At 57.0% G+C, this 461,373-nt stretch carries 374 protein-coding genes, 1 tRNA gene and 2 pseudogenes (2 of these 377 running past the window's edge); 167 read left to right on the forward strand and 210 right to left on the reverse strand.

Going from position 1 to position 461,373, the window contains the following annotated elements; all coding sequences use genetic code 11:
- The 5 genes from ABLQ08_RS08805 to ABLQ08_RS08825 form a co-directional block, all read right to left on the reverse strand.
- Positions 1 to 21 carry the 5' portion of an HD-GYP domain-containing protein gene (locus tag ABLQ08_RS08805; RefSeq protein WP_352940847.1) on the reverse strand. 1,092 nt of this gene lie to the left of the window's left edge, so 21 of the gene's 1,113 nt are visible here — the first part of the coding sequence; the start codon lies at positions 19 to 21; its stop codon lies beyond the left edge, outside the window.
- A gap of 105 nt (positions 22 to 126) precedes the next feature.
- Positions 127 to 1,371 (reverse strand): CCA tRNA nucleotidyltransferase, encoded by a 1,245-nt coding sequence (locus ABLQ08_RS08810; protein WP_352940849.1) that lies wholly within the window; start codon positions 1,369 to 1,371, stop codon positions 127 to 129.
- Positions 1,372 to 1,375: 4 nt separating this feature from the next.
- Positions 1,376 to 1,636, reverse strand: coding sequence for a DUF6111 family protein (locus ABLQ08_RS08815; RefSeq protein ID WP_352940851.1), 261 nt, complete (start codon positions 1,634 to 1,636; stop codon positions 1,376 to 1,378).
- Positions 1,636 to 2,286 carry a CoA pyrophosphatase gene (locus ABLQ08_RS08820; RefSeq protein WP_352940853.1) on the reverse strand — a complete coding sequence of 217 codons (651 nt, stop codon included), beginning with the start codon at positions 2,284 to 2,286 and terminating at the stop codon, positions 1,636 to 1,638. Before ABLQ08_RS08820 ends, ABLQ08_RS08815 begins: the two co-directional genes overlap by 1 nt.
- A gap of 46 nt (positions 2,287 to 2,332) precedes the next feature.
- Positions 2,333 to 2,941, reverse strand: a complete 609-nt coding sequence (locus ABLQ08_RS08825; protein ID WP_352940855.1) for a DUF1285 domain-containing protein — start codon at positions 2,939 to 2,941, stop codon at positions 2,333 to 2,335.
- 283 nt (positions 2,942 to 3,224) lie between these two features.
- Between ABLQ08_RS08825 and ABLQ08_RS08830 the strand changes: the two genes are divergently transcribed.
- The 4 genes from ABLQ08_RS08830 to ABLQ08_RS08845 are packed head-to-tail and all read left to right on the forward strand — an operon-like array spanning position 3,225 to position 10,105.
- Positions 3,225 to 4,244 (forward strand): AAA family ATPase, encoded by a 1,020-nt coding sequence (locus ABLQ08_RS08830; RefSeq protein WP_352940857.1) that lies wholly within the window; start codon positions 3,225 to 3,227, stop codon positions 4,242 to 4,244.
- A 30-nt stretch (positions 4,245 to 4,274) separates the two neighbouring features.
- Positions 4,275 to 5,198, forward strand: a complete 924-nt coding sequence (locus ABLQ08_RS08835) for a DUF58 domain-containing protein (RefSeq protein ID WP_352940859.1) — start codon at positions 4,275 to 4,277, stop codon at positions 5,196 to 5,198.
- 3 nt (positions 5,199 to 5,201) lie between these two features.
- Entirely contained in the window at positions 5,202 to 8,021 is a 2,820-nt protein-coding gene (locus tag ABLQ08_RS08840) for a DUF4159 domain-containing protein (protein ID WP_352940861.1), read from the forward strand.
- A gap of 8 nt (positions 8,022 to 8,029) precedes the next feature.
- Complete coding sequence (locus ABLQ08_RS08845; protein WP_352942566.1) at positions 8,030 to 10,105, forward strand: hypothetical protein; 2,076 nt, start codon at positions 8,030 to 8,032, stop codon at positions 10,103 to 10,105.
- 3 nt (positions 10,106 to 10,108) lie between these two features.
- Here ABLQ08_RS08845 and ABLQ08_RS08850 read toward each other — a convergent pair whose 3' ends face one another.
- Positions 10,109 to 10,606: a GNAT family N-acetyltransferase gene (locus ABLQ08_RS08850; RefSeq protein WP_352940863.1), complete on the reverse strand. Its 498-nt coding sequence runs from the start codon at positions 10,604 to 10,606 to the stop codon at positions 10,109 to 10,111.
- A gap of 372 nt (positions 10,607 to 10,978) precedes the next feature.
- Between ABLQ08_RS08850 and ABLQ08_RS08855 the strand changes: the two genes are divergently transcribed.
- The gene (locus ABLQ08_RS08855) at positions 10,979 to 11,956 is read left to right on the forward strand and encodes a glutathione S-transferase family protein (RefSeq protein ID WP_352940865.1); all 978 of its coding nucleotides are present in this window, start codon (positions 10,979 to 10,981) and stop codon (positions 11,954 to 11,956) included.
- A 27-nt stretch (positions 11,957 to 11,983) separates the two neighbouring features.
- Here ABLQ08_RS08855 and ABLQ08_RS08860 read toward each other — a convergent pair whose 3' ends face one another.
- Positions 11,984 to 12,424 (reverse strand): NUDIX domain-containing protein, encoded by a 441-nt coding sequence (locus tag ABLQ08_RS08860; RefSeq protein ID WP_352940867.1) that lies wholly within the window; start codon positions 12,422 to 12,424, stop codon positions 11,984 to 11,986.
- A gap of 221 nt (positions 12,425 to 12,645) precedes the next feature.
- On the opposite strand from ABLQ08_RS08860, the gene ABLQ08_RS08865 reads away from it, so the two are divergent.
- From ABLQ08_RS08865 to ABLQ08_RS08875, 3 genes are all read left to right on the forward strand, one after another.
- On the forward strand, positions 12,646 to 12,768 hold the full coding sequence (locus ABLQ08_RS08865; protein WP_352940869.1) for a hypothetical protein: 123 nt from the start codon (positions 12,646 to 12,648) through the stop codon (positions 12,766 to 12,768).
- Positions 12,769 to 12,799: 31 nt separating this feature from the next.
- A complete protein-coding gene (locus ABLQ08_RS08870) occupies positions 12,800 to 12,925 on the forward strand; it encodes a hypothetical protein (RefSeq protein WP_352940871.1) in 126 nt (41 codons plus the stop codon).
- 81 nt (positions 12,926 to 13,006) lie between these two features.
- Positions 13,007 to 13,933, forward strand: coding sequence for a metallophosphoesterase family protein (locus ABLQ08_RS08875; RefSeq protein ID WP_352940873.1), 927 nt, complete (start codon positions 13,007 to 13,009; stop codon positions 13,931 to 13,933).
- A 130-nt stretch (positions 13,934 to 14,063) separates the two neighbouring features.
- Here ABLQ08_RS08875 and ABLQ08_RS08880 read toward each other — a convergent pair whose 3' ends face one another.
- Positions 14,064 to 14,645 (reverse strand): hypothetical protein, encoded by a 582-nt coding sequence (locus ABLQ08_RS08880; protein ID WP_352940875.1) that lies wholly within the window; start codon positions 14,643 to 14,645, stop codon positions 14,064 to 14,066.
- A 227-nt stretch (positions 14,646 to 14,872) separates the two neighbouring features.
- Here ABLQ08_RS08880 and mtnA point away from each other — a divergent pair, with 227 nt between their 5' ends.
- Positions 14,873 to 15,979, forward strand: coding sequence for an S-methyl-5-thioribose-1-phosphate isomerase (mtnA, locus tag ABLQ08_RS08885; protein ID WP_352940877.1), 1,107 nt, complete (start codon positions 14,873 to 14,875; stop codon positions 15,977 to 15,979).
- Between the two features lie 14 nt (positions 15,980 to 15,993).
- On the opposite strand, the gene ABLQ08_RS08890 is transcribed toward mtnA, so the two are convergent.
- Positions 15,994 to 16,605 carry a GNAT family N-acetyltransferase gene (locus ABLQ08_RS08890; protein WP_352940878.1) on the reverse strand — a complete coding sequence of 204 codons (612 nt, stop codon included), beginning with the start codon at positions 16,603 to 16,605 and terminating at the stop codon, positions 15,994 to 15,996.
- A gap of 142 nt (positions 16,606 to 16,747) precedes the next feature.
- Between ABLQ08_RS08890 and ABLQ08_RS08895 the strand changes: the two genes are divergently transcribed.
- Complete coding sequence (locus tag ABLQ08_RS08895) at positions 16,748 to 17,023, forward strand: flagellar biosynthesis protein (RefSeq protein ID WP_352940880.1); 276 nt, start codon at positions 16,748 to 16,750, stop codon at positions 17,021 to 17,023.
- A 32-nt stretch (positions 17,024 to 17,055) separates the two neighbouring features.
- On the opposite strand, the gene flhA is transcribed toward ABLQ08_RS08895, so the two are convergent.
- The 10 genes from flhA to ABLQ08_RS08945 form a co-directional block, all read right to left on the reverse strand.
- Entirely contained in the window at positions 17,056 to 19,233 is a 2,178-nt protein-coding gene (gene flhA, locus ABLQ08_RS08900; protein WP_352940882.1) for a flagellar biosynthesis protein FlhA, read from the reverse strand.
- Between the two features lie 84 nt (positions 19,234 to 19,317).
- Complete coding sequence (locus ABLQ08_RS08905; protein WP_352940884.1) at positions 19,318 to 20,670, reverse strand: sigma-54-dependent transcriptional regulator; 1,353 nt, start codon at positions 20,668 to 20,670, stop codon at positions 19,318 to 19,320.
- A gap of 12 nt (positions 20,671 to 20,682) precedes the next feature.
- On the reverse strand, positions 20,683 to 21,018 hold the full coding sequence (gene fliN / locus ABLQ08_RS08910) for a flagellar motor switch protein FliN (RefSeq protein ID WP_352940885.1): 336 nt from the start codon (positions 21,016 to 21,018) through the stop codon (positions 20,683 to 20,685).
- Complete coding sequence (locus tag ABLQ08_RS08915) at positions 21,015 to 21,746, reverse strand: FliH/SctL family protein (RefSeq protein WP_352940887.1); 732 nt, start codon at positions 21,744 to 21,746, stop codon at positions 21,015 to 21,017. Before ABLQ08_RS08915 ends, fliN begins: the two co-directional genes overlap by 4 nt.
- On the reverse strand, positions 21,746 to 22,795 hold the full coding sequence (gene fliG / locus ABLQ08_RS08920; protein ID WP_352940889.1) for a flagellar motor switch protein FliG: 1,050 nt from the start codon (positions 22,793 to 22,795) through the stop codon (positions 21,746 to 21,748). Before fliG ends, ABLQ08_RS08915 begins: the two co-directional genes overlap by 1 nt.
- Positions 22,795 to 24,411: a flagellar basal-body MS-ring/collar protein FliF gene (gene fliF / locus ABLQ08_RS08925; RefSeq protein ID WP_352940891.1), complete on the reverse strand. Its 1,617-nt coding sequence runs from the start codon at positions 24,409 to 24,411 to the stop codon at positions 22,795 to 22,797. Before fliF ends, fliG begins: the two co-directional genes overlap by 1 nt.
- Before the next feature lie 414 nt (positions 24,412 to 24,825).
- Positions 24,826 to 25,101, reverse strand: a complete 276-nt coding sequence (locus ABLQ08_RS08930; protein ID WP_008194991.1) for a DUF1153 domain-containing protein — start codon at positions 25,099 to 25,101, stop codon at positions 24,826 to 24,828.
- 388 nt (positions 25,102 to 25,489) lie between these two features.
- Positions 25,490 to 26,149 (reverse strand): flagellar hook assembly protein FlgD, encoded by a 660-nt coding sequence (locus ABLQ08_RS08935; RefSeq protein WP_352940894.1) that lies wholly within the window; start codon positions 26,147 to 26,149, stop codon positions 25,490 to 25,492.
- Positions 26,150 to 26,181: 32 nt separating this feature from the next.
- Positions 26,182 to 28,236, reverse strand: coding sequence for a flagellar hook-length control protein FliK (locus tag ABLQ08_RS08940; RefSeq protein ID WP_352940896.1), 2,055 nt, complete (start codon positions 28,234 to 28,236; stop codon positions 26,182 to 26,184).
- A 286-nt stretch (positions 28,237 to 28,522) separates the two neighbouring features.
- Entirely contained in the window at positions 28,523 to 30,187 is a 1,665-nt protein-coding gene (locus ABLQ08_RS08945) for a GNAT family N-acetyltransferase (protein ID WP_352940898.1), read from the reverse strand.
- A 470-nt stretch (positions 30,188 to 30,657) separates the two neighbouring features.
- Here ABLQ08_RS08945 and mnmA point away from each other — a divergent pair, with 470 nt between their 5' ends.
- The gene (gene mnmA / locus ABLQ08_RS08950) at positions 30,658 to 31,836 is read left to right on the forward strand and encodes a tRNA 2-thiouridine(34) synthase MnmA (protein ID WP_352940900.1); all 1,179 of its coding nucleotides are present in this window, start codon (positions 30,658 to 30,660) and stop codon (positions 31,834 to 31,836) included.
- Positions 31,837 to 31,947: 111 nt separating this feature from the next.
- Positions 31,948 to 32,024, forward strand: a tRNA-Met gene (locus ABLQ08_RS08955).
- A 165-nt stretch (positions 32,025 to 32,189) separates the two neighbouring features.
- Here ABLQ08_RS08955 and ABLQ08_RS08960 read toward each other — a convergent pair.
- The 4 genes from ABLQ08_RS08960 to ABLQ08_RS08975 form a co-directional block, all read right to left on the reverse strand.
- Positions 32,190 to 32,405: a hypothetical protein gene (locus ABLQ08_RS08960; RefSeq protein WP_352940901.1), complete on the reverse strand. Its 216-nt coding sequence runs from the start codon at positions 32,403 to 32,405 to the stop codon at positions 32,190 to 32,192.
- Positions 32,406 to 32,457: 52 nt separating this feature from the next.
- Positions 32,458 to 34,620: a tetratricopeptide repeat-containing sulfotransferase family protein gene (locus tag ABLQ08_RS08965; protein ID WP_352940903.1), complete on the reverse strand. Its 2,163-nt coding sequence runs from the start codon at positions 34,618 to 34,620 to the stop codon at positions 32,458 to 32,460.
- 58 nt (positions 34,621 to 34,678) lie between these two features.
- Positions 34,679 to 35,206, reverse strand: a complete 528-nt coding sequence (locus ABLQ08_RS08970; protein WP_352940905.1) for an invasion associated locus B family protein — start codon at positions 35,204 to 35,206, stop codon at positions 34,679 to 34,681.
- A gap of 158 nt (positions 35,207 to 35,364) precedes the next feature.
- On the reverse strand, positions 35,365 to 39,627 hold the full coding sequence (locus ABLQ08_RS08975; protein ID WP_352940906.1) for an autotransporter outer membrane beta-barrel domain-containing protein: 4,263 nt from the start codon (positions 39,625 to 39,627) through the stop codon (positions 35,365 to 35,367).
- A gap of 262 nt (positions 39,628 to 39,889) precedes the next feature.
- On the opposite strand from ABLQ08_RS08975, the gene ABLQ08_RS08980 reads away from it, so the two are divergent.
- The 8 genes from ABLQ08_RS08980 (at position 39,890) to ABLQ08_RS09015 (ending at position 48,279) form a co-directional block, all read left to right on the forward strand.
- Positions 39,890 to 40,852 carry a sigma-54 dependent transcriptional regulator gene (locus ABLQ08_RS08980; protein WP_352940907.1) on the forward strand — a complete coding sequence of 321 codons (963 nt, stop codon included), beginning with the start codon at positions 39,890 to 39,892 and terminating at the stop codon, positions 40,850 to 40,852.
- A gap of 128 nt (positions 40,853 to 40,980) precedes the next feature.
- On the forward strand, positions 40,981 to 42,339 hold the full coding sequence (locus ABLQ08_RS08985; protein WP_425328980.1) for an acyclic terpene utilization AtuA family protein: 1,359 nt from the start codon (positions 40,981 to 40,983) through the stop codon (positions 42,337 to 42,339).
- A gap of 16 nt (positions 42,340 to 42,355) precedes the next feature.
- Positions 42,356 to 42,673: a DUF4387 domain-containing protein gene (locus tag ABLQ08_RS08990; RefSeq protein WP_352940911.1), complete on the forward strand. Its 318-nt coding sequence runs from the start codon at positions 42,356 to 42,358 to the stop codon at positions 42,671 to 42,673.
- 92 nt (positions 42,674 to 42,765) lie between these two features.
- Positions 42,766 to 44,301, forward strand: a complete 1,536-nt coding sequence (locus ABLQ08_RS08995; protein ID WP_352940912.1) for an ABC transporter substrate-binding protein — start codon at positions 42,766 to 42,768, stop codon at positions 44,299 to 44,301.
- 75 nt (positions 44,302 to 44,376) lie between these two features.
- Positions 44,377 to 45,384, forward strand: coding sequence for an ABC transporter permease (locus tag ABLQ08_RS09000; RefSeq protein ID WP_352940914.1), 1,008 nt, complete (start codon positions 44,377 to 44,379; stop codon positions 45,382 to 45,384).
- Positions 45,381 to 46,283: an ABC transporter permease gene (locus tag ABLQ08_RS09005; protein WP_352940916.1), complete on the forward strand. Its 903-nt coding sequence runs from the start codon at positions 45,381 to 45,383 to the stop codon at positions 46,281 to 46,283. Before ABLQ08_RS09000 ends, ABLQ08_RS09005 begins: the two co-directional genes overlap by 4 nt.
- Positions 46,284 to 46,294: 11 nt before the next feature.
- Positions 46,295 to 47,293, forward strand: coding sequence for an ABC transporter ATP-binding protein (locus ABLQ08_RS09010; protein WP_352940918.1), 999 nt, complete (start codon positions 46,295 to 46,297; stop codon positions 47,291 to 47,293).
- On the forward strand, positions 47,290 to 48,279 hold the full coding sequence (locus ABLQ08_RS09015) for an ABC transporter ATP-binding protein (protein ID WP_352940920.1): 990 nt from the start codon (positions 47,290 to 47,292) through the stop codon (positions 48,277 to 48,279). Before ABLQ08_RS09010 ends, ABLQ08_RS09015 begins: the two co-directional genes overlap by 4 nt.
- A 620-nt stretch (positions 48,280 to 48,899) precedes the next feature.
- On the opposite strand, the gene ABLQ08_RS09020 is transcribed toward ABLQ08_RS09015, so the two are convergent.
- On the reverse strand, positions 48,900 to 49,124 hold the full coding sequence (locus ABLQ08_RS09020; protein ID WP_352940922.1) for a hypothetical protein: 225 nt from the start codon (positions 49,122 to 49,124) through the stop codon (positions 48,900 to 48,902).
- A gap of 55 nt (positions 49,125 to 49,179) precedes the next feature.
- Positions 49,180 to 49,314, reverse strand: a complete 135-nt coding sequence (locus ABLQ08_RS09025) for a hypothetical protein (protein ID WP_352940924.1) — start codon at positions 49,312 to 49,314, stop codon at positions 49,180 to 49,182.
- Between the two features lie 81 nt (positions 49,315 to 49,395).
- Between ABLQ08_RS09025 and ABLQ08_RS09030 the strand changes: the two genes are divergently transcribed.
- Complete coding sequence (locus ABLQ08_RS09030; protein ID WP_425328981.1) at positions 49,396 to 49,593, forward strand: recombinase family protein; 198 nt, start codon at positions 49,396 to 49,398, stop codon at positions 49,591 to 49,593.
- A 470-nt stretch (positions 49,594 to 50,063) separates the two neighbouring features.
- Here ABLQ08_RS09030 and ABLQ08_RS09035 read toward each other — a convergent pair whose 3' ends face one another.
- The 8 genes from ABLQ08_RS09035 to ABLQ08_RS09070 all read right to left on the reverse strand — a co-directional run bounded on the left by ABLQ08_RS09035 (position 50,064) and on the right by ABLQ08_RS09070 (position 57,789).
- Positions 50,064 to 51,149 (reverse strand): ABC transporter ATP-binding protein, encoded by a 1,086-nt coding sequence (locus tag ABLQ08_RS09035; RefSeq protein WP_352940926.1) that lies wholly within the window; start codon positions 51,147 to 51,149, stop codon positions 50,064 to 50,066.
- Entirely contained in the window at positions 51,142 to 51,936 is a 795-nt protein-coding gene (locus ABLQ08_RS09040) for an ABC transporter permease (RefSeq protein ID WP_352940928.1), read from the reverse strand. Before ABLQ08_RS09040 ends, ABLQ08_RS09035 begins: the two co-directional genes overlap by 8 nt.
- Positions 51,933 to 52,919: an ABC transporter permease gene (locus ABLQ08_RS09045; protein ID WP_352940930.1), complete on the reverse strand. Its 987-nt coding sequence runs from the start codon at positions 52,917 to 52,919 to the stop codon at positions 51,933 to 51,935. The genes ABLQ08_RS09040 and ABLQ08_RS09045 overlap by 4 nt, the downstream gene beginning before the upstream one ends.
- Positions 52,920 to 52,999: 80 nt before the next feature.
- Positions 53,000 to 54,106 carry an ABC transporter substrate-binding protein gene (locus ABLQ08_RS09050; RefSeq protein ID WP_352940932.1) on the reverse strand — a complete coding sequence of 369 codons (1,107 nt, stop codon included), beginning with the start codon at positions 54,104 to 54,106 and terminating at the stop codon, positions 53,000 to 53,002.
- Positions 54,107 to 54,171: 65 nt separating this feature from the next.
- A complete protein-coding gene (locus ABLQ08_RS09055; RefSeq protein WP_352942569.1) occupies positions 54,172 to 55,245 on the reverse strand; it encodes an NAD/NADP octopine/nopaline dehydrogenase family protein in 1,074 nt (357 codons plus the stop codon).
- A gap of 8 nt (positions 55,246 to 55,253) precedes the next feature.
- Positions 55,254 to 55,841: a peroxidase-related enzyme gene (locus ABLQ08_RS09060; protein ID WP_352940933.1), complete on the reverse strand. Its 588-nt coding sequence runs from the start codon at positions 55,839 to 55,841 to the stop codon at positions 55,254 to 55,256.
- Positions 55,838 to 56,323, reverse strand: coding sequence for a hypothetical protein (locus tag ABLQ08_RS09065; RefSeq protein WP_352940935.1), 486 nt, complete (start codon positions 56,321 to 56,323; stop codon positions 55,838 to 55,840). The genes ABLQ08_RS09060 and ABLQ08_RS09065 overlap by 4 nt, the downstream gene beginning before the upstream one ends.
- Positions 56,320 to 57,789 carry an NAD(P)/FAD-dependent oxidoreductase gene (locus ABLQ08_RS09070; RefSeq protein WP_352940936.1) on the reverse strand — a complete coding sequence of 490 codons (1,470 nt, stop codon included), beginning with the start codon at positions 57,787 to 57,789 and terminating at the stop codon, positions 56,320 to 56,322. Before ABLQ08_RS09070 ends, ABLQ08_RS09065 begins: the two co-directional genes overlap by 4 nt.
- A 327-nt stretch (positions 57,790 to 58,116) precedes the next feature.
- On the opposite strand from ABLQ08_RS09070, the gene ABLQ08_RS09075 reads away from it, so the two are divergent.
- Positions 58,117 to 59,049 carry a LysR family transcriptional regulator gene (locus ABLQ08_RS09075; protein WP_352940938.1) on the forward strand — a complete coding sequence of 311 codons (933 nt, stop codon included), beginning with the start codon at positions 58,117 to 58,119 and terminating at the stop codon, positions 59,047 to 59,049.
- 107 nt (positions 59,050 to 59,156) lie between these two features.
- Here the strand turns inward: ABLQ08_RS09075 and ABLQ08_RS09080 are convergent.
- Positions 59,157 to 59,333: pseudogene (locus ABLQ08_RS09080) on the reverse strand (ISKra4 family transposase); the annotation flags it as partial.
- A gap of 407 nt (positions 59,334 to 59,740) precedes the next feature.
- Here ABLQ08_RS09080 and ABLQ08_RS09085 point away from each other — a divergent pair.
- From ABLQ08_RS09085 to ABLQ08_RS09095, 3 genes are read left to right on the forward strand one after another with little or no spacing between them, the layout of a single operon-like run.
- The gene (locus tag ABLQ08_RS09085) at positions 59,741 to 60,352 is read left to right on the forward strand and encodes a hypothetical protein (RefSeq protein WP_352940940.1); all 612 of its coding nucleotides are present in this window, start codon (positions 59,741 to 59,743) and stop codon (positions 60,350 to 60,352) included.
- Entirely contained in the window at positions 60,349 to 60,639 is a 291-nt protein-coding gene (locus ABLQ08_RS09090; protein ID WP_352940942.1) for a hypothetical protein, read from the forward strand. Before ABLQ08_RS09085 ends, ABLQ08_RS09090 begins: the two co-directional genes overlap by 4 nt.
- Positions 60,584 to 63,625 carry an autotransporter outer membrane beta-barrel domain-containing protein gene (locus tag ABLQ08_RS09095; protein ID WP_352940944.1) on the forward strand — a complete coding sequence of 1,014 codons (3,042 nt, stop codon included), beginning with the start codon at positions 60,584 to 60,586 and terminating at the stop codon, positions 63,623 to 63,625. Before ABLQ08_RS09090 ends, ABLQ08_RS09095 begins: the two co-directional genes overlap by 56 nt.
- Positions 63,626 to 63,719: 94 nt before the next feature.
- Here the strand turns inward: ABLQ08_RS09095 and ABLQ08_RS09100 are convergent.
- Positions 63,720 to 63,872: pseudogene (locus ABLQ08_RS09100) on the reverse strand (integrase core domain-containing protein); the annotation flags it as partial.
- 461 nt (positions 63,873 to 64,333) lie between these two features.
- Here ABLQ08_RS09100 and ABLQ08_RS09105 point away from each other — a divergent pair.
- From ABLQ08_RS09105 to ABLQ08_RS09115, 3 genes are all read left to right on the forward strand, one after another.
- Complete coding sequence (locus tag ABLQ08_RS09105) at positions 64,334 to 65,782, forward strand: FGGY family carbohydrate kinase (protein WP_352940945.1); 1,449 nt, start codon at positions 64,334 to 64,336, stop codon at positions 65,780 to 65,782.
- Positions 65,783 to 65,881: 99 nt separating this feature from the next.
- Positions 65,882 to 66,016 (forward strand): 2Fe-2S iron-sulfur cluster-binding protein, encoded by a 135-nt coding sequence (locus ABLQ08_RS09110; RefSeq protein ID WP_352940947.1) that lies wholly within the window; start codon positions 65,882 to 65,884, stop codon positions 66,014 to 66,016.
- 518 nt (positions 66,017 to 66,534) lie between these two features.
- Positions 66,535 to 66,768, forward strand: coding sequence for a hypothetical protein (locus ABLQ08_RS09115; RefSeq protein WP_352940950.1), 234 nt, complete (start codon positions 66,535 to 66,537; stop codon positions 66,766 to 66,768).
- A gap of 524 nt (positions 66,769 to 67,292) precedes the next feature.
- On the opposite strand, the gene ABLQ08_RS09120 is transcribed toward ABLQ08_RS09115, so the two are convergent.
- The 3 genes from ABLQ08_RS09120 to ABLQ08_RS09130 form a co-directional block, all read right to left on the reverse strand.
- On the reverse strand, positions 67,293 to 67,520 hold the full coding sequence (locus tag ABLQ08_RS09120; RefSeq protein ID WP_352940952.1) for a hypothetical protein: 228 nt from the start codon (positions 67,518 to 67,520) through the stop codon (positions 67,293 to 67,295).
- A 333-nt stretch (positions 67,521 to 67,853) separates the two neighbouring features.
- Positions 67,854 to 70,646: a bifunctional aconitate hydratase 2/2-methylisocitrate dehydratase gene (locus ABLQ08_RS09125; protein WP_352940954.1), complete on the reverse strand. Its 2,793-nt coding sequence runs from the start codon at positions 70,644 to 70,646 to the stop codon at positions 67,854 to 67,856.
- Between the two features lie 308 nt (positions 70,647 to 70,954).
- Positions 70,955 to 71,827, reverse strand: a complete 873-nt coding sequence (locus tag ABLQ08_RS09130) for an NUDIX hydrolase (RefSeq protein ID WP_352940956.1) — start codon at positions 71,825 to 71,827, stop codon at positions 70,955 to 70,957.
- A 251-nt stretch (positions 71,828 to 72,078) separates the two neighbouring features.
- Here ABLQ08_RS09130 and ABLQ08_RS09135 point away from each other — a divergent pair, with 251 nt between their 5' ends.
- The 8 genes from ABLQ08_RS09135 (at position 72,079) to ABLQ08_RS09170 (ending at position 80,063) form a co-directional block, all read left to right on the forward strand.
- On the forward strand, positions 72,079 to 72,537 hold the full coding sequence (locus ABLQ08_RS09135) for an NUDIX domain-containing protein (protein ID WP_352940958.1): 459 nt from the start codon (positions 72,079 to 72,081) through the stop codon (positions 72,535 to 72,537).
- Positions 72,530 to 74,164, forward strand: a complete 1,635-nt coding sequence (locus ABLQ08_RS09140; protein WP_352940960.1) for a phosphotransferase — start codon at positions 72,530 to 72,532, stop codon at positions 74,162 to 74,164. The genes ABLQ08_RS09135 and ABLQ08_RS09140 overlap by 8 nt, the downstream gene beginning before the upstream one ends.
- Positions 74,157 to 75,038: a GAK system ATP-grasp enzyme gene (locus tag ABLQ08_RS09145; RefSeq protein WP_352940961.1), complete on the forward strand. Its 882-nt coding sequence runs from the start codon at positions 74,157 to 74,159 to the stop codon at positions 75,036 to 75,038. The genes ABLQ08_RS09140 and ABLQ08_RS09145 overlap by 8 nt, the downstream gene beginning before the upstream one ends.
- Positions 75,035 to 76,108, forward strand: coding sequence for an HprK-related kinase B (locus tag ABLQ08_RS09150; RefSeq protein ID WP_352940964.1), 1,074 nt, complete (start codon positions 75,035 to 75,037; stop codon positions 76,106 to 76,108). Before ABLQ08_RS09145 ends, ABLQ08_RS09150 begins: the two co-directional genes overlap by 4 nt.
- Positions 76,105 to 76,794 (forward strand): histidine phosphatase family protein, encoded by a 690-nt coding sequence (locus ABLQ08_RS09155; RefSeq protein ID WP_352940966.1) that lies wholly within the window; start codon positions 76,105 to 76,107, stop codon positions 76,792 to 76,794. Before ABLQ08_RS09150 ends, ABLQ08_RS09155 begins: the two co-directional genes overlap by 4 nt.
- A gap of 11 nt (positions 76,795 to 76,805) precedes the next feature.
- A complete protein-coding gene (locus tag ABLQ08_RS09160) occupies positions 76,806 to 78,143 on the forward strand; it encodes a metallophosphoesterase (protein WP_352940968.1) in 1,338 nt (445 codons plus the stop codon).
- Positions 78,133 to 78,405 carry an amphi-Trp domain-containing protein gene (locus ABLQ08_RS09165; RefSeq protein WP_352940971.1) on the forward strand — a complete coding sequence of 91 codons (273 nt, stop codon included), beginning with the start codon at positions 78,133 to 78,135 and terminating at the stop codon, positions 78,403 to 78,405. The genes ABLQ08_RS09160 and ABLQ08_RS09165 overlap by 11 nt, the downstream gene beginning before the upstream one ends.
- A gap of 239 nt (positions 78,406 to 78,644) precedes the next feature.
- Complete coding sequence (locus tag ABLQ08_RS09170; RefSeq protein ID WP_352940973.1) at positions 78,645 to 80,063, forward strand: aldehyde dehydrogenase family protein; 1,419 nt, start codon at positions 78,645 to 78,647, stop codon at positions 80,061 to 80,063.
- A gap of 139 nt (positions 80,064 to 80,202) precedes the next feature.
- Here ABLQ08_RS09170 and ABLQ08_RS09175 read toward each other — a convergent pair whose 3' ends face one another.
- The 10 genes from ABLQ08_RS09175 to ABLQ08_RS09220 form a co-directional block, all read right to left on the reverse strand.
- Positions 80,203 to 81,843 (reverse strand): choline dehydrogenase, encoded by a 1,641-nt coding sequence (locus ABLQ08_RS09175; protein ID WP_352940976.1) that lies wholly within the window; start codon positions 81,841 to 81,843, stop codon positions 80,203 to 80,205.
- Between the two features lie 27 nt (positions 81,844 to 81,870).
- On the reverse strand, positions 81,871 to 82,563 hold the full coding sequence (locus tag ABLQ08_RS09180; RefSeq protein ID WP_352940979.1) for a GntR family transcriptional regulator: 693 nt from the start codon (positions 82,561 to 82,563) through the stop codon (positions 81,871 to 81,873).
- Positions 82,560 to 83,975, reverse strand: a complete 1,416-nt coding sequence (locus ABLQ08_RS09185; protein WP_352940980.1) for an amidase family protein — start codon at positions 83,973 to 83,975, stop codon at positions 82,560 to 82,562. Before ABLQ08_RS09185 ends, ABLQ08_RS09180 begins: the two co-directional genes overlap by 4 nt.
- A gap of 2 nt (positions 83,976 to 83,977) precedes the next feature.
- The gene (ehuA, locus tag ABLQ08_RS09190) at positions 83,978 to 84,742 is read right to left on the reverse strand and encodes an ectoine/hydroxyectoine ABC transporter ATP-binding protein EhuA (RefSeq protein WP_352942572.1); all 765 of its coding nucleotides are present in this window, start codon (positions 84,740 to 84,742) and stop codon (positions 83,978 to 83,980) included.
- Positions 84,743 to 84,750: 8 nt separating this feature from the next.
- Positions 84,751 to 85,416, reverse strand: coding sequence for an ectoine/hydroxyectoine ABC transporter permease subunit EhuD (gene ehuD, locus ABLQ08_RS09195; RefSeq protein ID WP_352940983.1), 666 nt, complete (start codon positions 85,414 to 85,416; stop codon positions 84,751 to 84,753).
- A 3-nt stretch (positions 85,417 to 85,419) separates the two neighbouring features.
- Entirely contained in the window at positions 85,420 to 86,139 is a 720-nt protein-coding gene (gene ehuC / locus ABLQ08_RS09200) for an ectoine/hydroxyectoine ABC transporter permease subunit EhuC (protein WP_352940984.1), read from the reverse strand.
- A gap of 64 nt (positions 86,140 to 86,203) precedes the next feature.
- Positions 86,204 to 87,055, reverse strand: a complete 852-nt coding sequence (gene ehuB, locus ABLQ08_RS09205; RefSeq protein ID WP_352940987.1) for an ectoine/hydroxyectoine ABC transporter substrate-binding protein EhuB — start codon at positions 87,053 to 87,055, stop codon at positions 86,204 to 86,206.
- Positions 87,052 to 87,831, reverse strand: a complete 780-nt coding sequence (locus ABLQ08_RS09210; protein ID WP_352940990.1) for a maleate cis-trans isomerase family protein — start codon at positions 87,829 to 87,831, stop codon at positions 87,052 to 87,054. Before ABLQ08_RS09210 ends, ehuB (ABLQ08_RS09205) begins: the two co-directional genes overlap by 4 nt.
- Before the next feature lie 88 nt (positions 87,832 to 87,919).
- Positions 87,920 to 88,774 carry an ectoine/hydroxyectoine ABC transporter substrate-binding protein EhuB gene (gene ehuB / locus ABLQ08_RS09215; protein ID WP_352940992.1) on the reverse strand — a complete coding sequence of 285 codons (855 nt, stop codon included), beginning with the start codon at positions 88,772 to 88,774 and terminating at the stop codon, positions 87,920 to 87,922.
- Between the two features lie 57 nt (positions 88,775 to 88,831).
- Positions 88,832 to 89,995 (reverse strand): M24 family metallopeptidase, encoded by a 1,164-nt coding sequence (locus ABLQ08_RS09220; RefSeq protein WP_352940994.1) that lies wholly within the window; start codon positions 89,993 to 89,995, stop codon positions 88,832 to 88,834.
- Between the two features lie 86 nt (positions 89,996 to 90,081).
- On the opposite strand from ABLQ08_RS09220, the gene ABLQ08_RS09225 reads away from it, so the two are divergent.
- The 6 genes from ABLQ08_RS09225 (at position 90,082) to ABLQ08_RS09250 (ending at position 97,157) form a co-directional block, all read left to right on the forward strand.
- Positions 90,082 to 91,032, forward strand: coding sequence for an ornithine cyclodeaminase family protein (locus tag ABLQ08_RS09225; protein ID WP_352940996.1), 951 nt, complete (start codon positions 90,082 to 90,084; stop codon positions 91,030 to 91,032).
- Positions 91,029 to 92,213 (forward strand): PLP-dependent aminotransferase family protein, encoded by a 1,185-nt coding sequence (locus ABLQ08_RS09230; RefSeq protein WP_352940999.1) that lies wholly within the window; start codon positions 91,029 to 91,031, stop codon positions 92,211 to 92,213. The genes ABLQ08_RS09225 and ABLQ08_RS09230 overlap by 4 nt, the downstream gene beginning before the upstream one ends.
- A 17-nt stretch (positions 92,214 to 92,230) precedes the next feature.
- A complete protein-coding gene (locus ABLQ08_RS09235; RefSeq protein WP_352941002.1) occupies positions 92,231 to 93,256 on the forward strand; it encodes a succinylglutamate desuccinylase/aspartoacylase family protein in 1,026 nt (341 codons plus the stop codon).
- On the forward strand, positions 93,246 to 94,319 hold the full coding sequence (locus ABLQ08_RS09240; protein WP_352941004.1) for a GlxA family transcriptional regulator: 1,074 nt from the start codon (positions 93,246 to 93,248) through the stop codon (positions 94,317 to 94,319). Before ABLQ08_RS09235 ends, ABLQ08_RS09240 begins: the two co-directional genes overlap by 11 nt.
- 3 nt (positions 94,320 to 94,322) lie before the next feature.
- A complete protein-coding gene (locus ABLQ08_RS09245; protein ID WP_352941006.1) occupies positions 94,323 to 94,877 on the forward strand; it encodes a GNAT family N-acetyltransferase in 555 nt (184 codons plus the stop codon).
- A gap of 261 nt (positions 94,878 to 95,138) precedes the next feature.
- Complete coding sequence (locus ABLQ08_RS09250) at positions 95,139 to 97,157, forward strand: transglycosylase SLT domain-containing protein (protein WP_352941008.1); 2,019 nt, start codon at positions 95,139 to 95,141, stop codon at positions 97,155 to 97,157.
- Positions 97,158 to 97,234: 77 nt separating this feature from the next.
- Here ABLQ08_RS09250 and ABLQ08_RS09255 read toward each other — a convergent pair whose 3' ends face one another.
- Positions 97,235 to 98,242 carry a helix-turn-helix domain-containing protein gene (locus ABLQ08_RS09255; RefSeq protein WP_352941010.1) on the reverse strand — a complete coding sequence of 336 codons (1,008 nt, stop codon included), beginning with the start codon at positions 98,240 to 98,242 and terminating at the stop codon, positions 97,235 to 97,237.
- Positions 98,243 to 98,436: 194 nt separating this feature from the next.
- On the opposite strand from ABLQ08_RS09255, the gene ABLQ08_RS09260 reads away from it, so the two are divergent.
- From ABLQ08_RS09260 to ABLQ08_RS09270, 3 genes are all read left to right on the forward strand, one after another.
- Entirely contained in the window at positions 98,437 to 98,817 is a 381-nt protein-coding gene (locus tag ABLQ08_RS09260; RefSeq protein ID WP_352941012.1) for a hypothetical protein, read from the forward strand.
- Positions 98,814 to 100,028 (forward strand): HlyD family secretion protein, encoded by a 1,215-nt coding sequence (locus ABLQ08_RS09265; protein WP_352941015.1) that lies wholly within the window; start codon positions 98,814 to 98,816, stop codon positions 100,026 to 100,028. The genes ABLQ08_RS09260 and ABLQ08_RS09265 overlap by 4 nt, the downstream gene beginning before the upstream one ends.
- Positions 100,029 to 100,241: 213 nt before the next feature.
- Positions 100,242 to 100,541 (forward strand): hypothetical protein, encoded by a 300-nt coding sequence (locus tag ABLQ08_RS09270; RefSeq protein WP_352941018.1) that lies wholly within the window; start codon positions 100,242 to 100,244, stop codon positions 100,539 to 100,541.
- 55 nt (positions 100,542 to 100,596) lie between these two features.
- On the opposite strand, the gene ABLQ08_RS09275 is transcribed toward ABLQ08_RS09270, so the two are convergent.
- The 11 genes from ABLQ08_RS09275 to ABLQ08_RS09325 all read right to left on the reverse strand — a co-directional run bounded on the left by ABLQ08_RS09275 (position 100,597) and on the right by ABLQ08_RS09325 (position 118,954).
- The gene (locus ABLQ08_RS09275; RefSeq protein ID WP_352941020.1) at positions 100,597 to 101,511 is read right to left on the reverse strand and encodes a dimethyl sulfoxide reductase anchor subunit family protein; all 915 of its coding nucleotides are present in this window, start codon (positions 101,509 to 101,511) and stop codon (positions 100,597 to 100,599) included.
- Positions 101,511 to 102,260 carry a 4Fe-4S dicluster domain-containing protein gene (locus ABLQ08_RS09280; protein WP_352941022.1) on the reverse strand — a complete coding sequence of 250 codons (750 nt, stop codon included), beginning with the start codon at positions 102,258 to 102,260 and terminating at the stop codon, positions 101,511 to 101,513. The genes ABLQ08_RS09275 and ABLQ08_RS09280 overlap by 1 nt, the downstream gene beginning before the upstream one ends.
- Positions 102,257 to 105,079: a molybdopterin oxidoreductase family protein gene (locus tag ABLQ08_RS09285; protein ID WP_352941023.1), complete on the reverse strand. Its 2,823-nt coding sequence runs from the start codon at positions 105,077 to 105,079 to the stop codon at positions 102,257 to 102,259. The genes ABLQ08_RS09280 and ABLQ08_RS09285 overlap by 4 nt, the downstream gene beginning before the upstream one ends.
- Positions 105,079 to 106,218: an acetate/propionate family kinase gene (locus ABLQ08_RS09290; RefSeq protein WP_352941026.1), complete on the reverse strand. Its 1,140-nt coding sequence runs from the start codon at positions 106,216 to 106,218 to the stop codon at positions 105,079 to 105,081. The genes ABLQ08_RS09285 and ABLQ08_RS09290 overlap by 1 nt, the downstream gene beginning before the upstream one ends.
- Positions 106,219 to 106,241: 23 nt before the next feature.
- Complete coding sequence (gene xsc, locus ABLQ08_RS09295; protein ID WP_352941028.1) at positions 106,242 to 108,020, reverse strand: sulfoacetaldehyde acetyltransferase; 1,779 nt, start codon at positions 108,018 to 108,020, stop codon at positions 106,242 to 106,244.
- Positions 108,021 to 108,492: 472 nt separating this feature from the next.
- A complete protein-coding gene (locus ABLQ08_RS09300) occupies positions 108,493 to 110,934 on the reverse strand; it encodes a GcvT family protein (protein ID WP_352941030.1) in 2,442 nt (813 codons plus the stop codon).
- Positions 110,935 to 110,979: 45 nt separating this feature from the next.
- Positions 110,980 to 112,530 (reverse strand): trimethylamine methyltransferase family protein, encoded by a 1,551-nt coding sequence (locus ABLQ08_RS09305; RefSeq protein WP_352941031.1) that lies wholly within the window; start codon positions 112,528 to 112,530, stop codon positions 110,980 to 110,982.
- Positions 112,531 to 112,580: 50 nt separating this feature from the next.
- A complete protein-coding gene (locus ABLQ08_RS09310) occupies positions 112,581 to 115,022 on the reverse strand; it encodes a GcvT family protein (RefSeq protein ID WP_352941033.1) in 2,442 nt (813 codons plus the stop codon).
- Between the two features lie 23 nt (positions 115,023 to 115,045).
- Complete coding sequence (locus ABLQ08_RS09315) at positions 115,046 to 115,606, reverse strand: helix-turn-helix domain-containing protein (RefSeq protein ID WP_352941035.1); 561 nt, start codon at positions 115,604 to 115,606, stop codon at positions 115,046 to 115,048.
- A 295-nt stretch (positions 115,607 to 115,901) separates the two neighbouring features.
- Positions 115,902 to 117,380 carry a PLP-dependent aminotransferase family protein gene (locus ABLQ08_RS09320; RefSeq protein WP_352941038.1) on the reverse strand — a complete coding sequence of 493 codons (1,479 nt, stop codon included), beginning with the start codon at positions 117,378 to 117,380 and terminating at the stop codon, positions 115,902 to 115,904.
- A gap of 194 nt (positions 117,381 to 117,574) precedes the next feature.
- Positions 117,575 to 118,954 carry an aspartate aminotransferase family protein gene (locus tag ABLQ08_RS09325; protein ID WP_352941040.1) on the reverse strand — a complete coding sequence of 460 codons (1,380 nt, stop codon included), beginning with the start codon at positions 118,952 to 118,954 and terminating at the stop codon, positions 117,575 to 117,577.
- A 314-nt stretch (positions 118,955 to 119,268) separates the two neighbouring features.
- Here ABLQ08_RS09325 and ABLQ08_RS09330 point away from each other — a divergent pair, with 314 nt between their 5' ends.
- From ABLQ08_RS09330 to ABLQ08_RS09345, 4 genes are all read left to right on the forward strand, one after another.
- On the forward strand, positions 119,269 to 120,270 hold the full coding sequence (locus ABLQ08_RS09330; protein WP_352941042.1) for an ABC transporter substrate-binding protein: 1,002 nt from the start codon (positions 119,269 to 119,271) through the stop codon (positions 120,268 to 120,270).
- An 80-nt stretch (positions 120,271 to 120,350) separates the two neighbouring features.
- A complete protein-coding gene (locus ABLQ08_RS09335) occupies positions 120,351 to 121,157 on the forward strand; it encodes a taurine ABC transporter ATP-binding protein (protein WP_352941044.1) in 807 nt (268 codons plus the stop codon).
- Entirely contained in the window at positions 121,154 to 122,416 is a 1,263-nt protein-coding gene (locus ABLQ08_RS09340) for an ABC transporter permease (protein WP_352941045.1), read from the forward strand. The genes ABLQ08_RS09335 and ABLQ08_RS09340 overlap by 4 nt, the downstream gene beginning before the upstream one ends.
- Before the next feature lie 701 nt (positions 122,417 to 123,117).
- On the forward strand, positions 123,118 to 125,160 hold the full coding sequence (locus ABLQ08_RS09345) for a methyl-accepting chemotaxis protein (protein ID WP_352941048.1): 2,043 nt from the start codon (positions 123,118 to 123,120) through the stop codon (positions 125,158 to 125,160).
- Positions 125,161 to 125,336: 176 nt separating this feature from the next.
- On the opposite strand, the gene galE is transcribed toward ABLQ08_RS09345, so the two are convergent.
- Positions 125,337 to 126,362, reverse strand: coding sequence for a UDP-glucose 4-epimerase GalE (gene galE / locus ABLQ08_RS09350; RefSeq protein WP_352941050.1), 1,026 nt, complete (start codon positions 126,360 to 126,362; stop codon positions 125,337 to 125,339).
- A 769-nt stretch (positions 126,363 to 127,131) separates the two neighbouring features.
- Here galE and ABLQ08_RS09355 point away from each other — a divergent pair.
- From ABLQ08_RS09355 to ABLQ08_RS09380, 6 genes are all read left to right on the forward strand, one after another.
- Positions 127,132 to 127,899 (forward strand): glycosyltransferase family 2 protein, encoded by a 768-nt coding sequence (locus ABLQ08_RS09355; protein WP_352941053.1) that lies wholly within the window; start codon positions 127,132 to 127,134, stop codon positions 127,897 to 127,899.
- A 9-nt stretch (positions 127,900 to 127,908) separates the two neighbouring features.
- Positions 127,909 to 130,122 carry a glycosyltransferase family 2 protein gene (locus tag ABLQ08_RS09360; RefSeq protein WP_352941055.1) on the forward strand — a complete coding sequence of 738 codons (2,214 nt, stop codon included), beginning with the start codon at positions 127,909 to 127,911 and terminating at the stop codon, positions 130,120 to 130,122.
- Positions 130,123 to 130,128: 6 nt separating this feature from the next.
- A complete protein-coding gene (locus ABLQ08_RS09365) occupies positions 130,129 to 130,962 on the forward strand; it encodes a polysaccharide deacetylase family protein (protein ID WP_352941057.1) in 834 nt (277 codons plus the stop codon).
- On the forward strand, positions 130,962 to 132,674 hold the full coding sequence (locus ABLQ08_RS09370) for a tetratricopeptide repeat protein (RefSeq protein WP_352941059.1): 1,713 nt from the start codon (positions 130,962 to 130,964) through the stop codon (positions 132,672 to 132,674). The genes ABLQ08_RS09365 and ABLQ08_RS09370 overlap by 1 nt, the downstream gene beginning before the upstream one ends.
- A gap of 53 nt (positions 132,675 to 132,727) precedes the next feature.
- The gene (locus tag ABLQ08_RS09375; RefSeq protein ID WP_352941062.1) at positions 132,728 to 133,918 is read left to right on the forward strand and encodes a tetratricopeptide repeat protein; all 1,191 of its coding nucleotides are present in this window, start codon (positions 132,728 to 132,730) and stop codon (positions 133,916 to 133,918) included.
- A gap of 292 nt (positions 133,919 to 134,210) precedes the next feature.
- Positions 134,211 to 134,390 (forward strand): hypothetical protein, encoded by a 180-nt coding sequence (locus ABLQ08_RS09380; RefSeq protein WP_352941064.1) that lies wholly within the window; start codon positions 134,211 to 134,213, stop codon positions 134,388 to 134,390.
- 300 nt (positions 134,391 to 134,690) lie between these two features.
- Here ABLQ08_RS09380 and ABLQ08_RS09385 read toward each other — a convergent pair whose 3' ends face one another.
- Entirely contained in the window at positions 134,691 to 135,404 is a 714-nt protein-coding gene (locus ABLQ08_RS09385; RefSeq protein WP_352941066.1) for a helix-turn-helix domain-containing protein, read from the reverse strand.
- An 879-nt stretch (positions 135,405 to 136,283) separates the two neighbouring features.
- Here ABLQ08_RS09385 and ABLQ08_RS09390 point away from each other — a divergent pair.
- Positions 136,284 to 137,261, forward strand: a complete 978-nt coding sequence (locus tag ABLQ08_RS09390; RefSeq protein ID WP_352941068.1) for a GNAT family N-acetyltransferase — start codon at positions 136,284 to 136,286, stop codon at positions 137,259 to 137,261.
- Positions 137,262 to 137,561: 300 nt separating this feature from the next.
- Positions 137,562 to 137,849, forward strand: a complete 288-nt coding sequence (locus tag ABLQ08_RS09395) for a hypothetical protein (protein ID WP_352941071.1) — start codon at positions 137,562 to 137,564, stop codon at positions 137,847 to 137,849.
- A gap of 36 nt (positions 137,850 to 137,885) precedes the next feature.
- On the opposite strand, the gene ABLQ08_RS09400 is transcribed toward ABLQ08_RS09395, so the two are convergent.
- On the reverse strand, positions 137,886 to 138,908 hold the full coding sequence (locus tag ABLQ08_RS09400; protein WP_352941073.1) for a hypothetical protein: 1,023 nt from the start codon (positions 138,906 to 138,908) through the stop codon (positions 137,886 to 137,888).
- 229 nt (positions 138,909 to 139,137) lie between these two features.
- Here ABLQ08_RS09400 and ABLQ08_RS09405 point away from each other — a divergent pair, with 229 nt between their 5' ends.
- Genes ABLQ08_RS09405 through ABLQ08_RS09420 form a run of 4 tightly spaced genes read left to right on the forward strand, consistent with a single transcriptional unit; the run spans position 139,138 to position 145,516 of the window.
- Positions 139,138 to 140,208 (forward strand): GNAT family N-acetyltransferase, encoded by a 1,071-nt coding sequence (locus tag ABLQ08_RS09405; protein WP_352941074.1) that lies wholly within the window; start codon positions 139,138 to 139,140, stop codon positions 140,206 to 140,208.
- A complete protein-coding gene (locus ABLQ08_RS09410; protein WP_352941077.1) occupies positions 140,201 to 141,085 on the forward strand; it encodes a glycoside hydrolase family 16 protein in 885 nt (294 codons plus the stop codon). Before ABLQ08_RS09405 ends, ABLQ08_RS09410 begins: the two co-directional genes overlap by 8 nt.
- A complete protein-coding gene (locus ABLQ08_RS09415; RefSeq protein WP_352941078.1) occupies positions 141,085 to 143,538 on the forward strand; it encodes a phosphotransferase in 2,454 nt (817 codons plus the stop codon). Before ABLQ08_RS09410 ends, ABLQ08_RS09415 begins: the two co-directional genes overlap by 1 nt.
- Positions 143,539 to 143,545: 7 nt before the next feature.
- Entirely contained in the window at positions 143,546 to 145,516 is a 1,971-nt protein-coding gene (locus ABLQ08_RS09420) for a hypothetical protein (protein WP_352941081.1), read from the forward strand.
- Positions 145,517 to 145,578: 62 nt separating this feature from the next.
- Here ABLQ08_RS09420 and ABLQ08_RS09425 read toward each other — a convergent pair whose 3' ends face one another.
- Positions 145,579 to 146,517: a LysR family transcriptional regulator gene (locus tag ABLQ08_RS09425; RefSeq protein ID WP_352941083.1), complete on the reverse strand. Its 939-nt coding sequence runs from the start codon at positions 146,515 to 146,517 to the stop codon at positions 145,579 to 145,581.
- Between the two features lie 216 nt (positions 146,518 to 146,733).
- Between ABLQ08_RS09425 and ABLQ08_RS09430 the strand changes: the two genes are divergently transcribed.
- From ABLQ08_RS09430 to ABLQ08_RS09450, 5 genes are all read left to right on the forward strand, one after another.
- A complete protein-coding gene (locus tag ABLQ08_RS09430) occupies positions 146,734 to 148,335 on the forward strand; it encodes an ABC transporter substrate-binding protein (RefSeq protein ID WP_352941084.1) in 1,602 nt (533 codons plus the stop codon).
- Positions 148,336 to 148,534: 199 nt separating this feature from the next.
- Positions 148,535 to 149,596 carry an ABC transporter permease gene (locus tag ABLQ08_RS09435; RefSeq protein WP_352941087.1) on the forward strand — a complete coding sequence of 354 codons (1,062 nt, stop codon included), beginning with the start codon at positions 148,535 to 148,537 and terminating at the stop codon, positions 149,594 to 149,596.
- Positions 149,596 to 150,525 carry an ABC transporter permease gene (locus ABLQ08_RS09440; RefSeq protein ID WP_352941089.1) on the forward strand — a complete coding sequence of 310 codons (930 nt, stop codon included), beginning with the start codon at positions 149,596 to 149,598 and terminating at the stop codon, positions 150,523 to 150,525. The genes ABLQ08_RS09435 and ABLQ08_RS09440 overlap by 1 nt, the downstream gene beginning before the upstream one ends.
- A gap of 2 nt (positions 150,526 to 150,527) precedes the next feature.
- Positions 150,528 to 151,436, forward strand: coding sequence for an ABC transporter ATP-binding protein (locus ABLQ08_RS09445; protein ID WP_352941091.1), 909 nt, complete (start codon positions 150,528 to 150,530; stop codon positions 151,434 to 151,436).
- Positions 151,433 to 152,212 (forward strand): ABC transporter ATP-binding protein, encoded by a 780-nt coding sequence (locus ABLQ08_RS09450; protein WP_352941093.1) that lies wholly within the window; start codon positions 151,433 to 151,435, stop codon positions 152,210 to 152,212. Before ABLQ08_RS09445 ends, ABLQ08_RS09450 begins: the two co-directional genes overlap by 4 nt.
- Before the next feature lie 73 nt (positions 152,213 to 152,285).
- On the opposite strand, the gene ABLQ08_RS09455 is transcribed toward ABLQ08_RS09450, so the two are convergent.
- The 4 genes from ABLQ08_RS09455 to ABLQ08_RS09470 form a co-directional block, all read right to left on the reverse strand.
- Positions 152,286 to 155,390 carry an efflux RND transporter permease subunit gene (locus ABLQ08_RS09455; protein ID WP_352941095.1) on the reverse strand — a complete coding sequence of 1,035 codons (3,105 nt, stop codon included), beginning with the start codon at positions 155,388 to 155,390 and terminating at the stop codon, positions 152,286 to 152,288.
- On the reverse strand, positions 155,383 to 156,525 hold the full coding sequence (locus ABLQ08_RS09460; RefSeq protein WP_352941096.1) for an efflux RND transporter periplasmic adaptor subunit: 1,143 nt from the start codon (positions 156,523 to 156,525) through the stop codon (positions 155,383 to 155,385). Before ABLQ08_RS09460 ends, ABLQ08_RS09455 begins: the two co-directional genes overlap by 8 nt.
- 137 nt (positions 156,526 to 156,662) lie before the next feature.
- Positions 156,663 to 159,878 carry a 2Fe-2S iron-sulfur cluster-binding protein gene (locus ABLQ08_RS09465; RefSeq protein ID WP_352941098.1) on the reverse strand — a complete coding sequence of 1,072 codons (3,216 nt, stop codon included), beginning with the start codon at positions 159,876 to 159,878 and terminating at the stop codon, positions 156,663 to 156,665.
- Between the two features lie 91 nt (positions 159,879 to 159,969).
- Positions 159,970 to 160,419, reverse strand: a complete 450-nt coding sequence (locus ABLQ08_RS09470; RefSeq protein ID WP_352941101.1) for a MarR family winged helix-turn-helix transcriptional regulator — start codon at positions 160,417 to 160,419, stop codon at positions 159,970 to 159,972.
- 116 nt (positions 160,420 to 160,535) lie between these two features.
- Between ABLQ08_RS09470 and ABLQ08_RS09475 the strand changes: the two genes are divergently transcribed.
- The 5 genes from ABLQ08_RS09475 to ABLQ08_RS09495 all read left to right on the forward strand — a co-directional run bounded on the left by ABLQ08_RS09475 (position 160,536) and on the right by ABLQ08_RS09495 (position 167,750).
- Positions 160,536 to 161,552: a TRAP transporter substrate-binding protein gene (locus tag ABLQ08_RS09475; protein WP_352941102.1), complete on the forward strand. Its 1,017-nt coding sequence runs from the start codon at positions 160,536 to 160,538 to the stop codon at positions 161,550 to 161,552.
- A 4-nt stretch (positions 161,553 to 161,556) separates the two neighbouring features.
- Positions 161,557 to 162,051, forward strand: a complete 495-nt coding sequence (locus tag ABLQ08_RS09480) for a TRAP transporter small permease (protein WP_352941105.1) — start codon at positions 161,557 to 161,559, stop codon at positions 162,049 to 162,051.
- The gene (locus ABLQ08_RS09485) at positions 162,048 to 163,352 is read left to right on the forward strand and encodes a TRAP transporter large permease (protein ID WP_352941106.1); all 1,305 of its coding nucleotides are present in this window, start codon (positions 162,048 to 162,050) and stop codon (positions 163,350 to 163,352) included. Before ABLQ08_RS09480 ends, ABLQ08_RS09485 begins: the two co-directional genes overlap by 4 nt.
- Positions 163,353 to 163,566: 214 nt before the next feature.
- Positions 163,567 to 167,037 (forward strand): PAS-domain containing protein, encoded by a 3,471-nt coding sequence (locus ABLQ08_RS09490; RefSeq protein ID WP_352941110.1) that lies wholly within the window; start codon positions 163,567 to 163,569, stop codon positions 167,035 to 167,037.
- Positions 167,034 to 167,750 (forward strand): response regulator, encoded by a 717-nt coding sequence (locus ABLQ08_RS09495; protein WP_352941111.1) that lies wholly within the window; start codon positions 167,034 to 167,036, stop codon positions 167,748 to 167,750. Before ABLQ08_RS09490 ends, ABLQ08_RS09495 begins: the two co-directional genes overlap by 4 nt.
- Positions 167,751 to 167,881: 131 nt before the next feature.
- Here ABLQ08_RS09495 and ABLQ08_RS09500 read toward each other — a convergent pair whose 3' ends face one another.
- The 6 genes from ABLQ08_RS09500 to ABLQ08_RS09525 form a co-directional block, all read right to left on the reverse strand.
- Positions 167,882 to 169,447, reverse strand: coding sequence for a calcium-binding protein (locus ABLQ08_RS09500; protein ID WP_352941114.1), 1,566 nt, complete (start codon positions 169,445 to 169,447; stop codon positions 167,882 to 167,884).
- A 280-nt stretch (positions 169,448 to 169,727) separates the two neighbouring features.
- Complete coding sequence (locus tag ABLQ08_RS09505) at positions 169,728 to 171,059, reverse strand: sensor histidine kinase (protein WP_352941115.1); 1,332 nt, start codon at positions 171,057 to 171,059, stop codon at positions 169,728 to 169,730.
- Positions 171,056 to 171,736: a response regulator transcription factor gene (locus ABLQ08_RS09510; RefSeq protein ID WP_352941117.1), complete on the reverse strand. Its 681-nt coding sequence runs from the start codon at positions 171,734 to 171,736 to the stop codon at positions 171,056 to 171,058. The genes ABLQ08_RS09505 and ABLQ08_RS09510 overlap by 4 nt, the downstream gene beginning before the upstream one ends.
- Positions 171,733 to 174,876 carry an efflux RND transporter permease subunit gene (locus tag ABLQ08_RS09515; RefSeq protein WP_352941119.1) on the reverse strand — a complete coding sequence of 1,048 codons (3,144 nt, stop codon included), beginning with the start codon at positions 174,874 to 174,876 and terminating at the stop codon, positions 171,733 to 171,735. The genes ABLQ08_RS09510 and ABLQ08_RS09515 overlap by 4 nt, the downstream gene beginning before the upstream one ends.
- Positions 174,876 to 176,159, reverse strand: coding sequence for an efflux RND transporter periplasmic adaptor subunit (locus ABLQ08_RS09520; protein WP_352941122.1), 1,284 nt, complete (start codon positions 176,157 to 176,159; stop codon positions 174,876 to 174,878). The genes ABLQ08_RS09515 and ABLQ08_RS09520 overlap by 1 nt, the downstream gene beginning before the upstream one ends.
- A 41-nt stretch (positions 176,160 to 176,200) precedes the next feature.
- The gene (locus ABLQ08_RS09525) at positions 176,201 to 177,577 is read right to left on the reverse strand and encodes a TolC family protein (RefSeq protein ID WP_352941124.1); all 1,377 of its coding nucleotides are present in this window, start codon (positions 177,575 to 177,577) and stop codon (positions 176,201 to 176,203) included.
- Positions 177,578 to 178,157: 580 nt separating this feature from the next.
- On the opposite strand from ABLQ08_RS09525, the gene ABLQ08_RS09530 reads away from it, so the two are divergent.
- Entirely contained in the window at positions 178,158 to 179,039 is an 882-nt protein-coding gene (locus ABLQ08_RS09530; protein WP_352941126.1) for a MipA/OmpV family protein, read from the forward strand.
- A gap of 68 nt (positions 179,040 to 179,107) precedes the next feature.
- Here ABLQ08_RS09530 and ABLQ08_RS09535 read toward each other — a convergent pair whose 3' ends face one another.
- Positions 179,108 to 179,923 (reverse strand): sugar phosphate isomerase/epimerase family protein, encoded by an 816-nt coding sequence (locus ABLQ08_RS09535; RefSeq protein WP_352941128.1) that lies wholly within the window; start codon positions 179,921 to 179,923, stop codon positions 179,108 to 179,110.
- Between the two features lie 11 nt (positions 179,924 to 179,934).
- Positions 179,935 to 180,927 carry an inositol 2-dehydrogenase gene (iolG, locus tag ABLQ08_RS09540; protein ID WP_352941131.1) on the reverse strand — a complete coding sequence of 331 codons (993 nt, stop codon included), beginning with the start codon at positions 180,925 to 180,927 and terminating at the stop codon, positions 179,935 to 179,937.
- Between the two features lie 134 nt (positions 180,928 to 181,061).
- Between iolG and ABLQ08_RS09545 the strand changes: the two genes are divergently transcribed.
- Positions 181,062 to 182,084 carry a LacI family DNA-binding transcriptional regulator gene (locus ABLQ08_RS09545; protein WP_352941133.1) on the forward strand — a complete coding sequence of 341 codons (1,023 nt, stop codon included), beginning with the start codon at positions 181,062 to 181,064 and terminating at the stop codon, positions 182,082 to 182,084.
- A gap of 22 nt (positions 182,085 to 182,106) precedes the next feature.
- On the opposite strand, the gene ABLQ08_RS09550 is transcribed toward ABLQ08_RS09545, so the two are convergent.
- From ABLQ08_RS09550 to ABLQ08_RS09570, 5 genes are all read right to left on the reverse strand, one after another.
- Entirely contained in the window at positions 182,107 to 183,669 is a 1,563-nt protein-coding gene (locus tag ABLQ08_RS09550; RefSeq protein WP_352941135.1) for a tryptophan 7-halogenase, read from the reverse strand.
- Positions 183,670 to 183,672: 3 nt separating this feature from the next.
- Positions 183,673 to 185,283, reverse strand: a complete 1,611-nt coding sequence (locus ABLQ08_RS09555) for an ABC transporter ATP-binding protein (RefSeq protein WP_352941138.1) — start codon at positions 185,281 to 185,283, stop codon at positions 183,673 to 183,675.
- Positions 185,276 to 186,397 (reverse strand): ABC transporter permease, encoded by a 1,122-nt coding sequence (locus ABLQ08_RS09560; protein WP_352941140.1) that lies wholly within the window; start codon positions 186,395 to 186,397, stop codon positions 185,276 to 185,278. The genes ABLQ08_RS09555 and ABLQ08_RS09560 overlap by 8 nt, the downstream gene beginning before the upstream one ends.
- Positions 186,394 to 187,416 (reverse strand): ABC transporter permease, encoded by a 1,023-nt coding sequence (locus tag ABLQ08_RS09565; protein ID WP_352941142.1) that lies wholly within the window; start codon positions 187,414 to 187,416, stop codon positions 186,394 to 186,396. Before ABLQ08_RS09565 ends, ABLQ08_RS09560 begins: the two co-directional genes overlap by 4 nt.
- Before the next feature lie 78 nt (positions 187,417 to 187,494).
- Positions 187,495 to 189,513: an ABC transporter substrate-binding protein gene (locus ABLQ08_RS09570; RefSeq protein ID WP_352941144.1), complete on the reverse strand. Its 2,019-nt coding sequence runs from the start codon at positions 189,511 to 189,513 to the stop codon at positions 187,495 to 187,497.
- Positions 189,514 to 189,672: 159 nt separating this feature from the next.
- On the opposite strand from ABLQ08_RS09570, the gene ABLQ08_RS09575 reads away from it, so the two are divergent.
- Positions 189,673 to 190,554: a helix-turn-helix domain-containing protein gene (locus ABLQ08_RS09575; RefSeq protein WP_352941146.1), complete on the forward strand. Its 882-nt coding sequence runs from the start codon at positions 189,673 to 189,675 to the stop codon at positions 190,552 to 190,554.
- Between the two features lie 107 nt (positions 190,555 to 190,661).
- Here the strand turns inward: ABLQ08_RS09575 and ABLQ08_RS09580 are convergent, their stop codons facing one another.
- The 6 genes from ABLQ08_RS09580 to ABLQ08_RS09605 all read right to left on the reverse strand — a co-directional run bounded on the left by ABLQ08_RS09580 (position 190,662) and on the right by ABLQ08_RS09605 (position 197,237).
- Positions 190,662 to 192,017 carry an alpha-glucosidase/alpha-galactosidase gene (locus ABLQ08_RS09580; protein WP_352941148.1) on the reverse strand — a complete coding sequence of 452 codons (1,356 nt, stop codon included), beginning with the start codon at positions 192,015 to 192,017 and terminating at the stop codon, positions 190,662 to 190,664.
- A 326-nt stretch (positions 192,018 to 192,343) separates the two neighbouring features.
- Positions 192,344 to 193,192, reverse strand: a complete 849-nt coding sequence (locus ABLQ08_RS09585) for an inositol monophosphatase family protein (protein ID WP_352941151.1) — start codon at positions 193,190 to 193,192, stop codon at positions 192,344 to 192,346.
- A 153-nt stretch (positions 193,193 to 193,345) separates the two neighbouring features.
- Positions 193,346 to 194,383: an extracellular solute-binding protein gene (locus ABLQ08_RS09590; RefSeq protein WP_352941154.1), complete on the reverse strand. Its 1,038-nt coding sequence runs from the start codon at positions 194,381 to 194,383 to the stop codon at positions 193,346 to 193,348.
- A 20-nt stretch (positions 194,384 to 194,403) separates the two neighbouring features.
- The gene (locus tag ABLQ08_RS09595; RefSeq protein WP_352941157.1) at positions 194,404 to 195,213 is read right to left on the reverse strand and encodes an ABC transporter permease; all 810 of its coding nucleotides are present in this window, start codon (positions 195,211 to 195,213) and stop codon (positions 194,404 to 194,406) included.
- A gap of 3 nt (positions 195,214 to 195,216) precedes the next feature.
- Complete coding sequence (locus tag ABLQ08_RS09600; RefSeq protein ID WP_352941160.1) at positions 195,217 to 196,146, reverse strand: ABC transporter permease; 930 nt, start codon at positions 196,144 to 196,146, stop codon at positions 195,217 to 195,219.
- Complete coding sequence (locus ABLQ08_RS09605; protein ID WP_352941162.1) at positions 196,146 to 197,237, reverse strand: ABC transporter ATP-binding protein; 1,092 nt, start codon at positions 197,235 to 197,237, stop codon at positions 196,146 to 196,148. Before ABLQ08_RS09605 ends, ABLQ08_RS09600 begins: the two co-directional genes overlap by 1 nt.
- A 361-nt stretch (positions 197,238 to 197,598) precedes the next feature.
- Between ABLQ08_RS09605 and ABLQ08_RS09610 the strand changes: the two genes are divergently transcribed.
- Genes ABLQ08_RS09610 through ABLQ08_RS09625 form a run of 4 tightly spaced genes read left to right on the forward strand, consistent with a single transcriptional unit; the run spans position 197,599 to position 201,741 of the window.
- The gene (locus ABLQ08_RS09610) at positions 197,599 to 199,020 is read left to right on the forward strand and encodes an aspartate ammonia-lyase (RefSeq protein ID WP_352941164.1); all 1,422 of its coding nucleotides are present in this window, start codon (positions 197,599 to 197,601) and stop codon (positions 199,018 to 199,020) included.
- 49 nt (positions 199,021 to 199,069) lie between these two features.
- A complete protein-coding gene (locus tag ABLQ08_RS09615; protein ID WP_352941166.1) occupies positions 199,070 to 199,828 on the forward strand; it encodes an electron transfer flavoprotein subunit beta/FixA family protein in 759 nt (252 codons plus the stop codon).
- Positions 199,828 to 200,754: an electron transfer flavoprotein subunit alpha/FixB family protein gene (locus tag ABLQ08_RS09620; protein ID WP_352941168.1), complete on the forward strand. Its 927-nt coding sequence runs from the start codon at positions 199,828 to 199,830 to the stop codon at positions 200,752 to 200,754. Before ABLQ08_RS09615 ends, ABLQ08_RS09620 begins: the two co-directional genes overlap by 1 nt.
- Positions 200,755 to 200,757: 3 nt before the next feature.
- Entirely contained in the window at positions 200,758 to 201,741 is a 984-nt protein-coding gene (locus ABLQ08_RS09625) for a GlxA family transcriptional regulator (protein WP_352941170.1), read from the forward strand.
- Here ABLQ08_RS09625 and ABLQ08_RS09630 read toward each other — a convergent pair.
- The 8 genes from ABLQ08_RS09630 to ABLQ08_RS09665 all read right to left on the reverse strand — a co-directional run bounded on the left by ABLQ08_RS09630 (position 201,732) and on the right by ABLQ08_RS09665 (position 209,331).
- Positions 201,732 to 201,998, reverse strand: coding sequence for a CBU_0592 family membrane protein (locus ABLQ08_RS09630; RefSeq protein ID WP_352941172.1), 267 nt, complete (start codon positions 201,996 to 201,998; stop codon positions 201,732 to 201,734). The two genes, ABLQ08_RS09625 and ABLQ08_RS09630, sit on opposite strands and share 10 nt — an antisense overlap.
- The gene (locus tag ABLQ08_RS09635; RefSeq protein WP_352941175.1) at positions 201,988 to 202,362 is read right to left on the reverse strand and encodes a cupin domain-containing protein; all 375 of its coding nucleotides are present in this window, start codon (positions 202,360 to 202,362) and stop codon (positions 201,988 to 201,990) included. Before ABLQ08_RS09635 ends, ABLQ08_RS09630 begins: the two co-directional genes overlap by 11 nt.
- 9 nt (positions 202,363 to 202,371) lie before the next feature.
- Positions 202,372 to 203,520: an acetylornithine deacetylase gene (gene argE / locus ABLQ08_RS09640; protein ID WP_352941177.1), complete on the reverse strand. Its 1,149-nt coding sequence runs from the start codon at positions 203,518 to 203,520 to the stop codon at positions 202,372 to 202,374.
- A gap of 72 nt (positions 203,521 to 203,592) precedes the next feature.
- A complete protein-coding gene (locus tag ABLQ08_RS09645) occupies positions 203,593 to 205,662 on the reverse strand; it encodes an FAD-dependent oxidoreductase (RefSeq protein ID WP_352941180.1) in 2,070 nt (689 codons plus the stop codon).
- Between the two features lie 117 nt (positions 205,663 to 205,779).
- On the reverse strand, positions 205,780 to 206,703 hold the full coding sequence (locus tag ABLQ08_RS09650) for a LysR family transcriptional regulator (protein ID WP_352941182.1): 924 nt from the start codon (positions 206,701 to 206,703) through the stop codon (positions 205,780 to 205,782).
- Positions 206,704 to 206,730: 27 nt separating this feature from the next.
- Positions 206,731 to 208,221, reverse strand: coding sequence for an aldehyde dehydrogenase (locus ABLQ08_RS09655; RefSeq protein ID WP_352941185.1), 1,491 nt, complete (start codon positions 208,219 to 208,221; stop codon positions 206,731 to 206,733).
- Positions 208,222 to 208,235: 14 nt separating this feature from the next.
- Positions 208,236 to 208,910, reverse strand: coding sequence for a DUF1028 domain-containing protein (locus ABLQ08_RS09660; protein WP_352941187.1), 675 nt, complete (start codon positions 208,908 to 208,910; stop codon positions 208,236 to 208,238).
- Between the two features lie 4 nt (positions 208,911 to 208,914).
- Positions 208,915 to 209,331 carry a RidA family protein gene (locus ABLQ08_RS09665; RefSeq protein ID WP_352941190.1) on the reverse strand — a complete coding sequence of 139 codons (417 nt, stop codon included), beginning with the start codon at positions 209,329 to 209,331 and terminating at the stop codon, positions 208,915 to 208,917.
- A gap of 388 nt (positions 209,332 to 209,719) precedes the next feature.
- Between ABLQ08_RS09665 and ABLQ08_RS09670 the strand changes: the two genes are divergently transcribed.
- Both ABLQ08_RS09670 and ABLQ08_RS09675 read left to right on the forward strand, forming a co-directional pair.
- A complete protein-coding gene (locus ABLQ08_RS09670) occupies positions 209,720 to 210,994 on the forward strand; it encodes a flavin-containing monooxygenase (protein WP_352941192.1) in 1,275 nt (424 codons plus the stop codon).
- Between the two features lie 205 nt (positions 210,995 to 211,199).
- The gene (locus ABLQ08_RS09675) at positions 211,200 to 211,613 is read left to right on the forward strand and encodes a VOC family protein (RefSeq protein ID WP_352941195.1); all 414 of its coding nucleotides are present in this window, start codon (positions 211,200 to 211,202) and stop codon (positions 211,611 to 211,613) included.
- 471 nt (positions 211,614 to 212,084) lie between these two features.
- On the opposite strand, the gene ABLQ08_RS09680 is transcribed toward ABLQ08_RS09675, so the two are convergent.
- Both ABLQ08_RS09680 and ABLQ08_RS09685 read right to left on the reverse strand, forming a co-directional pair.
- The gene (locus ABLQ08_RS09680) at positions 212,085 to 214,301 is read right to left on the reverse strand and encodes a CHASE2 domain-containing protein (protein ID WP_352941198.1); all 2,217 of its coding nucleotides are present in this window, start codon (positions 214,299 to 214,301) and stop codon (positions 212,085 to 212,087) included.
- Between the two features lie 54 nt (positions 214,302 to 214,355).
- Positions 214,356 to 228,824: a VCBS domain-containing protein gene (locus ABLQ08_RS09685; protein ID WP_352941200.1), complete on the reverse strand. Its 14,469-nt coding sequence runs from the start codon at positions 228,822 to 228,824 to the stop codon at positions 214,356 to 214,358.
- A 393-nt stretch (positions 228,825 to 229,217) separates the two neighbouring features.
- Between ABLQ08_RS09685 and ABLQ08_RS09690 the strand changes: the two genes are divergently transcribed.
- The 5 genes from ABLQ08_RS09690 to maiA all read left to right on the forward strand — a co-directional run bounded on the left by ABLQ08_RS09690 (position 229,218) and on the right by maiA (position 235,712).
- Positions 229,218 to 230,522: a TolC family outer membrane protein gene (locus ABLQ08_RS09690; RefSeq protein ID WP_352941202.1), complete on the forward strand. Its 1,305-nt coding sequence runs from the start codon at positions 229,218 to 229,220 to the stop codon at positions 230,520 to 230,522.
- Positions 230,523 to 230,532: 10 nt separating this feature from the next.
- Entirely contained in the window at positions 230,533 to 232,776 is a 2,244-nt protein-coding gene (locus tag ABLQ08_RS09695; RefSeq protein ID WP_352941204.1) for a type I secretion system permease/ATPase, read from the forward strand.
- The gene (locus ABLQ08_RS09700) at positions 232,760 to 234,067 is read left to right on the forward strand and encodes an HlyD family type I secretion periplasmic adaptor subunit (RefSeq protein ID WP_352941207.1); all 1,308 of its coding nucleotides are present in this window, start codon (positions 232,760 to 232,762) and stop codon (positions 234,065 to 234,067) included. The genes ABLQ08_RS09695 and ABLQ08_RS09700 overlap by 17 nt, the downstream gene beginning before the upstream one ends.
- A 280-nt stretch (positions 234,068 to 234,347) precedes the next feature.
- The gene (locus tag ABLQ08_RS09705; RefSeq protein ID WP_352941209.1) at positions 234,348 to 234,863 is read left to right on the forward strand and encodes a transglutaminase-like cysteine peptidase; all 516 of its coding nucleotides are present in this window, start codon (positions 234,348 to 234,350) and stop codon (positions 234,861 to 234,863) included.
- Between the two features lie 198 nt (positions 234,864 to 235,061).
- Positions 235,062 to 235,712: a maleylacetoacetate isomerase gene (gene maiA / locus ABLQ08_RS09710; RefSeq protein WP_352941211.1), complete on the forward strand. Its 651-nt coding sequence runs from the start codon at positions 235,062 to 235,064 to the stop codon at positions 235,710 to 235,712.
- A 57-nt stretch (positions 235,713 to 235,769) separates the two neighbouring features.
- On the opposite strand, the gene ABLQ08_RS09715 is transcribed toward maiA, so the two are convergent.
- The 7 genes from ABLQ08_RS09715 to ABLQ08_RS09745 all read right to left on the reverse strand — a co-directional run bounded on the left by ABLQ08_RS09715 (position 235,770) and on the right by ABLQ08_RS09745 (position 244,404).
- On the reverse strand, positions 235,770 to 236,510 hold the full coding sequence (locus ABLQ08_RS09715; protein WP_352941213.1) for an SDR family oxidoreductase: 741 nt from the start codon (positions 236,508 to 236,510) through the stop codon (positions 235,770 to 235,772).
- Positions 236,511 to 236,669: 159 nt separating this feature from the next.
- Positions 236,670 to 238,124, reverse strand: coding sequence for an aldehyde dehydrogenase family protein (locus tag ABLQ08_RS09720; protein ID WP_352941215.1), 1,455 nt, complete (start codon positions 238,122 to 238,124; stop codon positions 236,670 to 236,672).
- Positions 238,096 to 239,724: an ABC transporter ATP-binding protein gene (locus ABLQ08_RS09725; protein ID WP_352941217.1), complete on the reverse strand. Its 1,629-nt coding sequence runs from the start codon at positions 239,722 to 239,724 to the stop codon at positions 238,096 to 238,098. Before ABLQ08_RS09725 ends, ABLQ08_RS09720 begins: the two co-directional genes overlap by 29 nt.
- Positions 239,721 to 240,551, reverse strand: coding sequence for an ABC transporter permease (locus ABLQ08_RS09730; RefSeq protein ID WP_352941219.1), 831 nt, complete (start codon positions 240,549 to 240,551; stop codon positions 239,721 to 239,723). Before ABLQ08_RS09730 ends, ABLQ08_RS09725 begins: the two co-directional genes overlap by 4 nt.
- Positions 240,552 to 241,499, reverse strand: a complete 948-nt coding sequence (locus ABLQ08_RS09735) for an ABC transporter permease (protein WP_352941222.1) — start codon at positions 241,497 to 241,499, stop codon at positions 240,552 to 240,554.
- 107 nt (positions 241,500 to 241,606) lie between these two features.
- Entirely contained in the window at positions 241,607 to 243,091 is a 1,485-nt protein-coding gene (locus ABLQ08_RS09740; protein WP_352941225.1) for an ABC transporter substrate-binding protein, read from the reverse strand.
- 29 nt (positions 243,092 to 243,120) lie between these two features.
- Positions 243,121 to 244,404, reverse strand: a complete 1,284-nt coding sequence (locus ABLQ08_RS09745; protein ID WP_352941227.1) for an acetylornithine deacetylase/succinyl-diaminopimelate desuccinylase family protein — start codon at positions 244,402 to 244,404, stop codon at positions 243,121 to 243,123.
- A 174-nt stretch (positions 244,405 to 244,578) separates the two neighbouring features.
- Between ABLQ08_RS09745 and ABLQ08_RS09750 the strand changes: the two genes are divergently transcribed.
- Positions 244,579 to 245,139, forward strand: a complete 561-nt coding sequence (locus ABLQ08_RS09750; RefSeq protein ID WP_352941230.1) for a PAS and helix-turn-helix domain-containing protein — start codon at positions 244,579 to 244,581, stop codon at positions 245,137 to 245,139.
- A gap of 34 nt (positions 245,140 to 245,173) precedes the next feature.
- Here the strand turns inward: ABLQ08_RS09750 and ABLQ08_RS09755 are convergent, their stop codons facing one another.
- Positions 245,174 to 247,531, reverse strand: a complete 2,358-nt coding sequence (locus tag ABLQ08_RS09755) for a 1-deoxy-D-xylulose-5-phosphate synthase N-terminal domain-containing protein (protein ID WP_352941232.1) — start codon at positions 247,529 to 247,531, stop codon at positions 245,174 to 245,176.
- A 122-nt stretch (positions 247,532 to 247,653) separates the two neighbouring features.
- On the opposite strand from ABLQ08_RS09755, the gene ABLQ08_RS09760 reads away from it, so the two are divergent.
- Entirely contained in the window at positions 247,654 to 248,124 is a 471-nt protein-coding gene (locus tag ABLQ08_RS09760) for an Lrp/AsnC family transcriptional regulator (RefSeq protein ID WP_352941235.1), read from the forward strand.
- On the opposite strand, the gene ABLQ08_RS09765 is transcribed toward ABLQ08_RS09760, so the two are convergent.
- On the reverse strand, positions 248,121 to 249,323 hold the full coding sequence (locus ABLQ08_RS09765) for a methionine gamma-lyase (protein WP_352941237.1): 1,203 nt from the start codon (positions 249,321 to 249,323) through the stop codon (positions 248,121 to 248,123). The two genes, ABLQ08_RS09760 and ABLQ08_RS09765, sit on opposite strands and share 4 nt — an antisense overlap.
- 114 nt (positions 249,324 to 249,437) lie before the next feature.
- Here ABLQ08_RS09765 and ABLQ08_RS09770 point away from each other — a divergent pair, with 114 nt between their 5' ends.
- A complete protein-coding gene (locus tag ABLQ08_RS09770; RefSeq protein ID WP_352942575.1) occupies positions 249,438 to 249,896 on the forward strand; it encodes an Lrp/AsnC family transcriptional regulator in 459 nt (152 codons plus the stop codon).
- 41 nt (positions 249,897 to 249,937) lie between these two features.
- On the opposite strand, the gene ABLQ08_RS09775 is transcribed toward ABLQ08_RS09770, so the two are convergent.
- The 7 genes from ABLQ08_RS09775 to ABLQ08_RS09805 form a co-directional block, all read right to left on the reverse strand.
- A complete protein-coding gene (locus ABLQ08_RS09775; protein ID WP_352941240.1) occupies positions 249,938 to 250,999 on the reverse strand; it encodes an ABC transporter ATP-binding protein in 1,062 nt (353 codons plus the stop codon).
- Positions 251,000 to 251,003: 4 nt separating this feature from the next.
- On the reverse strand, positions 251,004 to 251,846 hold the full coding sequence (locus ABLQ08_RS09780; protein WP_352941242.1) for a carbohydrate ABC transporter permease: 843 nt from the start codon (positions 251,844 to 251,846) through the stop codon (positions 251,004 to 251,006).
- Positions 251,847 to 251,854: 8 nt separating this feature from the next.
- Entirely contained in the window at positions 251,855 to 252,784 is a 930-nt protein-coding gene (locus ABLQ08_RS09785; protein WP_352941243.1) for a carbohydrate ABC transporter permease, read from the reverse strand.
- The gene (locus tag ABLQ08_RS09790; protein ID WP_352941244.1) at positions 252,781 to 254,037 is read right to left on the reverse strand and encodes an ABC transporter substrate-binding protein; all 1,257 of its coding nucleotides are present in this window, start codon (positions 254,035 to 254,037) and stop codon (positions 252,781 to 252,783) included. Before ABLQ08_RS09790 ends, ABLQ08_RS09785 begins: the two co-directional genes overlap by 4 nt.
- Before the next feature lie 39 nt (positions 254,038 to 254,076).
- Positions 254,077 to 255,246, reverse strand: a complete 1,170-nt coding sequence (locus ABLQ08_RS09795; RefSeq protein WP_352941246.1) for an aminotransferase class I/II-fold pyridoxal phosphate-dependent enzyme — start codon at positions 255,244 to 255,246, stop codon at positions 254,077 to 254,079.
- A complete protein-coding gene (locus ABLQ08_RS09800; RefSeq protein WP_352941249.1) occupies positions 255,239 to 255,967 on the reverse strand; it encodes a FadR/GntR family transcriptional regulator in 729 nt (242 codons plus the stop codon). Before ABLQ08_RS09800 ends, ABLQ08_RS09795 begins: the two co-directional genes overlap by 8 nt.
- 490 nt (positions 255,968 to 256,457) lie before the next feature.
- A complete protein-coding gene (locus tag ABLQ08_RS09805; protein ID WP_352941250.1) occupies positions 256,458 to 256,709 on the reverse strand; it encodes a hypothetical protein in 252 nt (83 codons plus the stop codon).
- Positions 256,710 to 257,826: 1,117 nt separating this feature from the next.
- Here ABLQ08_RS09805 and ABLQ08_RS09810 point away from each other — a divergent pair.
- The gene (locus tag ABLQ08_RS09810) at positions 257,827 to 260,856 is read left to right on the forward strand and encodes a choice-of-anchor Q domain-containing protein (RefSeq protein ID WP_352941253.1); all 3,030 of its coding nucleotides are present in this window, start codon (positions 257,827 to 257,829) and stop codon (positions 260,854 to 260,856) included.
- Positions 260,857 to 261,542: 686 nt separating this feature from the next.
- On the forward strand, positions 261,543 to 262,070 hold the full coding sequence (locus ABLQ08_RS09815; RefSeq protein ID WP_352941255.1) for a hypothetical protein: 528 nt from the start codon (positions 261,543 to 261,545) through the stop codon (positions 262,068 to 262,070).
- A 275-nt stretch (positions 262,071 to 262,345) separates the two neighbouring features.
- Here ABLQ08_RS09815 and ABLQ08_RS09820 read toward each other — a convergent pair whose 3' ends face one another.
- The 5 genes from ABLQ08_RS09820 to ABLQ08_RS09840 all read right to left on the reverse strand — a co-directional run bounded on the left by ABLQ08_RS09820 (position 262,346) and on the right by ABLQ08_RS09840 (position 271,125).
- A complete protein-coding gene (locus ABLQ08_RS09820) occupies positions 262,346 to 263,692 on the reverse strand; it encodes an HlyD family type I secretion periplasmic adaptor subunit (protein ID WP_352941256.1) in 1,347 nt (448 codons plus the stop codon).
- A 60-nt stretch (positions 263,693 to 263,752) separates the two neighbouring features.
- Entirely contained in the window at positions 263,753 to 266,533 is a 2,781-nt protein-coding gene (locus tag ABLQ08_RS09825) for a type I secretion system permease/ATPase (protein WP_417714904.1), read from the reverse strand.
- A 115-nt stretch (positions 266,534 to 266,648) separates the two neighbouring features.
- On the reverse strand, positions 266,649 to 268,598 hold the full coding sequence (locus ABLQ08_RS09830; RefSeq protein ID WP_352941258.1) for a hypothetical protein: 1,950 nt from the start codon (positions 268,596 to 268,598) through the stop codon (positions 266,649 to 266,651).
- A 145-nt stretch (positions 268,599 to 268,743) separates the two neighbouring features.
- Positions 268,744 to 269,670, reverse strand: a complete 927-nt coding sequence (locus ABLQ08_RS09835; protein ID WP_352941260.1) for a hypothetical protein — start codon at positions 269,668 to 269,670, stop codon at positions 268,744 to 268,746.
- Positions 269,671 to 270,462: 792 nt separating this feature from the next.
- Positions 270,463 to 271,125, reverse strand: coding sequence for a hypothetical protein (locus tag ABLQ08_RS09840; protein ID WP_352942619.1), 663 nt, complete (start codon positions 271,123 to 271,125; stop codon positions 270,463 to 270,465).
- Here ABLQ08_RS09840 and ABLQ08_RS09845 point away from each other — a divergent pair.
- The gene (locus tag ABLQ08_RS09845; protein WP_352942581.1) at positions 271,048 to 271,218 is read left to right on the forward strand and encodes a response regulator transcription factor; all 171 of its coding nucleotides are present in this window, start codon (positions 271,048 to 271,050) and stop codon (positions 271,216 to 271,218) included. The genes ABLQ08_RS09840 and ABLQ08_RS09845 overlap by 78 nt on opposite strands.
- 2 nt (positions 271,219 to 271,220) lie before the next feature.
- Entirely contained in the window at positions 271,221 to 271,730 is a 510-nt protein-coding gene (locus ABLQ08_RS09850) for a hypothetical protein (protein WP_352941262.1), read from the forward strand.
- A 74-nt stretch (positions 271,731 to 271,804) separates the two neighbouring features.
- Here the strand turns inward: ABLQ08_RS09850 and ABLQ08_RS09855 are convergent, their stop codons facing one another.
- The gene (locus ABLQ08_RS09855; protein WP_352941264.1) at positions 271,805 to 273,298 is read right to left on the reverse strand and encodes an aldehyde dehydrogenase family protein; all 1,494 of its coding nucleotides are present in this window, start codon (positions 273,296 to 273,298) and stop codon (positions 271,805 to 271,807) included.
- Between the two features lies 1 nt (position 273,299).
- Complete coding sequence (locus tag ABLQ08_RS09860; protein ID WP_352941267.1) at positions 273,300 to 274,406, reverse strand: mandelate racemase/muconate lactonizing enzyme family protein; 1,107 nt, start codon at positions 274,404 to 274,406, stop codon at positions 273,300 to 273,302.
- A 128-nt stretch (positions 274,407 to 274,534) separates the two neighbouring features.
- Between ABLQ08_RS09860 and ABLQ08_RS09865 the strand changes: the two genes are divergently transcribed.
- The 8 genes from ABLQ08_RS09865 (at position 274,535) to ABLQ08_RS09900 (ending at position 286,905) form a co-directional block, all read left to right on the forward strand.
- Positions 274,535 to 276,022, forward strand: a complete 1,488-nt coding sequence (locus tag ABLQ08_RS09865) for a PLP-dependent aminotransferase family protein (protein ID WP_352941269.1) — start codon at positions 274,535 to 274,537, stop codon at positions 276,020 to 276,022.
- Between the two features lie 116 nt (positions 276,023 to 276,138).
- The gene (locus tag ABLQ08_RS09870) at positions 276,139 to 277,215 is read left to right on the forward strand and encodes an extracellular solute-binding protein (protein ID WP_352941271.1); all 1,077 of its coding nucleotides are present in this window, start codon (positions 276,139 to 276,141) and stop codon (positions 277,213 to 277,215) included.
- A 34-nt stretch (positions 277,216 to 277,249) separates the two neighbouring features.
- Positions 277,250 to 278,467 (forward strand): ABC transporter ATP-binding protein, encoded by a 1,218-nt coding sequence (locus ABLQ08_RS09875; protein WP_352941273.1) that lies wholly within the window; start codon positions 277,250 to 277,252, stop codon positions 278,465 to 278,467.
- Positions 278,467 to 279,336 (forward strand): ABC transporter permease, encoded by an 870-nt coding sequence (locus ABLQ08_RS09880; RefSeq protein WP_352941275.1) that lies wholly within the window; start codon positions 278,467 to 278,469, stop codon positions 279,334 to 279,336. Before ABLQ08_RS09875 ends, ABLQ08_RS09880 begins: the two co-directional genes overlap by 1 nt.
- Positions 279,337 to 279,347: 11 nt before the next feature.
- Positions 279,348 to 280,205, forward strand: coding sequence for an ABC transporter permease (locus ABLQ08_RS09885; protein WP_352941277.1), 858 nt, complete (start codon positions 279,348 to 279,350; stop codon positions 280,203 to 280,205).
- A gap of 12 nt (positions 280,206 to 280,217) precedes the next feature.
- On the forward strand, positions 280,218 to 281,840 hold the full coding sequence (locus ABLQ08_RS09890; RefSeq protein WP_352941279.1) for a GMC family oxidoreductase: 1,623 nt from the start codon (positions 280,218 to 280,220) through the stop codon (positions 281,838 to 281,840).
- Positions 281,841 to 281,847: 7 nt separating this feature from the next.
- Positions 281,848 to 283,146 carry an NAD(P)/FAD-dependent oxidoreductase gene (locus ABLQ08_RS09895; RefSeq protein WP_352941282.1) on the forward strand — a complete coding sequence of 433 codons (1,299 nt, stop codon included), beginning with the start codon at positions 281,848 to 281,850 and terminating at the stop codon, positions 283,144 to 283,146.
- A 612-nt stretch (positions 283,147 to 283,758) separates the two neighbouring features.
- The gene (locus ABLQ08_RS09900; RefSeq protein ID WP_352941284.1) at positions 283,759 to 286,905 is read left to right on the forward strand and encodes an ATP-binding protein; all 3,147 of its coding nucleotides are present in this window, start codon (positions 283,759 to 283,761) and stop codon (positions 286,903 to 286,905) included.
- 206 nt (positions 286,906 to 287,111) lie between these two features.
- Here the strand turns inward: ABLQ08_RS09900 and ABLQ08_RS09905 are convergent, their stop codons facing one another.
- Entirely contained in the window at positions 287,112 to 288,065 is a 954-nt protein-coding gene (locus tag ABLQ08_RS09905) for a LysR substrate-binding domain-containing protein (RefSeq protein ID WP_352941287.1), read from the reverse strand.
- Between the two features lie 94 nt (positions 288,066 to 288,159).
- On the opposite strand from ABLQ08_RS09905, the gene ABLQ08_RS09910 reads away from it, so the two are divergent.
- Positions 288,160 to 289,737 carry a trimethylamine methyltransferase family protein gene (locus tag ABLQ08_RS09910; RefSeq protein ID WP_352941289.1) on the forward strand — a complete coding sequence of 526 codons (1,578 nt, stop codon included), beginning with the start codon at positions 288,160 to 288,162 and terminating at the stop codon, positions 289,735 to 289,737.
- A 9-nt stretch (positions 289,738 to 289,746) separates the two neighbouring features.
- Positions 289,747 to 290,931, forward strand: coding sequence for a mandelate racemase/muconate lactonizing enzyme family protein (locus ABLQ08_RS09915; protein WP_352941291.1), 1,185 nt, complete (start codon positions 289,747 to 289,749; stop codon positions 290,929 to 290,931).
- Positions 290,932 to 290,981: 50 nt separating this feature from the next.
- On the opposite strand, the gene ABLQ08_RS09920 is transcribed toward ABLQ08_RS09915, so the two are convergent.
- From ABLQ08_RS09920 to ABLQ08_RS10020, 21 genes are all read right to left on the reverse strand, one after another.
- Positions 290,982 to 291,377, reverse strand: coding sequence for a RidA family protein (locus tag ABLQ08_RS09920; RefSeq protein ID WP_352941293.1), 396 nt, complete (start codon positions 291,375 to 291,377; stop codon positions 290,982 to 290,984).
- Complete coding sequence (locus ABLQ08_RS09925; protein WP_352941295.1) at positions 291,374 to 291,781, reverse strand: acyl-CoA thioesterase; 408 nt, start codon at positions 291,779 to 291,781, stop codon at positions 291,374 to 291,376. The genes ABLQ08_RS09920 and ABLQ08_RS09925 overlap by 4 nt, the downstream gene beginning before the upstream one ends.
- 4 nt (positions 291,782 to 291,785) lie before the next feature.
- Positions 291,786 to 292,472, reverse strand: a complete 687-nt coding sequence (locus ABLQ08_RS09930) for an ABC transporter ATP-binding protein (RefSeq protein ID WP_352941297.1) — start codon at positions 292,470 to 292,472, stop codon at positions 291,786 to 291,788.
- Entirely contained in the window at positions 292,469 to 293,218 is a 750-nt protein-coding gene (locus ABLQ08_RS09935; protein WP_352941299.1) for an ABC transporter ATP-binding protein, read from the reverse strand. The genes ABLQ08_RS09930 and ABLQ08_RS09935 overlap by 4 nt, the downstream gene beginning before the upstream one ends.
- On the reverse strand, positions 293,211 to 294,194 hold the full coding sequence (locus ABLQ08_RS09940) for a branched-chain amino acid ABC transporter permease (RefSeq protein ID WP_352941301.1): 984 nt from the start codon (positions 294,192 to 294,194) through the stop codon (positions 293,211 to 293,213). Before ABLQ08_RS09940 ends, ABLQ08_RS09935 begins: the two co-directional genes overlap by 8 nt.
- Positions 294,191 to 295,111 carry a branched-chain amino acid ABC transporter permease gene (locus ABLQ08_RS09945; protein WP_352941303.1) on the reverse strand — a complete coding sequence of 307 codons (921 nt, stop codon included), beginning with the start codon at positions 295,109 to 295,111 and terminating at the stop codon, positions 294,191 to 294,193. Before ABLQ08_RS09945 ends, ABLQ08_RS09940 begins: the two co-directional genes overlap by 4 nt.
- Before the next feature lie 55 nt (positions 295,112 to 295,166).
- Positions 295,167 to 296,303, reverse strand: coding sequence for an ABC transporter substrate-binding protein (locus ABLQ08_RS09950; RefSeq protein ID WP_352941306.1), 1,137 nt, complete (start codon positions 296,301 to 296,303; stop codon positions 295,167 to 295,169).
- 156 nt (positions 296,304 to 296,459) lie between these two features.
- A complete protein-coding gene (locus tag ABLQ08_RS09955; protein WP_352941308.1) occupies positions 296,460 to 298,079 on the reverse strand; it encodes an AMP-binding protein in 1,620 nt (539 codons plus the stop codon).
- Positions 298,080 to 298,082: 3 nt separating this feature from the next.
- Entirely contained in the window at positions 298,083 to 299,237 is a 1,155-nt protein-coding gene (locus ABLQ08_RS09960) for an acyl-CoA dehydrogenase family protein (RefSeq protein WP_352941310.1), read from the reverse strand.
- Positions 299,237 to 300,037: an enoyl-CoA hydratase family protein gene (locus ABLQ08_RS09965; protein ID WP_352941312.1), complete on the reverse strand. Its 801-nt coding sequence runs from the start codon at positions 300,035 to 300,037 to the stop codon at positions 299,237 to 299,239. Before ABLQ08_RS09965 ends, ABLQ08_RS09960 begins: the two co-directional genes overlap by 1 nt.
- Positions 300,027 to 300,512 carry a MarR family winged helix-turn-helix transcriptional regulator gene (locus ABLQ08_RS09970; protein WP_352941314.1) on the reverse strand — a complete coding sequence of 162 codons (486 nt, stop codon included), beginning with the start codon at positions 300,510 to 300,512 and terminating at the stop codon, positions 300,027 to 300,029. Before ABLQ08_RS09970 ends, ABLQ08_RS09965 begins: the two co-directional genes overlap by 11 nt.
- Positions 300,509 to 301,252: an SDR family NAD(P)-dependent oxidoreductase gene (locus ABLQ08_RS09975; RefSeq protein WP_352941317.1), complete on the reverse strand. Its 744-nt coding sequence runs from the start codon at positions 301,250 to 301,252 to the stop codon at positions 300,509 to 300,511. Before ABLQ08_RS09975 ends, ABLQ08_RS09970 begins: the two co-directional genes overlap by 4 nt.
- Positions 301,249 to 303,543, reverse strand: coding sequence for a bifunctional salicylyl-CoA 5-hydroxylase/oxidoreductase (locus ABLQ08_RS09980; protein WP_352941319.1), 2,295 nt, complete (start codon positions 303,541 to 303,543; stop codon positions 301,249 to 301,251). Before ABLQ08_RS09980 ends, ABLQ08_RS09975 begins: the two co-directional genes overlap by 4 nt.
- A gap of 303 nt (positions 303,544 to 303,846) precedes the next feature.
- Positions 303,847 to 305,139 carry an amidohydrolase family protein gene (locus ABLQ08_RS09985; protein WP_352941321.1) on the reverse strand — a complete coding sequence of 431 codons (1,293 nt, stop codon included), beginning with the start codon at positions 305,137 to 305,139 and terminating at the stop codon, positions 303,847 to 303,849.
- Positions 305,140 to 305,151: 12 nt separating this feature from the next.
- Positions 305,152 to 306,096 (reverse strand): ABC transporter permease, encoded by a 945-nt coding sequence (locus ABLQ08_RS09990; RefSeq protein WP_352941323.1) that lies wholly within the window; start codon positions 306,094 to 306,096, stop codon positions 305,152 to 305,154.
- Positions 306,093 to 307,175, reverse strand: a complete 1,083-nt coding sequence (locus ABLQ08_RS09995; protein ID WP_352941325.1) for an ABC transporter permease — start codon at positions 307,173 to 307,175, stop codon at positions 306,093 to 306,095. Before ABLQ08_RS09995 ends, ABLQ08_RS09990 begins: the two co-directional genes overlap by 4 nt.
- On the reverse strand, positions 307,172 to 308,719 hold the full coding sequence (locus ABLQ08_RS10000) for an ABC transporter ATP-binding protein (RefSeq protein WP_352941327.1): 1,548 nt from the start codon (positions 308,717 to 308,719) through the stop codon (positions 307,172 to 307,174). Before ABLQ08_RS10000 ends, ABLQ08_RS09995 begins: the two co-directional genes overlap by 4 nt.
- Before the next feature lie 111 nt (positions 308,720 to 308,830).
- Positions 308,831 to 309,799, reverse strand: coding sequence for a BMP family protein (locus tag ABLQ08_RS10005; RefSeq protein ID WP_352941329.1), 969 nt, complete (start codon positions 309,797 to 309,799; stop codon positions 308,831 to 308,833).
- A gap of 304 nt (positions 309,800 to 310,103) precedes the next feature.
- Positions 310,104 to 311,603: an L-piperidine-6-carboxylate dehydrogenase gene (locus ABLQ08_RS10010; protein WP_352941331.1), complete on the reverse strand. Its 1,500-nt coding sequence runs from the start codon at positions 311,601 to 311,603 to the stop codon at positions 310,104 to 310,106.
- A gap of 29 nt (positions 311,604 to 311,632) precedes the next feature.
- A complete protein-coding gene (locus ABLQ08_RS10015) occupies positions 311,633 to 312,832 on the reverse strand; it encodes a pyridoxal phosphate-dependent aminotransferase (protein WP_352941333.1) in 1,200 nt (399 codons plus the stop codon).
- The gene (locus ABLQ08_RS10020; RefSeq protein WP_352941336.1) at positions 312,825 to 313,880 is read right to left on the reverse strand and encodes a saccharopine dehydrogenase family protein; all 1,056 of its coding nucleotides are present in this window, start codon (positions 313,878 to 313,880) and stop codon (positions 312,825 to 312,827) included. Before ABLQ08_RS10020 ends, ABLQ08_RS10015 begins: the two co-directional genes overlap by 8 nt.
- Before the next feature lie 116 nt (positions 313,881 to 313,996).
- Between ABLQ08_RS10020 and ABLQ08_RS10025 the strand changes: the two genes are divergently transcribed.
- A complete protein-coding gene (locus ABLQ08_RS10025) occupies positions 313,997 to 314,893 on the forward strand; it encodes a LysR substrate-binding domain-containing protein (protein ID WP_352941338.1) in 897 nt (298 codons plus the stop codon).
- A gap of 23 nt (positions 314,894 to 314,916) precedes the next feature.
- Here ABLQ08_RS10025 and ABLQ08_RS10030 read toward each other — a convergent pair whose 3' ends face one another.
- The 4 genes from ABLQ08_RS10030 to iolD are packed head-to-tail and all read right to left on the reverse strand — an operon-like array spanning position 314,917 to position 319,454.
- Positions 314,917 to 315,747 (reverse strand): class II fructose-bisphosphate aldolase, encoded by an 831-nt coding sequence (locus ABLQ08_RS10030; RefSeq protein WP_352941341.1) that lies wholly within the window; start codon positions 315,745 to 315,747, stop codon positions 314,917 to 314,919.
- Positions 315,744 to 316,586 carry a 5-deoxy-glucuronate isomerase gene (locus ABLQ08_RS10035; RefSeq protein ID WP_352941343.1) on the reverse strand — a complete coding sequence of 281 codons (843 nt, stop codon included), beginning with the start codon at positions 316,584 to 316,586 and terminating at the stop codon, positions 315,744 to 315,746. Before ABLQ08_RS10035 ends, ABLQ08_RS10030 begins: the two co-directional genes overlap by 4 nt.
- A gap of 10 nt (positions 316,587 to 316,596) precedes the next feature.
- A complete protein-coding gene (gene iolC, locus ABLQ08_RS10040; RefSeq protein ID WP_352941346.1) occupies positions 316,597 to 317,571 on the reverse strand; it encodes a 5-dehydro-2-deoxygluconokinase in 975 nt (324 codons plus the stop codon).
- Positions 317,572 to 317,573: 2 nt separating this feature from the next.
- Positions 317,574 to 319,454: a 3D-(3,5/4)-trihydroxycyclohexane-1,2-dione acylhydrolase (decyclizing) gene (gene iolD / locus ABLQ08_RS10045; protein WP_352941349.1), complete on the reverse strand. Its 1,881-nt coding sequence runs from the start codon at positions 319,452 to 319,454 to the stop codon at positions 317,574 to 317,576.
- A gap of 122 nt (positions 319,455 to 319,576) precedes the next feature.
- Here iolD and ABLQ08_RS10050 point away from each other — a divergent pair, with 122 nt between their 5' ends.
- The 3 genes from ABLQ08_RS10050 to ABLQ08_RS10060 are packed head-to-tail and all read left to right on the forward strand — an operon-like array spanning position 319,577 to position 322,777.
- Positions 319,577 to 320,698, forward strand: coding sequence for a Gfo/Idh/MocA family protein (locus ABLQ08_RS10050; protein WP_352941351.1), 1,122 nt, complete (start codon positions 319,577 to 319,579; stop codon positions 320,696 to 320,698).
- 40 nt (positions 320,699 to 320,738) lie between these two features.
- On the forward strand, positions 320,739 to 321,641 hold the full coding sequence (locus ABLQ08_RS10055) for a TIM barrel protein (protein WP_352941354.1): 903 nt from the start codon (positions 320,739 to 320,741) through the stop codon (positions 321,639 to 321,641).
- On the forward strand, positions 321,638 to 322,777 hold the full coding sequence (locus ABLQ08_RS10060; RefSeq protein WP_352941357.1) for a Gfo/Idh/MocA family protein: 1,140 nt from the start codon (positions 321,638 to 321,640) through the stop codon (positions 322,775 to 322,777). Before ABLQ08_RS10055 ends, ABLQ08_RS10060 begins: the two co-directional genes overlap by 4 nt.
- Before the next feature lie 35 nt (positions 322,778 to 322,812).
- Here the strand turns inward: ABLQ08_RS10060 and ABLQ08_RS10065 are convergent, their stop codons facing one another.
- Entirely contained in the window at positions 322,813 to 323,817 is a 1,005-nt protein-coding gene (locus tag ABLQ08_RS10065) for a LacI family DNA-binding transcriptional regulator (RefSeq protein ID WP_352941359.1), read from the reverse strand.
- A gap of 179 nt (positions 323,818 to 323,996) precedes the next feature.
- Here ABLQ08_RS10065 and ABLQ08_RS10070 point away from each other — a divergent pair, with 179 nt between their 5' ends.
- The 3 genes from ABLQ08_RS10070 to ABLQ08_RS10080 all read left to right on the forward strand — a co-directional run bounded on the left by ABLQ08_RS10070 (position 323,997) and on the right by ABLQ08_RS10080 (position 327,021).
- On the forward strand, positions 323,997 to 324,938 hold the full coding sequence (locus tag ABLQ08_RS10070) for a sugar ABC transporter substrate-binding protein (protein ID WP_352941360.1): 942 nt from the start codon (positions 323,997 to 323,999) through the stop codon (positions 324,936 to 324,938).
- A 171-nt stretch (positions 324,939 to 325,109) separates the two neighbouring features.
- Positions 325,110 to 326,240: an ABC transporter permease gene (locus ABLQ08_RS10075; RefSeq protein WP_352941361.1), complete on the forward strand. Its 1,131-nt coding sequence runs from the start codon at positions 325,110 to 325,112 to the stop codon at positions 326,238 to 326,240.
- Between the two features lies 1 nt (position 326,241).
- Positions 326,242 to 327,021, forward strand: coding sequence for an ATP-binding cassette domain-containing protein (locus ABLQ08_RS10080; RefSeq protein ID WP_352941364.1), 780 nt, complete (start codon positions 326,242 to 326,244; stop codon positions 327,019 to 327,021).
- A 177-nt stretch (positions 327,022 to 327,198) separates the two neighbouring features.
- Here ABLQ08_RS10080 and ABLQ08_RS10085 read toward each other — a convergent pair whose 3' ends face one another.
- The 5 genes from ABLQ08_RS10085 to ABLQ08_RS10105 all read right to left on the reverse strand — a co-directional run bounded on the left by ABLQ08_RS10085 (position 327,199) and on the right by ABLQ08_RS10105 (position 331,948).
- Positions 327,199 to 328,062, reverse strand: a complete 864-nt coding sequence (locus ABLQ08_RS10085; RefSeq protein WP_352941366.1) for a sugar phosphate isomerase/epimerase family protein — start codon at positions 328,060 to 328,062, stop codon at positions 327,199 to 327,201.
- Positions 328,063 to 328,076: 14 nt separating this feature from the next.
- Positions 328,077 to 328,967 carry an NAD(P)-dependent oxidoreductase gene (locus tag ABLQ08_RS10090; protein ID WP_352941368.1) on the reverse strand — a complete coding sequence of 297 codons (891 nt, stop codon included), beginning with the start codon at positions 328,965 to 328,967 and terminating at the stop codon, positions 328,077 to 328,079.
- Between the two features lie 135 nt (positions 328,968 to 329,102).
- Positions 329,103 to 330,377 carry a TRAP transporter large permease gene (locus ABLQ08_RS10095; RefSeq protein WP_352941370.1) on the reverse strand — a complete coding sequence of 425 codons (1,275 nt, stop codon included), beginning with the start codon at positions 330,375 to 330,377 and terminating at the stop codon, positions 329,103 to 329,105.
- Between the two features lie 4 nt (positions 330,378 to 330,381).
- Complete coding sequence (locus ABLQ08_RS10100; RefSeq protein ID WP_352941373.1) at positions 330,382 to 330,888, reverse strand: TRAP transporter small permease; 507 nt, start codon at positions 330,886 to 330,888, stop codon at positions 330,382 to 330,384.
- A 64-nt stretch (positions 330,889 to 330,952) separates the two neighbouring features.
- Complete coding sequence (locus ABLQ08_RS10105) at positions 330,953 to 331,948, reverse strand: TRAP transporter substrate-binding protein (protein ID WP_352941376.1); 996 nt, start codon at positions 331,946 to 331,948, stop codon at positions 330,953 to 330,955.
- Between the two features lie 164 nt (positions 331,949 to 332,112).
- On the opposite strand from ABLQ08_RS10105, the gene ABLQ08_RS10110 reads away from it, so the two are divergent.
- On the forward strand, positions 332,113 to 333,147 hold the full coding sequence (locus ABLQ08_RS10110; protein ID WP_352941378.1) for a LacI family DNA-binding transcriptional regulator: 1,035 nt from the start codon (positions 332,113 to 332,115) through the stop codon (positions 333,145 to 333,147).
- Between the two features lie 18 nt (positions 333,148 to 333,165).
- Here the strand turns inward: ABLQ08_RS10110 and ABLQ08_RS10115 are convergent, their stop codons facing one another.
- Positions 333,166 to 334,194, reverse strand: a complete 1,029-nt coding sequence (locus ABLQ08_RS10115) for a LacI family DNA-binding transcriptional regulator (RefSeq protein WP_352941381.1) — start codon at positions 334,192 to 334,194, stop codon at positions 333,166 to 333,168.
- Positions 334,195 to 334,347: 153 nt separating this feature from the next.
- Here ABLQ08_RS10115 and ABLQ08_RS10120 point away from each other — a divergent pair, with 153 nt between their 5' ends.
- The 5 genes from ABLQ08_RS10120 to ABLQ08_RS10140 all read left to right on the forward strand — a co-directional run bounded on the left by ABLQ08_RS10120 (position 334,348) and on the right by ABLQ08_RS10140 (position 339,230).
- On the forward strand, positions 334,348 to 335,424 hold the full coding sequence (locus ABLQ08_RS10120) for a fatty acid desaturase (RefSeq protein ID WP_352941383.1): 1,077 nt from the start codon (positions 334,348 to 334,350) through the stop codon (positions 335,422 to 335,424).
- A 12-nt stretch (positions 335,425 to 335,436) separates the two neighbouring features.
- The gene (locus tag ABLQ08_RS10125; RefSeq protein WP_352941386.1) at positions 335,437 to 335,760 is read left to right on the forward strand and encodes a MocE family 2Fe-2S type ferredoxin; all 324 of its coding nucleotides are present in this window, start codon (positions 335,437 to 335,439) and stop codon (positions 335,758 to 335,760) included.
- Positions 335,757 to 336,590: a 3-methyl-2-oxobutanoate hydroxymethyltransferase gene (locus tag ABLQ08_RS10130; RefSeq protein WP_352941388.1), complete on the forward strand. Its 834-nt coding sequence runs from the start codon at positions 335,757 to 335,759 to the stop codon at positions 336,588 to 336,590. Before ABLQ08_RS10125 ends, ABLQ08_RS10130 begins: the two co-directional genes overlap by 4 nt.
- Complete coding sequence (locus ABLQ08_RS10135) at positions 336,590 to 337,813, forward strand: NAD(P)/FAD-dependent oxidoreductase (RefSeq protein ID WP_352941390.1); 1,224 nt, start codon at positions 336,590 to 336,592, stop codon at positions 337,811 to 337,813. Before ABLQ08_RS10130 ends, ABLQ08_RS10135 begins: the two co-directional genes overlap by 1 nt.
- A gap of 151 nt (positions 337,814 to 337,964) precedes the next feature.
- Complete coding sequence (locus tag ABLQ08_RS10140; RefSeq protein WP_352941392.1) at positions 337,965 to 339,230, forward strand: molybdopterin molybdotransferase MoeA; 1,266 nt, start codon at positions 337,965 to 337,967, stop codon at positions 339,228 to 339,230.
- A 77-nt stretch (positions 339,231 to 339,307) separates the two neighbouring features.
- Here the strand turns inward: ABLQ08_RS10140 and mog are convergent, their stop codons facing one another.
- The 5 genes from mog to ABLQ08_RS10165 all read right to left on the reverse strand — a co-directional run bounded on the left by mog (position 339,308) and on the right by ABLQ08_RS10165 (position 342,786).
- Positions 339,308 to 339,832: a molybdopterin adenylyltransferase gene (gene mog / locus ABLQ08_RS10145; protein WP_352941394.1), complete on the reverse strand. Its 525-nt coding sequence runs from the start codon at positions 339,830 to 339,832 to the stop codon at positions 339,308 to 339,310.
- A 6-nt stretch (positions 339,833 to 339,838) separates the two neighbouring features.
- Positions 339,839 to 340,855, reverse strand: a complete 1,017-nt coding sequence (gene moaA / locus ABLQ08_RS10150; RefSeq protein WP_352941396.1) for a GTP 3',8-cyclase MoaA — start codon at positions 340,853 to 340,855, stop codon at positions 339,839 to 339,841.
- A gap of 84 nt (positions 340,856 to 340,939) precedes the next feature.
- Positions 340,940 to 341,440: a plastocyanin/azurin family copper-binding protein gene (locus ABLQ08_RS10155; RefSeq protein ID WP_352941398.1), complete on the reverse strand. Its 501-nt coding sequence runs from the start codon at positions 341,438 to 341,440 to the stop codon at positions 340,940 to 340,942.
- Positions 341,437 to 341,991, reverse strand: coding sequence for a DUF2478 domain-containing protein (locus ABLQ08_RS10160; protein WP_352941401.1), 555 nt, complete (start codon positions 341,989 to 341,991; stop codon positions 341,437 to 341,439). The genes ABLQ08_RS10155 and ABLQ08_RS10160 overlap by 4 nt, the downstream gene beginning before the upstream one ends.
- Before the next feature lie 12 nt (positions 341,992 to 342,003).
- On the reverse strand, positions 342,004 to 342,786 hold the full coding sequence (locus ABLQ08_RS10165; protein WP_352941403.1) for a Crp/Fnr family transcriptional regulator: 783 nt from the start codon (positions 342,784 to 342,786) through the stop codon (positions 342,004 to 342,006).
- 285 nt (positions 342,787 to 343,071) lie between these two features.
- Between ABLQ08_RS10165 and ABLQ08_RS10170 the strand changes: the two genes are divergently transcribed.
- The 6 genes from ABLQ08_RS10170 to ABLQ08_RS10195 all read left to right on the forward strand — a co-directional run bounded on the left by ABLQ08_RS10170 (position 343,072) and on the right by ABLQ08_RS10195 (position 352,612).
- A complete protein-coding gene (locus ABLQ08_RS10170) occupies positions 343,072 to 344,145 on the forward strand; it encodes a cytochrome-c peroxidase (protein ID WP_352941406.1) in 1,074 nt (357 codons plus the stop codon).
- Positions 344,146 to 344,157: 12 nt separating this feature from the next.
- Positions 344,158 to 345,300: a cytochrome-c peroxidase gene (locus ABLQ08_RS10175; protein WP_352941408.1), complete on the forward strand. Its 1,143-nt coding sequence runs from the start codon at positions 344,158 to 344,160 to the stop codon at positions 345,298 to 345,300.
- Positions 345,301 to 345,311: 11 nt separating this feature from the next.
- Positions 345,312 to 345,908: an arsenate reductase (azurin) small subunit gene (locus ABLQ08_RS10180; protein ID WP_352941410.1), complete on the forward strand. Its 597-nt coding sequence runs from the start codon at positions 345,312 to 345,314 to the stop codon at positions 345,906 to 345,908.
- A gap of 11 nt (positions 345,909 to 345,919) precedes the next feature.
- Complete coding sequence (locus ABLQ08_RS10185; RefSeq protein ID WP_352941412.1) at positions 345,920 to 348,595, forward strand: arsenate reductase (azurin) large subunit; 2,676 nt, start codon at positions 345,920 to 345,922, stop codon at positions 348,593 to 348,595.
- Positions 348,596 to 348,686: 91 nt separating this feature from the next.
- Positions 348,687 to 351,071: a HEAT repeat domain-containing protein gene (locus ABLQ08_RS10190; RefSeq protein ID WP_352941415.1), complete on the forward strand. Its 2,385-nt coding sequence runs from the start codon at positions 348,687 to 348,689 to the stop codon at positions 351,069 to 351,071.
- 233 nt (positions 351,072 to 351,304) lie between these two features.
- A complete protein-coding gene (locus tag ABLQ08_RS10195; protein WP_352941417.1) occupies positions 351,305 to 352,612 on the forward strand; it encodes an MFS transporter in 1,308 nt (435 codons plus the stop codon).
- A 6-nt stretch (positions 352,613 to 352,618) separates the two neighbouring features.
- Here the strand turns inward: ABLQ08_RS10195 and ABLQ08_RS10200 are convergent, their stop codons facing one another.
- The 7 genes from ABLQ08_RS10200 to ABLQ08_RS10230 are packed head-to-tail and all read right to left on the reverse strand — an operon-like array spanning position 352,619 to position 361,414.
- Positions 352,619 to 353,899, reverse strand: a complete 1,281-nt coding sequence (locus ABLQ08_RS10200) for an aspartate aminotransferase family protein (protein ID WP_352941418.1) — start codon at positions 353,897 to 353,899, stop codon at positions 352,619 to 352,621.
- An 11-nt stretch (positions 353,900 to 353,910) separates the two neighbouring features.
- On the reverse strand, positions 353,911 to 355,035 hold the full coding sequence (locus ABLQ08_RS10205; protein WP_352941421.1) for a mandelate racemase/muconate lactonizing enzyme family protein: 1,125 nt from the start codon (positions 355,033 to 355,035) through the stop codon (positions 353,911 to 353,913).
- Positions 355,032 to 356,147 (reverse strand): mandelate racemase/muconate lactonizing enzyme family protein, encoded by a 1,116-nt coding sequence (locus tag ABLQ08_RS10210; protein WP_352941423.1) that lies wholly within the window; start codon positions 356,145 to 356,147, stop codon positions 355,032 to 355,034. The genes ABLQ08_RS10205 and ABLQ08_RS10210 overlap by 4 nt, the downstream gene beginning before the upstream one ends.
- The gene (locus ABLQ08_RS10215; RefSeq protein WP_352941425.1) at positions 356,144 to 357,256 is read right to left on the reverse strand and encodes a mandelate racemase/muconate lactonizing enzyme family protein; all 1,113 of its coding nucleotides are present in this window, start codon (positions 357,254 to 357,256) and stop codon (positions 356,144 to 356,146) included. Before ABLQ08_RS10215 ends, ABLQ08_RS10210 begins: the two co-directional genes overlap by 4 nt.
- Before the next feature lie 5 nt (positions 357,257 to 357,261).
- Positions 357,262 to 357,846 carry a dimethylsulfonioproprionate lyase family protein gene (locus ABLQ08_RS10220; RefSeq protein ID WP_352941427.1) on the reverse strand — a complete coding sequence of 195 codons (585 nt, stop codon included), beginning with the start codon at positions 357,844 to 357,846 and terminating at the stop codon, positions 357,262 to 357,264.
- Positions 357,843 to 358,937: an alcohol dehydrogenase family protein gene (locus tag ABLQ08_RS10225; protein WP_352941430.1), complete on the reverse strand. Its 1,095-nt coding sequence runs from the start codon at positions 358,935 to 358,937 to the stop codon at positions 357,843 to 357,845. Before ABLQ08_RS10225 ends, ABLQ08_RS10220 begins: the two co-directional genes overlap by 4 nt.
- On the reverse strand, positions 358,934 to 361,414 hold the full coding sequence (locus ABLQ08_RS10230; RefSeq protein ID WP_352941432.1) for an FAD-dependent oxidoreductase: 2,481 nt from the start codon (positions 361,412 to 361,414) through the stop codon (positions 358,934 to 358,936). The genes ABLQ08_RS10225 and ABLQ08_RS10230 overlap by 4 nt, the downstream gene beginning before the upstream one ends.
- A gap of 118 nt (positions 361,415 to 361,532) precedes the next feature.
- On the opposite strand from ABLQ08_RS10230, the gene ABLQ08_RS10235 reads away from it, so the two are divergent.
- From ABLQ08_RS10235 to ABLQ08_RS10260, 6 genes are read left to right on the forward strand one after another with little or no spacing between them, the layout of a single operon-like run.
- Positions 361,533 to 362,399, forward strand: a complete 867-nt coding sequence (locus tag ABLQ08_RS10235) for a MurR/RpiR family transcriptional regulator (RefSeq protein ID WP_352941435.1) — start codon at positions 361,533 to 361,535, stop codon at positions 362,397 to 362,399.
- The gene (locus ABLQ08_RS10240) at positions 362,396 to 363,478 is read left to right on the forward strand and encodes an aromatic ring-hydroxylating oxygenase subunit alpha (protein WP_352941437.1); all 1,083 of its coding nucleotides are present in this window, start codon (positions 362,396 to 362,398) and stop codon (positions 363,476 to 363,478) included. The genes ABLQ08_RS10235 and ABLQ08_RS10240 overlap by 4 nt, the downstream gene beginning before the upstream one ends.
- Positions 363,478 to 364,323: a hypothetical protein gene (locus ABLQ08_RS10245; protein ID WP_352941440.1), complete on the forward strand. Its 846-nt coding sequence runs from the start codon at positions 363,478 to 363,480 to the stop codon at positions 364,321 to 364,323. The genes ABLQ08_RS10240 and ABLQ08_RS10245 overlap by 1 nt, the downstream gene beginning before the upstream one ends.
- Entirely contained in the window at positions 364,316 to 365,059 is a 744-nt protein-coding gene (locus ABLQ08_RS10250; protein ID WP_352941443.1) for a hypothetical protein, read from the forward strand. Before ABLQ08_RS10245 ends, ABLQ08_RS10250 begins: the two co-directional genes overlap by 8 nt.
- The gene (locus ABLQ08_RS10255) at positions 365,056 to 366,507 is read left to right on the forward strand and encodes an aldehyde dehydrogenase family protein (protein ID WP_352941445.1); all 1,452 of its coding nucleotides are present in this window, start codon (positions 365,056 to 365,058) and stop codon (positions 366,505 to 366,507) included. The genes ABLQ08_RS10250 and ABLQ08_RS10255 overlap by 4 nt, the downstream gene beginning before the upstream one ends.
- A 2-nt stretch (positions 366,508 to 366,509) precedes the next feature.
- Positions 366,510 to 366,887, forward strand: a complete 378-nt coding sequence (locus ABLQ08_RS10260; RefSeq protein ID WP_352941448.1) for a carboxymuconolactone decarboxylase family protein — start codon at positions 366,510 to 366,512, stop codon at positions 366,885 to 366,887.
- Positions 366,888 to 366,921: 34 nt separating this feature from the next.
- Here the strand turns inward: ABLQ08_RS10260 and ABLQ08_RS10265 are convergent, their stop codons facing one another.
- Positions 366,922 to 368,946, reverse strand: a complete 2,025-nt coding sequence (locus ABLQ08_RS10265; RefSeq protein ID WP_352941450.1) for a sensor histidine kinase — start codon at positions 368,944 to 368,946, stop codon at positions 366,922 to 366,924.
- Positions 368,947 to 368,999: 53 nt separating this feature from the next.
- Between ABLQ08_RS10265 and ABLQ08_RS10270 the strand changes: the two genes are divergently transcribed.
- From ABLQ08_RS10270 to ABLQ08_RS10280, 3 genes are all read left to right on the forward strand, one after another.
- Positions 369,000 to 369,653: a response regulator transcription factor gene (locus ABLQ08_RS10270; protein ID WP_352941452.1), complete on the forward strand. Its 654-nt coding sequence runs from the start codon at positions 369,000 to 369,002 to the stop codon at positions 369,651 to 369,653.
- Between the two features lie 88 nt (positions 369,654 to 369,741).
- Positions 369,742 to 370,410 (forward strand): SH3 domain-containing protein, encoded by a 669-nt coding sequence (locus tag ABLQ08_RS10275; protein WP_352941453.1) that lies wholly within the window; start codon positions 369,742 to 369,744, stop codon positions 370,408 to 370,410.
- Between the two features lie 135 nt (positions 370,411 to 370,545).
- The gene (locus ABLQ08_RS10280) at positions 370,546 to 371,205 is read left to right on the forward strand and encodes a hypothetical protein (protein WP_352941455.1); all 660 of its coding nucleotides are present in this window, start codon (positions 370,546 to 370,548) and stop codon (positions 371,203 to 371,205) included.
- 67 nt (positions 371,206 to 371,272) lie between these two features.
- On the opposite strand, the gene ABLQ08_RS10285 is transcribed toward ABLQ08_RS10280, so the two are convergent.
- Positions 371,273 to 373,036 (reverse strand): vWA domain-containing protein, encoded by a 1,764-nt coding sequence (locus ABLQ08_RS10285; protein WP_352941458.1) that lies wholly within the window; start codon positions 373,034 to 373,036, stop codon positions 371,273 to 371,275.
- A 134-nt stretch (positions 373,037 to 373,170) separates the two neighbouring features.
- Positions 373,171 to 373,581 carry a hypothetical protein gene (locus ABLQ08_RS10290; RefSeq protein ID WP_352941460.1) on the reverse strand — a complete coding sequence of 137 codons (411 nt, stop codon included), beginning with the start codon at positions 373,579 to 373,581 and terminating at the stop codon, positions 373,171 to 373,173.
- Positions 373,582 to 373,832: 251 nt separating this feature from the next.
- Between ABLQ08_RS10290 and ABLQ08_RS10295 the strand changes: the two genes are divergently transcribed.
- From ABLQ08_RS10295 to ABLQ08_RS10360, 14 genes are all read left to right on the forward strand, one after another.
- Positions 373,833 to 375,293: an NCS1 family nucleobase:cation symporter-1 gene (locus ABLQ08_RS10295; RefSeq protein WP_352941461.1), complete on the forward strand. Its 1,461-nt coding sequence runs from the start codon at positions 373,833 to 373,835 to the stop codon at positions 375,291 to 375,293.
- Positions 375,294 to 375,470: 177 nt separating this feature from the next.
- On the forward strand, positions 375,471 to 376,547 hold the full coding sequence (locus ABLQ08_RS10300) for a hypothetical protein (RefSeq protein WP_352941464.1): 1,077 nt from the start codon (positions 375,471 to 375,473) through the stop codon (positions 376,545 to 376,547).
- A 33-nt stretch (positions 376,548 to 376,580) separates the two neighbouring features.
- On the forward strand, positions 376,581 to 377,714 hold the full coding sequence (locus ABLQ08_RS10305; RefSeq protein WP_352941466.1) for a hypothetical protein: 1,134 nt from the start codon (positions 376,581 to 376,583) through the stop codon (positions 377,712 to 377,714).
- A 9-nt stretch (positions 377,715 to 377,723) separates the two neighbouring features.
- Positions 377,724 to 379,673, forward strand: coding sequence for an AAA family ATPase (locus ABLQ08_RS10310; protein ID WP_352941469.1), 1,950 nt, complete (start codon positions 377,724 to 377,726; stop codon positions 379,671 to 379,673).
- Positions 379,670 to 381,052 carry a DUF6638 family protein gene (locus ABLQ08_RS10315; protein ID WP_352941472.1) on the forward strand — a complete coding sequence of 461 codons (1,383 nt, stop codon included), beginning with the start codon at positions 379,670 to 379,672 and terminating at the stop codon, positions 381,050 to 381,052. Before ABLQ08_RS10310 ends, ABLQ08_RS10315 begins: the two co-directional genes overlap by 4 nt.
- Positions 381,049 to 381,720, forward strand: coding sequence for a DUF1523 family protein (locus ABLQ08_RS10320; protein ID WP_352941474.1), 672 nt, complete (start codon positions 381,049 to 381,051; stop codon positions 381,718 to 381,720). The genes ABLQ08_RS10315 and ABLQ08_RS10320 overlap by 4 nt, the downstream gene beginning before the upstream one ends.
- 372 nt (positions 381,721 to 382,092) lie before the next feature.
- On the forward strand, positions 382,093 to 383,124 hold the full coding sequence (locus ABLQ08_RS10325) for a LacI family DNA-binding transcriptional regulator (RefSeq protein WP_352941476.1): 1,032 nt from the start codon (positions 382,093 to 382,095) through the stop codon (positions 383,122 to 383,124).
- Between the two features lie 85 nt (positions 383,125 to 383,209).
- Positions 383,210 to 384,511, forward strand: a complete 1,302-nt coding sequence (locus ABLQ08_RS10330) for an ABC transporter substrate-binding protein (RefSeq protein ID WP_352941478.1) — start codon at positions 383,210 to 383,212, stop codon at positions 384,509 to 384,511.
- A gap of 115 nt (positions 384,512 to 384,626) precedes the next feature.
- The gene (locus ABLQ08_RS10335; protein ID WP_352941480.1) at positions 384,627 to 385,493 is read left to right on the forward strand and encodes a carbohydrate ABC transporter permease; all 867 of its coding nucleotides are present in this window, start codon (positions 384,627 to 384,629) and stop codon (positions 385,491 to 385,493) included.
- Between the two features lie 12 nt (positions 385,494 to 385,505).
- The gene (locus ABLQ08_RS10340) at positions 385,506 to 386,336 is read left to right on the forward strand and encodes a carbohydrate ABC transporter permease (RefSeq protein WP_352941483.1); all 831 of its coding nucleotides are present in this window, start codon (positions 385,506 to 385,508) and stop codon (positions 386,334 to 386,336) included.
- Positions 386,337 to 386,347: 11 nt separating this feature from the next.
- The gene (locus ABLQ08_RS10345) at positions 386,348 to 387,352 is read left to right on the forward strand and encodes an ABC transporter ATP-binding protein (protein WP_352941485.1); all 1,005 of its coding nucleotides are present in this window, start codon (positions 386,348 to 386,350) and stop codon (positions 387,350 to 387,352) included.
- Positions 387,349 to 388,122 carry an L-iditol 2-dehydrogenase gene (locus tag ABLQ08_RS10350; protein WP_352941486.1) on the forward strand — a complete coding sequence of 258 codons (774 nt, stop codon included), beginning with the start codon at positions 387,349 to 387,351 and terminating at the stop codon, positions 388,120 to 388,122. The genes ABLQ08_RS10345 and ABLQ08_RS10350 overlap by 4 nt, the downstream gene beginning before the upstream one ends.
- Positions 388,123 to 388,125: 3 nt before the next feature.
- Positions 388,126 to 389,634, forward strand: coding sequence for a mannitol dehydrogenase family protein (locus tag ABLQ08_RS10355; protein WP_352941488.1), 1,509 nt, complete (start codon positions 388,126 to 388,128; stop codon positions 389,632 to 389,634).
- A gap of 198 nt (positions 389,635 to 389,832) precedes the next feature.
- Complete coding sequence (locus tag ABLQ08_RS10360; protein ID WP_417714905.1) at positions 389,833 to 390,381, forward strand: TlpA family protein disulfide reductase; 549 nt, start codon at positions 389,833 to 389,835, stop codon at positions 390,379 to 390,381.
- Positions 390,382 to 390,444: 63 nt separating this feature from the next.
- On the opposite strand, the gene ABLQ08_RS10365 is transcribed toward ABLQ08_RS10360, so the two are convergent.
- Genes ABLQ08_RS10365 through ABLQ08_RS10380 form a run of 4 tightly spaced genes read right to left on the reverse strand, consistent with a single transcriptional unit; the run spans position 390,445 to position 394,406 of the window.
- Complete coding sequence (locus ABLQ08_RS10365; RefSeq protein WP_352941490.1) at positions 390,445 to 391,272, reverse strand: heme ABC transporter ATP-binding protein; 828 nt, start codon at positions 391,270 to 391,272, stop codon at positions 390,445 to 390,447.
- 10 nt (positions 391,273 to 391,282) lie between these two features.
- Positions 391,283 to 392,425, reverse strand: a complete 1,143-nt coding sequence (locus ABLQ08_RS10370) for a FecCD family ABC transporter permease (protein ID WP_417714912.1) — start codon at positions 392,423 to 392,425, stop codon at positions 391,283 to 391,285.
- Entirely contained in the window at positions 392,425 to 393,321 is an 897-nt protein-coding gene (locus ABLQ08_RS10375) for a heme/hemin ABC transporter substrate-binding protein (protein ID WP_352941494.1), read from the reverse strand. The genes ABLQ08_RS10370 and ABLQ08_RS10375 overlap by 1 nt, the downstream gene beginning before the upstream one ends.
- Positions 393,318 to 394,406 (reverse strand): hemin-degrading factor, encoded by a 1,089-nt coding sequence (locus tag ABLQ08_RS10380; protein ID WP_352941496.1) that lies wholly within the window; start codon positions 394,404 to 394,406, stop codon positions 393,318 to 393,320. Before ABLQ08_RS10380 ends, ABLQ08_RS10375 begins: the two co-directional genes overlap by 4 nt.
- 253 nt (positions 394,407 to 394,659) lie before the next feature.
- Here ABLQ08_RS10380 and ABLQ08_RS10385 point away from each other — a divergent pair, with 253 nt between their 5' ends.
- A complete protein-coding gene (locus ABLQ08_RS10385) occupies positions 394,660 to 396,810 on the forward strand; it encodes a TonB-dependent hemoglobin/transferrin/lactoferrin family receptor (protein WP_352941498.1) in 2,151 nt (716 codons plus the stop codon).
- A 119-nt stretch (positions 396,811 to 396,929) separates the two neighbouring features.
- Here ABLQ08_RS10385 and ABLQ08_RS10390 read toward each other — a convergent pair whose 3' ends face one another.
- From ABLQ08_RS10390 to ABLQ08_RS10405, 4 genes are all read right to left on the reverse strand, one after another.
- Complete coding sequence (locus ABLQ08_RS10390; protein ID WP_352941499.1) at positions 396,930 to 397,307, reverse strand: iron chaperone; 378 nt, start codon at positions 397,305 to 397,307, stop codon at positions 396,930 to 396,932.
- Between the two features lie 102 nt (positions 397,308 to 397,409).
- Entirely contained in the window at positions 397,410 to 398,480 is a 1,071-nt protein-coding gene (locus tag ABLQ08_RS10395) for an ABC transporter substrate-binding protein (RefSeq protein WP_352941502.1), read from the reverse strand.
- On the reverse strand, positions 398,477 to 399,874 hold the full coding sequence (locus ABLQ08_RS10400; RefSeq protein WP_352941504.1) for a sensor histidine kinase N-terminal domain-containing protein: 1,398 nt from the start codon (positions 399,872 to 399,874) through the stop codon (positions 398,477 to 398,479). Before ABLQ08_RS10400 ends, ABLQ08_RS10395 begins: the two co-directional genes overlap by 4 nt.
- Positions 399,867 to 400,538: a response regulator transcription factor gene (locus tag ABLQ08_RS10405; protein WP_352941507.1), complete on the reverse strand. Its 672-nt coding sequence runs from the start codon at positions 400,536 to 400,538 to the stop codon at positions 399,867 to 399,869. The genes ABLQ08_RS10400 and ABLQ08_RS10405 overlap by 8 nt, the downstream gene beginning before the upstream one ends.
- Positions 400,539 to 400,724: 186 nt before the next feature.
- Between ABLQ08_RS10405 and ABLQ08_RS10410 the strand changes: the two genes are divergently transcribed.
- The 4 genes from ABLQ08_RS10410 to ABLQ08_RS10425 all read left to right on the forward strand — a co-directional run bounded on the left by ABLQ08_RS10410 (position 400,725) and on the right by ABLQ08_RS10425 (position 405,250).
- Positions 400,725 to 401,714 (forward strand): Bug family tripartite tricarboxylate transporter substrate binding protein, encoded by a 990-nt coding sequence (locus ABLQ08_RS10410; RefSeq protein WP_352941509.1) that lies wholly within the window; start codon positions 400,725 to 400,727, stop codon positions 401,712 to 401,714.
- A gap of 113 nt (positions 401,715 to 401,827) precedes the next feature.
- The gene (locus tag ABLQ08_RS10415) at positions 401,828 to 402,259 is read left to right on the forward strand and encodes a tripartite tricarboxylate transporter TctB family protein (protein WP_352941511.1); all 432 of its coding nucleotides are present in this window, start codon (positions 401,828 to 401,830) and stop codon (positions 402,257 to 402,259) included.
- A 12-nt stretch (positions 402,260 to 402,271) separates the two neighbouring features.
- Positions 402,272 to 403,813 carry a tripartite tricarboxylate transporter permease gene (locus tag ABLQ08_RS10420; RefSeq protein WP_352941512.1) on the forward strand — a complete coding sequence of 514 codons (1,542 nt, stop codon included), beginning with the start codon at positions 402,272 to 402,274 and terminating at the stop codon, positions 403,811 to 403,813.
- Positions 403,814 to 404,365: 552 nt separating this feature from the next.
- Positions 404,366 to 405,250, forward strand: a complete 885-nt coding sequence (locus tag ABLQ08_RS10425) for a hypothetical protein (protein ID WP_352941514.1) — start codon at positions 404,366 to 404,368, stop codon at positions 405,248 to 405,250.
- 207 nt (positions 405,251 to 405,457) lie between these two features.
- Here ABLQ08_RS10425 and ABLQ08_RS10430 read toward each other — a convergent pair whose 3' ends face one another.
- The 6 genes from ABLQ08_RS10430 to ABLQ08_RS10455 form a co-directional block, all read right to left on the reverse strand.
- The gene (locus tag ABLQ08_RS10430; protein WP_352941515.1) at positions 405,458 to 408,745 is read right to left on the reverse strand and encodes an ATP-binding protein; all 3,288 of its coding nucleotides are present in this window, start codon (positions 408,743 to 408,745) and stop codon (positions 405,458 to 405,460) included.
- Positions 408,746 to 409,329: 584 nt separating this feature from the next.
- Complete coding sequence (locus ABLQ08_RS10435) at positions 409,330 to 410,898, reverse strand: hypothetical protein (RefSeq protein ID WP_352941516.1); 1,569 nt, start codon at positions 410,896 to 410,898, stop codon at positions 409,330 to 409,332.
- Positions 410,852 to 411,085 (reverse strand): hypothetical protein, encoded by a 234-nt coding sequence (locus tag ABLQ08_RS10440; protein ID WP_352941518.1) that lies wholly within the window; start codon positions 411,083 to 411,085, stop codon positions 410,852 to 410,854. The genes ABLQ08_RS10435 and ABLQ08_RS10440 overlap by 47 nt, the downstream gene beginning before the upstream one ends.
- Entirely contained in the window at positions 411,082 to 412,170 is a 1,089-nt protein-coding gene (locus ABLQ08_RS10445) for a dsDNA nuclease domain-containing protein (protein WP_352941520.1), read from the reverse strand. Before ABLQ08_RS10445 ends, ABLQ08_RS10440 begins: the two co-directional genes overlap by 4 nt.
- Positions 412,171 to 412,782: 612 nt before the next feature.
- Positions 412,783 to 413,484 carry a GntR family transcriptional regulator gene (locus tag ABLQ08_RS10450; protein ID WP_352941523.1) on the reverse strand — a complete coding sequence of 234 codons (702 nt, stop codon included), beginning with the start codon at positions 413,482 to 413,484 and terminating at the stop codon, positions 412,783 to 412,785.
- Positions 413,485 to 413,500: 16 nt separating this feature from the next.
- The gene (locus ABLQ08_RS10455) at positions 413,501 to 414,880 is read right to left on the reverse strand and encodes a formimidoylglutamate deiminase (protein WP_352941525.1); all 1,380 of its coding nucleotides are present in this window, start codon (positions 414,878 to 414,880) and stop codon (positions 413,501 to 413,503) included.
- An 80-nt stretch (positions 414,881 to 414,960) separates the two neighbouring features.
- On the opposite strand from ABLQ08_RS10455, the gene hutI reads away from it, so the two are divergent.
- The 7 genes from hutI to ABLQ08_RS10490 all read left to right on the forward strand — a co-directional run bounded on the left by hutI (position 414,961) and on the right by ABLQ08_RS10490 (position 423,670).
- Positions 414,961 to 416,166, forward strand: a complete 1,206-nt coding sequence (hutI, locus tag ABLQ08_RS10460; protein ID WP_352941528.1) for an imidazolonepropionase — start codon at positions 414,961 to 414,963, stop codon at positions 416,164 to 416,166.
- Positions 416,163 to 417,719: a histidine ammonia-lyase gene (gene hutH, locus ABLQ08_RS10465; protein ID WP_352941530.1), complete on the forward strand. Its 1,557-nt coding sequence runs from the start codon at positions 416,163 to 416,165 to the stop codon at positions 417,717 to 417,719. Before hutI ends, hutH begins: the two co-directional genes overlap by 4 nt.
- Positions 417,706 to 418,515: an N-formylglutamate deformylase gene (gene hutG / locus ABLQ08_RS10470; RefSeq protein ID WP_352941532.1), complete on the forward strand. Its 810-nt coding sequence runs from the start codon at positions 417,706 to 417,708 to the stop codon at positions 418,513 to 418,515. Before hutH ends, hutG begins: the two co-directional genes overlap by 14 nt.
- A 17-nt stretch (positions 418,516 to 418,532) precedes the next feature.
- Entirely contained in the window at positions 418,533 to 420,206 is a 1,674-nt protein-coding gene (gene hutU, locus ABLQ08_RS10475; RefSeq protein ID WP_352941535.1) for a urocanate hydratase, read from the forward strand.
- Between the two features lie 51 nt (positions 420,207 to 420,257).
- Positions 420,258 to 421,358 (forward strand): TRAP transporter substrate-binding protein, encoded by a 1,101-nt coding sequence (locus tag ABLQ08_RS10480; protein WP_352941538.1) that lies wholly within the window; start codon positions 420,258 to 420,260, stop codon positions 421,356 to 421,358.
- A 261-nt stretch (positions 421,359 to 421,619) separates the two neighbouring features.
- Entirely contained in the window at positions 421,620 to 422,123 is a 504-nt protein-coding gene (locus ABLQ08_RS10485) for a TRAP transporter small permease subunit (RefSeq protein ID WP_352941539.1), read from the forward strand.
- Positions 422,120 to 423,670, forward strand: a complete 1,551-nt coding sequence (locus tag ABLQ08_RS10490) for a TRAP transporter large permease (RefSeq protein WP_352941541.1) — start codon at positions 422,120 to 422,122, stop codon at positions 423,668 to 423,670. Before ABLQ08_RS10485 ends, ABLQ08_RS10490 begins: the two co-directional genes overlap by 4 nt.
- Positions 423,671 to 423,680: 10 nt before the next feature.
- Here ABLQ08_RS10490 and ABLQ08_RS10495 read toward each other — a convergent pair whose 3' ends face one another.
- Positions 423,681 to 425,075 carry a glycoside hydrolase family 3 N-terminal domain-containing protein gene (locus ABLQ08_RS10495; RefSeq protein ID WP_352941543.1) on the reverse strand — a complete coding sequence of 465 codons (1,395 nt, stop codon included), beginning with the start codon at positions 425,073 to 425,075 and terminating at the stop codon, positions 423,681 to 423,683.
- A 322-nt stretch (positions 425,076 to 425,397) separates the two neighbouring features.
- Between ABLQ08_RS10495 and ABLQ08_RS10500 the strand changes: the two genes are divergently transcribed.
- The 3 genes from ABLQ08_RS10500 to ABLQ08_RS10510 are packed head-to-tail and all read left to right on the forward strand — an operon-like array spanning position 425,398 to position 427,749.
- Positions 425,398 to 426,105: an ABC transporter permease gene (locus tag ABLQ08_RS10500; RefSeq protein ID WP_352941545.1), complete on the forward strand. Its 708-nt coding sequence runs from the start codon at positions 425,398 to 425,400 to the stop codon at positions 426,103 to 426,105.
- Positions 426,098 to 426,916: an energy-coupling factor ABC transporter ATP-binding protein gene (locus ABLQ08_RS10505; protein WP_352941548.1), complete on the forward strand. Its 819-nt coding sequence runs from the start codon at positions 426,098 to 426,100 to the stop codon at positions 426,914 to 426,916. Before ABLQ08_RS10500 ends, ABLQ08_RS10505 begins: the two co-directional genes overlap by 8 nt.
- Positions 426,913 to 427,749 (forward strand): extracellular solute-binding protein, encoded by an 837-nt coding sequence (locus ABLQ08_RS10510; protein ID WP_417714906.1) that lies wholly within the window; start codon positions 426,913 to 426,915, stop codon positions 427,747 to 427,749. The genes ABLQ08_RS10505 and ABLQ08_RS10510 overlap by 4 nt, the downstream gene beginning before the upstream one ends.
- Before the next feature lie 175 nt (positions 427,750 to 427,924).
- Here the strand turns inward: ABLQ08_RS10510 and ABLQ08_RS10515 are convergent, their stop codons facing one another.
- The 9 genes from ABLQ08_RS10515 to ABLQ08_RS10555 form a co-directional block, all read right to left on the reverse strand.
- Complete coding sequence (locus ABLQ08_RS10515; protein ID WP_352941551.1) at positions 427,925 to 428,053, reverse strand: hypothetical protein; 129 nt, start codon at positions 428,051 to 428,053, stop codon at positions 427,925 to 427,927.
- Positions 428,050 to 429,459, reverse strand: coding sequence for a c-type cytochrome (locus tag ABLQ08_RS10520; protein ID WP_352941554.1), 1,410 nt, complete (start codon positions 429,457 to 429,459; stop codon positions 428,050 to 428,052). Before ABLQ08_RS10520 ends, ABLQ08_RS10515 begins: the two co-directional genes overlap by 4 nt.
- A 12-nt stretch (positions 429,460 to 429,471) precedes the next feature.
- Entirely contained in the window at positions 429,472 to 430,689 is a 1,218-nt protein-coding gene (locus tag ABLQ08_RS10525; protein WP_352941556.1) for a formate dehydrogenase subunit gamma, read from the reverse strand.
- A 154-nt stretch (positions 430,690 to 430,843) separates the two neighbouring features.
- The gene (gene fdh3B / locus ABLQ08_RS10530) at positions 430,844 to 431,437 is read right to left on the reverse strand and encodes a formate dehydrogenase FDH3 subunit beta (RefSeq protein WP_352941558.1); all 594 of its coding nucleotides are present in this window, start codon (positions 431,435 to 431,437) and stop codon (positions 430,844 to 430,846) included.
- A 12-nt stretch (positions 431,438 to 431,449) separates the two neighbouring features.
- Positions 431,450 to 434,341, reverse strand: coding sequence for a formate dehydrogenase subunit alpha (locus tag ABLQ08_RS10535; protein WP_352941560.1), 2,892 nt, complete (start codon positions 434,339 to 434,341; stop codon positions 431,450 to 431,452).
- A gap of 103 nt (positions 434,342 to 434,444) precedes the next feature.
- Positions 434,445 to 434,645: a twin-arginine translocation signal domain-containing protein gene (locus ABLQ08_RS10540; RefSeq protein ID WP_352941562.1), complete on the reverse strand. Its 201-nt coding sequence runs from the start codon at positions 434,643 to 434,645 to the stop codon at positions 434,445 to 434,447.
- Between the two features lie 58 nt (positions 434,646 to 434,703).
- Positions 434,704 to 435,312 carry a TorD/DmsD family molecular chaperone gene (locus ABLQ08_RS10545; protein WP_352941564.1) on the reverse strand — a complete coding sequence of 203 codons (609 nt, stop codon included), beginning with the start codon at positions 435,310 to 435,312 and terminating at the stop codon, positions 434,704 to 434,706.
- A 64-nt stretch (positions 435,313 to 435,376) separates the two neighbouring features.
- Positions 435,377 to 436,057, reverse strand: coding sequence for a DUF3306 domain-containing protein (locus ABLQ08_RS10550; protein WP_352941567.1), 681 nt, complete (start codon positions 436,055 to 436,057; stop codon positions 435,377 to 435,379).
- Positions 436,058 to 436,070: 13 nt separating this feature from the next.
- Positions 436,071 to 436,640 carry a DUF3305 domain-containing protein gene (locus ABLQ08_RS10555; RefSeq protein ID WP_352941569.1) on the reverse strand — a complete coding sequence of 190 codons (570 nt, stop codon included), beginning with the start codon at positions 436,638 to 436,640 and terminating at the stop codon, positions 436,071 to 436,073.
- Positions 436,641 to 436,846: 206 nt separating this feature from the next.
- On the opposite strand from ABLQ08_RS10555, the gene ABLQ08_RS10560 reads away from it, so the two are divergent.
- On the forward strand, positions 436,847 to 438,811 hold the full coding sequence (locus ABLQ08_RS10560; protein ID WP_352941572.1) for a 4Fe-4S binding protein: 1,965 nt from the start codon (positions 436,847 to 436,849) through the stop codon (positions 438,809 to 438,811).
- A gap of 16 nt (positions 438,812 to 438,827) precedes the next feature.
- Here the strand turns inward: ABLQ08_RS10560 and ABLQ08_RS10565 are convergent, their stop codons facing one another.
- Positions 438,828 to 439,505, reverse strand: a complete 678-nt coding sequence (locus tag ABLQ08_RS10565; RefSeq protein ID WP_352941574.1) for a hypothetical protein — start codon at positions 439,503 to 439,505, stop codon at positions 438,828 to 438,830.
- A 176-nt stretch (positions 439,506 to 439,681) separates the two neighbouring features.
- Between ABLQ08_RS10565 and ABLQ08_RS10570 the strand changes: the two genes are divergently transcribed.
- The 6 genes from ABLQ08_RS10570 to ABLQ08_RS10595 all read left to right on the forward strand — a co-directional run bounded on the left by ABLQ08_RS10570 (position 439,682) and on the right by ABLQ08_RS10595 (position 444,211).
- Entirely contained in the window at positions 439,682 to 439,870 is a 189-nt protein-coding gene (locus tag ABLQ08_RS10570) for a DUF6494 family protein (RefSeq protein ID WP_352941575.1), read from the forward strand.
- Between the two features lie 7 nt (positions 439,871 to 439,877).
- A complete protein-coding gene (locus ABLQ08_RS10575) occupies positions 439,878 to 440,972 on the forward strand; it encodes an Mrp/NBP35 family ATP-binding protein (RefSeq protein ID WP_352941577.1) in 1,095 nt (364 codons plus the stop codon).
- On the forward strand, positions 440,969 to 441,670 hold the full coding sequence (locus ABLQ08_RS10580) for a biotin/lipoate--protein ligase family protein (RefSeq protein ID WP_352941579.1): 702 nt from the start codon (positions 440,969 to 440,971) through the stop codon (positions 441,668 to 441,670). Before ABLQ08_RS10575 ends, ABLQ08_RS10580 begins: the two co-directional genes overlap by 4 nt.
- Positions 441,671 to 441,673: 3 nt before the next feature.
- Positions 441,674 to 442,150, forward strand: a complete 477-nt coding sequence (locus ABLQ08_RS10585; RefSeq protein WP_352941582.1) for a DUF6505 family protein — start codon at positions 441,674 to 441,676, stop codon at positions 442,148 to 442,150.
- A gap of 202 nt (positions 442,151 to 442,352) precedes the next feature.
- The gene (locus ABLQ08_RS10590) at positions 442,353 to 443,555 is read left to right on the forward strand and encodes a multidrug effflux MFS transporter (RefSeq protein ID WP_352941584.1); all 1,203 of its coding nucleotides are present in this window, start codon (positions 442,353 to 442,355) and stop codon (positions 443,553 to 443,555) included.
- 143 nt (positions 443,556 to 443,698) lie between these two features.
- On the forward strand, positions 443,699 to 444,211 hold the full coding sequence (locus tag ABLQ08_RS10595) for a hypothetical protein (protein ID WP_352941586.1): 513 nt from the start codon (positions 443,699 to 443,701) through the stop codon (positions 444,209 to 444,211).
- 247 nt (positions 444,212 to 444,458) lie between these two features.
- Here the strand turns inward: ABLQ08_RS10595 and ABLQ08_RS10600 are convergent, their stop codons facing one another.
- The 7 genes from ABLQ08_RS10600 to ABLQ08_RS10630 all read right to left on the reverse strand — a co-directional run bounded on the left by ABLQ08_RS10600 (position 444,459) and on the right by ABLQ08_RS10630 (position 452,857).
- The gene (locus ABLQ08_RS10600) at positions 444,459 to 445,622 is read right to left on the reverse strand and encodes an iron-containing alcohol dehydrogenase (RefSeq protein ID WP_352941589.1); all 1,164 of its coding nucleotides are present in this window, start codon (positions 445,620 to 445,622) and stop codon (positions 444,459 to 444,461) included.
- A 243-nt stretch (positions 445,623 to 445,865) separates the two neighbouring features.
- A complete protein-coding gene (locus ABLQ08_RS10605; protein ID WP_352942589.1) occupies positions 445,866 to 447,254 on the reverse strand; it encodes an aldehyde dehydrogenase family protein in 1,389 nt (462 codons plus the stop codon).
- Between the two features lie 211 nt (positions 447,255 to 447,465).
- Positions 447,466 to 448,833 carry a glutamine synthetase family protein gene (locus ABLQ08_RS10610; RefSeq protein WP_352941592.1) on the reverse strand — a complete coding sequence of 456 codons (1,368 nt, stop codon included), beginning with the start codon at positions 448,831 to 448,833 and terminating at the stop codon, positions 447,466 to 447,468.
- A gap of 129 nt (positions 448,834 to 448,962) precedes the next feature.
- Positions 448,963 to 450,012: a TRAP transporter substrate-binding protein gene (locus tag ABLQ08_RS10615; protein ID WP_352941595.1), complete on the reverse strand. Its 1,050-nt coding sequence runs from the start codon at positions 450,010 to 450,012 to the stop codon at positions 448,963 to 448,965.
- A gap of 118 nt (positions 450,013 to 450,130) precedes the next feature.
- Entirely contained in the window at positions 450,131 to 451,471 is a 1,341-nt protein-coding gene (locus ABLQ08_RS10620) for a TRAP transporter large permease (RefSeq protein ID WP_352941598.1), read from the reverse strand.
- On the reverse strand, positions 451,471 to 452,067 hold the full coding sequence (locus tag ABLQ08_RS10625) for a TRAP transporter small permease subunit (protein ID WP_352941601.1): 597 nt from the start codon (positions 452,065 to 452,067) through the stop codon (positions 451,471 to 451,473). The genes ABLQ08_RS10620 and ABLQ08_RS10625 overlap by 1 nt, the downstream gene beginning before the upstream one ends.
- Positions 452,060 to 452,857, reverse strand: a complete 798-nt coding sequence (locus ABLQ08_RS10630) for an N-formylglutamate amidohydrolase (RefSeq protein ID WP_352941603.1) — start codon at positions 452,855 to 452,857, stop codon at positions 452,060 to 452,062. Before ABLQ08_RS10630 ends, ABLQ08_RS10625 begins: the two co-directional genes overlap by 8 nt.
- A 158-nt stretch (positions 452,858 to 453,015) precedes the next feature.
- Between ABLQ08_RS10630 and ABLQ08_RS10635 the strand changes: the two genes are divergently transcribed.
- Positions 453,016 to 453,885, forward strand: a complete 870-nt coding sequence (locus ABLQ08_RS10635) for a MurR/RpiR family transcriptional regulator (protein ID WP_352941606.1) — start codon at positions 453,016 to 453,018, stop codon at positions 453,883 to 453,885.
- A gap of 25 nt (positions 453,886 to 453,910) precedes the next feature.
- On the opposite strand, the gene hypE is transcribed toward ABLQ08_RS10635, so the two are convergent.
- From hypE to ABLQ08_RS10685, 10 genes are all read right to left on the reverse strand, one after another.
- Positions 453,911 to 454,948, reverse strand: a complete 1,038-nt coding sequence (hypE, locus tag ABLQ08_RS10640; RefSeq protein ID WP_352941609.1) for a hydrogenase expression/formation protein HypE — start codon at positions 454,946 to 454,948, stop codon at positions 453,911 to 453,913.
- A complete protein-coding gene (gene hypD / locus ABLQ08_RS10645; protein ID WP_352941611.1) occupies positions 454,945 to 456,096 on the reverse strand; it encodes a hydrogenase formation protein HypD in 1,152 nt (383 codons plus the stop codon). The genes hypE and hypD overlap by 4 nt, the downstream gene beginning before the upstream one ends.
- Positions 456,093 to 456,362, reverse strand: coding sequence for a HypC/HybG/HupF family hydrogenase formation chaperone (locus tag ABLQ08_RS10650; protein ID WP_352941614.1), 270 nt, complete (start codon positions 456,360 to 456,362; stop codon positions 456,093 to 456,095). Before ABLQ08_RS10650 ends, hypD begins: the two co-directional genes overlap by 4 nt.
- Positions 456,363 to 456,373: 11 nt before the next feature.
- Entirely contained in the window at positions 456,374 to 457,168 is a 795-nt protein-coding gene (hypB, locus tag ABLQ08_RS10655) for a hydrogenase nickel incorporation protein HypB (RefSeq protein ID WP_352941617.1), read from the reverse strand.
- Positions 457,168 to 457,509, reverse strand: coding sequence for a hydrogenase maturation nickel metallochaperone HypA (gene hypA, locus ABLQ08_RS10660; RefSeq protein ID WP_352941620.1), 342 nt, complete (start codon positions 457,507 to 457,509; stop codon positions 457,168 to 457,170). Before hypA ends, hypB begins: the two co-directional genes overlap by 1 nt.
- Positions 457,502 to 457,960, reverse strand: a complete 459-nt coding sequence (locus tag ABLQ08_RS10665; protein WP_352941623.1) for a hydrogenase maturation protease — start codon at positions 457,958 to 457,960, stop codon at positions 457,502 to 457,504. Before ABLQ08_RS10665 ends, hypA begins: the two co-directional genes overlap by 8 nt.
- 64 nt (positions 457,961 to 458,024) lie before the next feature.
- On the reverse strand, positions 458,025 to 459,467 hold the full coding sequence (locus tag ABLQ08_RS10670; protein WP_352941626.1) for a Ni/Fe hydrogenase subunit alpha: 1,443 nt from the start codon (positions 459,465 to 459,467) through the stop codon (positions 458,025 to 458,027).
- A gap of 14 nt (positions 459,468 to 459,481) precedes the next feature.
- Positions 459,482 to 460,051, reverse strand: a complete 570-nt coding sequence (locus ABLQ08_RS10675; protein ID WP_352941629.1) for an NADP oxidoreductase — start codon at positions 460,049 to 460,051, stop codon at positions 459,482 to 459,484.
- Positions 460,048 to 460,776, reverse strand: a complete 729-nt coding sequence (locus ABLQ08_RS10680; protein WP_352941632.1) for a 2Fe-2S iron-sulfur cluster-binding protein — start codon at positions 460,774 to 460,776, stop codon at positions 460,048 to 460,050. Before ABLQ08_RS10680 ends, ABLQ08_RS10675 begins: the two co-directional genes overlap by 4 nt.
- A protein-coding gene (locus tag ABLQ08_RS10685; protein ID WP_352941634.1) for an NAD(P)H-dependent oxidoreductase subunit E crosses the window boundary here: on the reverse strand, positions 460,773 to 461,373 show its 3' portion. 1,280 nt of this gene lie beyond the right edge of the window; the window shows 601 of its 1,881 coding nt (coding positions 1,281-1,881); the start codon falls outside the window, past its right edge; it ends in the stop codon at positions 460,773 to 460,775. The genes ABLQ08_RS10680 and ABLQ08_RS10685 overlap by 4 nt, the downstream gene beginning before the upstream one ends.

A 461,373-nucleotide genomic window follows, 5' to 3' on the forward strand; every position in this document is an offset into this window, starting at 1 on the left:
TGAAATCAGAACAATTTCCATCCACGCCTCGTCTATTTTCTCCTGAGCTTGGAGAAAAAATGAACTTAGGAATTGCGTACAACAAAAAACATCCGCGTATTTGGCCGAATTTCTTTTAAAAAATCGCTAAAAATGCTTATCAGCTCTCGAAATCAAGTCGTCTTTGCTTAAGGAAAAGCTGCTTTCACGCCACTCGTCTTCGAGTTTTTTGAGAAGGTCACCAAGCCCCGGCCCCGGTCGATGGCCCGAGGCGATCAGGTCCGCCCCCTTCAAGGGAAACTCCGGAATTGCCTGCAATCTGATTTCTGAAAGCATTTTCCGGAAGGCTTCGGTATCTGCGCAGTTATGAGCATGCTGCCGGGCCCAGACCGCCAGAAGTCCGTCGACCGCTCCCTGCCTTCCAAACTCGTAAACGAGCGATGCGGCTTGGGGAAACGGTTCAGCCGCGCGAAGGGCTTTGCTCGCTGCCCAGGCCGTTTTCATGCGCTTGCGCTCGGCATTCGACAAGCGGAAGCGGTCGCAGATCCTCTCAAGGTCTTCTCGAACAAACCCGACCAGAACCACAAGTCCTACCTCGGGATCCCGGATTTCAGGTGCGTAGGCTTCCAGGTCACGCAGAGCCTCGAAATCGCCAATCCGCGCCAGGCCGCCTGTCGCAATTTCCCAGAGCCCGCAATCGTTCATCATGCGCAGGGCGATAGCTGCCAGGGGAGCCCGCAACAGACGCCGCATCTCATGACCGATCCGCTCCGCTGACAATCGCCTCAAACCGTCTCGCTGACGCAGACATGCACCCAGCCCCTCCGCATCCATGTCACCGCGTCCATAAGCGGCGTAAATACGGAAAAATCGGAGGATGCGCAGATAGTCCTCCCTGATCCGTTTGTCCGGATCACCAATGAAACGCACGCGGCGTTCCAGGCAGTCTTCAAGCCCGCCAAGCGGGTCGTGCAAGCCGCCATGACGGTCGACATAAAGAGCATTCATCGTGAAGTCGCGGCGCCTGGCATCCTTCACCCAGTCCCTGCCGAAGACAACACGCGCCTGACGGCCGAAGGTCTCTACATCTTCACGCAAGGTCGTGACCTCATAAGGGAAGCCGCTGCTGACGACCGTTATCGTGCCGTGATCAAGACCGGTTCCGACCGGTTTCAGGCCCCTTTGCGCCGCACGCCGCATGACATCTTCGGGCCGCGCCGTTGTTGCGATATCCACATCGGGAACAGGATGCCCGAGCAAAGTATTTCTGACGGCGCCACCGACAACACGAGCCTGGTCCCCGTCCTGCTCGATGGCAGAGAAGACGTCCTGTATCCCAGGAACCTGCAGCCAGTCCGCCTGGCGGAGTATGTCGTCGACGTTAACGGTCATCACACTATTCAAACCGGCCCGGTACAAATACGCCGTCTTTCATTTGCGACGGTTTGTAGTCCGTGCCCTCCGGCCCCCGCGTTATCGAGGCCATCACAACAAAACCTGAAATCACCAGAACAAGTCCGGTGAGCGTAAGCCAGGCAATCGGGCCCTTGGACCAACGGTCCGGGTGTTTGTTCCTCTTGGTCACCCACAGCCACAGCGCATAGCAGAAAAATGGCAGGAAGAACAAAATCAGGTGTGTCAGGAAAACACGCAGCATCAGCGATAGACCGTTTCGTACAAGGAGCGGATGATACCGGCGGTAACACCCCAGATATAGCGTTCACCAAAAGGCATGGCGTAAAAGTAGCGCCTTTTACCCTGCCAAACCCTGCTCTGTTTTTGATGGTTGGCCGGGTTCATCAGAAAGTCGAGTGGAACTTCGAAAACATCTTCCACTTCTCCCGGATTGGGATGAAACGGCGAGATTTCCCGGATCGCGCCGACAACCGGCACCACTCGATAACCTGAACCGGTCAGGTAGGGTGCCAGATTTCCGAGCGGTTCCACATGCCCCGGCGGCAACCCGATTTCCTCATCGGCTTCTCGCAGAGCCGCCTCAACCGGTCCATTATCGGTCGGGTCGATCTTCCCGCCTGGAAAAGCGACCTGCCCGGCATGGGATTTCAGATGACCGGTTCTCTGGGTGAGCACAACACTCGGGCCGTCCACGCGCTCCATGATCCCGATCAGGACCGCGGCATCGCGTGGCGGCCCCTCCCACCTGGCGTAAGGCCCAAGATCGGGATTGAGCACGTGATCTCCCGTGTCTCGCTCCTCTTCGTGCACGGATGCTTCATCCAAACGCGCACGGAGGTCGCCCAGCCAGTTTTCGCCGGAGAATGTTTTGGTCTCGAAAGGTGCGGTCATTCAATCTGGCCGTTCGAATTTGGTTTCTGGTCCTGAATTCAAATAGTCACTCGGAGAGTATCAACAATTCCGGATCAATCGAAAAATACCGGCCACCGCTCCAAACCCCCAATTCCGGACCGTTGGCACCATCAAGCTCTTCCAGCATTTCCGCCAACTGATAAGTCAGCGCACGGGTAAAGCGCGCTTCGAGGCGGCCCCGCACAAGAACATAGGGCTTCAATCCATCACTAACCGGTTCCTTTTCGAACCTGAGAGGGTGTTCATCGCCCACGGCAACCAGATCACCGAGATTTGTCCTGACCGTCAGAACCTGACTACCACCCTCACCTGCGATTGCCATCTCCACAGCCAGCAGGGGGGCATCGTCGACTGTGATTCCAACCTTTTCGACCGGTGTCACAAGATAGTGCCTGCCGTCTTCATCCTTGCGCAAAACGGACGCAAACAGCTTCACAAGCGCTTCCCGGTTAATGGGAGAGCCGAGGTAGTACCATGTTCCATCCCGTGCGATTCTGATGTCGAGATCCCCACAAAACGGAGGGTTCCACCTGTCGACTGGTGGTGGAGACCAATCGGCGCTATTTGCCCTGCTCATCAGTGCCTTGAGCCCTTCCGGTAATTTCTCGCCGATATTTGCCGGTCCCCCCGCCATGAACCCCTTCACTCCAGAATGCACGTATTCAGCCCCCGGAATTTTACCAATCCGGTGCCTCATCCAATTGTGATAGGCCGATAAATATCGGCCGTGACAGCCACCTTATCCCCAAACGTGCGAAAGAATCTTGGACGTTTCCACTGTATGGCGCACAATTGCGCCTTATCTACCAAATTATATGGTGTCAGACTGCTTGAGTCGCAGCAAACAAGATATCTGGCGAAAGAGCCTTCTGCCAACTGATTGAGACAGAAGGCGAATGTTACGGGAAAGGTGATTCATGAGCGTTGTTTCCCCCTCGAACCCTTCCGAAGAAGATATTGCCGCCGTCGCGCAAAATGCCGAACGAGCCGTAGCACGGATCAGCGAGGCAAAAGCCGATATCGCGCGGATCATCTTCGGGCAGGAAACCGTGGTCGAGCAGTCACTCGTGACGATCCTGGCCGGTGGGCATGGGCTCCTGGTCGGGGTGCCCGGACTTGCGAAAACCAAGCTGGTGGAAACACTCGGGACTGTGCTCGGACTGGACGCACGCCGGATCCAGTTCACACCGGACCTTATGCCCTCCGATATTCTTGGCGCCGAGGTGATGGAGCAGAGTGCCGACGGAGGACGTTCCTTCCGCTTCATTCCCGGGCCGGTCTTTTCCCAACTTTTGATGGCGGATGAAATCAACAGAGCCAGCCCGCGCACGCAGTCGGCGCTGCTTCAGGCCATGCAGGAATATCACGTGACCGTCGCCGGTCACCCACATGACCTGCCCCGTCCCTTTCATGTTCTGGCCACCCAGAACCCGCTTGAACAGGAAGGCACCTATCCGCTTCCTGAAGCACAGCTCGACCGTTTCCTGATGCAGATCGACGTTCACTATCCAGATCTGGAGGCGGAACGGCGTATCCTTCTGGAAACGACCGGAGCTGAACAGGCAGTGGCGCAAGTCGCCATGAATGCCGAGGAACTGATGGACTACCAGCAGCTTGTCCGCCGCATGCCGGTCGGAGAAACGGTTGTTGAGGCCATATTGAAACTCGTGCGTTCGGCAAGACCCGACGATGAAGCCGAAGCCTCGGACGTCACCAAACTGATTGCCTGGGGCCCGGGACCGCGCGCCAGCCAGGCCTTGATGTTGACGGTTCGCGCCCGTGCGCTGGTGGATGGACGCCTGGCTCCTTCCATTGACGACGTCCTGGCACTCGCCGAGCCTGTTCTGCAACACCGAATGGCCTTGACCTTTGCTGCCCGGGCCGACGGCCACACGGTTCGCGATGTGATCCGTAGAGTAAAAGAAACAATCTCCTGATTGGCAACGGATCACTGGAGCGCGCCCCGAATGGATCCCCGGAACACCAAGTCAGGAATTGACCAGGACACCTGGCCAAACGTGATCGGCGAAGCCAGGGCGGTTGCCGACGCATTGCCTGATCTGCTGGTCGAGGCGAGCCACGTTGCCAGCTCGATCATCGCCGGCTGGCACGGCCGTCGCCGGGCAGGTCCAGGTGAAAGTTTCTGGCAGTTCCGTCCGTTCAACATGGGCGAACCCGCCAAACGTATCGACTGGCGCCGATCCGCCCGCGACGATCATCTCTATGTGCGCGAACGCGAATGGGAAGCCGCACACACAGTCTGGCTCTGGGCCGACCTTTCCTCGTCCATGGTATTTCGCTCACGGCTTTCCGACGTAACCAAGCGAGACCGTTCCATCGTCCTCATGCTCGCGCTTGCGGATATGCTCGCCGAAACCGGCGAACGTATCGGGCTCCCGGGTCTGACCAGGCCCTTTTCCGATCGGCGCGCCGCCGAAAGGCTCGCAGACGCACTCGCGCACCTGTCCCGGCCGATCGCCCTGCCGGATACGATTTCGGTAAAACGCTTTGCCGACGTCGTGCTGGTGTCGGACTTTCTCGATCCGCTGGACGAAATCGCGGCATGGATCGCCCGTGTTGCGAGCACTGGTGCAAAAGGGCATCTCGTTCAGGTTCTCGATCCGATTGAAGAGACGTTTCCATTCGACGGGCGGGTGGAGTTTACGGACCCAGAACTGGGCACCCGTCTGACCGCGGGTCGCGCCGAAAACTGGCGTGAGGATTATCAGAACAAGCTGGAGGCCCATCGCGCCGAAATAAGAGACATGGCAAGAAGAGCCGGATGGACTTATGTTCTTCATCATACGGACCGTCCGGCTTCGGAACCGCTCCTGGTGTTGCACAGTGCATTGTCCGGCGCTTTGGACGTCATGCAAAGAGGAGGCGTCTGACCCGTGTTTGCAGGCCTGCCCCTGACCTTTACAGCTCCCTGGATCCTGGCAGCTCTTGCCTTGCTGCCGGTAATCTGGTGGCTGTTGCGGCTGACCCCACCCCGCCCGCGCGAAATCACCTTCCCGCCAACCCGCTTGCTGCTCGATATCGACCAGCACGAGGAAACACCGCAAAGAAGTCCGTGGTGGCTCACCTTGCTGCGCCTCCTTCTGGCCGCGCTGTTGATAATTGCGCTTGCCGGTCCCATCTGGCGCGCCTCCGAACCGGTGGAGACCGGCGAAGGTGTTCTCTGGCTTCTGGTGGACAATGGCTGGACATCAACGAAAGGCTGGGAAACTCAGGTCAGAACCGCTGAACAGCTTCTGACGACTGCCGAACAGTCCGGCCGACCCGTTTTGTTTGCGGCAACCGCGGAAGGTCCGGCGCAAAGCCTGACACCCGAAGCGGCAGCAACAGCCCTAGAGAAACTGCGAGCTCTCGAACCTCGCCCCTATCCGCCACAGCGCAACGAACTGAGCCTTGGATTGCGCAAGGCTGCTCAGGAAAACCAGCCTGGAGCCGTGGTTTGGCTCTCGGACAATATTTACACCGAAGGCGCATTTCTGACTGACCTTTCCTCGATCCTCGGCGACATCCCGGTCACGGTCCTTTCGGGCCTCGATACGCCCATGGGACTGAAGGATCTTGCAAACGACACCGATGCACTCTCGCTGACTGTCGTCAGGCACCCTGCACAGCAACTCAGCACAGCCACTGTTCAGGCGCTGGATCTGAAGGGATTGCTGCTTGGAGAGGTTCAGGCGACGTTCAATGCCGGCAACACCGAGACTTCAGCACGCTTCGAATTGCCGAGTGAACTCAGGAACGACATTGCCCGCGTCGAAATTGCCGGTGAAGCTGCTGCGGGTGCGGTACAGCTGGTCGACGACAGCTGGCGCCGCCGAACGGTGGGTCTGATTTCCGGTCAATCGGGCGATCTAGATCAGCCGCTCCTGTCTCCTGTCTACTACCTTGAACGGGCACTCGCTCCATTTTCGGATATTCGTCGGCCGAGGGACAGTGATATCGATGCCGCCGTTCCTTCGCTTATCGACCAGGGCATATCAGTACTCGTGCTCGCCGATGTCGGCCGACTGCCTGACTCGACATCCGAAACACTGCGAGAATGGATCGAAAACGGCGGGACGCTGGTTCGCTTTGCAGGCCCGCGCACGGCCGGTGGAAGCGACGAGCTGATTCCGGTTCGTCTTCGCGCTGGCGACCGTTCGCTTGGCGGTTCCCTGTCCTGGAAACAACCGCAGCATCTTGCGGACTTCCCGGAAGATTCACCCTTTGCCGGACTGAAAGTCCCGAAAGAAGTCATGGTGACGCGGCAAGTCCTCGCCGAACCGACTTCCGATCTTCCCGATCGGACCTGGGCAATGCTGGAAGACGGCACCCCACTTGTCACCGCCGCCCCGATCGGGGCCGGAAGCGTGGTTCTGTTCCATGTCACGGCGGACTCTTCGTGGTCCAACCTGCCGCTCTCCGGTGTATTTCTGAACATGCTGCGCCGGATCCTTTCCGTTTCGAATGTCGCCGCAGCGACAGAAACAACAGCAGAAAGCACCCAGGCACAAAGTGTTTTGCCGCCGTTGCGACTGCTGGATGGCTACGGGCGCTTCGGCCCTCCGCCGGTGGAAGTTACGCCTGTGAGTGCAACCGAATTCCGTGACGCCTCCGCGAGCCGCCGGACACCACCGGGCCTGTACGGGAACGAAGATGGATTTCGCGCCCTTAACCTGATGCAGAAGGATGACGAACTCTTGCCGCTGGATCTAAGCGCTCTCGGCGACAATGTTTCGGTGGCAGCTTATCCGGCGACGGACCCCTTCGATCTCAGGTCTGTATTCTTCACGCTCGCGTTCCTTTTGCTCCTCGTTGATGCGATTGCCGTCTTCCTTCTGGCCGGCGGACTGAGCAGGCTCGGAATGCGCGGACGAACCGCGAGCATCGCGACCGCATTGGTGCTGGCAGGAGGCCTCCTTGTTGCAACAGGCCCGGGCCCTGCTGGCGCGCAATCGACATCACCCGATCTGCAGGCGCTTGAGTCGGCTCTGGAAACAAGACTGGCCTACGTCATTACCGGAAACCCGGAAATTGACGATGCCAGCGCTGCGGGCCTTGCCGGGCTTACCCGGTTCCTGGCCGAACGTACGGCTCTCGAACCCGGACCGCCGATTGCGGTAGACATCACCAGAGACGAGCTGGCTTTCTATTCCCTGCTTTACTGGCCGATCGACCCAGCCGCCGACAAGCCAAGCGATCAGACGATGGCTCGCATTGATACCTTCATGCGAAACGGCGGGACGATACTGTTTGACACACGAGACCACATAAACGCATCGGCAAACAGTTTTGCCTCTACGCCGGCAACCTTGAAGCTTCGGGAAATTCTTGAGGACCTGGACGTACCACCGCTTGAACCGGTACCGCCCGATCACGTTCTGACAAAGGCGTTTTACCTTCTGGATTCCTTCCCGGGCCGTTATGCGACCAGCCCGTTATGGGTGGAAAGCCTTGAGGAAATTGCGGCGCGCGGTGACCGCCCGGTGCGTGCAGGCGATGGCGTTTCACCGATTCTGATCACCGGCAATGACTTTGCCGCGGCCTGGGCGATCTCCAGCAGTGGCGAGTTCATGTATCCCACGGTCCCGAACAATCCGGTCCAGCGGGATTATGCCTTCAGGTCGGGGGTGAACATCGTCATGTACAGCCTGACCGGCAATTACAAGGCCGATCAGGTGCACATCCCTGCTTTGCTTGAACGCCTCGGACAATAGGAGCAATGATGGTCTGGTCCCTCTCATTTGATCCCTTGCTTCCCCTCTGGGCACTCATCGCAGGTGCAATCGTCGTGGTGCTTTTGGCCGGCTTGACCGGTTTCCTGAGACTGCGTGGCTGGGCTTTGCGCGCAATAACAATGGCTCTGTTGCTGCTGGCGCTTGCCAATCCCGCCATTGAGCGCGAGGATCGGGAACCCCTTTCAAGCGTTGTCGCCCTGGTTGTCGACAAGAGCCAGAGCCAGCGACTTGCGGACCGCGAAACGACAACGGACGCAGCCGCACAGGAAATCCAGAGTAGGGTTGAAGCTCTGAAGGGCTTCGATCTGCGCGTTCTTGAATCGCGCAATTCCGGGACAGGAAATGGCACCGAAATTTTCCAGACGCTGACAAACGGCCTTGCAGATGTTCCACCGGAACGGGTCGGCGGAGCCATCATCGTGACGGATGGCCAGATCCACGACATTCCGGAAAGTGCCGGAGCGCTCGGTTTCGATGCGCCTGTTCACGGGTTGATCACCGGCACGTCTGACGAACGCGACCGCCGCATCGTGCTTGAAAAGGCACCGAGATTTGGTCTGGTCGGTTCCGAACAGACCGTCAGCCTGACTGTGGTAGACCAGGGTCAGGGCACCGGTCCCGGCAATCAGGTCCGCCTTACGGTCAAGCGCGATGGAGATGTCGTCAGTGAACGTGTGGCTCGAACCGGTGAAAAGATCGACATTCCGGTCGAGATAGCCCATGGCGGTGACAATATCTTTGAGTTCGAGGCCGATGCGCTACCGGACGAGCTCACCACTTTGAACAACCGCGCCGTGGTCACCATTGACGGAATTCGTGAAAACCTGCGCGTTCTGCTGGTATCAGGTTCCCCTCACGCTGGTGAGCGCACCTGGCGCAATCTCCTGAAGTCGGACGCGTCGGTCGACCTGGTTCATTTCACCATTCTGCGTCCACCAGAAAAGCAGGATGGCACGCCGATCAACCAACTCTCGCTGATCGCGTTCCCGACCCGCGAACTGTTTTCAGTCAAGATTGACGAATTCGACCTGATCATCTTCGACCGCTATGTCCGTCGCGGCGTCCTGCCGATGCTCTATTTCGACAACATCGCCCGCTATGTACGCGATGGTGGAGCAGTGCTGCTGGCTGGTGGTCCTGACTATGCCGAAACAGGCAGTCTCTATCGCACACCCCTGGCCCCCATTCTGCCGGCCCGTCCGACAGGTGCGATACTGGAGCAACCGTTCCACGCAACCCTTGCAAGACTTGGCGAACGCCATCCTGTCACCAGAGGTCTGCCGGGATCGGAACAGGATCCGCCCGCCTGGAGCCGCTGGTTCCGTGTGGTCGATACGGAACTCGATGCCGGTCATGAACTGATGTCCGGCCCCAGCGACACTCCGCTTCTGGTACTGAACCGCGAAGGTGAAGGCCGGGTCGCCATGCTTTTGTCCGACCACGTCTGGCTGTGGGCAAGAGGTTTCGAGGGTGGCGGTCCCCACGTCCCGCTTCTGCGCAGGCTGGCTCATTGGTTGATGCAGGAGCCCGATCTGGAGGAAGAAGCTCTCAATGTTTCCCTGCGCGGTCCCGAACTTGTCGTAGAACGCCAGACCCTTGGTGAGGAAGTTGGAGAAGTAACCGTCATTTCGCCAACCGGGGACCGGACAGAAATCAGCATGAGCGAACAGGATCCGGGCCTTTGGCGCGGTGGTATGCCGGTAACTGAAACGGGTCTTCATTCAGTGACGGACGGCGAGATGAGTGCACTCATCCATGTCGGCCCGCAAAACCCGCGCGAATATACAGATGTTTTGTCCACCACCGAAGTTCTGGCTCCGATCAGCGAAGCGACCGGCGGCGAAACCCAGCGCGTCAGGGATGTTGGCGGCGATCTGGATGTTCCGCGCGTCGTTTCAATGCGCCAATCCGCCAGTTATGCCGGCAATGGCTGGATCGGCCTGAAGACAACCGAGGCCAGCGTTCTGAACGGGGTGGATCGCTATCCGCTGATGATCGGCCTGCTCGGCCTTGCCCTGCTTCTCGGAGCACTCTGTGTGACCTGGTACCGAGAAGGGCGTTGAGCCTTAGATCGATCCGCCGTGAACCGCACCTGCCGGCATCACACCGTCGTTCAAAAGAGAGATCAGCAATCGCGCGGGATCGACAGGACCCGGCAAGGTGATCTGCCCGAATGGAACCTGCTGGAAACCGAAGGGACTGTAATAAGGCGCGTCTCCGACAAGAAGAACGGTCCTGTCTCCTGCGCTCGCAGCCGCATCCATTGCCGTGCGCAAAAGAGCCTTGCCCAGGCCACGATTCTTGAAATCCGGCGAGACGGTCAGCGGCCCCAGAAGCAATGCTTCCGTTTCGCCGATCAGGATTGGCGTCAGCCTGATGGAGCCGGCAATTCTGGAACCGGCAAGACCGACAAAGGACAGATCGGTCCGGTGCGGGACGTTTTCCCGAATACGAAACGCCGTGCGCGCAAATCTTCCCGGTCCGAATGCTTCAGCCTGCAGATCGTCAATAACAATATCGTCGGAGGCGTCTTCGAGCCGGATGACCCATGTGGTCTGTTTCATGTGGCAGTTCCTAACAAGCGATCTTATGAATAAGCGCGCCTGCCAGCAGCCCAGATGAAAGTTGAAGAATATCCGGGATCAGGTCAGCCGCGACGGTGCGGACGAGAGTTTTCTCGTCGGCTGGTTCGTCGTCGGAGTGTCAGACCTGAGGTCATGGAATCCTGTCTCGTCATCGGCACCGGCAAACACATCGCTCGCCAGCGGTTCATTTGTGAGGCAAAGCGGTTACCACGCAATCATGATCCGGTCCAGTGCTTTTTTCCCGCTTTCAGTTCTCCCGAGATTGTTCAGAAATCGCGAACAGAGCTTTCAATTGATTGATTTTCAAGCCCCACGCACAACGTACTTGGTATCTGATCAAGGGAGTACATCATGGGATTGCTGGTCGACGGTGTCTGGAAAGACGTTTGGTATGAAACAAAATCTACCGGCGGGCGCTTTGTCCGCAAGGATGCGTCGTTCAGGAACTGGATCACCGCAGACGGTTCCGCCGGACCAAGCGGCACCGACGGCTTCAAGGCGGAGGCAGGCCGCTATCATCTGTTCGTTTCCTATGCCTGCCCGTGGGCACACCGCACCATGATTTTCAGGAAACTGAAGGGCCTTGAAGACATGATTTCACTGTCGGCCGTTCAGCCCCTGATGCTCGAAAACGGCTGGGAGTTTCCCGAGACGGAGCCTGTCGCGGGCGCAAAATATGCCTGGAACATCTATGCAAAGGCAGATCCGCACTACACAGGCCGTGCTACGGTCCCGATCCTTTGGGACAAGCAGCGGGAAACCATCGTCAGCAATGAATCTTCCGAAATCATCCGAATGTTCAACTCCGCATTCGACGGACTGACCGGCTCGAACCTGGACTTCCACCCCGAAGACCTCCATCCCGGGATCGAGGCGATCAATGAACGCATCTACCACACGGTGAACAACGGCGTTTACAAAGCTGGTTTTGCGACGACCCAGGAAGCCTATGAAGAGGCGGTGCTGGCCTTGTTCGAAACCCTGGACATTCTTGAAAACCTGTTGTCCGAGCACCGCTATCTCACCGGCGATCGGTTAACCGAAGCCGACTGGCGTCTGTTTACGACATTGATCCGGTTTGACGCTGTCTATGTCGGTCATTTCAAGTGCAACATCCGGCGGATCGAGGACTACCCGAACCTGTCGAACTACCTGCGTGAACTCTATCAGTTTCCAGGTGTTGCCGACACGGTGGATATGGATACCATCAGGCAGCACTATTACGGCTCGCACGAGAGCGTTAATCCGACCAGGATCATTCCGGTAGGTCAGGACCTCGATTTCGAGAGGCCACATGACCGGACGCGGTTGCAGGCTGCGGCAGCATGATCCGATTTCCTTCCCAGGGCGGCGTTACTACCACTTGCCGCCCGCCGGGAAGGAATTGGAACGGAATTCGCGCAAGCGGCGTCCCGTCGCCGCGCTCAGGTCCTGCGGCAATTCTTCCAGCGCGAAAAACGAGGCTTCTACAATTTCCGGGTTCGGCTTCAGGAAATTCTCCGCCTTCTGCCACGCCGCAAGGTGAAACAGACCGACATGGTCCCGGCCTGTCGCCTCTTCGTTCAAGTAGATGTTGAGCAAGACCGGAGACTGTTCGGCGGTGATTCCCGCCTCCTCGCAGACTTCCCGGCGTGCAGCTTCATCCAGGGTCTCCCCCCGCTCAACCCCACCGCCCGGCAAGTACCATCCGGGCAAGTAGCTGTGACGCACCAGCAATACCTGCCGCTGATCGTCCTCCACGATCACCCTGACGCCCAGTGTATAGGGGTTGCGGATCAGTCCGGCGCTCTGGATCAAACGCTTGGTCCAATGTCTCGGCAGCAGTGAAAAGAACTTAAGCATCACTCAAATTAGACCGTCATTCCTTGCGCAAAGCACTTGTTAACCCATGCATTCCCTGCAGGGCAGCTACGCTAGAATAACGCTCCTCCTTTTGCCAACTCGTGCCTATATATCGTGCAACTTGATGATTTCGAAGGCAGACACATTGCCTGCCTTTCTTATGAAAGGAAAAACCGATGTTGAACGCTCTGTTTGGAAAACGCCGTCGCCGCCGCACTTCTAACTACCAGTGGAAACCGGCAGTTGATCTGAGCAACCCGCGCGTTGTTGCTTCCCTGACAACCTTCCCGACCAACTAAGGTTCGGTTCGGAAAAAAGCGGAGAGACGGAATGTTCGGGTTTGTAAATGTTGTTGGTGCGACGCTGCGCGAAACCACGCGCTCCGCAGAAGACACTGCGCCCAAGGCAGCCAAGCAAGAGCCGGTTGCCAACAAGAAGGTCAAGGCCAAGGCCTGATCGCTGAAAAACTTGTGTTCCGCTTTTCAAGCGCCGCGTTTTTTCTTGACGCGGCGCTTTTTGGTTTGAAGATGCGCCCTCATGTTCACACTTGCGCATCTATCCGACCCGCACCTCGGTCCCCTGCCGGACCCGAAGCTCATTCAGCTCTTTTCCAAGCGCATTCTCGGTTATCTGAACTGGCAGCGTAACCGCTCCAAGATCATGGGTGCCAACTATCTGGAGCAGCTGGTTGACGACATGAAGGCGAAGGCGCCTGACCACATCGCAGTCACCGGCGACCTGGTCAATATCGCGCTTCCGCTTGAAATCGAAGGTGCGCGAACGTGGCTGGAAGACATGGGAGACCCGGAAAATATTTCGGTGGTCCCCGGAAATCACGACGCCTATGTGCCTGGCGCTGTCAGAAAGGCCAGGACAGCCTGGTGGCCATATATGTGTGCTGACGAAGCCGACAGTGCACCTTCAGTGGACACCCATTCGGAAGCGACATTTCCATATGTTCGCAAAAGAGGGGAGATTGCTCTTGTCGGTGTCACCACCGGCCGCGCGAGTGGTCCCTGGTTCGCAACCGGCAGGGTCGGCAGCGAGCAGAGCAAACGGTTGAGAACAATACTCGACCAGCTTGGCGAAGAAGGTCTTTTCCGGGTCGTGATGCTGCACCATCCACCATTCAAGCAGGCAACCAAGTGGCACAAACGGCTCTCGGACGCCTCCAGGGTGCGAACGGTGGTCAAGCGTGCTGGTGCGGAGCTCATTCTCCACGGTCACACCCACATTGACAGTTTTGAGGAAATCGACGGGCCCAACGGGCCGGTTCCGGTCGTCGGCGTGCCGTCGGCAACCAGCGCACCCGGCGGCAAGAAACCCGCCGCTAGATACAATCTCTTCAAGATTGAAAAGACCGACAACGGCTGGACCTGCCACATGGAGGAACACGGTTTCGAAACCCCCAACACGCCGGTCGCCCTCATGCGTCAACGGGACATGGTCATTCCGAAAGCGTGACGTGCCCATCCGTCGACGCGGCACTGATCGTTCCTGATAACTGCAAACAGCTTGGATCCGCGAACACGGGACGCCAGAAAAATGTTCAGGCGCCCGGAGCCTGCTTTCTCAGAATTTCAAAAGGCGAACATCAGAGCGGGTTGGCAAACCACGCAAAGGCAATCAGGCCGATGATGCCGGCTGCAATGCCGATCCCGAAAGCACCCGCAACTGCGAGCCAGGGGGTCTTGCTGTCCTTGACGCGGACAACCTGGGAATCCAGCGCAACCTGCCGCAGGCGATTGTTAAGCCAGTCGCCTTCCAGAGCCTTCTCCCGTTCAAGAACGCGTTCGGCGATGTACTCGGTCAGGCAATCAGCCATGTCATCTATATTCGCGGTTTCAAGAATGACCACGCGCCCCAAACGGGTGTCCTTCAGGAACCGGTAGGTGCGACGGTCTCCGCCGACGGCTACATGACTTGTGGCGTCAATCCAAAGGCGCGGTGTCGAGCCGGCAATGATCTGCAGCGAAAACTGATCATCGTCTTCAGGGATCTCCTTGAAGACGTCCTTCAGTTCATCGGCAAGCATGTCCAGACGGGCCCGTTCGGTGTCCTGCAGCTCAACGACCACATCCGAGCGCTCAACCTCACCGAGTTGAACCTTTCGGATTGCATCGCGCAAAGAGCGCATGCGCGTATGTGGTACAACGTTATCCTGCATTTCAGACATGAGGGGCCCGACTCCGTTCTTATGCCTTTGGTGAATCGAGTCTTAACCAACTCCCACCGGCGTGAAACTGCCTCATGGCTGTAACCGCCGGCTATCCACTGGCAATCATTCAAACTTGGTTAATAAAGCTTAATGGATTTTTAACCCTGAAGCCAGCCAACGCGCTGGTTTGCGCCGTAATCATGGTTTATGCAAACACATGTCACCGCCTTTCGGGAGACCTCGTCATGAATGTAGACGGTAAGAAATATCGCACGATCTGGCTCGCAAAAGATGGCGCCAGCGTCGAGATCATCGACCAGACAAAATTCCCCTATGCTTTCGAAATCGCAAAGCTCCACACGATGGAAGATGCGGCCCATGCGATCCGTGTGATGCAGGTGCGTGGTGCTCCTCTTATCGGTGCAACCGCAGCTTACGGCGTGGCACTCGCCATGCGCGCGGATTCTTCTGACGAGGCACTTCATGCGGCCTGCTCGGCACTTCTGGAGACCCGCCCCACCGCGGTCAATCTCCACTGGGCACTGGACCGTGCCCGCAAAAGCCTTATCCAGGTCGCACCGGCCTATCGCGCCGCAGCCGCGTTTACCTTGGCCAACGAGATTTGCGATGAAGACATAGCCATCAACATGGCCATCGGAATGCATGGCATGGAACTGATCGCAGCCATCGCGCGCACGAAGCGCGAAGGAGAACCGGTCAACATTCTTACCCATTGCAACGCGGGCTGGCTCGCGACCGTTGACTGGGGAACGGCAACCGCTCCGATCTACATGTCACACGATGGTGGCGTTCCGGTTCATGTCTGGGTCGATGAAACCCGCCCGCGCAATCAGGGTGCCTTCCTGACCGCCTGGGAACTTGGCCATCATGGCGTTCCGCACACTGTGATTGTCGACAATGCCGGCGGCCACCTGATGCAACACGGCCAAGTGGATATGGTTATCACCGGCACGGACCGCACGACGGCAACCGGCGATGTCTGCAACAAGATCGGCACTTATCTGAAGGCCCTGGCAGCAAAGGACACCAGCGTCCCCTTTTACGTTGCCCTTCCCTCTCCAACCATCGACTTCTCGCTGTCTGACGGTATTCGCGAAATACCGATTGAAGAACGAAGTGGCGACGAGGTCAGGCACATGACCGGCCGCTCGCGTAGCGGAGCCATCGAAACAATCGACATCGTCGCGGAAGGATCGGAGGTCAGCAACCCGGCCTTCGACGTTACCCCCGCTCGCCTGGTCACCGGATTGATCACAGAGCGCGGTGTGCTCAAGGCCAATCGCCAGGCGATCGCGGAAGCATTCCCGGAACGCGTGAAACTGAGCGCCTGACGAGGAAGGCCTATCTATTCGATGATCGGTACGTGTGCGCCCTTGTCCTTCGGCAGCACACCTGAGAGGCGTGGATCGTCAGCGACTTCGATCGAGCGTTTGTAAGGCTTGAAACCGCAAGACATGTAGAACCTCAGGGCCTGGGGACTGTCACCGGTGCAGGTATGCACCCAGAACCGCCTGGATTCGGGACGGGACCAGACCATTTCGACAGCCTGAGCCATCAGCCAGCGTCCGATGCCCCCCCCGATGGCATCCGCGGTCAGGCCGAAATAGGAAAGTTCAGGGCTCGCAGGATCGGCATAGTCGATTTCCAAAAGCCCAACCGGCTTGCCATTTATCATGGGCCGGAAGAATTCCCTCGTCGGCTCACGGAGTATTCCGTCGAGCGTTTCCCTTTCAAGCGTCAGCCGGCCAAACCAGAGCCACTCTTCGCCGACCTGCCGAAACATCGAACAATAGTCTTCCGCAGACGGTGATGTCCAGCGTTCCAGGGTCACGTCCTTCCTGGTCGAAGCAAGCGGTTCCGAGGGCCCTTCCAGCATCTCAAGACATGTTACGACAAAGGCAATCTTGCCTTCGGGAACATCTGTATAACCATTCAGATTGAGCGTCTGACCGGACATGAAGCCTCCTAAATTCGTCTACGGTCTGGCCTTACCAGCTGATCCGGTTCGCACCAAGTGCTCAAATTGCGTATTGCAACCTGTTAACCGGTTATTAACCATGCCTTGAGAGGTTAGAAGCGTATCCAGGAAAGATGCGATCATGCCCAAAGTCGGAAACTACGTCCAACGCGATTACCACAAACGCTTCAGTTCAAAGCGAAAATCAACCTGGTCCGACTACAACAAGGGCTGGAACAGCCGACGCTCCAACGCGATCCAGAAATCGCAGCAGCTGCGCAACGTGGCAAATACATTCAGCACTATCAACGTACAGGCCGTACAGGCAAGCACCACGCATCTGATGCAGAACCAGGCCGCGCGCGGCCCCTATGCAAATCCGACCGCTGTGATGTCGCGCATCAACGTCCTGATCTAGCCCGAAAAAGGATACCCGTCAGTCGCGGGAAATCAGATTGACCCGATGGTCTTCAACTTGACCCGTGGATGCACTTCCGCCTGGCTCATGATGGTTGTGTGAGCGCGGAAGCGCTCAACAATGGATCGTACAAAGGGTCTTGTGTGTGGCGACGTCAGAAGCACAGGAACCTCGCCTTGCTGCGCGGCTTCCTCGAAGGCATCGCGAACCTTGCCGACAAATTCCTGCAACTTGCTGGGCTGCATGGCCAGCTGCCGGTCATCGCCCTCACCGACAATGGATTCCATAAACGCCTGTTCCCATTGCGGAGACAGGGCAATCAAAGGCAGGTAACCGCCAGGAGCCAGATTGGCGGCGCAGATCTGACGCCCCAGCCGCGTGCGCACGTGCTCTGCAATCGTATCCGTGTTGCGGGTCATCCCGGTCGCTTCCGAAACACCTTCCAGAATGGTCCCGAGGTCCCGGATTGAAATACGTTCGTTGAGCAGTGACTGCAGGATACGCTGCAACCCGGATACCGTAATCTGCGATGGAACAAGATCCTCTACGAGTTTTGCCTGTTCTCCCTGGAGCTCCTTCAGCAGTTTCTGTACGTCGCCATAAGTCAGAAGCTCGCTGATGTTGCCCTTGATCGTCTCGGTCAGGTGAGTGGAAAGCACGGTCGCCGGGTCGACCACCGTGTAGCCGCGCAACGAGGCGTCTTCCCGATACTGCGCCTCGACCCATGTCGCGGGCAGTCCGAAAGTCGGCTCTGTCGTGTGAGTGCCGGGAAGTTTCACCTGGCCACCCGCCGGGTCCATGACCATGTAGTGGTTGGGGTAAAGAATACCTCGCCCGGCCTCGACTTCTTTCACCTTGATGACGTAGTCGTTGGCACCGAGTTGAATGTTGTCCAGGATACGCACTGGCGGCATGATAACGCCCATGTCACCGGCAACCTGACGGCGCAGCGCCTTGATCTGCTCGGTCAGAACATCACCGTCACTCTGCCCCTTGCCATTGATCAAGGGCAGAAGCGCGTATCCGAGTTCGATGCGAAGTTCGTCCATTTTCAGCGCGTCGGTAATCGGCGGTTCGGGCGGTGGCTTCGGCGCCGCCTCCACCGCCTTCTTCTGCGCGATCTTCGCGGCTTCCTGCTTCTTCTTGTTACCGACCTGGTAGGCCAGATATCCGGCGACACCGGCAAGACCGAAGAACGGGATCATCGGCATGCCCGGCAGAAGCGCAAGGATCACCATGACCGCCGCCGACATGCCAAGTGCTTTCGGATAGCCGGTAAACTGGCTGGTCAGCGCCTTGTCTGCAGCTCCATGGACGCCGGCCTTGGAAACAAGCAGGCCTGCAGCGGTCGAAACGATCAGCGCCGGGATCTGGGAAACCAGGCCGTCGCCGATGGTCAGCAGCGTATAGTTGTTGGCGGCTTCCGAAAAACTCAGCTCCATCTGGGCAACACCGATGAAGATGCCGCCTAGGATATTGATGAAGGTGATAAGAAGGCCCGCAATCGCATCGCCGCGAACGAACTTGGACGCACCGTCCATTGCCCCGAAGAACGAGCTTTCGTCTTCGAGTGCCTTACGCCGCGTCTTGGCTTCCGCTTCATCGATGAGGCCCGCGGACAGATCGGCGTCGATTGCCATCTGCTTGCCGGGCATCGCGTCCAGGGTGAAACGCGCCGCGACTTCGGCGATACGTCCGGAACCTTTGGTGATGACAACGAAGTTCACGATCACCAGGATCGCAAACACGATGATCCCGATGACAAAATTCCCGCCCATGACGAGATTGCCGAACGACTGAATGACATTGCCCGCCGCAGAGGTTCCTTCATGCCCATTAGCCAGGATCAAGCGCGTGGAGGCGATATTGAGACCCAGTCGCAACATGGTCGCGATCAGAAGAACCGTTGGAAACGAGGAGAATTCCAACGGTTTTTGAATGAACAGGCCGGTCATCAGGATCATGACCGAGAAGATGATGGAAACCGCCAGGAACGTGTCCAGCATCATTGGCGGCATCGGCAGGATCAGCAGCGTCAGGATCACCAGGATACCTGTCGCAAGACCGATATCCCCCTTGCGCAGGGTATCGATCAGCTCCTGAACGCTCGGCAGGCCGGAAACAGCCGCGGCGGGTTGCGCCGCCGCTGCCTGCTTATCCGCCGCGGGGGTCGCCTCCCCGCCCTGTCCACCTGCTGCCGTGTCCGACATTCCTCAATTCCGGTAATCGAAGGCGCCTTTCCAATTTCGGTATCGGCACCTTCAGTCGTTAAATCCTTGTTTCAGTTCCAACTGCTACGCCCGGGCTTCACCCGGTGCCGGAACGCTAACCCCTTCATCGGTATACTGATTCAGCTTGTTGCGCAGCGTGCGGATGGAGATACCCAGAATTTTTGCCGCATGCGTACGGTTGCCCAGGCAATGGTCGAGAGTGTCCAGGATCAGGTCCCGCTCGACGTCGGCGACCGTTCTTCCCACAAAGGAACGCGTAACGGCTTCAGCTGCCTGAGCCGCTTTTTCAGCAGGCCCTCTGGAAATGGACAAGGGTGTCCCGTCCGGCATGCGGATCGCCTCGACACCGATTTCGCCGCCGGACGCCAGAAGAATGGCCCGGTGCATGGTGTTTTCCAGTTCACGCACGTTACCTGGCCAGGGGTTCGCCATCAGGGCCTGACGCGCCTCCACGGAAAGTGGCCTCACCGGCACCCCATTTGCTTCGGAGTAGTGATTGGTGAAGAACTGGGCGAGTTCCATGATGTCTGCGGGACGCTCTCGCAGGGCCGGCAGCTTCAGGTTCACGACATTCAGGCGGAACAGAAGATCTTCCCGGAACTGCCCCTGGCGAACACTTTCCGCCAGATCCCGGTTCGACGTAGCAAGAATACGGATATTGACCGGAACGGGCCGGGTGCCGCCGACCCGGTCGATCACGCGTTCCTGAATCGCCCGCAAAAGCTTGGCCTGCAGGCGCACATCCATTTCCGAAATCTCGTCCAGGAGCAGCGTGCCGCCGTCGGCTTCCTCGAACTTTCCGATCCGGCGCGCCACGGCACCGGTAAAGGCACCTTTTTCATGTCCGAACAGTTCCGATTCCAGCAGATGTTCCGGGATCGCCGCGCAATTGATCGAAATGAAGGGTTTCGACGCACGGTTGGAACAATTGTGGACGTGGCGGGCGATGACTTCCTTACCGGTTCCAGATTCACCGGTGATCAGGACCGAGGCTTCCGAAGGAGCAACCTGTTCTGCCAGCTTGACGACTGTCGCCATGGCTTCGTCGCGATAGATCAGATCTCCCCGTTCCTGGGCAACCGCAGCCAGGACGGCTGCGATCATCTCGGGATCGGGAGGAAGCGGGATGTATTCCTTCGCGCCTGCCCGAATGGCAGAGACAGCAGCCTGGGCATCCGTCTCGACACCACAGGCAACCACGGGCACATGAACTCGTTCGTTCTGGAGCTTGGCAATAAGACCCGCAATGTCCAGGTGGACTTCGACCATCATCAGGTCCGCCCCACGGCCGGAGCGTAGGACTCTCAAGGCACCTTCCACGTCTTCCGCATGGGTGACCTGTGCGCCGCCCTGCATCGCGATCTTTGACGCTGTTGTCAGCTGGCCGCCCAGGGTCCCGACAATTAACAGTCGCATCTCTTCCCTTCCCTATCGGTCGGTCTTGATGATTTCCGTCATCGTCACACCGAGCTTGTCCTCCACAAGGACAACCTCACCACGGGCGACAAGCCGGTCATTCACGTAAATATCAATGGCCTCACCAACCTTCCGGTCGAGTTCCAGGACGGTGCCGGAAGCCAGTTTCAAAAGATCGGAGACATGCATTTTGGAATGCCCGAGCACAGCCGATATGCGAACCGGTACATCAAAAACGGCTTCCAGATCCGCAGCAGACTGTGGGGCCTGAATCTCACCATCGTCCAGAGCTCGCTGGGGCGCTTCAAGCTCATCCAACGGGATATTGGTGTCTTGTTCGTCACTCATACGTCAGTATCCTTCTCCGCCGACGTGTCGGACACTTTTGCCTGTCCAGCGGTTTCGCGTGCGCGCAGATAGGCTCTGATGCTGTTGTCGATTTCACCTTCGAGCGCTTTCCGGTCACGCTTGATGCCGCCGTCGGCCCACTCGATATGGCAATCGCCTCGATCGATATCAGGTTCACCCAGGATCACGAGCCGGCCCTCAAAGCCTTTCTCGTGAACAATCGGGTCGACCTGGGCCTTAAGAGCCTCGATATCCCTTTCAGCGACGCGGATCACCAGATGCGGAGCCTTACGCAGTGGCCCAAGGCATTCTGACACCAATGCCACCGTTTCGGCCAGCGGCTGACGGGCAATCAGATGGGCACAAAGGCGTCTAGCCACAAGAAATGCGAGGCTGATGGCGTCCTGTTCACGCAAAGCCTGCTGATCGTCCAGTGTCTGCACCACCTGCCCGACTGCTTCAACGAGGCGGCCAACCTCGGCAGTCAGCAATGTTTCCTGCTTGGTCTGCAGGTCCTGCAGCGCCTTGACCCGGCCTTCCTCGAAAGCCTGAGCCCGGGCATCGGCCAGAAGTTTTTCGTGATCAGCCACCGGGATCATCGGAATTTCCGGCTCTGGCGGCGCCACGATTTCAGGCTCTTCCGGTTCGGAAAAGTCGATATTGAACAGAAATTTGGACGGGTTATTCATGCTGCCCATGCTGTTGTAAGTGCCTGCCGTCTGCCGCATCAGTAAATAATTTCATCCTCGCCCTTGGACTTGGAGATCATGATCTCGCCTTTGGCGGCAAGGTCCTTTGCCTTGTTCACCATGCCGGTCTGGGCCTCATCAACATCTCGCAACCGGACAGGGCCGAGTGCGTCCATGTCGTCTTCCAGCAGCTTGGCCGCCCGCGACGACATATTGCCGAAGAAGAACTCCCGGGCGGTATCCGTAGAACCCTTGAGAGCAATTGCCAGCTGATCTTTCTCGACGTGCCGCAACAGGGTCTGGCAGCTCGCCGCATCCAGCTTCAACAGATCGTCGAAGGTGAACATCAGCGTCTTGATGCGATCCGCGGCTTCGCGGTTGTCTTCTTCCAGTGCTGCCAGGAAGCGGGCTTCGGTCTGACGGTCGAAATTGTTGAAGATGTCCGCCATCATTTCATGGCTGTCCCGGCGCGACGTGTTGGTCAGGTTCGACATGAACTCGACACGAAGCGTCTGTTCGACCTTTTCCAGGACTTCCTTCTGCACCGCATCCATACGCAGCATGCGGCTGACAACTTCCAGTGCCAGTTCCTCAGGCAGAATGCCAAGCACCCGCGCCGCGTGGTCCGAATTGATCTTCGACAGAACAACCGCAACGGTTTGCGGATATTCGTTCTTCAGATAGTTGGCGAGTACGTTTTCCTGAACATTGGAGAGCTTTTCCCACATGTTGCGACCGGCGGGGCCACGGATCTCTTCCATGATGATGGATACTTTTTCACCCGGAAGGAAGCTGGTCAGCAACCGCTCGGTCGCATCGACGTTACCCGTCAGGGCCCCTCTGGAGCTGACCCTGCGGACAAAATCCTTGAAGAGGTCTTCGAGCATGTTCGGTGTGACCGGACCCAGATTGGCCATGGCTGCAGAGACCTGCCGCACTTCGATCTCATCCAGTTTCTGCCAGATCGGTGCGCCGTGGGATTCTCCGAGCGCTAGCAGCAGAACCGCTGCCCTCTCGGCGCCTTTCAGCTCACGGTCTTCCTCGTCGGCACTAACCTTGAGCTGCTGTTGAAGTTGATCACTTGCCATCAGGCTGCCTGCTCATCCAGCCAGCCGCGAACGATCGTGACAGCTTCTGTCGGATGATCCTTGATCATGTCGCCCACTTTGGCGATCGAACTCGCCTGCATTGCACCTTCGTGTTTGGCCTGCTCCAGCCACTCGATCACGAACTCATCCTCTTCAACTTCTTCCTGTGGCACTTCAGTCTCGACAACCAGCGTACCGTCCGGACCAATCATCAGCTCCTGCGGCTGTTTTTCTTCCGGAGTTACGATCCGGCGCAGCAGCGGGCGGACAACGAACAGAAGCAGAAGGAGCGCAATCAGGAACAGAACTCCGAGCTCGGCAAACCGAATGATGTCATCCCGCGTGAAATCGAACAGGCCGTTGCCCTCTGTCAGGACATCTTCCTGCGGCGGCAAGGCGAATTGCAGGTTGACGACTTCCACGACATCGCCGCGGTTCTGATCAAAACCGACTGCCGAGCGCACCAGAACGGAAATCCGGTCAAGTGTCTCTTGAGACCGGGGCGTGTAGACAACATCTCCATTGTCGTTCGGCTGATAAGTACCGTCGACCAGAACGGCAACGGAAAGGCGCTTGACCTGCCCGGCCTCCACTACTTCGGTCCGGGTGGAGCGGGAGATCTCGTAGTTGACAACTTCCTCGGTAAGCGAAGCGGTGTCGCGATCACCACCGCCTCCATTTTGCGCTCCCGCATTCGGCAGCTCGTTCCCTACAGTGACCTGCGCATTGCGGCTTGTGGCGGAAGACGCCTCCTCCTTTGTCTGCGTCGAGCGCACAACCTGCCCTTCCGGATCGAAAGTCTCAGTGGTCTCCGTCAAGCGATTGTAGTCGACTTCGGCATTGACCCGAACGCGTGCACGGCCAGGACCGACCACAGAATTCAGAATTTCCTCGACCTGGTTGCGAAGACGGCTTTCGACTTCCACCGTCCGCTCCTGAAGAGACGCGGAGACAAGTCCTTCTTCATCTCCACCTGCTCCCGAGGCCAGCAGGCGACCACTTTCATCGACAATTGAGACCCGCTCAGGGTCAAGTCCGTCCACGGCTGTTGCAACGAGATGCTGAACGGCACGAATTTCTCCTGGCCCGAGTGCTCCACGCACATTCAGAACAATGGAGGCTGAAGGCGGACGGCGGTCACGCTGAAACAATTGCCGTTCAGGGATAACGAGGTGCACACGGGCACCGCGAATACGATCCAGTGAGCCGATTGTACGAGACAGTTCGCCTTCCATCGCACGCAAATGGTTGATGTTCTGCACAAAACTCGTTGCGCCAAGCGTATCCGACCGGTCGAAAATCTCGTATCCGATGGATCCACCCGTCGGCAGTCCTTCAGCAGCCAGCTGCATGCGCAGTCGCGCGACCTGCTCGTTTGGAACAAGGATCGACGCACCCTGGCGGGCCAGTTCGAACTGAACGCCCTGGCTTTCAAGTTGGGAGACGATTGCCGCGGAGTCTTCCAGTGTCAGCTCATTGTAGAGCGTTGTCATTTGCGGAGCAGTTACACGAAAGATAATGAACGCAAACACACCCACCAGGATGGCGGCAACCGCCCCCATCGCCGCGACGCGCGCTGGTCCAAGAGTTTTAATGAATTCAATAAGTCCGTTCACGAATGCCCGCCCGCATCTGCAACATGCACAAGCCGTTATTATTGGAGTCGGCTCGACATGCCATGCCCTTGATGGGCAAAATTTGCCGCCCAGAAGGTTAACAAGTCGTTAACACTCATTAACCCCTTGGCGTGCAATGGCGGAATTCCGCGAATTCGCCAGACGCAAAATGCAACTGAAGTGGGGAAAAACTGCCTACCTCATTAACTTCTGGATAAGTTTCGACACGAAGTCGATTTGCAACGGCCCGTTTTTGGCCTTGGTTCGGTCACAAATCACCGGACCCAATCGCAACAGGTTCAATCAGGCTCGAACCAGCTTAAATTTCCCGGGAAACACAAGCATAAAAAAAGGCCGGCAATGCCGACCTTTCACGCGCATTTGACATGCACTCGATTTTCAGGTGCTACCGGATCAATTCCGGTACTGCTGGATGCGGGTTGCCCTCAAACCGGCCAGGCCGTGTTTTTCAATCGAGCTTTGCCAGGAAAGAAATTCCTCGACAGTCAGAGTATATCTCTGACAAGCCTCCTCAAGGGACAACAACCCACCACGGACCGCAGCCACCACTTCCGCCTTACGACGGATCACCCATCTTTTCGTCGAAGTCGGGGGCAAATCCGCAATGGTAAGCGGACTTCCATCCGGCCCGATGACATATTTTACTCGCGAACGAATCTGTTCGGTCATTGTACTCTCACACTAACCATGACCAAGGTTGAACTGAGACTACATGACGACGCTTAACAAACGACTAAAGCAAAGTTGTGTTTTTATTAACTATAAAATCTAAATTTAGTGAATGATATTTAGGACTTCTTCAAGAAGAACACTAAAATTATTAACTCCAATATATGAATTTGTTAACCATAAAAACGCAGTGATGCAAATTGCGAGGCATAACGGTGGCATCGCGCAATTTACGGATAGTCGGCCCGCCCTTCTCACTCATTTCTTTAAGCCGACATAGGAACTCCTGGAGTGCCATCAAGACGCTTTTGATGCCTTCAAAGGAAAAAGGCCTGGCACCTGTTGGCACCAGACCTCTTAACACTCGACCTTTTGTAGGTGGCGACCTTTAACTCGGCTTCGATACCGAAATTACCGAAGTAACGGGAATATCCTGGCTTCCTACTTTCAGGATTGCCTCACCGCCGGACCAATCGACACTCTCGACGACACCGGTGAGTTCCGTTTTCACCTTTTCCGGGCGACTGGACGCATCTTTGACGTCGAAGGAGATCGAATACAGTCCGTCAACAGCCTGGCCGCCGGAATCCGTTTCTCCGTTCCACTCGAATTTACCCTTGCCGGCAGCCAGATTGGTTTCCCCGCTGTAAACAATGGCACCACTTGAGTTGCGGATCTCGAACGTCCCGCTCGCCTCTTCACTGATCTCGTAGTTCCAGGTCGCCTTGCTGCCGGACAGCGTTGTCGTCGATGCATCTGCTTTGACTTCATTACCGATATAGCTGACGTAACTCAGGCTCTGGCTGCTTTTCAGCGAAGCAATGATGCTTTCCAGATTCCTGTTCTGCTGGATGGATTGCTCGACATTTGAATATTGCACAAGCTGACCTGTGTATTCGGCCGAGTCCATGGGATCGAGCGGATCCTGGTTCTGGATCTGCGTGGTCAAAATACTCAGAAACAGCTCGTAATTCGCCATCAGCCCCGACTGGCTGGTGGAACTGGCACTCTGCGCATTTGCTCCCGTACTGGAAGAAACCGTGGTCATTTCATCACTCCCGAAACGGCCGCCTGGCCGGCTTAAACCTTGAAATCCAGACCGCCGCGCTGCTCTGCCAGCGTCAAACGAACAATGTCTTCATCCACCGGATCACCTTCCATGGCATCCGCATTACCTTCACCTCGGGCGTCGCCGGACGATTGGTCCTGCGCGCCCTCACCTGAAGCAAAGTCACCGCCACCTTCCTGCTTCAGAGAAAACTGAAGATCGCTGGAACTGGTGTTCAGTCCGGCGGCCTCCAGCGCGCGCTCAAGCCCGCGCTGATCGCGCAGGAACATGTCGAGCGTTTCGGGCCGTTCCACTATCAGGTGGGCCTGAACACTGCCGTCGGAGGCGACTTTCATATTAACCTCGACGCGGCCCAACTCCGGCGGATCGAACCGCATCTGGAACCTGGTCTGGCCATTTTTCAGATTGCGGGCGATTTCCGCGGCTACCTGAGAGGCGGCCTGACCTGATTGCGCCTGGCTGGGTGCCTGGAGGCTCTCTGTTCGTACAGCACCCGTCAGATCGCCGCCACGCACGGCGGCAGCCCCTTCACCGGTCACGCTGACGTCCGTCAGACTGGTGGTGATGTCGTAATCGTCAACCATCATCTGGGAAGCCAGGACAGCATTGACGATCGGCGCAGCAGTTCCACTTCCCCTGGCTATCGACTGACCAGGGCGCTCTAGCGAAGGATCAACACCTGCAGAATGATCGCGCTTGGCCGCATCGGAAACATCAGCACCCGTTGCCGAAGCCTGCTTGCCTGAAGCGAGAGCGACCTCCTCGGCAACAGGTTCAGGCGACGCCGGCACTTCCGAACTTACCGAACCGGAAGGAGGTGCGGCTGGCGACTGCCCGGCCGCGACTTCGCCGCCGGGCGTGCTACCGCTTGCTGCTGTCGTCGCTCGCGCCCCTGCAGCCACCGTCACGGTGGCAGCCTCGCCCTGAACCTTCAAAGCAGTGTCTTCTGCCACCGGAGCGGTCTGCGATCCACCTTCCACCTTTGCGCCGTCATCAACGACAGCAGGTTCCAGCGGACCGGCCGCTTCTTCAGCTCCTCCGACCGGGGAAATTTGAGCCGCGTGAGCGGAGGCATTTCCCGGAATATTCGACCCGTTCATTGCCGCCGGCGCGACTTCGGAAACCTTGGCTGAGGACACGTTTGCCAAAGCTGAACCAAAGTCAGCACCTTTCTGCTCCGAGGCCTGCCCGGAACGAGGTGCAGGAGCGCGAAACTCCTGCGGCAACTCGCTTTGCCACCGGCGCGCAACAGCTGGCGTTGACTTCGCGGCGGCACCGGCAGAAGCGCTCTCAATGCCATCACCCGCAGCCATGGCGGCGGCCGTTGCAGAGGCCTCAACTCCACCCGCAGCCTTCACGGTCAATTCCGCGTCCGTGGAATCATCATTGCCATTTGCCGGGACCGGACTTTGCTCGGCTTCAGCCTGACCAACCTCTCCTGCCACGTTCATATGGGCGGGAGCTCTTTCGGCAAGCGTGGGCTTGACGGACCCTCCAGGCAACGCCTGATCCTGAGATTCGGAAACAGCCTTTGCAGAAGGCTCGCTCAAGGGGGTGGCTTGCGCCTGACCGCTCACTGGCTGGGTGCTTGCCACACCATCATCCACAGCCGGAGCTGTGGCAACACCAGGCAATGCTCCTTCGCCCGATCCCGAACCGCCATTCTTCGTACCCATATCCGGCAGCGGCGCCTCGGATTGCTTATTTGCGTCTTCCGTCTTCTGTCCCGCATGAGCAAAATCTATGTCGCCGCTGAATTCTGAAACCACCTTGCTGACCTGAGGCGGGACGGCAGCTATTATTGGCTCACCAGCTTCTGACGGCGACGCCTCGCTCTGAATGTCAGCTTCGGCCTGCTGCACGCCTGCCTCGGAAAGTCCGGCATCACCGCTCAATCCGTCAAGAGCGACGCTTTCAACGTTCCCGTCCTCGAGCGCATTGAGCTCATCGGCAAAAGCAGACTTCGCCCCGAGGCCTCCGGACGCCTGGGCGGCGCTTTGGGCGTTGCCGGCACCGGCGGCCAAAGCCCCGGCGGAAACATCGGTTATCAATCCAAATGGCAGCACTGGCGCCCCCGGTTATTTGCCCGCCCCTCGCGGACACATTTCATCAAACCAAAGGAAAGCAAGCTTCGGGCCAACTCGATCAAGAAGAGTAAGATGTTGTTTATTATTATGTTTTCCGGAAAAGACCTCGGAAAATCCAGTCAACAGGGCGGCAACCTTTGCCGATGCGGCAATCGATTCCGGCCTTCAGGGGGATTGTTGCCGACGGCAATCTGCGAGCACGATCTGGACGGAAAGAACACGACTTCGCCTGGACCAGCCAACCTGAGGCAACACGGTTGGAAGCTCACTTTTGCGGTGGTTTCGGAGATACGCAGGTGCTCATCTTGTTCCGAAGAACAATCGCCGGAGACTGATCTGCTGAAGAGACCGGCTGCAAAAGCGGATGACTGGAGACAAGACCCGGCTTCAACACGCTCAACAACTTCGTGGCCTCCGCCGCAATTCTTCGATCCGTGTCGCTGCGCAGCGGCAGGCGCATGATCGCATGCAGCTCTTCGACCGCTTCACTCGCCTTCCCCATGTCAGCAAGGCACTTTGCAAGCCCGAAATGCGCTGAGATCAGTCCGGGCTCAATGGCAATCACCCGGCGGTAGGCGTCACAGGCGGCATCCAATTCCGGTAACTGCTGACGCACTTGTGCCAACCTCAGCCATGCCCTGACCTTGCCCGGTTGCAAGGCTGTGAGCGCCTCGAATTGCCGGCACGCGCCGGCGTGATCTTCATTTGCAGCCAGCAGCTGCCCCAAGCCGTAAAGCGCACCGGCATGTTGCGGGACGGTAGCCAGGATCTGACGATAGCCGGTTTCCGCCTCTTCGCGGAGATGCTGCTTGTGAAGCTGCGTTGCCTGATTGAAAACTGCCGGGACTGACTGCTCGGCAAGCCGGTCGCCCAGATTGACACCGCTTCTGGTCGTTATGTTGATGCAGTCGATGAGAACCTCGTTGCAACCGAAGGAATACTTGTAACGCTCGTTGCCCCGCAGAAAGTCGTAAGTCTCAAAACCGAGTTCTATTGCGTGGCGAATACTATGAGCGTGCAACACGAGTCCGCTGGGAATGTCATTGAACGACTGATCGCGGCCCGCGATCATGAACAAAACCGTCTTCTTCTCATGGTCCAGAAAACTGCCCAACACCGCAACGGGATCTTCTCCCTTCCAGAGCATCGGCATGTACAAATGCCCCATATCGAACCCGCCCTGCAGCACGATGCGATTGTTGCCGACCATCTTGTCCAGCCGCGCGCCCTTGCGCTCTCCCCATTGTGCCTGCCAGAAATCAAGGAGAATTTCGATGTCACGGCCGATCGTGTCTGCATCCGCGTGGGTAATGCGATAGCCCTCGTCTGCATCGACCTTACGCAGAAGGCGCCGCAGCTTCTGGCGCGAATTTGCGCTGAGCCGCTCTGACAAATAGGCCTCGAAAGTGCCTGGAAGATCGACGTAGGGACATATGAGATTATTGACGTTGTCGATTTCGTTGAGTCGCTCAACGGACTGGATGCGGAAGGTCTTTTTTGAAAATGCCTCAAGGAACAGTTCCTTGCGCCTGCCGGACGCCCGCAGATATTCGAGCTTGAGAAAGGCCCAGGGCATCGTCATGAGATGCTCTGCGAAGGCAGGGATCGCCTGATCCTCATAATCTGGAAGGCAAAGAAAGCCGGTATAATCGGCAGCGTAATTGCCGGCCATGTTGAAACCGTTGATAAACTGCCCACTCTTTCGCCGCTTCTTCAGCTTCAGCCTGAGGGGAAAGAAGGCCACCGGAGCGGCCGCGCCTTCAGGCGTGGCAACCAGCACGACCCAACCATCATCCGTCTTGCTCAGAAAATCGGTAAGCCACCACCAGGACAGGAAGAACTGACTCTCAGGATCCAGCCGATAAACTTCACACCAGGCGCTTTCAAACGCCCGAAGCTGATCTGTGGTTTCGACAAGGCTTACATGCATAACAATGCCTCACCTGAAAATACGCCCCATTTTGAAACACATTCCATACTTCCGCAACGGAAACTTTAGTAAACATTCAATCACTTAACAAGATGCCATGGTAAACATGCTTAACTTTTCAGAGCTGCCCGACACCTCAGAACTGCCCCAATTTCATCGAGACATTGATGTTTGCTCCTGTCTCCGCCAGGCTAGGTGACGGCCTTCGGATGCGGTCACTTCCAGCAGTACGCGGCAAGTGATGCACCACCAGCGTCCACTTGATAAAGATCGCTCAGATCCTGTGACTGCAAGCAATTGGCATCAGCGATGCTTGTCTGTATAGTGCCGCCAACTTTGAAAAGACGGGAACCGGCGCGCCTGTACTTGAGCTTGCACGACTTCATGTTCGACAGGCTTCAAAATTCAAGCGCTTGAGCGTCATTGCGCTCCGCCGCGCCGGTCACGAAAGACTTCTGGAAGAGTAGTTCATGCGAAACAGTCTGGATTTGCCCGGCCGCCCGGAAGACACGCGCGTTGTTGTCGCCATGTCCGGTGGCGTCGACAGTTCGGTCGTCGCGGCCATGATGCATGCCCAAGGGTATGATGTTATCGGTGTCACCCTGCAGCTTTACGACCACGGCGCGGCAGTCAGCAAAGCCAAGTCGTGCTGTGCCGGTGTCGATATTCATGACGCGAGGCGGGCCGCGGAAAAAATCGGAATTCCACATTACGTGCTGGATTACGAAAGCCGTTTCAAGGAACAGGTGATGGACCGTTTCGCCGACAGCTACATTGCCGGCGAAACGCCGATCCCCTGCGTGTCCTGCAACCAGACGGTCAAATTCACCGACCTGCTGAAAACAGCCAGGGACCTTGGGGCCGACGCGCTTGCCACCGGTCATTACGTTCGCTCCGCGCAGATGGGCAACAAGCGCGCGCTCTATCGTCCGGCCGATCTCGATCGTGACCAGAGCTACTTCCTGTTCGCCACGACGCAGGAGCAACTGGACTTTGTCCGCTTTCCTTTGGGCGGCATGCCCAAGGCCAAGGTGCGCGAACTGGCCGCCGAGTTCGGCCTGTCTGTCGCCAACAAGCCGGACAGCCAGGACATTTGCTTCGTGCCAAATGGCGACTATGCCGAGGTCATCCGCAAACTTCGGCCCAATGCGGCCGAGCCCGGAGACATCGTGCATATGGACGGCCGCGTTCTGGGCAAACATGACGGCATTATCCATTTCACCATCGGTCAGCGCCGCGGCATCGGTGTTGCCACCGGCGAACCGCTTTATGTCGTTCGCCTGGACCCGGAAACCCGCCGGGTGATCGTCGGCCCACGTGAAGCACTGGCAACGAGAACGATCCTGCTTCGGGAAATGAACTGGATCGGCGATCAGCCGCTTGATGAAGGCGATGAGATCGACGTCTTTGCCAAGGTCAGGTCCACCCGCCCGCCGGCACCGGCAACACTTCGCATTCTGAATGGCAAGGCCTTTGTCGACCTTGCAAATGGCGAGACCGGCGTTGCCCCGGGACAGGCTTGCGTTTTCTTCGACAGCGACGACGAAACCGCTCGCGTTCTGGGCGGCGGCTGGATCCACAAGACCGAACGCTCCGGCACCTGGGCCATCGATTTTCCACAGGCGGAAAGCCCGGTTTCTGCCGCTTGAGAACAAACAAAAAAGAATGCGGGCAGACGCTCATTCTGCGCTTGACGCCTGCCCGCAGCCTCACTATAAGCACCCCACATCGCGCGGGCGCCCAAGCCTGATCGCGCAGATGGCGGAGTAGCTCAGGTGGTTAGAGCAGCGGAATCATAATCCGCGTGTCGGGGGTTCGAGTCCCTCCTCCGCTACCATAAGCCTACGTAAGCTATTGTTCTAGCTAGTGAATTCGCCCCTAGACTTGCACAGAGCTATTGCAGCACCTTCACCAAATAGAGCTAACAGGTTGGAATTACTTGAACTTTTGATTCGGGGGTTCAATACACAGCGTTACCAAGATCTTCAGCTCGATCGATTTCTCAATCGCGTCCAGAGCAGGCGTTGGCAACTCCGACACGCAGTGTACAGTTTGACTGCACGGTTTGGTTCCATCGCACGAACTTCACAAAGCTGCCATTCGCGCGATGAAGGCGACAAAGATCTTTTTTGCCAACTGCATGCAAAGTGTTTCCAAAACTCTGGTTGATGAGGCCCTGACCTGAAAATTTGGCCGTCGTCATCAGCACCCGTTCCATCAGCAAAGGCTCCGCGGATAAGAAGCCCGGTTATACCCGCAGAGCGTTTCGACTAGTCAGCTTGGTAATCCAGAGCTTCAACGAGCGGCTGAAGCTGGGTTTCATAGCATCTCCACCGGTCGACCGAAGACCGATAGACCGGCTTGCGCACCTGGGCAACGCTTGCCGTCTTCACTGGCCGCTTCGACTTGTGAAAGTCAAGGCAGGCATCGTCCCATTCCAATCCGCAATGGGCGATCAGGCGCTTTGCCTGATTTTCCGTATCGGCGACGACCTCTTCATAAACCGCGTCGATCATGACACCCTCCGGAAGTACGCGATGCCAATGCGCCATCAGGTCTTCATACATGCGGTAATACCGCCCCAGCTCACCAAGATCATAGCTGTAGGGCATATCGTCTTTGAACAGCTTGGTGTAGGCGGAAAGGCACGTGTCGACCGGATTTCGTCTTGTGTGAATGAACCTGGCCTTCGGGAAAAGCGTCGAGAGAAGACCGACGAAATAGTAGTTCGTCAGCAACTTGTCGGTAGCGCAAATTTCGTCAGTCAGCAGGTTCCCGAGGTAAGACAAGTAGTGGTCGGCTACGCTCCGGAAATGACCCGGTTTCATCCTGCCGACCATCGCAGGAAATTTGGGCAGGGTCGGAAAGCGGCTCCGCAACCCGCCAAGGGCGTGGCTGAATGTCTTGATCTCACCGGCCCCGAGTGCCCCCGGATGTGACGAGATGATCTGCTCCGCAAGCGTACTGCCCGAGCGCGGCATCCCGATGATAAAAACCGGTAACTCGGTCGGATCGCCTTCGAAGGGCAGATTGGCGAAGTAATCAGCGTCAAACGTGTTCTTGATCTCGTCGAAAAAGTTGGCAATGGCGGGTTCATCGTAGTCAAGACGAGCCCGCTTCATATTCGCTCCCGTTGAAAAATGTTCGAAAGCTTCCTCGTAACGATCGAGATCGTCATAAGCTTTACCGAGTGCAAAATGCAGACCCATGTAACGGTCTGAATCCGGATTCTCCGCTTCCTTGAAGATTTCCTCCATCCGATCAACGAAATGGGGATAGTCGCCAAACCTCACCAGATCTGCGATATTGGAATAGGTCCCATGCGCGGAGGGATTATCTTCCAGCGTCATTTCAAACTGCTCTCGTGCTTCATCGAACCGGCCAAGCGATTTCAGCGCAATGCCATAAAAATTCCGCGCTTCCGCATATTCCGGATCTATTTCGATGGCACGTTCGAAATTTCTCAGAGCTTTTTCAAATAGATCCAGCTCATGGTCGACCTGACCCAGGAGCGTGTAAGCGGCAGCGCTGTCCGCCTCGTCCTCCAGCGCAAGTTCACAGGCCTTTCTGGCCAGTTCGAAGTTGCTCTTTTGCATCTGTGCCCTGCCCACAGACAGAAGCAGTGAAACCGTGCGCAGGCCCGACTTCAGGGCGTCGTCCAGAACCCTCAGTGCTTCGTCATACATTTCGAGCCCGATAAATTGGACAGCCAGGTTGTTGGCCGCTTCCCCATAGTCGGGCTTCAATGCAATCGCCTTGCGATAGCAGAATTCGGCTTCTTCGAAGCGTTCTTGCGCACGCAACGCCGATCCCATGTTGTTGTAGGCTTCCGGATAATTCTCGCGCAGTTCCACCGCCTGATCGTAGTGAGCCATGGCCTCCGTTAGAGCACCGGTTGCCCTGTAGGCGTTAGCGATGTTGTTGTGAGCTTCGGGGTATTCGGGTTGCAGCTCGATACATTTCTTGTAGCAATCGATAGCCTTGTCGAATTCTCCCCTCTCGAAATGGACGATACCCAGATTGTTGAAGGCCTGAGGGTAAGTCTCGTCGATTTCAATGGCTTTTTCGAGGGCAACCATGGCAGCAAAATGCTTTCCGTTCTTGCGCTCCAGCTCGCCGAGATTGGAGTAATAGTGGCACCGAGGATCGAACCGGATCGCATCTTTCAGCGCCTTGCACGCTTCGGAAGTCTTGCCCAGTCCGGCGAGAATGACCCCAAGCATGCTGTGAGCATCGGCAAGACGAGGCCGCTGCCGGATAACCTGCAGACAAAGCTGGTGTGCTTGTGACAGCCGGCCAGCGGCATAAAGGTCGGCGATTTGCCGCAGAACCGACTGCAAGGGAACCGGCTGAACGGACTGCTGACGCCCTTGCGAGCCGGCCGCGATGTCACTTGAAAGACGGTGCGATGCGCGTGAATTGGGGTGTGTCATGTAACTTTTCCTGGCGGGTCGACCGGATGATCAGCAGCCGCACCCGCGATTTGCATTCTTATTGGGAGAGTTGTTGCTTGTAGAAGGCGTAGGCGTCGCTGAAACCCAGAAGATCGACATCGAGCGAGACTTCGCGGCCGTTTCGGAAAATGTAGCTTACATGGACCGTTTCGTTGCGTTTCAGCGCCCGCGACCAGGCACTGTCGAACGGGTATTCTCCAAAACATCCTCGCCGGTTGCAGACATCGAATTCGACCACAACCGGATCGGTGTCGGGAAAGGCGACGGTCAGTTTGTCATCGAGGCCGACACCGAGCGGTGTCCGCAATGAAGCATTCTCCACGCCCTCGTCATTGGTCGACACGGCCCAGGAGAAAACAAAGACCCGGTTCTTGTTGCTTTGATTGACGCCATGAAATGTCTGCGAAAGCGTGCAGCGGTTCCTGGCATCATCTGGTTCGACGCAGGCCACCAGCCACTTGCCAAATTCCTTTTGAATGCGCGTTGCCGCTTCTGTCTCTGCAACACCCGCCAACCCCAAGGCCAATGTCGCCCAGAGCAGATGGATTGCAATCTTGCACATCATAAAACGATCTCTCACTTCCTTGATTTCAAAAAAAACCGCGTCCAACGAAATCGTCAAAGACAACAACTTCTTCTGGCGCGCCGAGATGAAGCCTCGCCGTTGAACAGAAGACAGGACATTGCGAATACCCGCTCTCGAGAATTTCGGTTCCGGCATGATCAGAAGTTCACTTTGAACTTGAGGAAGCCGCCGTGCTCCTGATGCGAGGCACCGTATTCACCGAGGTAACTCATGCTGAGTTGTGCGTTCGATTTGATGAACATGGTTGCCCCCACATCAAGGAAGGCGGCGGTCTCCTGTTGCGGCGCGAGAACCGTGAATGACGTCCCGGCCGGCGCCGAGATCAGTGTATTGGTCACTTCCGCTTCATCAGAAAAATTATGCACGACACCAGCCGCGGCCTGCGGCATCAGCGAGAAAGTGTCGGAGCTGAAAGCCATGCCTGACAGGCGCAAGCCGAGATAACCGTCCAGCTGTCCGCCTCCGCCGTCGCCGCTGAGCGCCGAGGCATCGGACCCGCTTTCGGAATAGTCGTCCAGGCTTGCATATGTGTAGGACAATCCGCCGTAGGGGGTGATGACATGGGTCCCGAAATCGAAATCGTAACCGCCTTCCCCGGTAATGTTCCATGCGCTCACGTCGAAGCTGGCGGAGTTGTTGCCGGAGTACGAACCAGCGGACACACTGCGCGACGAAGTGGCGTTCCAAGCGCCGTAGCCGGCAAAGCCGCGAAGATAGTATTGCCCGGTATCGTATTGCGCATAAGCGCCAACCTGATAGCCATTGTCCTGGTCCACCCGGTTGCCATTGTCGAACTTGAGATCGCCTGGCGTGTAGATCCCGCCCGCCAGACCGATCAGCAGCTGATCGCTGACCTGGGCATCGACGCCGAAGAGAGCCAAAGCCGCGCTGTGTGTGTAACCCTGAGAGTTGCCGTCACCGTCCTGACTTGCCCAACTGCCGCCTGCATATGCCCACACATTGCCGCGCTCGGCGTTTTCCGCACCACTGACAAGCGGCGTCTCAGGAGATGCGTTTGTTGAAGGCCCGCCGCTTCTCGACGCGTCCGCGCGCCGGTTGACGGCATCCAGGAACTGGTTGAATGAGCCGGCCGCCGCCTGAAGCACCCCGGCATATTCCGACCCCGACAGCTGGTCCAGCGCATCGGCGTAATCGCCGCTGCCGAGCGTGAAAAGCTCTGCGACCAGACCACCATAGTCGCCCGATAGAGCCGTGGAATAAGTGGATTCTATGCCTCCCGCGATGGCCAGCTGGTTCGCCGTCAAACCCGCGACCGCGTTGAACGCGGTTCTGTTGACGGCAAGATCGACCGTGTTGCCATCATAGTGAACGCTCAGGTCCAGCAACGCGGAATTGGTCGTCTCCACATCAAAGGTACCGGTAAGCGTTCCCGCGTCGATGACATCATCATAGGTCTGGGTGTCGGCATAGAGACCGGCAACTGCAGAAACCATGATGGTCCCGTCCAGAGAGGCCGTGTTGGCATCGATAGATGCGGCGGCAAGCGGATCAATCTCGATCCCGAGTGTACCGCGGGATCTGACCTCGAACTCGTTGACATTGACTTGTGACGGGCCAAGGTCCGCATTGTTGGCGAGAGCCAACTTGCCGTCGTTAAAAATATAGAGAAAGCCTTCGTTGACATCGTCCGGGTTGACTATTCCGTCAAACCGGGTTGTGCCGTCATCAACGATGATGAACGAAACATCATCAATTTCGGCATCGCCGAATATCGAACCGTCGGTGCTGGTGCCGCGCCACACCAGAACGACATCATAGTTGGCACCTTCGGTATTGAAGGCAGTTCCGCGCATATCGGTGGAACCGTCATTCGTAACCGCCTCGATGGTGCCACCGTCATTGATGAAATTGGCGGTCTGGGCGCCGCCGCCCAGGTAATCGTCAAAGCGGACGGCAGTTGCCTTCGCCACGCTCGCCACAGCATAGGCTGAAATCGTTCCGCTGTTGGCAAGATCGGCTCCGGCCGAATCGGTCTCGACCTGCAGCGCAATAGCCGTCGCGGTGCCGATCACCGTGGTATTCGGTGACGTTGCGGAGATGCTGTCCACGCGAACCGACGACGCCACAACCCGGATGCTGCCGGAATTGTCGAACGTTCCCGTCATTGACTCGGCGGTATAATGAATACCAAATGCCTGCGCGGTTGCTTTCGATCCGGCTCCGGCAAGCCGTGCATTCGCCATTATCTCGAAAGTGCCGGTATTGCTGAAGTCTATGTCGGCAGTCTTGCCTGTCCCTGCGTCGCCGACATAACCAAAGGCAAACGCATACGCGGTTGAAGCGTTCGCAGTGGTTCCGGCATTTGCCGAAGCCGTTGCGGTTGCGTAGGCGCCGAAGATGCTGCTGTTGGTAAATCGCAGCATTGCAGCCGGATCGCCGCCACCGGCTACAGACTGTGTCAGGGCGTGGACATGTGCACTCGCTCTGGCCGACGCACTGGTGGTAGTCTGGCCGCCGTGCTGTCCCAAGGCCCGGGCATCCGCCCTCATGATGAAACTCGATGAGTTTTCAAAACTTGCCGTAGCGTCGCCTCCGGTCACAGCGCTGACGGACTGGTATACGGGCGCAGCCGAAGCAAATGCAGATGCATCGAACGCCTCGGCGAAAGCGCCGACTGAAAGCGACAGAGTGCTGCTGTTGGTGATTTCCGCAAGCGCCGTACTGCCGTTCGTGACAACCTGATCGATCGGATTTCCGTCAAGTTCGGCACGCGCCGTTGCACGGCTGCTGGCGACAGCACTCGCCACGGCCATCAGTTCCAAAGTACCTGAATTGTCCAGATAGGCGGAAGCCAGGGAGCCGGCACCACCATCCGCGCTGGCTTCCTGGTAAATCGCATTCGTAATTTCGGCAGTGGCAATAGCAACACCGGAAGCGCCCGTTGCTTCGGCCCGCGCGGTGTTCGAAATCGAAAGTGTCGACGAGTTCGTCAGGGACACAGATGCCGTGTTTGCATTATCGGCATGCTGGTAGAAAACGGTTTCGAAAGTGGCATCCGCCGTTGCATTTCCGTTCGACTGCGCCTGGGCAAGCGCATTAGCATCTCCGGACACTATCAGTGAGCCGCTGTTGGAGATTGAGGCAATCGCAGAAATGTTGTTGTTGGTCGTCTCTGCTATCTGGCGAATGCCCACATCTTCACCGGAAACTTCAGCGATGGCCTGCGTGCGGCCAAATGCGTCTGCTTCGGCGATGACATCAAGTGTTCCGCTGTTGGTAATGACAACGCTCGCGGTGTCAGCATTGCCGGCAAATTGCTCCACCAGCGACGACATCTCGGCGTTGGCGTAGGCGCTGGTCCTTTTCGCTATCGCCGTTGCGCGCAACTCGATCGACAGGCTGCCGGTATTTGAGAAGGTCGCGGCGGCGTTGGCGCCGCTTCCGGCATTGCCGTTTGCATAGGCATAAATGGCTTCTTCGATATCTGCCACTGCGGAGGCAGTTGCCGCGTAACCGGATGTTGCCGAGCCGTATGCCTGCGCTACCGCGATTATGTTCAGTTCGCCGGTGTTAGTGATGTTTGTCGTCACCTGCTCTGAATTGAATACGCTCTGCTGCAGGGCTTCTGAGACCTCAGCTCCCGCCATCACTTGAGAGGCGCCGACTGCATTCGCAACGGCCTGAATGTTGAGTGCACCGTCATTGGTCAGCTCGAGTTCCGATATCGCGCCGATTGAACTCGCACGTTGCCAAATCGCATCGTTGTCGGCTTCGGCCCGAGCAGTGGTTTTGCCGAAGGCATTGGCCTCGGCAACAATGTTGATCGAACCCGAGTTGTCCAGCGAAAGGTAGGCTTCGTCTCCATTGCTCAAGCGCTGATAGATGCCAAGGTTCATGGATGCCGACGCGTCGGCACTATCCGCCGTGGCCGTCACCCGAACCAGGAAATCAAGCGATTGGGATCCCGAGTTCAAAACAGACGCTGTCAAAATATCGCCATCGTTCACCTGCTGGTAAATGCCGCTGTTAAGATCAGCATCGGCCTCCGCATCCGAATCGCCAACGGCTTGCACTTGCGCCAGCATTTCGACGGTGCCTGTGTTGGTGAAGTTCACTGCCGACTGGGCCGCATCTTTCGCGTTTTGAAAGATTACGGAGCTCATGGATACGCTTGCTTCCGCCCGAGAAAGCGCAACCGTTGTTGCCTGTGCCCCCGCTATGGCGATGGCAGAGATCGTCAGCGCGCCATCATTGCCGAAGACAGCCTCCGCGAGCAGGTTGTTGTTCGCTGCATCGGCCGTTTGCGCAATGCCCTTGTCGCGCCACAGCCCCGCGAGCGAATGAACCTTTGTGGTGATTTGGCAGAAGACCAGCGTACCGTCGAGCCAAGGAATGTGCCTGGCTCCGGTCCTGGTAAGCGAATTGAAGGTAAGGATCATTCATCGTTCAGCCCGCGAAAATAGGTGAGAGCAACCGCTCCGGGTCGTGTTCATGAGTGCGTAGATGAGCGGCTAATAACGACTCAAAAGCGGAGTGACAGAGATCAGTGAGCAGCGCGATCTCGCAGTCCGCTTATTCAAGGGAAGGCAAGGGTAAGCCCCATTTCGTGACAACGCTTAAGTGTCGGGCTAGTCTTGTGGAATCCGGAGACCTTGTAATTCCGGCAGGGTCAGAACCAATCCTCAAATCGGCAAGTTGGCGATGATTGAACGCGAATTCATTGGTGAATCCCGCCCCATCAAGGACCTACGGCAACTCATCACGCAGGTCGCAAGAAGCAAGGTGAACGCGGTTCTGATTTACGGCGAGACCGGAACCGGAAAGGGGCTTGTTGCCCAGGAGCTGCACAAACGGTCCGACCGCGCGCGCAAGCCATTTGTCGACGTCAATTGCGCCTCAACCTCACCGGAGCTGTTCGACCAGGAACTGTTCGGCAAGGAAAAAGGCACCCTTGCCGGTGCCCTGCTTCGAAAGAACGGTCTCATCAACGCCGCCGACGGTGGCTCCCTGTTTCTGGACGAAATAAGAGAACTGAACCATGCGGCTCAGACCAAGCTTCTCGGACTGCTGGACCGAAAGAGTTTCCGGCGCATGGGGGCCGTCAACGATGTCGAGGTCGATGTCCGGTTTATCTGCGCGACGAACCAGATACTGTTCAAGCAGGTCAAGGAGGGGCGGTTCCGGGATGACCTCTACTACCGCCTGCAAGTGGCGCCGGTGAACGTGCCGCCGTTGCGCGACCGCGGCGATGACTGCCTGGTACTGACGGAGTATTTCATCAGGCGTTTCAATGAGCGCTACAACCGCACCGTGAAGGGTTGGGAAACGGCCGTCGCGGATATCTTTGTTGCCCATCGCTGGCCTGGAAACGTGCGTGAGTTGGAAAACCTGCTGGAACGTTTTTTTGTTCTCGAACGCAACGACACGATCCTGGTGAAACACATTCCGCCGCGCATTACCCGTGAGATCGAGCAAAAGCCGATCGAACTATTGTCCGATGAGGAAGATCTTCCGGACTTCCAAACGGGAACCGAAGCTTACCAGATATCGTTGATCAAAAGGGCACTGGAAAAATGCGACGGGCGGAAAGGTGACGCCGCGACGGTGCTGGGGCTGACACGGCATGCATTGCGCCATCAGATGTCGAAGCTGGGTCTGCGCTGATTACGCGCAAACGATGCGTGCATTTTTTCCATTGAACCTTTTCGGACCGCAATTGCGCGGATTTCACACGTTGCCCCGAAAATCATCACCTTTACGCTTGTTGCCAGAAAATCGGCAAACGGGATGTGATGAAAAATATTCGAATAATTTGTCCCAATGGACATTTGGGATTTGCGCCGTTGAAAACCGAGAGTTTTCACGCAGGCGTATCAGAGGAACCGGATTTCATCGCGGCCGATTCTGGCTCAGACGATGTCGGTCCGGTCCCACTCGCCACGGACACCTCGGCGAGTCCGAAGGCATGGCAGGAGCATGATCTGGAAGAAATGCTTCTGGCGGCGCGCAAACTCGACGTGCCGATGTTGATTGGTAGTGCCGGGGATACGGGTACCAACAGTCGCGTCGACATGTATGTCGACATGATCCGCAGCATTGCAAAGCGTCACGGCCTGAAGCCATTCAGGCTTGGATATTTCTACTCTGAAATCGATCGGGAAACCGTCAGGGCGAAGATGAACTCCGGAGAGGTTGTGGAAGGTCTCGATGGCCGCCCTCCCCTTTGTGAACCCGAGCTGGACGCCACCGAACGGATTGTCGCAATGGCCGGTGCCGATCCCTACCTTCATCTGCTGCGATCCGGGGCTGACGTGATCATCGGGGGGCGGAGTTCCGACAGCGCCATCTTCGCTGCTGCTGCTCTCCTTCACGACCACCCAGATCACCAGGCTTTCATGCTCGGCAAGGTAATGGAATGCGCGTCGTTTTGTGCGGAGCCCTACGGCGGAAAGGAAACCGTTATGGGAACCGTTTCTCCGGACGGTGTCGATGTTACCGCCATGCATCCTGCTCAAAGATGCACGGTAGCTTCCGTTGCAGGACATGCCATGTATGAGCGGGCCAATCCGTTCTATGAATTTGTGGCCGGCGGCTGTCTGGACATGACCAATTGCCATTACGAGCAACTGGACGAGCGGACCACCAGGGTCAAAGGATCCCAGTTCGTTCCCTCCAGCGAGATACGGGTCAAGCTTGAAGGCGCAGGCAAGGTCGGCGAACGCTATGTCGGAATTGCCGGTATCCGCGATCCGAACACGATTGCCCATGTCGATGCGGTGATGGATTGGGCGAAGGCGGAAGTCCGGCGCAAATTCGGCGATGACGGTTACGAGCTTCATTTCGGCGTTTATGGCCGCGATGGCATCCTTGGTGCCTTGGAACCGCTGCGCGACACACCGGCGCACGAGCTCTGCATCGTCGTGCAGGGTGTCGCACCGACAAAGTCTCTGGCCGAAGAACTGACGCTGACCGCAACCCGGCAGCTCTTTTACGCTCGCATTCCGAACGTGAAGGGCACAGCCGGCGGTGTCTCTTTTCCCTTCGATGAGGTGATGCCGGCGAGCCCCGCCTGCCGATGGACGTTGAACCACACGATGCCCGTGGCCGACGGCCTTGAGCTGTTTCCCACACATCTTATCGAAATCGGTTGATCCAAGAGGAACGAAAATGACCAGGCTCGTCGATTTGGCCAAGATCATTCGCAGCAAGAATGCCGGTGTCGACAAGATCACATTCGATGTGATTTTCCGATCCGAGACGGAATACCGACACGTCTGCAACACCGGTGCGCTCACACGCAAGACGGTCGCAGATCTCTTCAACCTTTCGGACGACCGGATCACCGACTTCGTCACCTACGATCCGGCGTTTGCCATCAAGTTTTCCATTTCGCGCGAGCGTCCCAGCGGTAGCGCCGGCGATCCGGACATATTCGGCGCGCAGCAATATGCGCCCTTGATGAGCATCGAAGTGCCGGACCCATGAGGAGAACCCGAGGGGGGAAAGGATACACCAGAACTATCAAAGCGGAGAGGAAACCGATCGACACGATCGCCTAGCACAGAGGGGGAGACAACATGAATATACAGAGACTTGCGGTGATCGCAATGCTTGCCGGCGTATTGTCCGCGCCGGAAACAGTCGCGGCACAGGAGCTGAGGGTCGGTTTCACGGCCGATGCCCTGACACTGGACCCTGCGAACCATCGGGACAGGGGAACAGAAACGATCATCCGGAACATGTTCGACGGTCTTGTCACCCGGGACAGCAGCATGAAAGTGGTACCGGAGATTGCCGAAGGCTGGCAAGCTCTGGATTCCACGACTTATCAGTTCAAGATCCGTCAGGGCGTAAAGTTTCACGACGGCAGCGACCTGACAGCAGAAGACATCAAGTTCACCATCGACAGGCTCGTTAAGGAAAATGCCATGGGCGGTCAGACAAGCCCGCGCCAGAGCCTGCTGGGGCCGATCACGAACATTGAAGCCGTCGATGACCATACCGTCGTGATCAAACTGGACTCCGCTTGGCCGAACCTGCCGGCAATGCTGCCCTTCCAGGAAGTGGTCTCCAAGGCCCATGTCGAAAGGGTCGGTGAACCGGCCATGGCGGATGCGGTCAACGGCACCGGTCCCTTCAAACTTGTCGAGTGGCGCAAGGGCGATAGCGTGATCATGGAGCGCTTCGATGATTACTATGGCGGTGCCACCGACATCGCGCCCGTCGGTAAGGCCTGTGTCGAGCGGGTGATCTTCAAGATCATTCCCGAGAATGCGTCGCGCGTGCTGGCCCTGCTGTCCGGTGACGTTCACATCATCAACAGCGTGACACCGGATCTCGCCAGAGAGATCGAGGCACATCCGGACACAGACGTGGTCGCGGTCAACGGAACGCGCACGACATTCATCGCCCTGAACAACCAGGAAGGACCTTTCGCCGATATTCGGGTGCGCAGGGCGCTCGCCCATGCACTGGACCGGCAGATCATTATCGACCGGATCCTTTACGGCAATGCAACGCTGACGGACGGTATCCTGAGCCCGGACGCCTTTGGCAAGAACAAGGATCTGCCTGGTTACACCTATGACGTGGATAAAGCCAAGGCGCTTCTCGCGGAGGCAGGTTATCCGGAAGGACTTGAGGTCACGCTCGATGCGGACGGGTCGACAAAGGAGCTTGCCGAAGTGATCGCCGTGGTGGCGAAAAGAGCCGGCTTCGACATCAAGGTCGCCATCGGAGAAAGCTCCACCCTGAAATCGCGTTACCGGACCAAGGGCGGTCCCATCGACGGACAGATGTGGCTGACCTCCTGGGGCAACGGCTCGCTTGATCCGGTCGGTATCTTCGTCCCGACCCACCGCACGGCGGATCGAGGCAACTCGTCGGGATATTCAAATCCCGAAGTAGATGCCCTGCTGGATGCGGCGAATACCGAGACCGACCCTGCAAAACGGGCTGAACTCTATTCGAAGGCTGAAGCCATCGTCAGTTCGGACCTGCCCAATATCTACCTCTGGGTCGCGCAGGACCTCTATGGGGTTTCCAAGAAACTCTCCGGCTGGCAACCCAGCTCCGACAGCCGGATCAATCTTCACGACGCTTGCCTGAACTAAAAACAATGGCGGAACGCTGGCTCTGGTTGACATGCAGCAACCAGAGCCAGCCTAGCATTTGGTATTCGTGAAACCATGACTTTTGGAAAACTCATCGAACGGATCATTCAACTGATCCCGGTTCTGCTCGGTGTCAGCCTCATCGTCTTCATCATGACGCTGCTGACACCAGGCGACCCGGTCCAGATCATGTTGGGGGATCAGCTGGTCACCGACGATCTGGAGCGGTCGCTTCGCCGGGACATGGGACTGGACCTGCCGCCGCACGAACGGTTTTTCACCTTCCTTGCGAATGCGGCCCAAGGCGATTTTGGAACGAGCTTTTACCACCGGCAACCGGTGTGGGACGTCATCGCATCGAGACTTCCGGCAACGATTGAACTCAGCCTGATGGCTCTGCTGGTTGCGCTGGTTACGTCCATCCCGCTGGGTGTCCTAGCCGCCGTCAAGAAGGACTCGATTTATGACCGGTTGGCAACGGTCGGGTCGCTGTTCGGCGTGTCGATGCCCGGCTTCTGGTTCGGCATTCTGCTCCTGCTGTTGTTTTCGGTGCATTTGCGCTGGCTGCCGGTGTCGGGCAATGCAAGTTTTGCCTCGCAGGTTGATCCGATAACCCACCTCTTGCTGGTCGACGCGCTGCTGCGCGGCAGGTTCGATGCGTTCTGGGACGCATTGAAACACATCATTCTTCCGGCGATTACGCTCGGATTGCCGATGACCGCGATTTTGATGCGCGTGACCCGAGCGTCGATGCTTGACGTATTGAACCGAGACTACATCACATTCGCCGAAGCCAAGGGTCTCGGCAAGTTTCAGATCCTGGCCAAGCACGCACTGAAAAACGCCCTGATCCCGACCGTAACCGTTGCCGCCATCGAAACCGGGTCGCTATTGGGAGGCAACATGGTTGTCGAGACGGTTTTCGGCTGGCCGGGACTGGGGCGCCTGGTCGTGGAGAGCATATTCACTCGCAATTTTCCGCTCATCCAGGCAGCGGTGCTCCTCTATGCCGTGACCTATGTCTTGCTCAATTTCATAGCGGACATCATCTATACAATTCTCAATCCGAGGGTGAAATTATGACGGCTGTTGACTCGATGGAGACGGCCGCCATGGCCCGGTCGGAAACTCTTTTCGGGAGAAACCTGAGAAATTTCGCCTCCAACAAGGTCTCGGTCCTGTTTCTGTTCATCACGTTCGGCTTTGTCCTCACGGCGATCGCGGCGCCTCTCATAGCCCCGCACGATCCCAATGAAGCGGACCTGTTCCGGCGGTTGCTTCCACCAGCATGGATGAGCGGAGGAAGCTGGGAATTTCCGCTTGGATGCGATGCTCTCGGACGGGATATCCTGTCGCGAATCATTTACGGATCGCGGGTCTCCATTTTCATCGGCCTTGCTGTCATACTTGTCGCCACGACGATCGGGGTTCTCGCAGGACTGGCGGCAGGTTACCTGAAAGGTTGGGTTGATGTCGTCATTTCCCGCCTGGTCGATATCCTGCTCGGGTTTCCCTATCTGATTTTCGCAATCGCGCTCATCGCGATGACCGGACCCGGCCTTCAGAACATCATTCTCGCCCTGGCCTACAAGGAGTGGGTGATCCCCTGCCGGGTGGTCAGGGGGGAAACGCTGGCCACCGCCGGTGCGGAATACGTCGAGGCCGCGCACGCGCTGGGTGCCAGCAAATCCAACATCATGCTTCGGGAAATCCTGCCGAACATCATGTCGCCGGTGCTGGTCGTCTCCACCGTCCGGATGGCGCACGTCATTATCCTGGAAGCAAGCCTGTCCTTCCTGGGAATTGGCGTCCAGCCCCCGACCGCATCTTGGGGCTCTATGGTCGCCGACGGCCGCTCCTTCATGCTGAACGAATGGTGGCTCGCCACCTTTCCCGGCCTGGCGATCCTGCTCCTGGTTCTGTCGATCAACGTCGTCAGCCAGGGACTTCGCGATGCCTTCGATCCGAAATTTCACGACTGAGGGATGATACCGTGAGAGATGAAATCCTTCAGATCGACGAATTGAAGACCTGTTTCGATACACGAGACGGACTGGTAACCGCCGTTGACGGGGTCACCCTTGCAGTCGAACGAGGCACGACCCTTGGTGTCGTCGGCGAGAGCGGGTCGGGCAAGAGCGTGACCTTTTCGTCGGTGATGGGGCTTGTCAAAAAGCCCGGTTTCATCGCCGAGGGATCCATTCGCTTCAACGGCCGGGAGCTGGTCGGCCTGGACCGGAAGGACCTGCAGCGTTTACGAGGAAAGGACATTGCCATGACGATGCAGGACGCCTTGACCGCGCTGAATCCTGCCTACACCGTTTCCGAGCAGATTGTTGAGGTGTTGCTGGCTCATGACGACAGCCTGACCGGTTCCAGGAGAGCGAAGCGCAAACAGGCGCTAGACCAGGCGCTGGATATGATGCGTCTTGTTGGAATTCCGTCCGCGGAAACGAGACTGCACGATTATCCCCACCAGTTTTCCGGTGGGATGCGGCAGCGGATCATGATCGCCATCGCGCTTGCCTGCCGCCCGAAGCTGCTGATCGCCGATGAGCCGACCACTGCGCTGGATGTGACGATCCAGGCCCAGGTGCTGGAGCTGATCGCCGACATTCAGAGAAAGCTGCAAATGAGCGTCGTGCTGATAACGCACGATCTCGGCGTGGTTGCCGAGTATTGTGACAATGTGGTGGTGATGTATGCGGGACAAGTAATCGAGCAAGGCCCGACCCGGGACGTGATCAACAGGCCCCAGCACCCCTACACCCAGGGCCTGCTAGGCTCCATTCCCCGGCTTTCGGATCTTTCCAGAAAAATCGACCCCATTCGGGGAACCGTGCCGGAACTGAAGAACCTGCCGACGATCTGCCGCTTCATGGAGCGCTGCAAGCGCGCGCATTCGTCATGCCGGTCCCGTATCGCGATGCAGAGCGTTGAAGCGGATTGGCTGGTCCGGTGCATCTCACCGGGAGAGGAAGGCAAGGCATGAGCGATCTGTTGCAGGTGACCAAGCTGGTCAAGCACTACGATGGGCGGCGCGGCCTCGTCGGCCGGTTGACCGGGAACCCAGGGTCCATCGTTCAGGCTGTCAACGGCGTGGATTTCTCAATCCGGCGGGGCGAGACATTGGGGCTGATCGGTGAGAGCGGGTGCGGCAAGAGCACGCTCGGACGTTCGGTTCTGCGCCTTCACAATCTGACTTCTGGCAAGGTCGAGTTTGACGGCAAGAACATTACGACAATGAGTGACGGCGAATTGAAACCGTGGCGCCGGCACATGCAGATCGTTTTTCAGGATCCCTATGCCTCGCTGAACCCGCGCATGACAGTCGGAGAGATCGTCTCCAAGCCCCTGCGTGTTCACCAGATGGCCAACGGTGCCGAGCAGCGCGCGCGGGTCGCTGCGGTCCTGGACCGGGTCGGGCTCAATGCCAATCACGTGAACAGATATCCGCATCAGTTTTCAGGCGGGCAGCGTCAACGCATCGGCATTGCCCGGTCGCTCATCCTGAACCCGAAATTCATCGTCTGCGACGAGCCGGTTTCCGCACTTGATGTCTCCATTCAGGCGCAGATTATCGAGCTTCTCGAAGAACTGAAACAGGACCTCGATCTCACCTACCTCTTCATTTCGCACGACATTTCCGTCATCGGTTATGTCAGCGATCGCATCGCGGTCATGTATCTTGGAAAGATCGTCGAGATCGGCGTAACCGACAACATTCTGAACGCCCCCAGGCATCCTTACACTCAGGCTTTGCTTTCGGCGGTCCCCAGGGTAGGTGCCAGCGGCAATTCGAAACACAGGATTCGGCTGACCGGCGATCTCCCCTCCCCCGTCAATCCGCCACAGGGCTGCAAATTTCACACGCGATGTCCACTCGCGACGGAAATTTGTCGACATAAAGAGCCCGAGCTTCAGCCCGGTACTTCAAGCTCGACTTCGGTTGCCTGCCACCATGCGGCGAGCGGTTAAGACAAATTCATCAACCTGGCACCTTGTCGTTGCATCTTGGCGGCGATCGACGCCAGCGTCCTGTCTTTGATCCAAAGCCAAAGTGGACGAACGTATTCTTTTTTTTACGAGTGACGACGTGCAAGGCATTGCCCATCACCGTCGTTTCTTCCGACTACTTTTTCCGATGACGCCGCTCAACTTCGTAACGATTGCAGTCAAAAGAGGAACTGAAGACAGATGTTTCAACCATCCTTCACCTGGCGCATCGACTGATTGAACGCGCCCGTAACTCGTAAAAATATGTTTCAAGTGGAGGGCCATAAAGTAATTGCCCAGGCCGTCGGGCCGTTCAACATGAGCGTGATAGATGTTGTCGTTTGGTTCTTCTCCTTTGACCGGTGAGACTTCAGCCGGAATCGAATTTCATTATGGAAATACAGAAAGTTAAAAACAAATGACTTGAAACCATTTGGTGAAATTTTGATCAGGATGCAATGACGCACGCGCGGATCGCGCTGGAGCTCGTTGCCCTGCAGCACGAAAAACCCCTACCGGACGACAGTGCCGGTAGGGGTTCCTCGATCAGAGCCGGAGCTGGTTTCGGCTGAGCGCAAGATGACGCTCTTTGGTCCAAATTCTTAGTTTTGTATTTCTACAGCAAGTTCGGCGCACTCATCTGATAGCACACGCAAGGCTTTTGCCGCCTCCTGCTGGAGTTCTTCAAGGCTGCAACCAAAAGGCACAGGAAGGGCTAGGCGCTTGTCCTGATCTTCCGGCCAGGACAGTGTCACTATAGATTCTTCTTCAATTAGATCATGTGTGATGGACGAGATTACCACTCGTGGCGGCTCGGTATCAGACATCTTTGGCACTCCAAATCTAAGTAGGCAACGACGGTAAAAATGGAAACGATCGCTGTCAACGCAGCTCATGGAGCTTGTTCTGAAGCCGTCGCCCGTCCGGTGTCGCCAGCAGATTGAATTTGCCTTTGTTGGCACCCTTCGGATTGAGCTGCATCCAATTGTCGCCGGGATCATTTCGGAAATCAGACAAGGTTGGATTCCTTTCATGCCGATCGTTCATGTTCGCCATGGATCAGCCTGACCGTCAGTTCAGACCGCATGCCGTTGCGGATTGGTCGGATTTCAAGAGGCCGAAAATGCTCTTGTGGAGGTGAAGCCGGCTCTCGGTGCATCCGTCTATGATCCGACCGATCCAATGGGAAAGATGTTCTTCAACATCCTCGCCACCTTTGCCGAGTTCGAGGCTGATCTGATCCGAATGCGAACCCGTGAAGGCATGGCTATCGCGCGCGCGAAGGCCACGGTATAGGCTGGTCAATACGTGCGACGATGGAAGACCACCTTAAAGCTGGTGAGTTGGAGCTGGTGCTAAATGGCTACGCGACCGAGCTGCCTCCATTTCACCTGTATTTCCCAGAGCAAAATGCGGACCAGGAACCACTCAGTTCGTTCATCTCCGCAGTGAATAAGCACATGAGCACCGGCAGAAAGAGCTGACATTCGCTGCGCCCCGACGAACGAGCAGGTTGGGCTCATTCGGCGATTTCGCTGCTCGTTGTATGAAGATCCGGCGTGCTTAACGTACTATCCTGCCCCCTTCCGGAGCAGACCCGCACCTGGGTGACCCAAATTAGTTGCTAGTTGTGGCGGACAATTGAGACGGCTGTAATTCTGGCAAAGTGGTTGAATGGCTCAACGACTGAGATATGGATAATATCCACGGTGTGCCATACCATTCGCAAACACAGCAAGGATGGAACGCTGGTGCGGACTTCAGGTCTATTCGCGAAGAACTGCCATGCTCCCACTGTCCCATCCTACCCAGACCGGTTCGGACCCAACAGACTGACCTATATCTGCATCCACAAAAGCACGCAGCCTTGCGCCCTGCGCTTCCTCGATCATCAGATCGACTGACATGCGACTTCCCAAAAAGGTCTTGCCGACAACGGTTCCCTTTACCGCATTAGGGTGCTCGGGGCGTGCTGTATGAAACCCTAACTTTTCCAGCCGGACCGAAGCGGTGATTTTGTCGCCCACCTGGGGCAGATGACCGTTCGATTGGCCTTTCAGCGTCTGACCGAACCAGTCCATCACGATCGCATCACCGTCCTGACCGCGCATTTCGCACGTCAACAGGTTCGTTTCACCAATGAACTCGGCGACAAATCGTGTCGCGGGGTGGAAATAGAGCTCTTCGGGCGTGCCATCCTGTTCAACCCGGCCATGGTTCATGACCACAATCCTGTCGGACATGGTCAGGGCTTCTTCCTGGTCGTGGGTCACGAAGAAAAAGGTCTTGTGCGTGCGCCGCTGGATTGCCTTCAATTCCTGCTGCACCTGTCCGCGCAGCTTCGCATCCAGTGCCGCCAAAGGCTCGTCCAGAAGAAGGAGCGCGGGATCAGGTGCCAGCGCCCGCGCCAGCGCCACGCGCTGACGTTGGCCTCCCGACAATTGACCCGGGTAGCGGTTCCCGTAGGCCTCCAGTTCAAGGAATGACATGATCTCGTCCTGCCTCAGGCGAATGTCGGCCTTCTTCATTCCCTTGAGTTCAAGTCCGAAGGAGATGTTCTGGCGCACGGTCATATGGGGAAACAGTGCGTAGTCCTGAAAAACCATGTTCACGTGCCGCTTCTCCGGCGGTTGCAGGGTCATATCCTCATCATCCAGGATAACGCGGCCCGTCATCGGTCGCTCGAAGCCACCCAAGATACGCAAGGTCGTGGATTTTCCGCAGCCTGACGGTCCCAGGAAGGTGACGAACTCACCTCGCGCGATGTCCAGCGTCAGGTTGTCCAATGCGACGGTCTGGCCGAATTTCTTGGTAACACCCTCAATGCGAACAAGGGGATTTGGGTCAGTCATTTCGGGACTCCTTGTTCATTCGACGCGTAAAGCGCTCGGCCCAAATGCCGATCGCTGCAGTTAGGATCAGGGCGATCGTCGCAATGGCATTGATTTCCGGTGACATGCCGGATCTCAATTTGGCGAAGATCAGGACCGGCAAAGTCGGCTCGTACCCTCCGAGGAAGAAGGAACGCACAAAGTCGTCGAAGCTGAGAAGCAGACAGAAGATGCTGGCGCCGAGGATTGCCGGCACAAGATAAGGCAAGGTGATCCGCAAAAAGGCGATGATCGGATCGGCGCCGAGGTCGCGGGCAGCTTCTATCTGGCTCTTCGGCAGTGTGGACAGCCGGGCCATGACCACCAGGGCCACGAACGGGACATTGTGGACCGCATGGGCCCAGACGATCGCTCCCATTCCAGGCTCGATGCCCAGCCAGCGCGCGTAGATCCTGAAGGCAATGGCGGAGATGATGCCGGGCACGAGTGCGGGTAGGACAGTCAAACCGAACATCGCGGTCCGCCCCAGGAATTTCCGGCCTTCCAGGAGGACCGCGATCCAGGTTCCCACAAAAACGGAGATGACCGTCGCCAGCACGGCAATGACGACCGAATAGACAAACGCTGACGGCACGGCGGCGTCATCGAAGACACCGGTGTACCAGTCAAGTGTCCAGGATCGGATTGGAAAGCCGATAAACTTGCTGTCCTTGAACCCCATGAGGATCATCAGGACCAGGGGAACAAAAACATATAGAACGAAGGCCCAGTAGACACAGGAGAGCAGGATGCGATTGCCCCGGTTCAATTCGTGTCTCCTTTGCGTAAAGAGTTCATCAGTTTCTGGAACGCACCGGTCAGGAAGATCGCGGCAACGAACATGATTGTTGCAAAGGCCGCACCGGTGGGCCACTCGTCACCCGCCACATGGAAGAACCCTGCAATCGTTTCGGCAAACACCGTCGTCGACGGCCCGCCGAGCAGAACCGGAGTTGCATAGAAACCGGTCGAAATCAGAAACACCAGAGTGCACCCCGAAGAGATCCCTTCAAGTGTCAGGGGAAGGGTTATCCGGCGGAACCGTGTCCAGGCCGAAGCGCCCAGATCAGCCGCGGCCTCGTTGTAGCTTCTGGGAAGTTTCTCCAGAGCCGAGTAGAGCGGCAACAGCATGTAAAGCGCAGTCAGATAGACGATCCCGACGCCCATGGAAAAGCTCGTATACATGAACGGGATCGGTCGGTCGATCAGGCTGAGCCACTTGAGCAGTTGGTTCACCGCTCCGGTGTTTCCAAGCAGGATCATGATGGCGTAGGTACGAACGATTTCGCCGACCCAGAACGGGATCAGCAGCAACAGGAGCATCAGCATCTGGTTTTTGCGGCTGACATGACGTGCAAGAAAATAGGCGACGGGATATGTCAGGATGAGCGTGCAAAAGGTGAAAACGCCAGCAAAGACGAGCGTGCGGAAGAACGGCTGCCAGAAAATGTGATCTCCGAAGAAGCGCGCATAGTTGTCCAGGGTAAAATGCTGTTCAACCCCCGGCGCCACCGGATAGGCATCCGTGAAGCTCACCCGCAGCATCTGAAGCATCGGCCCAAGATGCTGGGTCAGCACCCAGAGCAATGGAAAGGCTGCAAGGATCAGGAACTGGCGGCGTGGTGATGCGGTCGCAACTCCGACCACCATCCGATATGGCGTCCAGCTCGACAATGATCCCCAGAACGTCAGTCGTTTCCTATCCATGGTGTCATCGCCGCGACTAGTGCGTGGAGCGACTTCATCGCTCATGCCCGTTTCTCCCAAATAAGCTTCAAGCCCCTGCCCGCCTCGTGGCGGGCAAGGATGTTTCAACCGGTCAAAGCGGCCGCTCAGGCCGCTTTGATGGCTTCAACCGCAGGATCGACAAGCCCGTACTTCATCTCGTTCGCCTCTGCCCGGAAGAACTGCAGGTTCTCCAATTCGTCATCCGAGAACGACGTCGATTTCTTTTCAAGGTCCGTCAGGTAATTCGACGCATCCTTGTAAGTTGAGATAAAGCCGGAGGCCTTGGTCATCGACGCGCCGATTTCCGGAGACGCGAGAATGGCGTCAAGGAACTTGTAGGCGTTGTCCGGGTTGGGGGCGTTGTTGGCGATGTTGTAGGTGTAGACAAAGCCGTAGGACCCCTCCTGCGGAATAGTCATGGCCAGCGGGAAACCGTCGTTGATCAGCGCGGCCGCGGGGCCGTTCCAGCTATGTCCGAGAGCAATGTCCTGGTTGATGAACATCTGCTGCACTTCGGCGCCGCTGTCGTAATACTTCCTGACCAGAGGTTTCTTCTCGATCAGGAATGCCTTGGCTTCCTCGACAATCGCAGCCGCCTTTTCAGGGTCGTCGAGATAGGCGACCATGTTGCCGTCATAGCCCATCTTCAGCATGATGATCGACATCATGTCCTGAATGATATAGGCAGTCTGGCCTTTGTATTTCTCGGAGAAAAGAACGTCCCAACTCCTGGCTTCCTCGGGACTGACGAGCTCAGTGTTATAGGCCAACACCTCCATTCCAGACAGGATCGGCGCACCCCATTTATGCCCGTTGATCGTGGACCAGTCGCTTTCCGAGAACGTTGGATTGATGTTGCCCCAATTGCTCAACCGTCCTGTGTCGAGCGGAGCCAGAAGGTCGCTGTCGATGAACTGCAGGAAACGGTGACCGGCCACAGTCATGATGTCCACTGTGGGATTGGGAGCTTCGGCCGCCAGCAAGTTGAACTGCTTGCCCTGGTCGTCCACCAAGCGAATGTTCACCTTGATACCGGTGTCCGCTTCGAACTGCTTCTTGAATGCTTCAGGGACAAAATCGTTGTAGGTCCAGATATTCACTTCACCGCCCGAGGCGTTCGCGCGGCGGAGATAGGCAGGGCTGGCCAGAGCTGCCGCACCAACTGCAGCGGTCCCCAGGAAGCGTCGGCGGTCAATGATAAATTTGGTCATGTCAGCGTCTCCTAGTCGGTTAAATTTATTCCATCCTTTTTGAGTTATGTTTCTGGAATGGATGGTCAGTGCAGCACTCCCGTTCGGGACGCATGCTGCAAGTCGCAAAGGCCGTAGTTTTCCAGTTCCAGTGCATGGAGAAATTCGTTCTCGTGCGCGAATTCCCTGTCATACATTGCCGAGAACAGCCTGATGCCGGCTTCGTGTAGCGTGGCAGGCCTGTCCACCAGTCTACCCAAAACAACGGTTACCTGAAGTCCGTAAGGAACATCTTCGGTCACATAGCGGCTGTCTGCGGTTGCCGGACCGAGACCGCCATAACCATGCGTGTGCATTTGCTGGTTCATTTCGGAGATGGTGCCGATAGGCACATGAAAACTCTGGTGAAAGTGCTCAAATATGGTTTTCACGTTCAGGCTGAGCGCCCTGGCAATGGCGAGCCGCTCAAGATCGAGCTGTTCCAGCAGTCGCCCCACCTTCGGCGTAACGTTCAGGCCCTGGCTCCAGTCTTCGCCGCGCTCCATTCGGGTAATATTGCAAAGCGCGATCCCGAGATGGTTTTGCGGATTGAGGTTGGACAGCATGATGGCCAGCAAGCCGTCGCGGGGCATGAAACGGTCGCCAAACAGGATCTGGCACAACGCCAATCCGTCATCGGATCCGGCCTCCGGCACCGTGCAAAGATCAACCCGGTTGCGAATGGTGTTTACGCGTACCTTGTTTTTCTCCTGCCTCCGGCCGGAAACGATTGTGGTGCCCCAGGCGGTAACCGGGGCGTTTATTCCGCGCGCTGCCAACGCCTGTGTGAGGTAGACTGCGCCAAAGGAAGCGTGGGATGAGATGATAACGTGCTGCCCGTCGCGAATGTGCGGCGCCAGTTCATCCATGACGCTCTTGTGCCCGGTTGCTGGCAGCGCGATGATCAGTGCATCACACCCTTCGGCCAACTCCTGTGCCGAATTGGCCAGGTTCGGCGAAAATTCCGTTTCGATCACGCCGTGGGCCTGCAAGGGTGTTGTTTCAAAAACGGCTGTGCTTGCACCGGAAGGCGACCAGAGTGTCGGAATGTGCTTGTTTCGGTGAAGAAGTGCAGCTGTGCCGCACGCGATCGACCCGGCACCCGCAATGCCTATTCGCATTGGACCTTTCATGCCGTTTCCTTCCGTCTCACCGGATCACCCAACACGTGCATCAACCGATTGGCCCATCCGAACAACGATGAAGACAGGATCAGATCGAAGATTTCTTCGTCTGACAGTCCGGCTTTCGACAGCGCTTCAATATCTTCCGGTCCCGCAGATGGCGGCGCCTCGGCGGCCTTGCAAGAGAAATCGAAAATTGCCCTGTTTCGCGGGTTCAGATCAGCCATTTCCCCCTTGGAGAACAGCTCATCGGTAACGGTTTCGTCTTTTGCCAGCTTTGCGTGACGGTCGGCGTGAACGGCGGCACAATAGACGCAACGATTGACCATTGATGCGGCCAGCGCACCAAGTTCCCGTTCCTCTCGTGACATGCCGCCGCGGTCATACATGATCGCGTTGAAAAGAGGCGAGCGCACCGACAGGCTCTCGACATCATGGGCCAGGGTCAAAACGTAGTCCGACACCTTCGTGTTGGAAGGCGTGACCTTGAGCGCATCGAGTTGCTGCGGAGTGGCTTCCTCCAACTTGACCGGCACAACACGCGGCCGCCATTCGGGAACTCTCCGGGTGAACTTATGGACAACACGGGTCATGCGGTTTCTCTTTGCATCAGGCGCAATCCGGCGATTACGCGTATCTGGAAAGCCAGAAATGCGACCAGCTCGCAAAGCCGCACGATGTCAGCGTCGGCAACGCCGGCTGCCTGCAGTTTCGACACATCCTCCGCAGCGGCCTCTCTGGTCTGGTTTGCGACCTTGTCGACAAATGACAAAACAGCAGTCAGCTCCTCGTACTGTTCAGCTGGCTCCTTGGGTTCGGCCAGAGCAGCATATTGTCCCGCATCCGCCATGTAGTAGGTCGCCAGCATTTCATCCCCGGCCAGTCGGGCGACGCGCGCGGCAATTGCAGCGCGAAGCTCATGGGGAAATGCTCCGGTTTCCTTGGGACGCAGCACGGATTCTTCGGCGGTCTGTGCCATTCCAAGAATGTTGCCTCGCGTCGACACTACCTTGGACAACGCGCTGTCAGGCACGACGCCGGCTTTGCTCAGGATCGTCATGTCGGAGATATTCATACTGCCTGGCTCTCCTTTGGACGCATTTCGGTCTGCAGCTGGGTCGGTTCCCATTCGTCGCCAAGAAGCTCAGGCGTGTCGTAGTCCTGCATCCCCTGCCAGTGCGCTTGAATATCCTCACGGTAGAGCGAGGCCGCAACGGCACGAGAAAGCCACGCAGCACCGTCGCTGATCCCGGGAATGTCGCCACTCACCTTGCCCAGGCTTGCAGATGCTCCGTAATTGAAGCAGTAGACATTCTTCAGCCAGGGAGCTTTGCCCGGCGTTCGTTCCCGGAAGGTGAAGTCGGAGTTCAGATAGGGAAACCGTCCCAGATCGTCAGACTCCTCGCCAACTGGCGGAGCGTAGACATCGTGCCACAGAAGGATCTCAGAAGCGGTTTCGCCAAATTCTGTCCGGGCCATTGGATCAATGACAAATCCAGTGCCCAGGATGACGAAGTCCGTTTCGTATGATGTTCCATCCGCGAAATGGATGAGTGCGCCATTGCCGTATTGTTCGATACCGGTGGTGACTTTGTTGAAATGAAAGTAAGCGTTTGGATGACGGCTAACCCGCAATGTCGACCCGCGAGGGGATGGAGTTTGCGTGGCAAAACTGTATTGCATGAAGCGCCAACGCCACTCGTCGGGCAACTCGGCATAGCCGGCGGTGAAGCCATAACTGCCGATGCCCATCATCTTGTTGATTGTCGGCATTTCTTTGCGGCGAACCAGATGGCGAACTTCCGCCGCACCGTGTTCCAGGGCTTCGGCTGAATTGTCGACCGCTGACGCTCCGACACCGATGACGGCGACCCGTTTGTCCTTGAGTGCGGCAAAATCTATTTCGTCCGCACTATGCGCCCACAGATGTCGCGGCAGGTCCTTGATGAAATCGGGAATGTTCGGGCCACCGGTGCCGTCACGCCCTGTTGCAAAGATCAGTTTCCGAGTCAGGATCGTTTCTGTATCCGCTCCCGAAACAGTCAGTCTCAACAATTCGCCTTCAGGTTCTACGTGGTCGACAGAAATGCCGTTTTCGATCGGGATGTCGAGAACTTCGCGATACCAGCACAAGTAGTCCATCCACATTGTGCGCGGGATCTTGTCCAGTTCCTCCCAGGCTTCCGTCCCGAACTGGGCACGGAACCAGGCCTGGAACGTCAAAGAACCGTGTCCATGGGCGGGGCCTGTGAGAAATTTCGGAGACCGCAGGGTCTCCATGCGCGCATATCCGAGCCAGGGACCTTCATAGCCTTTGGCGGCCCGGTCCAGGATGCGCATGTTGTGTATTCCACCCGTCTTCAGCGCCAGCCAGGCGACCATGCCGCACATGCCACCACCGATGATGATGACATCCGCAACACCTTCCTGCTGCGGGATCCAGCTCTTGGAAGGATAGCAAAGCAGATCCAGATCATCCTTGAGCCGCGCTTCAAGCGCCGTCAGGCCTTGCGAGTCAATAGAAGACAATATTTGCGTCATCGTACATGCCACCCAAGATTTTCTTGCAAAAAGGCTATTTCGCACCGCTCTCCGGGCCGGAGTTGCGTTGTCTGCGCGATAGGTAAAGGTCGTGACATGAGAGGTCGCTGGAAGAAACAACCTCATCTGATAGCGCGCCTGCTGGCGCGTCTATGACGTCAGCGCGGGTTTTCTTCAGCTCGGACCTGAAAGACCCGGAGATAAACGCTTTCACACATCCAAATGTCATTGCACCGGTCCCCTTACCGATCGCACAGTAGCTTTGCTATGCTATTTCTGCATACTGATGCGTCAATGATAGCTTACCGTAATGATAGGTTCTCTAGTATGTCAACAATGAATAATGGGCGGCCTGACATTCGCTCAATGGAAGCTTTCGCAGCGGTGGTCCGGTACGGGTCCATGACCGCGGCCGCCCAGAAACTGTCGGTGAGCCAACCAGCCGTCACCAGAATGGTAAGAGACCTGGAAGCGCGCGTGGGTTTTGCACTTTTTGAACGCAACGGACCGAAAATCTCTCCCACAGCCAAGGGGATCAAGTTTTTCGAAGAATCGCAGCGTGTTATGGCGAACCTCTCGCAATTGACCGAGCGGGCACATGCGATCCGTGACGAGAGAATTGCCGCGATCGACATTGTCGCCACCCCCACAATGTCCGCAGGCCTTGTTGGACCCGTACTGTCGCGCGTCGCAGATGTCCTGCCTGATTTTGTTCACGTCGAAACGACCACTTCTGAACGGGTGCTGCATGCACTGCGTCAACGCACAGCCGATCTCGGATTCTCGGCCTATCCGAGCGAGCATGACCAATTGAAGTGTCTGGCACGTTTCGAGTCGCTCGTTGTCGCCGTGGTCAAGAAAGGGAGCCGCTATGATGGCGACGAACCAATTCCACTGTCTGTGTTCGCCGAAGAACGAATGGCGACCATCTGCAATGGCTATGGCATTCGTGACGCTATCAATCGAGCGCTCGCGGAGCAGCAAATCAAACCGTCCCGCGAAATTGCCACCAATTCATCCCTGAGTGCGGCAATGGCCGCACGGGCCGGGCTGGGTATTGCCTTGTGTGACCCGGTTACTGCCCTCGGAGTGCCGGTTGAAGGCGTGTCGATCCGGCCATTGTCCGCAAAAATTGGCTACGCCTGGGGCTTGTTTGCAAATGACGAGAACCCGCTGAAAGATCGTCTCAACTTGCTGGTCGACGCTTGCGTGAGGGAAAGCGAACAAATCGTCAAAAGCGTCAGCGAACTGGATCGGTGAAGTAGAATACACAGGTTACAATCTGTGCCACCAAGCGCTTTGCAAAGTCATCCCTTGTCGACCACAGCAACCGGATTGACGATTACACGCACTCTCGAACGGTACTCCCTGTTCAGGTTCGGCAATGCTGCTTCATCGTCTGAAATCACAGTGATAGAACGCGGACGATCCCACCCGAGTGCCATCAAATCGCGACGAAGTTGCTTCGCCGGCGAAGCGGTGGCTTGTGGCGCGAGGCCGAAGCGTCGACACGTGTCGTGGTTTTCATCGATGGCGCCCACAACCGCTGCAGGCCGGAGGGTGATGTCGGGTTAAGTCCGCTGAGGTAATTTTGGATAGATGCATGTTGGTCACTCAGCCACGCGCGCAACGGATCTCCAACGTGCGATGGCACCGAACCGATGCAGATGGACATTGTGGGCTGAGAGTTTCGAGAGACGTTGTGCAAAACTCCATCCCGAAAATCCCCGTCCTTCAGAGTGGGGGAGACGTTATTTCGCAGTACCGCACTGCGTGTTCGCCACGTTGTTGTTGCTCTCGACGGTGCCGTCATCGAGAAAGCACACGGACGATGCACATACAGCGTCCTAATAGGTACGCACCGCTTCCACGAATGCCTTGCTCCGCAACACGCATGGATTGATCCTTCTCCTTCATTGAAAGTGTCACCACCACTAAAAGGAGAGACAAAATGCGCATGATCACCACAGTTTCCGCTGCGGCCCTGACAGCTCTGGTCGGGTCGACGACCCTGGCGAATGCGGATTTGTTCGTGATACCCTTTGGCGCTTCCGACAGCGGATCAGGCACGGGACTGACGCTGAAATCAGGCTTGCCTTTCGGTGTTGGCGGGTCTCAAGGGATATTCGGTGTTCCCTATCCTGGCGTCCCACCGCTGGGTGTTGGCGGATCCCAGGGCATTTTCAGCCTTCCTTATCCGGGCTGCTATCCGGGCTCATGCCCGCTGGGTATTCCTTCAGGCACCTTTCCGTGGGGCATGCAGAGCAACCCTATTTGGGGAACACCCACCTGGCCTGTCGGTTCGCTGCAGATGCGTGATGGCGGTTTCTTCCTTCAGCAAATGCGTCCACCTCTCAGTATTTACCCGATGATCCCCGGTTATGGCGTACAGGGCGGCATGCAGCCCGGTCACAGCCTGCCGACTGCAATCCAATGCAAAATCAATACCGTTGGTGTTCTGGCGGCTTCCGTCCAGGATTGCGAGAAGGCCGGCGGCGAGGTCGTCGAAGCCAAAACACCCGGCGACTGCGATTGTGAGGCAAAGGCGGCAACTCAAGAATGATCGTCGATGCAGTAAAACGGTATGGGGCAAGCTTTATGCTTGCCCTTTCCATTGTCATTGCTACGCCAGTTGTTTCGCGCGCAGCAGATGATATCACCAGTCACGCCCTTCTTGTCGGCGTTTGTCCGCCCTGGAAAAAGGCAAAGACAGAACTTGTGACAAATCTGTGGGGTGACGCTTGTGAAAATACAGTCGAAGGCATGAAAACCGCTGCCATCGACCGGCTGGACGTTGATCACACCAGGGTCGCCGACCGACGGCACGCCCGTAACCGATACGGCGATTGACGGCGATATTGAAATTAACGGCGACGTGACGGATGCGGCAGCGGCCGCCGACGCCATTCATATCGGCGGAACTGTGGTCGGCGATGTGACGATTAATGCCAATATCAGCGGCGGGCAGGATGGCATTGAATTTACCAACGGTCTTGATGGCGATCTGGCCATCGAAGAAGGCGCAAAAGTCACGGGCGGAACCAATTCCGCGAATGGAAGCGCTATTTTACTCGACGTGCAAGGCGATGGTGTTTTGCCGGTAGGGTCCAGCATTGCCGGGGATATTATAAACCATGGCGACATCGCGGGCGCGCAACACGGCATTTACATTGAGACGCACCCGATCGGCAACATTACGAATTACGGAACGATCGTCGGCGATGTCGATGGCGATGGCATTGGTGCGGCGATCACCATAAAGGCGACTGGTGGCGATAACAACGTCATTAGCAACGAAACAGGCGGCGTCATTGGAACGCCTGGCGAGATCACCAAGGATGCATTCGATCTTGGTACAAGCAATGACTTGATCAGCAATGAACAAGGCGCTGCGATTTACGGCAATATCCATATGGGCAGTGGCGGCAACGGGATAAACAATTCCGGGCTTATCCAGGCCGGCGTCATAAACCAGACGCCGGAATTCGACGAGCCTGACGGTATCGATATTTACAATGACGAACTAGGCACTCTCGAAGCCACTGATTTTGAATTTGGCAGCGCCGATGACCGCGTCGAGAACCACGGTATTATGACGGTTTCCGGCGTGGCCGATTTTCACGATGGCGAAAACAACCTTTATAACAACGGCAATCTTACCATTGAAGAACTGGTTATGGGCGTCGGCGATGACGAGATCACCAATGACGGCGAAATCACTGGCAACGAGATTGCCTTGAAGGCCGGTCTGGATATCGTCACCAACAATGACACAATCGATGTCAATACCATCAAGCTGGGCGACGATGCCGACAAGCTGACCAATAACGGCCTTTTGACCGTCGGAAGGATGACCGCGGGCGAGGGCGATGACACGATCCACAACACGAACAAATTCAATGTCGGCGAGTTGGACCTCGGCGAGGGCAGCAATACGTTGTCCAGTTATGGCGGCATATTCACTGCCGATGAAATCATCAGCGGCGAAGAAGCCGATGAGATTGATATTCAGAACGGTGGCGCTTTGAACGCGGTGGAGATCAATCTTAGCGGTGGCAACGACAAGATTTTCAATAGCGGCACCGTGACAGTCGACGGGGAACTGGCTCTTGCCGATGGCGAAAATGAAGTTGAAAACGACGGATATTTTCAGGTCGGTGAGTTAACCGCCGCAAACGATGCCGATGTCATCGACAACAAGGAAGGCGCCACTTTCAAGGCGGATCTGGTTGTCCTGGCGGGCGGTGCCGATGAAATCAACAATGACGGAGTATTTGAAGTCGTTGAGTTCGATGCCGGTGCCGGCAGCAACAGTTTCAACAATCTGGCAACAGGCCAGCTGATCACCTACGATGTGTTCAACCTGGGCAACGATGGCTCATTGAACAATGGTGGTTTGCTCAATCCCGGTGGCTTTGGTGTCGTCCAGGTGACGGAAATAACCGGCGATTTCATTCAGGATGAAAATGGCATCACAGCCATCGATGTCATTCAAAATGACGCCGACAGGCTCAATATCAGCGGCAATGCCGATCTGGACGGCGTGATCGATGCGACTTTCCTCGTTGAAGAACCTGTTTTGACGACGCAATTTGTTGTCGTCGATGCCGTTGGCGGCGTTACCGATAGTGGTATCAAGTTGGACTATGACGGGATCTTGCCGGATTATCTTGACCCAACATTGCTCATCACCGGCACGCAGGCAATCATTGATATTGGCTTCTCGACGGCTGCCAACACCGTCACCGGCACGCTCAATCAAAACCAGACCAATATCGTCACGGCTCTGAATGATGCCAGCACCGCTGGAGGCTTGTCGACTGAATTCAACGATCTTTATTTCAACCTGTTCCTTATGTCCGACACGCCGGAACTTGCCGATGCGCTTGATCAGTTGAGCCCGGAAATATACGGCCACATGAGCAATGCGGACATTCTGTCGTCACTGGCGTTCACCAACGATCTGTTCGCTTGCGATGGTCGCGACGGCAGACAGGTTGCCAATGCGCAAGGTTATTGCTTCTGGCTGCAACCGGGCGCGCACCGCTCGCATCTCGACGCAACATTCGAAAATCTCGGTTATACGGAAAATCTGGGCGGCATTTCTGCCGGCGCCCTGTTCAGCGTAGCACTGAACTGGCGTGTCGGCGGCGGGTTTGACTTTGAACGCGGTACGCTTGATACCACCAGCACCGCCAACAATTCGTTCAATCGTTTTCAGGCTGGTGTGTCCATTGAATACACCAATGGCGCATGGCTTGTCGCGGTCGCGATCAGCGGTGGTATTGCTGACAATGAAACAAGCCGTGCAGTAAATTTCGGTCCGTTCGATCTCAATGCCACATCTTCGCAAGACAGCTATTTCGGCACGGCCGAGTTGCGCGCGGCCTACGTTGCCAGCATGAAGGATTTCTACCTGAAACCTTCGCTTGACCTGGCTGCAACGACACACAGCTACAACAGCTTCACCGAAACCGGTGCCGGTGTTGCCAATCTGACTGTCGACGGTACGACCGAAACTGTATTCACTGCAACGCCAACTGTTGAAATCGGTGTCGACCGCGAACTCAACGAACGCTGGAACGGGCGGGCCTTTGTTGCCGGTGGCGCGACCCTGTTTTCAAATGCATCGACAGATGTGGACGCCGCATTCAGCGCATTACCTGGCTTTCCGTTTGTCGTCACGGCCAATCGCGATCAGGTTCTCGGCAACGTGGAAGCCGGTTTTGAATTGTTTTCACAGAATGACTTTTCCATTGGTATATCCTACCAGGGTCAATTCGGTGAAAACACCGCGATCAACGCCTTTGAAGGCAGGTTGACCTTTACATTCTAGTAGTGACTGCTCTCCGTTTTTCAAGACAGAGAACAGTCATCGTTTTGACGATCGAGTTGCTGCTGCTTTGACCTGCTCCCCTGATTGTCCGCATTCAAAAGTTAGCTCTGTTCACGGTGTGATCTTCGTTGGACTTGGTTGCAAATTCGAATGGGGTGAGCCCGTCGAGGCTCGTATGCGGTCGGTTCAGATTGTAGTCGATCCTCCAGTCTTCAATGATGTCTCGGGCATGACGATAGCTGCGAAATCTCGCCGTTGGATGGTGTCGAACTCTTGCTTGATCTTCAGGAGACGACGACCCACCTTCGGTTCATGCCGCACACCAGCAACAACCGAATGTCTCTCGTGCGTTGACGTCGCCACCGCACGAAGCCTTGGATGACGTTCAGGTATGCGACATTCTCGTTCGTCCACTTGGGAATTGGCTTGCAGTCCTTGGGCAACGCCATCCAGCTTTGCAGGGGTGACGAAAGCCAGTCACGGAGTTCAACGATCAATGGCACGATGTGGACCTCATTGTTTCGCAGGAAGCAATCTTCAAGCTCCAAGAGTCGTTCCGTAATCGTGACTGACACACTCACTTTTTGAGGTGCCGCGTCGAAGAAAGTCAGCACCGCGAAACGCGAAAACCCGGATCCTGCGACTTGTTTCAGTATCAACCTCTGAGTATCTGTCTCATGCTGGCGAACCGTTAACAAAGGCCGGATCATGCAGGATTTGCTATTGGGAATTGATCTCGGGACAACTTCTGTCAAGGCAGGCATGTTTGCGCCCGATGGGTCACAGCTTGCGTGGTTTGTTGAAAGCTACCCGACTCGGCGTCCTGCTCCGGGTATTTGCGAACAGGACCCCGCAGACTGGATACGGCTCATTGATCGAGCGATGGAACAATTTCGCACTTCCGGCCTGTCGAAGTCGGTTCGCTGCGGTGCATTGACCAGTCAGGTCAATACCCATGTGTTTGTTGATCGAACCGGACACACTCTAAGGCCAGCCATCCTGTGGCAGGACACACGCGCGACGATTGAAGCGCGTGAGTTGAACGCTTACTTTACGGATGCGGAAAAGATCGCGCTTCTGGGCGCGCCGGTTCCAATCGATCCATCGCATCCACTGGCCCGGATGCTCTGGGTCAAACGCCACGAGCCCGAGATCTGGGACAAGACGGCTCATGTTCTGTTGCCGAAAGACTATGCTCTTCTTCATTTGACGGGCGAACTGGCGACAGACGCCCTGTCAAATATCGGCCTTGTCGGATTGGATGGAGATTACGCCCGCAAGATCCTCGACCTTGTCCCTGGTGCTATGGAACGCATGGCGCCGCTCCAGTCAATGACATCTGTCGTGGGTAGCAGCCGGGACGGTTTCCCGCTCGCCAACGCCACGATGGACGGTTGGATCGGTCTGGCAGGAGCAGGGGCCTGCCGGGAAAATGCTTTCGCTTACCTCAGCGGCACCAGTGAGATACTGGGGCTTTCTTGCCAGACAGTCACGCACAAGCCCGGCATCGTGGTCTTTGCAGAGGATCAAGGTCTGCGACTGCATGCAGGTCCAACGCAGTCAGGCGGCGCGTCGCAACAATGGTTTTGCGAGGTCGCGGGGCTGTCCATCCCTGAGATGGCGAGATTGGTTCAAAACAACCCCTTATCCCGTGCTCCGTTGTTTTTGCCGCAACTGGCTGGCGAACGCGCTCCGATTTGGAATGCCGATCTGCGAGGCGCGTTTCTGGGGTTGGAGGCCGGAATGCAAACAGTTGATCTTGCGCGTGCGGTATATGAGGGCGTCGCGTTGTCCGCCCGCCATGTACTTTCCGCGCTTGAAGCGTCTGGAGACGTGCAGTCCTCTTATATGACCTGCGCAGGGGGTGGGTTCAAGTCTGACATTTGGGGTCAGATCCGCAGCGACGTCCTGAACCGACCACTGAAACGCCTCGCAATCGCCGAAGCGGGCGTCGTCGGTGCTGCCTGTATTGCCTCTGTTGCCTCGGGCTCGAGCGAAACAATTGCGCAGGCACATGCGCCTTTTTCGAAAATCGACATGGAATGGGAACCCAATCCGGCCTGTCGTGAGTTCTATGACGACCTTTTTACTATCTATCTGGAGGCTCTGAAAACAACTGAAAGTCTCAGCAAGCGTCTGACTGCGCTGGCTCCGTGAGCTTAGCCTAACTCCAGACTTGCTGCCTGTCTTTGGCGACAAGCCGAGATCCAATTCGCCAGTTCGGGCGTTACAGCCAAGGTTACCGAAACAGATACAGTGCTGGTCACTGCGCGTCCGGTTGGTTTGAACATCCCTTCAGGTTGCATCTTTGGAGTTTGTGGAACCTGTAAGGTCAAAAAATACGTGGGCGAAGTGCATATGGTCCACAATGGTGAAACTCTCGGAAGCTGACATCGACACAGGCCAAATCCTGGCCTGCTGCTCACACCCGATTGGCAGGATTGTACTTGAAGTTTGATAAGCGCAAATTATCGCACTAGTCGTTTCGGTCCTTAGCCACCTGTTGGCTGGTCCGCTGGATGCAGCGACACAGCGGCGAAAATTACCAACGCAGACTTATCCGATTTTGGAATTTAGTGAAACTATGCTGCTGTACTCGAGACCTTGACTTCCGTAATTAATTCAAATCCTTGCAGGAGCACACGCTAAGAATGAACCACAGCGCCGATGAGTGGGGGTGATGACGGCAGCACCCCTCCGCTACCAGTTCTTCTCGCGAATATGGCTGAAATTCTCGTTTAGCTACTGCTCATTGCTCAGCTTTTCGCAAAGTCTGTTGCGGGCGGGGCCATCAGCTGCACTTTTTCCAAGGCCTTCTAGCGCCGCTCAAACATGTTCCAATCAACTCTCGTTGGTATCGGGTCCAATAATATGATATGCGCCCGCAAAACAACATCGGGAACATACCAGTGAGCGAACTGACCGTAGCGGATGCGACGAACCGCATTTATCAATCCCTCGAGGCAGACAATGAAGATATTGATCTGCATATCGCGGCACTCAAGGCAGCGCTGAAGGATGAGGGCTTGAAAGAGGCAGTCCTGGATCCGGCCAGGCTCGTCCAGAACAACCGCTCCGGGCGCAAGCTTCTGCAGGCTTACTTTCGCCAGCGCGGTGTGAAGGTCAAATTCGCGTCTTCGTAAGGCGAAGCCTCCATCGATCTGTCGGCGACCGGCTACCAGAACTATCAGCGCAACCGATCGATACCCATTGATCAATGTGGTACACGAGCGTTGTCGGATACATCAGGGTCATTTATCCGCTGTTCGATTAGCTACTGCTTCCGCAACTTCGAACTACAATCATAATCCGCGTATCGGGAGTTACAACCTATTGCGCAGCCCTCATCCAACTACGATTGAAAATTTAGATTGAGTTAATTCACTAGCCGTCAGGACTGCTGCAGTGTTAGGTCTTGACTGCACAAGAAACAACAGTATCGAAACTGGCGCAATATGCTGGCGGTCAAACGCCGGATCTACTTTAGAAAAGCCAATCGCGGGCAAATCGATCGTTTGAAAGCTATCAGGTCAAAGCCAAAGCAGTGGCCCTTAGTTTGCACTTCGCATCGATTTGCGCCGCGGATGAAGTGACAGGTACAATCCTTTCAGGAGTTCAGGGTCACACCCGAAAGTTCGCTGATGCCGCCGGTTGAGGCGGGTGGAATTCAGCGTGTTTTCTGTCTTGAAGCGGCTGTCTTTTTCAGCTTCTGCAACTGCTGGTTCGGCTGTTCGGTCTCGTGACCGGTTTGGGCAATTTCATCGACCATTTTTCCAATACAGTCTTTAAGTGCCTGGCCCTCAAGCCCCCAGCAATTCTGGCCTGCATTGGCAGCAGTCCCCTGTATCACAAAGGCGGAAAAAACGGCTGCTGATAAGATAGATGCGGTTTTCATTCCAAGTCTCCATTCAGTTTTTCTGACATCGGCGTTGCTGCCGACAAAACTGATGTGGGAACCGACTGTTTCCGCTCCGTTTCTTTGCATGTTGCAATTGTATCAACTCAAGGGATGACTGACACAATCGAAACTTATGGACACCAGAATATGCTCCTCGACGATCACCCGTTTCACATTTGAGCATTTCGTTGAACGCCCTGTTGTGCGCCACTTCAAAAGGGCTCCTGCACCGACCGCAAAAAAATCGCGGGGCGTTGCCTGAACAACGCCCCGCGAGTTCACGATATTCAATTCGTCTCAGTGACCGATCGCGGTCTCCGTCAGCGGCTCTTAGAAGTGAACCGACCGCGCACCAGCCGGCTTGTTGAGCGACGGAGCAAACTTGGTCAGGTCAATTCCCTCAACCGCTTCTTTGTATTCTTCCATGTCGGGTGTTCTGCCGAGAATTGCCGACAGGACGACCACAGGCGTTGAGGCAAGAAGGGATTCCCCTTTCTTTTCTGCCGAATCCTCAACGACACGTCCCTGGAACAGGCGGGTGGACGTCGCCAGAACGGTGTCACCCTTTTCAGCCTTTTCCTGGTTGCCCATGCAAAGGTTACAGCCGGGCCGCTCCAGATACAGGATGTTCTCGTATTCTGTGCGGGCAGTGTTCTTGGGCTTCAGGTCGTCAAACTCAAAGCCGGAATACTTCTGCAGAATTTCCCAATCGCCCTCTTCCTTCAACTCATCGATGATGTTGTAGGTGGGCGCCGCAACGACCAGCGGTGCATTGAACTCGACCTTGCCGGATTTCTTTTCCAGGTTCTTAAGCATTTGAGCGACGATTTTCATGTCGCCCTTGTGCACCATGCAGGAGCCGACGAAGCCCAGGTCCACTTTCTTGTCGCCCCCGTAATAGGAAACAGGCCTGATCGTGTCATGGGTATAACGCTTGGACACATCTGCATTGTTTACATCCGGATCCGCGATCATCGGCTCGTCGATTTCATCGAGATCAACGACGACTTCCGCATAGTACCTGGCATTATCATCCGGAGCCAAAGCCGGCTTTTCGCCGGACCTGATTTCGGCAATGCGCTTGTCTGCCTTTTCGATCAGCCCGTGAAGAGTCCGGGCTTCGTTTTCCATGCCCTTGTCGATCATGATCTGAATGCGGCTCTTGGCGATCTCGAGCGATTCAATCAGGGTATTGTCTTCGGAGATACAGATAGAGGCTTTCGCCTTCATTTCCGCCGTCCAGTCGGTAAACGTGAAGGCCTGGTCCGCAAGCAGCGTGCCGATATGGACCTCGATGATCCGTCCCTGGAAGACGTTGTCACCGAACTGCTTCAGCATCTGGGCCTGTGTCGCATGCACGACATCACGGAAATCCATGTGGTCCTTCATGCTTCCCTTGAAGGTCACCTTCACCGACTCGGGGATCGGCATGGTTGCTTCTCCTGTTGCCAGAGCAAGCGCAACCGTCCCGGAGTCCGCTCCGAATGCGACGCCCTTGGACATTCTCGTGTGCGAGTCGCCACCAATGATGATAGCCCAGTCATCAACCGTAATGTCATTCAGGACCTTGTGGATCACGTCTGTCATGGAGTGATAAACACCCTTCGGATCCCTGGCTGTGATCAGGCCGAACCTGTTCATGAAATTCATGAGTTTCGGGATGTTGGCCTGAGCCTTCAGATCCCAGACGGAAGCCGTATGACAGCCTGACTGATAGGCGCCGTCAACCGTCGGCGAAATGACCGTTGCAGCCATCGCCTCCAGTTCCTGGGAGGTCATCAGACCGGTGGTGTCCTGCGAGCCAACGATATTCACCTTCACCCGGACATCGGAACCTGCGTGCAGGACAGCTCCTTCAGCTACGCCAACCGCATTCTTGTTGAAGATTTTTTCTACCGCTGTGAGGCCCTGCCCTTCATGGGAGATTTCCTTGGACGGCGCGAATACGGGGGTCCGTTCCACACCGAGCGTTTCGGCCGCAAAGTTCTGAAGCTTTTTGCCGAACACAACGGCGTAAGAGCCACCCGCTTTCATAAACTCCACTTTTTGAGGCGTAAACGCAGAAGAGACATCAACAAGCTCTTCTTTTCCGTCTTCGCTGTAGAGTTTCTGCTTCTTGGTGTTGATGGTGAGAACGGTGCCGGTCTCGACGGAATAGGCCTGCTCAAGGATCGGGTTGTCGTCGTTGTTCAGGATGGGATTGCCATCGGAATCAAGTTTCTTGACCCAGTTTTTCAGATCGATTCCGATGCCGCCTGTCACACCAACTGTGGTCAGGAAGATCGGAGAGATGCCGTTGGTGCCGGCAACGATCGGAGCAATGTTCACGAACGGAACATAGGGGCTTGCCTGCTTACCGGTCCACAAGGCGACGTTGTTGACGCCGGACATGCGGGAGGAACCAACCCCCATCGTGCCCTTTTCGGCGACCAGCATCACCCTTTTGTCCGGGTGTTGTTGCTGCAGGTCACGGATTTCAGCCTGAGCGGCTTCCGAGATCAGGCACTTGCCGTGCAGTTCACGGTCGGACCGGGAGTGAGCCTGGTTGCCGGGGGAAAGCAGGTCGGTGGAGATATCTCCTTCGGCGGCCACATAGCTGACAACCTTGATTTCTTCTGCCACGTCAGGAAGCTTGGTGAAGAACTCGGCTTTCGCGTAGCTTTCGAGAATGTCCCTGGCGACCTCGTTCCCGTCGGCATAGGCTGCCTTCAACCGGTCCGTATCTGCCTCATAGAGGAACACCTGGGTTTTCAGAACGTCCGCTGCGCTCTTTGCAATGGACGCATCATCGCCGAGGGCCAGATCCAGAAGAACCTCGACAGAGGGTCCGCCCTTCATGTGGGACAGCAGTTCAAAAGCAAAAGACGGCGAGATTTCCTCAACAACGGATTTGCCAAGAATGATTTCCTTCAGAAACTTGGCCTTCTCGCCTGCCGCACTGGTCGTTCCTGGCAACGTGTTGTAGATGAAGAACTTGAGGGAATCTTCCCGGTGCTCGTTCGTGAGGTCCTTGATCTGAGCGACAATCTCGTTGAGAAGCGCGCCGTCCTCGATCGGCTTGGGGTGCAATCCCTGGTCTTTTCGAGTGTCAATCTCTTTCAGGTAGTCTGCGTACAAGCTCATGATTATCCCGGCGCGTTTGTGTTGGTTGTCGCTTAAACCGCGGATCGCAGGTGTCTCTGGCGAGCCGGGAGAAAGCTAGCTGAGCGCCGTAATATTTCAGTATACAATGGTATGCAATACGTTTTTGGCCATTTTATTCAGGATCGTTGCCAATTGTCGCGTCCTGTAACGCCCTCGGCCTTATCCTCCATCGGACCAGCACCTTGAAATACAGAAAGTTTCCGGCTTCGGCGCCTTACAGTTGAACGAATGAGACGCTTTTGTCGTTTCAGTTTTCTGACAAATGAAGGGTTCTTTCCGAGCCTGCCTCAAATTGCCGAAATCATCGGTCCAAAAGCTGGCTGATGCAGGAGTTGGCCCGCAATCGCCGCAGGCACCCATTTGCGATTACGATGCCGCTCTTCCCACGCTTCGTCGGGAATGACATCGGTAACTTCCATCGCATAGACGGCAACTTCGCAGGTCGCCCCCCATTTCTGGTAGGTGAATGTTCCCAGCGGTTTTTCGCCAACCTTCCCCGTGACGCCTGCCTCTTCCCTGGCCTCCACTTCGGCAGAAGCAGCCGGATCGAGGCCCGGTTCGACAATCCCCTTGGGTACAACCCAGTGGCGGCCGCTGCTGGAGCCGACGATCAGAATTTCCGTTTCGTCGCCTGTACGGCGAAACGGAATGACCGCCGATTGACTGTAGTAATAAGCAGGACGCTCGCGACCCTCTGGACCATCGGGCGCGGGATAGGGAAAGAGGTCCGGGAGATCCTTAGGATCAATCCGCTCAATCAGGCAGGTTTTCCCTGCTCTCTCAGCAAGCTGAAACAAAACGCCGGGCGCAGCTTCGGGATCGAAACCAAGCTTTTTCAGCAGCTCCCCCGCTGTCTTCGGAGGAAGGACCAACAAATTGGTACTCCCCTTGGACAAGGTGGGAAGACTGCCGGCAGAGAGCTCATCTGACCTCTTGACGTTGCGCGCGGTCCATCCCGCTGCCTTGAGGGTCTTTTGAGCAGTCACCCTGGACCTCAGGTCTGAACTTGTCAGCACGCGATCGGGAACCAGCCTGTGTTTGCCCAGCCAGGCGCCGATTTTCTGGGCCTGCCGTTTGCCTCGCGTGCGCAAAGGTCGGCTTGACTTCGGGCCGGACCAGGATTTGTCGGGCGAACCGGCACACAGGATCAGCACGTCCATCTACTCCTCCCTGTCCAAACGACCGGCAAATCGTCAACGCGAAATCTGATCTTGCGAATTATAGCGCGGAGCCGCCCTGCTGGCACATCGACAAGTCACTGCTTGACATGCAGCCACAACGGCTGTTTCGACGCAGCCTGGACCCGCCGTTTCAAGACGCCGGGGGGACTTTGCGGCTCGATATGTGGTAGAAATTGCCAACCGACTGACCCCGTTGTCATTTTCTTTTATCAGAGCCTCTGTAAACCCCGATGGAATCGCCGCCGAAAAACTTCTTGTCACCGATCCGCCCAACCGTGCGGGCAGTGATATTCCGGAACGGAGAACTCCTGGTGCAGGTCAAGAAAAAGACGGGACAGTCCCCCTACCTCACATTGCCAGGAGGCAAGCAGGAACCGGGAGAAAGCGCGACCGACGCGTTGAAGCGTGAATGTGCGGAAGAGATCGGAACTGAAATCACTGTGGGCCCTCTCATTCACGTTGCCGAAGTCTTCAAACCCAAGGAAGAAGGCATGCGCCATCAGCTTGAGTTGCTCTTCGCCTGCGATGTCCCCGATGACTATCTGCCGATCGTCGGTTCACACCCCGACCCTTCCCAGATCGACACTGTCTGGGCCTCGCCCGAAAAAGAGGCAACTGAGTTCCGCCCCGCCTACGCACATGCTTTGGCCGAAAGAGCCCCGCTCTATCTGGGGGTTTTTGATGGCTAAGCTGCCGCGTTCGATCGAAGAGAACCTCTATTTTTTGTGCGTTGAAATTGACGGGCAACTTTCAAGCCTTCAGGACTATTTCAAATGCCCTTCGCAGGCTGCAGCACAAAAGGTACTGCTGCGCGCCGGGCACTCCTACAATCTGGCCGCCAAGGTGGGCAACGCCGGCACACAAAGGCTGACAAACAAGAAGGTCAGCCACGAGGCCCAGAACCTGCTGCGCAACGTGGAACTCGTCGCCCGTAATCTCGACCTGATCAGCCGCCTGGCGCGGCGCAGCCTTACCCATGCAGAGGATGTTGCGCGCAAGGAGTATCTGCGGCCTGACGCCTATGCCAAGGTCATCACGCAGGTACGTACCGGCTTGAAACTCATCCAGCCCGCCCTGTCGCGTTCCGACAGCAAGTCCGCGGTGCGCATCGGCCAGACCAGAGAAAAGCTGGAAGATCTCTATGACCGGGTATTTCGCACGCTCACGGCGGACATGCGTAAATCCAAGCACACCGCAGATCTGGCCAACAGCCTGCTGGTGGCCAACGAGATGCGCCGGATCGGCGATGCCCTCCAGTCGATTTCTGAAGCGATACTGTCAGTGAACATCGGTCAACCGGTGCAGTTTGAACGCTATTTCACCCTGAAAAGCCTGCTACCCGACACCCGGGAAGATGATCCACCGGAACTGGAACCATTGGCGGAAACGCGTTCCGGCAACGCAATCTCCTCCGTGCGGTCGCGCGACGCTTCCGGTGAGACGGTGAATGCCGTGTTCAAAGGTGGCGAGCTGAGCAAGGTGAGGAACGAACGCGCGGGTGTTAAGAGCTGGCATTCGATCTATCCGGGATTAGCCCCCAAGATCCTGTCCTATGAGAAACGCGGGCAGTCGGCGGCGCTCCTGATCGAGCACCTGCCGGGGTACACATTTGAACAACTGGTTCTGAATGAAAAAGATGGGCTGCTTGCAGATGCGCAAAAAACCCTGGCCAAAACCCTCAACTATGTCTGGCGAAGCACGCGCATGGATGAGCCGGCCGAAATGTCGTCCATGCTCCAGCTCTCACGGCGTTTGCCCGAAGTCTACCGCGTCCATCCCGAGTTCAGGGTAAGATCGCAGCGGCTCGGCGCGTTGCAATTGACCGGTTTCGATGACCTCGTTCGCGCTGCCGCTGAGCGTGAGGCGCAGTTGGAAGCCTCGTTCTCTGTGCATATTCACGGTGACTTCAATCTCGATAATGTCATTTACGATCCGAGCGAACGGAGAGTGCATTTCATCGACCTGCACAGATCGCGCTACATGGATTATGTGCAGGACGTTTCTGTGTTCATGGTTTCAAATTATCGCCTGCAAATTCAGGATATTCCTGTGCGCCGGCGTCTGGCTAAGGTGGCCTGCGACCTCCAGGCAGTGGCTTCGAAATTCGCCCGATCGCAAAAGGACAGGACCTACGAGTACCGCCTTGCACTCGGGTTGGCGCGCAGCTTTGCAACGTCAACACGGTTTGTCTTCGACAAGTCCCATGCCAGACGCATGTTCAACCGGGCCCGGTTCCTGATGGAACTGGCGCTGAACTGCCCGGAGGGAAGCGAAGCCCGGTTCAAACTGCCAACCAGGGAGTTGTTCTTTGACTAATCTGAAGATCGGGGTGGTTGGCATTCCGGGCAAATGGTCAACCGAAGCACTGGCCGACGCTTTGGAAACCAGAACCGGCTTTCGCCTCGTGATCGATATGAGTGAGGTCGCCCTGGACTTGAAAAAGGGCTCCTTGATGTATCAGGGACAGGATCTTTGCACGCTTGATGGATTGGTCATCAAGAAGATCAGCGAAATCTACAGTCCGCACGTGTTGGACCGATTGGAGCTTCTGCGCTTGGCCGAGGCGCGTGGCGTTCGGGTTTTCTCCCGTCCCGAATCAGTATTGCGGCTTATCGACCGGCTCGCCTGCACTGTCAGCTTGCGCGCCGCCGGAGCCCCCATGCCGGCAACCGTGATCACCGAAGATGTACAAGCCGCCCTTTCCACGGTTGAACGATTTGGCGCAGCTGTTTTCAAGCCGCTTTATTCCACCAAGGCCCGTGGCATGTGCGTGATCGAGGCGGGCGAAGGAGCGCCAGCGGCAATTGCCGCTTTCGCATCCGAAAACCCGATGATGTACATTCAGGAGAAGCTTGATCTGTCAGGCCAGGATCTGGGCATGGTGTTTCTGGCTGGCAACTACCTCTGCACCTATGCGCGCGTCGGCCAGTCAGACAGTTGGAACACGACCGTCCATAGCGGTGGGAAATATGCACCCTTTACCCCCGACCCGGATCTGATCGAGCTCGCCCGGAAAGCCCAGGCACCCTTCAACCTGGACTTTACCACCGTTGACGTCGCCCTCACCGACACCGGGCCAATCATCTTCGAAGTGTCCGCGTTCGGCGGCTTCCGTGGTGCCAAGGAAGGCTGCGGCTTGGACGCTGCAGCGGCAGTTGCCGATCATGTCATCGCAAAGGCGGGCAAATGATCTGCGTTGCTGATGTTCTTGCCGGTCTGGACCGCTCCGCGCTACCGGACACGCTCTTCCTGGAAACCGGACCCGTTCGCATTGCTGTACGGTGCGACACCTTGATGGCCAATGAGTTGCGGCACCACTTGGCCGATGCTCTTGCGGCAGAGGGGCCCGTCTCCGCAGTTGTTGACGTTCTGAATGGGCAGAAGCTTGAAAACGATCCCGCGTGGATCGACTGGGCTCGAGAACCCGGCAAGACGGGGCGCAAGGACGCTTATCACGACCTTGAAGATGGCCGGCTGGTACGAAAAATCCGAACCGGCATGACCTTCTTACAGTCTCGAAAGGCTTTGTTGGCCCTTGGTCCTTGTCTCGAGTTTCCGAACCAGGTGATAAACTTCATCAACACTCAGATTCTGAACATCTGCAAGCGTGACGGCTGGGAAATCTGCCACGCAGCGGCTGTCACTGATGGCGTGAAAGGTCTGGCCGTTGCCGGGCTTTCCGGGGGCGGAAAGTCCACCACAATCCTGAGAATGATGGATCTTGCGACCAGCCGTTTCGTCACAAATGACCGGCTGATGGTTCGCGCAACAGAGGATGGCGTTACCTGTTTGGGAATTCCGAAGAACCCGAGGATCAACCCCGGGACCATTGTCGGCAATCCGCGCCTGGTGTCTCTTCTACCTGAAACCAGGCGACAGGAACTCGCCCAAATGCCAACGGACGACCTCTGGAGACTTGAGGAAAAGCACGACCTTTTCATCACCGACGTTTACGGACCGGGACGAGTTCAATTCACAATGCCGCTGTCCGAATTCTGGGTGCTGAACTGGAGCCGCCGGAGCGCTTCGCCAACCCGGCTGCAGGATGCCAATCTGGCAGACCGGACAGATCTGCTGCGGGCAATCATGAAAAGCGCAGGTCCTTTCTATCAGGACACACGGGGCAGATTTCTCCGCGATGATGATCTCCTTTGTCCGGACGATTACCTTGCCCAACTGAAATCTGTTCGTTTGCGCGAGGTTACCGGCACCATCGATTTCGATGCCCTCGCCCTCGCAGGACGGGAGTTGTTTTCATGAATGGTCCGCAAGCGGCCCTTATCCGGCATGGCGCCTATCATCAACGACCCGACGTCCCGAGCGCCTTGCAGCCCTTTCCGCTGACCGATGAAGGCAAAGCGCAAGCGCGTGCCTGTGGTGAAGAGCTTGCAGCACTGGTCGCCAAAGAAGGTTTGGCCCTTGATCCGGTCGTACATTGCTCCTGTCAGCTACGGGCATGGCAGACAGCACAGATTGCTTGCGGTGTCCTGACGAGCCACGGACACACAGTCGAGATCAATCAGACACCGGCCCTGGCCGAGCGCTCCCTTGGCAGCGCTGCGAACCTGACCGTCAACGAGATCGAAGCGGTTCTGGCTGCCGACCCCCGATATGCCGCTCCTCCACGGGGCTGGAAGTCGGACAGCAGCTATTGCCTGCCTTTGCAAGGGGCCGAGTCCCTGATGATGTCGGGGAAACGGGTGGCGCATCACCTTCGTCAGTCACTGGCGGGCAAAGCCCCCGGTTCATTGACACTGAATTTCGGACACGGAGCCTCTTTCAGGCATGCAGCGCACTTTCTTGGGATACTAAGCTGTGAAGAGATTGCCCGTTACAGCATGCACCATGCCCATCCGTTACAAATCCGTCACAATCCGGATGGTACATGGGCGCATTCTGGCGGCAGATGGAAGATCCGTCAGGCGAAGGAAAATGTCCTGGATTGAAGGAATAGGCCATGGCCGAATTGGCTGGCAACACCTCGGGCGCAGCTTCGTTGCTGCCTCCCGTGTTCGATGATGCATGCGAATTGACCGGCATCCCCCGTGATTTCGAGACCTGGCCCGTAAACGAAACCCATTCCGGCGGAAACCTCGACGCAGTCCGGGCAAGTTTGAGAGCCGCCGCATGTCACGGTGCCTGGAACTGGCCGGACAGGCCAGTGGTATTTGTGTCCGATCCACACGCCGATGCAGACGGCTTTTTGCGTTCGCTCGTCGCGGCTGGTGTCGTTCGCCGAAGCACGGGAAGACTTTCGCTGACGTCGTTCGGCCGAACCGCCAAGATCGTGATTGGCGGTGATTGCCTGGACAAAGGCCCCTCCAATCTCGACATGCTGGATGCGTTGCGGTGCCTGATCGACAGTGGCGTCGACTTGCATCTCCTGGCAGGCAATCATGATCTGCGGCTTCGGCTGGCGATAAGGGCTTTGACCCTGCCGCGCTCAACATTGACGGAACATCTGTTTGTCCGCATGGGCCGAAAGATCCTTCCGCTTCTGCGCGAGGTCAGGACGCGTTATGTCACCGCAGAAGATCTTGCGCGCATTCCGGACGAAAGGACCTGCCGCGATCGGATCTTCCCTTCAAAGGGATGGAGCAAGGCGTTTCCCGCCGAGGCGGCACCTTTCCTGACACAGGCCGGTATCGAAAAAGAGTTACGCAAGCTGAAAAAGAAAAAGAAGCAGTTCGCCAGCCAGGCCGCATCCGAAAACCTTTCGATGCGCGAAGTCTACGCCGCCGCCCTGCGCTGCCACGAGCTTTTTCTGGTGCCCGACGGCGCTTACAACTGGTTCTATTCCTCCATGGACGTGGTGAATCGCATCGGCTCCCTGTTGTTCGTGCATGCCGGGATCGACGACGCCATGTGCACGTTGCTGTGCGAGCAGGGCATCGACGCGGTGAACTGCCGCTACCGGCAGGAAGCCGAAAAAGACCCCTTTGCATTTTACACCGGCCCCGTCGCAAACCTTGTGCGCACGAAATATCGGCCGGTGGACATGCTGCTGACCGATGACGGGGTAAGCCGTCTGCATGAGGATGGGATCAAGATGATCGTCCAGGGTCACGTCAACAATCATCGCGGCCAACGGATCCTTTCCAAGAACGGAATGCTGCATCTGGAAGGTGATGTCACGCTGGACCGTTCGTCTCGACTGCTGGAAGGGCTTCCGGGTATCGGTGCCGGTGCCACATTGATATTTCCCACCGGAGATGTTGTAGGGTTGAGTTCCGATTATCCAAAGGCCAAACATTTCAAGCCGGAACAACATTTCTGGGAGGGGCATGATGCATAATGGTGACGGCAATTTTCGCCATGAATCGATCCAGAGCCGCAAGTCGATCAAGGCATTGCTGGAGGCCGTCACCAAAGGTATCGGCAAAGGCGAATTGACCCTCGGCGACGGCGAAGATGAACTGGTGATGGAACCCGGCGGGTTGATCACGCTTCGTGTCAGGGCGGAACGGTCGAACGGGGCCAACCGGATTGACCTTCGAATGACCTGGACCGAAACGGCTGAAACACCACCCATGAAGGGGGACCTGAAGGTTCGCTGACCTTTATGCCTATTCGGATAGGTAATCTCCCGACCCGGCGGACTGTTTTCCCACTCAGCGACGCTGAGCCTGCTCCTCGTATCGGTTCGGGATTATGCGGATTGGCCGAGCGATCTTCCACGCCATCGAAATGAACGGTCCCGGCGCGCAACAGAGGCGACAATTCGAACGATTTTCATTTAAAAATATTATATAATATATTATTACTGGAGCTCCGACCTTAAGCACGCGAGAGCAAGATGTTCACCCCAATCATAGACAACACGAAACTTGAGCCGGCAAACCGTGAGAAGTTTTCGATCCTGAATCCGGCAACCGGACAAGCATTTGCCGAATTCTATGGGGCAACGAAAGAGGACGCGGATCTGGCGGCGGAGGCTGCAAAACGTGCTTTTGTCGAATGGTCGTCAACATCACCGGCAGCCAGAGCCCGCGTTCTGGATGATATCGCAGCCAGAGTCGACAAACATAAGGAAGAACTGGCAGCGCAGATCACGCTTGAGCAAGGCAAACCGTTAGACGAAGCCCGGCTTGAAATGTCCGGCGTCGTCAAGATGTTCGAACATTTCGCCGAAATGGCGGACACAATGGACTTTTCCTTCGATCGACCTGGTCACGGTGCTGAACGCAGGATTGATATGGTCCCCGTCGGTCCGGTCATCGTCATTACCACGTGGAACTTTCCGGTCGAGACAGCGGCCGTTCATCTTGCGCCCGCGTTGGCAGCAGGCTGCACCGCTGTCGTGCTTGCAAACCATGACACTCCCTCTTCGGTTGCCATGCTGATCGAGATTGTCAATCAGGCGAACTTGCCACACGGCAGCGTCAATCTGGTAATGGGACGCTCGGCGGAACTCTCCGAAGCGCTGATCAAACATCCGGCCATGCGCCACCTGTCCTACACGGGGTCCGTCAATGTCGGCCGTGTCCTGGCCGCTCAATGCGGCGCCGAAATCATGCGCTGCACTCTTGAACTCGGCGGCAATGCTCCTGCAATCGTTTTGCCCGGGTCCGACATCGAGGCCGTCGCGCAGGAGCTCATTTCCAAACGCTTCTGGAATGCCGGCCAGGTCTGCACCGCACCAAACCGGATCTATGTAAACCGCGAGCAGCACGATGCCTTCGCGCTAGCTGCGGGCAACTACGCCCGCAAGCTGGAAGTGGGAGACGGCAGCGCCGGGGAGACAACAATGGGCCCGCTTGCGAACGGCGAACGGGTTCAGTCGATGGAAAGGATCGCGGCAGACGCGCTCGCAAATGGTGCGACCGCGGTCTTCAATGAACCTTCCCCTCACAACGAAGGTTTCTTTTCACCTCCCCGCGTCTTTGCAAATGTCCCGGACGATGCCCTTGGCATGAAAGAAGAGATTTTCGGACCGATTGCCTGCATTGCACCCTATGATGATCTCGATGACATCATCGCACGCTCGAATGCCTGCGACCTTGGCCTGTCGGGCTACGTCTATGGCCCGGACCAAAGTCAGGCGGACGTCGTTGCCGCCCGATTGCAAGTGGGCACCGTCGCGGTCAATCAGCTGACGACTGCCTACATCGATGCGCCGTTTGGCGGCATCAAAGTGAGTGGACTTGGATGTGTCGGTGGTGAAGCTGCCGTGAGTGAATATCTGTTTCCTCGCCTGACCGCTGCCAAAGGCTGAAGCGGGAAAGCAAAGACAACGGTTCCAATCGCCCTGTGTCAGATAATCGGATCTTTTTGAAAGTTTCTGTCGTCATCCCTGCACATGCAGGGATGACATGATCCGCAAAGTTGCAACACGAGGAGCCCCCGCGACCCTTTCATCGTTGCGCCAATTGCCAGTTCGGGTCCGTGTAATAAGGCAGGTTGGCTGCCGGCAATGGTGGTTTCCCCAGGACCATGTCGGCCGTTTTTTCGCCAATCATCATTGTGGGGCAATTCAGATTGGCCGAGGGAATGATCGGCATGATCGAGGCGTCCGCGACCCGGAGATTTTCTATTCCGTGTACACGGCATTGCGGATCGACAACGGACAAGGCATCCGTACCCAACTTGCACGTCCCTGACGGGTGATAGGAGGAATGGCAGTTATCGCGCAGCCAGGCCTCGATTTCGGCGTCGCTTTGCACCTGTGCCCCAGGGAAAATCTCTTCTCCCGTGAACGCCGCAAGAGATGGCTGCTCCGTCAATTCGCGCGACAGGCGCAACCCGGCCACCAATTCCTCAACGTCGTCCGGGTGCTCAAGCATGTTGTAACGGATGCGCGGTGCGGCGAACGGATCGCTTGAAGCCAGTTTTACGTATCCACGGCTCTTTGGCCGTTGATTGGTGAACTGCAGTTGAAACGCATGTTCTTTCAGAAAATCGGCTGACCCTTCGGCGACGGCGATCTGAAACAGCGCAATTTGCATGTTCGGAAAGCGGACACCCGCCTTGGTCCGGATGAAGCAGACCGCATCAAAGTGATTGCTGGCCAGCAGTCCCTTGCGGGTCAGAAGCCACTCGATGGCCCCCTTTGCCTGGCTGAACAGGTTCAGATGCTTGTACAGCGTGACCGGCTGAGTGCACTTCAGCTGCAGCGAGGTCAGCGGGTGGTCCATCAGGTTCTCCCCCACACCGGGAAGGTCATGAACCACGTCGATACCATGTTCCTTGAGCTGCGACGCCGGTCCTATGCCTGACTGCATGAGAATGACCGGGCTGTTGAAAGCACCCGCCGACAGGATGATCTCGCGCCGGGCCGTGACAGAAACTTCGCGGCCGTTCTGCCGATAGCGAACACCTTTTGCAATCTTGTTTTCTATGACCAGATTGCGCACCTGGCATCCTGTTTGAATGTCGAGGTTGGCCGGCGGGTTGCGCAAGTAACAATAAGCGGTGGAAGACCGGCGCCCGTCGGCAATGTTCTTCGGAAAATATCCGAACCCGTCCTGCTGCCGGCCGTTGACATCGTCGGTACGCTGGTAGCCGGCTTCTTCACCGGCTTTCAGAAACGCCTGCGTCAAGGGATTGTCCGAGCCCATCGTTGAAGCCCGAATACACCCCTTGTGCCCCTGATACTCCGATTTGCCGTCGACACGGGTCTCGAGACGTTGAAAATATGGAAGCACTTCGGCGTAGGACCAGCCTTGTGCCCCCTCTTCAGCCCAGCCTTCATAATCCAGCGGATGGCCGCGCAGATAAAGCTGACCGTTTATCGAACTCGATCCTCCCAGAACCCTGCCTCGTGGCTGCACGAGAACCCGATTGTTCAGATAGGGCTCGGGTTCGGTTTCATAGTTCCAGTTGTATTTGGGAGCGTTGTAGGCGTAGCGCATTGCCGCCGGGACGTGGAACAGAGGACTGTTGTCCTTCGGTCCGGCCTCGAGAAGCAGAACACTGTTTTGACCGTCTTCGGCAAGGCGAGCGGCGACGATGGCGCCGGCGCTGCCGGAACCTACCACGATGTAATCGAATTGCATTTCGGTTCAGTTCAGGTTTGAGGGTTGTCAGATCGACGGGGAAGCAGCAGCACTGACATCATTGTCTTCCTCGTCCTGTTCCAGTTCACTCTTGGCACGATCGGTTGCGCTGTCGATGTGACTGGTCATGAGCTTGACCGCCTGTTCCACATCCTGAACCTTCGCCGCTTCCAGGATTGCCCTGTGCTCAGTGTTCAGCTTCTCGATCAGGTTCTCGTGGTTCACCACCTTGAACTGAGACAGTCGCGCAATGCCGTCATACTGATCCACGATAATGTCCATCGACCTTTTCAGCCGGGTGGGGCCAAGGAGAGCCAGATGGAACTGCTTGTTGAATTCCACCATCTCCCAAGGGTCGGTCGCGCTGTTCGTTTGCTCGACAATGGCTTCGCAGGCCGCCAGGGTTTCCGGCGTGTGACGAAGGATGGCATCTGCCAGAACAATGGGTTCAAGAGCACCGCGTATCTGGTTGATCTCGATCAGATCGTTGACGTCGATACGTGCGATGATCGGGCTTCGACGCGGACGCAGTTCCACCAGCTTTTCGGCTGCCAGCATCCGGATGGCTTCGCGCAGAGGCACGATGGAAATATCCATTTCCTTCGCCAGCGGCATTATCTTCAGCTCTTCGCCGGCCTTCAGGTCTCCGACGATGATCTGCTGCTTCAAAACCTCGTAGATCGCCTTGGGTCCGTCACCGTAATTGACAATATGCTTCATGATCCACTGTTCCTATTCGTCAAACCCAAACGATCCAGTGTGGCCGCCACTGCCAGCACCGCCTGATCCTGCCCAAATGCCCCGACCGCCTGAACACCGACGGGAAGCCCGGACGGCAGCACCGCGATTGGCATGACATGCGCGGGCAAGTAACACAGGCTTCCCAGCATATGCAGCATGTGCTGCTTCAGGATCGGTTCTTCCTTGCCATTAACCGGTACAGTGCGAACGGTCACATCGCAATCCGGTCTCAACGGAGCTGCCGGTCCGGCTGCGGCGGGACACAACAGCAGGTCGAAGGCTTCGAAAAACGCTTCCAGTTGCCGGCACAACTGAAGACGTTCCTCGTGCAGCACCAGCCAGTCGCGATGACTGAGTTCATTGCCGCGTGCATTGAGCTCGGCATAACTGCCCTGAGGCATCGCCTTGCCAAATCTTGACCTGAAATGAGCTACAAGCTCTGCCTTGCGGGAAGTTTCAGCCCGAACAAGCAGGTTCATCAACTCGGTCGCCCGCTCGAAATCTATGTCGGGCGCAACACGTGTCACACACGCACCCACGGCCTGCAGTTTTTCGACAAAAGCCCTGATGGCATCGTCATAGCTGTCATCGATGGGGCAGCCCGGCAACCTCGGCATCACCGCTATTCGAAGGGTTTCGATAGCTTTCGGTTCGACCCGGGGCTGATTGCCGAGGACCGAGAGTGCCAGTGCGATATCACGTGCCGATCTTGCCAGCGGCCCTGCCACCCCGATGTCCGGTGTCCGCAATTCGCCAAGAGGACTGTGTCCGCGAAGCGATATGCATCCCCAACTCGGCTTCAGGCCGTGCACACCACAGTTATGAGCAGGGAAACGTATTGATCCGCCCTGATCGCTGCCGATGTCGATGTAGGACATTCCTGCAGCAACCGCTGCAGCAGATCCGCCTGAAGACCCTCCCGCGCTTCGATCGGGATCAGCAGGATTGCGGGTTGCGCCGAAAAGCGGGTTGGCGGTCTCCCAGTCCGACAGATAGGGCGGAATGTTTGTTTTCCCGAGAATAACCGCCCCCGCTTCTTTCAAAGCTGTGACCACCGCAGAGTCCCGGGAAGCCACCTTGCTTGCCCGTGCAGGATCGCCCCAGCTGGTAGGGTGGCCCTTCCAGTCAAAGCATTCCTTGATGGTAACGGGGACGCCATGCAGCGGTCCGACAGGCTCCGACGCTGCGTCGCAAGCCTCCGCCATCTTCCGGGCACCTTCCCTGTCCTGATGGACGACAGCATTCACAACAGGATTGCGACGGTCGATCACGGCAAGACAGGCGTCAAGCGCGGCGCATGCAGAAGTCCTTCCCTGCGCCATGGCTTCGCGAAGCGCCACCGCATCGGTCAGAATGCCATCAGGCAAGGGAGTTTGCGCCACCGCGTTCATGTCTATCCGGCCTCAAGCACTTTTGACAGGAACTGCTTCAGGCGCGCATTCTGCGGGTTGCCGAACAGATCGTCCGGCTTGCCTTGTTCGACCATCCTGCCACCATCAAAGAAACAAACCCTGTCAGAGACTTCGCGTGCAAAGCCCATCTGATGGGTCACCAGAAGCATGGTGTAGTTCCCGGACTCGGCCAGATCGCGGATCACTTCCAGAACCTCGCCGACCATTTCCGGGTCGAGAGCCGAGGTCGGTTCGTCAAACAGGAGAACTTCCGGATGCATTGCCAGCGTCCGGGCAATGGCAACGCGCTGTTGCTGTCCACCCGATAGCTGGCTCGGATAGTGGTTCGCCTTATCGGCGAGACCGACCATGTTGAGCAGTCGCATGGCCTCGTCCGTCGCCTCGGACTTTGATTTGCCCTGTGTATAGATCGGGCTTTCGATGCAGTTTTGCAGCGCCGTCATATGGGGAAACAGATTGAAGCTCTGAAACACCATTCCAATCTTGGAGCGAATCCGCCTGATATGCGCTCGGGACGCATCCATCAGCTGTCCGTCCACGAGCATCCGGTTCAATGGATCTTCGTTAACGTAGATCGTGCCGTCCTGAATTCCTTCCAACGTCATCAATACGCGCAGAACGGTGGTCTTGCCGGAGCCGGAGGGGCCGATGATCGAAACGACCTCGCCCTTGTCGACTGAAAAGTCCAGATCCTTGAGCACCTGCAAGGAACCATAAGCTTTCAGGACCTTGTCAAACCGGATCATTGGTTGGGTCAATGCAGGATACTCCTCTTGACGTAATTCTCGACGATGCGAATGAGCAGCGCTGCGATGAGGCTCATGATCAGGAAAAAGAGCCCGGCGATCGTGATCGCCTCGGTGAAGCGGTAGTACTCCGCGCCGATCAGTTTCGAAACTTGCATGATTTCCGCCACGGCCACGAAGGACAACAGCGGAGTTTCCTTAAAGATCGCAACCAGATAGTTACCGAGTGCGGGAATTATTGGCGGCAGCGACTGCGGAATGATCACATCCCTGTAAGTGCGATACGTGGACATGTTGAGCGCGATGCACGCTTCCCACTGCCCTCTTGGAACGGCCTGGAATCCGGCCCGGTAGACCTCGGCGCAAAGTGCCGAATTGTAAAGTCCGATCGCCAATATGCCGGTGGTCAATGGCGGCAGGGTGATGCCGATCTCCGGAAGCAGGAAAAACAGAAAGAAGATCTGCACCAATAGCGGTGTTGCCCGGATGACTTCGATAAGTTCCGTCGCCGGACGGCTGACCCAGGCCGAGCGATGCGTCTTCAGCAGCATCAGGATGAGGCCGCCGACAAGCGCAAGTGCAAAGCTTGCAACGGTTGCCCAGACGGTGACACCTGCCGCCGCCCACATCTTGGGCAGCACCACGTCGAAAGTGAAAGTCCAATCCCAATCCATGGTTCAGCCTCTCCTTCTCAGGTGACGCGTGTAATTGTCTTCCAGGGCCTCGCCGCCGAACCGGACGAATTGTGCCAGGCAGTAATAGAGCAGCAACGTGATCGTGAAGATCTCGACCGTTCGATAGTGAAGCTGGTTCTGCTGCACGGCGGCATAAGTGATGTCCACCAGCGTCACGGCAGAGACCAACGCGGTCGCCTTGATCAGCTCGATGGTCAGATTGCTCATGCCCGGAATCATGATTGCAATCGCCTGAGGCAGGATAATGCGGGTCATTCGCCTGTAAGCGGACATGTTGAGCGCTATCGTCGCCTCGGTCTGACCTCTCGGCACTGCACTGATTGCTCCACGAACGACTTCGGCTCCATAAGCGCCGAAGTTGAGACCGATAGCCAGAACACCGGCAAACAGCGGTGACAGCGTCACGCCGAATTCAGGCATGACGAAAAACATCCAGAACAGGATGACCAGCAGTGAAGTGCCGCGGAAAACTTCAATGTAAACGGTGGAAATCCACCGTATCGCGGTGTTGCCGTGCGATCGGCCGATCCCTGAAATGACGGACATGAACAGGAACAGGGCAATCGACAGGACGGAGACCTGCACCGTCACGACCGCTCCCTTGAGGATGGCCGGCAAGAACATGCGCACTTCGGAGAAGGTTGCGACCGACACACCCACGAGAAAGGCTATCAAGGCGGATACGACAGCGATACGGTTCATTCGCGCTTACCTGCTTTGAGAGTTGGAGGGCACGGCCCGATTACCGGGCCGTGCGGGTTCGACGTTAGCTGCCGCACAGCTCGGCTGTTGTGCTGATCGGCAACTCATCCCTGGTCATGCCGTGTTTTTCCATGATGGCGACATGCTCGGGCGAGCCAATGAATTCAGCCATCGCCTTGTTGAATTCAGCAACGAAATCAGCGTCATCCTTGCGGAAGGCGAATGCACCGTGGGAGACGGCCGGCTCACCGGCAACTTCGGCAAAGAGCGGGGTAGATTCCATGTCGCCGTCGGGAAGATTGGCGATGATCTGACGAACACCGGGAGCGGACACCGCCCAGGCATCGATACGTCCTGCACGCAGGGCCGCAACACCGGTTGGATTGTCCGGCAGTTCGGAGATCATGTTGTCAGAAATGCCGGCCTTGCGGGCGTATCCGGTTTGCGCTGATCCTGCGACCGCACCCACGCGAAGTCCCTGATCGGCCAGCGACTCGTAGGTCGTGACGCTCTTGGGATTTCCCTTCGGAACGAGCATGGCCTGCTGAATACCGAAGGTCGGCTCGGAAAACTGAACCGCGGCACAGCGTTTCGGGGTGACGAACATGCCGGCTGCAACAACGTCGAAGCGGTTCGCCTTGATGCCGGGGATCAGTGCTCCCCAATCAGTGGAGTCCGCTTCGGCAATCTTTCCACCCATCTTGTCAAGCACCGCCGTCAGTGTTTCCACGTCGGTGCCGACCAGGTTGCCGTCGTCATCCTTGTAGGCATAGGGCGCGAAGTTGTAGAATGCGACGCGCAATCCGTCGCCCTTGGCACGATCCATCAGGGTTTCGGCAAAGGACGCCGTGGCACTGACCGCCACTGCGGTAATTGCTGCAAGCGTCGTGAGCAGACGTTTACGGTTGATAGTCATTGGAAGGCTCCGTGTTGTTGTTTATCTGTTTCTTGTTGTATAGCCGGGCCGAGAAGCCTGCCGAATCCGGTCAGGTTCCCATCCAAACCCAGCATATCCAGCACTGACCAGACAACTGCCTGATTGCTGGAAATGGCGGGGTGTCCGGTTATTTCTTCGATTTCCTGTAATACGGTGAGCGATTGGAAGTCGGTGCAGGAGATGAATGTCGCTTCTGCGTCACTGTCCGGAAGCGATGTGGCAGCGGCCAGAATTGCCTCGGGTTTCACCCGGCTGATATCCGAGGAATCCTCCAGACCGAAATCGAAGCGATGTAGAATTTCAAATCCGCGCAAGGCGAAGGCTTCCGCAACATGGCCGGCAAGCTCGGGTTCATAAGGCGTGACCAGGTTCAGTCGCTTTACGCCGAGACGTTCAAAAGCGCTGCAGGCGGCATCAACCGGGTTGATCACCTGTGCAGTCGGGCAGATGCCTTGAACCGACGCTTTGATCTTGCCCGGACCTATTGCCAACGTTCCGGATGTGCAGCCGAACACGACGGCATCCAGTTCAACTTCCGGATTCAGCAGCCTGGCCGCATCGGATACGATCGGGGCCATCTGGGCCAGATCCGCAAGGGTGCACCTGCCGCCAAAGGCAATTCTGGTGGTGTAGGTCAACACCTCCTCAGGCAGCAGACGGGACAGGTCCCGCTCGATGACCTGGTCATTGGCAAGCGCGATCACTCCTATCCGGTAAGTACCCGGACCTGAACCCAAGATCTGCTGAATATCCACTTTCTTCACCCCCTTCAGACTGGAACCGGAAACCAGCTTCCGGTTCCGGACCGGTCAAATCAACTGTCTTGACCGGCCCGGGCAATCCTCAGCTTTCGCAAAGGTCCGAGGTGCTGCGGGAGGGAAGCTCGCTTTTCTGAAGGCCATGTGCCTCCATGATTGCTATGTGTTCGGGCGTGCCGACGAAATCAGCAAGAGCAGCGTTGAATTTCTTCACAAATTCCGCTTCATCCTGACGGAAAGCGTAAGCTCCGTGTGGGCTGGCCGGTTTCCCGTCCACTTCGGAGAACGGCTCGAGCATTTCGAAACCGGCACCGCCGTCACTGGCAATCGCCAGCCGGGCGCCGGGGGCATCGATCGCAAAGGCATCGGCCCGCCCTGCCCGTATCGCGGCCAGTCCGGTCGGCGTGTCCGGGATCTGCATGATCCGGCTTTCTTCCACGCCAACGCTTTTTGCCCAATCGACCTGTGCCGTACCGGCGATCGCAGCCATGGTTGCTTCCGTATTGCGGACGCTGTCATAGTCCGACAGCCCCTTTGGATTTCCCTCCGGTACAACGATAGCCTGCTGAATGCCGAATGTAGGCTCGGAGAACGAGACCTCAGCGCATCGCTTCGGCGTTACGAACATCGCAGCGGCCACGATATCAAAACGGTCCGCCTTCAGGCCCGGGATCAGGTTGCCCCACTCGGTGGAGATTTCGAGCCGGACTTTCAAACCCATTTTGTCCAGAACGGTGCGCAGGATCTCTACCTGTTCGCCGATCACTTCGCCGCTTTCGTCCACATAGGCAAACGGCGCGAAGTTGTAGTAGGCAACGCGCAGTCCATCGCCCTGCCCCCGTTCTTCAACGGTTTCCGCATCGGCGAGGCCCGGAACAAAAGCGGCTGCAACGCAGGCAGTGCCCAACAAGAAGACGCGTCGTAACTTGTCGAATTTCATTGTTTCCTCCCATGATAAAGTCCGAGGCCGCGTTCCCCGCGCGGCCTAGGTCAATGCTTAGGCTTCGACGACGGGGATTTCCCAGTCGGCAACCGGTGCAGACAGAAGATCAGGCTCGCCGGTTGTCACCGCCCAGTTGTCCTCGGCGTTGATGAACCCGAGGTGATTTGAGAAATTCGGATTGCAGGCAAAGACGTTGCCGACCTCGAACGTGATTTCCTCGAAAGCGGCAAGCGACGGGTATTCTGTTGTCTCGATACCGACACCGTGACCGACCCGGCCAACACCCATGGTCTTGAGCCCGCGCTCTTCCAAATAGGTATCGACCACCCGGATCACGTCGGCCGGCCTGTTGCCGGCAGTCAGCTGCATGTTGCAGTCATGACGAAGGCGCATCATCCAGTTGTAGAATTCGGACAGCTCTTCGGAAGGAGAGCCGACAGACGCGGTTCTGGCAAGGTCCGACCAGTAGCCCTTGTAGCTGACGCCAACATCGAAACCGAGGGTCTCACCTTTCTGGATCTTGCGGTCGGTCGGCAGCAGAACAATACCCTTGTCATTGGCTCCCGAGAGCACGCAGAGCAGCGAGATTTTCTCCGCCCCGTTCGCGATCAGGTTTTCCCTCAGGATCTGCGCGACCTCGTTTTCGGTCATGCCGGCACGAACCTGGGTGAATGTCTTCTTCTGGGCTTCTGCGGAAATGATCGATGCGCGGCGCAGATATTCGATTTCCCGCGGTGACTTCACGTTGCGCACGGTCAGGATGATGTCGGCGGCATCCACGAATTCGGCACCCGGCAGGCCTTTCATGACTTCCTGCAGACCGAGATATGAAATTCCCAGATACTGCTCGCGGCCAAGCTCCGCCCCAATGCGCGCCTTGGACAGACCCAGGTCCTTCAGAACCCCGATAATGAATTCCGGGTGCCCCATCAGACCACCGGTGGTCCGGATGTCGGTGATGTAGGAAGTCTGCTCAACCTGCGCGACTTCAAACGGCATCGTGATGAGGGTCGGCTCCCCATCCTTGGGCAAGATGACCATGTAGGAGCGGATCTTGTCCACCGCGCACTGCTCGGACCGATGCCCGGAATAATACTGGTAGTTCAAGCGCTCCGTAATCAGCATCGCATCAAGGTTTTTTTCAGCCATGAGCGCGCGGGTTTTGGCGTAGCGCTGTTCGAATTCCTCTTTGGTGAAGTCTGCAAATTGGGGTGCCATTGGTGCTCTGCATTTCTGTGTTGACGTTGTCGATATACTAGATAATATATTATTTAACGCAAGACATTTCTTCAGGAGTTCCGGGAATGAGAGTTTTTTCAGACGCCCAGGTACAAGAGGTTCTGCCTTGGAAAGCTTTGATTTCCGGGCTTAAGGAGACATTCGCCAAGGGCATTTCCCTGCCGCTGCGCACAGCACACACGGTTCCGGTACCTGGGGAGCCCGATGCCTCTTTCCTGGCGATGCCAGCTTGGGAAGTTGGCGGCAAACTTGCCGTGAAGATGCTCTACATCGTGCCGGGCAACTCGGTGCGCGGGCTCCCGACCATCAACGCCACCGTGCTGGTATTCGATGCCGTCACCGGCCAGGTTCAGGCTGCGATGGAAGGTGGTGAATTGACGGCCCGCCGTACGGCTGCGACTTCCGCTCTTGCCGCCAGCATGATGGCGCGTAAAGACGCCAGGTCTCTCCTGATCGTCGGGGCCGGCAAGATCGCAAGCAATCTCATTCCGGCCCACCGGACGGTTCGCGACTACGACGAAATCAAGATCTGGGCTCGCCGGCCGGAACAGGCACAGGCCCTCGCCGATCAATTCGACGACAATGTCACCGCGGTGAGCGATCTGGATGCGGCCCTGCCGCATGCAGATGTTGTCGCAGCTGCAACGTTCACCAAGGATCCACTGATCAAGGGCGCTCTCTTGAAGGATGGTGCACATCTGGATCTTGTCGGTGGATACACCACCGAAATGCGTGAGGCCGACAATGAGGCGATCAGGCGCGCTGCCGGCCACATCATCGTGGAAACCTTTGAAGGCGCCAGGGCAGAAGCCGGAGACATAACCCAACCCCTGAAGGACGGCGCGATTACCGAGGCTGACATTGCGGGGGATCTGGCCGGGCTCTGCCAGGGCAAGGTGCAAGCACGTACGGACGACAGCCAAATCACCTTTTTCAAATCTGTTGGCGCGGCGCTCGAAGACTTCGTCGCGGCCCGCATGGTGACCGAATCTCAAACCCAAACGGAAGATCAATGACCGAATTCAGATTCGCACGCCGATCAGCCATTCTCGGCAAGTCGGTATTCGACCACGCACCGGGGACGATCGCCCTCAATTCCGGCGCCGCCTATCCTCCTTGCCTGCCGGATGTCGTGCGCGAAGCGACGGAGGCCGTCGGCCCCCTGCGCGAGGAAGCCATGCAATATGCCCCCCTGATGGGCCTTGACGACCTGCGCGATGAAATCTGCAACTTCGTCGCCGAAGACGGCATTCGGGCCGGTCGTGACAATGTCCTGGTCACCTACGGCTCCAAAAGCGCCTTCGACCTGGCGCTGCGAACGTTCTGCGAAGCCGGCGACACGGTTATCGTCACCCGCCCGACCTATATGACCGCCGTTCATATCATGCGCACACACAATGTGCGCTTCCTCGATATCGGTCAGGACGAGGAAGGCTTTTGCGCCGACGAGCTTGAGACCAAGCTCCAGCGGCTGGAAAACAATGCGGAACAGATGCCTAAACTTCTGTTCGACGTTCCGGACTTTCACAATCCGACAGGTGTCACAACGTCGCTTGCCCGTCGCAAGAAGATGCTCGAACTGGCACAGAAGTACAATTTCGTCATCTGCGAGGACGATCCATATCGCCGGATTCGCTTCGAGGGCGAGGTCATTCCGTCGATCAAGTCAATGGATTCAACCGGCCACGTCATCAGCCTGGGCACGGTATCCAAGATCCTTGCCCCAGGTCTGCGTGTCGGCTGGGCAATCGGCGACGCCGGTGTGATCCGTCGCATGGCGATGCAGAAAGCCGATGGCGGCTCCAATGCCTTTGCCCAGCGGATCGTGGTTCAGCTGATGCGTTCAAACAAGATGGCTCATCATATCGATGAGATGATCTCGCAAATGCGGATCCACCGCGATGCGATGATCGACGCCTTTTCCGAACACATCCCCGAAGCCCGTATCCGTGCTCCTCAAGGAGGGTATTTTCTCTGGGCGGAATTGCCGGAAGGAACCGATGCCGAACGGCTCGTCGAACTGGGCATCGAAGAAGGTGTCGAAGTGTCCTCCGGCCGCTTGAGTTTCCCGAACGACGACCCGGGCAACTTCATTCGCATGGCCTACAGCTTCATCACCGTCAATCAAATCAAGGAAGGTATCGCCAAGCTCGGAAAGGCCTGGCGAAAGCTTCAATCCCAAGCAAAAGCGGCATAAGTCAGAAGGAATAGAAAATGCCCTGTCCAAAAGTAAGTCTGGCCCCATCCTGCGAAATCGATCTGGATGCGGAAGGAAAACAGCACGGTTACGTGCGTATCCAGTTCAGTTCGGACCGGTCCGCATATGGCTGGTTGCCGATGCCGATCATGTCCATCAAGAATGGCGACGGCCCGGTGGCCGTTGTCATCGGCGCCAATCACGGCGACGAATATGAAGGCGTCTCTGTCACCAACGGGCTCTATCAGGAGCTGAAACCTGAAGACATCAAGGGCCAGATCATCTTCCTGCCGGCGGCCAACGCTCCTGCCTTTTATGCCGGCCGCCGGACATCGCCGCTCGACTGGACCGGAGAAGCCAACCTGAACCGGATGTTCCCGGGCAACCAGTACGGCTCACCGACCGAAATGATCGCCTGGTACATCACCACGCAGATCGTTCCGCGCGGCGACGCCTTTTTCGATCTTCATTCCGCTGGCAAATCCATCGACCATCATCCGTCGGTCAAGATCCGCCTGATGGGCGATCCCGCCAAGGATGAGATGCAGATGAAGTTCCTGGAACTCTTCGGCGCGCCTCTTGGAATTGTCGGTGACCGGGTGCATGAAACCACCCTTTCCGGTGAAATTCTGCCCCTCGACAAGATCTATCTGTCCACCGAACTCGGTGGTGCAGGCAAGATCCGGCCATGGATCCGTGATTTTGCCTATAACGGCATGAAGCGCTGCCTGCGTGAACTCGGCGTTCTGGTCCGGGACGAGGAGTTGCCGGCACCGGAGCACAAGGTTGCGCTCAAGGCGATGCAAACCGGCGATCACTACATTTTCGCCCGCAAGGACGGCATGTTCGAACCGCGTGTCAACCTGGGTGACGTCGTCGAGGACGGCCAGTTTGCCGGTTATATCTGGAACCTGAAAGAACCATGGGAGGCTCCCGAGGAGCTCTACTTCAACAAGGGAGGCGTAGTTTTCTGCAAGCGCACTCCAGCGCTTTGCGAGATCGGCGATACGCTGTTCTTCACGCTTAGCGACTATGAAGGATAATCATGCAGCCACTGAGCATTGGTGTTTCGCCGATGCTCAGCCATGCAACGACCGGTCCGCGGCCTCGCCGCGGATCGAAGATGCCGAGCATAGGGTCGAACCAGCTGTTGCCCCACCTGAGCTGGAGCAGCGTACATTCGACTTCCTGCTGCTGCCGGGAGCCTCGATGCTGAGCTTCAGCGCCGCCGTCGAACCTTTGCGGATGGCAAACATGCTTGACGCTCAGGCGACCTATCACTGGCGCACGGTATCGCTGGACGGCAAGCCTGTGCTGTTCTCCAACGGAATGAGCGCTTCCGTCGATGACAGGGCGAACTCTGCCGGTGGAGCCGACTATGCCTTTGTCGTGGCCGGAGCCAGATTGGACGACCGTCTCGAAAAGTCCGCCGCCCACTGGCTTTATGCCAATCTTCGGACCGGAGCGCGTGTCGGGTCGATCAGTGGAGGAGCGCAGATCCTCGCCCGCGCCGGACTGCTGACGAACCGTGATTTCACCCTTCATTGGGAAGACCGTCTCGGGTTTTCCGAAAAGCATCCGGATCTTCATCCCCATGATTGCCTGTTCTGCGCCCAGGACAAGGTCATCACATGCGGCGGCGGCGCGGCGGCAACCGATCTGGTTCTGCATCTGATTTCGGAGCATTTCACCCGCCGTTTTGCCCTGACGGTTGCGGACATGTGCGTGCATTTCGGCATTCGGCAGGCGGAAGAGCGGCCCCAGAGCTCGCTTTCCCTGACAGTCGGGTCACGTAATCCGCACCTGATCGCGGCAGCCAGGATGATGGCGGAGAATCTGGAAGAGCCTCTGAAGCTGGACACACTGGCAAAACGTGTCGGCAAATCCCGCCGCCAGCTGGAGCGTCTCTTTACGACCCATACAAATTGCACGCTTGCAAAGTTCTACAAGAACCTTCGCCTTGAAAGAGGCCGAAAGTTGCTGCGTGACACCGACTACAAGATCGCGACGATATCGGCAGCCTGCGGATTTACCAACGCCACCGCATTTTCCCGCAGTTTTCAAAAAAAATACGGCATTCGCCCGGCTGAACTGGGAAGGGTTTGAGACATGAACCTGATTGAGCAGAACGCATTTGATCCGAACGCAGCGGAAAGGACCTTCTCCGGCCTTACGGATACGTCATCCGATTGCAGTTTGACGTTGGAGCTGAACCCCGGAGATTTCCATGATTGGGCCAGGCTGCTCGATTTCCTGAAGATTGCTTTTGCTCACACACAGGGTCGCGTTTCACCTCCCAGCACGGTCTACCAGATGACCGCGAAGGACGTTGCAATGCGGGCGGCACAGGAGGATCTCCTGCTGGCATTTTCGGGGAAAGCCTTGTCGGGTTGCCTGTTTCTCAAGGAAGAAGCCGATGCCTTGTTTCTTGGCCGGTTCGCAATTGCTGCAGATCATCAGGGCAGCGGCCTTGCCAGAAGAATGCTCTCGGTTGCCGAAGCAAGGGCTCGGGAGAAAAACCTCTGTCTCCTCAAGCTGGAAACGCGCGTATCCTTGAAAGAAAATCAGGAGAAGTTCATGCGTCTTGGATTCGATATCACCGGCAGCCGTTGTCACACGGGGTACTCGGAGCCAACGACCCTTATCATGTGCAAACACTTGTGAACCACCCGCGCCTTGCGTTCTGCCTGTGACGGCCCGGGGCCTTACCGGCAATTCTCTCGATGGCAGGATTGTCAATCACAAAACCGAAGCGTTTGCAGTGTCTCGGCACTCGTCATGCCTGTCCAGGTTGAACATGGTCGATTGTCCCAAAAAATGTACACCGGTTCGGCCACGCTGCCTCATTTTGTCCCTGCCAATACGTCACAAGAGACCCTCTGCCCGTGTCGCGCGCGAATACGGGAAAACAGAAGGTGTCATGGAATGCTTTTCGTTGGACTTGCCTTTGGAGCCGGTTTCCTTTTGGCAACTGACTTCGCCGCCGCTACAACGCCAATCCCGCCCAAACGTGAGGCGCCACAGCAACAGGTGGAAACGCAGGCGCCCCTTCTTCCCGAAAATACACGATTGCTGTCCGTCGGACTTGAGGCGGTCGACGGTAAGAACTTTTCAAAGTCGTTGAAGATCCGGAAGCAACTGACACCAGAGAGCGTCGAGCATATGGCCCTGACCTGGGCGATTGCGTCGGCAAGCGCACCAGCCGTTTCCGCTGCCGATCTGGCGGAGTTCATTGCCGAGCTCGACGGTTGGCCCATGCAGGCCCGAATGCGAACGAACTATGAGCGCGCCTTCCTCAACGATCGCCCCACAGCCGAGGCGATAATTGCCGAATTTGAAGAGAACGAGCCCATAAGCAACTATGCCAGGGTGTCTCTGGCAAGTGCGTATGTTCAGACCAAGCAATCTGAAAAGGCCAGGGATCTCATCCGCACCTGGTGGCCGGAGGCCAAGCTGAGCTCAAAACAGCAGGCCCGCTACGCAGAGAAATTCAAGTCTCTGTTTGAAGCGTCAGACCACAAGTTGCGCATGGATACGCTGCTTTACGAAGGCAAGACCAGGCTGGCGCTCAGGATGTCTGCCCTGGCGAAGGCCGAAAGCCTGGCCAAGGGGCGCGCCGCTGTTGTCAACAAGCGTTCGGATGCTGCACGCTCGCTCGGCAAAGTGCACGAAAGCTGGACCGACGACCCGGGATTTCAGTTCAGCAAGATCCTCCATGCAAGGCGAAAGGGTCAGTACGAAACCGCTGCGACCCTGCTGAGAACGACGCCTTACGATCCGGAAACTCTGGTCGATCCGGACAAATGGTGGGTGGAACGCCGTATCGTGTCACGTGAAATGCTGGAGCGTGGCAAGGCCATTCAAGCCTATGTCCTGGCTGCAGCACACAGCGCAACCGGCCATATTGCCGTTGCCGACGCGGAATTTCATGCAGGCTGGTTTGCCTTGCGGTTCCTTGAAAAACCCAAAGCTGCTGAAGAACACTTCGCCGCCGTCAAGGAAATCACCACGACCCCGATCAGCCAGTCCAGAGCACTCTACTGGCTAGGCCGGTCTGCCGAAGCCGATGAGCGCCCCGAGGATGCAACCAGATACTTCGAACAGGCTGCTGAATATCCGGGGACCTTTTACGGCCAACTAGCGCATGAACGCCTGGGCCGTTCTCAGCTTGAGCTGCGGAAAGTCTCCATTACCCATGAAGACCGTAAGGCCTTCAGCTCCAACATGCTTGCCAAAGCGATAACCGAATTCGAGAACATCGGAGATCAGAAGCGGGCCGCAAGATTGTATCGCCATCTGGCAAAGACACTCACCGATCCGGCCCATCTCCGGTTGCTGGCATTACGACTTGAACTGCAAGACAAGCACAATTCGGTCCTGATGGTCGGCAAGTCCGCATTCAATCGGGGTATCCAGATCGAAAAACTTGCGTTCCCGATAGGAGCCATTCCGAAGGAAATGGTTCAGTCCACACCCGATCTGGCGATGATGTATGCCATAGCCAGACAGGAAAGCGCCTTCAGGGTCGACGCAATTTCACCCGTTGGGGCCATGGGTCTACTGCAGGTCATGCCGAAAACAGCGCGGGCGATGGCCAAGGAACTCGAGTTGCCATATAGCAAGAACGCCCTTTTGCGCGATCCAGGTCTGAATGCAGCAATTGGGGCGGCATATTTTCACGAGCAACTGGACCATTGGAACGGTTCGTACGTGTTGACATTGGCAGCGTATAATGCCGGCCCCGGACGCGTTCAAGACTGGCTCAAACGGTTCGGAGACCCCCGCGGAAAGAGTACGGACGAAATTGTCGACTGGATCGAAAGCATCCCGTTTCCGGAAACCCGGAATTATGTCATGCGGGTCATGGAAGGCTATCAGGTCTACAAAACCCGGCTTTCTCAGCAACCGCTGCAACTTGAAGAAGACTTGGCTGCAGGCAGCTAAGAACCTTCCCGGGCAGACCAGGTTGACCTTGGTGAAGCACTTTTGCGCTGCTTGAAGATCAGGACAGCTGCGTTCGATCAGATATGTGTCCTCTTGAAGCTCGCAGGTGTTGTCCCTGTCCACCGCTTGAACGCGACGGAGAAGGCTGCCTGGTCTGCAAAATCAAGAAGAAAGGCGACCTGCGCAATACTGTCTTCTCCCAGAAGCATGCGTTTGGCCATGTCGCAACGGGCTGTGTCGGCAAGCAGTTTGTAACTGGTTCCTTCATCGGAAAGACGACGGGTAAGCGTACGCCGGGTCATGCAGAGCTCTGCTGCCACTTCGTCACCACTTGGCAAGTGCCCCGGCAAACGAGAAAAGACCAGCTTTGCAACTTTCTCCGATACGCCGTTCATATTCTGCGGCATCTGCCGAAGACGCTCCTCCCCGTGTTCAAGCAGGTGGTCAAGCAATGCCGGGTCAGCCGTCGGGATTGGATAGGCCAAACCGTTTGGGGGCAATTGCAAACCATTGAATGATTGCCCGGCTTCGATTTCACATCCGGCAATTTGGGACAGCTGCTCGCAATGTTCGTGATCACTGCACTTCAGGATCAGGGACAATTCACCGAAATCCGGGCCAGCGATCTGCCTGGTTCTCTTGTACATTCCGAACATCAGGAATTCCGTGTGTCTGGGGAACTCCTTTGCTCCCAGCATACCGCTGTCGAGGACGACGATAGGCCCCTTGGCACCTTCCCTTGCCGCAAACTTCATGTGCGGGTCTTCCAGCGCGTAGTATCTTTGCGCAAGCTGGAGAACCTGTCCCAGAGTTCTGCTTGCACGGGCCAGATAAGCCAGAAGCGTTTTTGATCCTTGCGTCGATAGCGCGGCGCGCGCGGCAAATGTCTTGTCGGACAGAGCCTGGCAAGCCAGTTCCACGACCCTCGCCTCATCAATCAGCTTGATTCTGCTATCCATCGTCGTGAGGACGTCCGGATCGATCCCCACTTCCCCGAGGACATCGGCGAACGGCACCGTGACTGCCGATTCGCTCTCATACACCCGCGCAAGATGCTTTAGCCTGTAGGCGCTGATCCGCGGCACGCTGCTGCTCCTCATTCCTGGCCTGGCATCAGTTTCAGCTCAATCGCCGGTCAATATTGCCCGATTGTCCAGAACAAAAAAACACGTGGCCAGAAGCCTAAAGAACGACCTCTGCTTTTTTCTTAATTCTGCAGCATCAGCAAACGGTGCTGCCGGGAAGGCAGCCAAAACCCAGAAAGCAAAGGATAATCGCTGTGAAATCGATCGTTTTGCCGGTCCTGCTGCTGGTCGGCACCATGACAACCAAAGCTGCCGCGAGCAGCGGAAACCCGCGATGGTGGGTCCAGCCCGGACAGGATGACTTTTATTCCCTTGTCGGATTGGTCGCCTTCTTCCTGGCCATTTTCCTGATCATGCATCTCTATGCACGCTTCGACCACTATGCGGAGCGCTTGGCCAAGGGAACACCGCTACGCACCACCGTGCCCGTGATGCTCACCGTCGCCCTCGCATACGAGATCATGCCGGCACTCGCTCACTTCAGCATTCTCCTGCCGGCAGCTCTGATTGCCACTGCCATCGCACGAGACTTCATGCTCTGGTGGCGCCCCGGACACGAGGAGCTGGCCAAATGATCGAGATTCTCGTCACTTCGTTTCCATTCGTGTTCAGGGTGATTTACCTGAAATGGCGAGGCATGCCCGTCACGCTCTACAACGTCCACACGGCCTTGTTCATGTGGTTCATTCTTGCGCTGATCGTGTTCTTCGCAGTCTTTTACTACTACCCCAAGTCCCATACCGGACTGGTCCCGTTTCGAACCGTCCCAGTGGTTGCCGAAAACGGCGGCACTGTCACCGAGGTTTTCGTCAAGGGTGGTGATCACGTAAAGGTTGGAGATCCGCTCTTTGCCGTTGAAAACTCTACAGAGCTTGCAAAGGTCGAGTATGCCGAGCGCAAGGTAGGCGAGATAGATGCTGCAATCGATGCAGCTCTTCTGGAAGTCGACACTGCCGAGGCCACGCTGGATGCTGCCGAAGCCTCCCTGAAACAGGCCGAGACCACCCTTGAGGATCATCGCGAATTGCAGGCACGTGGCTCAGCGGCATTCCAGTCGAGCCAACTGGAACGCGCTATCTCGCAGCGAGACACCCGGTCAGCTGAGGTTGAGGCTTCAAAGAGCCAACTGGCAGCGGCAAAAGTTCAGGCGGCTGCTGTTCTTCCCGCACAGCTCGAAAGTGCCAGGACATCTCTGAAGCAGGCTGAAATCGAACTTGAAAAGACACGCGTTCACAGCTTTGTCGACGGTACGGTTGAACAGGTTACCCTGAGCATCGGGTCACGAGCTGCCCAGGCCGCGATGAGCCCGGCGATGGTGATCATCCCAGACCGGAGCACAAGGGAAAGTTCCCGGATCGTAGCTGGGTTTTCACAGGTGTCCCGCACCGAGCTCTACGAAGGCATGGCCGCTGAAATTGCCTGCGAAAGCAACTTCAACATTGGTATGCGCAACACAGTGCTGCCTGCTCGGATCACAAGGATCCAGAAGCCCATCTCGTCCGGTCAGATGGCCCCGAGCGGGCGTCTCTTGGAACCGTCGGAACGCGTCAAACGCGGACAGATCGTAGCCCATCTCGATCTTGTTCACCCTGAACACGCAGAACTTCTGGTTCCCGGCAGCGGCTGCATCGTCCAGGCCTATACCACGGGGCTCAAGGGTTCGATGGAAGGCACAATGACCTCCCATGTCATCGAGGCGATGGGAATTATCAAGGCCGTAGGCCTGCGCATCAAAGCCTGGCTGGGATTGGCATCAGGCATCGGCCTGACAGGCAGCAGCCACTGATCCCGACCAGCATCTCACAAAACCGAACGTCAAACCGGAAACAGAATTCTTCCGAGCCTTGGGCCTGGCACGCAGTTGAAATCCAAGCCAGGCGCCGAGAACCCCGGAAGCTGACCCGAAGAGATTGGAAAACACCAGCTCTTCAACTTCAACCGACCGCAGTCTCAACAACAGCACTCACGCTGCGGTCATTTACTGAAAAGGAAAACTACAATGAAAGCCAAGATCCTCACCATCGCTGCAGTCGCATTCTCCATCGGATATGCAGGTGAAATTGACCTCAACTCCGCCGAAAACGGTTCTCCCCTTTCTCTTTCCATGGGCAAGGCGGAGGCACAGACCGCCTCCCAGAACACGGCGCGGCGTACCGCACGCAGAACCTCTCGCCGCGTCAACCGCCGGCAATCCATTTCAGGCTGCACGCCTTACAACGCCTATTACAATTGCGGCGGCGTCTACTATCAGGCTGTCGTTGAAAACGGAACAACCGTCTACGTCGTCGTCAATCCTTGACCCCGGCCGCCCCAGCCTCTTGTCACGCCAGTGACGGGAGGCTGGCCGAGCCTGTTCATGATCTGGCGCGGCTCAGACCTGACTGTTGCTGCGAAGGGTCAACTCCGTAATAGAGGCCGACAACATGTTCTGCTTCTGCGAAAAACAGCCAGCGGGAAGCAAAAGTCCCCACCAGAAAGAACAGAATTGCGATACCGGTCGTCGCTACATTGACCGGGAACAGCGCAAGGATCGCAAAGGGCAACAACACCATCCCGGCAAAGGCGATCACCCGAAGCTTCTGAGCGTGTTTCCGCCCGACAACATGCACCATCTCCTTCATGAGATAGTTGGTTCCCGTATGCGGCGGCTCGAACAGGCGAACAGCTCCCTTGTCGCCCAGTCCCGTCGCACTTCCGATCGAATGTCCGCGCTCCTCGAAGCGCCGATCTCCCAAAATCCAGGCAAGAAGCTGGGCAACCCCGGCACAGACAAGCAGAAGCAATGCTGCCGGTCCCTGTTGTGCCAGAATGGCGCCGCCAGCAAGAGAAAGCGTCAGGAAGTGAACCGGCGTTATCCAATGGTTCCACCTGGGAACCGTCTTCAACTGAGTGTAGATCATGGCAGTGGCAAGCACTGTCGCCACTGACAGCGCCCCGCCGAGCCATCCGAGAATCTTCGGTGAAAAGCCGAGGAACACGGCACAAAATCCAAAGACAGCCATAACGACCAGCGCCGTTGTAGACAGCCACGCTTCACGCGACAGCCAGCTGGTTTTCCATTGCGTGAACGCCTTCAGGGCCCGTTGAGGATTGCCGAGGTGAAACGTCGAGGCGACAAGCCCGGCAATCGCAAGTCCGAAGGCAATCGCAAAGTAGAAAAACGCCGACCAGCCCGACACTAGCGGCAATCCAAGCCCGAGAAAGGTCAACAGGCCAAAGCCCAGACCGGACAGGACGGTAAAGATGATGACGGAGGGTGCCGGATGCATCAGAGCGCCTCCAGTGCTTTGTCCAGCCAACCAAGAAAGCCCTTGGGTTCTTCGGCGACCGGTTTCAGAAGTGGAGATAGAACATCCGTATCAGCAAGCTGATCCTTCGGCCTCGGCGGCAGGTATTTGTTGGTCGGTTTGGTACCCTGCTCCGGCATCAGGTCAAAGCCGCCGCGCTCGGCGACCAGCCTTGAAACATTGCTGGCAGGATCTGCCAGGTCACCGAAATGCCGGGCTCCTGCCGGACAGGTTCGAACGCAGGCAGGAACGCGATCTTCCTCCGGCAGGTTTTCATTGTAGATCCTGTCGACGCAAAGCGTGCATTTTTTCATGACGCCTGCCGCAAGGTCCAGTTCGCGGGCCCCATAAGGACAGGACCAGGCGCACAGGCCGCATCCGATACAGGCATCTTCTTCAACCAGAACGATGCCGTCTTCCTGCCGCTTGTAGCTCGCACCCGTCGGACACACCGTGACACAAGGTGCATCGTCGCAGTGAAGGCAGGATTTAGGGAAGTGAACGGTCTGACTGCATCCGCCGTTTTGAGGCTCGACCTCATAGGCGTGCACCCTGTTCAGAAACGTGCCGACCGGATTGCTTCCGTAAGCATCAGTGTCGCTCAGAGGTTCGCCGTAGTTCTCCGTGTTCCAGCCCTTGCAGGCGGTCACACAGGCATGACACCCGACGCAGGTGTCCAGGTCGATGACAAGACCAAGCTTCTTTTCGGTTGTTTGCGGCAGCTGGGTCATTTGCTCACCTTCTGACGAACCACGGACGGTCCCTTTCCGACCGGCGACTTCTGAGCGCTGAACGCGGGCTGGCTTTCCTCCGGAGGCTCGGCCTTTTCAATCCGCACGCGAAGATCAAACCAGGCAGCCTGCCCGGTAACCGGATCGGAATTCGCCCATCTCAGACCATCGCCCTTGGAAGGCAACAGCTCGTGGATCAGATGGTTCAACAGGAAACCCTTGGTCGCTTCGGGAGCATCTTCATCAAGCGCCCAGGCCCCTTTACGCTTGCCGATGGCATTCCAGGTCCAGACCGTGTTGTCATTCAGCCCGGCCATGTGAGCAACCGGCACGGTGATTTCACCGTGAACCGATGTGACCCTTGCCCAATCGCCGTCTTCAAACCCGTTTTCCGTCCAGATCTTCGTCGGAACATAAAGCGGATTGTGACCATGGATCTGCCTTAGCCAGGCATTCTGGCTGCCCCAGGAGTGATACATGGCCATCGGGCGCTGTGTCAGGGCATGGACCGGATAGGCATCGTTGTCGACCAGCGTCTCTTCAAGGCCCGGATACCAGACCGGCAACGGGTCGAGACACTCGATAATCTGCTTGCGCAGATGATCAGGCGGCTGCCGGTCTCCATGACCTTCCGCGGCAAGCTGAAAACGTCTCAGGGGCTCGGCATAAAGCTGGAAGAGATAGGGCTGCGGCTTGTCGTAGAAACCGAGACCGACGGCCCAGTCTTGATAGGCCCTGTTCCAGGGCTTGTAGAATGCCGCCTCGTCCGGAACGTGCTCGACAAAGAAACTGCCGTTCTCGATGTATTTCTTCAACTGGTCCGGATTGACTTCGCCTCTGCCGGTCTTGGTTCCATCTCCGCGGAAGCCGGCAAGCGGTCCGATACCGGGTCGGCGCTGGTGATTGACCATATAGTCGGCATAATCTTCGTAAAGCGGCTCTCCGCTGTCATCGACAAAGCCGGGCAGCCCCAGTCTGGCGCCGAGATCGATCAGAACGGACTGAAAGCCCCGGACATCCCTGTCCGGTTCAATCACCGGCCAGCGGATCGCGTCCGCGGCAGCTTCGGCTTCACAGATCGGCCGGTCCAGCAATGAGATACAGTCATGCCTTTCCAGATACGTCGCATCCGGCAGGATGAGGTCCGCGTAAGCGACCATCTCTGAGGAATAGGCATCGGAATAGATGATGCGGGGGATGACATAGTCCCCGTTCTCATCCTTGTCCGTCAGCATATCCATGACGCCACGCGTGTTCATGGACGAGTTCCAGGCCATGTTGGCCATATAGAGGAACAGGGTATCGATCTTGTAGGGATCGCCGGCATGGGCGTTGGAAATGACCATGTGCATCAGCCCGTGGGCCGACAGCGGGTTTTCCCAGGTAAAGGCCTTGTCGATACGCGCAGGCGTTCCGTCTTCCTTCAACGCCAGATCTGCCGGGCTGCGCACAAACCCCAGATGCGGCCCGTCGAGCGGACAATCGGGCTTGGAGTGACAATGCGGCGTCGGATGCGCTTCAACCGGCTTGGGATAAGGCGGCTTGAAGCGGAAACCGCCTGGAACCTCGACTGTGCCGAGAAGGATCTGCAGGACATGCAGCGCGCGGCAGGTCTGAAAGCCGTTGGAGTGTGCCGAAATCCCGCGCATCGCGTGAAAACTGACCGGCCTGCCGATCATTTTCTCATGCCGTTCTCCGCGAAAATCCGTCCAGGGCTGATCAAGTTCGAATGCTTCCTCGAACGCTACCCTGGCAAGCTCGGCGGCAATGGCCTTGATCCGCCCCGGTTTGACGCCGCATTTTTCTGAAACGGCCTCCGGGCTGTATTCGTCCGACAGGAAGCGTTCGGCAAGATGCTGGAAGACGGTCCGATGCGTCACGCCATCGATTTCAACGCTTGCCGCCAGGTCGGGCTTCACACCAGTCTCATCGAACGGCTTGAGCGTTCCTGTCTGACGATCCATCACAATCGGCTTGCCATCGTTGTCGCGCAGCAGAAGCCCCTCTTCCGGAGATCCCTTGGTTTCGTTCAACAGGCAGGGCGCGTTGGTGAACCGGGCAAGATACTGCAGGTCGATCTTGCCGGCCTTGAGCAGCAGGTGAATGAGGGCGGAGATGAACAGCCCGTCGGTCCCCGGCGTTATGCCGACCCATTCGTCGGCGACAGCGTTATAGCCTGAGCGGATCGGGTTGACGCCGATGACCTTGCCGCCGCGGGACTTCAGTTTGCCGAGCCCCATCTTGATCGGGTTGGAATCATGGTCTTCCGCGACACCGAAAATCATGAAGAGATTGGTGCGATCCCAATCCGGCTGACCGAATTCCCAGAACGCGCCTCCCATCGTGTAGATGCCGGCGGTCGCCATGTTGACCGAACAAAAGCCACCATGGGCAGCATAATTCGGAGTTCCGAAATTCTGGGCCCAGAAGCTGGTGAAACTCTGCGACTGGTCACGCCCCGTGAAAAACGCCAGTTTTTCCGGTGACGACCTGCGGATCGGTTCCAGCCAGGAAGTCGCCAGCTCCAGCGCCTCGTCCCAGGAAATTTCCTCAAACTCTCCCGAACCGCGCGGTCCCGTCCGCTTGAGCGGAGTCCGCAGTCGTGACGGCGCATTGACCTGCATGATGCCGGATGAGCCTTTGGCGCACAAAACGCCCCTGTTTACGGGATGATCCCTGTTGCCCTCGATATAGGCGACCTTGCCATCTTTCAGATGCACGTTGATCCCACAACGGCAAGCGCACATGTAACAGGTTGTCTTGCGAACCTCGTCCGACACCTTTGGCGAGGTATCAAGCATCCGATCGGCGCCAGCCATCAATGTCCCTCCATCAGAGACATGGCATTTCGTGCAATCATCTCTTCCTCCTCCGCTGGCACAATCCACGCCGTTACGCGTGTCGCATCGCTGTGCAGCCCTGGTGAGCCAGCCTCGTTGGCCTTCTGGTCCACGTCAATGCCAAGCCAGTTCAATCCCTCAAGTATGCGCGCCCGCGTCCGCGCATCATTTTCGCCAATCCCGCCTGTAAATGCGATCGCATCCAATCCTCCCATGGCGGCGATCATCGAGCCTGCGTGGCGAATGGCCCAGTAACAGAAATGCTCGATTGCGAAGCGGGATTGCTCAGTTTCTAGCGATCTCAGCTTGCGCATATCGGAATGCCCTCCGAGCGCAAGGAGACCGCTTTCCTTGTTGAGTATCTGCGACGTCCGCTCCAGACCGTGATCGGCGACCATCTTGAGCACGACATTGCCGTCGATCGATCCGCAACGGGTTCCCATCGTCAGGCCTTCAAGAGGCGAGTACCCCATTGTGGTGGCAACCGACTTGCCGCCTTGAATGGCACAAAGACTTGCACCGTTTCCAAGATGCAGTGCCAGAACTCTTGCCGGGAGATCTCCGCCTGAAATGCCGGGAAACTTGTGCACCAGGCTTTCATAGGAAATGCCATGGAACCCATACCGTTCCAGCCCGGCCCGGGTCTCGGCTTCCGGAATGGCGTACCGCCTTGCAACGTCGGGGTTGTCGGCGTGAAATGCGGTGTCGAAGCTCACGCACTGCGGCAGGTCGGGCGCCACCTCGGCAACGGCCCGAATGGCGGCAAGATTGTGCGGATTATGCAGCGGCGCCAGCGGCACGCAGCGTTCTATTTCGTCAAGTACGTTCTCGGTCACCCTGCACGGTGCCTGGAGTTTCCTGCCTCCATGCACCACTCTGTGCGCAGCTGCGGTGAGCCGGGAAAGGTCGACACCCTTCCCTTCCAACGCCTTGAAGATCGCCTTCAGGGCCTGAACATGGTCGGCAAGCGGCATTTCGGCACCGCTTCCGTCCACGATCAGACTGGAAGCGCCGCCGATTTCAACGGCACTTCCTGAAGTTTTTTTCGACAAGTCTGCTGCGAACAGCGCGAATTTGATCGAGGACGATCCTGAATTCAGGACCAGTATTTCGTCCATAACGCTACGTGGCCGACGTCTTGTCAGGTCGCGGTTTGCGAACGCATGTCGGATGCCGAGATCCCGGCAACCTCGACCGGTTTCTTCATTGCATCGCGACGGAACGGCTCACCGAGTTCCTGGTTGATCAGGGCTTCGATCAAGGTCGTCTTGCCTTCCTTCATCTGCCGCTCGATCGCCTTGTCCAGCTGCTCGGTCAACTCGGTCATTGTGCGTGCCTGAACGCCTTCCAGACCACAGGCGCTCGCAATGCCCGCATAGCTGACCTGTTCGTCCAGTTCGGTGCCGACAAAGTTGTCGTCGTACCAGAGGGTCGAGTTACGCTTTTCAGCGCCCCACTGATAATTGCGGAAGACAACCATGGTGATGGCTGGCCACTCGCTGCGGCCGATGGCGGTCAATTCGGTGACCGCAATGCCGAAGGCACCGTCTCCGGCAAAGCCGACGACCGGAGTGTCGGGACAAGCGATCTTGGCGCCGACAATCGAGGGAAGGCCGTAGCCGCACGGACCGAACAGCCCCGGTGCAAGATACTTTCGCCCTTCCTCGAAGCTTGGATAGGCGTTGCCGATCGCGCAGTTGTTGCCGATGTCGGAACTTATGATGGCTTCTTTCGGCAGCGCGGCCTGAATGGCCCGCCACGCCTTGCGCGGGCTCAGCCAATCCGGCTTGGCCGCACGTGCACGCTCGTTCCAGGAGGTTCCCGGATCGTCGTCCTCATGGTCCATCGAAGACAGTTGCTGCGCCCAGCGCGACTTGGTCTGAGAGATCGTGTGAACACGATCTTCCCGTCCTTCGTTACCGGCAGTCGGGGACAGCTTTTCAAGAATGGATTCGGCAACCTTCTTCGCATCACCAACGATGCCGACGGAAATCGCCTTGGTCAGACCGATGCGGTTCGGGTTGATATCGACCTGAATGATGCTGGCATCCTTCGGCCAGTAGTCGATGCCATAACCCGGAAGGGTGGAGAACGGATTGAGACGGGTGCCAAGGGCAAGCACGACATCAGCCTTGGAGATCAGCTCCATGCCTGCCTTCGATCCGTTGTAGCCAAGCGGACCGGCGAAGAGACGATGCGAGCCGGGGAAGGCATCGTTGTGCTGGTAGCCGCAGCAGACCGGAGCATCAAGACGCTCCGCAAGCGCCATCGACGCCGGGATCGCACCACCGATAACCACGCCCGCACCATTCAGGATCACCGGGAACTTGGCATTGCTCAGCAATTCGGCAGCTTCGGCGATTGCCGTATCGCCACCTTCCGGACGCTCGAATTCGACAATTGCCGGCAGTGCGATATCGATCACCTGAGTCCAGTAATCGCGCGGAACATTGATCTGGGCCGGAGCGCTTGCCCGTTTCGCCTGCATGATCACCCGGTTCAGAACCTCTGCGATGCGGGTCGGGTCGCGAACTTCTTCCTGGTAGGCCACCATGTCCTTGAAGAGGTCCATCTGCTCCACTTCCTGGAAACCGCCCTGGCCGATGGTCTTGTTGGCCGCCTGCGGAGTTACCAGCAGCAGCGGCGTGTGATTCCAGTAGGCTGTTTTAACCGCTGTTACGAAGTTGGTGATGCCCGGACCGTTCTGGGCAATCATCATGCTCATCCGGCCGCTGGCGCGGGTGAAGCCGTCGGCCATCATGCCGCCCGAGCATTCGTGCGCGCAGTCCCAGAAGGTGATGCCGGCCTTTGGAAACAGATCCGAAATCGGCATGAAGGCGGAACCGATGATTCCAAACGCATTGTCGATTCCGTGCGCCTGAAGCACTTTGACGAATGCTTCCTCGGTCGTCATTTTCATGTCGAATACTCCCGTGAATTCAATGAGGTCTATACTGCTTAAGCAGTTCTGGTTCTTGTGTTGGCTCTAGTTTTAACTCCGTTTCCCTCATGTCTCTTAGGGCCAGATTGACAGCCTGCATATAGCCAGAGACGGATTGAACCAGCACGTGTGGCATCAAGCCTTTCATATGTAAGGCCTGACAAACGACGATAACTGGACCGATGGAGAAAATGATTTTGCAAAAAAAGCAGAACGCTGCCGCCAAAGAGCAGTCGAAAGAGTAGCTTGATCAATCCTCAAGAGCCAAATGCAGCGGGCGGCATCGCATTTGTGTTCACTCGTCCGGACACCAGAGTCAAAACGGACCAACCTCACGCTCATACCGTTGAAAATGCGCCACATGTTTCAACGCCATGCCCATAAAGCTGGCCCGTTCTGCTTGCAGTGCGCCCGGTCACCAAACCGTCCCGGCGGCCGGGTGCACTTCTGGTCAGACTTTTACCCGTTCGGATTTCGGATCGTAGAACGGTTTCAATGAAGCCTCGGCTTTCACCCGGACACCGGCGACTTCGATTTCATACGAGGAGCTCAGCAGCTGTTCTACATTTTCTCCGGCGCAGGGCACATAACCGAGTCCGACGGCTCCACCGAGCGAATGACCGTAGTTTCCGCTGCTCAGGAATCCGACCACTTCTCCGTCTCTGAGAATCGGTTCAGCGTGATAAAGCAAAGGCTCCGGCTCGGTCAGACGGAATTGGACCAGTCTTTTTTGCAGACCCTCCTCACGCTTGCGCAAGACCGCGTCCTTGCCGATGAAATCCGGCTTGTCCCGCTTGACGGCAAAGCCGAGTCCCGCCTCCAGAACATGGTCCTCGCAGGTTATGTCGTGACCGAAATGGCGGAAGCCTTTTTCGATCCGGCACGAGTCCATCATGTGCATGCCGCACAACCTGGCATTCATCTCCTGCCCGGCGGCGTGAAGCGTTTCGAAAACATGAGCCGCCATGTCGGAGGAGATGTAGATCTCCCAGCCAAGTTCCCCGACATAAGTCACCCGGTGCGCACGCGCGAGCGCCATGCCGATTTCGATTTCCTGGGCGGTTCCGAAAGGATTGACAGCATTGGTGAAGTCGTTTGGAGACACCGCTTGCAGCAACTTGCGCGAATTTGGCCCCATGACCGCCAGAACGGCCTCGCCTGCCGTCACATCGGTTATCACCACACGGAAGTCACCGGCATGGCGGCGCAACCAGGTTTCGTCAGCAAGGCGTGTCGCGGCTGGCGTAACGACCAGATAGGCCGTTTCGGAAAGCCGGGTCACCGTCACATCCGCCTCGATCCCGCCGCCGTTGTTGAGCAGCTGGGTGTAGACGATCTTACCGTTCGGCACCGAGTAGTCGCCACCTCCGACATAGTTCAGGAACGCTTCCGCATCCGGGCCTTCGACCCTGATCTTGCCGAAGGAGGACATGTCGTAGATGCCGACATTCTCGCGTACGGCCATATGCTCGCGCGCCGCGTTCTCAAACCAGTTCTGACGCTTCCAGGTGTATTTGTACTCTCTCTCCTGCCCTTCGTCGGCAAACCAGTTCGCGCGCTCCCAGCCCGCCAGCTCGCCGAACACCGCGCCTTGTGCCTTGAGATGTTCATGGAAGGGCGTCCGGCGAACCCCGCGTGCGGTCGCCTTTTGCCTGTAGGGGAAATGATCGGCATAGAGCAGACCGAGCGTTTCCTTGGAACGTTCGAAGAGATAGTGCTTGTTGCCCTGGAAAGGCTGCATGCGGGAGATATCGACATCACCCAGGTCGAACGGCTTGGCTCCGGTATCCATCCATTCTGCCAGTGCCATTCCAGCACCGCCCGCCGACTGGATGCCGATGGAGTTGAACCCGGCTGCCACCCAGACATTGTCCATCTCGGGCGCAAGACCGAGATGATAAGCGTCGTCCGGCGTAAAACTCTCCGGCCCGTTGAAGAACGTATGGATACCGGTCTCTGCCAACAGAGGCATCCGGTTCACGGCCGCTTCCAGAATGGGTTCGAAGTGGTCGAAGTCCTCCGGCAGCTGATCGAATTCGAAGTCGTCCGGAATACCCTTCATGCCCCAGGGTTTCGCATTCGGCTCAAACGCACCGAGCAGGATCTTCCCGGCATCTTCCTTGTAGTAGGCGCATTCATCCGGCACCCGGAGGACAGGCAATTGCTTCAAACCTGGGACGTTCTCGGTGACGATATAGAAGTGCTCGCAGGCATGAAGAGGAACGTTCACGCCCGCCATTCGGCCGAGTTCATGTCCCCACATGCCACCACAATTGACGATGTGATCGCACTCGATGACACCGGTTCCCTCGGCAGACTCCCATTCGACACCGGTTACCCGGCGGCCGTTCTTTTGAAGACCGGTGACTTTCACTCGTTCCAGAACCTTGGCGCCGCCCATACGGGCTCCCTTGGCCAGCGCAAGTGCAATGTTGCCAGGATCACCCTGACCATCGAGCGGCAGATAGACACCGGCAACAACATCTTCAGTGTTCAGATGTTCGTAGCGGGCCTTGACCTCATCGGGCGTGATTTCCTCCACTTCGACCCCGAAGGCGCGCGCCATGGAAGCCTGACGGAAGATCTCCTCCTTGCGTTCTTCAGTCAGTGCAACAGTGATCGAGCCACAGCGGCGGAAACCGGTGGCAACCTCGGTTTCCGCTTCCAGTTTGCCGTAAAGCTCCTGACTGTATTTGGCCAGTCTGGTCATGTTCTCGGTCGCACGTAGCTGAGCGATCAATCCGGCGGCGTGCCAAGTTGTACCGGATGTCAGCTGCTTGCGTTCCAGGAGAACGACGTCAGTCCAGCCCTTTTTGGTGAGATGATAGGCGACGGAACAGCCGACGACGCCGCCACCGATGACGACGACCCGGGCTTTGGAAGGAGGTGTCACGTTCTTGTCTTTCTGTTCTAGAATTCAAAGGTCAGGCGCAGCCCCTCAGGGCCGCGCAAGTTTCGCCAGCGGCAAGGCCGCCTGCAGGGCAGCTTCGGTTGCCGGGTCGATCTGATGGCCGTCTTCGGCCAGAATGCTTCGAACCCGATCCGATGCCGTATTCAACAGGATCGGCTTGCCACGCTCTTCCCATTCCTTCGGACTAGAGCGGTCGGCCAGCTCCGGATAGATGTATTCGCTTTGCATCAGCTGCAGAGTCTGGTCATGCCCCAGATAGTGGCCGGGGCCTTCCAGAACGACGGAACTCACCACTTCGAGGTCGACATATTCATCCTTGACTTCGATGCCACGCACGCAGCGCTGCACCTGCCCCAGCATGTCGTTGCCAAGAACGAGCGATTCCAGGCAGAAGCCGAGCAGCGAAGCATGCATTCCGACCGCCTCGTAGACCATGTTCAGGCCTGACAGCCCTGCCATGACGTTGCTGATCCCCTGCTCCCAACCGGCCTGCATGTCAGGCAACTTGGAATCGGCAATTCCGGCAGCAGCGCCGCCCGGTAAACCGTAATGCTGGTGCATCTGCGCACAGGCAGCACTCAGGAGAGCCTGCTCACCACTACCACCCGACATGGCCCCGGTGCGCAGGTCGCTGACGAACGGCCAGGTTCCGAAGATTGCCGGATGCCCCGGCTTGACCGCATTCACATAGACAACACCTGCAAGACACTCTGCCACGGCCTGCACCACCGCTGTGGCGATCGGCGCCGGCGCCGTTGCGCCGGCCTGGCCTGCAGAGAGCAGCAGCACCGGCATTCCGGCAAGGATGCAGGCCTCCATCACCTCGCAACTTTCCTCAGCAAACGTCAGCGGGGGAACCACGAAGCAGTTGGAGTTCGAAACGAAGGGCCGCTCGCGCCATGCCTCCTCGCCTCCTGCAATCTCGTGCAGAAGTTTCATGCAGCGCGCAACATTAGTCGCTTCGGTGAAGGACGTTCCGACGTGTTTCGTCGTACCGGCGCATGCCGCGTAAACCGTGTTCAGATCCAGCTCCAGCGGGTCGGCAAATTCGCGGCAGACGACCGGTCGCTGAAAGAAATGAACGTTGTCCAGACGCTGAACGATGCGTGCGGCATTATAAAGATCCTGAACCGAGGGATTTCGGTATTCTGCCGTATCCGGATCAACCATGTGGACCGCAGCACCCGCGGTGCCGAAATGCACATTGGTGCCTTTCAGATGCAGGTCATATTGCGGGTCCCTGGCGCACAGCGTGATGTCCTTTGCCGCTTTCGCCAGCATGTCCTCCACCAGTGCACGGGGGAAGCGAATACGCCCGTCGTCACCTTCAATCGCGCCTGCCGCAATCAGATACTCCCGGCCCGACGCCGGAGCGGAGCCCATGCCGATCTTTTCCAGCGCCGTAATTGCGGCTTCGTGGATGCGGCCGACATCCTCCTCCTTCAGAGGCCGGAATTGTCCCCCGGGCAAACCCGGCCGAACCGGCCTGACTGCCTCATCCAGGGGACGGGCCCTGGCCGCTGTACGTGCGGACCGTCCACCGGAACGGCGGCGTTGCTTCAGTTCACTTCCGCTCATGAACTCTCCTCCAAAATGAAGCCAAGGGGGTCGAAATCGTTCCGGGTGGTCTAAGCCCGGATACGCTCATTCTCAGGGTCCCAAAGCGGTGCGTCCGGCTGCACTGTCGCCTTGCACCTCTTGCCGTAGATTTCCACCTCGAGTTCGGTGCCCGGCTCCGCCAGATCAGAGCGGACAATGCCGAGTCCGATCGAGGCATTCACCCGGTATCCCCAACCACCCGATGTGATTTCACCGACCAGGTCATCGCCCCTCATGACAGCCGACATGTAGGGTGCGTCGCAGTCGCCCGCGTCGATGATCATCGTTACGAACCGACGCGTGGAACCTTGCTGTTTCTCGTTCATCAAGGCAGCTTTGCCCGGGAAGTCCTGAGGCTTGTCCAGCCTCACGAAGCGGTCTAGGCCACCTTCAAGGAGCGTGTAGTCGGTGGAAAGGTCCCCTTTCCAGGCGCGATAGCCCTTCTCCAGACGCAGAGAGTTGAGCGCATACATGCCGAACGGCTTTGCACCTGCGTCCAGAATTGCGGCGTAGATGGTCGGCATATCCTCGAAACTTGCGTGCACTTCCCAACCGAGTTCCCCGGCAAAGGAAACCCGAACCAGCATCGCGTCCTTGCCGGCCACGACGGCGTTCTGGTGAGTGAGCCAGCCGAGTGACAGGTCGGCTTCGGCAATCTGCTCGAAAAGGTCCCGTGATTTCGGACCACTCACGATGAGCGTCGTCAACTCCCGTGTCTGGTCGCTCAGGGTCAGTCCGTCTGCCAGATTGAACTTCAGAACTTCGAAGTCATGCCACTGGGCCGCGGCGGCGGTGATCAGTGTGAAGTCATCGTCGCCATGGCGGAGAACCGACATTTCCGTCAGAATGCGTCCACGTTCATCTGCGAAGTAGACAAGGTTCATTCGTCCGACTTTCGGCAACGCCCCGGTGATCCTTCCACGCAGCCACTCTGCTGCGTCATCTCCGCTCAGGCTGAAACGTGAGAAGCCGGGCAGATCCAGAACGCCTACATGATCGCGGACGGCTTCGCATTCCTCACGAACACGCGGCTCCCAGGGACCGGAACGGGTCCAGGTCTGCGTTGCTTCTTCGGAGGTGTCATCGCCGGGTTTCGCAAACCAGTTGGCACGTTCCCAACCGTTATAGACACCCATCTGGCCACCAAGTTCCAGCACCTTGGCATGGACAGCCGACTGCTTTCGATCACGTCCAGCTGGCCAGGTATGATGGGGGAAATGCATGGCATATTCGTGGCCATAGACTTCCATCGCCTTGTCGATGCAGTACTGATTGTCGGTGTAGTCGGTATACCGGCGAGGGTCGCACGACCACATATCCCACTCGGTTTGTCCGTACATGATCCATTCCGCGGCAACCTTGCCGGCGCCGCCGCCTTGCGCAATGCCGAATGTGAAGGAATGAGCTTCGAAAGCATTGGGTACACCCGGCATCGGCCCAACCATCGGGAGGCCGTCCGGCGCATACGGGATCGGTCCGTTGATGTTGCGGCTGACACCTTGCGTACCAAGGAGTGGCACGCGGGCCATCGCGTCTTCGATATACCACTCCAGCCGGTCAAGGTCGTCAGGATAGAGCTGGAAGCTGAAATCGTCCGGCATCGGATCCTCCGGCCTGATCCAGGCAGCCTGGCAGTTCCGCTCATAGGGGCCGAGATTGAAGCCGGTTGTTTCCTGACGCAGGTAATAGGAAGTGTCGACATCGCGCATCAACGGCAACTTGCGGCCGTTTCTTTCGCTCCACTCCGCGATTTCCGGTACCGGTTCCGTCAGAAAGTACTGATGGCTCATCACCGCCGCCGGAACCGGACGGCCTCCATAAGGGATGAACCACTCACCGACCCGCGGTGCATAATACCCGGCGGCGTTGACCACGTATTCGCAGCGGATCTCGCCCTTTTCGGTTTCCACTATCCATTCGCCGTTTTCACGCCGCACACCTGTTGCCGGTGTGAACCTGAGGATCTTGGCACCGTTCGCGCGCGCACCTTTTGCGAGCGCCTGTGTTACCTGGGCCGGATCGATGTCACCGTCCAGCGGATCCCAAAGCCCGCCTTCCAGGTCATGAAGCTCCATGAACGGATAGTGCTGCAGCAGCTCCTCGGGCGTGCAGACATCCATTTGCAGTCCCATGTGGCGTGCCATGGTCGCCGCATGTTCAAACTCCATCATCCGCTCGTGGGTATGCGCGAGGCGCACCGAACCGGTCACGTGATAGTTGATCGGGTAATCGACTTCATCCGCCAGGCCGCGATAGAGCTCAAGCCCGTACCGCTGCATGTTCATCACGCCGAAACTCATGGCAAAGTTCGGGCAATTACCCGCAGCATGCCACGTCGAGCCTGCGGTCAATTCGTTCTTTTCAAGCAGAACGCAATCTGACCAGCCGTCCTTGGCAAGGTGGTACAGCGTCGACACGCCAACGATACCACCACCGATAATAACAACCCGGGCTGTAGAGGGCACAGACATTCGAATGACCTTTTGTAAGGGTGTCAGTAAACGGGCGGGGAAATCACCCAGACGGCAACGGCCGGTTCCGAGTATGGATTTTCCCAGCGGTAGGAAGCGTCCCGGATGCGGAAGCTGTCACCCGTCTCCACGGTGAATTTCTCGTCATCAAGCCAGATATCAAGCTTTCCCGAGACCATGTAGGCAACTTCCTGAGTGGGCCGCGAAATCATCTGCACACGGCGTGAACCGGGCTGGAATGTCGAATGGATCATCTCAAAGCTGTCGGTAAGATCTGGAGAGATCAACGTCTCGACCAATCCCTGATCCCGTTCGCCGATCACCCTGCGCGCACCAGCTCGAACAATCCGCCCCTGTTCGTTTGCAGGCGCTTCGGTATTGCCGAAGAACAGCGACAGCTGAACACCGAAGATATCGGCGATCTGGCTGAGGTCCGACATCCTGGGCGTGGAAATGTCTCTCTCGATCTGAGACAGCCAGCCAACCGACCGCCCAAGCTTTTGAGCGAGTTCTTCCAGGGTCATTTTCCGGGCCGTTCTAAGGGCCCTGAGATCTTCTCCCAGGCTGTTGCTGGCATCCGTCATGGCGATCCATTCGTGAAAATTTGACGGATAATTTCACGCCACTTCATGAAAAAATCAACCAAAATTTCACGGTCGGATGAAATTCACTTCACGGCAGGAGCCAAACACGCCTGGACGGCTCAACCGAATTCAATTCAACATATTGAAAATGAACACTTATTCTCGAACCATCTTGCGAAGTAAAATCATCGCAAACACAGCCCCTCGCCGCCCCTTCATTGACCGAAAGACGATGCGCAGCTTCTCCTGATCCTATGAACAGGCATCTAATTATCAGTAGAATTAACGAGGAAGGCTATGCGTGTTTGGAGCCGACTTCATCGATCCCCTTGGCAATGAGTGAAATTCCCTCGGGAATACGCACCGAAGCGATGGAAGAATAAGCAAGGCGATAGAAACCGGGACGCTCCAGGCCATTCGCGAAAAACGCCCGCCCCGGCTCGATCAGCACCCCAGCCTGTTGCAATTTCAACGCCAGCTCGGAGCTGTCGATCCCTTCAGGCGCCTTCATCCAGAAGGAAGATCCGCCAAATGTGAACTGCCCCGACTGTGACAAGCCATTTTCACTCATGCACTCTTCCATGATGGATCGGCGCTTTCGATAGATCCGGCCCATGCGGGCAATCTGGGCGTCATAGTGCCCCAAAGAAAGAAAATAGGCGGCCGTACGCTGAATCAAACCTGGCGGGTGCCGCAGGACTAGCGAACGCAACGCACGTGCCTCGCGAATGAACGGCTCGGAAGCCACCAGATATCCCAGGCGCAATCCGGGAAACAGCGACTTGGAAAACGAGCCCACATAAATCACGGATCCCGTTGGATCCAGTGATTTCAAGGCCGGTGAAGGAGACTTCAGAAAAGAAATCTCGAACTCGTAATCGTCCTCGACGATGACAAAACCCTTGCGCGCGGCCAGCTCCAAAAGACGGTGGCGGCGTGAGACCGGCATGGTGGCGTTGCTCGGACAGTGATGGCTAGGTGTCGTGAAGACCACGTCCAGCGTGTCGGGCAGGTTTTCCGGCGGCAGTCCGGCTGCATCAACGTCGACCGACACCGTATTGCACCGGGTCTGGTTGAGGATCTGGCGCAGCCCCGGGAAACACGGATTTTCAATGACGGCGGTGCGACGCTGCGTCAGAAGGATCTGCGCCGTGATCCAGAGCGCGTGTTGCGCGCCCATCGTGATCAGGATTTCTTCGGGACGTGCAGTAATTCCCCGCCGGGGCAGGATTTGACGCAGGATGAATTCCACCAGCATGGGATCGTCCCGCTCATAGTAATCCGTCGCCAGAATGTCGAAATCCTTTCGCCCGACGGCTCTGAGCGCGCAGTTTCGCCAGTTGTGATGGTCGAACAGCCGTGGGTCTGATTGGCCATAGATGAAAGGATATTTGTAGTCCTGCCAGTTGGAAGGGCGAACAAGCGGCACATGTTGGGAAAAGCGCTGCCCGATGGCACGAGACCAGTCGATCTGGCCATCCTCCTCCTGGTCCGGCAAATCGAACTTCGGCCGGCTGGGAGCGGTCTGCGCAACGAAATAACCTGAGCGCCCTTTGGAGACGAGATACTCGTTTGAAACCAGTTCGGTGTAGGCGATTGTGACGGTAATCCTGGCGACGCCCAGATGATCGGCAAGCTTGCGCGTTGAAGGCATCTTCTCACCGGGCAAACAGCGACCGGACAGGATCGCCTCCACAACCAGCCGCTGTATCTGCTGCTGAAGTGTCGTTTCATTGTCGGGTTGAAGAAAGAAGGTCTCCGCCGGAATCGCCATAGCTGGCCCTAAAGTCTGATTTAACTGGACCTATTAAACAACCGGATTTTCGATTTGGCAAATTCGGTCGAACCGCGTTGTCACCGTGCCGGGACTTCCAGCACGGTCAGACCAATCGGCGTGACGGAGCTTGCCGTCACGCCGATTACAAACATGGGTCGCACGCCTGCAAGCTCAGGAGTGCCAAGACCTCATCAACCGAAAACCCGTGTCAGAGCTCCGTCGATCGCAGCCGTGATCTCATCGATGTCGTCAGACGTCGCGATCAGGGCCGGAGACAGGCAGATCGTGTTGTTCAGCCCAGGCAGTGAGCGGTTCGTGGCGCCGATGATGACACCTTGCGCGGCACAATCCGCAACAACGGCTTGCACAAGTTTTTCTGCCGCCGGCTCCTTGGTCGCTCTGTCTGCAACCAGTTCCGCACCACAGAACAGACCCTTGCCGCGCACATCGCCAATCACGCGATGCTTTTCCATGAGCGCATTGAGATTTTTCACAAGACGCTCACCCATGGCAGTCGTGTTGTCCAGAAGGCCTTCGTCTTCAATGATACGCATGTTTTCAAGCGCTGCAGCCGGACCCGCGGTACAACCGCCGAAAGTGGAGATATCCCGGAAGAAGCTCATCGGGTCGGATGCATCATCCTTGAACATATCAAAGACTTTTTCGGTGGTGACCATGCAGGCAATGGCGGCGTACCCGGAAGCGACACCCTTTGCCATGGTCACGAAATCCGGCTCGATGCCGTAGTGCTGATAGCCAAACCATTTGCCGGTACGGCCCACACCGCAAACCACTTCATCGATATGCAACAGGATATCGTATTTGCGGCAGATTTCCTGAACCCGCTCCCAATACCCCTTCGGCGGGGTGATGACACCGCCACCGGCCGTGACCGGCTCCAGGCAAAGCGCACCGACCGTATCGGGCCCTTCGCGCAGGATCACTTCCTCGATGGCATCTGCTGCCCGTTCACCATAGGATTCAACATCCCATTGTGCGCGGTACTCGCAGCAATGCGGCACTTCGACAAAGCCTGGAGTATAGGGACCGTATTGAGCGTTTCTCTCCGGCTGGCCACCGGCGGAAATCGCGGTGATCGAGGATCCGTGGTAATCCCGTTCGCGGAACAGGATCTTGTGCTTGCGCCCACCATAGCGCTTGTGCGCAATCTGGCGGACCATCTTGAAGGCTTTTTCGTTCGCCTCGGTTCCCGAATTGGTCAGGTAGACACGGCTCATACCCGGCATTTTCGCAATTAGCTGTTCGGAAAACAGAGCGCCCGGTATGGAACCGGCCGAATTGGCGAAGTAGTTCAGCTTGACCAGCTGCTCGCGAACCGCATCGGCAATGGATTCGCGGCCATATCCGACATTCACGGTCCAAACGCCTCCGGAAACGGCGTCAAGATGCTCCTTGCCGGTGGCATCCCAGAGCCGCATCCCCTTTCCTTCGACCATGATTTTCGGATCGTTCGTCTCCAGCGCCTTGTGCTGGAGCAGGTGATGCCAGACATGGGTGCGGTCGGCCTCAATGATATCGCTCATATCGTTTGGAGATGCTGCAATGTTCATGGCAACGGCCTTTCGTGTTTCATCGTCGTGGCAACGATTTCAGTAAGCTCGAAAGCGAGCAGGACTTGCTTGCAATCAGGCAATTGCCCATTATTGCAGCAGAGCACTGCTGGTTTCGAGTTCAGACTGCACGCACGAGCGGCGACATATAGGGCCAGATCTGGAATTACGTTAGAGCCAGTCGAGTGTTTTTATTGTCACAGCGCCGTTCTGCCGTAACCATTTTTACCTACGCAGGTAAGCCCAATCGAATAGCGGCATAAGACGGGAACACCCGCACGCCTGCAATCAACCAGGGAACAGTGGGAAAAACAATGACCATCAAATCAAAGCTTCTTGGCACTTTGGCAGCCTTGTCCTTCATGAGCGGCGTTCAGGCATCCAATGCTGCCGATGAACTGACTGTTGCTTACTTCCTCGAGTGGCCGATGCCATTCCAATATGCCAAAGCCACCGGCATGTACGACGAAGCGCTTGGCATTCCGGTAACATGGGTTTCCTTCGACACAGGCACGGCCATGTCCGCTGCCATGGCGTCGGGAGACGTGCAGATCGCCGTTAGTCAGGGCATTCCTCCCTTTGTTGTCGCAACGTCCGCGGGCCAGGACCTGATACTCACCGATGTTGCAGTCAGCTATTCCGAAAACGACAACTGCGTTGTCGCCGAGACCCTTGAAATCGACAAGAACAATGCGAATGAGCTGGAAGGCAAGAAAGTCGGTGTTCCGATCGGCACCGCAGCTCATTTCGGCTTCCTTGAGCAGATGAAGCATTTCAACGTCGACATCTCGACCCTTGAAATCGTCGACATGGCACCCGCCGACGGTGCTGCGGCATTCGCACAGGGCAACCTCGACATGGTGTGCGGCTGGGGTGGCGCTCTTCGCCGGATGAAGGAGCATGGCAACGTGCTGCTCACCGGTGCGGAAAAGGAAGAGCTCGGCATTCTCGTCTTCGACGGCATTAGCGTACCGGCCGATTTCGCTTCGGAAGATAGTGAGCTTCTCACCAAGTTCCTGAAAGTTACCGCAGATGCGAACGCAATGTGGAATGCAGGTGACAAAAAGGCCGAGATGCTTGAGGTGATCGCGAAGGATGCCGGCATGGACCCGGCCGATGCGGAAGCATCGCTCAACACCTTCTCGTTCCCGTCCGTTGACGAAGCCCTGAGCGACAAATGGATGGGCGGCAATGTCCAGACATTCATGCTCGGCGTTGCCAAGGTCTTCCAGGATGCCGGATCCATTCCGCAGGCGCTGGACACATATGTCGACACCGTAGACCCGAGCTACCTTGCTGCGACCAAAGGCCAGTAAGTCGTCATTCCTGCATAGTTTGGGGCGGCCATCGAGCCGCCCCTTCAATTCAACTCTCAAGCTGCAGGAGACGGCAGGCTATGGACGGCCTTCATATTGAGAATCTATCTATGCGTTTCGACCTGCCCAACGGAACGTTTGTTCAGGCACTACAGGATGTATCGATCGAACTCGCCACTGGCGAAATCATGTCGGTCCTGGGTCCTTCGGGCTGTGGCAAAACCACTCTGTTGAACATTGTCGCAGGCTTTCTTGCGCCCACCAGCGGCCAGGTTCGCATGAACGGTCACGTCGTAACGGGACCGGGAGCCGAACGCGGAATGGTGTTCCAGAAGGGCGCCTTGTTCGAATGGATGAATGTCCGCAAGAACGTGGAATTCGGTCCCAGAATGAAATCGATGCCAAAGGCGGAACGCGACGACATCGTCGACCACCTCCTGGAGACTGTCGGTCTTCAGGACTTCAAGGAAAAAGCGGTTTACGAGCTATCGGGCGGCATGCAGCAACGTGTTGCACTGGCCCGGTGTCTGGCAAACGATCCAGACGTCATCCTGATGGACGAACCCCTTGGAGCCCTGGATGCACTGACCCGAGAAAAAATGCAGGGTCTCGTGCTGAAGCTTTGGAAGGAAACCGGCAAGACGGTCATCCTGATCACCCACTCGGTGGAAGAGGCATTGCTTCTGGGCGAGAGACTTCTGGTCATGGCGCCCCGTCCGGGGAGGATCCACAAGGAATACCGGTTGCCCTTCGCGGAACGCGGCGTCGACAACGATTTGCGGGAGGTCAAGAAGAGTGAAGGCTTCGCCGAAACCCGCGAGGAAATCCTGTCCATGATCTGGGAAATGGAAGAGGAAATCATGGGCCGATCGGAGACCGCAGCATGACCGGACTTATCGTTTTCCTGATCTACGCCTCGCTGTTTCTGGCAGCCTACTTTCTTGTCACCTATGTCACTGGCCTCAGCCAGCGCAGACAGGACTTCACCAGCCTCAAGACCGTAACGTTCGGGGACGAGAGCGCCATTCGGCCAAACCGGGCAGCCTCGATCATCTCCATCGTCGTGATCTTTTTCATCTGGGGCGCGTTTACCGGTTCGAGCCTTGTCCCATTCCATGTACCGGGTCCGTTCGTTGGCGAAACCAACTTCACCTACACCGTGACCAATGATGCGGGAGAGACCAGCGAGGCGGCCGTAAACGTTGTCGTGCATGAAGTGGGCAACAAGATCAAGGCGCCGGAACCGGCTCCGCGCGACGGCTTCGCGCAAGACGATGCCGCCAGCGTTGGCGCGTGGCGTTCGGTCCTGTTGAGGGTCACGCGCAACGACGGCGATGGCGCCAAGGTCACAGCAGTCGACGGCACTCCGATCGCACCCGGAGAGAGTGTTGGCGTATCGAATGGCACGGTGACCATGACGCCCAAGGGGTCGTTGAACTTTCAGCCCGACACGGGTCTTCAAATGGAACCCATCTGGATGCCGTCCCCTGAAGCCGTCGTGAAACGCTTCGCAGACATCGCCTCTACGGGTTACCAGAACTTCACACTCTGGGAGCACCTTGGCTGGTCGTTGATCCGGGTTATCGGCGGTTTCATTGCGGGTTCTCTGATCGGAATCCCTCTGGGATACGCAATGGGCCTCTCAAGCTGGGTTCGTGGATGGTTTGACCCGATCGTGGAATTCATGCGTCCGGTTCCACCTCTTGCCCTGATCCCGCTGGTGATCATCTGGTTCGGCATCTGGGAAACGGGAAAGATCGTGCTCCTGTTCCTGGCGGCACTCTGGATCATGACCATTGCGGCAAGAGCCGGCGTCTCGGGCGTCAATATCTCGAAAGTCCATGCCGCCTATTCACTCGGTGCCAACAAGCGGCAGGTTCTGCGCTACGTGATCATGCCGAACTCGCTGCCTGAGATCTTCACAGGCGCACGGGTTGCCATGGGTGTGTGTTGGGGAACCGTCGTGGCCGCGGAGCTGGTCGCCGCCCAGAAAGGGGCCGGCATGATGATCATCGCCGCCTCCAAGTTCCAGCTAACCGACATCGTCATCATGGGTATTATCCTGATCGGGATTGTCGGTTACAGCATCGACATTCTGATGCGCATGGCCGAGCGGGTTCTCGTCCCCTGGAAGGGTCGTTCCTAAAACTCTGCCTTAAAGACCATCGACAAAGGGCCGTTCGATTTGAAAGAAGCGGACGGCCCAATTTTCTTGAACTTGCCCTCCAACCCTCACTGAATATTCTCGACGCAACGTTCTGAGGTTTGCAACAACGCCTCGAACCAACCCATCCGGCAGAAGCCCTTCGGCTGACTTCAGCATTTCAATTTCGCCAAATATCTTCTCGACCGCAGTCCGACGACAAGGGGCTGGCAACGAAGTCCCGATAGCTTTTTGCGTTGTTTTCCAGACTGTTGCGACGACCTGCGAACCACTTGGGCAGCGGCTGACTAATCTCCTAAAAACACAACCGAAAGGGGAATTCCGAATTCAGATCGTTCAATATTCTCCAAACGAAACAGTTTTTCCAAGCCAATCGTTTCCCTATGTGCAAAAAGGCACCAATGAGCAGAAAAACATAACAAACCACGATCTATTAATTTCAATGAATTCAGAAAGATAGAACAATAGCAGAAATTTAAACTGCAGCAGAAGCGCAGATGTAATCGTTTACAGATAAAGTAATACATTAATTTACATGACATATTCTTATCTAAGTTTTTATTAAGTTTTCAAGCGAGATAATATTTCTACATTCTTATTTTTTGATTCCTTGCCTACCTCAAGGCAACTTCAAAACATCAGGGGGGCCTATGCTTAAGAAGTTGAGTATTCAACAGAGGATAATGGCGGCATTATTTTCTGCTGTTTTCCTTTCTCTCACTCTCGTCATCGGGGCATCGATCTTCACTGCCAACAAGGCCTTGAACAGCGGTTCCGTGGAGATTGTGCAGAAGACTGCCGATTACTACTCTTCCAGAACATCGGAAATCCTGAACCAGTCCATGAACCTGGCAAAATCACTTGGCGACAGTCTGGAAGCCTTGCACAAGGCCGGCATCACGGATCGGGCTGTTTACAACGAAGTCATTCAAAACACGCTGGTCGCCAACCCTTCAATTCTCGGCGCATGGACAGGCTGGGAACCAGATGCACTGGACGGGAAGGACGCCGAATATGTCGACGCGGCCGGACATGATGCATCCGGGCGTTTCGTTCCCTACTGGTATCGCTCCGAAGGCAAAGCGATTTTGGAGCCTCTCCTTTCTTATGACCAGGCTGGTGATGGTGACTATTACCAGCTGCCCTTCACCACCGGCAAAGCGGTCATCCTGGAGCCCTATCTCTATCCGGTCGGCGGCGTTGAAACTCTGATCACCTCCCTCGCCCTGCCGATCCGCGTCGACAACAGGATCGTCGGGGTCGCTGGGGTCGATATCGCCATGACCGACCTTCAGGCCATCATGAAAGAGGCCAAACCTTTCGATGTCGGTTATGTCAGCCTGCTGTCGGAAAAAGGCACTGTGGTCGCCCATACCATTGAAGGGTCACCCGGAAAGAGCGCTGCAGAATTTGGTTTCTCAGTCACCAAGGCGGAAAGCCTGGCCGGTCGGCCAAGCTTGCTGAAAACCGGCATCATCGACCCCCAATCCAACGAAGAAATCCTGCGGCTTTATGAACCTCTCAAGGTTGCCCTGAGCGACAACATCTGGATTATCGCGATCTCTGTCCCCGAGGCCGTTGCCTTTGCGGCACAGCAAAATGCCCTGTTCATACAGCTTGGCATTCTGGCGGTTGCCCTGCTTGGTGCAACTCTGGCGGCCTGGTTGATCGGTCGCAACATCTCCCGGCCGATCGTATCGGTGACCAACGCCATGAACACTCTTGCCACGGGCGATACAGATGTCACCCTCGAAGGTGTCGAGCGCAAGGACGAAATCGGAGACATGAGCCGCGCGGTCGCCGTGTTCAGGGACAATGCGATTGAGCGCCAGCGCTTGATGTCGGAAGCTGACACGGAAAGAGAAGCTCAGATCCAGCGCCAGCATCAGATTGACGAGTTGATATCCGGCTTTGACAGCACGATCGAGACGACACTTTCGGCCGTGAGCGGCAACACTGACGAGATGGAGCAGACAGCCCAGGTCTTGTCCGGCATCGCCGACGACACATCAGGACGCGCCTCTTCGGCGGCAGCCGCCTCCGAAGAAGCCTCGACCAACGTGCAGACCGTTGCATCTGCCGCGGAAGAACTGTCGGTTTCCATTGCCGAGATCAGCCGGCAGGTGGAAGAAACCAAGAGCATCGTCGGCGGCGCAGCCGATGCAGCCTCCTCAACCAACCAGAAAGTCGTCAAACTGGACAGCGCAGCGCAACACATTGGAGAAGTCGTCAATCTCATTCGCGATATTGCAGAACAAACCAATCTGCTTGCTTTGAATGCGACAATCGAGGCAGCCCGCGCAGGTGAAATGGGCAAGGGATTTGCCGTCGTTGCCTCCGAGGTCAAGGAACTTGCCACTCAGACATCCAAAGCCACCGAGGAGATCTCCAGCCAGATTTCGGACATTCAGGGCTCTTCGCGCGAAGCCGTTGAAGCCATCGAAGTGATCACCAGCACGATGAACGAGGTCAATGACTACACCTCTTCTATCGCAGCAGCCGTCGAACAGCAGGGCGCAGCAACTGCGGAAATCAGTCAGAACGTGCAGCAGGCGGCCATAAGAACGCAGGACGTGGCGAAAAACATGTCCGACGTGACCAACTCGGCATCAGAAACCACGCAGTCCGCTGGCAACGTGCTGTCCGCTTCACAAGCCGTTTCAAAGGAAGCCACCAATTTGCGTGATGAAATTGCGCAGTTCCTCGAACGCGTGCGTGCCGCCTAACGGACAAGAAGGATACTTCATCAAACGATCCGCAGTATCGCATTCCAAACAATGACGGGCGGGGCCATGCCCCACCCGTCATTGTTTTGTCGAAAGGCTCGATACCCGAGCAAGTCCTTCAATTGTTCGCTCTGATGCAATGTCAGCAAAAACAGAAGCAGCAGCCTAATACCCTTCTAGTCGCCATCATATCCTTTGGGGTTCTTGCACACCCAGTTCCAGGTGTCCTCGCACATGCTGTGCAGTTCACGCTTCGCACTCCAGGAAAGCAGCTCATGAGCCTTGCCGGTGTCGGCAAAGCACTCCGCCACATCCCCTGCCCGACGCGGCGCGAAATCATATGAAATGATCCGGTTGGACGCCCGTTCGAACGCCTTGACCATTTCCAGAACGCTGTACCCATTGCCCGTCCCAAGATTTACCGCGAAGCAATTGTCCCCTCCTTCGAGATCTGACAGGGCGTGATAGGCCCGCAGGTGACCTTCAACGAGGTCAACAACATGGATGTAGTCACGTACGCCCGTGCCGTCCGCCGTTTCGTAGTCATTGCCGAAGACATGCAACTTTTCGCGCCGCCCGGAGGCAACCTGGGCGATATACGGCATGAGGTTGTTCGGAACGCCAAGCGGATCTTCGCCGATCAATCCGCTTCCATGAGCTCCCACCGGATTGAAGTAGCGCATTATTCCGATCCGCCAGCCTGGATCACTGGCGGCAAGATCGCGCAACATGTCTTCGACGATCAGCTTGGTCCGTCCGTACGGGTTTACAGGGCCAAGCGAATGTTCTTCGGTCAACGGCAATTCCTGGGGGTCACCATAAACGGTGGCGGACGATGAAAAAATGAGGTCCCGAACACCTGCGTTTGCCATCGCACTCAACAGTCGATGTGTACCGATAACATTGTTGTCGTAGTAGGACAGTGGGAAGCGCGTTGACTCGCCAACCGCCTTCAATCCGGCAAAGTGGATAACGGCCGAGCAATCATGCCGCTTCAACACGCCTTCCAATGTCTCCTGGTCGCGAACATCTCCCTGTTCAAACACCAATTTCCGACCGGTAATCTCTTCTACCCGCGTTAAGGAAGCCGGGTTTGAATTACTCAGGTTATCAAGAACGACCACATCATGCCCTTCATCCAGGAATGTGACGCAGCAGTGAGACCCGATGTAACCGGCTCCACCGGTAATAAGAATTGCCATGTTGGTTCAAATTCCTGTCAAAGAGCTCAGCACCACGTGAGCGGTAAAGAAGTTTCAATCAATTGCCAAGATCTGAAACCCTCATTGAGAAAACGGAAACAGCACCTGCGAGTGGGTCAGGGCCCTTCATTCAACGGAACAAAATAACGAAGGACGACCAACCGACTTGCCTCAAGCAAAATTGCCGGAAGATCACGATAGCGCGAGTCATCAGACTAGTATTTAGCATCTATATATAATTATGTAATTCATTCAAAAGCTTTATGAATTACAATAAGCAGGTAATGTGCAATTCACCCCAAACAACTGCCCTATGACTTCAATTCACTCCTGCAAGTCATAGGGATTTTTTCTGTTGGTGTCAGATTGAGTTTCTCCAAACCACCAATAGAAAACGAGTAGCGGGCAAAACGCGAAAATCCATCGCATCCAATGCACGTGCACTTCGAGCCCATTTCAGCACGCGCATGCATCAATTCATCGCGACAGCAAAACGCGCGCTCAGCTCCCTTTTGATCATCAGGCAACGTCGCCCTGCCCAATCCAATCGACAGTTCGAAGGGGTCACTGCTCTTTTGATTATACTTATTATTATATATTTCGAATTTTTCGGAAGAAAAATATACTTAACAAAACATAAATAACGCAAATCACAACCCTGCCCTTAACCGCAGTTAAGCTTTAGATTCGAGATATACATAAAGAGGCCTATGATATATTTCGTTTTATCTAAAGACAAACAGGAGAAAACATGCTGGAGTAGTAAATCATGCGGCAACCAACAGTATGTGTCGTCATCCCTGCGAAAAACGAAGCGCGAAATCTTCCACAAGTGCTAAAGAAAATTCCGGGATGGGTCGATGAAGTGATCCTGGTAGACGGAAACTCTGAGGATGACACAATCGAGGTTGCACGTAGCCTCATGCCGGACATCAAGATCGTACCCGAAGATCGTCCCGGCAAAGGCGCTGCTCTGAGATGCGGTTTCGCAGCTTCCCGCTCAGATATCATTGTCATGATTGACGCCGATGGATCCATGGACCCGGCAGAGATTCCCGCGTTCATAGGTGCCCTTTTGTCCGGAGCGGACTTCGTCAAGGGCTCACGGTTCCTGCAAGGCGGCGGCACCGACGACATGGAATGGTACCGCCGTATCGGCAATTGGGGTTTCGTCAAACTCGTCACCTGGAGGTTTGGCGGCAAATTCACGGACCTTTGCTATGGCTATATAGCTTTCTGGCGGGAAAGCCTCAGAAGACTGTCGCTTGAAAACGATGACGGTTTTGAAATCGAAACGAGCATGAACGTGCAAGCACTGCAGGCACGTCTAGCCATTTCGGAAGTTCCCAGCAAAGAAGCTCCACGTCTTCACGGTGTCAGCAACCTGAGAACAATTCCCGATGGGTGGCGCGTTCTCAAAACGATCGTTCGCCTCGGCTTCACTCCCGGGACAGCAAAACTGGCAGGTACTTCCTCCCCATTTACCCGCCGTCGCGTGACGACAACGTCTACTGACGTCCGCGATCCGACACGCTGAGGCACTACCATGAGCACAAATGTCACGATATCGGTGGTTGTCTGTGCCCATACGCTGGATCGATTGCGTCATATCAGCGAGATGGTTTCTTCCATCCGGGCGCAAACTTACCCGGCAGCCTCTCTCATCATTGTCTGCGATCACAGCGATGCGCTCTACAGAGTACTCAAGTCGGAATTTCAGACTGCTCAGATAGTCAGGAACGAGTTCGAAAAAGGGCTGTCTGGAGCAAGAAACACCGGCATCAAACATGCGCACGGCGATATCGTCGCCTTTCTCGATGATGACGCCGCAGCTAACCCCGACTGGCTTGAACAGATAGCCAGGGCCTACTCAGATCCGGCTGTCATGGCGGCTGGCGGTTTCATCGCCCCTGCCTGGTCTACTGAACGACCAAAATGGTTTCCCAGAGAGTTCGACTGGGTGGTCGGCTGCAGCTACCTCGGACTTCCGCAGATTCGCAATCCGGTCCGAAATCTGATCGGCTGCAACATGTCCGTCCGCAAGGCCGTTCTTGAATTGACGGGTGGCTTCAGAGCCGGACTGGGTCGCATCGGCAACAACGCTGCCGGCTGCGAAGAAACAGATTTCTTCATTCGCGCCAAAGCAAAATTCCCCGGTCAGACGATCCTCTATGAACCTGAAGCACGGGTCCGGCATCATGTGCCGTCTACGCGCGGCACCTGGAAATACTTTTTGGGGCGATGCTGGGCCGAAGGAAAATCGAAAGCGGATTTGGCCGACCTCTCAAATGCCGGTCATGTTCTGACGACAGAGAGAAACTACTCTCTGAAAACACTGCCCAAGGGATTTTTTCGCTACCTGGGCGAAACACTCAAGGGCGACATCAGCGGAATCGCAAGAGCGTCTGCCATTGCCGCCGGCTTTTTGGCTACGACGATTTCATACCTCCATACCCGATTGCGGCCGACCCGCCATCTCCGCACGCAGCCCCCTCCTCATTTCGCACCTATTCAGATCCTGGACTGGGAACTCGATGATCGTCCCCCGTCGCGAATGCAGGACCAGCTGAAACCGGACGCCTGGTGCGGGGGAGCACTTTGCCTGCTCAGATCAAAGGGCACGCCGGTGGCCGTGGAAGAGGTTCGCTTTGAGGACGATGTCGACATCAGCACCAGCGTTTCTGACGTCATGAAGCGACTGCCGAGTGCAAACATTTCTCATCTACACAGAGCCCCACAAGGCCCTTTCAGTCCCTGGGTAACAGTAGTCGTTGCAACACGCGACCGACCGGACAGCCTGCTCAGATGTCTGGACAGCCTTTTGAACCAAACCTACTCGGCCATGAACATCGTTGTTGTCGACAATGCTCCCTCATCAAATGCAACGGCCGATCTGGTCGCAGGGATTTTCGCGCCGAGTGGACGGGTTCACTACGCGCGCGAAAATCGCCCTGGTCTCGGCATTGCCCACAACACCGGACTAGCGCTCGCACTCGGCGACGTGGTCGCCTTTACAGATGACGATGTGATCGTCGACGCCGACTGGGTCAGTGCTATTGCATCTGAATTTGCGCTTTCGCGCAAAATCGGATGCGTCACGGGCATGATCATGCCAGCCGAACTGGAAACCCGTGCACAGTATTGGATCGAATGCCACGGCGGTTTCAGCAAGGGGGTCGATCGACGCATCTACGATCTGGAGGAAAACAAACCCTCGGATCCGCTTTTTCCATACGCTGCCGGAGCCTTCGGCTCGGGCGCCAATATGGCATTCCGCCGCGAAGTTCTGCTGGGCATCGGCGGTTTCGACGCAGCACTCGGTGCCGGCACTCCGGCGCGAGGCGGTGATGACCTGGCCTCGTTTGTCGCCACGCTCGAGGCAGGATATCAGCTTGTTTATTCACCAAGAGCCATTGTCTGGCACTTTCACCGCCGGGCAGAGGCGGGCATACAACGCCAGGCCTATGGCTACGGTGTTGGTCTAGGCGCCTACTTGACAAAACAGGTTCTGGACAATCCCGGAAAGCTGTTCCAGTTCGGCAAAAAACTACCAGCCGCTCTGACACACCTGCTTTCGCCGTCCTCAAGCAAAATCAGACGCTTGCCGTCCGACTATCCGCGCAACCTCATCTGGCGGGAACGTTTCGGCATCCTCATGGGTCTACCCGGCTACCTCAGGAGCCGGTTTGGAACGCCATGGCAATCCCACACACCAACACGCTCACCGTTCCTGGCGAGTGTCGACCGACCGGCGGAGTGAAGTCCTATGCGAACTCTGCCCATACTCATGTATCACTCCGTGGCCGGCGGCGTAGACGAAAGGTACAAGACCTGGTGCGTCACACCCGCTCGCTTTTCGCAGCATATGTGCGCGCTGGCCGACAACGGCTACACGGTCCTTGGCGTTTCCGCGGCGTTGAACAAGCTGGATGCCGGGGTGTCCTTACCGGAAAATGCCGTCGTTCTGACCTTTGATGATGGTTTGCGCGACTTTCTTGACGAAGCCTTTCCCGTTCTGGACAGACACGGGTTCCAGGCCACTCTTTATGTCGTCGCTGGGTTGATCGGCAGCAGAAGCAAATGGCTGAGACCACTCGGCGAAGGCGAGCGTGAAATGCTGCGAGCCGAAGAGATCAGGCACCTGCATGAATGCGGAATTGAAATTGGAGCTCACAGCCTGTCCCACCCGGAGCTGGACATACTGGACATCGCCTCCTGCGAACGGGAGATCCGCGGCAGCCGGCACCTGCTTGAGGAAATCACCGGCAGCCAGGTGAAGGCGTTTGCCTATCCGCACGGATATGCTTCTGCGACAACAAGACGATTGACACGCGAAGCCGGGTTTACGTCTGCGGTCCGCGTTCGTCATGCACTCTCTCACACATCGGAAAACCGTTTCGGACTTTCCCGCCTGATCATTACCCAAGACTACGATCAGACGGGTCTCATCGCCTTGCTGAACAGCAAGACGATCCCAACCGCGCCGCCACAGGATCGACTTGCCGGGACCTGCTGGCGGCTTGTGCGGCGTATTCGCAATCGACTGATGCCACCGCTGGTAAGCGATGGCCCGTACCAGCCTGCCAGGGGACCAATTTGATGAAACAGTGTGTTTGCCCGTCCGTGTTTCAACGCGGCTTTCTGATATTCGCAACCTGCATGGCAACCGGCTATGCGGTGAATGCAGCTGATGCGACAAGCTGGCAGGGAAATCCCGATCCTGCGGTAACAAAGGCGATAATGCGCATCGGGGACCTTTACAGCACCGGCAGCATTGACCGGGCTGGAGAGGAAGCAGCGCTCACATATTATCGGAACCTCTCGACCAGTAATGGCAGAATTCTCTCCGCCATACCGCCGGAGCAACTCGCTCCGGACCTTGCCTTGAGCACCCGCCCCGATGGAAAAAGCGCGGCGCGGGTCTACCAATTGGCGGCAAATCTCGGCAATCCGGATGCGTTTTTGAAATTGGGCGATCTTTACCTCAGCGGTGAATTGGTAACTTCCGATCCGGAAAAGGCTTTCTCCTTCTTTCAACAGGCAGCCGAGCTGGGCAGCGAAACCGCATCCGTAAACGTTGGTCTGATGATGATTGAGGGAACGGGCACCTCACACAACATCGGCGGCGGGATTGAACTGCTGACGGAAGCTGCGGAAAAGGGCAATGCCAAAGCGCTGATGGCACTGGGCGACATCTACAGGACCGGAAAGCCCCAAGGTGTCGACGCCGATCCAGAGCGCAGTTTCGGCTATTACAAACGCGCATCCGAGACCGGCAACATTGCAGCCGCCATCATTACCGCACGTATGCTGATTGACGGGGAAGGCACGCCATCTTCTCCTGAACAGGGCTATGAAATCGCCCGCCAGCTTTTCGAAGCCAGAGACCCCAGTGCAATGCTGCTGATGGGCGACATTCAGTTGAGCGGCCTTCCGGGCCTGCTAACGCCCGACGCCGGAAAGGCTTTTGAAGCATATTCCATGGCCAGTGAAGCGGGCAGCTCGACGGGACGCAAACAGACAGCCCTCATGCTGGTTCGCGGACAGGGTGTCGAACGGAATGTCGACCAGGGATTGCGCATTCTTCAGGACATGGTGGATTCCGGTGACGCATCCGCGATGTACATCCTCGGACAACTCTATGAAAATGGTGAAGAAAATGCCGTTCAGGCGGATGTCGCCAAAGCGTTCGATCTTTACAGGACCGCAGCGGCGTCCGAGGACCTCAGCTCCATGTTGAGAATGGCCTTCATGCAGATAGAAGGCATCGGCACTTCACGCGACGCCACGACAGGCGTGACGGTACTTGAACAATTGGCAGAAATTGGAAACTCCGATGCCAATCTGATGCTGGGCGAGTTTCACTCTGGCGCAATCGGTGAAGGCCAGTCCCAGGACCTGGAAAAAGCATTTGGCTACTATCAAGCGGCAACAAGTGCGGGCAGCGGCACCGCCCGGGTGCAGACTGCCTTGATGCTGCTGCGCGGTCAGGGGACGGAAGTGGATCGTGAAGCCGGTATGGCGCTGCTGCAGTCTGCAGCTGATACCGGTGACCCCAATGCGATGCTGGCGCTCGGCACGGTTCATGTTTCCGGCGAAGCAGGAAAGGTAGACGCAAACGCTGCGATTTCAGCCTACGAAGCGGCAGCTTCTCAAGGTGTTTACATGGCCTACATTCTGCTTGGGGACCTTTACAGCCGTGGTGAAATCCTGCCGGCGGACGGAGAGCTTGCCGTTCTTTACTACAAGAAGGCAGCCGGCATCGAAACAACGGACGAAAACGGCGTACTCACCGACGCCAACACACAATGATACGGCCAGCCTACAAACCAACGACTTTTGCCGCGCGCCCCTTGGTGCGCGGCATGGCCTTCGCGCTCTCGCTCTTCGGCGCCACTTCCTTTCCCACCATCTGTCATTCAGTGGTTACCAGCCCGCTTGAGGCAGCGGCGCTGTTTCGCCTGGGAGAGCTGATCCTTGACGGGAGATTGCTGCAGTACAACCCCTCACAGGCGTTAATCTACTTCTCGAAGGCTGCAGATCTGGGAGATCGAACCGCACGGCTGCGGATTGCGGAAATGTCTCTTCGGGGCATTGGAACAGAACCTGACATCGACCAATCCCTGAAGGAAATCAGGGAGCTTGCCGAAGAAGGCTCCTTGAGCGCGCTTGTCAGTCTCGGGGATGTCTATGCTCTCGGCTATGCCGGTTTCATCGACACGAACGCAGCCCAGAAAGCATACAAAAAGGCGTCAGAGGCAGGCAGCATAGCCGCGTCATTGCGCCTTGCCGAAATCCACCGATATGGGTTGTTTGGGCGAAAAAACGCAAGGCAGGCCTACCGATACCTTGCTCATGCAAAATCATTGGGAAACTCCTATGCGCTCTATCTGATGGGGACCGGCCTGGTTGAAGGTGAGTTTCGGCAAATTGGCCGCCCACGAAACGGGCTGGAGATGTTTCGCCAGGCGGAAGATCTCGGGGTTGCAGATGCCACTATCGCGCTGGCAATGCGGCGCAACAACCGGTCAGCTCAGCTCCTGCCCCGAACAAAATTGATCAACAAGCTGTCGGGCATGGCGGATAACGGCAATACCGATGCCGCACTTCGACTGTTTGACTATTACCTTGACCCGAAAAATTGGGGCGCACGGCAACCATCAACCCGGAACATCGATCGTGCCGGCACGCTGCTTCAGAAAATCGCTGACAAGATCGATCCGGGAGAACTGGACTATCGCTTGCTCCTGATTGATATCCTGAGTTCGAAAAAATCAGCCTATCCACCGCTCTATGAACGTATCGAAAAAATTCCACCCCGCAGTCGCCCAAGCCTGATGCGCAGAATATTGCGAAGCAATCCCAACACCTTCTTTTACTTCGTTCAGATGCGCCTTGCCGAAAACGGTCACTTCACGGGCAGGATGGACGGCCTTTTGAAACGGAGAACCATTTCAGCAATCCTCAACTACTGCGCCTCGCTTCGCGTCAAGTCTTTATGCCGAAGCGGACCTCTATCTGTTCAGACAACGCGCTTACTCATCCACGCTTTCTAGAGTTCATTGAAGGATAAGGAACCGAGCAGTGATCACGGATGAAGTTTTGAATGAATTTACTTTTTGACTAACGCAAATGCCATTCTTTGAACGCATTCGGAATTTATGGCCTGTAGAAAATTACGAACAATTTTTCCCCAAGATTTAATATTTTATACAAAATGCCAAGATGACAGCTACGGTATTTTTTAATATTATTACGTCGTTACAAACCGCAACAAAAAACAAGGAGCAAACCCCAACCAACGGCATCTTGCTCAATGATCTAAAACAGGACTGAAAGGCGAACGAGATGGATAGTGGGCAGCATCTCAGCGACGATTCAGACATTCGTCCTGAATTCGACCGAAAGTATCAGCCGGAAGATACATTCTGGTTTCATCTCAGAATGCTGACAATGCACGATTTAATGGAAAAGAAAAAAGCGTTGTTCCTCAATTATCACGAGGGAAACCCGCATAGCATCAACTGAAACGATCGGCAAAACCAGAAACAGCGGCATATGCAGTGTGCCGAAACAAACCAATAGCCGGAACCAAAGGCCCCACCGACTCGGACCAGATCGCCCAAGGCGGCAAAGTGCTGGTCAACACAGTTTCATTCGGAAATTTCACGCTTCTAACTCCGGCGGCGCAGCACTGAATTGGCGCAAACAGGACTTATGCTCACCGGTTAGCCAGGCACACATCGCCGACCACTGACCTGCCCGGAAGCGAACAACATCAACTCCCGAACATCCGACATCAACACCACAGAGCCGGCGTTGGCACGGCTACCGCTCCAGGCGCCGCCTTTCTTCAGTTTCATTTACCTGAAAGAATGCCGCCGCAGCCTCCGTACGGTTGGAGACACCCATCTTGGAGATAATGTGGTGGATGTGCAGCTTGATCGTATGCTCTGACAAGCTGAGTTGAGCGGCAATCATCTTGTTTTGCTTGCCCTGGGCAATCAATGCAAGAACTTCCCGCTCGCGGGGTGTCAACGCACCCACGGCACTATCGCCATTGACAACCATTTCTTCCGACTTGCGTGTTTTTTCAAGCTGCAGGTTCCGATCGATCTCCAGGAGTTCAACCAGATCCGGCGGCATGTAAGACCCGCCATGCAGCATGATTTGTACCGCAAACAACCATAGATCAAGTCTGAGGTTCATCGGCAGGATGTTGTGAATCACGCCGGTCTTGAGACACTCACGGATGTACTGTTTCGAATGGTAGTCACCGTTAAATGTCAGACACAGCCCGGTGTTGGGATACGTTTCCTGAAATTCTCTGAGGTTTGTGGCATTGGCCACTCCGTAGGCTTCGTCAATCAGGATCAGATTTGGACAAACTCCGTCGGCATCAGCCCTCCGGACCAATCCTCCCCAGTCGTTTGTGATTTGAACCGCCAAATCCGGCAGCTCCCGGATCAACGCATTTTCAAGTGGGTTCGGCAACCTGTCTCCGGGCCCAACGAAGTACAAATAACGCAATTGGTTCGACATTTGTGGCCTCCCATGTATTTGCCGCCTTTTAACAATCCGCATCTTACGCAGAGTAATTTGCGCACAAGGAAGTGCTAAACAGTCCTATTTGGCTCCACAATTCTGATAACAATTTATAGTAAGCAGTTTATACCAATAAAAAATCGCGAGACATAAATCAATATGTTACCCGATCAACTAAAAGTCGAACAAGATCAAGAACCCACCCTAAGGAAGAGGCGTGTCACCGATTTATATTTACACCAAATACATGATATTCTTTTTTTGTCAGTGATTTTACCTAAAACAACATGTTTACCATAACCCACTTAAATCAAGAACCAAGATAAACGCTATCGCACCAAACAATATCTGAAACATTTATTGATTTTAGACACAGGAAACTAAAATTTTTAGAAAAATAGAATAAAAATATATTGAGAAATTCTTCACAATCAAATGTTTTTGAGCAACACAATATCTTTATTTAGGCAGTCGAAATTATGTCTATATATCGATCTATTTATCGATCTTGCAATATATCACATCTAAAGCACGCAACTTGATGCTTGAAATACCTAATTAATTTTGACAGGTCTTGCAATAATCACCTCCCGGCAACCGGCGTGAAGCAGAAACTGAAGAAAGATTAAGCCTCGCAATACAGACCTGAAAGCTGAGGCAGGTTCAAGACAAACAATTTCCTCCTGGGAAGCAAATCCTCCCAGCAGACAGACAGCTCAGCCTCGATGATCAAGAAGTTCAAAGGCATTCATGTCGCCCCAACTCCGCAAAAATCACTAGTCAACGCGGCGTTTCTTTGCCTTTCCAACCTGCTCCGTCGTACACTCACACGACCAGGCCGACACAAGGGACATTCACAAGGCGGGGTTATGATAAATGCTTATCAAAAAAGTGATCTCCCCACCTCCGTCTACTGAGTGGCGCGAAGTGTTCCGCTCCGATGCGAGTGCGACACCATTTCAGTCACCGGAATGGATGACAGCAATAGAGCAGACCGGTCGCTATTCAAATGCCAGCCGCCTGTATCAAACAGCCGGTGGACGGATCATCGTGCCATTGGCCCTGAGGGCTTCCGTGCTTGGCCATCGAAGTGCTTCCTCCATGCCCCATGGCTTTGGAGCAGGCGGATGTATTTCCGACTATCCGATCGGAAAGGAGGACATCCTCACACTATTGGAAGACCTGGAAGACTTGAAGGTTCGTAAATTATCCATCCGGCCCAATCCGGTTCAGATCGATCTTTGGCCAGAAGAGCAAATTGGCTGGTCGGCATCTTCACGCGTTTCTCACGTTATCGATCTTACCGGAGGATACGAAAAAGTCTGGCAGGAGCGTTTTCGCGGCACCAAAAGAAATCGCATAAGAAAGGCCAGAAAAGCAGGAATGAGGATAGACAAGGGGAACGACACCGATCTCCTAGAAAAATACTTCTCGATCTACCTGCGATGGTCGGAGGCACGGGCAAGAAGGAGAAAGCTGCCCCCGCAACTCATACGCTTTCTGGCTGTCCGCCGGGAACCCAAGTGGAAATTTGAAAATGTGGCGAAAACAATGGGATCCCGGCTTCAGATCTACATAGCGTCAATTGACGAGACTCCCGTTGCCGGAACGGTGTTTCTAAACATGGGCAAATCAGCGGTCTACTGGCGCGGGGCAAGCGACCCGGATCTGCTGAGCAGGTTTCCTGGCAATGATCTTCTGCAGAACGAGATGATATTCGACGCTTGCCAGGCAGGGTGCTCCGCCTACCACATGGGAGAATCCGGCGGCGTCGACTCCCTTATGCGTTTCAAAAGTGATTTCGGCGCGGTTGCCATTCCCTATGCTGAGTTTCACCGAAATTCGCAGCACTGAAGAAACGAACGTTGCTCCGGAACAACAAGCCCGACATTCGGCGGTGTATAGGTTCGGACCGTGGATAACTCTTCGGATTTTAGCGCACCGGGAGATTTGCCCACCACCTTCAAATTCTTTCAGAAAAAACTGAATTTAAACGAGAAACCAAATCTCCAAACTCACCCGAATTTAGGGAGTTGAGGAAAAGTTAAAAATTTATTTGTTAACAATAATATTTAAAAGATCTACGAGTTATACTCATGTCATGATTTGCGCATACTTGTCAGACTAGATGATTGCGAATAACGGCGGGAATTTATGAAGGATCGCACTTTCATGGCAGGGCAGGTTGATCCCTCGATCCTCGAAAAATGGTTTGCATTGGTCAATCGCTGGCAGGATGTGGAGGCCGATCTTCGGGTGGCGCTCGAACAGCTTGCCCCTGACGATCCGGAGCGGGACACAAAATCCAGACTTGCGCAGGAAGAGTTTCAGGAAATCAAACGCGAAATGGACGCGCTCATAGGCAGCGCCAAACCTTCCAAGGATGCCAATTCACCGAGTTTCATTGCCGGTAGCATCAATGTCAGCAATACAAAACTCTAAGTCGGAATCAAGCAAGCGTCCTGCAGATTGAAACGATCAGTTCTGTGCTGAAACGATCGAAAGCAGAACCGCAACAATAACAATCAAGTTGATCGCGTAAAACACGACCGCGGTTCCGGACAATGCTGGACCGATTGATCTGCCCCGCCATCTTGCATCTGGTCCCGCACACTCTTTCAACACGATCAGCAGCATCGTCAGGACCGCGAGAACCGGCCCAAGCCCCGCCTCGCTTTGAAAGAAATGCGGCTCCGGCAATTTGTCGACCAAAGTGACTTCCACTTCCGCTGCCCCCGCAGGGACAGAGACATTGGAAAGTGACACGTCAACCCGATTGAACAGAGCTGTCTGCTCCAACAACTGCCGCAGCCGCGCCATTGCCGCTTCCGAATATGGTTCGCCTTCCTTCAAGGTACTGGAAGCAAACTCCGAAAGAAGATCGGCATGTCGCGATCCCTGGACCTGAACATCCCCAACGTGAGTGGATCGGCCCGGTAAAACCGCAAAGGAAAGTCCCACAAGACGAAACTCAGGTTCCAGATGTGGTCTCAATTGCAAAACGTCTCCGGAAGCGTAAGAAGCTTCACGCAGCCGCCAGATCAAACCTGCCTTCAATTGCTCAAGAGTTTCGGCACTTGCCGCGCTCCCGACAAACCGGGATGCAAGATCATCAAACCCTTCGAGCGTTTCTACCGACAACTCTTCCGGTAAACCGACTGCTCTGATCCAGCCTATGCGGTAGAGGGATCCAGGAACAGGGATCAGCTTTACGGTGCCGTCGGAAGACAGGTCATCAATGACCTCAACGCTCGCCTCGAGGTAGCCAAGAGTGTGCAAGATGCCTTCAAGTTTCTTCGCTTCGGCGGCAATCAGATCGTTTCGCCGCTGGAAAGTGACATCCGGCAAAGCCAGTGACATTGGCAGGACAAAGGCCTGCCGCAGTTCCTGTGCGACACCCGGGTCAGTTAACCGTTCAAGTTCGAGTTCGGAAGATGCGTGCGCGGTCGTCAATGTTCCCGATAGGCAAACGCAAGCGGCCAGCACAACTACGAACCGCAAGAAACATCCGCGGCACCACAAGCCGAAACAACTCACATTCACTGTCATCAGTCTTTGAGCCGATGGAAACACTCCCTCCTCCACGGCAACATTGATCAACGTGTAAATTAAACCAACACTTTCTGACACTAAAGTCAGCTAATAATTAGGTCTACGCGCTAATATACTTATCTATTTAAGCATTTCCCAGATTTGCTATATTTATTAAATATTTAAATAGAGCAACAGGATGTTGAACGAACACATACAACCTATTTCAAACGAAGTCGCATGGGAGGCTACAGCTTCGGCGTGGGACAAGATCTATTCCGTCGACCCGTTTGCCATGCCAACACAGTCCCGAAAATGGGCCGGTGCGATACTGCATGGCTCCGGTAGCAGGGAAGTCAGCCGACACTATCTTTTTTCCGACGGCCACGAAGCCATACTTCCACTATTCAAAAAGACACTGGTTCCTTTTACCTGCTCTATCCTGAACTCGCCCCCTTCCTCATGGGGGTTCGGTGGAGTACTTGCCAGGGAGCCTCTTGCTGCTCAACATCTGGAAGCGATCCTTGAAGATTGTTCTGACATTCCCGGCGCAGCCATCTCGGTACGGCCAAATCCGCTGCAGGCACGCGAGTGGCTGAAAGCGGCAGGTGCAAGAGGCTGGTCTGCGGTCCCGAAGACGTCTCACATTCTCAATCTGGAAGGTGGATTTGAGACCGTGCGCAGGACCCGGTTTTCCGGCAATACGCGTAGCAAGATCCGCCGGGCGGAAAAAAAGGGCGTCACGGTTGAAATCGGCAACAATGAAACCTTGATTGCCAGTTTTGAGCGATTGTTCCGGCGCTCGATCGACCGATGGGCAAAAAAGCAGCATGAGTTCGGTTGGCTGGCGCAGCTACGTGGACACATGCGGGATTCGTCCAGAAAATTTCGGGTCATGGCCAATTGCGCCAACGGCATATTTCAGGTGGCGATCGCTCGCCACAACGACAAACCGGTCGCCGGATCCATTGTCCTGGTGGACAGGAACGCACACTATACCCGCGGCGCAATGGACGAACGCCTGATCGGCCGAACATACGCAAACTATTTGCTTCAGGCCAAGATCATCGAGCTGGCCTGCAGCCGGAAATGTACGCACTATCACATGGGCGAGACCGGACTGTCGCGATCACTCGCTCAGTTCAAGGGGCACTTCGGCGCCGTCGCGGTTCCTTATGCAGAGCTTTGGTTTGAAAAGCTGCCCATTTTCTCGGCCGATCGAACGATGCGCTCAGGGATCAAACGGTTGATCGGCTTCACCGATGTTTAGCGGTAGGTTTCATCTTCTCCTTCTCGTCGTCGCGTCAGGGATGTTCGGCATTGGTCAGCCAGCCGGAGCAGTCGATGTTCTCCCTCCGGTTCCCGCTCCCCGCCCCTCCTCACCTCCTCTTTCACCGCTCGGCCCGGAGGGCAGGTTCGACATTGTTTTTTCGGATGAATTTGCAGATCCGGAACTGTCGCTGGATCGCTGGACGACCTGCTACTGGTGGGACAACAACGGTTGTACCAATCTCGGAAACAAGGAGCTTCAGTGGTACGTCCCTCAAAACATCCGCATTGAAGACGGAACCCTGATCCTTACCGCCAAGCCCGAAGAAGTGATCGGCCATGAGGGCATGACCTTTCCTTACACATCCGGAATGGTGACGAGCGGTCGCTACTACGAGGAAGGTCGATCAGATACCCGCTTTTCGGCCACATATGGCTTTTTCGAAATGCGCGCCAAGGTTCCATCAGGTCAAGGTTTGTGGCCGGCTTTCTGGCTTCTACCAGACAACCATACGTCCAAACCCGAAATCGACATCATGGAAGTTCTAGGTCATCGCCCAGGTGTGCTCGAATTGCACTATCACTACAAAAAAGCCAACGGCGATGTTCGACAGAAAGGTCACGAAATCGAGACGGACGACCTCAGCAAGGACTGGCATGTGTACGGCCTGGAATGGTCTCCGGATGAAATCACATGGTATCTCGACGGTGAAGAACTGTGGCGAATTGAGGATCGAGACCTGATTTCCAATGTCCCGATGTATCTCATCATAAACCTTGCTGTTGGCGGAAACTGGCCGGGTGCGCCGGATGAGAGCACAAAATTCCCCGCCGAGCTGAAAGTGGACTACGTGCGGGTGTGGCAGAGGTCGCCGTAATGAGCGATTTGCGCACGACCCTGCCCGGCCCCATCACTCCCGCCACTGCGAACCACTCAAACCTCATGCACAAGATCCAGAATGCACTGAAAACAGCACCGTTGCTTGTAAATGGCTATGCGATGATTGCCAGTACGGGCATTACCTCTGCGATTGGTATCGTGTTCTGGATGGCGGCAACCCGTTTCTACGATCAAAGTCAGGTCGGTCTCGGGGCCGCCCTGATCGCATTGATGGCACCGATCAGCTATTTCGGCCAAATGAACCTGGGAACGGTCCTGAACCGCTTCTTGCCTACTGCAGGACCTCAAGCCGGTTCACTAATCCTCAAATCCTATATCGCCGCAGGTCTCCTATCAGGTGCCATCGCCCTTGGTTTTGCACTCGGCATCGGCACGCTCACCCCTGCCCTCGCAGCTCTGAAAACCGATCCGGTCACCACGACGGTTTTCGTTTCTGGCACCGTCATCTGGACCATCTTCGCGCTCCAGGATGCAGCCTTGTCCGGGTTGCGCCTTTCAGTGATGATCCCGTTTGAAAACACAGCTTATGCGTTGCTGAAAATTGCCTTTCTGGTCGGCTTCGCATTTATGGCCACGCTGCCGGTCAATGGAATTTACCTCGGCTGGACAATTGCCCTCATTCCGGTTGTCCTGGTCATCAACGTGCTGATTTTCAGACACCTGGCGATAAGGAAACACACAGGCAATACAGAACAGATCGAGCTCAGGTCGATCATGAGTTTTCTCAGTTGGGACTATGCCGGAAGCATCTTTCTGACAGCAGGGTTTGGGCTCGCCCCCTTGATGATTGCATCTGTTGCGGGCGTGGAAGCAAATGCACCCTATCACATAGCCTGGACTTTCACTTATTCGGTTTACCTGATCGGCCGCTCAATGGGCATATCCCTTTTGGCTGAAAGCGCGGCATTCCCGCAGCGCATAGTCCGCCTGACGTCTGACGCCTTTTGCCATACGATGTTGCTGATGATCTGCGCAGTGGCGGTCATCTGGGTCGGAGCTCCTTATCTCTTGGAACTGTTCGGCGCGGCCTATGTCACGGAAAGCACGTCAATTCTCAGGGTGCTGGTCACTTCATGTCTGCCCTGGGCAGCTACAACCACTTTCATTGCAGCTTTACGGGCCAAGGGCAGGACGCAGACCGTTGCTGTGCTCCAGCTCGCGACACTCGTCATCTTCACGACCGCTAGCGCCCTGTTGCTGCACAGACTCGGCGCTCTGGGTGTCGCTTACGGGTGGTTGATTGCTCATTCGCTCGTGCTGGCAGGTTTCCTGGCTTTCAAACTTGTGCAGTCGAAACCCGGAACCGTCTCCGACATCACACTGCTTGTGGCAGCCTCTCTGGCGGACATCGCCAGCATGATCAAGCATCGACTTTTCAAACCGGCCTATTCCACCTGGGATATTTTTCCAGGCCCCAAGGGCGCGATCGGAAGTTTCGACCTCGGGCAACATGAACTGAAAAGAATGCCGGTATCGGCCACTGACAGCGCGACGCTGCTTTTGACACGCAAAGATGACGATCCACATTCCGGTGGAGATGTCACGGAAGCGGTCGTCAAATATGCAACAACACGCGCCGGGATAGCCGCCCTGCAACGAAATGCAAAGGTGTTGAAGGAGCTGCACTCCGATCAGCGTATCCGTGACCTTAAAAAATGGTTCCCGGAAATTCTTGGAGAAGACCAGCAGGGTGGTTTCTTCAGGTCGGTGGAAACTGCTCTGCCAGGAGAAGACGGCAGATCTTTCTTTGGCAACCTTGATCATCCCAAAGCTGCCGGCAACGCTGCGGTAATGCTTGTGACGAAACTGCACGAAAGTACTGCAGAACCTTCGATACTTGATCATGACTGGGCTGATCACTGGATTGATGCGCCAATCGGCACGATCGCCACGGCAACACGTTCCAGCTGGAGGTCAGAAGACCGGGCGGCCACCCTGGAATGCCTGCGCGAAGATCTCAGAAGAGCATTGATTGGCAGGGAACTCCCACTCGGTCGCGGGCACGGAGACCTGTGTCCCGGAAATGTCCTGCTGACGCATACGTCAAATTCTTCTTCCAAGATAGAGATTTCCGGTCTGGTCGATTGGGACAATTCCAGACCCAACGCACCCCTTGCACTGGATCTCTTTCACCTGGCGATCACCACCAGAATGCTGGGGAGCGGAGAAGAGCTCGGACAGATCGTCTCAAGCTGCGTTCTTGATGGCAGATTCGAACATGAAGACATCCTCGGATTTGCGTTTGCTCCGATGAAGTTCGATTCAACTGCCAAGGTGGACAGGGACTTCAACAAGAGCATGTTCTTGCTGACCTGGCTGCATCACGTAAAATCCAATTTGATCAAGTCCGAACGATACCATGGAAACTGGCTGTGGATGCGCGCCAATGTCGATCGTGTGTTGACTGCGATTGCCGCAAGAACCGGATGAGCGTCACATGAGTGTGGAAACGGTATCACGGGCAACGTTCAGAAAACCCAGGTTAGCCAAGAGGGACCGGGGCGCTCGGACTGAAAGTGCGCAGATCACCAGATTGTATCGCCGTTCGACCGGAACACGCTCTTCATCACGAATGTTCGGGGTCGTCAGGCTCGAAATTGCCTCCGCGACCAGCGCTTTTCTTGCCGCTGTCCTTTGGCTTGCAAGCCTTCCGCAGATGGACGCCGACCTTCTGGACAATTTCGGACTTGTTTCAATCCTGCCCATGTCCTTCTGGATCGGCCTGTGTCTGGCAACATGCAGTTTCGCGCTCAGTCTCGACACATCCTGCAGGTGGCCGGTCCTTCGTCCGCTGAACCTTGTCATCTTGATCCTTTTTCTTCATGCCACTGCGCCCGTTGTCTATGAAACCCTGAGATACTCCTGGGCGTGGAAGCACCTGGGAATTGTCGACTACATCCAGCGGCATGGAGGCGTGGACCGTGAGGCCCCTTTCCTGGCGGCCTATCATAACTGGCCGTTATTCTTCTGGATCTCCTCAAAACTAGCCGATCTTTTCGGTCTCAATTCCATTGAGATTGCCAATATCGTTCGTTTCTTTCCTGTCCTGGCCAATCTTTGCTACGCGGCGCTGCTCGTTGCGATCTTTCGGCGGTTTACAGACGACTTCCGACTCGTTTGGTCCGCGGCGTGGATGTTCCTGTGCGCCAATTGGGTCGGACAGGACTATTTTTCTCCTCAGGCTTTTGCCTACGGACTTTATCTTCTTGTTCTGGCCATTTGCCTCGGCCCGCTGAGGCTTCCAGGAAGCGCAGGTTCATCCGTTGCACACAAGAAACTTAACGAACTTCGAGCGCTCCTCACACGCGGAGCTCCAAGATTGCCGGAACCAAGGCGCTCGACCCGCGTTCTTCTGGTGCTGCTTGTTTGCCTCTCCATCTGGGTGATGGTTGCCTCGCACCAGCTGACACCGCTGATCCTGGTCGTCTCTCTCTCACTGCTGTCTCTCCTGTCCGGTCTGAGCATCGGTTATGCCGCCCTCACCGCCCTTGCTCTTGTCTCCTGGGTTATTTATCCCGCGGCTCCATTCACTGCCGTGGTTCTGCCGGAAGAAGTAGCGGAAATGCTGCGGTCGTTCAGTGGATTCACGGAAAAATTCATAGACACTTCCACCGTCGATCCGGAAGTTGCGATCGTCGCCTGGGCAGGCAGACTGCTTACTTTGGGGATAGCGGCCCTGGCCTGTCTGGGATGGTTGCGGCGGTTAAGCCACGGAGGGCGAGACGGCATCGCCTGTGCCCTGGCAGCCGCGCCACTGAGCATCATGCTGGTGACTTCTTACGGCGGCGAAGCCATTTTCCGGATTTTTCTGTTCTGCGTGCCATTCCTGTCCTTCTTTGCAGCAGCTTTGTTCTTTCCAACCAACATATCCGGACGCGGGCTTGTCCCTCGCCTCGTGTTTGCCGCGGTAACCCTCTTGATGGCCGTCGGTTTTTTCCTCGGCAACAACGGCAAGGACCGGCAGTACCGGTTTTCACCGGACGAGGTCGCGGCTTCCCAGTGGCTCTATGAACGGGCCCTACCCGGCACCCTGCTGGTGGAAGGCGCCCGCAGTTATCCGTCTCAGTTCCGAAACTACGAGAACTTCACCTATGTCCCGCTCTCCAACGAGCGACCGGATGCCAGAAATGAAATTCTGAGCGATCCTTCAGGCGTTCTGCGCCGCTGGTTCAGGAATGAAAGCTGGGCCGACGGCTACATTATCCTCACTCGAAGCCAAAAAGCCTATGTCGAAGCGCTTGGGATCATGCCGAAAGGTGCGTTGGACAACATGGAGATGGAGCTTCTTGCAGCTCCCGATTTCCAGCTCGTCTTCGCAAACAGAGATGCCCGCATATTCACGGCACGCAGGTTCCTTCAATCCGGACAGCCGCAGGATCGCCGACATTCACACGACGCACGACAGTAGGACCTCGACTGTCTTATCGTGACTCGCTTCTGCCATCGCTTTAACCAAATGCCCGCCGTCCTTCACCTCAACTGAAAACTGCTCAAATGTCCGGTGCATGGGTCGGTTTTCAGGTGAGACCAGATTTTCTGGATCAGGGGAGAGGTCGTATCCCGTTTCTTGTAGACCCAGATTTCAAGCTCCATGTCATACCGGCCATCTCCGGCCAATGCGAACTCCCCGGACCGGACGCTCTCATAAGCGCTGCAGGCAGGCAGCCAAAGCATCTTGCGGTCCATCAGAGCAAGACTTTTCATGAACTCGCAGGTGCCGCTTTGCGACGTGCAGACGAAGGTAGGATCCTGCGCTGTCATTTTCGAAAAGATAAGGTCTTCGACTTTGGAAAAATATCCTGTTTGTCCATAGCCGACATATTCGAGGCCACCTCTCGGCGGGTTATCGACGTCAAAGGCCGGACTTCCGTTCTCATCAAGTGCAGTACAAAGATGCATAGTATCTTCGCCCAACTTGATGGACTCGAACTCGTGGTGCTCGAAAAATGCAGGTACCTGTGGCTGAAAATAGAGCAGGACCAGATCCATCTTCCGGTCCGCCAGCATTTCGATCATTTCGTAAAAGTCATAGGTGTCGATGGAGACCGAAAAGTCGCCGCAGGTTGCCTTGACCTGACGGAGCCAGTCCGGGACGAAACTCAGGGCAAGCGAAGTTGCAGCCGCCAGACGCAAGTCGGGTGTTGAACTGGATTTGCGTCTCTGAAATTCAACCCGGTTAAGCTCCAGCTCTCTAAGCACATTTTGAGCTGTATCATGGAACTGTTGCCCTTCCTGCGTGAGCGTGACCGGGTAGCTGCTGCGGTCGAAAAGCTCAGCCCCCAACCAGGTTTCCAGCGCCTTGATGCGCCGACTGAAGGCTGATTGCGTGATGTTGCGCTCTTCGGCCGCCTGAGAAAAGTTCCCCTGCTTGCTGAGAACGAGAAAGTCGGTCAACCAGTTGGTGTCCACGCTAATCTCCTGAACCAATTGGCGAAATTATATGCAACGCAAAAATGTATGCAAAATTTGCATAACAAGCCTGTTGGTCGAATTCAACCTGTCGATATAAGCTAATCCGGTCATTTGAATGCAGGAACCTGGCTCGGAAAATGAAGCGGGCTGCATGCAAGATCGCCGGTGTTAGCCGGCATTTCGAAATCCGAGTTGTTTCAGAGGGGAAAAGTCGTGAAACTCCTACCATCTCTCAAGAGCGCGTCTCTTGCGGCAATTCTAGCAACATCCGTCGCATTTCCGGCGCTTGCGGAAACACCTAAAGATACATTCGTTATCGCCCGCAACACCGCGGATGCCATTACGCTTGATCCGGCGGAAACCTTTGAATTTACAGGTGGCCGTGTCCTCGCCAATCTTTATGAGCGTCTGTTCCTGTTTGAGCCGGACAACCTGACCGAGCTGGTTGGAGGCATTGCGGAATCTTACGAATTTTCCGACGACGGGAAAAAGATCACCGTCAAGCTGCGCCCTGGGCTGACCTTCCATTCGGGCAATCCGGTGACCGCAACCGACGTTGCCTATTCGCTTGGACGCGCAATCAAGCTCGACAAGACACCGGCTTTCATCATCAAGCAGATCGGCTGGACACCTGAAAATGTTGACGAGGCTGTTGTTGCCGTTGACGACAATACCGTCGAGATCAACATTCTTGCAGACATCTCTCCGGCGCTGGTGCTGAACCTGCTCTCCTCAAGTGTTGCCTCCATCGTGGACATGAAGGAAGTCCAGAAGCACGAAGTCGATGGCGACATGGGTTACGGCTGGTTGAAAGACCATGCTGCGGGCTCCGGTCCTTTCAAGCTGAAAACCTGGAAAGCCAACGAACTGTTCATTCTTGAAGCGTTCGATGACTATCGCCATGGCAAGCCGACAATGAACCGTGTCGTGATCCGCCACGTTGCAGAACCTTCAGCACAGCGTCTGCTGCTGGAAAAGGGCGATGTTGACGCTGCCATGGAATTGACCGCCGATCAGCTCAAGGGCCTCGCAGGCAATGCGGATGTCTCCGCACAGCAGTATCCGAAGGGATACCTGATGTATCTGGCGACCAACATGGAGCACCCGGTTCTTTCCAAGCCAAAGGTCCGTGAAGCGCTCAACTACATCGTCGACTACGACGGCATGGTCGGATCCATCCTCGATGGCCAGTACAAGATCCACCAGAACTTCTGGCCGTCAGGCATGTGGGCAGCTTCCATGGAGACGCCTTACAGCTACGACATGGACAAGGCGAAAGCTCTGATTGCCGAAGCTGGCGTTGAGCCGGGCACCAAGATCACCATCGATACGCTGAACAAATCTCCGTTCAAGGAAGTTGCACAGAACATTCAGGCCAGCCTGAAGGAAGTCGGCATCGATTCCGAAATCATCCTGTCCGATGGCAAGACCCTGTGGCCGAAGTACCGCGCCCGCAAGCATGAGCTGATCGTTGCCCGCTGGGGTCCGGATTACTCTGATCCGCATTCCAACGCCGACGCCTTTGCGCACAACCCCGACAACCGTCTGGAAGCAAAGCTGACCGGCAAGCTGACTTGGCGTAATGCCTGGGATGCGGAAGGCCTGACCGAGCTGACCAACCAGGCAGCGGCGGAATCCGATCCGGAAGTCCGGGCGGACATCTACGCCGATCTTCAGAAGAAGGTTCGCGAAGATTCTCCGTTCACCATCATGTTCCAGGCGATCGGGACATTCGGCCAGCGTGCGAACGTGGATGGTTTCGTCAACGGCGTTACGTCCGATCAGGCGTATTACCGCAACGTGACCAAGAACTGATAGCGGCTCGGCCGCGCATGTTGCACTCAGCAAACATGTGCGGCCATCGACAATGCGTAATACCGCGCGCCCGACATCTCCAGGGGCGTGCGGTTTTGCGTGGCTATCGATTGTTATCCGGGGGCGGATGCTTTGGCAGAAAATTACGGCAGGTTTCCCGGATTGCATTTCGGCGGGTGCAAGTTGCGGGAATATCTGAATGACTGACAGTTCCACAGTGCGAAGCGCGGCGGTGGATTTCAAACCTTATGTGAATGTGGCCAGAAAGATCGGCGGGGGCATCGTCATGCTCCTTCTCACCTTCATCGGTTTGACGGCCATTACCTTCATTATCGGCCGCATCATGCCCAATGACCCTGTGGTCGCGATCGTCGGCGATCGTGCATCCAAGGAAGTCTATGAGGCGATGTATCTTCAGCTCGGTCTCGATAAACCGATCTGGCAGCAATATCTGATCTTTCTCAACAACATCCTGCATGGCGATTTTGGCAACTCGGTCATGACCACCCGTCCGGTGATCGAGGACATCAAGCGTTTCTTTCCTGCCACTCTTGAGCTTGCCACCATCGCAACGATTGTCGGAATAATCATCGGCATTCCCGCAGGTGTTCTGGCGGCCGTGCGGCAAGGCAAACTGATCGACCATATCGTTCGCGTCATTGGACTGCTCGGCCATTCGATCCCGGTGTTCTGGCTGGGCATGGTTGCCTTGCTGATTTTCTACGCAAAGTTGGATTGGGTCGCCGGTCCCGGCCGTATCGACTTTTTTTATGACGGCATTGTCGACCCGATAACCGGGGTCATCCTCATCGATTCAGCGATTGAGGGCCATTGGGATGTCTTCTGGAACGCTGTCTCGCACATCATTCTGCCGGCTTCGATGCTGGCAATCTACTCACTCGCCTATATTGCTCGCATGACCCGCTCGTTCATGCTGGACCAGCTGAACCAGGAATATGTTCTGACAGCCCGGGTCAAAGGCCTGAACGAGGGTGCCGTTATCTGGCATCACGCCTTCCGCAACGTGCTGGTGCAGCTGATCACCATCATCGGCCTGACCTATGCCAGCCTGCTTGAAGGCTCGGTCCTGACCGAAACCGTGTTCGCCTGGCCCGGGATCGGTCAATACATCACCAATTCGCTTTTCAACGCGGACATGAACGCCGTAATTGGCGGCACCCTGGTCGTGGGACTGTCCTTCGTCTTCATCAACATGCTGTCCGACATTCTCTATCGAATTGTCGATCCGAGGGCCAAGTAATGTCAGACGCGTCCATCAAACCGAACCGCGGATTGACTGCCTGGCTGTTGGCGGACTTCCCCCAGAACGCCTTCCAGGCGCGCTGTCAGCGGGCCTATATCGGCTGGCTGTCGTTCAAGACCAACCCGATCGCAATGCTCGGGTTGTTTATCGTTTCCTTCCTTTGCTTTGTCGCACTGTTCGCACCCTTGATTGCGAGCGGCGACGGCACGACACAGGATCTTGCCAACCGCCTGGCCGCACCGAGCGCCGAACACTGGTTCGGCACGGACGAGCTCGGGCGCGATGTCTTTGACAGGATTGTCTGGGGGTCGCGCGTCACCCTCTACATCATCTTCCTTGTTTCGATCATCGTCATGCCCATCGGACTGATCATCGGAACGGCTTCCGGCCTCTTCGGCGGCATCGTCGACAAGGTTCTGATGCGCATCACCGATATCTTCCTCGCCTTTCCGCGCCTCATACTGGCGCTTGCATTCGTGGCCGTTCTGGGCCCAGGTCTGGAAAACGCGGTTCTGGCAATCGCTCTGACCACCTGGTCACCCTATGCACGCCTGGCCCGGGCGGAAACGCTGACCTTGCGCAGCAGCGAATACATCATGGCCGCCGAAATCATGGGGGCATCAAAGGCCCGCGTCCTCTTTGCCCATATCATGCCCATGTGCCTGTCTTCGACGATCGTCCGTCTGACCCTCGACATGGCAGGCATCATTCTGACGGCAGCCGGTCTTGGGTTCCTTGGCCTCGGTGCGCAGCCTCCCCTGGCCGAATGGGGCGCAATGATTGCAACCGGCCGCGATTTCCTGCTTGATCAATGGTGGGTGCCGACCATTCCCGGGATTGCTATTCTCGTGGTCTCCCTGGGCTTCAACCTGCTGGGTGATGGTTTGCGAGACGTGCTCGATCCGCGTAGTTCGGGAGGGCACTGAGCATGAATGAGATGAGGATGACTGGCTTTTCTTCAGAACCCTCGGGACAGGATCCGCTGATTTCGGTACGTGACCTGCACGTTCGCTTTACAACGCCCAAAGGGCCTGTCCATGCGGTGCGCGGCGTCAGCTTCGACCTTGGCCGGGAACGGCTCGGCATCGTTGGGGAATCCGGCTCCGGAAAATCCCAGACCGGCAGAGCACTGCTGCGCCTGACGGCAGGCAATGGCTCGATCGACGCCAGCAAGATGGAGTTTGACGGCCTGGATCTGATGAAAGCGAGCGAGAAAAAGATGCGCAGCATTCGCGGCTCCCGCATTTCAATGATCATGCAGGACCCGAAATACTCGCTGAATCCCGTCCTGACCGTTGGCGCCCAGATTGCCGAATCCTGCCGCCGCCACGAGGACATTTCCAAGGCGGACGCGAAAAAGCGCGCTTTGGCCATGCTGGATACAGTTCGCATCCGTGAACCGGAAAAGGTCTATAACCTTTATCCGCATCAGGTGTCCGGAGGAATGGGACAGCGCATCATGATCGCCATGATGCTGATTACCAATCCGCAGGTGATGATTGCCGATGAACCGACCTCCGCACTTGACGTGACGGTTCAGATGCAGGTGCTGGCCCTTCTGGATGACATGGTCCGCGAACGCGGCATGGGACTTGTGCTCATCAGCCACGACCTGCAACTGGTCTCCAGTTTCTGTGACCGTGTGCTTGTCATGTATGGCGGACGGATCATGGAAACGCTCGACGCCAAAAATCTCGACCAGGCCCAACACCCTTATACCAAGGGCCTGCTGAATTGCCTGCCGCGTCTGGACGGCAGGCACGATGACCTGCCGGTCCTGAAACGCGATCCGGCCTGGTTGACTGAAGGCGGCGATGCCGATGGAGGCCTGACATGATGATCGACATCAAGGACCTGAACATCGTTTTCGGCTCCGGTCACAACCAGATCCATGCCGTCCGTGACGTCAACCTGGAAGTCGCGGAAGGTGAAAGCTACGGGCTGGTTGGCGAATCCGGTTCCGGCAAGTCAACCATTCTTCGGGCGATGGTCGGCATCAATGCTCATTGGACCGGGTCCATCAAGGTTGACGGCCAGCTTCTCACGCCCAAGCGTACAGTTGCTTCACGCAAGCACATGCAGATGGTCTTTCAGGACCCCTATGGATCGCTGCACCCTCGCCGTACCGTAGACGACACGCTGAAAGAGCCGCTCGTCATTCATAATCTTGATGATCGCGACGAGCGCATCATCAGGATCCTGAAGGAGGTTGGCCTTGGACCGGAATTCCGGTTCCGCTACCCCCATCAGCTTTCCGGAGGCCAGCGTCAGCGCGTTGCCATCGCCCGGGCGCTCATTCTGGAACCAAGGGTCATCCTGCTAGACGAACCGACAAGCGCTCTGGACGTCTCTGTTCAGGCGGAGATCCTCAATCTGCTGTCGGCGCTGCGCAAAGCCCACGGACTGACCTACATCATGGTCAGTCATGATCTTGCGGTCGTCGGTCACTTGTGCAGCAAGATCGCAGTCATGAACCGGGGAGTGGTCATCGAGGAAATGACCGAGGAACAGATGCGCAGCGGCGAAGTCGCCCATGACTACACCCGCCAGCTCTGGACAGCTTCGCACGGTTATGACCGGGCGGCTCTGAAGACGTTCAAGGAATTTGCCTGACAGCACTCGAAAAGGGCGTGGCAACAACGCTGCCACGCCGTCTTGAAAATCGGATCGTCAAAGTCAGAACAATCTAGGTGAGCTCGCTGTTCAACCTCTTCTCCGATGCCCCCGGCGGCTGTGCCCACGAGGCTATGATCCGGTAAACAGCCGGGGTCAGGAACAGGGTAAAGATGGTCGCGAGCCCCAGGCCGCCGACCACAACCCAGCCAACCGCAATCCGGGCTTCGGCTCCCGCTCCTGAAGCAAGCACGAGCGGAATGCTGCCTGCAACGGTGGAAGCCATGGTCATCATGACCGGCTTGAGCCTGATCCGCATGGCATTGCGGATGGCATCGTCAACCGATTGCCCCTTCTGGCGCAGCTGATTGGCGAACTCGACGATCAGGATGCCGTTCTTGGCCATGATGCCGACCAGAATGACGAGGCCGATCTGGCTGTAATAGTTCAAACTGCCTCCAGTCATCAATATGGCAAGCAGGGCTGTTCCGAGCCCGCAGGGAACCGTGATCAGGATGATGCAGGCGCTGCTGAAACTCTCAAACTGTGCCGACAGGACCAGAAATACGATCAACAAAGCAGCAGCGAAGACCAGCAACGCAGCCGTTTCACCGGTATCCAGTGTCGCGGCTTCTCCAAGAAAGACCAGGCGGCCCTCATTGCCCAGAATGTCCGGAGCAATTTCCTTCAGCCGCGCGACTGCGGTTCCCAGGTCAACGCCTCGTCCGAGATTGGCCTGTGCGGTGACAGCCCGTTCACGGGCTTCACGAGCCAGCGTGGAAGCCGCTGCGGAGACCGACAGTTCAGCCACGGTCGATATCGGGACGAACTGGCCGTTGCTTGCCCGAAGGAACGTATTTTCCAGATCACCCTGATCGTTGATCGGACGCCCCCCTACTTCAAGCTGAACGTCGATGGCTTCGTTGTTGAGGAAAATCTCGGAAACCTTGTCGCCCTCAATAACCGTGTTCAAGGTCTCGACAACATCACGTGGCGCGATGCCCAGATTGGCTGCCTGATCCCGATTGACCTCAAGAAGAAGCTGCGGCTGGTTGACCTCATTGACAAGTTGCGGATTGGAAAAAGCAGGATCGCCATCCATCGCCGCAATCAGCTCGTTGGTAAGATCGCCGAGAGCGTCATATTCCTTGCCGACCACCGCGAACTGAACACCTCTCCCTGCTCCACGGATACCCAGACTGTTGGGACTGCGCAGGGAAATGAGAGCGCCGGGTATCCGGCTCAGCGGTCCCTGGATTTCAGCGGCGATTTCCTGCTGGCTTCTTGTCCGGTCTTCCCATTGCGCCAGTCGCACGAAAACCAGGCCGAAGTTGGTATTCCCGAACCCGATGATCGACTGGACCGCAACCGCCTCACCCGACTGAACATAAGGATCCAGGATCTTTTCGACGCGCTCGACCTGCTGGCTGGTGTAGTCAAGGCTTGCGGAGGCAGGCGTCCGCAGGGCAACCATGATGGTGCCGCGGTCTTCCGATGGTGTGATCTCCTGCGGCAGAGAGCCGTAAAGCGCCAGAGAAGCCGCCGCGAACGCCAGGGCAGCTGTTAGAACCCCAAACCGCCACCTGATGATGACATCGATCAGCCTGTCGAAGAGCAACAGAACACCTCTGTCCGGCTCATCCAGTTCTTCATCGGCGACAGTTGCATTGCCATTGGGTTTCCCCGGGTCCACGAATGCGCAAAGCGCAGGACAAAGCGTCAGCGCGACGAAAGAAGACAGGGCCACGGAAAAGGCCAGAACGAACCCGAATTCGCTGAAGATGCCGCCTGCCTGTCCGGGCAGGAAGGAAATCGGAATGAAGACCGCTGCGAGCGTCGCTGTTGTCGAGATAACGGCAAAGAAGACTTCCCGCGTTCCAACTGCCGCAGCGGCGAAAGCACCGAAACCTTCCCGTCTCCGGCGGACAATGTTCTCAAGGACGACAATGGCATCATCGACCACCATGCCGGTTGCCAGAACCAGCGCAAGAAGTGTGATCGTGTTGACCGAGAACCCCGCTGCCCAGATAGCCGAAAGGGTACCGACAAGTGCGATCGGTACCGCGACTGCAGGCACGATCACCGCCCTGACGGATCGCAGAAACAGAAATATCACCGCCACGACGATAAAGACGGCCATGCCGATGCTTGTGACAACACCGGCGATGGACCGTTCCACGAACACGCCGTCGTCGGAAACGATCATCAGATCGGCCCCGTTCGGCAATTCCTCCCGCAACTCGGCAACGGCAATCCGGGCAGCATTCGAAATCGACAGCGTATTCGCGTGAGACTGCCGTATGACGTTTAGACCGACGGATGGCTGACCGTTGATCCGAGTGATTACGGTCGGGTCGTCAGAGGTGAACTGGACGAAGGCGACATCGCCGATAACCGTTTCCCGGTTGAGGCGGATTGCGGAGATGGCTTCTTCGGTCGTGGTGGAAGCAACTGAGCGGACGATCAGCGCCTGCGTGTTGGTCTCCAGTGCTCCGAGCGGGATATCAAGGTTGGCACTGGCCAGCGCAGAGCGCATGTCGGCAAGCGAAATTCCACGGCTGGCGAGGGCAACCGGAGAGAACGTGACGCGCATGATCCGGTCGTAATCGCCAACGGTTTGAACTTCCGCGACACCTTCAATCGACAGCAGCCGATCCGAAACGATGCCTTCCGCAAGCGAGGCAAGGTCAGTCAAAGGCAGGGTTCCACTCAGAGCAAGCCTGACGATTGGGTCGGCATCCGCATCGCTTTTTTGAACCGTCGGCTCTTCCAGGTCGTCGGGCAGGTTTCGTCTTGCACGGGACACGAGATCGCGCGCATCATTGGCGGCATCGGTGATGTCGGTTGTGGAGCTGAGCTCCAGGGTCAGTCTGGCACTGCCATAAGTCGACGTCGCCGAAATGTTCTCCAGCCCTTCAAGCCGCGCCAGTGCATCTTCCAGAACACTGGTGACTTCCGCATCAACCGTGCTTGCGGAAGCGCCGGGAAAGGTTGCCCTGACAGAAATGACCGGCCGCGATACGTTCGGCAACTCCCGGACCTCGACACCCTGTAACGCGGTCAGGCCGGCAATGATCACAAGAAGGTTGACCACAAGCGCCAGCACCGGGCGCCCGACAAACGTCGCCGCAAGGCCAAGCTTTTCACGCGTGATCTTGTGCGCCGCATCCTCACCCATCAGAGCGGCCTGCCTCTGTCCCGGCAACTTCAATCGCGATGTCGGCGCCCTGGCTGACCTTGAAGGCTCCGTCCTTTACGACGCGGTCACCGTCGTTCAGGTCCGCTTCGACCCAGACATTGTCGCTTTGCCGATGCCGCAGAACCACTTCGATCCGTTCCGGCTTGTCATCCACGCCAAGCCGCCAGACATAGGCACCGTTCTGGTTCCAGAGAATGGAAACCGCCGGCACCATCGGCAGTGGATTGTCCGAACTGGCCAAACTGACGCTGAAGGTCATGCCTGGCAGCAGCAGGTTTTGAGGGTTCTGAACTTCCGCACGAACCCGAACGGTCCGGAATTCCTCATCGATGGAACTGTCAAAGGACTCCACGACGCCGCTGAAGATCCTGCCTTGCAAGGCAGGCGTCGACAATCGCACGGGAACGCCGATCCGGATCTGGGAAATCGACGTTTCCGGAACCGTGAACTCCACCAGAAGGCTGCTGGCATCGACCAGCGTCACGATTTCCGCACCTTGCGGCAGATAACTGCCGACCGTGAGATCGTTCAGGTTGATGCGGCCCGAGAAAGGAGCCCGGATGATGCGCCGATCGTACTCGTACTGAGCTTCCGCCACCTGGGCCTGGGCAACGGCAAGAGCAGCCCGCGCTTCGTCCACCTGAGCCTGAGAGACGGCGTTGGAATGCTGGCTCAGGAGCGTTTCGTATCTGGCGAAGGCAGCGTTCTGCTTTTCAAACTCCGCTTTGGCGCTGCCCAGCAGGATTTCCTGCGTCTTGCGCTCCAGCGTGACAATCGGATCTCCGGCCTTCACGTCCGTATTCGGCTGGACATGAATCTTCTCGACCGTTCCTGCTACATCCGCAGTAACGTGTATGGATCGAACAGCCTTGCCGGTCCCGATCGACTGTATGCGTGACCTTGGCGGAGTGAGCCGGACATCCTCGACGGTGACGAAGACGGCATTGGTCGGAAACTTTTCCTCAGCCTCATCCGGCTGGTTCTGGCCGACTTCCGACAAGGAGGACACCTGGGCCGGATTGCCTTTGGAGCCGACAAGCCCGCTCGACGATATCCAGAACCCAAGGATGAACGCGACCGCAATCGCAAGGATCACTCCAATACCCCGGTTCATGTGTTTCACCTCACATCGTCAAGGGACAGGTCAAAGTTGCAACCGTTCAAATCACATAAGACAGAATCGGCAACCAAAAGACCAGACACAAATTGGAGTATTTGTCTCAGAAATAAGAAGAAATTCGGGCAGAACGATTACATGTCGACTTCGATCACGCCACCTTCGTCAACCGCGCGAGACTGACAAAGAATAATCGCACCTTCCCGTTGCTTCTTTGAAAGGACAAAATCCCGATGTTCGACTTCCCCTGAAACGAGACCGCATTTGCACACGCCGCAGATGCCGTCGGAACACTTCACATCGACATTGATGCCGTTTTCGTTGAGGACATCCGCCGCTGTCTTGTCCGCAGGAACCTCGATCTGCTTGCCGCTGCGGGCCAGCTTCAGGACAAACGGATGGTTCTCGTATTCCGGCGTTTCCGGCACATTGAAGTATTCGACATGACATTCATCCTCGCCGAAGCCTGCCCGTTCGGCAGCCTCGGTTACGGAAGTCATGTAGCGATCCGGCCCGCAGGCATAGACATGATGATTGGCACTGTACTCGCCAAGGATCTTGTCCAGGATTGCTCGGCTGCCCTCGGAACTGAAATGCAGGTGAACCTTGTCCGACCAGGGAACCTGCTCAAGATCCTGCAGATATCCCGCGCCCTCCCGGTTGCTGCAGGAATAATGCACTTCGAAATCCGCACCGATCGCATGCAGCCGATGTGCCATGGCGATCATTGGTGTAATGCCGATCCCGCCGCCCATCAGGTAGGACTTCTCTGCATTTTCGCGCAAAGGAAAGTGGTTGATCGGCTTGGAAATGAAGATCTTCCGCCCTTCGGTGAAAATGCGGTGCAAAAGTCTGGACCCGCCACGTCCTTCGTCTTCCCGCAGGACGCCAATCTGATACCGGTTTCTGTCCGCGGGATCGCCTGACAGCGAATACTGTCGCAGGAATTCCGGAGCCACGACGATATCGATATGAGCACCGGCCTCCCACGACGGAAGCGGAGTTCCGTCAAGCGACGAAAACTCGTACTTCGTGACACCGTCTGCCATCTGCACCGCTTTGGTGATCTCAACGCGGATAACCGGTGCGTCGCCATCAATCCGGTATTCGTGCGCAAGCCCATCCGTTTCGCCCTTTTCAAGGCGGGCCTTGTACTGTTCGGCAGTGATCAGAGCCTGATAGGCTTCAATCCCCTTCTCCCGATCCATCGGAAATGGAAATGGCCAGGGGTGCGGCGCCAGGTTGGCGGGATAGACGGCCAGTGTCTGGTCTTCGTATTTGAGGTCGAGATCCTTCTGGAGGTCGCGTTCGTTCACCGGGAAGTCGGAGGGGCGGTAGGCGCCGTCGTCCTGCAGCTCAAGATCCCACCACCACTTCTTTACCGGATTACGTTGTCCATTTCCGGCGAGATCGTCGAGCCTGGCCAGCACCGGCGCGGCTTGCGGCACGTTCATTGCCACCCAGCGGAACGGAGCTTCTGAAAAAATGCCCTCAAGATTCCAGGGGCAGGTTTTCATGCATCGGCCACACATCGCTCCGCCCTGGTTGGTAATGCGATAGGTCGTGCATTTCTGGCTGTCGGATTTCCAGATTTCATAGCCGTTGAACATCAGCTTCGGACCGGCGGTGATGGCTCCGGAGGGGCACTCGCGGGCACATTTGTTGCAGTTCTCGCAAAAATTCTGCAACCCGAAGGAAATCGGTTTGTCATGCGCCACCGGCATGGTCGTTGTTACAACACCGGACTTCAGCCGGGGGCCGAGGAAAGGATTGAGGATGACTTCGCCGATGCGGCTGACTTCTCCAAGACCGGACAGAAGCAACAGCGGCGGCTGCAGCACCTCTCCGTCCATGACCGTATGCGCCTTGGCCTCGTAACCGAGATTGCGGATCTGTCTGGCGACGACACTGCCCAATATGGAAAACCGAAGATAGGCTCTCATGGACTGCGACACGGCAATCCAATCGTCGCCCGACGCCCCTTCCATGGTCTCGTAGCCCTGGTCGATGACCATCGAGATCGCCTGATCGTGAGGCGGGTCGATTGCGGCACCCGTCGCGTCATGCGAGTACCAGGTCCACTCAGGGCAGCGTGATACTCCGACGGCATCAACGCCAAGAAAGTAGGACAAGGCCTTCAGATTGTCGGCATTGGTCCGCGGATCCGTAGTCGAACCGGACCGTTCCTTTTCCGCATCCCCGTCCTGCAACAGAACAAAGGCACCAAGCGCGCGCCGTTGCGCCATGGACGGAGCGGACTTGCGCACATACTGACCATTGGTGGCGGCTTGCTGGTTCTTCCGCCCCATGTCACCGAACAGCGAGCGGGCAAACATGTCGGTGCGCTTCGGAACCCGCGGAACGCGATCCTCATCGATATAGGTCGTCGGCTCATCGACGCGTTTCAGCGTCTCGAACGGATGCGCACCGTCGACGTAACGGCGGTTGGCAAACGGTTCCAGATTGCGGGCGCTCTTTCCGGTCCTGTACCCGACTTTCCATGCGAAGCCGTGTGTTTTTGCCTTCGGCTGCTGGGACATGGGCAGCAACGGCCTGTCATGCGCGACCGGAAAGTCGGTGGTGACGGCAGCTATGGCAAACCCTTGCCCGAGATACGGGTTCACCAGCTGCCCGCCTTCCACCGTCGCCATTCCCGCGGCAACGGCAAGATGATGCAGATCGACATCCGACGTCGTGTGGCCGTGCGCGCATGCTTCGTGACCGAGCAACCGGATGTATTGCGCCAGGACGACGGCAACTTCCATGGCACGCAAGGCGGAACGATGTGCTCCAGCCCCTTCCAGCCAGGCATTGCCGGGCTCGTCCTGTCTGACCTCGCGCGGATGCTGGACCAGAAACACCAGGGCGTGCCTGTGATGGGCAACATCCTTTGCCGGCGCATTCATCGCGTCGCGAAGGTCAGCCATGATCATGTCGATGCCGGAAGCAAGTGACTTGGTCTGCGTGGTTCGCAGTTTTTCCGCCAGCCGGTTGACATCCGCGTTGCGGAATGGCGTCTCCAGGAACATTTCAGGCTGAACGGAACAGGTCCCTGCCATCGACACATCGGAGAAGTACCCGAACGCCTTCAGGTGGTTCTGCCGCTCGACAAGATCATCGGGAACGTCTGCCCTTGCCTTGTTGACCAGTCCATCCCGGATGGCATCAAGCATCGCCTGGGCTTCGCTCATCGCGTTGATGATGTTTTCGGGGCTGTCCGGACGGGAGAATGTCATCTGCCGGAACGCGGGCATTCCGGCCGTTTCATAACCGGTTTCGGATCGTGCCAGGCGTTCGAGCGGAAAAGGACCAAGGTGAAAGGGGCGTGTCTTGTCAGAGAAATACTTCACCGCGTTCACTCCGCAGTCTTCTGTGACAATTCAACGGACAGCAAGCCTCCAACCACAAACACTCTCTCCCCCTCTCTTCAACCCATCGCGTTCACAGACGCATTAGCTGAACCTGTTCGTCTTCCGTCAGCGTATCGACCATGTTCATGAAAAGCTCATAGGCAGCCTCATCCAGCTTGCCGGCGAAATGTTCGTTCAAATCGCGCACCAGAACATGGCAGGCCTTCATCTTTTCAACACCGAGTTCCGTCAGCGCTACTTCGGTGTAGCGCTTGTCGTCATTGATGCCGCTGCGTGCCAGAAGCCCGCGTTCTTCCATGGTCTTCAGCAGCCTGGAAACCGCAGGCCGGGCAATGCAGATATAATCGGCAAGTTCCGAAGGCGTCTTGACGTTTTCCATCCCGATCCCGCGTAGCGCGCACCACATCAACCGGGTGATCCCGTGTTCGGAAAGCTGCTTTTCCAGCCGGGCTTCCATGATCCTCGCCAGGCGGGTGACCTTGAAGCCAATCCGGTTGTGCAGCGTAAAGTCTTCAGACATTCAGCGCCTCGTCGATAAACCGGGTTGACTCGTAATTTCTCATACCCTCTTATGCAATTAACAATGATAATTATTCAAGTTAATTAACTGGATGACAATCACGGGAGGGAGAGTCAATGAAGGTAGGTGTGGGACACATCCGCACGAAGGCGATGGCTGCGATCGCCTCCGCCGCCATTGCTTTTGGCATTCAGTCGGCTAGTGCCGAGGAATTGAAAGTCGCTCATTTCATGCCGTCCATGCACCCTATGGACCAGGGGGTGATGTCACCCCTAGCGGAAGATATTGATGCGGCGACCGGCGGCGAACTCACCATGCGGATCTATCCGTCCGGTGAACTCGGCAAGGGCCCGGTACAACAGTACAAGCGCGTCGTGACCGGTGTTGCCGATATTGTCTTCGGAATACCGGAATACACCCCGAAGCAATTCGCCAAGACAGGTGTCGTTCACATTCCGGGTCTGTTTGCCAATGGAACGGACGCAACGAACGCGCTTTGGGACAACATTGCCCTCATCGAAGACGAATATGACCAGACGAAACTGCTCGGGCTTTGGGCAAACAACCCGTCGGTCCTGGTTACCAGGGAAAAGCCGGTCCGGACACTTGCCGACATTCAGGGCATGAAGATCCGCACGCCGAACCCTGTCATGGCAACGCTTGTCGAAGCCTGGGGTGGTATTCCGGTTTCCATGCCAACTACCGATGCCTATAACGCCATGAACACCGGCGTCATCGATGCCGTCATGATCGGCCCGTCCGGCATCCGGTCCTACAAGCTGAACGAAACCGCCAAATACGTCACGACCAACATCCCGACGGCACTGGACAGCTTTTATCTCCTGATGAACAAGTCCAGCTGGGACAGCCTCAGTGACGACCAGAAGGCAAAGCTGGACGCACTGACGGGTCGTGAAATCAGCCTGAAGGGCGCTGAAGCTTTCTACAAGGCAGGTCAGGCAGGGCTTGAGCTGGCCAAGGAAAGCGGTGTCGAGCTTGTCGAAATCACGCCCGAGGCAGAAGCTGAGTTCCGGGCCAAGATGACCGACGCCCTGAACACTTTCCTCGACAAGAAAAGCGAAGAAACCGGTGCGGACGCGCACGCTATTGCCGCAGCCTTGAGCGGCAAGTGAGCCGATGTCGCTGAAAAAGCCTGAAGCGTCCGGCCTGCCCCCGGCAGGCTGGCGCAACTGGATTGAAGTGCCGCTGGTCATTGCCGGCGGCCTTCTCGTTTTTTCACTGATGGGACTTTCGGTTTCCGACGCGCTTTTGCGGTCCTTCTTCAACAAGCCGATCTTCGGGGCGAACGACTACGCCCAGATCCTCCTGTCCTTTGTCGTCAGTCTCAGTTTTCCGCTTTGTGTGCTCGCAGGACGCCTGATCGCCATCGACACACTTGTTCTGAAACTGCCTTTGGCAGTTCAGATGGTGTTGGACTGGATGGTGACCGCACTGGGCACGGTTATGCTCGGTTACCTGTCCTGGCGAGCCTTTTCCAACGCGCTTGAGGCCGCGACATTCGGTGAATCCACCATGTTGCTGCAACTTCCCTTCGGCCCCTCCTACTACGCGGTTTCCGCGGGCTGTGGTCTTGCCGCGCTTGTTCTGGTACTGGAAAGAATTACAAGATGAGCCCTGAGCTCTATGGTTGCCTCGGCTTCATAGCCCTGTTCATTCTCTTAGGCCTTGGAACGCCAGTCGCAATTGCGCTGCTGGTGGTCGGCTTCTTCGGAACCGTCATTCTGTCCGGGTTCACGGCTGCCGCGTTTTCGCTTAGCGGGCAGGTCTTTGCCACCGTAACCGTTTACGAACTGACAATCATTCCGCTGTTCATCCTGATGGGTAACCTGGCTTCCGCCGCCGGTCTCAGCCGCGACCTGTTCGATGCGGCCCACAAGATCATCGGCCACCTGAAAGGCGGTCTGGCGGCTGCAACAATCATGGGCTGTGCGGGATTTGCGGCGCTTTCCGGGTCCTCTATCGCTTCCGCGATCACGATGGGCAGGGTCGCCTATCCGGAAATGCGGCGCTTCAATTACGGGTCTCGCCTGGCTACCGGCTCAATTGCTGCCGGCGGCACGCTCGGCATTCTCATTCCCCCTTCCACCGGTTTCGTGATCTACGCTGTGCTGACGGAGGAATCCATCGGACGGCTGTTCATGGCCGGCGTCCTTCCCGGCATTCTGCTGACAACCATGTTTTTGCTGGCCATTGCCGTTGTCACATTTCTGTGGCCGGAGGAAGGACCGCGCGGGCCGGTTTTCGACCGTCGCGAGAAACTTCAAAGTCTATTCCGCGCTACTGGTATCGGCGTCATCATTCTGATCACGATCGGCGGCATCTACACCGGTTTTTTCACACCGGTTGAAGCTGCCGGTGTCGGCGCCTTTTTTGCCTTCGTCATGCTGATCGCGCGAAGAAAGTGCACGGCTCGCACTCTATACGGCATCTGTGCGGAAACCCTGAAGACGACAGGCATGGCCTTCTTCATTCTGATCGGCGCGAATGTCTTTTCTCCCTTCGTTGCTCTTTCCCATCTGCCCGCGACCATCGCGGACGGCATGACCGGGCTGGCGCTCGGGACTTACGGCACGCTTTGTCTCATCCTGCTGGGATATGTGATCCTCGGCATGTTCATCGAAGGCCTGTCACTGCTGGTGATCACGCTACCGATCGTTTTTCCTCTTGTGGTCGGCCTGGGATTTGACCCGATCTGGCTAGGCGTCGTCATGGTCATCGTTTTGGAAATGGGACTGATTTCACCACCCGTCGGCGTCAACGTCTTCATCGTCAAGAGCGTCGTGCCGGATGTCAGGATAGAAACCATTTTTGCGGGCATCATGCCCTTCTGGCTCGCCATGATCGCAACGCTTGCCTTGATCGTGGCCTTCCCGGAGATCGCTCTGCTCATACCAAATGCGATGTTCAACTAGCCTTATTGAGAATGGGCGGAGTGGCGGCTCGATCGGAAACACCCCGTCCCTCCCCCCCGCCACCTGTCTGGAACACCTTTGCCGGTTTCTCAGAAACAGTCTGTTTCAACGTGGCTGATACAATTGATACATTCGACAAGGCTGAACTGATAAGTTTCGGCCTTATGTGCATTCAATTTGCCCGGCCGTGGCCGGGACAGGCGGGTGGGACCAGATGGTTTACGAAGGCAAGGGCACTTCGGACGATCAGGAAATCGACGCAACATTCGAATTGTCGATGCTTGAGATGTTGGAAGACGTGACCGGGGCATTGCCGGAAGGCTTTGCCCTCCTGGACCCCGAATTGCGCTTTCTCCTGTGCAACGATCGCTTTCTGGACCTAGCCTGGTCACCGGCGGACCTCCCGCCACAGAAAAACCAATCGGCCGAGACCGTTATCCTTCACATGTTTCAAACCGGCCTCTTTGTGTTGCCGGAGGGAGAGAAGCCGGCCGACACCGCAGAAAATGTCCTGAAAGCCATCCGCTCCGGTGAAGGGGATTTGGAGCTTCGCCGGAAGGACGGATGCACAATCAGGTTCACCACCAGAAAAACCGGCAAGGGACGCACCCTGATCTCGGCGCGCGAAGTGACAAGACCCCGGGAGATCGCCGACGCCGTGAGCGAATCCCTGGTACCACGGGATGAAAACAGTCTTGCAAATGCCCGGCTGAGAGATGCGGTTGAAGCGCTCAACGAGGGATTTGTCCTTTACGACCAGGAAAAGCGGCTGGTCTTCGCCAACACCCGCTATGCCGAAATGCTCGGCCCTCTCAAGGATGTTCTGATACCCGGAACGCCGATGAGCGACGTCATCGGCAAAGCTGTCGGATCGGGACAGGTCTCGATCACGAGAGGTCCGGAGGGCGGGATCTCGGGCATCTTCAAAGCACTTGAAACGAAAGGCGCTCTGAAGGTCGAGATCAATGTCGCCGACGGCTCGCAGAAAGTCATTACTCTCGTCAAGCTCGGTGATGGCGGTATCGTCGCCACGGTTCTCGATGTCACGGAACAGCGTACGACCCAGGCCAGGGCCCGCCAACTGCTCAATCACGCCATCGAAGCGGTCGACATCGGGATTGCCCTGGTCGACGATGACGACAAGCTTATTTTCGCCAACCAGAAGTTCCGGGAGCTTGCCGACCCGAACAACAGTTTTCTCGTTCCCGGTCACACAATGCGCGAAATTCATTCGCGGGCAATCGACGCTGGTCTCTTTCCGCTGCCGGCCTGGACTCCCAAGGACGAACTGCTCAATGAGCTCGACCGGCTCATCAGGCAATCGGCGAAGGGATTTTCGGTTCCGAACAACCACGGCCGGGAACTGGTTGGCAATGTCTACGAAACCGCATTGCAGGGCAGATTGCTCACCATTGAAGATGTGACGGAGCAGCTGAAGGCAGAACGCCTGTTTACCGACGCCGTTGCAAGGCTTCCTGTGGGCGTTGCGATCGAGGGCGCCGACGGCCGCTTCACACACTGCAACGAAGCATTTTCAGGCCCGTTCAGGCTGTCGCCTGAGGAATTGCTGAAGTTGTCCGACGAAGAGAGAATTTCCACGCTGTCGCCCAACATTGCGACAGTCCTGGGCAATCCGGTCGGCGACGATGCCGCTTCCGCATTTACGAAAGCCATCCTCCAACAGCGAACTTCTTTGGAACCGATGGAAGTCAGTTTCAAGGACGGACGGCATTACCTGGTCGAGCGGGCAGTAACGCAAGACAACGGACGGGTTGTCGTCGTCACCGACACCACCGCCCTGAAAAGAGCCGAAGCACGCAGCCTGGAAATGTTGAACGACGCCATTCAATCTCTCGACGAAGGGCTGGTTCTGTTTGATCCCGACCTCAACTTCGTCATGGGCAATCGCAAGTGGCACAGTATTTTCTTTGGCGGCCTGCGCTCACCCAAGGCTGGTGAAAGTGTCTTCGACATGATGGACCGGTTGATTGAAGCCGACGTGCTTCTGGTTCCGGAAGGAAGCAGCAAGAAGCAATTCATGGACGAGCTCGTGAGGCTCATTCGTTCCTACAGGAAAAGAGAAACCGTAAAGCTTGGCGGTGGCAGCATCCTGCTGGCCTCGGCGCACCAGACGGAACTGGATGGCTACCTGGTGTCTTTCACCGACATCACGGAACAGCGGCGCGCAGAGGAAGAACAGCGCGAGGCCGACATGCTCCTGCGCAAGATCGTCGAAGCCTGCCCGGCGAACTTTCTCGTCTCCAGGATCGAGGACGGCAAGATCATTTACTGCCCTCCCGCGTCACGCGAACGGTTTGGTGACATCGAGACCACCCTGAGTTTCTTTCTCACTCCCGAGGACAGGGAAAGATACCTGCAAGCGTTGCTTCCTACCGGGTCATTGGACGACTATCGCGTCCAGTTCCGGCGTGCGGACGGCTCTGTCATGCAGGGACTGACGGCCGCTCGTGTGACGGACTACAAGGGCGAAGACGTTATTGTTTCATCGACCCGGGACATCTCCGACCAGCTGGCCATGCAGGCTGAGCTGGAAAAGCAACGCGAAAAAGCCCATCAGAACGAAAAGCTTTCTGCGCTTGGTGAACTCCTCGCCGGGGTTTCGCACGAGCTCAACAACCCACTTTCGATCGTCGTTGGATATGCGCAGATGCTCGAAGGGAAGCTGGATGATCCCGTGCTTTCGAAACGGGTTGACCGCATTGCCCAGGCGGCAAACAGAAGCGCCAAGATCGTCAAGACGTTCCTGGCGATGGCCCGGCAAAAGCCTGCAAAAATCGAGCAGTGTTCCCTGAATGAAATCGTCTCCGTCGCACTGGAAGTCGGCGGATACGGCCTGAAAGCAAACGGCACACAGCTGCTCACCGAACTGGACGGCAATTTGCCGTTGGTTTCAGGTGATGGCGATCAACTGATACAGGTCTTCACCAACCTGCTCGTAAACGCCGAGCAGGCACTGGCACCGCAAAGGGAAAGCGGGGTCCTGACAATTCGTTCCTATTACGATGACGACAGCGATCATTCCGTCATTGAGATCCACGACAATGGACCTGGAATCGACAAGACCATCCAGGCCAGGATTTTCGAACCCTTCTTCACCACAAAGGATGTCGGTCAGGGCACTGGCGTCGGATTGGCATTCTGCCACAGGATCATTGACACCCATGGCGGCGTTCTCGAAGTTTCCTCCAGCCCTCGATCCGGAACAAGTTTCTTCGTCAGGCTCCGGGCGATCAAACCAGAGGTGAGGCAACTGCCCGATCGCCCGGAAAAAGCCATCTCTCTAAAGAGGAAAAATGTTCTTGTGGTCGATGATGAAGCCGATGTGGGAGAGCTCATTCGAGATCTTCTGGAAGACCTCGGCTGCCGGACGACCTTGTGCACCGATGCGAGAAAGGCGCTTGACGAATTGTCCCTCAATGCATTCGACATGATCATCAGCGACTTCAAGATGCCTGGAATGAACGGCGAAGAATTTTATAACACCTTGCAGCAGAGGTTGCCCGGCTACGCAGAGCGGATCGGCTTTGTGACCGGCGACTCCATGGGCAGGGATGTCACGCACTTTCTGTCTCGAAGCAAACGTCCCTTCATCGAGAAACCGATCTCGGGGAAGGAGCTTGAGATCTTGATCAAGAAGTTAGGCGCCGGAGAAACCAAGCCATGAACAGTGGAGAACAGCCGAAAAACATTCTGGTTTGCGATGACGAACCTCACCTGAGGGAGATGGTTGCCGAATATCTGAGCGAGCGCGGCTACCGTGTTTCCGAGGTACCGAATGCTGCCGATCTGAAGGTCAAGTTGGAAAGAGAACAACCGGACCTCATCGTACTCGACATCAATATGCCGGGAACCGATGGCCTGACCGCCTTGCGCGAGCTTCGCGCTTCATCGGAAATTCCCGTCATAATGCTGACGGCTGCCAGCGAAGTGATCGACAGGGTTATCGGACTGGAAATGGGGGCCGATGACTATGTCGGCAAACCCGTTGACCTTCGCGAGCTTGAGGCACGCATCAAGGCGACCTTGCGCCGTCAGACTTCGATTGACCGGCAGGTTGAACAAAGAGAAAAGCTGAACGGTACGATCGCCTTCGGCAACTGCCGTCTGGACCTCGATGGTGCCAGGCTCTTTGGTGACAATGGCGAAGAGATTGCGATCACCGCCATGGAATACAGTTTGCTCAAGGTGTTCGCTGAAAATCGCGGCAGGGTACTCAATCGCGATCAGTTGCTCGAACAGGCCCATAACAAGGGCTGGGAACCTTTCGATCGCTCCATTGACTTGCGGATCTCCAGGCTGAGGAAAAAGATCGAACCCAACCCGACCAAACCGGAGACGATCCGAACCGTGCGCGGGATTGGCTACGTTTTTGAGTAACGGCGTTTCAAGACTAATCCATTGGAATTGACTGTCTGCCCGCTAAGGTGTCTCGTGATCCGTCGGGCAGATTGGCCGGCAAAGGGCAAGGGCGGCAGGAAACCTGCCGCCTCGTCCTGCCTGGATATTTGTCAGATGATGAAAACATCGTTCTGGGTGAGTGCATGATGTCCCAGGAGCGAGAAAGTCAGATCGCTGTCGAGACCTTCGCCATCGCGCACATGGACATAGGTTACGTCCCCATATTCCTCGTGTTGGGCATGCTCAAAGTAAAGCTCGGCCCCTTCTTCGCCAGAAAACCCGGATTGCTCTCCCAGAAAGTCCGCAAAGAAACCTTCCACCACGATCAGGTCACCGCCAGTGCCGAAGTCTTCAATCACATCGATTGCGCTTGAAGAACCACCACTGTCACCGCTCTTGAAGTAGAAGATGTCATAACCGGCACCGCCGAGCATGTAGTCGCCAAGATCTCCATCTCCGTTGGTTCCACCGGTGATGTGGTCGTTTCCGGAACCACCCTGAATGTAGTCGTTGCCACTGCCGCCATAGAGCTCGTCGTTACCGTCGCCGCCACGCATGATATCGCGACCGCTTTCACCAAAGAGCTTGTCGTTGCCGGCTTCACCCCACAGCCAGTCGTTGTCACTTCCGCCTTTCAGGTTGTCGTCGCCAAGTCCGCCGTGAAGCCGGTCCTGACCGCTGTCGCCTCGCAAAAAGTCATTGCCGGCACCCCCGACCATGTTGTCGTCGCCGAGATCTCCTATGAGCGTGTCTTTGCCGTCTCCTCCATAGACATGATCATTACCATGACCACCGTGAATGAAGTCGTTGCCATCGGCACCAAACAACAGGTCATCGCCGTCGCCGCCCAAAATGAAATCCGAGCCTTCCTGCCCCCGTATCAAGTCACGGCCATCTCCGCCTTCCATATGGTCGTCGCCTTCACCACCATACAACCGGTCGTCGCCTTCGCCTCCCTCCAGGCGGTCATCTCCTTCCTGTCCCCAAAGGTGATCATCGTCGGCATGACCAACCAGAAGATCGTTGCCGGTTCCACCTTCCATGTAGTCATCACCCTGGTCACCAAACAGGGTATCGTTTCCGGAGTTGCCGTACAGCTTGTCGTCTCCGCGGCCGCCGTGAATGAAGTCGTTGCCGCTGCCGCCATAGCCAGTATCATCGCCGTTACGGAGTTCGATATGGTCATTTCCACCGAGACCATTGGCGATGTTCTTGCCATCGTTCCCGATGTAATAGTCTGTGCCCGACCAATCGATCCAGAAGCTGACAGGTTCAACGTCGAGAAGCGCACCCAGACCGCCTTGAGAAACTCCCGCGAGCAGCTTTCCTAAAAGGCTGCCGCGACCAGACCACGAAAATTCCATCGTCTCAAATCCGGTTCCGGGACGCTCTTCCGCTTCCTCCCGGTCCGCATACCGATCATCATCGTAACGGCTTCCCGAACTTTTGCGGCCCGGCGCAAACCGGCTGCCTGCCTCATCGTGCGTCGTCTGTTCGGTTTCTGCCCGGCGCGAAGACCGCGCGCTTGAGTTGCCACTGTCCTCAAGGGGAGCGATCGGCATGTCTTGGGTGCCGGATGCCTTGTCTTCGTCTGCGCGCCAGCCGGTGTCCTGTTTCTTGGAGATCGGTTTCCATGCAGGGGTTCTGGAAACCGACCTGAAAAATGAAAGTGCCATTATCTGCTGTCCTTCCAGCGCCTTGCAGCAGAAAAACTGCAAGCGCGATCATCTTCAGGGCGCAAAGCGCACCTGTTAGCCCACTGTGCAGACAGTCTAATTTTCAGGTATCAGCGGAACTTCACGCGGACGTGAAAACTGTAAGGATTGTGTCCACTCGAGCAACCACGCCACATCAATGGAAACACTTGATACGCAACTGACACATCGTCGCGTTTGGCATCCCGAAAGCGGCCGGACAGAAATTCTCCGGCCAACCACCATTCGTTCGGCAAAGATGTCAGGCTCGCTGCGGTTCCTCTCTCGAGGGGCAGAACCTCAACAGCGCCAGGGTTTCGTTCCCCGTCCGCTCGATGGAAAAGTCCCAGTCAAGCCGCTGCGCAATCCGGCTAACAAGCGACAGACCTATCCCGTGTTCCAGTTCGCCAGGAGCTTCCCCAACCGCTTCCTGCAGTGTCGTATCAACGTTTGATACACACACCGTGCCGTCGCGCACGGTAATCCGGATTGTGCCCTCTGCTGTGTGCTGGAACGCATTTCTGAGCATGTTGGACAAGACGATTTTCGTCGGGAACTCGGGCAGTTTCAGTGACGACTGGTCGAAATCCCTGACGACCGAAATCGATTTGCTGCCGACAAGGTATCCGAGTTCGTTTATCAGTTCCTCGATCACTACAGCCAAATCGATCAATTTGAGTTCGGGAGCCGGATCATTCTCCCGGCCAAGCCACAGCAAGGTCTCGACAAGTTGTTGCATGGAGTGGCTTGCCCGCTGGATCCGCTCAACGGCGACCCGGTCCGTGCTCTGCTCCTCTTTTCTTGCCAGTAAAGCCGCGTTACCCGAGATGATCGCGATTGGCGTCCGCAATTCATGACTTGCATGTCGAAGAAACGCCGCTTCGCGTTCGACAAATCCGGAGATCCGTTCAATTGACACCGCCAAGCGAGCCGCCACCGTATTGAGCTCACGGTACTTGAAGTCCGGCAGTTGGACCGAACCGGGATTTTCTCCCAGCGAGTCAGCCCAGTTCTGCAGTTTTTGAACAGGTGTCACCACCTTTTTGGCCAGAAGCCAGACAAGTATGTATGTCGCAACAAGGAACGAAATTCCGACCAACAAGACAACAAACCCAAGATGCTCTTGCAAATACGGCTCGAAATTCACCTGATCGTTCTCGTCCAGTTGAATGGATTGCACGAGGTATAAATCGCGCCCGTCCGCGAGCGGCCTGTTCAGGAGAAGATAAAGAATATCTTCGTCATCGGTTTCACCCTCATGAACATCAGAGCTCAACTCTCCCCGTTCAATCTCCTCCTCCGGGAAAACCTCTTTCACCTTTTCCGGGAGTTCACCGTAGCTCATCGCGACGGTGATGTTGGAGAACGTTCTCGGTAGATTGGGCTCTCGGGTCAGGGCCTCTTCGTAACTCGCCGCAATCACTCGAAGCTGGTAGGAACTGGCCCCCTGCAATCCGGAAAAGAAGTAATACACCAGCAAAAAACTGTAGGTAACGACCACCAGCGCGGCCAGGCTGAGCGCAAACAACCGGATGTCGCGCCGGATCGTGTTTTCACCGAAGGAAAAAAGACGTTTCAATGCACGGACCATCATGACTCCCTGAGGGCAAACCCTGCGCCGCTGACCGTATGTAGAAGCTTGCTTTCGTGCGGCCGCTGCACCTGCCGTCGCAGCTTGTAGAGGTGCACTTTGAGACTGTTGCTGTCCGGAACATCGTCGCCCCACACTGCTCGTTCAAGCTGCTCCCGCGTCACGACAGAAGGACTGTTTCGGGCCAGCGTCTCCAGAAGTGTCCAGCCTGTTGGCGTCAATCTTAGCGCGCGCCCGACCCGCTTTGCCTTGCGTTCATTGAAGTCGATCTGCAGATCACCGACTGTGAGATTTTGATCCCAGCCGGTTTTGCGCCTGACAAGAGCGCGAATCCGAACCACCAGTTCTTCGAAGGCAAACGGTTTCACCAGATAATCGTCCGTTCCAGCTTCAAATCCGGCCACCTTGTCTGAAAGCGTGTCTCTGGCCGTCAGCATGAGAACGGGGCAATTCACGCCACTTCTGCGCAATGTCTGGCAGACAGTCAGCCCATCGACATTGGGCAATGCAAGATCGAGAAGCACAACGTCATATCTGTTGTTCGTGGCCGCTTCTATGCCCGCCTGACCGTTATAGGCGTGGTCACAGTCGATCTCTTCAAGCGCAAGATAGTCGGCCACAGTTGCCGCCAGGTCCATGTCGTCTTCGACCAGCAGCACCAGCAAGGGATCCTTGTTCATAGTGCCTCCTGCCGACGCGGTGCAAACAAGTAGGAAGCCAATCGGAAGATATCGTCTCTGATCAGAAGGAATGTCGGGATCAAAACAAGAGTGATGACCGTTGCAAACAAGATACCGTAACCGAGCGAGACAGCTGCCGGAATGAGGAACTGCGCCTGTTCGGAGGTTTCGGTGATCAGGGGAGCAAGGCCGCAAAACGTAGTGGCACTTGTCAAAAGGACCGCTCTCATTCTTGTGCAGCCGGCATTCAGCAGCGATTCAATTCTGTCCATTCCATTTGCCCGGTTGGTGTTTGCCGTGGACACAAGCAAAAGACTGTCGTTCACGACAACGCCGCAGAGCGCCAGAATGCCGTTGATCGACAGGATACTGATGGGCAGATCATTGATCAAATGCCCAAGGATGGCGCCGACGATACCGAACGGTATGGCGGCCATGACGACGAATGGCTGGCTGTATGATTTCAAGGGAATGGCCAACAGTCCGTAGATCGCAACCAGAGTAATGATAAATGCCTGGACCAGGCCACCCATCGCTTCTTCCTGCCGCTCCAGATCGCCGGTGTAGCGGATCGTCAGCGAAGGGAAGTCTCGCTTGAGTTCCGGAAAGATCTCTTCGTCGAATATGACCTTCAGATCGTCGCCGGTCGCAATCGAGTTGTCGACATCCGCGGTCAATGAGGCGACCCGATTGCTGTCGAACCGTTTGACTTCATCGACGGTAAAGTCGGTGCGCAACCGCGCGACATCGGACAGAGGTACAAGGTTGCCGTCGGCAAGCCTGATATACATCGCTTCAAGATCTGCGAGGGTCCGCCTGTCTTCGAAGGGCAGACGGACCCTGACTTTCACTTCTTCGTCGGACCGTTGGAACCGCTGAACTTCGGCTCCATTGAGTGCACTGGCAAGTTGGGTCGCAACCGTTGAAGTGGCCAGTCCGAGAGCCTTTCCCTGATCGTTCAGTTCGACACGTACACGGCTGCGAGCAGCCTGAAAGCTGTTGGTTGCGGACAAGACACCGGTCAGTTCCGCCACGCGTTCCCTTGCCTTGCGGCTCGCCGCGATCAGCAGGTCTGGATCGTCGAGAACAAGATCCACTCCGAACTCGGGATCGTCGAAATCGTCGGTGGTGAACTCGAGGCTTTGCACACCTTCAACACCACCAAGCTCCTTTCTCCAAAGGTCCGCAATTCGTCTCAGTGGAAGGACGTCCTTGACCTCCGGCCGCAGGGCAACCACGATCGTGACGTCGCCACTTTCGCTCGCATTGGTCTCGATACTGGCGATCGGAGGAACGCTGGTCGCTTCATCCATGGCCAGTTCATCATTGACACGCCAACCAGCCTCTTCGATACGCAGAGCTTCTGCGAAAATGGTGCCATACCCGAGATCGGATTTCGCGACATAGCGGATTGTCAGCAATTCGCTAGGAATGTCGGGAAAGAAGACCGTTCGCACCATGCCCGTCTGTACAGTCCACAGGGATGCCGCAAAGCATCCCGCCGCGACGATCAACGCCAGATATCTCAGACGCAGGACAACACGGAGCGCAGGTCTGTAGAACCTTTGCGTCACGAACTTCAGTCCATCACCAATTGCCTTGTGCAGACCGCGCACGCCACGCGCCAGAACGTTCCTGCTTGATGACCGCTCACGGGCATGCGCCAGGTGCGCCGGGAGAATGAACTTGGATTCAATGATGGAGAACAACAGGCTGAAGATCACAACCCAGGCGAACAGGGAAAAGATTTCCGCCAATCTTCCGGGCACAAGCGTGATCGGAAAAAACGCCGCAATCGTCGTCAACACACCGAAGACGGCAGGAACTGCCACCTTCTTGACGCCCCGTATGACACTTTGCGCCGAGGCCCCATGTTTCTCCTTTTCCGCGTGAACGCTTTCCGCGACGATGATCGCATCATCGACAACGATGCCGAGCGCGATAATGAAACCGAACGTGGTGATTTCGTTCAGGGTCAGCCCCCAGATGCTGTCGCCCATCAGGATCAACGCACCGGCAAAGGATATCGGCAGTCCGAGCGACACCCAGAAGGCTGTGCGAATATCCAGGAAAAGGGCGAGAACAAGCAAGACGAGCGCCATTCCCATCAGGCCGTTTTTCGCCATCAGCGACAGCCGGTCATTGATGAATACACTCTTGTCGTTCCAGAGCGAGAGCTTGATTTCCTCAGGCAACCAGGTTTCTGCCCTGATTTCGTCGACGACATCACGCACCCGTCCCGCGGCATGGACGAGGTCGGCCTTTCCGATCATTTCCATTGTCAGCCGGATCGCAGGTGCGCCGTTGAACCTGTACACTTGGCGGTCGTCAGTGAACCCATCCCTGACCGTCGCAATTTCCCCCAACCTGACGCGCTGGCCGTCCCTTCCGCTGATAAGTTCGATGTTTTCAAAGTCCCGAAGCGACGTCCCTTGAGCGTCGGCTTTCACAACGATGCGGCCATTTTCGCTTTTCAGGAGGCCTTGTTCCTCCGTCACGGAAGATGCTGCAATCACATTGACCACATCCGCAAACGACACCTGAAAGCGCCGCAGGGTTTCCTGATCGATCTCGATGGTGACTTCCGGTGTCAATTCCCCCAGGATCGTGACACTTGGAATGGCCGGATCGGCCAGGATCCTGTCTCTGATCCTGCGCGCAACCCGCTTCAGAACGTCATGGTCAACGTCTCCGTAGATGTTCAGAAACGCGATTTCCTCGATTTCCAGCTCGCGTGTAACCACAGGTGTCTCGGCGTCCGCAGGAAGCGTGACGCCGTCTACCCGGTTCTTGACGTCGGTCAGCAATTTGTCGAGGTCGTAACCGCTGGTCATTTCAATGGAAATGGAAGACAGAGAGGACGAGGACGTGCTTGTAACTTCCTTGACGCCTTCCAGTCCCTTGAGCGCACGCTCGACTTTTGCGGTAACACCGCGCTCTGTCTCGAAGGCCGAGCCGCTGTCATAAGAAACGGAAATGGAAACCGAGCGAGGAGGCTGACTTGGAAAGCCTTCCGTGCGGATCGACAGAAAACTCATTCCCCCAAGAAGAAGAATGAAGATCATCAACAGGTTGGCCGCGACCGGGTTGCGGACAAACCAGGCAATCCAGCCACCATCATCTGACTTCTTGCCGGACATCACAGGTCTCCTTCTTCGATTGAGGAGAGAACGACATCCCCGGTGGCTTCAGTCGCTTCTTTCGGTTCAACTCTCTGTCCGGGCAGATAATCTGCGAGCGGGCTCATGACGACACGAAGGTTCGTCACCCCTTCCAGTTGATCCCGAGGAATTGCCACTAGTTCTCCCTTCTTGAACGCAGGCGAAACGGAATGGCGGACAAGAAGATTGTCGCGTGAGACCGACCATAGATATCCGTTGGGCGTTACCACTTCTGCCGGGACAAGAAGAACGTCCTGCACAGCTGTCGAACTGATGAGGACCGATGCGAAACTTCCGGGCTTGAGGTTGCCGGAAACCGAACCTGCATCGCTGACACTCAGCCTGAGCGAACGTTGCCTTGTGCTTTCGTCGATGAGCGCATCTTCGCCTTCGATGGCAGCAGAAAGCGTCTTGCCACCATCCAGCATAATCACTGCATTCAACGAGCCGAGGTCGAGATCATCCTGCCACCGGCCAAGTGCCTCCCATTGCTTGGCGGACAGTGGAATGGAGAAATCGAACCTGTCGAGTGAAAAAAGTTCGCCGACGGTTGTTCCCGCGGACACGAAAGCGGAAGGTGTCACGGAACGCGAAATGATCATCGCATCAAAGGGAGCGGCAACACGCGTTTTGGCAAGGTTGCTCTCTGCCAGCTCCAATTCCGCTCGGGCGGCTTCAACCTTGGCTGTCTCCACTTCCATCTGGGGCTTGCGAAGAACCAGCTCGGAGGCAGGATTTTCACCCAGTTTCGAGCGCTCCCAATCCTGCTTTGCCTGTTCCGCGCGCTGCTGCTCTTCAAGCAGTGTCAATTCAGCCTGCATCAGGTTCTGCCGGGCAGTCGCCACTGCGGACCGGTAGGCAACATCCTCCAGTTCCAGAAGAACCTCTCCCTGCTTTACCATTTGCCCCGGTTCGAACCGACCCGACAGAAACTTCACCTGGCCTGCAACCTCGGCGACGGGAGTCTGACGGTAATGCGCCCTCGCAATACCATATCCGGTCACTTCCGCGCTTTCTCGCGTCGTTGAAACAGAAGTCACCCGAACAAGCGGATAGGCCTTGTCTTCCTCCTGAACAGGCGTTTCGTCTTCAGATGGGACGACCGTTTCCTCTTGCGCAAATGAGGGGGAGACAAAAGCAAGGCTGGATGCATTCTTCAGCCAACATTCGCCGGGCAAACCGAAAACGGAAATCGCCTCAATGCACGCCAGAAGGAGCGCCAAATGACTGGTGCGAATGCCTAATACGGATTTTATTGACATGGCTCTTCCTGTCTTGAAACGCGAACTGAACTGGTTTCGCCTCACAGCCCGATGCCAAGGGCAAGGGCAAGATTGATCCGGTTTTGCAACCATTCCTGCTGAACCTGGAAAAGTGCCTGATGCGCATCGAAGGCTGCGCGTTCTGCAGTCAGCAGCGTTACGATGTCGGTCAGGCCGTCCCGGTAGCGGCGCTCGAATTGCTGGTAATTCTCCTGAGCATGTTCATAAGCACGGGCCAGTTGTGCCTGACGCTTTCTGAGAGAGAACTCCGCATTCAGGGCATTCTCTACTTCCAGCACGGTCGTCAAAAGGGCATCCCGGTAATCCAGCCACGCCCTGGCGGCGGCCAGATCCTGCTCCTTGGCCGTCGCTTTGCGCGCGCCCGCGTCGAAAAGCGGCGCGGTCAAGTTGCCCAGCAGTGACCAAGCCGGACCGCCCTGCAGCAAATCGGACAGGTCGGAAGCCTGATCGCTCAAGGTGAAACGGATCGCGAATTTCGGCAGCAAATCCTTGTAAGCCGCGGAAGTGCGGTAGTCCGCCGCGACGGCCCTGGCATAAGCCGCCAGGAGATCTGGCCGCCTGCCGATAGTTACCATCGGAAAGCCGCTGTTCGGAAGCTTGACCGTGGGCAGTTTGCCAGACGCTCTGAGTTTGGAACTCGGGAACTGTCCGGCAAAGACCTCCATGTTGCGAACCAGCTGGTCACGCTGAAGCTTGCGGTCCGTAAGGTTCGCCCGGGAGCTTTCGGTCGACGCGCGCGCACCTTCCAGATCCCCAAGAGATCCGAGGCCACGTGTGAACTGCTCCGAAATGATATCTTCGGTTCTTTTGAGGCTGGATATTCTGGAATTGTCCAATTGTATCAGCCGGTTCAAGGTAACCAGCTGGATCCAGTCCCGCATGGCCCGCCCCGCGGTCGACAACCGGGCAGCCTGAAGATCCTGAGCGGCCGCGTCCTGGTCCGAATAGGCCGCGCTTTGCGTGTCCGCCAACCGGCCCCACAGGTCGACTTCCCAGTTCAGAGTGGCGGACAGGTCGAAGCTGTTGGAATAATCTCCGGTCCTTCCTGTCTTGACACGCTGACGCTGAGCGGAGCTTGCCCCGTCAACGGATGGCCAAAGAGCACTGCTGGCGCTCACACGGGCAAATTCCGCCGACCGCAGATCAATGACGGACTGCTTGAGCTGAATATTCTCGGCCAGCACGGTATCGACGTAGGATCTGACTGCCGGTTCACTGACCAGTCCCATGAGACTGCCGATATTGCTCGCGGCAGCAGAATCCGTCTGGCTCCACCGCTGCGGCAGATCGTCCAGAATGTCCCGTCGCTCTTCCTGCGAAAGTTCACCTGCCGTCGACACGCAGCCAGCAAGCAGACCAAGAAGGGGGAGAAAGAAGAAATTTTGCGATATCCGCATGAACGCGCCTTACAGATCCATCTGAGCGCGCTTTCTTTCTCATTTGCCGGGTAATGCCGCGGTTAACGCATAAATATCTGTTTTTGCTATAATTTCTTGATCGACTGTATCCGGGCCAGTGCAAACTCAAGCAGCACTTTCATAAAATTTCACTTCGATGGACATGAATCGTCCTTGACCTTTACCGTCCGCCATCGAGCCTTTGGCGACAGCCTCTCACCTCATGCGTCAATCGGTTCATTTCACCGGCAACGACGTTTTCAGGACCCCTCCGGTGAAAGGGCCCGCCCAACGCACGTCTTCAATCCCAGGATTTCGCAATGCGTTTTTCTTCACCCGTCCAGAGTTCAGGGAACATTTGGAACGCGAAAGTCGACGAACGCACTCAACATTATGGCGGCAATGCGGCCAGCGCTACTTCCGCGAACGAAAAAATGGGTTATTTCCTTTAATTCCAATAACTTGATGAATAACCCATCGATTACCCGGAATGATCTAACTCTCCTTCGGCAAGCCTGGCGGACGGAAATCGGGTCCCCTCTGTCCACCAATGCCAGGTGTCACACCGGAGTTGTTTTTCATGAAGTGTCTTTCACCACTGTACCCTTGCAGTCTTCTTCTGCTGGCCGTCTCTTCTCAGCCCGCTCTTGCGGAAGATGTCTTTTCCACATTGATGCAGGGCGGTTTCCTGACGAAGGAAAACTGGACGGTCACCCTGGGTGCAGGTGCGATCTACGGTCCTAAATATGAGGGCTCCGCAGAATCGTCGGTCAGTCCGGTCCCGTTTGTGGAAATAAACTGGAACGACACCATCTTTCTCAGCCCCGGTGACGGATTGGGCGTCAATCTCTACCAGAACAGGGGTTTCGTTGTCGGCACTTCGGTGGGGTATGACGGTGGCCGTCAGGAAAGTGACAGCCGGTCCGAATTGCGTGGTCTCGGCGATATCGACGCCGGTGTCAGCACCAGCGGCTTCCTGAGCTACGAGTACAAATTCGTCAAGGCCGAAACGAAGGTTACCCATGTCTTCGGCGGCGCGGACGGAACGACGGTCGACCTGGGTTTGCAAACCTTCATTCCGCTTGCTCCGCTCTTGAAGGAAACACCCTTCTTTATCGGCACCGGTCCCATCTTCGGCTCCAGCCCGACAAACAAGGACGGTCCAGGTGGCCCAGCGCTTCTGCTTGGCGTTTCAACAACCTGGGCGGATGAAAACTATATGGATGGCTATTTCGGCGTTTCTTCTCAGCAATCGGCCAAATCGGGTCTGACGGACTTTGACGCCTCGGCAGGTTTCAAGTCGGTCTCGGGCGATGCAACGCTTGTGGTTCCGCTCACGGATCACATCAATCTGGGTACGAATGTCGGCTACACCCGCCTGATCGGCGACGCGGCCGACAGCCCCATTACCCGGGATACCAACCAGTTTAACGCCGGATTGTTTGCCACCTATACATTCTGAAAAACTTCGGCAAACAGAAACTTGGCTGCGGGCGTCGAAACGCCCGCAGCTTTTTTGCTTGTTCCAGTTTAGCTGCCGAGGGCGCGCAGAGCAGTGACGGATGCAGCCAGCTGTGCCTCAACGGCATCGCGGAAGCCATCTCCCTTGTCCGGAGTAAAGGGGTTCGGACCGGGCGCATTGCATTCCACAATGACAGGACCGGCATAGCCTATCTGGTCAAGAGCGCTGACCTGGGAAGCAAAGTCGGTGTGTCCCTGCCCGATGCCGCAACGGTTGCTGTCAGCAGCATGATAAAGACCTATCTTGCTGCCTCCAGAACGCAGGGCGCCGGCCGGGTCGCTTTCCTCGATATTCATGTGATAGGCGTCCGGGAGCAATGTCAGGTTGGTCGCCCCGGCTTTTTCCAGAAGGCCCAAACCTTCCGCAACAGTCCGGACCTGGTGCGTCTCGTAACGGTTCAAAATCTCGTAAACGACGTTGAGGCCGCGCTTTTCGGCAAAGGCACAGATCTGACGAACCGCATCAAGCAGGAGGTCGTCTTCCTCGGCCTGTGTGGCGACGGGTTTGATGCGCGTCACCTGACCGTGGCAGGAGATGAGCGGTCCTCCCAGCTGAACCGCCCAATCCATCAGCCTGTCGTAATAGGCCAATGCCTGCCCTCTCACATCCTTGTCGGGATGCGAAATGTCAGCGTCTCCGGGTGTGATCGAAAAGATCTTGAGATCGCGCGCTTCGAAAATCGCCAGTGCTTCCTTCGGGTCGACAGTATCAACCGCTCCGAAAAGTTCCACGCCATCCAGCCCGGCACGCTTTACCCGGTCCGCAACTTCTTCCAGAGCGGTGTCGCCAAAGATCCAGGTGCAACATCCAATTTCCCGTTTCATGTCGTATCCTTTCAGAGCGAAACCGAAACGGCTTCACCAGTCTGGTGGGACAGGGTGGCTGCATCCGCAACCGCCAGGGCCAGGACCCCTTCTTCCAGCGTGACAGGCATGGTCTTGCCCGTTTTCACCGCTGTTACAAATGCATCCCATTCTGCAGCGTAGGCACGCATGTAGCGTTCCAGGAAGAAATACTCAGGCTTGGCGGAAATATTGCCTTCGACCGTGATTTTCTCGACCGTGTTTTCCAGGACGTTCTTGGCGCCGAGCAATCCATCAACCCCGAGCAGCTCGACACGCTGGTCATAACCATAGACCGCACGGCGGCTGTTCTTGATGACCGCGATCCGGCCATCGGCCCAGCTCAGCGTGACAGCTGCGGTGTCGACATCGCCTGCGGCACCGATTTCAGGATCGACTATCGAACTTCCTGTCGCAAAGACCTTTTGAGGAGCCCCCCCCATGATCCAGCACGCCATGTCGAAGTCGTGGATCATCATGTCGCGGAACAGGCCACCTGAGACTTTCACGTAGGAAACAGGAGGAGGAGCCGGATCGAAGGACGTGACGGAAAGCAGTTCACTCTTGCCAATCTCGCCGGCATCGGCTGCCCTTTTAAGTGCAGAGAAGTTGGGATCGAAGCGGCGGTTGAAACCAACCATGACCGGCCGGCCCGTCTTTTCGGCAGCTGCCAGACAGGCCTTTGCCCTTTCCAGGGACAGGTCCACCGGCTTTTCACACAGAACCGCCTTGCCGGCAGCTGTCGCCGCTTCAATCAGGTCGGCATGGGTATCGGTAGAAGTGGCAACCAATACGGCATCAACTCCGTCGTCTTTCAGGATATCTTCAGACGGGCGTGCAGCTGCGCCATATTTGGCAGCCAGCGCCTGCGCAGCATCTTCATGGATATCGGACACGGCAACCAGTTCACTGTTCTGGTGACCGGCAATGTTCACCGCGTGCACCTGACCGATGCGTCCCGCGCCCAGCAAGCCAACCTTGAGCATTGGCATTCCTCCAAATTGAAACCTAGTTGGCGGACCAATGACAGCTCTTGCTCTCGAGAGCAAGCATATTTTGCTCTCGAGAGCAAAACTTGTTAGATGGTATCTGACTTGCACGAATTTCGAGACCAGGTGCGATGGCTGACAAGACAGAAAATCCACCGGTTCAAACGGTGACCGCAGACGATGTAGCCGCCGAGGCAGGCGTGTCCCGCTGGACGGTCAACCGTGCCTTCCGGCAAAATGCTTCCATTTCCGAGGAAAGCAGGAAACGGGTGAAGGAAGTCGCTGAAAAGCTCGGCTATGTTCCCGATCTGGCCGCATCCAGCCTTCGCTCCAACAATTCCCGGATTGTGTCCCTTCTCATCGATGACTTTGCAAACCCGCACAAGCTCGTCATGCTTGAACGTCTGACCAAGGCTCTGAGAAAGGCCGGATGGGACACGTTCCTGGTCAACATGCTGGATGAAGATGACGCGCCGGGGGCACTTTTGAGTGCCAGCCAAAGGCGGGTGGATGCTGCTGTTGTGATTGGTTCACGCTTCAACGAAGAGGTTCTGGAAACAGCCCTCGGAGCAAAGAGGGTGCGAAAACTGGTCACATTTGCACGCATGTCCCGCAATCCGAAAGCAATCTCGATCTGCTGCGACGACGAAGCCGCGATGCGCGAGATCGCCGATTACGTGCTGAAGAAGAAGTTTTCCAGACCGATGTTTCTCGCCGGACCGCAGTCCGATTCAGCTCATCTGCTGCGTAAGGAAACTTTCATGGCGGAATGGGAACGGAAAACCGGCCATCGCCCGGAAGTCGCGACAGCTGGTGTTTATGACGCGAAACAAAGCTTCGACACCGTTGCCTCCGCGCTTTCCAACCGTCGTGCCGGCGACCTTCCGGATGTCATTGTCTGCGAAAACGATGCTCTGGCAATCGGTGCGATCGACGCGATCAAGCATCGGCTCGGCCTCTCGGTCCCGAAAGACATTGCCGTAACCGGGTTTGACGACATTCCCGCAGCTGACAGTCCCAATTATCAACTGACAACCTACCGTCAACCGATGTCGGACATGGCGGAAAGCCTGGTGGCCTTTTTGCGGGACGAGACCGATGGAACCGGGCTGAACAGGTTTGAAGGAAAACTGATCGTTCGCCAAAGCGCCTGAGATCTCGCCCGGCCTCTCCCACTCAGCAAGGCAGATCACCTGAGTTCAATCGGGTGAGGAATTCGCGGTGACCAAGGGCCTTGGCTGATATCTTGCGAAACTGCTCCCGATTGTCCTCGCGCTGCAGGCGCGCGGCGCGCGCCATTCCGGCTGTCCGGGTCAAGGCAGCCTTGCACGGCGCCTTTGGCAAAAGCCCCAACCCATCAAGAACCGGCATGTAGAGCTGTTCCTGAACATGCGGCAAACCAGCGGGAAGCGTTGGAAAATGCGCTCGAATCGGGGCCTCGTTCGACCACAGCTCAAGGCGGTCCCGGTTGAGGTCGGAAATGCCGCATTCCGTCATATCCTGCCAAAAGGCGCTATCCCTTCGCCCGCCTGCGTAGTGCAGATTGATGAACTGCGCGAAATCATCGATCTGCTGATTGACCGCCTGATTGTAGTTCTCGCGCAAATCGGAAATATCGCCCCCAAGATGAGCGAGGAACCCCCCGGCCCCAAGCAAAAGCAGCTGAACCACCGTTCCGTGGATCGATGTCGCTTCCAGGGGTTCCAGAAAACACTGGGACAGCCCCAGTGCAATGCAGTTGCCGCTCCAGGGTTGTTTCAAGCGGCCTTCCTTGAAAGCAAGGTCTGCACGAGGAGTGATGCGGCACCCGAGGACTTGCTCGATTTCTCTTTGTGCCTCCTCCGGCGTCGTGTGCGCATCGGAATAGACATAGCCGCAACCAAGGCGGTCCGCTGTCGGGATCTGCCACATCCATCCGGAGCGCAACGCGCGTGCCGTCGTGTAAGGGGCAATCTCACCTGCCTCTGAGTGTTCAAGCCAGAAGGGCATTGCCCGGTTGAGCGGCAGCAACGAACCGTAGTGATGCCAGGAGACACCGAGTTCCGTCATCAATGCCCTCCGGAACCCTGTGCAATCGAAAACGAAATCCACGGCGATGTCCGGCTGCCCCTGACACTTCAAGGCCGTAACAAGGCCGGAACCGCTGTCTTTTTCAATGCCGGTCACCTTGGAAGACACCTGTTCGATCCCGTCAGCTTTCCGGCGCAGAAAGGCGCCGACCTTCGCCTGATCGAAATGGTAGGCGTGGTGATAGGGACTGACCGGCATCAGCTTCCCGCCCTGCTGCGCCCAAGGAGCACGCTGCCCCGTCATCAGGGGCGTGAAGACGTGTGAACGGATTGCCTGCTGTCCTGCTGCAATCGCGCTGTAGTGCAGCCATGGCCTGCCCTGTCCGGTCGGGTCAGGCGTCAACTGATGCGGGTCGTCAATCGGACCGAGATAGTCCGATCCCGGACCGCTCGACCGTGCACCCCAACCGATATGCCGGATACCATATTTGATGGTCGCACCGGTCTCGCGCATGAACTCGAACTCGTCAAAGCCGAGGTCGAGCAATACGTCACGGAATACGGAGGTCGTTCCCTCCCCGACGCCAATGGTGGGGATGTCCGGGTCCTCAATGACCGTCAATCGGCAGGCCGTATCGGTTTCGCGCGACAAACGGCGCAGCATGTGTGCCGCCAGCCAGCCGGCCGTTCCGCCACCGACGATCGCGATATGAGGTGCGGCTCCGCTCATGCGTCAGGCGACGACATCAAAAGCTGCGCGGACGAGCCGCCGCGTATAGTCCGTTTTCGGTTTCTCCAGCACCTCTGCGGTATTCCCCTCCTCGACGACGCTGCCGCTTTTCATGACGATGACACGATGGCAAAGCGCCCGCACCACCTTCAGGTCGTGGCTGATGAACATGTAGCTCAGATCGTGCTTGTCGCGAAGCTCCCGCAGCAGCTCGATGATTTGTGCCTGAATGGAAAGATCCAGCGCCGACGTCGGTTCGTCCAGAAGGATAAACTCCGGTTTCAACACAATGGCGCGGGCAATTGCCAGGCGCTGTCTTTGCCCTCCAGAAAACTCATGCGGGAATCGGTCGAGCGCATCGTGAGGCATCTGCACGTCGTCGAGCGCCTGCTTGATCAAATCCAGACGTTCCCTGGAAGACGCTCCGATACCGTTCACGATCAGCCCTTCTTCCAGGATCTGGCGAATGATCATGCGCGGATTAAGCGATGAGAACGGGTCCTGAAACACCACCTGAATGCGCGTTCTGTAAGGCTGCAGTTCCTTGCGCGACAGCCGCTCGATCCGATCGCCCTGAAACGTTACCGGCCCGTTCTGTTTCTGCCCGAGGCCGATGATGCTCATTCCGAAGGTCGTCTTGCCCGACCCGGACTCGCCCACGACACCGAGCGTTTCACCCCGGCGGATGGTTGCGGAAACGTCATTGACCGCGACAAGATCCACACTCTTGCGGCTGAAGAAACCGCCCGTCTTGAGCTTGAACGCCACCCGAGTGTTTTCGGCTGTCAGAACGGGCGGTGCGTCTTTCTGGATGGGCTTCGGCTCGCCCTTCGGCTCGGAGGCGATCAGATGCTTCGTATAGGGGTGCTGCGGATGGTGGAACACTTCCTGGGTCTCGCCCGTTTCGACAACCTCCCCCCGGCGCATGACAACCACATGGTCGGACACGGCCCGTACGACCGAAAGGTCATGGGTGATCAGGATCACCGCCATGTTGTGCGCTTTTTGCAATTGGCGCAGGAGCGACAGGATCTCGGCCTGCACCGTCACGTCAAGCGCGGTGGTCGGCTCGTCGGCGATCAGCAGCTCCGGATTGTTCGCCAGCGCCATGGCGATCATCACACGCTGCCGTTGGCCTCCGGACAGTTCATGCGGATACTGCAGGTAGCGCGCTTCCGGGTCGGGCAGTTGAACTTCCTTGAGAAGCCGGATCACCTCGGACTTCAGCTCGTCTTTCCCGAGTTTCCGATGCACCTTGATGATCTCGGCGACTTGATCTCCGACCCGGTAGATCGGATTGAGGCTGGTCAGGGGCTCCTGGAAAATCATGGATATGCGCCGGCCGCGAATGTCCTGAAGCTGAGGCTCGGAAAACGTCGCGATGTCTTCACCATCGAAGATCACCTGTGTTCCCTCACCAACGCGGGCGTTGGGCGCAAGCATCCCCATGATCACGCGAGCGGTCACGGACTTGCCCGAACCGCTCTCGCCCACGACGGCCAGGGTTTCCCCGTTGCCGACATCAAACGAGACATCGTGCACCGCATGACGCAATCCCGTCGCCGTCTTGAACGACACGTTCACGTTTCGAATGGAAAGCAACTTGTCAGTCATTGGAATAAGGGTCCATCGCGTCGCGCAGGCCGTCGCCCAACGCATTGAAAGCCAGAACGGAAATGACGATCATGCCGACCGGGGCCAGCAACCAGGGAGCTGCCGTCAGCGCCTGGATGTCGCGTGCCTGATTGAGCATCGACCCCCAGGACACCATGGGCAGCTGAACGCCGACACCGAGGAAGGAAAGGAAGCTTTCCAGCAGGATGATCTCCGGCAAGGTATAGGTCGCCCAGACCAGAATGTGGGACGACATGTTCGGAATGATGTGACGGCGGATGATCCGCCCGTCAGAAGCACCGACAGCGACGGCCGCCCTGACGAATTCAACCGACTTGATGGCAACCACCTTGCCACGAAGTTCGCGCGCAAGATCTGCCCAGCGCAACAGCACGAGAATACCCGCGAACATGACAAAGACCGCCATCGCGTCGGCACGGCGCGGCAGAATGGCGACCAGCGCCAGGTAAAGCGGCAGATCGGGAAATGATTTCACAAACTCGACACCGCGCTGCACGACGAGATCGTATGTTCCACCGAAATAGCCGGAGCTGACCCCGATCATGGTTCCGATGACACAAGCCGCCGCCATTACCATGACCGCCATCAAAATGGTGATCCTGGTGCCGTACATCATGCGCGAGAAAACATCGCGTCCAAGGCCGTCCGTTCCAAGAAGATGCACCGGCACTCCGTTGAGCGAACCGAACAGGTGGGTCTCGAAGGTCAGGCCGAGAATTTCGTATGGCTCTCCTTTGACGAAGAGACCAAGCGGCACGATCTTGTTGTCGGAGGGTTCAAAGGTGAACTCGAAAGTCACCGGGTCCATCTTTTCTTCAAAGCCGCGCACATAGGGACGGGTCAATTCCCCGTCCGGGCTGATGATGCTGATCAACTGGGGCGGCGAATAGATCGCATTCCGGTCTTTCGTCTGAGCTCCGTAGGGTGCAAAGAAACCACCGAAAATGGTGCAGCTGAGCACGATCAGGCACCCGATCAGTCCGGCCATGCCATATCGATTGGCCATGAACCGCCGGCGCACCAGCTGCCAGTAGGACAGAGAAACGTGGTTCGCGTTTTCCGCGTTCATATCAAGCTGGGTCAAGGCATTCATTCTTTGGTGAACTCCGCTCTGCGCACGCGCGGATCAAGGACCGCCAGCGCGAAATCGGCAATCAGGTTGCCAATGACCAGAAGGACCGAAACGAGAAGGAAAATGGCCGAGAGCACGTACATGTCGCGTTCGGTCACCGAACTCAGGATCAGGGGACCCAGCGTCGGGATACCGAGCACGATGGCGATTTCGATTTCACCCTTGATCATGTAGTCGAACCGGCCACCCATATTCATGATCACCGGATGCAGGGCGTTCGGCACTGCATGGCGGAACAGCGTCTTGCGGCGGCTGAGTCCCTTTGCGCGTGCCGTTTCGATGTATTGCGCGTTCATGACGTCAAGCAGGTTTCCACGCATCATCCGGGTCGTATACGCCTGACCGGCCCAGACCGAGATGAACAGGATCGGCCAGACATGGAGGAAGAAGTCCCACAGTTTGGCGAAACTGAAATGCTCCTGAAGAATGAACTCCGGAGAATAGAGCGAGCCGATATAGCTGGAGTTCCAGACATAGGCCATCAGGTAAAGGATGATGAGCGACATCACGAATTTCGGAATGACGATGCCGAGAAACGCGACCAATGTCGCGAGGTTGTCCCCCAGCTTGTACTGATGGGTTGCAGCATAGATGCCGAGCAGAACACCGATGCCTTGTCCCAGGATCAGCGTGACGATTGCCAGACCCAGCGTGCGCGGCAGGCGCAGACCGATGACTTCGGTCACGGGCTTGCTGTAGACAAAGGACTGGCCGAAATCGCCTGAAAATACGATCCCCTTGAGCCAAAGCACGTATTGGTGGACCAGGGACTTGTCCAGACCGAGCTTTTGCCGGAGCTCCTCCGCCTGGGGCTTGAGTTCGGCCGCCGACATTCCTGTCTGCGCCATGGTCTGGGCCATCCAGGAATCGACGAAATCACCGGGCACGGCAACAACCAGGCCGAAGGAGACGATCGATATCCCGATCAGAAGCGGGATTGCCACGAGGATCCGCTTCACGAAATAGAGCAAGAGCGCCATCAGAAAACTTTCAATTTTCCCGGATAGGAAATATGCGGCCCCCAAGGGAGCCGCATATTGTTTTACGGCTAAGTTTTATCAGTACTCAGCGATGGTGCCCGGCAACAGCTCTTTGACCTGCTCGGCTGTCGGTGTCCACAGACGCTCGCGAATGATCCCGTCTTCGGCCCACTCGAACATGTAGACCGGAGTTCCCGGGTGAGCGTTCTTGATCCGGCGATTGACCAGAAGTGCAGCCGGCGTCTGGATCGTGCCGATGACATAGGCGTTTTCTGTGATCAGGCGCTGGATGTCCCGGGTCATCTGCAGTTTTTCCGCGCTGTCATTGGAAGAAATGAAGGTGCGGTAAGCTGCCTGAATTTCTTCCTCGAACGGCAGCAGTGTCCGCTCACCGTCCTGGGATTGGTGGAAGAACGGGCAAGAAGCGCTGATGGGCATGTTGTTGCAAGGTTCGCGTGTCAGCGTCGGAAAGCCACGGCGGTTGATCATGCCGTTGAAGGCGCCGCCCAGTCGAGCCGTCTCAAAATTGGTCTTGTCCAGACCGCGGGCGATGATCCGGATACCGACTTCACCCAGCTGCGAGATGACGGCGTCCAGCTGCTTGCGGGTCTCATTTCGCCCGGAGTTGAAGATAACGTCGATTTCGATGTCGTCGCCACCGTTCGGCAGGTTCCTGATACCATTGCCGTCGGTATCCTGCAGGCCCAGCTCGTCAAGCATCGCGTTGGCTTTTGCCTGGTCGAAAGGCTGATACGCGGTGCTGTCGTAATCGAAGAAAGCCGACCCGGAGGTGAAACCACCTGTGTAAGGATAGGCAAACGGACCTCGAGCAACCGCCTGGCCGATCGCGTCACGATCAAGTGCATGGCTCAGGGCAATTCGGAAATCCTTGTTGCGGAACAGGTCCCGCAAAGCCAGATCGACTTCGTCTTCAGCTCCGATATCGGAGAAATTCAGTTCCAGCCGCCAGGCGAGCGCGCGCTTTCCGAAACGCACGGTGACCGGACTGTCGGGCGATTGCGACTGCTTCAGAGCCGCAACATAGTTTGCCGGATTTTCCATGTTGGAGAAATCACCGGACCCGGCGACGGCCTGGGTCGTGCGGTCATCCCAGGTGGACAGGCGGAAGTGCATCTCGTTGAAGTAGGGAAGCTGCTGCCCCTTCTCATCCACTTTCCAGTAGAACGGATTCCGGCGCATCACCACCAGTTCGTCCGGCTTGTGCAGAACCGGAACCCATGCCCCCATGACCGGCACCGGCAGGGCTTCCCCCGGCATCGCGTTGGTATAGCTCTCATAGGTAGCGTCAGGATTGTACTTCGGATGCTTGTCCTTCAGGGCATGGCTCGGTCCCGGACATCCCTGAATATAGGCAAGGTTCTCCACCAGGGTTTCCGACTGCGGCTCCGAGAATGTCCAGCGGAAGGTGTAGTCGTCCAGGATTTCAAGCTTGGCGCCCGGAGCGAGCGATCCCTTGCTCAGACGGGACGAAACATTCTCATCCTCAACATTATCTTCCCACCAAAAGCGGATGTCTTCAGTGTCGAACGGGTCGCCATCCGACCAGTGCGCACCCTCGATCAGGTGCATGGTCAGCTGGGTGTTGTCATCGTTCCAGCTCCAGGACTTTGCGAGATTGGGCAAAGGTCCGGTCTGATCTTCGCTCTTGATCTGCCAGCGCGGTCCCTGACGCACAAGGCATTCCTGGATGGCCATGTTGATGCCACCCCAGCCCTGATGCTGACCGGCAAGCCAGTTCCAGCCTTCCGGACGGCCACCGATCACGTGACGGAACACACCACCATACTCTCCGGTACCGTCGACCATCGCGCCGGTCTTGAACACAAGCGGTTCTTTCGGCAGGCGATCCTTGACCGCCGGCAGTTTCCCTTCGGCTGCCATGTCGGCGAGGAAAGGAGCTTCGCTGTAACTGTCCAGAGCGCGGTAGTCATATAGATCCGTCCGCCCGATCAGTTCGTATTCGAGGCCGGAGAGATCCTTCTCCGGGGGGAGTTTATCGGCAAGTGCACTACCGCCGATAGCGGTCAGGCACACTGACGCAGCCAGCACGTGCCGAAGCGAGTTGAGGTGGTTCATAAGTTCCTCCCAATGAATTTTACATCCATCACACTGACTGTCGCCCCATCCAAACTCTTCCTGTTTTCACACCTTGCATTCCTGTTTTCGGATTTACTCTTTTGTTTCATCGAAACTTCGTGGAACATGATCAGGACGGATGAAACGGTGGATGCCCCCATGGACGGTTTGGAATTTTACGACGAGGCCCCCTCGGAACTTGCCAGGAATGCGGTTCCGGAAAAGCACGGCGTTCTTCTGGAACACCACATGCCGGAGCGGATGGACGAAACGTTTCATTACCATCCCTCGATCGAGGTCAATTTTCTGAGCGGATGCGGAATGTCATATTCGTTTTCCGGGCGCGATGTGCACGTACAGCCTGGACAATTTGTCGTTTTCTGGGCCGCCTATCCGCACCGGGTGACCAACGTTGTCGGCCGTGGAACCATCACCAACGCCTATGTTCAGCTGAGCGAATTCCTTCAATGGCCGTTGCCGAAGGAATTCGTGAACCTGCTGCTGGCCGGAGCCGTCATCACCAACACCAAATCCGACGATTCGGACTATGCACTCACCCGCAAGTGGGCCGAAGAACGCAAGCTGCGCACGCGGCCCTGGCGGGCGGTTCACACATTGGAGGTTCAGGCGAGGCTCGCGCGTCTGGCGATTGAGGAACCGGAAATTCTCATGCCGCCGGTTTACGACCAGGAAATCGGACGCCACCACCAGAACCTGGTCATTCATTTCGACACCATGCTGCGCTTCATCGCCGAGAACTATGCGCGGCCGATTACGCAGATCCAGGTGGCGGAGGCGGCCAACATATCCTCCAATCACGCCACCACGATCTTCCGCAAGTTCCTTGGCTGCACGGTCAAGCAGCACATCAACAACGTACGGCTGTTCCACGCCAAGATGATGCTGGCGGAATCGGACGTGAAGATCCTGACTGTGGCCCTGGACAGCGGCTTCGGATCGGTATCGGCGTTCTACGAGGTTTTCCGAGATCGCATGGGTATGTCGCCTGCAGCCTTCCGTCACAAGAAGGACGCCGCGTGAACATAAAAAAGCGGGCCGCATACCGCTATGCAGCCCGCAGGTGCCCCAGATAACCTTCCGGGAAACGCGTCGGTTTTCCGGTCAGGTCACCACTGGGAGGACCTCGTTCAAGCGCGTGCCCATTCAGGCAACCATTCGCCATGAGCTTGTCTGAGCCGCAGAACCATGGCGCGGATCTGGTCCAGGTCCAGTTCGGCGGCCGTGTGCGGATCCATCATCGCAGCATGCGTGATGAGTTCAGGGTCTTCGTTCATCAAGGCATCGACCGTCAGTCCCTGCGCGGTGACATTGGACTGCATGATCGCCGCGAGTTGCGGCGGAATATCGCCGACAAAGGTCGGTTGCACACCGTTCCGGTCGACAAGGCACGGCACTTCAACCGCACAACCATGCGGCAGGTTGGTGATGAGACCGGTATTTGCAACGTTGCCGTAAATCACGCTCGGCTCCCCGGTCCAGATCGAGTTGATGATCTCCGAGGCATACTCATCGGTCTGCTCGACCTCGATCCTCTCATTGTTCATCAATTCACTGGATTCTTCATGCCAGCGTTCGATCTGCTGAATGCAGCGTGTCGGGTACTCGTCCAGCGGAATCTGGAACCGCTCGATCAGATCCTCGCGGCCTTCCTTAATGAACCACGGCACGTATTCGGAGAAATGCTCGGAACTTTCTGTGACGAAATAGCCGAACTGCTTGAGGATCTCATAGCGAACGATATTGGGGCAGCGCGGGTTTTCCTGTGCTTTTCCGGTGGGGAATTCGCCGTTCGCGTAACCATCCCTCAGGGCCGGATAAAGGTCGGTGTACTGCCCATTGGCTTCGACCTTGTGCAGATGCAGGAAGAACGCGATGTGGTTGATGCCGGCACAGCGGTAATGCATGTCCTTCGGATCGATACCCAGATCGACCGCCAGAGTGCGGGCGGTGTGTTGAACCGAATGGCAGAGGCCGACCTGCTTGATCTTCGGATACTTCCGTGTGATCGCCCAGATATTGATCGCCATCGGGTTAACGTATTGCAGCAGAGTCGCGTCCGGGCAAACCTCAAGCATGTCTTCGCAGACAGACCACAGGTGCGGAACTGTACGAACGCCACGCATGATGCCACCAACACCCAACGTGTCGGCAATCGTCTGGCGCAGACCGAATTCCTTCGGAACTTCGAAGTCGGTGATCGTGCAGGGATCATAGCCACCGACCTGGAAAGCCACGACGACGAAATCCGCACCGTCCAGAGCTTCGCGTTGATTGAGATGCGTTGTGATCCTGGCAGGCACATCGAGGGAGGTCACCATGCGGTTGGCAACAACCTCGGATTCCTGCAGGCGTTTTTCATTGAGATCCATGAGGGCGACATGTGCGCCGCGCAAAGCCCGGCGATGCAAAATATCGCCGACAATGTTCTTCATGAAGACGGTCGAACCCGCTCCGATGAAAGCGATTTTAGGGAAATGAACCATAATTCGTCCTCTGTTACTGCCCACACCATATGCGAGCCGTTTCAAAGGAGGCTTCCAGTTTTCACATGTAACCTTTCGGAAAATCACTTAGCCATGTTTCAATTGAAAAGTCGGGCAACTCGATGAAAATGCCTTCGAAGGCGACCAGATTAAGTTATATTTTTCAGATATTTAAAAGTGATTTCAATTGCCGGAAAGTTCGAAAATGCATCTGCATTTGCCAAAGCAAACATAAAAAAGACCATCCCCTTCAAGTGAGAACGGTCTTCCAATTTCAATGATGGAGTTTGTTTGAGTGGGGATAGCTTCCTGCAGAATTTTGTCTGTCAGGTGGCGCTTATCGTCTGACCCAATGCGGCGGCGAATTTCGCCTCAAGCGTCTCGAACCGTTCCGGATCGGCAACTGTCAGCAGAGAACCTTGGGTATAGTCCGTTCGGTACGCACCGCGACCGACCAGGCCGCTCCTGCCGCCAGCTTCCTTGACCGCAAGCAGACCGGCGAGATGATCCCACGGATTAACACCCGCTGAGAGAATGAAGTCCGAATGCCCCTGCAGAAGGGTCAGATATTCATAGCAGGCGCACCGAAGGCTTGTGACATGGCCGAAGGAAAGCGCCAGTTCGGCAAGGGGCAACTTTGCTTCTTCCGGGAACTCGAACGGCGAATAGAAACCAGACAGCGGGTTTTGATGTTGCGCGCCCAGAAGCAGCTTCCGGGGTTCTTTTTCAGGCTGGAACAGAAATGCCCCGCCTCCGGCTTCTGCCGCAACCCAGCTGTCATGGAGGATGTCATAGAGCATGCCGAAAACCGGAATGCCCTTTTCGACAACCGACAGGATCAGGCCGAACGTCGGCAAGCCACTGGCGAAATTCCAGGTACCGTCAACCGGGTCGAGGACAACACATCGGTCGGCTGTGGCGACGTGTGACAACAGTCCGGGATCGCTTGCGACCCCTTCCTCACCCACGAAGGTCGAACCGGGCAGAATGTCTGGAACTACCTGTGTCAGCCGCTGTTCGCAGAGCAGGTCCGCCTCCGTGACCAGATCGAACACGTGTTTCTTGGCCTTAACATCCACGTCCGCCGAAGACCGGAAACGTGGCATCACGACCTCCTGAGCGACGTCGCGGGTCACCGTAATCAATCGATCAATCTGAGCTTGAGACAAGGACATGTTCTGTTTCCTGTTCCGGTAGTGCCTGTTCAACCACAATCGTGCCTGCCTAGCAGACTCGACCTGAAGGCGCTTCCTGAAAAGAACACTGGCTTTCCGGAGAAACAGAGTTGGGAGCCGCCGGAGCAGGAAGCTCCGGCGGTTCAGTTCGTCTTACTTTTTCAGGTTGACCCAGATCTTGTCGTAGATCTCCTGGGTCGCCTGGTCACAGACCTCGATGAAAGAGGCCGGGCCGGCACCTTCCGGCGGATTCGCTTCCGGCAAGGTCCTGAGCGCTTCGTCAAGCAACGGAGCAACGCCTTCCACACCGGCTGAATACTGGGTCCAGTTGGTCAGGATAGCCGCGTTTTCAGGCTCCAGAAGAAAGTCCATGAACTTGAGCGCGTTGGCCCGGTTCGGGGCATCCTTCAACAGTGCCACATTGTCCATCCAGGCAATGTAGCCCTGTTTCGGGTAGGCGTATTCAACTGTCGCTCCCTCTTCACGGGCCTTCGCGGAAAACCCGTTATAGATCATTCCGGCCGCTGCATCTCCGGATACCAGAACTTCCTTGGCGGTATCGGAGTTGAACGACGCCCAGTGCGGCTTGGCACCCTGAAGCATTTGGTTCAGAGCCTTCAGCTGCTCCCGGTCGTTGGAGCACTGCGGAATGCCCAGGTGAAGCGATGCCATCGTGATGACCTCGCCCTGGCTGTCGAGCATGTTGATCTTGCCGGACAGCTCTGAAGGCGGATCGAACAGAATGTCGGTGGTATTGATGTCGCCCTCGTAGACGTTGCGGTCAACCGAGAAGCTGGTGGAGCCCCATTGATAGGGTATCGTCGACTGGCGGCCCGGATCGAACGGCACATCGAGCCACTGCTGTTCGATGTTGCCCTTGTTGGCCAGTTCTCCGTCGGCAATGGTATCCAGCAGGCCTTCATTGGCCATGATCTTGACCATGTAGTCGCCCGGTACCGACAGGTCGTAGGTACCGATTCCACCTGCTTTCAGGGAAGCCAGCATGGCTTCGTTGGAGTCGTAGGTGTCCATGACGACTTCGATACCGGTCTCGTTGGTGAACTTGTCAAGAAGCTCCTGCGGCATGTATTCGAACCAGTGGTAGAGAACCACCTTTTCTTCTGCGAATGCCGCGCTGGCTGTCAGCGTCATCACCGATGCCGCCACCGTTGCTTTCAGTAAGGATTTCATTGCTACCTCCGTCCTCTGGATTATTTCGTGTTGTCGGCTTTGCTGACGAAGTAGGAGATCGTGACGAAGATGATCGACACGCTCAGCAACATCGTCGAAATGGCCATGATGTTTGGTTTGATGCCCTGTTTCACCGCACCGAAGATCGCTGTCGGCAGCGTCTCGACACCGGCTCCCTTGACAAAGTTGGTGATGATGAAGTCGTCGAGACTGACGATGAAGGCCAGCAGGAACCCCGAGATGATCCCGGGCATCATCAACGGCAGCAGGATCTTGGTGAAGGCCTGCCGTCTGGTCGCATAAAGGTCCATCGCAGCCTGCTCATAGCTGTCCTCGATCCCCTGCATTCGCGCGGAAATCGGCAGATAGGCAAACGGGATGCAGAAGGCGATATGGGCCAGGAGGATCGTCAGCAATCCGCGCTCCAGGGCGATGGAGTTGAAGAAGATCAGCGTGGCCACCGCCGTGACGATTTCAGGCACCATCAGCGGCAGCGAGATCAGGCCGAAGGAAATGGTCCGCAGTTTGAACTGACCGCCCCTTACGATCGCGGTGGACGCAAGGGTCGCAACCGTCGTCGAAACCGTTGCGGCGATGATTGCGATCAGGAAACTGTTGCGGGCCGCCAGCTTGAAGGTTTCGCTTTCCGGTCCGACAAAGACATCCGCATACCAGCGCAGCGACAACCCTTCCCAGATCGTGATCGATTTGGAGGCGTTGAAACTGTAGACGGTCACGACGACAAGCGGTGCATAGAGCACGAACAGGCAAAGCAGCGTGATGGTTCTGAAACCGGTATAGGCTTTGATTTCGTATCGACGGGATGCCATTCCTCAGCCCTCCGCTTTCTGTGCTTTGGCCTGTTGGCGCGCGAAGATCATGAGAATGATCAGAACCATGGTCAGCAGGATCATCGAGGCTGCCGCGCCGAAGGGCCAGTTGCCTGCATTGCCTTTGAACTGTTCTTCAATCAGGGAACCGATCATCAGGTTCTTTGCGCCGCCCAGAAGATCCGGAGCCAGGAAGGAACCGAGCGAAGGCACGAACACCAGAATGCAGCCGGCTATGACGCCCGACTTCACCGCCGGCAGCAACACGCGCCGCAGGGTGACCCACTTGTTGGCATAAAGGTCTGCCGCAGCTTCGCTGAGCGCAAAGTTGTAGCGCTCGACCGCCGCATAGATCGGCAGCACCATGAACGGCAGATAGGAGTAGAACAGGCCCAGCTGCACCGCGAAATCCGTGTTCACGATATGGATCGGGCTGTCGATCAGACCGATGGAAATCAGAAGATCGTTGAGTGGCCCCTGGTCTCGCAGCAGGAACTTCATCGAAACCGTGCGGATCAGAAGGTTGACCCAATAGGGGATGGTGATCAGGAACACCCAGATCGGCCTGACATGCGCCGGTCGTGTGGCGATGTAGTAGGCGGTCGGGAATCCGATCAGCAGACTGAGCAGCGTTGCGGCCCCCGCTTGCCAGATCGATCGCCAGAAGATCGTGATATAGGTCCATTCGATTTTCGGCGGTTCGTCGCCGAACAGGCCGCGATCGAAAAAGAACTGGTCATAGGCCGCCAGCGAAAATTCCCAGATGACCCCTCCCCTGAACTCCTTGGTCAGGAAGGAATAGATCAGCATCAGGAACACCGGCGCCAGTGACAGGGCCGCCAGAATGACCCACGCCGGCAGCAGCAGCCAGTTGCGGGACTCCGCATATGTGTTGGAAGCAATGCTCCCGCCGCCTGTCGCACCCGCCGCCATCAGTCTACCAGGAGGCGTGCCGCCCCCAGCTCCATGTTGACATAAACTTCGTTGCCCGGCTCGAAGATCCGCTTGTTGCCGCGATCCGAGTTCGAGGTCCGGACGGTGAAATTCGGGCCATCAGCGAGGTCGATGATCGTGGTGATGTCCGTACCGACAAAGACATTATCCATCACCCGCCCCTTCAGGCTTTCGCTTTCCGTCGGCTCCTGGGAAATGAACAGTCTTTCGGGCCGGACAGACATATGCACCTTGGACCCGGCACCGATGCCGTCGACCTGGTTGCAGGTCAGCTCGTGGCCGCCGCCCAGATGACAGATCGCCCGTCCGTTGACGACCTGATCGACGGAAACTTCAAGAAGGTTGGTTTCACCGATGAAGTCGGCGACGAACATGTTCCTCGGGCTTTCGTAGATGTCCCGTGCCGCCCCCAATTGCTGCAATTCGCCCGCAGACATGACCGCGATGCGGTCCGACATGGTGAGCGCTTCTTCCTGGTCATGGGTGACGAAAATGAAAGTGATGCCTGTTTCCCGCTGAAGATGTTTCAGCTCCAGCTGCATCGCCTTGCGCAGTTTCAGGTCCAGAGCCGAAAGAGGTTCGTCCAGAAGAAGAACCTTGGGCTGCGGCGCGAGCGCCCGTGCCAGTGCAACGCGCTGCTGCTGTCCACCGGAAAGCTGCGAAGGCTTGCGCTGCGAGAACTGCGAAAGCTGGACGATCTCCAGCATCTCACCGGCTCGCTTGCGGGCTTCCGCCTTGGACTTGCCCCGCATTTCCAGGCCGAACCCGACATTTTCCAGGATCGTCATATGCGGGAAAAGTGCGTAGCTCTGGAAGACCGTGTTCACCGGACGCTGATAGGGCGGCAGGTTTGCGATTTCCTGGCCGTACAGGAAGATGTCGCCTTCGGTTACATCCTCAAAGCCGGCGATCATGCGCAACAAGGTTGTCTTGCCGCAGCCGGACGGACCAAGCAGCGTAAAGAACTCGTTGTCCATGATGGAGAGCGATATTTTCTTCAAGGCAGTGAAGGAGCCGTATCGCTTCACTGCGTCCTTGACTTCAATCGCTATCGAGTGTTCTGCGGACAATGACACCTCCCTCTACACTGCCGATTTCAGCTGAGTATAGGAACGCGGATTTCACTCCTTAAGAACTGTATTCCTCAGCGCATGTTAGCCTCAGCCTAAGAAGAAATACTGACACGGCTCAGAAACTTCCAAGCACGAGAAATCACCTAATAACATATTGAAAAATATTGCCTTTTAAGGAGTCTAATATTTACCTCCCGGGAAATTCATCAGCTCGGCGGCAGTCCATCTTGTGCCTTTTGCAACCTTCGAACGCGATCTCATGACGCCATACGTATTGTTTCGGATCTAGCTAATCCAAGCTGCGGAATTTTCGACTGTATTCAGGTGCCTCCCAATCCTACCGTGCCTCGAACTTTCAATGAAAATTCAGATGGCGATGTCTTCAGAAACAAGATCAGAAACCGATGCGATCGGCACGCTCGATGTTCCCGCCGGGGCTCTCTTCGGCATTCAGACGGCGCGCGCTCTTGCCAATTTTCCGATCACCGGCGTACCGCTTTCGCATTTTCCATCTCTGGTAAACGCCCTGGCCATGGTCAAATGGGCGGCAGCACACACGAATGCCGAGCTGAACACTCTTTCACGGGAAAGGGCTGAAGCGATCATCAATGCCTGCCGCAGGATCATCGACGGCAACCATCATGAGCATTTCGTCGTGGACATGATCCAGGGTGGAGCCGGCACCTCGACCAACATGAATGCCAATGAGGTGATCGCCAATCTGGCACAGACAGTTCTGGGCCAGCCGGTTGGAACTTATGTGCTTGTGCACCCCAATGACCACGTCAATCTCGGACAATCCACGAATGACGTCTACCCGACCGCGATCCGGCTGGCTGTGTTGTCGAGGATTAACCCGTTGTGCCGAGCCCTTTCCGGATTGCAACAGGCTTTTGAAGAGAAGGCGCACGCGTTCCGGGACATTCCCAAGGTTGGCCGGACCCAGCTTCAGGATGCGGTGCCGGTCTCTCTCGGCCTCGAATTCCAGTCCTACGCTCATACGGTCGGCGAAGACATTGAACGCCTGCAACAGCTCGGTCAGTTGCTGACCGAGGTCAATCTCGGTGGCACCGCGATCGGAACCGGCGTCAACGCACCCAGGGGCTATGGTACAAAAGTCATCGACACCCTGTCGGAGATATCCGGATTTCCGCTCAAGCAATCCGGCAACCTCATTGAAGCGTCTTCCGATCTTGGTGCTTTCGTCACGTTCTCGGGTGTGCTGAAGCGTGTTGCGGTGAAGATTTCGAAAATCTGCAACGATTTGCGCCTGCTCTCCTCGGGGCCGCGCGCCGGGTTTGGCGAGATCATTCTGCCACCGGTGCAGGCAGGGTCCTCGATCATGCCCGGAAAGGTCAATCCGGTTATTCCGGAGGTGGTCAATCAGGTCTGTTTCCAGGCAATCGGCAATGACCTGACGGTCACAATGGCTGCTGAAGCCGGTCAACTGCAGTTGAACGCCATGGAACCCGTGGTGGCGTACAACATACTGGAAACCTTGAGAATTCTGACAAATGCAATTGGCGTTCTGACCGACAGATGCATCACTGGAATTCAAGCCGATGCGGACCGTTGCGCGGCGCTTCTGAATGGCAGCCTGGTCCTGGCTACCGCGCTTGCCCCGCACCTCGGCTACGACAATGCGGCAAAAATCGCAAAGACGGCTCTGGCACAAGGCAAGAGCATCCGCGAAGTCACCAGCGAGAATGCCGCTCTTTCACCGGACGAACTGGACCGGATCCTTTCGCTCAAGACCATGATCTACGGAAACGCGGAATGACATTCTTCCGCCGGTAAAACTCAACTCCAGTCAAAGGAGACCAGGACATATGAAAGTGCTTGTGCCCGTCAAGCGCGTGATCGACTACAACGTCAAGGTTCGCGTAAAGCCGGATGGATCGGGGCCGGATCTCACCAACGTCAAGATGTCGATGAACCCGTTCGACGAAATCGCGGTCGAAGAAGCGATCCGTCTTAGGGAAGCCGGTCAGGCGAGCGAAGTGATCGCCGTTTCCATCGGCGTGAAACAGGCTCAGGAAACATTGCGCACGGCTCTGGCCATGGGTGCGGACCGTGCAATCCTAGTGATTGCCGCAGACGATGCGGAAACCGATATCGAGCCGCTCGCCGTTGCCAAGATCCTTGCCGGTGTCGTCGAAGCCGAAAAGCCGGATCTGGTTCTGTGCGGCAAACAGGCGATTGACAACGACATGAACGCGACCGGCCAGATGCTGTCGGCGCTGCTGGGCTGGGCCCAGGCGACCTTCGCCTCCGAAGTCCGGATCGATGACGGCAAGGCCGTGGTCACCCGTGAGGTCGATGGCGGTCTACAGACGATCGGCGTCAGAATGCCTGCGATCATCTCTGTTGACCTGCGCCTCAACGAGCCGCGTTACGCTTCCCTGCCCAATATCATGAAGGCCAAGAAGAAACCCTTGGAGGAGAAGTCTGCAGCCGATTACGGCGTGGATGTTTCCCCTCGACTTCGGATTCTGAAGACCGCCGAACCCGCGGCACGCAGTGCCGGTATCCGGGTTGCGTCGGTTGACGATTTGATTGCGAAACTGAAGGAAGCGGGAGCAGTTTGATGGCGGTACTTCTTCTTGCCGAAGTGAACAATGGCGCCTTGTCCATGAGTGCGACAGCAAAGGCGGTGACGGCTGCCGGGCAGCTGGGTGACGTCACCATCCTTTGTGCCGGTTCCGATTGTTCGGCGGCTGCCAGGGAAGCAGCAACGATCGATGGCGTTTCAAAAGTCCTCTGCGCGGAGGACACTGCGCTGGACAAGCTTCTGGCTGAACCGGTGGCAGACCTGATCGTCTCGCTTGCAGGCGACTACACCCACATTGCTGCCCCGGCCACCAGCAATGCCAAGAACATCCTGCCGCGCGTAGCCGCCCTTCTTGATGTGATGGTGATTTCAGATGCGTCCGGTGTTGTCGATGCGGATACGTTCGAACGGCCGATCTATGCGGGCAATGCGGTTCAAACCGTGAAGTCGCTGGACAACAGGAAAGTCGTCACCTTCCGGACCGCATCGTTCGAAGTGGTCGGGACCGGTGGCAATGCCCCTGTTGAGCCGATTGCGTTTTCCGGTCGGTCAGACCTGTCCGAATGGATTGAAGACAAGGTTGAAGTGAGCGACCGCCCCGAGCTGACCTCTGCCGGCGTGGTTGTGTCTGGCGGCCGCGGCGTCGGATCGGAAGAAAACTTTGCCCTGATCGAAAAGCTTGCGGACAAACTCGGCGCTGCCGTCGGCGCGTCTCGAGCGGCTGTCGATTCCGGATTTGCACCCAATGACTGGCAGGTGGGGCAGACCGGCAAGGTGGTCGCCCCCGATCTCTATGTGGCTGTCGGCATCTCGGGAGCAATCCAGCATCTCGCTGGCATGAAGGACTCGAAAGTCATCGTTGCGATCAACAAGGACGAAGAGGCGCCTATTTTCCAGGTCGCGGACTTCGGACTGGTCGCCGATCTTTTCGAGGCGGTCCCGGAGTTGACCGAGAAACTGTGATCCATGCCTGAAACGTCCCGGAGACCACTGTTACCGGCCTCCTCCGTGCCGGCGAGTGAAAATCGATCTTTAGAGATCATCCTGAGCGATGGGTTCTCGATGCTGACGCTGTCAGTCGTCGTCGAACTGCTCAGCAAGGGAAACACTCGGGAAAGAACGCGAAAATACTCCTGGCGTTTCACCAGCGTCGACGGTTTGCCGGTTGCCAGCGAAATCGGCACCTCTCCCGTCCTGGATGGCACCCTGGGGCAATGCCCCCGGGGTGCCGCCCTGCTGGTACTTGGGGCTGAAACCGAGCCAGCGCGTTCCAGGAAACTTTCAGCTCATATCCGTCAGCAATGGCGGGAAGGCAGAAAGATCATTGCGATCGACAGAGGAGTATTCGCGATTGCCGAGGCTGGCATTCTGGCAGGTCATTCCTTTACTGTTCACCAGGACTTTCGCACCGAATTCGACTTCAGGCACCCCGGCCTTTCGCCCTCCGGCGCAGCCTTTGAGGTCGATAAGCGAATATCGACCTGTGCCGGCGGGTTCGCGGTTGCCGACATGGTTCTGACCATGATGGAAGACGACCTCGGCAAGGCGACGCGTTCGGCCGTGGAAGACAATGTTCTGTTCATCAGCCTGTACAAACCGGGAACCCCGGCGACCTGCACGCCGCTGAGAACCCTTACCCGGGACAATCCGGTTCTTGCCAGGGCAATCGAGATCATTGCGGAGCGTCTGGACGAACCGGATATCCTTAAATCCCTCACCTCGGAACTGGGAATCTCGCGAAGACAGCTTGAGCGGTACTTCTCAAGTATTCTGGCAACAACGCCAAAGAAGTTCCTGACGGAGCTTCGGCTTGAAAAGGCGGCTCGGCTGCTGACAATCGCGCAGACCTCTGCACTCTCGGTTGCCTTTGAATGCGGCTTCGGATCGCAAAGCACGTTTACAAAGGCCTTCAAACGCAAGTATGGCGTTGCACCAAAAAACTATTGCTGAGAGGCACCCTTGGCTGCGAGGTTTCGCCAGATGGCGGCCATGGCGATCAAGAGAAACATGCACTCGATCAGGATCGCGGCAAAGTTTGGTCGGTCGATCAACGACATCATGACCAGCGCTCCACCAACCAGATTGGCGACATTGAACTTCAGCTTGTCTGCCGGTAGTCGGCCGCGAGTGGCAAGATAATAGGCAACGATGATGATGACCGAGCCCAGGAGCCCGGTCACATCCAGCCAGCCGAAGTCAGTCGGCACGCACGACCGCCAGGTAGGATTTCACCACCTTCTCGGAGCGAATGTCCCACAACACTTTCGTGCCCTTCTTGATGATCCAGGCATCGCCAGGACCGTAAACCTGGGTCTTGCCGCTTTCCTCATCTGTCAGGGCAACCTCGCCATCGAGAACCGTTGCGTGTTCGTCGAACCCGTAGGTCACGCGGTACTTGCCCTTGGATGCGGAAAACCGTCCACCAAAGACCGCGTCATCAGGACTTCCAAGGTCGAAACTTCCAGCGAGGGAAACCGCGCCTTCAACGGTTTCGCAGCCAATGTCTTCAGGTGTCCCCCAGGTTTCGAGCGAAGCATCGCCGGCTGACAGGAGGTAAGCATGCATGGTCATAGCAGGTCCTTAAGTGGTGATATCGTCAAGCACGCGATCCATCATCCGGTCGCAGGCTGCCAGTTGATCTTTGGAAATGAATTCATCAGGCTTGTGTCCCTGCCCTTCCATGGAGCCGGGACCGCAGACGACAGTTGGAATGCCGAGCGTGTCGAATACACCTGCTTCCGTTCCAAAGGCGACCTTGGTAACCCTGTCCGTTTCAGCCAGTTTCTGCCCCAACGCCACGATCCCGGCATCTGCCGGAACATCAATTCCGGGATAGGCGTTGTACCGGTCGAGCTCTATAGAAGCGCCTGAGCTGGCCTCTCGGTACCTGTCGCTCACACGGTCTGCCGCTTCTTGTATCCGGTCCATGATCCCGTCGGGCGGCTCCGCTGCCAGGTGTCGGTATTCGAACACCAGCTCCGCGCGATCGGGCACGATGTTCAACGCCGTTCCTCCGGACAACTTGCCGACATGGACCGTGCTGTAGGCAATGTCATAGGCCTCGTCACGCGTCCCATGTTCCCGCAACCAGTCCTGGATGCCTTTCAGCTCAACCACGAAGTCGGCCGCCAGATGCAACGCATTGACAAAGGTCGGAGCCAGGGCGGAATGACCACTTTGACCGTGGCAGACGGCCTTTATCGCAGCCTTGCCCTTGTGACCGATGGCAACCTGCATTTCAGTGGGCTCGCCGACCAGGCAGGCGCGCGGATTACCCAAGAGTTGCGACAGTTGCGCCGCCATCTTTTGAATGCCGACACAGCCGATCTCCTCATCATAGGAAAAGACCAGCTTGAGCGGCTCTTTGAGCTCTTTTTTCGAAGCCTGGTCCGCAGCGCTCAACATGCATGCAAGATAGCCTTTCATGTCAGTCGTCCCACGGCCGAACACCCTTTCCCCTTCATCCGTCATGCGAAACGGGTCCCGGGTCCATGCCTGCCCTGTCACCGGCACCACGTCCGTATGTCCCGAGAGCAGTATTCCGCCTTCGGTGGGACCGATTTCGGCGTAAAGACCCGCTTTTTGTCCGCCGTCGTCATCGATCCGGCTGAGACGAAATCCCCGTTCCTTCAGGAAGTCTTCAATGAAATCGACAATCTGAAGATTCGATTTCGCGCTGACCGTATCGAAGCCGATCAATTGCTCCAGCGTTTGGAGTGTCTGTGTCATCTTGTTCCCAACCGGTCCACGCGGGCAAACCGGCCTGACATGGTCAGACCGGTTCTCCAGGCTTTCGTCTTGTCATTCCGCCGCCAATTGCGTGATCTCGCGGCGGAACGGAAGGTCGTCGCCAATGTCGGCGCCGTCAAGTTCACGTGCGTAGCGATGGCCGGCATAGGTGGCCCAGGCGATCGGTCCGGGCGCATTGGCATCGCCGATAATCTTGACCGACTTGATCCCTGCATCCGCCCACTCAGCTTCGCGTGCCTTCAGGTTCAGATAAACGCTGTTGCTCTCCAGCCGCGATGCGACCATGACAACCGCATCACAGCCAAACTCCTGGCTCGTATCGGTATAGGTGCAATTGGAAACGACATGGCCTTTGCCGATCGCGGTGACACCACGGTTCAGGATGATGTTCACACCCATCTCGGCAAGCTTCTTGTGTATGGCATGCTGCTCCAGCGTGTTGACGGTCCAGTCGGACAGGTAGGCAGACGGCGTGATGATCGTGACATCGCAGCCTTCCTTCACGAGTAACTCCGCCATGACCCCACCCATGTAGTAGTGATCGTCATCGTAAATCACGACCTTACCGGTCGGCAGCTTGCCGTCCATGATGTCGTCTGGCGTGTAGATCGGCATGGAAGCATCCATGGCGAACGGCACCACATGCTGCCGGCTGACACCGTCGGAACGCCATTTCGAACCTGTGGCGATGCAGACGTTTTCAAAGCCGAATTCCAGAATGTTTTCCGCGTCCAGCTCACTGTCGAAATAGGTTTCGACATTTGCCTTCTGGCTGATCTGATACTCGCGATACTCCAGAACACGCCCCCAGGCACTCAAGCCCGGCAGCCGCCGTTCCCTGGCAACACGGCCACCCAGTTCGGTTGTCGCTTCGGCAATGGCAACGTCATAGCCCCGTTCGGCCAGCGCACGCGCGGCTTCAAGACCGGCCGGACCCGATCCAACCACGAGAACGTTGGAGCTGTCGCCCTTCTCGTTCATCCGTTCGGGATGCCAGCCCTTGCGCCATTCTTCCATGAAGGTCGGGTTCTGCGTACACCGGCTGATCGACATGGTCATGTCACCCGTTATGCAGATATTGCACCCGATACATTCGCGGATGTCTTCGATCCGGCCTTCCTCAATCTTCTTGGGCAGGAACGGGTCGGCGATCGATGGGCGTGCACAACCGATAAAGTCGAGGAGACCCGACTTGATCTGCTTGACCATGGTATCCGCCGACGTGAAACGGCCAACACCAACGATCGGTTTTTCGGTCAGTTCGTGAATGCCGCGGACCAGGTCCTGCTGCGCGGCCTCTTCCTTGAAGCGGGAGGGACCGGAGCAGTCTTCCCAGGTGCCCTGGGCAAGATCCCAAAGGTCGGGCAGATCCTTGTTCATCTCGATGAAGTCACGGACTTCCGCGTTGGAAAAGCCCAGTTCACCGATAGTTTCATCTAGGCTGACCCGCAGGGTGATGCCCATCGTGTCACCGACGGCATCCTTCATGTCGTTGATCACTTCGTTGACGAAACGGGAGCGGTTTTCAAGGCTGCCACCATATTCGTCGCTCCGTTGGTTGGTTGCCCGGCTCAGGAAGTGCTGGAAAATCCCGAAACCATGAGCACCATAAAGGCAGATCAGGTCGAAACCGGCTTCCTTCGAGCGTTTGGCCGCATTGACGAACCAGCGACGCAGATCCTTGATATCGGACGTGTCCAATGCACGCGCCTGCACGGGATCGTTGGTGAAGGTCCGGATCGGCATCGCCGAGACCGCAAGTGGCACTTCCTTGGTGTAAAGGTTCGGACCGTTGATGCCGGAGTAAGCGAGCTGAATGCCGGCAAGCGCACCGAATTCCTTCATTTTTTCGGACATCTTCCGCAGTTGCGGGATGTCCTTGTCCTCCCAAAGGCGCAGCTCGATGAACGGCGTGATTTCGGAAGTGTGGTGCATTTCGCACTGTTCGGTGAAGATCACTCCCCAGCCGCCCTGAGCCTTGATGCCACGCATGGCGGCGGCAGCCGACGGGTCCCGGTAACCACCCCCATTGCAGTGCGGAACCTGATAGAAGCGGTTCTTCGCCGTCACTGGACCGATCTTCATCGGCTCGAACAGAATATCGTAGCGGGGATCGCGCAATCTTGCCTCCTCTCCAAGCAGTTGGGAGTGAGGATAGCGACTGGTGGAGAAGACGAAAGACGAGCTTGCGGAAGCGTTGATTAGGACGAAGCTAATTCCGGACTTCTGAATTTCCGATCAGACACCAAGTCCGGCGAAGTCACCGTTTTTATTGAGCAATTGACAGTGCTCGACAAAGGCCCGCACGACGCTCGTCCGGTCTGCATCGTTCGACATCAAGAGCCCCATCCTCATCGGACGGACATCGCCGACAAGGGGAATGAATTTGAGTGGTTTGCCATCGGGCGAGCAGTCATTCAGGGGCCGGACATTGGCAATTGAATAACCGAAGCCGTTGGCAACCAGACTGCGCATCACCGCCATGTCGCGCGTGCGTTCGGCGATATACGGTTTCACGTCGATTTCGGAAAAGAAGGACAGGAAGTATTCCGAACTAAATGGCAGATCCAGGAGAACCATCGGATAGGCTTGCAGCTCTTCCACCGTGACATGGGGCGAGTTGGCGAGCGGGTGGTTCTCGTCCACGATAGCGTAAGGCGGCAGCTCCATAAGCGTTTCGAAGACAAGATCGGCCGGCAGGTCCAGATCATAGGTCAGGGCGACATCAATTTCCGCCCGGCGAAGGTTACTGAAGATCTCTGCCTGGTTCAGTTCGAACTGCCGGACGCGCACATCCTCAAACTCGTTTTCAAAACTCCTTCTAAGGGCGGGCAGAACCACCTGCGCGAAGGTCAGCAGGCAGCCGATTGCCAGTGGGCCGCGCACGGCCCCTGCAATGTCACAGGCCAGGTCCATGAGCTTGTCCGCTTCCTGCAGGACATATTTGGCCTGTTCCATCATCCGGCGCCCGGCGAGCGTCAGAGACAGCCCCTGCGCGTGCTGGCGCACGAAGAGCGGCAGGCCGAACTCCTTTTCCAGCTGGTTGATCGCAGCTGAAATCGACGGGGACGACACGTTCACTTTTTCAGAGGCAAGAGCAATGCTGCCGGCCTCGCCGACAGCAACAAAATACTCAAGTTGCCTGAGCGTATATCTCAGCAATACGCGTCCCCGGACTCTCATGTTGCGTTACGCTTTGTATTTTATCCAAGTTGTCTTCAAAGCGGTATACTTTTCAAGAGAGTGCAAAGACAGGTCGCGCCCAAAGCCCGACTGCTTCATGCCGCCGAACGGGGTCTGGGCGGACAATGCATCGACCGTATTGACCGACACTGTTCCCACATGAAGCTTTTCGGACACCCTGCAGGCACGGCTGAGATTGTCGGTCCACACCGACGCCGCCAGGCCGTAGACGGAGTCGTTTGCCATGGCGACGGCTTCGTCTTCGCTGTCGAAGGCAATGACTGACAGAACCGGGCCGAAGATCTCGTCCTTCGCAAGCGGGTCATCGTGCTTGACATCGTCGAAGATCGTCGGCTGAACAAAGCACCCCTTGCCATCAACCGTCACACGCTCACCACCTGCGACCAGGTTGGCCGATTGCTTGCCGGCTTCGACGAACCCCATGATGCCTTCGGTTTGTTTCCGGTCAACAATCGCACCCATTTTCGAAACGGGGTCGAGAGGATCGCCCGGCTGCGTGGCAGCTGCGCGCGCGATCAGCTTTTCAACAAACGCGTCCTTGATCGAGCGCTCGACATAAAGCCGTGAGTTTGCCGAACAGACCTCTCCCTGATTGAAGAAGATGCCGAAGGCTGCCATGTCCGCTGCAGCGTCGAGATCTTCGCAATCGGCAAAGACAAGGTTGGGACTTTTCCCACCGGTTTCCGGCCAGACCTGTTTCAGGTTCGATTGACCGGAATACTGCATGAACATCTTGCCGATCGCGGTCGAACCGGTGAAGGCCAGACAGTCCACGTCCATGTGCAGGCCGAGCGCCTTGCCGGCGGTTGCTCCGAAGCCCGGCACGACATTGAACACGCCATCGGGAACACCTGCTTCGGCAGCAAGCTCCGCAAGCCTGAGAGCTGAAAGCGGCGATTGTTCCGCAGGTTTCAGGACAACCGAGTTACCGGCTGCAAGCGCGGCAGCAGCCTTCCAGGTTGCCATGTCGAGCGGGAAGTTCCATGGCGTCACCGCACCGACGACCCCGAGCGGTACGCGCGAAACAAGCGCCAGATCGCCTGGTCCCGTTGGCGCAACTTCATCGTACACCTTGTCGATCGCTTCGGCATACCATTGAAAGAAATGCGCGGAGCCGGGTGCATCGATCGTGACGGCATCATTGACCAGCTTGCCCATATCCAGGCTGTCGAGCAGCGCCATTTCCTCGAGGTTTTCGCGGATCAGCTCAGCCAGTTTCAAGAGAACGGATTTGCGGTCTCCCGGCGCCATCCGGCTCCAGCGACCGTCTTCAAAAGCCCTGCGACCGGCGGCAACGGCAAGATCGACATCCGCCGCGTCACACTCGGCAACGGCCGCCAGAATACCACCTGTTGCGGGATTGACGCTGTCGAAGGTCCTGCCGGATTGCGCATCGACGAACTTGCCGTCTATGAACGCCTTGCCGCGAAATTCGAGCTGCGCGGCTTTCGACGTCCATTCCTGATGAGTGAGCATGTTATCTCCCTGAATTATTCGTCGCCCGGAACGCCATAGGACGGCGCTTCGCGTGGATCGAGCGCGCGCTGTACATAGGCGTCCAGTTGCGGTTTGTAGATTTCCCAGGCTGTTGCGACTGCTTCGATCGGACAGTCTCCGGTCCAGTCACACCTGAGATCGGCAACAGGCCAGCTGACCTTGTCCACCAGTTTCAGGCCTGCGGAATGTATCGGGCCGGCTTCTCCACCTGCCGCAAGACCGGCTCGCATCGCTGCAATCAGACGATCGCCAAGATGCCCGGAAGATGTCAGGAAACCGTCGACGATTGCCTGAGGAACCGTGTCGTTGGCCAGAAGATTGCCACCGGAAGCAACATTTTCAGCCTTCGCCTCCGTCCAGACGCCTAAGGAATTCGGCCCGGAGTGAATAGCGGTCTGCCCACTTCCATCCACGGCGAGTACCTGCCTGTATTCAATGAATTTGCCGCGTTGTTTCACTTCCGCGATTGCGGCGGATGCACCCAGGCCTTTTTCCATCAGATCAAGTGCAAGGGGCCCGAGTGTCGGGTCGGTCACATTTTGCGATGCCACCGCTCCGACCCCGGCGCGGGCATAAGAGCACCGCGCCGCGACGGCCGGGGAGGAAGAGGAAATCGCAACGCCAAACATTCCCGTCTCGGCGCAACGGGCTACCAGAGAGAAGGTCATGGGATCAGTCCGGGATGACGGCGGTGCCGTCAATTTCGACAAGCCATTCAGGGCGCGCCAGGGCCTGCACGACCAGGCCGGTTGAAACCGGGTGCACGCCCTTGAGATATTCACCCATGGTTCTGTAAACAGCCTCGCGGTGACGAACGTCGGTGATGTAGACCACCACCTTTACCAGATGTTCCATACTGCCGCCGGCTTCCTCGATCAGTTGCCGGATGTTCTGCATCACCTTGTGGGTCTGCTCCACGGGATCATGACTTTCGATGTTGACCGCGTCATCGAGATTTTGCGGACACTGCCCACGCAACCAGACGATCTTGCCACCTTCCGTCACCACCGCCTGGCAAAGGTCATTGTCCAGGTTCTGCTCTGGATAGGTTTCCTTGGTATTGAATTTCCGAATTCGGGTATGAGCCATTCTTAATCTCCGTCTGATCCGGTTCCTGAGGCTTCGGCGCCAAAGATTTGCGTGAAATCAAAGCGCAAAGAGACGGGTGATCCGGATCGATCCTCCACCGGCAAGGGTATGTGTGACGGTGAGGATTTCACACCCCTAGGCCTCCCCCAAGAACGGACTGGCTTACCATTAATTAGGAGCTTCCTAACCACACTCCTTTACTGGCAAATCCATGGCTTACAAGCGAACCATCAGGCGGCTAAAGGGCTGAAAACCGGCGCTTTGCATTGGAATTAGGCAAAGCCCAATCAACGCTTCACGAAATCATATTTTTTGCGATCCGGGCTCGTCCGTAGACTGACTGGCAATGCAGGTGAGTATCCCTGAATGTCAGAAAAAGGACGCTGAAATGCCAATTGAAAAAACAGATACGCTCGTCGTCGGCGCTGGCCAGGCTGGCGTCGCCATGAGTGAACACCTGAGCAATTGTGGCGTGCCTCATATCGTGCTGGAACGCAGCCGGATCGCGGAGCGCTGGCGGTCCGAAAGATGGGATTCTCTTGTTGCCAACGGCCCTGCATGGCACGACCGGTTTCCGGGCCTGGAATTTTCCGACGTCGACCCCGATGCGTTCGCCTCGAAGGAACGCGTTGCCGATTATTTTGTTGAGTACGCGAAGAAAATCAATGCGCCGATCCGTTGCGGCGTGGAAGTGAAAAGCGTTTCCAAAAACGAAGGCCGCAAGGGTTTCACGGTCGAGACCTCCGACGGTACGTTCGAGGCAAACAGCGTTGTTGCCGCCACCGGCCCCTTCCAGCGCCCGGTCATTCCGCCGGTTGTTCCTGAAAACGCCGACGTCCTGCAAATGCACTCAAGTGCCTACCGCAATCCCGATCAATTGCCTGAAGGCGCAGTACTTGTGGTCGGAGCCGGATCTTCGGGTGTCCAGATTGCGGACGAACTGCTGCAGTCGGGCAAGCGTGTCTATCTTTCCGTCGGCCCGCACGACCGACCGCCGCGCGCCTATCGCGGCCGTGATTTCGTCTGGTGGCTCGGTGTCCTGGGCAAATGGGACGCGGCTGCGCTCGACCCGGGTACGGAACATGTCACCATCTCCGTCAGTGGTGCCGACGGCGGGCGCACAGTCGATTTCCGGCGCCTTGCCCATCAGGGCATGACCCTCGTGGGCCTGACCAAGTCCTATGAAAATGGCGTCGTCACCTTCCAGTCCGACCTGGCAGACAACATTTCACTTGGCGACGAAAACTATCTGTCCGTTCTGGACGAAGCCGATGCCTACATCGCCCGCAACGGACTTGACCTTCCCGAGGAACCCGAAGCCCGCGCGATCGCCACCGATCCGGCATGCGTGACCAACCCGCTGCTGGAGCTGGATCTGGCAGAAGCAGGCGTCACGACGATTCTGTGGGCAACCGGCTTTGCGGTCGATTACAGCTGGTTGAAGGTCGATGCTTTCGATGAAGGCGGCAAGCCCAACCATCAACGCGGGATTTCCACAGAGCCCGGCATTTACTTCCTGGGGCTGCCTTGGCAATCGCGCAGAGGGTCCTCCTTCATCTGGGGGGTCTGGCATGATGCAAAATTCGTTGCCGATCACATTGCGACACAGCGCAAGTACCTGGCTTACAGTTCTGCAGAGGAGCGTCAGCTGGAAAACGCCTAGACCGGAAACCATAAGGGACGAAGGATGACGTTTTAATACCAACCCATACGGCTTCACCCTTTGGCTGCTTCAGTCCCCTCAAATGCAGCCCGCTGCTCAACAGAATGTGTGTGGCGCTCCCTCCCCCCGACTTGCCATTATTCAGGCGTCGCGGATGTCGATGACATGACATCCGCGTTTTTTTGACGTTCTGGATCGTTCCGCCATGGCCACACATGAAACACCTCGCTCCCAGACACTACTGACCGTCGGCGATGTTCTGCGGAGCAGCAACTGGTACGCAGATCTGCTCCAGCTGCAACCGCTCGGTAATTCGGCAGAGGAAACCCACGGCAACACCTACAACCGGCTTTATCACGGTGACACTCTGGTGCTGCAACTGCATGCCTGGGATGTCGAAAATCACCCCAACATGGTGGGCCGCGACCGAGGACCGGCAGGACATGGTGTTCTGATCTGGTTTGAAATCTTCGACTTCGAAGAGGCGATTGAAAGGGCACGCATCCTGACCGCTGATATCATTCAGGGTCCGCTTGAAAACCCGAACTCCGGCCAGCGTGAGCTCTGGCTGCACGACCCCGATGGCTATACGGTCGTCATTTCAGCACCTCACGAGTAATCGGTTCGATTGGTCATCGAGAGCTGCTTTCCCGTGGCAGTGACAGCAACTCCACTTGTCCGGCAGAGTTTCGGATCGGCAATCGTGTTTCAATGGAAGATAGTTGGCCAGGCTTCCTGGACTATCGGTCGAAGTCCAACGTTAGAGACTTCAACCTGTATACGGCACCGGGCGGATTGATCAATTGCATGAACAATCCGCCCGGAAGCCTTGGTCTTAAAACAGGAAACCGGCCGCATTCATCGCTCGAAAACTTGACGCCGAGCGACTTTGCGGCCCAACTGAATGAAGCCCGAAAAGTCGCATGAAGCCCGGACCAGAAACGGGGAGAGCTCCATCCCTGTCATGCACTAACAATCAAACGGACCACTCGAGTGGGGCTGATCAGAGCAACAACCATCTGACCTCAACCCAGAACCCCACCAACACCCGAACCTAAATCAAGAACTGAAGCACAAGACTTTGTAACGCTTACTTGGTTTGGGCACTGTAGATACCATCCCATTCTTCAGGCGGTGGAGAAGCCTGAAATTGCTTGATCCTGACCCGGAATGTCTCGGCCAGGTTCACAAGCTCCTGGTTCCTTGCATACTTCAACTCCTCGCAGACAGATAACGCGACAGACCAGTTTTGGAGCCGATAGGCTTCCAGCAACGTCTCGAAGCGCGACTTGCATTCCAGAAACTCTTGACTGACAGCCATGTCTTCGTCCCCGCAAAGGCAATAGATCCGCTCCGGTTCCTGTTTGCCCTTGACCCGCAAGCGGTCGATCTCAATGACCGCAAACTTGTCCTTGACTTTCTGCGCCGTGTTCTCACCCAGAATGATGGTCGTGCCATAGGTTTTCGTCTGCCCCTCAAGACGCGAGGCAAGATTGACAGCGTCGCCCAGCACCGAGTAATCGAAGCGGAATTCCGATCCCATATTGCCGACCACGCAGTCCCCGGTGTTGATACCAATGCCGACATTCAGCGGGAAAAAAGGTCGCTCTTCCGCCTCCGCTTCCCGTTTGCGGTCGCCGTTGATGGCATGTATGCGTTGAAGCATCGCCAGCGCTGCCTTGCAGGCGTGAACTTCGTGGTTGTCGTCGTTCAAAGGCGCATTCCAGAACGCCATGATCGCATCGCCCATATATTTGTCGATCGTTCCACGCTGATCCATGATGGCGTTGGAGAGCGGTGTCAGAAACCGGTTCATCAGGCTGGTCAGGCCCTGCGGATTGTCCGCGAAACTCTCCGAAATCCGGGTGAAATTGCGTACATCGGAAAACAGGATGGTCATACGCCGCCGCTCACCACCCAGCGTCAGGCTTTCCGGATCACTTGCGATCTGCTCGACGTAATCAGGAGCCAGATACTGCCCGAATGCGGAACGGATCTCCTGACGTTGCACTTCTTCGCGGCGATAATTGATGAACACGAGCAGAAGAAAGCAACTCAGGCTGGTGAGAAGTGGATAGCCGGCATCAAATAGCATGTTCTTGCTGGCAAACAGATACCAGCTTCCGGCTGCCCAGCTCGCTGCGAGTACGAAACCGAAGGCGAAGACCGGCAGAGCTCCGAGGATCGGCACAAGGTAAATCGTGAGAAGAGACAGGACCGCCGCAGCAACAAGCTCTGCTCCAAGTGCATAATTCGGTCTCGTGAGGAACGACTGGCTGAGGATGTTCTCCAGTATCTGAGCATGCACTTCAACACCCGGCATGGCGGGATCAAGCGGAGTTGCTTTCAGATCCAGAAGGCCGGTCGCGGAAGGTCCGATCACCACCAGATGATTCTGAATTCTGGCAGGATCAAAAGTGCCACTGGCAATGTCGTAGGCCGGCACAAAACGGTCCTTGATCGATGGCGAATAATGGATCCAGATCCTGCCATTACGATCGGTGGGAACCTCCACTCCACCCACCACGACGCTCCGGATCCCGGCTTCGTCGCTCTTTACCGCAAAGGCGTTTTGCCCGGTGGCAACGCGAAGAAGTTCTATGCTCAGCGCGGGTTGGATCTTGCTATCGGCAACTGCGACAAGAGCGGCCCGACGAACGATGTTGTCGGGATCCGGATTGACCGAAAACAATCCTTTACCTGTTGCTGCCTGTTCCAGGACATCGATGTTTCGCAGGAGTTTGGGATAGTCGAACATGAAGGTCGTGGGGTCCGGCCCCAGAAGGGCAACAGGTGTCTGGGATTGTTCCTGTCGCTCCGCCTCGGCAATTTCCATTCGCCCGGCCTGGCCGACAACCACGCGCATCTGCTGCATGGTTTTACCGAGCGTTTCGTCGGTGCTCGGCAGACCTGCCAGTTCATTGGCGATGTCGGCGCTCAAACCGGGTAAGGATCGTGCGTATTGATCAGGCGACAAACGATCTGGCTCGGCAAAAACAATATCGAAAGCGACCGCCACGCCACCCGCCTGAGCGATATTATGCAGCATGGTTGCGATCGTGGATCGCGGCCACGGCCATTGACCGAGCTCCGCCAGACTTCTTTCGTCGATGTCGACAATGACGACGGGCAGCTTCTGATAGGCCCGCGGTTTGACGACCTGATACAAGTCGAATGTTTTCAGGCGGACAAGTTCCACCAGAAACGGATCCCATACACGAACCGCAAGCAGAAGGAGCAGCAGGAGCAACGCAGAAAGCCGCGCGACCCCGAATACGGAGTTAATCTTTCTGGCAACCCGTTTCATCAACCGCCAGCGCAGGATTTCATTTGCATGTAGCCCCCCTCGCGGTGTTCCGTGTCACACAACAACACTCTCCGTTGATTGAACGCCATTGTCGGAAAACACGAAATCGATGACGCCGCCTGCTTCAACCGACTGGAGCACGACAACATCCTTGAAATCGGATGTTTCTCCCGCGCCATCCCGATCCACGCGAATGACAACATCGTCACCCTGTCGCGTTACCTGAATGTAGTCCTCGATATCATCCGGTTCGAAATTCGCGGCCAGAAGCGCCTGCAGATCCAGCCTGTCGACGCCTGCTTCGAAGTCCACGATGACGTCGGCCACATCTCCATGCCCGAGCACGAACGTGTCAGCTCCGGCTCCACCTGTCAGCGTGTCCTGCCCGGCTCCACCATCCAGCGTTTCCGCACGATCCGTACCGATCAAGACGTCATCGCCTGCACCACCCATCGCTTTTTCAATAATCGTGCCATACGCCAGACCGATATTATGGGTCATGCCATTGACGGAAGAATACGATCCCGGATTGAGATTGATAATTGCAGGAGTATCCCATCCGGAAAAGTCCAACGCATCAACTCCACCGGCGTCATAGATGGTCAGCACCGGATCAGTATTGGCCGAGAAGTCGTAAATCGTACCGGCTTCCGTACCGTTGAACCCGTAGACCGTATCACCTGCTCGTGTTGTCGGATTGCTGCCATATTCCGCCTGGATTGCAGCAATATCCTCTACCATCGGCGTTTGCGCGTAAACCCAGACACCTTCCGCGTTCCACCAGTCAACACCGATACTGTCCGGTGAGCGCTGTGACATGACACTTTGAACCTGGGTCAGGTCACCACTTTCGTGGTCCAGTCCCAGAGCATGTCCGGTTTCATGCAGAAGTGTCAGGAAACCGTATGTTCCGACCAGTGGCGACATGGTTTCCAGATAATCCGGGTTGGTGAGAATTGTGGCATTGCCATCAACCCTGTACGTCTCTGCATAGGCGCTGCCGGTGGAATTCATGAACCTTATGTTCGCGGTTTCGCCTTCTCCAGCCTCGACAAAGGTCAACCCGGAGATCTCCGCCCAGAGCGACAGTGCGGCGATTGCTGCAGCTTGCTGTGCCGCCGTGTATGCCGACAGTCCATTGGAGCCCAAGCCGGAAGAAGGGAAAGCGTAGGTTACCGTAGTCGACGGCAGCGGTTCACTAACCTCAAGGGCCGAACCGGTCGTTTGAACAGGCGCTGGGTCACTGTCTTCTTCAGCAGGCACAGCCCGGTCCGCAACAGGTGCATAGATCAGAGCCTCACTCTCGACCGTCTCACTCTCATCTGCTGCACCAACCACATCGACGGACGCTGTCGCGGTGGTGAAGCCTCCATTCCCGTCCGAAATTGTGTAAGTGAAGGTATCTGTTACCGTTTCACCTTCGCCGAGAAAATCGAACGCGCTTCCGGTGTCGTAAACCACCTTGCCATCGACTATCGAAACGCTCGCACCATAAGCACTCGTTGAGGCGACGCTGTGAAGAGTGAGCGTATCACCTTCCGGATCAGTGGCATTTTCCAGGAACTGTACTGGCTCGAATGTCTGGCTGTCGCCCGCCAGCACCCCTTTGCGCACAATGCCCGCCGTACCGATCACCAGCCGGGCGCCAACAAATCCGCCATCGGTTGCGTCGAAGCTGCCAATGATGAATTCGATCTGGAAATTGCCGTCTTCGGAGATCGGGACATCTATATATCGCGTCTCGGTCGAGCCGCCGACCGGAGTTTCCTCGAAAAAGACCAGAGTTCTTTCGCCGGTATCGACATTGATCAGAACAGCAGTGATTGAGGCAGCATCGCCACCGGCAAACGGGCGATAAACGAAAGTGACGATGTCGCCTGCATATCCGGCAAATTCGTTGCTGAGCAGGGAGGGGCCATAAACGGTTCCCCGGTCCGGACCGTCATTCCATTGATCCAGCCAGCCAGAGAAACTGATATCGGCCACGTAGTTATCGCCGTCGATCAGTTCGCCCGACTCATCAATGTTGAAGGAATATTGATAATTGCTGACAATTTCCTCGCCGTTCGGACCTGTCTGCGGACCACTGATCTGCTGCCAGTCCGCGAACCCGTTTTCAAATCCGCTGTTGTTGGTCAGGTTTGCGACGAGCACGATGTCCGGCACTTCCGGCGCCTCGTTTGTTCCGGTGACCGTTACGCTGACGGTCTGTTCCACGCTTTCGCCATCCGGCGTGACCGCCTGAACGGTGAAGGTTTCGGTTGCAATCTCCCCTCTTTCCAACGACTGTGCCGCATCGTTGTCCAGCGTGTAGATCCACTCTCCGTTTGTGGCGATTTCGAACGTCCCGTAAGCGCCTTCGACCCCGGTCTGAGCTACGAACGACGGGCTGTCTGCCGCATCGGGATCTGTGGCAAATAGAGTTCCGGACGCTGTCAGCACTTCGTCTTCGAAAACTTCACCGGTCGAAACTCCGGTGATCACCGGTGCATCTTCCTGGCCGGTGACTGAAATCGAGATCGTGTGTGTAACGGTCTCGCCGTCTTCCGTCTTTGCTTCCACCTGGAAAGTCTCAGTTGCAACCTCTTCGCCTGCCAGTGCCTGAGCTGCGGCATTGTCGAGCGCATATGTCCAGTTGCCTGCAGAGGTTATGGCAAACGTTCCGTAGACGCCCGCCGTGCCGGATTGTGCGGTGAATGTCGGTTCGTCGGCTTCATCGGCATCTGTCACGGTCAACGAACCCGAGGCGTTCGCGATACCATCCTCGGCAACTGCACCACTATCGGCACCGGCGATGACAGGGGTGTCTTCTTCTCCGGTCACTGTAACTGTGACAGATCCGGTGATGGTTTCTCCATCAGCAGTCTCAGCCTCGACCTGAAAGATTTCCGTCACGGATTGACCGCCGGCCAATGCTTGAGCGGCTGCATTGTCCAGCGTGTAGGTCCAGTTTCCGTCCTCAGTTAGCTCGAAAACCCCATAGGCTCCTTCTGTTCCCGTTTGAACCAGGAATGAAGGGGCATCGGTGGCATCCGCATCTGAAACAACGAGAACACCGGAATCCGTAAGTGTTCCATCTTCCTCAACAGAACCCTCGGCGTTACCTGAGATAACCGGACCGTCTTCCTCGCCGGTCACGGTGATGGTCACATCCCGGGTGACGACCTCACCGTCTTCCGTGGTCGCCTCGACGGTGAAGACCTCTTCGAACTCCTCGCCGCCAGCAAGCACCTGGGCAGCGGCATTGTCCAACGTGTAGATCCACAAGCCAGCCGCATTCACTTCGAACGTGCCATAGGTTCCGGTCGTGCCTTCCTGCGGCGTGAAGGTCGGGTTGTCGTTACCATCGACATCCGAGACAGAGAGATTACCCGTGGCGATGAAGACATTGTCCTCTTCGACAGACCCTTCAGAGTTACCCGTTATTACGGGCCCGTCTTCCTCGCCGGTCACGGTGATGGTCACATCCTGCGTGACAAGTTCGCCATCTTCCGTCGTTGCCTCGACGGTGAAGACCTCCTCGAATTCCTCACCACCTGCCAGAACCTGGGCAGCTGCATTGTCCAGCGTGTAGGTCCAGAGCCCTGCGGCATTGACCTCGAAGGAGCCGTAGACCCCGGCCGTACCTTCCTGCGGCGTGAAGGTTGGATTGTCGTTGCCGTCGGCATCGGAAACGGACAGATTGCCGGATGTCGTCAGGATCTCGGCGTCTTCGGCAACAGCGCCCTCAGCATCCCCAGTGATGACAGGCCCATCTTCCTCTCCGGTCACCGTGATGGTGACGTCCCGCGTGACAACCTCACCATCTTCTGTCGTTGCCTCGACGGTAAAGACTTCTTCGAACTCCTCGCCCCCTGCCAGAACCTGGGCAGCCGCGTTGTCCAGCGTGTAGGTCCACAGACCGGCCGCATTCACTTCGAAGGTACCGTAGGTCCCGGCTGAGCCTTCCTGCGGCGTGAAGGTTGGATTGTCGTTGCCGTCGGCGTCGGAAACGGACAGATTGCCGGATGTCGTCAGGACCTCGGCGTCTTCGGTAACGGCACCCTCGGAATTGCCGGTGATGACAGGACCGTCTTCGTCACCGGTCACGGTGATGGTGACGTCCTGAGTGACAACTTCACCGTCTTCCGTCATTGCCTCGACGGTGAAGACCTCCTCGAACTCCTCGCCACCTGCCAGTACCTGGGCGGCGGCATTGTCCAGTGTGTAGGTCCAAAGACCAGCCGCGTTCACTTCAAACGTGCCGTAAGTTCCGACCGTGCCTTCCTGAGGCGTGAAGGTCGGATTGTCGACGGCATCGGCATCACTCACCGACAGATTGCCTGACGTCGTCAGGATCTCGGCATCTTCGATCACAGAACCCTCGGAATTACCAGTGATCACCGGACCGTCTTCTTCGCCAGTCACCGTGATGGTGACATCCTGTGTGACAGCCTCGCCGTCTTCCGTGGTCGCCTCAACGGTAAAGACCTCCTCGAACTCCTCGCCACCTGCCAGAACCTGGGCAGCTGCATTGTCCAGCGTGTAGGTCCAGAGCCCTGCGGCATTGACCTCGAAGGAGCCGTAGACCCCGACCGTACCTTCCTGAGGCGTGAAGGTCGGATTGTCGACGGCATCGGCGTCCGAGACTGAGAGGTTGCCAGTGGCGCTGAAGACATTGTCCTCCTCGACAGATCCTTCGGCATCGCCGGTGATGACAGGCCCGTCTTCCTCGCCAGTCACCGTGATGGTGACATCCTGTGTGACAGCCTCGCCGTCTTCCGTCGTCGCCTCGACCGTGAAGACCTCTTCGAACTCCTCGCCGCCAGCAAGAACCTGGGCAGCCGCGTTGTCCAGTGTGTAGGTCCAAAGACCAGCCGCATTCACTTCGAACGTGCCGTAGATCCCGACCGTACCTTCCTGAGGCGTGAAGGTCGGATTGTCGACGGCATCGGCGTCCGAGACTGAGAGGTTGCCAGTGGCGCTGAAGACATTGTCCTCCTCGACAGATCCTTCGGCATCGCCGGTGATGACAGGCCCGTCTTCCTCGCCAGTCACCGTGATGGTGACATCCTGTGTGACAGCCTCGCCGTCTTCCGTCGTCGCCTCGACGGTAAAGACTTCTTCGAACTCCTCGCCACCAGCCAGAACCTGGGCAGCGGCATTGTCGAGCGTGTAGGTCCAGAGCCCGGCAGCATTCACTTCAAACGTTCCGTAGGTCCCGGTCGTGCCTTCCTGAGACGTGAAGGTTGGGTTGTCGTTGCCATCGACATCCGAGACTGAGAGGTTGCCCGTGGCGCTGAAGACATTGTCCTCTTCGACCGAGCCTTCGGTGTCTCCCGTGATCACCGGCCCGTCTTCTTCACCGATCACGGTGATGGTCACATCCTGCGTGACAATCTCGCCATCTTCCGTCGTCGTCTCGACCGTGAAGACCTCTTCGAACTCCTCGCCGCCAGCAAGAACCTGGGCAGCGGCATTATCCAGCGTGTAGGTCCAGAGCCCGGCTGCGTTCACCTCAAACGTGCCGTAGGTCCCGGTCGTGCCTTCCTGAGACGTGAAGGTTGGGTTGTCGTTGCCATCGACATCCGAGACTGAGAGGTTGCCCGTGGCGCTGAAGACATTGTCCTCTTCGACCGAGCCTTCGGTGTCTCCCGTGATCACCGGCCCGTCTTCTTCACCGATCACGGTGATCATCACATCCTGCGTGACAACCTCACCATCTTCCGTGGTCGCCTCGACGGTAAAGATTTCTTCGAATTCCTCACCACCAGCCAGAACCTGGGCAGCAGCGTTGTTCAGCGTGTAGGTCCAGAGCCCGGCTGCGTTCACTTCGAAGGTACCGTAGGTCCCGGCTGAGCCTTCCTGCGGGGTGAAGGTTGGATCGTCGTTGCCGTCGGCGTCACTCACCGATAGTGTCCCGGATGTCGTCAGGATCTCGGCGTCCTCTTCGACCGAGCCTTCGGCATCGCCGGTGATGACAGGCCCATCTTCTTTGCCAGTCACGGTGATCGTCACATCCTGGGTGACGAGCTCACCATCTTCCGTCGTCGCCTCAACCGTGAAGACCTCTTCGAACTCCTCACCGCCAGCAAGCACCTGGGCAGCGGCATTGTCCAGCGTGTAGGTCCAGAGCCCTGCGGCATTGATCTCGAAAGTGCCGTAGGTCCCGGTCGTGCCTTCCTGCGGCGTGAAGGTTGGGTTGTCGTTGCCATCGACATCCGAGACTGAGAGGTTGCCCGTGGCGCTGAAGACATTGTCCTCTTCGACCGAGCCTTCGGCATCGCCGGTGATCACCGGACCGTCTTCCTCGCCAGTCACGGTGATGGTCACATCCTGGGTGACAACCTCGCCATCTTCCGTGGTCGCCTCGACGGTGAAGACCTCCTCGAACTCCTCGCCACCGGCAAGAACCTGGGCAGCGGCATTATCCAGCGTGTAGGTCCAGAGCCCGGCTGCGTTCACTTCGAACGTGCCATAGGTTCCGGTCGTGCCTTCCTGCGGCGTGAAGGTCGGGTTGTCGTTGCCATCGACATCCGAGACTGAGAGGTTGCCCGTGGCGCTGAAGACATTGTCCTCTTCGACCGAGCCTTCGGAGTCACCCGTGATCACCGGACCGTCTTCTTCGCCAGTCACTGTGATCGTCACATCCTGTGTGACAGCCTCGCCATCTTCCGTCGTCACCTCAACCGTGAAGACCTCTTCGAACTTCTCGCCACCAGCCAGAACCTGGGCAGCGGCGTTGTCCAGCGTGTAGGTCCACAGACCGGCCGCATTCACCTCGAACGTGCCATAGGTCCCGGTCGTGCCTTCCTGAGGCGTGAAGGTCGGGTTGTCGTTACCATCCGCATCGGAAACGGACAGATTGCCTGACGTCGTCAGAACCTCGGCGTCTTCGGCAACAGCGCCCTCAGCATCCCCAGTGATGACAGGCCCGTCTTCCTCGCCGGTCACCGTGATGGTGACGTCCCGCGTGACAACCTCACCATCTTCCGTCGTCGCCTCGACGGTAAAGACTTCTTCGAACTCCTCACCGCCAGCAAGCACCTGGGCAGCGGCGTTGTCCAGCGTGTAGGTCCAGAGCCCCGCGGCATTGACCTCGAAAGTGCCGTAGGTTCCGGTCGTGCCTTCCTGCGGCGTGAAGGTTGGATTGTCGACGGAATCGGCATCACTCACCGACAGATTGCCTGACGTCGTCAGGACCTCGGCGTCTTCTTCGACAGAGCCTTCAGCATCGCCTGAAATAACCGGACCGTCTTCTTCGCCAGTCACTGTGATCGTCACATCCTGTGTGACAGCCTCGCCATCTTCCGTCGTCACCTCAACCGTGAAGACCTCTTCGAACTTCTCGCCACCAGCCAGAACCTGGGCAGCGGCCTTGTCCAACGTGTAGGTCCACAGCCCTGCGGCATTGATCTCGAACGTGCCATAGGTTCCGGCCGAGCCTTCCTGAGGGGTGAAGATTGGATCGTCGTTGCCGTCGGCATCGGAAACGGACAGATTGCCGGACGCGGTCAGGATCTCGGCATCTTCAGTGACGGCTCCCTCGAAATTACCCGTTATGACGGGCCCGTCTTCCTCACCGGTCACGGTGATCGTCACATCCTGCGTGACAACCTCGCCATCTTCCGTCGTCGCTTCGACGGTAAAGACCTCCTCGAATTCCTCGCCACCAGCCAGAACCTGGGCAGCAGCGTTGTCCAGCGTGTAGGTCCACAGCCCTGCGGCATTGATCTCGAACGTGCCGTAGATCCCGGCCGTTCCTTCCTGCGGCGTGAAGCTGGGGTTGTCGTTGCCGTCGGCGTCGGAAACGGACAGATTGCCGGATGTCGTCAGGATCTCGGCATCTTCTGTGACGGCACCCTCGTCATCCCCTGTGATGACAGGCCCATCTTCTTCGCCGGTCACAGTGATGGTGACGTCCTGCGTGACAACCTCGCCATCTTCCGTCGTCGCCTCGACCGTGAAGACCTCTTCGAACTCCTCGCCGCCTGCCAGAACCTGGGCGGCGGCATTGTCCAGCGTGTAGATCCACAAGCCAGCCGCATTCACTTCGAACGTGCCATAGATCCCGGCCGTGCCTTCCTGCGGCGTGAAGGTCGGATTGTCATTGCCGTCTGCATCGGAAACGGACAGATTGCCGGATGTCGTCAGGACCTCGGCGTCTTCGGCAACAGCGCCCTCAGCATCCCCAGTGATGACAGGCCCATCTTCCTCGCCGGTCACCGTGATGGTGACGTCCCGCGTGACAACCTCACCATCTTCCGTCGTTGCCTCGACGGTAAAGACTTCTTCGAACTCCTCGCCACCTGCCAGAACCTGGGCAGCCGCGTTGTCCAGCGTGTAGGTCCACAGCCCTGCGGCATTGATCTCGAACGTGCCGTAGATCCCGGCCGTGCCTTCCTGCGGCGTGAAGCTGGGGTTGTCGTTGCCGTCGGCGTCGGAAACGGACAGATTGCCGGATGTCGTCAGGATCTCGGCATCTTCGGTAACAGCTCCCTCGAAATTACCCGTTATGACGGGCCCGTCTTCCTCGCCAGTCACGGTGATGGTCACATCCCGCGTGACAACCTCACCATCTTCCGTCGTCGCCTCGACGGTAAAGACCTCCTCGAACTCCTCGCCCCCTGCCAGAACCTGGGCAGCGGCGTTGTCCAGCGTGTAGGTCCAGAGACCGGCAGCATTCACTTCGAACGTGCCATAGGTTCCGGCCGTGCCTTCCTGAGGGGTGAAGCTCGGGTTGTCGACGGCATCAGCATCCGAGACAGAGAGATTGCCCGATGTCGTCAGGATCTCGGCATCTTCGGTAACAGCTCCCTCGAAATTACCCGTTATGACGGGCCCGTCTTCCTCGCCAGTCACGGTGATGGTCACATCCCGCGTGACAACCTCACCATCTTCCGTCGTTGCTTCGACGGTAAAGACTTCTTCGAACTCCTCGCCGCCTGCCAGAACCTGGGCAGCGGCGTTGTCCAACGTGTAGATCCAGAGCCCTGCGGCATTGACCTCGAAAGTGCCGTAGGTCCCGGTCGTACCTTCCTGCGGCGTGAAGGTCGGATTGTCGACGGCATCGGCGTCGGAAACGGACAGATTGCCGGATGTCGTCAGGATCTCGGCGTCTTCAGTAACGGCTCCCTCGGCATTGCCAGTGATGACAGGCCCGTCTTCCTCGCCGGTCACCGTGATGGTGACGTCCCGGGTGACAACCTCACCATCTTCTGTCGTTGCCTCAACCGTGAAGACCTCCTCGAACTCCTCGCCACCGGCAAGCACCTGGGCGGCGGCATTGTCCAACGTGTAGGTCCACAAACCAGCTGCATTCACTTCGAAGGTGCCGTAAATCCCGGCCGTGCCTTCCTGTGGGGTGAAGCTGGGGTTGTCGTTGCCGTCCGCATCACTCACCGATAGTGTCCCGGACGTCGTCAGGATCTCGGCATCCTCTTCGACAGAGCCTTCAGCATTGCCAGAAATAACCGGACCATCTTCTTCGCCAGTCACAGTGATGGTCACATCCTGTGTGACAACCTCGCCATCTTCCGTCGTTGCCTCGACGGTGAAGACCTCCTCGAATTCCTCACCACCAGCAAGCACCTGGGCAGCGGAATTGTCCAGCGTGTAGGTCCAGAGCCCGGCTGCGTTCACTTCGAACATGCCATAGGTTCCGGTCGTGCCTTCCTGCGGCGTGAAGGTCGGATTGTCATTGCCGTCCGCATCGGAAACAGACAGATTGCCGGATGTCGTCAGGATCTCGGCGTCTTCAGTAACGGCTCCCTCGGCATTGCCAGTGATGACAGGCCCGTCTTCCTCGCCGGTCACCGTGATGGTGACGTCCCGGGTGACAACCTCACCATCTTCTGTCGTTGCCTCGACGGTAAAGACTTCTTCGAACTCCTCGCCACCTGCCAGAACCTGGGCAGCCGCGTTGTCCAGCGTGTAGGTCCACAGACCGGCCGCATTCACCTCGAAGGAGCCGTAGACCCCGGCCGTGCCTTCCTGCGGCGTGAAGGTCGGATTGTCGACGGCATCTGCGTCCGAGACTGAGAGGCTGCCAGTGGCGCTGAAGACATTGTCCTCCTCGACAGACCCTTCGGCATCGCCGGTGATGACAGGCCCATCTTCCTCGCCGATCACGGTGATCGTCACATCCTGGGTGACGACCTCACCATCTTCCGTCGTCGCCTCAACTGTGAAGACTTCTTCGAACTCCTCACCACCTGCCAGAACCTGGGCGGCGGCATTGTCCAGCGTGTAGGTCCAGAGCCCGGCTGCGTTCACCTCAAACGTGCCGTAGTTCCCGGCCGTGCCTTCCTGCAGCGTGAAGCTGGGGCTGTCGTTACCATCAGCGTCAGAGACTGAGAGGTTGCCTGACGTCGTCAGGATCTCGGCGTCTTCAGTAACGGCTCCCTCGGCATTGCCAGTGATGACAGGCCCGTCTTCCTCGCCCGTCACCGTGATGGTGATATCCTGTGTGACAGCCTCACCATCTTCCGTGGTCGCCTCGACGGTAAAGACCTCCTCGAACTCCTCGCCACCTGCCAGAACCTGGGCGGCGGCGTTGTCCAGCGTGTAGGTCCAGAGCCCTGCGGCATTGACTTCGAACGTGCCATAGGTCCCGGCCGTGCCTTCCTGCGGCGTGAAGCTGGGGCTGTCGTTACCATCAGCGTCAGAGACTGAGAGGTTGCCTGACGTCGTCAGGATCTCCGCATCTTCAGTGACGGCTCCCTCGGAATTGCCGGTGATGACAGGACCGTCTTCGTCACCGGTCACGGTGATGGTGACATCCTGGGTGACAACCTCACCGTCTTCCGTGGTCGCCTCGACGGTGAAGACTTCTTCGAACTCCTCGCCACCGGCAAGCACCTGGGCAGCTGCATTGTCCAGCGTGTAGGTCCACAGACCGGCCGCATTCACCTCGAAGGAGCCGTAGACCCCGGCCGTGCCTTCCTGCGGCGTGAAGGACGGGTTGTCGTTGCCGTCCGCATCACTCACCGATAGTGTCCCGGATGTCGACAGAACCTCGGCATCTTCAGTGACGGCTCCCTCGGAATTGCCTGAGATAACCGGGCCGTCTTCTGCACCGATCACGGTGATGGTCACATCCTGCGTGACAACCTCACCATCTTCCGTCGTCGCCTCGACCGTGAAGATCTCCTCGAATTCCTCGCCGCCTGCCAGAACCTGGGCAGCCGCGTTGTCCAGCGTGTAGGTCCACAGCCCTGCGGCATTGACCTCGAACGTGCCGTAGGTCCCGGTCGTACCTTCCTGCGGCGTGAAGGTCGGATTGTCGACGGCATCTGCGTCCGAGACTGAGAGGCTGCCAGTGGCGCTGAAGACATTGTCCTCCTCGACAGATCCTTCGGCATCGCCGGTGATGACAGGCCCATCTTCTTCACCAGTCACGGTGATCGTCACATCCTGCGTGACAACCTCACCATCTTCCGTGGTCGCCTCGACGGTAAAGACCTCCTCGAATTCCTCACCACCAGCCAGAACCTGGGCGGCGGCATTATCCAGCGTGTAGGTCCACAGACCGGCAGCATTGACCTCGAACGTGCCATAGGTTCCGGTCGTGCCTTCCTGCGGCGTGAAGGTTGGATTGTCGACGGCATCTGCGTCCGAGACTGAGAGGCTGCCAGTGACACTGAAGACATTGTCCTCCTCGACAGATCCTTCGGCATCGCCGGTGATGACAGGCCCATCTTCCTCGCCGGTCACGGTGATGGTCACATCCTGTGTGACAACCTCGCCATCTTCCGTCGTTGCCTCGACGGTAAAGACCTCTTCGAACTCCTCGCCACCGGCAAGAACCTGGGCAGCGGCGTTGTCCAGCGTGTAGGTCCAAGCTCCAGCGGAAGTTATCTCGAAGGTGCCGTAGATCCCCGGGGCGCCGGTTTGCGGCGTGAAGATTGGCGTATCGCCGGCATCTGCGTCGGAAACGGATAGCGAACCGGATGCGCTCGCGGTGCCATCCTCTTCGGCTACGCCGATTGCGTTGCCACTGATCACGGGAGCATCTTCCTGCCCAGTCACCGCAATGGTCACGGTTTGCGCGACGCTTTCGTCATCCGCAGTTGTCGCTTCGACGGTGAAGGTTTCCTCATAGACCTCACCACCGGAGAGCGACTGTGCAGCGGAATTGTCCAGCACGTAAGTCCACTCACCTGAGGCGGAAAGGTCAAAGGTGCCATATGTGCCAACGACGCCAGATTGCGGCGTGAATGTCGGCGTATCGACGGCGTCGGCATCGCTAGCCGTCATGGTACCGGATGCATTCAGAACGCCGTCTTCCGCGACATCACCCGCAAGTTCACCTGAGATAACCGGAGCATCCTCAGCGCCTGTTATGACAAAGTTCACCTGGTCGGTGTCCGTTCCTCCAAAATTGTCTTCAGCCGTGATCGTGTAGGAGAATGTTATGGTCTCGCCTTCCGCGAGGAAATCGAGATTGGCAATTGCATCATAGTTCCAGCGAAACCCGCCCTCTCCTTCAACCACAGCGAAACCGGCAAGAAGTATCGCTGCAAGGTCTGGGGAGATGGTATCAAGGTTTCCACCGCTCCAGACAGGTGCGCCGTTCGCCGAGAAGGTCACCGAAACACTGTCACCCTGGTCAACATCGCTGGCGTCTATTGCACCGCTGTCCAACAGGCGTTGCGCTGAAGCACTCGCGGCTTCGATAAAGCCGGCAGGCTCTTCGACTTCAACCTCCGGATCGTCGTTGACCCCGGTGACAGTGATTGTGACGAGGCCGGAACTGGTGGAAACCCGCCCTGTGCTGTCGACAGCGGTATATTCAAAGGTTACCTGCTGCGTGCTGTTTGCGGAAAGCGTCTCGAACTCGCCGGCCGTATCAAAGGTGAATGTGCCGTCATCGTGGACTGTCAGCGTGCCCATTTCGGGGTCAGTCAATGAATAGAGAGTGATCGTGTCGCCTTCGTCCGGATCCGACCCGATAAAAGGCGCCGTCACGCTGCCGTCTTCACTCACCTCCAGCGAGATGTCGAAGACAACTGGCGGATCTTCAACAGGCTCGATAGTGATAGGCACATCGGCTTCGACAGTTGAATTCCCGTCGTCAACGGTAATGTTCAATCCACCTTCGACACTGTCCGGTGACGGCGTGTACTGCATTCCCGACAAGGCCGCATTGATGTCCTCCTCGCTCCCGGAAAACGTCATTTCCTCGTCATCGAAGCCATCGCCATTGGTAAAAGTGAGCCCATCGACCTGGGCAAGCGTAACGGTTGATCGCGCAACGATCGTGACGGTGCCATCACCATCACCCGGAATTTCAACGGTGAACCCCGTCAGACTGACTGCCTCGTCTTCAGAAGTGACGACATTCGAAGGAAAGGCTACCGAAAGAGTGTCCTCAACCGGCTGCTCTTCGTCTTCAACAAGTTGCGTTTGCGTGGATGACCGTCCTGCATACTGGCTGGAACCGGAACCGGCGGGATCACTCGGGTCCAGGAGTTCCAGGCCGCTTTCGTCCTGACTGTCCAGCCCATTGTCGTTTTCGCCATCAGGTTCAAGCGGGACAAGGTCCGGGTTCTCGATCCCGTCCGGAGGCCCGGCATCGGTCTGATCAGGATCTCCGTCTCCATCATTGCCCGGCGACTGCCCGAGGCCCGCGGCCCTGTATGCGTCGAATGCCTGTTGCAGTTGACCCTGCTCCGCATCCACGTCGGATTGCGTCTTGGGCGTTACAATCGGAGTGGCCCCAACCGAAGCGACAAGAAAGGTTGAAGCTGTGGTATCGACGGTTCCAAGAAGCTGCCCCGTTACACGGTCAAACAACTGGTAAAGCCCTTGTTGACCGTCTGGATCCAAGGAAAGTGAGAACCTGGTCGATCCATCCAACGCACTTATCTGTACAATTGGTGTCGTGCCGCGAATACCCATTGTCGCAGTGGGTGTTTCAACGCGCAAGTTGCCTGTGGGAGCAACCTGACCGGTGACGAAGACAAAACTGCCCTGTACCAGGTTCATCACCATGGAGTTGCCGGAACCATTCGGCGTGTAAATCAGCTCGTCCAGAACCATCCTGGCGTCGGCGGAAAGCGAAAACAGCGTTTCATCGACAAACACGATCACCAACGAAGACCCGGCAGCGGTTTGCACAACGTCCCCTTGAAAGACCGGATCGCCCGTTGAAAGTGTCACCGCACTGCCGTCGGTCCTTTGGGCCGTCGCGGTTCCAACTGCAGTCTGGACCGTTCCGATAGGTGTTGCTGCCAGTCCGGTGCCCGCTTGCGCGTATTGTCCCGCGGCTTGGGGTCCTGCAAGTTGTATTGCCGTCTTGCCATCTACCAGACCGCCATCAACCGAGAACAGATTTGGCGGATCAGGTTGTATGAAGAAGTTCAGGACCCTGAGAGAGCCGAAATCATCGTGGCTGATAACCAGATCAGCACCTGACCTTGCGTATTCGCCCTGGAACAAAAGGGAGGAGTTGTCGATAGGTGGAAGCTCGACTGCAGCATCAATTACCACAGTCTCTGAAGTATCGAACGTAACTATTCCGAAATTTGGAATATTAGACACGACGCATACTCTTTACGACAGTTGCATCATTGCAAAAATTACGGATCTTAAAGGATTTCGAAAAATCTTATCACTTTTTTAATAAAAAGTCTTTGCCGGATGCAAATAAGCTGAGATAAGATTATTACGCAAACCAAACAAAACACCATCCCATTGGAATTTTTAACAAAACTAACGCTAGGTCATCAAAAAGCAATTTGTAAAGATTATTGCCATTAAAATGACCTACTGGTTTTTGGGCAGGGTACGATGTTACGCAAGTTGGTTGTTGCTAAGAGTTTTTCGGGATTCCGGCATAGTTTCGCGGATTGGTCGAAACCCGGTTGTTTTTTCCAGCAATCCTGTCTGATATTGATCTTGCTTTCCGGCACTTCGCCAACACATGCACAGTCGATGTCGCTGCAGGAAGCTGTGTCGCGCGCTGTTAATACCAATCCTCAGGTTCTGGCGGCGGCCGCCAACCGCCGTTCGGTAGACTACGAGTTCGGTCAGGCGCGAGGAGCTTACCTGCCCAAACTCGATCTGGAAGCCTCATATGGTGCCCAGTATGTCGATCGCCCCAACTCTCTGACCGTGACCAACAACCGTGAGTGGCGGAATGCCCGCGACGCGACACTTATCGCCCGGCAGGTCTTTTTTGACGGTTTTGCCCGCGCCAACGAAATCTACCGGCAGTCAGCGCGCGTTGACGGATCTGCGGCCCGCGTCATGGAACGAGCCGAACTGATCGGTCTTGATGCAACAGAAACGTTCCTGGATGTGGTGCGTCATCACCGCATCCTGAGAGCCGCTGACGCGAACATTCAGGAGCATGTCCGGCTCTTGAAGGTGGTTCGGACCAAAGTGCAAGGCGGCTCGGCAACGGAAAGTGAATTGCGCCAGGCGGAAGAGCGAGTTGCGGCGGTTCATGCGGTGCGTGCCGACGTGCTGCGTGAACTTGGAGCGGCAAAAGCCCGGTTTGAAAATGTCATTGGTGTTGCCCCGCCCGCCCTCAAAGCGCCCGGCTCGCCGAAAAACGTTCCCAAATCCGAGGCAATTGCCATTGCAACAGCGCGGAAAAACCATCCTTCCCTGAAGGCCGGGACAGCTGATGTCGACGCTGCGACAGCTGACTATGACAAGACCCAATCGCTGTTTATGCCGAGCATTGGTCTGGAGGGCGTGGCCTCCGTCGGCGAGGATCTGGACGGAACGCCCGGCCGGAACAATGAATTTGCCGTGCGCATGACCATGTCCTGGAACCTCTTTAACGGGACAATCGACTCCAATCGCCGGCGGCAGCTTGGTGAAAAAGTCACCGAAAGCAAGATGGAGCTCGACCAGCTGCGCCGCACCGTGGACGAAAGCGTCCGCAGGTCCTGGAGTGACATCACAAGCAATGACATTCGCCTCAAAGCCCTGAAAGAACAGACTGTTGCAGCGGATGCAGTGATCGTCAGCTATGAAAAGGAATACGAGGCAGGTCTCCGTGACCTTCTAGACCTGCTGATTGCGCAAAACTCCGCATTCACATCGCGGGTCCAGCTTATCAGCTCAGAGACCATCGCTGTCTTTTCCCGCTACCGATTGCTCGCCTCGACCGGTGACCTGTTGGCCTCCTTCGGAGTGTCGGCGCCCCCGGAAAGTCAAACCGGAACAACCGAAATTCCATGGTTTGTAGGGTCACAGGGTCTCATAGAACCGCTGCGCAAGTGGTGAAGGTGCCGACATGGACGGGAATGCAACAATCCAGAGGGATGAACATGCTTCCGGTCCAGGCAAGAACGAAAGTGCCGAAAATCCGTTTCCTGCTGGCGAAAATACCCAAAACGGACTTCTGGAAGCGCTGATACATATCTCCCGTCATCATGGCCGGATGGCGAACAAGGCTGAACTTGTTCGTGGACTGCCCCTGACCATTAAAGGCCTCCAGCTCAAAAGCCTGGAAGAAGCCGCGGGGCGCCTCGGGCTTGTCGTTCGCATTGAACAGCGTGACCTGTCGAAAGTTCCTGTTGTGACGCTGCCGGTGATTGTCGTGCTCGAAGGCGAACAGGCCGTCGTCGTTGAAAAGATCAATCGCCGCGAAGGCACTGCAAAAATCTTCGCTGCAGATATTCCGGGTGAACTCAAGACGGTGAAGCTCGACGACTTTACCGGGCCCAAGCTGCCGGTAGTGGTCTTTGTCAACTTGGCGGCGAAAGAACAGGCGGAGCAGAATTCTCCGGAAACACCAAGGGATTGGTTCTGGTCGGCCGTACGACGGTTCTGGCCCAATTACCTGCAGGTCATCACGGCGGCCTTCATCGGAAACATGCTGGGTCTGGCAAGTCCGCTCTTCATCATGAATGTTTATGACCGTGTCATTCCGAACCTCGCCATTCCGACGCTCTGGGTTTTGACGATCGGCGTCCTGATCGCTTTTCTGTTCGACTTCGTGCTCAAGCTGCTACGCATGCGCATTGTCGATGAGACGGGTCGCAGGGTGGACATGGCGGTTGCCGGGCGCCTGTTCGACCATTTTCTCCGTATCAAGCTTGCCGGCAGACCGGCATCGACCGGCGCGGTCGCCAATCAGGTACGTGATCTCGATTCCGTTCGCGACGCTCTGACATCCTCCACCGTCATCGCGGCAACAGATCTGCTTTTCATTGGTATTTTCGTCTGGGTCATGTGGTTTCTTGTCGGCCCGCTGGCCTGGGTTCCGGCTATCGCGGTCCCCATCGTCATTGCCGTCACAGCAATGGTGCAGTTCCCCCTGTCCAGAGCGCTCTCCGAGAGCCAGAGCGATGCCGCACGGCGACAGGCAGTGCTGGTCGAAACCATTTCGTCCCTGGAAACGATCAAGGTCAGCGGCAGTGAAAGCTGGTTCCGCAAGGCCTGGGACCGTTCGGTCGCTGCCGCCAGCCGCTCGACAACCCGGGCCCGGTACTGGGCCAACACGGCGGCCTCCTTCACCGGCGTCGTGTTCCAGCTCGTCTCTATCGTCATCGTGGTCTGGGGGGTTTTTCTGGTTCTGGAAGGACAGATCTCCGTTGGCGCGCTGATTGCCGCCAATATCCTGGCCGGCAGAGTTCTGGCTCCCTTGAACAACATCAGCCAGACACTCTCGCGCCTTCTGCACGCCAGGAGTGCCTTGCGCGGTCTGAACGCGCTCATGGGAACCGAGGCGGAAAGGGGTGTTGTCGCGCGCAGCATTGCATCACCGGAAGATGGCGGCATCACTTTCCAGAACGTGACCCTCACTTATCCGGGCAACACCATTCCTGCCCTTGAGAAGGTCAGCTTCTCAGTTCGAAATGGTGAAAGGGTTGGCATTATCGGCCGCGTCGGCTCCGGAAAGAGTTCTCTCGTCCGGGTTCTTTCCGGCCTCTATGAGCCTCAATCGGGCACCTACCTGCTTGGCGGGATCGACACCCGGCAATTTTCACCAGCTGACCTGCGCACAACTGTTGGGCTGTGTCTGCAGGATGCCGAGCTCTTCAACGGCACATTGCGCGACAACATTCTTGTCGGTGCACCTTTCGCAACCGCTGAAGAACTCGAAAAGGTGGTACAATTGGCAGGTGTCGACGCCTTTTCTTCACGCCATCCGGACGGGTTGGACATGCATATTGAAGAACGTGGCCGCAGCCTTTCCGGCGGACAACGCCAGGCGGTTGCTCTTGCCCGTTGCCTGATCCGCACCCCGAAAATCGTTTGTCTGGACGAACCGACCGCATATCTCGACATCATGTCGGAACGCCAACTCTGCGACCGGCTGAAACAGATCGCGAACACTGGCATTACTCTTTTCATTGCCACACATCGGGACGGTCCGCTGGATCTCGTCGATCGCATCCTGTTGCTGGAAAAAGGCAAATTGCTGATGGACGGCCCGAAGGACGAAGTTATTTCCCGCCTGAAGGCTGGTGCTCAATCTGCATCGGACAAACACTCATCCGTTTCCGGAGGCCGCGATGGCAAGGGTGGATGAGGACTTTGCAAATGATGTCCGTGCCGCGCTGGAAAAACGGAGGAATTCCGGCGTCTGGGGCCTTTTGCTTGCCCTTCTCCTTCTCCTCGCCGCAATCGCCGTCTGGGCTTATTTTGCCGAAATCGAGGAAGTGACGACGGGTGATGGCCGGGTCATTCCCTCCAGCCAGGTTCAGATCGTGGAATCTCTTGAAGGCGGCCTGATTGCCGAGATCTTCGTACAGGAAGGCGACGTTGTTGACGCCAACCAGCCGCTTGTTCGCATAGACGACACCGGCTTTGCCTCGGATCTTGGAGAACTGGCCCAACAGCAGGCGGCGCTGCTGATCAAGGCCAAGCGGCTGGAAGCCGAAGCACGCGGGCAACCTCTGACACTTGAGCCGGGCGAAATCGACCAGCCGGTGGCCGAACGGGAACTTGCCTTGTTCGAAGCAAGGAAAACCGCACTTTCCCAGGAACTGTCGGTCATTGAGCAACAGCTATCCCAGCGCGGGTTGGAGAAAGTCGAGCTGGAAACGCGCCTGAAGAGCACCCTGCAATCCGCGAAGTTGCTCGACGAAGAGCTACGGCGCGCCCGAGAGCTTGCCGAATCCGGGGCCTTTCCCAAGATGGATCTGCTGCGGCTGGAGCGCGAGGCACAGGGCGGTATCCTTGAAGTGGAAGTGCTCAAGGCGTCTATTCCGCGTGCCACCGCCGCCATAACCGAAGCATCCGCGCGTCTGGAAAGCGCCATCCTCGGATTTCGTGCAAAGGCACATGAGGAGCTCATCCTGACGCTGAATGAACTGACAATACTGGAAGAGACGATAAAGTCAGCAAAGGACAAGGTGCGCCGCACGGTTCTCAGAGCCCCGGTGCGCGGCATAATCAACGACTTCTCCATTGCAACAATCGGCGCCGTGGTTTCTCCCGGTGAGAGCATTTCGGAAATTGTTCCTCTGGACGACACGCTCCTGATCGAAGCGCAGATCAGGCCGCAGGACGTTGCCTTTCTTTTTCCCGGTCAATTCGCCCGCGTGAGGGTAACCGCCTATGACTACACCGTCTATGGCGACCTGACCGGTGTCGTTGAACGGATCGGCGCGGACACGATCACCAACGATGAGGGAGACACCTTCTATAGAGTGATCGTCAGAACTGACAGGAATTTCCTGGGCACGGAAGAAAGTCCGCTGCCAATAATGCCGGGAATGATTGTAAACGCCTCGATATTAACCGGAAATAAAACGGTCCTCGATTATCTGTTGAAGCCAATTGTCAAGGCGCGATCAGAAGCTTTACGCGAAAAGTAGAAAGTATCGATGCGCCTGAAACTGGCGGATGTCGATGCACTTTCTCGAAACTTGTCTCAAGAGGCTAACAATTCTCGGACTTGCCGCTCTGATATCGGGTACAATTCTGCCGTCTCCTCTTCATGCATTCGAGAAAATACGGTTTACCGAACCAGGCAATGCGAAACAGACTTCCGCTCCCTCTCACTTCCAAACATCGGCTCCAATCCTTGTCAGTTCCGACATTGGTCCGTCGGAACTGACAACTCGATCAGACTCCGTCCTCGCGCGGCGATGGGCAATGACCAGAACTCGTCTGGAGGCAGAGAAAAACTGGCTGAACTCGTGCGAGACAGGAGCTTGTCGCGACCCTCGGGCAAACATCTGGCATAGAGCCGTTTCACTGGTCCGGGTATCTCCTTCACATTCGCGTCCAGCACTCGTCCAGCAACTGATTTCCCGAGGCATCCGGTATGTCCGGGATGCGGCAAGAGACGATCATTGGGCAACTCCGTTGTCCACCCTGCTTCGAAAAGCCGGAGATTGCGAAGATCATGTTCTGTTGAAACAGGCCATTCTGGAAGCCGCCGGATCAGAACCGTCAGCTTCAAGGCTTCTCATCCTGAAAACAGCGCAGGGAGAAGGTCACATGGTGTTGCAAATTCTGGGTGATCGACCGGTCATTCTCGACAATCGGTTCCGCTACCCGGTTGATGCAAGGCATCTCGGGCAGGATCGCGTGGCCGCAGTTGTCACCGGCGACGGATATTTTGCTGCCGGTGAGCGCTCAAGTCAGAGCAAGTCCGATTTACGATGAAACAATCCGAATCGAACGATACCACCGAAAAAGTTCCAGCCACCGGCTCGCGATTGATCGGGCTTCCGTTTTCATCCAAAACGCACTTCCGGAACAGGTATTCCCGTTTCTATCCGGCAAAGCAAGTTGCATAGACAGCACAACCCGCTTAAGCAATTTGCAGCGAGCTGTGATGCAAATTCTCAATTGGAGACCTCGATGAACCGGAACCCCGTGCTTTATGACTATTGGCGGTCTTCTGCTAGCTACAGGGTCCGCATCGCGCTCAATCTTCTGGGCCTTGAAACCGAGCTCCGCCCTGTGAACCTGCTCACCGGGGCCAATCAGACAGAGGATTACCTGTCGATGAACCCGCAAGGCTTGCTGCCAACGCTCGTCATCGACGGCAAGCACCTGACCCAATCACTTGCGATCATTGAATATCTGCATGCGACGACCAAAGGGTCGAAGCTTCTGCCCGAGAAGATCGACGGACAGTATCAGGTCCGACAACTGGCTTATGCAATTGCCATGGAGATACACCCGGTCTGCAATCTCAGCGTCGCAAAGCACGTATCCGAGCTGACCGGTGGTGGTGATGAAACCAAGGTGAACTGGATGCGCCACTTCATCAACAAGGGACTTACGGCCTTTGAAGGGCTGCTACAGGATACGGACGGCCCCTTCTGCTTCGGTGACCAACCGACAATGGCTGACTGCTGCCTGATACCCCAGCTCTACAATGCGGACCGCTGGGGCGTCGACACGACCGGTTTTGCCAGGATCGAGACGGTCAGAAAAACAACTGACGGTCTGGAGCCATTCAAGGTCGCCCATCCTGATGCAGTAGGCGCGCCTCCTGCCGAATAAACGCAACAAATGAAAGGCGGGCGGTCTGCGCCGGAAGATCTCCAGCGCAAACTCTCGTCAAATACAGCGGCCGCCATCCACTTCCATCGCAACGCCCGTAATCATGCTGGCCTCGTCCGAGCAAAGGAAACAGGCTGCGTTACCCATGTCTTCGGGGGTCGAAAAGCGGCCGAGAGGAATGGTGGAGAGGAATTTCGCGCGGATCTCCGGCGTGTCCTCCCCCATGAAACTCTTCAGGAGCGGGGTTTCGCCGGCGACCGGACAGATGGCGTTGACCCGAACGCCATCGGGTGCCAACTCCACCGCCATCGTCTTTGTTGCGGTGATCATCCACCCCTTTGAAGCGTTGTACCAGTTGAGCCGTGGCCGCGGACTGAGACCTGCCGTTGAGGCAACGTTGAGGATGGCACCTTCTCCCTTTGCCACCATGAGCGGAACGAGATGACGGGCGGTCAGGTAAACCGACTTGCAATTGACAGCCAGAACCCTGTCAAATTCGTCTTCAGTTACTTCCTGCATCGGTTTCGGCAGGTGCGTAATACCCGCGTTGTTGACCAGGATATCGACCGAACCAAGCGTGGATACAGCTGTTTCTGCCAGTGACTTGACGCTGGCATTGTCGGCAACGTCCACCTTGACCGCAATACCCTCCACTTCGCTTGCAACGACTTCCGCAAGATCCATGTTGAGATCGGCGATGAGCACTTTCGCGCCTTCAGCAGCAAATTTTCGAACGATCCCTGCACCGAAACCGGAAGCTCCTCCGGTCACAATGGCTGTCTTTCCCTGCAATCTCATAAAGTCCTCCAAATACCTTGGCTTCCAGCTCGTTCTTTTCTCATGCCAACCCGGCAAAACGCAGTGAGAGCCGGGTTCCGAGAGCCTTGTTCTGTCAAATCGAACTGCTGCCGCTCATCACCCGGAACTTCGCTTTGTCGCGTCCGGGTCGGACTTGTTTCAACCGTGGTACGCGGCAACGGTCTTGAGTGTGGTAAAACCGTAGAGCGCCTCGAAACCCTTTTCGCGACCATGGCCTGACTTGCCCATGCCGCCAAAGGGAAGCTCGACACCGCCTCCGGCACCGTAATTGTTGATGAAAACCTGACCGCTGCGGATTTTCCGGGCAAGACGCATCTGGCGTGCGCCGTCCCGGCTCCAGACACTTGCCACGAGGCCATAGTCGGTTCCGTTGGCAATGGCCACCGCCTCATCCTCGTCGTCAAATGGAATGATCACCTGCACCGGTCCGAAAATCTCGTCCCTGGCAAGGACGTGCTTGGGATCGACGCCGGCGAAGAGTGTCGGCTTGACGTAATTTCCACCCTCCGGAGCGTCGTTCAAGACACCTTCGGCAACTCTTTCCAGATCGGCGCCACGATCAAGAAAACTGGAGACAATGGCCTGCTGCTTGGCCGAAATCAGCGGACCTACATCAAGATCAGACAGGGCCGGACCGACCTGCAGCACGGCATATCGCTCAGACATCCTTTCAACCACCTGATCCTGAATGGATCGGTGAACGAGAATACGTGAGGACGCGGAACAGGTTTGTCCGGCGTTCTGGATGCCGGCATTCACAAGGAACGGCAGGGCCGCATCCAGATCCGCGTCATCGAAAACAAGCTGCGGCGACTTCCCGCCGAGCTCCAGCGTCACCGGTACGACATTGCGTGCCGCCGCCATCTGGATCTGCACCCCGGTCGCAACCGAACCGGTGAAGCTGACATGGTGGACGCCCGAATGCGCCGACAGGGCAGCACCTGCCTCCGATCCCAATCCTGGAACGACATTGAGAACACCATCGGGAAGCCCGGCCTCCCGAGCAAGATCGGCAAAGGCAAGCGCAGTCAGACAGGCATCTTCCGCGGGTTTCAGAACGCATGCGTTTCCGGTCGCCAGCGCTGCACCAACCGACCGGCCAATAATCTGCATCGGGTAATTCCACGGCACGATGTGCCCGGTTACCCCATGAGGTTCGCGCAGAGTGTAAACCGTGTAGCCGTCGAGATAGGGAATGGTTTCCCCATGCAGCTTGTCGGCAGCTCCGCCATAAAACTCCAGGTATCGGGCAAGCGCGACCGCATCCGCCCGAGCTTGCTTCAACGGCTTGCCGACATCAATCGCTTCGATGCATGCGAGATCTTCCACGCGCTCGAGCACGAGCTGCTGAAGGCGGAAAAGAATGCGTCCGCGCTCAACCGCCGTTGTCCGGCCCCATTCACCGCGCCAGGCGGCATCGGCTGCCGACACCGCTGCATCAATGTCCTCTGAAGTGCCCCGCGCAATCGATCCGATGCGCTCTCCCGTCGACGGGTTCTGCAGAGGCAGCAGCTCACCGCTTGCGGGGGCGACCCACAGGCCGCCGATCAGACACTTTGTCGGGTCAAACCAGAGATCCGGAGACTGGGTCATGCGTTTTTCCTCCTGCGACATCGTCCGGCAAGACCGGAGCGGCTGCGACCAGTTTCCTGGTATATTCGTGTTGCGGATTGTCGAAGACGTCCTCGGTTGGGCCCTGTTCGACGATTTGACCGGATTTCATGACCAGCACCCGTTCGGTGATCGACCGGACAACACTGAGATCATGGCTGATGAAAAGATAGGTCAGACCGAGCCCGTCACTCAGATCCGCCAGGAGGTCGAGGACCTGGGCTCTGACCGAGACATCCAGCGCCGAAACCGCTTCGTCCAGAATGATCAGGTCAGGCTTGATGATCAGTGCCCGCGCGATCGCAATCCGCTGCCGCTGACCTCCACTGAACTCGTGAATGTATTTGTGACGGTCGGCTTCCCTGAGACCAACGCTCTCCAAAGCTTCCGCAATCGCCCTGTCGCGATCAGTCCCCTTCGGTGCATGATCCAACAGGTGAAAGGGTTCGGTAATCAGGCGCTCGACCCTCCAGCGCGGGTTGAAGCTTCCATACGGATCCTGAAAGACAACCTGCATGCGCCGACGCACCGCCTTGTTGGCATGATGGTTTGTAAAGACCGGCTGCCCGTCGAACAGGATCTCGCCGTCCTGCACCTCCTCCAGTCCGAGAATGGCGCGGGTCAGCGTGGACTTGCCGCAACCCGATTCACCGACAAGGCCCAGGCTTTCGCCGCGACGTATCTCGAAACTGACATCGTTCACCGCCCGGAATTGCGAACTTGATCCCCACAACCCATAGGAATGCCTGACATATTCACGCACAACATTGCGAACCTGCAGCAAGGCATCAGGCCTGGAATGACCGGATCTTTCGGGCACATGACCAGAGGCTTCCAGCAAGGCCCGCGAATACGGATGCTGCATGTTCCGGAAGAGGGTATCGGCCGGTCCGCTCTCCACCACCTCCCCCTGCCGCATGATCACCAGATCATCGGCGAGATCCGCAACCACTGCGAGGTCATGGCTGATCAGCATCAACCCGATCCCCTCCTCGGCGACGAGCTTCTTCAGCAACTTCAGGATCTGCGCCTGCGTGGTGACATCCAGAGCCGTTGTCGGCTCGTCGGCAATCAGAAGCCTGGGGCGCAGCGCGATCGCCATTGCGATTACGACGCGCTGGCGCTGCCCGCCCGAAAGCTCATGGGGATATCGCGATAAGGGAAACCTGTCTGGAGGCAGCTCGGCCCTGCTGAGTGCTTCGGCGGCGCGGCTTCTCGCTTCCGCCTTCGAAACCTTCTCATGGATCAGAATGGTTTCAGCGACCTGTGCCCCGATCGTCTTGAGCGGATTAAGTGCCGTCATGGGTTCTTGAAACACCATGCCGACATCCTTGCCCCGGATGTCGCACATCTGTGCTTCATTCAAGGACAGGACGCTCCTGCCGGAAAGCAGGATTTCTCCCTTGCAATCTGTTCCGTTTGGCAACAACTGCATGACACTGAAGGCAGTGATCGACTTGCCGGACCCGCTTTCCCCGATAACACCCAGAACCCGGCCAGGCTCCAGTTCCATGGAAACGTCCTTCAGGATAGGTTGACCATGAATGGAAAGGCTCAGTCCGTTTATCGTCAGAAGGCTCATGCGCGTGCCCTCCTCAGTTTCGGGTCGAGAATGTCACGCAGGCCATCGCCCAACAGGTTCAATCCGAGCACTGTCAAAAGGATGGCAAGACCGGGAAAGAGCGCCAGATGCGGGGCGAACGAAATCATTGTCTGGCTGTCTGCCAGCATTCGCCCCCAGCTGGCGACCGGCGGCTGAGCGCCGAGACCGACATAGCTCAGACCTGCCTCCGCCAGAATGCCGAGCGAGAACTGGATCGTTCCCTGTACGATCAGGAGGTTGGCGACGTTCGGCAGGATATGTTCCAGTGAAATGCGCGCAGGCCCCTTGCCCGCAACGCGAGCCGCCATGATGTAGTCCCTGCTCCAGAGAGACAGTGCCGCCCCGCGTGTCAGGCGCGCAAAAACCGGAATGTTGAAGATCCCGATGGCAATGATGGCATTGAGCGCCGATGCGCCGAAAACAGCAGTGATCATCACCGCGATCAGGAGGCTCGGAAATGCGAACACAAGATCGTTCATCCGCATGATGACTTCGTCCAGCAGGCCGCCTTTGCGTGCTGCCGCTGCAAGTCCCAGCGGCACCCCCGCCAGCATGCCGATACCGACGGCAACCAGCGCCACCGCAATCGAGGTTCTGGCACCGACCATGATCATGCTGAGGATATCGCGCCCGAACTGATCCGTACCGAACGGATGCGCCCAGCTCGGAGACTTGATCTTGTTGGCGATGTCCAGAACCGTCGTGTCGTAGGGGACCCAGAAAAGACTGACGATTGCAGCGCCGGCAAACAAGAAAGTCAGGGTCGCCCCCGGCAGCAGGGTCCGGCTGTGAAAAAGCAAGCTCATTTATCGCCGCCCCCGCAAACGCGGATCGACCCATGCATAGGCCAGATCAACTGCAAAATTGACCACGATGACCGCGAAGACGAGCAACATCACCACGCTTTCAACCACAATGAGATCACGCGCGCTGATCGCCTGAAACACCAGACGTCCAAGCCCCGGCAGGTAGAAGACGTTTTCGATGATGATGGCACCTGCCAGCAGAAACGAGAACTGAAGCCCCATGATCGTCAGGACCGGAATAAGGGCGTTTCGCAAGGCATGGCGCCACATCGCCTGGCCCCTGTTCAGGCCCTTGGCCCGCGCCGTGCGAATGAAATCCTCGTTCAACGTGTCGAGAAGGCTGGATCGCATCACGCGGGTAAGGATGCTGGCTTGAGGCAGGGCGAGTGCGATTGCCGGGAGAGTTAGCGACTTCATTCCGGAGAAGAACCCTGCATCCCACCCTGCAAAACCGCCAGCCGAAAACCAGCGCAGGTTGATGGCGAAGACCAGCACCATCAGCATCGCGAACCAGAAGTTCGGGATCGCGACACCCAGCTGGGTTACTCCCATGACACCCGCATCCACATAGGAACCGCGCCTGGAGGCCGCCCAGATCCCGGCAGGAAACGCAATCAGGGTGCTCAAGGTCAGGGCATAAAGCGCCAGCGGCAGTGAGACCCAAAGGCGGTCACCTATCATTTCTGAAACAGGTGTCCTGTAGGTATAGGAAATCCCGAAATCGCCGGTCAGAAGACCTCCCGCCCAAGAGAGGTAGCGCTCCAGAACAGTGCCGTTGAGTCCGAGTTGCTCACGCAGGGCGTTGAGCGTGTCTTCCTGCGCATTGAGGCCAAGCATGTAGGCCGCAGGGTCTCCCGGCACGACTTCAAGCGCCAGGAAGATCACCACGGACGCAGCCACGAGGCTCAGCGCCAGAGACAGCAAACGTTTCAAGAAATACCGCAGCATGAACCTGTCACACGCCCACCGGCTGTTTGTTCCCGTTGGAAGAAGAGAAAATGAAAGCGGAAAAGCAAGGCACCCGCGTTACCGCAGATGCCTGTGCGGTTATCGGTTCAGTCTTCCCAGTACACACCGGTCAGATCGGTTGCCTGTGTCGGCTGGTTTTCCCAAAGCCCCTTGACCTTCGCATTGGCGACCGTCGGGAAGGCCAGCTGGAACAGGTAGCCATTGACATAATCATTGGAGATCATTTCCTGGGCCTGCTTCAGAAGGTCGGATCTTTTTTCCGGATCGTTTTCCCTGGTCAGATCTTCAAAAATCTTCTGAAAGTCGGCGCTGTCATACTGGAAGTAGTAATCAGGCCGGGCATAAATGCCGATGTCCATGGGCTCGGTATGACTGACGATCGTCAGGCCGTAATCCTTGCCTTTGAACACCTGTTCCAGCCACTGCGCCCACTCAAGATTGGAAATCTCAGTTTCAATGCCAACGGCCCGAAGTTGAGCGGCAATGATTTCTCCGCCACGCCGCGCGTAGGACGGTGGCGGCAGCTTCAAGGTGGTCTTGAACCCATCCGCGTGTCCTGCTTCGGCAAGAAGCTTCTTAGACAGCTCCGGATCATAAGCACTGTTGGCAGTCAGATCGACATAGTCTGGATTATGCGGCGCAAAATGCGTTCCGATTGGAGTGCCATATCCGAACATCGCTCCGTCGATGATTGCCTGCCGGTCAATCGCATGAGCAATCGCCTTGCGAACATTGAGATCATCAAGAGGCGGCAGCTTGTTGTTGGTGGAGAGTATGGTTTCCCCCTCCGTCGATCCCACAAGCACCTGGAAACGAGGATCGGCCTCGAACTGCGGCAGGTTTTCCGGCGCCGGAAAACCGACAAACGCATTCACGTCTTCTGCCATGACAGCCGCAAAGGCCGCGGTCGGATCGGAAATGAACTTGAACGTGGCCTTGTCGAGCTTTGCCGGTTCACCCCAGTAGTCAGCATTTTTCTCCAACTCGATCCTGTCACCCTGAACCCAGTTGGAAAATTTGAACGCACCGGTTCCCACCGGATTGCTCTTGATGTCGGCGATGGTTTCCGGTGCTACGATGACCGCATCACCCCAGGCCATGTTGAACAGGAAACTGCCATTGGGGGCCGACAGGGTCACCTTGACGGTAAGCGGGTCGACAACCTCAACGCTTTCGATCCCGGAAAACAGGGCCTTCTGCGCATTGGCACTGTCGTCTGCACGCGCCCGGTCGAGACTGAATTTCACGTCATCCGCCGTCAGGTCCGTGCCATCATGGAATTTGACATCTGGGCGCAGCTTGAACGAATAGGTCTTTCCGTCTTCAGAGATGGTCCAGCTTTCCGCCAGTCCCGGATTGACAGAGCCGTCCGGACCGAAGCGGGTCAACCCTTCGAAAACATTGGAATAAAGCACGGAATCGATCGCCCCGGCAGCGGCGCTCGTCGGGTCCAGATGCGGCGGCTCCAACTGCATCGCAACCACGATATCGCTCTTGGCATGTGCCAGACCGATGCTTGCGGTCAGCGCCAGAATGCTGATCAGTCCACTCCCAAACTTGCTCAAACGCATAGCTCTCCCCATCTGTCGATGCCGCTTGCTTACGGCTTTACCAATAACTCAATCAAAGAACGGCCCATCACCTTGGCAGAATCGAGCATATCTTCCACGCCCACATATTCATCAGGTTTGTGCGCCAGATCCAGAATACCCGGACCATAAGCGATACAATTCTTCAATTTGCCGATCCGGTCGATATGTTTTTGGTCATAAGTTCCTGGACTGACAACATATTCCGCCTGTTTGCCCATGGTTTCCTCAATGGCCTTGGCAACGGTCTTCACAACCGGCGCCTTCTTGTCGGTCATTGTCGGCAAAACCCGGTGAAGCTCACGCACGTCGTATCGGAAGTCCTCCCGCCGTTCCTCGACGGTCTTCAGTACCTGAAACACCTCTTCCTGCACGTCATCGATATCTTCTTCAAGCAGGAAACGCCTGTCGATCACCATCCGGCAACTGTCGGGAACACACGGACTTGGCAGGCCGGTAAAATCGGCGTCGCCTTCAGCCTGCCCACCATGGATCGAGTTGATGTTGAGCGTCGATTGGCGCGCACCTTCGGGAACAACCGGCATATCCGTCCGTTTTTCCGCCAGAGCCGGAAAGAGGCTCTTTTCCATTTCCTCGACAACCGCCCCCATGTGCCGAACCGCACAGTCCCCCAGGAACGGCATGGAGCCGTGCGCGATCTCACCGAAAGTTTCGACCTCGGCCCACCAGACGCCGCGGTGACCCAGACAGATGCGATCCTTGTTGAGCGGTTCGGGGATGATGACATGATGGACGCGGTTGGGGTCGAAATAGCCTTTCTGCGCCAGATAGGCGACCCCGCCGTATCCACCCGACTCCTCATCCGCTGTCCCGCTGATTTCGATCGCTCCGGCAAAATCCGGATGGACCGCCAGAAAAGCTTCGGCGGCGATGATGCTGGCGGCAAGCCCGCCTTTCATATCGCACGCACCGCGGCCGTAGATTTTTCCGTCGACAAGCTCACCGCCGAACGGATCCTTCGTCCAGCCGTGCCCCACATCGACCACGTCAATATGACTGTTGAAATGAACGCACTCGCCCGTGCGCTTGCCTTCCCTGCGAGCCACAATGTTCCAGCGAGGATATTTCTCGCAATCGCCGGGAGTTCCATGGGCGCGGATCAGCTCGATTTCAAATCCGCTCCGCCTCAGTCGCTTGTCCAGATATTCGCAGATCTCGCGGTAGTTCTCGCCCGGAGGATTGAGCGTCGGAATGCGCAAAAGCTCCTGTGTCAACACAATCAGGTCGTCGCGTCTGGCATCGATCTCTTGGATCATCTTGTCTGTCTGCGGCATTCAGCTTGTTCCCTGGAGCGTTCCGCATTCTATCGGTGCGGATTTGAGGCCTTTGGTCTGACGAGACCGGCCGTTCTGAGCTCATACGTTTGCCAGCTAATCGCCATGGCAAATCTGTCAATAACTATGCTACCGTCTTTCTACGGTGCCAATACCGTAGGAACACGGTGAAAAATGAACGACCTCGAGCAACTTGCTTTCGACAACGCACCCATGGGCCTCGCCCTGACGGAAAACCGCATCATCAGGACTTGCAATGAAACTTTTGCGCAGATGTTTGACTATCGCAAGGAGGAGTTGATCGGCCAGAGTTTCAGGCTGCTTTACGGGTCGGATCAGGAGTTTCACGACATCCGGGACATCGGCCTGGAACCCTTGCGCAAGTCTCTGCCTTATACCGATGAGCGCCTGATGCGCCGGTCGGACGGATCGATGATCTGGTGCAGGTTCCGCGCCCGCACCCTCACACCCGAAACACCGCTTTCCCGCATCGTCCTGAGCTTCGCTCTGATCGACAATACCGTCAGCGGGCCCCAGCTCACACCGCGCGAGCGTGAGGTCCTGCTTTATCTCTCCAAGGGACAAACCAGCAAGGAAATCGCCCGTGCCCTCTCCCTATCGCCCAGAACCATCGAAGATGTCCGGGCACGACTTCTGAAGAAATTTCAGGTCAAGAACGTTGCCGTCCTTCTGGCCCGCCTGTCCGGCCATCAGACAGGCAAGGCACAGCGCTGACTTTTCAATCCGGGCGAAAAGGTTGCAAATGTTCTCAGACCACTCGACCAGGCGTCAGTCCATTCACTTTTTCGATGATCGAGTCCGCATCAATCCCGAAGTGGCCGTAGAGGTCACTGATTGATCCTGTTTGGCCGAAATGCTCTACGCCGAGCGGGATTGTCTGATGTCCACCGACACTGCCGAGCCAGGCAAGTGTTGCTGGGTGGCCGTCGATAACGGTGATCAGCTTGCAATGAGACGGCAGGTCCGCCATCAGGTGTTCGATATGGGAAACAGCTGTCCCGTTTCCGCGTGCTCGGGCGCGCTGAGCGGCGGTCCAGCCGGCATTGAGCCGGTCGGCGGATGTGACCGCCAGAACCCCGACATCTCGCCGGTTTCCGGCGAGTTGCCCTGCAGCCTTGATGGCTTCCGGCGCCACGACACCCTGATAGGCAATGACGATTTCGCAATTCGGGCCGGGTTTGCGCAACCAGTAGGCGCCATCAATGGCCCCTTGGCGGAAGTCTTCGTCCACTCGCTTGACCGGTTGCTCAATCGGATTGGTGGAAAGACGCAAGTAAACGGAGCCACCGGTTTCGTCGCGCAGCCATGTCCGCTCGTCCGGGTCGCCCTCCCCATCACGCTGAAGATAATCGAAGGCCCATGCCATGATCACAGCAAGTTCGTCCGCAAAGGCGGGCTCAAACGCAGCAAGGCCATCCTGGCTCATGCCGATCAGCGGCGTGCCGATGGATTGATGGGCCCCACCCTCGGGCGCCAGTGTTGTGCCGGACGGTGTTCCGACGATCATGAACCGCGCATCCTGATAGCAGGCATAGTTGAGGGCATCGAGACCGCGGCAGACGAAAGGATCGTAGACGGTTCCGATCGGAATGAGCCGTTCTCCGAAGAGCGAATGCGACAGACCGGCGGCGGCAAGCAGCAGGAACAGGTTCATTTCGGCAATGCCGAGTTCGATATGTTGGCCTTCCGGAGTGAACTCCCATTTTGCGGTCGAAGGAATGCGGTGCTCGATAAAGGCATCGGCCATGGCAGTGCGCGCAAACAGCTTGCGGCGGTTGACCCATGGTCCAAGATTGGTGGTGCCCGTCACATCAGGAGACGTCGTGACGATACGTTCCGCCAGTTTGCTGTCTCCTTTCGACAGGTCGTCAAGGACCTTGCCGAAGGCCATCTGCGTCGAGATATCCCGGTCCGACTGCAGTTCGATCGATGGCACATCAATACGGGCATCGGAGTAACGGCGCGCGCCCTTTGAAAAGAAAGGCACTTCAGCCAGAAACGACTTCAGGGCAGGAGCGTCCTGAACTGTTGCGAACGGTTCCCACTCCTCTCCTTCCCTGACACCCATATGCTTTTGCCATTCGGCCATCTGGGTCTTGTTCATCAACCCGCCATGATTGTCCTTGTGACCGGCAATCGGCGTTCCCCAGCCCTTGATCGTATAGGCGAGGAAACAGGTCGGACGATCATGATCGATGGCGGCGAAGGCTTCGGCCATTGTTTCGGTACAATTGCCACCGAGATTTTCCATCAGCTCGGCCAGTTCCTCATCACTGCGTCTGTCAATCAGCGCGGTCACGTCGCCCTGGTCGCCAAGATCGTCCATCAGGCGCTTGCGCCAGACGGCGCCGCCCATGAACGTAAGCGCGGAATATTCCTGGTTGGAACAGTCGTCTATCCACTGTCGCAGCCGGTTGCCGCCCGGTTCATCGAAGGCCGCACGCTGAAGAGCGCCGTATTTGACGCGCACGACCTCCCAGCCGAATGCATCGAAGATCTTCTCGACCCGGTCGAACAGACCCTCCCGAACGATGCCGTCAAGGGATTGCCGGTTATAATCGATGATCCACCAGCAGTTTCTGAGATCGTTCTTCCAGCCTTCCTGCAGTGCTTCGTAAACATTGCCTTCGTCCAGCTCGGCATCGCCCACAAGCGCGATCATGCGCCCGAGCGGACGATCCGACGACCAGTGTTTGGCATCTATGTAGTCCTGAACAAGCGAAGCAAAGGATGTGATCGCGACACCGAGCCCGACGGACCCGGTCGAAAAGTCGACGTCATCGATGTCCTTTGTCCGGGACGGATAGGACTGAACCCCACCAAACCCTCGAAAATTCTCCATTTTCTCGCGGGTCTGATTGCCCATCAGGTACTGGATAGCGTGAAAGACCGGAGACGCATGCGGTTTCACCGCAACCCGGTCTTCAGGACGCAACACCGAAAAGTAGAGCGCGGTCATGATTGACACCATCGAAGCCGAGCTCGCCTGGTGTCCACCTGTCTTGATATCATCTACTTTTGACCGAACATGATTGGCGTGGTGGATCATCCAGTGCGACAGCCACAACAGTCTTTTTTCGATGGTCTTGAGATGTTCGGCGCTCATCGTGAAGTCCCTGTAAATCCAACACTTTCGTTCAATTTAGCGATCCCGGGCAATGGATTCCTTGCTATTTCATACTCTCTTTGGCTAAATTTTAGTGATTTTCGCCAAAAGAAAGAAAAATTATGGCTAATTCCACCAATCTGGATGCATTCGATATTCAAATCCTGCGAGAATTGAGGACTGATGGCCGCATCTCTCTTCAGGAACTGTCCGAGCGCGTCGGTCTCAGCCCGACCCCCGTTTCCCGCCGCCTGAGGAATTTGGAAGAGCGCGGCATCATCACCGGCTACAGTGCGCTGATTGACGAGGTTGCCCTCGGGTACGAAGTTTCGGTTTTCGTTTCGGTTCAACTCGACAAACAGATCGATATCACTCTGGACCAGTTTGAGGACGCAATTCAGGCATTTCCGGAAGTGGTCGATTGCTGGCTCATGACCGGCAATCGCGACTATCTCCTGCGTGTGGCAACCACCGGGCTTGCAGCCTTCGAGACGTTCCTGACCGGAAAACTGACCAAGGTGCCCGGCGTCGCCAATATCGAAAGTTCGATCCCGCTAAGGCGGGTCAAGTCCGGTGTCGCGAGGACACCTTAGGCCGCTGCCGCAGTTGGCTTTTCGGGCATCGCCTGGACAAGATCCCCGAGAATGTCGTCTACATCCTCCAGACCAACCGAAAGCCTGACCAACCCGTCACTGATGCCGTGCGCGGCACGTTCTTCAGGTGTATAGGTGGAGTGCGTCATGGAAGCGGGATGCTGAATGAGCGTCTCCGCATCACCGAGTGAAACCGCGCGCTGGATCATCTTCAACCCATTCATCATGTCGATCCCGGTTTGAAGCCCCCCTTCGAGTTCAAACGCGATCATTCCGCCCGGCTGCGCCATCTGACGCTTTGCCAGATCGTGCTGCTCGTAACTTTCAAGTCCCGGGTAATAGACCTTTGAAACAGCAGCATGTGCTTCAAGCCATTCAGCAACCTGTTGCGCTGAGGAACAGTGGCGATCCATGCGAAGCGCCAGCGTCTTCAGCCCCCGCAAGATCAGGAGCGCATTGAAGGGGGCCATCACCGCCCCGGTCATGTCCTTCATTCCAACAAGACGGATTTCGGTTATCTGTTCCGCACGACCGACAACCAGACCTGCAACCACGTCACCGTGACCACCAAGATACTTGGTTGCCGAATGCAGAACGATATCGGCCCCCATCTCGATTGGCCGGGTCAGATATGACGTCGCGTAGGTGTTGTCGACAACGACAATCGCTCCGCTTTCGTGTGCGATCTCGGAAATCCGGGCAATATCGACCAAACGCATGTTCGGGTTGGCCGGCGTCTCGAAATAAACCACGCGAGTCTTGTCCGAGATTGCCGAGCGCAGGTTTTCGGGATTGGTCATGTCAACATGGGATATCGTGATGCCGAACTTCGCCAACCCGTGACGCATGTAGGCAAAGGTGCAGCCATAAAGCGTTTCATCAACGATGATTTCGTCTCCGGGGCTTACCAGCGTCCAGAATGTCGCCGTGATCGCTCCCATGCCAGAGGACAAGGCAAGGCCGGCTTCCGCGCCTTCCAGCGCTGCGATCCGGCGTTCCAGAAGATCAAGGGTCGGGTTGGAGATCCGGCTGTAGATGTGGCCTTCCCGTTCACCGGCAAACATCTCGCCACCAGCCTCTGCCGTGTCGAAAACGAACGTCGAAGTCAGATGCAGCGGTGGCGTCAATGCACCCTCGTTCTCCATCGGTTCATAAGCGTGGTGAATGGCACGGCTGGCAAAACCCTTGACCCGGCTCATGGCTGTCTCCTTCAATTTCTTTGACAGCAATATGCCCGAAGTCAGAAGGTGATGGATTTCAAATTCTATCATGTTTATGCTTGAAATTAGCAGTATCTGCCAATGAGCAAGAAAATGGATGCAAAAGACCGCCAGATCATCCGAGCCCTTCAGCAGAACGGACGGATGACCAATCAGGACCTCGCAGACAGCGTGAATCTGTCCCCCTCTCCTTGCCTGAGAAGGTTGCGCAACCTGGAAGTCTCCGGCGCCATTCGGGGGTTTGCAGTTGATGTCGACCCGGAAGCCTACGGGCTGCCGATCACGGTTTTCGTGCGCATCCGGCTGGAGCGGCACAATGAGGAAGATGTCCGGAATTTCGAAAGCCGGGTGCAGACCATTGACGAGGTATTGGAGTGCCACGTGTTGACCGGTGCGATGGACTACCAGCTTCGCGTTGTCGTTTCCGGACTGGACGCGTACGAAGATTTCATTCGAAACCGCATCCATCCGATCGGCGGGATCGCGTCCATCGATACAAGCTTCGTCTACGGAACCGTCAAGAAGACGGCCGTCTTTCCAGCGCTGGATTGAATTTGCCCTCGTCTGAAACCGGGTCCTGAACCTTGTTGCGGTCAGGCAGCGAGACGAACTCCGTCTGACGAGAAAAGGTGAGCCTTTTCAAGATCCAGCGCAATGTTGACAGGGTCGCCGACACTCAGTGGAAAGTGCCCGTGTTGACGAACCAGAACCTGACCGACCCCGGGCACGTTGGCGTGCACGTTCGTGTCCGAGCCGAGATGTTCGACCAGCTCGGCAAAACCGCTCATATGAGCATTTTCTTCCGGCACGATATCCAGGTGCTCCGGACGGACGCCCAGTTCATGAGCCTGCTTCTGTCCGGATGCCGTCCCGGTCTTCAGAACGGTGCCATCCTTCAGCCGAACTCCGCCCTCGGCCTGATCGACACTCAGGATATTCATGGTGGGTGAGCCGATGAACTGCGCAACGAACTTGTTGGAGGGGCGTTCATAAAGATCAAGGGGCGTGCCGACCTGCTGAATATCGCCGGCATTGAGGACAACGATCCGGTCTGCAAGGGTCAGCGCTTCCACCTGATCGTGGGTCACGTAGATCATTGTTGCGTTGAGCCGCTGGTGCAGGCGAGCGATTTCCAGACGCATTTCCACTCTGAGCGCTGCATCCAGGTTGGATAGCGGCTCATCAAACAGGAACGCGCTCGGATCACGGACGATGGCCCTTCCCATGGCAACCCGCTGTCGCTGACCGCCGGAAAGAGCCCGCGGCAGCCGCTCTGTAAGCGACGTCAGACCGAGCGTCCTGGCAGCCTCGGCAACCTTGGATGTCCGCTCTTCCTTCTGAGCTTTGCGGATCTCAAGCGAGAAACCCATATTGCGCGCGACATCCATATGCGGATAGAGCGCATAGGACTGGAACACCATCGCCATGTCCCGGTCGCGGGGCGGGATTTCGTTCATGCGCGTGCCGTCGATCATGAAATCACCGCCTGTGATCGGCTCCAGTCCCGCAATCATCCGCAACAAGGTGGACTTGCCGCAGCCGGACGGTCCGACCAGGACGATGAACTCGCCGTCTTCGATGGTGAGGTTGATGTCACGCATGACTTCGACGGAGCCGTAAGCCTTTGCAATATTGCTCAGTTCGATCCGTGCCATTGAACTAGCCTTTCACGGCGCCAGAGGTGAGCCCCTGGACCAGATACCGTTGAATGAAGATGAAGAAGAGACAGGAGGGCACGAGCGCAAGCACGCCGGCCGCCATCATCTGTCCCCAGTCGACGGAAAATTTCGAAACGAATGTGAGCAACCCGACTGGGAATGTCATCGTATCGTTCGAGTTGATCAGCATCAGTGCAAACAGAAGCTCACTCCACGCCGCGGTGAAGATGAAGCCCAGCGTCGCCCCGAGACCCGGCAGGGTCAGTGGAAGAATGATCTTGCGCAGGGCTTCGAACCGGGTGCAGCCATCGATCATCCCGGCCTCTTCAAGGTCCTTCGGAATACCGTCGAAAAAGGACTGCATCAGGAAGGTCGCGAACGGAATGTTGAAGGCCGTGTAGACGATGATCAGGCTGGTCAGCGAGTTCAAAAGGCCCAGTGCCGCAACGATCTTGTAGATCGGTGCAATGATCATCAGCAGCGGAAACATCTGGGTGATCAGCATGATCGCGATCACAAGACGCTTGCCGTGGAAATCGAAGCGCGAGAAGGCATAGCCGGCAGCTGCTGCGATACATGTTGTGATCGCGGCCGTTCCGATCGACACGACGAGACTGTTGCGGAAGTAGGCGAGAAAATCCGTCTGCAAAAGTACAGTCTGAAAGTTCTCGAACGTGAACCTGCTGGGAACCAGTGCGGTGCCTTCGGAGAAGATAAGCTTGTCCGGTGTGATCGCAATCTTGGCCAACCAATAGAGGGGGAACAGCGCGAAGATCACATAAAAGGCCAGCGCCAGATACTTTCCGGTCACCATCCACGGCGAGCTTGGTCGAAGAGTTCTCATGATAGCCCTCAGATCTTGACGAGCTTGCGTCGCAGCACCAGCAGGATCACCGCATAGATCAGCAGCAGTCCAAGCAGGGCGACGGCAATGGCCGATGCGTATCCGAAGTCCAGCTTCCGGAAGGCCGTCGTAAAGATGTAGGTGGACAGGATCTGCGTCGAATTGGCGGGACCGCCACCGGTCATGACAAAGATCAGGTCGGCGAAATTGGCGATCCAGATAGTGCGCAACATCACGGTGATGGCAATCATCGGCGCCAGGAACGGCAGCGTAATCTTCGTGAACATCTGCCAGGGGCTCGCACCATCGATTTCAGCGGCTTCATAAAGTTCACCCGGAATGGACTGCAACGCGGCGAGAAGTGTGATCGCGAAAAACGGAATACCGAACCAGACATTGGCCGTGATCGGCCCCCACATGGCCAGGTTCGGGTCGCCGAGAATGTTGAAAGGTTCGGAAAGAATGCCAAGCGCGGCGAGCCAGTGCGGCAAGGGTCCGATGGTCGGATTGAAGAGCCACGCCCAGGTCAACGCCGACAGGAAGGTCGGAACCGCCCATGGCAGGAAGACAAGGGCCTGCACAAGTCGCTTGCCGTAGAAATGTGTGTTCAACAGCAGCGCCAGGCCGAGGCCGAGAAAAAACTGAAAGGTGATGGAACCGATCGTCCACCAGAAGGTATTGGTCAGCGCGAGCCAGAATTTCCTGTCGCTCCACAGCGCCTGGAAATTCTCAAACCCGACCCAACCTGACTGGAAGGGTCGCAACAGATTGACTGCCTGAAAGGCATAGGAAATCCCGATGGCAAGCGGCACCAGCATCACAAGTGCAATCAGGATGATTGCCGGGGACAGGTAGAGATAAGGCTCCACCATGTAGCGGAAGTAAAAGGAGCCGCGCGCCCGGGTTTCCCCGGACGCGCTGTCAGCTATTGCTGTCATTGTGACTTTTTCCAGCGTGCATATTCTTCCGTCAGGAACTCTGCCCACTGATCGGCAACATCCTGAGCACTCACCTGACCCAGAAGGGCTTCCTGGCTGGATTCCAGAGCAATGGAATCTGCGAAGTAACCGAACTGTTCCAGATAGGTCGGCATGACCGTCGGAATGTACTGGTCGCCATTGAGGGTTTCGAACCAACCGGCAAACTGCTCGGTCTTGAAGTGCGGATCCTGCTCGGCACCTTCATGGATCGGGATGACGCCAACGCGCTTCGCCCAGGTCTTGTTGGCTTCAGGGTTGGAAAGATGCGCAATCAACTTCCAGGAGAGATCCTCGTCCTTGGTGCTGTCGAACATCGCCCATCCGGCAAATCCGATGGTCGGGAAGGCCTTACCGCCAGGTCCGACCGGCATCGGCACGACGGCAAAGTCATCTGCATCCATGCGCTCGGCAACGGCAATCAGGGCATCCGGATCCTGATCCAGGAACGCACAGGTACCGGAATAGAAACCAGCAACGATTTCGTTGAAGCCCCAGCTGACGGCATCCTTCGGAGCATAGCCCTTCTGGTAAAGATCGATCAGGAACTGGATACCTTCAACGGACCCTGGCTGATTGAGAGTGCTCTTGCCGTTTTCATCGAAGAACGTGTTGTCGCCGTTCATGGTCGCGGCCATCATGATCCAGCCGTTCAGGCCGCCCGGACCACCGCGCAGGCAATAACCGTACTTGCCGTCCAGCTCGGAAACCGCCTTGGAAGCCGCCATGAACTCTTCCATGGTTTTCGGAGGTGCTTCCACGCCCGCTTCCTCGAGCAGTTTCTTGTTGTAGAACAGCGCGCGCAGATAGAAGCCGTACGGGATCATCCGAGCGGTTTCACCATCTGTCTGACGTCCCATGTCGAGCGTCTTCTGGGTCAGCGTTTTGCCGTGTTCCCAGTTGGCGATCTTGTCGTTCAGATCGACAAGCTTGTCCTTGTAGATCCCTGCCCAGCGGTCAGGCATTTCCACGACATCCGGGATATCGCCACCGGCCACCATAGTTGCGAACTTTTCGAACGCCTGTCCCCACGGCAGCGAAACGATCTCTACTTCCGTTCCCGGATTTGCGGCTTCGAACTCATCGACCAGACCCTGTAGAACTGCCGTGCGTTCCGGGCTGGTGATCACTTCAACCAATTTCAGGGTTTCTGCATGCGCTGCAGTTGTTGCCATGACGGCGATCGCGCTAATTGCGCCAAGTAACTTTCTCATAATCTCCTCCACTTTCCCTGATGTGTTTTTCGGTACGCCTTATTTTCGATTGACGCTTTGACTGAGGGCCTGCTCAAAATCGGCCCAAAGATCGTTTGGATCCTCCAATCCAAGACTGAGACGCACAATCCGCCCCGAAACTCCGAAGCGTTGCAGAGAGTTCTGCTCGCCAGATTGATTGAGAGCGATCTGCGTCGGCAGCAGAAGGCTTTCAAAACCTCCCCAGCTGACCCCAAGCCGGAACAGTTTCAGGGCGTCCGCAAAGCTGGGAATATCGACAGCCTCGTCGAACTCCACTGACAACAGGCCGGAACGTCCCGTGAGACCGGGTACGGTATTGGGCCCCGGTGACATCACCTTGCGAACCAGTTCATGCTGCGAGAGCCGGTCAATGAATGTGTTTGCGGTGGCCTGGTGCTGACGCATGCGCACACCAAGGGTTCGCAGCCCCCTGGTCAGCAGAAACGCTTCGAACGGCGCCAGCTTTCCGCCCAATAGCGAGAGCGAAAGATCCCGGATCCTGTCAATCAGCTCCGTCCGGGAAATGACGATGCCAGCAACCGTGTCCGAATGCCCCGACAGGTATTTCGATGCGGAATGAAGAACGATGTCGATCCCAAGCGTCAGCGGACGCTGAAAGACGGGTGTCGCCCAGGAGTTGTCGATCACCGTCAAAGTTCCGTGCCTCCTGGCGTGAGCAGAAACCTTCGGCAGGTCCATCGCCTGGAAGACAACCGTGTTCGGACTTTCCAGATAAGCCAGTTTCACGCCGCGAAGCAGGTCCGAATTGTTTTCGAATTCCTCGACCGGGTGGTAGGTAACTTCAACCCCGAATGGGCGCAGCAAACGCTCAAACAGACGGTACGCATCCGGATAAACATGTTCGACACAGGCGATCCGGTCACCCGGACGTACGAGCGCAAGAACCGTCGACGAAATCGCTGCCATGCCGGAAGCAAAACCAACGGCGGCCTCGCCCTCTTCGGCTTCGGCCACCATTTTTTCCAACACCGCCACGGTCGGGTTCTGCACACGCGTGTAGAGAGGATCGCCGGAGCGACCTGCCATCCGGTCTTCAAACGCCTGGTAATTGTCAAAGGAAAACAGCGACGTCTGCACGATCGGCGGCACAACGGCCCCACCGAATCCGGTTGCTGCGGCTGCCAGCAAAGTGTCCATTGAAAATCCGTCCGAGAAATGATCAGCCATTGTGTTCCTCGGCAATTTCCTGCGTTTCGGCACAAACCATGTCGATGATGGTTGCGGTCAATTCCGCAGCCCGGTCTTCGTCCCCGGCGATGATCGCGTCTGCCAGAGGCCGATGCAGTGGGATCGACGCCTCACCCAGATGAGGCTTTCCGAATGGCGTTTCGTAAATGTCGTGAAAACACTTGAGAATCTGCTCGATAATCTGCTCGAACAACGAATTTCCGGTCGCCTCGTGCACTGCCTTGTGGAAGCGATGGTCGGCAGGCCGCCAGTCTTCGCCGGCTTCATAAACGGCCATCAACTCCGCTGCACGCGCATTGATGATCCGGCGCTGATCCGGTGTGGCAAGACGTGTGGCGATCCGTACAGCTTCGATCTCCAAAGGCCGACGCACCTGCTGCATGCGCAACAGGCTTTCAGCTTCATGCTTGATCGTGAGCGCGACGCGGAGCGTGTTTCTTGAGACTTCCGCGATCAGCCTGGTTCCCGCACCCTTGTTGCGGCTGACCACGCCCATGCTTTCCCAGGTCTTCAGTGTTTCACGGATAGTCGAACGCCCGAACCCAAGCCGGCGTACAAGCTCCAGTTCCGGTGGCAGGCGATCACCGACTTTCAGCCCCTCCTCCTCGATCAATTTGATGAGGGCATGCGGAACATCGCGAGGCTCTTCGGCCATCTCCGCGCCAGTGGCGAGATTTTTCTGCTGTGATTTTTCCGGCATGGACCGCGTTCGACCTTTCTTGTAGCTGTCAAAACCATATCACTTTGTCAGACATTGTAAACATTATGTCAGACATAATTTTTCACAACGCTTAAATCTTATATAAGCCTCTGTTTTAATTAATTTTTTTGAAAACGTAAAAACTGAAACTGAACCAGAGGACGCATAACAAGCGAAAGACAAGCGCTCTCCGGACCAACATGTAACGCGCAAGAACACTTGGCCAAAATGGGCTTATCCGGGATTAAGTGATTTTTGGTGGATTTCTGCCGTTCCCGGGCACTTTGTGGGAAGACAATCGCGTAACTTCATTTGGCCCAAAATGGCCGAAATCAGCGATTATTTGGGAAAATCGGAAAAATGTTCAGTCTCGAAGGTAGCAACTTTGAGATGCTGTAAGTTCCAACTTCCAATCCTTGGTACGAACTTAGAAACAGCTTTCACCAACAGGGCAGGTTCGGAGCCAGTTAGCAAAAAATTATGCGGATAGCTAAAATGGAATATCGTCTTTGATCCTGAACGGGGTTTCGATTTCAATCTCGTCGGGGTCATCGATTACTGTGTATTCACCATCCGTTTCGTTCCAAATTTCAGGTGGATTGTCGATATCGAAGGTGCAATTGTCAAACTCACATCTTTCTATAGACCAACGATTTATTTCTGCACCTGAAACATCACTACGAACAAACCTGTGGTCTCCTCCAAGGAGGTCCAGATCGAGTTCAGCGAATTTGAAACCCAAATAGGTGTTTCCTTCTCGACTCGCTATTTTCAATGGGGGACAAGTCTTCGCGAATGGGTAGGCTGAAGAGAACTCCGTCTCGTCGCAGTGAATGCCCCCACTTTCAAGGTACCTGCTAAATTCCACAGGGCTGGACGAACGTATTCTGGTCCCACTAATTGAGGATATCGGAAAGTGCTCGTAATACTCAAAAGTCTGGCAGACTTCCGCCGCCCCCCAATTTTACACCTGACAAGTCGAGTAGCCGTTTTTTTTAGGCTTCGGTTTCGTTTTATTCGTGCCTGCTCAAATGAACGATTTATTTGGTGCAAATTGCGCCTAGCTACACTGACCGGAAAGTTATGATTTATGGCGATTTGATCAAAAATCACTTCGAGAGCAATCAAAGCATATTCTTCTTGAGAGCCTAGCGCGACAGTCTCGAGCATTGCTAGCCCGACGCCAACTTTTTGGGGATCGTTACCACTTACAAAATCTATCGCTTTCTCCAACAATAGAACCATTTCCGCATCATCGCGGCTATCGTTCTGCCGTTATTGTTCTTCAGCTTGTCTGGTTGCGATTGATCCTCTCCAGAGGACTGTCAGCAAAGTCACAATGGCGATTGCAGCCGTAGGGAGAGGGCTCGCAGTTCTTGACCGATCTGCGTGCCAGCAAAGTCTGAAATCACATTTGAAACGGCTTCACTTACGGTCAGTGTCGGCATGCGCTCAATAGCCTGTAGAAATTGTCTATGCGCTTCAAATTATTGACACTTCACTCTGAGTTGCAAGCGAGAGCTGCAGCGGCTAAGTTAATGAATATTAACACTCGCGTCGGCCATCTCGAGAACAAAACAACGGCTGACTAGGCGAGGCTTTACAGTTAACGCGAGCGATTTGTTTACGTCGCAGGCGCACTGGAGGGGCAAAGAATAGTTACTTTAGTTTCGTGAGCCCGTGTCGCCTTAAGCGCTTTTGCCGACTGAGACAAGGACGCCGGATTAGGCAAGGTCTTGTTTTCTTAGACAACACGAGCTTTGGATCGCTCGATAGCTCGAAAAGAGACTTTAGAAGGTCTCGTTCAGTTTACGCTATAGACGACGAATTTTACATATTAGTTTCTGGGGAGAGATGTTTTGGCACATTACATAGTCACGACGCATTTGGACGAAACATTTGAAGACAACGGGCTCGATAGCTCAGATGGTTCTGGTCTTTCGCTTCGGGAAGCCATTGGACTTGCTAACAAGACCGCAGAACCGGACACGATTTCCTTCGGTGGCGCTTTTTCATTCTTGGGCGGAGATAGCAGCCTGATCCGGCTTGAGCATGGCATCATGCAGATCAGTGAAGATCTTACGATTGATGGCACAACTGCACCAGATATTGTCATTAGCGGAGATACTGACGCGGATGATGAGACGCTGGCTGGCAGCAATATTACCGATCTTTCTTCGATAAGCGATCGCAACGCACCAGACTTCATGTCTGACAATTCCCAAATATTTTCTGTTTCGGGCGCAACTTTTGTCTTGAAGGACCTCACTCTGACGGGGGGGCACGCTCAAGGAAGCGGTACGACCGGAGGGGCGATAACAGGGGCTGCTGACCTGACCCTCGATCAAGTGAACATTGTTGGCAATTTGGCCTCTTGGGGTTCTGGTGGGGGAGTAAGGGTCACAAATGGCAGTCTTACGATCCGCGACTCTGAATTGTCGAATAATATCTCATTTGGAGGCGGCGGTGGCGTATCGACATCCAATGCTGACGTGCTTATCGAACGCTCCACACTCACTAGTAACAAAGCTTTGGGGCTCGACACAAATGGTGGCGGAAGCGCAGGCGGCGCAGTTAGCACGGCTGATAGCGTCTTCGTGCGCGATAGCGTTATCTCAGACAATCAAGCTACCGGAATGGGCGCTATCGGTGGCGGTATACTTGGTGCGACGAGTATTACGGTTGAAAACAGCACTCTGTCCGGAAACTCTACCAGTGGTGAAAGTTCAGCAGGAGGTGCACTTTATGCCTCAACCAGTTCGGGCGAGATCACCATCTCAGACTCGACCATTACAAACAATTCCACTGACGGGCGGGGAGCATCGGGTGGAGCATTGAGAAGCTTGGACGTCAATGTCACAAGCAGCGTCTTAGAGAACAACAAGACGCTTGGAGACAATTCACTAGGTGGTGCAATTTCAGCTACGACCGCAGTAATCGAAAGTTCTGAATTTACTGGAAATGGAACAGAGGGTTTCAGGTCTGGTGGCGGCGCAGTCTACACGGGACTCCTAACGACTGTCACAAATTCCAAGTTCACCAACAATTACACTCTAGGTCTAGATTCTGACGGCGGAGCTCTGGCCGGAAGTTCTTCTTCAGACGTGTCAGTGATCAAAAATTCCGAGTTCGTCGGAAACCACACATCAGGTGATGACAGTGGTGGAGGCGCAGTCTCCATTACCAGCGTTTCTATCGTGAACGCGACATTCGCTGAAAACTTCACAACTGGTGAAGATTCCCGCGGCGGTGCACTCGCTGGTGCGAAGAGCCTAGTCAATTCTACCTTTGTGGACAATGCGACGTTCGGAGATCGATCACACGGTGGAGCAATCAGTTCTGCAGACAGCATCGTGAACAGCACTCTGACTGGAAATAAGACGCACGGAGCAGATTCTGTCGCTGGAGGAGTGTGGAGCTTCTTCAATATTGCCAATAGCATTATTTTGGGCAATGACAGCGCACAAACTGATTTCAATGAGCTTGGTGTCACGGGTGTTACAAACAGCAATGCATCCAGTTTCACTGGTTTCAACTTGATCGGCACAAATACGCTTGGTTTCAACGCGAGTGGAAGCGATAACGTCGCCAACGCAGCGGCGAGCGATGTTTTTGAGCAAACCAAAATAGTCGCAGGTCTAGTATCGGGTGTCCTGAGCGATAATGGAGGACTGATTCAAACGGTTACATTGAACCTGTCGGGGCCGGCAGTTGACGCTGGTATTGTTGCAAGTCTTCCGTTGGACACCTTGGACGTTGATGACAATGCAAACACTGCAGAAACTCTGCCAATTGACGCCAGAGGTGTTCCGCGACTGGTTGGTCAAAGTGTCGACCTGGGAGCAGTCGAAATTGGTGGCGCTGTGCAAACGGGAACCAATTCCGTTGACACACTAATAGGTTCAGGTGTTGTCGATTGGTTATGGGCTCGCTCTGGTAACGATTTGATCTCAGCCTTTGATGGTGACGATGTTCTGTTTGGTGAGGCAGGTGACGATACACTTCTGGGAGGTGCCGGCAACGACGCTCTGAATGGCGGCACGGGAACGGATACGGCGTCTTACGAGAATGCCTTGGGGGCAGTGAATGTCGATTTGCGGTGGAGCGGTCGCAATGTAGGCAGCGGGGAAGGCAAGGACAGCTTCGATTCCATTGAAAACCTGACCGGATCGGACTTCGGTGATCGTCTTGCCGGAACAACGGGAAACAACGTGTTGGACGGCGGCGACGGCAATGATGTTTTACGTGGCCTCGGCGGCTCCGACACGCTGTTGGGCGGCGACGGCGACGACAATCTCAGAAGTGGCGATGACGTTGATGATCTGTCGGGCGGCGCGGGCGTTGATGCGCTTGTTGCCCTCGGCGGCAACGACACGCTGTCAGGCGGATCGGGCAACGACTTCCTTTATGGTGGCCAGGGCGATGATCAGCTGTTCGGCAACCGCGACGATGATCGCCTGAAGGGCAACCGCGGCAACGACACGATCGACGGCGGCAACGGCAACGATAGCATTTACGGCGGCGGCAACAACGACACGATCACCGGAGGTGCTGGCAACGACTGGATCGTCGGCGAAAACGGCAATGACACGATCACCGGAGGTGCCGGCAACGATATCCTGCGTGGCGGCTCGGGCGGATCGACCGGCGACGGCTACAAGGACACGTTTGTGTTCAAGGTTGGGGACGACAGCGACACTATCAAGGATTTTGAAAACGATCGCGATCAGCTTGATGTGACGGATTTCGCGCTTGCGGATTTCGCAGCCCTGCAGGCACTGGCCAGCGACCGTCCCTCCGGTCTTCGTCTTGACTTCGGAGACGGAGACATCCTGTTCATCGACAATATGAGCCTGGCCCTGCTCGATAGCGGCGATGTGATCCTTTAGGACCCTCCTTGGTGATTATGGCAATCGCAGTGCGGTTTCTTTAAGCGCTCGCGTTCGCAGTTCCACAGATCGCAAACTGCTCCGAAACATGTGGCATGTGGTTGCCTTTCGTCCATCTAGAGCTAACTTTGCCAACTTCCAAAATATGAACCTGAGCGAGCATGGTGACATCAACGCTGGCACATTTACACCAAGCGAATAGGCAAGTTACGCTGCTCCCGCTGTCGTCGCCCTTTTGGAAAACTCACCCTTCAGCCTCGCTGGGTTGAAATCACTCAAAAACTGTATGCCAAGTGAAGTTGCGCGATTTGCCAAATGAAGTTGCGCACTACATCAGCCGGTTTGCGTGCCGTCACGGGATCAATTTCGGAAGTCTGATTCCATGTTTTCCAACAGATCGAAAATCAGCGTCTTCATTAGAAATGCCTTATGTGAAAAGACGCAAGAAGCACCGAAAAACATCTAATGGAGTCTAACCAGAAATCTCGTTACCGCCCCAACGGTATCAAGACTGCCTTTTTCGATGAAAATTGCCCGAGAAACCAAGAAAAGTGAGCACTTTCGATATCCTCAACCGGCATCGAAAATGGTATTCTGTCCAGTGATAGCTGGATGTTGCTTATTTTCCTTATCCCATACTTTACGGGACTTTCGAGAAATGCAGCCGGCGAGGTGAGGAAAGCGCCATGCTGGAGCTTTGGAAAAGCTGGCGAGCCAGACGGGCCGCTGTCACAACCATAAAACCGTTGGTGGAACGAACTCGCTTCGACAACGGACACATTACCGATGATCGCTGGATGGATGCCTATATGGTTGGTTTCCTGACCATGCTGATTACCTTGATCGCCCAACGGCGCGTCCATTCAATCGGATCCGAAGCGCTTGGCAACGTTCAGGCTGACGCCTGGCAGGACATCACGGGTCTTCCCGGTGAGCTCGTCGGAGAGGAGGCGTGTCTGTTAAGTGCAAATGGCCATCGCGATTTTGTGCGCGGCTGTCAAAATGCCGGAAAACTGGAAAATGCCCTGACGGCCCAAGGAGGGTTTCAGTGGTTCAGCTCCGGTCATTCGGATTTTGACGTCACGGCAACGACCAGTGAGCCCCGCCGCATGATGGATGACAATGACATTCGCGAACTCTGGTCGGAGTATTTCGAACGCCCCCTGCTCAGCATTGCGCATCCGCAGGATCGTCACGAGAACTGGTATCACTAAAACAATGCAGCCGAAACCCGGGGAAACCCTTGAGCCGGCGCGTCAGCTCGCGCTGAAAAGGATTGGACTGCGTAGTGAACGCCAGACCGCCAGTAAATATCAAACGGGATTCTGAAAATGAGACTTTTACGTCTCGGAGTGCCAAGCAGTTTGCCCCCGGGCTTTCCTGCTACTTGATTGTCTGACCGCCCTGTCACTTCCGAGCTTCATCACCACCAAACACGCCCTAACAAGAAATACCGGAGGCAATCGCCTCCGGCGCATTCTTTTCCATCCTAGATCTCACGGAACGCCCGTGACATGGAATCCTGGATAGGCTTGGTCAGGTATTCAAAGAAAGTCCGATCGGACGTCGTTATGAAAACCTCCGCAGGCATACCCGGTGTTGGAGTGAAATTCTGAACAATTTCCCGGGCCGACGGATCAAGGCGGATACGGGCAACGTAAGCGTCCTCGGACCCTGTCTGCTTGGTGGTTGTTATATCATTCGGCAGAGCGTCGGCAGAGATATAGATGACCGTCCCCTCGACCATCGGTGTAACGCGCTGGCTCAGGGCCGTCAGGCGAATGGTTGCCCGCTGTCCGCTGCGCACGTTATCGATGTCTTGCGGCCGGACCGGAACCTCGATCAGCAGCTCTTCCTGAAGCGGCACGATCTCAAGGATGTTCTTGCCCGCTTCAATAACACCACCTGAAGTGTGGTAGCCCAGTTTCACGACGATGCCCTCGACCGGCGCGGTGATATTCACGCGGTTCACGACGGCGCGCGCGGAACGAACCCGCTCGCGCACATCGTCAAGCTCGGAATGAACTTCGTGCATCTGATCGACGGCCTGTTTGATTGCCGTGTTCCGGGCCACCTGGATCTGCTCGCGAATACGGGATATTCGCTCGCGAGCATCGCCGATCTCACCTGTCAACCGGCCGATTTCACCATGAAGGTTGGCTTTGGCCCGGCGCAAGGCCAGAAGTTCCGGCTTGCGGATCAGGCCACTCTTCAGCAGTGCCGACTTGTCGACCAGTTCTTCGTCAATCAGGGCCAGCTGGTCCTTGACCGCCTGAAGCTGAACGGTGCTGCCGGTGATACGTTCCTGCAGCGCATTGATACCGTCTTCCAGGGTCGCAATCTCACTGACCAGCGTATTCCGCCTGGCCTGGAAGGTCAGGCTCTGGGCATCGATGATCGCAGCCACTTCGCTATCGTTCTCACGCTGACCGACAATCGCCTCGGGCATGCCGATTTCCGACTCCCAATTCATTTCGGCCTGGAAGCGCGCCTCCATCGCTTTCAGTCGCGTATAACGCAGCTCGAGACGCCGCAGTTCGGCGCGCGGCGCAACATCGTCCAGAACGATAAGGGTCTGACCCGGTTCGACACGGTCGCCCTCTCGAACCTTGATATCCTTGATCACACCGCCTTCAAAATGCTGAACGATCTTGTTTTCACCTGTTGCCACAAACACGCCGGAGGCAACGACCGCACCGGTGATGGGAGCGGCATTGGCCCAGATCCCGAAACCGAAGACGCATGCTCCAAGCAGACCGTATCCGAACATCTTCACACGGCCGTTTGTTTTAGCAATCTGACGGTCCCAATCCTCGCACATAGCCAGATAGGACATGACTTCAACACTCCTGCATCTGCAAACCACATAGCCGGACTATGTGAAATTCAATTGTGCTTACTGCGGCGGCAAGCTGTTGTTGTTGTTTTCGATTGCGCCGCTGTTATTTCCCTTACGCAACACTTTCAGCATCTCGTCGCGCGGACCGAATGCATGTACGGTGCCTTCCTTCAACATCATGATCCGGTCGACATTCTTGAGCAGGCTGGGACGTTGCGTGATCGCGATCACCGTGATCTCCTTCGACTTGGCGCGTGTCAGCGCCCGGGCAAGCGCGCGCTCACCAGGTACGTCGAGATTGGAGTTGGGCTCATCGAGAACAACCATCCGGGGATTGCCGAAGAAGGCCCTGGCGAGACCGATGCGCTGTTTCTGCCCACCCGACAACGGCGCGCCGTCGACGCCGATCTGGGTTTCGTATCCGGCAGCAAACTGAGAAATCATCTCATGCACATCCGCGGTTTCCGCTGCCTCGAAGATCTGATCATCATTGGCGTCCTCACGCATGCGCGCGATGTTGGCCTTGATGGTCGCCGGGAACAGCTGCACATCCTGCGGCAGGTAGCCGACACTTTCACCGAACTGACGCGGATCCCAGTTGCGAAGATCCATATGGTCGAGCCGGACATTGCCCGCAGTGGGAACGATCGATCCGACCAGCATGCGCCCAAGCGTCGATTTGCCGGACCCCGAAGCGCCGACGATCGCAAGCGACTCGCCAGGCTCAAGGTGGAACGAAATACCGTTCAGAATAACCTTCTTGGTCGGTGGCGGCACATAAAGAATGCGCTCGACCGTCACTCTCCCCTTGGCGCGCGGCAACCGCAGCCGTTCCAGATTCAGAGGCGAATTGAGCAGCAAGGTGCGGATGCGCGCATAGGCGGAACGCGCCTGGATGAAGCCACGCCATCCTTCGATCGCACCTTCAATTGGCGCAAGGGCACGGCTGCCGACGATAGAGGCTGCGATCAGCATACCACCGGTCAGTTCATTGTTCAGCGCAAGCCACGCTCCCCAACCAAGCAGTGCAATCTGGGTACACAGCCTGACGAACTTGGAGATCGCCGACATCATCACGTTGCGGTCCTGGGCGAGAACCTGGGCCCTGAGAGACTCCAGAGTTTCCTTGCCCCAGATCTGAACGCCTTCGGGGATCATGCCCATGGCGTTGATCACCTGGGCGTTGCGCGACATTGCATCGGCCTGCAGGTTCGCCCGCATGCCATACGCATTTGCCTGACCGAAGGGAACGGCTGTTACCTTCTGGTTGATCAGCGCGATCACCAACAACGTGAGACCGGTGCAGGTGACGATGTATCCCAGCTGCGGGTGAATGAGATAGACCGCAAGCATATAGAGTGGGATCACCGGAATATCGAACATGTTCAACAGAACCGGACCAGTGATGAAGCTGCGCATCTGCTGCAGGTCACCGAGCGTCTGGTATTCGCGGTTCGAGCCGTTCTGGGAGGCCTTCGCCGCGGCACTGAGCACCGACGGCCCGAGCCTGGTTTCCGTTTCAACCGCAATGCGCATCAAAATGAGACGGCGGGCCATATCCAACAGTACGTGAACCAGCAGGAAACCGGCGACCAGCACCGACAGCATGACCAGCGTGTCCAGGCTGCGGCTGGTCAGGACCCGGTCGGAGATCTGGAACAGATAGATCGGGATTGCCAGCAAAAGAGCGTTCACGAAGAAGGAAAAAATGCCGACGGTAATCAGACTGCGCCGGCACCGGGAAAGACCTTTGGTCAGGACTTCACGGAAGTTCTGATCGTAGTGGCGTTTACCCAGATTGGAATCGGATGACGAACCTCCGCCGCCCGAACCGCCACCACCGCCGCCACCGCCGCCGCGGCCTTTTCCCCCACCGGTCCCATTTCCGCCGCCTGCGTCTGTTTGCCGGGCAGACGGCAGGCGTTTCTTGGTGCTCTCGTCCGGCATAACAGGAGGAACATTCGGTGCCGGACGATCCTTTACCGGTTTTGGTTCAATGCGCGCTTCAGCCTCAACGGTTGGAGCCTTGGCTTCCACTTCGATCTGAGGAGCCTCCGACGGAGTATCGTCGCTTTTGTCATCGACGAGGCGAAGCTGAGGCGCGTTGTCCTCCCGCTCGCCGGCGGGATTAATGGTGATTTCTTTAGGTTGTGCGGCCGCTACTGAAGCAAATGAGGACGTACTCCCCGGCACCGCATATGCAAGATTGCTGAAATTGGCAGGCCCTGCGGACATCGCGGCTCCAGCCTGAGAAACCTGCTGTTCCGTCTCTTGCGTGTTGAGATTGGCTGCAACAGAAGAAGTCTGAGCGGTTTCGGCTTTTGCCGTTTTGACCACCTGCTCCGTTTCCGCAGATTGTTCTGAACTGATCTGACCGGTCGCATTTCGGATCGCAGGATATTGATCAACAAACGACGACGGATCTGAACTATCAGAAAGTGGCCAATCAGAAGGCTGTTTCTCGGCAGAAATGGTCTCGTCCGCCCCGGCCTTTTCAGGTGCGTCCGCTTCGATTTCAATGACCTTTTCCGGCTCCGGCCCCACATCGTTCTCGATCTCCGGCTCCGCATCATTCTCCATATCGTCGTCGGATTTCAGATCTTCATCGGCAGGTGAAGGAACATCAGCGTCGGGTTCGGCGCTTTCCTGGTCATCGGTTGCTTCGTTATCGGTTTCGGGTTTTTCAGCGTCGTGCGTTTCCGTCTGGTTTTGTTCGCGCATGCGCTTGACGAGCGACTGGATAATCGCATCTCCCTCAGTGGGAGCAGAGGCTACCTCTGTTGCGGTTCCGTCATTTTCTCCGGCCCTGAGGCCGGAACCTTCGTCATCGAACCTCATCAATAGTCTCCCAAATCCCCACCGGTATTTTTCTTTTGTTTTGGCGGGTTCACGAAAAGTGCTGTTTCAAAAATAATTGGGTTGACGGTTTGAATGTCCGCCAACCCGACTTGTGTCAGGCCATCAACTGCCCGAGTTCATCGCCTGAGGACGACGACGCAGGTGCAACACCTGTTTCGGTCTGCTCGCTTTCCTCTTCAGGCGCGTAGGCGAATGCGACGACTTCGTTGGCAAGCTGTTCAGCGTCGCCGTAAACAACTTCATCGTCTTCGGAACCGATGACGTTGGTCTGAACCAGCGTCCATTCCTCATAAACTTCGCCGCCGACATACTGATCGCCATAGGCGTCGACATCGATGATGGTTGCAAAGTTGGTCAGGGTGTTGCCACCGGTCGAAAGGAACTGATGTGAACCATCACCTCCGACCTGCATGACCGCATCTGAATCAGCAATGACGTTGAGCTGCTTGATGAAGTTGATGTCGTAGTAATCGCCGGTCACGAACAGGACGTTCATTTTCCCCGAGCCTGAGCCCGAGAACGACCACCAGTCTTCAGGGTCAATGCGGTTGCTTGTTTCCAAGCTGCGCAAGAAAGCCTCAAAACCGGCGGAAATGCTTCCAAAGCTATCAAGTCCATAGGAAGTGATTGCCGCTTCGTTCGAAAGCTCGTTCTGACCGCCATAAAGGGTTTGCGATCCTCCCACACCCGGAGACGCCATCACGACCCAGTCGTTGTCGAGCAGAACGTTGGTCTGGTGAATGAAGTTACCGGAGAAGTAACTCCCCAGAACCACGATCAGGTCATAGCTGTTTCCCCAGTCTTCAACGATTGCGGCATTGGTCTGGCCGTTGGCGTCGACCATTACGCGCTGGTGAGAGGCAGTCGACGTCTGATAGAGGATGTCGTTGGAGTAGAGAACGTTTTCCTGATACAGGCTCTTAACGTCGTAATAGTCGCCGTATGAGATATCGATGTTCCAGAAAAATCCGGTGAAGCCACGGAAGTCGATTGCTTCGTCCAGAAGAGATTCCCTGGAGAAATTGGCGGAGTTTGTCGTTACATTCCCGTCAAGCGACAGGGAAAGCGAGAAACCTGCTCCGGGATTGCCGATCTGGATGTGATCGCTATCGGAGTAAACGTTGACCTGCGCTATGGTGTTGGTCCGGAAATAGTCTCCGAAAACAACAAAAGTCCCAACACCTTCGTCAGCATCGACAATGACAGCTGCGTTGTAGACCGTGTTGCTGCCGGTTTCCGCCCCAACCAGTCCTGGATCGCCCGGCGCCCAGCCATCCGGCTGCTCCGGAATGGGCGGCGGCGCCCCTTCTCTGCGATCATCCGCATCGGATGTTTCCGTTTCGGTCTCTTCCGTTTCTTCCTCGTCCTGCAGGACGCCGTTGACGTAGAGACCCATTTCCAGGGTCGAGGGCTCTTCCCCGGAATTCAGCTTTGCCAGCTGCGCTTCGGCAAGATTCGAACCGACAACATGAATATTGCCGCCACCTTTCGGGAAAAGGTGCTCGGGGATCGCTTCTTCAGCGATCTCGCGCATCGTCGCCATTTCGTAATGCACGTTGATACCGGAGACTGCGTAAAGGCTGAGTCCCTCACGAACACCGAAACTGTCGTTGTCGTTCAGCATATTCAGCTGATCGAGATCGACATTGGTTTCGTGCCCCCATTCCTGGCGTGTGACATTGGGGCCTTCGACATAGTTGAAGGAAAAGGGAATGCTAAAAGGGAAAAATGGTTTGAAGTAAGGATCTGATCCGAGATCAAAGGTAAAGCGCTGGGGATCGGTCGTCAGGAACCGGTACCAGGCTGGATCGACAATCTGGGAAATCTGGTCAAAGCTTGGCCAATGGACATCTGTCCTTCCCGAGCTAAGTTGTTCCAGTTCACCCGGATCTGTTTCGTGACCTGTTTCATCGAACTGGAGTTCCAGTTCGTTGCGCATCGCTCTCAGGTCTTCGTACTGAGATCGTGCGCGAGCTAACTCATCTGTTAAGTGAAGATATCCGGCGAAATGCCAGATCAGTTCGGTAACACCATTTTGTAACATAATACTTCTCCCGACTGCATGGTTCCCTGCAGCGAGAACGGGACCTGTTCAACGCCTGGCGCCGAAGGTCACTTGGGCCTTCTACCGCGTGCACAATAAGAGCCGGTCCGCGCGGAGGTCGCGCGAACCGGCATTGTTTTATGACTTAGCCCATATCGCCATCGTCAGATGTTGTGGAATCTCCACCTACGATATTTGCGCTGTTGTACTGCAGGTTTGCACCCTGAACGATGTTCTGAGTGAATGCTTCCTGATTGACGACGCCGTCTGCCGATGCCGCACCAACGCCGTCGTTGTTGCCGTCATCGCCGACGCGAGCGGTTGCACCGTTCGCATAAGCTGTGCCGCCATCAGCGTATGCAGCCTGAACGAAACCGCCGCCCAGGTCGTCATTGCCGATGCCGATATCACCAACAAAGCCAAATCCAGCCGCACCACCGTCAAATCCGACGCTGGCATAGCCCTGGAAGTCGTTGTCGGCCATGTTGTTGATCTGGTCGAGGTTGAAGTTGTTGCCGCCGTTTCCGGCTTCTTGAACAACCGCGTCAACCTGTGCAACGGAATCGTAAATGTGGCCGATTTCCATGTTTTCCACGTCGATGACATCGTCATCGTCGGGAAGCGTGGAAAGATCGAGATCGATTTTGATGTCAACTTCGATTTCGGTTTCAACTTTGGTATCGACTTCAGTCTCAACCTTGTTTTCAACCTTGTTGTCCACATCGTTGTCGATGTAGTTGATGTTGCCGTTGGCATTCAGGTTGCCGTTGGCGTTGCCATTGGCATTACCGTTCAGGTTGCCATTGCCATTGGCGTTGCCATTACCGTTGGCGTTGCCGTTACCATTCAGGTTGCCGTTGCCATTCAGGTTACCGTTGGCATTGAGCGACGTTGAATGCATGCCCTGGGACTGATGCTGACCCTGGCCCTGACCCTGGCCTTGTCCCTGGCCCTGACCTTGTCCCTGACCCTGCAATTGACCCTGAAGCTGCTTCTGAAGTTCAGCCTGTGCCTGGCCCTGCAATTGACCCTGCGCTTCGCCTTGTACCTGGCCTTGTCTACCACGTGACATCGTAGTTCTCCCAAATTGGACGCACCTCTCCCGTCATCGGGCGCCGCATCTTCAGGCCCAATGCCGCATTCTAAGGTGCTGATTTAGGACAGCCCGGCAAATCGTCTTCTATCGAGTTGCATTGAGCTGTCTGCCTCTGGTTGGAACGCTTCCGTTCCGGCCTCAAATGGAGGAAAGTCAAAGACCTCCCGTTCACAGCAATCGACAAACGTCGTTTGCTGCGCCATTTACTTTCAGCGGGTGAGATTAGATCAAATATAGGTGCTATCTAAGCATCGAAATTATTTCTTATCTATATCCAAACCGCCAGCTACGACAATGGCAGACTTACCGTCCCGAAATAAGCTGGAAATGTTTACTAAATATTAACCAACTCAGCCCCAACGAGTTCCAGACAGGTAAATATATCAAACGATAGTGGAAAAACGGGAGAAATCTGCAAATTACGCTACGTTAGAAACATGAATATACCAAATTATTAATATAACCATTGAGCGATTTAATATATATCCTCAGAATTGAAACAGGAACTAACTCGCAAAAGCGGTCCGAGAGGTACATTTACCCTGCAAAAAATCATATGCGATTCTGGAAAATAGACGATAGACATAAACTAAATCATTGAAATTTATTTCCAATATTATCTCTAAACTCGCAAGGCGATAGGCCCTTGGCATTCCAAAAAATCATCACCATCTAAAGTGGACGTAAAGGAAGTTAGGATCGAATCCAGACATCGAAATCAGAAAAGGCAAAAACTCGACATAACTATTTTGAAATTAGAAGTACGTTTTATTTTTTCATCTGCTCAATGGAGGTATTTTCAACATGAGCAGCATCAATTATGACAAAAAAGACTCGATTTATTATATCGGCGCTAGAGATAAATTTCCCAAAGAACTCGAAGACTGCATTGACCGCGAAATCAATGACAGCAGTTTTATTCGAATTAGCGACAAGAGCGATCTGTACAGGTCCGAAAAACAGACCGAGTTCGCAAAGCGCCTCTTCTTGATCGACGATAGTTTCGGAGCAGAACGCAAAGACGTGATTGCATGCCTGAGGAGAAACTTTCCTGATGCAAATCTGTGTCTTCTGATAAATGACGATCACGCCTTTCCGAAGATCATTCGAGAGTATTTTCAAAACGGCCTGATCAAAAGCGTCCTGCAGATGAACTTGAGAGTGGATCTGTGGCTCGGTGCGATCAGGCTCATGCTGAACGGTGGACATTACCTGCCTGCCGACGCCATCAAGTTCATGCATTCCGCCAATTCGAATTCGCAAATTGATCAAGCGGCAAATCAACGGAGCTTCAATTCCCATGCCGGATTGTGCAAAAAGCTCACGAAGCGCGAGTCTGAAGTTCTCCATCTGATTTCCGAAGGCTATCAGAACAAGAACATCGCGGACCGCCTTTCCCTGTCGGAACATACGATCAAGTTGCACATTCATCACATTATCTCCAAACTCGGTGTATCGAACCGGACTGAAGCGGCAGCGATCTATCTTCAGTCGGATCAAAGGGCAACGATCATCGAGATGTAGAAATGAGTTCGACGGAGACAGGCGAATTCAGTGATGACTTTCAAACGTTCCTGACCCTGGTCGGACGATTGAATTACACTTGGACAAATACGGAAAGTCTGCTGATCCATATGATCGCAGGACTGACAGGTGTCAGGAAGGACGTTGCAACTGTCATCTTTCTGACGCTCAACACCTCGCGCGCAAGAATTGATCTGGTTGAGCGCCTGGTCAAAATGGAAGGGCAGGACCCTGCATTGCGCGAGGAAGTGCTTGAGCTGACCCAGTCGATGCACAAGACGCTAAAGCTCAAGAACAAGTACAATCACTGCATCTACTCGTTCGACAATGAAGGCCGCAATGCATCTACAATCCTTATGCGTATCAGTGACCACAAGGATGCGATCAAGTTCGGAAAAATGAGTCCGATCAACAAACGGGAAATTTCGCTGGTGAAGGAAACGATCCTGAAAACCGAGACCGTAAACAAAGGTCTGTGGGACTTTTTCAGGCGGCGCAAGTTTCCAGTGTGAATTCACTTAAAAAGGGGCCGGCTCGGGGAACTTGAGCCGGCCCACAAGCCCGACAAAATTTGTCCGGCGCGAAGTTACGCGATCTTTGCGGCTATGCTTTTGGTCTTGCAGTAGCTTGCAAGTCCCTCAAGCCCCTTCTCACGCCCGAATCCCGATTTCTTGTTGCCACCGAACGGCACCTCAATCCCTCCGGCGAAGTACTCGTTGATGTAGATTTGTCCAGCATCGATCTTGCGGGCGAGCTGGTGAGCTTTCGCAAAATCGGACGTGTAGATTCCGGCAACAAGACCGTATTGGCAATCGTTGGCAAGCCGGAGTGCATCGTCGGCGTCTTCGGCAACTTGAACCGTCAGGACCGGTCCAAAAATCTCTTCCTGCGCCAGCTCATCCTTATCGGACACCCTGTCGACAATGGTCGGCTCGAAGAACCATCCCTTGCCCGATGCCGGATCATGGGTGGCAGATCCGCCGGTCAGGACATCTGCGCCCCGCACCTTCGCCCGATCGAGGAAACCTTCGATCTTTGCAAGATGCTCAGCAGAATTGACAGGCCCCAGGTCCGGTTTTGAAAGACCGTGCCCAAGTTGGAGCGATTTCGTTCTCGAGACGAGCTCGGCGACGAACTCTTCGTGAATGCTCCTTTCGATTACCAGCCGCGACCCTGCAGAACAGATCTGCCCGGCATTTTCGAAAATTGCACCCAGAACTCCGTTGAGCGCCTGATCCTTGTCACAGTCCTTCAGAACGACAACCGGAGACTTGCCTCCAAGCTCCAGCACCACCCGTGTCACCTCATCCGCAGCCGTTTTCATCACCGTGCGACCGGTCTGCACGGACCCGGTGAACGTGATGTGGTCGATATCGGCATGACGTGTCAGTGGAGCCCCGACTTCGGCGCCGGTTCCGGTAACCACATTGCAGATACCTGCGGGCAGGCCGGCCTCATACAGCAACCGGGCAAGCAAAAGCGCCGTGAACGGTGTTTGCTCAGCGGGTTTGGCGACCACCGCACAACCGGCCGCAAGCGCTGGCGCAAACCCGCGTGCTGCCGTCGAGATGGGAAAATTCCACGGGATGATATGTGCCGTGACACCGACCGGCTCATGGATCGTGTATCCGACGTAGTCCGGACCGAGCGGGAAACTGTCGCCCTGCAGTTTGTCGCAGGCTCCGGCGTAATATTCAAAGGTCCGCGCCGCACCCTTCACGTCTCCATAGGCCTCTTGCAACGGCTTGCCGCTGTCCAGAGTCTCTGCCACCGCCAGAAGGTCGAGATTTTCCAGGATGAGTGCGGAAGTACGATGGAGAATACGTGCGCGTTCTACTGGAGATACGTCCCGCCAGGACGTCTCGAACGCTCTTTTCGAAGATCGGACAGCCTCATCGACATCCCCTTCCCCGCCCGCGGTGAAGCGTGCAAAGACCTCTCCCCTTCCCGGGTCGTAGCTTTCCATGGTCCGGTTGTGGGCCGGGCGGGCGAAACTTCCATCGATGAAATGACCGATCGGCAACGCCTCCAGGGTGCCGGTCTTCTCATATTCGGCAATAAGCTCGCTTGCGTTCAACATCTCAGCGCTCCAGGGAACTGATTTTGTAGGTAGACTTGGCCAACCAGTCCGGGTTGATCTCGACCCCCCAGCCGGGCGCATCCGTCACGGTTGCATGGCCGTCGACAATATCGAACGGCGATGACGGGAACAGGCCGATCTGCCAGGGATAGTAATCTTCCTGCTCGATCGCGAATTCCAGATATTTGCCTGCGTTCGGGATCGCGCGCAGCAGGTGCATCGTGAACAAGGTGACCAGCGACAGGTTGGCGGCGTGCGGCGTACAAGGAAGACCCGCTTCATGAGCCATTTGCGCCACTTGCATGGTGCGCACCATCCCGCCGAGATAACAGACGTCCGGCTGGATGATGTCGACGACCCGCTCATCGATCATGCGCTGCCAATCGACCAGCGAGCAATCCTGTTCTCCTCCGGTGACGTCGATCTCAAGTGCGTCAGTTACCTGCTTGGTCTGGTCGTAATGCCAGTAGGGGCACGGCTCCTCATAATGCGAAATGCCGTTATCCTGCAGAAACTTTCCAACTTCGATCGCCTTGGCAGGTGAGTAACAGGAATTGGCATCCACCAGCAAAGCCGTTTCATCACCAAAGGACTTGCGCATGGTCGGCACGATTTCTTCGGTGCGGCCCGGCCACTCGTCCTGGCCCCGGCCACATTCAGCGCCGATCCTGAACTTGAATGCCGTGAACCCGAATTCATCCTGCTGCTTCTTGAGGCGGTCAGCTTCGTCTTGCGCGGTAATATCCCTCTTCATGGAGGAGCCATAGGCCCGCACCTTGCCCGGTGTTCCGCCCAGCAACTCGCAAACCGGCTTTCCTTCCAACTTGCCGCGCAGATCGAACAAGGCCGTATCGAGTCCCCCCATCGCACGGCGAAGATAGGACCCCGGAAACTTGTGCTCGCGGTCGGGGATGATGTCCATCAGGCGGGCAATGTCGAATGCATCTTCACCAAGCGCATAAGGAGCAACCTGCCTGTGTACGACCTCCGCCGTGATGTCCGCGCAGTAGGGCGCAACCTGCCCCCAACCGGTAGCTCCGCTGTCCGACGTCACACGGACGAAACAGACGAACTCATTCGTAAACGTTTCTATGGATTGAATTTTCATATCAGTTTCAGGTCCTTGAGCGGCATCTCCGCCAGGCGTTGTCATGGTTTGGGCGATCAATCTATCTGAAATTGGACTTGAAATAAGGTCCTTTTTGCGGAAAAACTCATACCAATTTGGAGAACGCAATGAAACGGCACGCCGGCGCTGTTCTGTCATCGATCAAGATCGACAAGACCGCAGAAAAAAAGCTCTCGATCCAGCTATACATGGCGCTGAGGGACCTGCTTCTGACCGGGGCGCTGACACCGGGCGACCGATTGCCGGCAACCAGAACCCTGGCGCAGGAAATCGGCGTTTCCCGGACAACTGTCATCGATGCTGTCGACCGTCTTATTTCCGAAGGACTTCTGGAAGCCAGGGTCGGCGCCGGAACCTTCGTCAGCGAAGCGTTGAATGCGCGCCTCGCCCCCAGACCATCTGCCGATACGAGCGACGCAGTAGCAATTGAGCCGAGACTTTCACATGCGACCCGACACGCCATTCCGGATTTCGCCCCCCGCTCACGTCTACCCCACAAATCCCAGGCTTTTGTGACCGCCCTGCCCGCGCTCGATGCCTTTCCCATGGCGCAATGGGCAAAGCTGTCCGCACGGCATTGGCGCAAGGATCGTGACCACATTACCGGATATGGCGAACCTTTCGGCTACATGCCACTGCGAAGGGCAATCGCCCGTCAGCTCAATGCGTCAAGGGGCATCAAATGCGCGCCGGAGCAGATCTTCATTACCAATGGCGCGCAGCGATCTTTCTCTTTGGTCGGCGGCATGCTGGTCAATCCGGGAGAACCGATTTGGTTTGAAAACCCCGGAGCCATCGGTGCACGCAACGCGTTTATCGCAATCGGCGCCGCTCCGGTTCCGGTCAGGGTCGACGAGGAAGGGTTGTGCGTCGATGACGGTCTGGCAAAGGCACCTCATTTCCGCCTGGCTTTCGTAACTCCCTCGCATCAACAGCCCCTCGGCCATGTCATGAGTCTGTCCCGTCGGCTGGCGCTTCTGAAAGCCGTGAACGATGCCGATGCGATGGTCGTCGAAGACGACTATGACGGCGAGTTCTACTACGGCGACCAGCCACCACCAACGCTCAAGAGCATCGACACCCATGGCCGCGTGATCTATGTCGGCACCTTTTCCAAATCCCTGTTTCCGGCCCTCAGGCTTGGCTTTGCCCTTGTTCCGGAAGGTCTGGTTGAGAGTTTCGAGCGGGTCTGCCTGACCTGGCTCAGCGGCGTCCCGACAGTCACGCAGGCCATTGTCGCCGACTTCATGGACGAGGGCATGTTTGCCACTCATATCCGGACCATGCGCCAGCTCTACAAGGAGCGCCACGACACACTCATGGCGGAAGCGGAATGCCTCTCGGGCCGCATCGATCTGCAACCGACACGCAGCGGTTTTCACGCGGTCGGCTTCACGTCTCCCGAGTTGGATGAAAATGAGATAGTCGCAAAAGCGGCAGATCGCGGCATCACGACTGCCCCCCTCTCCCGCTATGCTCTGACCGGTCTCTCACAACGCGGAATCGTGCTTGGTTTCGGCAGTTCGGCGCCGGATGAAATCCGAAAGGGCATCCAGGTTCTGAACGACATTCTGCCCGAGTGCTGCACCACCTAACAACGACACCATCAGAATTGGACTGTTAAATTATCTGCAATGGATATATTTGCCAGACCAATTCAAACCTAGGCTTTCTCTCCGTTCGTATGCTGCGTTCGTTCAGGGAGGAATAAATGCATTTCAAAACAACGATAACCGGCCTTTTGGCCGCGACAATGCTTGCCGGAGCAGGCACCGCACAGGCGGAAACCCTACGCCTCTTGACCTGGGGATCCTATGCACCGGAAGAACTCATTCAGAAATTTGAAGCCGAAAATCCTGACATTGATGTTGAGGTCACCTTCTCCAACAACGAAGAGATGATCGCCAAACTGCGCGCAACCGGCGGGGCCGGCTTCGACCTGGCTCAGCCGAGCCATGACCGCATCTACGCCGCCCAACTGGAATACGACATCTACAAGCCTCTCGATCTGTCGAAGATCGACACGGACGTGATGGAAGCAAAGCTTCTTGATGGAGTGAAGGAAAACACAACGATCGACGGCGAGGTCTATGCGGTTCCGCATCAGTGGGGCACGTCCGGGTTGATGGCCGACAAAACCAAGGCACCCGACTTCAAAGGCTGGGGTGATCTGTGCGATCCGGCCTACAAGGGCAAGACCTCGATGCGCCTGAAGCGCACCATCCTGCTCGGAACGGCATTCGCCATGGGTGAAGACCCGTTTGCCGCCTATTCCGATCTGGACAAGTACCAGGGCATTCTGGACAAGGTCGCCGACAAACTGATCACCTGCAAAGACAACATCAAGGCGTACTGGAAGGGCGGCGATGATCTTTCGGCCATGATGCTTTCCGGTGAAATCGTTGCGTCGGAGACCTGGGACTCTACCGCCTACAAGCTCTATGACCAAAACGAAAACATTGTTTTCGTGCCACCGGAAACAGGCGCTCTTGCCTGGATCGACACCTTCGCATTGCCGCGAAAGGGCAAGGCGGATGATGCCGCCTACAAGTGGATCAACTTTGTTCTTCGCCCTGAAAACGTCACCTTGATGTCTGCAAGCACCGGAGCGATTGCGGCCGTCAAGGGCGGCAAGGACCTGTTGCCGGAAGACAAGAAGGCCGCCGTCAACGCCGCCTTTACCGATGCCGACATCGACAACTTGAAGTTCTTTGCCAACATTCCTCCGGGTGTCGAGGACATGGAAGGCAAGACGCTCGAAAAGATCAAGGCGGCGACCGGCGGCTGATCGAGAAGATCAGAAGGGGCGCTCATGCCCTGAGGTGACGAGCAAGACAGCTCAAGATCACTTTGCAAAAGGGGATGCCGACAAGACCGGCATCCCCTACCTACCTGTTCTCTCCAGATGGTCGACTTTCATGACAAACAGTCCGGACTATGACCTCGAATGCCTCGACATCTCCAAGAATTTTGGAGCTTTTCGCGCGGTAAAGGATGTCTCTTTCAACATTCCAAGTGGTTCGTTTTTCTCCATTCTCGGACCATCCGGATGCGGCAAGACCACCTTGATGCGTATGATCGCCGGCTTCGAGGAACCCTCCGGTGGAGACATCAGGATCAAGGGAAAGTCCGTGCTGGGCACGCCGCCGAACCGGCGCAACGTGAAAATGGTATTCCAGCATCTGGCACTGTTTCCGATGATGAATGTTTACGAGAACATTGCTTACGGCCTCAGATGCAACGGCGTCAGCAATGATCACATCAAGCGAAAGGTGCATGACGTGCTGGAGCGGATCGCGCTACCTGATGTGGCCGAGCGGGAGATTCATCAACTCTCGGGTGGACAGAAGCAGCGCATCGCCATCGCCCGTTGCATGGTTCTGGACCCTGACGTTCTGTTGCTTGATGAACCGCTGGGCGCATTGGACCTGAAACTGCGTGAAGCGATGAAGATCGAGCTGAAACTCCTTCAGCATCAGTTCAACACCACCTTTGTCTATATCACGCACGACCAGTCCGAAGCTCTGGTGATGTCCGACAACGTCGCCATCATGAATCAGGGTGAATTCGAACAGATCGGCACGCCGCAGGACCTCTATCACCATCCGAAAACCGCATTCGTCGCCGGATTTGTCGGAGACAGCAACCGGTGGACGGGGACGGTCAGGGCAAGCGATGGCAGTGGCGGCAAGGTGGAAACCGCTCAAGGCTTGCCGATGAGCTTCAGCTCCGCCTCACAAACCTCCATTCAGGAAGGTGCCAAGGTGGACATCTTCGTTCGTCCGGAATTCATCAGGACGCTTCGCACCGCAGAGGCCGCCACACAGGGCTCTGACGGCGACACCACGATGGACGGTGTTGTTGACAGCCTCCTCTTCAACGGCGCCAACAGCCGCGTCCTGGTCCGCACCGGCAGCGGCGAACTGGTTGAATCAGACGTGACCCTGACCGGTGACAACGATCTCAAGCCCGGTGAAGACGTACGCCTTGTCTGGTCTGCAAGGCAGGCCATGTGCTTTGCCCATCAGGAGCAGGCGTAATGCAGAACAAGGACATCAAAAAGCTCTCGCTGATACTGCTGTTCGCGCCGTTCACGCTCTGGATCGCGCTGCTGATCCTCCTGCCGCACATCGGCATGGTAATTCTGTCGTTCCGCGAAAAGGTAGCGCCGCGTGTCTATGAATACAGCTTCGCCAATTACCTGGAATTCGTGAACGAGCCGATCTACTGGAACACATTGCTGCGCACCGGGTCCATGTCACTGCTCGTGACGGCGCTCGCGCTGTTGATTGGTTTTCCGATCGCCTATTACATCGCCAAGATTGCCGGTCCGCGCTCGCGCGGTGGCCTGTTCCTGCTCTGCCTGATCCCGCTTTGGGTCAGCGACCTGATCCGGGCCTTCGGCTGGATCCTGCTCCTGCGGGAAACCGGTGTCATCTCCAGTTTCCTGCTCTGGACCGGGTTGATCTCGACACCGATCGAGTTTCTTTACAACGACGCCGCGGTGATCATCGGCCTGGTCTATACCGTGATCCTGTTCATGATCGTTCCTCTCGTATCCACTCTCGATGGGATGGACAATTCCATGATCGAGGCCGGTTACAATCTTGGCGGCAACGGTTTCACGGTTCTGCGCCGGATCATCATTCCCTACGCCATGCCCGGTATCGTCGCCGGCTGTATCGTGACCTTCATGCTGACCGCCGGGTCCTACCTGACACCGATCCTGCTTGGCGGCAAGAATTCCAGCTGGTTCACGGAGCAGATCTACAACCAGTTCATCACCCGGTTTAACTGGGAGGGCGGCGCCGCCTTTGGCATGCTGCTGCTTGTCTTCACCTCGTTTGTCATCTGGCTCGGCCTGAAGCTGAGTGGCCAAACACTGGCAAACACGGTTGCCAAGAGCTGAGGAGGCTGACAATGCTTGCGAAAAACAAGACGACGCCATTCCTCTTCGGCTATCGGCTCTATGTCCTCGCCTTCTTCATCTTTCTGGCTGCGCCGCTGATTTCGGCCGGGGCATTCGCCTTTAACGACAGCCTGTTCCCGGCCCTGCCCTGGCAGGGGTTTACTCTGGACTGGTTCTTCGGCGACACCGAACCGAAGCTGGGCATGTTCCACGACAGGCGGCTGTTGCAGGGGCTCTATTACTCGTTCGTCATTGCAATTTTCGTGTCGCTCCTGTCGGTTTTCGTCGGTACGACAAACGCCTTCCTGTTCGTGCGCGGCGAATTTCCGGGCAAGAACTTCTTCTACATCCTGATGGTGATCCCGCTCGTCATCCCAGGCGTGATCCTCGGTATTTCCATTCTGGTTCTGGCAAGTGACACGGCAAATCTGGTCGAAAAACGGCTTGATCTGGAACTGGAGTTCCTGCGCCCCGGCATTCTGCTGGTGGTCCTGGGTCAGTTCTCCTTCATCGCCACGATCACCTCGCTGGTGATCACCGCCCGGCTGAAGAAGTTCGACGCGACGATGGAAGAGGCGGCCTTCAACCTGGGGGCAACACGTGCCCGCGTTTTGAGGACCATCACCCTGCCCTTCCTCCGCCCGGCCATGATTGCAGCGGGCATCGTCGCTTTCCTCGTCTCCTTCGAGAATTTCAACACTACCTTGTTCCTGGTCGGGTCCGAAGCACCGCTGACAATCACCATGTACGATCGCATGGCCAAGGTTGGATCCACTCCGGTCTTGAACGCCGTGTCATTCTTTCTGATGGTCGGTTCCGGTTTGCTTGCACTTTTGTCGATCGCCATTCAGCGCGATAAGTCGGCTTGAGTTGGAGAGATTATGTCTGAATTTGACTTTGTGATCGTCGGCGCCGGTTCTGCCGGTTCAGTTCTCGCCGATCGCCTTTCAGAAGATGGAAAATACACGGTCTGCCTTCTTGAAGCCGGCGGTTCCGATCTGAATTTCTGGATCTGGATGCCGATTGGATACGGCAAGGCCTTCTACAACCGTCATATCAACTGGATGTACCAGACCGAACCGGATCCCGGGCTCAACAACCGGGCCGGTTACTGGCCACGAGGCAAGGTGCTCGGCGGTTCCAGCTCCATCAATGCCATGGTCTACATTCGCGGACAGCATGCGGATTTCGAAGACTGGAAAGCCATGGGGAACACGGGTTGGGGCTGGGATGACGTGCTGCCCTATTTCCGACGCTCCGAAACGAACGATGCCGGCGGCAACGAATTCCGGGGCAGCGATGGACCCTTGCATGTCACCAGCGTCGAGGAGGAAGTTCATCCCCTTTGCGACAACTTCCTTCGGGCGGCTGAACAGGCCGGCTTTCACCGGAACCCGGATTTCAACGGCGCCGACCAGGAAGGCGTCGGCATCTACCAGATCACGACCCGGAACGGTTTCCGCATGTCTTCCGCACGCGCGTATCTGTCGCGGGCAAAAAAACGCAAGAATGTCAGCGTTATCACAAAGGCGCACACCACCAGGCTGATTGTGGACGGCAATCGGGCAACCGGCGTGGCATACAGCCGCGATGGCGGTGAACAAACGGTCAAGGCCCGCCGCGAAGTGATCATGAGCGCCGGCGCGGTAAACACACCGCAGACCCTGATGCTGTCAGGCATTGGGGATGGTGAAAAACTGCGGGCGAAAGGCGTCTCGCCCGTCCATCACCTTCCAGCCGTCGGCCAGAACCTTCAAGATCATCTTGGCCTGGATTATCTCTACCGGTCCAAGGTGCCGACCCTCAATCAGCAGCTCTACCCCTGGTGGGGCAAGCTCGCCCAGGGTATCCGCTATGTCCTGACACGCAGCGGCCCCCTTTCGCTCGGCGTCAATCAGGGTGGCGGGTTTGTGAAAAGCAATCCCGATTGCAGCCGCCCGAACATGCAGCTGTTCTTCTCACCGGTCAGCTATACGAAGGCACCCAAGGGCAAACGGCCACTGATGAACCCCGACCCGTTCCCGGGTTTCCTGCTCGGCATGCAACCCACACGTCCGACCAGCCGGGGTCATATCGACCTGAGATCCGCCGACCCGTTCGACACACCCGAAATTCATCCCAATTCGCTCAGCACCAATCACGACCTCAATGAGATGATCGAGGGCTGCAAGTTGCTGCGGAAAATCGCACAGAGCCCTGCCTTGCAATCCGTCATAGACAAGGAGATTGCGCCCGGACCGCAGATCGAAACCGATGAGGACATGCTGGAAGATGTCCGCAACCGCTGCTCAACAGTGTTTCACCCTGTAAGCACCTGCAGGATGGGAGCGGACTCGCGTGAAAATGTCGTCGACAATCGCCTGAAAGTCTACGGTATCGACGGATTGCGCGTGGTGGACGCTTCGATTTTTCCGACCGTCACCTCCGGAAACACAAATGCACCGGCCATCATGGTAGGCGAAAAAGGTTCAGACATGATCCTTGAAGATACCAGAGCCGCTTGAGGAAACCATGCGCTCGGACCTGTTTACCGACGATTTCAAGACCTCGCCCTACTGGCAGGATCGCGCTCCTGACATCCAGCTACCCGCTTCGGAGTTACCGAATGAGGTCGATGTCCTGGTCGTCGGCGGTGGCTACACCGGACTGAACGCAGCGCTGCAAACAGCAAGGGAAGGATTGGGGACACTTGTCCTGGATGCCGAGCGGCCTGGCTGGGGTTGCAGCATGCGCAACGGCGGACAGATCTCAACCAGCCTGAAGCCATCCTTTGCCAGGCTTGTCAGCCGGTATGGCAAGGAAACAGCAACGAAGCTGTGCCGGGAAGGACAAGCCTCCCTGGATTACATGCACCACCTTTCAAGGGTGGAAGGCATGGATATCGGATTGCGGGAAGTGGGCAGGTTTCACGGCGCTCACAAGCCTCATCTCTACGAACGGCTCGCCAGGGAATGCGCCCTGGGACATCCGGTCTGGCAGACGGACGCACACATGGTGCCCAGGGCGGACATGGCTTCGGAACTTGGAACAGATCAATATTGCGGCGGAATTGTCTATCCGCACCACTGCAGTATCGACGTCTCCAAATACCACCCGCATCTGATGGACAAAACACTCCAGGCAGGAGCCTTAATCAGAGGTCACTGTCCGGTACTTACGATCGAGCGCCAAAAGTCGGGTTTCAAGGTCCAAACAGGCGATGGCGAGGTTGTTGCCGGAAAAGTCATTCTGGCCACCAATGGATATTCCGGACCTCTGTCCCACTGGCACCAGCGTCGGATCATACCGATCGGCTCTTATGTCATTGCCACGGAAGAGATCTCGAAGGAGGTCGTCGATCGGCTGTTTCCAACTGACCGGATACTCTCCGATACCCGCAAACTGGTTTACTACTACCGTCTTTCCCCTGACCGAAAACGACTTCTGTTCGGCGGCCGTGTCTCGCTTGGCGAAACAGATCCCCTCAACAGCGCCCTGAAACTGCACCGGGATATGGTTTCGCTATTTCCGGAATTGGCCACCGTCAGGATCAGTCATGCCTGGATGGGATTTGTCGGTTACACTTTCGACACGCTGGCCCATTGCGGCGAGGACAAGGGTCTCTACTACGCCATGGGCTATTGCGGCGCCGGCGTCGGCATGGCGAGTTACCTCGGTATGCGCATTGGGCAAAAAGCCTCCGGCATCGAAAAGTCCGCCTCGGCCTTTGATCGGATATCCTTTCCGACCCGTCCACTCTACAGCGGCACTCCCTGGTTTCTGGCTCCGTCTATCCTCGTTTACCGGTTGCGCGACCGTTTCGGCGTCTAGGCATGTTCACGGTCGCACGCCTCCTGATGCAGATCGCGCCGCCGCGTTCAGGGCGTTAAAACTCCCGAGACCAAACGGGCTAGGTATGGGTAACAACAGATCTTGCTGCACAGGCTCAAAACAAAATCAACCTTCCGAGCTTACCCACCTGGCAATGGTAAACCGCCGCGTGAAGGTGTGAGCTCTATCTATGCCCGAGATCGATCACTGATAGTCAGCGAAGGGGAGAAGATGGTGTTGTTATCGAGGTTTGTAACTTTATATGCTCGACCTTTCGACTTAGCAGACATATGAAAATAACACGTATCCAGACATTACGTCCGAAGAATACACATCACCAATTTAGTCAATATGCTACGAATGGCGTTCGTATTTTTCACATTACTCGATCAAAAATAAATAACTCATACGATTGCTACCAATATTCTATAGTTTAACACTTCCACACATCATCTTACTTTGAGCTATAATCGCGCAACAATGAGTACTCCATAAGAATTTTTACACAAGACGCGAAGACTACCTCTAGGAGAGAAAAGCCCACCCCGACACGAAGTGAATTGAAGATTCAAGTCCGGACATCATCCTGAAAAAGCAGGTCAAAGACTGAGAATGCCTCGGAAGACTTCAATAGACCTCGATATTGAAAAAGGCGAACGCCGCCAGATTACTGCGCTTTTTTATGACATGGCCGGGTCCACGACGCTGGTCAACAACATGGACCTGGAAGATTTTCGCGAGATCCAGCACGCGATTCATGCTGCGGCACACCGCGCCATTACGTCCCATGGCGGGCATCTGGACCTGTTGATGGGCGACGGTGGATCAGCCTATTTCGGATATCCGGTCCCGGACGAAGACGCCCCGCAGCGAGCCGTCGACGCAGGCCTGGCGATTCTGCAGGAATGCAAGCTCGTCCAAAAGGAACTGGACAACGACGTCCAGGTCAGGATCGGCATTGCAACAGGATCGGCAATTTCCGGTCAGGCCGGCAGTGGCGCCCTTGCTGAACGCGACGAGATAATCGGCATCGCCCCGACTTTGGCAGCCCGCATCCAGGGAGCAGCCAAGGTCGGGACTGTGGTTGTTTCCAATGCGACTTACAGGGCAACGCGCCGCCTCTATCACTACGAGAGCCTGGGTGCGATCGAACTGAAGGGTTTTCCTCAGCACCAGGCCCTTTGGCAACCGCTGAGCAGGCGAAATACCGGTGACCGCTTTGAGATGCTGCGCGATAGCGCCCAGCCTTTTCTTGCACGAAAAGCCGAGCTAGAGGTTGCGAGAGCTAAGTGGCGGGATGCCCGTGATGGCCGTGGCCAGGTCTTCTATGTTCACGGCGAGGCGGGGATAGGCAAGTCGCGCCTGTGTCACCAGATCATGGAAAAGGCACTCAAGGAAAGTGCGCACTTGCTCGAATTCCAGTGCGAACCCTCATTTCAGGACACACCCTACTACCCGATTGTCAAAAGCCTTAGAACCGAGATCAAAAGACGGGAACCGGGTTTCGATTTCCACACCCCCTCAGCCAAGGCTTTGAAGAAGATCCTGAAGCTTCCCGGGGTCCACCCCATCGGCATTTATGAGGCGCTCGCCTTTCTGCTTTCTCCGTTGCAACAATCACCCGCTACCGAGGAGTTCGAAGCGCCGAAAATAGCGGACTCAGCCGTTTCGCTGATGGTGGATGCGGTGATGGCGGTGGCTTGCGAGAAGCCGTGTGTCATCAAGCTGGAGGATCTGCACTGGGCGGACAGCCAGACTCTGGAATTTCTCGAGCAACTGCTCGACCGTGTCAGTTCGGCTCCGGTCCTTGTCGTTGTTTCCTCGCGGGAAGCACCTGGCAAGGATTGGCATAAAACGGCCAACTTTACCGCAGTCGCGCTTTCGCGCCTGAATGAAGACAGCATCCTCGAGCTGGTCCAGAACTTTGCAGGCGCAACGACGCTGCCGCCGAGACTGGCCAATGCAATTGCAACTCGCTGTGAAGGTGTTCCTCTTTTTGCGGAAGAACTCACTCGCTTTGTTCTTGATCGTGGAGCAGAAACCGACTTCGACGAAACCGCATGGGAGAAGCTTTTCGAGTCAGATGAGACAGCAAATCTCCAGGACTTGCTGGCCGCGCGCCTCGGAACCCTTGGCCCGGCAAAGTTCGTTGCCCAGGCCGCGAGCGTAATCGGCAGAAGCTTCAACATTCTCACCCTTGTTGCCCTTCTGGCCTCCACCGGCGCTCAAGCCTCGGCGGACGAAGCACTCGACCGCCTCGTTTCCGGCGGTTTCATCGAAGAACAATCAAGCGAACTGGAGACCTCCTACCGCTTCCGTCATTCACTTCTCCAACAGGCTGCCTATTCCGGATTGCTTCGCTCCAACAGGCGCACGCTCCACACCGCGCTTTATCATCTGGCAGTAGAAAACGGCAATCTCGGTCATCCGTTCACCAGTGCGGAGCTGGCCGGACATGCGGAAGAAGCGCAGCTGCCGCTGGAAGCCGTGCACCACTATATCGATGCAGCAAGAAAGGCTTCGATCCAGTCCGCCCTGAAAGAAGCCAAGGCACTTTTGAACCGCGCGCGGCAGTTGACCGATAAACTCAAGGACGAGGCAACTTCGACCGAACTGGAACTGGAAATCCTCAAATTGCTGGGTCCGGTCGTTGCAACCATGGACGGCACCGGATCGGAAGAAGCTTCCACTCTTTACAGCCGCGGCGTGGAGTTGCTGCACGAGGTTCCTTATGCCGACCGCGCAACGGGATTTCCGCTTTACTGGGGATATTGGTTCACGGCGGGCAACTTCAAGATTCAGAGAGAACGGGCCGAGCTGCTGCTGACCGATCTTGCCGGATCCAATAACAGGGAGGTCGAACTGCAGGCTCATCATTGCAGATGGGCGACCGCCTTCAACACCGGCAACCACAAGGACTGCCTCGACGCCATTTCCAAGGGACTGGAGCTTTACAGCGAAGAAGAAGCTCTCGAACATCGAACCAGATATGGCGGACATGATGCCCGCGTGTGCGGGCTCGGCGAAAAAGCCCTTTCTTCTTGGTTTATCGGTCAGACCGAAACCTCGGTGAAATACATGGAAGAAGCTGATGACTGGGCCCGCCATATCGATCATGTCGGAAGCAATTGTCACGCACTGGATATCGGGATCATGCTCTACCGCTACCGTGCCGATATTGATCAGGTGGCCAATCTGGCTCGCCGCATGCACACCATCGCCGGCGAATATGACCTCAAGTCACTGGAGGCAAAAAGCCTGATATTTGCGGGATGGGCCGATGGCATGGCCGGAGATCCCGCCCGCGGCAGAGCAAAACTCTCCCAAGGCCTGACAATCCAGCGGGAAATCGGCACTGAAGAAGATTTCCCCGTCTACCTTGAAATGGCGGGGGAGCTGGACGGACAGCTCGGCCAGTGGGAAGACGGCACAAGATTGCTTGCTTCCGCAATAGAGCGCGCCGAAGAAGCCGGGCACGCATTCTGGCTTGCGGAGCTCTATCGCCGTCGTGCGCGCCTCTACAACTCCATTGGACATCGGGAGATGGAAGTCTCGGCGGACTTGTCTCGGGCCGATGAAGTTGCGGCCCGGCAAAGTGCCAGCGTGCTTGTTCTAAGAGCCCTGACAGACAGGATAATCCTGCTTCCCGACAAGGTCACACCAGGTCTGATCGATCGGACAAGGGACATTCTTGAAGACCTGGAAGCAGGGCCGGAACAGGATCGTGCGAAAAGCCTTCTGTCCGGCATTCTGGGTTGACGGGCATGTTCGGACGGGAGCGCCATACCGGGTTGATGGCAGAACGTTCAAGGGAAGTGGGAAGACCAGCGGGCACTCGAAATGGAAGGCATATTGCGCTGTCCGCAAAGCACTCTCCCGAAGACCAAACCGAGTTCGACGATTTGCTGGACGATTGTATCAAGTACGAAAAAGATCAGACCTGAGCCAGGAGCAGACCAGCAAGCTTATTCCGCGCGACTGGCCGGGACAGCAACCGACTTGTCATCACGCGCTTTGTCCTTTTGATCCAGGATCCAGTCTCTGACCTTCGCGCAGTTCTCGTTGAGCGGTTTCTGTTTCGGGTTAATGACGTAATAAGCGTTACCCGTCCTGAAGGTGTGATCGGTTACTTTGCGCAAGCGATCGCTTCTCAGGAAACCGCCAACGAGGTGCCGCCACCCCAGGGCGATTGCGTCGCCATCCAGCGCCATCTGCAGCACTGCCACATATTCGTTTGCCCGCATTCCGCGAACTTTGTTTGCACCGCTGACGCCTGCCGATCTCAGCCAGTCGCGCCAGGTCGCCGCATATCGATACGGCTCGTCCAGATGTGCGAGATGGTGATCGAGCAATTGATGCGGATGCTCGGGCATGCCGTGGGTTTCAAGATAGGCCGGTGAAGCCACCGCGATCAGCTCTTCGACCGCGAACTGATCACAGTGGTATCCTGGCCAGTTCTTTGGCCGCCCACCCCGAATGCCAAGCGGAATGTCTTCAGCCGCAATATCCAGATCCCGGTCCGCTGTGTGAAGTCTCAGCTCCACATCCGGCAGGTCGGTGCGCATTTGCTGCAGCCGGGGCGCGATCCAGAGTGTTGCGAAGGCAGTCGAGACCGAGAGGGTGACGACATCGTCGGGCGGTTTCGTTCGAACCGCGCTTATGCCCTGTGCCAATTGATAAAGACTGCTGGTCACCTCGATATGCAGGCGGCTCCCGGCCGACGTCAAAGTGACGTCTCTGTGCCCCCGCTCGAACAAAGGCTGCCCGATTTCGTCCTCCAGTGTTTTGATCGAATAGGAGACGGCGGACTGGGTCATGCCCAGTTCCTGGCCTGCACGCGTGAACGACCCGAGCCGGCCGGCTGCCTCGAACGCGACCAGCCCACGAAAGGAAGGAAGAAGCTTGCGCAAGTTTGTCATGAAAAAATCTTATGCAAAGTATGACAATTTTCAAGCGTCACAAGGCTCCTCAAACGACTTAGCATCGATTTCAGTGCTACCAGTGGAGGGCGTGATGACCGAGACCCATGCAGCGCAGACTGAAGAGGGACCTGTCGAGACAAGAACCCAGACGCGATCGGGAGGACGTGCAGGGAGACGGGCCAAGCGGTCCACCGCGCCGACTTCCATCTCTCGTCCCTATATCGTTCGTAATCTTCCTCCCCATGACATACTTTCCGAAGAGAGCCTTGTTCGCATTGAAGACACGGCAGATGCGATCCTGGCCGAAATCGGCATCGAATTCCGTGATGACCCGGCTGCACTGGACCTTTGGAAAAAGGCCGGAGCGGAAGTGGACGGTGTTCTCGTCCGTTTTCCCAAGGGATTGATCCATGAGCTTTTGAAAACCGCGCCGGCGGAATTCACTCAGCATGCACGCAATCCGGCCAACAACGTGATCATCGGCGGGTCGAATGTCGTGTTTGCCCCTGCCTATGGCAGCCCCTTTGTGATGGACCTCGACGAAGGCCGGCGGTACGGCACCATCGAGGACTTCCGCAATTTCATCAAGCTCGCCCAATCCTCTCCCTGGCTGCACCATTCCGGCGGTACGATTTGCGAGCCGGTGGATGTCCCGGTCAACAAGCGGCACCTCGACATGGTTCAGGCGCATGTCACCTTGTCCGACCGTCCGTTCCTCGGGTCCGTGACTGCAGAGGAACGCGCGGAAGACTCCATCGACATGGCAAGGCTTGTTTTCGGCAAGGAATTTGTCGAACAGAACTGCGTCATCATGGGCAATGTGAACGTGAATTCCCCGCTGGTCTGGGACGGCACCATGACCAGGGTGTTGCGGGCTTATGCCCGGGCCAACCAGGGCTCTGTCCTGGTGCCGTTCATCCTGGGCGGCGCGATGGGGCCGGTGACCGTCGCAGGTGCGATTGCCCAGGCCCATGCCGAAACGCTGGCCGGATGTGCCCTCGCCCAACTTGAACGTCCGGGTGCTCCCGTCGTCTACGGCAACTTCCTGTCGTCCATGAGCCTGAGATCAGGCTCACCCACCTTCGGCACCCCGGAGCCCGCGTCCGGATCACTGGTTGTCGGTCAGCTGGCACGAAGGCGGAAGCTGCCGCTGAGATGTTCCGGCAATTTCACCACATCCAAGCTGCCGGACGCCCACGCCATGAACGAAGGCACGATGTCGATGCTGTCGGCAATCAACTGTGGTGCCAACTTCGTTCTTCACTCCGCTGGTTTCCTGGATGGACTGCTGTCGATGTCCTACGAGAAATTCATGATGGATGCCGACTTCTGCGGGTCTTTGCATACGTTTCTCGACGGTGTCTGTATCGACGACAATGCGCTTGCCCTCGATGCGTTCCGAGAAGTTGGCCCTGGCAACCATTTCTTCGGCTGCGACCACACAATGCGGAATTACGAGACCGCCTACTTCGACTCTGCCCTTGCGGACAACGATCCGTTCGAAAAGTGGCAGGAAGGCGGGTCGGTCGACGCCGCAACCCGGGCGAACACTGCCTGGAAGAGGACGCTTGCCGACTATCAGGCCCCTCCCCTTGATCCGGCGATCGAAGGCGCCTTGAACGATTTCGTCGCCCGCAAGAAAGCTGCATCCGAAGATCTCTGGTACTGAGGCCTGCCCATGAAAATCACAAACATTCGCGTGACCCACGTCAACGTTCCTTTCGACGCGCCCTTCTGGTGGACTGGCGGTCTTTATCCGGGCGCTTCCAAATCGATCATCGAAGTCGAAACCGACGAAGGCGTTGTCGGCCTGGGCGAAGCGCCCTGGTATCACTTCGGTGAAGTGATCAAGAGCGAGATTGCGCCGGCCCTTATCGGCGCCGACCCGCTCGACATCGCCGATTGTGAAAGCCGATGTGTTCCTCCCTGGCAGATAACCGCCAACACCGGTGAAGGAGCAGCCTCAGTCGCCTTCGGTGCGGTGGAGGTCGCGCTCTGGGACATCAGGGGCAAGGTGTTCGGACTGCCACTCTTCAAACTCCTTGGCGGAGCCGTACGCAAGCAGATCAAGTTTTCCGAGTACTTCTCCTTCCGGCCCGAGCACAACGGCGCCGGGGGTGAAATGACCGCTGAAGCCATTGTCGACTACTGCCAGAGAATGCAGGAAGAACACGGATCAACGATTTTCGAAGGCAAACTGATCCTGGGCGATCCGGAGCTCGAAATCAGAACCGTAAGGCTTCTACGCGAAAGGCTTGGCGAAAAAGCCCAGATCAAGCTTGATTCCAACATGCAGTATTCGCTCACGACAGCGCGCTGGCTTCTGCGGGAACTCGAGCCGTTCAATATCCGCAATTATGAAGATCCCGTCGCCACTTTTGAAGAAATGGCGGCACTCCGGCAGCACAGCATCATTCCGTTTTCCACCCATGTCCCTGACCTGAAACGCGCTGTCGCGCTTGGAGCGCCGGACAATTTCGTCTGCAATTTCGCGGCCCTGGGCGGCATCTCGAAAACACTGAAATTCATTGCGGCCTGCGAGGCTATGGGCAAGGGTTTCTGGTGTTACTCGAATGACCTTGGCATCATGACCGCTGCCTATCTCCATGTGTCGGCAGCGACACCGCTGATTACGGAAAGCTCTCAATCCCTGTTTCGCTGGCAGGTCGGCGACGTGATCAAGAATGGCCCCTTCCGGCAGACGAACGACGTGGTCACCGTTCCGGAAGGACCGGGGCTCGGGGTCGAACTCGACCCCGATGCCATAAGGCACTGGGCATCTGAGTTTGAGAAGAATGGCCCGATGAGCCATTTCCATGATCCGGCCAATCCGAAACATCACCGGACACTGCCGCTGAACTGACTTCAGTTTGAGCCGGGCATTTCGATCGAACCAAATGTGTGTGGGACCGCTCAGTCGATCTGGGCGGTCGCCTCAATTTCAATCAGCGCGTCGTCTTCGATCAAACCGGCAACGACGACAACGGACATGGCCGGGAAATGGCGCCCGAAAACCCGGCGATACGCGGCCCCGACATCCTTCTGGCGAGCAAGATACTCACGCTTGTCGGTAATGAACCAGGTCAGGCGAACAATATCAGTCACCGAACCACCCGCTTCCTCGACAATGGCAGCGATGTTCGCAAGCGTCTGTTCCATCTGCCCGACAAAGTCGTGAGTTTCGAACACCTGATCCTTGTTCCAGCCGATCTGACCACCGACATGCAGTGTCTGCCCCTTGGTCAACATGCCGTTGGCATAGCCTTTCGCGGGCGCCCAGCCTTCCGGTTGAATGGTTTTGCTCGTCATGGCTCCTGACTTTCCTTGTGTTGTTCCAGTCGCGCTTTGACCTCTTCAGGCCAGGGGGCCGATCTTCCTTCAGCCGATACGTGCACGAGTGTCAGCTCGGTCTCAAAACGCATTTCATATTCACAGCTGCCGGCAATGGTCAGTGCGCAGCTCGTCCGCCCGACCTTTGCAACGCCGAGTGACAGAACCAGCTGATCCCCGTGTCGGCTCGGTGTGGCGAAACGGGTTCTGATTTCCGCTGTCGGCACGGCCGCTTCCCGGTGGATCTCCTGAAACGGCCAGTTCAGGACCTGCGAAAAGAACGCCTCGACACAATCGTTCATCATCTCGAAATAGCGGGGATAGAAGACGATCCCCGCCGGATCGCAATGCTTGAACAAGACTGGCTGATCGAGGCGAAACATGAGATCAGACCCCGATATAGCTTGCAGCGACGTCGTCGTTGAGCTCGTCAAGCGTGCCGAACCAGACCGATTTGCCGCGTTCAAGGATCGTCGCCCGGTCACAAACGCCCTTCAGCTCGCTGAGTGATTTGTCGATCACCAGAATGGACAAGCCGGTTTCCGCCTTGAGACGCCGGATAACTGCCCAGATCTCCTGGCGGATGATCGGGGCAAGTCCTTCGGTCGCTTCATCCAGGATGAGCAGCTTCGGGTTGGTCATGAGCGCGCGCCCGATCGCCAGCATCTGCTGTTCGCCGCCTGACAGGGAATAGGCATGCTGGTCACGCCGCTCTCCCAGTCTGGGAAACAAGTCGATCACCCGCTCGAAAGTCCAGGAACCGCTTCTGGCCGCCGCAATCAGGTTTTCGTAGACTGTCAGCGTGCCGAAGCAGCGCCGGCCTTCCGGCACAAGTCCCAAACCGAGCCGGGCGGCACGGTGACTGGGCAGACGGGTCAGATCGTGACCATCGAATTCAATCCTGCCTTCCGCCTGCAGCATTCGGCAGATGCATTTGACGGTCGTGCTCTTTCCCATACCGTTGCGGCCAAGAAGCGCGAGGACCTCTCCTTCACTGATCTCAAGATCCACCCCGAAGAGCGCCTGGCTGGCACCGTAGGACGCCATGACATTTTCAAGTCGCAAAAGGCTCATGCATCCTCCCCGAGATAGGCTTCGCGCACCGCGGCGTCGGCCCGGATTTCTTCGACGGTTCCGGTTGCAATCACTTCCCCGTAGACAAGCACGCTGATCCGGTCGGCGAGTGCAAAGACCGCGTCCATGTCATGCTCGACCAGAAGAATGGGGGCTTCATGACGCAACTCGTCGAGGAAACCTGTCAGGCGCTTCGAGCCTTCCGAGCCCATACCCGCCATCGGCTCATCCATCACAAGCGCTTTTGGGCGGAGCGTCAGGGCCACGGCAACTTCCAGTTGACGGCGTTGACCATGGCTGAGCTCAGCCGTTCTCACACGCGCATGATCTTCCAGTCCGACCCGGACCAGAGCTTCTTCAGCCGTCGCACGCAGGTCCTGGTCCTTCAGTACATCTTTCCAGAAACGCCACGGATTACCGCTTGCGCCAAGAGCACCCAGCAGCGCGTTTTGCAGGACAGTATCTTCCATTGCCAGAGACGAGATCTGGAATGTCCGTCCCAATCCTGCCCGGGCGCGCGCACGGGCAGTCTGGTGTGTCACGTCCTGACCGAGCAGTTCAACACTCCCCGCATCAGGTTTCAGCGTGCCGCAGATCTGACCGATCAGCGTCGACTTGCCGGCACCGTTCGGACCGATGATCGCATGAATTTCACCAGGAAACAGATCGATCGAAATGTCGCGGCTGGCTCTCAGAGCACCGAAGCTCTTGCAGATGCCCTTGGTCCGCAGAACTGGATCAGTCATGCACAGCCTCCCGTCCCGAAAGCATTCCGATCAACCCACCACGTCCGAACAGGACAACGACCAGCAACAGAAGGCCAAGATAGATGTGCCAATAGTCGCTCAAGCCCCCAAGCCAATGCTCCAGAGCCACAAAGGCGAGTGCCCCGATCACCGGACCGAACAGACGTCCGACACCACCCAGAATGATGAAGATGATGATTTCACCGCTCAGTTGCCAGCTGAACATGGTCGGGCTGACAAACCGGTTAAGATCGGCAAACAGCGCACCGGCCAGTCCGGTGATGACGCCCGATATGACAAAGGCGATCAGCTTCAGTCGCATCGGATCAAGACCAACGGTTTCAACCCGCATCGGCGCCTGACGCGCAGCGTTAAGTGCCAACCCGAAGGGCGACCTGGAAAGCTTCCAGGCAAAAAGCAGCACAATGACCAGCAGCGCAAGGCAAAGCCCGTAGAACTGGATCGGCGCGAGCGTGTTGAGGCCGGGAAAACCGTTCCTGACATAGATCGACAGACCATCTTCACCGCCGTATTCAGCCCAGGAGATGGCGAAGAAGAAGAACATCTGACCGAAGGCCAGGGTGATCATGATGAAATAGACACCGGTGGTTCGCAGCGACAACGCGCCGATGATCAATGCCGCCAGGGCCGACAGGCAGACCGCCACCAGCCAGATCACCGGCATGGACTTCGTACCCTCGATCAGGAACGGCCATTCAGCCAACGCAGTATAGGTCTGAGCGTGATGCGCCAGTATTCCCATCGCATAGCCACCGATCCCGAAGAACACTGCATGGCCCAGACTGACGAGACCGCCGATACCGAGCGCAATATTGAGTCCGATGGCTGCAATCGCGAAGATAGCGGCACGGGTCATCAAGGTGATGGTGAAGGGCTCGTCTGCGTAAAGTGCCCATGCCGGTATCGCAACAAGGGCCAGTAGCGTCAGAGCATTTACATGAGTTTCCCTGATCATGCGCGCGCTCCAAACAGACCCGCCGGACGCAGAACCAGCACCGCTGCCATCAGGATGTAGATGGCCATTGAGGCCAGCGAAGATCCGATCGACGTCGCCGTTGATGGATCAAAGAAGAGTTTCAGCAGCTCGGGCAGAAAGATGCCGCCGAGCGTGTCGGTGAGCCCAACGAGAATGGCTCCGATCAAGGCACCCTTGATGGATCCGATACCGCCAATGACGATGACAACGAAAGCAAGAATGAGAACAGGCTCTCCCATGCCCACCTGCACCGACTGGATGGCACCGACAAGCGCGCCCGACAGGCCCGCCAGCGCTGCACCGAGGGCAAAGACGATCGTATAGAGCTTGGCGATGTCGATCCCGAGCGCCGCGATCATCTCGCGATCGTTTTCACCGGCGCGGATCTGGACACCGAGCCGGGTCTTGGAGATCAACAGATAAAGCCCCAAAGCAACCAGAAGACCGACCACGATCAGCGTGAGCCGGTAAAGCGGATACTCGATCCCGCCCGGCAGAGTGACCGGTCCGGACAGGAAGTCCGGAACATCGAGGAACAGCGGAAAGGAGCCGAAGATCCAGCGCGTTCCTTCCGAGAAGATCAGGATCAGCGCGAAGGTCGCCAGTACCTGATCCAGATGATCCTTGTCATACAGTCGCCGGATGACGACGAGTTCAACAAGGGCTCCGGCAATAGCGGCTCCTGCCAGCGCGGCAATCAGACCCAGAACGAAGGACCCGGTTGCGGCAGCAACGGCAGCGGCACAGAAGGCGCCGATCATGTAGAGCGAACCATGGGCAAGGTTGATCAGACCCATGACGCCGAAGATCAGTGTCAGACCGGCGGCCATCAGGAACAGCATGATGCCGAATTGCAGGCCGTTCAAGACCTGCTCAATGAGCAATATCAGAGACATTGATTTCCCGTTGAGAGCACCGGCGCGAGGAACCGCGCCGGTTTTCGGTCAAGACTTACATGTTGCAATCGGACCAGTACGCGTCGGCATGACTGGTCAGGGCCGTACCGATGATCTTGTTGGTATAAACGTCACCTTCCTTCACAACTTCACGAACGTAAATGTCCTGGATCGGATGATGGTTCGGACCGAACTTGAACTCACCTCGGGTCGATTGGAACTCGGCAGCTTCCAGTGCAGCGCGGAACGCATCCGCATCCTTGACGTCGGCTTTTTCCATCGCAGACAGAAGCAGGTTTGCGGTGTCAAAACCCTGAGAGGCATAAAGCGAAGGCAACCGGCCATATTCGGCCTGGAACGCTTCCACGAACGCCTTGTTGGCCGGGTTTTCGATGTCCTTGTTCCACTGGCTGGTGTTGATGATACCGAGCGCCGCGTCCCCGACTGCCTGCAGGATACCCTGGTCGAAGGAGAAGGCAGGGCCGACAACCGGAAGGTCGACACCGGAGTCCTTGTACTGCTTCAGGAAGGAAATCCCCATGCCGCCCGGCAGGAAGAAGAACACGCTGTCGGCGCCTGAGGCCCGGATCTGTGCGATTTCTGCCGCATAGTCCGTCTGTCCCAGCTTGGTGTAGATCTCACCGGCCAGATCACCCTTGTAGAAACGTTTGAACCCGGTCAGAGCATCCTTGCCCGCCGGATAGTTCGGCGCGAGGATGAAAGCATTCTTGTGACCTGCAAAATTCGTGTAGGCACCGGCAGCTTCATGAAGATTATCGTTCTGCCAGGCGACGTTGAAGTAATTCGGATGGCAGCCCTTGCCGGCCAGCACGGACGGGCCGGCATTCGGTGACAGATAGAACTTGCCCTGGGCAGTCGCAGCGGGAACAACCGCCATCGCCAGGTTTGACCAGATGATGCCAGTCAGCACATCCACCTTTTCGGACTGGATCATCTTGTCGGCCAGCTGAACGGCGATATCCGGCTTGCGCTGGTCGTCTTCGATGACGACTTCCAGGTCTTCATGTCCGGCCTGCTTGACGGCAAGCATGAAGCCGTCCCGTACATCGATCCCGAGACCGGCACCACCACCCGACAGGGTCGTGATCATGCCAACCTTCACCGGTTCGGCCATCGCGCCGGAAAGTCCGACCGCCAATGCGGCGGCTGCCGCCATTGTCACCAACTTCATAACTTGCTCCTATTGGTCTTTACGCCTGCAGTTCCCACTCGTTTTTTATTTCAGGCCAATGGCACTTGTATTAACAAGTTTCCAAAAGCATAGGGCAATCAATTGTTTATTGATCTCCTGCGTGCCCCTTTCCGCAGAAGTTGATGGTGTTATGTCTTAAGCGTCCGGCCGGAGACGGAAACGCTGGATCTTGCCTGTTTCGGTCTTCGGTAATGTATCGGCGAACACGATCGAACGCGGATATTTATACGGCGCGATCGTTGCTTTGACATGATCCTGAAGCGCTTTGCACAGCTCATCGGACGGTTCGGCATCTTCCGCCAGAACCACATGCGCCTGAACGATGGCTCCGCGCGCTTCGTCCGGCATGCCGATGACAGCGCATTCCAGCACGGCAGGATGGGCCAGAAGCGCAGCTTCGACTTCCGGACCGGCAATGTTGTATCCGGCGGAAATGATCATGTCGTCGTTGCGAGCGGCAAAATGGAGATGCCCGTCCTCGCTCATCGAGAAGCTGTCCCCAGTGATGTTCCAGCCGTCAACGACATATTGAAGCTGGCGGTCATCGGCCAGATAGCGGCACCCTGTGGGACCGCGCACCGCCAATTTGCCAACCTCACCGCCGGCAACCGGCTCGCCGTCCTGCCCAAGGATCTTTACCTCGTATCCGGTCACCGGTTTGCCGGTGCAGGCGGGCTTGTGGTCTTCGAACCTGTTTGAAACGAAAATGTGCAGCATCTCGGTTGCACCGATGCCGTCCAACATCGGTTTACCGGTCTTTTCCATCCACGCTTCGTAAACAGGAGCCGGCAGGGTCTCACCCGCTGAAACGGCGGCCCGAAGAGACGACAGGTCGGCCCCTTCTTCCATGGCACGCAACATCACCCTGTAAGCCGTTGGCGCGGTGAAGCAGACCGTGGCTTTGTATTTCTGGATGATGTCGATCATGTTCGGCGGCGATGCGTTTTCCAGCAACGTGGCGGCGGCTCCAAAACGCAGCGGAAAGATTGCCAGACCGCCAAGGCCGAAGGTGAAGGCAAGCGGCGGAGATCCGACAAAGATGTCGTCGGGAGCAACCCCGAGAACTTCCTTCGCATATCCATCTGCGATGATCAGCAGATCGCGGTGAAAATGCATGGTCGCCTTCGGTGTCCCGGTCGATCCGGACGTAAAGCCGAGCAGCGCCACATCGTCCCGCCCGGTCGGCACAGCGTCATAGAGAACCGGCTTTTCCAGTGCCAGACGGTCGAGTTCGGCATCATGATTGGAGGTCCCGTCAAACCCGACAACCTTTTTCAGGAAAGACGATCCCTTTGCGCAGCTCACCAGTTCCGTCATCAGACGCGTGTCACACAGGGCAAATTCAATTTCCGCCTTGTCGACGATCTTGGCCAGTTCACCTGCGCGCAGCATCGGCATCGTATTGACGACGACCGCACCGGCCTTCGTTGCCGCCAGCCAGCAGGCGACCATGGCCGGATTGTTCGCAGAGCGGATCAACACCCGGTTACCCGGCTTGACGCCCAGATCTTCGGTCAGAGCGTGAGCCAGACGGTTGGTCCAGTCTGCGAGCTCCTTGTAGGTACGACGTCTGCCGTTGCCGATCAGGGCGGTGTGATCACCAAAGCCTTGCTCGACCATCCTGTCGGTAAGCTCGACACCTGCGTTGAGGCGCTCGGGATATTCAAAACCTTTGAGCAGAAACTCTGGCCATTGATCTTCAGGCGGCAGATTGTCCCGCGTGAAGGTATCGGTATGAGCGGAAGGACCAAGCATGGTTCAGTCTCCCTGGAAGGCGCCAAGTGTCTGGCGCGCAATTATGATTTTCTGAACGTCCGATGCACCTTCATAGATGCGCAGGGCTCGGATCTCACGATAGAGTTTTTCAACCGCCGTGCCGGACCGGACGCCGTCGCCGCCGTGAAGCTGGACCGCCTTGTCGATCACCTGCTGCGCCTGGTCGGTGGCAAACAGCTTGGCCATGGCAGCTTCGCGCGTCACGCGAGGCGCACCGCTATCCTTTGTCCAGGCAGCCCGGTAGATCAACAATGCCGCGGCATCGACATCCATCGCCATGTCGGCAATGTGCCCCTGGACCAATTGTAGATCGAAAAGCGGCGCTCCTTGAATCTCGCGTACCGTCACACGCTGCAGCGCTTCATCCAACGCCCGCCGGGCAAAGCCGAGAGCTGCTGCGGCGACCGTCGAGCGGAAGATATCCAGAACGGACATGGCAACCTTGAAGCCGCTGCCCGGTGAACCGATGAGGTTTTCCTTCGGCACACGGCAATCGGTAAAGCGTAGTGTTGCCAAGGGATGCGGTGCAATCGTCTCCAGCCGCTCCACCACTTCAAACCCGGTCAGATCCGGCGTCACGATGAACGCGGAAAGACCCTTGGCGCCGGGAGCCTCACCCGTGCGGGCAAACAGCGTATAGAGATCGGCGATACCGCCATTGGATATCCAGGTCTTCTCGCCGTTCAGAACGTAGTCGTCGCCATCTTCGGTAGCGGTCATTGTCGAGTTGGCCACATCCGAACCGGACTGCGGTTCCGTCAGCGCAAAGGCTGATACCGCTGATCCCGAACGCGTACGAGGCAGCCATTCGGACTTCTGCGCGTCTGTCCCGAACAGGGAAATCGCCCCGGTTCCAAGGCCCTGCATGGCAAAGGAAAAGTCAGCCAACCCGTCGTGGCGGGCCAGCGTTTCTCGGATCAGGCACAGGCTTCTGACATCGAGGTTTCCATCCGGATTGCCCGAATGCCGCAGAAACCCTGCGGATCCAAGATCCTTGACCAGTTTTAGGCACGCGGCATCGGTATCCCCATGGTCCACATGCGCGAGATTGGATTTCGCCCAGCTCTCAAGCTCAGCCGCCAGATCTCTGTGCCGGTCTTCGAAAAACGGCCACTGAAGGAAGGTTTTGTCCGCCATCAGTCGCCCTCGAACACCGGTTTTTCCTTGGCGACAAAAGCTTCATAGGCCCGGCGGAAGTCATTCCCCTGCATGCAGATAGCCTGCGCCTGCGCTTCGGCTTCAATGGCCTGTTCCAGGCTCATCGACCATTCCTGTGCCAGCATGGTCTTCGTCATGGAGTTGGCGAATGTAGGTCCTGCAACGATCCGGTTCGCCATCTGCATGGCAGCACCGTCCAACTCATCGGCGTCAACGATAGAGTTGAAGAACCCCCAGGAGTAACCTTCTTCGGCTTTCATGGACCGACCGAGATAGAGCAATTCCGCAGCACGTCCCTGACCGATAATCCGAGGCAGGATCGCACAGGCTCCCATGTCGCATCCGGCCAGCCCGACCCGGTTGAACAGGAAGGCAACCTTTGCATCCTGCGTGGCGATCCGAAGATCCGACGCCATCGCCATTATTGCGCCGGCACCTGCGCAAATACCGTCAACGGCGGAAATGATCGGCTTGCCGCACCCCAGCATGGCCTTGACCAGATCACCGGTCATGCGGGTGAACGCGAGCAACTCCTTCATGTTCATGCGCGTCAGCGGGCCAATGATGTCATGCACATCCCCACCGGAGCTGAAGTTGCCGCCGTTCGGCAGTATCACAACCGCATGAACGTCGTCAGAGTAATGAAGGTCCCGAAACCAGTCACGCAGCTCTGCGTAGCTTTCAAAGGTAAGCGGATTCTTCCGCTCCGGCCTGTCCAGAGCAATCCGGGCAATCCCGTCTGCAATGTCACAGCGAAAATGTGAAACGTCACTGCGCATGATCGCTTTCCTTATCTGAATGATGGCTCAGGACCACGTCGAGCGCCGCTGAAACGGCGTCGATATCCTCAACTGCCCAACCGTCCAGCAGCTTGTTGATCCAGTCTTCGTGATGATGGGCCAGCTCTTCAAAGGCCTGCAACCCTTTCGGCGTCAACTGTGCGAGCTGCGCCCGCTTGTCACCCGGCACCGCAACACGCAGGGCAAGTCCTTCTTCCGTCAGCTTGTCGACAATGCCGGTCACGTTGCCGTTCGACACCTTCAGGAAATTCGACAGGTCGCTCATCTTGAGACCATCGGGAAATCGGGCCAACGCCGACATGACATCAAAGCGCGGCAATGTGGTTCCATGCTGGTCACGCAGGTTCCGGCGAATCTCCGCTTCAATCCCGTTCGCGGCCTTCAAGAGCTTCAGCCAGATGCGCAAGCGTGCCTTGGAAAGGGGCTCCTGCCTTGATGTCGTTTCAAGCGTCAAAGCTCACCTCCCGAAAGGCTCAATGCCTGACCGTTGATGGAAGTTGCACCTTCCGAGCAAAGCCAAAGCGCGGTCTCGGCAACTTCGGAAGGTTGAATGAACCTGCCCTGCGGGTTGTCTGCCCTAAGAGTGCTGGCGGCTTCTTCCCGGCTCATGCCGGTCTTTGCAACAATGTTGTCGATCGACCGCTCCAGCATCGGCGTCTCGACGAACCCGGGACAGATCGCGTTGACGGTGATGCCGGTTCTCGCCAACTCCTTTCCAAGCGCCCGCGTCAATCCGACGACTGCGTGTTTGGCGGCACAATAGGCACTGACATAAGGATAGCCCCTGAGACCGGCGGTCGAGGCAACGGCGATCATCCGCCCCCAACCACTCCCCTTCATATCCGGCAAGGCGGCCTGCCACACATTGGAGACGCCAATCAGATTGACCGCCAGCATCGACTGCAGCACCTCGGCGTTCATTTTGGCAAAGGGAACGCTTTCAGCCGCTCCGGCATTGGCGACAACCACATCAATTGGCCCCTGCTCCGCACGTGCGGCATCGCAAGCCGCGGCGACAGCCTCTGGATCGGTAACGTCACACAGCTGGTAGGGAAGTGATTGCGCCGCCAGCTTTTCTTTCGTGCGACCGAAAATCGTGACTTTCGCCCCCGAGTTCGCAAAGGCCCGAGCGCAGGCAGCGCCGACGCCGCTACCGCCACCTGTAACAAGAATATGCCGGCCCTTTACAGTCATGCCCGCAGCATCTCCGCTTCCCGGTCCGCAAGCCGCCACGTCTGATCGCGTCCTGCCAGATACGGCATCGGCCAGTCAGTGGCATTCCGATCACCGATCTTGCTGGCCTCATGCAACGTCCAGTAGGGATCTGCCAGATGCGGTCGGCCAACGGCCACGAGATCGGCGCGCCCGGCCATCAGAATGGAGTTGGCATGGTCAGCTTCATAGATATTTCCAACCGCCATGGTCGTCAGTCCACCGTCATTGCGGATGCGATCAGAGAACGGCGTCTGGAACATACGACCATAGACGGGTTGCGCGTCAACAGAGGTCTGCCCGGCCGAAACGTCGATCAGATCGACCCCGGCCTCATTGAACATCCTGGCGATTTCAACAGCGTCATCCGGCGTGATACCGGCTTCGCCGACCCAGTCATTGGCAGAGATGCGCACCGACATCGGCTTGTGTTCCGGCCAGACGTCCCGCATTGCCCGAAAGACTTCCAAGGGCCAGCGCATCCGGTTTTCAAGCGAACCGCCATACTCGTCCGTACGCACATTGGAGACCGGTGAAATGAAGGATGACAGCAGATATCCATGCGCCGCGTGCAGCTCGATCATGTCAAAGCCGGCCCGGTCGGCCATTTCGGCAGCAGATACGAACTGAGCTTTGATTTCAGCCATTTCATCAAGGGTGATTTCGCGCGGTACAGCATTGTTCTCAGACCACGGGATCGCCGACGCGGACACGAGCTCCCAGTTGCCGTCTGCCAGAGGTTCGTCCATGCCTTCCCAGCCGATATTAGTCGATCCCTTACGGCCCGAATGGCCGATCTGGCAGCAGATCTTGGCATCGGTCTCGGAATGCACGAAATCCGTCAACCGCTTCCAGGCGGCTTCATGTTCCGGAGCGTAGAGACCGGGACAACCCGGTGTGATCCGCCCTTCGGCACTGACACAGGTCATCTCGACAAAGACCAACCCGGCTCCGCCCTTGGCGCGCTCGCTGTAGTGAACGAAATGCCAGTCGGTCGGCGCTCCGTCGACTGCCTTGTACTGAGCCATCGGCGACACGACCATCCGGTTCTTGAGCTCCATATCCCGCAGCTTGAAGGGCGTGAACATGGGCGCACGCACGGGAGCATCCGACGGGACGCCCGCCTGGCCCATGAACCAGCGTTCCGCCGATTCCAGCCATTTAGGATCACGCAGGCGCAGGTTCTCGTGACTGATCCGCTGAGAACGCGTGAGCATGGAATAGTTGAGCTGCACCGGATCGAGATGCAGGTAACGCTCGACGTGCTCGAACCATTCCAGCGAGTTCCGCGCGGCTGACTGCAGGCGCAGGACTTCCAGCCGGCGATCCTGCTCGTATTTGTCGAAGGCAGACTGCATGTCCGGCTCGCTGTGCAACAGATCGGCCAGCGCAATTGCCGATTCAAAGGCAAGCTTGGACCCGGAACCAATGGAAAAATGCGCTGTCGCTGCCGCATCACCCAGGAGAACCACATTTTCGTGGCTCCACTTTTCACAAAGCACCCGGGGGAACCTGATCCAGGCGGACCCGCGAACGTGGTTCGCGTTGGTCATAAGGGCATGACCGCCCAGATGATCCTTGAAGATCTCCTCACAGGTCCTAATGCTTTCCTGCTGGCTCATCTGACCGAAGCCGAAGGCATCGAATGTGTCTTGAGCGCACTCGACAATGAAGGTCGCCGTATCATCGTCGAACTGGTAGGCATGCGCCCAGACCCAGCCGTGCTCGGTTTCCTCAAAGATGAAAGTGAAGGCATCAGAGAACTTCTGGTGCGTTCCCAGCCAGACGAATTGGCACAGCCGCTGGTCGATGTCGGGCTTGAACGTATCGGCGTAAAGCGTCCGCGTCTTGGAATTCAGGCCGTCGCTGGCCACCACAAGGTCATAGTCCTGGCGATAGTCTTCAGCGCTCTCGACCTCGGTCTCGAACTTCAGATTGACGCCGAGTTCACGCGCTCGCTCCTGCAACAGGAGCAGCAGCTTCATCCGGCCGATGCCGCAGAACCCGTGCCCGGAGGAGACGAGACGCTCTCCCTTGAAGTGGAGCGCGATATCATCCCAGTAAGCGAAGTTTTCGCCGATGGCTTTGGCGCTGACCGGGTCGTTCGCCGCGAGGTTCTCCAAAGACTCGTCGGAGAGCACCACGCCCCAGCCGAACGTGTCGTCAGGGCGATTGCGCTCGATCACGTCGATCTCGTGAGACGGATCGCGCAGCTTCATGGAAATGGCAAAATATAGCCCGGCAGGCCCACCGCCCAAGCAAGCAATCCGCATGGTTTCCTCCCGTTGCTGCGAACAGGAATAGCGAAACACAGATCCGAATTTCCTTCAAGCCTAAAATTTCAAACTTAAAATATACTCATGAATTCAAATCACAGCCGACTTCCTGGGCGGGGTCTCCAAGGCAAGTGTTGGAACGTAAGGCGCTGACTTTAAAAGGATTGTCGTTCCCGCTAAGGCAGGATTCCAGGTAATATCAGCAAGCGTTATTTCGTGACACGGGCGTAGTAGCCCGGGTCTCCCGGTGGTCGCCCGGGATGACAACGGAGCTGGAAGTTTCTCAAACTCGGATTTGGCTCACCCCTCATTCGGGGCATAGTCCGCAGGATCAACACTGTCCGGCCGGCCTTCCAGTGAAAGCTGTGTCTGGCGAGCAGGAGTTGTCGCGATGACATTCCCCCCCTTCACAACGGCAAGCCGCGTCGCCTTGAGCCGGATCGCTTCGATCGTGTCGCGTGCCTGAAGCAGGACGAAGTCTGCCTTGCAGCCTTTTTCAACACCATATCCTTCCAGACCCAGGGCCCTTGCCGGATGGGTGGTGACGCATTCATAACAATATCGGATCGCTTCCCGGCTGGTCATTTGCGCAACATGAAGACCCATGCTGGCGACTTCCAGCATGTCGCCGGACCCCATGGAATACCAGGGGTCCATTACACAATCATGGCCGAAGGCGACATTGATTCCATAGGAACGCAGTTCCGGAACACGTGTCTGGCCGCGCCGCTTGGGATAGGTGTCATGCCTGCCCTGGAGCGTGATGTTGATCAGCGGATTGGCGATGGCATGAACCTCAGCCTCCGCCATGAGAGGCAGGAGCTTGGAAACGTAGTAGTTGTCCATCGAATGCATCGAAGTCAGATGCGAACCCGCGACCCGGCCCTGCAGACCGAGGCGCTGGGTCTCGTAGGCCAGTGTTTCGATGTGCCGTGACATCGGATCATCGGTTTCATCGCAATGCATGTCAACCATCAGGCCGCGATCTGCCGCAATCTCGCACAGACGCTGAACGGATCTGGCACCGTCCTCCATCGTCCGCTCGAAATGCGGAATGCCGCCAACGATATCGACCCCCATGTCGAGCGCCTTCAGCAGGTTCTGTTCCGCATTCGGCGAGCGGTAAAGACCGTCTTGCGGAAAGGCGACCAGCTGAAGATCGATGTAGGATTTGACCTTCTCCCGGACTTCCAGCAGCCCCTCGACCCCAGTCATCCGATCGTCGCAGACATCGACATGGCTGCGGATCGCGAGAAGACCTTGAGAGACTGCGAGATCGCAGTATTTCAATGCTCGCTCGACGACGGCTTCGACTGTGAGGATTTCCTTCAGCTCGCCCCAGAGCGCAATGCCTTCCAGCAAGGTCCCGCTCTGGTTCATACGCGGCAGGCCGAGAGATAGCGTCGCATCCATATGGAAATGACTGTCGACGAATGGCGGTGACACCAGCTTGCCGCCCGCATCCAGCACATTGCCTGCGTCTGCTTCTATTCCCGGCTCCACGGCTTCGATACGGCCGTTCCGGCAGCCAATATCCACGCCTGTTCGGCCATCGGGAAGGTTTGCATTCTTGACGAGAAGATCAAAACTCATGGGGCAATCCTGTCAGCGTTGACCACGGAAATAGGGAACAAGCAGCGCCCGCGGATAATCCGCCTTGCGTGCGACAACTATCAGCGCAGCGATGGACAACAGATAGGGCATCATCAGAAACACCTGCCCCGGAATGAACGTGCCGACTTCGGTCTGCAGACGAACCTGAAAGGCATCGAACGCTCCGAACAAAAGCGCTCCGAGCAACGCCTTACCCGGTCGCCAGGAGGCAAAGACCGTCAGGGCGATGCAGATCCAGCCACGGCCATTGACCATGCCGAAGAAGAAAGCGTCAAAGGCTGACATTGTCAGAAACGCTCCGCCCAGCGCCATGATTGCCGAGCCGACCACAACAACACCGATTCGAAGGCCGTAAACGGAGAGCCCTTGCGACTCCACCGCGGAAGGGTTGTCGCCAACGGCCTGAATGGCAAGACCGAGTGGCGTGCGATAAAGCACATAGGCCGTCACGCCGACCAGCAGCAAAGCCAGAAAGGTAAGCGATGTCTGTTGAAAAAGGGCAGGCCCGATAAATGGCAGATCCGACAAGATCGGAATGTTCAGGGGTTCGAATTCATCGATACGTGGCGGCGACGACACATCAGGCAGTGCCGTACGATAGATGAAATAACTGAGCGATGTCGCAAACAGTGTCACCCCCACCCCGGACACGTGCTGCGAGAGCCCCAGCGGCACTGTCAGGATGGCATGGATCAGGCCGAAGAACGCACCGGCGAGCGCAGCCACCAGAACGCCGCCCCAAAGGCCCGCCCCCAGCCAGACCGCCATCCAGCCCGCCATGGCACCTGCGGTAAAGATGCCTTCGATGCCAAGGTTCAAAACCCCTGCCCGTTCACAGACAAGAGCTCCAATGACGCCAAAGATAAGCGGCGTTGCGATCCGCAGGGAAGCCGCCCAGAAGTTTGCAGAAATCAGAATGTCCAGAATATCGCTCATTCTGCAGCCTCCTTCGTGCTGGCGGTGCCAACAAAGCGGATCTTGAACCTGAGAAACAGGCCTGAAACCAGAACGCATAACAGCGCCATGGCAACGATCAGATCTGCCAGGTAATTGGAAACGCCGGTTGCACGGGACATGGAATCGGCACCGACAAAAATGCTCGCGATGAATAGCGCGGCGAAAACAACGCCGATCGGCGACAGTCCGGCCAGCATGGCAACCACGATGCCCGAATATCCGAAACCGGGTGACAGGTCAGCGGTGAGATATCCTTTCAATCCGGCAACCTCGCCGACACCTGCCAGTCCGGCAAGCGCGCCGGAAAGAAGCCCAACGCGGATGAAAGTTACGGTGACCGGAATACCCGCATGGCGGGCAGCAGCGGCATTTTCCCCGACGGCGCGGATCTCGAAACCCCATATGGTGCGCTTCAAAAGGAAGTAGACGCCCAGCGAGGCAACAAGCGCCAGGATAAGCCCCCAGTGAATGCGCATGCGCGCCATCAACTTGGGCAAGGCCGCTTCGTCAAGGATAGGCTCTGACTGCGGCCACCCCATGCCCATAGGGTCCTTCATCGGTCCTTCGAGCATCATCTGAACGAACAGCAGGATGATGAAATTCAGAAGCAGCGTCGTGACGACTTCATCGACGCCAAGCTTGGTTTTCAAAAGCGTCGGCCCGAGCATGACGAGCCCGCCGGCAAGCGCACCGGCCAGAACGACGGCAGGGATGAGAATGTAGGACGGACCGGACAGGAAACCCGTGCCAACGGCGACAGCTGCCAGCGCACCGGCGTAAAGCTGCCCCTCCGCCCCGATATTCCAAAGCTTGGCTCGGAAGGCGACAGCTGCCGCAAGACCAGTCAGGATCAGCGGCGTCGCCCGCGTCAGCATTTCGGTGAAGGCAAACATCGACCCGAAGGCGCCCTTGGCCATGAGACCGTAGGCTTCAAAGATGGAAAGACCCGCAAACAGCATCGGAATCGCCGCCAGGATCAGGGCGGCCACAGCTGCGATAATCGGTACGGCAACCATCCGGGAAACCGCGACCGGACCTCTAGGTTCAAAGCGGATCATGCAGCGTCCTTTCCAGAATGCCCGGCCATGCGGAGACCGAGTGTTCCGCGATCGAGTGTTTCCGTCGGCTCCGCACCTGACAGATGTCCTCGGTGGATCACGGCGATCCGGTCGGACAACCGCATCAATTCGTCGAGATCTTCAGAAATGAGGATGACCCCAGCGCCTCGTGCACGGGCGGCAAGAAGCCGCTTGTGAACGTCTGACGTCGCACCGACATCCAGCCCCCTGGAAGGCTGGGCCGCCAGCACCACCTTGGGCTCGGTTTCCAGTGTGCGTGCAAGAACGATTTTCTGGATATTGCCACCCGACAGCAACCGCGCGGGACTGTCTTCACTTTGACAGCGAATGTCATAAGCCTTGATCAAGCACCTTGCCCGCTCGCGCATTGCGGCGAATCTGAGCAGTCCATAGCGCTGGTTCTCCGGCTTCCGAATGGATTCAATGGCGAGATTTTCAGAGACACTCATGGCCCCGACGATGCCATCGTGGTGCCGGTCTTCGGGAATGCGGGCCAGACCTATATCGATAATCGTGCGGGCACTGGCATGATCAAGATTGACGTTTTCCAGCGTCATCGTGCCCTTGGCCGGGGATTCGAGGCCTGAAATCACCCGGGCAAGCATCGCCTGCCCGTTGCCGGATACACCGGCAATTCCAAGAATTTCGCCGGACTTCAGATCGAGGTAGATGTCATGCAGCGCTTCACGGCCCTGACCGGCCGATATACCGCTCATGACAAACAAGTGCTCACCGGCCTGTCCCGGCTCCCGCACCGTTTCGGTAATCTCGTGCCCGACCATCAATTCCGCAAGTTGCCGTTGATCACATCCTTCCGTCGGCAGATCGGCAACCTTGCGGCCGCCCCGCAGCACGGCGACGCGATGGGAGGACGCAATGACTTCCGCAAGTTTGTGAGAAATGAAGATGATGCCGAGCCCTTCCGCTGAAAGCTTCTTCAGCGTGGCAAACAGCGTCTCCGATTCCTGAGGGGTGAGAACCGCAGTGGGCTCGTCAAGAACGAGCACTCTTGCATCCCTGTATAAGGCTTTGAGGATCTCGATCCGCTGCTTTTCCCCCACCGAAAGCTGGGAGACCCTTGTGTCGAGGTTCACGGACAGACCGGAACGCTCCATCAGGTCGGCCAGTTTCGCGCGCGCAGGTGCTCTTGCCGACTTCAATGCGGACAAAGGCTCGGTACCCAGAAGGATATTGTCGAGCGCGCTCAGGTTTTCCGCCAGTGTGAAGTGCTGATGAACCATGCCGATACCGGCTTCCAGAGCCGCGTGCGGAGAACCGGGTTCAAGGTCCGACAACCCCTGTCCTTCCCGCGCAACAAGCACTTTGCCCTCATCGGCCACATAGTGACCGAACAGAATATTCATCAGCGTGGTTTTGCCAGCGCCGTTCTCACCCAAAAGCGCAAGGATTTCACCCTGCCTCAACTCAAGGGTCACATCACCGTTTGCTGTCAGCGCACCAAAGCGTTTGGTGATGCCATCCAGCTTGAGAACGAGCGGGGCGTCGCCTGGCGAAAGCGCCATACCGACCTCCGGAAATTATTTGAAGCAAATTTGACCGGCCGCGGCTTCACACACCACGGCGAAAGAGGTCCGGCGGCTTTCAAGCCGCCGGCCGTTGACTGAAAAGCCAGATTACATGGTCGACTTCGGTTCGCTGTCGTTGACGTTGACCCGGAAGAGGCCGTCCATGATCTCCTGTTCCTTTTCCTTGGCAGCGCTGACGGCATCTGCCGAGGCCAGACCTTCGTCAACAACGAAGCTTCCGCCGCCATAGGCCATGAAGCTGTAGGGACCGTAATCCGCAGGTTCGAAATTGTCGGCGGCCACTGCATCGACTGCGCGGTCGATGGTCGGTTCCATGTGCCAGAGCGCGGAAGACAGGATGGTTCCCGGGTAATCACCTGCCGTGTCGATCACGTTGCCAATGGCCAGAATGCCCTTGTCCTTCGCCGCATCGGAAACGCCGAAACGCTCAGCGTAGAGAATGTCTGCGCCATTATCGATCATCGCATAGGCAGCTTCCTTTGCCTTGGGCGGGTCGTACCAGGAGTTGATAAAGGTCACGAGGAACTTGACGTCCGGGTTCACGGAAGTCGCCCCTTCCATGAAGGCATTCATCAGCCGATTCACTTCAGGAATGGCGTAGCCGCCAACCATGCCGATCACGTTGGATTTGGTGGTTGCACCGGCAATCATGCCGGACAGATAGCTCGGCTCGTGGATCCAGTTATCGAAAACCGCAAAGTTGGGCTGCGCCGGTCCGAAGGAGGAGCCCATCAGGAAGGCGGTGTCCGGATATTCGGCGGCAACCTTGCGCGCCGCCCGCTCAACGGCAAATGCTTCCCCGACAACCAGGTCCATGCCCTGCTCGGCATATTCGCGCATGACGCGCTCGTAGTCGGTATTGGCAACGTTTTCGGAGAATGTGTAGGTGATTTCGCCGCGGTCCTGGGCGGCCTTCAGAGCCTTGTCGATCCGGCTGACCCACTGCTGTTCCACCGGAACGGTGTAGATGGCCGCAACCTTGATCGGGTCGGCCGCTTCGGCTGAAGGAAGAGAAACACCGGCGGCAACTGTGACGGCCAGAGCAGCCGAAAGCATGGCCCTCCGGGCCCGTGAAAACGGTCTTGAAGTGAACATCTGAAAACCCCTGGAAGTATTTTTTACAATGAAAGATGATCACAGATTTTGCGTGCTCACAAGTTGAGCAGGCCCGTAAAGTCGAAATTTTTTGAACAAATGGGAAAATTTCAGCAGTGTTTCGCTCATTTGCCGACGAATTAATCAACCGGGAAAAATCACGTCGAAAAGTCAGTTCAATTGCGAGGGCACCAGGTATCCGGTACTGGAATCACAATTTTCAAATGACGAGCGAAAAGGCCCGCCGGAGGGCGGGCCTTGAAACTCAGATATCGAACTTGACGCCTTGAGCGAGCGGCAATTCGGCCGAGTAGTTCACGGTCGATGTCTGACGGCGCATATAGCCTTTCCACGCATCGGAACCCGATTCGCGGCCACCGCCGGTTTCCTTCTCACCGCCGAATGCACCACCGATTTCCGCTCCGGAAGGACCGATATTGACGTTTGCAATGCCGCAGTCGGATCCCGTGGCCGAGAGGAAGGTTTCCGCTTCACGCATGTTCAGCGTGAAAATGCAGGATGACAGGCCCTGCGGAACATCGTTCTGCAGATCGATGGCTTCATCAAGGTCTTCATACGCCATGACATAGAGAATGGGAGCGAAGGTTTCGGTTTTGACCGTCTCGGTCTGCCCGGGCATTTCGACCAGCGCCGGCGCGGCATAAGCACCACCCGGCACACCCTCGCTCACCGGCTCACCGCCGTGAACCTTGCCGCCCTCAACCTTCGCCTTGGCAATGGCAGACTGCATGGCGTCAAGAGATGCTCCATCAATCAATGGTCCGATCAGCGTACCCTCCTTGCGCGGATCGCCGATCGGCAGGCTGCCATAGGCCTTTGCCAGCTTGGCAACGAGATCGTCCTTGATGGATTTGTGCACGATCAGGCGGCGCAAGGATGTGCAGCGCTGACCTGCTGTGCCCACAGCGGAAAATACGATGGCGCGGACGGCCATCTCCAGATCGGCAGACGGCGCCACGATCATGGCATTGTTGCCGCCGAGCTCCAGGATCGGACGGCCCCAACGCGCCGCAACCTTCGGCCCGACAATCCCGCCCATCCGGGTCGACCCGGTTGCGGAAAGGATCGGAACGTCACGGGACGTTACAAGCGCTTCGCCGATTGCAGCGCCGCCGATGACGACCTGCATCAGATTTGCCGGAGCATCATCTCCGAACCGGGCGACGGCCTTCTCAAAAATCTTCTTGCACGCAAGCGCCGTCAGCGGGGTCTTTTCGGACGGCTTCCAGATGACCGGATTGCCGCAGACAAGCGCCAGCGCCGCGTTCCAGGACCAGACCGCAACCGGAAAGTTGAAGGCCGTGATGACACCACACGGTCCGATCGGATGCCAGCTTTCCGACATTTTATGCCCCGGCCGTTCCGAGGCGATTGTCAGACCGTATAGCTGACGGGACAGGCCGACGGCGAAGTCACAGATATCGATCATCTCCTGGACTTCACCCAGCCCTTCCGATGTGATCTTGCCGGCTTCCAGAGTAACCAGAGCACCCAGCTCATCCTTGGCCGCACGCAATTCTTCACCGAGCAGTCGAACCAGCTCGCCGCGACGCGGAGCCGGAACGGAACGCCAGGCCCTGAAAGCATCTTTGGACCTGGTAATCACCGGTCCGATTTCGCTGGCAGGTGTTTCCTTGATCCTTGCGACTTCTGCACCGTCAATCGGTGAGCGCACACCCAGCGTTCCACCGGAAAGTTCCTCACCGCTGAAACCAAGTGCACTCAATACCTGTGCATGTTCCATGTTCATCTCCTGTGACAATCGGTGTTCGTTCACCGGTTTGTTTCTTCATTCGACATCAGCTTGCCGACCGCCACCGCGATTCGGTCCAGCCCCTTTTCCAGATCGGACCTGGCATAGGCGAACGAGATCCTGGCGTGCCCGGGCAGGCCAAAAGCACGACCTGGAACGATCGCGACATGCGCTTCATTCAGGAGCCAGTCGCAAACTTCCGCATCGCTCGAAAACCTCCCGGCCTCGATCAGTCCTTCGATGTTCGGAAAGACATAAAAGGCCCCATCGGAAATGGCACATTCGACCCCCGGAATGGCGTTCAGTCCATCAACGACCAGGTTCCGCCGTGCTTCGAACTCATTCCGCCGGTCGCTGAGAAGACCTTCCTCGCCCTCAAGGGCAGCAAGTGCCGCAGCCTGCGAGATCGAACACGCACCTGAAGTCACCTGCCCCTGAACCACAATCATGGCCTTGATCAACTCCGCCGGTCCAATTCCCCACCCGATGCGCCACCCGGTCATTGCCCAGGCCTTGGACACTCCGTTGACAATCAGCAAGCGGTCTTTGAGCGCAGGCGCCGCTTCCGCAAAACTGACGAAAGGCTGGTAGCTCAGATGCTCGTAGATCTCGTCGGCGAGTATCCAGACATGTGGATGGTGCAGCAGGACATTGGCCAGTGCCTCAATCTCCGCAGCCGAGTAAATGGCACCGGATGGGTTTGACGGCGAATTGAGCATGACCCAGCGGGTTCGCGGCGTAATCGCAGCTTCCAGTTTTTCCGGGGTCAGCTTGAACTTCTCCGCCATGGAGCAGGGAACGGTAACCACCTTGCCTCCGGCCATCGCAACGATATCGGAATATGAGGTCCAAAACGGCGTCGGGATGATGACCTCGTCCCCCGGATTGAGCGTGGCCAGCATCGCGTTCGCCAGAACCTGCTTGGCTCCGGTCGACACAACCACGTTCTCACGCTCGACACAGGCTCGTTCGGCGATTGCGTCTCTCAGGACGACCGTTCCGGCGGTTGGCGGATATTTGGTCTCACCCTTGGATGCTGCCTCGTGCGCTGCGGCAATCACGTGCTCCGGGGTCGGAAAATCCGGCTCCCCGGTGCTGAGTGCTATCACATCATGGCCTTCGCCACGCAGCATTCTCGCCCTTTCGGAGATTTGTACGATCTCCGAAAGAGCAATGCCGCTGATGCGTTCGGCCCGCCGAAACAGGACATTCTCAGCCATTGTAGCGAGCACCGTTCCTGGTCTTCAAAAAGGCCTCTAGGGAAACGTCTTCCTGCTTGAGGAAACCTTGAGCCGGGAGCGTCCCTTCGCGGACCATTTCAATCACGGCAACCACCGAGGAGGCGGTCGTCCAGGCGATGGCAGTGCGTTCCTTGCCGGCAATTTCAACAGGCTTCAGGCCGCGAACGAATTCCTTGCGCTGCGTGCGCCCATTCAGTTCTCCTTCCGCCGCCACATGGATATAGACAATATCGTCGCTGACCGGAGGCTTGGCGTTGACAAGGATCTCACCTGCGTCCTTGCGGCGGTCACGCATCAGAAGCTCGTGGAAGAAAAAGTTCATCAGCTGCACGTGACCGGGATAGCGCATGGTCTTGTAGTCCATGTTCGGCACCCGATCCTTGTAGGTTTCACACATGGTGCCAAGCCCACCCGATGTTGTGAACGCTTCCAGCTCGATACCGCCGATGACGATCTTTTCGATCCACTCCATCGGCGAAACCCATTTGATTTCACCGTCTTCCAGAACTTCGCAGTCGTTGAGATATTCGTTCACCACGCCTTCGGGAGACCAGTTGAACGAGTACCCCATCAGGCCTGTCGGGTTCTGCGGCAAGGCACCGACGCGCATGCGGCAAGAACGGCAATTGTCGAATTCCTCGATCAGGCTGGCACCGACGATGCCGACAAAACCAGGCGCCAGACCGCATTGCGGCGCCATCAGGCCTTTCGACGTTTTCGCCAGCTCCATGATTGCCTTGGTCGTCGGCACATCTTCGGTCAGGTCGAAGTAGTGAAGACCAAGCTGGTGAGCGACATTGGCAACGCCGATATTGAGAAAATACGGCAGGCAGGACAGAACCGCGTCGAACCCGGTGAGCGCAACAGTCAAAGCTTCAGCATCACTGACGTCGATCGTCTGTGTTTCAAAGGGCAGACTTGCACCGGTCTGGGCGTCAAATCCCGTTACCGAAAAGCCGCTCTCATGTAACAGCTCGCTAGCAAGCGTGCCGACCTTACCAAGCCCGAGGACTGCTATCTTATGCATGTTCGATTTTTCCCTGAACGCGTTTAGAGGTTAGATTACCCCCACTTGACCGGCACAAAAACACCTGAAAAATAGTTATATCCATGATCAAAACTCATGAATAAGCCGAGACTCCAATGAAACGCGATATTCCGATCCCAAGCATTTCCGTGCTTCGCTGCTTCGAAGCAGCCGCCAGATACCAGAGTTTCACTGCCGCTGCCGAGGAGCTGGGCCTGACACAGAGCGGCGTCAGCCGCCAGGTCAAGGAACTGGAAGACCAGATCGGAGCAGCTCTGTTTCGCCGTGAAGGCCGCGGAATTCGGCTGACTCATGCCGGAAAGTCACTCTCCGATAGCCTGTTTTCGGACCTGACCAGATTGCGCCGGACGATCTCGCAGGCTGTTGCGGCAGGTGAAACCCAGGAGCTTTTGTCCATTGCCGCCCTGCCGACATTTGCCACCCGCTGGCTGGTACCGCGGCTCAAGAATTTCAAGGCAAGACGTCCCAATCTGGATCTCATGGTCTACAGCCGGTCCGAGCCGTTCGATCTGGTGGAGCAGGGCACCGATGTTGCCATTCACTTCGGCACCAACGACTGGCCCGGCGCCAAGCTGACGCCGCTTTGCCCGGAAGATCTCGTAGTGGTCGCGGCGCCTGCCCTGATCAAGGCGAACCCGATATCTGAAAATGCCGATATCCTGAACCTGCCTCTGCTTCACATGACGTCCCGTCCGCATCTTTGGAAAGCGTTTCAGAAAACCGTCCCGGAAACGACGACGCATGTTCAAAAGGGAAGTTACTTCGACCAGTTTTCCCTGATCATAGCCGCTGCAGCCGGTGGCATGGGCGCGGCAATCCTGCCGACCTACCTGATAGAGGTCGAGCTGGCCTCGGGTGCACTTGTCGAGCTGGGAACCGTCGAGGATGGTTCCGGACACAACTACTACATTGCCACGCCGCCAGGCGAGTTGAGCCCGCCTGCGGCTGAGTTCGTGTCATGGATCCGAAAGCAGGTCAGCCGCCGCGTCTGATCTCCGGCGGCCGACTGGCACTCTCAGGTCTTCGTGATTGTTTGCAGGATCGTCTCCGTCGAAGCCCGCATGGCCGGTATGACCGACTTCAGTATTTCGATGCGATCGAACAATTGCGGTTTCTCATCCAGTGTTTCGCGGAGCGCGCTTCCGAAAGTCTGCCTCAGTTCTGTTCCCAGATTGAACTTGCAGACCCGGCTTTCCCTCGCAAGCCGCTGGCGAACTTCTGTCGGAATACCGCTGCCGCCATGCAGAACCAGAGGCTTGCTCGTGACCGCTTCGACGGCTTTCAGCGCTTCAAAATCGATGCCGTCGGTCTTTTCGGTCTGAAGGTGCACATTGCCGACGGAAACTGCAATCGCATCCGCCCCGCTTTCACGATCGAACCGGTGGGCCTCGGCAGGATCTGTAAACGCGGAACCGGCGCCTTCGGCATAGCCGACAAAACCAACCTCGCCTTCCACCGAAACACTAGCTGCATGTGCCTTTTCGGCAAGACGTGCCGTCAGTTCGATATTCTCCGAAATCGGCAGCCTGGAACCATCGAACATCACCGAAGTGAAGCCGTGGTCGATCCCCGCCAGGCAATCTTCCAGCGTATAGCCATGATCAAGATGACAAACGACAGGAACGCTTGCCTGATCGGCCAGGTAGCGCAACATCTTGCCGATAACAGGGATCGGAGTATGCGCCCGGCACCCTGGTCCTGCCTGCAGAATAACCGGGCATCTGGTATTCTCGGCAGCCTCGACAAAGGCAACGGCATCTTCCCAGCCGAGAACCACCAGACCGGCCAGCGCATAGCTGTCCGTCATGGCGGGTTCCAGGACCTCATTCAGAGTGACTGCGGTCATTTGAACTTGGCGATCATGTCTTTGATGCCTGGAATGGTCTCGATCTGCCAGGCGTGATCCGGTTGGAAGTACTGAACAAGAGAGCGCTGCGACAGACCGCCGAGGATCGTGAAGTAATACATTTCATAACCCGGAGCGACCACGCACGGATGGTACCCCTTGTCCAGAACGATCGTGGATCCATCGACAATGTGATAGGCATCGCCAACCTTGCCGTCTTCGCGCTGGACGAGCTGCATTCCGAACCCCTTGTTCGGCCGGAAACGGAAATTGTAGGTCTCGTCGTGACGGGATTCTTCCGGTAGCCGGTCCGTATCATGTTTGTGCGGCGGAAAACCCGACCAACCGCCCTGCCCGACTGTGAACAGCTCGGAGACAAGCAACCGACCAACCCTGTCATGGTACTTGGTGCCGAGAATATGTTTGATCTTGCGGTGGGTCTTGGTGTCGTCCGACCCGTATTGAACGAGATCGATATCCTTTGCACGCACGTCGAACGGTTCCAGAACCTTGTCGTATTTGGCACCGGCAATGAAGACCTCCGCTTCGTCACTGACGCAAACAAGCTGCGCCTTCGCGCCAGATGGCACATATACGCCCTCCGGTTCACCGTCCCATACGTCGACACCGCGCAGTCCGACAGCTGGGTAGGCTTCGCCTTCCACGATGACGTCGACACTGCCGGTTGCTGGAACCACCGCCGTTTCATACCCCGGAACGGCGTATTCGAACGCCTGGCCGCGGGTCAACTTGACGATGTTGAAGTAGTTCAGCGGAACCCGGCTGTCCTCGACATTGATGATGGGCTCGTTCTTGTTGTCATAGGGGGGGAAATGCATGACAGCCTCCTCAGGTCTGTGGGGCGGAGTTTTGAGATACGAATGTGTCGAGTTCAGCGGAAGTCGGCATTGCCGGAGCGCAGCCGAACCGGGACACGACCATTGCCGCGGCGGCCGAACCGCGCAAAACCGCATCTCTCAAGGAATGACCGGTCGCCATCGAAGCCATGAGGGAAGCCATGAAAGCGTCACCCGCACCCATCGGCTTGACGGCGGTTACCGGAAAGATTCCGGTTTCGAACGTTTCATCCTTCGAAAAGACGATCGATCCCCTTTCGCCCATCTTGTAAACGATTGTCATTTCGTCCCGACCAAGTTCCATCGCCAATTTGCGACCATCCTCGTGCGTTCCATTGGCCACGACCGCGAACTCATCGTCATTGCCGACAACAATATCCGATGCCTCAATCGCGGCCCGATAGGTTTCCGAAGCTTCATGGGCGCCTGGCCATGAATAAGGACGGTAGTCAAGATCGATGACGACAAGCGCATCGGCGTTGCGGGCATGCTCCAAAGCTCGAAGCGTTGCCGTGCGGGACGGATTGGACGCGAGCGCAGTGCCTGTGACGATCAACGCGTCGAAATCCTCGAACGCCACTTCCGCGATCAGGTCCTCGGTCAGCATAAGATCGGAAGCGTTGTTGCGGTAAAGCGTGTTCTGCGTGTTTTCGATGCGCGTTTCAGTAACGGCCAGGGAAGTCCGTGTTTCTCCCGGCAGCACGCGCACGTGGGACGCATCGATACCGTATTTTTCAAGCTCGTTCAGAACGAACCGGCCGACGGCATCATCGGAAACGCAGGACAGCAGACTAGTCGCGAGATCGTGACGGGCGAGACCCGCAGCAATGTTGCCCGATGATCCGCCAAGCGCTGTCGAGAACTTCGTTGCAACCTCGACTTGGGTGCCGGGAGGATCCGCATAAAGGTCCATACCGGCACGGCCGAGAACAAGGAACTTCGACTGCGGTAAAAGAAGTGCCGACATTCTCAGACGCCTTTCCTCTGCGCGGAGCGGCCTGCTTCCCAGTCTTCATGCGCCTTGCGGACGCGCTCGCTGCTGGAGACTTCTGGCGTACCGACTTCCCACCAGGTGTGACCTTCCTGGGTCCAGCCTTCGAAGGCATCAACCTGCAGGGAAATCACATAAGTGCGGTCGGACTGCTTTGCTCTGCCGAAGGCTTCCTTTAGCTCGGCAATGGAATGAACGGTTTCGCCGTTTGCTCCCATGCTGCGCGCGTGTGCTTCGAAATCGACGGCAAAAGGTTCAACTGCCAGCTTGCAGTCGGAAATCAGGTTGTTGAATGACTCGTTGCCTGAGTTGTTCTGCAGCTTGTTGATGACGGCAAAGCCGCCATTGTCGCAAACAACGATGATCATCTTCGAACCGGCAAGCACCGATGAATAGATATCGGAATTCATCAGCAGGTAGGACCCGTCACCGACAAAGACGATCGTGTCCTGATCAGGGTTCTTTTCCTGATGTCCGAGCCGTGCGCCCCAGCCGCCCGCAATTTCATAGCCCATGCAGGAAAAGCCGAATTCGACATCGACACTGCCGATCGATTTCGTCCGCCAATTGGCGGTCACTTCGGCCGGCAATCCTCCGGCAGCGGCGACAACACGGTCGTTCTCGTGGCAGACCTCGTTGATCGCACCAATCACCTGCGCATAGGACATCGGACGATTGCTGCCGTCCCTGGTGGTCGGTGACATGTTGTCGTTCAGATAAGCATCCCACGTGGTTCGTTCGCTCCCAGCCTTTTCAACCCAGCCGGACGGCGCCCGATAGGAGCCCAAGGCTTCTGAAAGCAAAGGCAATGTCAGCTTTGCGTCGCCGACGACCGGCTGTGACATGTGTTTGCCGGCATCGGTTCGACCGACATTGATCGAAACGATCTCGGCATCTTGCCCAAAGGCCGTCCAGGAACCGGTGGTGAAATCCTGCAGGCGCGTGCCGACGGCAAGGATCACATCGGCATCCTTGGCAAGACTGTTGGCGGAATTCGAGCCGGTGACACCGAGCGGGCCACAGTTAAGGTCATCGGAGTAGACAAGGTTCGCACGACCGGCAATGGTTTCGACAACCGGGATCTGGTGACGATACGCAAATTCCTGCAACTCCTGCGTCGCCAGCGAATACTGAACGCCGCCACCTGCGATAATCACCGGCCGTTCTGCGGTCTTGAGGCTCTCGGCCGCCGCCGCCAGTTCCCTCGCATCCGGAGCCTGCCGACGCAGGTAGTGGATTTTCGCCTCAAAGAATTTAATCGGATAATCATATGCCCAACCCTGGACATCCTGCGGCAGACCCAGGAAGACCGGACCGCAATCCGCCGGGTCGGTCAGCGTATTGACCGCTGCCGGGAGCGATTGAAGCAGTTGCGCCGGATGGGTGATCCGATCCCAATAACGGGTGACGCTCTTGAAAGCATCATTGACTGACAGGCTCGGATTGCCCGGATGTTCGACCTGTTGCAGGACCGGGTCCGGCAGACGGGTGACAAAAGCATCGCCGCACAACATTAGCAGGGGAAGACGATTGGTGTGCGCGATACCGGCGGATGTCAGCATGTTCGTCGTGCCGGGTCCGGCGGAGGACGTCGCGAACATGAACCGGCGGCGCAGCTGCTGCTTGGCATAGCCCACGGCAGCCATGGCCATGGATTGCTCGTTCTGCCCGCGCCACAGCGGCAACTCTTCCTTGTGGTTGTAGAGCGCCTCTCCGAGGCAGGTCACGTTGCCATGACCGAAAATACCGAATCCGCCTGCGCATAGCCGGACCGTCTGACCGTCGATCTCGACGAATTGCGCAGCAAGGTATCGGACAAGAGCCTGAGCCATGGTCAGGCGAACTGTCTTCTCGGCCATGAGCCTCAAATCCTCCAGGAAAGCAAATTATGGGTGCAGCCCCTCCCGGGGGCCCTTGACTGTGAAAGCTAATGGGTGTTTAGCTATTTTGCAAGCGGTTGCAAAAACGGATCAAGAAACAGATGAAAAAGCGTAAGCTTGGCATAGGCATCGTCGGTGGCGGCTACATGGGCAAGGTTCATGCCGTGGCAATGCATTCGGTCGGAGCCGTTTTCGACACGAACTTGCGCCCGGTGCTGGAAATGATCTGCACAACGACGGAAGAAGGTGCAGCACGGAAGGCAGCGGAACTTGGTTTTGCCCGTTCGACCGCCGACTGGCGGGAACTTGTCACCGATCCGAAAGTCGAAGCGGTGGTCATCGCATCACCGCAACACACCCATCTGGAAATCGCGACCGCAGCATTCGAACTCGGAAAACCCGTCTTTTGCGAAAAGCCTCTCGGCCGGAATATTGCGGACAGCCGCGCCATGGTGGCCGCCGCCAGGATCTCGAATTGCGTCAACATGGTCGGGTTCAACTATATTCGCACGCCGGCCTCCCAGCTTGCCCGAGAAATCATTCAATCCGGCGAGATTGGCGACGTCACCTATCTGCGCGGGGAGCACACCGAGGACTTTTTCGCGGATCCCAACATCCCTGGCACCTGGCGGGCGCAAGGCAAATCAAACGGCAATATGGGTGACCTGGCCCCGCACATCATCAACGCCTCTCAGGCTCTCGCTGGCCCGATGGAACGGGTGCTTGCGGAAATCGACACCGTTGTGAAGGAACGCCCGTCTGACAATGGCATGGTGCCGGTGACCAACGACGATCAGGCGCAGCTCATGTGCCGTTTCACATCCGGCGCGATTGGCTCTCTCTATATCAGCCGCACGGCTTTCGGCCGCAAGATGGGCTATGCTTACGAGATCTACGGCACGAAGGGGTCGATCCGCTTCGACCAGGAAGACCAGAACGCACTCTGGCTCTTTGAAGGCGACCAGCATCCCGCACGCGAGGGGTTCAAGAAAATCCTGACCAGCCCTCATCATCCGGATTACATCAATTTCTGCCTGGGACCAGGGCATGGCACCGGCTACCAGGAGCAGATAACGACAGAAGCCCGCGATTTCCTGAAGGCAATCGAAACCGGCACCAATGTCTGGCCAACCTTTGAGGACGGCCTTTACGTGAACCAGGTCATTGAAGCGTCCTGGCAATCGAACGAATCCAAAAGCTGGATCAACCTCGACGAAGTCTAGGAAACCTTTGGCCCTGGACCGTCATATCTGGACAGATCAGATGACAATCAAAATAGGAAACGCCCCCTGCTCGTGGGGTGTCGAATTTGCGGATGATCCGCGCAATCCCGCGTGGCAGACCGTTCTCGACGAATGTCGAGGTGCAGGATATCGCGGCATTGAACTTGGACCCGTCGGGTTCATGCCAGAAGATCCGGCCGAGCTCGGCGATGCTCTTGCGGCACGCAATCTGGAACTGATCGGGGGCGTTGTATTCCGCCCGTTCCATGACCCGCAGAAATGGGATGACGTCAAAGACGGCGCCGTGCGGACCTGCAAGGCGCTGAAAGCCCATGGCGCGCGCCATCTCGTCCTCATCGATTCCATCTCTCCTCGCCGCGCACCCACGGCAGGGCGGCCGGATGAAGCGGAAAAAATGTCGGCATCAGAGTGGGCCGACTACCGCAACAAGATCCGCGACATAGCCAGGATGGGAACCGAAGAATACGGCCTCACCACCGCCATCCACCCTCATGCGGGCGGTTTCATGGATTTCGAGTACGAAGTCGAACAGCTGCTTGAGGAAGTGGATGAATCCATCCTGAAAATTTGCCTGGATACCGGTCACAGCATCTATGCAGGCTTCGACCCGGTCGCCTTTATGGACCGGCACATGGATCGTATTTCCTATATGCACTTCAAGGACATTGATCCGGCAATCCGGAAGAAGGTCGTCGCCAATCGGACGGATTTCTATGAGGCCTGCGGCGACGGGATTTTCTGCAATCTGGGCAAGGGTGCAGTTGACTTCCCGACCGTGAAGGCGCGCCTTGAGCAGGCTGGCTTCGACGGCTGGTGCACCGTGGAACAGGACTGCGACCCGGAAATGGCACAGTCCCCGCTCGACGATGCCAAAGGCAACCGGACCTACCTGCAATCCATCGGCTTTGAGGACGCAGCATGACCAGACTCAATTGGGGAATGATAGGTGGCGGCGAAGGGTCCCAGATCGGTCCGGCTCACCGCATCAGCGCCGGACTGGACGGACATTTTCACCTCACCGCGGCCGCACTCGACATCGACCCGGAACGGGGGAAGTCTTTCGCAAAGCAACTGGGTGTCGCTGAAGACCGTGCCTATGGCAACTGGCAGGAAATGCTGGATGGTGAAAAGTCCAGGCCGGACCGGCTCGACCTGGTAACAATCGCCACGCCGAACGCCACGCACTACGAGATTTCCCGCGCCTTTCTGGAAGCCGGTTTCCACGTGCTTTGTGAAAAGCCGCTGACCATGACGGCTGATGAAGCCGAGCACATTGTTGCGATTGCCAAGGAAGCAGGCAAGATCTGCGCCGTGAACTACGGCTATAGCGGTTATCCCCTCGTTCGCCAGATGAAGGCCATGGTAACGAATGGCGACCTCGGCAATATCCGGCTGATCAAGGCTGAGTTCGCACACGGGTTTCATGCCGATGCCGAGGAAGCCGACAATCCACGTGTTCGTTGGCGCTATGACCCGGCACAGGCCGGCACTTCGGCTGTCTTTGCAGACGCCGGCATTCACGCCTTTCACATGGCCTGCTTTGTTGCCGGACAATCACCTTCCAAGCTGTCCGCCGATTTTGCGTCCCTGGTGGGCGACAGGCAGCTTGAGGACGATGCCATGATCAACATCCGCATGGACGGTGGCGCCCTGTGCAGGCTCTGGACAAGTGCGGTTGCCGTCGGACGTATGCATGGCCTGACCCTTCAGGTCTTTGGTGAAAAAGGCGGCCTTTCCTGGCAGCAGCAGCATCCGGATCAGCTGTACTGGACACCGCTCAACGGCAGGACACAGGTTCTGGAACGCGGTGACGCGACCCTGTCGGAGCAAGCTGTGCGGGCATCCCGGATCGCAATCGGACACGCCGAGGGCCTGCCAGTTGCCTTTGCCAACATCTACCATGACCTGTCTGAAGTCCTGAAAGCATCGAACGCCGGCAACGCGCCGAGCCCACTGGCATTGGACTACCCGACGGCTGTCGACGGTCTCTGGTCGATGAAAGCGATCGAAGCTGCGGCAAAATCCGCGAAATCAGGCGGTGCATGGGTGACCGTGTGATTGCTGAAGCGGGGTGACAACACCCCGCAGCATGCTCAGGACCTGGAAACTGGCCGCAAAGACCCTCTCTCCACAACGGAACAGGGAAAAAGCCGGATTTCCGGGCTCCTCGCCGGATTTTCCACCATGCCGACAACGAGTTCGACCGAGCTCATGATGATATCGCGGATCGGTTGGCGAATGGTCGTCAACGCATAGGCATCCCAACCGGCCATGGCAATGTCGTTGAAGCCCAGAAATCCTATATCTTCCGGGATATTCTTGCCGGCGGCCCGGGCGGCATCCATGGCGCCCATGCAAATCAGGTCATCACCGCAGAAGACAGCCTCGACGGACCGATCCTCCATGACTTCTCCCATCGCCACGCGACCGGACTGATAGGTATAATTCTCTGCAAAACAAGTCTTGGCGACCTCGAGCCCCAACTGCCCAGACGTGCCGACGAAGCCGGCTGCACGGTCCTGGGTAGAGGTTGCCGTCTCCGGACCACCCAGCAGTGCTACCTTTTTGTAGCCGCGCTCACAAAACGTGCGCGCCGCCATGCTGCCGCAGAACTCGTTGTCGATTCCAACCACATGCACATTGGCATTGGCCTGATACTTGCCGAATGTATGAATGACCGGGATCCCTGCCGTCTGAAAGGCATTGGCGAAACTGGTCGGAAGTGTTGAGGTGGCAACAATCACACCATCGACGCTGTATTGCTTGAGCAATTCGACAAATTTTTTCGGTGAAGTGTCTCCGGACAAATTGACCAGAAGCGGCCTGAAACCACGCTTCTGCAGCTCGCTGGTAAACAGATCGAACACATCGAGGAAAGCCGGATTTTGGAAGTTGTTCGCGACAAGGCCGATCAGTTTCGTCCGGTTTGTCGCTAGACTGCGCGCAATCAGCGACGGCTTGTACCCCAGCGCCTTTGCGGCTTTCTCCACTTTTTCCCGCGTGCGCGCCGAAACACTGGCACCGTCCGTGAAAGTGCGCGAGACGGCAGATCGCGACACACCCGCCAGCTCTGCGACTTCCTTCAATGTAACCGCCAAGTCGTCAACCCAATCAATTCATCTATCCGTTTTCATCGTCGAAACTACACGATTGCTCCAAGGCGTCAATTTTTTTGCAACCGGTTGCAATTTTGCGACGATTGTGTTTGTCTTGGAACAGGCACGGGCTTCTCACCGAAGAACCCCGTATCGAAGTGCCTGTTTCAAGGGAGGAACACATGAAGAAGACTCTATTTGCGATGGCCGCCGCTGCCATCGCTTTCACTGGCATGAATGCTCCGGCGTCTGCAGATGGCGAGCGTTTCGTTCTCGTCAGCCACGCACCGGACAGCGACAGCTGGTGGAACACCATCAAGAACGGCCTGGCCCTGGCAGGCGAACAGGTTGGCGCCGAGGTGGAATACCGCAACCCGCCAACCGGTGACATTGCCGACATGGCGCGCATCATCGAGCAGACGGCCGCGTCCAATCCCGATGGCATCATCACAACGCTGGCAGACCCGGACGTCCTGTCCGGCCCGATCCAGAATGCCGTTGCAAAAGGCATCCCTGTCATCATCATCAACTCCGGCACGCCGGAGCAGGCTGCTGAAGTCGGTGCGCTGATGTATGTCGGTCAGCCGGAGTATGATGCAGGTCTGGCGGCCGGTCAGCGCGCAAAGCGCGACGGCGTCGGCTCGTTCCTTTGTGTCAACCACGTCGTATCCAACCCGGTCGTTGGCGAGCGCTGCCGCGGGTTTGCTGACGGTCTGGGCGTGGAACTCGGCGACAGCATGATGGACAGCGGTCAGGATCCGGCTGAAATCAAGAACAAGGTGAAGGCTTACCTGTCCGCAAATCCCGACACGGAAGCGGTTCTGACCCTCGGCCCGACCTCCGCTGACCCGACCATAGGCGCTCTGCAGGAAATGGGTAAAGCAGGCGACATCTATTTCGGTACGTTCGATCTGGGCACCGAAATCGTCAAGGGCATCAAGGACGGCACCATTCAGTGGGGCATCGACCAGCAGCCCTTCTTGCAGGCTTACCTGCCGGTCATCGTTCTGGCCAACTACCAGCGCTTCGGCGTTCTGCCGGGCAACAACATCAACTCCGGCCCGGGCTTCATCACGAAGGATGCACTGGCCAAGGTTGAAGAATTCGCCGGCGAGTATCGCTAAGACAAAAAGTGGCAGCCACGGCTACCCACTTGAGGGGCGGTTCATCCGCCCCTCCCTTTACCGGCAATACGAGCGGGCCGGACATGCCACTCGGAATGACAACTCAAGACAACTTGTTCTGCGGCCGGGCCGCATTGCCGCGGCCGGCCATTCGGCACGCAGGAGGAAACCATGGCTGAAACGACGCAACCGGCGGCCGCGCCTGACAAGGACGAGCGCATCCGCGAAATGTCACCACTTCGTAAGGCGTTGATCCGCCCGGAACTGGGCGCGATCTGCGGCACCATCCTCGTCTTCATGTTTTTTCTCGGCATTGCCCGCGACAGCGGCATGTTTGCAGCCGAAGGCATCATCAACTGGGGCACTGTTTCCGCTCAGTTCGCGATCATTGCCGTTGGCGCCTGCCTGCTCATGATTGCAGGCGAATTCGACCTTTCCGTGGGGTCCATGATCGGGTTTTCCGGCATCATAATCGCACTCATGAGTGTGCAATGGGGATTTCCGATCTGGTTCTCCATCCTGGTCGCATTCGCACTGGCGCTCTGCATCGGTGCGCTTAACGGTTATCTCGTCATCAAGACAGGCCTGCCCTCCTTCATCGTAACCCTGGCCTTTCTCTATATCCTGCGCGGCCTGACGATCTTCATCGCCATTGCAACCACCCGCAAGACGATCATTGGTGGTGTCAGGGATGCCGCCGAGGGTGATCCGATCGCATGGCTCTTCGGCGGCAAGGTCTTTTCCGGCCTGTTCGTCTGGCTTGCAGATCTGGGTCTTGTCGGCAAGTTCGTCGCCGGCCCCAAAGCCGGTCAGCCAGTCGTCGAAGGTATTCCGATGCTGATGATCTGGGCCATCGTTCTGATTGTCTTTGGTCACATCCTCCTGACACGCACCCGCTTCGGCAACTGGGTCTACGCGTCCGGCGGCGATGCACAGGCCGCGCGCTACGTCGGCGTACCGGTGAACAACGTCAAGATCCTGATGTTCATGTTCTCCGCTTTCTGCGCAACAGTCTTTGCCACTTGTCAGGTGATGGAATTCGGCTCAGCAGCGGCCGACCGCGGTCTTTTGAAGGAGTTCGAAGCGATCATCTCCGTGGTCATCGGCGGCGCCCTGCTCACCGGCGGTTACGGTTCGGTCATCGGAGCCGCGCTTGGTGCCCTTATCTTCGGCGTCGTTCAACAAGGCTTGTTCTTTGCCGGGGTCGAAAGCTCGCTCTTCCGCGTATTCCTCGGCGTGATCCTGCTGCTTGCCGTGATCCTCAACACCTACATCCGCCGCATGATCACGGGAGAACGCTGACATGTCTGAAGCTCTGATCGAACTTGTCGACATCGAAAAACACTTTGGACCGGTCATCGCCCTCAACGGTGTTTCAGTCTCCGTCAACGCTGGTGAATGTCACTGCCTTTTGGGCGACAACGGCGCTGGCAAATCCACCTTCATCAAGACCATGTCCGGCGTTCACAAGCCGACCAAGGGAAAGATCCTGGTGGAGGGCCGGGAGGTCAGCTTCGACAGCCCGCGCGATGCCATGACCGCTGGAATTGCGACCGTCTACCAGGACCTCGCCATGATCCCGCTCATGTCGGTGACGCGGAATTTCTGGATGGGCCGGGAACCGAGAAAGCGCGTTGGCCCTTTCAAGTTCTTCGACTTTTCGGAGGCGAACGAAGTCACCATGAGCGAAATGGCCAAGATGGGCATTCACCTGCGTTCGCCCGACCAGGCTGTCGGCACGCTTTCCGGGGGTGAGCGCCAGACGGTTGCGATCGCCCGCGCGGTCTATTTCGGCGCTAAGGTGTTGATCCTCGACGAGCCGACTTCTGCCCTCGGGGTACGCCAGACGTCCAATGTTCTGGCAACCGTCGATAAGGTTCGCAAGAAAGGCATTGGTGTCGTCTTCATTACCCATAATGTGCGTCACGCAATGGCGGTTGGTGACCGGTTTACGGTGCTGAACCGCGGCAAGACGCTCGGCACCGCAGCTCGGGGTGAAATCCAGGCCGAAGAGCTTCAGGAACTGATGGCCGGTGGCCAGGAGCTTGCCGAACTGGAGGGTTCCCTCGGCGGCACGGTCTGAGTTCAACTCCGAAACCAAGCCGCAACGCATGCGTCGCGTGGAAGTCCCAGGTTCCACGCGGCGCATGTTGCATTGAAAAGTCGGAATTCCTTGCCTCCCTGAGAGTAAGACGCAAAAAAGCCGCCCGATGTTGCGTGGACATCGGACGGCAGTCATCTTCAGGCAGGCTGGGAGGCCCTACCCAAAGGTATTCTTGAAGCTTTCAATGCACTGACGGAAACCGGCTTCGAAGTCGCCATTGCCCGGGTGATAGACGCTTTCGAATGAGATGACGCCGTCATAGTTGTCGGCGCGCATGGCATCAGCCATCGGCTGGAAAAGATCGGCAAGCTGGCCCTCACCCATCCGGCGCACTTCCAACGTCGCACGCGGCGTGTCGACTTTGACATCCTTGATGTGAACATGACCGAGATAGCCACCGCGCAGCTCTTCATAGCCGTCCGGATAAGCCAGCTCGTGGCACCAGCAGTTGTTTGCCGGGTCCCAGAGAACCTTCAGCGTGCCCTTGGCATCCAGATCATCAATCAGCTTGCGGCCGGTGTAGCTGGAATTGACCATGGTGCCGTTTCCGGTCTCCACCACCAGCGTCAGACCTTCCTTTTTGGCCAGTTCGACGGCAGGCGCGATCAACGGCAGCGTCGCGTCCCACGCCCCCTTGGCAACGTTCCACTTCTCGGCACCGCCTTTGCCCCAGAGGATTTGCTCTTTCTTATTGGTCATGAGCCGCACCAGCGGTGATCCGACGATATGCGCCATTTCCATGACGCGCTTCAACGCGTCCATGTGCTTGGTATGCAGCTCGTCGCCCGGCTTGTTGGCCGTGGTCATACCGGCGAAAACGTGCCGGGAAAGACAGCTGACCGGCTTCCCATGGCCTTCAAGCAGTGCCTTGATCTCGGCAATCTCGTCTTTTGTATGGTCGCCAACTTCCTTTTCGCCGACGAATTGCAGTTCGGCATATTCGAGCCCGAACTCGTCCATAACGTTCAGCGTGTGTTTCAGGTCCCGGCTGATGCCGTCGCAAATGACACCCAGTTTCATATTTCTCTCCAGCCTCAGCGATGCAGTTCAGCGCCGATGATTTCTTCAATCACCCGGGTACAGACCCAGTTGTCGCCATTCGGATATTTGGATTTGCCAGCATGGAAAATCTGCATGGCGGTTGAGGCGGTCTGCATCGGCACCTCCAGCTGCTCGGCCAGATCGAGCGCAATGGTCAGATCCTTGTGCATCGTCGCGATATGGCTGCCGGTACCTTCAAACTTCCTGTCGATAATGTTTTCGAGCGCGGTCTTTGAAACCCCACATCCGGCACCGGACGTCGAAAAGACGTTGTAGATGACTTCGCCCGGAACTCCGGCCTTGGCCGCAAGAGCTGCTGCTTCGAAGGTTGCCGAGAAGATCGAACCGATGAGAGACTGAAGACAGGATTTGACGGTCTGACCGTCCCCGGCCTTGTCGCCAACCACATGAATAGTCTGGGAAACGGCTTCCATGACAGGGCGGGCCGTTTCCAGAACAGACGGTGTTGCAGCTGCCATCATCGTCAGCGTACCACCCTGTGCCCCGGGGAAACCGCCTGACACCGGGCTGTCGACCAGTTCGATGCCGGAGCCAGCCATTCCCGCTCCGATTTCACGTGCTTCGGATGGTTTGATCGTTGCGGTCAGCACGACGATGCCGCCCTTGGCCATGTTGGCGACAAGTCCGTCTTCGCCAAGGATCACCTGCTTGGCCTGCCCGCCATTCATGACCATGACGTAAACGACGTCCGCGTTCCGGGCGACTTCGACAACACTGCCTGCGGCTTTGCCTCCCATCTCGCGGAACGCGTTCAACCGCTGTTCGCTGAGGTCAAATCCGGATGTTTCAAAGCCGTTTTTGATCAGGTTCTTGGCAAGCCCGCTGCCCATATCCCCCAATCCAATGACACCTGCGCGTAACATTTCCACTTCCTATTTCATCCGGCGCGCCGGAGGTTCTTGTCTGGCACCCTTCATCGGGTGTCGGCTCTTGCGGGGGTTTCGGGCGCCTCAGGCGCCGGGCAGGTCCAGAAGACACCCCGCTGCCCAAAACTCTCCTCAGTAGAACAGGCTCGGAATCCAGAGGACCAACTGAGGAAAAATGCACATCAGGATCAGCACGAGGACGTTCGCCATCAGGAACGGGGCTGCTCCAAGAAAGATCTGGCCGATCCCCATTCGTGCGATCGCCGCACACACGTTCAGACAGTTCCCGACGGGCGGCGTACACGCCCCGACCGCCAGACCCGACACCATGACCACCCCGAAGTGAACGCCGGAGATACCGACAGATTGTGCCGCCGGTAGCAGCACCGGCGTCAACAGAAGGATGGCCGGGCTGACATCGATGAAAGTTCCAGCAATCAGGATCACCACCGTGATCACCAGCATCAGGGCAATCGGACCGAGGTCCAGACTGATCACGTATGCAGCAAGGGCATCCGGTATGCGTTCCAGCGCCAGCACCCAGATATAAAGCTGGGAGAAGGCGATGATCATCATGATCTTCGCGCTGGTCAGGATCGCGGCCCGCATGGCATCAGGCAACTGCTTGATGGACCCGAGACCGACAATCAGCATGCCGATCAGCAATCCGTAAGCCACGGCCATGCCGGCCGTTTCGGTCGGTGTCGCGACACCGAAGACGACGGAGCCGACGATGAGCAGCGGCATGATTGCGACCACAGCCGAGCGACGGATCTGCCGCCAGGCTTCTGCAAGGGTGAAAGGCACCACTTCAGTCGGATAATCGTTCTTCTTGGACAGATACCAGACGATCCCGAGCTGGAATATACCCACCATCAAACCAGGGATGACGCCGCCCAAAAACAGCTGACCGACCGATTCCTGCGCCGCGATGGCATAGATCACCATGGCAACGGACGGCGGAATGATCATGCCCATGGTCGAGGACGCCACGGTGATGCCGGCGGCGAAATGCGCCGGATAGCCGCGCTTTTTCATCTCCGGGATCAGGACGGATCCGATGGAGGCCGTATCCGACGCCGCAGAGCCTGAAATCCCGCCGAAAACCATGGAGGCGACCACGTTCACGAGGCCGAGACCACCTTTCAGGCGCCCGACAAAGAAATTCGAAACATCCAGCAGACGGCCGGTGATACCGCCGGAGTTCATCACGAACCCCATCAGGATGAACAGCGGCAGTGAAATCAGGGCATAGCTGTTGATGCCGGCAAAAAACCTCTGCGGCAACACACCGATCAGCATCGGTTGCTCGACGATGAAATAGGCCAGCGCCGACAGACCCAGCGCATAGGCAATCGGAACCCCGATGAAAAGCAGAACAAACAGGCTAAGAAGCAGGATCAGCATCGCGTCAGTCCTCCGGCATCCAGAGAATTTCGATGCTCTCCCGACCCGCAGCAGTCAGGATGATTTTCACCACGCAGTAGAACACTGCCAGGCCACAGCCAATCGGTACCGAGGCATGCACCAGTCCCTGCGGCCAGCCGAAAGGTTGCCAGGGATTGTGGCCGGCCAGTGAGATCCAGCCGATCGAGTAATACACCATGGCGCCATTGATGACTCCGACGAGGGCAAGGCCGAGTATGTAGGTCCATTTCTTCGCCTGGTAGGGCAGCATGTCGATAAAGAAGGTGATGGCGATATGCTCACGCTTGGTGATGCAGACCGCTCCTCCGATCGCGCTGGTGAACAGAAAGGCAATGGTGATGAATTCGTTGCCGCCATAGATCGACGAGGCGAAACCGTATCTCAGGACGACCAGCAAGCAGACCAGAACCAGAAAGACCGCAAACAGCGCGATGAGTATCCATTCAAGAATGCGCGTGAGTTGCCGGTCCAGCGCGGCGAGAAAATCCATGCTCCCCCCCAATAACAAGAAAATACCCGGCCACCGATTGGCGGCCGGGCCAGGTGCTCAAGGGTTAGCTGCAGGATGCAGCGGCTGCACGAGCTGCTTCGACGTCGGCGGCCGAGAAGTGTCCGGCTTCGATCATCTGATCATAGACAGGCTTCACCGCTTCCTGGAATCCGGCCAGTGCTTCCGGTGTCAGCGTGTTGATCTCCATGAACTTGCCCAGTTCATCGATCACCTTGCCTTCCGCGTTCCGGTAAAGGTCGTCGGACTTCTTCATCGCCTCAACCGCGACTTCGTCGAAGATCTGTTTCAGGTCGTCCGGGAGGCTGTCATACCAGGACTTGTTGACGATCAGCGGATCCGGACCGGTCATGTGGTTTGACAGGGTCATGTACTTCTGAACTTCGTGGATCTTGAAGTCCCAGATGTTCTGTGGCGGATTATGCTGACCGTCGATCACGCCCTGCTTGAACGCCTGATAGGCTTCGGAGAATGGCATGGCGATCGGATTTGATCCGATGGCCGTTCCGGTTGCGATCATCAGGTCGCTCTGTGGTTCGCGGATCTTCAGGCCGCTCAGGTCCTCAACCTTCGTGATCGGACGAACATTGTTGGTGTAAGCCCGGAACCCCTGGCTGATGCCGGTTGCCGGAACGTGATAGCCGTTTGCTTCCGCGCCCGTTTCAATGCCATCGGTGAAGTCACTGGCAACCAGGCACTGCATTTCGTCCCAGTTGGCAACCAGGAACGGCAGCTGGTAGATATTGAAGGCAGGGTTGGCATCAGCAAAGAAGCCGCCGCGCGTGCCCTGAAGGATACCGGTGGTGACCTGATCCATCATTTCGCGCTCGTTGCCGAGCACGCCACCAAAGAAGTTTTCGACTTCGATACGGCCGTCGGAACGCTTCTCCAGCTCCTCTTCGAAGAACTTCATGGACTGCGAACGAATGGCGCTTTCCGGCTGTTCGTTTCCGTATTTGAATGTGAAGTCGGCGGCGCCGGCTCCGGACACCATCAACGCAGTTACAGCAACGCCAGCAAGGTATTTAAAACCCTTCATCATCTGTTCTCCTCCCGATGTAGACGATGATTGTTCGATGCCCTTTTTCTCTGCCCAGCTCGTCTGGGAAGCAAGTCAAAAACACCAATATGACGTAATTGATGTTTTTTGATGCTTTTCAACATCGTGAATTATGTCATTCTGATTGAAATTGATGGAGTAGCGATGTGTCCAATCCGGATCAACTCAAACGCCGCGCCAAGATTACCGAGATAGCCCGCCTGGCCGGCGTGGGCACCGCGACGGTCGATCGTGTCCTGAACGATCGCCCCAATGTCAGTGCGGCGACTCGACAACGGGTGGAACAGGCAAAGGCGGCGATAGAATCGGGAGAGCCGATCAAGACCCGGTCACGCCCGTGGAGGCTCAAGGTGTTCCTGCCAGGCGAAGCCGGCCCGTCGACGGAATACCTTGCCGCCTGCTTTCAGGAGTTTGGCGCGAAGGGCAATGCCACGATCGAATGCGTCTTCACCAAGAAGATGGAACCGGCGGTTCTCGCCCGAAAACTGCAGGCATGTGCCGGCCAGGGCATTGACGCCATTGCGTTCCAGGCACTCGACGACCCGCGTGTTCGTCAGGCGGTCGAAGACCTTGCCCATCTGGACATTCCCTGCCTGACGCTCATTTCTGGCCTGGAAACCCCGGCCCTTGCCGGGTTTGTCGGCATGGACAATCGCGCCGCAGGCAAGACCGCCGGTTACATGATGGGACGGTTCGAACGACAGAAGGGTGCTGTCGCCGTTGTGTCAGGGGGGCAGATCTACAGGGTTCACGAAGACCGGGAAATGGGGTTCAGAGCCTGCCTGAGGCGAGACTTCCCTCACCTTGAAGTCGTGTCCACCTATAGCGGTCATGACGACATTGACGGCAACTACACCGAAGTGAAGAAAATCCTCGAAAGCAAACCGGATCTGATCGGCATCTACAATGTCGGCGGCGGCAACGAAGGTATTGCCAGAGCCCTCAAGGAAGGTGGCCGTGAGCACGAAATCACGTTCTTCGGACATAACCTCACGCCGAAGACCCAGGGGTATCTGATCGATGGAACGATGGATCTGGTTCTGCACCAGAACATGAAACGGGCAGCTGGACGCGCCGTGGATGCATTGATCGCCCGTCTGGAAAACCGCCCCTACCGCATCAAACTCATTCAAACCGAAATCGTCACCAGGGAGAACATGGCAGGCACGACATTCGGTTGATTTTCATGTCCTGGCACTTCAGACATTTTCCGGCGTTATCAACCTGAACTCGATAATTTCATTCGAAAAGCCAGACCTCTTGCCGGTTAGCACACGCTCCATGAGGGACAGGGACCTGGTGACAAGCGTTTCAACAGGATTTTCAATCAAAAGATCGACAGTGCCGTCCAACAATCCTTCATCGGCATGCGGGCTTTTCTCATGACAGATGTAAAAGACCTCCTTGCCTCTGCCTGATTCCCGCAAGGCCTTGATGACCCCGCTAACCCCTCCCCCACAATGATACAGCCCCTTCAGATCCGGCGCGGAATTCAAAAGCTCCGATGCTGCTTCATAGGCGACAGCTGAATCATCGAGATAGACCAGGGAATCTCGCAGTCGTACGTCCGGCGCATATTCGCGCAACGCGCTGCGGAATCCCGCCTCCAAGGCCTCGTGCCCCAGATACCTGTGCGACCCGACCAAGATGCCGATTTCACCCTTTTCCCTGGAAAACCGGGCCATTGCCCATCCTGCAGTTCTGCCTGCCTTGCGCCCATCAATGCCGACATAACCGGAGACTTCCAGCGAGCTCAAAGGGCTTAGCAACGAAAACACGGGAACATCCTTGTGCGCGCACTCCTTGATGGCCGCGTGCACCTTGGGATGATCGATCGACACGAAGGCAATTGCATCTGCCTTACCGGCCATTTCGAGCAAAGCCTGCGATAGATCGTTGGGAGACAGGCTTTCGACAAACCGAATTTCCGCAGTCGCCCGGATTTTTTTGAGCGCCGGCACTGCCCCCATCACGCCATCGGCAAGGGCCTGATAAAACCACTTGCTCTTTTTCTGGAGAATGAAACCCAGCTTCTTGTGCGGCACGAGCTGCTCGACCCGCCTCTGCATGATCCCCTGTCCGTGATAACCCAGCTCCCTGGCCGCAAGCAGAACTCGATCGGCGGTTGTTTTCCTCACGGGTGCCCTGCCGTTCAGTACCCTGTCGACCGTTGCAACACCGACACCAGCTCTCTTTGCGACGTCCTGAAGGGTGACCCTGCTGTTCATCTGAAATCCTGATAGATCATATCATGAGCGGTTGAGAGTATTGTGAGAGATTTGATAGTTTCTATCAACATCACATTGACCCTTCGTCCGTTCTCCACGATCTTCACGCTACATTTTGACGCATTACCCAAGGGAAATCGGGAGAGGAGAACCATGACGGCAACCGCCGCGGAAAAGCGCGACTACAGCCTGACTGGACCGAATTCGGGACCAGGCTTTACGCCAAGCGAATGGTACAGCACCAGGATCCCCAGAAAGCGCTTGAAGGAACTCATGAAAAGGTCCGACCGGCCAAGCCTGATCAATTACAGCATCTGGTTTGGTTCGGTGCTGTTTTTCGGCACGTTGCTGGCGCTCACCTGGGGTACGGTCTGGACCATCCCCGTCGCCGTCATCTATGGCGTTTTCTACGGGTCGGGCGCTGACAGTCGCTGGCACGAATGCGGACACGGGACCGTCTTCAAGACCGCGTGGTTGAACAACTTTTTCTATCAGCTGGCATCCTTCATGTCGCTCAGGAACCCCTATCTCTGGCGTTGGAGCCATACAAGGCACCACACGGACACGGTCATCGTCGGCAGGGATCCGGAAATCGCCTTCCCCCGCCCGCCGAGCATCGGTGCATGGCTCCTGAACCTCCTCTACATACCAGCGCTGAGCAAGGAACTCCTCAAGATGGTTCGCCTCAACTTTGGCCTGCTGAGCGACGAGCAAAAGGACTATCTGATCGCGGCGGATCGCAACAAGGCTTTCTGGGCCTCCCGCTGTCAGCTCGCGATCCTGTTCTCGGTCGTTGGTCTGTCGGTTTATCTTCAAAGCTTCCTGCCGGTCATGCTGGTCGGCCTGCCGACATTTTACGGCTCATGGCTGCATCACCTCATGGCAACGACCCAGCATGCCGGACTGGCTGAAGACGTTCCGGATCACCGGATGAACTCGCGCACCGTCTACCTCAACCCGTTCTTCCGGTTCATCTATTCCAACATGAACTATCACGTCGAACATCACATGTATCCGATGGTTCCGTTCCATGCGTTGCCTGCGCTTCATGAGGAAATCAAGAACGATTGCCCGCCTGCCTATCCATCGCTTCTGGCAGCCTACAGGGAAATGATACCGGCAGTCGTGAAACAGCAGCGAAACCCCAATTTCTACATCAGGCGGCATCTGCCCGCGACCGCAGAGCCAACCCCGGATTACCAGCGTCCCGTCTTGCAGGCAGCGGAATAGGAGAACAAGAACATGCCGAATTGGATCAAGGCCTGCGATGCCGACGACGTTGAAAACGAAGACCTCATCCGGTTTGACCATGAGGACCGTACCTTCGCGATCTACCGCAGTCCGGATGACGAGTATTACTGCACTGCAGGCCTTTGCACCCATGAAGAGGTTCACCTGTCGGATGGCCTTGTCATGGACCACGTCATCGAATGTCCGATGCATAACGGCCAGTTCGACTACCGGACCGGAGAACCGAAACGGTCCCCAGCCTGCATCAAGCTGAAGACCTATCCCGTGAAGGTGGAAAACAAGACCGTCTTCATAGATATCGGAGATCAGGCATGAAGCGGATTTACGATTGGGACGCGAAGTTCTCCTTGCGCAATTACACCGTTGCGGATCTGCAGGCGCTCAAAGGAAAACAGAAACTCACACAGACAACAGCCAACTCGGCAGAAGAGGCAGCCGCAGCTTCAGACGCCGGCATTGACCTGATCATGGGTAATGCCCAGAACACAAGAATGGTTCGGGATGCAGCGCCGAACCTCTTTTTCACGGCGGCCATCGGACTGCCCGATTTTCCGACGGAAACAGATGTCCTGAAAGCCGCCTTTCAGGCGATGAAGGACGGCGCCGATTCCATTTACACCGCACGCGGCCCGCACATTGTCGAATTGCTCGCAAAAGAGCAGATCCCCGTCATGTGTCATCTGGGCCTGGTCCCGCGAAAATCCGGCTGGAACGGCGGGTTGCGTGCCGTTGGACGCACGCGTGACGAAGCTCTCGAGTTGTGGAACGCCTTCCGCCGAATGGAGGACGCCGGTGCATTTTCCGTCGAGGCGGAAGTCATTCCGGAGCGTCTCTTCTCGGAAATCAGCCGCAGGACATCGTTGATCACGATGTCGCTCGGATCAGGGAACGGCGGTGACGTTATCTACCTGTTTCAGAACGATATCTGCGGCGAACAGACGTCGCGACCGAAACATGCCCGGGCTTTCGGCGATCTGCATTCGCTCAACGAGCAGATCAGGTCCGAGCGCCGTGCGGCACTCAGTGCCTTCAAGGAAGCCGTGCAAGGCGGTAGCTACCCGGCAGAAGCGGAAACGGCAAAAATTCCCGATGAAGAGTTCGCTGATTTTCTGGATGCGATTTCATCGAAAGAGGCGGCCGAATAATGCGTGTTGTCGTGATTGGCGGTGGCCAGGCTGGAGCGTCTGTCGCCTCGAAGCTTCGCAACCTCGGCTTTGAGGGCGATATCCTGCTCTTCACCGACGAGAGTGAACCGCCCTATGAGCGTCCGCCGCTTTCCAAAAAACACTTGCTGCAGGACGCTGCCGACACCCCGGTTTCAATCCTAGCTGCCGGATTTTGGCAGGAAAACCAGGTGGACCTGCGATTGGAGACAAAAGTCGATGCGATCGATCCGGTGAAATGCTCCGTCCTGGTCGGGCCAGACCGCTTTCCCTACGACCACCTTGTGCTTGCGACCGGATCTTCCGCACGCCGGCTGCCAGTCGAAGGCGCAAGGGATCGCAAGAACATGTTTCACCTGCGGAGCCTGGCCGACGCCAATGCTCTTCGTGCTGAGTTGAAACCCGGCAAATCGATGGTTCTCATCGGTGGTGGCTATATCGGCATGGAACTGGCTGCCACCGCAAAAATGCGCGGATTGGAAACCACAGTCATCGAGCGAGACGAACGTATCCTGAACCGGGTGGCTTCAGCCGCGCTCTCCAACCGCATCGCCGAATGGCACCGGGGTCAGGGTGTATCGGTTTTTGAGGCGGTAAAGTCGGTTTGCCTGTCTGGAGAGACCGCCTGCGGCGTTGTGCAACTTAGCAACGGAACCGATATTCCAGCTGACATTATCGTTGCCGGGATAGGAGCCGTACCGAATACCGGACTTGCCGAGGCCGCCGGCCTATTTCTCGATAACGGCATTGCCGTGGACAGTTTCGGACGAACAAGCCAACCGAATATCTGGGCCGCAGGCGACTGTGCATCCTTTGTCTTCGACGGTCTGAGAATTCGGCTGGAAAGCGTCCAGAACGCGATTGACCAGGCGGAGACGGTTGCACAGAATATCGTGGGTGCAAGTATGGAATACGTTCCGACGCCAACATTCTGGTCGGCGCAATTCGATCACTTGATCCAGATGGTCGGTCTATACGATTCGGACATGGAAACCGTTTGCCGCCGGGCCACTTCCGGCACGTCCTACTGGCACTACCGCAGCGGCATACTGAAGGCAGTTGAGGTCATCGACGACCCGAAGACCTTTTCCATCGCCAGGCGCCTTCTGTCAGACGGAATGTCTCCATCACCTGAGCTTGTCGCTTCCGTCGACAGAAACCTGAAGGAGATTCTCAAGGCAGCGCGGGAACCTGCTGCTGCTTGAGTGCGTAAATCCTGAAAGGAATGGAGCAGGATAAGCTTCGGCTCTTCCAATCCATTGACTGAGATCAAGAGAATTCGTCCCCGAAAACGGTAGTCTTCCATTTAATTTGGGGCCAGACCCGGCCCAGGGAAATTGAACTGGAAGCACGTCAATGGAACAGCTTGCTCAAACCGGTTGCTGCGATCGCGACACGGACAAAGGACAGACGCTCTCAAGCATCGAAAAGACGATTGAGCGAGCCTTGGAGCTTTGCCCCAGGATTTCCGAGACCGAAGTTGTTCCGCTTCCAGAAGCGGTTGGACGGGTCAGTGGCGGTGATACAATCTCGCTGTTTTCCTTACCCATCCATGACCATTCCGCCGTTGACGGCTATGCGCTTGGCGGCAGTGGCAGGAAATCTTTCAGGATTGTGGGGCGCCTGACCGCGGGCGACACTCCTCAGATGGCGCTCAAAGACAACGAAGCCATGCGGATCATGACCGGCGCGCCGGTGCCCGAAGGCACGACCTGCGTTGTCATGCAGGAACATGCGGTGGTCGAGGACGGTTTTGTCAGCCCCACTTTCGACGTTCCGAAAGGTGACAATGTTCGCCGGACCGGCGAGGATGTGAAGGCATTTGATACGTTGGTGCGCGCCGGTACACGGCTCGACGCCCGCCACACGGCGATCATGACGGCCAGTGGCCTGCAAAACGCCGGCGTGGTTCGCAAGATCCGGGTCGCCATTCTTTCCACCGGCAACGAACTTCGCGATACGGGCGTCGGTATGGGGCCGGGCCACATCTTCGATACCAACCGGCCAATGCTGCGCGCCCTGCTGTCTTCCAACCGCACCCAGGTCACCGATCTCGGCATTGAACGCGACAATCTGGAAGCCATTACCGAAACGCTTCGCAAAGCGTCGAAGACGCACGACCTCATCATTACATCCGGCGGTGTTTCAGTCGGTGAGGAAGATCATTTGAAACCGGCGGTGATAGCTGCCGGCGGCAGCATCGAAAGCTGGCGCATGGCTATCAAGCCCGGCAAACCGGTCGCACTCGGCACCATGGGAGAGGCGGTCTATCTCGGCCTGCCGGGCAACCCGCTTGCCTGCTTCGTCGACTTCCTGCTTCTCGGCCGCCCGATTATCGATGGCCTCAGCGGGGCAACACGCCGAGATGCCCTGGTTCAAAATGCAAAGGCCGCCTTTGAATGGTCGCGCCGCCCGGGTCGCCGTGAATTCTTCCCCTGCAACATCGTCGGCACATCCGAAGAAGGCCTGCCTCTTCTGGAAAAGACAGGGCGAGCCGGATCAGCGCGTCTATTGCCGCTGATCGAAGCAGACGGTCTTGGAGTGGTTGAAGCCGAGTGCACGGATGTCCAGCCAGGAAACCGACTGAAGTTCTATCCGTTCCGCGCGGATATGGGGCTCTGATCGGATCGGAGCCTCGCGGCCTCCCTGAACGTCCAAAGAGACAGGCCTGCGGATTTCGGTCAGCAAGCCTGAGCCTGTTACTTCTTGCGGGGACGATGGGACTTGAGAACAGCTGGGTCGGTATCGAGGAAACCTGCACCGATCAACTCAAGACAATAGGGAACGGCAGCAAAGACCGCATCGAGGCAGACCTCGATGCTTGCCGGAGACCCGGGCAGGTTCAAAACGAAGGTCTTACCGCGTACACCCGCTTCCTGTCGGGATAAGATCGCTGTCGGAACATAGTCCAGGCTCGTGCGCCGCATCAATTCTCCAAACCCTGGAAGCGGCTTCGTAATCACCGCCTGCATGGCTTCCGGTGTCAGGTCCCGCGGTGCCGGGCCGGTCCCGCCAGTGGTCAGCACCATGCCCACCTGTTCCTGATCGCACAGCTCGATCAACGCGTCGCGCACCACTTCCACACCGTCCGAAACAATGCGGCGTTCGATCTCGATCGGAGTTGATACGGTCTTTGTCAGCCAATCCTCGATTGCCGGGCCGCTGATGTCTTCATATTCTCCGCGGCTTGCCCTGTCCGATATCGTCAGAATCGTGATGCGCATCTTTGTTTATCCTCCAAGCGTCGACATGGCGCGGGTAATGCCGTTCACGTCGTGCTCGCCAATGTGAAACTCATGTCCGCGTGGTTTCTCGAAAACCTTGTTGCGGATCAACTGGGCAACGGTTTCGTTACCGTCCGACTGTCTGAGAGCGTCTTTCAGAGACAGGCCGCCCTCCTGCCCCATGCAAGTATAAAGCTGACCTGTACAGCTGAGCCGGATCCTGTTGCAATCCGAACAGAAGTCGCAGGACATCGGCGTGATGAAGCCGATTTTGCCGCCGGTCTCCTGAAGTCTCACATATTTCGCCGGACCGCCCGTCGTTTCACTCAAGGGTTCGAGTGTCCACTGCGCTTCGAGCCTTTGACGAAGCTCCCCTAGGGACAGGAAACTGGCACTTCGGCAGGAGGCAGAGCCGCCGAGCGGCATTTCCTCGATAAGAGTCAGATCCATGTTGCGGCCATGGGCAAAGCGGATCAGATCGTCCAGCTCACGCTCAAACTGACCCTTCTGGGCAACCGCATTCAGCTTGACCTTCAAACCGGCGTCCTGAGCTGCGTCGAGACCGGCAAACACGCGGTCGATCTTGCCCCAGCGCGTGATCGTCCGGTAGCGCTCTGCATCAAGAGTATCCAGCGACACGTTCACCCGTTCAACGCCGCAATCTGCAAGCCCTCCGGCATAACGCGACAATAGCGATCCGTTGGTCGTCAAAGTCAATTCGTCCAGCTCTCCACTCACCATGTGGCGAGAGAGGTTCTCAAAAAGACTCATGACGTTCTTGCGGACAAGCGGCTCACCACCGGTCAAACGAATTTTTCGAACACCATGATTGATGAAGACGGTCGACAATCGGTAGAGCTCTTCCAGGGACAGAACATCCTTGCGCGGTAGAAACGTCATGTTTTCCGTCATGCAATAAGTGCAGCGCAGATCACATCTGTCGGTCACCGAAAGGCGAAGATAATTCGCGGTTCGTCCGAATTGATCTTTAAGGGCGGCACAGGAATGATTGGCGTCAACCATGGGAAGATTTCACGTTAGTCGTCAAAAGGATGCGGCAGTCCAATTTTCTGCCGCGGACATCGGAAAATTCCGGCTTTGATCCGGTCAACTCGGGTACTTTTCACCCAACTCCTTCAGCAACAGTTCCAGTTTCTGACCTGCGCGCCCGGGAAGGGTCCTTGTCCAGCTGGACGGAGGGTTCTTCCAGGTTTCAGGTTCTCCGACCGCGATCAACATCACCATGCCGTAACGTCCGTGCACCTTGCAGGTCAGGACATAGAGACCGGGGACATCCATGATCCTGGTTTCAGATGCGGTGTTGGCAATCGATATCTTTTCAACCCCTTCGGGAATCAATCCCTTGGCGCTTTTGACCGTGTGCTGGCCACGGGAATTGTTGAAGGTCACACGCCCGCCGACAGGCAGGCTGACGAAATCCGGTTCGAACCGGAACATGTCCAGGACAAATTCGGCGGTCGGGTCACTGATCTGGTCGATTTCCTCGCCGGGATCAGCCGACTGTGCAGCGGCTGCATATGACATCAGAAGAACCGGCAATGCTGCCAATACAGCTGCCCGCAATTTTGAGAGAATGGTCTTCGTCATATCGACGCCTGCTCCTTGCTAGAGATCGTCTGATGATTTGGCAGCTGCGGCATCAACCAGGCCATGAGCTGTTCCGGCTCGGCCGGAAGATCGGCTGCCAGGTCAGCACTGAAGGCTTCCCACTCGGGGACGTAGCGCTGCTTCACGGCAGTCAGAACCGGTATTCCCAGTTCAACCGCCCGCTCGATGACGGGCCTGAACCCGCGGCCTTCCGATTCGCCCCTGCCGAAACGGTTCAGGATCAGGATGTCCGGACGGCTTTCCAACTGACGTGACAGGTCTTCGGCGGCATTAGCCAGAGCGCCTGGATCCAGCCGGCAGCCGGTCGAACCCGAACCAAGCGGCTGGGTAATGCGAGTGCTGGCACCGCTGGCCAGGTCCTCCAGATGAGAGATCGGACAGCAGCTGCCACCATCGGGCAATTGCCGTTGCAGACAACCCACCATGGACACTCCGAGCGACCTGAGCTGTTCGACAAATGCGTTCAGCGCCGGATCGACATCCGGGCCGTGTCCGTACCTTATTCCTGCAAGAGGTTTCGTTTCCTTCATGAGCATAGCTCCTCAAACACCGCGCTTGCGCGGCCGGCCGCCATTGGCGATCTGCCTGAGGCGGTGAACATCTTCGATCGTCACCAGGTCGGCTTCGGGCAGACTGATGACACCCTCATTGGTCAAGGTGGTGAAACCACGGCTGACGGTCTCAGGCTGAAGGCCGAGATAGTCGGCAATATCCCGACGCCCGAACGGGATGGCGACGGTATTGAACTGCGTGCTCCTTCTCGGCAGCGTCCTGTTCTTCAACTCGAAAATGAAAGCCGCAATGCGCTCGATCGGCGTCTTCTTTGCCAGATCGTTGCTGTGGTCCAGAAGCTGAAACAGGAAGCTGTTCGTCTGATCCAGAAAATGTTCCCGAGTAATATTGGACATGCGCAGCAAGCGGTCGAAAACCGACTGCTCCATAACCTGAACCGCACTTGGAGAAAGAGCGATGATTTCGCCATTCAATTGACGGCGCAAGGAAGCAAGATTGATGTAGTCACCGGGGAAGAACAACCCGGTAATAGTGCGTCTGCCGTCGCTGAGATGCGCGACGATTCCAACAGAACCCGTGAGAACACCGATGACCGGAGAATTGGGCAGAGTGTCCGGTTCAATTTCCTGACCGGCGTCGAGTGCAAACCTGTGCGCTCCCTTGGGGAGCTCTGCGCCAAAAGCCGTTCGTAACTCGGTGCAAATGCAGGCTTGTGCATGAAATCCGCAGCTATGCTGCAACCCGCAGGCACTATCCGCTTCCCGACTGGCTTCACTGTAGCCACAAACCTCCGACCCGCTTAGAGATCGCATACATTGCCCCCTTTAAAGTCGGGCGGAGTATATGAGCACACCTATTTGGCTGATTTGACATTGCTCAAACAACACAGATAATTGAAATTTCAATATTTTCGAATTTATGAATTTAATTCGCAACCTTCTAAAATATACGTAGGAATACACAAAAACCGCGATCACTGATTGCAATCAATGCCCTGCTTCTTCAAAGGCGAATACTGGCCGCAGTAGGGGAGAAGCAGGACGCCCCGGCCTTGGGCCGTCTGATTGTTAATGCTCCCCTCCACAACGGAGGGTCCTATGCGCCTAACTGCAAGTATTGCAGCTCTGCTTTTAGCCACCACGGCCGCCTGGTCTGCTGATCAGGGCCCGGTCACGCCGCTGGAGGTGAATCCGGAGCTGGCCGAACTGGGCAAGCGTCTGTTCTATGACACACGCCTGTCTGGAGACACGAATCTATCCTGCGCGTCCTGCCACCAGCCGGACCTCGCATTCACCGATGGCGAAGCCCTGTCAACTGCCTACAGCGGTTCAGAAGGTTTCCGCAACACGCCGACGCTCGCCAATGTCGGCCAGCGCGCTGCATGGATGCATGACGGCCGCCTCGGTACCAACCTGAACGACGTATCCCGTGAAATGATCACGGAAGACTACATCATGAACATGGACATGCGGATGATGCAGGAGCGTCTGAAGCAGGATCCGGTCTATGTGAAAATGTTCAAGGCCGCCGGCAAGGGCGAACCGTCCAACGGCGGTGCCCGTTCCGCGCTTCAGGAATTCCTGAAGTCGATCGCTTCTTCCGGAGCACCGTTCGATACGGGTGAAATGAGCGAAGCCGCCAAACGCGGTTACGTGAACTTCAAGGGCAAGGCCGGTTGTACCGACTGTCACTCCGGTGACCGCTTCACCGATGATCAGCCCTACAACATCGGCGTTCCGAACAATCCGGACATCTGGTCCGATCCGCTGCGCCACCAGACCTTTGTCGGCTACGCGAAGTTCATGGGTGTCGAAAACTACATGAACGTCCGCGAAGACCTGGGTGCCTACGTTCGCGATCACAAGGAAGAGTCCAAGCGGACCTTCATGACGCCAACTTTGCGCGAGCTGACCTACACCGCGCCTTACATGCACAACGGCATGCTGGCGACCCTGGAAGATGTGGTTGAGTTCTACAACCAGGGTGGCGGTGACGACCCGAACAAGGACCCGCGCCTGAAGCCCCTCGGTCTGACACGCGGCGAAAAGGCCGATCTGGTCGAGTTCCTGAAGTCGCTCTCCGGAACCAGCTACAACCAACCTGCCTATGTCTGGGAACAGGATGACTACGAATACGAAGTCGTTCCCGACTGGAAAAACGCGACGAACTAAGGAGACAGGATCATGTCAAAAGCCATGAAGAAAACCGTCTCCGCATGGGCTCTCGCAGGCGCTTCAGTGCTTGCGATCGCCACCGGAGCCATTGCTGCCGACCGGCCTGCCGAACTGGCACCGCTCGGTGACCCGCCCATCCCGGCCGACAATCCACAGACAGCGGAAAAGATCGAACTCGGCAAGTTGCTGTTCTTCGATCCGCGTCTGTCCGGCAACGGCGCAATGCCTTGCTCGGCCTGTCACCTTCCGGATGCCGGTTGGGACTTCCCGGACAAGATATCCCTCGGGTATCCCGGCACAGTTCACTGGCGGAACTCCCAGACCATCGTGAACTCCGCCTATTACGGCAACCTGTTCTGGGCCGGTTCTTCCAAGTCTCTGGAAGCTCAGGCCAAGTCGGCTGCCAAGGGGGCCGTTGCCGGTAACGGTGAAGACGACATGATGGAATCCCGTCTTGCCTTCATTCCGGAATACCGCGAGCGTTTCAAGGACGTCTTCGGCACGGAATATCCGCGCCTGAGCCACGCATGGATGGCCATTGCAGCGTTTGAACGGACCCTCGTCCAGACTGACACGCCGTTCGACAACTACATGCGCGGTGACGACAACGCCCTGGACGATGCCCAGAAGCGCGGGCTGGAACTGTTCACCGGCAAGGCCGGATGTTCCGAGTGCCACAACGGCGCTCTTCTCACCAACGAGAAGTACTACAACCTTGGCGTCCCGCCCTACGACGGTTGGGAAACCGATGAACTCGCTCAGATCACCTTCCGCTATGAGCTTTACGCAAAAGGCTCCACGGAAGAAATGTACCGGTCCTACAAGGACGATCCGGGCGTCTACTTCCGTGCAAAGGACAAGGAACACCTCGGCAAATTCCGTGTGCCTTCCCTGCGCTACACCAAGTACACCGCGCCTTACATGCACAACGGCATGATCGCGACATTGGAAGACGTGGTCGATTTCTACAACCAGGGCGGCGGCGAAAACCAGTTTGCCAAGACCAAGAGTGAGCTGATCAAACCGCTCGGTCTGAACGATCAGGAAAAAGCCGATCTTGTAGCCTTCCTGGAAAGCCTTTCCGGTGAACGTATCGTCATGGAGGAGCCTGAGCTCCCCGAATATGACGTGCTTCCGGCGGCTTCGAATTAAGGAGACGGATTATGACGAAGCACCAAAAACCACTTGATCCGGCTCTGGTCGAGGCCATCAACGGCCCGACCGAAGTTGCCAAGACCGGCAAGCGTTGCCTGATGAACCGCCGTCAGTTTCTGCTGACATCGGGCATCACCACCTTCACCGTGATGGTGGCGCTGAAATCCGGCCCCGCCTCGGCGAAGGTCCCGGCTGTCGTGTCGACCTACGAGCGCAAGCACATCGGCAAACTGTCGGAACTCAAGGAAGACGAACCGCTCGACTTCACCTACCCGGATGATGGCGCGTACTCGGAATCGATGCTCGTGAAACTCGGCCGCGAGGCCGGTGGCGGCATCGGCCCGGACAAGGACGTGGTTGCATTCAACTACACCTGTACGCACCAGGGCGGTCCTCTGCAGGGCACCTACAAGTCTCAGGACAAGGTTCTGGGTCCCTGCCCTTTGCACCTGACCACCTTCGACCTGACGCGTCACGGCATCTTCATTTCCGGACAAGCCTACCAGAGCCTGCCGCAGGTTCTGCTCGAGCTGGATGGAGATGACATCTACGCCGTCGGAATGTTCGGCCTGATCTACGGCCGTTACGACAATCTCAAGGGCTGAGGAGACCGATAATGTCCACACCCTATTACATCCCAGAGACGAATATCCCTCTGCCGCCGGTAGATGCGGATGTGATCTCAACGGCTTGCGACTACTGCATCGTGGCCTGCGGGTACAAGATCTATCGCTGGCCGGTTAAAGGCGGCAAGGTCGGAGGCGAAAAGGCGGAAGAAAACGCATTCGGCGTCGACTTCCCTGTCGACCCGCTCGGCCCGTGGGTCGCTCCGAACCAGTACAACGTTGTCCTGCACAACGGCGAACCGCACCACGTCATCATCATCCCGGACAAGGATGCCGAGTTCGTCAACCCGAACGGTAACTCCTCCATCCGTGGCGGTGCGATCGCACAGAAGGTCTACAACCCGCAGACCCCGACCCGCGATCGCTTGAAATCTCCGATGGTCCGCATGTTCGGCGTCCTGATGCCGGTCACATGGGACTTCGCCATGGAGATCGCCGCGGAAGTCGGCAAGTACGTGATCAAGAAGCACGGTGAGAACGCCTATTGCGTCAAGACCTTCTCGTATGGCTACATGGAAAACACCTATGCCATCACGAAATATGCCTTGAACAGCGTCAACACGGCGAACTTCACCTTCCACGACACGCCGTCCGACGTGACGTCCACTCCGGGCTTCCGTGACGCCGGTTTCGACAACTTCGGCCCGTCCTATGAGGACTGGAGAGACGCCGAAACCCTGCTCGTTTGCGGCACCGACCCGTATGAAACCAAAACGATCCTCTTCACCGACTGGATGATGCCAGGCATCCAGAACGGCCAGAAGGCGATCTTCATGGTTCCGCGCAAGACCGGCGGCATTGCCTACGCAGAAAAGAACGGTGGCATGTGGCTGGATATTCAGCCCGGCACCGACCTTCTCGTCGTCAACGCCATCGCCCGCGTGATCGTGGAAAATGGCTGGGAAGACAGCGACTGGATCCAGAAGTGGGTCAACAACAAGTGGGAAAGCTCCTCCGGCTTCGGCCAGGGCACGCGTAACACCCCTTGGCAGTGGCGCACGACCTGGGGCAAGTTCCAGACTGCCGGCTTCGAGGACTGGAAGAAGTGGCTCCTGTCCCAGGACGAGTTCGCTCCGGAAAAGGCAGCCGAAATCGCCCAGGTCGACGTCGAGAAGATCTACACCGCCGCCGAATGGATGGCCAAGCCGAAGGAAGACGGTTCCCGTCCGAAGACTTCGGTCATGATCGAAAAGGGCTTCTACTGGTCCAACAACACCGGCAACACCCAGGCGATTTCCGCACTCGGCATCATCGTCGGTGCCGGCGGCCGTCCCGGCCAGGTCATCGGCCGTGCCGGCGGTCACCAGCGCGGCGGTCTGCGTGGCGGCAAATATCCACGCAACAAGTCGCCTGAGAAACTGCCGGGCCGTCGTCGTCGTGCAATGGATACCGACAGGTACCTGATGTCCGGCCACACTCGCTTTGCCCATGTGATCGGCAACACCTGGATCCAGTCCATGTGCGGCTCCCAGTCTCTTGGTGCGAAGTTCGACGAACTGACTGTGCAGAACCCGCACCAGATCAGCTCGTTCGACAAGCAGGAGATCATCGACACGCTCAAACGGCGTGTGGACAGCGGCGGTATGGTCGTCGTCAACCAGGACATCTACCTGGTCGATCCGATCGGTGCCCGTTATGCCGACATCGTCTTCCCGGCCGCCGGCTGGGGCGAAGATACCTTCACCCGCGCCAATGGCGAGCGCCGTATCCGGCTTTATCCGAAGTTCTACGACGCACCGGGTGAAGCCAAACCGGACTGGTGGATCATTGCCAAACTGGCAACGGCCATGGGCTACAAGGGCTTCGACTGGAAGAGCTCCAACGAAGTTCTGGAAGAAGGTTCCCGCTTCTCACGCGGCAGCCGCAAGGACTTCCACATGGTCAAGGTCGTCGCTCAGCGCGAAGGCAAGACGCTTCACCAGAAGCTGGCTGAGTTCGGCACCAACGGCATCCAGGGCCCGGTCCTGCTTCAGGACGACGGCACTCTGGTCGGCACCAAGCGTCTGCACGACACGGAGCGCAAGCTTCCGGTCGACGGACCGTCCGGTGCGAACCGTCTCGGCAAGAAGCTGACGCACTTCAACTCGCAAACCGGCAAGTGCAACATCCAGAAGTCTCCGTGGAGCCTGTTCTCCGACTACTGGGCATGGCTGAAGCCGAAGGACGACGAGTTGTGGGTCACTTCCGGCCGCATCAACGAGCGCTGGCAGTCCGGTTACGACGATCGCCGCCGTCCGTACATCGTTCAGCGCTGGCCGGAAAACTGGGTGGAGATCCATCCGGATGATGCGGCAGAGCGCGGTATCGAGAACGGTGACTATGTCATGATGTACTCTGACCGTATTCCGGTTCAGAAGGACACCATCCTCGGTGTTGAAGGCGACGACTTCACCTTCACCAAGTTGATGGAACATGGCCACATCGAACTGACTGAAGGTGCAATCACCGCAGTTGCCATTGTCACGCCGGCCGTGAAGAAGGGGCTCCTCTACATGGACTTCCTGCACACAGCACAGCCTGCAAACGCACTGTCCGGACGCGTCGTCGACTGGATCAGCGGCAACTACAACTACAAGATGGGTGTCGGCCGTATCCGCAAGATCGGTACATCGCCCTACAAGACCAGCTACCGGTCCATGTCCTTTGCCCGCCGCGATATCGCTTAAGGGCACAAGGAAAATCTGATCAAGATCAAGGCGGGGATGTATGTCCCCGCCTTATTCTTTGCGCAACGAACAACGGTACAGGTCCGCTGAAATGACCCTTGAAAATCCAGCATTGCACGCAAATTCCGAGATCCTGACCCTGAACAGGGACGTTCAGGACAACTTGCTGGAAATTGCCAGAACGGGCACACCTTCAGAGCAATGTCTCGCGATTGAAACCGCTGGTGCCTGGAAGCTCTCCAGTGCGCGCGAAGTGCTTCTTGAAGCAACCCGCAACGACGACCCGGATGTACGTGTCGATGCCTTGCAGACGCTCGTCGCCCTCAAGGAAAAAGGGCTTGGAAAAGAGTTGTTCTGGAGCCTTGAAAACGACCCTGTCGGCGATTCCAAGGTTGCAGCAATCAGAGGGTTCCAATCCGAAGACCGCGATTTGGTTGCCCCGCTCCTGCGCAAACTCGTTGTCGACCGTTGCGAGGACGATGTGGCCTGGGAAGACGACAGCGCCGATTGGGACGACTGGCTCGACATTCAAAAGGAAGCCATTCGCGCAGTTGGCCGCCTGGGGGTCGAAGAAGCCGTCGACGATCTCCTTAAAGCCGCCAGCGACGAGTTCGGCCAGGATCTCTGGAATGAGGTTCTGGATGCTTTTGCCGGGCTCGGTCGTCCCGGACTTCTTGCATTGATCGATGCAGGCCAGAGCCAGTCCGAACGACAGCGTGCGCGCGCTGCACGGGCGCTGGGCTCCTCCAACGACCCGCTTGTCGTCAAGGCTCTGGATGCTCTCAGCCAGGACACGAATGCTGAGGTGCGCCTTGCGGCGCTTGAAACCCTTCTGGAACGGAATGCTCCCATATTCGATGCCCGGCTGATCAAGGATCCATCCGCACCAATTCGAGCCTTTACTGCCTCCAAATCACCAACTGTCGCAACCGATGATCTGATCGACCTGGCGATTGCCGATGAGGACAAATCGGTGAAACTCGCCGCGATCAAGCGCCTGGCGGGACGCCATCCGGCAAATGCTCAAGTCGCAAGACTTCTCGACCACGCCAAAGTGAAACTCAGAAACGAGCCGGAAGACTACATTGCAGCCCTGGTAGAAGTTCTGGGACGCAGCGAAACGGACGAAGCCCTTGATCTGCTGCTTGAAATCAAGACCCGCAATCCAAAGCCGGAAGTCCAGCGCGCCATTCACACGGCACTCGCCAACTTCGAACGTCCGCAATCTCTTGAAAGCCTGACCGACGGCGTGACCAGCAAAAGCCAGATGGTGCGGCTGTCAGCCCTTGCGTCTCTGGCAAGTCTTTCCGGCAAAGAAGGGGAAGTCGCCGACAACGCTGCCGCCGTCCTGCTGCTGGCGGCCCGCGGAGACCTCGCTTCCGAAGAGGAAGAAGCCAAGGAAAAGGAAAAAGAGGACGAGAACGAGCAGGAAAAACAGTTCGGTGCCCGCGCCAGAGATGACGAGGGTGGCAACAGAAACCGAATCGTGCTCGATCGCGACGGCAACGTCGTGCCTCAGGAAAAACCGGAAGACCCGGTAAAGCTAAGCGACTATCGCAATCCCGACGAGACAACTGGTAACGAAGAAGAAACAGCCGGCCTTGAAAGCGAAGCGGTAGCCGGGGAAACTGAAACCTCGCCAGCCGAAGACACCGCCGATGTGGTGGAATTCCCGCAAAACACCCTTGCTGCCATTCTCCAGGGTGACGAAGAACAGCTCGCCTTTGAAGAAGAAAGTGTCGAACTTTCTCATCAGGACCTGAAGTTCCTTGAACTTGCTCAGAACACCCTGCAGAAGAAGCGCGTCCGCCCGGACGTCGCTCCGAGCACCGCAATCGACATTCGGCGCATCGCGGTCCGGCTCATAGGGGAGCAGGCACAGCCTGTCTTCACCCAGGCGCTTCTGGCCTGCTGCTCGGCGAAGGATAATGAGCTGCGCACATCAGCGCTGGTCTCGCTGCTACGTCGGGCTGAACGCGGCATTTCCCTTTCCGATGACACATGGGAAAAGCTGTTGAACCTGCCGCCTGACAACCATCCACCTGCCCGCATGACTTTCCTGGAACTACTGGCATTTGGTCCGCGGGATGCTGCGCGGGCGCGGCTCGAAAACGCTCTTTCAGGCAGCAACGACGCCGATCAGATCGCAGCCTTGAACGCCTGCGCCAGACTGGGTGTCAAACCCGATCAGTTAAGCGGTTTGCTGAATTCCGAGAACCGGTCGACACGGCAGGCCGCATTGAAATTCGCATGCCAGTTTGAAGATGCCCGGTGCGCAACTGATCTCATGCAGGCAACCTTCCGTGAAAGCGGAGCGCTCGGGTCCGTGTTGGCTAAAGCGATTTCCAGCCGCGGTGCTTGCGGTTTGAGCGATGAAGTCTTGTCGAGGCTGAAAGATGCCTGCGATCAAGGCGGGACCCAGCGTCTTATCGCGCTGCAGATCCTCTCCCAGGCCGGCAAGGAACTGGCCGCATAAGACGCCCTCAACCGCAGCCTGAAATCCAGCTAAAGCCTAGAGCCCCTTCATGTCTCAAACGGTGTGAAGGGGCTTTTTCGTTCCGGTTCCCAAGTAAAGGCAATCTGGCGGCCGGATTTGCGTGCGAAACTGTTTGTCCCAGGTGCCCGATATTGTGAAAGCTGGCAATTCTCTCAAGAACGGACTCATAATGAATTCATAGCCCGACCTGTGACACCGGATCACTCGGAACCATGACCACTGTTATCGAAACCGTTGATCCTGCCTCCTCAACATCCCCGCCGACCCTGCGCATTCTGTTCTTCATCTCCATGCTGAGCGGCTTCATCTACGGTTACAATGCCGGCGTCTATTCCGGTGTGATGCTGCAGATCCGGGATGCTTTCGACCTTAGTGACGATGACATTGCAGACCTGATCGCCCTGTTTGACTTTGCCGAAGTGACGGGAGTGTTTCTTGTCCCACTTGCTGACCATCTCGGCCGGAAACGGTTGATGACGATATGTGCAAGTGCACTCGTCGCCGGGCCTCTTCTGGTCTTGATCCATCCCTCGGTATTTTTCCTCGTCATCGACCGTTTCATTGGCGGCTGCGCAGCGGGCATCCTGTTCATGACGGCAATCGTTTACGTCGCTGAAATTGCGACCGAGAAACGCAGAGCCCTGTTATTGTCAGCCGTCCCGGTCGGTGTCAGCGCGGGATATGTCGGAGAACTTCTCCTCTCTCTCGCCTTTGTCGAAGGCAGCGGCTGGCGCATTGCGATTGCCGGCTCGGCACTTCCTGCCCTCGTCCAAATTGCAGGACTGACGCGCCTTCACGAGTCTCCTCATTTTCTCCACCGTACCGGTCACAGGCAGAACGCTCACAAGGCGTGGACCTGGTATGGCTTGCCCGCACCTTCCGAGGGAACCGAAGACCCGCCCAATCCGCCCTGGTATCACGCACCAAAACTCCTGTTTGCGACGGCGGAAAGCAGGAGAGGTCTCTTGTTGGGATCAATTATCGTATTGGCAGCGACAACTTGCGGTTCCGGCATAATTGCCTATGGCCCCCTGCTCTTCGATTTTTTCGGACAGCACGACACTTCTGTCACCCTGCAGATCCTGGCGGTCTACACGACGCTCGGCTTCCTCATGGCGATGGCGGCACTGAAACTGATAGACGAAGGACATACCGACAAGATCCTTGTCGGCAGTCTTCTCGCCATGGCAGCAGCGCAGTTCCTGCTTGCGATAAGCGGTGGCTGGACTGCGATCCTGCTCTTTGGCGTCGTCCAGCTGGCCTTCAGCTTCGGCATCAGGACGACTGCGTTTCAAATCCTGCCAGGTTTCCTGAGCGATGCGACACGAACGAGCGGGGTTGCGTTTTTCAACCTCGTCTTCATGAGCCTTTCAGGTATCAATGCCGAGATTGTCCCGCGTGTTCTCCAGGACTCGAGCGTGCTGCTGTTTTCGCTCTACTCGGCAATTGCATTCGTACTGGCGGGCTCATGCTGGCTGATTCTGAAGACGAAATCGAAACGGGAATCACCCGGTCTCTGAGCACGGTTACTGCTGTTGGAGCGCATTCGCGGCCTTTTCCAGTGCCCTGTCCGTGGCTTCAAGATCTTCCTCCGTCAACGCAAGATGCGCATAGAGCTTGCTGTCCGGCTTCAGGATGCCGCTGGCACGAAGGCTTTCGTTGAAGATCTTCGACTTGGCGGCATCGTTGTTGAACATGTCCCGATAATTTCTGATCGGCTGGTCCGTGAAGACAACATCAAACAGCATCGGTTCGCCGACCAGCTGGTGCGCGACACCAACACGATCCAGGTGCTTCTTGAAGCTGGCCATCAATCGCTCGCCGTTCTTGCGCAGTTCGTCATAGGTGCCGGGACGCTTGAGGATCTCGAGTGTTTTCAGGCCGGCGACACTCGCTACCGGGTTGCCGCTGAGGGTACCGATCTGGAAGGTGAAGCCCTTTTCACCGACAATCGCCTTGTCGAAATGTGCCATGATCTCCGAACGGCCGACCACAGCTGCAAGGGGAAACCCTCCTCCCATGATCTTGCCGAGCGCACAAAGATCCGGCACGACGCCGTAGTATTCCTGAGCACCGCCATAGGCAAAGCGGAAGCCGGTCACGACTTCATCGAAGATCAGGACAATGCCGTGCTTTTGGGTCAGGTCGCGCAAGGCCTGGAGGAAACCCGGTTCCGGCGGGATCAACCGCTGCAGCGGTTCCACGATCACACAGGCAATTTCATCCGCATGCTCTTCAATGAGAGACTTCGCGAAATCGACGTCGTTAAAGGGCGCGATCAGCATTCCATCGCGCACACTTTCGGGAATGCCAGCTGAATCCGGTACTGCCTGCGGAAAGTTGACGAGGTTCTTCGGAGCAAGGCTCATCAGCGCCTCGCCGGACATGCCGTGATACCCGCCTTCAAACTTCAGGACCTTGTCGCGGCCGGTGAAGGCCCGGGCAAGTCTCATGGCGTACATGTCCGCCTCGCCACCGGTCGACACATAGCGGACCTGTTCGGCGCAAGGGACCGCCTCGACCAACGCTTCCGCCAACTCGATGCCGCGCGCATTGTTGGTGAAAAAGGTCATTCCCTTCGAAAGCTGCTCCTGCACGGCTTCCAGAACTTCAGGATGACCATGTCCCAGGATCATCGGGCCGGATCCAATCAGGTAATCGATGAACTCGTTACCATCTTCGTCCCAGACATGGGCCCCCTTGCCTTCACGGATGACAACACCCGGATCGAAGTTGCCAAACCCGGCGGCAGGCAGAACTTCAGCTGCACGAGCTCTCCAGTCCTGTTGAGAGATTGAGGTTTTCATTCGTGCCTCCTTCAGGCAGCCAAAGCAAGAACGGGTTCCCCCAGTTCGGCAAGGTTTGGTGAAACGCCGAGGCCGGGACCGGTCGGCGGAGAGATCCGGCCATTGTTTCGCACCGGAGCTTCAGGATCTAGACGCGGTGATACGTAGCCCGACAAATCACAAACATTCAAAACCGCTTGAGGTGGCGTCGCGGCAGCAACATGCAGCGCGGCCGCTGTCGTAATGTCCGATCCCCAGGTATCCTCGATGCACATCTTTGCACCGACGTGGAGACACAGGTCGCGCGCCTTGCGCAATTCTGAAATGCCGCCGAACTTGGAAAGCTTCAGCGCGACAGCATCCATACAGCCCAGCTCATATGCCTTCAGCAGGCTTGCTGTGTCATGCGCGTTTTCATCCATCTTCATCGGCAGGCCCGTCGATGCGCGCACTGCGGCGCATTCTTCCATTGTCGCGCAAGGTTGCTCCAGCATGATGTCGAGACCGGCCACAGCGCGGCCGACACGTGTGGCATCTAATCGCGTTGCGCCGCAGTTCCAGTCTCCATAGACCACCGGCCCGCTTCCGACCGCTTCGCGCACCAGCCGCAACCTGGCGACGTCAGCCTCCCAGTTGTTATCCGCTCCCAGCTTGACCTGAAACTGGCTGATGCCCCGTCCCAGAGCCTCTGTTGCAATCCGCGCCATCTCTTCGGGCGCAACGCAGGTGATGGAATGATAGAGCGGCAGTTCGTATGAATGCAGTCCGCCCAGCAACGTGTGGACCGGCACACCGCAGACCTTACCTGTCAGGTCCCAGAGCGCGATATCGATGACTGATTGCACATACGGGTGCCCCTGCAGATAGGACCGGCAGGTCGCCATCAGAGCGTCCACTCCCATCGGATTGGCGCCGATCAGAACCGGAGCGAGTTCTTCAATTGCCGGAGACACTCCCCTGGCATAAGCGGGCAGATAATGCGGGATCGGGCAGACCTCGCCCCAACCGCTGACGCCTTGCTCGGTGTCTATCCGCAGCACCATGCTGTCGATCGTATCGCAGGTTTTGCCCGCCGCCATGTAGTAGGTTTCATGACTGGTCAGCGGCACGCGCCAAAGCGTCAGGCCGGAAATTCTGAGATCAGAGCGAACACTCATGCACCGCCTCCATAAATGGCGACCGGTTCGCCCAGAAGGGACGGATCGGGTGTGATTCCGATCCCGGGGCGATCATCAAAGTGAACCAGTCCGCCCCTGTTGCGTCCTCCCTGACCAGGAACCGGGTCGATCCCAAGATGAGCGTGGCAAAGCCAGCTCGCGAGCCGGTTGGCGTCTGGTGTCGTAGCTGCCAGCTGAAGCGCTGCGCTGTCGGCGAAGGCGCTGCCTCCGGTATCTTCGATATGCATCTGCCAACCGACGGAAACGCCGAAGTCCCGGATCTGCCGGGCCCTGGTCAATCCGCCGACCCGGTTTGGCTTCACTTTCACGCCTTGGCAGCTGCCGCGTTTCCAGGCCTCAAGATGGTCCTGAAACGAGTGCAGGCATTCATCCAGCATGATCGGTTGAGGCACCTTGGACGCGACCAGCGCGCACTGGTCGAGCGTTTCGCAAGGTTGCTCAACCCAATCCCTTGCAGTGACCGCGTTCAGAACCTGCATGGCAACGCCAGGCGTCCAGGCCCTGTTGACGTCGTAGGTGACCTGTTCGCCCTTGGGCAGCGCCGCGGAAATCGCCTCGATCCGCTCGATATCGGCCGAGAAATCACTGCCTCCGATTTTGGCTGAATGGGTACGATAGCCTTTCGAACTGGCCTCCTTGATAAGGGCAATCATCTCTTCCGGCGTCCCGGTGGAAATGGAAGAGTTCACCGCAACGGCTGCAGGCTGCTCGGCCCCAAGCAATCGCCAAAGCGGTGCCCCCGCCGTTTTGCCCAGAATGTCCCAGCACGCAATGTCCAGCGGTGACTTGGCATAAAGATGGCCTGGCAGCTGTATGTCCATGGCCCGGTTGATTTCATCAAGAGCACGAGGATCTCGGCCAATGAGGGCGGGCGCCAGAACACCAACGGCGGCTCTCAGCCCCGGTCCGTGCGCTGGCAGATAGGTGTGTCCCCATGGGCAACCTTCGCCCCATCCCGAGACCCCTTCGTCCGTGTCGATGCGCACAAAAGTGCTGTCGATCGCCTCGAACTTCAGCCGCCCGCCGGAAAGCCAATAAGGCTTGGTGAGCGGCAGTTCGATTTGCCAGACCGCGATGCGGCTGATCCTCATGCTGCCTCCCCATAGGTTGCGACGGGTTCGCCCAGGCTTGCGAAGTCGGGCGTGACACCCAGTCCCGGCGCATCGGAAGCAAAGAGCTTTCCTTGCTCGGTTTTGGGCCCCGGCGCCCCGGTCGATCGGGTGTTGTAATTGTGTAGGTCCGTCGTGTTCTGCAGAAACTCCCGCGGTGTTGAGGCTGCAAAATGCGCCAGAGTGGCGGTTGCGATTTCACCGCCCCAGGTGTCTTCAGCCACCACCGGAATCCGGTTATCAACAAAGAAGTCGCGCACGCGCCGCGCCTTCGACAACCCGCCCAGATTGGAAATCTTCAGGCAAACGAGGTCGGCGCCGTGATCGGCAACGATCCGCTGCGCCGCGTGAATGCCTGTGACGCATTCATCCAACTTCATCGGCAAGTCGATACGTATGCGGACCTGCTGACACTCTTCATAGGTCCGGCAGGGCTGCTCGAATATGAAGTCGAGATCACGCGTTGCCCGTGCGACCCGCAAGGCGTTGTCGACACGCCAGCCCTGATTGGCATCGGCCATGGCTTTCTCGCCGGGTTTCAGCAGCGGAACAGTTGCCCTTATGCGGTCGATATCCACCGCCCAGTCAGCTCCGACCTTGATCTGGAACTGCCGGTAACCGGCGGCCCGGTGCCGCTCCAGCTCCGCGATCGTTTCTTCCGTTCCGCGGTGAGGTGCGACCCGGTACATCGGAGCGCCGTCGGTCAGTTTGCCGCCAAGCAGCAGCCAGACAGGAGCATCGAGAGCCTTGCCCGCGATGTCCCAGCACGCGGCATCGAAGGGCGCTTTGGCATAGCCGTGTCCCTGAACCAGGTGGTCCATGATCTGTTCGATCCGCGCGACCTGTCTGGGGTCTTCGCCAATCAGTGCGGGAGCAACCAGACGGGCGAGAGCTTCAACGCCCTCCGAATGCGCAACCATGTAGTTTTCACCGCAAGGTGTGAATTCACCACAGCCCGAAAGTCCGGCATCGGTGTCGACAACCACGACTGACGCCCTTGCAACCGTGATGGCGTTGCCTGCTCCCCAACCATAGGAACCGTCAACATAGGGCAGATCCGTCTTGAAGACACGGATACGCGTGATCTTCATCTGCCTCACTCCATATGCGGCAGTCCGCTCAGTCCCGGGCCGCGCCAGAAAATGAGCGTGAGGATGCCCTCGTTTCGGGTCGTCATGGCGTGCCGCTGCCAGGCCTGATGAAAACGGGTGGCACCCCGTCCCAGAACGGCTGTCATCCCGTCCTGCCGGTGAAACTCTCCCAAACCGGACACGATGACATAAAGCTCTTCTGCCTCATGATGATGCCAGTCGTAATAGAGCTCGGGTCCCCAGTAGGCGACATAGACGCGCCCTTGATCAGTTCGAAAATGTCCAGAGGGACCGAACAATTCAAAATAGCCGTAGTTTTCAAGAAAGTGCGCACCGACCTCCTCCTCGGTATAGGTCAGGCGCCAGGCAGCTTTCGGCGCGGCGGCGGCAATGGCCTGATGCAGTTGGGCCATCGCAGAACTGTCATTTTCCAGCCAACCGCAGACATGCCTGGCGACCGGCAGGTTCTCAGCCTCTATTTCTGTCCAGTCCAGCCGACTGGGCCAGGGAGCGAATGCGCCCAGTTCTGCGTCGCCTTCATAAATGGTCCGAACTGCGGACAGCAAGCGGTCGAACGCGTCACGGTTCATGGAACCACCACAATGTTACCTGTGTGCTTTTTCTCGATGAAGGCGGTCTGTGCAGTGTGAAAGTCCTGCAACGGATAGGTTGCGGCCAGCACAGGCCGGATTTCGCCGCGTTCGATGTATCCGACAAGGTCTCCGAAAATGTGCGGCGCAACGACCGTGGACCCCGTCAGCGTCAGGTCGCGCAGATAAAAGGTTCGAAGATCCAGTTCCACCATCGGCCCGGCGATTGCACCCGAGCAGGTATAGCGCCCGCCGCGCTCCAGAACGTCAATCAGCGTGCCCCAATAGGGCCCACCGACAATATCGGCGACAACCGACACCGTGTCCTTGCCCGTCGCCCCTTTGAGTGCTGCCTTCAGATCTTCAGGTGCGCGCTCCAGAACCACGTCTGCTCCAAGAGCCTTCACATCATCATGCTTGCTCGGTGACGCCAGCGCGACAACGGTTGCTCCACGGCGCTTGGCCAGCTGAATGAGTGCGGAACCGACACCGCCGGAGGCACCTGTCACGAGCACCGTGTCGCCAGCCGTAACGTGCGCCCGGCTGAGCATGCCCTCACCTGTCGTATAGGAACAGGAAAAGGTCGCCAGTTCCGCGTCGCTCAGGTCCGAGCGGATGACGGCAACATTCCGCGCGTCGACAACCGCATATTGCGCAAAACCACCATCGCTTTCCGAGCCGAAATAGCCGGTCTTGTCGCGATTGTCAGGATCGGACCAGTCGCGGAGCCAGCAATCGACCATCACACGTTTGTCCATGAGGTCGGAAAGCGTTCCCTCGCCCAGACCGACGACCGTGCCGACAGCATCTGCGCCCTGAATGCGCGGGAACGTGATCGGCCTGCCGCCCCAGGTCGGATCCTCTTCGCCGACATCCTGATAGGCACCACCGGTGGTCGCATCGGATACCGTTTTGGAATACCAGCCTGATCGTGTGTTGACGTCGGTATTGTTCAGCCCGCAGGCCCCAACCCTGATCAGAACTTCACCCGGTCCTGGACGGGGTGTCGGCCAGTCTTCGTGCCAGACCAGCCTCTCGAGACCGCCATGTCCTTCCAGAACGATGGCTTTCATGGTTTCCGGTACGGTCATTCTGCTGCAACTCCTACAGGTGTGTCGGTGCGCGGAAGCAGGCTTTCGGGATCGTAGGCGGCGGCTTCGAGCACCCGAGCGTTGCGCGGCCGGTTCATGATGACAACTTCCAGTTCCTGCCCCGGCCGGGCGGCCTTCAGCTCGACATAGGCAAAGGCAAGGATCTTGCCGACGGTATGTCCGTAGGCGACCGAACTGGTTGCGCCTACAGGTTGACCGTCAAGCAATACGGCTTCGCCGCCGTGACCGTCTTCAACATCATCCGGTTCGATTTCCAGGTAGACGCAGATCCATGGCAGTTTCTCACTGGCAGCGCTTTCTGCCGTCTTGTCCCGTCCCAGAAAATCTCCCTTGTCGAGCTTTGCGAAGCGCATGACATCGGCTTCCGGCAAGGTCACTTCGTTCGTGAGTTCCCCGGCTCCCTTGAAACCCTTCTCCAGACGTAGTGCATTCATGGCGAATGATCCGTAGTCCATGAGCCCGAGCGGTTCACCAGTTGTCCAGAGCGCCTCATAAACCTCAAGCATGTCCTCTCTGGCGACATGAAGCTCCCAGCCGAGCTCGCCGGCATAAGACATGCGGAACGCCCACAGCTTCTTGCCCACGACTTCTATTTCCTGTGCCGTGAGCCACCGGAACGATTTGTTGTCGAGCGCTGATGAGGTGTTTGGCGCAAGGATCTCGCGTGCTCTTGGCCCATTCAGCGTCATTGCTCCCCACTCGTTTGAGCGGTTGCGGACCGTCATAACTTCTTCGGCCTGGTTCCGTGCAAGGTGATCCAAAAGACGCTGCTCGAAAAACGCCGCGCAGACCAGATAGAAACGATCCTCGGCCAGGCGCACAACCGTCAGTTCCAGTTCGATCCGGCCTCTCCGGTTCAGCATGTGCGTCAGCACGATACCACCGGTTTTCTTCGGCAACCTGTTGGCAACAATCCTGTCCAGATAGGCTTCCGCGTCCGGACCGGACAGCTCCACCTTGGCGAAGGCCGAAATATCCATGATGCCGGCCGCCGTTCTCACCGCGTTCATTTCGGTGCCGACCGCATCATGCCAGTCAGCCCGTCTGAAGGAATAGTAGTCCCGTTGCTCAAGACTGCCCTTGGCAAACCAGCGCGGCCGCTCGTGACCGTAAACTTCCTCGTAGACCGCACCTTTGTCCTTCAGCCGTTCATAAAGCGGACTCGGTTTGATCGGCCGCCCCTCAAGACGGTTGAAATGCGGGAACGGAATTTCGTGGCGAAGGCAGTAATCCTCTTTCGCCTTGATAACCTGCCAGTCCTTCCCGGCATAACCACCGAACCGGCGCGGATCGAATTCGCGCATGGAGATATCCGCAGAACCGTGCACGATCCAGCGTGCGAGCTCCCGCGTCAGTCCGGGCCCCCAGCCAATGCCGATCTGGGTGCCGCAGCAGCACCAGTAGTTCTTGACACCTGGCGCCGGACCAATCAGTGGATTGCCATCCGGTGGATGGGAAATCGCGCCGTGAACTTCACGCTTGATGCCGAGTTCTGAAAATATCGGCATCCGGCCCATGGCGTTTTCAAGCCACGGCATGATCCGGTCATAGTCGGCATCGAACAATTCGTTTTCAGCTTCCCAGGGGCAGAAGTCTTCCCAGACCGTATTGGGATTTTCCTTCTCATAAATACCGATCAGTCCGGATTTCTGCTCCATGCGGATGTAACCGGACACGAGCTTGTCGTCGCGAATGACCGGCAGTTCCCTGTCCAGTTCGAGAAACTCCGGAACAGTGTCGGTAACGATGTAGTGGTGGGTCATGGAGGTCATGGGCAGCTGCAAGCCGCTCCACTCCCCCATTTGACGGGCATAAGTGCCCCCGGCATTGACCACATGCTCGCAGGTGATGTCGCCAAGTTCGGTGGAGACTTTCCACTCGCCATTCGGCTGCTGTTTGATATCTGTCGCCCGGCATCGTCGAATGATCTTCACGCCGAGTTTCCGTGCCCCTATCGCGAGAGCCTGGGTGACGCCCGAGGGATCTGCATGGCCATCATCGGGCGTATGCAGGGCGCCAAGCACACCGTCGAGATTGTAAAACGGATGCAGCTCGCGAATGCGGTCCGGACCAACCAGCTCCATCGGAAACTTCAGCGCCCGCCCGACGCTCATCGTGTGGCGGAGCCAGTCCATTTCGTCTTCGGTATAGGCCAGTCGGAAGGAGCCGCAGCCATGCCAGGTCACGGACTGGCCGGTCTCCTCCTCAAGCTTTCCGGCATAAAGGTCGATGTTGTAGCCGACACATTTTCCCAGGCCGAAGCTGGAAGTCGAATGGGTGATCTGCCCTGCCGCATGCCACGTCGACCCGGAAGTTAGCTCCGCCTTTTCCAGAAGCACGACATCCGACCAGCCCTCATGGGCCAGATGATACGCCAGGCCGCAGCCCATGATGCCGCCACCGACGATGACGACCCGCGCCGAAGACGGCAATTTCGAGGTTCCAGCTTCCGACACGCCTTGTCTCCCAGGCCGGTGATTTTTCGATAGACAGCGTAATTGTACAAATGTACTCTCGTCAATCATGAATGATATGAATGTACCAAAATCAGATTTGAAAGCCCCTCAGGAGGTATTGGACGACCTGGCCTCCGAGCTTGAGGAACTGACGCCCGAACTCAAGAAGGCTGCAAGCTACGTGCTTGAAAACCCGAACGATGTCGGTGTCAGTTCCATTCGGGAAATTGCCGATGCCGCCGGAGTGAAACCGAACACGTTCGTGCGCATGGCGCGGTCCGTTGGCTTCGAAGGCTATGAGGATTTCCGCCACCCGTTCCGGGAGGCGATCCGCAGCCGTGGTACGGATTTTCCCGACCGGGCCCGCTGGCTTCAATCCCTGGCCAAGGGTGGTCAGCTGGGAAGCCTTTTTGCCGAAATGGCGGCCTGCGCAATCTCCAATATCGAAAACACCTTTGCGGCAACTGACGACGCAGCCATGAAGGCAGCGGCCGAGGCCATCGTGAAAGCCCGCCACACATATGTTCTTGGCGTTGGCGTCAACAATTCCAACGCGCGCAACTTCACCTACCTCGCGGACATGGCAGTCGACACTATCTGGACCATTCCGCGCCTCGGATCTGTGGCGACCGATGACCTTGCTCGCGCCGATGAACGCGACGTGCTGGTTGCAATGACCTGTAAACCCTACCGAACCGATGTAATAACCGCCGTTGAGCTTGCGCGAGAACAGGGTCTGACCATCATCGCCATTTCCGACAGTCCGGCCTCCCCCATCGTGGTCGGCAGCGACCACGCCTTTATTGTCGACGCGGAAACGCCGCAGTTCTTTCCCTCGTCGGTCTCCACCATCGCGCTTTTGGAAACACTGCTCGCCTTCGTCATCGCCGATGCCCCGGAAGACGTCATTTCCAGCATCGAACGTTTTCACACCCGCCGCCACAAGATGGGGCTCTATCAGGAAGAGTGGAAGGACCGCTCATGAACGTACACAGCCAGCTGATCCATTCGCTAGAAGCGTGGTACTACACCGACCCGTCGCACTTTGAGACGGAAAAAGCGGGATTGCTGGCTCGAACGTGGCATTTCGCCGGGCACGGTTCACAACTGGAAAAGCCGGGTGACTATTTCACCGTCGAAATTGCGGGGGAAAGCATCATCTGCCTGCGGGACAGGGATAACCGGCTCCAAGCCTATTACAATGTCTGTCAGCACCGGGCCCACCAGCTTGTTCAGGGTGAAGGCAACACCAAACTGCTTGTCTGCCCTTATCACAGCTGGACCTATGAACTCACCGGAGGCCTGCGCTCAGGCCCCAATGTGCGTTCCGTCCCCGGCTTTGATCGTAACAGGATTTGCCTGACCAACGTTCGCATCGAGGACTTCTGCGGATTTCTGTTTGTGAACCTCGATCCGAACGCAAAACCAATGGACGATTGGTTTCCGAATGTGCGTGAGGAGCTGCGTTCCTTTGTACCGCACATCGACCGGCTCAAGCCGCTCGAATGGGTGGAAATCCCGGAAAACTGCAATTGGAAAGTCTCGGTCGAGAATTATTCTGAATGTTACCACTGCCCCATCAATCACCCCACTTTCGCCACAGGTGTCGTCAAGCCGGAGACCTATGACATCCAGCCTCAGGGCTATTGCCTGCGACATACAACCGAGTGCCAAAATCTCGAAAGCATGACCTATGAGATAGACCTGGCAGCCAATGAGCACGCGGGCGACTACTCTTCCTGGTTCCTGTGGCCATTGTTCTCATTCCAGGTGTATCCGGGAAACATCCTGAACACCTATCACTGGCGGGCGATCGATGCCGGTCAGGTGACCGTCTGGCGTGGCTGGTACACGATCGACGGCGTTGATTCCGAGACTGTACGCCGCCTCGCGATCCAGGACAGGTCAACAACGGTGGAAGAGGACATCTATCTGGTCGAATCCGTTCAAAAAGGCCTGAGAAGCCGCGGCTACCAACCAGGCCCTCTCGTTCTCGACCCGTCCTGCGGCGTGAACTCGGAACATTCTATCAAGACATTGCAGAGCTGGATGCGGGAGGCCTGATGTCTGGAAACACTGCCCCTCTCGGCATGCCGGCCGAATGGACACCGGAACAGAAACTGTTTCCGCATCAGGTCGGCTTCACCTGTCCGCCTCATGACTGGGACGCAGCGCCTTCGGATTTCCTGCGCATTGCCCCAGCTTCGGTCGGTGTTCACGGCTGGATGCTGCATGTGCCGGATTATCGCCACCGCCTCGACCAGCGTACCCGCAACTTCGACATGCTCGAGGACTTCGCGTCGGTCATGGCCAACAATGGCGCCGATGTTTGCGCTCAGGTCGGCTCCAACTGGGTCCACGCATCAGGCCTCGGCGTTCAGGGAATAGCCGATTTCTGCAAGCGGCTCAGTGACAGGCACGGACTGGCCTTTCACATGGCCGGTTACGCGATGGTCGAGGCCCTGCGTGCAATGAATGTCGAGAAGGTCGCGCTGAACGCCGTTTACCACTGGCCGGAATGGTGGCAGGGCACGGCAGGCTTCCTGCGCGAAGCCGGATTCGATGTTCTGTGGGCCGGTAACTTTGTCGATCAGGGCTGGTTTGAAACTCAGGACGACGTGAACGCCCTCCGCTGGATTTTCGGCGGTGACCTTGCCCGCAAGAGCTTTGAATTTGTCGCCGACCAGGCACCAAATGCGGATGCCTATCTGGCTAACGGTATGGTCAATTTCAGGAGCGGTCCGAATGGCCAACCGGAAAGAATGCTGCACGTCACCCCAGACCTGGAGGAGATGCTCGGCAAGCCGGTCATTGCCCACGACACCGCGCTCTACTGGCGCATTTTCCACTCCCTCAACCTTGCTCCCGTGGGTCTCCACGGACGTTTGCTGGAGTCCTTGCATGCATAAGATTGTTGCGCTTTGGGCCGTACCGCGCTCTACCTCGACCGCCTTCGAGTGGATGATGCGCCAGCGCGGTGACCTCGACTGCCTGCACGAACCGTTCGGAGAAGCCTGGTATCAGGGTGAGGAACCGTTCTGGCCGAGATGGAAATCCGGCGACAAGGTCACTCCCGGACTGACGCTTGAAAGCGTTTGGGAAGACATCCGTTCACGGGCTGAAAGCGGTCCGGTCTTCATCAAGGACTTCCCTCACTACATCAACCACATGTGGGACGCGGAATTCCTGTCTCACTTCACGCATGCCTTCCTTATCCGTGACCCGGCCCTGACCATCACTTCCATGTACGACAAGTGGCCGGATTTCGATTCCGGCGAAGTCGGATTTCCCGAGCAACGCGCGCTGTATGATCTCATCACCGCGATGACGGGCACGGCGCCTCCGGTCATCGACAGCAACGACCTCCTGGAAAATCCGGCAGGAACCGTATCTGCATTTTGCGAAGCCGTAGGCATACCCTTCATCGAACAAGCACTCTCCTGGGAACCGGGCGCCGACACCGACCAATACAGCTGGTGGGATGGTGGTTCGTTCCACGCGAACCTGAGAAGCTCCACGGGACTGCAACCTCAGAAACGCAAATATGTCGAGCTCTCGGATGCACCGGACAGGGTGCAACACGTCTATAAGCGGATGAAACCGCATTACGACCGGCTCTATTCAAACAGGATCAGACCGCAGTGAGCGAACTACCCGCCTATTGGCAGAACTTTATCGATGGCAGTTTTTGTGACGGCGGGGCTGGCCGCCTCACCGTACTGGACCCGGCTAAGGGCGAACTGCTCGCCGAGCAGGCGCTTGCAGACGAAGCCGATGTCGACCGGGCTGTGGCTGCGGCCAAGGCCTTGAGCGACAGCGGCGCCTGGTCAGGCCTTCGCCCAGTTGAACGCAGTCGTATCGTGCGCGGAATGGGCGACTACCTCCTCGAGCGGATCGACGAAATTGCTCCCATCCTGACCCGGGAAGCCGGCAAGCCGCTTTGGGAAGCAAGGCTCGAGATTGAAGGCGCAGCCCGATATTTCGAGTATTACGGCAACCAGGCCGAGACGATGGAAGGCCGGTCGATACCGCTCGGCCAGGGCTATTTCGACTTCACCACCCATGAACCCTATGACGTGTCTGCGCAGATCATTCCCTGGAACTATCCGATGGAAATGACGGCGCGGTCCCTCTCCGCTGCCCTTGCGGTCGGGTGTTCCGTTGTCGTCAAGACGCCGGAACTCGATCCGCTCACCAATAGGTACTTTGCCGATGCGGCTTTGGCCTGCGGCCTGCCGAAAGGTGCACTGAACATTCTCTGCGGGCTAGGCAAGGACACCGGCGCAGCTCTCGCGGCGCATCCTGACGTCAATCAGATCGTTTTTACAGGTTCGGTCCCGACAGGAATATCCATTGCAACGGCGGCAGCCCAGAATGTCGTGCCCTGCGTACTGGAGCTCGGAGGCAAATCGGCCGCTATCGTCCATGACGACGCGGATCTCGACGCCTTCCTGTCCGACGTTCGCTGGGGTATCTATTTCAATGCCGGCCAGGTGTGCTCGGCCATGTCGCGCGTGATTGCCCACGAGCGCATTCACGACAAACTGGTCGACGGCATTGTTGCCATGGCAGAAAACCTCAAAGTCGGTAGCGGCCTCACTTTCCCGAGATTCGGCGCGAACATGGGTGCCATGATTTCAGAAGGTCAGTGCCAGCGCGCAGCCGGCATGGTATCGGCGGCGGAACGCGAAGGCGCACGCGTTGTCACGGGAGGCCGGCGACTGAACCGGCCCGGTTACTTTCTTGAACCGACCGTGATCACCGACGTCTCGCCGGATATGTCGATTGCTTCAGACGAAGTCTTCGGCCCGGTTCTCTCAGTGCTGAAATTCAGCAATGAGAATGAGGCTATCCGGATCGCCAACGGCACGCCCTACGGGCTGGTGGCAGGTGTCTTCACCGCCGACATCGACCGGGCAATGCGAGCTTCAAAACAGCTTCGAGCCGGTCAGGTCTTCGTCAACGAATGGTATGCCGGAGGGGTTGAAACGCCCTTTGGCGGCTTCGGCAAATCAGGTTACGGTCGCGAGAAAGGCCGCGAGGCCCTGTTGAACTATGTTCAGACCAAGAATGTTGCGATCAAGCTGAGGTAAAAATGGACCAGGATCTTTTCGAAAAGGGTCTCGCACAGCGCAAGGCCACTCTCGGCGCGGAATATGTCGAGAAAAATCTCGCTGCTGCCGACGACTTCACCAAACCGTTTCAAGAAGCCATGACCGCCTGGTGCTGGGGGTTTGGATGGGGAGACGAAGTCATTGACGCAAAGACCCGCTCAATGATGAACCTTGCGATGATTGGTGCGCTCGGAAAGATGACCGAGTGGGAAACCCATTGCCGGGGCGCGCTGACCAATGGTGTCACCAAGGAAGAGATCCGCGCAATCATCCACGTCGTTGGCATCTATTGCGGGGTACCGCAGGCGCTCGAGTGCTTTCGTGTTGCCAAGAAGGTGCTGGCGGAACAAGAGGCGTAACCAGCCGGACTTGAAGGAACCCTGTTGACTGCCCCTATTGCCCGGATTTGGCAAGCGGGACGGTCAGGATGAATTGCGTTCCCTTCGATTTCTGAGATCGGCAGGTAAACTCCATGCCGTTCTCCCTGGACAATTCAAAGCAGACGGACAGCCCAAGCCCCTGGCCGTCTGACGCTTCACCTTTTGAGTAAGCACGTGAATAGGCGGCGATTTCCGCTTCGCTCAATCCCGGACCGCTGTCCAGCACACAAAGATCAAGCCGCGCTCCGCGATTGCGCACACCGATGAGAACGCCGCCGGTCTCCGTATATTTCACCGCATTGGAAACAAGATTGCTGACGATCCGCATGACAATCAGCGGCGGAACGGACACCTTCCTGCTTGACGAGACCCGCTTCAGCTCCAGTCCCTTGGACACCGCCTCTTCGTGAAACATCTGATAGACGGTATCGAGAACAAGCGAGATTTCATAGGCTTCCGCTTCCCCTTCGGTATGTCCGGCGGCAACATCCTGGCCAGCTTCGTCTTTCGCCTCGGAACCTTCGTCCGGCGTGGTCTGCCTCAGGTAGTCATTGGACAGCGCCTCGATGTAATTGAAAGCTTCCCTCAACCGCTTGCGAACATCCGGCTCAAGAGTGCTTGCCAGCGCGTCGACATTCATGCGCAGTGAAGCAATGGGCTGCTTCAGATCATGTGACGCCGTTGCAAGTTGTCTCTGACGCAAATTGGCGAGCTCACGCGCCCGGGAATAGTTCCGTTCTGCAACAAGCAGTTCCTGACTGCGCTTGGCTTCTGCTTCGAGCGCGGAGAGTTCAGCCTGAACCGCCTTGGAGTGTTTCCTGCGCAAATTGATGATATGCGCGGTCAACCCCGTCATCGTGGCCACCAGCAGGATCGAGAAGATGCCTTTTACGGCCGTGGCCACGGGGATCACTTCAGCACGGCTGCCGACGACCACGATCGCAATGAGGGTCACGATGAGCAAGGTGCCGAGACCCGAAATCAACAGACCGGAGAAATGAATGGCACCTTCCGTTCGGCGCCAGCTGTTGCTCGCGGCAAAGACCGCAACAAACATGAGCCCCAAGAGTACATAGCCGAACAACGCAACATAGGTGCCCGGCGAAAAGAGAGCGGCGAGAAAACCCGCGACAGAGAGCAGCGACAATGACCGCAGGATCAATGAAAGTCTGGTCTCCTTTCCCCCCTCACGGACGGACTGTCCGGAAATGAAGAACCCCAGACCGGACAGCGAAAACAGCAGGAAGAAACCGACAGGCGATTGCAGTTCGGGCGCGCCGGGATAAAAGAACCGGAACCAGAGGCCGTCCACGTAGGCGATCAGCGCGAGCCCGATACCGAATTGCACCGCGTAGAGCAGTCCGATCCAGTTTTTCATCGCAAGATGGAATCCGAAGAAGAAGATCAACGAAGCAATGGCAAAGGCGTAAAACGCGGTGTGGGAAATTCCGGAAGCAAAGGCGGATGCTTCAAGCTCAACCGGTGTTTCAAGTGCGACTTTGAACGTTTGGACCGGGCCAAACTTGAAGTTGACCAGAACGATGACGCTTTCCTGCGGTGCGATGTCGAACTCGGGAGTTCTGAGCCTGGTAACGGAGTGATCCTCCGGCACGAAGGGCTCAAAGATGGAGTATCTGATCAGGTTTTCCGTAAAGCCGCTTTCGCGGATGACATAAGCATCGACCGCACTTACCAGTGGCAGGTCGATCGTCAGCACGAACGGATCGGCACCGCGGCCATCATCCAGAGTGGCATTGAAGATTTCGACCGCCGCCCATGCTTCCGGCGCATAGTTCCAGTCCAGCATGGAGGCAGATAGATCGGAACCGAAATCACCGGCGCGGTAGTGCTTCAAAACATCGCCGAGTGACGCGCCCGGATCGCTGAAATAGGTCATCTGCGGCCTGAGATCACCGACACCTCGTCCTGGCTGCAGGTTGACTGTTTCCGCCTGCGCGCTGACCAGCGCAAACAGGCACATCGTCAGGGCGGCGCCCATGATCGACAGGAGCCGGTGCGATTGCTGCAATCTGGTCATTTGCAAAAAGGCATGTCAGGTTTACCTGAATTCTGTTTCAGGGATAGTGGGCCGTGAGCGAGCAAAGATACAGCGCAATTATTGCGGACGACCATGCAATTGTTCGGGCCGGGCTCAAGGATGCACTGGAAAAACCCGGTCTTATCGAACCTGAAGGGATCAGGGTTGTTGCAGAAGCCGGTGACGGCCTCAGCGCGATTGCCGAAATTCGTCAGCACCGGCCAAGTCTGCTGCTTCTGGACGTATCGATGCCCTTGGCCGGAGGGGTCGAAGTTCTCGTCGAGGCCCGCCGCTGGTCAAAGGAGACCCGGGTTGTGGTCCTGACCGGCATTTCAGCTGTCGGTCTGATTTCCGAATTGATTGAAGCAGGGGTCGACGGGCTATTTTCCAAGGCCTCCGATAACACGGAATTTTATGAGAAACTGCCAGGAGTTCTTCGAGGTCAACGACACATCTCGGAGCATTTCCTGAAAATCCTGGAAGAGACACCCAGACCTCCTGTTCTGACCGACAGGGAACGGCAGACCCTCAACATGATCCTGTCGGGCAAGTCCAACAAGGAAATCGCCCAGGGCTTTGGCATTAGCATCAAGACAGTCGACAAGCACCGCACCAGCCTGATGCAGAAGCTCAATGTCCACTCGGTTCCGCAACTCATTTCACGGGCGCTCAAGGAGGGATTGATTGACCCGTCGAAGGAGATTTGATCGCTACCGGATGGGGCATTCACCCCATGGCATCACAGAGACAGACGTCTGACAATTCTGGCAGTGACCAGATGAAAGGACCGTGACCATGCCCTCCCAATTCACACATGCTGCCCCACTGGTTTTCAGCCTTGCGCTCGCAGCCCCATTGTCCTCCGGCCAGGCAAACGCCCAGGGGGCGATCGACGCAGAAGGATTTCGCGAAATTCGCGTTGGTCCGGGTGTCGCGACCGCGCCTGATTTCATTGACGTTCTTGTGCCGTTCTTGAAAACCCACCCTGAGAGTGCCGAAGGCAGTGCCGGGATGGATCTGAATATTCGGAAGGAAGGCTCCGGTTACCACGTCAACATTCGACTGACCGGATATCTCGATGACAGTGTCTTCGGCGAACACTTTCGCGGATATGTCATCCGCACGAGCACAGGCGAATGGGAGTTGCTTTCCATGTCCGTGAAGACATTGTGCGCGCGCGGGCAAAACGTCAACGGCGTCTGCACCTCCGCTGCGCAGCCGCCGAAAATGTTTCTGACCCCGGGTGCTTCCCCGACAGGCGTTTCAATGTGCGTCAACGTGGCTGAGGACGACGTCTTGAATGTGCGGGCAGGCCCTGGAACCCGCTTTGAGCCACTCGGGGCTCTTACCCCTGGTGACTGTAGTGTTGAACTTTCCGACATTTGTGAAAGCAGGTGGTGCGAAATTCGCGCTGACACGATTTCCGGCTGGGTGAATACCCGTTATCTTGCACCGTCAAACTGAGTCAACTTGTCACTCAGCCGGAAGGAAACGACCGGCTGACAATTGGAATAGTCAGTCAGATCAATGTATCGCCGAGACACGCGAAATTCCCTTGTTGTTGTCCTGTCTTTCCTTGCGGGAGGATGGATGGCCGCCATGTCCGGCACTACACTCGCCGCTGACTTTCCGGCCCCGACCTTTCTGGAAAGCGGAGACAATGACCTGATCCGCTTCCAAAAGGGCGAAGTTGTCGACCAGGAAATTATCCCTCCTCCCTCCCTTCAGAAAATGGCGCCGCCAGTTGCCAAGCGTATGTCTGCAGCGCGCCGGCAATCGCCTGAAACAGAAGCCCCGGCTCCACAGGATCAACCGTTGAGCGAAAGCAGTGAAGAGGTTACCTCTTCCCTGTCGGCGCCTTTGATGGACAGCGCATCAGATCAGGTTGGCGAGGAAAGCGACATGGCGCCGCAAGCACCTGCTGCGATCCTGTCAGCTGAGGTACCTGCTGTACTGAAGCCTGAAGTTGCCTCCGGTGGACTGGATGAAGCAATTGATGCGCGTCTTGTCACCGTCTGCCTGAACAATCCGGCACAAGCCACGGGCGCCAAGGCGTTCGACATTCGCCGCGATTCACCGCCCAGATATGTTGCAGATATCGGTGCAACTTCGTGCGCCCGTTTCGAACCCACCCGGCACACGCTTTATCTCTGGAAGACCAACGACATCGGCGCTTTGTCTCTGATACTCTCCAGCCGGCTGGATCTGAACGACTCCGACGGAACACAAGTCACGCTTGACTGGCTGAAAGACCGTTGAGCCACACAGGCAAAACAAAACCGGCAGGTCCGAAACCTGCCGGTCTTCTTGATCTGGTGATGTCGGCTTATCGTTCGCTCACCTGTGCAAGCCTGACAAGGTTCAGGAACTCGGAGCGATACCCGAAACGATCTGAACCACGATTTTCACTTGCCAGCTTTTCGACGTCCTCCATCGTCCAACTGCCGAGATAGTCACTGCCCTTAAGCAACTGCCCAAAGGCGGCCACGGATGCAGCGAACAGCGTCTCGTTTCTGGGAATTTCGTTGGCATCAGCACTCACCGGCGTCTCAAGCAGACGGCTCTGTTCTTCTCCCGGCTCCTTGTAGCGCAGCTTCACATAGGCCAGCTCGCCTGAAAACGAGGTGTTGAGGTTATCAGGCGTTTCCTTCTGCCCACCGTAGCGAAGATCGGAGAACTTTTGCGCAGGCGAACCGACCAGCGTGACTTCATACAAAGCCGTCACGTTGTGTCCGGCACCGATATCCCCCGCATCGACCTTGTCGTTCTTGAAGTCTTCCGTTTTCAGGGCTCGGGTCTCATACCCGATCAACCGGTACTCGGCGACGGTCCAGGGATTGAATTCCACCTGGATCTTCAAGTCCTGGGCAATCATGGAAATCGAACTGACCACCTGGTCGACCAGAACCTTTCGAGCTTCGGAAAGAGTGTCGATGTAAGCTGCAACACCCTGCCCGTTCTGCGCCAACGTCTGCATCAGTTCGTCGTTGTAGTTGCCGCGTCCAAATCCGAGAACCGAAAGAGCGGTTCCCTGTTTGCGCTGGTCGGCGACAAACCGCTTCAGGCTCTCGTTGTCTGACAGACCGACATTGAAATCGCCATCGGTGGCCAGAATGACGCGCGTCTGCTCACCTTTGCCCGTCATCTTCTCTGCCAGGGCATATGCGCCCTTGAGGCCGGCATGCCCGGCGGTGGAGCCACCTGAGGTGAGCGCGTTGATCTTTTCCAGAATGAGTGTCTTGTCCGCCACCTTGGTCGGCTCAAGCAGCACGCCTGCGTTGCCGGCATAAGTCACGATCGCGACTTCGTCCCCATCCCTGAGTGTCGACAGCAAAAGCCGGAAGGATTGCTGCAGCAGAGGCAATTTGTTGGCATCTGCCATGGAACCTGAAGTATCGATCAGAAACACAAGGTTCTGGGGCGGCAATTCGTCGATCGGGACCTTGTAACCCTGAATACCGATCTGCATCAGTTTTGTATGCTTGTTCCAGGGCGTATCTGTGACTGTAACGCTGGTTGAAAACGGCGCTTCCCCGCTGTCGGGAACGCGATAGGCGTAGTCGAAGTAGTTCACCATTTCCTCAACGCGCACTGCGTCTGGATTTGGCAGGACTCCGTTGTTCAACCCGGAACGGACGAAGGAATAAGACGCGGTGTCCACGTCAATTGAGAATGTTGAAACCGGGTCCTTGATAACCTGTTTCAGAGGGTTTGGTTCTTCAGAAGAAAACCTTTCGCGATTTGGCAGCGGAGCGACCTGCATTGCGGTGTCCATCGCTCGTTTTGCCATTGGTGCACCTGCTGGCGTGCTTGAATAGAGAGACATTTGGCCCACCGCGTGCCGACCTTGCGAGCTCGGTTGGGCCTCGGCAGCAGGTCGGATCACGGGAGAAGTGGCAGGAGTCTCCGTCAGCTGATCAGCCAACTCCTGAATAACCGGACCTTTCTCCTGATCAGCTTCGACAAGATCCGTGAGTTTTTCTCCGACGCCGTTCCAGTTGATTGATTGTGACGCAATTCCGACAAAGGCGAGCGTGACGATGGAAGCGGAGCTGATCAGAACCGCTTTCGGGAGATGTTTGCTGAGCATGATTTGGACATCCTTCTGGCCGCCTGAAGGAGGCTGCCTCTTGGCACCATCCAGTCAGGTTCGAACTTGATTTGATTGAGAGAGAAGTGGACCACCGCACCCCTGCCGGTGCGGCGTTTCAGATCCGGTTGCGATCAGCGGAAAACAATCTTGAAGCTTTTACCGCGAGAGCAGGTTTTGGTCGCTGAATCCGCATACCAGTACTTCAGGCGTTCCCATTTGCCGTTGGACTTCAGTTTCCGGAACTGAACGCGAACAAAGGTCTTTGCATTGTTGACGCCTTCCAGATTGCGTCTCACGCTGTACTTGCCGCCGTGAGGGATGACACGGTTGGAGATGTTTTCCGAACGCCATCTGTTTGATCCGAGGTCACGATAGTCGAGGTCGAACAGCTGGATTGGCTTGCCGGTGTTGTTCTGCACCGTGATCTTGACCTTCTTGCAGACATCGAAAAGCGCATGGGCGGGATCGACGGTCGCCATCGAGGCCATTCCGGCAACGGCAAGGACGGCGGCGGCGGCAGTGGTTTTTGCGAAAATTTTCATTGGTCTATTCCTTTCTTCAAATCTGCTCTTTCGAGCGGGGCATCGATGTTTCGATGAAAGAAAGGTGGCAGGTCGGGCGGATCATCTGTATGGGGTCGATACCCCATTCGCGCTCTGCCAGTTGATCCCAAGACCTCATTCAGAAGATGACGACCTCACATCCAATCGTTTTTTTCTGGACCTTGAGGCGACGCTGACCTTAGATCCTCTCAGGTTCTAGAGATTCAACCCCACCAATCTGCAATTGCAAGATGAAGACCTCTCCTTCCGACACGATCCAACAGCGAGACCCGAGCGGTCGGCTTTACAATCCGGATCTGGCTCCTATTGAACCAGCCGCGCGCAGGTGGGGCTGGTTCGCAATTTTCAATACCTGGTGCAACACGGCGCAAAGTCTTCTCGGTTACACGTTGGCCGCATCGTTGTTCTTCGACTACGGATTGAACGGCTGGGCCGTTTTCGCGGCAATTGTCCTGTCCGGTTTCGTGATCATGTTTCTGATCAATCTGGCCGGCAGACCGAGTGTGCGCTACGGCATTCCCTATCCGGTCATGGCCAGAGCAAGCATGGGCGTTTATGGCGCCAACATCCCGGCATTGATGCGCGGGATCGTGGCCATATTCTGGTACGGTGCGCAAAGTTATGTCGCTTCAACGGCGATCCTTTTGCTGCTGACTGCACTCTTTGGTGAAGGGGCAAAGGAGACTTACCTCGGGCTTACGCCTATGGGTTGGATCGCGCTTGTCATCGTCTGCGCAACGCAGATCGTTCTCTTCTGGAAAGGAATTGAATGGATCCGCATGTTCCTCAATTGGGCGGGTCCAGCAGTCTATGCCGTCATGGTAACATTGCTGATCATGATCTGGGTGCGAACCGGATCGTCTCTTCCCGCTGAAGTCGGGTCCGTACTGAAAGGCAACCCCCAGGCGACTGGCAGTCACGTCTCCAACTTTTTCGCGGTGATGGGAACAATGATCGCCTTTTATGCTGCGATTATTCTGAATTATGGTGACTTTTCCCGTTACGTGCGGACAGAGAGGGAAATGAAACTTGGCAACATGCTCGGGCTTCCGGTCAACATCACCGTCTTTGCCTTTCTGTCTCTTTTGATTTCAGCCGGCACGATTGCCCTTTTCGGGGAGCATCTGACCAATCCGACCGAAATCATTGCCCGTATCGACAACACCGCACTGACGGTCGTGGCCGCGCTCATGTTCTTCGTCGCGACCGTCGGCATCAACGTGGTTGCCAATTACGTTCCACCCGCCAACGATCTTTCCAATCTCTGGCCCGGCCGGATCAGCTTTCGGGGTGGTGGAATGATTGCAGCCGCCCTCGCCTTTGTCGTCAGCGCCCTCTGGGTACCGGTCATTTCCGTTTTCGGTATCTCGAAATTCGTCAATACGCTCGGTGCATTCCTCGCACCTGCCTACGGCATCATGATCGCCGACTTCTATCTGCTCAAAAGGCAGGCTCTGTCTGTTGAGGATCTCTACAGCCAGTCATCCGGCGGCGTGTACTACTACCACAAGGGGCTTCATGTTGAGGCAATCGCCGCACTTGCCCTTTCATCGGTATTTTCGGTCTCTGCCGTCTGGCTGCCTGCACTCGGGTTTTTGAGCGGCTTCGACTGGATTATCAGCGCGGGGCTTGGCGCTGTCCTGTATCTGTTTCTATCGAAATTTGGTGCCGCGAAGTGGGCTGAAACCTGAGATATTCCATGCCTGAGGGCCCAAGGCCTGCGGCCAGCGAAACATCGTCGCAAACAGTGTTGCGGTTAAGGATTTCTTCTTCCTGCCGAGTGGTTTGTTCATTAACTTGTAATTGTATTTCTACTAAAAATCGCTACATAAAGTACGCAATACTCGGAGATATTTGGGAAGGGGCAAATGGCGGATTTCAACGCTCAAATCGAAAAGTCCAAGCAGGAAGTTGCAGCTGCGCGTCAGAAGATCGACGAACTCACTTCCAAGATCGAAACGGCACACACCAAGATGAGTGCCGGCCAGGATATTTCGATCGATATCGAAAACGCGACGCTTGACGATGTTCATGCCCACACCGAGCTGATGGGCGCCAATATTGCCGAACTCATCATGGGTCTTGACGATGTCACCGCGACCTTCTCCAAGGAATTCGACGCCATGCGTTCGAAGACCGGATGGGAAACCTTTATCGGCTTTTTCTCCAAGAACAGATCGGACAGCATCCGCCAGGAGCGCATGCGCAGCGCAAGCATCGACGACAAACTGCAGGATCTGATTTCCAAGTCCAACACCATCGGCCACCTGCTCCAGGAGCAGCTCAACACCTTGACTGAGCACTCCAAGCGGGTTGAGACCAACCTCGGCGATACACTCGCCCAGCGGGAGCAATCCGTTGGGGCGCTTGAAGATATCAAGAAACAGCTGGTTGCGATGGATCCGGAAATCATCGCCCTGGAAAACAAGATCTCGGTGGAGACCGATGCTGCCGCACGAACCAAGCTGGAAAGCGAACTGGCGGAAATGAACGCCAAGTACAACCAGCTTGCCCAGGACGAGCAGGTCAAATTGGCGGAAAGCCAGACGCTTGAACGTTACATTGAAAAAGGCAAGACCTGGGTCGACAGTCTTCAAAACCAGGCGGCCACCCAGATGGTGCTGATCAACAAGCTTCAAACGGATACCAAACAGCGCGTCGTGCTTTATGATGCCCTGGTCAAGTCGCTGAAAACGGCGCAACAGCAAGACGTTGCTCACAAGATCAACGAGATCGGCGTGGCAACGGACAAGGAAGCGCAATCCGCAATGGCGGCCATTGGCTCGGCCACCAACCAGCGGATGGCCGACATGATGGAAGCTCACGAAGACCACATGGTGTTCGCGCGCAAGGTCCTGGAAGAAAAAGCAAAGTCGGACGAGCGCTTTGCCCGCCGGTTCCAGCAGATTGTCGACAAGCACGACAAGAACGCGTATGGCGCCTGAACTACTGAAGTCTGAGACGCTGAGGGTAGAACCTTGGATCTGACCCTGGACCACAGAAAACTGGAAGAAGCGCATGAAACAAGGCGCTACTTCGCAAAGTTTGAGCGGATCATCTCTCACCTGCAGGGGGTCGCCGAAAGCGTCGTGTCCGAAAACACGGCGCTGGCGTCGGAAATTCCGATCCTCCAGGGGTATCTTGAGGCTTTGGCGGGAACGTTCACTGCCCTGTCCTACAAGTACCTGCTGGCCGGCCGGGTCTCCGACAAGCTGCCGAACCTTCTAAGTATCGATCGTCAGGACAGCGGTTTCCCGATCTATCAGGAACTGCTTGAAATGGCGAACGATGCCATGCAGGCGAAAAACCACCTGAGGTCCCTGCCCTCCATGCGGGACCTGAAGCTTGCAATGGTGGACCACATCCTGCGGGAGCAATCCGCCCCTGTGAATTTGCAGTTCGCCGCGTCGGAACGGCAGTACTATGAGCAACTGACCACAGCGTCGCTGTTCTGGGCGCGCAATGACCCTCGCGCAGCCTGGACCGGCAACGTTTCTGAGAAACGCAGAAAGTACCGCGTGCATTGGGCGGTTTATGACAGCCAGCAGAACATCCCGCTGATTTACGTCATGGACCTTGAAGACAGCGGCAAGGAACCGCTGTTGAAGGATGAACGCCGCTGGCCACGTGTCCAGAGCCATCTGACGGCGCAGTCCTCCTCCGCTCTGAAGCTGGTGACGATCGCGCGGGGATTTGACCGGGATTTCTCCGATCTGCATCCGAAGCGATTGCGCAGGTTCTACCTCGGCCCGATGTACAGCCACACATTCACTCAGCAGTCCGGCCCCTTGCGCGACGTGCTCAGTCAGGCAGGTCAGAAGCCCGGAGATGACTGGGCGTTGGCCTGGACGACCGAAACGCTGGTTGCTTCAGGCACGGAACAGGAATCATCAGGATTCTTTTCCAGTGTTGAACGGCAGGTCTACGCGCTGGACCCATTCGCGGCACCGGGCGATGACCCGCAGGAAACCGCCGGTCACACCGATCGCCAACGTTCCCTCATCCTGCCACAGCGCCCTTACCAGATCCTGGAGGAACTCGAGCCTCCGGGATTTGCGAACATCCGAAAATATGCCGTCAGCCCCAAGGGCAAGATACTCAGCTACAAATAGGTTTCACGCGTGACCATTTCCAACGACCTCATGGAATTGAAAGAAGACAAGATCCGCGAGAAATACCAGTTCGCGGAATCTATGCTCGAAGGGTTCGACCACACGCCGCGGATTGCCGCAAAGCGCGAACCCGATGTCGTCAGGGAAAGGTCAAGCGGGTTGGGCACAAGACGCCGGTTCCGCTCAACGACACCCGGACTGGTCACCCGTTCCACCGCACGCCCCGAAGGTGTTCAGCTGTCATCCCGCATACTGGAGGCCGATGACGACGCTCTGACCACTCCGCTCCAGGCAAGCATTCTGCGGGCCTTGCGGAGAGCCTTGTCCGTTGCCCAGGTGACTTCCGATCAGTTCGCAGAACAATCCGGATTGAGTGATCTGAAACGCAGCAACCTGGCAGGCACGCTCGACGCCTCACAGAAGGACAAGTTTCAACAGCTGCTGTCTGCATCGGCGCTCATTTCGCTTCATGTATTTGCCAACATGACGGACTTTCTGATCTCCGGTCTGGCCGCGGAAACAGGCGATATCGAAGGTCAATGCGGTGAAGTGGAAGAGATCCTGCTGGACAACGACCAACTCGCCCTTCACGGCGCCCTTTGGGAGCTGGATCAGGAGATTTCGGCCGCTTCGGTCCATTCGGATGCACAGCTCATTGGCATCATCACCTCTTTCTGCGAACAGCTGATGGAGAAAGTAACCCTGCGCGCTGAAGGATCGGTTCTGCTCCAGCCTTTCGCACAGGCCCGCTTCCGGGTGGAGGTGGACGACTTCGAGATCACCGGTTTCACACCGGCAGCCCGGGCCCGATCCACCAGCCTGACAATGGCATTCAAGAAACCGGAAGAGGTCGTCGGCAACCACATCGCCAAGTATCAGGCAATGAAACTTGCCAAGATGTTGATGGCCTACGATTTCGAACGCAAACTCAACCCGTTTGCGGAACTGGGCGGTTTCATCTTCACGTTTATGGGTGACGGCAAGCCTGGCACCGGCAAGACCACGCTGATCCAGATGATGGCCGGCCTGATCAACGATTATTGCTCCAACGCCGGCTATGCCTTCCGCTATCAGAATCTCTCCACGGATAGTATCGACAGCTACCAGGGCAAGTCTGCGCAAAATGCCAAGGCTTTCATCAAGAACGTCACCGACCCGAATGTGATCGGGTTTGGAACCATTGATGATATCGACCAGCTTGCGGGCAAGCGCGGTGACAGGCAGTCGTCCGCCGGCCAGCTGGAAATCACAGCGGTTCTGATGGAAAGCTTCGCCGGAGCCAATACGGTTGTGCGTGGCAACTGCACCTTCGGAATGTTTTCCAATTATCCGGAAAATGTCGACGATGCCTTGCGGCAGCGCGCAGGTGCGCGGTTTCTGGTCGATGGCCCGCAGACGCGTGAAGACTACATCGACATTCTGCATCTTCTGATGGGCAAGAACCACTCTATCCCCGTCGGAGACCATGACCTGTTTGAAGCCCAGGTCATCAAGAAAGCCGTCGCTGCGTCTTACGAAAGTCATTCACGGCCGCAGGAAGATGCGTTGATGCGGGTGTTCGACCGGATCAACGGTGAGATCGGCAGTCTCGACACCATAGCCAAGCTCGGCGCCTACCTGAAAGCGATCCAGGAAGCGGACGAACGTTTCACCGGCCGCGCCATCAAGAACATCACCGATGCCATCAAGGTTCGTGCCATGGACTTTGAACTTCCGGACGAGTGGATGGAGAACCCGGACCTGTTCCTGTTCAAGGACTATGAGACGAAGAAGTCGATGATTGCGGATCTGGCGCAGCCGATCACGATCGACATGGTCATTCAGGAAATCAACCGCTACGCGGACAGTGAGTTCCGCTATGCGGACAAGTCCGACGAAGTCGCCATTGAAAACGCAGTGCGCGAAATGCAGCGGATGGAAGAAGCCAAGCGGCGCTTCATGGAGGCGTCCCGCCCATGATGCGTCTGGTTAAACACGGGCTGATGTATGGCAACCTTTTTCAGGTTTCTTCACCGTCCCTTGTCGGCCGTTACAACCGTGCGCTTGAACATCTGACCGGCAAGACCACCAGCCTGGAGGAGTTTCATGTCGACATTTCCGGGTTTTCTCCGGAAATCGGCGATGAACTGGGCGACCCGCTTTACCTCAACCCCAACGGTTGCAATCGTCAGTTCATTCTGCTGTCGACCACGCAGAAGACGGCCCCGCTGCTAAACGCCAGTTTCTCGACATCACGCTCGATCCTGCGCCGTTTCATCGATGACAATGAAGAACAGCTGTTCGCACTATCCATTCGAGATGCCGTGGTCGGCGAACTGGTCAACACGGTCTATGCGATCAGAACTCCCCGCGATCTCTTCGACATCCGCACCATAGATGTCGAAGCGGACACCGTTGGCGCACATGCCGAGGCCAGCGACGAGCTCAGTGAGAAAATCCACCGGTTCATGACCGAACCGGATGGCTGGTGGGACGACGTCCTGATTGCCGAGATGGTCGAATTGTCGAAGCATACCGGCGACATCATCAGGACGCCGATCAGCCTCAACTCGGAAAGCTTCGAGCAGGGCAATTTCTACACCAATCACTATGGCGGCCTGTACATCTTTCGCGAGGTCAAGCAGACAGCCTGCATCTCTTCGAAGGAATTGCAAGGACAGCATGATCTGCCGGTCAGGTCCGTCCTTGACCTGAATGACCGCAAGGCCATTGCCTCTTTCCTCAAGCGGAACGGATTGGTCGAACCGATCCTCAAGGGCAGAGACGCCGACGCGGAAGGGATCCTTCGCCAGAAGCTCGATTTCATTGTAATCGACACTGCAGCCAACAGCGGAGAAGATCTGTCCGACGTGTCCCGTCGCGATTTGCGCACTCTCAAGCGCAAGTACCATCGGGAATTTCCGGATGAATATCACGCTCTCGACGACGTGCTGCGCCGGATGAAAAAGCGTGGTGGCCAGCAATGGCCGGAGCCCGACAATCCCGCCTATTTTTATCTCCTGAGATCGAAGAACCACCGAGACAAGCAGCTTGTGAACCAGCTGCTCGCGGAACTGACTCCCCTCGATTTCCGCCAATTGTTCATCTGCCACAAGGATGCGTTCTATTCCCATTATCAGGGCTGGAGCGATGCCAAGAAGACCTATGCGGCGCAATTCCTTGCCGACGAGTACATGGTCGACAAGGTGGGAACCCGCGAGGAACTGTTCGGGCCGGAACCGTCCATGCATGACGAAGAGCCCGATATCGGCTTCGGCCTGCGCATGGGGCCTTGGGGAGCTATTCCTCGGGACGACGATGATGATGATGATGACGACGACGATGAGGACGACGATTGACCAAGTATCTTAAATGGATTGTGGGCATCCCTTTGCTGCTCGTCTTCGTCCTGTTTGCGCATTACACTCTTCCGGGACGCGACGTCGTGCGCATCGTCGGCACCGACGTCAAACGCATGGACATTGGCTCGTCTTCCTGGTTCTGGGCTGCTCCGGATGCCGGAACGAACAAGAACTGGACCCGCGACGTCCGGTTCGTGAACACCGTCTGGCCAAATGGCGAACCGAGAGTTTACCGGAACGAAGACACCGATTGGGGCTGGCCGCCCTATTTCAAGTTCGACAGCAGCAATGTGACGGCACAGGCGCAGGATCTGGCCAAGAAAAACGGTGAGGTCTGGGTTGCCATCACGCACTATGGCTGGCGGATCAAGCTCTTCACGATCTTTCCCAATGTCATCAGCATCACCGAAGTTGCGGAGCCCAATGTCCTTCTGATCCCCTGGTTCAACATCGCCTTCTTCCTGATCCTTGCCGGCCTCGCCTATCTGATTTACAGGGCCGTGAAGACATTCAAGGAAAACAGGATCGATCCGGTCGTGGAGAATGTCGACGGCTTCATGGACGATGTCGGAGAAAACGTGGACCAGGCGCGAGAACAGGCCCAGAAACACGCAAGTGCCGCGACGTCGGGCTTTCGCCGCTGGTTCAAGCGCTGGTTCGGCTAGCGTGGCAAGCCTGTCACTCCAGATCAAACTGCACCAACGTGCCACTTTCCTTTTGAAAGTTAGAGCGAAAGCCTGCTGAAATATTGTCTCACGGACACCGGAAACCGACCAGGCGGGTTTGCCCGGCGCAGCCCCTCTGCGCCTGTGCAAGGTAAAAACCGATGAAATCCACCTCCGGCTGCCTCCTCCGCTTCGAAGTGTGCGAATTGAAGTACGGCCGTTCCGAGCAGCGTCGATGCTTCTTGACCCATCCGAACAAAAGTTTCTAATGTAAACAAAAAAATTTACACGCGGAAAGTTTACATCGATTTGCACGGACCACGGACGCAAACCGGCAACGATCAGGACAAGGCAGAACGTCAAGGCAATCTGATGACGGATCGAAAAATCAAGAATATGGAGGAGTTTGCCTCCGTCAGCGGCATCTCCAGACCGACCGTTTCAAAATACTTCAACGATCCGGAGAGCGTCCGGCAGTCGACCCGCGACCGAATTGAGCAGGCCCTTGAGCGCTATGACTTTCGCCCGAACATTTTCGCCATCAACCAGAACAGGCGGCTGACCAAGAACATCGGCGTGGTCGTCCCTTATCTGGCCGATCCGTTCTTCGCGGAAATCGCCCGAAACATCGAACGGCGCTGCATCGACGCCGGTTACTGGCCCACGTTGTTCAGTTCTCACGGGCAACAAAGCCTTGAGAATGACATTCTCGGCAGCCTTCGCTCCATGAAACCGGCCGGCGTTCTGCTTGCCCCGCTCGGCCGGGCTTCGGACCGGGGATACATCGAGAAGTTCTGCAGGGATGTTCCAACCGTTCTGTTTGACAGTAACCTGGAGGGTATCGGCGAAGCCTTTGTCGGATCAGACAATTTCAGCTTTGTTTCGCAAACAGTTGAGTACCTGACCCGATCGGGTGAACCACCCTGCTTCTTCGAGATGAACACACCCGCGAACCCCAATGCTAACAAGCGGCGCACAGCGTATCTTGAAATGATGGACCGGCTCGGGTTCGAACCGCATGTGGTCAAGATCGACGGCGAAGGCTGGGCGTTCGAAGAGATCGGCCGCGAGGGAGCGCTGCGGATCCTGGAAGTGCACGGCTTTCCAACCAACACAATTCTGTGCAGCAACGACCGGCTCGCCATCGGCCTCTTGTCTGCCTGCTATGAAAAAGGCTTTCGGGTCGGGCGCGGCGAAGGCTGCGCCCTTCGAGTTGCCTCACATGATGACCACCCGTTTTCCAAGTTCACCTGCCCGTCATTAACCACCGCCGCGCACGACTACGATTCCGTTGCAAACCACGCTTTCAGCACTTTGATGAATCTGATCGAGGCCGGAGGTACGTTCGATAACCGGCAGGAAACCTTGTTTGCCGCCCGGTTGGTGTTACGCGCATCTGCTTGAAATTTTACGCGCGCTAATTTTTTCTTGACGCCAGACAAATATTGCCTCAAGGTTTGGTCAACATCCAAGCCAGGGAGGACACAGGATGTCTTTAAAGAACGCATTATGTGCGGTCACAGCACTTACTTTGATCACCACGTCCGGCGCCTTCGCGGAAACAATCACCATTGCCACCGTGAACAACGGCGACATGATCCGCATGCAGGGCCTGACCAAGGACTTCACCGAGAAAACCGGCCACGACGTTGAGTGGGTCACGCTTGAGGAAAACGTTCTTCGCCAGCGCGTCACCCAGGATATCGCCGCCAAGGGCGGCCAGTTCGACATCATGACCATCGGCATGTACGAGACACCGATCTGGGGTAAGCAGAACTGGCTGGTCTCTCTTGACGATTTGCCGGACAGCTATGATGTCGACGACATCCTGCCGGCCATGCGCGGAGGGCTCTCCGTTGACGGAACGCTCTATGCGGCACCGTTCTACGGCGAAAGCTCGATGATCATGTACCGCACCGATCTCATGGAAAAGGCCGGGTTGGAAATGCCCGATGCCCCGACCTGGGAATTCGTCGCCGATGCAGCCCGCAAAATGACCGACAAGGACAGCGAGATCTATGGCATCTGCCTGCGCGGCAAAGCTGGCTGGGGCGAGAACATGGCGTTCCTGACCGCCACGTCCAACGCCTTCGGCGCACGCTGGTTCGATGAAGACTGGAAGCCTCAGTTTGACAGCCCCGAGTGGAAGGAAACACTGTCCTTCTATATCGACCTGATGAACGAAGCCGGCCCTCCAGGCGCTTCGACCAACGGCTTCAACGAAAACCTGTCGCTGTTCCAGCAGGGCAAATGCGGCATGTGGATCGACGCGACTGTCGCGGCATCCTTCGTCACAAACCCCAACGACTCTACCGTCGCTGACAAGGTCGGCTTTGCTCTGGCTCCGGACACCGGCCTCGGCAAGCGCGGCAACTGGCTGTGGGCCTGGGCCCTTGCAATTCCCGCCGGCACGCAGAAAGAAGCAGCCGCCAAGGAATTCATCAACTGGGCAACTTCCAAGGACTATCTGGAGCTCGTTGCTGCGGAAGAAGGCTGGGCCAACGTTCCTCCGGGAACCCGGACCTCTCTTTACGAGAACCCGGAATACGCCAAGGTGCCTTTTGCGAAGATGACGCTGGACAGCATCAACTCAGCTGATCCGACCGCTCCGACCGTCAAGCCCGTGCCCTATATCGGCGTTCAGTTTGTCGCGATCCCCGAGTTTGCGGGCATCGCCACCCAGGTTGGTCAGGAATTCTCTGCCGCTCTCGCCGGTCAACAGTCCGTCGACGAGGCGCTGGCCAAGGCGCAGTCTCTGACCGCAGAAGAAATGGAAGCCGCAGGCTACTAAGGGTCTCCTCCCTGACTGGGAGGGCGACATCGGCTCGCCCTCCCGATTTTTTGTCCGCACCCACCTCATAATCCATACTCAACGGCTCAAGACCGTCCACAGAGAAGGTGTGTCCATGGCGACCCAGCATTCGCGCTCCGCAGCCCGCATAATGATGGCACCGGCCGTCTTCCTGCTCCTCGGCTGGATGCTCATCCCGCTCACCATGACCTTGGTGTTCTCCTTCAAGAAATACCTTCCACTGCGCGGCGGTGATCTGGGATGGGTGGGCTTTGACAATTATGTCCGGTTTGTTTCGTCCAGCGCCTTTTGGCCAAGCGTTCAGACAACCCTCGTTATCGTCGGTGGCGTACTGGTCATTACCATCGTCCTGGGTGTGCTGCTTTCGATCCTGCTGGATCAGCCCATGTGGGGTCAGGGGATTGTCCGGATCCTCGTGATCGCGCCGTTCTTCGTCATGCCAACCGTTTCGGCATTGGTGTGGAAGAACATGTTCATGGACCCGGTCAACGGTCTGTTCGCCCATCTGTGGCAAGCCTTTGGAGCACAGCCGATCGAATGGCTCAGTGACGCTTCGCTGCTGTCGATCATCATCATCGTTTCCTGGCAGTGGCTGCCTTTTGCCACCCTCATTCTGCTGACCGCCATCCAGTCTCTCGACAGCGAACAACTTGAAGCAGCCGAGATGGACGGCGCTCCGCCTCTGGCGCGTTTCGGCTTCATCATTCTGCCGCACCTGTCCCGCGCCATCACGATCGTCATCCTGATCCAGACGATCTTCCTGCTGGCGATCTTCGCCGAGATCTTCGTTACCACGGGCGGCGCTTTCGGGACGCGGACACTAACCTACCTGATCTTCCAGCGGGTGCTGGAAAGCCAGAATGTCGGCCTCGGCTCGGCCGGCGGTGTCTACGCAATCATTCTCGCCAACATCGTTGCGATCTTCCTGATGCGCATCGTCGGCAAAAACCTGGACGCCTGAGGAGGGAACGAAATGGCCCGCGCAGTCACCACCCGCCGAAAGACGATCAACACCCTTGCCGCCTGGGCAATCGGTCTCCTGATCTTCTTCCCGATCCTCTGGACGATCCTGACCAGCTTCAAGACCGAGGCCCAGGCGATCAACGACCCGCCGCTGTTCCTGTTCTTCGACTGGACACTGGAGAACTACGCAGTCGTGCAGGAACGCTCGGACTACATGCGCTATCTCTGGAACTCGGTGATCATTGCCGGCGGCTCGACCCTTCTGGGGATCTTGATCGGTGTTCCGGCGGCATGGTCGATGGCTTTCGTACCTTCAAAGCGCACCAAGGACATCCTCATGTGGATGCTGTCAACCAAGATGTTGCCGGCGGTCGGCGTGCTTTATCCGATCTATCTCCTGTTCATCGAGCTCGGTCTTCTCGACACGCGTGTTGGACTGACGCTCGTCCTGATGCTGATCAACCTGCCGATCATCATCTGGATGCTCTACACCTACTTCAAGGAAATTCCCGGGGAAATCCTGGAAGCCGCGCGCATGGATGGCGCGACGCTCAAGGAGGAAATCCTCTACATCCTGACACCGATGGCCATCCCCGGCATTGCATCGACAGTGCTGCTCAACATCATCCTGGCCTGGAACGAAGCCTTCTGGACCCTGAACCTGACAGCGGCGAAAGCAGCCCCCCTGACCGCCTTCATCGCCAGCTATTCCAGCCCGGAAGGCCTCTTTTACGCAAAATTGAGCGCGGCCTCGACCATGGCAATCGCCCCCATTCTGATCCTTGGCTGGTTCAGCCAAAAGCAACTTGTGCGCGGCCTGACCTTCGGCGCGGTGAAATAGGAGATCCCGAAATGGGCCAGATCACACTCAATCAGATTACAAAAAGTTTCGGGGACGTTCAGGTCATTCCGCCCCTGGATCTCCAAATCGACGACGGAGAGTTCGTCGTTTTCGTCGGACCTTCCGGTTGCGGCAAATCCACACTCCTGCGCCTGATCGCAGGACTGGAAGACGTCACCAGCGGGGAAATCGACATCGACGGGCGGGACGCGACGGAGGTCCCACCCGCCAAACGCGGATTGGCCATGGTGTTCCAGTCCTACGCGCTTTATCCGCATATGTCGGTACGCAAGAACATCGCTTTCCCGTTGCGGATGGCCGGTCTCGACAAAGCCGCCCGGAACGCCAAGGTGGACGCAGCCGCAAAGGTCCTGAACCTTACGGATTATCTGGATCGCCGCCCCGGTCAGCTGTCCGGCGGCCAGCGCCAACGCGTGGCGATCGGCCGTGCCATCGTCCGCGAACCTGCTGCATTCCTGTTCGATGAACCGCTGTCGAACCTTGACGCTGCACTCCGGGTCAACATGCGCTTGGAGATCTCGGAACTTCACCAGTCGCTCAAGACAACCATGATCTACGTTACCCACGACCAGGTGGAAGCCATGACGATGGCCGACAAGATCGTTGTGTTGCAGGCCGGTGTGATCGAGCAGGTCGGATCACCACTGGAGCTCTACCACACGCCGCGCAACCGATTTGTCGCGGGTTTCATCGGCTCCCCGAAAATGAACTTCATGATGGGAGCCTTTGCGGCCGAGTTTGACGCAGCCACCATCGGCATCCGCCCGGAGCACATTTCCGTTTCCCGCAGTGAAGGCAAATGGTCAGGCAGGGTCGGTGTCTCCGAGCATCTGGGCTCGGACACTTTTCTTTATGTCGAAGTGGATGGTCTGAGCGACCCTGTCACCGTCCGGTCGACGGGTGAAGTCGGTTTCCGTCACGGCGACACTGTCTATCTGACGCCGGACGCCGGCAAGATCCATCGTTTCAACAATCAGGGCCTGAGGATTGCATGATGCGGCTTGAAGGAAAATCCGCGTTGATCACCGGAGCTGCCCGGGGGATCGGCAAAGCCTTTGCCGCACGGTATGCGGAAGAAGGCGCAACGGTTGCCATTGGCGACATCAATCTGTCTGGCGCGGAGGAAGCCGCAAACGAAATTGGCCCAAATGCCTACGCTGTTGAACTTGATGTCACCAGCCAGGCCTCAATCGATGCAGCAATAGCGGCTGTTGAGACAAAGGCAGGCGGCCTCGATATCCTGGTCAACAACGCCGCACTGTTCGATCTGGCACCAATCGCCGAAATCACCCGTGACAGCTACCAGAGACTGTTCGACATCAACGTCGCAGGAACATTGTTCACGATGCAGGCGGCCGCCCGATCCATGATCGCCCGCGGCAAGGGCGGCAAGATCATCAACATGGCAAGTCAGGCCGGTCGCCGCGGCGAAGCTTTGGTTGGGGTCTATTGCGCGACGAAAGCCGCCGTGATCAGCCTGACCCAATCTGCCGGGCTCAATCTCATTCAACACGGCATAAACGTGAACGCCATCGCACCAGGAGTGGTCGATGGCGAACACTGGGACGGCGTCGATGCGCTTTTTGCAAGGTACGAAGGATTGAAACCCGGTCAAAAGAAAGCCGAGGTCGGGGCTGCCGTTCCATTCGGTCGCATGGGCACCGCCGAAGACCTTACCGGCATGGCCGTCTTTCTGGCTTCAAGCGACGCGGACTACGTCGTGTCACAGACTTACAACGTCGACGGCGGCAATTGGATGAGCTGACCAATGACCAATAAACTCGACAACAAAGCATTTGCAGCGCCCCCCTCAGGCGTGCGGTCAGCAGAATACGACCGGTCGAAACTATCCGCCGGAATACTGCACATCGGCGTCGGCAATTTTCATCGTGCCCATCAGGCCATCTACATGGACCGCCTGTTTGCGATGAACGAGGCCAGTGACTGGGCCATCGTCGGCGCCGGCCTGAAATCCAATGACCATGTAATGCGGGAACGACTGAAGGATCAGGACTGGTTGACGACTGTTGTCGAGTTGGACCCGACGGGTTTGAACGCGCGGATCAGCGGCGCGATGATCGACTTTGTCGATGTCGATCCCGCTGCATTGGTCTCCAGAGTGTGTGCACCTGAAATCCGCATTGTATCTCTGACGATCACCGAAGGCGGTTACTTTGTTGACCCGAATACGGGCGGCTTCGATGCCGGCCACCCGGATATCCTGTCGGATCTCGCAAACCCGGATCAACCTCAGACGGTCTTCGGCATTCTCGTTTCTGCCTTGCTGAGAAGAAAAAAGAGCGGTGTTGCACCATTTGCCGTCATGTCTTGCGACAACCTCCCTGAAAACGGTCATATGGCGAAACAGGCCGTGGTCGGTTACGCCAGAGCGCTGTCGGAAAGTGCCGCCCGCTGGATTTCTGAAAACGTCGCCTTTCCAAATGGCATGGTCGACTGCATCACACCCGCAACCGGTGACCGGGAGCGCGCGCTCGTTTGCGAAAGGTTCGACTTACGCGATGCAGCACCGGTTGTCTGCGAACCGTTCCGCCAGTGGGTACTTGAAGACAATTTCCCTTCCGGCCGCCCACCACTGGAGAAGGTCGGCGTCGAGTTTGTCGACGATGTTGCGCCGTACGAATTGATGAAACTGCGTATCCTGAACGGCGGGCATGCTGCTATTGCTTACCCGGGCGCCCTTCTTGGCCATCACTTCGTTCACCAAGCCATGGCAGATCCACTCATTCGCACCTATCTGAGCAAGCTCGAAACACAGGAAATCCTGCCGACCGTCCCGGAAATCCCCGGTGTTGATTTCAGAGACTACCTGAAACAGGTCATGGAACGGTTTTCCAACCCGGCGGTTGGCGACACGATCCCGCGCCTGTGCCTCGACGGTTCCAACCGTCAACCGAAATTCATTCTGCCGGCGATCCAGGACAGGCTCGACAACGGCGGCACAATAACCGGCCTGTCCCTGGAAACCGCGCTCTGGTGCCGCTACTGCCTCGGATATGACGAAGCCGGCAATGAACTGCTTCTGGAAGACGAAAATGCCACACAATTGAAATCCTGGGCACAAAGCGTGTTCAAGACCTCAAACGCGCCGATCGAATGGCCTGAGCAGTTCGGATCTCTCAGTTCAAATCAGGAATTCCTTTCCGCTTTTGCGGACGCCACTCACGAAATTGTCTCCAATGGGGTTGCGGCAACGCTCACATCCTTTGCGCAGGGTCACAATGGTAGCGCCCCAGCTTTGGAGTCAGCAAAAGTCTGAAAACACCATTCAGTTTTCGCTGGACCAAGCCTCTGAAAAACTGACCATTTCAGCGACCCGCTTCAGACCTACCCGGGATGTGAACAAGCGTGAAGTTGCCTAACTGTCCGGACCGCTTACCTAGGTGGCAGCGGTCAAACGTGAGAGCGGTGTCCCGCTTGAAGGTGACCAGGTTCAGTTTAACGACGGGGTTTCGAAATGGTGAGGTTGAATCGACGGGAAATTCTGGCCGGCTGTGCTGCACTGGCAGCGACAAGTCTTCCTGCAATGGCAGCGGATGAAGCGCACCTGCAGTTTCTTGGACTGGCAAAACCTGCACTCGCGATCGACACACCCGAACTCAACATTCCGGATCTGGCAGGCAAGATCCACCAGGTTGGCGATTACAAGGGCAAGACAGTGCTTGTGTCCTTCTGGGCGACCTGGTGCCCGCCCTGCCGAAAGGAAATGCCGACCCTCGCCCGTCTCAGCCGGGAACTGGGCACTGATGACTATGCGGTTCTGGCTGTGAATATCGGCGACAAACCCGAAAAGATCGCTTCGTTCCTTGATCAGATCGATCATGAAGGCATGCCGATCCTCATGGATCAGAATTCGGAGCTGCCAAGCAAGTGGTTTTTGCGCGGCCTGCCCGTCACCTATATCCTCAGCCCTTCCGGCGAAGTTGCTTACGGCGCAATTGGTGAAAGGGTCTGGGACTCACCGGCCATGGTTTCGGGCATCAGGTCCATTCACGAAGCTTCGTGAGATCTGAGAGGCAGCCTTTCTATAAAGTTTGCAAGCAGGCGAAACAGTTGCTGCCGCCTTCCCTCAACGCCCGGTAACGGGAACCACGATCGGTGCACCGGCGACGGCGCATCTGGTCAGGGTCAAAGGAAAGTCGTAGGCGCGAGAGAGAAGGTCGGTCCGCATGACCTTTTCGCTTGCCCCGAAGGCCAGAGTCTCACCCTTTCGCATCACCAGAACCCTCTCCGCAAAAGTCAGGGTCAGGTTGAGATCATGCATCACGGCGACAACCCCGCCACCTTTTTCGGCAAAGTCGGCGGCAAGCCGCATGATCTGGTACTGATGCTTGATGTCCAGACTGGATACGGGTTCGTCCAAGTAGAGCCATCGCGGCGTCCCGTCGTCAGACACCGGCTCCCAGACCTGGCAGAGCACTCTGGCCAGTTGAACGCGCTGCTGTTCACCGCCTGAAAGATCCTGATAGCTGCGCCCCTCAAATCCAGCCAATCCGACCTTCGACAACGCTTCTGCAATTCTCAGAATTCTCTCTCGTCTCGTTTGTTGTTTGTCGAGAAGACCGAGGCCGATGACTTCCGAGACGGTCAAAGGGAACGAGATCTGGCTCAACTGGGGCAACACACCTCTCATTTGAGCCTGCGCTTCCGGCGGAAGCTTGTTTACTTCCAGCCCGTTCAAAAGGACGTGCCCGGTGTATGACAACTCGCCCGTCATCGCCCGCAACAGTGTCGTCTTGCCCGATCCGCTTGGACCGATGATTGCCAGTATTTCGCCAGCATTTGCCTGGAACGATACATCACTGACGATTGATGTCTTGCCGATGCGAACGCTGACGTGATCTGCAAGAAGCCCGGCATTCGACGGGTCGACGGCTTCGATTTTCTGGTGCTGCATCTACAACTCCCTAAAGACCGGTCAAGCCGCGTCTACGCAACAGGATCCAGAGAAAGAAGGGCGCACCGGCAAAGGCGGTTATGATCCCGATGGGCAATTCCGCAGGTGCGACAATGGTCCGGCTGAGCGTATCTGCCGCAATCAAAAGGATTGCGCCGAGCAATGCCGCGGCCGGCAAAAGGTACCGGTGGTCCGGGCCTATGGTCAGGCGCAGAAGATGCGGCACGACAATGCCGACAAATCCGATCCCACCGCTCACAGCCACTGACGCCCCTGTGGCTGCGGCAACCATCAGAATGCTGATGTTCTTCAGACGCTGGACCCTGACACCGAGATGTGATGCCGCCGCCTCCCCCAATGTCAGTCCGTTAAGCCCACGCGCCAGAAAGGGAACGCTCACCAGCATCAACACGATGATGGGCGCAGCGGACAAGACCTTTTCCCAATTGGCACCTGCCAGAGACCCCAGCCCCCAGAATTGCAGATCGCGCAATTCCTGGTCATCTGCCACATAAACCAGAACGCCGGTCATTGCTCCGGTCAGGGCGCCCAGGGCGATTCCCGCCAGCAGCAGAGTGGCGACTGATGTGATCCCGCCGCGCGTTCCGATCCGATATAGCAGAAGCGTCGTGATGAGGCCGCCAGCGAAAGCCGCAATGGGAACGGCATAGATCCCGAGTACCGCAACAACGGGACCGAGCACCGTGTTTCCAAGGACGATGAACGCTGCAGCTCCAAGACCGGCTCCTGCCGACACGCCAACAATACCCGGATCCGCCAACGGGTTGCGAAAGAGCCCCTGCATCACCGCGCCCGAAACCGCAAGCGCGGCCCCGACCAGGGCACCGAGGACGACGCGGGGCAGACGAATGTCCATGACGACCACCCAATCGCGAAGTGAAACGCCTGCCGGCGCTCCTTCGATCTGCGTGAACAGACGCGCCGCGATTTTCGGAAGAATGTCGAACACGGGTATGGCAATCGGTCCGATGGCCAGGCTGCCAAGCATGGTGGCACCAGTAGCAAGGACCAGAACCACAATCACCGTTCGGGCAAGCTGTTCCCGGTTTCCATTCCTTGCCTCGGCAATCCCGAACCAACTTCCGGTTCTCGTTTTGCGCACTGGTATCGCTGCTTCGCTCATGCGCCGTATCAGCTCCGCAGATCCGTAAGCTGTTTTGACAGGTCACGTATGGCATCTGCAGTGCGCGGGCCGAACCCCAGCAGATATTGGCCACCCATGACAATGACCCGCTTGTTCTGGCCCGCCGGCGTCTGTGCCAGCGCCGGATGATTGAAGACTTCCTGCGCCGCGACATCGTGATTTGGTCCGCGTTGCATCATCAGGACGACATCGGGTGCAGCGCTCAAAATGGCTTCGTCGCTCAACTGCTTGTAGCCGGAGAAGTCGGACACGGCGTTCTGCGCGCCTGCAAGATCAATGATGCCGTGGGCGGCCGTGTCGGTTCCGGACGCCATGATACGCCCGCCCCTTGCCATGAGAACAAAGAGCACCCGCAATTCGGTCGAATTGCTTTCCGCCTGCTTTCTTGCATCCTCCAGGTCGGCGCTCAGCTGATCGGCCAGATCTTCTGCCTTGTCCGGCACGCCCAGAGCATCGCCGACAGCCCGGACTTTTTTCAGGATGTCTTCTTCAGTGAAACCTTCCGGAATATCGGCAATCGCCACGCCGGACTTCTTTAGAACGTCAACCGATTCTTGTGGTCCGCTGCCTTCAAGCATCAGGATCAGGTCCGGATCCACCGACATGACCCCTTCCGGCGACAGCGCCCGGATGTAACCAACATCGGGGAGTTCCGCCGCTTCCTCCGGAAAGTTGCTTGTCGTGTCCCGGGCGACGAGACGCTCCTCCTCACCAAGCGCGAAGACAATTTCCGTCACGGCGCCACCCACGGCAACGATGCGGTTGGCAGCGTTGGAGGCTGTTCCCTCGGCGAAAAGAGGCTTGCTGGGTGCCACAAACGCGGCAACCGTCAAGGCACAGGCTGCAAGAACGCTGCAGGGTCTTGAAAAAATCCGGGATCTCATTCCGCTGCTCCCAGGACAATCGAGCGTTCGAGGCGAGGCAGGTTTTCAGCAAGACCTCGCCAATCTGATCGCTCTGCATTGCCTTCACCTCGCACACCAAAAAACTGAATGATCTGTTCGCCATCGCTGTTAAAGGCTTCCACCGAAGTCACGTGGCCGATATCGGCCGGCTTACGCACTGCCCAGACTTCGTAGATGTGATCGGTTCTGAGATGCAGATGGAAGTTGGGGTCCATGACGTTGATCCAAGGGCCCTTGTCCATCACCGTTTCAACGGGACCGGAGTGAATCTGGATGCATCCCCGGTTGCCGACAAAACACATGATTGGAATCTTCTCCAGAGCCGCCAGCCTGAGCAAGGCCGGCACCGCTCCCGTGTCCAAAGGCCAGGCCCAGGCATCACCGGCAAGCTCAAAGGCGCTGACCCGGTCTATGTCGAGGTCTCTCAAGAGGCCATGGAACTGGTGCGGATCGGTCATGGCCTGCCATCGTTCTCGCAACACTTCATCCACCCCTTCCGCGGGAAGCTTGCGGGAAAAGGGATCGGCAGGTGTCAACTCGGGCAGGACATCGGGCGTCTGGTTGTCCAGCTTGAGCTTACCGACCAACTCGTTCCACGCGGCAAGGTCTGTGTCTGCACGCGCATGAATTTTCTGAACCGCATCGCCGTGGGCATCGAAAAACTGAAGGGACCGGCGCACATCATTGCCGTCCGCCTTTTCAACTGCAAATCCGTAAACCCAATTGGTTGGGAACATGCGCGTGTCGATCTGGCCTCCCAACATCAAGGCAGCGCCTCTTCCGTTGATGAACCTTTCAAACGGACCGACTTTTTCATGCACAGCGCTCTCGTTTCGAGTGAGCGCCATGACTTCGCCAACCCCTTGAAGGCCGGGAAACAGGTCTTCAAACCGAGGCTCTATCCGGTGAACGCCCTGACCGACAAAACTCGCGACGAATTCTGCTTCGCTGATGCCCAGAACTTGAGCCAGATCCCGTTCCCGCATCTTGGGATTTTGAGCTCGTGCTTCGCGAATTTCCACGGCGCTCGGTTTTGTTTCAGAAGAATTCTGATCGACGGTCATCGGCCCGGCCTTCACTAATTGACTTCACTTGTCGCAAGTTGAGTTTGCACCACACATCTAACACTCTGATATGTATGGATATTTTTGAACTCTTCTAAAGAAGAAGAAATCACTCGAACCCGCAATCTAATACTTGACTCTTATATTCATGTTTTTTATTGACCGCAATACCTGAGTCATTGATTCATGTTTAAAAAATGCTGATCGAGGGGCAGCAAGACGGACGCGTCAACGCGCACTCTTGGAGAATTTAATGGGGCTCAATAAAACCAATCGCACCCGGCTCATGGGTGGTGTCGCCCTTTGGGTATTGGCTTTTAACGGTGAGGCAATCGCACAGGATACAACGGCCGAGACACCGGCATCCGAAACACCGGAGACGGTCGTGGAAGAGTCCTCGACAGGCGAAATTGTCACGAAATTGCAGCGCATCGTGATCGGCAGCGGCGTCGACAAGGTGGCAATCGATACACCGCAGGCCGTTACGGTTCTCGATCAGGAAGCCATTGACGACGAACAGGCAATGACAATCGGTGATTTGTTCAGGGAAGTTCCCGGTGTAACAGTCATCGGCAGTGACCGGGCGGCAGGCCAGTCCTTCAATATTCGCGGCATCGGCGATCTTGGTTCTGCGGACGAATCCAAAATCATCGTAACCGTCGACGGAGCGAACAAGTTTTATGAACAATATCGCGTCGGTTCGTTTTTCTCCGATCCGGATCTCTACAAGCAGGTTGAAATTCTTCGAGGTCCAGCTTCCTCAACGCTTTACGGTTCCGGTGCAATCGGCGGTGTGATCAACTTCACCACCAAAGACCCGAGCGATTTCCTGCAGGATGGCGAAACGGTCGCCGTCAACGTCAAGGGTATGTACGATTCCAACAAGGACGGTTTCATGACCTCCGGAACGGTGGCCGGCCGGATCAACGAACGAACCGAAGTACTCCTGAACGGCATCTACAGACGCTCTGACGACTACGAGACCGGCGACGGTACAACGGTCTCTGGGTCAGCCTTCGATTCCTTTTCAGGCCTGGCCAAAATCGTGCACCATTTTGGTGAAAACGAAGAGCAATCCGTCCGCCTCTCCTATCAACGCTGGCAAAGCACGGCGGACGATACCGACTACTCACAAACGGGTACGTTTGACGCTTTTGGCACGATCGATCGTGATATTACCGACCAGACGGTCGTTTTCCGGTATGACAATCCAGCTTCCGGCAATCCGCTTCTCGATCTCAGCGTGAACTTGTCCTATTCGGACACGACCATCAACCAGGAAGACTCTTCAAACGCCTCTTCCAGCTCGCAATTATATGACGACACCGAATACGCCTACCGTACCTGGCAGGGAAAAATCGAAAACACCTTCGAGCATTCCGGCGGAAGTTTCGAAAATTTCCTGACCATCGGTACGCAGGCATCCTACCAGACGCGTGTAGCGGATGCCGACAGTGGTGCAATTGGCTTCCACCCCGAAGGCACCGACATGAAATTCGGTTTCTTCGCGCAAAACGAGTTCATCTGGAATGACAGACTGACCATCATTCCCGGCACACGTGTCGATTTCATCAACCTGTCGCCGGACAGCTCCGTCTCCGGTGCATCCGATCAATTTGAGGTCGCCTTCTCACCCAAACTCGCGGCACTCTACAAGATCAACGACACAATTTCTGTCTTCGGGTCCGTCGCGCACACAGAACGTGCGCCGACCCTGGACGAAATGTTCTCAACAGCAGGAACATGTACGCCCGGCCCACGATGCAGCTATCCCGGCGGCCGCTCGGCAAGCCTGAACCTGGAAAAAGAACAGTCGAACGCTGTGGAAGCGGGTTTTTCCCTTTCATTCTGGGACATTCTTCAGGAACAGGACGGGCTCCAGTTCAAGACAACTGCATTCTACAACGACCTGAAAGATCTGATCTCCAGCAATCCGGACACCGGCCAGAGCACGGCAGTGCCCTACTACGTCAACATCGACGAAGCTGAGATCTGGGGCATTGAAGTAGAGGCAGCCTATAACTCCAGATACGTCTTCAGCACGCTGGCATACAGCCTGGTGCGTGGCATCGACAAGGAGACCGGGGACACATTGAACTCAATTCCGGCCGATACGCTCGCCATGACAATCGGTGGCCGTCTTCCCGAACAGGACATCGAGTTCGGCTGGCGTGGACTGTTTGCTACCGGCATTGAAACAGGTTCCGGAACGGGACCGTTCCCGGGTTATGGCGTTCACGATGTCTTCGCCAACTGGAAACCGCAGGAAGGCATGCTCGCCGGTTACGAGTTACGTGCCTCGGTCGAGAATGTCTTCGACAAGGATTACCAGAATAATCTCGCAGGTGATCCGGCTCGTGGCCGGACGTTCAAGCTGACCATGAACAAACAGTTCAGCTGGTAAGGTGTCCGCTTGAACATGCCCGCCGCCTGTCCCCGCGGGCGGCGGGTTGTCCGCAGGACCATCCTCTGTCGAAGGCTGGAGCAAGCGACCTGAAGCGCTTGTTCCCTCTGGTGTTCCCGTCAGCACCCCATTTTCTCCCCGGCCTTCCACAGCTGGTAGGCCCGGTCGATGAATTCCCCGACCCTGCCTTCATCGACCTGTTTCGTCTTTGTGAAACGGACACACCCCTTGCCGAGGTTTAGGCCGCTCAACAATTCACCGGCCGGGTCGATCCTGGAGATGTTTCCGACATAAAGACTTACGTAGCCGCTTTGGGCGTTCAGGTGAAAGGCGAAAGTGGTGCCATCTCCATAGCCGAGCATCTTGTAGTGGATGCTCTCTTTCAACTCCGGCGCGACGGATATGATCAGGTCCCGCAGTTCCAGCAGCTTTGAACGCCGCCAGTCGCTATCGAGCTGGTCGAGATAGTCCTCTGGGGTCTTGGCGTCATACTGCATTTCCGAAATCCTTCATCCCACGCTCTTCGTTCCAATCCCACTGGCCTGAACGGAAAGGTCAACGGCAATGCGATAGTCGCACAGACCCATACGGTGACCTTATCACGGTCCTGGAAAGGTCGAACGCCAACGCCTCAGAAAGGTCTCGCGGGTCAGCGCATCGAGTGCGACCATGAGTGAAGGAGACAAGCCAATCGGCCGGAGTGCTGTCGGGCTCAGCGCTTCGCCTTCATTACCGTCTTCCGATTCCAAAAGCGGGCTGATCAGCAAGGCGTTTCGAAGCGCGAACGTCCCCTGCGGCGAGAGCAGAAAGTCCAGAAACTCCTTCGCTCCATCCATGTCTTCCGCCTGTTTCGGGATCATCAGCGCCCTGGAAAGGACGAGCGTATAGTCCGAAGGCAGAACAATCCCGATGCGGTCGTCGGTCTGCTGGTATCCTTGTGCATACGACCCCAGAACATTGTAGGCGATCAGATAGTTGCCTTCGGCGACATTTCTGATGATGTCCGCAGAGCAGCAGGTCGAAATCGCCTGTGTTCTGCCAAAGGACTCCTGCAGGGCGCCGAAGGTGGACGCTTCCTGGGAATCGGAAAACGCAAAGAGATAGCCGAGACCGGACTCTTCAATGTCATAGGTTGCGATGCGCCCAGCATAAGGCGAATTGGACGGTCTCAGAAGATCGAGCAGATCGAAACGTGTTTTCGGAATGTCCCGGTCGGGCACCAGCTCGCGATTATAGACCATCACCGCGGGTTCCCGGGTGATCCCCCATAGCTCGTCGCGCCAGTTGAGGGCGGCCGGCAGCTGCTCCGTCAACCGCGACCGATAGGACGCGGCGCACGCTTCATTCACAAGCTGCACCATCTGGTGAACGCCGGAGCTGATTACAATGTCGGCGCCCGGTTTGTTTTCACGACATTCCTCCCGTGTCAGCCGGTAGAGCTCGTTGGATCCCCATTGCTCATATCGAAAACGAATATCGGGCCTGGTGCTCAGGAAAGTTTCCACCACTGGTCCGAACACGGCAATGTCGGTGGTTGAGCGCAGCACCAGTTCTTCCTGGGCCGTTTCAGAACCGAAAATCTCAACCATTTCCTGCGCAGTCGCTGCACCACCGGAAGCCAGGAAGAGCAGTCCGGAAATCAGGGACAGGATTCTGTCAGGCCTGCTCATTTGAACGTCTCCCCGGCCCCTGAAAACACCAGAGCCGCCCTGAACCGGCCGGTGCCGGTCTTTTTCAGCACGAGTTCGCCGCCAAAGGAAACGGCAACGGAATGCGCAATCGCGATACCGAGCCCAGAGCCGGCCTTACGGGACAGATTGTCCTTGTTGAACCGCCCTCCGAGTTCGGAGAGAACCTCCTCACCTGGCCCCGACCCCGCATCTTCCACCCAGATCGCCGCTGCGCCTCCGTCCTGTGACGCTCCGATCCGCACGGGCGACCGGCCATAGCGAAGCGCATTGTTCAGGAGGTTCTTCAAGGCCTCCTCCAATGACGGCACATCCGCCAGCACCGTGACAGGCTCATCACCAATATCGAGCATGACGTCGGCTTCCGGATTGAGAACCGTATGGTCACCGCTCTCAAATACGTCGAGGGCAATATCGCGCAGGTCCACCAACTCCCGGCGTGCGCTGTCGCCCCGGTGGATGACGAGCGCCTGACTGAGCATCTGGTCGAGCAGCCGTCCGAGGCTGGCGGAGCGCGTCTGGATGCGTTCGACGATCTTTTCCTTGCGGCCGATATCCGGCTCGTCCGTGAAAAGATCCGCCTGGGCCCTCAACGCCGCCACCGGCGTCCGCAGCTGATGCGCAGTGTCGGAGATCAGGTGACGCATGGAGTTCATCTGCCGGTCGAGCCGCGCCATGAACCCGTTAAGCGCGTTGATCATGGCAGCGGTTTCCTTGGGAACGCTCGTGTCAACAGGGGTCAGGTCATGCGGGTCGCGCGCCGAAAGGCCACCCGCAATCTTTTCCAGCGGTCTCAACACGGACCTGACGACAACGACGGCAAGCAGGATCATCGCCAGGCCGGAAGCAGCCAGAACGTAGAGCGCCTTGCGCGTTATGTCATAAGCCATGGAGTTGCGTGCCTGCAGGGTTTGCCCGACAACCACCTTGACGGTGCCGTTCAAAGTGCGTTCCGCAAAGCGCCGGGAGACGACAGCGTAGCGTGCGGGTTCGTCGAAAAAACGGCTGTCGAAAAACCCTTCATCGATCTCCCGCCGCCCTTCGGGCAGGGTAATTTCTTCGTACCCGGTCAGAGTTTCACCGTCAGGTCCGATGATCCGATAGCCGATCCTGTCATCCGGCGCAAAAGCGAGAAGTTCGAAGGCTGAAACGGGCAACTCGATGACCGGACGGCCATCCTGCACGGTGATCGCCGAGGCAATGTCGTTCGCTGCTCCCAGCAGCAACCTGTCATAGGCAGTTCGGGCAGCCTCCCGGCCATAGGCAAATGCGGCAATCGAAACGATGACACCACCAATCATCAACAGCAGCGCGATCCCGAGTGCAACACGGGCCGTGAGAGATGTGTTCGCCAGCCTGCGAATGAACTCAGTCATCAACTTCCAGCTTGTAGCCAAGCCCTCTTTGCGTTTCGATCCTGATTGTACAGCCGGAAAGCTTCTTGCGCAGGCGGGCGATGTAAAGTTCCAGCGCGTTCATGCTGACATCCGTGTCCTGAAAGCTGAACACGCCTTCGAAGAGCCTCTCCTTGCTGACGGTCTTGCCTCGATTGCGGATCAGCAGTTCCAGGAGCGAAAACTCCCGGCGTGTCAGGTTGATCGGGCTGTCGCCCTGTCTGGCGACCCGCGCAGAGGCATTGAACGTCAGATTTCCCAGCTTCAGCTCTTCGGCCTTGTCGCTCTGTTCCCGGCGGAACAATGCCCGGATGCGCGCTTCGAGCTCCCGGTGATCGAACGGTTTCACAAGATAATCATCGGCACCCGAATTCAACGACGACACACGGTCATCGACCGAAAACTCAGCGGTCAGCATCAGGACCGGCGTGCGATCTGCACGGGAGCGCATCTCCTTCAAGAGCTCGGTTCCCAGTCCGTCGGGCAGGTTGATGTCCAGAACGATAACGTCGTAACGCTGAACCTCCAGGCAGGCGCGTGCCTGCTCCAGCGTTTTGGCCAAATCACAAGCAATGCCCGACCGCTCAAGCCGGATCATGATCGCTTCGGCCATGTCAAAGGTGTCTTCAACGAGCAAAAGGCGCACAGATTTAGTCCTCCCGCATAAACTCTTGCCCCGGCTTTTTCCCGCATGCAAGCGACCTGACACCTGGTGACAGGTTGGTGACAGGGTTTCGCGCTAGGCTGAAGTCACATCCGTTGGGAGGGCCAGCAAGCTGGGCCAACGGATACCAAGGCCAGAAAAAGCCTGATCATGTGGAGGAAACAAATCATGGCATTCAAATCGACCCGCCTGCTTTTGGCGGCAGCACTGCTTGGTGCGTCCGCGTTTGGCGTATCAGCAGCGGACTTCAAGCCGGAAAATCCCGAGTGTATCGCTCCGGCAAACCCGGGCGGTGGCTGGGACTTTACCTGCCGCCAGGTTGGCAAGTCTCTTCAGGACCTCAAGCTGCTCGACAAGACCATGCAGGTGGTCAACCTTGCCGGTGGCGGCGGCGGCGTTGCCTTTGCTGAAGTCGTCAACAAGCGCGACAGCGACAATGACCTGATCGTGGCGGCGTCTTCTGCAACCGCGACCCGTCTTGCCCAGGGTGCCTATCCGGGCAACACCATGGACCAGGTGCGCTGGCTCGCATCAATCGGCGCCGACTACGGTGTAATTGCCGTTGCAGCTGACAGCCCCATCAACACGCTTCCCGAACTGCTTGACCAGATCAAGACCGATCCGGCTTCCGTCTCCGTCGCCGGTGGTTCCGCGGTCGGTGGCTGGGATCACCTCAAGGTCCTGATCGCAGCCAATGCTTACGGTATCGATGACGTTCGCTCGGTCAAATACATCGCCTTCGATGGTGGCGGAGAAGCTGTTACCCAGCTGCTTGCCGGATCCGTTCAGGCCTTTACCGGTGACATTTCCGAAGCAAAGGGCTTCGTCGACAGCGGCGACATCAAGGTGATCGCCGTACTGGCTCCAGAGCGTCTGCCGGGTGAGTTTGCCGACTTCCCGACGGCAAAGGAACAGGGCGTTGACGCCATCGGCGCGAACTGGCGCGGCTTCTACGCTCCGGGCAAGATGTCCGACGATGCCTATAATGCGTGGGTCGGCAAGATCTCCGATCTTTATGCAAGCGATGAGTGGAAGGGCGTCATGGCCGCCAACGGCCTGGCACCGCTCGACCTGCAGGGCGAAGAGTTCCAGCAGTTCGTGGCCGAGTCGGTCGCGCAGATCCAGCAGATCTCCAAAGAGATCGGCATCATCAAGTAAATCTGCCAAGTCCGGAATTGGGGGCACCAACGGTGTGCCCCCAGTTTCTTATCTGAAGACACGTTATCAAGCGGTCTCCTGATCAAGAGCCGACCGCTTGCTGGAAGGTATCCATGAGCGACCGCATCTTTGGGGTGGTCGGGCTTCTCCTCGCACTCGGATATGCCTGGGCTGCTCTTGTCATCGAAGAAAGCTTTCTCTCCGACGCCGTCGGCCCGAAAGCCTTTCCCCTGATCATCGCAACAGTTCTCGGACTGTCATCCCTCGTCATCATTATCAAGCCGGACAAGGCTCCGGAATGGCCGTCTTTCATGCGCTTCATGGAAGTGGGAGCCGCCATTGTGGTGATGATCCTTTACGCGATCTACCTGCCTGAAATCGGCTTCGTGATCGCAACCGCACTTGCCGCCACCTACCTGACCTGGCGTCTCGGCACCCGGCCTCTGTCATCAGTGGTCTCCGGCTGTCTGACATCCGTCGGCATCTACGCGGTGTTCCACCTCGTCCTCGGCCTTTCGCTGGCCAAGGGTCCCCTGGGATTTTAACGGAGCAACCCCATGGAAACTCTTGCATCTCTGGCCGACGGCTTCGCAATCGCCCTGACCTGGCAGAACCTGCTGCTTGCGCTGCTCGGCTGCTTTCTCGGCACCATGATGGGCGCCCTGCCCGGCCTTGGACCGTCAAACGGTGTCGCGATCCTGATCCCCTTGGCCTTCACGCTCGGCCTCGGGGCAACCCCATCCCTGATCCTGCTGACCTCGGTCTACTATGGCGCGATGTATGGCGGACGTATCTCGTCGATCCTCCTGAACATCCCGGGCGACGAACCCGCCATGATGACCTGCCTCGACGGCTATCCCATGGCCAAGAACGGACGAGCGGGTGAAGCCCTGTCGCTTTCCGGGGTCGCCTCGTTTGTCGGTGCGTTTCTCGCAACCTGGGGCCTGATCCTTCTGGCTCCGCAGCTGGTCAAGATCGCGCTGCTCTTCGGTCCTGCAGAATATTTCGCCCTCTTCACTCTGGCCTTCGCCACGCTTGGAGGTGTCGCCTCGACCAATCAGGCGAAAACCGCCTTCGCAGCGGCCATCGGCATCGGTCTTGCCACCGTCGGGGTCGACACCCAGACCGGTGTACCGCGTTTTACCTTCGGCGAAGTGCACCTTTACGACGGCATCGACTTCCTGGTCGCGATCGTCGGCCTGTTCGCCCTGTCGGAAGTGTTCCTGTTCCTTGAACATCGCCACGGCAAATCAGATGCCAGCGGTCACAAGGTTTCCGTCGGCCGGATGATGCCAAGCTTCTCCTTGTTGAAGTCCTGCACGCCGACCATGCTGCGCACAAGCTTCCTCGGCTTTATCGCAGGCGTTCTGCCCGGTGCGGGTGCGTCTCTCGGGTCCTTCATTTCCTACACCATGGAAAAGAAACTGGTCGACAAGGAGAACACCTTCGGAACCGGTGACCCTCGCGGGGTCGCAGCACCTGAAGCTGGCAACAATGCTGCCGCAGGCGGAGCTCTGGTGCCGATGCTGGCGCTCGGTGTCCCGGGGTCCGGTACCACAGCTGTTCTTCTGGCGGTCCTGCTCGCGCTCAACATCACGCCGGGTCCGTTGCTGTTCACCCAGCAACCGGACGTGGTCTGGGGCCTGATCGCGGCGCTGTTCATCGCCAACTTCATGCTGCTTGCCATGAACATTCCGATGATCGGCCTGTTCACCCGCGTTCTGCTGGTGCCGCCGCGCATTCTCATGCCGATTGTGGCGATGGTCAGCTTCGTCGGGATCTACGGTATTTCCGGTTCCTCGTTCGATCTCCTGGTGATGATCGGCTTTGGTGTCGCCGGCTGGATCCTGCGCAAACTGGATGTGCCGCTGGTACCGATCATTCTGGGCACGCTGCTTGGCAACGCCATGGAGAACAATCTCCGCCGTGCGATCACAATCAGCAATGGCGACTGGTGGACACTGGTCGACAGCCCGCTCTCCATCACGCTCTGGGCGCTGGCGGCCATCGGTTTCGTCCTGCCGATCATCTTCGGCAAGGTCCTCAAGACCCGCATGCGTCACATGGCAAAGGATGAAGAAGGTGCGGTGATCGACTGATCGCACTCTGAACTCAAGAAGAAATGCGAAACGCCCTCTTCTAACGGAGAGGGCGTCAGACTGCTGACAAAGTCTCGGCAATTTTGTCGTCATTCCGGCCAAGCGCAGCGAGAGCCGGAATCGGAGAGCCACAGGTCTTTGGATCTTATCGAGTTTCAATCCGACCGCTTAGAGCCCACCGGTCCCGGCTCGTCGCTCCGCTCCGTCCGGGACGACGATTTCAAGGGTTTGTCATCAAACTCACGCCCTCTTCTAACGGAGAGGGCGTTTTGTCTCATTCAGCAAGTCCTGCTGATGCCTGCTTTGCGCCCCATATCGGACATGTGTCCGTTTTCCCCTCGCTCCCGAACGCTGATCTACACCGCAGACGGATTGAATTCACAAGTTGCGCGTGGAATGCCCGTTCATTGTGGGTCGGATGAAGATCTTATGTGCCGGTCTCTCCAAACCTCTTCAGGGGCGCTATCTGGGGCGCTTTTTCAGGTACGCTTTTTTGAAAGGCGGGGAGTTACCGACAATGCGCAGATGACATATATTGGTCTGGAAGAATGAGTGACCAGACAGAGACCGGAGACTGATGTGTCGCCAAGCAAGGGCCGCGTTGAGAGACTGATTGATACGATAGGCGCAGAGTTCCAGTCTCATCTCATCGACTTGTGGAACACCTCCACAGTCTTTGATATTCAGGACGGCGCCGTTCAAAAGATGATCTCACGCGAAGCACCATTTGGTGTCATCGGGATCAAGATCCTGATGCGCAATCCGGGGGACACAGATCGTCTTTTTGAGCACCAATGGAATTTCAGCATCGGGATCACCGGATGTGAATTCAAGCTTTTGGATGTCGATTACCAGAACGACGTTTGGATCGGTGATGCCAATTCCGCCGAATTCGCCGGGCACGAACACATTGCCTTCAAATCGGTTGAACACATGATTGCCTTTCTTGGCGACGATTTCGGCGTCGGAAAAGTCTTCATCGAAAAAATTGGTGCTCTCTGCCCCAGCCTGCTTGAAAAGCCACCACTGTTCTTTCGACTGCCGCGCAGGGCGCCACCCGCCTATAGATTTACAGAAGCCCCCCGGGCCATTCGCGAGGAGATGGGCCTTTCACCTGATGACGGCATGGTTCTGATTGAGGCGATGATCAAGGAACACGGGATTGACCCGTACAAGATCCTTCTGTCCTTCCAGTCTGATGAAAACTTCTGGCTGGTTGATCTCCCCGAAGCGCTTGTCGACCGTTACCAGCATGGCCTGATTGATCCGAGCCTTGGTGAACACCATTCAAATCTTGAGGTTGGGGTATCCATTACAGCAGAGGCTCTGAGGAACAGGGTCCGGCAGAAGTCAAACAGCGCTGAGCGCGATAACGGCGTCTTTTTCTCCATGTCCGGAAGCGGTTCTGCGTCAGGTTATTTGAACAAATTGAATTGATTTTACGTTGGCCGGGGGCCTCTTTTTTGCCGCGAGAAAGCGCGCAACTCCTGACAGTCTCCTCTCTCACTCCAAACCGACCTTCGCTGCGAGTGTACTGAACGGCAACTTCGCCCCCCCCCAAACCGGTCAGCAAGCGTACAACGAATCCTCGTCGGGCGTACAACTTTCGGGACCCGTATTGCGGACCTTCGATCAGTGATCCGATCATCCCAAATCGGCCAACAATTTATCAGCAATTATTAGATCTGGCATTCCGGCCCCTTCCGTAAATCGGGCGCGCAATGGTTCTAGCCGGTCGCGTGCCTTTTTGCGTTCGCCGGCCTCAGCCCACAGCACCGCGAGATCGCACATTGCGCGCAGTTCGAGCGACAGAGCCTGCTGGCCGCGAGCTATCTCAATTGCCCTGAGAAGTTCACGTTGAGCCTCATCGGTCAGTCCCGCGCTTTTGCGCATATAAGCCAATGCGCGCAATCGATGAATGTCGGAGGCAAAAGGCTTGTCGCAGCTTTCATTCAGAACGGCGAACGCGTTGGCAAACAGCCGGTCCGCATCGTCGTGACGACCCAGCGCCGACTGAGCATCGGCAGCCAGACTCAAATGGAACGCTTCCAGCCGTACCGCACCGATTTGCCGGGCAGCCTCCAGGCCGGATAACAATTGCTCGACACCTTCGCCTGGAACACCCTTAGACAGTGCCCAGCCCAAATAAATGCGACCCCACGCACCCCAAAGCGCGAGCGATTTTTCTTCGTCAAGTCTCACGGTTTCTTCGGCCGCTTGCCTGACACGGTTGACATCGCCCAGCCAGATATTCGTCAGGCAAACACCGTAGCAGAGCGAAAGACCGATCGTGTTGGGATGATTGATTTCCCACGCCCAATCCAGCGAGGCTTCCGCTGCCGACCGAGCCTGCTCCATGTATCCAAGATGCCAGAGATTCCACGCCTTGTAGTTTGTCGCCGCCACCCGGGGGTCATGCGCATAGCCGAGGGCGAGGTCACGGTGACGGTTTTCGTCATAAATATCGAGCGCCCGTTCGACCAGATCGAGCGATTGGCTGTACTGCGCCTCATGAAAACGCTCAAGCGCCAGCATGCGGGCGGATATGCACTTGGCGCCATCGTCATCTGTTGTCGCAACGATATCTGCCATCCTGTCGGCAATTTCCAGAGACGGCTTGTTGCCGATGTATCGGCCGGCCCAAAGGCCAAACAGACACGGAACCAGAAGCTGCGCCTCGCCAATCGCCTCCGCGAGTTCCAATGCGCGCTCAAATGCATTCATTGCAGCCGGCGCCTGGTAGCCAAGATTTGCGATCAGTGCCTGACCAAGCTTCACCTGAAGCTCCAGTTCCCGGCGCTGCCATTCCGGACCCTCTTCAAATCCCTGAATAAGATCAATCGCTGCTTGATAACTGGATATCGCTTCCTTGTAGGCAGGGCGATCCATCGCCAGCGCTGCTGCCGCAGACCAGTGCCCGATGGCTTTTTCCGCCATGCCGGCGGCTTCGGCATGGCGGGCAAGAACCTCCGGAATGACGTCTTCGCGCCGCTCCAGTACGTCAACCAACTTGCCGTGGAGTTCCTGTCGCTTGCGCTTCAGCAGGCTTTCATGGGCGGCATCGCGAACCAAAGCATGTTTGAAGATGAAGCCGCCTGCCGCTGTTGAACCGCGCCGAAAGACAAGTTCGGCGGCAATGAGCCGATCCAATGCCGATGCCAGTTCCGGTTCCTTACGGTCAACGATCTGTACGAGCAGGCCAAAATCGAACTCGCGACCAATACAGGCCGCCGCCTGCGCGACTTCCTTTACATCGGGGAACCGGTCCAAACGGGACATGAGCGAGTCATGTAAGGAGGCTGGGATCGTGGTTTCACCCGTTTCGAGCACTGCCTTGGTCAATTCCTCGACAAATAACGGCACGCCATCGGTCCGGGCGATGATGGTTTCTATCGTCTCTTGCGGTAAGTCTTCACCGCCTAATCGTTTGATAATGTCCTTCAAGCCAGCACGGCCAAGTCGATTGAGCGTCAGTCTTGTGACATGCGGATGGCCCGCGAGTTCGGGTTGGTTATCCGGGCGACTGGTCAACAATACCAGGACAGAACAGTCCCCAACGACATCGAGGCTCCGTTCGATCATTTCCAGGGTGGTTGGATCGATCCAATGGGCATCCTCAAGCACCACCAGAACGGGTTGATGCGCGGCCAGTTCGGTGAGTTGGTTGATCAAGGCTTCCAATGTCCGCTCACGTCGCACTGGAGGTGCGAGGTCCATTCGTCGATACCGCGGGCTCTCGTCCAACCCGAGCAACTCGGCGAGGAGCGAGATGTCTTGCTCAGACGCGTGCGTTGCCAGCAACAGCTTTTCCAACTTCGCAAGCTGTGCAGCAGGATCATCCCCGGCTTCAATGCCGGCAGCATGGCGCAATTGCTGCACGACCGGCCAAAATGCACTGCCTGCATGAAACGGTGAACATTGATAGCGGATGCGTGTATGTGCCTGGCTCGTCAGACTGTCCATCAAGCCTCCAACAATGCGCGATTTGCCGATGCCCGCTTCCCCTACAAGAAGAACACCCTGGCCTTCGCCGCCCTCGACCTGGGTCCAACGCTCCATTAACAAAGCCAGTTCCTGATCACGCCCGACCATTGGCAAAACTTGAGAGCCTCTTGCCTCATAGCGGCTTTCAACGGAGCGCTGGCCGGTCACTCGAAACACTTCAATGGGTTCGTCGATGCCCTTGATCGTTTTGCTACCCAAAGAAACGTAATCGAAAAGTCCTCCCGCCAGCAGCCGGGTGGACTTGGCGATAACGACCGAGTTCGGTTGGGTCAGTTCCTGGAGCCGGGCAGCGAGGTTCGGTGTTTCGCCGGTTACGGCGGCCTCTTGCGCGGCTCCCTCGCCGACTATGTCGCCGACGACAACGGGGCCGGTGGCAACGCCGATGCGAACTTTCAAATGCTCTGTCTCGCTTCCGACAGGCTCGATTTGGGATACAGCGTCCACCAATCCCAGCCCGGCACTCAAAGCGCGTTCCGCTTCGTTCTCGTGACCATGTGGCCAGCCGAAGTAAGCCAGGACCCCATCTCCCATGAACTTGGCAACATAGCCGTCATAACGGGCTATGACGCCGGCACAGACATCCTGATACGCGCGCATCGCTTCGCGGTAATCTTCCGGATCCAAACGGGTTGATAGCGCCGTGGAGCCCGCAAGATCGCAGAACATAACGGTTAGCTGACGCCTCTCGGCCGTCGCATGATGTTCAGCAGATTGGCCAGCGTCATCGCCTACTGTTGCGGGTTCGTAGTCTGCTTCCGATCGCAGGGCTTTGAGTATCCGGCGTCGTGGCCCGAGAGGCAGTCCGATATCCTTGAGGTCTTCGTCGCTCAATTCGGCCAGGTCAGCAAGCTCGACCTCATTATCGGCAAAATTTGAGGCGTACTTGCCAAGCCCCAGCGCTTCGAGCCAATTGATCAGTTCAGACATCGCCGTCCTCCCTGGTTGCCAGTTTACATCCGGAGGTCCGTCTCTGAAAGCGGCGCACGTAAGGACGACTGGTGTTACCTTTCACCCTTCACAATGGCGACTGAAATCGAACGGCTACCCAGCCACCCATAGTCCGTGACCTGCTCCCGTGTGAATGTCCGCTTCGACTACTCAGCGCCGAAAACCCGACCTTCGCTGCGAGTGCACTGAACGGCAACAATACGCCGCCAATTCGTACGTTCAAGGATGGAATGGACTTTCCAAAAGCAGCCGTTAGCCGCGAGTCTATCTAGTGCTTGAGATTGGAACGCCGCAGTCGATGAGAAGCGACATTCTCGCCTGGTCGGTGCAGAAGGACGTGATCAAAAGGAAACATCTGAAGACTGACAATCGATAACCTTTTCACGACACGTTTTGAGACGGCGTCTACGGTCTGGTGCTGACTTGGCCAGTTCTGCACGAAAAAGCGTTTTAGAGACCGCTCCTTCCGCTGGAAAGGCGGTGGCTGATTTCCTTCGGGTGCACGTGGTTACTCATGCAAGCCCCAGTTCCGTTTCTCGTCGTTCCTAAGGTTGAACGCATGTTTATTCCATCGCGAGTATCTTCTGGAGGAACGGATCGAAGAAGGCCTGCACTCGGTCGAACTCCTTTTGCCGTAGAACTTGCCGCTTCGCCTCGCCGTAGTTGGCGATGATAACACCTTCGATATTAAGTTCTGAAGCGTCTTCGATCGCAACAATGGTCTGCGAGTTGTCTGGAGCGTGATCGAAAATAAACTCCACCATCTGAGGAAGATGGACCTTGTCCTGACCCTGCTGGTTCGGGGCGTCAATGACGACAGGAAACCGAACGTTCGTTGTGAATTCGATCTTGGTGTGAAGGAAGGCGTAATAGTACGCCAACAGCGCTCGCGGCCCTTCGCTGCCTCGCGCCACATTGATAGAAGCAATTGACTGCTTTTCCGGATCGTCAAGATGGACATCTAGCTTCTGCGAATACATCGAAAGCCTGGTGCGATAAAACTTCATGATCTCCGAAGTGCGCGTTTTGTCGGTGAACTCCTTCATCGAGGTGCGCAGTGAGTCGGTTCTGCTTCTGGAGACGTCCGCCGCCACTATCTTCTCATTCAACGAGCCTCGAAGAAGCTTGGCGGCTTCGGTCTTGCCGGCCGCCACGAGCACGTCGTTAAGAGACAACGATTGCTTCCGGACTTCGAGGATCTTCTGGACACGTGCCAGACTCGCACCGATTGCGTCAAGTTTGCTGCGCTCTGCCCGTTCCTTTTCAATTAACCTTTCCAGCTTCGACTGGGCGTCGATCAGCGCCTTGGACAGGACGCCCTCGTCCTCGATCAACGCGAATCTTTCCGCAAGGGAGTTCTGGTACTCGTGCCCGCAGGTGGGGCACTCGACCTGTCGTGGTAATGAAGACGCTAGCTCGAATTCTCCTCGCATTTCATTGAGGGTGCTCTTTAGGAGGACCGCTTCGGCCCTGACGAGATGAGATTCCTCGTGTAGATCTGACACCGTCCGGCGATGAGCCGCTTGCAGGACAAGAAGCCGTTCGCTTTCCGCGACGAGGTCGTCGCATTCGCGGGCGAATTCCTGCAAATCGTAGATCGGAGTTGAACCTTCGATTTCTACGATTTGCGACATCGCCTGGCGGAGCGTCTCGATGGCAGTCTCCAGGCTGGCAAGGACGAGCTTCTCCTTCGTAAGCTCTGCCTTGGCGGCATAATAGCCGTCCGGCCGTATTCCTGAATGATAGTCTGCAAGCGTGATCGGACTTCCCTGCAGGTAAAAGTCCCTGCGGAAAGAAACCCAGGTATTCTGCCAGCTTCCGTCCTGGTCGATGTAGAACGGAGCGAACAGATACGCGGGCGGTGGTATCAACGTCTCTCCGTCTTTGTCCACCATTTCCAGCTTGAACTCGAAAAAATCAGCGAGCTTTGGTCCCCAGTCCTTAACAAGCCGCTGGCCCCAGAACCGCCTTTTGCCCGTATCGTCGAAAAGTGAGTGGACCCCGTGCGCCTTGACTGAGAACCAAGTCGCGCCTTCAAATTCGAATTCGAGGCAACTCGAAACGTTGGCATTTTTCCAGCGATAATCAATCTTGTTCGGTGTCGCCCCCAGAGCTTCGTACAGGCTCTTCATTATGACCGATTTTCCAAAGCCGTTTGCGCCTTGGATCAACAGCTTTTGTGAGTGCAATGGTACGTGCAACGCTCTCTTTTCGACCTGCGACAACAGGAAGAGATTTTTGAATATTACCCTTGGCATTTCTGCTCTCGCTCAGTTTTCTAAGGACGCGCCGCAGTCTTTTGGTTTCGTCGTTTGTCATGCCACAACTTCCATCAGTTCGACGATCATCGCAGACTGAAGATCGTAGAGTTCAGATGAGGGTTCAACGAGGCCGTGGGCTTTCAAGGCTACGGCAGCCTCAAGTACGCTGTCCATGTCGCCCACAGCCGTTTTAGCGATGGCGTCGCCTATCGCGGCACATAGCTCTGCGGCCGTCTTGTCACCAGCCCGACGGGCGCTCGCGTAGGACATACACTTGTTCTTGATGCGCTGGATCTCAAGCGCCCGCATGCCGTCGGCAGCGAGTTCCTCGTTCACGGTCGACCACCACTCGACAAGATTTTTCGACCTGTTTTGAACCCGGACGATCAACCGACTAACTGCCTCGCGATCCAGCGCGACACGCTCGCGCAGTTCCTCGACCGTTGCTGATTTGGTCTTGTTGCCGGTGCAATCACCCACTGCAGCGAGGAGCGCCGTGTAGAATGGACTGGAAACCGCGACGAAGTCCGGATGGAGTTCTTCGAGCATTTCGACAATTTTGCCAAGGACAGTAGTGCGATAACTTTCTAGATCGAACGGGACACGCTCGAACGTCAAAAGTGGCGCGTGTGTCTTGTCAAAGCCGACCGGGAAGTCGGCCTTCAGCGATTTTAGCAGCGTGTCCTGATCGGTGGAGCAAAGATCGGCGATTGAAAGCTCACCATCGTGAAGGTCGGATTTGGTGGCCGTCGCCAAAGTGGCGCTGAGTGGCTGGTTTGATAATATTGATGCCCGGCGAATTTTCGGTCCGAACTGTGCGACGTTGTAGTAGGCCTTGCCGATGATGGATTTCGGTAGTTCACCCTTAGGGCTTCGCTTCGCAAGTCTCTTCGCCGTCCATGTCAGCTTGCTGCTAGACTTTACCTGGTAAAACGAGAGCTCTGAGTTCTCCCCTTCACCGACGAAGACGACGAGGTCGTCGTGGTGGTCGAATAGAGCGACGAATTCCTTGCCTTTTCTGAAAAGGTCGAGAACCAGAGCCATTGAAACGTTGGCTTGGTAGTCAAAGGCTCTGAATGCGGCGGGCCCCGCCGTTTCGCGAGGCTGTTTCGATGCAACAGTCGTTAATGTGGGCTTTGACAAGACGACTCGTTTCAGAAGTGGTTGAATCTCATACTACTTGATGCAAAAAATTGAGAAGAAATGCAATCAGAGGTGTAATTCAAAACGGTATCTAGCCCTGCTGGCGACAATCACACGACCTGAAGCTGATACCGTTATCTGCGTGCTTGATGCAACGTTATGCGAATGCCGCAATTCAGCAGCCATCGAGAATGACATCAAAAACAGAGGCTCGCGATTGAGAGTCCGCGTCGTCGCTTGCCCACGTGGAATGTGAACGGACGGATTTCCGAGCGATAAGTTCCCGCCTACCGTTGATTCCGACGTTTGATCCGGCAAGTCTTTGTCATGGCCGTCTTCCATGCCAAAAGGCCATGGGTTCGCGAAACTGCGGGTTCGCTAGAAGTCGGATATAGCATCCGCAGTGTAGCCGAGATTGCCCAACTTATTGCCGTCCGTATAGAAGACGACCGCGTTGACGATTCAGACGTCACTGTTGAGGTCGGAGATACCGATCGAGCAACCGCGGCCAGATCAACGGCAGCATTTTGTCACATGTCACCGAAACCCGCCGGTCCGCTCGCAGCCCCATTCAGCACACACCTTTCAGCGCCAAGGCCAACCCCTTCCCCCTCAGATCTCCGTGCGCATGCGATAGCCGGGAGCGAAGATCAGGCGGACATGTGTGATCGGCACCTCCCCTGACCAGGTAATGCGCTCCATCGCGAACAAGGCCGACCCGGAAGCTGTGTCCAGTTTTCGAGACAGTGTCTTGTCTGCATTCACCGCAAAGAATGACAAGTCGCCGTGGCTGTAGGGCGCGTTGTGCACCAGCCATTCGTTCGCGCTGACGTCTTCGAAAGACATGTCTTGAGCGCCGGGCGCAGCTTTCAGATTGATGTAGCGTTCTTCAAAGGCATATGGCCGGTCGTCGGCAAAATGCAGTGTTTTCAGGAACAGAACGTTTTCACCCAGTGAAACCTGAAACGCGCCATGCAGCATGGGTGGCAACGGCCTGAGATCCCGCTCCAGCAAGGAGTGCCTGTAGGTCCGGCCGAGCGCCTCGACCTCTTCACGGATAATCGGAATGGTCAATGTTGCCCGCTGAGGCGGATTGAGTGCCACGCGGGTTCCGGCACGGCGCTTGCGGATGACAAGGCCACTCTCAGCCAGGTCCCGCAAGGCCCGATTGACGGTGGTTCGTGCGCAGCCAAATTCCTGAGCCAGGTCCGCCTCATGAGGGATCTGCTCCCCCGGTTGCCAGACCCGGTCGTGGATCCTCCGCAAAAGCACTTCGCGGATGCCTGTCCAGGAATTTGTATCGGTCAGCGTCAAATCGGTGCCTGTTCTCTCAGAGCCTGTTGCGCAGCGAGGCCATGGTTGCCCGGTATCTCGCACGGATGGCGTCGCCTTTTACATGTTTTCCGTGCTGAACAACATGCCTTCCGGCAGACCAGACATCCGAAACCATCCGGTCGTCGCCTGCGAAGATGTAAGTGTCGAGGATTTCATCACCTTCGCGGTCTTCAAGATCGATGGCCTTGTCATCCAATGCGAGGAAGTCCGCGTAGGCCCCTTCCGCCAGCACGCCGGCCTTGCGCCCGGCGGCCTGCGCTCCACCAGCGACGGCGCCTTCGAAAATGACGCGGCCGGTCGACTTTTCCGGAGTTGCAACGGAAGCCCGGCACCTGTCTCTGAGGCGCTGCGAATATTCCAGCGTGCGTAGCTCTTCCGACAGGGAAATCCGGATATTGGAGTCCGAACCGACACCGAAGCGGCCGTTATTTGCAAGATACCGAACCCCATCGAAAATGCCGTCGCCAAGACTGGATTCAGTGATCGGGCAAAGGCCTGCAACTGCACCGGATTTTGCAAGTCCAACCGTTTCTTCCGGCGTCATCTGCGTGCAGTGGATCAGACACCAGTTGGCTGACACATCCTGGTTGGCAAGCAGCCATTCCACCGGCCGTTTGCCCCAGGCGGCCTGAACTTCGTCGACTTCAGCGACCTGCTCGGCCAGATGCATGTGCAACGGACCTGCGCCGGCAAGGGTCACCGCGTTCTTCAGGTCTTGCTGGTCGACTGCGCGAAGGGAGTGGGGCGCAACACCGATAACCGCGTCGGACGGCAGTGACTGAATTGCTTTTGATGCCAACTCGTGCAGCTTCTGGAAACGGTCGAAATCATTGCCGAACCGGATTTGTCCCGGTGCGAGCGGCCGACGGTCGCAGCCGCCATACTGGTAGAAAACCGGCAAATGCGTCAGACCGATGCCGGTATTCTGTGCCGCAGCAATGATCTTCTCCGACATCTCTGCGAGGTTCTCGTAAGCGGCGCCTCCCGCCTGATGATGCAGGTAATGAAATTCGCCAACGGCCGAATACCCCGCTTCCAGCATCTCCATTTGCACGAATGCGGCGATGGCTTCGACGTCTTCCGGTGTCAGCGCATCCAGGAAGCGGAACATGATCTGGCGCCAAGTCCAGAAACTGTCCCGCGCTTCGACTCCGCGCCGTTCGCTCATGCCGGCCATTGCGCGCTGGAACGCATGGCTGTGCAGGTTGACCGGAGCCGGCAGCAGAGTTCCGGCCAGCACGCCTTCCGGCTCAGCCCCTTGCCGGACGGACGTGATCACGCCCTTTTCGTCAAAGGTCACCGCGACGTTTTCGGCCCACCCTTCAGGCAGAAGCGCCTTGCCTGCAAAAACCGTCGCACCACTGACTGTCGACATGCCGCTATTCCTTCGTTGACACGTTAATATGTGCATGCATATTATCGTATAACGCAATCTAATCAAGCCGGAGATCACTCGTGTCCCAGCGTGTTCTGACCAACGCCACACTGGCAACGCTCACCGAAACAGGTGAGTCCTATGGTTTGATTGAAGACGGTGCGCTGGCGATCGAAGACGGGAAAATTTGCTGGTGCGGCAAAGGTTTGGAGCTTCCTGAGCGCTATTCCGATTGGCCTTGCGACGATCTTCAGGGAAGGCTCGTCACGCCTGGTCTGATCGATTGCCACACCCATGTGGTTTTCGGAGGCGACCGGGCCCGCGAGTTTGAAATGCGGCTCGAAGGGGCTTCATACGAGGAAGTCGCCCGCGCAGGCGGCGGCATCGTGTCGACCGTCAAGGCAACCCGCGAAGCCAGCGAAGACGAACTGCTGCAGCTTGCGCTGCCACGCGTCGACGCCCTGATCGCCGAAGGCGTCACATCCCTTGAGATCAAGTCCGGCTACGGCCTGGACCGGGACACTGAACTCAGGATGTTGCGTGCCGCCCGGCGGATCGCCGTTGAACGGCCAGTGAATGTCCGCACCAGTTTCCTCGGCGCCCATGCCATTCCGCCCGAATTCAAAGACCGCCCGGACGACTATCTGAAGGAAGTCTGCCTTCCCGCTCTGAAAGCTGCCCACGCAGAAGGGCTTGTTGATGCGGTCGACGGTTTCTGTGAAGGCATCGCGTTTTCACCTGCGCAAATCGCCCTGGTGTTCGACAAGGCTCGAGAGCTGGGCATTCCGGTGAAGCTTCACGCCGAGCAATTGTCCAATCTCGGCGGAACGGCGCTTGCCGCATCCTATGGCGCTCTTTCCGCCGATCATCTGGAATATCTTGATGAAGCCGGCGTCAAGGCAATGGCCTCAAGCGGCTCGGTTGCCGTTCTCCTGCCAGGCGCCTTCTACACGCTTCATGAAACGCAGCAGCCACCTTTGGCGTTGCTTCGGCAGCACAAGGTACCGGTCGCACTGGCAACGGATTGCAATCCGGGCTCCTCTCCGCTCGCTTCGCTGCTGCTGACAATGAACATGGGCTGCACGCTCTTTCGCATGACGCCGGAAGAAGCATTGGCGGGTGTCACCCGCGAAGCAGCCAAGGCCCTTGGCCTGAACGATCAGGGCACGCTGAAAGCCGGAAACCGCGCCGATCTGGCCGTCTGGAACGTTCGTCACCCGGCCGAACTCAGCTACCGGATCGGCTTCAACGCACTTGAAAAACGCATCTTCGGAGGCTCTGAATGAGCGCCCTAATCCTGACACCGGGGTCCGTCACCCTGGCCGACCTGGAACGCATCTACCGGGAACAGCTTCCCGTGCGCGTCGACAGGTCTGCCGAAGCGGCAATCAATCTGGCAGCTGAACGCGTTGCCAGGGCAGCACAGGGCGACGACGCCGTTTATGGTGTCAACACCGGCTTCGGCAAGCTTGCCAGCGTCAAGATTGCCGCTGACGACACCGCGACGCTGCAACGGAACCTGATCCTGTCTCACTGTTGTGGGGTCGGCGAAGCACTGGACCAGACAACGACGCGGCTGATGATGGTGCTGAAGCTGCTTTCGCTTGGCCGCGGGGCGTCCGGGGTTCGCTTCGAGGTCCTGAAACTCATTGAAGATTGCCTTGAGAAAGGCGTGACACCCGTCATTCCTGCACAAGGCTCTGTTGGTGCTTCCGGCGATCTGGCTCCGCTTGCACATATGACAGCGGTTCTGATCGGTGAAGGCGAGGCCGAATTTGCGGGTGAGCGGATGCCGGGCGGCGAAGCCCTCTCCCGGGCCGGACTGACACCGGTGGTGCTTGGACCCAAGGAAGGTCTCGGCCTCATCAACGGCACACAGTTTTCGACCGCCTGTGCTCTTGTCGGTCTTCTGGAAGCCTGGAGGCTGGCCGAAGCAACGCTGGTATCGGCAAGCCTTTCCACCGATGCAATCATGGGATCGACCGCGCCGTTGCTGCCGGAAATCCATGAGTTGCGCGGCCACCGGGGGCAGATCGAAGTTGCCCGCACCATGCGCGAAATCATGGCCGGATCGGAAATCCGGGAAAGCCACCGGGAAGGCGACCAGCGCGTTCAGGATCCCTATTGCATCCGCTGCCAGCCGCAGGTTGCCGGTGCCTGTGTTGACCTCCTGCGCATGGCGGCTACCACGCTCGAGATCGAGGCCAACGCGGCAACGGACAATCCGCTTGTCCTGATCGATGCCGACCGGATCGTATCGGGTGGCAACTTCCATGCCGAACCGGTCGCCTTCGCAGCGGACCAGATCGCTCTGGCGGTGGCGGAACTCGGTGCGATCGCCCAGCGCCGGGTTGCATTGATGGTCGATCCGACCCTTTCCTTCGACCTGCCGCCATTCCTTGCCAAGGACCCGGGTCTCAACTCCGGCATGATGATTGCCGAAGTCACCACGGCAGCCCTGATGAGCGAAAACAAGCATCTCGCCAATCCTTGCTCGACCGACTCCACACCGACCAGTGCCAACCAGGAAGACCATGTTTCCATGGCAGCTCATGGTGCCCGGCGCCTGGGCCGGATGAACGTGAACCTTTCTCACATTCTCGGTGTTGAACTGCTTTGCGCGATTGAGGGGATCGAGCACCGCGCACCGCTGAAAACCAGCCCGGCGCTGCAGTCCATTATCGATGCACTTCGCGCGCACGTTCCGGCATTGAAGCAGGATCGCTACCTTGCGCCTGACCTGGAGAAAGCCGCAGACCTGGTGCGTTCCCGCGCGCTTGTGTCCGTTCTTTCGGAAGATCACATGATCAAGCTTGGAGGCGCCTATGCTGCCGGTTGACATATTCCGGGGCGAGAGCCCGATTGTTCTGGGTGTTCCGCATACCGGCACGCATGTTCCTGCTGAAATCTGGGAAAGATTGAACGCAACCGGTCAGAAGCTTGCCGATACCGACTGGCATGTGGACCGGCTCTATTCCGACCTGCATCCAGGTGCGACGATGGTGCGGGCGAATTTCCATCGCTACGTCATCGATGCCAACCGCGATCCGGAAGGCGTGAGCCTCTATCCCGGTCAGAATACGACTACGTTGTGCCCGACCACCGATTTTGACGGCAGCCCGATCTATCTTGAAGGACAGGAACCTACCGCTGCCGAGATCGAATCCCGCCGTCTCTCCTGGCACGCTCCATATCATGCGGCCTTGCTTGCCGAACTGGAGCGGGTAAGGGCGAAGCACGGCGTCGCAATCCTTTACGATTGCCATTCCATCCGCTCGGTTGCGCCCTTCCTGTTTGAAGGAACGCTGCCGGACTTCAACACAGGCACCAACAATGGTGCGACGTGTTCTCCGGCGATCGAAGCTGCCGTTTACGAAAGAACTGAAGCTGCTGAAGGCTATACCTGCGTCTTGAACGGCAGGTTCAAGGGCGGATGGACAACACGCCACTACGGCCGGCCCGAAGAAGGCTTTCACGCCATTCAGATGGAACTTACCCAGAAAACCCATCTTGCAACCGAAGACACGCCCTTTGCCTATGACGAAGAAAAGGCAGAGCGCCTGCGCCATTATCTTAAGGACATCCTCGGTGCGCTGGAAACCCTCACACCGACACTCGCCGAACAAGACAAATAATCTCCAGGGAGCGAACGATGACAGATCGCCGCCACAACGCCCGCGACGTATTTCCGCCGACCGGCACAGAACTCAACACCAAGTCATGGTTGACCGAAGCCCCATTGCGCATGCTGATGAACAACCTTCATCCGGATGTCGCGGAAAACCCGCATGAGCTGGTCGTCTATGGCGGTATTGGCCGCGCGGCCCGTACCTGGGAAGATTTCGACCGCATTGTTTCCAGCCTCAAGACCCTGAACGAAGACGAGACGCTTCTGGTTCAGTCCGGCAAGCCTGTCGGCGTCTTCAAGACCCATAAGGATGCTCCGAGAGTTCTGATCGCCAACTCCAACCTGGTGCCGAACTGGGCAAACTGGGATCACTTCCACGAGCTCGACAAGAAGGGCCTGGCCATGTACGGCCAGATGACCGCCGGTTCGTGGATCTATATCGGCACACAAGGCATCGTTCAGGGCACCTATGAAACCTTCATGGAAGCCGGTCGCCAGCACTATGACGGCAATCTGAAAGGACGCTGGATCCTGACAGGCGGTCTCGGTGGCATGGGTGGCGCTCAGCCCCTGGCAGCGGTTATGGCCGGGGCCTGCTGCCTTGCCGTTGAATGTGACGAGAAAAGCGCCGACTTCCGTCTGCGCACCCGCTACGTCGACGAAAAGACCCATTCGCTCGATGAGGCTCTTGAACTGATCGATCGCTGGACGAAGGCAGGCGAAGCCAAGTCCGTGGCACTCATCGGCAATGCGGCAGATGTTTTCGCAGAATTGGTCAGGCGCGGTGTGAAGCCGGACATCGTCACGGACCAGACTTCCGCCCATGACCCGGTCAACGGCTACCTGCCGCAAGGCTGGACCGTTGCCGAATGGCGCGCCAGGGCCGAGACCGATCCGAAGGCGGTCGAGAAAGCCGCCCGCGCCTCCATGCGTGTTCATGTCGAGGCAATGGTCGATTTCTGGAATGCCGGAGTGCCGACCCTCGACTACGGCAACAACATCCGCCAGGTCGCTCTGGAAGAAGGTTTTGAAAACGCTTTCGACTTCCCCGGTTTCGTTCCGGCCTATATTCGTCCGCTCTTCTGCCGCGGCATCGGTCCGTTTCGCTGGTGCGCGCTCTCAGGCGATCCGGAGGATATCTACAAGACCGATGCCAAGGTGAAGGAACTGATCCCGGATGATCCGCATTTGCACAACTGGCTGGACATGGCCAGGGAGCGGATTTCGTTCCAGGGTCTTCCGGCACGCATCTGCTGGGTCGGCCTTGGCCAGCGTCACCGTCTGGGCCTTGCCTTCAACGAAATGGTTCGCAACGGCGAGCTGAAGGCACCGATCGTGATCGGCCGCGACCACCTGGACTCCGGTTCCGTCGCCTCGCCGAACCGTGAAACCGAAGCCATGCAGGACGGTTCCGACGCCGTCTCCGACTGGCCGCTTCTCAACGCCTTGCTGAACACGGCCTCGGGCGCGACCTGGGTGTCGCTGCACCATGGCGGTGGTGTCGGCATGGGCTTTTCACAGCATTCCGGCATGGTGATTTGCTGCGATGGCACGGAAGATGCCGACCGCCGCATTGAACGCGTGCTTTGGAACGACCCGGCCACCGGCGTGATGCGTCACGCCGATGCCGGTTACCAGATCGCGCTTGATTGCGCGAAAGAACAGGGGCTTAACCTGCCGGGGATATTGGGCAATTAGAACCCAAGGCAGAACGCTCTTATCCGGAACCTTGAAACGAGGGGAATTAGTATGAAAAGACGTGATTTTCTGAAAGCCGGTGCAACGGGAACCGTGGCAGCCGCAGCAGCAACAACTCTGGCCGCTCCCGCCATCGCCCAGGACGTACGCCAGTGGCGCATGGTCACCGCATGGCCGAAAAACCTGCCGGGCCCCGGTGTCGCAGCACAAATGCTGGCTGACCGCATCACCGCCCTGTCCGGTGGCCGCATTGAGGTCAAGCTGTTCGCTGCCGGTGAAATCGTACCGGGCAATGGCGTCTTCGATGCCGTCGGTCAGGGAACTGCCGAGCTGTACCACGCGGTTCCTGCCTACTGGGGCTCCAAGTCAAAGGGTATTCTTCTGTTCGGTTCCCAGCCATTTGGTCTGACGGCACCGGAACAGGCAGGTTGGCTGATCCATGGTGGAGGTCAGGCGCTCTATGATGAAATCTACGGCCGCTTCAACCTGAAGCCATTCCTGTGCGGCAACTCCGGACCGCAGTGGGCTGGCTGGTTCCGCACCGAGATCAACAGCGTTGATGATCTCAAAGGTTTGAAATTCCGATCGACCGGCCTTGCCTCCGAAATGTGCTCCAAGCTCGGAATGGCCGTTCAGGCCATGAGCGGCCCGGCAATGTTCCAGGCCCTGCAGTCGGGTGCGCTCGACGCGGGTGAATTCATTGGCCCGTGGACGGACAGTGCCCTCGGCTACTACCAGATCGCAAAGAACTACTACTGGCCGGGCGTTGGTGAACCCTCATCTGCAGAAGAGTGCGCGGTCAACCTGGAAGCCTATAATGACCTCCCGGACGATCTGAAGGCAGCCGTCTCCCACGCATGCGCCAGCCTCTACAACGATGTCCTGACGGAATACAACACCAAGCACGCCCAGGCCCTGACCCAGCTGGTCAACGAGCATGACGTGATGGTGCGCAAGCTTCCGGACGATGTCATCGTCGCCATGGGCAATGCAGCTGGCGAAGTGATTGCCGATCTGCGCGCAAGCGACGACGAGCTCGTCCAGCGGATCACCGAAAGCTTCCTCGCCTACCGCAAACTGATGCGTGAATACATGCCGTACGCCGACAACGGTCAGATGAACGCACGTCTGCTCGACTATCAGTACGACTGAGCAAATACGATCGAGTGAACTGACCAAGCTCACAGTGGAGGGACTTTTCAGCCCCTCTACTGCCTGAATTGCCATCCCTGCGAAGGCGGGGATCCAGTACCACGCCGAATCGTGCTTATGCTACATCTGACGACCCGGATTACTGGATCCCGGTCTTGCCGCTGACGCGTCAAGACCGGGATGACAATCAGTGCAAAATTGTTCCCTATTCAGACCGAGCATGTCGGGCGACGACACTTTAAAACGGCAGGACCAACTGCGATGGAAAGACTTGCGGGCGCGCTGGAGCGCGTCAATGCCGTAATAGGCCACACGCTTTGCTGGGCTGCGCTTGGCATGCTGTTGCTGCAATTCGTGATCGTGCTGCTACGCTACGTCTTCGGGTACAGTTTCATTTTCCTTGATGAAGGCGTGCTCTATTTCCACGCAGCGATCTTCATGCTGGGCGCCGGATATACGTTTCTCGTAAACGCCCATGTCCGGGTCGATATCTTTTATGCCAAGTGCACCAGACGCTCCCAGGCCTGGATTGACCTATTCGGCCATCTGTTCCTGCTCACACCGGCACTTGTCGTCCTCATGTGGTTTTCCTGGCCGTATGTCCGCGGAAGCTGGGCCATCTTGGAGGGTCCGATTTCAGTTGGCGGAATTCCAGCCTCCTTTCTTCTGAAATCTCTTATTCCGGCCTATTGCGTCCTGCTGCTTGTTCAAGGCCTGGCGGCACTGATCCGTGACATCTTGCGCCTGAAAGGCCACCAAGCATGAGCCTGCCTCTCGACCTCATCATGTTCGGCGCACTGATCGCCTTCATCCTGCTTGGCTATCCGGTTGCCTTCACCATTGCAGGTGTTGCCACCGGCTTTGCCCTTCTTGGCTGGATGCTCGGCGACTTCAACATTCAGCTCATGGGCGCCATGGGCCAGCGCTTTTTCGGGGTTCTGACCAATCCCGTCCTGACGGCCATTCCGCTCTTCGTGTTGATGGGTGTCATTCTGGAAAAAAGCCGGATTGCCGAGGAGCTACTGGAAACGATGGGGCGCCTCTTCGGCCGCATGAATGGCGGGCTTGGAGTGTCCGTTGTGCTTGTCGGTGCCTTGCTCGCCGCCTCAACCGGCATCGTCGGCGCAACGGTTGTTGCCATGGGCCTGATTGCCCTGCCGACAATGCTGCGCAACGGTTACGACCCCAAACTTGCCTCCGGCATGGTCTGTACCGCGGGAACGCTTGGCCAGATCATTCCGCCTTCGACGCTACTGATCATTCTCGCCGATGTCATGTCGAACGCCTTCCAACAGGCGCAGTATGCCCAGGGCAAATTCACCATCGAGACCATTTCGGTGGGCCAGACCTTTGCCGCTGCCATGGTACCGGGCTTGCTGCTCGTGGTCGTTTACTGCCTTTACATCCTCGCCCGTGCACGGCTGTTCCCCAGCGACGCGCCGGCAATGAAAGAGCATGTCGACCAGCCCTCGACCAGAGAAATCGCCGCCGCAATCGTTCCGCCCATTCTTCTGATCATCGCGGTTCTTGGGTCGATCCTTGGCGGCATCGCCTCCCCCAACGAAGCGGCTTCGGTCGGGGCCATCGGCGCGATTCTTCTTGCAGGTCGCCGTCTGGGTGTTTCCACCCGCCTGATCGTTCTGGCAACAGCCGCTCTTCTTTTTCTGGCCGTTGCGGCAACGGTAATGCCTGTTCGACTGCAACGGTCTGACATCACTATCGGCGGCTACATTCTTGCAGCGGTATACGCCGGATTGGCCATATTCTCGCTCGGCGTTGTCCTGCGCATCCTGAAAGCCGCTTTTGCCGACGGTCTTCTGAAGGCCTCTCTTCTGTCGACCCTGACCGTCACCTCGATGATCTTCGCGACCATCCTGATGGCCAGTTTCTTTTCCCTCGTCTTTGTTGGGCTCGGCGGTGAAGACCGCGTGCATGACATTCTCAACGAAATGCCGGGGGGACCGACAGGCGCGCTCATCTTTGCGATGCTGTTCGTCTTTGTTCTCGGCTTCTTCCTGGATTTTGTCGAGATCTCGGTGATCCTGCTGCCGGTGCTGATCCCGCCGCTTATCCTGATGGGCATCGACCCGATCTGGCTGACGGTCCTGATCGCCATCAACCTCCAAACCTCGTTCCTGACCCCGCCTTTCGGCTTCTCGCTGTTCTATCTGAGAGGCGCGGCACCGAAGGAGATCACCACCGGACAGATCTATCGAGGTGTCGTGCCTTTCATCCTGTTGCAGATATTGGCGGTCGGCATTCTCTGGATCTTCCCGATAATCGCGACATGGCTGCCACGAACGCTCTATTGAGGGTCGCGTCCTAAGGCGCGAAACCTTCCGGCAAGGTCAGCCGCGGGCGACGAAGCAAAACATCTTCATCTTCGGGCATCCGGTTTTGCCGGTTGTCCGCTCCCACCTCTGGCACGGCGGCTGAAGAGCGATCGGGGCCAGGTTTCGGAACCGGAGGCAACGAAGTTGCTTCCAGGCGACGCTTCAAAGCGCGGATGCGCTCATAGGCTGCCTCTATCTTTTGTTTGAACTTCGGATCCGTTCCGGCGGCTTCGGTTAGAATAGTGGCAACCTTGGCAGGAATTTCCGGATCGGGGCGCTTGTCGTTCGCAAACAGGAGAATATCGGTACCTGCATTCACCGCGCCAACAACTGCATCGGCAAACGTATAATTTCTGCGGATCGCATCCATCTGCAAATCGTCCGAGATAATCACACCTTGAAATCCCAGCTTGCCGCGCAAGACTTCTGACAAGGCAGTGGCGGAAAGCGAGACCGGGACTGTTTCGGCCGGCTTCTGCAATGCCTTGTTATGGACATGAGCCGTCATGATCAGATCCGCTCGCCCTTGCGAAATCAGACGTTTGAACGGCTCCAGCTCTTTAGGTGACCATGTCCTGGAAACATCGACCATTCCCTTGTGACTGTCCCGCCAGCTGGATCCATGGCCGGGGAAATGCTTCAACGCCGTCATCACGCCTTCCCTGCGATGCCCGTCAATAAAGGCCGCGCTGTAGCTGATCACCACTTCCGGATTTCTTGAATAGGACCGCCCGAGACGACCGATGATCGGGTTACGTGGGTTGATGTCGAGATCGACAACCGGCCCGAGATTGAGATTAAAGCCCCAGTTCGACAGGTCCTTCGCCAGAAGGCGATAAGCAGTTGTCGCCTTTTCCAGATTGCGCGCCCGCGCCATCCGCTTTGCAGACAAGGTCGGAGGGAATCCATGCCACCGCTTGAGGCGTTGTACTTTGCCTCCTTCCTGGTCGATCGCGATGAGGGGCGGTGCATGCGCAGTAGCAGCCCCCTTAAGCCCTGCGTTCATTCGCACGATTGTGTCACGGTTCCTGAGGTTCCTGCCGAGATAAAGGACGCCGGTCACTTCGCCGTTCTTCAATTGTCGTTGAACCAACTGGTAGCCGGATTGTCCCGTATCGTTTCCAAGAAAGCCGACAAGGATCATTTGGCCGATCTTGAGCTTGAGTTTCCTTTCAGATTCGGCTGTTGCAACTGCTTCGGCTCTTTCCGGCTTCGGAGCGGGCATTGCGACAGCAGGCGGTTCGGAGCCCGTATCCTGCTGTGAGATGGTTCGAGAAGGCGCGACAGCCCCATCTGCAACAGCCGTTCGGACTTCTGCCCAGACAAACTGCAGGGCAAAAAAGATACCGGTACTCAGGATGCACAAGCCCTTCACAACCGGCACCGCCTTTCGAACCAATCAACTACAGGCCAATTTCAGCTGAAGAAATTTTACGAAAGCTCCCCTCTCGAAGCAACTTGCGCCACCAGGAGGTGACATCCTGGATTTGCAATCGCAGCTCTCACCATGCCTGAATCTTTTTGAGTTGAACACGACACTACGGGAGCCGATCGCCCTCTAAAAGGCAGCACTCGCACCATCCTATCAGGCACATCGGTTACCCATACAGCAGCTATGGCGCTTTTGATGCTGAATGAGGCGTGTTCAGCTTTTATTTTTATGCATTTTACGTTATTTTTTCCCATGAACGGGAGGAAATGCAGGAATGGACAGTTTCTGGAGCGTGCTTGGCGGAGCATTCGGCCTTGTTTTCGCGCTTGATCCGGACCTGATGGAAATCATTGGCCTGTCCATGCGGGTGACGCTGACGGCTGTCTTTTTCGCCTGCCTGATTGGCCTTCCCCTCGGCGCTGCTGTTGGAGCCTTCCGGTTCCCCGGTCGAACATTTCTGGCTGTTGTCCTGAATGCTCTCATGGGGCTGCCCCCGGTTGTTGTCGGCCTCCTAGTTTACCTGATGCTGTCTGCGACCGGTCCTCTCGGTCCGCTCAGGTTGCTTTATACCCCAACTGCCATGATCATCGCGCAGATGGTTCTGGTGACACCCATCGTTGCCGCCCTGACGCGGCAACTCGTCGAGGATCTCTATCGTGAGTATTCCGAGCAGTTTGCCTCGATGGGCGTCGGCCCGCTCGACCGGTTGACGTCGCTCCTGTGGGATGCTCGTTACAGCCTTCTCACGGTTGCGCTCGCCGGCTTTGGCCGCGCCGTTGCAGAAGTCGGAGCCGTAATCATCGTTGGGGGCAACATCAACCACGTGACCCGCGTCATGACGACGACAATCGCGCTGGAAACCTCAAAGGGCAATCTTCAGCTTGCCCTGGCACTCGGCGTCATTCTCCTTCTGATCGCCTTTGTCGTGAATGCCTGCGTCATGGCCCTTCGGGCATCAGCCGCGAGGGCCGCCTATGCGTGATCTTGCTTTCGACACGACATCCGCACCTTCCTCGTCGCAGCTCGCCCACCAGGAAGCTCCTCTTCTGGAGGCCAACGGACTTACGTTCTCAGCCGGCAAGGAAGTTCTGCTCGAGGGTGTCGACCTTCAAATCGGGCAAGGCACGCGCACATTGATCATGGGCCCCAACGGAGCAGGCAAAAGCCTGTTGCTACGTCTTCTTCACGGGCTGCTCAAAGCCCAGCAGGGCGAGGTACTCTGGAAATCGAAACCGTTGAGTACGCAGGCACGACGTTCCCAGGCAATGGTTTTCCAGCGCCCGGTTCTGCTGCGCCGTTCTGTTCTGGCCAATCTCAAGTTTGCGCTTTCTGTTCGCGGGTTGCGCGGTGGAGAACGGGCCGGGAAGATCGACAAAGCCCTCGCCTCGGCAGGCCTGTCGCATCTGGCGCAGCGACCAGCCCGCCTGCTTTCCGGTGGCGAACAGCAACGCCTTGCCGTGGTGCGGGCGCTTGCATGCGAGCCTGCTCTTCTCTTTCTGGATGAACCGACAGCCAATCTGGATCCAGCTTCCACCGCAGCCATTGAAGACCTGCTGGTGGATGCCAATGCCCGTGGCGTAACCATTGTTCTGGTGACCCATGACGCCGGTCAGGCCAGGCGATTGGGCGAAAACGTGATCTTTCTGCAGGACGGCAAGGTTGCCGAGACCGGTTCAGTCGAAGAGGTTCTCAATTCTCCTCAAAGCGAACCGGTACGCGCCTGGCGCGACGGTCGTCTCTATCTTGGACCCAACACCCAAATTTTGCGTGATCACTCCGGGAGGATCCGTTGATCAGACGAGCTCTTCTGGCGCTCCTCGGCGCCGCCATGATTTTTCAACTAATAGGTCAACAGGCAGAGGCAGACGAGAAATTCATCATCGTTCAGTCGACCACCTCTACCCAGAATTCGGGTCTGTTCGATTATCTTCTGCCCAGGTTCCAGGACAGGACCGGCATTCAGGTCAGGGTGGTTGCCGTTGGCACCGGACAGGCCATTCGAAATGCGGCCAACGGCGACGGCGATGTCCTGTTGGTTCATTCAAAACCATCGGAGGAGAAGTTTGTCGCCGACGGATTTGGCGTTGCCCGTTCAGACGTCATGTACAACGACTTTGTAATCGTGGGCCCGGCCTCCGACCCGGCGAAAATATCCGGTTCGAACAATGTGATGGAGGCACTGCGAAAGATTGCCGAAGCAAAAACCCTGTTTGCGTCCCGCGGCGACGACAGCGGCACACACAAGGCAGAGCTGCGACTGTGGAAGGCCGCGAACATCGACGCTGGCGCTGCTTCTGGCGACTGGTACCGGGAAACCGGTTCCGGCATGGGCGCAACCCTGAACACCGGCACCGGAATGGGTGCCTATATCATGACCGACCGCGCCACCTGGATCGCCTTTGGAAACAAGGGCGATTATCAAATCATGGTCGAGGGCGATCCGAAGATGTTCAACCAGTATGGCGTTGTTCTGGTGAACCCCGAATCCCATCCGCATGTGAAGGCGAAATTGGGACAGGCTTTTGTCGACTGGCTCCTATCGAACGAAGGCCAGGCGGCCATTGCTTCCTACAAGGTGGACGGGCAGCAGCTGTTTTTCCCGAATGCGAATGACGGGTCCGGCTGACTTCATTTTATGTGGGGATTTCCAGTTGCGAGCGGATGAATTTACCCCTGCTCGTAACCAAATTGGGTGAGGGCTGACACTCGGCGTCGCGAGTGCCAGCCCTCTTACCCGCTCCCTCTCCTCCCCACAAGGAGAGGGAGAAGCCTTCATGCCAACAGCGCCTCGCTGTCGGCGCCTAATCTCCCAACCGGACGGAAGAACTGCTGGTCTGCTCGGCACTGGAAAAACCCAGATGCTCCAGGGCCTGGTTGGCCCCGATCGCAATCACTGCGATTGCGACAAAGGCAAGAAGCATGGTTTTCATTGCGTTCCTCCACCAGTTGCCCCGGCGTTCGTTGCCGTTTTCAGGAAGTCTATCAGATCATCGCGGTCTTCAGATCCGGTTATCCGTTGCATGGGCATTTTGGATCCCGGAATAAAGTGATCCGGACCATCCAGAAACAGCTGATTGATCGTCTCTTCCGACCAGATGATATCAGATCCGGCCAGGGTTTCTGAATAGGGATAGCCGGTCAGGGTTCCCGCCCTTCTGCCAAAAACCTTGTAAAGCGTCGGCCCTGCCTTGCGGCCGCCATCAGCGGTCAAAGCGTGACAGATCGAACACTTGCGCGCGAACTGCCGTTCCCCGTTGGACATGTCTTCGGGTTTGCGCAGAAACTGCGGTGTTTCCTGGACCATCGGATCGTATGACGCAAGATCCGCGACCGGCCAGGAATAAACGATGTTCTCGATCCCGCCCGCATGCAGCACCTGGCCGTCCTTCGAAAACGCCAGCGCCCAGATCGGGCCTTTCAGCGCCGCCTTGAAATCCTTTTCGATCGACCAGGTCTTGGTGTCGATTACGGTGATGAAACCGTGTCCGTCACCTGTTGCCAGCCGCGAACCGTCCGGGCTGAGCGCCATCGCCAGGATGGGGCGTCGTTCCAATGCAAAGTCGTGAAGCCTCTCATCCGTCGCCAGATCGACAATCCGGGTCACACCGTCTTGCGAACCATAAGCGATCCAGGCAGCCGACCCGGCCTTGTCTCCGCCGAGCACCATGACGTTTATGCCAAAACCATTCCGGTCGATGATGCGCTTTTCGGCATTCTCTCCAAGCTTCCATAGCTTGATCGAACCATCGACAGAGGCCGAAAAGAGCCATTTGCCATCCCGCGAAAACGCAATCTTGTTAACGCCAGCCGTGTGTCCTTCAAGAAACACCGGCGCGCCTCCTTGCACTGGCCAAAGCCCGATACGGGTGTCCCAGCTGGCGCTGGCGATCAATTGACGATCAGGAGAGACGGCAAGCCCAATCACCTTGGCCGTGTGTCCCTCCAAGCGGTTCTGCGTTCCGGTCTCCAGATCCCAAAGGATCAGGTCGTTGTCATCGCCGGCAGAAACGATGCGGGTACCATCGACAAACCGGACCACCTTCACGGCCGCTTCATGCCCCTCCAGCCAACGAGGCGTCCGGCCCGACCAGACTCCAACGGAATTGTCGAAACTGGCCGTCGCGACAAGTCCGTTTGTCGGTGAAACGGAGATATCCATAACCGGTCCACCGTGCCCCTTCAGCGTCTGGAACTCCGCTCCGGAACTCGGCGAACTCAAGCCGGCGCACAGCAGGACAACCAATGCTGCAACCATGGCAGTTGGAGAAATCCGCCAGTTTTCGGCAACGCCCTTCGGGCTGCCGAACGGCAAACCAGGGGCGCAGAAAAAACGCATGGTTTCTCGCGCCTATTCGGCCGGTACAGCGTGTTTGGATTCGGCCTGCCTTTCGGCTTCCTCAACCTCTTCCACCCACAGGCCATGGTGTTCGCGCGCCCATTGCAGTTCGACCTCACCGGAGCCCATGGCATCATACGCGCCTTCCATGCCGACCGAGCCGATATAGATATGCGCCAGGATCATCGCCATCATCAGGAAGGCGACAATGGCGTGCCATAGCTGCGCGAATTGCATCTCTTCATGCGGGGCAAGTTGCGTCGGCAGCGTGCCGAAGCCCAGGAGCTGAGGAATGCCGGTCGCGTTCAAGACCTCAAAGGTGGCCGCAAACATCGGGAACTCGAACGGAAAGAGAAGCGATATTCCGGAAACGGAGATGGATGCTCCCAGGACGATGACACCCCAGAAAATGAGCTTCTGGCCGAAGTTGAACTTTCGTGCCGGCGGATGCACGCCTTTCTTGAGCAATCCTCCACCAACAGCAATCCATTTCAGGTCCGTCTTGTTGGGAATGTTATGAGAAACCCACATGACAAAAACCATGATGAGGCCAAGTATGAAGGCCCAGGCAACATTGTTGTGGATCCACTTTGAAGCCAGCGCGACAGGAGCAAAGGCATCCTTGCCGATCAGCGGGATAATCGCGAACCGGCCGAAAAGCGTCAGCAACCCTGTGATCGCAAGCAAAATGAAACTGCCGGCAAGCAGCCAGTGACTGAGCCTTTCGACCGCCTTGAATCGGGTGATGGTCTGGCCGGTTTTCTGTCCGTCGATCCGAATGCGGCCGCGGATGAGATAAAAGAGCGCAAGAAATACGAGTGTTCCGAGCAGCAGATAGGCACCGTAAGTCGCCAACGGCCCCTTGCGCCACTCCAGCCAGCGCATACCGCCATCCTGCATCAGAACAGTAGCCGGTTTTCCGCCGGACGATACGGTGATGTCTGCCGTGCCGTACCGCAGAGCCCTCCAGAGCTCCGGGTCGGACACTCCACCCAGCGTGCCCAGTTGTGATGAGATCGCTGCGGCTGAATTCGGGTCTCCGGTGGCACTTCGGCGGAAATCATAATCCACCTTTTCACCGCGTTGACGCCGCATGATGTCTTCCAGGGTCTGCGCACCGCCGGTCGCGGCCCGTTCAGCTGGCTGTTCCTGGCCTGGAGGCTGATCCTGCGCAAATCCTTGTGTCAGGAAAGCAAGAAGAACGACAGCCGCCAGTATCAAACGCTTCATGACGGGACCCTCACACCTGAAATCAACGGAGACAGACGGGGCGGCACACACGCCGACGCATGCCGGCAAGCACCGCCCTGTCTAAAAATCGTTTCTGCCGGCTCAACGGCCGCGGCTCCCCGCGTGAACGGGTAACCGCCGCCTTGAGTTCTGGTCAGCCGCCTTTCTGGCCGTAGGCCGTACCCCAGCCCCAGGCACCGGAACCGAAGCCGCGTGCAACGACGCGTTCGCGGTAAATGGCTGAAACGACGTCGCCATTACCGGCCAGCAGGGCCTTGGTGGAGCACATTTCCGCACAGAGCGGCAGTTTGCCTTCGGCAATGCGGTTGCTGCCGTACTTTGCCTTTTCGACAGTCGAATTGTTTTCTTCCGGACCGCCAGCGCAGAAGGTGCACTTGTCCATCTTGCCGCGCGAACCGAAGTTGCCCGCCTGCGGGAACTGCGGTGCACCGAACGGACAGGCGTAGAAGCAGTAGCCGCAGCCAATGCAAAGGTCCTTGGAGTGCAGGACCACACCTTCTTCGGTCTGGTAGAAACAATCAACCGGGCACACCGCCATGCAGGGTGCGTCCGAACAGTGCATGCATGCCACGGAGATCGACCGCTCGCCGGGCTTACCATCATTGATGGTCACGACGCGGCGTCGATTGATCCCCCACGGCACTTCGTTTTCGTTCTTACATGCTGTAACGCAGGCATTGCACTCAATGCAGCGTTCGGCATCACAAAGGAACTTTGATCTTGCCATTGCGTCTCCTCCTTACGCTGCCGAGATCCTGCAGAGAGTCGCTTTGGTCTCCTGCATTTGCGTCACCGAGTCGTAGCCGTAGGTTTGAGCGGTGTTACTGCTTTCCCCCAGAACATACGGATCGGCACCTTTCGGATACTTGGACCGCTGGTCCTCGCCCTGGAAATGACCGCCGAAGTGGAACGGCATGAAGGCAACGCCTTCTCCGACCCGTTCGGTCACCATTGCCATGACCTTGACCTTGCCGCCTTCCGGACCTTCAACCCAGACCTGCGCGCCGTCCCGGATTCCGAGATTGTTGGCATCCCTTGGATTGATTTCGACAAACATGTCCTGCTGAAGTTCGGCGAGCCATGGGTTCGACCGGGTTTCGTCCCCGCCACCCTCATATTCCACGAGGCGTCCGGAGGTCAGGATTATCGGAAACTCTTTCGAGAAATCCTGCTTCTGGATCGAGGCGTAAAGGGTTGGCAGACGATAGAACTTCCGATCTTCGTAGGTCGGATAGTCCGCCACCAGGTCCCGGCGGTTGGTGTAGAGCGGCTCGCGGTGGAGCGGTATCGGATCCGGGAAGGTCCAGACGACCGCACGGGCCTTGGCGTTACCGAACGGCGCGCAGCCATGCTTGATCGCCACTCTCTGGATGCCGCCGGACAAATCGGTCTTCCAGTTGGTCTTCGGACCGGCAACCGCTTCAATGGCAAGCCGTTCCTCTTCCGTCAGATCGCTGTCCCAACCCAGGTCCATCAGCATCTGCATGGTGAATTCGGGATAGCCATCCTGGATTTCCGCACCCGGATTGGAAACACCGTCTGCAAGCAGGTTGTCGCCGTCCCGTTCCACGCCGAAGCGCGCACGGAAGCACAACCCGCCCTCACCGACAGGCTTGGACATGTCGTAGAGGTTCGGCGTACCGGGATGTTTCATGTCCGCGGTTCCCCAGCACGGCCACGGCAAACCGTAGTATTCGCCGTCATTCGGGCCGCCGACAGCCTGAAGCGTCGTCCGGTCGAATGTGTGCTGGTTGGCCATATGCGACTTGATCCGCTCGGGCGACTGACCGGTATAGCCGATCGTCCAGAGACCACGGTTGAACTCCCGGGTGATGCTCTCGACATTCGGCGTTTCCGCATCTTCCATTTCGATGTTGCGGAAGAGACGATCGGCCCAACCGAACTTGTTCGCGAACTTGGCCATGATGACTTCATCCGGCAGGCTCTCGAACAACGGATCAACGATCTTGTCGCGCCACTGCAAGGACCGGTTCGACGCGGTCACCGAACCGCGGGTTTCGAACTGGGTACAGGCCGGCAGCAGGTAGACACCATCGGTTCGGTCATGAAGCACGGCGGAAACGGTCGGATAGGGGTCAATCACGACCAGCGTATCCAGCATTTCCATCGCTTTTTTCATTTCCGTCATGCGGGTTTGGGAGTTCGGAGCGTGCCCCCAAAGAACCATCGCCCGCACGGCGTTCGGCTGATCGGTGTTTGCCGGATCTTCCAGAACACCATCGATCCAGCGGCTGACCGGGATGCCGGTCAGGTTCATGAGGTTCTTCTCTTTGCCGTCCGCTCCGGTCACCGTCGCGAACTGGCTCTTGAGCCACTCGGGGTCTTCTTCCCAGACACGGGACCAGTGCCCCCAGGCACCTGCGCTCAGGCCGTAATAGCCCGGCAGCGTGTGGCTGAGAACGCCAAGGTCGGTCGCGCCCTGAACGTTGTCGTGGCCGCGGAAGATGTTGGTGCCACCGCCGCTCGTGCCCATGTTGCCCAGCGCAAGCTGCAGTATGCAGTAGGCACGGGTGTTGTTGTTGCCATTGGTGTGCTGCGTTCCACCCATGCACCAGATCACGGTGCCCGGACGATTGTTTGCCAATGTGCGGGCAACGCGTCTCAGCTGGCTTTCCGGCGTACCGGTCACCCGCTCGACTTCATCCGGCGACCACTTGGCGACTTCCTCGCGAATCTGGTCCATGCCCCAGACACGGGTGCGGATGAACTCCTTGTCTTCCCAACCGTTTTCGAAGATGTGCCACAGAATGCCCCAGATCAGGGCAACGTCCGTACCCGGACGGAAGCGCACATACTCGTCGGCATGAGCCGCGGTGCGGGTGAAACGCGGATCGCAGACGATCAGCGGTGCGTTGTTCTGTTCCTTGGCGCGCAGCACATGCAGCAGCGAAACCGGGTGTGCTTCCGCCGGATTACCGCCGATGATGAAGATTGCCTGGGAATTGTGGATGTCGTTGTAGCTGTTGGTCATGGCGCCGTAGCCCCATGTGTTGGCTACGCCGGCAACCGTTGTCGAATGGCAGATACGTGCCTGGTGATCGACGTTGTTGGTTCCCCAGTAGGCCGCAAACTTGCGGAAGAGATAGGCCTGCTCGTTGTTGTGCTTCGCCGAGCCCAGCCAGTAGACGCTGTCGGGGCCGCTTTCTTCGCGGATCTGCATCATCTGGTCGCCGATCTCATTGATCGCCTCATCCCAGCTGATCCGCTTCCACTCGCCATCCACCTTTTTCATCGGGTATTTCAGGCGGCGCTCGCCATGGGCGTGTTCACGCACCGAGGCGCCTTTGGCGCAATGGGCGCCAAGGTTGAACGGGCTGTCCCATCCCGGCTCCTGGCCGGTCCAGACGCCGTTCTTGACTTCAGCAATGACCGTGCATCCCACGGAACAATGCGTACATACGGATTTTACGAGATTGACCGCATCGTTCGCGGATTGTGCCTTGGCTTTGGTTACGGAACCGCCTGTGGCAGTAATGGCGGCCAGGCCGCCTGCGGCAAGACCGGATCCCTTCAGAAAGGTTCGGCGATCTACCGATTTATGTGCAGCGTCTCTAAGGATACTTGCACCCTGGGGGCGTCGCGCAACCCCATTGGTCTTTTTCCTAAGCATGTTGCCCTACCTTGCTTGTATCAAAATTGATACGGCTGGGTTTTCAGTGAACCGGCCATCGGGCGTCACGCAACCATCGGCCGGGGGTACTCACAGGGTCCAGTTAGAACCGGGCGCTGTCGAAATAGGCGCGTGTATGCGCAGTGTCCTGCATTTTGGTTGATGTGGGATCAGCTTCAGCCGCTTCGGCTGTACCGCTGACTGCAGTCGCAGCCACGGCAGCTGGTGCCGACAAGGCAGCCAGTTTCAAGAAATCCCGGCGTCCAGCCCCCTCCTTGGGCTCCGCCTGGTCGGGTCGTTTCATCGTTGCAATCCTCCTCTCCTTGCGGCGGCACCCGCCGCCTAAATTGCCAACGCGAATATCAATTGGGCAGCATGCCGAAAGCTTCGGTTTCAATCTCCATGAAATGCCGGCCAAGTGATCCGATTGCTCCGTAGAACACGGAACTCTTCGTTGCTTCCAAATCAGTGAAAAAATGAATGGCCCATGGTTCGACATGAGCCTTGAAAAATGCGCGTTGCTCGCCGACCGAGGTCACCGATCCGAACCGGCCGACGATCATTCCACCCATCATTTCCATGAGAGATGCGATGTTGTCTTCCGGTTCGTGTTTTCCCTCGGCACGGCTGATGCCGCGTTTCGCCATATCCTCGCGCAGGTTGGCCAGCGGCTTTTCGTTCAAAAACCCCGTCAGGTAGTGGCTGGCATAGGGCAGCAGCTCACCGCGTCCCAGACCGATGAACAGGGCGTTGAATTCTCTTTCCGCAGTTTCAGGTGAAGTCACCGAGGCAATCTTTGCCAGCACATTGAGTGCGTTTCCGATGGGAGTGTCATCACCCTGCAAGCCGGCAAGCTTCCGCAACAGCTCGGCATCGGCAGGTTTGACAAGGAGAAGCCCCAGAAAGTCATAGAGATCCGCTCGTGCCCGATCTTCCGGATCGATCACGTATTCCATTGACACTGCGGACATCCGCGATGCACCTCCCTCAAACGCAGCAGTAACTTTACTTTCAGCCCGATATTCGACTTTAGTATTATGAATAGTCGAATCGTATTCGGCGCCTCGATGGACGAGGTTCTTCTTCAGCATCAACTAGGGCGGAATCTGGTAAGTCAAGTGAGTCGGCCCCTTGTTTTCTAGAGTGCACGAGTTCGTCACTTTGCGTCAATTGCATAGATGTTTTTCTTTTTTGTAAAAAATCATTGTGCGACGCAGTATTTTCTTCGTGCCGCAACTCAGAACCGCTTTCCAGACTTCCCTCAGCTTCGATGACTGCGGCAGTCCCGGCTTCCGCATCTTCTGCCTCTCCGTCTACAGCAAACCGATCCAGCATACCCTTGCCGATCTTGTAGACAGTCTGAAGATCTGGAACGACCGTTGCCGCATCCGTGTAGTCCTCGGCATATTCGACAAGACCGTCCAGATTGGCCAGAACCGGGTTCAGCGCCCAGAGCCGGCGCAATGCCCGGCGGCGCAGACGCTCCGGCACCGCGCCATCCAGGAACTTGGAAAAATCGTCTCCCTCGCCAAGTGTGTCCGGGTCCGGCAATTCCAGCTCCTGCAGAATTTCCTCATCGGTCTTCTGCTCCAGTTCAGCCCGGGCCTCCGCCTGCACTTCGGCTTGTTTTTCGGCCTGCTCCGCCTCTTCAGCCTTGCGCACCGCTGCCTTGCGGCGGGACCAGAAATCCGTGCCCGTCTTTTCAGGTCCGCTCATCGCTTCCACCCGATCACTGCAAAGTGTCCTTCGGCTTGCGGCCCGGTGCCCGGTAAACATCGCTGAGCTGCCGGATTCTCGGATCTCCGACACCATCCTCCACCAGATCGATCCGCTTTTTGTCCCGCTTTCGCTTGATGAAGATTTCCTCTTCATGATGCGCTTCGACAAATTCCCTGATCCAGGCAATCAAACCCGGGGGCATCGGCACTTTTTCGACCATGACATCGCTTGCATCCGCGTAATCCTGCCCTTCATAGGCGGATGCAGTCAGAAACATCACGTCCATCGGCACGTCGCGTTCGGTCTCGTCGGCCGAACGCATGACGACGTAGATTGAAGGCACCTTGTCGGATAGCGCGGTCAGATAGGCTTCGGTATCCGTGCGGTGCAATTCAAGGCTCAGGGTCGCAGCGTGGTACTCTACCGCGTCTCCCTCTTTCCGAAGCACCGTCCAGTCTGCCTCCTTGGCTCCGGGCAGAAGCGATACTGGCCGCCAGGACCACTTCTGCCAGCGTGTCACACCGGGCAATCGTCTGACTACAACACCGACCGGCATTGTACGTGTTCGTTCGCTTGTCACTGCGGATCGTTCCTCCCACCCGCCGGTTTCCATTTCGTTTTTTGTTATTTGTCCTACATGCTGTAGCAAGCCGGACAAATTTCAAGCCCCGCAGAAGTCGAACTTGACGCGGACGGACAACCGCCCTTGTTATGTCAGTCGGACAAATCGACTTTCCATGAGGAGAATTGGGAGGCGATGGTCCGGGGGGAGAGGACGCGCAAGCGATGACATACAGCAAGATTCTGCTGTGCGACTGCCTGAAAAGTCAGTCAATCGACGCAGAACGGATCGAATCGGCAACCGGTATTTCGTGCTCGAAAGTCCATTCCGAGCTCTGCCGGTCGGAAGCGGCAATCACCGAGGAAGCCATCCGGGACGGCAATGTGATGATTGCCTGCAGCCAGGAACAGCACTTTTTCGAAGAGATTGCGGGCGACCTGGAAACTGACGCGCCGGCAACGGTTGATATCCGGGATCGCGCTGGCTGGGCGGAAGAAAGCCGTCCGCCAACCGCGAAGATGGCGGCCCTGATTGCAGAAGCTGCCTTGCCGCAGCCGGGCGAAAAGGTCGTGGATGTTACCTCCGGCGGCACCTGTCTCATTCTGGGGGATATGGAAACGGCGCTTTCAGCTGCCGAAGACCTTTGCGAAATCCTGAGCGTGACGGTTCTCCTTGATCCGGATGCCGAATTACCGCTCTCGGATGATCGCCGTTTTGACATTGTCAGAGGTCGGATCAAGTCCGCGAAAGGTTCACTCGGTCAGTTCCAGCTCTCCTTCGATGCCTTGCAGGAACGCATTCCGGGTGGACGTGGTACCTTCAGTTGGACATCCCCCCGCAGCGGTGGCAGGACCGAATGCGACATCGTTCTTGATCTTGGACGAGCGGTCCCGTTGTTCCCGGCACCGGAGAAGCGTGAGGGTTATCTGCGCGCTGATCCTGGCAGCATCCAAGCCCGAACGAAGGCCTTGCTGGAAGCCTCGCAGCTTGTCGGAACCTTTGAAAAACCGATCTATGTCAAGCTCGATGAGCATCTTTGTGCTCATTCAAGAGCGCAGAAAACAGGCTGCACACGGTGTCTGGACCTGTGCCCAACCGGAGCCATTACACCTGATGGCGATCATGTTGCCGTTGACGCCATGATTTGCGCCGGTTGCGGCAATTGCTCCGCGGTCTGCCCTTCCGGTGCCATCTCCTACGATGCACCACCGGTGGAACATACCTTCAAGCGAATTGAAACGCTTACCTCCACCTGGCGGAAACTTGCCACCAATGCCCCGCGCCTCCTGGTTCATGACAGTAGTCACGGCGCCGATCTCATCCGTCTGAGTGCCCGTTATGGCAAGGGTTTGCCCGCAGATGTCATACCGCTGGAGATGACGGCCTTGGCCAGTTTCGGCCATGCGGAAGCTCTCGCTGCACTGGCGGGCGGGTTCGCTTCCGTGACCATTCTGCTGTCTCCGAAGACTGAGAAGGAAGGCCTGCCGCTTCAGGCAGATCTGGCAAATGCCATCGCCGGTCAAGAACGTGTCCAGCTGATTGAACCGTTAGATCCGGATGCGCTGGAAAATAACCTCTACAGCGACCCTGATGAGGTTCCGGCCACCCAACCCATTCTGCCTCTCGGTTCGCGCAGACAAGTGACCCGGCTGGCGGCCAAAGCACTCAATGAGTCCGATGCTGTGATTGCGCTGCCGTCAGGGGCGCCTTATGGCGCTGTCAATCTGAACGTCGATGCCTGCACGCTGTGCCTCTCCTGCGTTTCGCTGTGCCCGTCCGGTGCCTTGAAGGAAAACCCGGACATGCCGCAGCTGCGTTTCCAGGAGGACGCCTGCCTGCAATGCGGCATCTGCGCCAACCTGTGCCCGGAAAGCGCCCTGACGCTGGAACCGCGTCTGAACCTTGGCGACAAGGCTCTTGCACCAGTTGTCCTCAAGGAGGAGGAACCGTTTTCGTGTATCGAATGCGGAAAGCCTTTCGGTGTGCGGTCAACCGTTGAACGGCTGACGGAAAAACTTGCCGGCAACCACTCCATGTTCCAGGACAACAAGGCAATCAAGCTCATCCAGATGTGCGACGACTGCCGGGTGAATTCTGTCTATCACTCGCAAGACAATCCCTTTGCCATGGGGGAACGGCCGCGCGTTCGCACGACTGACGATTACATCAGCAAACGGCGTGACCATTGACACCGTGTGGACCCGATCAATCGTACTGGATTGGCGCCCCGAGATCCGCCGGCTGGATCTGCGAGACGAAAGCCAGGATGGCGTCAAGCTCGTCAAGCGTCAGCTCCAGGGGAACGATTGAAGGTGGCCGGCTGACGTCAAAAGGCTCCGTAACGCCTTCAACCTGGGTGAAGGACGGATGCGGGTTGAGCGAGAAAAAGGCCTCAAAGCGCACGCGCCAATCCGAAAAGTTTCGCATGATCGCAAATGACGGCGTCGAGCCGATCGTGGTCAGGCGTGTCGTTTCGTTGACCATATGGCAGCGCCCGCAATGGAGAACTGCAAGCTTTTCTCCGGAAACGACATCTCCGGCAATCAATTGCGGGCCTTGGTCTTTGGGTTTGGCGACAGCGGCAGTAAAGACCGCTTTCCCGTCAGCGCGAAACGCGTCGATGGTCTTTCTGCCGACCTCACCGGTGATCCAGTCCCTGAACCGGATCACGTGTTCATTTTCCCTGGAGATCACCAGAACCCATTCGCTATCGAGCCCGGAAAACACTGGGACACCGTCAGACGAGCTTGAAAACCGCGCGTCTGCATCTGTTGCCTCGGGAACGATCTCAATCTTGACGCCGGTCTTGAGAGAAAACCTCGGCAGCAGGTGCTTCAAAAACCCTGACGCAACCAGCGCTTCCGGAGCACTCAGCCGGAACATTCGCGAGTTGGCCTTGCCAGATGATATGAATCCGGCACTTACTATCAAACTGAACAGGCACAAGACCAGAAAACGGCCGCACACGCGCTCCTCCCTCACGTTGCTGGCAAGTGGCCATAGGTTAGGAGCCAATTCCACGAGCCGTCAATGCACCCCGCCATCACAAGGAGAACAAGATGAGTGACGATTTCAACATGTCGATGCGCAAATTCCTGAAGCAGGTGGGCGTTACCTCTCAGCAGGCGATTGAAGAAGCTGTCCGCAATGCCGGCCCTGCCGACGGCAAGACGTTCAAGGTCAAGGCCGTCGTTACGATCGAGGAGCTCGGTCTTGAACATGTGGTTGACGGCGAAATAGAGGGGTAAGCCGAACGTGTCCCTGACGCGCGAAACCGTTCTGAATACGCTGAAAACGATCGCTGACCCGGCCACGGGCGACGACATCGTTGCCTCCGGCATGATGCGCGCCCTTCAGGTGAACGGTGGCAATATCCGCTTCGTCATGGAGATTGACGCGGGCCGCGTCGGCGAGATGGATGACCTGAAGCTGGAAGCCGAGCACAGGCTGAAGGCTCTGGACGGATGCGAGGACGTGCAGATCATCCTTACCTCGCATTCCGACCAGCCCCCAGCGGCTCCCTCATCCGCGTCAGAACCGCAGCCTATCAGGCAGCGGCCGGCTCCCGCCGGTGCATCAGGACCGCAAAAGGTGCCTGGGATCGACAGGATCATCGCCGTGGCTTCGGGCAAAGGCGGTGTCGGCAAGTCCACTGTTGCGGCCAATCTGGCCTGTGCGCTTGCCGCTGAAGGACGCAAGGTCGGCCTGCTGGATGCGGATGTCTATGGCCCGTCCCAACCGAAAATGCTTGGCATTTCGGGCCGCCCGACCTCGCCGGACGGCCAGATGATCCTGCCCCTGCGCAATCACGGCGTGACCATGATGTCGATCGGTCTGATGACTTCCGGAGATCAGGCTGTCGTCTGGCGCGGCCCAATGCTGATGGGCGCCTTGCAGCAGATGGTCGGCCAGGTGCAATGGGGGGCGCTTGACGTACTGATCGTCGATCTGCCACCGGGCACAGGCGATGTCCAGATGACCCTCAGCCAGAAATTCATCGTCGACGGCGCGATCATTGTTTCTACACCCCAGGACGTTGCCCTTCTGGATGCGCGCAAGGGGATTGACATGTTCCAGCAGATGAACGTTCCACTGCTCGGCATGATCGAGAACATGTCGACGCATATATGTTCCAATTGCGGGCATGAAGAACATGTCTTCGGCCATGGCGGCGTTGCTGTCGAAGCTGAAAAACTCGGCGTTCCGCTTCTGGCTGAAGTGCCGCTTCATCTCAACATCCGGCTGGCGGCGGACGGTGGCACGCCCATCGCGGTGAAATCCCCCGATGCGCCTGAGGCAAGTGTGTTCCAGCAGCTTGCCGGGAAACTTGTTGCCGGAGGTCATGCATGAGCGACCTTCAGTTCCCGCCTCTCTTTCAGGGCGAGCCCCTGACCGGAAACGCGGATCCCTTCGAGCGGGCCACAGCACTGGCGATCACCGGAACCGATCCTGGGACGGTCGTCTACAATCTTTCCGGCGATGTCCTGTGTGCGAGCCTGATTTTCGCGCCGGAGGTCCCGCTTGAGGAGGCCATGGCCACCCTTCCAGTCTGCGGGCTTGGACTTCAGGCAGCCCTTGGAGCGCTTGCACCGCCGGAAGTTGCCGTTCATCTGGGGTGGGACGGCACCATTCGCGTCAACGGCGCTGTCTGCGGAAAGATGCGCGTCAAGGCATCGACGAAAGAACCGGACGCTGTTCCCGATTGGCTCGTGCTGGGGCTGGACCTCAACATGAAAAGCTCCGAGCCCGACCCGGGCGTTGCCTCGGACCGGACTTTTCTGTCCGAAGAAGGCTGTGCGGACATCTCCGCGGATCGTTTGCTCGAAAGCTGGGTGCGTCATTCGCTCTACTGGATCAACAGGTGGCTCGACGAAGGTCTGCGGCCCGTCCATGCCGATTGGCGCGGAGTGGCATCGAACCTCGGCGACCCAATTGAAATCGATGGACAGTCAGGCACTTTCGTTGGTGTCGACGAACATTTCGGCATGTTGCTCAGGACCGGTGACGAAACGATCCTGATCCCACTCTCCAGCCGACTTGAGGGATAACCCATGAAACTTGCCCGTGCCGTTCATATGGATGACAGCGACCGTAACGTCTATTTCTCCCCTGCCCGCACCGGCGAATGGTGCCTGTCCGGCGGATTTGAGTTTTCCGACTGGACGCAGGCAGACCTCACCGGCAAGGCCCGCCAGGCCTTTACCAATGGTTGGCTGGGGCTGGAGACTTTCGGCCGGGTGACCTTTGTTGCCATCACACCAATTGAAGAGCCCGAGTTCAACGCTCTGATTGACCGGCTGGCGCAGCATTTCGTCGATGTCTATGGTGCTCCGTCAGTCGAGGCCGCGCACAGCGTCGCGGCCGAGGAACTCGCCTACATGGCCGAACTCTGCGAAGAGCATGACGAAAACACGCTTCTGGCGGTTCAGCGGGAACTGGCGGAGGAAGGTGTGAAGGAAAGCTACAGCGCAATTGCAACGCAGGCAGCAGAACTGGATCTTGTCGCGGTTCATGGGCAGTTGGAGTGAGTTTGAATTGCAAAAAGATCAAATCCCTGACTTAGTGATCGCCAGTCACTGAGCACTCAAGCCCACTTCAGAAAGACACCAATGACTTTCAGATCCGTCGTTATAGTGAACAGAAGGTGCATGGACCGGTAGCGGCATTCATATCCGTTTCCCATGCGCCCCCGACCAAGTTCGGGGGTATTTTTTTGAAAGACCCAACCAAGTGATTTCCAACCCCAGAACGCCACCTCACCTTTTGACGATCATATTGCTGACGGCATTTTCTCCGCTTTCGCTGAACATGTTTCTGCCTTCGTTGGAGAACATTGCCCGCGACCTGAAAACCGATTATGCGCTTGTGAGCGTGGCAATTGCCGGATACCTGGCGGTCACTGCCGTCATTCAGTTGATTGCCGGCCCCTTGTCCGACCGCTTCGGGCGGCGTCCGGTCCTTCTGGTCGCGCTCACCATCTTCTGCATCTCGTCGATTGTCTGCTCCCTTGCCCAGAACATATGGGTGTTTCTGACTTTCAGGATGCTGCAGGGAAGCGTCACGGCGGGTTTCACTCTCTCGCTGGCGATCGTGCGTGACACCAACCCACCACGCGAGGCAGCCGGCCTGATTGGTTACATCACCATGAGCATGGCGATTGCACCCATGCTCGGACCCGTTCTTGGCGGGATCCTGGACTCAACGTTTGGCTGGCGCACAAGTTTCTATTTCTATGCGTTCTTTGGAATTGTGTTGTTGTTGCTTTGCTGGTTCGATCTTGGAGAAACGCGAAAAGGTCATGGTGACGGCGAGCAGGAAGAACGCGACAATTTCACCGCCTTGTTGAGAGAAAGACGGTTTTTTGCCTATGCGATCTGCACGGCATTTTCTACCGGAGCCTTTTATATCTTTCTGGCTGGCGCTCCTCTGGCGGCAACCGCAACCTTCGGAGTGACGACTGTCCAGCTGGGTTTCCTGATTGGCAGCATAACCATGGGATTTTCTGCCGGCGGTTTCCTGGCCGGCCGGTTTGCCGCAACGGTCTCCCTGCCCACGATGATGCTGATCGGAAGGATCGTGGCATGCTCAGGCCTGACGTTCGGATTGTTGCTCCTCATCTCCGGCTGGTTATCGCCCTGGGTGTTCTTTGGCAGCACGCTCTTTGTCGGAATTGGAAACGGCCTGACAATGCCGAGCAGCAACTCCGGGGCGATGTCGGTGAGGCCGGATCTGGCCGGAAGCGCAGCTGGCCTGGTTGGCGCCTCGACACTTGCAGGAGGCGCTATACTGACCAGCCTGACCGGAGCAGCAGTCGTTGAGGACAGTTCACCGGAGATCGTCATTGCGCTGATGCTTGCAAGTTCCCTGATTGGCCTCATCGCAGCAACCGGGGCTTTGATTTTCGAACGAAACGGAAGTATCGCGACGCATTAAGATCTGTAATACACGTCACATTTCCGGTAACAGTTCATTCACAAAATCGCTATTCAAGGCCACATCGAGTTGAGTGCACGTTATCTCGATAACGACTAAATAATAGACGCAGGAAGTTCTTTTAACAGGAAAGCAAAAGCGCCATGAATACGATCAGCTCTGACACTCGTCTGGTGGGCTCTTTGCCGGCGGTAAACACCAATACGCTCGGGCTCATGTTCATCTCGGGCTTCTTTGCCACTGTCGCCTTCGACCTTTGGGGCCAGGTCATAAGCCCGGCCCTCGGTTTTGCAAACCTCTCACCTCACGGCCTGGCCAGAAGCCTGCTCGGCAGCCTTGGCCTGCCCAACGGCAACTTTGCAGGATACTTCGTTCATTTCTACATTGTCGGCCTGATTGGCTATCCTATCGGCTGGATGTACATCTTCGCCCCGATCTGGCAGCGGGTCGTCGGCAACACACACTGGTTCCTGCCTTCGGCGATTTACGGCTTTGGCCTGTGGCTTTTCGCAATCGGCGGCATCACCTCCGTTGCCGGCCTGCCCTTCTTCCTGAATTTCACCGGCATCGTCTGGGTCGCCCTTGTCGGGCACGTTCTCTACGGCATCGTGATGGTCGCTGTTCTCAAATACATCGAGCGTCAGCATAGTGCTTGATTGCCAAGGGTCGCATGACCAAATTCTTGGCTAGTTTGAAAAGAATAAGTAAGCGCGCCTCAGGGCGCGCTTCATGTTGCTCACGGGGCCTTCATTTTTTGTCGTCACTTCGGTCAGCGTGGCGCTATGGCGCCATCGCGGGAACCGGAATCCACCCTGCACCGTTCAATTGAGTTGATGACGGGTCCTAGGGCTTTAGCATGCCGAAGCGCGCCAGCGAGTGGCGCGCTCCTGGATCTGAAACAACTCAGACCTTTCCGGATTGGGCTCTGTCGAAGATCTCCAGAGCCCCTTCCTTGGTCAGCTTGACCGGGTTGCCGCCTGCTGTCGGATCGACAATGGCCATTTCAGCAATCAGATCACGTTTGCTGTCATCAACATTCAAGCCGGCCAGCGTGTGCGGCACATCAAGGTCGTCGCGCAGCTTCAGGATCGCGTCCAGAACGCCCTGGTATCCACCTGAAATTCCGAGGAAGCCTGCCAGCCGGTCAAACTTCTGCTCGATCGCAGGTTTGTTGAACTGCAATACATACGGCATGAAGACTGCATTGGTCATACCGTGATGTGTGTCATAGAGCGAACCGACGGGATGGGACAGAGAGTGGATCGCGCCCAGGCCTTTCTGGAAGGCAACCGCACCCATGGCAGCCGCGCTCATCAAGTGGCCGCGAGCTTCAAGATCAGAAGCGTCCGCAGCGACTTTCGGCAGGTTTTCCAGCACCAGGCGCATCCCTTCCAGGGCAATGCCTTCCGACATCGGATGGTACATCGGTGCGGAATAGGCCTCCAGGCAGTGTGCCAGGGCGTCCATGCCGGTGCCGATAGTGATGAAACGCGGCATACCCACTGTCAGTTCCGGGTCGCAGATCACGATTTCCGGCAACATCTTCGGATGGAAGATCACCTTCTTGGTGTGGGTTTTCTCATTGGTCACCACCCCCGCCCGACCGACTTCCGAGCCGGTTCCGGCGGTCGTCGGCACGGCCACGATTGGCGCAATCCCATCAGGGTCGGCGCGGGTCCACCAGTCGCCAATGTCCTCAAAATCCCAGATCGGGCGTGTCTGACCGGCCATGAAGGCAATCAGTTTACCGGCATCAAGTCCGGAACCACCGCCGAAAGCAATCACACCGTCATGACTGCCCGCTTTGAACACTTCGACACCGGCAACGATGTTGCTGTCGACCGGGTTCGGCTTTACGTCAGAAAAGACAGCGGCAGAAAGACCGGCTGCTTCAAGACTGGCAATCGCCTCGGCGACCATGGGCAATCCGGCAAGACCCGGATCGGTCACCAGTAATGGATTTGACATGCCGGTTGCCTTGACGGCCTCCGGCAGTTCCTTGATCCGGCCGACACCAAAACGGACGGAGGTCGGGTAGGACCAGTTTACAGAAGGAAGTGAGCTCATGGGTGTCTCATTGGTTGATATTGAATTGCGTTCGTCGAAAAGCCGGGCTGAATCTCAGTTTGAATGGACAGGCTTCCTCCAACTTGTCACCCCTGCGCAAGCAGGGGTCCAGTAACCGTCAGGCAAGGCGTGTCGTAACAACTTGCCAACCAGGGCTACTGGATCCCGGCTTTTCACTTCGTTCCAGCCGGGATGACAATGCGTTAGAGATTAGGCAAATCTCAGCACCATTCGGTTTCCGGTTCAATGCTCGACGCGGAAGTGGAACGATTTCGGCTGGGTCAGGTTGTGGAAGCCGATTTCGGAGAGAGCTGCGCCCTTGCCGGTGTCCTTGACGCCGGTCCAGACAAGCGCAGGATCTAGGTAGTCGCAGCGGTTCATGAAGACTGTGCCGGTTTCGACCTTGTTGCCGATCTCGGCAGCTGCCGCCACGTCTTCAGACCAGATCGATGCGGTGAGACCATAGGGGCTGTCATTCATGAACTGCAGCGCCTCTTCGTCGTCCTTCACCTTCATGATACCGACAACCGGGCCGAAGCTTTCTTCCCTCATCACGGACATCTGATGGTTCACATCCGTCAGAACTTGCGGCGCAAGGTAAGGCGTACCGTCCTTGTCTTCGGTGAATTTCGACGTGTCGATATGAGCCTTTGCGCCCTTGCGCAGGGCTTCCTGCGTCTGTTCACGCACCCAGGCAGCAAAACGCGCCTGCGCCATAGGTCCGAGCGTCGTTGCCTCATCCAGCGGATTGCCTAGCTGATACTGGCTGGTCAGATCGACAAACCCGTCAACAAACCGGTCGAAAAGGCTTTCATGCACATAGACGCGTTCAATGCCGCAGCAGCATTGACCGGCGTTGTAAAACGCTCCGTCCACCAGATTGGCAACGGCATAATCAAGATCGGCATCGGCACGGACATAGGCCGGATCCTTGCCGCCGAGTTCGAGGCCAAGCGTCGCGAATGTGCCGGCAAGCGCCTTTTCGATCGCCCGGCCACCGGCGACCGAGCCGGTGAAATTGACGTGGTCGATCAGACCGGAGCCAAGCAGCTTCTCCGTTCCCGAATGGGTCAGAACGATGTTCTGGAAAACGCCTTTCGGCAGACCTGCAATCTCAAAGGCCCTGGCAAGGCGCTCACCCACAAGCAGCGTCTGAGCCGCATGCTTCAGGACAATGACGTTTCCTGCCATGAGCGCCGGCATGATGGTGTTGATCGCTGTCATGAACGGGTAGTTCCAGGGCGCGATCACCATGACGATGCCAAGCGGCATCCGCCGCAGATACCGCTTGAAACCCGGCTTGTCGGTCCGTTCGATATCCTTGAGCGCTTCCTCAGCGGTGGACGCACAATATTCGGTGCGTTCAATCGTTCCGCCAAGTTCACCGCCAAAGCGCACCGGCCGTCCCATCTGCCAGGCCAGCTCGGGCACGACGTCGTCATTCATGGCCTTGAGTGCCTCAAGAGCCTTCTCACAATAGGCAACGCGCTCGGCAATCGGCAATGCTGCCCACCCCGGCTGGGCGGTCCTTGCCGCCGACACTACTTTGTCGACCGCCGCTTCATCCAAAGCAGGACGTTCGGCATAAACCGACCCATCGATCGGCGAGATCAGTTTGATCACATCTGACATTTCTGAACCTTTCATGACCGCACTCCAACATGCGGTTTGTCGAATGTGGTTGGCTCTCGGTTTTGCCCCAAAAGGCATTCTCATCCGGAGAAGACGTGGGACACAGTTTTTCCGGTCTGGGCCGGTTCCTGATGGTCCGGCTCATCCGTCAAGGCAGACCCGGCCTTACCTTGGCCAGGTATTGGAAAGTCGAACTCTTTACGGTCGGCCGTTACGCTCTTTCGAACCCACGCGCGATTTCGTAATCCGTGACAGCCCGGTCGAACTCTTCGATTTCCCATTCAGCCGCACGGGCGTAATGGTCGATCACCCCATCGGAAAACGCCTCGCGCAGGAATTCGGACTTGCGCAGGGTTTCGCGCGCTTCGCGCAAGGTGTGCGGAATTTCCCTGGCCTGCTTGGCTTCGTAGACATCGCCGCTGGTCGGTGGATCGAGTGGCAATTTCTCTTCAATGCCCTTGAGACCGGCCGCAATCTGGACGGCAAGCGCCAGATAGGGGTTCAGATCCGAACCGCCGATACGGCATTCGATGCGCAGTCCCTTCGTGCCTTCGCCACAAAGACGGAACCCGGCAGTGCGGTTGTCAATCGACCAGACAGTCTTGGTCGGTGCAAAGGTGCCTTTCTGGAAGCGCTTGTAGCTGTTGATGTAAGGCGCAAGGAAATAGGTGTAGTCGGGCGCATATTTGATCAGGCCCGCCAGGTAGTGACGCATTGTCTCCGACATGCCATGTTCGCCCGCATCATCGCAAAAGACGTTGTTGCCGTCCTTGTCGAACAGGGACTGGTGTACATGCGAGGAGGAGCCGACCTTGTCGCTGCGCCACTTGGCAAGGAACGAAACCGCGCGCCCCTTCGCCCAGGCGATTTCCTTGACTGCATGTTTGGAGATCGTGTGATACTCGGCCGTATCAAGAGCCGGAGCGTACTTGATATTGAGCTCTTCCTGGCCGGTTTCCGCTTCACCCTTGGTGTTTTCGACCGGGACGCCAGCAGCATACAGACCGTTGCGCACCGGGCGCAGAACGTCTTCCTCCTTGGTCGTCTGCAGGATGTGATAATCCTCGTTGTAGCCGGAAATCGGTTCCAGGTCGCGGAAGCCTTCCTTGCGGATTTCATCGAAGCTCTTCTCGAACAGGAAGAATTCCAGTTCGGTCGCCATGATCGGCGTCAGCCCGAGTTCACCCAGCCTCGCCACCTGAGCTTTCAACATGGCACGTGGAGAGTGAGGGACTTCCTTGTGGGTATGATGGTCCAGCACATCGCAGATCACCATGGCCGTTCCTTCAAGCCACGGCACCAGCCGCAACGTTGCCAGATCCGGCTTCATGACATAGTCGCCGTAACCGCCTGACCAACTCGTCGCCGCATATCCTTCGACCGTGTACATTTCCAGGTCGGTCGCCAGAAGATAGTTGCAGCAATGAGTTTCTTCGTAAGCGCTGTCGACAAAATGCTGGGCATGGAAACGCTTGCCCATCAGCCGTCCCTGCATGTCGACGATACAGGCGAGCACCGTGTCGATCTCTCCGGCGGAAACGAGAGATTTCAGCGCGTCAAAAGTCAGGTTGCCAGGCATGTTCCAGAATTCCCGTGTTGGGCGGTTCGCATAGATGTCTTTTGGAAAAATTCCGGCCCGGAAAGTATGGGTCCGGGCCGGAAGTAGAGGTCACGCCGTCTTTCTGAAACCGGCGTGACCTGGGCCTCATCAGCTGTAGCGGTAAGGACGCCCAGCTTTCTGCATGTCGGCATTGTATTTCTTGAAGATGTCGACAACTTTTGCCTTCAACGGGGACTCGGAAGCGATTTCATCCCAGAAGGCTGTGGCGGCTTCTTCAACGGTCGCCCACTGCGCATCCGGAATGGACGTCAGTTCCATCTTGGTGCCGTTGACGCGCAGGGCTGCTTCACCGCCCCAGTACCACCACTGGCGATAGTAGTGAGACGCATCCATTGCCAGCTGAAGCATGGTTTTCAGATGATCCGGCAGTTCGTTCCAACGCTCCTGGTTGGCAAAGAACGATCCGGCCCATGCACCGGAGATGTTGTTGGTCAGGAAGTAGTTGGTCACGTCTGCCCAGCCAACGGTGTAGTCTTCGGTGATGCCGGACCAGGCAACGCCGTCGAGTTCGCCGGTCTGCACGGCAACCTCAATATCTTCCCAAGGCAGCGTCACCGGCACGACGCCGAACTGGCTCAGGAACCGGCCCGCCGTCGGGAAGGTAAAGACGCGCTTGCCCTGCAGGTCTTCCAGGGAGCGGATCGGGTCCTTGGTCGCGAAGTGGCAGGGATCCCATGCACCGGCGGAAATGTGCTTCACGCCGACCTTGGCATATTCCTCTTCCCAGATTTCCTTCAGGCCGTACTGGTTGAACAGTACCGGCACATCGAGGGAGTAACGGGAAGCAAACGGGAAGTAGCCACCGAAAACGGTCAGTTCGGTCGGCGACGCCATGGAGTCGTCATCGGACTGGACGGCGTCAATCGTGCCCTGCTGCATCGCGCGGAACAGCTCGCCGGTCGGGACCAGCTGGTCAGCGGTGTAAAGCTCGATTTCCATTTCGCCATTTGCCGCCTTGTTGAAGGCGTCGATATGCGGCTTGATCACGTGCTCGGCAAGAGCAGGACCGGCGTAGGTCTGCAAGCGCCACTTGATCGGCGACTGGCCGTGAACGGCAGGTGCTGCGAGCGTGGTTGCGCCAGCTGCTGCTGCCGCGCCAAAGCCGGCTTTTTTCAGAAAATCACGTCTGTTCTTCATCTCAGTTCCCCTAGGTTTCGGTTCAAATTCACTGCGGCCGACCGTTTTCCGGTTCTGTTCAATCCGCCATTAAAATCCGTTTCCTCCGGATATTCTTTTTATTGTCCCGCGCGCGCCCTTACCTGCCGTAGATTGCCTCTGGCAGCCAAAGCGCGATTTGCGGGAATGCCATTACGAGCACCAGTGCCAATGCCATCACCAGGACAAAGGGTGTGATCGACCCGTAAATGTCCCGCATCGTGATGTCCTTGGGCGCCATGGCCCGCATCAAAAACAGATTGTAGCCAAAGGGCGGCGTCATATAGGCGATCTGCGTGGTGATCGTGTAGAGAACACCGTACCAGATCAGCACTTCATTTCGAGGCATGCCAAGGTCCAGCGTTCCCACCAGAGGCACATAGAGCGGCGCAACGATCACCAGCATGGCCGTGTCATCGAGAAACGTTCCCATGACCAGGAAGGACAGCTGCATCAGGATGAGGATCATCCAGGGCGACAGTCCGAGCTGATCGGTGAAGAGGTTCTCGATCGCCTTCACGGCGCCCAGACCATCAAAGACGGCGCCGAAGCCGAGCGCTGCCAAGATGATCCACATGAACATGCACGAAATGCCGAGCGTGTTCTTCAGACACAGAATCAGGATGTCGAAGGTCATCCGGCGGCGGATGATGGACGCCAGCAACGCCGTCATTGCACCGATGGCCGAGGCCTCCACAAGGCTGGTCTTGCCCATCACGAAAGGCACCATCATGGCGGCAAAAATCACGATCGGCAGAATTCCTGCGAGCAGCAGATGGTACTTCTCGTCCTTGGATGCTTCACGTTCGTCTTCGCTGAGAGCCGGACCGAGTTCCGGCTGAATTCTGCAACGAACCGCGATATAGACGACGAACATGCCGGCCATCATCAGGCCCGGCATGATGCCCGCCAGCCAGAGCTGACCAACAGGTGCGCGTGCAATCATGGCATAAAGCACGAGAACCACCGATGGCGGTACGAGAATGCCGAGCGACGACCCTGCCTGAATCACCCCCGTGACCATGCGCTTGTCGTATTTTCGTTTCAAAAGTTCCGGCAATGCGATGGTCGCGCCGATGGCCATGCCCGCAACCGAAAGACCGTTCATCGCCGAGATCAGGACCATCAGCAGGATTGTGCCGATGGCCAGCCCGCCGTTTATCGGCCCCATCCAGACATGAAACATCTTGTAGAGGTCGTCGGCGATCTTGGTTTCCGACAGAACGTAACCCATGAAAATAAACATCGGCAGCGTCAGCAGCGGATACCATTTCATCAGCTTCATTGCCGCCGAGAACGGAATGTCACCACCACCCGTGCCCCAGAGCGCCAATGCAGCGATTGCGGCAATACCGCCGATAGCACCGAAGACCCGTTGCCCTGTCAGGAGCATCAGCATCATCGACGAGAACATGAGAAGAGCGATCATCTCATAGGACATCAGATCGTCACTCCCTTGATCCGGGCGATATCTTTCAAAAGTTCAGCAACACACTGAAGAAGCATAAGGAAAAATCCGAAAATCATGACGATCTTGATCGGCCAGAGATAGGGCCTCCAGGCGGTGGGGCTGCGTTCGATATACCCGAGCTTCTCACTTGCGGCTTCCGGCCCGCCGGTGACGAAGGCAGTGATCAGATCCCAATAGAAGACGAAGGGTTCCTTGCCGAAATATCCCAGCGAATAGGCAGTTGAATTCAGAGCGCCGTAAAGAAGCACTCCAAGATAGAAAAGCAACAGCAGCACCGTGAACGCATCAAACCAGGCTTTCTTCTTCAAGCTCCACTCGGCGTAAAAAAGATCCATCCTGACATTGGACCCAAGTTGGATCGAGTAAGGTCCGCCGAGAATGTAGTAGGCCACCATCGCGAATTGCGCGACTTCCAGGGTCCAGAGCGAGGGGTTGAAGAACGTCTTCGAAATGGAGGACCAGAGCAGAATGCCGGCCATGACGAAAACGCCCCACATGATGATCTTGCCGAGACGGCGGTTGAAACCGTCCACCATGCGGACATAGAAGCAGGCAGCTTTAAGCATCAGTACCTCCTCCGGCATTTGCGGATCCGGACTGTGCTGCCCGGGTCAGGATAGGTGCCAGCATTTCGGTCCACCGCGCTTCTTCCTCCGCCGTTTTCACTTCGTCGTTGCGGATTTCTATCATCAGGCAAGGCAAATGCCGATCTTCGCCATGACGCCTGATGGTGTAATAGACCCCGTCAGAAGGAGCATAGGGTTCGTTGTCCCCGACAGTCAGGTCGCCGCGCTCCTTCAGGCCCGCCAGAACGGGATCGGCCAGGCGACGGTCATTGTCGTAGATCAGCCCGATTTCCCAAGGCCTGCTATTGCCTTTGAAGACCGGCGTGAAGGAGTGGATGGAGACGACAGCCGACGGCACCCCCCGCTCCTTGCGCTGGTCGAGCACCTTGTCGATCGCGTTGTGAAACGGCCGGTGCACCAGATCTAGGCGGAAGTTCTTTTCGTCTTCGGAAAGATCGCAATTGCCGGCAATCTGCGTCGTTTCGCTCATGCTGGGAATCAGATCGGTCCGGTTCTCTTCCCTGTTACAGTCGATGACCAGCCGGGAAATCGTTGTGTAGACCAAAGGAGCGTCGAGCTGCTCTGCCAAACCCTTGGCCACGCCCAACGCACCCGGATCCCAGGCAATGTGAGCTGATTTGTCCGTATCGGAAACACCGAGAGATTCGTCATAGGGAGGCGGAAAGAAATTGGAAGCATGATCGCACAAGATCACAAAAGGGCCCGTCCCTTCTGCGTTTTCAACTGCGACAGCCCTGGCCATTCCGCCTGTCTGAGGGCTCACTCCCATTCCCCACTCCCCGATCATTTCAGGTTGGCAAGTTTGTAATGTTTATTACAGGATTGCCGACAAAACCAAGATCTGTAATATTTGATACGCAGATTGATGCCGCTGTCAAATGAAATTCGACAGAACGGATCGCAAAAACGCTTTTGGGGAACAGGCTCATGGAACGCCCTCTTTTGGAAGACATTCGCGACCGACTTGACGAATTCACAACCACTGAAAAGAAGGCGGCACATGCACTGATGGCCAACTATCCGATGCAGGGCCTCGGGACGGTTGCGCAATTCGCGGAGGCAGCCGGGGTCAGCTCTCCCACCATCCTGCGTTTTGTCGGCAGACTGGGGTTTCCGGGCTTTGCAGAGTTCCAGAAGAAATTGCGCGGAGAACTGCAGAGCCAGCTCAATTCCCCTCTCGCCCGCAGCGCCAGCATGCCGGAAGATCCGGACGGCGACCCCCATGTCAGCCAGCTGCTTGAGAACGTACGCGAGACCTTCGCCCACCTGCCGAAGGGCGAACTTGAAAGCCTGGTCAAACTGCTGTCTGACGAGCGCAAGACCATTCATCTGATCGGCGGCCGTTTTACCGATGGTCTGGCCAGATACATGGCCGCGCATCTCCGGATCGTCCGCTCCAACGTCACTCACATTGCCGGCCAGCAGGGCAATTGGCTCGACCAGCTGCTTGGCATGGGACCCAAGGACGTCATTCTGGTCTTCGATATCAGGCGCTATCAAGCGGAAATCATCCAGTTTGCGGAAGCAGCTGCCAAACAAGGATCAACAGTCGCCCTGGTCACCGACAGCTGGATGTCCCCGATCGGTCGGATTGCAAGCTACGTGCTTCCGGCAAGGGTTGCAGTGCCCTCACCATGGGATTCGTCCCTTGCACTGATGGCGATCGCCGAGGTGTTGATTGCCGGGGTGACAAGACAGAACCAGCAACGGGCCCAGGAACGCATGCGCGCGCTTGAAGCCCTTAGAAACGAAGTTGACCCGTCCTCCGAGGGCCGATTGGCAGGTCCCGACATCTGATTGCCGCTTGGCAATGTCCAGACCGTCAGCAGATCCTGGGCAGTTGCTCACCGGATAGCCAGTCCACCACCCGCGCACCGCCAAAACCGGTTTGCATGACGACCATGTGGTCATTGTCTTCAATGACTTGGCCTATCTGCGCCGCTTGCTGACCGAGCGGATGGGCGTGCATGATCTCCAGCAACCTCGCGGCATCGGCAGCGTCACAGATGCAGACCAGCTTGCCTTCATTGGCGACATAGAGCGGATCAAGCCCCAACAGCTCACAAGCCGCAGCGACATCTGCCCGCACGGGAATGGCCTCTTCGTTCAACACAACCCCCACGCCGGATGCGTGTGCAATCTCGTTGAGCGCCGTTGCAAGCCCTCCGCGGGTGGGATCCCGCAACACCGATATGCCCGGCACGGCCTCGATCAGGTCTCCAACAAGACCGTGAAGGGCGGCGCTGTCGGAACATATTTCCGTTTCGAACTCCAGGTTCTCACGCTTTGAAAGAATGGCAACGCCGTGGTCACCAATGGAACCTGAGATCAACACCGCCTGCCCGGGCTTTGCTCTCATCGGAGAAATGGAAACGCCGTCGGCCAGGACCCCAATCCCCGTGGTGGTAATGAAAACACCGTCGCCCTTTCCCTTTTCCACCACCTTGGTATCCCCGGAAACGACAGGGACCCTCGCCTCGCGCGCAGCGTTCGCCATGGAGATGACGATCCGTTCCAGGTCTGCCAGCGGAAACCCCTCTTCCAGAATGAAACTGGCGGTCAGGGATAACGGTCTGGCACCGGCCATCGCCACATCGTTCAACGTTCCGTGCACCGACAGCGAACCGATGTCGCCACCTGGAAAGAAAAGTGGCGAGACCACATGCGCATCCGTCGAAACCACCAGCCGGCCGGAAGGCATTTCAAGAACGGCTGCATCATGCCCTTGATCCAGAACGGGGTTCTTGAGATGGCGATGAAACAGATCTTCGATAAGATCTGCCATTGCGCGCCCGCCGCCGCCATGGGTCATGTCCACGGTGCCGGATGCCGGACCTGAGGACCTTTCGTGTTCGCTCATGCAGCAGCTCCCCGGGGAACAGCTCCCGCTGCACGTTTTCGCCCGTAGGTCCAATAGGCTGCGCAGGCGCCTTCTGAAGACACCATACAGGCGCCAACCGGATTTTCAGGAGTGCAGGTGGTGCCGAAAAGCTTGCAGTCCGTCGGTTTCTTGACACCGCGCAGAACTGCAGGGCACTCGCAGGACTTCACCTCGCGGGACTGTTTCGCACTGATGGTGAAACGTTTTTCCGCATCGAATTCTGAAAAACCCTCCCGGATTTTCAATGCACTTTCAGGCACGGTGCCCAGCCCACGCCACTCAAATTCCCTGCGCAGTTCCAGAACACTTGCGACGATGTCCTGAGCCTTGCGATTTCCTTCACGCGTGACAACACGCGTGTACTGGTTTTCCACCTCGTGCCGTCCCTCATTGATCTGACGGATCAACATCAACGTCGATTGCATGACATCCAGCGGTTCGAAACCTGCAATAACCACCGGCTTCCTGAAGTCTCGCGCAGCCGGTTCGTAAGGCTCAGATCCGATAATGGAACTGACATGGGAGGGGCCAAGAAATCCGTCGATCCGAACCGGTGTCTCTCCCGGTTCGACCGGAGCCCTGACGATATGCGTGATGGCTGGAGGCGTCAGCACGTGATTGCAGAACACGGAAAAGTTCGTCAGGCCTTCTGCTTTCGCCTGCAACAAGGCGACTGCCGTTGGTGGTGTTGTCGTCTCAAATCCGATGGCAAAGAAGACAACCTCGCGGCCGCGATTTTCCCGGGCGATCTTGAGGACATCCTGCGTGGAATAGACCATGCGGATGTCAGCACCTTCCGCCTTGGCCTTGATCAGGCTTTTCTGTTTCGTACCCGGCACACGCATCATGTCGCCGTAGGTGCACAGGATCACGTCATGATGCAGCGCAAGTTCAATCGCATCATCGAGCCGCCGAACCGGCAGGACGCAGACCGGACACCCCGGTCCATGCACAAAGTTCACGTTCTCCGGAACCAGATCCTGAACCCCATACCGAAAGATCGCGTGGGTATGCCCTCCGCAAAACTCCATCAGATGATAGACGCGATCAGATCTCGCTTCCTTGGCAATCGCGCTTGCCAGCTTCCGCGCCAGGGAACCGTCTCGAAATTCGCTGACATATTTCATGAGGTTGCCTCCGCCGAGGCATCCGCTGCCAATTCCTCCAGTTCGTCAGCCAGCACTCCGGCTTCTGCCATCAGCCGCAACGTTCGTTCGGCTTCTTCTTCACTGAGCTTGTGCAGGGCATACCCAACATGAACGAGGACATAGTCTCCAACAGTCACGTCCTCCAGCAGCGCTGTCGAAACGGGTTTGCGGATACCTTCCAATGCAACGGTCGCCATATCATCGGCGTCAACGGAAACAACCCTGGCAGGAATGGCAAGACACATGATTGAAACTCCTATTCGGCAGCTTGTCCGTGGGACGTGCCTGCCATCTGCGATGCAAGTGCGCTCCTTAGCCAGTCGAGCCAGTCTTGCATGCCTTCGCCAGTGCGTGCGGAAACCTGAAGAATTCTGATTGCCCGGTTGATGCGTTTTGCATTGGCAATCGCGTCTTCGACACTAAAATCGAGATGGGGAAGCAGATCCGTCTTGTTGAGGACCATCACGTTTGCACTCGCGAAAATATCCGGATACTTCAACGGCTTGTCTTCTCCTTCCGTGACCGAAAGGATCACGACCCTGAAGGCCTCACCGAGGTCGAACGCAGCAGGACAGACCAGATTGCCGACATTTTCGACAAAGAGAACACCACCTCCTTCCAGTGGCAGTTTCTCCAGCGCATGCCCGACCATATGAGCATCGAGATGACACCCCTTGCCGGTGTTGATCTGCACGGCAGGTGCACCGGTCGCCCGAATGCGATCGGCATCGTTGGAGGTTTGCTGATCGCCCTCGACAACAGCAACCGGCACTTCCCCCTTCAGTCTCTCCAACGTCTCCACGAGGAGCGTGGTCTTGCCTGATCCCGGGCTGGATACCAGGTTGAGCGCGAGCACTCCTTTGTCAATGAAGTGCTGCCTGTTACGCTCGGCATAGGTTTTGTTCTTGCCCAGAATATCGGCCTCGACCTGAATGAGCCGCGACTGGCTCATCCCCGGCGCCGACACTCCGGCCTCGTCTTGACCGAAGTGAACGTGGCCCTTTTCGTGTATGTGTTCGTGCGTGTCGCCGCAACCACAAACGGTACACATCACACCACCTCCAATTCGCGAATTTTCAGTTCTTCTCCGCTGGTGACCTGCAGCGTCTCCGAACCGCATTCCGGGCAAGTGTCGAACCGCTGCCGGACCGGCACCGTCTTGAAGCAGGACAGGCAGAGTGCCTCAGCCGGTGGCCTGGAAATTTCAAGCACCGCACCTTCCGCTAGAGACCCTTTCATGACCACGTCAAAGCCGAACCGGAGAGCGTCCGGCTCAACACAGGAGAGCGGTCCGATGTCGACGCAGACACGCCGCACTTGCTTGAAACGGTCCTTGGCTGCCCGATCTTTCAAAATATCCAGGATGCTTTCGCACAATGACATTTCATGCATGCGCCGCCTCCTTTTCGGACGTCTGTTCCTGCAGCCATTTCAGAAAAAAGGCTTCAGCTTCTGCCAGATTCGCAGCCGCTTTTTCCGAAAGCCCTTCTTTGACGTCGCCAAAATCATATCCGGTTATCCCGAGAATGAAGGAACGCGGCGAAGCTCCGTACAAAGTTGCCGAAAGGGCCAGAACCGTCTCCGGTGTGAAACTGTGGCTCCCCAGTATTTCAGGAGAACCCGGCTCGAGTTCTGTGAACGAGAAGCTCTCCTGCCTGCCAATTTCAGCGTCCACAAACACCACCAGATCATGAGCGGACACCGCCAGCGCATGTTCAGCAAACAGTTGATAATCGGTATCGACCTCCAGCTCGGGCAGACCGCGCGCGGCCATGCTTTCTGAAAAAGCCGGGCCAAGCCCGTCATCCCCGCGTCCTGGATTTCCATATCCGATCAGAAGCATCTTTCGCCTGAACCTGCCTGTGTTTCTTACGGTGTTTTGTGGTCCACTCAGTCTCCCGTTGCGCTCAAATCGACTGTGTCCTGCTGTCGACCAAACCTCCGTCCGCGCCGAACAATTCCACCTGCAGCGGCATCTGGCCGAGTGCGTGGGTCGCGCAGGACAGACACGGATCATAAGCCCGGATCGCCACCTCGACATGGTTGAGCATGCCTTCGGTGATCGTCTCGTGACCGGACAGATGCTTGACGGCGACATCCTTGACGGCCCGGTTCATGCCTTCGTTGTTGTGGGTCGTCGAGACAATCAGATTGCAGTAGGTGACCTGGTCATGCTCATCGACCCGGTAGTGATGGATCAGATTGCCGCGTGGCGCTTCAATGACGCCGATCCCTTCTTCACGGCGATCACCCTTGGCGATCAGATCCGTCCCCTGCAGGTCAGGGTCGTTCAGCAGTTCGCGGATCTTCTCAACGCAATGCAGAACCTCGATCATGCGCGCCCAGTGATTTGCAAGTGTCGAATTGTTCGGCGATCCGCCGGTGACCGCTTTCAGGTCCTTGTGCGCCACTTCGGCCAGAGGGGTATCGATGAAGCTTGCCGTGTTCATACGGGCCAGAGGCCCGACCCGGTACCACCCAGCCTCGGGTCCAAGTTCGGTAATGAACGGGAACTTCATGTACGACCAGGAACGAACATCCTCCACGATCAGCTCGTGATAACGGGTGTAAGGCATCTGATCGAAGATCATGTCACCAGTGGAACTCAGCGCCCGTAAATTGCCGTGGTAAAGGTCCAGGGCACCGTCACCTTCGCGCACCAGGGACATGTAGTTGGAAGGAAATGAGCCGAATTCGGCCACGAGATCCTCGTGCTCCAAAGTGTAATCGCGCGCAATCTTGACCGCATCCAATGCCCACTCGATCATCTCGTCGATGGACCCCAGAAAATGATCGCGCTGCTGAATGCTGAGGTTCCTGTTGATGCCTCCGGGGACAGCGCCGGTTCCGTGGATTTTCTTGCCCGCCGTCGCCTCGATGATTTCCTGACCATACTTGCGCATCAGTACAGCGCGCTTGCCCAACTCAGGTTTTTCCTTGATCACCTCAAAAATATTGCGCTTTTCAGCCGGCGCACCGAAACCGAACAGAAGGTCCGGCGCTGCAAGATGGAAGAAATGCAGGACGTGGCTTTGCATCACCTGACCGTAATGCATCAACCGACGCATTTTTTCCCCGGTCGGTGTCAGCTGGTCGACACCTGCGATCATGTCCATGGCCTTTGCCGCAGCCAGGTGATGACTTACAGGACAGATGCCGCAGAGCCGTTGGACGATGACCGGCACTTCCCACATCAGCCGCCCACGGATGAATCGTTCAAAACCCCGGAATTCGACAATATGCAGACGTGCCTCTTCGACATTGTTTTCACCATCCAGATGAATGGTCACCTTGCCGTGGCCCTCCACCCGGGTGACCGGAGAGATTTCAATCATTCTGGGTTCAGCCATCTTGATCTCCCTGCCTAGTCGAACTTGATCATTTCAGGTTCAAAGCCGCGGAACCTTCCGGTCAGCAGCTTGGAAAGCGTGTCAAAAATGATATCGCCACTCGGTGCGCATCCCGGTATCTGATAGTCGATTTGAACCACCTCGCTGCAGGGATAAACCTCATCGAGCAGGAGCGGCAGTGCTGGATCATTGGGCACGTTGTGGGTGGTGTTGCGGATGTAACGGCCGGTGATATAGGCCTCGTCCAGGCATTCGCGCAAAGGCGCATCGGAATGCATGATCGCGTTTCGCATGGCGGGAAGCCCTCCCATGATCGCGCACTGTCCGAGCGCGATCAACGTATCGCAATTGCGCCGGAAGTCCTGCAGCACATGCACGTTTTCCTCGTTGCAACAGCCCCCTTCGATGATGCCGATGTCACAGCGCTCGGTGAACCGCTTCTTGTCGGTCAGAGGTGACCGGTCGACCTCCACCAGCTTCATCAACTCGATCAGGCGCTCGTCTATGTCCAGGATAGCCATGTGGCAGCCGAAACACCCTGCCAGCGAGGCGGTCGCGATCCGGGCCTTGGGAAGCTCGCTCATTTGCGCTTCTCCTCGATCTCGTGACCGATCACCCCCTTGTCGAACTCGCGCTCACCGATAGGGGTGACGAACCCGACACGCTTGCGAATGATGCAGCCGACCGGGCAGACTTCCTTGGAGATGGCGTGATCCGTTATTTCCGCATCCGTGTCGGCCAGATTTTCGCCATTCACGGCAACACGACGGTGAATGCCTCGCCCGACATAGCCGAAAACGCCCTTGCCATCGACATCCTGCGAGGCCCGGATACAGCGGCCACAACTGATGCAGCGATTGGTATCGAGCGCGATATCGGGATGCGAGGCATCGAGCGCGCGGCAGGGCTCCAGATAGGGGAACCGGGTAGTCTCCGTCATGTCCAGTCGATAGGCCATTGCCTGCAATTCGCAATTGCCGCTGGCCTCGCAGATCGGGCAAAGGTGATTGCCCTCGTGAAACAGCATCTCGACCAGATCGCGTCGCATCTTGTTCAGGTGCGCGGTCTCGTTCTCAACTGCCTGACCGGGGGCAGCCGGTTGCGTGCATGCGGCGACGCTGCGCCCTCCTGCCTTGACGGTACACACCCTGCAACTGCCCTGGTGGCGCAGTCCCTGATGGTCACACAGGCGGGGAATGTACACGCCCACCTCATCGGCAGCCTCCATGATCGTCTGACCCGCATAGGCCGTGACTTCCACCCCATCGATGGTGAAGGAGAAGCCGGTTTCCTTCTTTGTCCCGCTCATTGCGTGAAATCCCTGTCGAAGATGTAGGACCGGCGCTTGGCAATCTTGCGCGCGCCATCGATGGCCGACTGGATGTCGAACGTATCCCGGATGCCGTCCTTGTTCGGCTTGGTGACCGCCGAATAAACAAGCGGGAAATTCTCCAGGGTCGTCAGAACGGGATTGGGCGACGTCATGCCGAGGCCGCAACGGCTGGTCTCGATGATCGTGCCGGAAAGATCCTTCAGGTATTCAACGTCTTCCGGGTTGGCGAGGCCCTTGCGGAATTTCTGGATCGCCTTCTGCAGAAAGACATTGCCGACCCGGCAGGGCGTGCAGTAGCCACAACTCTCATGCACGAAGAACGACATGTAGTATTCGACGATTTCCAGGATATTGCGTTCACCGTTGAAGATGATGATTGCACCGCCGGTCGCAAGATCGTCAAAAGTGAGTTTTCGATGAAAGCTGTCGCGGGCAATCATCGTGCCGCTTGGTCCCCCCACCTGCACAGCGGCAGCATCTTCCCCGCCGACCCGTTCCAGGATTTCCCAAACGGTGTGTCCATAGGGCAGTTCGTAAATGCCGGGGTTCAGGCAATCGCCGCAAATGGAAAAA

Source organism: Roseibium sp. SCP14 (assembly GCF_040329475.1).
Taxonomy (GTDB): Bacteria; Pseudomonadota; Alphaproteobacteria; order Rhizobiales; family Stappiaceae; genus Roseibium.

Bases quoted from the DNA above. Each gene is read 5' to 3' on its own strand.
- ABLQ08_RS08810 (WP_352940849.1), bottom strand. From the start codon at position 1,371: ATGACCGTTAACGTCGACGACATACTCCGCCAGGCGGACTGGCTGCAG.
- ABLQ08_RS08815 (WP_352940851.1), bottom strand. From the start codon at position 1,636: ATGCTGCGTGTTTTCCTGACACACCTGATTTTGTTCTTCCTGCCATTT.
- ABLQ08_RS08820 (WP_352940853.1), bottom strand. From the start codon at position 2,286: ATGACCGCACCTTTCGAGACCAAAACATTCTCCGGCGAAAACTGGCTG.
- ABLQ08_RS08825 (WP_352940855.1), bottom strand. From the start codon at position 2,941: ATGGCGGGGGGACCGGCAAATATCGGCGAGAAATTACCGGAAGGGCTC.
- ABLQ08_RS08830 (WP_352940857.1), top strand. From the start codon at position 3,225: ATGAGCGTTGTTTCCCCCTCGAACCCTTCCGAAGAAGATATTGCCGCC.
- ABLQ08_RS08835 (WP_352940859.1), top strand. From the start codon at position 4,275: ATGGATCCCCGGAACACCAAGTCAGGAATTGACCAGGACACCTGGCCA.
- ABLQ08_RS08845 (WP_352942566.1), top strand. From the start codon at position 8,030: ATGGTCTGGTCCCTCTCATTTGATCCCTTGCTTCCCCTCTGGGCACTC.
- ABLQ08_RS08850 (WP_352940863.1), bottom strand. From the start codon at position 10,606: ATGAAACAGACCACATGGGTCATCCGGCTCGAAGACGCCTCCGACGAT.
- ABLQ08_RS08855 (WP_352940865.1), top strand. From the start codon at position 10,979: ATGGGATTGCTGGTCGACGGTGTCTGGAAAGACGTTTGGTATGAAACA.
- ABLQ08_RS08865 (WP_352940869.1), top strand. From the start codon at position 12,646: ATGTTGAACGCTCTGTTTGGAAAACGCCGTCGCCGCCGCACTTCTAAC.
- ABLQ08_RS08870 (WP_352940871.1), top strand. From the start codon at position 12,800: ATGTTCGGGTTTGTAAATGTTGTTGGTGCGACGCTGCGCGAAACCACG.
- ABLQ08_RS08875 (WP_352940873.1), top strand. From the start codon at position 13,007: ATGTTCACACTTGCGCATCTATCCGACCCGCACCTCGGTCCCCTGCCG.
- ABLQ08_RS08880 (WP_352940875.1), bottom strand. From the start codon at position 14,645: ATGTCTGAAATGCAGGATAACGTTGTACCACATACGCGCATGCGCTCT.
- mtnA (WP_352940877.1), top strand. From the start codon at position 14,873: ATGAATGTAGACGGTAAGAAATATCGCACGATCTGGCTCGCAAAAGAT.
- ABLQ08_RS08890 (WP_352940878.1), bottom strand. From the start codon at position 16,605: ATGTCCGGTCAGACGCTCAATCTGAATGGTTATACAGATGTTCCCGAA.
- ABLQ08_RS08895 (WP_352940880.1), top strand. From the start codon at position 16,748: ATGCCCAAAGTCGGAAACTACGTCCAACGCGATTACCACAAACGCTTC.
- flhA (WP_352940882.1), bottom strand. From the start codon at position 19,233: ATGTCGGACACGGCAGCAGGTGGACAGGGCGGGGAGGCGACCCCCGCG.
- ABLQ08_RS08905 (WP_352940884.1), bottom strand. From the start codon at position 20,670: ATGCGACTGTTAATTGTCGGGACCCTGGGCGGCCAGCTGACAACAGCG.
- fliN (WP_352940885.1), bottom strand. From the start codon at position 21,018: ATGAGTGACGAACAAGACACCAATATCCCGTTGGATGAGCTTGAAGCG.
- ABLQ08_RS08915 (WP_352940887.1), bottom strand. From the start codon at position 21,746: ATGCGGCAGACGGCAGGCACTTACAACAGCATGGGCAGCATGAATAAC.
- fliG (WP_352940889.1), bottom strand. From the start codon at position 22,795: ATGGCAAGTGATCAACTTCAACAGCAGCTCAAGGTTAGTGCCGACGAG.
- ABLQ08_RS08930 (WP_008194991.1), bottom strand. From the start codon at position 25,101: ATGACCGAACAGATTCGTTCGCGAGTAAAATATGTCATCGGGCCGGAT.
- ABLQ08_RS08935 (WP_352940894.1), bottom strand. From the start codon at position 26,149: ATGACCACGGTTTCTTCCAGTACGGGAGCAAATGCGCAGAGTGCCAGT.
- ABLQ08_RS08945 (WP_352940898.1), bottom strand. From the start codon at position 30,187: ATGCATGTAAGCCTTGTCGAAACCACAGATCAGCTTCGGGCGTTTGAA.
- mnmA (WP_352940900.1), top strand. From the start codon at position 30,658: ATGCGAAACAGTCTGGATTTGCCCGGCCGCCCGGAAGACACGCGCGTT.
- ABLQ08_RS08960 (WP_352940901.1), bottom strand. From the start codon at position 32,405: ATGGAACGGGTGCTGATGACGACGGCCAAATTTTCAGGTCAGGGCCTC.
- ABLQ08_RS08965 (WP_352940903.1), bottom strand. From the start codon at position 34,620: ATGACACACCCCAATTCACGCGCATCGCACCGTCTTTCAAGTGACATC.
- ABLQ08_RS08970 (WP_352940905.1), bottom strand. From the start codon at position 35,206: ATGATGTGCAAGATTGCAATCCATCTGCTCTGGGCGACATTGGCCTTG.
- ABLQ08_RS08975 (WP_352940906.1), bottom strand. From the start codon at position 39,627: ATGATCCTTACCTTCAATTCGCTTACCAGGACCGGAGCCAGGCACATT.
- ABLQ08_RS08980 (WP_352940907.1), top strand. From the start codon at position 39,890: ATGATTGAACGCGAATTCATTGGTGAATCCCGCCCCATCAAGGACCTA.
- ABLQ08_RS08985 (WP_425328980.1), top strand. From the start codon at position 40,981: ATGAAAAATATTCGAATAATTTGTCCCAATGGACATTTGGGATTTGCG.
- ABLQ08_RS08990 (WP_352940911.1), top strand. From the start codon at position 42,356: ATGACCAGGCTCGTCGATTTGGCCAAGATCATTCGCAGCAAGAATGCC.
- ABLQ08_RS08995 (WP_352940912.1), top strand. From the start codon at position 42,766: ATGAATATACAGAGACTTGCGGTGATCGCAATGCTTGCCGGCGTATTG.
- ABLQ08_RS09000 (WP_352940914.1), top strand. From the start codon at position 44,377: ATGACTTTTGGAAAACTCATCGAACGGATCATTCAACTGATCCCGGTT.
- ABLQ08_RS09005 (WP_352940916.1), top strand. From the start codon at position 45,381: ATGACGGCTGTTGACTCGATGGAGACGGCCGCCATGGCCCGGTCGGAA.
- ABLQ08_RS09015 (WP_352940920.1), top strand. From the start codon at position 47,290: ATGAGCGATCTGTTGCAGGTGACCAAGCTGGTCAAGCACTACGATGGG.
- ABLQ08_RS09020 (WP_352940922.1), bottom strand. From the start codon at position 49,124: ATGTCTGATACCGAGCCGCCACGAGTGGTAATCTCGTCCATCACACAT.
- ABLQ08_RS09035 (WP_352940926.1), bottom strand. From the start codon at position 51,149: ATGACTGACCCAAATCCCCTTGTTCGCATTGAGGGTGTTACCAAGAAA.
- ABLQ08_RS09045 (WP_352940930.1), bottom strand. From the start codon at position 52,919: ATGAGCGATGAAGTCGCTCCACGCACTAGTCGCGGCGATGACACCATG.
- ABLQ08_RS09050 (WP_352940932.1), bottom strand. From the start codon at position 54,106: ATGACCAAATTTATCATTGACCGCCGACGCTTCCTGGGGACCGCTGCA.
- ABLQ08_RS09055 (WP_352942569.1), bottom strand. From the start codon at position 55,245: ATGCGAATAGGCATTGCGGGTGCCGGGTCGATCGCGTGCGGCACAGCT.
- ABLQ08_RS09060 (WP_352940933.1), bottom strand. From the start codon at position 55,841: ATGACCCGTGTTGTCCATAAGTTCACCCGGAGAGTTCCCGAATGGCGG.
- ABLQ08_RS09065 (WP_352940935.1), bottom strand. From the start codon at position 56,323: ATGAATATCTCCGACATGACGATCCTGAGCAAAGCCGGCGTCGTGCCT.
- ABLQ08_RS09070 (WP_352940936.1), bottom strand. From the start codon at position 57,789: ATGACGCAAATATTGTCTTCTATTGACTCGCAAGGCCTGACGGCGCTT.
- ABLQ08_RS09075 (WP_352940938.1), top strand. From the start codon at position 58,117: ATGTCAACAATGAATAATGGGCGGCCTGACATTCGCTCAATGGAAGCT.
- ABLQ08_RS09085 (WP_352940940.1), top strand. From the start codon at position 59,741: ATGCGCATGATCACCACAGTTTCCGCTGCGGCCCTGACAGCTCTGGTC.
- ABLQ08_RS09090 (WP_352940942.1), top strand. From the start codon at position 60,349: ATGATCGTCGATGCAGTAAAACGGTATGGGGCAAGCTTTATGCTTGCC.
- ABLQ08_RS09105 (WP_352940945.1), top strand. From the start codon at position 64,334: ATGCAGGATTTGCTATTGGGAATTGATCTCGGGACAACTTCTGTCAAG.
- ABLQ08_RS09120 (WP_352940952.1), bottom strand. From the start codon at position 67,520: ATGAAAACCGCATCTATCTTATCAGCAGCCGTTTTTTCCGCCTTTGTG.
- ABLQ08_RS09125 (WP_352940954.1), bottom strand. From the start codon at position 70,646: ATGAGCTTGTACGCAGACTACCTGAAAGAGATTGACACTCGAAAAGAC.
- ABLQ08_RS09130 (WP_352940956.1), bottom strand. From the start codon at position 71,827: ATGGACGTGCTGATCCTGTGTGCCGGTTCGCCCGACAAATCCTGGTCC.
- ABLQ08_RS09135 (WP_352940958.1), top strand. From the start codon at position 72,079: ATGGAATCGCCGCCGAAAAACTTCTTGTCACCGATCCGCCCAACCGTG.
- ABLQ08_RS09140 (WP_352940960.1), top strand. From the start codon at position 72,530: ATGGCTAAGCTGCCGCGTTCGATCGAAGAGAACCTCTATTTTTTGTGC.
- ABLQ08_RS09150 (WP_352940964.1), top strand. From the start codon at position 75,035: ATGATCTGCGTTGCTGATGTTCTTGCCGGTCTGGACCGCTCCGCGCTA.
- ABLQ08_RS09155 (WP_352940966.1), top strand. From the start codon at position 76,105: ATGAATGGTCCGCAAGCGGCCCTTATCCGGCATGGCGCCTATCATCAA.
- ABLQ08_RS09160 (WP_352940968.1), top strand. From the start codon at position 76,806: ATGGCCGAATTGGCTGGCAACACCTCGGGCGCAGCTTCGTTGCTGCCT.
- ABLQ08_RS09165 (WP_352940971.1), top strand. From the start codon at position 78,133: ATGATGCATAATGGTGACGGCAATTTTCGCCATGAATCGATCCAGAGC.
- ABLQ08_RS09170 (WP_352940973.1), top strand. From the start codon at position 78,645: ATGTTCACCCCAATCATAGACAACACGAAACTTGAGCCGGCAAACCGT.
- ABLQ08_RS09175 (WP_352940976.1), bottom strand. From the start codon at position 81,843: ATGCAATTCGATTACATCGTGGTAGGTTCCGGCAGCGCCGGCGCCATC.
- ABLQ08_RS09180 (WP_352940979.1), bottom strand. From the start codon at position 82,563: ATGAAGCATATTGTCAATTACGGTGACGGACCCAAGGCGATCTACGAG.
- ABLQ08_RS09185 (WP_352940980.1), bottom strand. From the start codon at position 83,975: ATGAACGCGGTGGCGCAAACTCCCTTGCCTGATGGCATTCTGACCGAT.
- ehuA (WP_352942572.1), bottom strand. From the start codon at position 84,742: ATGATCCGGTTTGACAAGGTCCTGAAAGCTTATGGTTCCTTGCAGGTG.
- ehuD (WP_352940983.1), bottom strand. From the start codon at position 85,416: ATGGATTGGGATTGGACTTTCACTTTCGACGTGGTGCTGCCCAAGATG.
- ehuC (WP_352940984.1), bottom strand. From the start codon at position 86,139: ATGAACCGTATCGCTGTCGTATCCGCCTTGATAGCCTTTCTCGTGGGT.
- ehuB (WP_352940987.1), bottom strand. From the start codon at position 87,055: ATGACTATCAACCGTAAACGTCTGCTCACGACGCTTGCAGCAATTACC.
- ehuB (WP_352940992.1), bottom strand. From the start codon at position 88,774: ATGAAATTCGACAAGTTACGACGCGTCTTCTTGTTGGGCACTGCCTGC.
- ABLQ08_RS09220 (WP_352940994.1), bottom strand. From the start codon at position 89,995: ATGGCACCCCAATTTGCAGACTTCACCAAAGAGGAATTCGAACAGCGC.
- ABLQ08_RS09225 (WP_352940996.1), top strand. From the start codon at position 90,082: ATGAGAGTTTTTTCAGACGCCCAGGTACAAGAGGTTCTGCCTTGGAAA.
- ABLQ08_RS09230 (WP_352940999.1), top strand. From the start codon at position 91,029: ATGACCGAATTCAGATTCGCACGCCGATCAGCCATTCTCGGCAAGTCG.
- ABLQ08_RS09235 (WP_352941002.1), top strand. From the start codon at position 92,231: ATGCCCTGTCCAAAAGTAAGTCTGGCCCCATCCTGCGAAATCGATCTG.
- ABLQ08_RS09240 (WP_352941004.1), top strand. From the start codon at position 93,246: ATGAAGGATAATCATGCAGCCACTGAGCATTGGTGTTTCGCCGATGCT.
- ABLQ08_RS09245 (WP_352941006.1), top strand. From the start codon at position 94,323: ATGAACCTGATTGAGCAGAACGCATTTGATCCGAACGCAGCGGAAAGG.
- ABLQ08_RS09250 (WP_352941008.1), top strand. From the start codon at position 95,139: ATGCTTTTCGTTGGACTTGCCTTTGGAGCCGGTTTCCTTTTGGCAACT.
- ABLQ08_RS09265 (WP_352941015.1), top strand. From the start codon at position 98,814: ATGATCGAGATTCTCGTCACTTCGTTTCCATTCGTGTTCAGGGTGATT.
- ABLQ08_RS09270 (WP_352941018.1), top strand. From the start codon at position 100,242: ATGAAAGCCAAGATCCTCACCATCGCTGCAGTCGCATTCTCCATCGGA.
- ABLQ08_RS09275 (WP_352941020.1), bottom strand. From the start codon at position 101,511: ATGCATCCGGCACCCTCCGTCATCATCTTTACCGTCCTGTCCGGTCTG.
- ABLQ08_RS09280 (WP_352941022.1), bottom strand. From the start codon at position 102,260: ATGACCCAGCTGCCGCAAACAACCGAAAAGAAGCTTGGTCTTGTCATC.
- ABLQ08_RS09285 (WP_352941023.1), bottom strand. From the start codon at position 105,079: ATGGCTGGCGCCGATCGGATGCTTGATACCTCGCCAAAGGTGTCGGAC.
- ABLQ08_RS09290 (WP_352941026.1), bottom strand. From the start codon at position 106,218: ATGGACGAAATACTGGTCCTGAATTCAGGATCGTCCTCGATCAAATTC.
- xsc (WP_352941028.1), bottom strand. From the start codon at position 108,020: ATGAAAATGACGACCGAGGAAGCATTCGTCAAAGTGCTTCAGGCGCAC.
- ABLQ08_RS09305 (WP_352941031.1), bottom strand. From the start codon at position 112,530: ATGAGCGGAAGTGAACTGAAGCAACGCCGCCGTTCCGGTGGACGGTCC.
- ABLQ08_RS09310 (WP_352941033.1), bottom strand. From the start codon at position 115,022: ATGTCTGTGCCCTCTACAGCCCGGGTTGTTATTATCGGTGGTGGTATC.
- ABLQ08_RS09315 (WP_352941035.1), bottom strand. From the start codon at position 115,606: ATGACGGATGCCAGCAACAGCCTGGGAGAAGATCTCAGGGCCCTTAGA.
- ABLQ08_RS09320 (WP_352941038.1), bottom strand. From the start codon at position 117,380: ATGGCGATTCCGGCGGAGACCTTCTTTCTTCAACCCGACAATGAAACG.
- ABLQ08_RS09325 (WP_352941040.1), bottom strand. From the start codon at position 118,954: ATGAACATTGCAGCATCTCCAAACGATATGAGCGATATCATTGAGGCC.
- ABLQ08_RS09330 (WP_352941042.1), top strand. From the start codon at position 119,269: ATGACCATCAAATCAAAGCTTCTTGGCACTTTGGCAGCCTTGTCCTTC.
- ABLQ08_RS09335 (WP_352941044.1), top strand. From the start codon at position 120,351: ATGGACGGCCTTCATATTGAGAATCTATCTATGCGTTTCGACCTGCCC.
- ABLQ08_RS09340 (WP_352941045.1), top strand. From the start codon at position 121,154: ATGACCGGACTTATCGTTTTCCTGATCTACGCCTCGCTGTTTCTGGCA.
- ABLQ08_RS09345 (WP_352941048.1), top strand. From the start codon at position 123,118: ATGGCGGCATTATTTTCTGCTGTTTTCCTTTCTCTCACTCTCGTCATC.
- galE (WP_352941050.1), bottom strand. From the start codon at position 126,362: ATGGCAATTCTTATTACCGGTGGAGCCGGTTACATCGGGTCTCACTGC.
- ABLQ08_RS09355 (WP_352941053.1), top strand. From the start codon at position 127,132: ATGCGGCAACCAACAGTATGTGTCGTCATCCCTGCGAAAAACGAAGCG.
- ABLQ08_RS09360 (WP_352941055.1), top strand. From the start codon at position 127,909: ATGAGCACAAATGTCACGATATCGGTGGTTGTCTGTGCCCATACGCTG.
- ABLQ08_RS09365 (WP_352941057.1), top strand. From the start codon at position 130,129: ATGCGAACTCTGCCCATACTCATGTATCACTCCGTGGCCGGCGGCGTA.
- ABLQ08_RS09370 (WP_352941059.1), top strand. From the start codon at position 130,962: ATGAAACAGTGTGTTTGCCCGTCCGTGTTTCAACGCGGCTTTCTGATA.
- ABLQ08_RS09375 (WP_352941062.1), top strand. From the start codon at position 132,728: ATGGCCTTCGCGCTCTCGCTCTTCGGCGCCACTTCCTTTCCCACCATC.
- ABLQ08_RS09380 (WP_352941064.1), top strand. From the start codon at position 134,211: ATGGATAGTGGGCAGCATCTCAGCGACGATTCAGACATTCGTCCTGAA.
- ABLQ08_RS09385 (WP_352941066.1), bottom strand. From the start codon at position 135,404: ATGTCGAACCAATTGCGTTATTTGTACTTCGTTGGGCCCGGAGACAGG.
- ABLQ08_RS09390 (WP_352941068.1), top strand. From the start codon at position 136,284: ATGCTTATCAAAAAAGTGATCTCCCCACCTCCGTCTACTGAGTGGCGC.
- ABLQ08_RS09395 (WP_352941071.1), top strand. From the start codon at position 137,562: ATGAAGGATCGCACTTTCATGGCAGGGCAGGTTGATCCCTCGATCCTC.
- ABLQ08_RS09405 (WP_352941074.1), top strand. From the start codon at position 139,138: ATGTTGAACGAACACATACAACCTATTTCAAACGAAGTCGCATGGGAG.
- ABLQ08_RS09410 (WP_352941077.1), top strand. From the start codon at position 140,201: ATGTTTAGCGGTAGGTTTCATCTTCTCCTTCTCGTCGTCGCGTCAGGG.
- ABLQ08_RS09415 (WP_352941078.1), top strand. From the start codon at position 141,085: ATGAGCGATTTGCGCACGACCCTGCCCGGCCCCATCACTCCCGCCACT.
- ABLQ08_RS09420 (WP_352941081.1), top strand. From the start codon at position 143,546: ATGAGTGTGGAAACGGTATCACGGGCAACGTTCAGAAAACCCAGGTTA.
- ABLQ08_RS09435 (WP_352941087.1), top strand. From the start codon at position 148,535: ATGACTGACAGTTCCACAGTGCGAAGCGCGGCGGTGGATTTCAAACCT.
- ABLQ08_RS09440 (WP_352941089.1), top strand. From the start codon at position 149,596: ATGTCAGACGCGTCCATCAAACCGAACCGCGGATTGACTGCCTGGCTG.
- ABLQ08_RS09445 (WP_352941091.1), top strand. From the start codon at position 150,528: ATGAATGAGATGAGGATGACTGGCTTTTCTTCAGAACCCTCGGGACAG.
- ABLQ08_RS09450 (WP_352941093.1), top strand. From the start codon at position 151,433: ATGATGATCGACATCAAGGACCTGAACATCGTTTTCGGCTCCGGTCAC.
- ABLQ08_RS09455 (WP_352941095.1), bottom strand. From the start codon at position 155,390: ATGGGTGAGGATGCGGCGCACAAGATCACGCGTGAAAAGCTTGGCCTT.
- ABLQ08_RS09460 (WP_352941096.1), bottom strand. From the start codon at position 156,525: ATGAACCGGGGTATTGGAGTGATCCTTGCGATTGCGGTCGCGTTCATC.
- ABLQ08_RS09470 (WP_352941101.1), bottom strand. From the start codon at position 160,419: ATGTCTGAAGACTTTACGCTGCACAACCGGATTGGCTTCAAGGTCACC.
- ABLQ08_RS09475 (WP_352941102.1), top strand. From the start codon at position 160,536: ATGAAGGTAGGTGTGGGACACATCCGCACGAAGGCGATGGCTGCGATC.
- ABLQ08_RS09480 (WP_352941105.1), top strand. From the start codon at position 161,557: ATGTCGCTGAAAAAGCCTGAAGCGTCCGGCCTGCCCCCGGCAGGCTGG.
- ABLQ08_RS09485 (WP_352941106.1), top strand. From the start codon at position 162,048: ATGAGCCCTGAGCTCTATGGTTGCCTCGGCTTCATAGCCCTGTTCATT.
- ABLQ08_RS09490 (WP_352941110.1), top strand. From the start codon at position 163,567: ATGGTTTACGAAGGCAAGGGCACTTCGGACGATCAGGAAATCGACGCA.
- ABLQ08_RS09495 (WP_352941111.1), top strand. From the start codon at position 167,034: ATGAACAGTGGAGAACAGCCGAAAAACATTCTGGTTTGCGATGACGAA.
- ABLQ08_RS09500 (WP_352941114.1), bottom strand. From the start codon at position 169,447: ATGGCACTTTCATTTTTCAGGTCGGTTTCCAGAACCCCTGCATGGAAA.
- ABLQ08_RS09505 (WP_352941115.1), bottom strand. From the start codon at position 171,059: ATGATGGTCCGTGCATTGAAACGTCTTTTTTCCTTCGGTGAAAACACG.
- ABLQ08_RS09510 (WP_352941117.1), bottom strand. From the start codon at position 171,736: ATGAACAAGGATCCCTTGCTGGTGCTGCTGGTCGAAGACGACATGGAC.
- ABLQ08_RS09515 (WP_352941119.1), bottom strand. From the start codon at position 174,876: ATGTCCGGCAAGAAGTCAGATGATGGTGGCTGGATTGCCTGGTTTGTC.
- ABLQ08_RS09520 (WP_352941122.1), bottom strand. From the start codon at position 176,159: ATGTCAATAAAATCCGTATTAGGCATTCGCACCAGTCATTTGGCGCTC.
- ABLQ08_RS09525 (WP_352941124.1), bottom strand. From the start codon at position 177,577: ATGCGGATATCGCAAAATTTCTTCTTTCTCCCCCTTCTTGGTCTGCTT.
- ABLQ08_RS09530 (WP_352941126.1), top strand. From the start codon at position 178,158: ATGAAGTGTCTTTCACCACTGTACCCTTGCAGTCTTCTTCTGCTGGCC.
- ABLQ08_RS09535 (WP_352941128.1), bottom strand. From the start codon at position 179,923: ATGAAACGGGAAATTGGATGTTGCACCTGGATCTTTGGCGACACCGCT.
- iolG (WP_352941131.1), bottom strand. From the start codon at position 180,927: ATGCTCAAGGTTGGCTTGCTGGGCGCGGGACGCATCGGTCAGGTGCAC.
- ABLQ08_RS09545 (WP_352941133.1), top strand. From the start codon at position 181,062: ATGGCTGACAAGACAGAAAATCCACCGGTTCAAACGGTGACCGCAGAC.
- ABLQ08_RS09550 (WP_352941135.1), bottom strand. From the start codon at position 183,669: ATGAGCGGAGCCGCACCTCATATCGCGATCGTCGGTGGCGGAACGGCC.
- ABLQ08_RS09555 (WP_352941138.1), bottom strand. From the start codon at position 185,283: ATGACTGACAAGTTGCTTTCCATTCGAAACGTGAACGTGTCGTTCAAG.
- ABLQ08_RS09560 (WP_352941140.1), bottom strand. From the start codon at position 186,397: ATGAATGCCTTGACCCAGCTTGATATGAACGCGGAAAACGCGAACCAC.
- ABLQ08_RS09565 (WP_352941142.1), bottom strand. From the start codon at position 187,416: ATGGCGCTCTTGCTCTATTTCGTGAAGCGGATCCTCGTGGCAATCCCG.
- ABLQ08_RS09570 (WP_352941144.1), bottom strand. From the start codon at position 189,513: ATGAACCACCTCAACTCGCTTCGGCACGTGCTGGCTGCGTCAGTGTGC.
- ABLQ08_RS09575 (WP_352941146.1), top strand. From the start codon at position 189,673: ATGGACGGTTTGGAATTTTACGACGAGGCCCCCTCGGAACTTGCCAGG.
- ABLQ08_RS09580 (WP_352941148.1), bottom strand. From the start codon at position 192,017: ATGGTTCATTTCCCTAAAATCGCTTTCATCGGAGCGGGTTCGACCGTC.
- ABLQ08_RS09585 (WP_352941151.1), bottom strand. From the start codon at position 193,192: ATGTCCTTGTCTCAAGCTCAGATTGATCGATTGATTACGGTGACCCGC.
- ABLQ08_RS09590 (WP_352941154.1), bottom strand. From the start codon at position 194,383: ATGAAATCCTTACTGAAAGCAACGGTGGCGGCATCGGTGATGACGCTG.
- ABLQ08_RS09595 (WP_352941157.1), bottom strand. From the start codon at position 195,213: ATGGCATCCCGTCGATACGAAATCAAAGCCTATACCGGTTTCAGAACC.
- ABLQ08_RS09600 (WP_352941160.1), bottom strand. From the start codon at position 196,146: ATGGCGGCGGGTGCGACAGGCGGCGGGAGCATTGCTTCCAACACATAT.
- ABLQ08_RS09610 (WP_352941164.1), top strand. From the start codon at position 197,599: ATGAAAATTCAGATGGCGATGTCTTCAGAAACAAGATCAGAAACCGAT.
- ABLQ08_RS09615 (WP_352941166.1), top strand. From the start codon at position 199,070: ATGAAAGTGCTTGTGCCCGTCAAGCGCGTGATCGACTACAACGTCAAG.
- ABLQ08_RS09620 (WP_352941168.1), top strand. From the start codon at position 199,828: ATGGCGGTACTTCTTCTTGCCGAAGTGAACAATGGCGCCTTGTCCATG.
- ABLQ08_RS09625 (WP_352941170.1), top strand. From the start codon at position 200,758: ATGCCTGAAACGTCCCGGAGACCACTGTTACCGGCCTCCTCCGTGCCG.
- ABLQ08_RS09635 (WP_352941175.1), bottom strand. From the start codon at position 202,362: ATGACCATGCATGCTTACCTCCTGTCAGCCGGCGATGCTTCGCTCGAA.
- argE (WP_352941177.1), bottom strand. From the start codon at position 203,520: ATGACACAGACACTCCAAACGCTGGAGCAATTGATCGGCTTCGATACG.
- ABLQ08_RS09655 (WP_352941185.1), bottom strand. From the start codon at position 208,221: ATGCTCACTCATCAGGAATGGACGTCGAAAGCCGCGCAGCTCGAATTT.
- ABLQ08_RS09660 (WP_352941187.1), bottom strand. From the start codon at position 208,910: ATGACCTTCTCTCTGGTAGCCCGTTGCGCCGAGACGGGAATGTTTGGC.
- ABLQ08_RS09665 (WP_352941190.1), bottom strand. From the start codon at position 209,331: ATGGCTCATACCCGAATTCGGAAATTCAATACCAAGGAAACCTATCCA.
- ABLQ08_RS09670 (WP_352941192.1), top strand. From the start codon at position 209,720: ATGCCAATTGAAAAAACAGATACGCTCGTCGTCGGCGCTGGCCAGGCT.
- ABLQ08_RS09675 (WP_352941195.1), top strand. From the start codon at position 211,200: ATGGCCACACATGAAACACCTCGCTCCCAGACACTACTGACCGTCGGC.
- ABLQ08_RS09680 (WP_352941198.1), bottom strand. From the start codon at position 214,301: ATGAAACGGGTTGCCAGAAAGATTAACTCCGTATTCGGGGTCGCGCGG.
- ABLQ08_RS09690 (WP_352941202.1), top strand. From the start codon at position 229,218: ATGTCGCTGCAGGAAGCTGTGTCGCGCGCTGTTAATACCAATCCTCAG.
- ABLQ08_RS09695 (WP_352941204.1), top strand. From the start codon at position 230,533: ATGGACGGGAATGCAACAATCCAGAGGGATGAACATGCTTCCGGTCCA.
- ABLQ08_RS09700 (WP_352941207.1), top strand. From the start codon at position 232,760: ATGGCAAGGGTGGATGAGGACTTTGCAAATGATGTCCGTGCCGCGCTG.
- ABLQ08_RS09705 (WP_352941209.1), top strand. From the start codon at position 234,348: ATGACCAGAACTCGTCTGGAGGCAGAGAAAAACTGGCTGAACTCGTGC.
- maiA (WP_352941211.1), top strand. From the start codon at position 235,062: ATGAACCGGAACCCCGTGCTTTATGACTATTGGCGGTCTTCTGCTAGC.
- ABLQ08_RS09715 (WP_352941213.1), bottom strand. From the start codon at position 236,510: ATGAGATTGCAGGGAAAGACAGCCATTGTGACCGGAGGAGCTTCCGGT.
- ABLQ08_RS09720 (WP_352941215.1), bottom strand. From the start codon at position 238,124: ATGACCCAGTCTCCGGATCTCTGGTTTGACCCGACAAAGTGTCTGATC.
- ABLQ08_RS09725 (WP_352941217.1), bottom strand. From the start codon at position 239,724: ATGAGCCTTCTGACGATAAACGGACTGAGCCTTTCCATTCATGGTCAA.
- ABLQ08_RS09730 (WP_352941219.1), bottom strand. From the start codon at position 240,551: ATGAGCTTGCTTTTTCACAGCCGGACCCTGCTGCCGGGGGCGACCCTG.
- ABLQ08_RS09735 (WP_352941222.1), bottom strand. From the start codon at position 241,499: ATGCTGCGGTATTTCTTGAAACGTTTGCTGTCTCTGGCGCTGAGCCTC.
- ABLQ08_RS09740 (WP_352941225.1), bottom strand. From the start codon at position 243,091: ATGCGTTTGAGCAAGTTTGGGAGTGGACTGATCAGCATTCTGGCGCTG.
- ABLQ08_RS09745 (WP_352941227.1), bottom strand. From the start codon at position 244,404: ATGCCGCAGACAGACAAGATGATCCAAGAGATCGATGCCAGACGCGAC.
- ABLQ08_RS09750 (WP_352941230.1), top strand. From the start codon at position 244,579: ATGAACGACCTCGAGCAACTTGCTTTCGACAACGCACCCATGGGCCTC.
- ABLQ08_RS09755 (WP_352941232.1), bottom strand. From the start codon at position 247,531: ATGAGCGCCGAACATCTCAAGACCATCGAAAAAAGACTGTTGTGGCTG.
- ABLQ08_RS09760 (WP_352941235.1), top strand. From the start codon at position 247,654: ATGGCTAATTCCACCAATCTGGATGCATTCGATATTCAAATCCTGCGA.
- ABLQ08_RS09765 (WP_352941237.1), bottom strand. From the start codon at position 249,323: ATGAGCCGGGTCAAGGGTTTTGCCAGCCGTGCCATTCACCACGCTTAT.
- ABLQ08_RS09770 (WP_352942575.1), top strand. From the start codon at position 249,438: ATGGATGCAAAAGACCGCCAGATCATCCGAGCCCTTCAGCAGAACGGA.
- ABLQ08_RS09775 (WP_352941240.1), bottom strand. From the start codon at position 250,999: ATGGCACGGATCGAACTGAGCAATATTGCAAAGGCTTACGGCTCCGTC.
- ABLQ08_RS09780 (WP_352941242.1), bottom strand. From the start codon at position 251,846: ATGAGAACTCTTCGACCAAGCTCGCCGTGGATGGTGACCGGAAAGTAT.
- ABLQ08_RS09785 (WP_352941243.1), bottom strand. From the start codon at position 252,784: ATGACAGCAATAGCTGACAGCGCGTCCGGGGAAACCCGGGCGCGCGGC.
- ABLQ08_RS09790 (WP_352941244.1), bottom strand. From the start codon at position 254,037: ATGAGAAAGTTACTTGGCGCAATTAGCGCGATCGCCGTCATGGCAACA.
- ABLQ08_RS09795 (WP_352941246.1), bottom strand. From the start codon at position 255,246: ATGGCTGATCATTTCTCGGACGGATTTTCAATGGACACTTTGCTGGCA.
- ABLQ08_RS09800 (WP_352941249.1), bottom strand. From the start codon at position 255,967: ATGCCGGAAAAATCACAGCAGAAAAATCTCGCCACTGGCGCGGAGATG.
- ABLQ08_RS09815 (WP_352941255.1), top strand. From the start codon at position 261,543: ATGCTGGAGCTTTGGAAAAGCTGGCGAGCCAGACGGGCCGCTGTCACA.
- ABLQ08_RS09820 (WP_352941256.1), bottom strand. From the start codon at position 263,692: ATGTCCTATCTGGCTATGTGCGAGGATTGGGACCGTCAGATTGCTAAA.
- ABLQ08_RS09825 (WP_417714904.1), bottom strand. From the start codon at position 266,533: ATGAGGTTCGATGACGAAGGTTCCGGCCTCAGGGCCGGAGAAAATGAC.
- ABLQ08_RS09830 (WP_352941258.1), bottom strand. From the start codon at position 268,598: ATGTTACAAAATGGTGTTACCGAACTGATCTGGCATTTCGCCGGATAT.
- ABLQ08_RS09835 (WP_352941260.1), bottom strand. From the start codon at position 269,670: ATGTCACGTGGTAGACAAGGCCAGGTACAAGGCGAAGCGCAGGGTCAA.
- ABLQ08_RS09840 (WP_352942619.1), bottom strand. From the start codon at position 271,125: ATGAATGTGCAACTTGATCGTATGTTCCGACAGGGAAAGGCGGTCCGC.
- ABLQ08_RS09850 (WP_352941262.1), top strand. From the start codon at position 271,221: ATGAGTTCGACGGAGACAGGCGAATTCAGTGATGACTTTCAAACGTTC.
- ABLQ08_RS09855 (WP_352941264.1), bottom strand. From the start codon at position 273,298: ATGTTGAACGCAAGCGAGCTTATTGCCGAATATGAGAAGACCGGCACC.
- ABLQ08_RS09860 (WP_352941267.1), bottom strand. From the start codon at position 274,406: ATGAAAATTCAATCCATAGAAACGTTTACGAATGAGTTCGTCTGTTTC.
- ABLQ08_RS09865 (WP_352941269.1), top strand. From the start codon at position 274,535: ATGAAACGGCACGCCGGCGCTGTTCTGTCATCGATCAAGATCGACAAG.
- ABLQ08_RS09870 (WP_352941271.1), top strand. From the start codon at position 276,139: ATGCATTTCAAAACAACGATAACCGGCCTTTTGGCCGCGACAATGCTT.
- ABLQ08_RS09880 (WP_352941275.1), top strand. From the start codon at position 278,467: ATGCAGAACAAGGACATCAAAAAGCTCTCGCTGATACTGCTGTTCGCG.
- ABLQ08_RS09885 (WP_352941277.1), top strand. From the start codon at position 279,348: ATGCTTGCGAAAAACAAGACGACGCCATTCCTCTTCGGCTATCGGCTC.
- ABLQ08_RS09890 (WP_352941279.1), top strand. From the start codon at position 280,218: ATGTCTGAATTTGACTTTGTGATCGTCGGCGCCGGTTCTGCCGGTTCA.
- ABLQ08_RS09895 (WP_352941282.1), top strand. From the start codon at position 281,848: ATGCGCTCGGACCTGTTTACCGACGATTTCAAGACCTCGCCCTACTGG.
- ABLQ08_RS09900 (WP_352941284.1), top strand. From the start codon at position 283,759: ATGCCTCGGAAGACTTCAATAGACCTCGATATTGAAAAAGGCGAACGC.
- ABLQ08_RS09905 (WP_352941287.1), bottom strand. From the start codon at position 288,065: ATGACAAACTTGCGCAAGCTTCTTCCTTCCTTTCGTGGGCTGGTCGCG.
- ABLQ08_RS09910 (WP_352941289.1), top strand. From the start codon at position 288,160: ATGACCGAGACCCATGCAGCGCAGACTGAAGAGGGACCTGTCGAGACA.
- ABLQ08_RS09915 (WP_352941291.1), top strand. From the start codon at position 289,747: ATGAAAATCACAAACATTCGCGTGACCCACGTCAACGTTCCTTTCGAC.
- ABLQ08_RS09920 (WP_352941293.1), bottom strand. From the start codon at position 291,377: ATGACGAGCAAAACCATTCAACCGGAAGGCTGGGCGCCCGCGAAAGGC.
- ABLQ08_RS09925 (WP_352941295.1), bottom strand. From the start codon at position 291,781: ATGTTTCGCCTCGATCAGCCAGTCTTGTTCAAGCATTGCGATCCGGCG.
- ABLQ08_RS09930 (WP_352941297.1), bottom strand. From the start codon at position 292,472: ATGAGCCTTTTGCGACTTGAAAATGTCATGGCGTCCTACGGTGCCAGC.
- ABLQ08_RS09935 (WP_352941299.1), bottom strand. From the start codon at position 293,218: ATGACTGATCCAGTTCTGCGGACCAAGGGCATCTGCAAGAGCTTCGGT.
- ABLQ08_RS09940 (WP_352941301.1), bottom strand. From the start codon at position 294,194: ATGATCAGGGAAACTCATGTAAATGCTCTGACGCTACTGGCCCTTGTT.
- ABLQ08_RS09945 (WP_352941303.1), bottom strand. From the start codon at position 295,111: ATGTCTCTGATATTGCTCATTGAGCAGGTCTTGAACGGCCTGCAATTC.
- ABLQ08_RS09950 (WP_352941306.1), bottom strand. From the start codon at position 296,303: ATGAAGTTGGTGACAATGGCGGCAGCCGCCGCATTGGCGGTCGGACTT.
- ABLQ08_RS09955 (WP_352941308.1), bottom strand. From the start codon at position 298,079: ATGCTTGGTCCTTCCGCTCATACCGATACCTTCACGCGGGACAATCTG.
- ABLQ08_RS09960 (WP_352941310.1), bottom strand. From the start codon at position 299,237: ATGGCGGACAAAACCTTCCTTCAGTGGCCGTTTTTCGAAGACCGGCAC.
- ABLQ08_RS09965 (WP_352941312.1), bottom strand. From the start codon at position 300,037: ATGCGCAGTGACGTTTCACATTTTCGCTGTGACATTGCAGACGGGATT.
- ABLQ08_RS09975 (WP_352941317.1), bottom strand. From the start codon at position 301,252: ATGACTGTAAAGGGCCGGCATATTCTTGTTACAGGTGGCGGTAGCGGC.
- ABLQ08_RS09980 (WP_352941319.1), bottom strand. From the start codon at position 303,543: ATGCGGATTGCTTGCTTGGGCGGTGGGCCTGCCGGGCTATATTTTGCC.
- ABLQ08_RS09985 (WP_352941321.1), bottom strand. From the start codon at position 305,139: ATGAGTTTTGATCTTCTCGTCAAGAATGCAAACCTTCCCGATGGCCGA.
- ABLQ08_RS09990 (WP_352941323.1), bottom strand. From the start codon at position 306,096: ATGAGCGATATTCTGGACATTCTGATTTCTGCAAACTTCTGGGCGGCT.
- ABLQ08_RS09995 (WP_352941325.1), bottom strand. From the start codon at position 307,175: ATGATCCGCTTTGAACCTAGAGGTCCGGTCGCGGTTTCCCGGATGGTT.
- ABLQ08_RS10000 (WP_352941327.1), bottom strand. From the start codon at position 308,719: ATGGCGCTTTCGCCAGGCGACGCCCCGCTCGTTCTCAAGCTGGATGGC.
- ABLQ08_RS10005 (WP_352941329.1), bottom strand. From the start codon at position 309,799: ATGCTTTCGGCTGCTCTGGCCGTCACAGTTGCCGCCGGTGTTTCTCTT.
- ABLQ08_RS10010 (WP_352941331.1), bottom strand. From the start codon at position 311,603: ATGGAACATGCACAGGTATTGAGTGCACTTGGTTTCAGCGGTGAGGAA.
- ABLQ08_RS10015 (WP_352941333.1), bottom strand. From the start codon at position 312,832: ATGGCTGAGAATGTCCTGTTTCGGCGGGCCGAACGCATCAGCGGCATT.
- ABLQ08_RS10020 (WP_352941336.1), bottom strand. From the start codon at position 313,880: ATGCATAAGATAGCAGTCCTCGGGCTTGGTAAGGTCGGCACGCTTGCT.
- ABLQ08_RS10025 (WP_352941338.1), top strand. From the start codon at position 313,997: ATGAAACGCGATATTCCGATCCCAAGCATTTCCGTGCTTCGCTGCTTC.
- ABLQ08_RS10030 (WP_352941341.1), bottom strand. From the start codon at position 315,747: ATGACCGCAGTCACTCTGAATGAGGTCCTGGAACCCGCCATGACGGAC.
- ABLQ08_RS10035 (WP_352941343.1), bottom strand. From the start codon at position 316,586: ATGCATTTCCCCCCCTATGACAACAAGAACGAGCCCATCATCAATGTC.
- iolC (WP_352941346.1), bottom strand. From the start codon at position 317,571: ATGTCGGCACTTCTTTTACCGCAGTCGAAGTTCCTTGTTCTCGGCCGT.
- iolD (WP_352941349.1), bottom strand. From the start codon at position 319,454: ATGGCCGAGAAGACAGTTCGCCTGACCATGGCTCAGGCTCTTGTCCGA.
- ABLQ08_RS10050 (WP_352941351.1), top strand. From the start codon at position 319,577: ATGAAAAAGCGTAAGCTTGGCATAGGCATCGTCGGTGGCGGCTACATG.
- ABLQ08_RS10055 (WP_352941354.1), top strand. From the start codon at position 320,739: ATGACAATCAAAATAGGAAACGCCCCCTGCTCGTGGGGTGTCGAATTT.
- ABLQ08_RS10060 (WP_352941357.1), top strand. From the start codon at position 321,638: ATGACCAGACTCAATTGGGGAATGATAGGTGGCGGCGAAGGGTCCCAG.
- ABLQ08_RS10070 (WP_352941360.1), top strand. From the start codon at position 323,997: ATGAAGAAGACTCTATTTGCGATGGCCGCCGCTGCCATCGCTTTCACT.
- ABLQ08_RS10075 (WP_352941361.1), top strand. From the start codon at position 325,110: ATGGCTGAAACGACGCAACCGGCGGCCGCGCCTGACAAGGACGAGCGC.
- ABLQ08_RS10080 (WP_352941364.1), top strand. From the start codon at position 326,242: ATGTCTGAAGCTCTGATCGAACTTGTCGACATCGAAAAACACTTTGGA.
- ABLQ08_RS10085 (WP_352941366.1), bottom strand. From the start codon at position 328,062: ATGAAACTGGGTGTCATTTGCGACGGCATCAGCCGGGACCTGAAACAC.
- ABLQ08_RS10090 (WP_352941368.1), bottom strand. From the start codon at position 328,967: ATGTTACGCGCAGGTGTCATTGGATTGGGGGATATGGGCAGCGGGCTT.
- ABLQ08_RS10095 (WP_352941370.1), bottom strand. From the start codon at position 330,377: ATGCTGATCCTGCTTCTTAGCCTGTTTGTTCTGCTTTTCATCGGGGTT.
- ABLQ08_RS10100 (WP_352941373.1), bottom strand. From the start codon at position 330,888: ATGGATTTTCTCGCCGCGCTGGACCGGCAACTCACGCGCATTCTTGAA.
- ABLQ08_RS10105 (WP_352941376.1), bottom strand. From the start codon at position 331,948: ATGATGAAGGGTTTTAAATACCTTGCTGGCGTTGCTGTAACTGCGTTG.
- ABLQ08_RS10115 (WP_352941381.1), bottom strand. From the start codon at position 334,194: ATGAACAGCAGGGTCACCCTTCAGGACGTCGCAAAGAGAGCTGGTGTC.
- ABLQ08_RS10120 (WP_352941383.1), top strand. From the start codon at position 334,348: ATGACGGCAACCGCCGCGGAAAAGCGCGACTACAGCCTGACTGGACCG.
- ABLQ08_RS10125 (WP_352941386.1), top strand. From the start codon at position 335,437: ATGCCGAATTGGATCAAGGCCTGCGATGCCGACGACGTTGAAAACGAA.
- ABLQ08_RS10130 (WP_352941388.1), top strand. From the start codon at position 335,757: ATGAAGCGGATTTACGATTGGGACGCGAAGTTCTCCTTGCGCAATTAC.
- ABLQ08_RS10135 (WP_352941390.1), top strand. From the start codon at position 336,590: ATGCGTGTTGTCGTGATTGGCGGTGGCCAGGCTGGAGCGTCTGTCGCC.
- ABLQ08_RS10140 (WP_352941392.1), top strand. From the start codon at position 337,965: ATGGAACAGCTTGCTCAAACCGGTTGCTGCGATCGCGACACGGACAAA.
- mog (WP_352941394.1), bottom strand. From the start codon at position 339,832: ATGCGCATCACGATTCTGACGATATCGGACAGGGCAAGCCGCGGAGAA.
- moaA (WP_352941396.1), bottom strand. From the start codon at position 340,855: ATGGTTGACGCCAATCATTCCTGTGCCGCCCTTAAAGATCAATTCGGA.
- ABLQ08_RS10155 (WP_352941398.1), bottom strand. From the start codon at position 341,440: ATGACGAAGACCATTCTCTCAAAATTGCGGGCAGCTGTATTGGCAGCA.
- ABLQ08_RS10160 (WP_352941401.1), bottom strand. From the start codon at position 341,991: ATGAAGGAAACGAAACCTCTTGCAGGAATAAGGTACGGACACGGCCCG.
- ABLQ08_RS10165 (WP_352941403.1), bottom strand. From the start codon at position 342,786: ATGCGATCTCTAAGCGGGTCGGAGGTTTGTGGCTACAGTGAAGCCAGT.
- ABLQ08_RS10170 (WP_352941406.1), top strand. From the start codon at position 343,072: ATGCGCCTAACTGCAAGTATTGCAGCTCTGCTTTTAGCCACCACGGCC.
- ABLQ08_RS10175 (WP_352941408.1), top strand. From the start codon at position 344,158: ATGTCAAAAGCCATGAAGAAAACCGTCTCCGCATGGGCTCTCGCAGGC.
- ABLQ08_RS10180 (WP_352941410.1), top strand. From the start codon at position 345,312: ATGACGAAGCACCAAAAACCACTTGATCCGGCTCTGGTCGAGGCCATC.
- ABLQ08_RS10185 (WP_352941412.1), top strand. From the start codon at position 345,920: ATGTCCACACCCTATTACATCCCAGAGACGAATATCCCTCTGCCGCCG.
- ABLQ08_RS10190 (WP_352941415.1), top strand. From the start codon at position 348,687: ATGACCCTTGAAAATCCAGCATTGCACGCAAATTCCGAGATCCTGACC.
- ABLQ08_RS10195 (WP_352941417.1), top strand. From the start codon at position 351,305: ATGACCACTGTTATCGAAACCGTTGATCCTGCCTCCTCAACATCCCCG.
- ABLQ08_RS10200 (WP_352941418.1), bottom strand. From the start codon at position 353,899: ATGAAAACCTCAATCTCTCAACAGGACTGGAGAGCTCGTGCAGCTGAA.
- ABLQ08_RS10205 (WP_352941421.1), bottom strand. From the start codon at position 355,035: ATGAGTGTTCGCTCTGATCTCAGAATTTCCGGCCTGACGCTTTGGCGC.
- ABLQ08_RS10210 (WP_352941423.1), bottom strand. From the start codon at position 356,147: ATGAGGATCAGCCGCATCGCGGTCTGGCAAATCGAACTGCCGCTCACC.
- ABLQ08_RS10215 (WP_352941425.1), bottom strand. From the start codon at position 357,256: ATGAAGATCACGCGTATCCGTGTCTTCAAGACGGATCTGCCCTATGTT.
- ABLQ08_RS10220 (WP_352941427.1), bottom strand. From the start codon at position 357,846: ATGAACCGTGACGCGTTCGACCGCTTGCTGTCCGCAGTTCGGACCATT.
- ABLQ08_RS10225 (WP_352941430.1), bottom strand. From the start codon at position 358,937: ATGACCGTACCGGAAACCATGAAAGCCATCGTTCTGGAAGGACATGGC.
- ABLQ08_RS10240 (WP_352941437.1), top strand. From the start codon at position 362,396: ATGAACGTACACAGCCAGCTGATCCATTCGCTAGAAGCGTGGTACTAC.
- ABLQ08_RS10245 (WP_352941440.1), top strand. From the start codon at position 363,478: ATGTCTGGAAACACTGCCCCTCTCGGCATGCCGGCCGAATGGACACCG.
- ABLQ08_RS10250 (WP_352941443.1), top strand. From the start codon at position 364,316: ATGCATAAGATTGTTGCGCTTTGGGCCGTACCGCGCTCTACCTCGACC.
- ABLQ08_RS10260 (WP_352941448.1), top strand. From the start codon at position 366,510: ATGGACCAGGATCTTTTCGAAAAGGGTCTCGCACAGCGCAAGGCCACT.
- ABLQ08_RS10265 (WP_352941450.1), bottom strand. From the start codon at position 368,946: ATGACCAGATTGCAGCAATCGCACCGGCTCCTGTCGATCATGGGCGCC.
- ABLQ08_RS10275 (WP_352941453.1), top strand. From the start codon at position 369,742: ATGCCCTCCCAATTCACACATGCTGCCCCACTGGTTTTCAGCCTTGCG.
- ABLQ08_RS10280 (WP_352941455.1), top strand. From the start codon at position 370,546: ATGTCCGGCACTACACTCGCCGCTGACTTTCCGGCCCCGACCTTTCTG.
- ABLQ08_RS10285 (WP_352941458.1), bottom strand. From the start codon at position 373,036: ATGCTCAGCAAACATCTCCCGAAAGCGGTTCTGATCAGCTCCGCTTCC.
- ABLQ08_RS10290 (WP_352941460.1), bottom strand. From the start codon at position 373,581: ATGAAAATTTTCGCAAAAACCACTGCCGCCGCCGCCGTCCTTGCCGTT.
- ABLQ08_RS10295 (WP_352941461.1), top strand. From the start codon at position 373,833: ATGAAGACCTCTCCTTCCGACACGATCCAACAGCGAGACCCGAGCGGT.
- ABLQ08_RS10300 (WP_352941464.1), top strand. From the start codon at position 375,471: ATGGCGGATTTCAACGCTCAAATCGAAAAGTCCAAGCAGGAAGTTGCA.
- ABLQ08_RS10315 (WP_352941472.1), top strand. From the start codon at position 379,670: ATGATGCGTCTGGTTAAACACGGGCTGATGTATGGCAACCTTTTTCAG.
- ABLQ08_RS10325 (WP_352941476.1), top strand. From the start codon at position 382,093: ATGACGGATCGAAAAATCAAGAATATGGAGGAGTTTGCCTCCGTCAGC.
- ABLQ08_RS10330 (WP_352941478.1), top strand. From the start codon at position 383,210: ATGTCTTTAAAGAACGCATTATGTGCGGTCACAGCACTTACTTTGATC.
- ABLQ08_RS10335 (WP_352941480.1), top strand. From the start codon at position 384,627: ATGGCGACCCAGCATTCGCGCTCCGCAGCCCGCATAATGATGGCACCG.
- ABLQ08_RS10340 (WP_352941483.1), top strand. From the start codon at position 385,506: ATGGCCCGCGCAGTCACCACCCGCCGAAAGACGATCAACACCCTTGCC.
- ABLQ08_RS10345 (WP_352941485.1), top strand. From the start codon at position 386,348: ATGGGCCAGATCACACTCAATCAGATTACAAAAAGTTTCGGGGACGTT.
- ABLQ08_RS10350 (WP_352941486.1), top strand. From the start codon at position 387,349: ATGATGCGGCTTGAAGGAAAATCCGCGTTGATCACCGGAGCTGCCCGG.
- ABLQ08_RS10355 (WP_352941488.1), top strand. From the start codon at position 388,126: ATGACCAATAAACTCGACAACAAAGCATTTGCAGCGCCCCCCTCAGGC.
- ABLQ08_RS10360 (WP_417714905.1), top strand. From the start codon at position 389,833: ATGGTGAGGTTGAATCGACGGGAAATTCTGGCCGGCTGTGCTGCACTG.
- ABLQ08_RS10365 (WP_352941490.1), bottom strand. From the start codon at position 391,272: ATGCAGCACCAGAAAATCGAAGCCGTCGACCCGTCGAATGCCGGGCTT.
- ABLQ08_RS10375 (WP_352941494.1), bottom strand. From the start codon at position 393,321: ATGAGATCCCGGATTTTTTCAAGACCCTGCAGCGTTCTTGCAGCCTGT.
- ABLQ08_RS10380 (WP_352941496.1), bottom strand. From the start codon at position 394,406: ATGACCGTCGATCAGAATTCTTCTGAAACAAAACCGAGCGCCGTGGAA.
- ABLQ08_RS10385 (WP_352941498.1), top strand. From the start codon at position 394,660: ATGGGGCTCAATAAAACCAATCGCACCCGGCTCATGGGTGGTGTCGCC.
- ABLQ08_RS10390 (WP_352941499.1), bottom strand. From the start codon at position 397,307: ATGCAGTATGACGCCAAGACCCCAGAGGACTATCTCGACCAGCTCGAT.
- ABLQ08_RS10395 (WP_352941502.1), bottom strand. From the start codon at position 398,480: ATGAGCAGGCCTGACAGAATCCTGTCCCTGATTTCCGGACTGCTCTTC.
- ABLQ08_RS10400 (WP_352941504.1), bottom strand. From the start codon at position 399,874: ATGACTGAGTTCATTCGCAGGCTGGCGAACACATCTCTCACGGCCCGT.
- ABLQ08_RS10410 (WP_352941509.1), top strand. From the start codon at position 400,725: ATGGCATTCAAATCGACCCGCCTGCTTTTGGCGGCAGCACTGCTTGGT.
- ABLQ08_RS10415 (WP_352941511.1), top strand. From the start codon at position 401,828: ATGAGCGACCGCATCTTTGGGGTGGTCGGGCTTCTCCTCGCACTCGGA.
- ABLQ08_RS10420 (WP_352941512.1), top strand. From the start codon at position 402,272: ATGGAAACTCTTGCATCTCTGGCCGACGGCTTCGCAATCGCCCTGACC.
- ABLQ08_RS10430 (WP_352941515.1), bottom strand. From the start codon at position 408,745: ATGTCTGAACTGATCAATTGGCTCGAAGCGCTGGGGCTTGGCAAGTAC.
- ABLQ08_RS10435 (WP_352941516.1), bottom strand. From the start codon at position 410,898: ATGAAGAGCCTGTACGAAGCTCTGGGGGCGACACCGAACAAGATTGAT.
- ABLQ08_RS10440 (WP_352941518.1), bottom strand. From the start codon at position 411,085: ATGACAAACGACGAAACCAAAAGACTGCGGCGCGTCCTTAGAAAACTG.
- ABLQ08_RS10455 (WP_352941525.1), bottom strand. From the start codon at position 414,880: ATGTCGACAGTCAGTGGTGCGACGGTTTTTGCAGGCAAGGCGCTTCTG.
- hutH (WP_352941530.1), top strand. From the start codon at position 416,163: ATGAGCGCCCTAATCCTGACACCGGGGTCCGTCACCCTGGCCGACCTG.
- hutG (WP_352941532.1), top strand. From the start codon at position 417,706: ATGCTGCCGGTTGACATATTCCGGGGCGAGAGCCCGATTGTTCTGGGT.
- hutU (WP_352941535.1), top strand. From the start codon at position 418,533: ATGACAGATCGCCGCCACAACGCCCGCGACGTATTTCCGCCGACCGGC.
- ABLQ08_RS10480 (WP_352941538.1), top strand. From the start codon at position 420,258: ATGAAAAGACGTGATTTTCTGAAAGCCGGTGCAACGGGAACCGTGGCA.
- ABLQ08_RS10485 (WP_352941539.1), top strand. From the start codon at position 421,620: ATGGAAAGACTTGCGGGCGCGCTGGAGCGCGTCAATGCCGTAATAGGC.
- ABLQ08_RS10490 (WP_352941541.1), top strand. From the start codon at position 422,120: ATGAGCCTGCCTCTCGACCTCATCATGTTCGGCGCACTGATCGCCTTC.
- ABLQ08_RS10500 (WP_352941545.1), top strand. From the start codon at position 425,398: ATGGACAGTTTCTGGAGCGTGCTTGGCGGAGCATTCGGCCTTGTTTTC.
- ABLQ08_RS10505 (WP_352941548.1), top strand. From the start codon at position 426,098: ATGCGTGATCTTGCTTTCGACACGACATCCGCACCTTCCTCGTCGCAG.
- ABLQ08_RS10515 (WP_352941551.1), bottom strand. From the start codon at position 428,053: ATGAAAACCATGCTTCTTGCCTTTGTCGCAATCGCAGTGATTGCGATC.
- ABLQ08_RS10520 (WP_352941554.1), bottom strand. From the start codon at position 429,459: ATGCGTTTTTTCTGCGCCCCTGGTTTGCCGTTCGGCAGCCCGAAGGGC.
- ABLQ08_RS10525 (WP_352941556.1), bottom strand. From the start codon at position 430,689: ATGAAGCGTTTGATACTGGCGGCTGTCGTTCTTCTTGCTTTCCTGACA.
- fdh3B (WP_352941558.1), bottom strand. From the start codon at position 431,437: ATGGCAAGATCAAAGTTCCTTTGTGATGCCGAACGCTGCATTGAGTGC.
- ABLQ08_RS10535 (WP_352941560.1), bottom strand. From the start codon at position 434,341: ATGCTTAGGAAAAAGACCAATGGGGTTGCGCGACGCCCCCAGGGTGCA.
- ABLQ08_RS10540 (WP_352941562.1), bottom strand. From the start codon at position 434,645: ATGAAACGACCCGACCAGGCGGAGCCCAAGGAGGGGGCTGGACGCCGG.
- ABLQ08_RS10545 (WP_352941564.1), bottom strand. From the start codon at position 435,312: ATGTCCGCAGTGTCAATGGAATACGTGATCGATCCGGAAGATCGGGCA.
- ABLQ08_RS10550 (WP_352941567.1), bottom strand. From the start codon at position 436,057: ATGAGCGGACCTGAAAAGACGGGCACGGATTTCTGGTCCCGCCGCAAG.
- ABLQ08_RS10560 (WP_352941572.1), top strand. From the start codon at position 436,847: ATGACATACAGCAAGATTCTGCTGTGCGACTGCCTGAAAAGTCAGTCA.
- ABLQ08_RS10565 (WP_352941574.1), bottom strand. From the start codon at position 439,505: ATGTTCCGGCTGAGTGCTCCGGAAGCGCTGGTTGCGTCAGGGTTTTTG.
- ABLQ08_RS10570 (WP_352941575.1), top strand. From the start codon at position 439,682: ATGAGTGACGATTTCAACATGTCGATGCGCAAATTCCTGAAGCAGGTG.
- ABLQ08_RS10580 (WP_352941579.1), top strand. From the start codon at position 440,969: ATGAGCGACCTTCAGTTCCCGCCTCTCTTTCAGGGCGAGCCCCTGACC.
- ABLQ08_RS10585 (WP_352941582.1), top strand. From the start codon at position 441,674: ATGAAACTTGCCCGTGCCGTTCATATGGATGACAGCGACCGTAACGTC.
- ABLQ08_RS10595 (WP_352941586.1), top strand. From the start codon at position 443,699: ATGAATACGATCAGCTCTGACACTCGTCTGGTGGGCTCTTTGCCGGCG.
- ABLQ08_RS10600 (WP_352941589.1), bottom strand. From the start codon at position 445,622: ATGAGCTCACTTCCTTCTGTAAACTGGTCCTACCCGACCTCCGTCCGT.
- ABLQ08_RS10605 (WP_352942589.1), bottom strand. From the start codon at position 447,254: ATGTCAGATGTGATCAAACTGATCTCGCCGATCGATGGGTCGGTTTAT.
- ABLQ08_RS10610 (WP_352941592.1), bottom strand. From the start codon at position 448,833: ATGCCTGGCAACCTGACTTTTGACGCGCTGAAATCTCTCGTTTCCGCC.
- ABLQ08_RS10615 (WP_352941595.1), bottom strand. From the start codon at position 450,012: ATGAAGAACAGACGTGATTTTCTGAAAAAAGCCGGCTTTGGCGCGGCA.
- ABLQ08_RS10620 (WP_352941598.1), bottom strand. From the start codon at position 451,471: ATGTCCTATGAGATGATCGCTCTTCTCATGTTCTCGTCGATGATGCTG.
- ABLQ08_RS10625 (WP_352941601.1), bottom strand. From the start codon at position 452,067: ATGCTTAAAGCTGCCTGCTTCTATGTCCGCATGGTGGACGGTTTCAAC.
- ABLQ08_RS10630 (WP_352941603.1), bottom strand. From the start codon at position 452,857: ATGGGAGTGAGCCCTCAGACAGGCGGAATGGCCAGGGCTGTCGCAGTT.
- ABLQ08_RS10635 (WP_352941606.1), top strand. From the start codon at position 453,016: ATGGAACGCCCTCTTTTGGAAGACATTCGCGACCGACTTGACGAATTC.
- hypE (WP_352941609.1), bottom strand. From the start codon at position 454,948: ATGAGCGAACACGAAAGGTCCTCAGGTCCGGCATCCGGCACCGTGGAC.
- hypD (WP_352941611.1), bottom strand. From the start codon at position 456,096: ATGAAATATGTCAGCGAATTTCGAGACGGTTCCCTGGCGCGGAAGCTG.
- ABLQ08_RS10650 (WP_352941614.1), bottom strand. From the start codon at position 456,362: ATGTGTCTTGCCATTCCTGCCAGGGTTGTTTCCGTTGACGCCGATGAT.
- hypB (WP_352941617.1), bottom strand. From the start codon at position 457,168: ATGTGTACCGTTTGTGGTTGCGGCGACACGCACGAACACATACACGAA.
- hypA (WP_352941620.1), bottom strand. From the start codon at position 457,509: ATGCATGAAATGTCATTGTGCGAAAGCATCCTGGATATTTTGAAAGAT.
- ABLQ08_RS10665 (WP_352941623.1), bottom strand. From the start codon at position 457,960: ATGCTTCTGATCGGATATGGAAATCCAGGACGCGGGGATGACGGGCTT.
- ABLQ08_RS10670 (WP_352941626.1), bottom strand. From the start codon at position 459,467: ATGGCTGAACCCAGAATGATTGAAATCTCTCCGGTCACCCGGGTGGAG.
- ABLQ08_RS10675 (WP_352941629.1), bottom strand. From the start codon at position 460,051: ATGAGCGAGCTTCCCAAGGCCCGGATCGCGACCGCCTCGCTGGCAGGG.
- ABLQ08_RS10680 (WP_352941632.1), bottom strand. From the start codon at position 460,776: ATGAGCGGGACAAAGAAGGAAACCGGCTTCTCCTTCACCATCGATGGG.